At 68.0% G+C, this 393,159-nt stretch carries 378 protein-coding genes, 6 tRNA genes, 2 other RNA genes, 2 pseudogenes and 2 riboswitches (1 of these 390 cut by a window edge); of the genes and pseudogenes, 210 read left to right on the top strand and 178 right to left on the bottom strand.

The window, feature by feature from the left end:
* From GGR11_RS08900 to GGR11_RS08885, 4 genes and pseudogenes are all read left to right on the top strand, one after another.
* Window positions 1-400: pseudogene (locus GGR11_RS08900) on the top strand (methyl-accepting chemotaxis protein); the annotation flags it as partial.
* Complete coding sequence (locus GGR11_RS08895) at window positions 400-909, top strand: chemotaxis protein CheW (RefSeq protein ID WP_183196319.1); 510 nt, start codon at window positions 400-402, stop codon at window positions 907-909. The pseudogene GGR11_RS08900 and the gene GGR11_RS08895, both read left to right, overlap by 1 nt.
* A 206-nt stretch (window positions 910-1,115) precedes the next feature.
* A complete protein-coding gene (gene folE, locus GGR11_RS08890) occupies window positions 1,116-1,706 on the top strand; it encodes a GTP cyclohydrolase I FolE (protein ID WP_183196318.1) in 591 nt (196 codons plus the stop codon).
* A 56-nt stretch (window positions 1,707-1,762) separates the two neighbouring features.
* Window positions 1,763-2,920: an acyltransferase family protein gene (locus tag GGR11_RS08885; protein ID WP_183196317.1), complete on the top strand. Its 1,158-nt coding sequence runs from the start codon at window positions 1,763-1,765 to the stop codon at window positions 2,918-2,920.
* A gap of 28 nt (window positions 2,921-2,948) precedes the next feature.
* Here the strand turns inward: GGR11_RS08885 and GGR11_RS08880 are convergent, their stop codons facing one another.
* From GGR11_RS08880 to ffs, 3 genes are all read right to left on the bottom strand, one after another.
* Window positions 2,949-4,799: a DNA polymerase III subunit gamma/tau gene (locus GGR11_RS08880; protein ID WP_183196316.1), complete on the bottom strand. Its 1,851-nt coding sequence runs from the start codon at window positions 4,797-4,799 to the stop codon at window positions 2,949-2,951.
* A 96-nt stretch (window positions 4,800-4,895) separates the two neighbouring features.
* Entirely contained in the window at window positions 4,896-5,252 is a 357-nt protein-coding gene (locus GGR11_RS08875) for a hypothetical protein (RefSeq protein ID WP_183196315.1), read from the bottom strand.
* Window positions 5,253-5,414: 162 nt separating this feature from the next.
* An RNA gene (ffs, locus tag GGR11_RS08870) (signal recognition particle sRNA small type) lies at window positions 5,415-5,510 on the bottom strand.
* 49 nt (window positions 5,511-5,559) lie between these two features.
* Here ffs and nudC point away from each other — a divergent pair.
* Window positions 5,560-6,480: an NAD(+) diphosphatase gene (gene nudC / locus GGR11_RS08865; protein ID WP_183196314.1), complete on the top strand. Its 921-nt coding sequence runs from the start codon at window positions 5,560-5,562 to the stop codon at window positions 6,478-6,480.
* 140 nt (window positions 6,481-6,620) lie between these two features.
* On the opposite strand, the gene GGR11_RS08860 is transcribed toward nudC, so the two are convergent.
* Window positions 6,621-7,343, bottom strand: coding sequence for a 3-deoxy-manno-octulosonate cytidylyltransferase (locus GGR11_RS08860; protein ID WP_183196313.1), 723 nt, complete (start codon window positions 7,341-7,343; stop codon window positions 6,621-6,623).
* 159 nt (window positions 7,344-7,502) lie between these two features.
* Here GGR11_RS08860 and GGR11_RS08855 point away from each other — a divergent pair, with 159 nt between their 5' ends.
* Window positions 7,503-8,222, top strand: coding sequence for a c-type cytochrome (locus GGR11_RS08855; protein WP_183196312.1), 720 nt, complete (start codon window positions 7,503-7,505; stop codon window positions 8,220-8,222).
* 74 nt (window positions 8,223-8,296) lie between these two features.
* Here the strand turns inward: GGR11_RS08855 and GGR11_RS08850 are convergent, their stop codons facing one another.
* Window positions 8,297-8,911 (bottom strand): malonic semialdehyde reductase, encoded by a 615-nt coding sequence (locus GGR11_RS08850; RefSeq protein WP_183196311.1) that lies wholly within the window; start codon window positions 8,909-8,911, stop codon window positions 8,297-8,299.
* 180 nt (window positions 8,912-9,091) lie between these two features.
* On the opposite strand from GGR11_RS08850, the gene GGR11_RS08845 reads away from it, so the two are divergent.
* From GGR11_RS08845 to GGR11_RS08815, 7 genes are all read left to right on the top strand, one after another.
* A complete protein-coding gene (locus GGR11_RS08845; RefSeq protein WP_183196310.1) occupies window positions 9,092-9,421 on the top strand; it encodes a YbaB/EbfC family nucleoid-associated protein in 330 nt (109 codons plus the stop codon).
* Window positions 9,421-10,038 carry a recombination mediator RecR gene (recR, locus tag GGR11_RS08840; protein ID WP_183196309.1) on the top strand — a complete coding sequence of 206 codons (618 nt, stop codon included), beginning with the start codon at window positions 9,421-9,423 and terminating at the stop codon, window positions 10,036-10,038. The genes GGR11_RS08845 and recR overlap by 1 nt, the downstream gene beginning before the upstream one ends.
* Before the next feature lie 51 nt (window positions 10,039-10,089).
* Complete coding sequence (locus GGR11_RS08835) at window positions 10,090-11,304, top strand: DNA recombination protein RmuC (RefSeq protein ID WP_183196308.1); 1,215 nt, start codon at window positions 10,090-10,092, stop codon at window positions 11,302-11,304.
* An 81-nt stretch (window positions 11,305-11,385) separates the two neighbouring features.
* The gene (locus tag GGR11_RS08830) at window positions 11,386-11,850 is read left to right on the top strand and encodes a hypothetical protein (protein ID WP_183196307.1); all 465 of its coding nucleotides are present in this window, start codon (window positions 11,386-11,388) and stop codon (window positions 11,848-11,850) included.
* Between the two features lie 10 nt (window positions 11,851-11,860).
* Complete coding sequence (locus tag GGR11_RS08825; protein WP_183196306.1) at window positions 11,861-12,064, top strand: helix-turn-helix transcriptional regulator; 204 nt, start codon at window positions 11,861-11,863, stop codon at window positions 12,062-12,064.
* Window positions 12,061-12,714: a hypothetical protein gene (locus GGR11_RS08820; protein ID WP_183196305.1), complete on the top strand. Its 654-nt coding sequence runs from the start codon at window positions 12,061-12,063 to the stop codon at window positions 12,712-12,714. Before GGR11_RS08825 ends, GGR11_RS08820 begins: the two co-directional genes overlap by 4 nt.
* A 44-nt stretch (window positions 12,715-12,758) precedes the next feature.
* Window positions 12,759-13,730: a TraB/GumN family protein gene (locus tag GGR11_RS08815; RefSeq protein WP_183196304.1), complete on the top strand. Its 972-nt coding sequence runs from the start codon at window positions 12,759-12,761 to the stop codon at window positions 13,728-13,730.
* A gap of 19 nt (window positions 13,731-13,749) precedes the next feature.
* Here the strand turns inward: GGR11_RS08815 and GGR11_RS16890 are convergent, their stop codons facing one another.
* On the bottom strand, window positions 13,750-13,884 hold the full coding sequence (locus GGR11_RS16890; protein WP_281380155.1) for a hypothetical protein: 135 nt from the start codon (window positions 13,882-13,884) through the stop codon (window positions 13,750-13,752).
* Between the two features lie 85 nt (window positions 13,885-13,969).
* Here GGR11_RS16890 and GGR11_RS08810 point away from each other — a divergent pair.
* Window positions 13,970-14,044: transfer RNA gene (locus tag GGR11_RS08810), tRNA-Gly, on the top strand.
* 23 nt (window positions 14,045-14,067) lie between these two features.
* On the opposite strand, the gene GGR11_RS08805 is transcribed toward GGR11_RS08810, so the two are convergent.
* The 3 genes from GGR11_RS08805 to GGR11_RS08795 all read right to left on the bottom strand — a co-directional run bounded on the left by GGR11_RS08805 (window position 14,068) and on the right by GGR11_RS08795 (window position 16,493).
* The gene (locus GGR11_RS08805) at window positions 14,068-14,298 is read right to left on the bottom strand and encodes a hypothetical protein (RefSeq protein WP_183196303.1); all 231 of its coding nucleotides are present in this window, start codon (window positions 14,296-14,298) and stop codon (window positions 14,068-14,070) included.
* A gap of 97 nt (window positions 14,299-14,395) precedes the next feature.
* On the bottom strand, window positions 14,396-14,953 hold the full coding sequence (locus GGR11_RS08800; RefSeq protein ID WP_183196302.1) for an ActR/PrrA/RegA family redox response regulator transcription factor: 558 nt from the start codon (window positions 14,951-14,953) through the stop codon (window positions 14,396-14,398).
* A gap of 109 nt (window positions 14,954-15,062) precedes the next feature.
* Window positions 15,063-16,493 carry an ActS/PrrB/RegB family redox-sensitive histidine kinase gene (locus GGR11_RS08795; protein WP_183196301.1) on the bottom strand — a complete coding sequence of 477 codons (1,431 nt, stop codon included), beginning with the start codon at window positions 16,491-16,493 and terminating at the stop codon, window positions 15,063-15,065.
* 119 nt (window positions 16,494-16,612) lie between these two features.
* On the opposite strand from GGR11_RS08795, the gene GGR11_RS08790 reads away from it, so the two are divergent.
* The gene (locus GGR11_RS08790) at window positions 16,613-17,230 is read left to right on the top strand and encodes an SCO family protein (RefSeq protein ID WP_183196300.1); all 618 of its coding nucleotides are present in this window, start codon (window positions 16,613-16,615) and stop codon (window positions 17,228-17,230) included.
* Here GGR11_RS08790 and GGR11_RS08785 read toward each other — a convergent pair.
* Together GGR11_RS08785 and GGR11_RS08780 are read right to left on the bottom strand one after the other, a co-directional pair.
* Complete coding sequence (locus tag GGR11_RS08785) at window positions 17,227-18,891, bottom strand: peptide chain release factor 3 (RefSeq protein ID WP_183196299.1); 1,665 nt, start codon at window positions 18,889-18,891, stop codon at window positions 17,227-17,229. The genes GGR11_RS08790 and GGR11_RS08785 overlap by 4 nt on opposite strands.
* A gap of 31 nt (window positions 18,892-18,922) precedes the next feature.
* Window positions 18,923-20,527, bottom strand: a complete 1,605-nt coding sequence (locus tag GGR11_RS08780) for a tetratricopeptide repeat protein (protein ID WP_183196298.1) — start codon at window positions 20,525-20,527, stop codon at window positions 18,923-18,925.
* Window positions 20,528-20,759: 232 nt separating this feature from the next.
* Here GGR11_RS08780 and GGR11_RS08775 point away from each other — a divergent pair, with 232 nt between their 5' ends.
* The gene (locus GGR11_RS08775) at window positions 20,760-20,915 is read left to right on the top strand and encodes a hypothetical protein (RefSeq protein WP_164952699.1); all 156 of its coding nucleotides are present in this window, start codon (window positions 20,760-20,762) and stop codon (window positions 20,913-20,915) included.
* Window positions 20,916-21,008: 93 nt separating this feature from the next.
* Here GGR11_RS08775 and GGR11_RS08770 read toward each other — a convergent pair whose 3' ends face one another.
* A complete protein-coding gene (locus GGR11_RS08770; protein WP_183196297.1) occupies window positions 21,009-21,383 on the bottom strand; it encodes a hypothetical protein in 375 nt (124 codons plus the stop codon).
* A 122-nt stretch (window positions 21,384-21,505) separates the two neighbouring features.
* Window positions 21,506-22,159 carry a DUF1345 domain-containing protein gene (locus GGR11_RS08765; protein WP_183196296.1) on the bottom strand — a complete coding sequence of 218 codons (654 nt, stop codon included), beginning with the start codon at window positions 22,157-22,159 and terminating at the stop codon, window positions 21,506-21,508.
* 158 nt (window positions 22,160-22,317) lie between these two features.
* Here GGR11_RS08765 and GGR11_RS08760 point away from each other — a divergent pair, with 158 nt between their 5' ends.
* Complete coding sequence (locus GGR11_RS08760) at window positions 22,318-24,456, top strand: malate synthase G (RefSeq protein ID WP_183196295.1); 2,139 nt, start codon at window positions 22,318-22,320, stop codon at window positions 24,454-24,456.
* A 45-nt stretch (window positions 24,457-24,501) separates the two neighbouring features.
* On the opposite strand, the gene GGR11_RS08755 is transcribed toward GGR11_RS08760, so the two are convergent.
* The 3 genes from GGR11_RS08755 to GGR11_RS08745 all read right to left on the bottom strand — a co-directional run bounded on the left by GGR11_RS08755 (window position 24,502) and on the right by GGR11_RS08745 (window position 26,414).
* Entirely contained in the window at window positions 24,502-25,578 is a 1,077-nt protein-coding gene (locus GGR11_RS08755; RefSeq protein WP_183196294.1) for a mechanosensitive ion channel family protein, read from the bottom strand.
* Window positions 25,579-25,660: 82 nt separating this feature from the next.
* Window positions 25,661-25,736, bottom strand: a tRNA-Ala gene (locus tag GGR11_RS08750).
* Window positions 25,737-25,955: 219 nt separating this feature from the next.
* On the bottom strand, window positions 25,956-26,414 hold the full coding sequence (locus tag GGR11_RS08745; RefSeq protein ID WP_008261678.1) for a TIGR02300 family protein: 459 nt from the start codon (window positions 26,412-26,414) through the stop codon (window positions 25,956-25,958).
* Window positions 26,415-26,538: 124 nt separating this feature from the next.
* On the opposite strand from GGR11_RS08745, the gene aroA reads away from it, so the two are divergent.
* The 7 genes from aroA to mscL all read left to right on the top strand — a co-directional run bounded on the left by aroA (window position 26,539) and on the right by mscL (window position 31,968).
* On the top strand, window positions 26,539-27,846 hold the full coding sequence (gene aroA, locus GGR11_RS08740; protein ID WP_183196293.1) for a 3-phosphoshikimate 1-carboxyvinyltransferase: 1,308 nt from the start codon (window positions 26,539-26,541) through the stop codon (window positions 27,844-27,846).
* Window positions 27,847-27,859: 13 nt separating this feature from the next.
* Window positions 27,860-28,174: a type II toxin-antitoxin system RelE/ParE family toxin gene (locus tag GGR11_RS08735; RefSeq protein ID WP_183196292.1), complete on the top strand. Its 315-nt coding sequence runs from the start codon at window positions 27,860-27,862 to the stop codon at window positions 28,172-28,174.
* Window positions 28,167-28,475: an addiction module antidote protein gene (locus tag GGR11_RS08730; RefSeq protein WP_008262856.1), complete on the top strand. Its 309-nt coding sequence runs from the start codon at window positions 28,167-28,169 to the stop codon at window positions 28,473-28,475. Before GGR11_RS08735 ends, GGR11_RS08730 begins: the two co-directional genes overlap by 8 nt.
* Entirely contained in the window at window positions 28,475-29,119 is a 645-nt protein-coding gene (gene cmk / locus GGR11_RS08725; RefSeq protein ID WP_183196291.1) for a (d)CMP kinase, read from the top strand. Before GGR11_RS08730 ends, cmk begins: the two co-directional genes overlap by 1 nt.
* Window positions 29,120-29,278: 159 nt before the next feature.
* Complete coding sequence (gene rpsA, locus GGR11_RS08720) at window positions 29,279-30,982, top strand: 30S ribosomal protein S1 (RefSeq protein ID WP_183196290.1); 1,704 nt, start codon at window positions 29,279-29,281, stop codon at window positions 30,980-30,982.
* Between the two features lie 244 nt (window positions 30,983-31,226).
* The gene (locus tag GGR11_RS08715; RefSeq protein ID WP_035307045.1) at window positions 31,227-31,517 is read left to right on the top strand and encodes an integration host factor subunit beta; all 291 of its coding nucleotides are present in this window, start codon (window positions 31,227-31,229) and stop codon (window positions 31,515-31,517) included.
* 34 nt (window positions 31,518-31,551) lie between these two features.
* Window positions 31,552-31,968, top strand: a complete 417-nt coding sequence (gene mscL / locus GGR11_RS08710; RefSeq protein WP_183196289.1) for a large-conductance mechanosensitive channel protein MscL — start codon at window positions 31,552-31,554, stop codon at window positions 31,966-31,968.
* Window positions 31,969-31,996: 28 nt separating this feature from the next.
* Here mscL and GGR11_RS08705 read toward each other — a convergent pair whose 3' ends face one another.
* Window positions 31,997-33,145 (bottom strand): GNAT family protein, encoded by a 1,149-nt coding sequence (locus tag GGR11_RS08705; protein WP_183196288.1) that lies wholly within the window; start codon window positions 33,143-33,145, stop codon window positions 31,997-31,999.
* Between the two features lie 259 nt (window positions 33,146-33,404).
* Here GGR11_RS08705 and GGR11_RS08700 point away from each other — a divergent pair, with 259 nt between their 5' ends.
* Entirely contained in the window at window positions 33,405-35,090 is a 1,686-nt protein-coding gene (locus tag GGR11_RS08700) for an oligopeptide:H+ symporter (RefSeq protein WP_183196287.1), read from the top strand.
* Between the two features lie 70 nt (window positions 35,091-35,160).
* On the opposite strand, the gene GGR11_RS08695 is transcribed toward GGR11_RS08700, so the two are convergent.
* The 4 genes from GGR11_RS08695 to ppk2 all read right to left on the bottom strand — a co-directional run bounded on the left by GGR11_RS08695 (window position 35,161) and on the right by ppk2 (window position 40,322).
* Entirely contained in the window at window positions 35,161-37,233 is a 2,073-nt protein-coding gene (locus tag GGR11_RS08695) for a TonB-dependent receptor plug domain-containing protein (RefSeq protein WP_183196286.1), read from the bottom strand.
* A gap of 192 nt (window positions 37,234-37,425) precedes the next feature.
* Window positions 37,426-37,740 (bottom strand): hypothetical protein, encoded by a 315-nt coding sequence (locus GGR11_RS08690; protein ID WP_183196285.1) that lies wholly within the window; start codon window positions 37,738-37,740, stop codon window positions 37,426-37,428.
* 60 nt (window positions 37,741-37,800) lie between these two features.
* Window positions 37,801-39,231 carry a metalloprotease TldD gene (gene tldD, locus GGR11_RS08685; protein ID WP_183196284.1) on the bottom strand — a complete coding sequence of 477 codons (1,431 nt, stop codon included), beginning with the start codon at window positions 39,229-39,231 and terminating at the stop codon, window positions 37,801-37,803.
* 341 nt (window positions 39,232-39,572) lie between these two features.
* The gene (ppk2, locus tag GGR11_RS08680; RefSeq protein WP_183196283.1) at window positions 39,573-40,322 is read right to left on the bottom strand and encodes a polyphosphate kinase 2; all 750 of its coding nucleotides are present in this window, start codon (window positions 40,320-40,322) and stop codon (window positions 39,573-39,575) included.
* A gap of 127 nt (window positions 40,323-40,449) precedes the next feature.
* Here ppk2 and GGR11_RS08675 point away from each other — a divergent pair, with 127 nt between their 5' ends.
* From GGR11_RS08675 to GGR11_RS08660, 4 genes are all read left to right on the top strand, one after another.
* Window positions 40,450-41,580 (top strand): serine hydrolase domain-containing protein, encoded by a 1,131-nt coding sequence (locus GGR11_RS08675; protein WP_246331628.1) that lies wholly within the window; start codon window positions 40,450-40,452, stop codon window positions 41,578-41,580.
* Window positions 41,581-41,660: 80 nt separating this feature from the next.
* On the top strand, window positions 41,661-42,230 hold the full coding sequence (locus tag GGR11_RS08670; protein ID WP_183196282.1) for a chemotaxis protein CheD: 570 nt from the start codon (window positions 41,661-41,663) through the stop codon (window positions 42,228-42,230).
* Window positions 42,231-42,312: 82 nt separating this feature from the next.
* Complete coding sequence (locus GGR11_RS08665) at window positions 42,313-43,074, top strand: extensin-like domain-containing protein (RefSeq protein ID WP_183196281.1); 762 nt, start codon at window positions 42,313-42,315, stop codon at window positions 43,072-43,074.
* Between the two features lie 197 nt (window positions 43,075-43,271).
* Window positions 43,272-43,475 carry a cold-shock protein gene (locus tag GGR11_RS08660; RefSeq protein WP_008264090.1) on the top strand — a complete coding sequence of 68 codons (204 nt, stop codon included), beginning with the start codon at window positions 43,272-43,274 and terminating at the stop codon, window positions 43,473-43,475.
* Window positions 43,476-43,580: 105 nt separating this feature from the next.
* Here the strand turns inward: GGR11_RS08660 and GGR11_RS08655 are convergent, their stop codons facing one another.
* Both GGR11_RS08655 and GGR11_RS08650 read right to left on the bottom strand, forming a co-directional pair.
* Window positions 43,581-44,492: a DMT family transporter gene (locus GGR11_RS08655; RefSeq protein WP_183196280.1), complete on the bottom strand. Its 912-nt coding sequence runs from the start codon at window positions 44,490-44,492 to the stop codon at window positions 43,581-43,583.
* Window positions 44,493-44,532: 40 nt separating this feature from the next.
* Complete coding sequence (locus GGR11_RS08650) at window positions 44,533-46,704, bottom strand: histidine kinase dimerization/phosphoacceptor domain -containing protein (RefSeq protein ID WP_183196279.1); 2,172 nt, start codon at window positions 46,702-46,704, stop codon at window positions 44,533-44,535.
* A gap of 249 nt (window positions 46,705-46,953) precedes the next feature.
* Between GGR11_RS08650 and GGR11_RS08645 the strand changes: the two genes are divergently transcribed.
* Window positions 46,954-47,730, top strand: a complete 777-nt coding sequence (locus GGR11_RS08645) for a transglutaminase-like domain-containing protein (protein ID WP_183196278.1) — start codon at window positions 46,954-46,956, stop codon at window positions 47,728-47,730.
* Window positions 47,731-47,777: 47 nt separating this feature from the next.
* Here GGR11_RS08645 and GGR11_RS08640 read toward each other — a convergent pair whose 3' ends face one another.
* Together GGR11_RS08640 and rpmB are read right to left on the bottom strand one after the other, a co-directional pair.
* A complete protein-coding gene (locus GGR11_RS08640; RefSeq protein WP_183196277.1) occupies window positions 47,778-49,502 on the bottom strand; it encodes a M1 family metallopeptidase in 1,725 nt (574 codons plus the stop codon).
* Window positions 49,503-49,613: 111 nt separating this feature from the next.
* On the bottom strand, window positions 49,614-49,913 hold the full coding sequence (rpmB, locus tag GGR11_RS08635; RefSeq protein ID WP_035306987.1) for a 50S ribosomal protein L28: 300 nt from the start codon (window positions 49,911-49,913) through the stop codon (window positions 49,614-49,616).
* Window positions 49,914-50,129: 216 nt separating this feature from the next.
* Here rpmB and GGR11_RS08630 point away from each other — a divergent pair, with 216 nt between their 5' ends.
* Window positions 50,130-50,654 carry a DUF3617 domain-containing protein gene (locus GGR11_RS08630; protein WP_246331626.1) on the top strand — a complete coding sequence of 175 codons (525 nt, stop codon included), beginning with the start codon at window positions 50,130-50,132 and terminating at the stop codon, window positions 50,652-50,654.
* 3 nt (window positions 50,655-50,657) lie between these two features.
* On the opposite strand, the gene GGR11_RS08625 is transcribed toward GGR11_RS08630, so the two are convergent.
* The 3 genes from GGR11_RS08625 to fdxA all read right to left on the bottom strand — a co-directional run bounded on the left by GGR11_RS08625 (window position 50,658) and on the right by fdxA (window position 52,374).
* Window positions 50,658-51,047: a hypothetical protein gene (locus GGR11_RS08625; protein WP_246331624.1), complete on the bottom strand. Its 390-nt coding sequence runs from the start codon at window positions 51,045-51,047 to the stop codon at window positions 50,658-50,660.
* 129 nt (window positions 51,048-51,176) lie between these two features.
* Window positions 51,177-51,707, bottom strand: coding sequence for a CarD family transcriptional regulator (locus GGR11_RS08620; protein ID WP_183196275.1), 531 nt, complete (start codon window positions 51,705-51,707; stop codon window positions 51,177-51,179).
* A gap of 325 nt (window positions 51,708-52,032) precedes the next feature.
* Window positions 52,033-52,374 carry a ferredoxin FdxA gene (gene fdxA / locus GGR11_RS08615; protein WP_017505910.1) on the bottom strand — a complete coding sequence of 114 codons (342 nt, stop codon included), beginning with the start codon at window positions 52,372-52,374 and terminating at the stop codon, window positions 52,033-52,035.
* Window positions 52,375-52,561: 187 nt separating this feature from the next.
* Between fdxA and GGR11_RS08610 the strand changes: the two genes are divergently transcribed.
* Window positions 52,562-53,188 carry a YceI family protein gene (locus GGR11_RS08610; protein ID WP_183196274.1) on the top strand — a complete coding sequence of 209 codons (627 nt, stop codon included), beginning with the start codon at window positions 52,562-52,564 and terminating at the stop codon, window positions 53,186-53,188.
* A 26-nt stretch (window positions 53,189-53,214) separates the two neighbouring features.
* Here GGR11_RS08610 and GGR11_RS08605 read toward each other — a convergent pair whose 3' ends face one another.
* Window positions 53,215-53,502: an RNA-binding S4 domain-containing protein gene (locus GGR11_RS08605; protein WP_183196273.1), complete on the bottom strand. Its 288-nt coding sequence runs from the start codon at window positions 53,500-53,502 to the stop codon at window positions 53,215-53,217.
* A 250-nt stretch (window positions 53,503-53,752) separates the two neighbouring features.
* Here GGR11_RS08605 and GGR11_RS08600 point away from each other — a divergent pair, with 250 nt between their 5' ends.
* Window positions 53,753-54,016 carry a PadR family transcriptional regulator gene (locus GGR11_RS08600; protein WP_083793390.1) on the top strand — a complete coding sequence of 88 codons (264 nt, stop codon included), beginning with the start codon at window positions 53,753-53,755 and terminating at the stop codon, window positions 54,014-54,016.
* Window positions 54,013-54,624 carry a hypothetical protein gene (locus GGR11_RS08595; protein WP_183196272.1) on the top strand — a complete coding sequence of 204 codons (612 nt, stop codon included), beginning with the start codon at window positions 54,013-54,015 and terminating at the stop codon, window positions 54,622-54,624. The genes GGR11_RS08600 and GGR11_RS08595 overlap by 4 nt, the downstream gene beginning before the upstream one ends.
* 42 nt (window positions 54,625-54,666) lie before the next feature.
* On the opposite strand, the gene GGR11_RS08590 is transcribed toward GGR11_RS08595, so the two are convergent.
* Genes GGR11_RS08590 through GGR11_RS08580 form a run of 4 tightly spaced genes read right to left on the bottom strand, consistent with a single transcriptional unit; the run spans window position 54,667 to window position 59,162 of the window.
* Window positions 54,667-57,174, bottom strand: a complete 2,508-nt coding sequence (locus tag GGR11_RS08590; RefSeq protein WP_183196271.1) for a helicase-related protein — start codon at window positions 57,172-57,174, stop codon at window positions 54,667-54,669.
* 46 nt (window positions 57,175-57,220) lie between these two features.
* Entirely contained in the window at window positions 57,221-57,832 is a 612-nt protein-coding gene (gene fixJ, locus GGR11_RS08585) for a response regulator FixJ (RefSeq protein ID WP_183196270.1), read from the bottom strand.
* Window positions 57,829-58,233 (bottom strand): sensor histidine kinase, encoded by a 405-nt coding sequence (locus GGR11_RS16645; protein WP_221205114.1) that lies wholly within the window; start codon window positions 58,231-58,233, stop codon window positions 57,829-57,831. Before GGR11_RS16645 ends, fixJ begins: the two co-directional genes overlap by 4 nt.
* Before the next feature lie 5 nt (window positions 58,234-58,238).
* Complete coding sequence (locus tag GGR11_RS08580) at window positions 58,239-59,162, bottom strand: histidine kinase dimerization/phospho-acceptor domain-containing protein (RefSeq protein ID WP_221205113.1); 924 nt, start codon at window positions 59,160-59,162, stop codon at window positions 58,239-58,241.
* A gap of 579 nt (window positions 59,163-59,741) precedes the next feature.
* On the opposite strand from GGR11_RS08580, the gene GGR11_RS08575 reads away from it, so the two are divergent.
* From GGR11_RS08575 to GGR11_RS08475, 21 genes are all read left to right on the top strand, one after another.
* On the top strand, window positions 59,742-61,682 hold the full coding sequence (locus tag GGR11_RS08575; RefSeq protein WP_183196427.1) for a methyl-accepting chemotaxis protein: 1,941 nt from the start codon (window positions 59,742-59,744) through the stop codon (window positions 61,680-61,682).
* A gap of 73 nt (window positions 61,683-61,755) precedes the next feature.
* The gene (locus GGR11_RS08570; protein WP_183196269.1) at window positions 61,756-62,058 is read left to right on the top strand and encodes an STAS domain-containing protein; all 303 of its coding nucleotides are present in this window, start codon (window positions 61,756-61,758) and stop codon (window positions 62,056-62,058) included.
* Complete coding sequence (locus tag GGR11_RS08565; RefSeq protein WP_183196268.1) at window positions 62,055-62,420, top strand: response regulator; 366 nt, start codon at window positions 62,055-62,057, stop codon at window positions 62,418-62,420. Before GGR11_RS08570 ends, GGR11_RS08565 begins: the two co-directional genes overlap by 4 nt.
* 27 nt (window positions 62,421-62,447) lie before the next feature.
* The gene (locus GGR11_RS08560; protein WP_183196267.1) at window positions 62,448-64,712 is read left to right on the top strand and encodes a chemotaxis protein CheA; all 2,265 of its coding nucleotides are present in this window, start codon (window positions 62,448-62,450) and stop codon (window positions 64,710-64,712) included.
* Between the two features lie 3 nt (window positions 64,713-64,715).
* A complete protein-coding gene (locus tag GGR11_RS08555) occupies window positions 64,716-65,171 on the top strand; it encodes a chemotaxis protein CheW (RefSeq protein ID WP_008262141.1) in 456 nt (151 codons plus the stop codon).
* Entirely contained in the window at window positions 65,168-66,028 is an 861-nt protein-coding gene (locus GGR11_RS08550) for a CheR family methyltransferase (RefSeq protein WP_183196266.1), read from the top strand. The genes GGR11_RS08555 and GGR11_RS08550 overlap by 4 nt, the downstream gene beginning before the upstream one ends.
* Complete coding sequence (locus GGR11_RS08545) at window positions 66,028-67,068, top strand: protein-glutamate methylesterase/protein-glutamine glutaminase (protein ID WP_035310620.1); 1,041 nt, start codon at window positions 66,028-66,030, stop codon at window positions 67,066-67,068. Before GGR11_RS08550 ends, GGR11_RS08545 begins: the two co-directional genes overlap by 1 nt.
* Window positions 67,069-67,085: 17 nt before the next feature.
* Window positions 67,086-67,475, top strand: coding sequence for a response regulator (locus GGR11_RS08540; RefSeq protein ID WP_008262387.1), 390 nt, complete (start codon window positions 67,086-67,088; stop codon window positions 67,473-67,475).
* Window positions 67,472-68,017, top strand: a complete 546-nt coding sequence (locus tag GGR11_RS08535) for a chemotaxis protein CheD (RefSeq protein WP_183196265.1) — start codon at window positions 67,472-67,474, stop codon at window positions 68,015-68,017. Before GGR11_RS08540 ends, GGR11_RS08535 begins: the two co-directional genes overlap by 4 nt.
* A complete protein-coding gene (locus GGR11_RS08530; protein ID WP_008258631.1) occupies window positions 68,017-68,358 on the top strand; it encodes a hypothetical protein in 342 nt (113 codons plus the stop codon). The genes GGR11_RS08535 and GGR11_RS08530 overlap by 1 nt, the downstream gene beginning before the upstream one ends.
* Before the next feature lie 4 nt (window positions 68,359-68,362).
* Entirely contained in the window at window positions 68,363-68,956 is a 594-nt protein-coding gene (locus GGR11_RS08525; protein ID WP_183196264.1) for a response regulator, read from the top strand.
* Window positions 68,953-69,423, top strand: a complete 471-nt coding sequence (locus GGR11_RS08520; protein ID WP_183196263.1) for a hypothetical protein — start codon at window positions 68,953-68,955, stop codon at window positions 69,421-69,423. Before GGR11_RS08525 ends, GGR11_RS08520 begins: the two co-directional genes overlap by 4 nt.
* 217 nt (window positions 69,424-69,640) lie before the next feature.
* Window positions 69,641-69,717, top strand: a tRNA-Arg gene (locus tag GGR11_RS08515).
* 165 nt (window positions 69,718-69,882) lie between these two features.
* Window positions 69,883-70,566, top strand: a complete 684-nt coding sequence (locus GGR11_RS08510; protein ID WP_183196262.1) for a phytanoyl-CoA dioxygenase family protein — start codon at window positions 69,883-69,885, stop codon at window positions 70,564-70,566.
* A 215-nt stretch (window positions 70,567-70,781) separates the two neighbouring features.
* Window positions 70,782-70,865: a potassium-transporting ATPase subunit F gene (locus GGR11_RS08505; protein ID WP_081836166.1), complete on the top strand. Its 84-nt coding sequence runs from the start codon at window positions 70,782-70,784 to the stop codon at window positions 70,863-70,865.
* A gap of 18 nt (window positions 70,866-70,883) precedes the next feature.
* Window positions 70,884-72,593 (top strand): potassium-transporting ATPase subunit KdpA, encoded by a 1,710-nt coding sequence (gene kdpA / locus GGR11_RS08500; RefSeq protein WP_183196261.1) that lies wholly within the window; start codon window positions 70,884-70,886, stop codon window positions 72,591-72,593.
* An 18-nt stretch (window positions 72,594-72,611) separates the two neighbouring features.
* Entirely contained in the window at window positions 72,612-74,678 is a 2,067-nt protein-coding gene (kdpB, locus tag GGR11_RS08495; RefSeq protein ID WP_183196260.1) for a potassium-transporting ATPase subunit KdpB, read from the top strand.
* A 23-nt stretch (window positions 74,679-74,701) separates the two neighbouring features.
* Window positions 74,702-75,418, top strand: coding sequence for a TorF family putative porin (locus GGR11_RS08490; RefSeq protein WP_183196259.1), 717 nt, complete (start codon window positions 74,702-74,704; stop codon window positions 75,416-75,418).
* A gap of 10 nt (window positions 75,419-75,428) precedes the next feature.
* The gene (kdpC, locus tag GGR11_RS08485; protein ID WP_183196258.1) at window positions 75,429-76,007 is read left to right on the top strand and encodes a K(+)-transporting ATPase subunit C; all 579 of its coding nucleotides are present in this window, start codon (window positions 75,429-75,431) and stop codon (window positions 76,005-76,007) included.
* A complete protein-coding gene (locus GGR11_RS08480; protein WP_183196257.1) occupies window positions 76,008-78,707 on the top strand; it encodes a sensor histidine kinase in 2,700 nt (899 codons plus the stop codon).
* Window positions 78,707-79,396: a response regulator gene (locus GGR11_RS08475; protein ID WP_183196256.1), complete on the top strand. Its 690-nt coding sequence runs from the start codon at window positions 78,707-78,709 to the stop codon at window positions 79,394-79,396. Before GGR11_RS08480 ends, GGR11_RS08475 begins: the two co-directional genes overlap by 1 nt.
* Before the next feature lie 17 nt (window positions 79,397-79,413).
* Here the strand turns inward: GGR11_RS08475 and GGR11_RS08470 are convergent, their stop codons facing one another.
* Together GGR11_RS08470 and GGR11_RS08465 are read right to left on the bottom strand one after the other, a co-directional pair.
* Entirely contained in the window at window positions 79,414-81,810 is a 2,397-nt protein-coding gene (locus tag GGR11_RS08470) for a PAS domain-containing sensor histidine kinase (RefSeq protein ID WP_246331723.1), read from the bottom strand.
* 148 nt (window positions 81,811-81,958) lie between these two features.
* Entirely contained in the window at window positions 81,959-82,381 is a 423-nt protein-coding gene (locus GGR11_RS08465) for a winged helix-turn-helix transcriptional regulator (RefSeq protein ID WP_183196255.1), read from the bottom strand.
* Window positions 82,382-82,436: 55 nt separating this feature from the next.
* On the opposite strand from GGR11_RS08465, the gene GGR11_RS08460 reads away from it, so the two are divergent.
* Together GGR11_RS08460 and GGR11_RS08455 are read left to right on the top strand one after the other, a co-directional pair.
* On the top strand, window positions 82,437-82,766 hold the full coding sequence (locus GGR11_RS08460; RefSeq protein ID WP_183196254.1) for a nuclear transport factor 2 family protein: 330 nt from the start codon (window positions 82,437-82,439) through the stop codon (window positions 82,764-82,766).
* A gap of 2 nt (window positions 82,767-82,768) precedes the next feature.
* Window positions 82,769-83,551, top strand: a complete 783-nt coding sequence (locus tag GGR11_RS08455) for an SDR family oxidoreductase (protein WP_221205227.1) — start codon at window positions 82,769-82,771, stop codon at window positions 83,549-83,551.
* 90 nt (window positions 83,552-83,641) lie between these two features.
* Here the strand turns inward: GGR11_RS08455 and GGR11_RS08450 are convergent, their stop codons facing one another.
* Both GGR11_RS08450 and GGR11_RS08445 read right to left on the bottom strand, forming a co-directional pair.
* A complete protein-coding gene (locus GGR11_RS08450; RefSeq protein ID WP_183196252.1) occupies window positions 83,642-85,033 on the bottom strand; it encodes a sensor histidine kinase in 1,392 nt (463 codons plus the stop codon).
* On the bottom strand, window positions 85,030-85,692 hold the full coding sequence (locus GGR11_RS08445) for a response regulator transcription factor (protein ID WP_183196251.1): 663 nt from the start codon (window positions 85,690-85,692) through the stop codon (window positions 85,030-85,032). The genes GGR11_RS08450 and GGR11_RS08445 overlap by 4 nt, the downstream gene beginning before the upstream one ends.
* A 122-nt stretch (window positions 85,693-85,814) precedes the next feature.
* Here GGR11_RS08445 and GGR11_RS08440 point away from each other — a divergent pair, with 122 nt between their 5' ends.
* The 5 genes from GGR11_RS08440 to GGR11_RS08420 all read left to right on the top strand — a co-directional run bounded on the left by GGR11_RS08440 (window position 85,815) and on the right by GGR11_RS08420 (window position 94,036).
* Window positions 85,815-86,864, top strand: coding sequence for an ABC transporter substrate-binding protein (locus GGR11_RS08440; protein ID WP_183196250.1), 1,050 nt, complete (start codon window positions 85,815-85,817; stop codon window positions 86,862-86,864).
* Between the two features lie 206 nt (window positions 86,865-87,070).
* A riboswitch (glycine riboswitch) is annotated at window positions 87,071-87,158 on the top strand.
* A gap of 195 nt (window positions 87,159-87,353) precedes the next feature.
* The gene (locus tag GGR11_RS08435; protein WP_246331622.1) at window positions 87,354-90,017 is read left to right on the top strand and encodes a TonB-dependent receptor domain-containing protein; all 2,664 of its coding nucleotides are present in this window, start codon (window positions 87,354-87,356) and stop codon (window positions 90,015-90,017) included.
* A 93-nt stretch (window positions 90,018-90,110) separates the two neighbouring features.
* On the top strand, window positions 90,111-92,051 hold the full coding sequence (locus GGR11_RS08430; RefSeq protein ID WP_183196248.1) for a S9 family peptidase: 1,941 nt from the start codon (window positions 90,111-90,113) through the stop codon (window positions 92,049-92,051).
* A gap of 30 nt (window positions 92,052-92,081) precedes the next feature.
* Window positions 92,082-93,077, top strand: coding sequence for an amidohydrolase family protein (locus GGR11_RS08425; RefSeq protein WP_183196247.1), 996 nt, complete (start codon window positions 92,082-92,084; stop codon window positions 93,075-93,077).
* 230 nt (window positions 93,078-93,307) lie between these two features.
* Window positions 93,308-94,036 (top strand): cytochrome b/b6 domain-containing protein, encoded by a 729-nt coding sequence (locus GGR11_RS08420; RefSeq protein WP_246331620.1) that lies wholly within the window; start codon window positions 93,308-93,310, stop codon window positions 94,034-94,036.
* Window positions 94,037-94,061: 25 nt separating this feature from the next.
* On the opposite strand, the gene GGR11_RS08415 is transcribed toward GGR11_RS08420, so the two are convergent.
* From GGR11_RS08415 to GGR11_RS08395, 5 genes are all read right to left on the bottom strand, one after another.
* Window positions 94,062-94,763 carry a VIT1/CCC1 transporter family protein gene (locus GGR11_RS08415; protein ID WP_183196246.1) on the bottom strand — a complete coding sequence of 234 codons (702 nt, stop codon included), beginning with the start codon at window positions 94,761-94,763 and terminating at the stop codon, window positions 94,062-94,064.
* Window positions 94,760-95,788, bottom strand: coding sequence for a sensor histidine kinase (locus GGR11_RS08410; RefSeq protein WP_183196245.1), 1,029 nt, complete (start codon window positions 95,786-95,788; stop codon window positions 94,760-94,762). Before GGR11_RS08410 ends, GGR11_RS08415 begins: the two co-directional genes overlap by 4 nt.
* Window positions 95,785-96,462, bottom strand: a complete 678-nt coding sequence (locus GGR11_RS08405) for a response regulator transcription factor (RefSeq protein WP_183196244.1) — start codon at window positions 96,460-96,462, stop codon at window positions 95,785-95,787. Before GGR11_RS08405 ends, GGR11_RS08410 begins: the two co-directional genes overlap by 4 nt.
* Window positions 96,463-96,758: 296 nt before the next feature.
* Entirely contained in the window at window positions 96,759-97,478 is a 720-nt protein-coding gene (locus GGR11_RS08400) for an alternative oxidase (protein WP_221205110.1), read from the bottom strand.
* Between the two features lie 11 nt (window positions 97,479-97,489).
* Entirely contained in the window at window positions 97,490-98,530 is a 1,041-nt protein-coding gene (locus tag GGR11_RS08395; RefSeq protein ID WP_183196243.1) for a sensor histidine kinase, read from the bottom strand.
* 165 nt (window positions 98,531-98,695) lie between these two features.
* Here GGR11_RS08395 and GGR11_RS08390 point away from each other — a divergent pair, with 165 nt between their 5' ends.
* Window positions 98,696-99,013 (top strand): hypothetical protein, encoded by a 318-nt coding sequence (locus tag GGR11_RS08390; RefSeq protein WP_008261187.1) that lies wholly within the window; start codon window positions 98,696-98,698, stop codon window positions 99,011-99,013.
* Between the two features lie 49 nt (window positions 99,014-99,062).
* Here the strand turns inward: GGR11_RS08390 and GGR11_RS08385 are convergent, their stop codons facing one another.
* Window positions 99,063-100,448, bottom strand: coding sequence for a metallophosphoesterase (locus tag GGR11_RS08385; protein ID WP_183196242.1), 1,386 nt, complete (start codon window positions 100,446-100,448; stop codon window positions 99,063-99,065).
* Window positions 100,449-100,696: 248 nt separating this feature from the next.
* Between GGR11_RS08385 and GGR11_RS08380 the strand changes: the two genes are divergently transcribed.
* The 4 genes from GGR11_RS08380 (at window position 100,697) to ligD (ending at window position 107,380) form a co-directional block, all read left to right on the top strand.
* Window positions 100,697-102,934 (top strand): TonB-dependent receptor, encoded by a 2,238-nt coding sequence (locus GGR11_RS08380; RefSeq protein WP_183196241.1) that lies wholly within the window; start codon window positions 100,697-100,699, stop codon window positions 102,932-102,934.
* A gap of 192 nt (window positions 102,935-103,126) precedes the next feature.
* Window positions 103,127-103,504 carry a DUF2231 domain-containing protein gene (locus GGR11_RS08375; protein WP_246331618.1) on the top strand — a complete coding sequence of 126 codons (378 nt, stop codon included), beginning with the start codon at window positions 103,127-103,129 and terminating at the stop codon, window positions 103,502-103,504.
* The gene (locus GGR11_RS08370) at window positions 103,504-104,796 is read left to right on the top strand and encodes a PQQ-dependent sugar dehydrogenase (protein ID WP_183196239.1); all 1,293 of its coding nucleotides are present in this window, start codon (window positions 103,504-103,506) and stop codon (window positions 104,794-104,796) included. Before GGR11_RS08375 ends, GGR11_RS08370 begins: the two co-directional genes overlap by 1 nt.
* Before the next feature lie 22 nt (window positions 104,797-104,818).
* A complete protein-coding gene (gene ligD / locus GGR11_RS08365) occupies window positions 104,819-107,380 on the top strand; it encodes a DNA ligase D (RefSeq protein WP_183196238.1) in 2,562 nt (853 codons plus the stop codon).
* 9 nt (window positions 107,381-107,389) lie between these two features.
* Here ligD and ku read toward each other — a convergent pair whose 3' ends face one another.
* The 5 genes from ku to GGR11_RS08340 form a co-directional block, all read right to left on the bottom strand.
* The gene (ku, locus tag GGR11_RS08360) at window positions 107,390-108,247 is read right to left on the bottom strand and encodes a non-homologous end joining protein Ku (protein ID WP_183196237.1); all 858 of its coding nucleotides are present in this window, start codon (window positions 108,245-108,247) and stop codon (window positions 107,390-107,392) included.
* 66 nt (window positions 108,248-108,313) lie between these two features.
* Window positions 108,314-108,688: a hypothetical protein gene (locus GGR11_RS08355; protein ID WP_246331616.1), complete on the bottom strand. Its 375-nt coding sequence runs from the start codon at window positions 108,686-108,688 to the stop codon at window positions 108,314-108,316.
* 3 nt (window positions 108,689-108,691) lie between these two features.
* Complete coding sequence (locus tag GGR11_RS08350; RefSeq protein ID WP_183196236.1) at window positions 108,692-109,525, bottom strand: TIGR02587 family membrane protein; 834 nt, start codon at window positions 109,523-109,525, stop codon at window positions 108,692-108,694.
* A gap of 5 nt (window positions 109,526-109,530) precedes the next feature.
* On the bottom strand, window positions 109,531-111,678 hold the full coding sequence (locus GGR11_RS08345; RefSeq protein WP_183196235.1) for an amylo-alpha-1,6-glucosidase: 2,148 nt from the start codon (window positions 111,676-111,678) through the stop codon (window positions 109,531-109,533).
* A 166-nt stretch (window positions 111,679-111,844) separates the two neighbouring features.
* Window positions 111,845-112,960, bottom strand: a complete 1,116-nt coding sequence (locus GGR11_RS08340) for a glycosyltransferase family 4 protein (RefSeq protein WP_183196234.1) — start codon at window positions 112,958-112,960, stop codon at window positions 111,845-111,847.
* A 352-nt stretch (window positions 112,961-113,312) separates the two neighbouring features.
* On the opposite strand from GGR11_RS08340, the gene GGR11_RS08335 reads away from it, so the two are divergent.
* Window positions 113,313-115,943 (top strand): PAS domain-containing protein, encoded by a 2,631-nt coding sequence (locus GGR11_RS08335; protein ID WP_221205109.1) that lies wholly within the window; start codon window positions 113,313-113,315, stop codon window positions 115,941-115,943.
* 30 nt (window positions 115,944-115,973) lie between these two features.
* Here GGR11_RS08335 and GGR11_RS08330 read toward each other — a convergent pair whose 3' ends face one another.
* The 3 genes from GGR11_RS08330 to GGR11_RS08320 form a co-directional block, all read right to left on the bottom strand.
* Window positions 115,974-117,569 (bottom strand): methyl-accepting chemotaxis protein, encoded by a 1,596-nt coding sequence (locus GGR11_RS08330; RefSeq protein WP_183196233.1) that lies wholly within the window; start codon window positions 117,567-117,569, stop codon window positions 115,974-115,976.
* Between the two features lie 109 nt (window positions 117,570-117,678).
* Window positions 117,679-118,074, bottom strand: coding sequence for a MarR family winged helix-turn-helix transcriptional regulator (locus tag GGR11_RS08325; RefSeq protein ID WP_183196232.1), 396 nt, complete (start codon window positions 118,072-118,074; stop codon window positions 117,679-117,681).
* Between the two features lie 296 nt (window positions 118,075-118,370).
* Window positions 118,371-119,531, bottom strand: a complete 1,161-nt coding sequence (locus GGR11_RS08320) for a sensor histidine kinase (protein ID WP_246331614.1) — start codon at window positions 119,529-119,531, stop codon at window positions 118,371-118,373.
* Between the two features lie 403 nt (window positions 119,532-119,934).
* Here GGR11_RS08320 and GGR11_RS08315 point away from each other — a divergent pair, with 403 nt between their 5' ends.
* From GGR11_RS08315 to GGR11_RS08285, 7 genes are all read left to right on the top strand, one after another.
* Window positions 119,935-121,440 carry a CoA-acylating methylmalonate-semialdehyde dehydrogenase gene (locus tag GGR11_RS08315; protein ID WP_221205108.1) on the top strand — a complete coding sequence of 502 codons (1,506 nt, stop codon included), beginning with the start codon at window positions 119,935-119,937 and terminating at the stop codon, window positions 121,438-121,440.
* An 8-nt stretch (window positions 121,441-121,448) separates the two neighbouring features.
* Window positions 121,449-121,769: a hypothetical protein gene (locus tag GGR11_RS08310; RefSeq protein WP_183196230.1), complete on the top strand. Its 321-nt coding sequence runs from the start codon at window positions 121,449-121,451 to the stop codon at window positions 121,767-121,769.
* Between the two features lie 5 nt (window positions 121,770-121,774).
* Window positions 121,775-122,914 carry an acyl-CoA dehydrogenase family protein gene (locus GGR11_RS08305; RefSeq protein WP_183196229.1) on the top strand — a complete coding sequence of 380 codons (1,140 nt, stop codon included), beginning with the start codon at window positions 121,775-121,777 and terminating at the stop codon, window positions 122,912-122,914.
* The gene (locus tag GGR11_RS08300; RefSeq protein WP_183196228.1) at window positions 122,911-123,954 is read left to right on the top strand and encodes an enoyl-CoA hydratase/isomerase family protein; all 1,044 of its coding nucleotides are present in this window, start codon (window positions 122,911-122,913) and stop codon (window positions 123,952-123,954) included. The genes GGR11_RS08305 and GGR11_RS08300 overlap by 4 nt, the downstream gene beginning before the upstream one ends.
* A 28-nt stretch (window positions 123,955-123,982) precedes the next feature.
* Window positions 123,983-124,885, top strand: coding sequence for a 3-hydroxyisobutyrate dehydrogenase (gene mmsB / locus GGR11_RS08295; RefSeq protein ID WP_246331612.1), 903 nt, complete (start codon window positions 123,983-123,985; stop codon window positions 124,883-124,885).
* A 94-nt stretch (window positions 124,886-124,979) separates the two neighbouring features.
* On the top strand, window positions 124,980-125,936 hold the full coding sequence (locus tag GGR11_RS08290) for a flavin reductase family protein (protein ID WP_183196226.1): 957 nt from the start codon (window positions 124,980-124,982) through the stop codon (window positions 125,934-125,936).
* A 74-nt stretch (window positions 125,937-126,010) separates the two neighbouring features.
* Entirely contained in the window at window positions 126,011-127,195 is a 1,185-nt protein-coding gene (locus GGR11_RS08285; protein ID WP_183196225.1) for an acetyl-CoA C-acyltransferase, read from the top strand.
* Here the strand turns inward: GGR11_RS08285 and gyrB are convergent.
* The 6 genes from gyrB to rpsT form a co-directional block, all read right to left on the bottom strand.
* Window positions 127,192-129,618 (bottom strand): DNA topoisomerase (ATP-hydrolyzing) subunit B, encoded by a 2,427-nt coding sequence (gene gyrB / locus GGR11_RS08280; protein WP_183196224.1) that lies wholly within the window; start codon window positions 129,616-129,618, stop codon window positions 127,192-127,194. The genes GGR11_RS08285 and gyrB overlap by 4 nt on opposite strands.
* Before the next feature lie 144 nt (window positions 129,619-129,762).
* On the bottom strand, window positions 129,763-130,896 hold the full coding sequence (gene recF / locus GGR11_RS08275) for a DNA replication/repair protein RecF (protein ID WP_183196223.1): 1,134 nt from the start codon (window positions 130,894-130,896) through the stop codon (window positions 129,763-129,765).
* Window positions 130,897-130,951: 55 nt separating this feature from the next.
* Entirely contained in the window at window positions 130,952-131,239 is a 288-nt protein-coding gene (locus GGR11_RS08270) for a GIY-YIG nuclease family protein (RefSeq protein WP_183196222.1), read from the bottom strand.
* Between the two features lie 68 nt (window positions 131,240-131,307).
* On the bottom strand, window positions 131,308-132,426 hold the full coding sequence (dnaN, locus tag GGR11_RS08265; protein ID WP_183196221.1) for a DNA polymerase III subunit beta: 1,119 nt from the start codon (window positions 132,424-132,426) through the stop codon (window positions 131,308-131,310).
* A 142-nt stretch (window positions 132,427-132,568) separates the two neighbouring features.
* On the bottom strand, window positions 132,569-134,029 hold the full coding sequence (dnaA, locus tag GGR11_RS08260; protein ID WP_425485666.1) for a chromosomal replication initiator protein DnaA: 1,461 nt from the start codon (window positions 134,027-134,029) through the stop codon (window positions 132,569-132,571).
* A gap of 456 nt (window positions 134,030-134,485) precedes the next feature.
* Complete coding sequence (gene rpsT, locus GGR11_RS08255; protein WP_183196220.1) at window positions 134,486-134,755, bottom strand: 30S ribosomal protein S20; 270 nt, start codon at window positions 134,753-134,755, stop codon at window positions 134,486-134,488.
* Window positions 134,756-134,951: 196 nt separating this feature from the next.
* Between rpsT and GGR11_RS08250 the strand changes: the two genes are divergently transcribed.
* Complete coding sequence (locus GGR11_RS08250) at window positions 134,952-137,474, top strand: ATP-binding protein (RefSeq protein WP_246331610.1); 2,523 nt, start codon at window positions 134,952-134,954, stop codon at window positions 137,472-137,474.
* A 33-nt stretch (window positions 137,475-137,507) separates the two neighbouring features.
* Here GGR11_RS08250 and GGR11_RS08245 read toward each other — a convergent pair whose 3' ends face one another.
* Both GGR11_RS08245 and GGR11_RS08240 read right to left on the bottom strand, forming a co-directional pair.
* Entirely contained in the window at window positions 137,508-138,842 is a 1,335-nt protein-coding gene (locus tag GGR11_RS08245; RefSeq protein ID WP_183196218.1) for a sigma-54-dependent transcriptional regulator, read from the bottom strand.
* The gene (locus GGR11_RS08240) at window positions 138,842-140,683 is read right to left on the bottom strand and encodes a sensor histidine kinase (protein ID WP_246331608.1); all 1,842 of its coding nucleotides are present in this window, start codon (window positions 140,681-140,683) and stop codon (window positions 138,842-138,844) included. Before GGR11_RS08240 ends, GGR11_RS08245 begins: the two co-directional genes overlap by 1 nt.
* A 241-nt stretch (window positions 140,684-140,924) precedes the next feature.
* Here GGR11_RS08240 and GGR11_RS08235 point away from each other — a divergent pair, with 241 nt between their 5' ends.
* The 7 genes from GGR11_RS08235 (at window position 140,925) to GGR11_RS08205 (ending at window position 151,540) form a co-directional block, all read left to right on the top strand.
* Window positions 140,925-142,280 (top strand): dicarboxylate/amino acid:cation symporter, encoded by a 1,356-nt coding sequence (locus tag GGR11_RS08235; protein WP_183196217.1) that lies wholly within the window; start codon window positions 140,925-140,927, stop codon window positions 142,278-142,280.
* Between the two features lie 136 nt (window positions 142,281-142,416).
* A complete protein-coding gene (locus GGR11_RS08230) occupies window positions 142,417-143,817 on the top strand; it encodes an OprO/OprP family phosphate-selective porin (protein ID WP_183196216.1) in 1,401 nt (466 codons plus the stop codon).
* Window positions 143,818-143,882: 65 nt separating this feature from the next.
* On the top strand, window positions 143,883-145,811 hold the full coding sequence (locus GGR11_RS08225) for a methyl-accepting chemotaxis protein (protein WP_183196215.1): 1,929 nt from the start codon (window positions 143,883-143,885) through the stop codon (window positions 145,809-145,811).
* Between the two features lie 221 nt (window positions 145,812-146,032).
* Complete coding sequence (locus GGR11_RS08220; RefSeq protein WP_246331606.1) at window positions 146,033-148,597, top strand: TonB-dependent receptor plug domain-containing protein; 2,565 nt, start codon at window positions 146,033-146,035, stop codon at window positions 148,595-148,597.
* A 278-nt stretch (window positions 148,598-148,875) separates the two neighbouring features.
* Entirely contained in the window at window positions 148,876-149,589 is a 714-nt protein-coding gene (gene gpmA, locus GGR11_RS08215; protein WP_183196213.1) for a 2,3-diphosphoglycerate-dependent phosphoglycerate mutase, read from the top strand.
* Window positions 149,586-150,215 carry a bifunctional diaminohydroxyphosphoribosylaminopyrimidine deaminase/5-amino-6-(5-phosphoribosylamino)uracil reductase RibD gene (locus tag GGR11_RS08210; protein ID WP_183196212.1) on the top strand — a complete coding sequence of 210 codons (630 nt, stop codon included), beginning with the start codon at window positions 149,586-149,588 and terminating at the stop codon, window positions 150,213-150,215. Before gpmA ends, GGR11_RS08210 begins: the two co-directional genes overlap by 4 nt.
* Before the next feature lie 53 nt (window positions 150,216-150,268).
* Complete coding sequence (locus tag GGR11_RS08205) at window positions 150,269-151,540, top strand: pentapeptide repeat-containing protein (protein WP_183196211.1); 1,272 nt, start codon at window positions 150,269-150,271, stop codon at window positions 151,538-151,540.
* Window positions 151,541-151,544: 4 nt separating this feature from the next.
* Here the strand turns inward: GGR11_RS08205 and metK are convergent, their stop codons facing one another.
* Window positions 151,545-152,750, bottom strand: a complete 1,206-nt coding sequence (gene metK / locus GGR11_RS08200) for a methionine adenosyltransferase (protein ID WP_183196210.1) — start codon at window positions 152,748-152,750, stop codon at window positions 151,545-151,547.
* A 145-nt stretch (window positions 152,751-152,895) separates the two neighbouring features.
* On the opposite strand from metK, the gene GGR11_RS08195 reads away from it, so the two are divergent.
* The 4 genes from GGR11_RS08195 (at window position 152,896) to GGR11_RS08180 (ending at window position 154,557) form a co-directional block, all read left to right on the top strand.
* Window positions 152,896-153,342, top strand: coding sequence for a helix-turn-helix domain-containing protein (locus GGR11_RS08195; protein WP_183196209.1), 447 nt, complete (start codon window positions 152,896-152,898; stop codon window positions 153,340-153,342).
* Between the two features lie 197 nt (window positions 153,343-153,539).
* Window positions 153,540-153,713 carry a hypothetical protein gene (locus GGR11_RS16640; RefSeq protein WP_221205107.1) on the top strand — a complete coding sequence of 58 codons (174 nt, stop codon included), beginning with the start codon at window positions 153,540-153,542 and terminating at the stop codon, window positions 153,711-153,713.
* A gap of 13 nt (window positions 153,714-153,726) precedes the next feature.
* Window positions 153,727-154,176, top strand: coding sequence for a hypothetical protein (locus tag GGR11_RS08185; RefSeq protein WP_183196208.1), 450 nt, complete (start codon window positions 153,727-153,729; stop codon window positions 154,174-154,176).
* A gap of 21 nt (window positions 154,177-154,197) precedes the next feature.
* A complete protein-coding gene (locus GGR11_RS08180; RefSeq protein WP_183196207.1) occupies window positions 154,198-154,557 on the top strand; it encodes a hypothetical protein in 360 nt (119 codons plus the stop codon).
* A 4-nt stretch (window positions 154,558-154,561) separates the two neighbouring features.
* Here GGR11_RS08180 and GGR11_RS08175 read toward each other — a convergent pair whose 3' ends face one another.
* The 4 genes from GGR11_RS08175 to hemC all read right to left on the bottom strand — a co-directional run bounded on the left by GGR11_RS08175 (window position 154,562) and on the right by hemC (window position 157,106).
* On the bottom strand, window positions 154,562-154,915 hold the full coding sequence (locus GGR11_RS08175; RefSeq protein ID WP_008262454.1) for a helix-turn-helix domain-containing protein: 354 nt from the start codon (window positions 154,913-154,915) through the stop codon (window positions 154,562-154,564).
* Between the two features lie 375 nt (window positions 154,916-155,290).
* Window positions 155,291-155,366: transfer RNA gene (locus GGR11_RS08170), tRNA-Thr, on the bottom strand.
* Between the two features lie 40 nt (window positions 155,367-155,406).
* Entirely contained in the window at window positions 155,407-156,144 is a 738-nt protein-coding gene (locus GGR11_RS08165) for a uroporphyrinogen-III synthase (RefSeq protein WP_183196206.1), read from the bottom strand.
* The gene (gene hemC / locus GGR11_RS08160) at window positions 156,141-157,106 is read right to left on the bottom strand and encodes a hydroxymethylbilane synthase (RefSeq protein WP_183196205.1); all 966 of its coding nucleotides are present in this window, start codon (window positions 157,104-157,106) and stop codon (window positions 156,141-156,143) included. The genes GGR11_RS08165 and hemC overlap by 4 nt, the downstream gene beginning before the upstream one ends.
* Between hemC and tsaD the strand changes: the two genes are divergently transcribed.
* From tsaD to GGR11_RS08145, 3 genes are read left to right on the top strand one after another with little or no spacing between them, the layout of a single operon-like run.
* The gene (tsaD, locus tag GGR11_RS08155; RefSeq protein WP_246331604.1) at window positions 157,105-158,307 is read left to right on the top strand and encodes a tRNA (adenosine(37)-N6)-threonylcarbamoyltransferase complex transferase subunit TsaD; all 1,203 of its coding nucleotides are present in this window, start codon (window positions 157,105-157,107) and stop codon (window positions 158,305-158,307) included. The two genes, hemC and tsaD, sit on opposite strands and share 2 nt — an antisense overlap.
* 26 nt (window positions 158,308-158,333) lie before the next feature.
* Entirely contained in the window at window positions 158,334-159,332 is a 999-nt protein-coding gene (locus GGR11_RS08150) for an NAD(P)H-dependent glycerol-3-phosphate dehydrogenase (protein ID WP_183196417.1), read from the top strand.
* Complete coding sequence (locus GGR11_RS08145) at window positions 159,325-159,702, top strand: Rieske 2Fe-2S domain-containing protein (protein ID WP_183196204.1); 378 nt, start codon at window positions 159,325-159,327, stop codon at window positions 159,700-159,702. The genes GGR11_RS08150 and GGR11_RS08145 overlap by 8 nt, the downstream gene beginning before the upstream one ends.
* A gap of 37 nt (window positions 159,703-159,739) precedes the next feature.
* Here the strand turns inward: GGR11_RS08145 and GGR11_RS08140 are convergent, their stop codons facing one another.
* From GGR11_RS08140 to GGR11_RS08130, 3 genes are read right to left on the bottom strand one after another with little or no spacing between them, the layout of a single operon-like run.
* Window positions 159,740-160,906: a hypothetical protein gene (locus GGR11_RS08140; protein ID WP_183196203.1), complete on the bottom strand. Its 1,167-nt coding sequence runs from the start codon at window positions 160,904-160,906 to the stop codon at window positions 159,740-159,742.
* Between the two features lie 41 nt (window positions 160,907-160,947).
* Window positions 160,948-161,715, bottom strand: a complete 768-nt coding sequence (locus GGR11_RS08135) for an ABC transporter permease (RefSeq protein ID WP_183196202.1) — start codon at window positions 161,713-161,715, stop codon at window positions 160,948-160,950.
* Window positions 161,715-162,647, bottom strand: coding sequence for an ABC transporter ATP-binding protein (locus GGR11_RS08130; RefSeq protein ID WP_183196201.1), 933 nt, complete (start codon window positions 162,645-162,647; stop codon window positions 161,715-161,717). Before GGR11_RS08130 ends, GGR11_RS08135 begins: the two co-directional genes overlap by 1 nt.
* A 164-nt stretch (window positions 162,648-162,811) precedes the next feature.
* Here GGR11_RS08130 and GGR11_RS08125 point away from each other — a divergent pair, with 164 nt between their 5' ends.
* The 14 genes from GGR11_RS08125 to GGR11_RS08060 all read left to right on the top strand — a co-directional run bounded on the left by GGR11_RS08125 (window position 162,812) and on the right by GGR11_RS08060 (window position 177,869).
* Complete coding sequence (locus tag GGR11_RS08125) at window positions 162,812-164,275, top strand: hypothetical protein (protein WP_183196200.1); 1,464 nt, start codon at window positions 162,812-162,814, stop codon at window positions 164,273-164,275.
* Between the two features lie 17 nt (window positions 164,276-164,292).
* Window positions 164,293-165,114 (top strand): c-type cytochrome biogenesis protein CcmI, encoded by an 822-nt coding sequence (ccmI, locus tag GGR11_RS08120; RefSeq protein WP_183196199.1) that lies wholly within the window; start codon window positions 164,293-164,295, stop codon window positions 165,112-165,114.
* A gap of 70 nt (window positions 165,115-165,184) precedes the next feature.
* On the top strand, window positions 165,185-165,697 hold the full coding sequence (gene ccmE / locus GGR11_RS08115; RefSeq protein WP_183196198.1) for a cytochrome c maturation protein CcmE: 513 nt from the start codon (window positions 165,185-165,187) through the stop codon (window positions 165,695-165,697).
* Window positions 165,694-167,682, top strand: a complete 1,989-nt coding sequence (locus tag GGR11_RS08110; protein WP_183196197.1) for a heme lyase CcmF/NrfE family subunit — start codon at window positions 165,694-165,696, stop codon at window positions 167,680-167,682. Before ccmE ends, GGR11_RS08110 begins: the two co-directional genes overlap by 4 nt.
* Entirely contained in the window at window positions 167,679-168,185 is a 507-nt protein-coding gene (locus tag GGR11_RS08105; RefSeq protein WP_183196196.1) for a cytochrome c-type biogenesis protein, read from the top strand. Before GGR11_RS08110 ends, GGR11_RS08105 begins: the two co-directional genes overlap by 4 nt.
* A gap of 100 nt (window positions 168,186-168,285) precedes the next feature.
* A complete protein-coding gene (locus GGR11_RS08100; protein ID WP_183196195.1) occupies window positions 168,286-169,827 on the top strand; it encodes a Do family serine endopeptidase in 1,542 nt (513 codons plus the stop codon).
* A gap of 84 nt (window positions 169,828-169,911) precedes the next feature.
* Window positions 169,912-170,583, top strand: coding sequence for a response regulator transcription factor (locus GGR11_RS08095; protein ID WP_183196194.1), 672 nt, complete (start codon window positions 169,912-169,914; stop codon window positions 170,581-170,583).
* A 47-nt stretch (window positions 170,584-170,630) separates the two neighbouring features.
* Window positions 170,631-171,050: an endonuclease domain-containing protein gene (locus GGR11_RS17005; RefSeq protein WP_183196193.1), complete on the top strand. Its 420-nt coding sequence runs from the start codon at window positions 170,631-170,633 to the stop codon at window positions 171,048-171,050.
* 3 nt (window positions 171,051-171,053) lie between these two features.
* Window positions 171,054-172,472: a sensor histidine kinase gene (locus tag GGR11_RS08085; RefSeq protein ID WP_183196192.1), complete on the top strand. Its 1,419-nt coding sequence runs from the start codon at window positions 171,054-171,056 to the stop codon at window positions 172,470-172,472.
* 142 nt (window positions 172,473-172,614) lie between these two features.
* Entirely contained in the window at window positions 172,615-175,560 is a 2,946-nt protein-coding gene (locus tag GGR11_RS08080; protein WP_183196191.1) for a bifunctional [glutamine synthetase] adenylyltransferase/[glutamine synthetase]-adenylyl-L-tyrosine phosphorylase, read from the top strand.
* Window positions 175,561-175,606: 46 nt separating this feature from the next.
* Complete coding sequence (locus GGR11_RS08075; RefSeq protein ID WP_183196190.1) at window positions 175,607-176,281, top strand: EF-hand domain-containing protein; 675 nt, start codon at window positions 175,607-175,609, stop codon at window positions 176,279-176,281.
* A 66-nt stretch (window positions 176,282-176,347) separates the two neighbouring features.
* Entirely contained in the window at window positions 176,348-176,932 is a 585-nt protein-coding gene (locus tag GGR11_RS08070) for an RNA polymerase sigma factor (RefSeq protein ID WP_183196189.1), read from the top strand.
* Window positions 176,929-177,339 carry a hypothetical protein gene (locus GGR11_RS08065; RefSeq protein ID WP_183196188.1) on the top strand — a complete coding sequence of 137 codons (411 nt, stop codon included), beginning with the start codon at window positions 176,929-176,931 and terminating at the stop codon, window positions 177,337-177,339. The genes GGR11_RS08070 and GGR11_RS08065 overlap by 4 nt, the downstream gene beginning before the upstream one ends.
* Complete coding sequence (locus tag GGR11_RS08060) at window positions 177,336-177,869, top strand: periplasmic heavy metal sensor (RefSeq protein ID WP_183196187.1); 534 nt, start codon at window positions 177,336-177,338, stop codon at window positions 177,867-177,869. Before GGR11_RS08065 ends, GGR11_RS08060 begins: the two co-directional genes overlap by 4 nt.
* A 7-nt stretch (window positions 177,870-177,876) precedes the next feature.
* On the opposite strand, the gene GGR11_RS08055 is transcribed toward GGR11_RS08060, so the two are convergent.
* Window positions 177,877-178,557: a bifunctional 4-hydroxy-2-oxoglutarate aldolase/2-dehydro-3-deoxy-phosphogluconate aldolase gene (locus tag GGR11_RS08055; protein ID WP_183196186.1), complete on the bottom strand. Its 681-nt coding sequence runs from the start codon at window positions 178,555-178,557 to the stop codon at window positions 177,877-177,879.
* Window positions 178,558-178,772: 215 nt separating this feature from the next.
* Here GGR11_RS08055 and GGR11_RS08050 point away from each other — a divergent pair, with 215 nt between their 5' ends.
* Complete coding sequence (locus GGR11_RS08050; protein ID WP_183196185.1) at window positions 178,773-179,030, top strand: Lrp/AsnC ligand binding domain-containing protein; 258 nt, start codon at window positions 178,773-178,775, stop codon at window positions 179,028-179,030.
* On the opposite strand, the gene GGR11_RS08045 is transcribed toward GGR11_RS08050, so the two are convergent.
* Window positions 179,027-179,542: a GNAT family acetyltransferase gene (locus GGR11_RS08045; protein ID WP_183196184.1), complete on the bottom strand. Its 516-nt coding sequence runs from the start codon at window positions 179,540-179,542 to the stop codon at window positions 179,027-179,029. The genes GGR11_RS08050 and GGR11_RS08045 overlap by 4 nt on opposite strands.
* 116 nt (window positions 179,543-179,658) lie before the next feature.
* Between GGR11_RS08045 and hmgA the strand changes: the two genes are divergently transcribed.
* Entirely contained in the window at window positions 179,659-180,954 is a 1,296-nt protein-coding gene (gene hmgA / locus GGR11_RS08040; RefSeq protein WP_183196183.1) for a homogentisate 1,2-dioxygenase, read from the top strand.
* On the top strand, window positions 180,951-181,316 hold the full coding sequence (locus tag GGR11_RS08035) for a hypothetical protein (protein ID WP_183196182.1): 366 nt from the start codon (window positions 180,951-180,953) through the stop codon (window positions 181,314-181,316). Before hmgA ends, GGR11_RS08035 begins: the two co-directional genes overlap by 4 nt.
* Window positions 181,317-181,412: 96 nt before the next feature.
* On the opposite strand, the gene GGR11_RS08030 is transcribed toward GGR11_RS08035, so the two are convergent.
* Window positions 181,413-181,799 carry a DUF983 domain-containing protein gene (locus GGR11_RS08030; protein WP_183196181.1) on the bottom strand — a complete coding sequence of 129 codons (387 nt, stop codon included), beginning with the start codon at window positions 181,797-181,799 and terminating at the stop codon, window positions 181,413-181,415.
* Window positions 181,800-181,917: 118 nt separating this feature from the next.
* On the opposite strand from GGR11_RS08030, the gene GGR11_RS08025 reads away from it, so the two are divergent.
* Complete coding sequence (locus tag GGR11_RS08025; RefSeq protein WP_183196180.1) at window positions 181,918-184,776, top strand: tetratricopeptide repeat protein; 2,859 nt, start codon at window positions 181,918-181,920, stop codon at window positions 184,774-184,776.
* Between the two features lie 36 nt (window positions 184,777-184,812).
* Here the strand turns inward: GGR11_RS08025 and GGR11_RS08020 are convergent, their stop codons facing one another.
* The 3 genes from GGR11_RS08020 to GGR11_RS08010 all read right to left on the bottom strand — a co-directional run bounded on the left by GGR11_RS08020 (window position 184,813) and on the right by GGR11_RS08010 (window position 186,286).
* Window positions 184,813-185,091 carry an HU family DNA-binding protein gene (locus GGR11_RS08020; protein WP_008263548.1) on the bottom strand — a complete coding sequence of 93 codons (279 nt, stop codon included), beginning with the start codon at window positions 185,089-185,091 and terminating at the stop codon, window positions 184,813-184,815.
* Between the two features lie 113 nt (window positions 185,092-185,204).
* Window positions 185,205-186,014 carry a flagellar type III secretion system pore protein FliP gene (gene fliP / locus GGR11_RS08015; RefSeq protein WP_183196179.1) on the bottom strand — a complete coding sequence of 270 codons (810 nt, stop codon included), beginning with the start codon at window positions 186,012-186,014 and terminating at the stop codon, window positions 185,205-185,207.
* Window positions 186,011-186,286, bottom strand: coding sequence for a flagellar biosynthetic protein FliO (locus GGR11_RS08010; protein ID WP_183196178.1), 276 nt, complete (start codon window positions 186,284-186,286; stop codon window positions 186,011-186,013). The genes fliP and GGR11_RS08010 overlap by 4 nt, the downstream gene beginning before the upstream one ends.
* A gap of 141 nt (window positions 186,287-186,427) precedes the next feature.
* Between GGR11_RS08010 and flgB the strand changes: the two genes are divergently transcribed.
* From flgB to fliE, 3 genes are read left to right on the top strand one after another with little or no spacing between them, the layout of a single operon-like run.
* On the top strand, window positions 186,428-186,835 hold the full coding sequence (flgB, locus tag GGR11_RS08005) for a flagellar basal body rod protein FlgB (protein WP_035311182.1): 408 nt from the start codon (window positions 186,428-186,430) through the stop codon (window positions 186,833-186,835).
* Between the two features lie 49 nt (window positions 186,836-186,884).
* Entirely contained in the window at window positions 186,885-187,271 is a 387-nt protein-coding gene (gene flgC / locus GGR11_RS08000) for a flagellar basal body rod protein FlgC (protein WP_008261179.1), read from the top strand.
* Window positions 187,272-187,281: 10 nt separating this feature from the next.
* Window positions 187,282-187,584: a flagellar hook-basal body complex protein FliE gene (gene fliE / locus GGR11_RS07995; RefSeq protein ID WP_183196177.1), complete on the top strand. Its 303-nt coding sequence runs from the start codon at window positions 187,282-187,284 to the stop codon at window positions 187,582-187,584.
* Window positions 187,585-187,606: 22 nt separating this feature from the next.
* Here fliE and GGR11_RS07990 read toward each other — a convergent pair whose 3' ends face one another.
* Window positions 187,607-188,938, bottom strand: coding sequence for an FAD/NAD(P)-binding protein (locus GGR11_RS07990; RefSeq protein ID WP_183196176.1), 1,332 nt, complete (start codon window positions 188,936-188,938; stop codon window positions 187,607-187,609).
* A 110-nt stretch (window positions 188,939-189,048) separates the two neighbouring features.
* On the bottom strand, window positions 189,049-189,960 hold the full coding sequence (locus GGR11_RS07985) for a WecB/TagA/CpsF family glycosyltransferase (RefSeq protein WP_183196175.1): 912 nt from the start codon (window positions 189,958-189,960) through the stop codon (window positions 189,049-189,051).
* A 213-nt stretch (window positions 189,961-190,173) separates the two neighbouring features.
* On the opposite strand from GGR11_RS07985, the gene GGR11_RS07980 reads away from it, so the two are divergent.
* The 8 genes from GGR11_RS07980 to ptsN all read left to right on the top strand — a co-directional run bounded on the left by GGR11_RS07980 (window position 190,174) and on the right by ptsN (window position 196,008).
* A tRNA-Leu gene (locus tag GGR11_RS07980) sits at window positions 190,174-190,260 on the top strand.
* 198 nt (window positions 190,261-190,458) lie between these two features.
* Window positions 190,459-191,073: a ribonuclease D gene (locus GGR11_RS07975; protein ID WP_183196174.1), complete on the top strand. Its 615-nt coding sequence runs from the start codon at window positions 190,459-190,461 to the stop codon at window positions 191,071-191,073.
* A gap of 7 nt (window positions 191,074-191,080) precedes the next feature.
* Entirely contained in the window at window positions 191,081-191,749 is a 669-nt protein-coding gene (lptC, locus tag GGR11_RS07970) for an LPS export ABC transporter periplasmic protein LptC (protein WP_183196173.1), read from the top strand.
* A complete protein-coding gene (locus GGR11_RS07965) occupies window positions 191,746-192,264 on the top strand; it encodes an LptA/OstA family protein (protein ID WP_183196172.1) in 519 nt (172 codons plus the stop codon). The genes lptC and GGR11_RS07965 overlap by 4 nt, the downstream gene beginning before the upstream one ends.
* 39 nt (window positions 192,265-192,303) lie before the next feature.
* Entirely contained in the window at window positions 192,304-193,098 is a 795-nt protein-coding gene (gene lptB, locus GGR11_RS07960; protein WP_183196171.1) for an LPS export ABC transporter ATP-binding protein, read from the top strand.
* Between the two features lie 153 nt (window positions 193,099-193,251).
* Window positions 193,252-194,754: an RNA polymerase factor sigma-54 gene (gene rpoN / locus GGR11_RS07955; protein WP_183196170.1), complete on the top strand. Its 1,503-nt coding sequence runs from the start codon at window positions 193,252-193,254 to the stop codon at window positions 194,752-194,754.
* A gap of 62 nt (window positions 194,755-194,816) precedes the next feature.
* The gene (gene hpf, locus GGR11_RS07950; RefSeq protein ID WP_183196169.1) at window positions 194,817-195,455 is read left to right on the top strand and encodes a ribosome hibernation-promoting factor, HPF/YfiA family; all 639 of its coding nucleotides are present in this window, start codon (window positions 194,817-194,819) and stop codon (window positions 195,453-195,455) included.
* Window positions 195,456-195,540: 85 nt separating this feature from the next.
* Window positions 195,541-196,008, top strand: a complete 468-nt coding sequence (gene ptsN, locus GGR11_RS07945) for a PTS IIA-like nitrogen regulatory protein PtsN (protein ID WP_183196168.1) — start codon at window positions 195,541-195,543, stop codon at window positions 196,006-196,008.
* A gap of 45 nt (window positions 196,009-196,053) precedes the next feature.
* Here the strand turns inward: ptsN and GGR11_RS07940 are convergent, their stop codons facing one another.
* From GGR11_RS07940 to GGR11_RS07920, 5 genes are all read right to left on the bottom strand, one after another.
* Window positions 196,054-196,305: a DUF1150 family protein gene (locus GGR11_RS07940; RefSeq protein ID WP_008260703.1), complete on the bottom strand. Its 252-nt coding sequence runs from the start codon at window positions 196,303-196,305 to the stop codon at window positions 196,054-196,056.
* Between the two features lie 62 nt (window positions 196,306-196,367).
* Window positions 196,368-196,787 carry an Hsp20 family protein gene (locus tag GGR11_RS07935; RefSeq protein WP_183196167.1) on the bottom strand — a complete coding sequence of 140 codons (420 nt, stop codon included), beginning with the start codon at window positions 196,785-196,787 and terminating at the stop codon, window positions 196,368-196,370.
* A gap of 123 nt (window positions 196,788-196,910) precedes the next feature.
* Window positions 196,911-198,227, bottom strand: a complete 1,317-nt coding sequence (locus GGR11_RS07930; RefSeq protein ID WP_183196166.1) for an ammonium transporter — start codon at window positions 198,225-198,227, stop codon at window positions 196,911-196,913.
* 35 nt (window positions 198,228-198,262) lie between these two features.
* The gene (gene gltB / locus GGR11_RS07925) at window positions 198,263-202,774 is read right to left on the bottom strand and encodes a glutamate synthase large subunit (protein WP_183196165.1); all 4,512 of its coding nucleotides are present in this window, start codon (window positions 202,772-202,774) and stop codon (window positions 198,263-198,265) included.
* Complete coding sequence (locus GGR11_RS07920; protein ID WP_183196164.1) at window positions 202,771-204,198, bottom strand: NAD(P)-dependent oxidoreductase; 1,428 nt, start codon at window positions 204,196-204,198, stop codon at window positions 202,771-202,773. The genes gltB and GGR11_RS07920 overlap by 4 nt, the downstream gene beginning before the upstream one ends.
* Window positions 204,199-204,422: 224 nt before the next feature.
* On the opposite strand from GGR11_RS07920, the gene GGR11_RS07915 reads away from it, so the two are divergent.
* Window positions 204,423-206,852: a membrane-bound PQQ-dependent dehydrogenase, glucose/quinate/shikimate family gene (locus GGR11_RS07915; protein ID WP_183196163.1), complete on the top strand. Its 2,430-nt coding sequence runs from the start codon at window positions 204,423-204,425 to the stop codon at window positions 206,850-206,852.
* A 7-nt stretch (window positions 206,853-206,859) separates the two neighbouring features.
* Here GGR11_RS07915 and GGR11_RS07910 read toward each other — a convergent pair whose 3' ends face one another.
* The 4 genes from GGR11_RS07910 to proB are packed head-to-tail and all read right to left on the bottom strand — an operon-like array spanning window position 206,860 to window position 209,862.
* Complete coding sequence (locus GGR11_RS07910; RefSeq protein ID WP_183196162.1) at window positions 206,860-207,195, bottom strand: type II toxin-antitoxin system PemK/MazF family toxin; 336 nt, start codon at window positions 207,193-207,195, stop codon at window positions 206,860-206,862.
* Window positions 207,182-207,397 carry an AbrB/MazE/SpoVT family DNA-binding domain-containing protein gene (locus GGR11_RS07905; RefSeq protein WP_183196161.1) on the bottom strand — a complete coding sequence of 72 codons (216 nt, stop codon included), beginning with the start codon at window positions 207,395-207,397 and terminating at the stop codon, window positions 207,182-207,184. Before GGR11_RS07905 ends, GGR11_RS07910 begins: the two co-directional genes overlap by 14 nt.
* A gap of 36 nt (window positions 207,398-207,433) precedes the next feature.
* Window positions 207,434-208,696 (bottom strand): glutamate-5-semialdehyde dehydrogenase, encoded by a 1,263-nt coding sequence (locus GGR11_RS07900; protein ID WP_183196160.1) that lies wholly within the window; start codon window positions 208,694-208,696, stop codon window positions 207,434-207,436.
* Window positions 208,693-209,862: a glutamate 5-kinase gene (proB, locus tag GGR11_RS07895; protein WP_183196159.1), complete on the bottom strand. Its 1,170-nt coding sequence runs from the start codon at window positions 209,860-209,862 to the stop codon at window positions 208,693-208,695. The genes GGR11_RS07900 and proB overlap by 4 nt, the downstream gene beginning before the upstream one ends.
* Before the next feature lie 67 nt (window positions 209,863-209,929).
* Between proB and GGR11_RS07890 the strand changes: the two genes are divergently transcribed.
* From GGR11_RS07890 to GGR11_RS07875, 4 genes are all read left to right on the top strand, one after another.
* Window positions 209,930-210,709: a ZIP family metal transporter gene (locus GGR11_RS07890; protein ID WP_183196158.1), complete on the top strand. Its 780-nt coding sequence runs from the start codon at window positions 209,930-209,932 to the stop codon at window positions 210,707-210,709.
* Window positions 210,710-210,959: 250 nt separating this feature from the next.
* Window positions 210,960-213,179, top strand: a complete 2,220-nt coding sequence (locus GGR11_RS07885) for a glycoside hydrolase family 3 N-terminal domain-containing protein (protein WP_183196157.1) — start codon at window positions 210,960-210,962, stop codon at window positions 213,177-213,179.
* A gap of 113 nt (window positions 213,180-213,292) precedes the next feature.
* Entirely contained in the window at window positions 213,293-214,453 is a 1,161-nt protein-coding gene (gene carA, locus GGR11_RS07880; RefSeq protein ID WP_183196156.1) for a glutamine-hydrolyzing carbamoyl-phosphate synthase small subunit, read from the top strand.
* Window positions 214,454-214,471: 18 nt separating this feature from the next.
* Window positions 214,472-215,416, top strand: a complete 945-nt coding sequence (locus GGR11_RS07875; RefSeq protein ID WP_183196155.1) for a hypothetical protein — start codon at window positions 214,472-214,474, stop codon at window positions 215,414-215,416.
* 9 nt (window positions 215,417-215,425) lie between these two features.
* Here GGR11_RS07875 and GGR11_RS07870 read toward each other — a convergent pair whose 3' ends face one another.
* From GGR11_RS07870 to metX, 4 genes are all read right to left on the bottom strand, one after another.
* The gene (locus GGR11_RS07870) at window positions 215,426-215,692 is read right to left on the bottom strand and encodes a hypothetical protein (RefSeq protein WP_183196154.1); all 267 of its coding nucleotides are present in this window, start codon (window positions 215,690-215,692) and stop codon (window positions 215,426-215,428) included.
* 468 nt (window positions 215,693-216,160) lie between these two features.
* A tRNA-Glu gene (locus GGR11_RS07865) sits at window positions 216,161-216,235 on the bottom strand.
* A gap of 52 nt (window positions 216,236-216,287) precedes the next feature.
* A complete protein-coding gene (gene metB / locus GGR11_RS07860; RefSeq protein ID WP_183196153.1) occupies window positions 216,288-217,466 on the bottom strand; it encodes a cystathionine gamma-synthase in 1,179 nt (392 codons plus the stop codon).
* A complete protein-coding gene (gene metX, locus GGR11_RS07855) occupies window positions 217,463-218,503 on the bottom strand; it encodes a homoserine O-succinyltransferase MetX (protein ID WP_183196152.1) in 1,041 nt (346 codons plus the stop codon). Before metX ends, metB begins: the two co-directional genes overlap by 4 nt.
* An 80-nt stretch (window positions 218,504-218,583) precedes the next feature.
* A riboswitch (SAM riboswitch) is annotated at window positions 218,584-218,700 on the bottom strand.
* 187 nt (window positions 218,701-218,887) lie between these two features.
* Between metX and GGR11_RS16885 the strand changes: the two genes are divergently transcribed.
* The 6 genes from GGR11_RS16885 (at window position 218,888) to GGR11_RS07830 (ending at window position 224,729) form a co-directional block, all read left to right on the top strand.
* Window positions 218,888-219,016, top strand: coding sequence for a hypothetical protein (locus GGR11_RS16885; protein ID WP_281380152.1), 129 nt, complete (start codon window positions 218,888-218,890; stop codon window positions 219,014-219,016).
* A 102-nt stretch (window positions 219,017-219,118) separates the two neighbouring features.
* Complete coding sequence (locus GGR11_RS07850; protein ID WP_183196151.1) at window positions 219,119-220,855, top strand: amino acid kinase family protein; 1,737 nt, start codon at window positions 219,119-219,121, stop codon at window positions 220,853-220,855.
* Window positions 220,856-220,858: 3 nt separating this feature from the next.
* The gene (thrB, locus tag GGR11_RS07845) at window positions 220,859-221,815 is read left to right on the top strand and encodes a homoserine kinase (RefSeq protein ID WP_183196150.1); all 957 of its coding nucleotides are present in this window, start codon (window positions 220,859-220,861) and stop codon (window positions 221,813-221,815) included.
* A gap of 767 nt (window positions 221,816-222,582) precedes the next feature.
* The gene (locus GGR11_RS07840; protein ID WP_183196149.1) at window positions 222,583-223,218 is read left to right on the top strand and encodes a hypothetical protein; all 636 of its coding nucleotides are present in this window, start codon (window positions 222,583-222,585) and stop codon (window positions 223,216-223,218) included.
* Window positions 223,219-223,220: 2 nt separating this feature from the next.
* The gene (locus tag GGR11_RS07835) at window positions 223,221-224,276 is read left to right on the top strand and encodes a hypothetical protein (RefSeq protein ID WP_183196148.1); all 1,056 of its coding nucleotides are present in this window, start codon (window positions 223,221-223,223) and stop codon (window positions 224,274-224,276) included.
* Window positions 224,277-224,420: 144 nt separating this feature from the next.
* The gene (locus tag GGR11_RS07830; RefSeq protein ID WP_183196147.1) at window positions 224,421-224,729 is read left to right on the top strand and encodes a CsbD family protein; all 309 of its coding nucleotides are present in this window, start codon (window positions 224,421-224,423) and stop codon (window positions 224,727-224,729) included.
* 175 nt (window positions 224,730-224,904) lie between these two features.
* Here GGR11_RS07830 and thrC read toward each other — a convergent pair whose 3' ends face one another.
* Complete coding sequence (gene thrC / locus GGR11_RS07825; RefSeq protein ID WP_183196146.1) at window positions 224,905-226,287, bottom strand: threonine synthase; 1,383 nt, start codon at window positions 226,285-226,287, stop codon at window positions 224,905-224,907.
* Window positions 226,288-226,476: 189 nt separating this feature from the next.
* On the opposite strand from thrC, the gene GGR11_RS07820 reads away from it, so the two are divergent.
* Complete coding sequence (locus GGR11_RS07820) at window positions 226,477-227,424, top strand: aspartyl protease family protein (RefSeq protein ID WP_183196145.1); 948 nt, start codon at window positions 226,477-226,479, stop codon at window positions 227,422-227,424.
* A 175-nt stretch (window positions 227,425-227,599) separates the two neighbouring features.
* On the opposite strand, the gene GGR11_RS07815 is transcribed toward GGR11_RS07820, so the two are convergent.
* Window positions 227,600-228,346: an SDR family oxidoreductase gene (locus tag GGR11_RS07815; RefSeq protein WP_183196144.1), complete on the bottom strand. Its 747-nt coding sequence runs from the start codon at window positions 228,344-228,346 to the stop codon at window positions 227,600-227,602.
* A gap of 110 nt (window positions 228,347-228,456) precedes the next feature.
* Here GGR11_RS07815 and GGR11_RS07810 point away from each other — a divergent pair, with 110 nt between their 5' ends.
* A complete protein-coding gene (locus GGR11_RS07810; RefSeq protein ID WP_246331602.1) occupies window positions 228,457-228,861 on the top strand; it encodes a winged helix-turn-helix transcriptional regulator in 405 nt (134 codons plus the stop codon).
* 89 nt (window positions 228,862-228,950) lie between these two features.
* Here GGR11_RS07810 and GGR11_RS07805 read toward each other — a convergent pair whose 3' ends face one another.
* Together GGR11_RS07805 and GGR11_RS07800 are read right to left on the bottom strand one after the other, a co-directional pair.
* The gene (locus tag GGR11_RS07805) at window positions 228,951-230,426 is read right to left on the bottom strand and encodes a hypothetical protein (protein WP_183196142.1); all 1,476 of its coding nucleotides are present in this window, start codon (window positions 230,424-230,426) and stop codon (window positions 228,951-228,953) included.
* A 163-nt stretch (window positions 230,427-230,589) separates the two neighbouring features.
* Complete coding sequence (locus GGR11_RS07800; RefSeq protein ID WP_183196141.1) at window positions 230,590-230,961, bottom strand: DUF1491 family protein; 372 nt, start codon at window positions 230,959-230,961, stop codon at window positions 230,590-230,592.
* Window positions 230,962-231,017: 56 nt separating this feature from the next.
* On the opposite strand from GGR11_RS07800, the gene GGR11_RS07795 reads away from it, so the two are divergent.
* Complete coding sequence (locus GGR11_RS07795; RefSeq protein WP_183196140.1) at window positions 231,018-231,890, top strand: hypothetical protein; 873 nt, start codon at window positions 231,018-231,020, stop codon at window positions 231,888-231,890.
* A 4-nt stretch (window positions 231,891-231,894) separates the two neighbouring features.
* On the opposite strand, the gene GGR11_RS07790 is transcribed toward GGR11_RS07795, so the two are convergent.
* Complete coding sequence (locus GGR11_RS07790; RefSeq protein ID WP_183196416.1) at window positions 231,895-233,532, bottom strand: sensor histidine kinase; 1,638 nt, start codon at window positions 233,530-233,532, stop codon at window positions 231,895-231,897.
* 243 nt (window positions 233,533-233,775) lie between these two features.
* On the opposite strand from GGR11_RS07790, the gene GGR11_RS07785 reads away from it, so the two are divergent.
* The 3 genes from GGR11_RS07785 (at window position 233,776) to GGR11_RS07775 (ending at window position 236,521) form a co-directional block, all read left to right on the top strand.
* Window positions 233,776-234,225, top strand: a complete 450-nt coding sequence (locus GGR11_RS07785) for a SufE family protein (protein ID WP_183196139.1) — start codon at window positions 233,776-233,778, stop codon at window positions 234,223-234,225.
* Window positions 234,226-234,390: 165 nt separating this feature from the next.
* Window positions 234,391-235,356: a glucosamine inositolphosphorylceramide transferase family protein gene (locus GGR11_RS07780; RefSeq protein ID WP_183196138.1), complete on the top strand. Its 966-nt coding sequence runs from the start codon at window positions 234,391-234,393 to the stop codon at window positions 235,354-235,356.
* Window positions 235,357-235,360: 4 nt separating this feature from the next.
* A complete protein-coding gene (locus GGR11_RS07775; protein ID WP_183196137.1) occupies window positions 235,361-236,521 on the top strand; it encodes a glycosyltransferase family 4 protein in 1,161 nt (386 codons plus the stop codon).
* Between the two features lie 7 nt (window positions 236,522-236,528).
* Here the strand turns inward: GGR11_RS07775 and GGR11_RS07770 are convergent, their stop codons facing one another.
* The 3 genes from GGR11_RS07770 to GGR11_RS07760 form a co-directional block, all read right to left on the bottom strand.
* Window positions 236,529-237,131 (bottom strand): methyltransferase domain-containing protein, encoded by a 603-nt coding sequence (locus tag GGR11_RS07770; RefSeq protein ID WP_183196136.1) that lies wholly within the window; start codon window positions 237,129-237,131, stop codon window positions 236,529-236,531.
* A gap of 218 nt (window positions 237,132-237,349) precedes the next feature.
* A complete protein-coding gene (locus GGR11_RS07765) occupies window positions 237,350-238,063 on the bottom strand; it encodes a DUF6456 domain-containing protein (RefSeq protein WP_183196135.1) in 714 nt (237 codons plus the stop codon).
* Window positions 238,060-238,416: a chromosomal replication initiator DnaA gene (locus GGR11_RS07760; RefSeq protein WP_183196134.1), complete on the bottom strand. Its 357-nt coding sequence runs from the start codon at window positions 238,414-238,416 to the stop codon at window positions 238,060-238,062. The genes GGR11_RS07765 and GGR11_RS07760 overlap by 4 nt, the downstream gene beginning before the upstream one ends.
* Before the next feature lie 379 nt (window positions 238,417-238,795).
* Between GGR11_RS07760 and ctrA the strand changes: the two genes are divergently transcribed.
* A complete protein-coding gene (gene ctrA / locus GGR11_RS07755; RefSeq protein WP_008260932.1) occupies window positions 238,796-239,497 on the top strand; it encodes a response regulator transcription factor CtrA in 702 nt (233 codons plus the stop codon).
* Between the two features lie 55 nt (window positions 239,498-239,552).
* Here ctrA and GGR11_RS07750 read toward each other — a convergent pair whose 3' ends face one another.
* A complete protein-coding gene (locus tag GGR11_RS07750) occupies window positions 239,553-240,875 on the bottom strand; it encodes a sensor histidine kinase (RefSeq protein ID WP_183196133.1) in 1,323 nt (440 codons plus the stop codon).
* Window positions 240,863-241,579 carry a response regulator gene (locus GGR11_RS07745; protein ID WP_183196132.1) on the bottom strand — a complete coding sequence of 239 codons (717 nt, stop codon included), beginning with the start codon at window positions 241,577-241,579 and terminating at the stop codon, window positions 240,863-240,865. Before GGR11_RS07745 ends, GGR11_RS07750 begins: the two co-directional genes overlap by 13 nt.
* A 193-nt stretch (window positions 241,580-241,772) precedes the next feature.
* On the opposite strand from GGR11_RS07745, the gene GGR11_RS07740 reads away from it, so the two are divergent.
* Window positions 241,773-241,997, top strand: a complete 225-nt coding sequence (locus tag GGR11_RS07740) for a hypothetical protein (RefSeq protein WP_183196131.1) — start codon at window positions 241,773-241,775, stop codon at window positions 241,995-241,997.
* A 68-nt stretch (window positions 241,998-242,065) separates the two neighbouring features.
* On the opposite strand, the gene GGR11_RS07735 is transcribed toward GGR11_RS07740, so the two are convergent.
* From GGR11_RS07735 to GGR11_RS07710, 6 genes are all read right to left on the bottom strand, one after another.
* Entirely contained in the window at window positions 242,066-243,142 is a 1,077-nt protein-coding gene (locus GGR11_RS07735; protein WP_183196130.1) for an endo-1,4-beta-xylanase, read from the bottom strand.
* 182 nt (window positions 243,143-243,324) lie between these two features.
* Complete coding sequence (locus GGR11_RS07730) at window positions 243,325-243,735, bottom strand: flagellar export protein FliJ (RefSeq protein WP_183196129.1); 411 nt, start codon at window positions 243,733-243,735, stop codon at window positions 243,325-243,327.
* A gap of 4 nt (window positions 243,736-243,739) precedes the next feature.
* Window positions 243,740-245,083 carry a flagellar protein export ATPase FliI gene (gene fliI, locus GGR11_RS07725; RefSeq protein ID WP_183196128.1) on the bottom strand — a complete coding sequence of 448 codons (1,344 nt, stop codon included), beginning with the start codon at window positions 245,081-245,083 and terminating at the stop codon, window positions 243,740-243,742.
* A 104-nt stretch (window positions 245,084-245,187) separates the two neighbouring features.
* The gene (locus GGR11_RS07720; RefSeq protein WP_183196127.1) at window positions 245,188-245,694 is read right to left on the bottom strand and encodes a DUF1543 domain-containing protein; all 507 of its coding nucleotides are present in this window, start codon (window positions 245,692-245,694) and stop codon (window positions 245,188-245,190) included.
* Window positions 245,694-247,379: an FAD/NAD(P)-binding protein gene (locus GGR11_RS07715; RefSeq protein WP_183196126.1), complete on the bottom strand. Its 1,686-nt coding sequence runs from the start codon at window positions 247,377-247,379 to the stop codon at window positions 245,694-245,696. Before GGR11_RS07715 ends, GGR11_RS07720 begins: the two co-directional genes overlap by 1 nt.
* Window positions 247,380-247,473: 94 nt before the next feature.
* Window positions 247,474-248,376 carry an EamA family transporter gene (locus GGR11_RS07710; RefSeq protein ID WP_183196125.1) on the bottom strand — a complete coding sequence of 301 codons (903 nt, stop codon included), beginning with the start codon at window positions 248,374-248,376 and terminating at the stop codon, window positions 247,474-247,476.
* Between the two features lie 69 nt (window positions 248,377-248,445).
* On the opposite strand from GGR11_RS07710, the gene GGR11_RS07705 reads away from it, so the two are divergent.
* Window positions 248,446-248,943 carry an Lrp/AsnC family transcriptional regulator gene (locus GGR11_RS07705; RefSeq protein ID WP_246331600.1) on the top strand — a complete coding sequence of 166 codons (498 nt, stop codon included), beginning with the start codon at window positions 248,446-248,448 and terminating at the stop codon, window positions 248,941-248,943.
* 4 nt (window positions 248,944-248,947) lie between these two features.
* Here the strand turns inward: GGR11_RS07705 and GGR11_RS07700 are convergent, their stop codons facing one another.
* Window positions 248,948-250,114, bottom strand: a complete 1,167-nt coding sequence (locus GGR11_RS07700; RefSeq protein ID WP_246331598.1) for a carbohydrate porin — start codon at window positions 250,112-250,114, stop codon at window positions 248,948-248,950.
* A 225-nt stretch (window positions 250,115-250,339) separates the two neighbouring features.
* Between GGR11_RS07700 and GGR11_RS07695 the strand changes: the two genes are divergently transcribed.
* On the top strand, window positions 250,340-252,271 hold the full coding sequence (locus GGR11_RS07695; protein ID WP_183196123.1) for a methyl-accepting chemotaxis protein: 1,932 nt from the start codon (window positions 250,340-250,342) through the stop codon (window positions 252,269-252,271).
* Window positions 252,272-252,293: 22 nt separating this feature from the next.
* Here GGR11_RS07695 and GGR11_RS07690 read toward each other — a convergent pair whose 3' ends face one another.
* Window positions 252,294-253,259, bottom strand: coding sequence for an alpha/beta hydrolase family protein (locus GGR11_RS07690; protein WP_183196122.1), 966 nt, complete (start codon window positions 253,257-253,259; stop codon window positions 252,294-252,296).
* Between the two features lie 158 nt (window positions 253,260-253,417).
* Between GGR11_RS07690 and GGR11_RS07685 the strand changes: the two genes are divergently transcribed.
* Window positions 253,418-254,176: a LytTR family DNA-binding domain-containing protein gene (locus GGR11_RS07685; RefSeq protein WP_183196121.1), complete on the top strand. Its 759-nt coding sequence runs from the start codon at window positions 253,418-253,420 to the stop codon at window positions 254,174-254,176.
* A 226-nt stretch (window positions 254,177-254,402) separates the two neighbouring features.
* Here the strand turns inward: GGR11_RS07685 and GGR11_RS07680 are convergent, their stop codons facing one another.
* A complete protein-coding gene (locus GGR11_RS07680) occupies window positions 254,403-254,657 on the bottom strand; it encodes a hypothetical protein (protein WP_246331596.1) in 255 nt (84 codons plus the stop codon).
* 241 nt (window positions 254,658-254,898) lie between these two features.
* Between GGR11_RS07680 and GGR11_RS16880 the strand changes: the two genes are divergently transcribed.
* The 4 genes from GGR11_RS16880 (at window position 254,899) to GGR11_RS07665 (ending at window position 257,983) form a co-directional block, all read left to right on the top strand.
* Window positions 254,899-255,027, top strand: a complete 129-nt coding sequence (locus tag GGR11_RS16880) for a hypothetical protein (RefSeq protein WP_281380151.1) — start codon at window positions 254,899-254,901, stop codon at window positions 255,025-255,027.
* Window positions 255,028-255,152: 125 nt separating this feature from the next.
* A complete protein-coding gene (cysK, locus tag GGR11_RS07675) occupies window positions 255,153-256,133 on the top strand; it encodes a cysteine synthase A (RefSeq protein WP_183196119.1) in 981 nt (326 codons plus the stop codon).
* A 53-nt stretch (window positions 256,134-256,186) separates the two neighbouring features.
* Window positions 256,187-257,404, top strand: a complete 1,218-nt coding sequence (locus GGR11_RS07670) for a DUF2336 domain-containing protein (RefSeq protein ID WP_183196118.1) — start codon at window positions 256,187-256,189, stop codon at window positions 257,402-257,404.
* Window positions 257,405-257,554: 150 nt separating this feature from the next.
* Window positions 257,555-257,983: a Ros/MucR family transcriptional regulator gene (locus GGR11_RS07665; RefSeq protein ID WP_008260928.1), complete on the top strand. Its 429-nt coding sequence runs from the start codon at window positions 257,555-257,557 to the stop codon at window positions 257,981-257,983.
* Between the two features lie 269 nt (window positions 257,984-258,252).
* Here the strand turns inward: GGR11_RS07665 and GGR11_RS07660 are convergent, their stop codons facing one another.
* From GGR11_RS07660 to GGR11_RS07625, 8 genes are all read right to left on the bottom strand, one after another.
* Window positions 258,253-259,368, bottom strand: coding sequence for a DUF2336 domain-containing protein (locus GGR11_RS07660; RefSeq protein ID WP_183196117.1), 1,116 nt, complete (start codon window positions 259,366-259,368; stop codon window positions 258,253-258,255).
* Entirely contained in the window at window positions 259,365-260,255 is an 891-nt protein-coding gene (locus GGR11_RS07655) for a hypothetical protein (protein WP_183196116.1), read from the bottom strand. Before GGR11_RS07655 ends, GGR11_RS07660 begins: the two co-directional genes overlap by 4 nt.
* Before the next feature lie 64 nt (window positions 260,256-260,319).
* On the bottom strand, window positions 260,320-261,075 hold the full coding sequence (locus tag GGR11_RS07650; RefSeq protein WP_183196115.1) for an ABC transporter permease: 756 nt from the start codon (window positions 261,073-261,075) through the stop codon (window positions 260,320-260,322).
* Complete coding sequence (locus GGR11_RS07645; RefSeq protein ID WP_183196114.1) at window positions 261,072-261,833, bottom strand: ATP-binding cassette domain-containing protein; 762 nt, start codon at window positions 261,831-261,833, stop codon at window positions 261,072-261,074. The genes GGR11_RS07650 and GGR11_RS07645 overlap by 4 nt, the downstream gene beginning before the upstream one ends.
* Window positions 261,826-262,869, bottom strand: a complete 1,044-nt coding sequence (locus GGR11_RS07640; RefSeq protein ID WP_183196113.1) for an ABC transporter substrate-binding protein — start codon at window positions 262,867-262,869, stop codon at window positions 261,826-261,828. The genes GGR11_RS07645 and GGR11_RS07640 overlap by 8 nt, the downstream gene beginning before the upstream one ends.
* A gap of 44 nt (window positions 262,870-262,913) precedes the next feature.
* Window positions 262,914-264,101: a TonB family protein gene (locus GGR11_RS07635; protein ID WP_183196112.1), complete on the bottom strand. Its 1,188-nt coding sequence runs from the start codon at window positions 264,099-264,101 to the stop codon at window positions 262,914-262,916.
* Window positions 264,102-264,721: 620 nt separating this feature from the next.
* Window positions 264,722-265,702 (bottom strand): sensor histidine kinase, encoded by a 981-nt coding sequence (locus tag GGR11_RS07630; protein ID WP_183196111.1) that lies wholly within the window; start codon window positions 265,700-265,702, stop codon window positions 264,722-264,724.
* A 91-nt stretch (window positions 265,703-265,793) separates the two neighbouring features.
* Entirely contained in the window at window positions 265,794-266,831 is a 1,038-nt protein-coding gene (locus GGR11_RS07625; RefSeq protein ID WP_246331594.1) for an alpha/beta hydrolase, read from the bottom strand.
* A gap of 29 nt (window positions 266,832-266,860) precedes the next feature.
* On the opposite strand from GGR11_RS07625, the gene GGR11_RS07620 reads away from it, so the two are divergent.
* Complete coding sequence (locus tag GGR11_RS07620) at window positions 266,861-267,037, top strand: hypothetical protein (RefSeq protein ID WP_183196110.1); 177 nt, start codon at window positions 266,861-266,863, stop codon at window positions 267,035-267,037.
* On the opposite strand, the gene GGR11_RS07615 is transcribed toward GGR11_RS07620, so the two are convergent.
* Complete coding sequence (locus GGR11_RS07615) at window positions 267,034-268,851, bottom strand: ABC-F family ATP-binding cassette domain-containing protein (protein ID WP_183196109.1); 1,818 nt, start codon at window positions 268,849-268,851, stop codon at window positions 267,034-267,036. The two genes, GGR11_RS07620 and GGR11_RS07615, sit on opposite strands and share 4 nt — an antisense overlap.
* Window positions 268,852-268,934: 83 nt before the next feature.
* Between GGR11_RS07615 and GGR11_RS07610 the strand changes: the two genes are divergently transcribed.
* From GGR11_RS07610 to GGR11_RS07565, 10 genes and pseudogenes are all read left to right on the top strand, one after another.
* Complete coding sequence (locus GGR11_RS07610) at window positions 268,935-269,513, top strand: TetR/AcrR family transcriptional regulator (protein WP_183196108.1); 579 nt, start codon at window positions 268,935-268,937, stop codon at window positions 269,511-269,513.
* On the top strand, window positions 269,510-269,848 hold the full coding sequence (locus GGR11_RS07605; RefSeq protein ID WP_183196107.1) for a DMT family transporter: 339 nt from the start codon (window positions 269,510-269,512) through the stop codon (window positions 269,846-269,848). Before GGR11_RS07610 ends, GGR11_RS07605 begins: the two co-directional genes overlap by 4 nt.
* A 108-nt stretch (window positions 269,849-269,956) precedes the next feature.
* Window positions 269,957-271,003 carry a methyl-accepting chemotaxis protein gene (locus GGR11_RS07600; RefSeq protein WP_183196106.1) on the top strand — a complete coding sequence of 349 codons (1,047 nt, stop codon included), beginning with the start codon at window positions 269,957-269,959 and terminating at the stop codon, window positions 271,001-271,003.
* 32 nt (window positions 271,004-271,035) lie between these two features.
* Window positions 271,036-271,509, top strand: coding sequence for a YcgN family cysteine cluster protein (locus GGR11_RS07595; protein WP_183196105.1), 474 nt, complete (start codon window positions 271,036-271,038; stop codon window positions 271,507-271,509).
* A gap of 124 nt (window positions 271,510-271,633) precedes the next feature.
* Window positions 271,634-272,044 (top strand): hypothetical protein, encoded by a 411-nt coding sequence (locus tag GGR11_RS07590; protein WP_183196104.1) that lies wholly within the window; start codon window positions 271,634-271,636, stop codon window positions 272,042-272,044.
* Window positions 272,016-273,185 (top strand): DNA-packaging protein, encoded by a 1,170-nt coding sequence (locus GGR11_RS07585; RefSeq protein WP_343051102.1) that lies wholly within the window; start codon window positions 272,016-272,018, stop codon window positions 273,183-273,185. Before GGR11_RS07590 ends, GGR11_RS07585 begins: the two co-directional genes overlap by 29 nt.
* A gap of 301 nt (window positions 273,186-273,486) precedes the next feature.
* Window positions 273,487-273,654, top strand: a pseudogene (locus GGR11_RS07580) (phage tail tube protein); the annotation flags it as partial.
* Window positions 273,651-273,986, top strand: coding sequence for a GTA-gp10 family protein (locus GGR11_RS07575; protein WP_221205104.1), 336 nt, complete (start codon window positions 273,651-273,653; stop codon window positions 273,984-273,986). The pseudogene GGR11_RS07580 and the gene GGR11_RS07575, both read left to right, overlap by 4 nt.
* Complete coding sequence (locus tag GGR11_RS07570) at window positions 273,983-274,183, top strand: phage tail assembly chaperone (RefSeq protein ID WP_343051101.1); 201 nt, start codon at window positions 273,983-273,985, stop codon at window positions 274,181-274,183. Before GGR11_RS07575 ends, GGR11_RS07570 begins: the two co-directional genes overlap by 4 nt.
* A complete protein-coding gene (locus GGR11_RS07565; protein WP_183196103.1) occupies window positions 274,173-274,703 on the top strand; it encodes a phage tail tape measure protein in 531 nt (176 codons plus the stop codon). The genes GGR11_RS07570 and GGR11_RS07565 overlap by 11 nt, the downstream gene beginning before the upstream one ends.
* 54 nt (window positions 274,704-274,757) lie before the next feature.
* On the opposite strand, the gene GGR11_RS07560 is transcribed toward GGR11_RS07565, so the two are convergent.
* Complete coding sequence (locus GGR11_RS07560; protein WP_343051100.1) at window positions 274,758-275,459, bottom strand: DUF805 domain-containing protein; 702 nt, start codon at window positions 275,457-275,459, stop codon at window positions 274,758-274,760.
* Between the two features lie 183 nt (window positions 275,460-275,642).
* Between GGR11_RS07560 and GGR11_RS07555 the strand changes: the two genes are divergently transcribed.
* The 8 genes from GGR11_RS07555 to GGR11_RS07520 all read left to right on the top strand — a co-directional run bounded on the left by GGR11_RS07555 (window position 275,643) and on the right by GGR11_RS07520 (window position 285,943).
* Window positions 275,643-276,254 carry a DUF2460 domain-containing protein gene (locus GGR11_RS07555; protein WP_183196101.1) on the top strand — a complete coding sequence of 204 codons (612 nt, stop codon included), beginning with the start codon at window positions 275,643-275,645 and terminating at the stop codon, window positions 276,252-276,254.
* A 116-nt stretch (window positions 276,255-276,370) separates the two neighbouring features.
* The gene (locus tag GGR11_RS07550) at window positions 276,371-276,997 is read left to right on the top strand and encodes a baseplate hub domain-containing protein (RefSeq protein WP_183196100.1); all 627 of its coding nucleotides are present in this window, start codon (window positions 276,371-276,373) and stop codon (window positions 276,995-276,997) included.
* Between the two features lie 110 nt (window positions 276,998-277,107).
* Window positions 277,108-277,524 carry an NlpC/P60 family protein gene (locus tag GGR11_RS07545; RefSeq protein ID WP_183196099.1) on the top strand — a complete coding sequence of 139 codons (417 nt, stop codon included), beginning with the start codon at window positions 277,108-277,110 and terminating at the stop codon, window positions 277,522-277,524.
* Between the two features lie 168 nt (window positions 277,525-277,692).
* Window positions 277,693-281,421, top strand: coding sequence for a baseplate multidomain protein megatron (locus GGR11_RS07540; protein WP_183196098.1), 3,729 nt, complete (start codon window positions 277,693-277,695; stop codon window positions 281,419-281,421).
* A gap of 89 nt (window positions 281,422-281,510) precedes the next feature.
* The gene (locus GGR11_RS07535; protein ID WP_183196097.1) at window positions 281,511-282,431 is read left to right on the top strand and encodes a DnaJ C-terminal domain-containing protein; all 921 of its coding nucleotides are present in this window, start codon (window positions 281,511-281,513) and stop codon (window positions 282,429-282,431) included.
* Between the two features lie 45 nt (window positions 282,432-282,476).
* Window positions 282,477-283,634, top strand: coding sequence for a phosphoserine transaminase (locus GGR11_RS07530; RefSeq protein WP_183196096.1), 1,158 nt, complete (start codon window positions 282,477-282,479; stop codon window positions 283,632-283,634).
* A 134-nt stretch (window positions 283,635-283,768) separates the two neighbouring features.
* Window positions 283,769-285,064: an adenylosuccinate synthase gene (locus tag GGR11_RS07525; RefSeq protein WP_183196095.1), complete on the top strand. Its 1,296-nt coding sequence runs from the start codon at window positions 283,769-283,771 to the stop codon at window positions 285,062-285,064.
* 75 nt (window positions 285,065-285,139) lie between these two features.
* Window positions 285,140-285,943, top strand: a complete 804-nt coding sequence (locus GGR11_RS07520; RefSeq protein WP_183196094.1) for a response regulator — start codon at window positions 285,140-285,142, stop codon at window positions 285,941-285,943.
* Window positions 285,944-285,990: 47 nt separating this feature from the next.
* On the opposite strand, the gene rpoH is transcribed toward GGR11_RS07520, so the two are convergent.
* From rpoH to GGR11_RS07505, 3 genes are all read right to left on the bottom strand, one after another.
* Entirely contained in the window at window positions 285,991-286,878 is an 888-nt protein-coding gene (gene rpoH, locus GGR11_RS07515) for an RNA polymerase sigma factor RpoH (protein ID WP_081836252.1), read from the bottom strand.
* Window positions 286,879-287,487: 609 nt separating this feature from the next.
* Window positions 287,488-287,793 (bottom strand): GNAT family N-acetyltransferase, encoded by a 306-nt coding sequence (locus GGR11_RS07510; protein ID WP_183196093.1) that lies wholly within the window; start codon window positions 287,791-287,793, stop codon window positions 287,488-287,490.
* 8 nt (window positions 287,794-287,801) lie between these two features.
* A complete protein-coding gene (locus tag GGR11_RS07505) occupies window positions 287,802-288,821 on the bottom strand; it encodes an RluA family pseudouridine synthase (RefSeq protein WP_183196092.1) in 1,020 nt (339 codons plus the stop codon).
* Between the two features lie 83 nt (window positions 288,822-288,904).
* On the opposite strand from GGR11_RS07505, the gene GGR11_RS07500 reads away from it, so the two are divergent.
* On the top strand, window positions 288,905-289,543 hold the full coding sequence (locus tag GGR11_RS07500) for a DUF2799 domain-containing protein (protein WP_183196091.1): 639 nt from the start codon (window positions 288,905-288,907) through the stop codon (window positions 289,541-289,543).
* A gap of 4 nt (window positions 289,544-289,547) precedes the next feature.
* Here the strand turns inward: GGR11_RS07500 and fba are convergent, their stop codons facing one another.
* The 4 genes from fba to gap all read right to left on the bottom strand — a co-directional run bounded on the left by fba (window position 289,548) and on the right by gap (window position 293,322).
* Window positions 289,548-290,633 carry a class II fructose-bisphosphate aldolase gene (gene fba / locus GGR11_RS07495; protein WP_183196090.1) on the bottom strand — a complete coding sequence of 362 codons (1,086 nt, stop codon included), beginning with the start codon at window positions 290,631-290,633 and terminating at the stop codon, window positions 289,548-289,550.
* Between the two features lie 145 nt (window positions 290,634-290,778).
* The gene (locus GGR11_RS07490; protein ID WP_183196089.1) at window positions 290,779-291,975 is read right to left on the bottom strand and encodes a phosphoglycerate kinase; all 1,197 of its coding nucleotides are present in this window, start codon (window positions 291,973-291,975) and stop codon (window positions 290,779-290,781) included.
* A gap of 23 nt (window positions 291,976-291,998) precedes the next feature.
* Window positions 291,999-292,292, bottom strand: coding sequence for a hypothetical protein (locus tag GGR11_RS07485; RefSeq protein WP_183196088.1), 294 nt, complete (start codon window positions 292,290-292,292; stop codon window positions 291,999-292,001).
* 22 nt (window positions 292,293-292,314) lie between these two features.
* The gene (gap, locus tag GGR11_RS07480; protein ID WP_183196087.1) at window positions 292,315-293,322 is read right to left on the bottom strand and encodes a type I glyceraldehyde-3-phosphate dehydrogenase; all 1,008 of its coding nucleotides are present in this window, start codon (window positions 293,320-293,322) and stop codon (window positions 292,315-292,317) included.
* 250 nt (window positions 293,323-293,572) lie between these two features.
* On the opposite strand from gap, the gene GGR11_RS07475 reads away from it, so the two are divergent.
* The 11 genes from GGR11_RS07475 (at window position 293,573) to GGR11_RS07425 (ending at window position 305,259) form a co-directional block, all read left to right on the top strand.
* On the top strand, window positions 293,573-293,725 hold the full coding sequence (locus tag GGR11_RS07475; RefSeq protein ID WP_183196086.1) for a hypothetical protein: 153 nt from the start codon (window positions 293,573-293,575) through the stop codon (window positions 293,723-293,725).
* A gap of 90 nt (window positions 293,726-293,815) precedes the next feature.
* A complete protein-coding gene (gene ilvD / locus GGR11_RS07470; RefSeq protein ID WP_183196085.1) occupies window positions 293,816-295,555 on the top strand; it encodes a dihydroxy-acid dehydratase in 1,740 nt (579 codons plus the stop codon).
* 6 nt (window positions 295,556-295,561) lie between these two features.
* On the top strand, window positions 295,562-296,575 hold the full coding sequence (gene ilvC, locus GGR11_RS07465) for a ketol-acid reductoisomerase (RefSeq protein ID WP_183196084.1): 1,014 nt from the start codon (window positions 295,562-295,564) through the stop codon (window positions 296,573-296,575).
* 19 nt (window positions 296,576-296,594) lie between these two features.
* Window positions 296,595-298,307 carry an acetolactate synthase 2 catalytic subunit gene (ilvG, locus tag GGR11_RS07460; RefSeq protein ID WP_183196083.1) on the top strand — a complete coding sequence of 571 codons (1,713 nt, stop codon included), beginning with the start codon at window positions 296,595-296,597 and terminating at the stop codon, window positions 298,305-298,307.
* A 1-nt stretch (window position 298,308) separates the two neighbouring features.
* Complete coding sequence (locus GGR11_RS07455; protein ID WP_183196082.1) at window positions 298,309-298,572, top strand: ACT domain-containing protein; 264 nt, start codon at window positions 298,309-298,311, stop codon at window positions 298,570-298,572.
* Window positions 298,572-299,819, top strand: a complete 1,248-nt coding sequence (locus GGR11_RS07450) for a 2-isopropylmalate synthase (protein WP_183196081.1) — start codon at window positions 298,572-298,574, stop codon at window positions 299,817-299,819. The genes GGR11_RS07455 and GGR11_RS07450 overlap by 1 nt, the downstream gene beginning before the upstream one ends.
* Window positions 299,812-301,224, top strand: a complete 1,413-nt coding sequence (gene leuC / locus GGR11_RS07445; protein WP_183196080.1) for a 3-isopropylmalate dehydratase large subunit — start codon at window positions 299,812-299,814, stop codon at window positions 301,222-301,224. The genes GGR11_RS07450 and leuC overlap by 8 nt, the downstream gene beginning before the upstream one ends.
* Window positions 301,217-301,801: a 3-isopropylmalate dehydratase small subunit gene (gene leuD, locus GGR11_RS07440; RefSeq protein WP_183196079.1), complete on the top strand. Its 585-nt coding sequence runs from the start codon at window positions 301,217-301,219 to the stop codon at window positions 301,799-301,801. The genes leuC and leuD overlap by 8 nt, the downstream gene beginning before the upstream one ends.
* Window positions 301,801-302,907 (top strand): 3-isopropylmalate dehydrogenase, encoded by a 1,107-nt coding sequence (leuB, locus tag GGR11_RS07435; RefSeq protein ID WP_183196078.1) that lies wholly within the window; start codon window positions 301,801-301,803, stop codon window positions 302,905-302,907. The genes leuD and leuB overlap by 1 nt, the downstream gene beginning before the upstream one ends.
* A 216-nt stretch (window positions 302,908-303,123) precedes the next feature.
* A complete protein-coding gene (locus tag GGR11_RS07430; protein ID WP_183196077.1) occupies window positions 303,124-304,473 on the top strand; it encodes an ammonium transporter in 1,350 nt (449 codons plus the stop codon).
* A 90-nt stretch (window positions 304,474-304,563) separates the two neighbouring features.
* Window positions 304,564-305,259: a TorF family putative porin gene (locus tag GGR11_RS07425; protein WP_183196076.1), complete on the top strand. Its 696-nt coding sequence runs from the start codon at window positions 304,564-304,566 to the stop codon at window positions 305,257-305,259.
* 62 nt (window positions 305,260-305,321) lie between these two features.
* Here the strand turns inward: GGR11_RS07425 and GGR11_RS07420 are convergent, their stop codons facing one another.
* The 3 genes from GGR11_RS07420 to GGR11_RS07410 form a co-directional block, all read right to left on the bottom strand.
* The gene (locus tag GGR11_RS07420; protein WP_183196075.1) at window positions 305,322-307,691 is read right to left on the bottom strand and encodes a glucan 1,4-alpha-glucosidase; all 2,370 of its coding nucleotides are present in this window, start codon (window positions 307,689-307,691) and stop codon (window positions 305,322-305,324) included.
* A gap of 9 nt (window positions 307,692-307,700) precedes the next feature.
* Entirely contained in the window at window positions 307,701-309,236 is a 1,536-nt protein-coding gene (locus GGR11_RS07415; RefSeq protein WP_183196074.1) for an MFS transporter, read from the bottom strand.
* A 166-nt stretch (window positions 309,237-309,402) separates the two neighbouring features.
* A complete protein-coding gene (locus GGR11_RS07410; RefSeq protein WP_183196073.1) occupies window positions 309,403-311,469 on the bottom strand; it encodes a glycoside hydrolase family 97 protein in 2,067 nt (688 codons plus the stop codon).
* 103 nt (window positions 311,470-311,572) lie between these two features.
* Between GGR11_RS07410 and GGR11_RS07405 the strand changes: the two genes are divergently transcribed.
* The gene (locus GGR11_RS07405) at window positions 311,573-312,586 is read left to right on the top strand and encodes a LacI family DNA-binding transcriptional regulator (protein ID WP_221205103.1); all 1,014 of its coding nucleotides are present in this window, start codon (window positions 311,573-311,575) and stop codon (window positions 312,584-312,586) included.
* A gap of 5 nt (window positions 312,587-312,591) precedes the next feature.
* Here GGR11_RS07405 and GGR11_RS07400 read toward each other — a convergent pair whose 3' ends face one another.
* Together GGR11_RS07400 and GGR11_RS07395 are read right to left on the bottom strand one after the other, a co-directional pair.
* On the bottom strand, window positions 312,592-314,226 hold the full coding sequence (locus GGR11_RS07400) for an alpha-amylase family glycosyl hydrolase (RefSeq protein WP_183196072.1): 1,635 nt from the start codon (window positions 314,224-314,226) through the stop codon (window positions 312,592-312,594).
* On the bottom strand, window positions 314,223-316,043 hold the full coding sequence (locus GGR11_RS07395; RefSeq protein WP_183196071.1) for an alpha-amylase family glycosyl hydrolase: 1,821 nt from the start codon (window positions 316,041-316,043) through the stop codon (window positions 314,223-314,225). Before GGR11_RS07395 ends, GGR11_RS07400 begins: the two co-directional genes overlap by 4 nt.
* 286 nt (window positions 316,044-316,329) lie before the next feature.
* Between GGR11_RS07395 and GGR11_RS07390 the strand changes: the two genes are divergently transcribed.
* Together GGR11_RS07390 and GGR11_RS07385 are read left to right on the top strand one after the other, a co-directional pair.
* Window positions 316,330-319,161, top strand: a complete 2,832-nt coding sequence (locus GGR11_RS07390; protein WP_221205102.1) for a TonB-dependent receptor — start codon at window positions 316,330-316,332, stop codon at window positions 319,159-319,161.
* A 215-nt stretch (window positions 319,162-319,376) separates the two neighbouring features.
* Entirely contained in the window at window positions 319,377-320,651 is a 1,275-nt protein-coding gene (locus GGR11_RS07385; protein ID WP_183196069.1) for a sugar MFS transporter, read from the top strand.
* A gap of 71 nt (window positions 320,652-320,722) precedes the next feature.
* Here the strand turns inward: GGR11_RS07385 and GGR11_RS07380 are convergent, their stop codons facing one another.
* A complete protein-coding gene (locus GGR11_RS07380; protein WP_183196068.1) occupies window positions 320,723-321,331 on the bottom strand; it encodes a TetR/AcrR family transcriptional regulator in 609 nt (202 codons plus the stop codon).
* Window positions 321,332-321,462: 131 nt separating this feature from the next.
* Between GGR11_RS07380 and GGR11_RS07375 the strand changes: the two genes are divergently transcribed.
* The 4 genes from GGR11_RS07375 to GGR11_RS07360 all read left to right on the top strand — a co-directional run bounded on the left by GGR11_RS07375 (window position 321,463) and on the right by GGR11_RS07360 (window position 327,795).
* Complete coding sequence (locus tag GGR11_RS07375) at window positions 321,463-322,671, top strand: efflux RND transporter periplasmic adaptor subunit (RefSeq protein WP_183196067.1); 1,209 nt, start codon at window positions 321,463-321,465, stop codon at window positions 322,669-322,671.
* 3 nt (window positions 322,672-322,674) lie between these two features.
* On the top strand, window positions 322,675-325,947 hold the full coding sequence (locus GGR11_RS07370) for an efflux RND transporter permease subunit (protein ID WP_183196066.1): 3,273 nt from the start codon (window positions 322,675-322,677) through the stop codon (window positions 325,945-325,947).
* Window positions 325,947-327,380: an efflux transporter outer membrane subunit gene (locus GGR11_RS07365; protein ID WP_183196065.1), complete on the top strand. Its 1,434-nt coding sequence runs from the start codon at window positions 325,947-325,949 to the stop codon at window positions 327,378-327,380. Before GGR11_RS07370 ends, GGR11_RS07365 begins: the two co-directional genes overlap by 1 nt.
* 211 nt (window positions 327,381-327,591) lie before the next feature.
* On the top strand, window positions 327,592-327,795 hold the full coding sequence (locus GGR11_RS07360) for a hypothetical protein (protein ID WP_231492465.1): 204 nt from the start codon (window positions 327,592-327,594) through the stop codon (window positions 327,793-327,795).
* Between the two features lie 20 nt (window positions 327,796-327,815).
* Here GGR11_RS07360 and GGR11_RS07355 read toward each other — a convergent pair whose 3' ends face one another.
* The 7 genes from GGR11_RS07355 to GGR11_RS07325 form a co-directional block, all read right to left on the bottom strand.
* On the bottom strand, window positions 327,816-327,992 hold the full coding sequence (locus GGR11_RS07355; protein ID WP_183196064.1) for a hypothetical protein: 177 nt from the start codon (window positions 327,990-327,992) through the stop codon (window positions 327,816-327,818).
* A 50-nt stretch (window positions 327,993-328,042) separates the two neighbouring features.
* Entirely contained in the window at window positions 328,043-329,137 is a 1,095-nt protein-coding gene (locus GGR11_RS07350) for an HlyD family secretion protein (RefSeq protein WP_221205101.1), read from the bottom strand.
* Window positions 329,138-329,161: 24 nt separating this feature from the next.
* On the bottom strand, window positions 329,162-330,856 hold the full coding sequence (locus GGR11_RS07345) for an MFS transporter (RefSeq protein ID WP_183196063.1): 1,695 nt from the start codon (window positions 330,854-330,856) through the stop codon (window positions 329,162-329,164).
* Entirely contained in the window at window positions 330,856-331,431 is a 576-nt protein-coding gene (locus GGR11_RS07340; protein WP_183196062.1) for a TetR/AcrR family transcriptional regulator, read from the bottom strand. The genes GGR11_RS07345 and GGR11_RS07340 overlap by 1 nt, the downstream gene beginning before the upstream one ends.
* A 234-nt stretch (window positions 331,432-331,665) precedes the next feature.
* Window positions 331,666-332,175 (bottom strand): GNAT family N-acetyltransferase, encoded by a 510-nt coding sequence (locus GGR11_RS07335; RefSeq protein WP_183196061.1) that lies wholly within the window; start codon window positions 332,173-332,175, stop codon window positions 331,666-331,668.
* Entirely contained in the window at window positions 332,172-334,241 is a 2,070-nt protein-coding gene (locus GGR11_RS07330; RefSeq protein WP_183196060.1) for a S46 family peptidase, read from the bottom strand. The genes GGR11_RS07335 and GGR11_RS07330 overlap by 4 nt, the downstream gene beginning before the upstream one ends.
* Before the next feature lie 177 nt (window positions 334,242-334,418).
* A complete protein-coding gene (locus GGR11_RS07325) occupies window positions 334,419-336,512 on the bottom strand; it encodes a S46 family peptidase (protein ID WP_183196059.1) in 2,094 nt (697 codons plus the stop codon).
* Window positions 336,513-336,721: 209 nt separating this feature from the next.
* Here GGR11_RS07325 and GGR11_RS07320 point away from each other — a divergent pair, with 209 nt between their 5' ends.
* From GGR11_RS07320 to GGR11_RS07310, 3 genes are read left to right on the top strand one after another with little or no spacing between them, the layout of a single operon-like run.
* Window positions 336,722-337,891: an ABC transporter permease gene (locus GGR11_RS07320; RefSeq protein ID WP_183196058.1), complete on the top strand. Its 1,170-nt coding sequence runs from the start codon at window positions 336,722-336,724 to the stop codon at window positions 337,889-337,891.
* On the top strand, window positions 337,888-338,643 hold the full coding sequence (locus tag GGR11_RS07315; protein WP_035309575.1) for an ABC transporter ATP-binding protein: 756 nt from the start codon (window positions 337,888-337,890) through the stop codon (window positions 338,641-338,643). The genes GGR11_RS07320 and GGR11_RS07315 overlap by 4 nt, the downstream gene beginning before the upstream one ends.
* 27 nt (window positions 338,644-338,670) lie before the next feature.
* A complete protein-coding gene (locus tag GGR11_RS07310) occupies window positions 338,671-339,684 on the top strand; it encodes an HlyD family secretion protein (protein ID WP_183196057.1) in 1,014 nt (337 codons plus the stop codon).
* Window positions 339,685-339,693: 9 nt separating this feature from the next.
* On the opposite strand, the gene GGR11_RS07305 is transcribed toward GGR11_RS07310, so the two are convergent.
* Window positions 339,694-340,491, bottom strand: a complete 798-nt coding sequence (locus GGR11_RS07305; RefSeq protein WP_183196056.1) for a crotonase/enoyl-CoA hydratase family protein — start codon at window positions 340,489-340,491, stop codon at window positions 339,694-339,696.
* A 116-nt stretch (window positions 340,492-340,607) separates the two neighbouring features.
* Entirely contained in the window at window positions 340,608-340,760 is a 153-nt protein-coding gene (locus tag GGR11_RS07300) for a hypothetical protein (protein WP_183196055.1), read from the bottom strand.
* Between the two features lie 156 nt (window positions 340,761-340,916).
* Between GGR11_RS07300 and GGR11_RS07295 the strand changes: the two genes are divergently transcribed.
* Window positions 340,917-341,135, top strand: a complete 219-nt coding sequence (locus GGR11_RS07295; protein ID WP_425485665.1) for a DUF1289 domain-containing protein — start codon at window positions 340,917-340,919, stop codon at window positions 341,133-341,135.
* A 75-nt stretch (window positions 341,136-341,210) separates the two neighbouring features.
* A complete protein-coding gene (locus GGR11_RS07290; RefSeq protein WP_183196054.1) occupies window positions 341,211-341,726 on the top strand; it encodes a retropepsin-like aspartic protease family protein in 516 nt (171 codons plus the stop codon).
* Here GGR11_RS07290 and pgsA read toward each other — a convergent pair.
* From pgsA to GGR11_RS07255, 7 genes are all read right to left on the bottom strand, one after another.
* Entirely contained in the window at window positions 341,723-342,367 is a 645-nt protein-coding gene (gene pgsA / locus GGR11_RS07285) for a CDP-diacylglycerol--glycerol-3-phosphate 3-phosphatidyltransferase (protein ID WP_183196053.1), read from the bottom strand. The two genes, GGR11_RS07290 and pgsA, sit on opposite strands and share 4 nt — an antisense overlap.
* A gap of 44 nt (window positions 342,368-342,411) precedes the next feature.
* Complete coding sequence (locus tag GGR11_RS07280; RefSeq protein WP_183196052.1) at window positions 342,412-343,035, bottom strand: carbonic anhydrase; 624 nt, start codon at window positions 343,033-343,035, stop codon at window positions 342,412-342,414.
* Window positions 343,036-343,102: 67 nt separating this feature from the next.
* The gene (gene uvrC / locus GGR11_RS07275; protein ID WP_183196051.1) at window positions 343,103-344,968 is read right to left on the bottom strand and encodes an excinuclease ABC subunit UvrC; all 1,866 of its coding nucleotides are present in this window, start codon (window positions 344,966-344,968) and stop codon (window positions 343,103-343,105) included.
* Window positions 344,969-344,984: 16 nt separating this feature from the next.
* Window positions 344,985-345,431, bottom strand: coding sequence for a DMT family transporter (locus GGR11_RS07270; protein ID WP_183196050.1), 447 nt, complete (start codon window positions 345,429-345,431; stop codon window positions 344,985-344,987).
* Window positions 345,432-345,462: 31 nt separating this feature from the next.
* Window positions 345,463-346,317 (bottom strand): alpha/beta hydrolase, encoded by an 855-nt coding sequence (locus GGR11_RS07265; protein WP_183196049.1) that lies wholly within the window; start codon window positions 346,315-346,317, stop codon window positions 345,463-345,465.
* A gap of 52 nt (window positions 346,318-346,369) precedes the next feature.
* Window positions 346,370-346,840: an NUDIX domain-containing protein gene (locus GGR11_RS07260; RefSeq protein WP_183196048.1), complete on the bottom strand. Its 471-nt coding sequence runs from the start codon at window positions 346,838-346,840 to the stop codon at window positions 346,370-346,372.
* 234 nt (window positions 346,841-347,074) lie between these two features.
* Complete coding sequence (locus GGR11_RS07255) at window positions 347,075-349,378, bottom strand: hypothetical protein (RefSeq protein ID WP_183196047.1); 2,304 nt, start codon at window positions 349,376-349,378, stop codon at window positions 347,075-347,077.
* Between the two features lie 211 nt (window positions 349,379-349,589).
* Here GGR11_RS07255 and GGR11_RS07250 point away from each other — a divergent pair, with 211 nt between their 5' ends.
* The 5 genes from GGR11_RS07250 (at window position 349,590) to GGR11_RS07230 (ending at window position 353,950) form a co-directional block, all read left to right on the top strand.
* Entirely contained in the window at window positions 349,590-350,180 is a 591-nt protein-coding gene (locus tag GGR11_RS07250) for a C39 family peptidase (protein ID WP_183196046.1), read from the top strand.
* Window positions 350,181-350,400: 220 nt separating this feature from the next.
* The gene (locus GGR11_RS07245; RefSeq protein ID WP_183196045.1) at window positions 350,401-351,180 is read left to right on the top strand and encodes an SDR family oxidoreductase; all 780 of its coding nucleotides are present in this window, start codon (window positions 350,401-350,403) and stop codon (window positions 351,178-351,180) included.
* Window positions 351,181-351,183: 3 nt separating this feature from the next.
* Complete coding sequence (gene folB, locus GGR11_RS07240; protein ID WP_008259843.1) at window positions 351,184-351,582, top strand: dihydroneopterin aldolase; 399 nt, start codon at window positions 351,184-351,186, stop codon at window positions 351,580-351,582.
* Window positions 351,583-351,654: 72 nt separating this feature from the next.
* Window positions 351,655-352,743 (top strand): undecaprenyldiphospho-muramoylpentapeptide beta-N-acetylglucosaminyltransferase, encoded by a 1,089-nt coding sequence (gene murG / locus GGR11_RS07235; protein ID WP_183196044.1) that lies wholly within the window; start codon window positions 351,655-351,657, stop codon window positions 352,741-352,743.
* A gap of 55 nt (window positions 352,744-352,798) precedes the next feature.
* A complete protein-coding gene (locus tag GGR11_RS07230) occupies window positions 352,799-353,950 on the top strand; it encodes a mechanosensitive ion channel family protein (protein ID WP_183196043.1) in 1,152 nt (383 codons plus the stop codon).
* Here GGR11_RS07230 and GGR11_RS07225 read toward each other — a convergent pair.
* From GGR11_RS07225 to GGR11_RS07205, 5 genes are all read right to left on the bottom strand, one after another.
* A complete protein-coding gene (locus GGR11_RS07225) occupies window positions 353,901-354,326 on the bottom strand; it encodes a surface-adhesin E family protein (RefSeq protein ID WP_183196042.1) in 426 nt (141 codons plus the stop codon). The two genes, GGR11_RS07230 and GGR11_RS07225, sit on opposite strands and share 50 nt — an antisense overlap.
* Window positions 354,323-357,760, bottom strand: a complete 3,438-nt coding sequence (locus GGR11_RS07220; RefSeq protein ID WP_183196041.1) for an AAA family ATPase — start codon at window positions 357,758-357,760, stop codon at window positions 354,323-354,325. Before GGR11_RS07220 ends, GGR11_RS07225 begins: the two co-directional genes overlap by 4 nt.
* Before the next feature lie 12 nt (window positions 357,761-357,772).
* Window positions 357,773-358,375 (bottom strand): thioredoxin domain-containing protein, encoded by a 603-nt coding sequence (locus GGR11_RS07215; protein WP_183196040.1) that lies wholly within the window; start codon window positions 358,373-358,375, stop codon window positions 357,773-357,775.
* 3 nt (window positions 358,376-358,378) lie between these two features.
* Window positions 358,379-359,026 carry a DsbA family protein gene (locus GGR11_RS07210; protein WP_183196039.1) on the bottom strand — a complete coding sequence of 216 codons (648 nt, stop codon included), beginning with the start codon at window positions 359,024-359,026 and terminating at the stop codon, window positions 358,379-358,381.
* 96 nt (window positions 359,027-359,122) lie between these two features.
* Entirely contained in the window at window positions 359,123-359,674 is a 552-nt protein-coding gene (locus GGR11_RS07205) for a DUF721 domain-containing protein (RefSeq protein ID WP_183196407.1), read from the bottom strand.
* Window positions 359,675-359,695: 21 nt separating this feature from the next.
* Here GGR11_RS07205 and mutY point away from each other — a divergent pair, with 21 nt between their 5' ends.
* Entirely contained in the window at window positions 359,696-360,730 is a 1,035-nt protein-coding gene (gene mutY, locus GGR11_RS07200; protein ID WP_183196038.1) for an A/G-specific adenine glycosylase, read from the top strand.
* A gap of 9 nt (window positions 360,731-360,739) precedes the next feature.
* Here the strand turns inward: mutY and GGR11_RS07195 are convergent, their stop codons facing one another.
* From GGR11_RS07195 to tkt, 5 genes are all read right to left on the bottom strand, one after another.
* Window positions 360,740-361,834 (bottom strand): site-specific DNA-methyltransferase, encoded by a 1,095-nt coding sequence (locus tag GGR11_RS07195; protein ID WP_183196037.1) that lies wholly within the window; start codon window positions 361,832-361,834, stop codon window positions 360,740-360,742.
* Window positions 361,835-362,611: 777 nt separating this feature from the next.
* Window positions 362,612-363,808, bottom strand: coding sequence for a formate-dependent phosphoribosylglycinamide formyltransferase (gene purT / locus GGR11_RS07190; protein ID WP_183196036.1), 1,197 nt, complete (start codon window positions 363,806-363,808; stop codon window positions 362,612-362,614).
* 24 nt (window positions 363,809-363,832) lie between these two features.
* Window positions 363,833-364,681: an alpha/beta hydrolase gene (locus tag GGR11_RS07185; protein ID WP_246331587.1), complete on the bottom strand. Its 849-nt coding sequence runs from the start codon at window positions 364,679-364,681 to the stop codon at window positions 363,833-363,835.
* A complete protein-coding gene (locus tag GGR11_RS07180) occupies window positions 364,678-365,457 on the bottom strand; it encodes a hypothetical protein (RefSeq protein WP_183196035.1) in 780 nt (259 codons plus the stop codon). The genes GGR11_RS07185 and GGR11_RS07180 overlap by 4 nt, the downstream gene beginning before the upstream one ends.
* On the bottom strand, window positions 365,457-367,448 hold the full coding sequence (tkt, locus tag GGR11_RS07175) for a transketolase (protein ID WP_183196034.1): 1,992 nt from the start codon (window positions 367,446-367,448) through the stop codon (window positions 365,457-365,459). The genes GGR11_RS07180 and tkt overlap by 1 nt, the downstream gene beginning before the upstream one ends.
* Window positions 367,449-367,544: 96 nt before the next feature.
* On the opposite strand from tkt, the gene GGR11_RS07170 reads away from it, so the two are divergent.
* The 7 genes from GGR11_RS07170 (at window position 367,545) to GGR11_RS07140 (ending at window position 370,514) form a co-directional block, all read left to right on the top strand.
* Window positions 367,545-367,838 carry a hypothetical protein gene (locus GGR11_RS07170; protein WP_183196033.1) on the top strand — a complete coding sequence of 98 codons (294 nt, stop codon included), beginning with the start codon at window positions 367,545-367,547 and terminating at the stop codon, window positions 367,836-367,838.
* Window positions 367,838-368,158 carry a cell division protein ZapA gene (locus tag GGR11_RS07165; protein ID WP_008263136.1) on the top strand — a complete coding sequence of 107 codons (321 nt, stop codon included), beginning with the start codon at window positions 367,838-367,840 and terminating at the stop codon, window positions 368,156-368,158. The genes GGR11_RS07170 and GGR11_RS07165 overlap by 1 nt, the downstream gene beginning before the upstream one ends.
* A gap of 65 nt (window positions 368,159-368,223) precedes the next feature.
* Window positions 368,224-368,386: non-coding RNA, 6S RNA (gene ssrS, locus GGR11_RS07160), on the top strand.
* Window positions 368,387-368,454: 68 nt separating this feature from the next.
* Complete coding sequence (locus GGR11_RS07155; protein WP_183196032.1) at window positions 368,455-368,997, top strand: 5-formyltetrahydrofolate cyclo-ligase; 543 nt, start codon at window positions 368,455-368,457, stop codon at window positions 368,995-368,997.
* 46 nt (window positions 368,998-369,043) lie between these two features.
* Window positions 369,044-369,277, top strand: a complete 234-nt coding sequence (gene vapB / locus GGR11_RS07150; protein ID WP_221205100.1) for a type II toxin-antitoxin system VapB family antitoxin — start codon at window positions 369,044-369,046, stop codon at window positions 369,275-369,277.
* Window positions 369,274-369,696 carry a type II toxin-antitoxin system VapC family toxin gene (locus GGR11_RS07145; RefSeq protein ID WP_287930197.1) on the top strand — a complete coding sequence of 141 codons (423 nt, stop codon included), beginning with the start codon at window positions 369,274-369,276 and terminating at the stop codon, window positions 369,694-369,696. Before vapB ends, GGR11_RS07145 begins: the two co-directional genes overlap by 4 nt.
* A complete protein-coding gene (locus GGR11_RS07140; protein WP_183196031.1) occupies window positions 369,693-370,514 on the top strand; it encodes a TIGR00282 family metallophosphoesterase in 822 nt (273 codons plus the stop codon). Before GGR11_RS07145 ends, GGR11_RS07140 begins: the two co-directional genes overlap by 4 nt.
* A gap of 2 nt (window positions 370,515-370,516) precedes the next feature.
* Here the strand turns inward: GGR11_RS07140 and GGR11_RS07135 are convergent, their stop codons facing one another.
* The 6 genes from GGR11_RS07135 to purL all read right to left on the bottom strand — a co-directional run bounded on the left by GGR11_RS07135 (window position 370,517) and on the right by purL (window position 377,903).
* Window positions 370,517-372,082 (bottom strand): alkaline phosphatase D family protein, encoded by a 1,566-nt coding sequence (locus tag GGR11_RS07135; protein ID WP_183196030.1) that lies wholly within the window; start codon window positions 372,080-372,082, stop codon window positions 370,517-370,519.
* A 98-nt stretch (window positions 372,083-372,180) separates the two neighbouring features.
* Window positions 372,181-373,185, bottom strand: coding sequence for a glycosyltransferase family 4 protein (locus tag GGR11_RS07130; protein WP_343051099.1), 1,005 nt, complete (start codon window positions 373,183-373,185; stop codon window positions 372,181-372,183).
* 169 nt (window positions 373,186-373,354) lie between these two features.
* The gene (locus GGR11_RS07125; protein ID WP_183196028.1) at window positions 373,355-374,740 is read right to left on the bottom strand and encodes a cytochrome P450; all 1,386 of its coding nucleotides are present in this window, start codon (window positions 374,738-374,740) and stop codon (window positions 373,355-373,357) included.
* Between the two features lie 99 nt (window positions 374,741-374,839).
* Window positions 374,840-375,343 carry a hypothetical protein gene (locus GGR11_RS07120; protein WP_183196027.1) on the bottom strand — a complete coding sequence of 168 codons (504 nt, stop codon included), beginning with the start codon at window positions 375,341-375,343 and terminating at the stop codon, window positions 374,840-374,842.
* 2 nt (window positions 375,344-375,345) lie between these two features.
* Window positions 375,346-375,690, bottom strand: a complete 345-nt coding sequence (locus tag GGR11_RS07115) for a DUF305 domain-containing protein (RefSeq protein ID WP_183196026.1) — start codon at window positions 375,688-375,690, stop codon at window positions 375,346-375,348.
* Window positions 375,687-377,903 carry a phosphoribosylformylglycinamidine synthase subunit PurL gene (gene purL, locus GGR11_RS07110; RefSeq protein WP_183196025.1) on the bottom strand — a complete coding sequence of 739 codons (2,217 nt, stop codon included), beginning with the start codon at window positions 377,901-377,903 and terminating at the stop codon, window positions 375,687-375,689. Before purL ends, GGR11_RS07115 begins: the two co-directional genes overlap by 4 nt.
* A gap of 67 nt (window positions 377,904-377,970) precedes the next feature.
* Here purL and GGR11_RS07105 point away from each other — a divergent pair, with 67 nt between their 5' ends.
* Genes GGR11_RS07105 through GGR11_RS07090 form a run of 4 tightly spaced genes read left to right on the top strand, consistent with a single transcriptional unit; the run spans window position 377,971 to window position 379,075 of the window.
* The gene (locus GGR11_RS07105; RefSeq protein WP_183196024.1) at window positions 377,971-378,231 is read left to right on the top strand and encodes a type II toxin-antitoxin system VapB family antitoxin; all 261 of its coding nucleotides are present in this window, start codon (window positions 377,971-377,973) and stop codon (window positions 378,229-378,231) included.
* Window positions 378,231-378,620 carry a type II toxin-antitoxin system VapC family toxin gene (locus GGR11_RS07100; protein WP_183196023.1) on the top strand — a complete coding sequence of 130 codons (390 nt, stop codon included), beginning with the start codon at window positions 378,231-378,233 and terminating at the stop codon, window positions 378,618-378,620. Before GGR11_RS07105 ends, GGR11_RS07100 begins: the two co-directional genes overlap by 1 nt.
* A 60-nt stretch (window positions 378,621-378,680) precedes the next feature.
* On the top strand, window positions 378,681-378,824 hold the full coding sequence (locus tag GGR11_RS07095; protein ID WP_183196022.1) for a hypothetical protein: 144 nt from the start codon (window positions 378,681-378,683) through the stop codon (window positions 378,822-378,824).
* Window positions 378,824-379,075, top strand: coding sequence for a Tat pathway signal protein (locus GGR11_RS07090; protein ID WP_183196021.1), 252 nt, complete (start codon window positions 378,824-378,826; stop codon window positions 379,073-379,075). Before GGR11_RS07095 ends, GGR11_RS07090 begins: the two co-directional genes overlap by 1 nt.
* Here GGR11_RS07090 and GGR11_RS07085 read toward each other — a convergent pair.
* On the bottom strand, window positions 379,072-379,863 hold the full coding sequence (locus tag GGR11_RS07085) for a hypothetical protein (RefSeq protein WP_183196020.1): 792 nt from the start codon (window positions 379,861-379,863) through the stop codon (window positions 379,072-379,074). The genes GGR11_RS07090 and GGR11_RS07085 overlap by 4 nt on opposite strands.
* 123 nt (window positions 379,864-379,986) lie before the next feature.
* On the opposite strand from GGR11_RS07085, the gene GGR11_RS07080 reads away from it, so the two are divergent.
* From GGR11_RS07080 to GGR11_RS07070, 3 genes are read left to right on the top strand one after another with little or no spacing between them, the layout of a single operon-like run.
* The gene (locus GGR11_RS07080) at window positions 379,987-380,379 is read left to right on the top strand and encodes a hypothetical protein (RefSeq protein WP_183196019.1); all 393 of its coding nucleotides are present in this window, start codon (window positions 379,987-379,989) and stop codon (window positions 380,377-380,379) included.
* A gap of 54 nt (window positions 380,380-380,433) precedes the next feature.
* A complete protein-coding gene (locus tag GGR11_RS07075) occupies window positions 380,434-380,616 on the top strand; it encodes a hypothetical protein (RefSeq protein WP_246331585.1) in 183 nt (60 codons plus the stop codon).
* A gap of 43 nt (window positions 380,617-380,659) precedes the next feature.
* On the top strand, window positions 380,660-381,748 hold the full coding sequence (locus tag GGR11_RS07070; protein ID WP_183196017.1) for an aspartyl/asparaginyl beta-hydroxylase domain-containing protein: 1,089 nt from the start codon (window positions 380,660-380,662) through the stop codon (window positions 381,746-381,748).
* 6 nt (window positions 381,749-381,754) lie between these two features.
* Here GGR11_RS07070 and GGR11_RS07065 read toward each other — a convergent pair whose 3' ends face one another.
* The 10 genes from GGR11_RS07065 to purC all read right to left on the bottom strand — a co-directional run bounded on the left by GGR11_RS07065 (window position 381,755) and on the right by purC (window position 387,675).
* Window positions 381,755-382,243 carry a hypothetical protein gene (locus tag GGR11_RS07065; protein ID WP_183196016.1) on the bottom strand — a complete coding sequence of 163 codons (489 nt, stop codon included), beginning with the start codon at window positions 382,241-382,243 and terminating at the stop codon, window positions 381,755-381,757.
* 125 nt (window positions 382,244-382,368) lie between these two features.
* The gene (locus tag GGR11_RS07060) at window positions 382,369-383,184 is read right to left on the bottom strand and encodes a hypothetical protein (RefSeq protein ID WP_183196015.1); all 816 of its coding nucleotides are present in this window, start codon (window positions 383,182-383,184) and stop codon (window positions 382,369-382,371) included.
* Between the two features lie 31 nt (window positions 383,185-383,215).
* Complete coding sequence (gene purQ / locus GGR11_RS07055; RefSeq protein ID WP_183196014.1) at window positions 383,216-383,878, bottom strand: phosphoribosylformylglycinamidine synthase subunit PurQ; 663 nt, start codon at window positions 383,876-383,878, stop codon at window positions 383,216-383,218.
* A gap of 33 nt (window positions 383,879-383,911) precedes the next feature.
* The gene (locus GGR11_RS07050) at window positions 383,912-384,142 is read right to left on the bottom strand and encodes a hypothetical protein (protein ID WP_183196013.1); all 231 of its coding nucleotides are present in this window, start codon (window positions 384,140-384,142) and stop codon (window positions 383,912-383,914) included.
* 25 nt (window positions 384,143-384,167) lie between these two features.
* Window positions 384,168-385,394 (bottom strand): MFS transporter, encoded by a 1,227-nt coding sequence (locus GGR11_RS07045; protein WP_221205099.1) that lies wholly within the window; start codon window positions 385,392-385,394, stop codon window positions 384,168-384,170.
* Window positions 385,395-385,465: 71 nt separating this feature from the next.
* The gene (locus tag GGR11_RS07040; protein ID WP_183196012.1) at window positions 385,466-385,945 is read right to left on the bottom strand and encodes a YbhB/YbcL family Raf kinase inhibitor-like protein; all 480 of its coding nucleotides are present in this window, start codon (window positions 385,943-385,945) and stop codon (window positions 385,466-385,468) included.
* Between the two features lie 29 nt (window positions 385,946-385,974).
* Window positions 385,975-386,379 (bottom strand): type II toxin-antitoxin system VapC family toxin, encoded by a 405-nt coding sequence (locus GGR11_RS07035; RefSeq protein WP_183196011.1) that lies wholly within the window; start codon window positions 386,377-386,379, stop codon window positions 385,975-385,977.
* Window positions 386,376-386,636 carry an AbrB/MazE/SpoVT family DNA-binding domain-containing protein gene (locus GGR11_RS07030; protein WP_183196010.1) on the bottom strand — a complete coding sequence of 87 codons (261 nt, stop codon included), beginning with the start codon at window positions 386,634-386,636 and terminating at the stop codon, window positions 386,376-386,378. Before GGR11_RS07030 ends, GGR11_RS07035 begins: the two co-directional genes overlap by 4 nt.
* A 44-nt stretch (window positions 386,637-386,680) precedes the next feature.
* On the bottom strand, window positions 386,681-386,917 hold the full coding sequence (gene purS / locus GGR11_RS07025; RefSeq protein ID WP_183196009.1) for a phosphoribosylformylglycinamidine synthase subunit PurS: 237 nt from the start codon (window positions 386,915-386,917) through the stop codon (window positions 386,681-386,683).
* Window positions 386,917-387,675: a phosphoribosylaminoimidazolesuccinocarboxamide synthase gene (purC, locus tag GGR11_RS07020; RefSeq protein WP_183196008.1), complete on the bottom strand. Its 759-nt coding sequence runs from the start codon at window positions 387,673-387,675 to the stop codon at window positions 386,917-386,919. The genes purS and purC overlap by 1 nt, the downstream gene beginning before the upstream one ends.
* A 285-nt stretch (window positions 387,676-387,960) precedes the next feature.
* Between purC and GGR11_RS07015 the strand changes: the two genes are divergently transcribed.
* Window positions 387,961-388,284, top strand: coding sequence for a DUF1476 domain-containing protein (locus GGR11_RS07015; protein ID WP_183196007.1), 324 nt, complete (start codon window positions 387,961-387,963; stop codon window positions 388,282-388,284).
* A gap of 181 nt (window positions 388,285-388,465) precedes the next feature.
* Here GGR11_RS07015 and GGR11_RS07010 read toward each other — a convergent pair whose 3' ends face one another.
* The 5 genes from GGR11_RS07010 to gcvA all read right to left on the bottom strand — a co-directional run bounded on the left by GGR11_RS07010 (window position 388,466) and on the right by gcvA (window position 392,847).
* Window positions 388,466-389,095: a fasciclin domain-containing protein gene (locus GGR11_RS07010; RefSeq protein ID WP_183196006.1), complete on the bottom strand. Its 630-nt coding sequence runs from the start codon at window positions 389,093-389,095 to the stop codon at window positions 388,466-388,468.
* Between the two features lie 106 nt (window positions 389,096-389,201).
* Window positions 389,202-390,044 carry a formyltetrahydrofolate deformylase gene (purU, locus tag GGR11_RS07005; RefSeq protein ID WP_183196005.1) on the bottom strand — a complete coding sequence of 281 codons (843 nt, stop codon included), beginning with the start codon at window positions 390,042-390,044 and terminating at the stop codon, window positions 389,202-389,204.
* A 12-nt stretch (window positions 390,045-390,056) separates the two neighbouring features.
* Entirely contained in the window at window positions 390,057-390,569 is a 513-nt protein-coding gene (locus GGR11_RS07000; RefSeq protein ID WP_183196004.1) for a DNA-deoxyinosine glycosylase, read from the bottom strand.
* The gene (gene purB, locus GGR11_RS06995) at window positions 390,566-391,867 is read right to left on the bottom strand and encodes an adenylosuccinate lyase (RefSeq protein ID WP_183196003.1); all 1,302 of its coding nucleotides are present in this window, start codon (window positions 391,865-391,867) and stop codon (window positions 390,566-390,568) included. The genes GGR11_RS07000 and purB overlap by 4 nt, the downstream gene beginning before the upstream one ends.
* Before the next feature lie 50 nt (window positions 391,868-391,917).
* The gene (gene gcvA, locus GGR11_RS06990) at window positions 391,918-392,847 is read right to left on the bottom strand and encodes a transcriptional regulator GcvA (protein WP_183196002.1); all 930 of its coding nucleotides are present in this window, start codon (window positions 392,845-392,847) and stop codon (window positions 391,918-391,920) included.
* A 124-nt stretch (window positions 392,848-392,971) separates the two neighbouring features.
* Here gcvA and cysG point away from each other — a divergent pair, with 124 nt between their 5' ends.
* Window positions 392,972-393,159, top strand: partial view of a siroheme synthase CysG gene (cysG, locus tag GGR11_RS06985; protein WP_183196001.1) — the 5' portion only. It continues 1,198 nt past the right edge of the window; the window shows 188 of its 1,386 coding nt (coding positions 1-188); it begins with the start codon at window positions 392,972-392,974; its stop codon lies beyond the right edge, outside the window.

Here is a 393,159-nt window from a genome sequence, read left to right as displayed (position 1 = left end):
CGCCGAACTGGTGTCCGAGATCAGCGCCGCCTGCCGCGAGCAGGACGTCGGCGCCAGCCAGATCAACGAGGCCATCCAGCAACTGGACAAGGTGATCCAGCAGAACGCCGGTGCGGCCGAGGAAATGTCGGCCACCTCCGAGGAACTGGCGGCCCAGGCCGAGGAACTGCAGACCTCGATCGCCTTCTTCCGCACGGACGCCGAAAGAGTCCCGGCCCGGGCTCCAGCCCGCGTCTCGACCTTCAAGGCCCCCGCCAAACCGGCGGCTCGTCCGACGCCCAAGGCTGCGCCGGCCAAGCCCGCCGTCCACGCCCAGCAGGCCCGCGCCAAGGGCTTCGCCCTGGACCTGGCGACCGGCGGCGCGGACGCCGAGGACATGGACTTCCGGGAGAGCGCCTGATGTCCGAAACCGCCAAGGGGCAAGGCGCCTCTGAGGGGCAGTACGTCACCTTCGGCCTGGGCGACGAACTCTTCGCCGCTCCGGTCGGCCTGGTGCGGGAGATCCTGACCTATCAGGCGCCCTCGCGCATCCCCAACAGTCCGGACTATCTTCTGGGCCTGACGGACGTGCGGGGGCAGGGGGTTCCCACGGCGGATCTTCGGATCCGCCTGGGCATGGCGCCGACCGAGCCGACGCTGAACACCCGCATCCTGGTGCTGGATATTCCGCTGGAGGACCGGGTGCTCAGTCTGGGCCTAGTGGCGGACCGGGTGTTCGAGGTGGCGGTCTTCAGCGCCGACCAGATCGAGCCGTCGCCCGACATCGGGATCAAGTGGCGCTCGGACTATATCTCGGGCGTGGTGCGGCGCGAGGACGGCTTCGTCGTCCTGATCGATCTGCCCCGACTGCTGTCCAGCACCGACACCGTCTCTCTGGCGTCCCTCCCCAACATCGACCGCGCGGCCTGACGGTTGTCGGCCGGTCGGGTGAGGGAGGCGGTTCGCTCCAGGCGTTCAATGACGCCGCCGCCTCCCTCATCGATGATCCAGACGATTCAGGCGGCTCAGATATTCTGGCCGTTTCCAGGTCCATGAGGGTCCAAATCGGTCGCCGCAGCGTAATGGGCGGGAAGAAGGCTTTTCTTTCTCGGCTCCGCTTCGCTAATAGGCCCGCAATGACTGATGCGCCCCCGACCGCCTCCCGACTGACCCAGGCCGACGCCGAGGCCGCCGTCCGCACCCTGATCGAATGGGCGGGCGACGATCCCGACCGCGAGGGCTTGCTGGAAACCCCGGCGCGGGTGGCGCGCAGCTATCGCGAGCTGTTTTCGGGCTACGAGGTCGATCCGCTGTCCTATCTGGAGAAGACCTTCGAGGAGACGGGCGGCTACGACCAGCTGGTGGTCCTGAAAGACATCCGGTTCGTCAGCTTCTGCGAGCACCATATGCTGCCGGTCGTGGGCAAGGCGCATGTCGCCTATCTGCCGACCGACCGCGTTGTCGGCATTTCCAAACTGGCGCGCGTGGTGCGCGGCTTCGCCCGACGCCTGCAGATCCAGGAGAAGATGACCTCCGAGATCGCCGAGGCCATCCAGACCGTCCTGAAGCCGCATGGCGTGGGCGTGGTCATTGAGGCCGAACACAGCTGCATGACCTTGCGCGGCGTCAACGCGCCGGGCGCCAGCCTGACCACCAGCCACCTGATCGGCGTGGTCCGCGACGACCCCCGCACCCGCGAGGAGTTCCTGCGCCTCGTGCGCGGCTGAGGTTTCTCCGTTCCGGCCCGTCTCTTGCGATCTGGGGATCGTAGGAGGCGTTTTCGATGCCGTGGACCCTGTTTTCGACCCGAAACGAGACAACTCCGATCGCGCGCGGCGGCTGGCTGGACGCGCTGCGTTTCATCGTGGCTTTCCTGATCATCCTGCATCACTACCAGGCGGCCGGTCCGGTTCCGCTGGCCGAGGCCCTTCATCCGGTGTTCGAGCGGGGCGGTTTTCTGCTGACCAACTTCTTCCTGATCGATTCCGGCTATGTGCTGATGCGGGTCTATGGGGCGGCTGTCGATAAGGGGCGGATGTCGCCCGGCGACTTCTTCCTGAAGCGGTTCCTGCGCGTGGTTCCCGCCCATCTGATCATGGGGCTGTCGCTGACGGCCCTGGTGGTCCTGAGCCTGACGGCCGGGGTCATGCCCCGCAATCCGGAATGGTTCCGCTGGGACCAGTTGCCGGCCCAGCTGCTGCTGCTGCAGGCCTACGGTGTTCATGGGGGGCTGGGCTGGAACGCGCCGACCTGGTCGATCTCGGCCCTGATCGGCTGCTACCTGTGCTTCCCCTGGATCATTCGGGGCCTGATGCGTCTGGGGCCGTGGGCCGCGCTGGGTGCGGGGATCGGCGCCTATCTGGTCGCCAATCAGCTGTGCTGGAGCCTGCTGGGCTATCCCGTCTATCAGATGCCGATGGGCTACGGCTTCATCCGCGCCCTGCCGCTGTTCTTCCTGGGCATGAGCCTGGCCTGGTTCGCCCAGAAGGTCTGGATTGATCCGCGCCTGGCCGGCTGGGCCGGTGTGGCCGCCTTCTGCGGCCTGGCGGTCGCCCAGTATTTCGACAAGAACGCCCTGATCTCCCTGGCCATGATCTCGGTCATCATCCTGGCCGCCGGCGCCGTGCCCGTGCGCAAGCCGTCGAAACTGGTGGAGACCGCCGCCATGGTCTCCTTCTCCATGTTCATTTCCAACGAGGTGGTCCGCATCGCCTGGTTCGGCGTGGTCAATGTCGCCGTCGTCCGATTCGCCCTGTCCGAGCCGGTGCAGTGGGCGTTGTGGGGCGGCGGCGTCCTGGCGGCGGTCGCCTTCGCCTTCGCCTTCCACTTTGCCGTTGACGACCGGATCCAGTCGCGTATCCGCGCCTGGCTGAAGGAACGTCGGACGCAGCGTCGCCAAGTCGCGCCCGAAGCCGGGCCTGTGATCTCGATCGAAGGCTGAGCGGCGACGCTGAGTCAGAGGGCGGCCGTCAGTCCTCGTCGTCGTCCTCGGACGCGTCGGGGATTTCGGGCGTGACGACGGTGGGGGCGATGGTCTTGATCTCACCCAGCTTGGCGCCGGGGAAGGCCAATAGAACCGCCTTGATGAAGGGGTCGGCCTCGACCTTCTCGCGCTCGGCGGCCCGGTCCTTCTTCTGACGTTCGATCAGGGTCTCGCCCCCGCCCTGGCCGTTGGCGGCGATCAGCCAGGTGCGGCCGGTCCATTCCCGCAGTCGGCCGGCCAGACGCCGCGCCAGTTCGACCGGCGCGCCCTCGACGCTTTCATAGACGATGGCGCCGGGCTTGAACGAGACGGGTTTGACGAACCGTTCGACGTCCATCTGCAGCCCGACTTCGCGTTTGTCGCCGATCAGGGCGACGACCTGTTCGAAGCTCTGCGGATCGGGCAGGGCCGGGGCCATGACCGGGCGAGCGGCCAGCTGGGCCGATGTTCCTCCACCGCCGCCAGAGCCGCCGCCACGCGAGGCCGAGCCGCCACCACCGAAAGGTTCGCCGGACTGGAGCCGTTTCAACGCTTCTTCCGGCCCCGGAAGGTCGGCGGCATAGGCCAGGCGGACGATGGCCATTTCCACGGCGTCGGCGGGATTGGGCGCGCGCCGCACCTCGTCCAGGGCCTTCAGCAGCATCTGCCAGGTGCGCGACAGGGTGGCCGCGGGAATGGCCGCGCCCAGGGCGGCCAGTTTCTGCGCCTGGTCATTGGGCAGGCGGGTCGCATTGGGGCCCAGCATCTTGGCGACCGAGGCGGCGTGGCAGTGTTCCAGCAGGTCGTTGGTCACCTGCACCGGATCGGCGCCGAAGCCGTACAGGGTGCGGAAATTCTCCAGCGCCTCGGGCGTGCGGCCGGCCATAACGCTCTCGAACAGGGCGATGGTCTGGCTGCGGTCTGCGAGCCCCAGCATGTCGCGCACGGTCTCCGTCTTGACCATCTGACCGCGCTCGGCCTGGACCAGGGCCTGGTCCAGCAGGGACAGGCCGTCGCGGACCGACCCCTCGGCGGCGCGCGAGATCAGGGCCAAGGCGTCCTGCTCGATCTTCATGCCTTCGCGCTCGGCGATCCGGCCCAGGTGATCGACCAGGATCTCGGGTTCGACCCGGCGCAGGTCGAAGCGCTGGCAACGGCTGAGGATCGTCACCGGCACCTTGCGGATTTCGGTGGTGGCGAAGATGAATTTGGCGTGGGGCGGCGGCTCCTCCAGCGTCTTCAGCAGGGCGTTGAAGGCCTGCGTCGACAGCATGTGGACCTCGTCCAGCACATAGACCTTGTAGCGGGCCTCGACCGGCGCATACCGGACGCTCTCCAGGATGTCGCGGATGTCGTTGACGCCGGTGTGCGACGCGGCGTCCATCTCCATCACGTCCATATGCTGGCCGGCCATGATGGCGGCGTCGTGCCGGCCGTGGGCGGTCAGGGTCAGGGACGGACGGTCGATGGTCTCCGTCTCGTTGTTCAGGGCGCGGGCCAGCAGGCGGGCGGTGGTGGTCTTGCCGACTCCCCGCACCCCGGTCAGCATGAAGGCGTGGGCGATCCGGCCGGTCGAGAAGGCGTTGGTCAGGGTGCGGACCATCGCCTCCTGCCCGATCAGGTCCTCGAAGGTGCGCGGCCGGTATTTGCGCGCCAGCACCTGATAGGCGGACCCGTCGTCGGCATGGGCCTCGACCCCAGCGTGGGCGACGGCGGACGCGGTCACGGGGACAGCCGGGGCGGCGGGTTCGGGCGCGGCGGCCGGCGCGCCGAACATGTCGTCGGTGTTCTCGTCGCGCGCGACGACCTCGTCCTCTTCCCAGGGCGGGCCGTCGAGATTCGTGTCGCTGTCCGTCATGGGAGAAGTCTTACAGCGGGTGAGGTCTGCAGCGAAGCGGCCGTTCACCGAAAAGACCGGATTATCTCGGATCGTAAACTCGGCGTGGGCGCGTGATCACGCAGGCAGGTCCACCAGTCGGACGTGCCGGTATCCCCGCGCTTTCAAGTCCTTAACAATTTCAACGACGGTCATGTAACGATTGGATGCTTTCGGCTCGACGTAGATCGGATTTTTAAGATCGAGGCCGAATTCGTAGAGACGGCGGCCGACCTCATTCGAAGGCGTGTGTGACGCCTGTTGTCCGGTCCATGTCGAAATCTCGATTGTGCCGTCGGGATTGATATCGATCTGGGCGCCGTTTGTCTGAAGGGCGGTGTCGTAGCATCCCATCGTTCGGTACAGACTGAACTCGGTCATCTGCTGGCGCTGTTCTGCTGGCGCTGTTCTGCAGGCGCCGATCCGCAGGCGCACAAACCTAACAGTCCCAGAAGCCATACCAGTTTCATAAGACGATGTTCGCAGGAGTTGTGCGTTCTAACAACTGCATTGTCTCAATGGAGCCGGTAACGGCTAGCCACGGAGACAAGGCGCGCAAACGCGCTCAAGCCGCGAGCGTAGCGCACCAAAATGTGTGAAGTAGAGACCGCGCGACCCGAAGGTGAATTCGTTGTGGCTGCTGCCTTCCGGCCCTGACCAGGTTGGCGAAGCCTTCGCCCGCGCGATCTCCGAGAGGGGATATGACGGGTGCGGCGAACGGAATCAAGGGTTACAAGGCCGCATGGCTCATCAGAACATCTTCTCCGGCAACCCGCTCGACCGCGCCGGCGACCTGCGCAACGATTCCGAATGGCTGGCCGAGCAGGAGGCCAACCCCGAGGCCAAGGCCATGGTCCTCTGGGAAGGCCGACCCCTGGTCGAGGAGACGGCGGAGGGTCCACGCCTGACCTGGCTGTCGTTGAAACATGCGCGCGACATCGTGCCGGACCGGGATGTCTTCCTGGGTCTTTGGACCGGGGCGCCGGTCTTCGCCATCGAGTTCGAAGGCTCGATCGATCCGGCCGAAGGGCCGGTGAGGGGATTGGGCGCCTTTCACGAGATGCGCAGCGCGGCGGCCATGCTGCCGGCCCAGGACGCGGCCATGGCGGGCGGGGCCAAGAGCCTGTTCGACTGGCGGCGCAAACATGGCTTCTGCGCCAATTGCGGGACCCTGAGCGAGACGACATCGGGCGGGTGGAAGCGGCGTTGCCCGGCCTGCGGGACCGAACATTTCCCGCGCGTGGACCCGGTCACCATCATGCTGCCGGTCTACAAGGGCGGGCCTGAGCCGATCTGTCTGCTGGGCCGCCAGGCGGCCTGGCCCGTCGGTCGGATGTCGGCCCTGGCCGGCTTTTTGGAGCCCGGCGAATCCATCGAGGAGGCCTGCGCCCGCGAGGTGAAGGAGGAGGCCGGCCTGACCGTGATCGACACAGCCTACCACTCCAGCCAGCCCTGGCCGTTCCCGTCGCAACTGATGATCGGCCTGATCGCCGAGGTGTCGGACGACCAGGCCCGGCCGGATCAGACCGAGCTGGAATCGGTGGCCTGGCTGACGCGGGCCGAGGCCAAGGCCGTGATCGCCGGCGAACATCCAACCATCCAGGCCCCGCCGCCTTTCGCCATCGCCCACAGCCTGATCAAGGCCTGGGTGGAGGAAGGATAATCTCCCTCCCCTTCATGGGGAGGGGTGATCGCGCAGCGATCAGGGTGGGGGCCGAAAAGGGCGCGAGCGAGGTCCTGACGGCCACACCCGGGCTGCGCTTACGCCTCGCCGTCCCTCTCTATGAAGGAGAAGGAGATTCGTTACGCCCGCGCCCGCGCCGCCTCCAGGTCGGCGGGATTATCGACGGACAGGGGGGCTTCGTCGATGACGGCGGCCCAGATCTGCATGCCCATCTCCAGCGCCCGCAGCTGTTCCAGCTTCTCGCGCGTCTCCAGCGGCGATTGAGGCGCGGCGCAGAAGCGGTTCAGGGCTGCGCGGCGATAGCCGTAGACGCCGATGTGACGCCAGATAGGGGCGTCGCCGTACAGGGTCGAGCGGGTGAAATAGAGGGCGCGGGCCTGGCGCTCGTTCTCACCCAGGGCGAGGACGGCCTTGACCACGTCGGGATTGGTCCGGTCCGACAGATCGGCTTCAGCAGCGACCAGGGTGGCGATGTCGCAGCTCGGCTCGCCGTGCAGGATGGCGGCGCAGGCCACAGCCAAGCCCGGATCGGCGAAGGGCATGTCGCCCTGGACATTGATCACAGCGTCGAAATCGCCTTCCGGATCGATGGCGTCCACGGCGGCGCGGATGCGGTCCGAGCCTGAGGGCAGGCCGGGATCCGTCAGAATGGCCCGACCGCCGATGGCCTCGATGACGGCGACGATCTCGGGATCGCCTGCGGCGACCGCGACCGGCAGGCCCGAGGCCTCGGCCTGCTGATAGGCCCGCACGATCATGGGTTTGCCGCCGATATCGGCCAAGGGCTTGTTCGGCAGACGGGTCGCCGCCATGCGAGCGGGTATCAATATCAACGGATTCATGAGTCTACTCGGAGCCTGCCTGGATCAGCCGTCGCTGTTGGAGCGTTCGCGCCGGTTGCGAACCCCGCGCTACCGTGTAAGACCTGATCAGGCAAGGAAGGCTTCGCTGCGTAAGACGGCGGAGGTGGGAAACCTTAGGGACGGGATGAGACGACGCGCATGAGCGGCGATCTGAAATGGAACAAGATATTCGGTGCGGCCCTGGGGACGGCGTTCGTCATCCTGGTCGTGCAACAGGCGTCGGGCCTGATCTATCATTCCGCGCCGCCGGAAAAGATGGGGTATTTCGTCGATGCGCCCGATGAGGCCGCCGGCGCTGAACAGGCCGAGCTGCCGCCGGATTGGGGCACGGTCCTCCCGGCCGCCGATCTGGCCGCCGGCGAGGCCGCGTTCGCGCGCTGCCAGGCCTGCCACAATGCGGCGCAGGGCGGGGCCGACGGCATCGGCCCGAATCTGTTCGGCGTCGTGGGCGGCCCGGTCATGCACCGGGCGGGCTTCGCCTACTCGGACGCCATGAACAAGCACAAGGCCGAGGCGCCGACCTGGGGCTATGACCAGCTGAACAGCTTCATCACCGCCCCCGCCCGCTATGTGCCGGGCACGAAGATGTCCTTTGCCGGCATTCGCGATACGCAGACGCGGATCAATCTGATCGCCTGGCTGCGGACGCAGGGCTCGGGCGGCTTCGCCATTCCGGCGCCCGATCCGGCCCGTCAGCCCGGCGCGGCGGCCCCGGCCGAAGGAGAAGCGGCGCCTGTCGAGGGCGCGCCCGCGACCGAGGCGACCGGCGAAACCCCGGCGGTCGGCGCGGCCCCCACGACTCAGCAGACCCCGGCCGCCCCACCCGCTGCGACCAGCGCGGCGCCGCCGAACAGCTGATCGATCCAAGACGTCGAATTGAATCGGGGCGGCCTGCGCAGGCCGCCCCGTTTTTCTTGGGTGGTTAAGCTGGATCAGAGGATCTTCGCGGCCTCTTCGAACGACAGGCGCGGCGAGCGCGGGAACAGGTTCTCGTCGGTGCCGTAACCCAGGTTGAGGATATAGTTCGGCTCGACATTGCTGTCGGGGAAGAACTCCGCCTTCACCGCCGCTGCGTCGAAGCCGGACATGGGGCCGACGTCCAGGCCCAGGGCCCGGGCGGCGATGGTCAGGTATCCGCCCTGAAGCGAGGCGTTGCGGAAGGCGGTCTCGCGGCGGCCGGTCTCGTCGCCGAACCAGGCCTTGGCCCCCGGCGCATGCGGGAACAGGGCGTCCAGATGCTCGTGGAAGTCGATGTCCTGGCCGATGATCAGGTTCACCGGCGCCTGCTGGGTCTTGGCGCGATTGCCCTCGCTCATCAGCGGGATCAGGCGCGCCTTGGCCTCGGGCGAGGTGACGAAGACAAAACGGGCCGGGCTGGCGTTGACGGCGGTGGGGCCGAACTTGGTCAGGTCATACAGTTGGCGCAACAGGTCCGGCGCGACGGGGCGGTCGCTCCAGGCGTTGCGGGTGCGCGCCTCGGTGAAGAGTTGCGACAGGGCGGCGTCCGACAGCGGGGCGTCGCGTTGGGTGACAGAATCATAGGCCATGGGGGCGTCCTGACTACAAAAGCAACAAGTGCAGGTGCTGATTTAATCACTTCAGCAACTGTTGCAAGTGCAGATGTCGCAATCCATCGTTTCCGATCGCGCGCCTATCCGTGCGCCGTGACAAACGGGATGTGCGAAACACCCCTGTCGCACCGCCGGTCTTCGTCTTATCTAGGGGGAATGAAAGATCTGACCCAACTGATGCAGCAGGCCCAGGCGATGCAGCAAAAGCTGCAGGACGCCCAGGCGAAGATGGCCGAAACTTCCGCCGAGGGTTCCTCGGGCGGCGGGCTGGTGAGCGTGGCGCTGAAAGGCGCGGGCGAGATCACCGCGATCAAGATCGACGACAGCCTGTTGTCGCCGGGCGAGGGCGAGATTCTGGCGGACCTGATCGTGGCCGCCCACGCCGACGCCAAGCGCAAGCTGGACGAGGTCAACAACGCCCTGATGCGGGAAGCCGCAGGTCCGATGGCCGGGATGAATATTCCCGGAATGCCGAAACTGTTCTGATGGCCGCCTCCGCCGGGCCGGAGATCGAACGGCTCATCTCCCTTCTCGCCAAGCTTCCGGGCCTGGGTCCGCGCTCGGCCCGGCGCGCGGCCCTGGCCCTGCTGAAGCGGCGCGAGCAATTGCTTGTGCCGCTGGCGGCGTCCCTGGCCGAGACGGCCGAGAAGGTGGTGTCCTGTTCGGTCTGCGGCGCGCCCGACACGCGCGACCCCTGCGCCATCTGTTCCGACGGATCGCGCGACAACGGCCTGATCTGCGTGGTCGAGGAGGCCGGCGCCCTGTGGGCCATGGAGCGGTCCGGCGCCTTCCGCGGCAAATATCATGTGCTGGGCGGCCTGTTGTCGGCCCTGGACGGGGTCGGCCCCGAGCATCTGCGCATCGCCGAACTGGTCGGCCGGGTCAGACACCAGAACGAGGGGGGCGGGGCTGTGCGCGAGGTCGTCCTGGCCCTGCCCGCCACCGTTGACGGCCAGACCACGGCCCATTATGTCGCCGAACGGATTTCCGGGCCAGACGTCGAGGTCACCTCCCTGGCGCGCGGCGTGCCGGTGGGCGGCGAACTGGACTGGCTGGACGACGGCACCATTGTTCAAGCCATGCGGGCGCGCCGGCCGGCGTAAAGACGCCGCTGGCGGCTTTTCCGTTCCGCCGACTCCCGCTAGGAACGGAGCATGAACATGCTCGCGCTGATCCTCGCCGTTCTCGCCGCCGCCTTGGGGGGCGGTTTCCTGTGGGCCTTCATGGGGTGGCAAAGAGCACAGGGGGCGCTGTCGGCGGCCCTGGCGCGGATTGATCTGGTCGAGGAGAGCCGGGTCACCATGGGCGAGCTGCTGAAGGCCCAGGCGGCCCAGTCGGCCCAGGTGGTGGCGGACCAGATGGTCAGTCGCGCGACCGAGACCTTCCGCGCCCAGGACCAGCTGGCGCGCGAGCGTATGGCGGCCCAGCTGAAGCCGGTGGCCGACACCCTGACCAAGTTTCAGGAGCATGTGGCGGCGCTGGAGAAGACCCGGGCCGAGGAGACCGGGGGCCTGCGCGAGCAACTGGCGGCCCTGATGGTCGCGTCGTCAGCGACGCGGGACGAGGCGCGCAAACTGACTGAGGCCCTGCGCGGCAACACCGGCCGGCGCGGTCGCTGGGGCGAACAGACCTGCCGCAATGTGCTGGAGGCCGCCGGCATGGCCGGCCGGTTCGACTTCACCGAACAGACCTCCAGCGCCGATGACGAGGGGCGGCAGAACCGCCCAGACTTCCTGGTGCGCCTGCCGGGCGGCGGTCTGTTCGTGATCGACGCCAAGGTGCCCCTGGCCTTTGACGACGAGGAGGGCGACGAGGAGGCGCGCGCCCGCTCGGTCGGCCTGCGCATCGCCGCCAGCCTGAAGACCCATGTGCGCCAGCTGTCGTCCAAGGCCTATCAGGACCAGTTCAAGCCCAGCCCCGATTTCGTCGTCCTGTTCGTTCCGGGCGACAGCTTCCTGGCCACCGCCCTGGACCATGCGCCGGACCTGCTGTCGGACGCGATGGAATCGCGGGTCGTCATCGCCACCCCCTCCACCCTGTTCGCCCTGTGCAAGGCCGTGGCCTATGGCTGGCGGGCCGAGGAACAGGCGGCCAACGCCGACAAGGTCGCCGCCCTGGGGCGCGAACTCTACAAGCGGCTGTCGGTCATGGGCGGGCACGCCTCGGCGGTCGGGCGGGCGCTGGATCAGGCGGTCGGCAAGTACAACCAGTTCGTCGGTTCGCTGGAGAGCCAGGTCATGGTCTCCGCCCGCCGGTTCGAGGATCTGCAGGTGGATCACGAAGGCAAGGAGATCCCCGCCCTGGCCCAGGTCGAGACCCAGCCGCGCACCATCACCCGGCCGGAACTGACGGGCCCCTCAGACAACTGAGCTTGTCTCTTTGACAAGGGTGCTTGACAGTCGGGGTGACGGAGGTAAAGTGACCTTGTCATAAAGACAAGGAGGGGCGACATGAGCCCGCGTTTGAAGTCCGTACTGTTCTACCTCGGGGGCATGCTTTTGCTCGGCTTCGTCGCCGGCCTCGCCGGCGGATGGGTGGGCCATATTGAAGCCTCCGATCCGGCGCTCGCTGCGCAGATCGCGCCCTTCGAGTTGGTCGGCATCGCCGTCTTGGGCGTGGCGGGCATGGTCTTCGCTCTGGTGGTGAGCGTGCGTTGGATGCGCGTGATCGACGAAGCAGCGCGGGAAGCGCACAAGTCCGCCTGGTTCTGGGGTGGATCCGTGGGTCTGCTCGCCGCCATGCCCATCCTGATGATGGGGGTCTTGCCGCAAACCGCCGACTGGCGCCTGCCCGATTGGTTCTTCGGTCGTACAGATCCGATGGCCTATGCGGCCATGGGGGCCTGGGCGCTGATCAGCCTCATGCTGCTCGGCTACGGCGTCGCCTGGGCCTGGTGGTGGTGGAAACGCCGTTGAGGGCTGAACCATGAATAACCGCCTCAAGGTGCTGCGGGCCGAGCGCGACTGGTCTCAGGCCCATCTCGCCGAACTGCTGGGCGTCTCGCGCCAGACCGTCAATGCGCTGGAGACCGGTCGCTACGACCCGTCCCTGCCGCTGGCCTTCAAGATCGCCCGCATCTTCGAACAACCGATCGAATCCATTTTTTCGGAACAGGAGAACGACGGATGACCGTGTCTTCCCCCAAAAATCCCCACCTGACGCGTCGTCTGCTGGTCGGCCTAGGCTTCGGCGCGGTCATGGGCGCCGCCGGCTATGTCTTCGGCCGAACGCTCCTACCCCAGCTGATCGGGCCGGACGCCCTGGACGGCCTGGACCTGAGATGGTCAGACGCTCTGGCGGCCTTGACTGGAATCGCCCTGATGATCGGCGCCGGCGCGGTCATGGTCATCAGTCTGGACCCGCGTCGTCTGGCCCGGATGTATCATCTGGAAGAGCCCGCCTCGCCCGAGGAGATCGGTCAGGCCCGCTTCCAGGCGGCGGTCCTTGGCTTCTCCGGCTTCATCCTGCTGCTGCCCCTGGTCTTCGCTCTGGCGGGACTGGCCGGCGGCCTGGCGATGGGCCTGATCATTCTGCTGTTCGCCCTTCATACGGTGCTGAACATCAGGATGTGGCGCGGCGTCGATGAACTGCTGCGCCGCACGACCCTGGAGGCCGCCACCGCGACCTTCTTCCTGGGCCAGGGCCTGCTCTTCCTGTGGGCGGCGGCCGAGCGGCTCAGCCTGCTTCCGCCCCTCACCGCCTGGGACGTCTACGCCGTCCTGATGACCCTTTACCTGTTCGTCTCCGCCGTCGTGTCCGCCCGTCGCGGTCTCGCCTGAGGCGCTCGCTTTCTTCACTTCGCTTTCAACCAAAGGAAACAACCATGACTCTGTCGAAACGCCTGAAGTCCTCCGTCTCCAATCTGGCTCAGGGCGCCGTCGGCGTCGCCGCCGGCCTGGCCCTGGTCTTCGCCATCGCCGGCGCCCCCGCCCAGGCCCTGGCCCAGGCCGCCCCGGCTCCAGCCCCCGCCGCGGCGCCCGCCATTCAGGGCCAGGGCCCGGCCCTGTGGGTGGTCAAGGATGCGGACTCGACCCTGTATCTGTTCGGCTCCATCCACGTGCTGCGCCCGACCACCGGCTGGAACAGCCCGCGCGTCCAGGCCGCCTTCGACAGCGCCTCGGATATCTGGTTCGAGATCAGCAATCCCGACGACCAGGCCGCGATGGTGCCTCTGATCCAGCAATACGGCCTGTCGCCCCAGGCGCCCCTGTCCAGCCGCCTGACGGCCGAGGAACTGGCCCAGCTGGACGTCGCCGCCAAGACCATCGGCGCTTCCGCCGCCCAGCTGGATCCGCTGAAACCCTGGCTGGCCGCCCTCTCCCTCTCGGTCGCCCCCCTCGTGAAGGCAGGCTACGATCCCCAGTCGGGCGTCGAACTGGCGCTGAAGGCGCGCGCTGAGGCCGCCGGCAAGCCCATCCACGGCTTCGAGACCCTGGAGGACCAGATCGGCATGCTGGCCACCCTGCCGGATGACGTCCAGCTGGCGTTCCTGCGCGAAACGCTGAAGGACTTCGACCAGGCGGTGGTCCTGCTCGACGCCATGGTCGAGGCCTGGGCCAAGGGCGACGTCCAGGCTCTGGACAAGATCGTCGTCGAGGACATGAAGGCGGACGCCCCGGAACTGTACAAGGTGCTGCTGGTCGACCGGAACACCGACTGGGCCGACCAGATTCAGGCCCAGCTCCAGGGCTCCGGCACCGCCTTCATCGCTGTGGGCGCCGCCCACCTGACCGGCGACGACAGCGTCCAGTCGATCCTGAAGTCGCGCGGCGTCGCCGTCGAAAGCGTCGAGTAGTTGTAACGGGCGGCGGCGCTCAGGCCTGATTGACGCCCCAGGCGAAGATCACCCAGGACGCCGCCGCGATCCCCGCCGCCAGGATCGCGACCGCCAGACAGCCGAAGCCGAGGCCGAGGCCTTCCAGCCCGCGCCTGTCCTTGCCCCGCCTCATCCGCCCGCTCCGCGCCACAACAGTCCCCGCAACCTTGCCCTGCCGTCTTGAGCCGCGCCAGCGCTGCGTCTAAGGAAGGCGTCGCGCGGGCGTAGTTCAGAGGTAGAACGTCAGCTTCCCAAGCTGAATGTCGTGGGTTCGATTCCCATCGCCCGCTCCAGACACCCGCCCTCGTCTTGACGATCAGCGCAGAGGTGCGGGACCGAGCCTGGCCGAACGGCCGGAGGCGCCTCGCTCCGCGCTGAAACGGCACAGATAGCGGCGGAACAGTTCGCCTTGTTGGTAGGCGGTCTCTTTCGTGGTCGTGTCGCCGGTCACGGCCGCTTCGCCGTCATCGCCCAGCACGCGCCAGTTCCACAGGCCGGGGCGGACCTCAGCCAGATGCAGGGCGAAATCGGTGTGTTGCGCGGCCATGCCTGATCCGTCCCAAAGCGAGAAGCTGGTCCGGCGTGACGCAATTTTGCGGCCACCCGTGGATCAGCTCAGGTCGGGGGCGGGGCGGCCGCCCGGCTCAGCGCGGGGCGCGCTTGGCCAGGATGCGTTGCAGGGTGCGGCGGTGCATGCCCAGACGGCGTGCAGTCTCCGAGACATTGTGGTCACACAGTTCATAGACGCGCTGGATATGTTCCCAGCGCACCCGGTCGGCGCTCATCGGATTGTCCGGCGGCTCGGGCGCCTCGTCGGCGGTGGCCAGCAGGGCCTTGACCACGTCGTCGGCGTCGGCGGGCTTGGACAGATAGTCGACGGCCCCGGCCTTGACTGCGGCCACGGCCGTGGCGATGGCGCCATAGCCGGTCAGCATGACGATGCGGGCGTCCGCGCGCCGTTCGCGCACCGCCTCGACGACCTTCAGGCCGTTGCCGTCCTCCAGCCGCATGTCCAGCACGGCGAAGGCCGGGGCCTTGTCGCGCAGCAACCGGGTGGCCTCGGCGACGGACTCGGCGGTCGTCACCTCGAAGCCGCGGGCCTCAAGCGCCCGCCCCATTCGGGTGCGCAGGGCCTGGTCGTCGTCCAGCAGCAGCAGGGACTTGTCGGGCAGGGCGGCGATACGGGCGTCTATCTCGGGCATGGGTCTCTCCTGCCGGTTCAAGTCGGGGCGGGGCGGGTCGGGGTCAAGGCCAGGGTTCAACCCTGCGACTCTTCGACCCAATACGCAGGTTGGGCGGGACTGGACCCTTTCACGCCGCCACCTCCAGGGCCGGGCGCGCCCACCGCACCGCCACGCGGGCGCCGCGCGCAGGGCTGCGGGCGTCGGAGGGGACTTCGAGCCGCGGCAGACCCTGGCCGACGCTGACCACCCCCCCGGTCCGCTCCAGCAGGGTGCGGGCGATGAAGAAGCCCAGGCCCATGCCGCCCTGGCTGGGGGCGATGGGCGTCTCGGCCCCGGTGTTGCGCCGCCGGGACGTGGCGGCGGCGATCTGGGCGGCCAGGGCCAGGCGCGCCTTGCCCTGGGGGCGGCTGGTCACATAGGGCTCGCCCAGCCGGGGCAGGATGTCGCTGGCGAAGCCGGGGCCGTCGTCCAGGATGGCGATCTCGATCCAGCCGGCGTCGACCAAGGCCTGGACCCGCACGGTGGAGGCGGCGAAGTCGGCGGCGTTCTCGACCAGGGTCGACAGGCCGTGGACCACCTCGGGCATCCGGCGCACGCGCGGCGCGGGCTGGCCGGGCGGGGTCTTGACCAGAACCTCGAAGTTCAGATCGAAGCCCCGGTGCGGCTCCACCACCTCTTCCAGCAGGGCCTTCAGGGCGACGTCGGCGTACAGGGCGTCGTCGCCCTCGGGCTGTTGCGACAACTGGGTCAGTATGCCCCGGCACCGCTCGGCCTGTTGCAGGATCAGGGCGGCGTCCTCGGCCGCGTCGCTGTCGGGGGCCGAGGCGCGCTGAAGCTCCTTGGCCACGACCTGGATGGTCGCCAGCGGCGTGCCCAGTTCGTGCGCCGCCGCCGCCGCCAGCCCGCCCAGGGCCGCCAGCCTCTGCTCGCGCTGCAGCACGTCCTGGGTCGTGGCCAGGGCCAGTTCCAGCTTCTCGGCGTCGGCCGCCACCCGCCAGGCGTAGCCGGCGGTGAACACCACCCCGGTCACCAGGGCCATGGCCATGCCGAGCCGATAGAGCAGGGGCAGGTGGAAATTCTCGTGGGCGCGCCAGGGCAGGGGCTCGGACCAGAAGAACAGCACCCCGACCGCGATCAGGGCCAGCAGGCCCAGCAACAGGGCCTGGCGGGCCGGCAGGGCCGCCGCGGCGATCGTCACCGGCGCCACCAGCAGCAGGCAGAAGGGGTTCTCCAGCCCGCCGGTCAGGCCCAGCAGCAGGCCCAGCTGGAAGATGTCGAACCCCAGATGGACGGCCGTGGTTCGCCCGTCCGGCAGGCTGGCCTCCAGCCGTCTCACCCGCGCCATGGCCCCGACATTGACCGCCGCGCTGACGGCGATGACGATCAGGCAGGGCCACAAAGGCAGTGGGAAGTGCAGGCCCTGCGACGCCGTCAATATGGCCACGCTCTGGCCCAGAATCGTCAGCCAGCGCAGGACAATCAGGGTCCGCAGAGAAAAGCCGCGTCCCCGCCGCGGCGCCTCGCGCCAACCCGCTCCGGACAGGCCGGCGTCGGTCAAGGAAGCGCCGGACAGACTCCCCTCTGAAGGGGCCGGGGGCCCATGCGGCGCGATGCGGTCTTCTGTCGATGTCACGGGCCTTCTATAGACCGGGTCTGAGTTTTTCGTCAGAGGTCGTCATGCCGCGTCGTTCCATCCTGCTGTTTGCAGGCGCCTGTATCGCCATCGCCGCCGCCCTGGCCATCGTCACCGTGGTGGTGGTGTCCGGCCGTAGCCCTGCGACGGCCGACGTCTCCTCCACCGGCCAGCCGCTGGTCGGCGGCGACTTCCAACTGGTGAACCAGGACGGGGCGCCCGTCGATCAGACGATGCTGAACGGCAAATGGAGCCTAGTCTTCTTCGGCTTCACCTATTGCCCCGAGTTCTGCCCCACCACGTTGGCCGAAATGGCCGCGGTGCAGCAGCGGCTGGGCGACAAGGCGGACGACCTCCAGATCGTCTTTGTCAGCATCGACCCCGAACGCGACACGCCCCAGCAACTGAAGGACTATCTGTCCTCAGACGGCTTCCCCAAGGGGACCATCGGCCTGACGGGCACGCCGGAACAGGTCGCCCAGGCGGCCAAGGCCTATCGCGCCTATTACGAGAAGGTCGGCGAGGGCGACGGCTATACGATGAACCACTCGCTGACGGTCTATCTGATGGGCCCGGACGGCAAGTTCCGCACCGCCGTCGCCTATGGCCTGGGGCCGGACAAGTCGACGACGATCATCGAGGACGCGATGGCGCGAGGCTAACCCCGCTCCCTGGTCTTGGTGAAGGCGATCTTGGAGAAGCGTTCGCCGACATAGCCGGTCTCCCAGCTGGACTTGGCCAGGAAGACCGGGGCCTGGTCGATGTCGCGGGCCATCTGGGGTCGGTATTTGCCCGAGAAGTCCTCTATATCTGCATCCGAGCCGTTGACCCAGCGGGCTTCGGCGTAGGGGCTGGGCTCGAAGATGACGTCCAGGCCGTATTCCTCGCCCAGACGGTCGGCCATGACCTCGAACTGCAGCTGGCCTACGGCGCCGACGATGAAGTCCGAGCCGATCTCGGGCCGGAACAGCTGGGTCACGCCCTCTTCGGCCAGACCGTCCAGCGCCTTCTTCAGGTGTTTGGCCTTCAGCGGATCCTTGACCCGCACGCGTTGCAGAATTTCCGGTGCGAAGTTGGGCAGGCCGGCGAAGCGCACCACGCCGCTCTCCGACAGGCTGTCGCCGACGCGCAACACGCCGTGGTTCGGAATGCCGATCACGTCGCCGGCGAAGGCGTCGTCGGCCAGTTCGCGGTCGCTGGCGAAGAACATGATCGGCGCATTGACCGACAGGGACTTGCCCGTGTTCTGCACCTTCAGCTTCATGCCGCGCTTGAAAGCGCCCGAGGCCATGCGGAACATGGCGATCCGATCGCGGTGGTTGGGGTCCATATTGGCCTGGACCTTGAAGACGAAGCCGGTGACCTCGTCGGCGCCGGGCTCGACGACCGTCTCGACGGGAGGCGGAGCATTGCGGGTCTCGGGCGGGGATTCCTTCTTGGCCTTCATCGTCTTGGGCGCCGGAGCCCAGTCGCCGATGGCCTTCAGCAGTTCGTCGATGCCGAAGTGGCGCAGGGCCGAACCCCACAGGACCGGCGTCATATGGCCCTCCAGGAAGGCCTGACGGTCAAAGGCCGGATAGCCGCCCTCGACCAGTTCGACCGCCTCGGCCAGATTGTCCTGCTCGCCCGCCTCGAAATACTGGGCCGCCTGGTCCAGCGGCAGGGCGGCGGGGTGGTCGGGATCCTCGGCTGAACCGGCGATCTTGCGCGTATAGGGCTGGAACCGGCCGGTCCCGACCTCGACCATGCCGCGCAGGCGATTGCCGCTCTCGGCCGGCCACCAGATGGGGGCCGGGTCGAGTTGCAGCCGCGATGCGATGTCGTCCAGCAGGGTCATCGGGTCCTGGGCCTCGCGGTCCAGCTTGTTGATGAAGGTGATGATCGGGATGTCGCGCAGGCGGCAGACCTCGAACAGTTTCAGCGTCTGCGGCTCGATCCCCTTGGCGGCGTCCAGCACCATGATGGCGCAGTCGGCGGCGGTCAGGGTGCGATAGGTGTCTTCGGAGAAGTCCTCGTGCCCCGGCGTATCGAGCAGGTTGAACATCTTGCCGTCGTGCTCGAACGTCATGACCGAGGCGCTGACCGAAATCCCGCGCTCCTTCTCGATCTTCATCCAGTCGGACCGGGTCCGCCGGTTCTCGCCCCGCGCCCGCACGGCCCCGGCCGCGCGAATGGCGCCGCCGGCCAGCAGGATATGCTCGGTCAGGGTCGTCTTGCCCGCATCCGGGTGGGCGATGATGGCGAAGGTCCGGCGGCGGGCCGCCTCGGCGGCCAGGGTTCTGGAGCTTTTGGTGGTGTCTTCGGTCAGGGGCAGGGTGGACATGGTGCGCGACTACCCCGCCCCGCCTCGAAAGTCACTTGTCGGCGGACGCGGGGGCGGTTTCCGGGGTGTCGGCAGGGGAGGTTTCGGGCTCTTCCGGTTCGGATTCGCTGATCTGCGGCGCCTCGGCGTCTTCCTTCGTCTCCGGCAGGGCCTGGCCGGCTTCCAGGGCGGCGACCATCCGCTCCGCGAACTCGGAAGCGGCGCCCCCGTGCGGATCATTGGTCAGGGGGCGCAGGATGGCGATGGCCTGCTCCGTCTCGTTCCTGCGGGACAGCGCGGCGGCATAACCGAAACGGACGCTCGCCAGCTGCGGCGCTCGATCCAGGGTCAGCCCCATCGCCAGCATGTCGTTGTCGCTCGGATAGTCAGGTTGATCCCGGCGTAGGTCCGTCATCAGCATCAGGGTCTGATAGTCGTTGTCGCCGGCCGCATAGGCTCGGGCGAGATATGCGCGGGCTTCCCGCTTCAAACCGATCTCCACGGCGGGGTCTTCGGCCTCGCGCGCCTGTCGCAGTTTTTCCTGCGCCAGGAATCGCAGCGCCTCGACATGATCAGGCTGAAGCTCGATCAGGCGCAGCAGGGCGCGCTCTCCGGCCGGTCGATCGCCGAAATGCATGCCCGCATGGCCTGCCGCGATCAGGGCCAACGGATCATCCCCATATTCCGCCGCGATGCGGGCGACCTCTTGACCCAAGGCTTCGCGATCGTCCTTCGGCACGCCCACCTTCAGCCGTTGATTGATCAGCAGCAAATCATTGGCTGACTTAGGAAGACGGACGACGGTCACCTCGGTCGCCGGAAAATGGCCCACGACGCGCGTGCCGGTCAGGCGTGTCCGGGTGTAGCTTCGCAAGGCGGTGCGCAGATCCGCCAAGCCCATGCCTGTCGCGTCTTCCATGGCCTGGACCGGGTCTTCACCCTCGCCGACCGCTGTCAGATAGGCCTGCAACTGCCGCCTGCGCGCTTCGTCGCTCATGAACCAATGCGTCAGCAGCCAAGCGACGGGATAATAGGTGGAACGCTGGTTCGAGCGCACTTCGCTCGGATTGGATCGCAGCAGGGTCTCCAGCGGAATCCAGCTTTCGTTCAACAGCCAATAGGCGCGATTGGCGCTGGCGCTGCCTAACAGGACGTCGTCGTCCTTGATCTTGGCCGTGGCGTAGTATTCGGCGAATCCTTCCACAAACCAGCTGGGATAGGCGGCCGGCATCCCCAGCATGAAGTGATGGACATACTCGTGCAGCAGGACGGCGTCTCCATCCAGGCCTACGCCGGTCCCACTGCGGATCGCGACGGCGAAGATGTCCTCCTCCGTCGGGAAATAGGTTCCCACCACGTGTTGCGCAGTGCTGGGGTGGACCTGAGTCAGCCCCCGACGATTGGAGACGAGATAGATCGGGAGCTTTCGCGGCGGCGCGTCCCCGATGGGTAGGCTCGTCCGGAATCTCAGGACGCGGTCGAAGGTTTCCAGCTTCTGGACATACTCCCGTAAAGCCCGTTCGCTGCCGTCGCTATAAACGATGAACCGCTCGCTTTCGGCCCTCAGCCAATCGGCGTGCGCCATCGGCGCCGTCGCCATGAGGCCAAGCGCGGCCAAGGCGCCCGCGACGCCTGCGCGCAAATCTGACAGGCCCATAATCCCCTCCACTCCCCACGACTTGTCGCAGAGGTTGCGCCTTTCCGTAAAGGCGTTGTCGGATGTCCCGCCTTGATTTCAACGGACGGCTGCGCGATTTGCGCCACATCAAATAACCCCTCGCCATAAGGGGCTATTGGAGTCATTGTCGGGTCTGAGGAGACGATCAGGCCGTCAGAGCCCGGCGCTTCTCTCCCGGATCGATCCGGGACCATAGGGAAAGGAAATGACGATGGCTGTTATCCATCCTGAGGACCGCGCCGTCGGTCTCGACCGTTCGAAATTCGAGCGTCCGCACAGGCTGCACCCCGCTTTCGGACTGGTGATCGGCTTCGGCTTCATCTTCGCCGCAGCGGCCGTCGTCCACGCCTTGTTCACGGCGTTCTGAAGGCGCGACGACATTTGGCGCGGCCGTTTGATCGGTCGCTTCACGGAATAAGCAGGCGTCTGGGGATCCGCCTCAGACGATGAGCGGAGACGGTCAGGCGGCCAGACGGTTCCACACGGCGCGATCCGCCGCGATCGCGTCCAGCCGGCGGCCCTTCTCCTGCAGTTGCCTCATCACCACGTCGGGCAGGGTGCAGAAGCGCGGCTCGACCAGGTCGGGATTGCAGGCGGCTGTCGGCGCGGCGAACAGGGCGGCGTTGACCTCGGGGCTGCGCTCGGCGATCAGCCAGGCCAGACGGCGCGCGCGGCCGGGATCGTTGCGGTGCAGCAGCGGGTCCTGGGCGAACAGTTCGCAGCCCAGTTCCAGCACATAGTCGAAGCCCAGCTTCTCGAACCGGCGCGCGTCGGCGGGCGTGACCGGACAGGCCTCGTCCAGGTCGAACACGACGTCGTTCAGAAGAAACAGCATGGGCGAGACGCTTCTTGCGATCCGGACGGGAGGTCGTCCGTACACACAGCCTTACGCCCCAGTCGCTTGCGGTCCCGTTCACGGACGCGGTTAAGCCTTTCTGACCGGGCGATCCGGGAATTCTACGAAACGCCCACCAATCCGACCGCCAGATTCACCGCCAAGGCCAGGATCACCGTGTTGAAAACAAAGGCGGTCAGGCTGTGCACGGTCGACAGCCGACGGATGCCCCGGTCGGCGATCTGAACATCCGCCGTCTGGGACGCCACCCCGATGATCAGGGCGAAATGCAGGAAGTCCCAGTAGTCGGGTTCGGTCTCGCCGGGGAAGATCAGGCCGCCGCGGTCCTTGCCGTGATCGCCGTGCTGATAGAAGGCGTGGGCGTAGTGCAGGGTGAAGATCAGGTGGATGAAGGTCCAGGACAGAGCCACCGTCCCCAGGGCCAGCAGGCTGTCGCGGATCGGCGAGCCGCCGCGCTGAACGGCTTCGCCAACCACCACCACGATACTGGCGACCGCCGCCACCAGGCTGAGGGGCAGAACGGCGCCACCGGTCTGATCCAAGGCCGCCGCGCGCCGGCGAATGGCGTTGGCGTCCTGCGCCAGGGCCATCCGGGTCAGGGTGGCGGCGATGAAGACCGCGACCCCCGCGATCCAGCCATAGGCCACTCGGGTCAGCGCGTTTTCACCGGCCGGAACCAACAGGGTGACCAGGATCACCACCCCCAGGCTGGAAAACAGGACGCCGTACAGGCGAAGGGGGCGAAACAGGCTCATGAAACGGATCATGACGCCCCCTGCGCGGACCGCAAGCGAGCGGCTTAGACGAAAAGCGAAGGGGCTGACGCGACGTGACCCTTGCGGAGCGTCCTTGGGTCGGCTTAGCGTGATCACGCATTGTTACAGGTCCGGCGTCGCGCCGGAGAAAGGCCGCCATGACGTCCTATGAAGATCGCGCCGGGTTGAAGGTCGCGGCCGAGCTCGCGGCCCTGATCGAGCAGGACGTATTGCCGGGTCTGGGCCTAGATCCGGCGGACTTCTGGTTCGGCGCGGCGGATGTATTCGCCCGGTTCACACCGGAGAACCGCGCCCTGCTTGCCCACCGTGACGATCTTCAGGCTCAGATCGACGCCTGGCACGCCGCCCGCAAGGGCCAGCCTTATGATGTCGCAGCGTCCCAGGCCTTCCTGCGCGAGATCGGCTATCTGGTCGAGGAGCCGGCCACCTTCGCCATCGGCACGACAGGCGTGGACGCCGAGATCGCCGCCATGGCCGGGCCGCAGCTGGTGGTGCCGGTGTTGAACGCCCGTTTCCTGCTGAACGCAGCCAACGCCCGCTGGGGCAGCCTGTACGACGCTCTCTACGGCACCGACGCCTTGGGCGACCTGCCGACCGGCGGCGGCTATGATGCGGCCCGCGGAGCCCGCGTCGTGGCCCGCGCCAAGGCGTTTCTGGATCAGGCGGCGCCTCTGGCGCAGGGCTCGCATGCCGATGTCGCCGGCTGGTCGATCGTCGACGGCGCACTCACGCCCGCCCTGAAGGACCCGGCCCAGTTCATCGGCTTCGCGGGGGACCCGGCCTCGCCCGCCTCCATCCTGCTGGCGCATAACGGTCTGCACATCGAACTGGTGATCGACCCGTCCCACCCGGTCGGCGGCTCCGATCCGGCGGGTCAGGCCGATGTCGTGCTTGAATCGGCCCTGACCACCATCGTCGATCTGGAGGACTCGGTCGCGGCCGTGGACGCCGTCGACAAGGTCGAGGCCTATCGCAACTGGCTGGGCCTGATGCGGGGCGACCTGTCCGCCACCTTCAGGAAGGGCGGCGAAACCCTGACCCGCACGCTGGAGCCCGACCGCCGCTGGACCGCGCCCCACGGCGGCGACGTGACCCTGAAGGGCCGAAGCCTGCTCTTCGTGCGCAACGTCGGCCATCTGATGACCACGCCCGCCATCCGCCTGGCCGACGGGTCGGACGCGCCAGAGGGGATCATGGACGCCGTCGTCACCAGCCTGATCGCGCTTTACGACATCAAGGGGTGCGGCGCCTTCGGCAACAGCGCGACGGGCTCGGTCTATATCGTCAAGCCGAAGATGCACGGACCGGACGAGGCCGGCTTCACCGACCGGCTGTTCGACGCGGTCGAGGACCTGCTGGCCCTGCCGCGCCACAGCATCAAGGTCGGGGTGATGGACGAGGAACGCCGCACCTCGGCCAATCTGGCGGCCTGTATCCAGGCGGTGAAGGACCGGATCGTCTTCATCAACACCGGCTTCCTGGACCGCACCGGCGACGAGATCCACACCGCCATGCAGGCTGGGCCGGTGGTGCGAAAGGCCGACATCAAGTCCAGCGCCTGGATCACGGCCTATGAGGCGCGCAACGTCGCCATCGGCCTGAAATGCGGCCTGTCCGGCAAGGCCCAGATCGGCAAGGGCATGTGGGCCGCGCCGGACCGGATGGCCGACATGCTGGAGCAGAAGATCGCCCATCCCCGCACCGGCGCCAACACCGCCTGGACCCCGTCGCCGACCGCCGCCACCCTGCACGCCCTGCATTATCATGCGGTGGATGTCTTCGCCGTCCAGGCCGAGGTGGCGAGCCGACCGACGCCGGGTCTGGACGATCTGCTGACACCGCCTTTGGCCAACGGGATCAACTGGTCCGAGGAGGAGGTGGCTGCCGAGCTGGACAACAACGCCCAGGGCATCCTCGGCTATGTCGTCCGCTGGATCGACCAGGGCGTCGGCTGTTCCAAGGTGCCCGATATCCACGACATCGGCCTGATGGAAGACCGAGCCACGCTGCGGATCAGTTCGCAGCATATCGCCAACTGGCTGCTGCACGGCGTCTGCACCCCCGATCAGGTGGATGCGGCCTTCCTGCGGATGGCGGCCAAGGTCGACGCCCAGAACGCCGGCGACCCGCTCTATCGCCCCATGGCCCCCGATCCCGCCGCCAGCCTGGCCTACCAGGCCGCCCGCGCCCTGGTGTTCGAGGGCGCGGCCCAGCCGAACGGCTATACCGAGCCGTTGCTTCACGCCTACCGGCTGAGGGCCAAGGCCCAGCATTAAAATCCGTCACCCTTGGGACGAGCCCGAGGGTGACGGGGCGGTGGTTTAGCCCCCCGTCCGTCCCGGCGGCAGGCCGGGCGCCGGTTCCAGGGGGCCGTCCTCATCTTCGGCCATCATCAGGTCCTCGGCGGCGTCGTTGCTGGCGCCCGAAGCGGAGACAGAGGGCTGGGCCTGGGGCGTGACGGTCGCCGCCGTCGCCGGGCGGGCGCCCCGGCCATAGCCCAGCCGCCCCAGAGCGTCGTCGCCCTCCAGGCCGAAGGCGCTGCGGATCCGAAGGTCGGTCTGGGGGAAGGGCACCTCGATCCCGGCGCCGTCCAGGGCGTCGGCGATCAGCCAGGTGTATGCGGCGTGCATGGCCGCCGGCCGCTTCACCGCCTCGCGTGTCGGCCAGACCAGCAGTTCGAACTCCAGCCCCTTGTCGCCGAACCCCACCAGCCAGACCTGGCTCTTGCGCGCCTCGGTCTCGGGCAGGGTGAAGGGGCTGGCCCGGGCGCAGGCCAGAACCGCCTCGCGCACCCTGCCCCGGTCCGATCCATAGGCGACGGCGAAGGGGATATGGATGCGCCGGGTGTCGCCCTTCAGCGTCCAGTTGGTCACCGGCTGCTCGATGAAGCGCGAGTTCGGCACCAGGACATTGACGTTGTCATTGGTCCGCACCCGCGTCGCGCGCGGCCCGATCTCCATGATGGCGCCGCGAATGCCGATGTCCTCGATCTCGATATAGTCTCCGACCGACACCATCCGGTCGAAGATCAGGAACAGGCCGGACACAAACTCCTTGACCACCCCCTGCAGGCCCAGGCCGACGCCGATGCCCACCGCGCCGGCGAAGACCGCCAGCGACGACAGGTTCAGCCCTGCCGCCGACAGGGCCGACATGACGCCGACGATGATGACGGCGTAACCCGACAGACGCTCCAGCAGGTACAGGGCCTGGCGGCTGCGCTCTGACCGTTCGCGCACCCGCCGCAGGGTGCGCGTCACCAGCCGCGCGACGATCAGGGCGATCAGCAGGATGACCAGGGCGCTGACCAGGCCGCCGACAGTGATGCTCGCGCCCGCCACCCGAACGATCTGGGTGTCGTCGAGGGATTCGAGGCCGGCTTGGATGGGGGATGTCATAAGGGCGCAAGCGCGCGGCGAACGGCTCAGGTTCCAGAAAGCAACGAAGCCCGGCTGTTTTCACAGCCGGGCTTCTGGAAACTGGTGGAGCTTAGCGGAGTCGAACCGCTGACCTCTTGCATGCCATGCAAGCGCTCTACCAACTGAGCTAAAGCCCCGGACCTTGCGGTCTGGTCCGCCCGGTTCATCTTGCGATGGCCCCCGGCGAGGCGGCGGAACCTATGTCAGAGCTTTTTTGCGATCAAGCCCGTTTCGACATTTATTTTCGCATCGGTTCCGGAAGCGAAAAAGCACAGCGATTTCAAACCAAAAGGGGGCTGAAATCGACCGTCCGCCGCAGTTCCTAGCGGGAAATGCGGCGGACGCAACAAGAAAGATCAGTCGTCGTCGCGCGACGGCTTGGCGATCTCGTCCTCGATGGAGTCATCATCGTCGTCTTCGATGAACGGCACGGAGTCGTCATCGTCGTCCGCCAGGTCGTCGTCGCCGTCGGTGGCGCCCATGCCGGCTTCTTCGGAGGCGTCAGCAGGGGCGTCGTCGTCATCGTCGTCCGGCGTCAGGATCGGCTCATGGCCTTCCTCGTCGATCTCCGGAGCCCGGATCTCTTCTTCCTCGTCCTCGTCGGACTCGGCCTTCTTGTCCTTGACCTGATCTTCGGTCTCTTCGTCGTCGGCGGGATAGCCGGGACGAACGCGACGGCTGCGCAGCTTCAGCGCCTCTTCGGGATCGAAGTCGGTCGCGCATTTGGGGCAGTGTGCGGGGCGGCGGTTCAGGTCGTAGAACTTAGCCTGGCAGTTCGGGCAAACCTGTTTGGCGCCCAGTTCGGGATTGGCCACGTTTGGAACCTTCAACGGGTTGAATTCGGGGCGGTCCCTTGCCACCCCTAGGAGCCGCTGTCAAAAGCTGTCTTTCGCGCCGCCCGCGCGGCTCCCTCCCCAACACAGCCTGAAGCGGGTGAATATGCCGTCTCAACTGACCGCCAGACGCTCTGACGCCCTTGCCGGAACGGTCCGCGCGCCCGGCGACAAGTCAATGTCACACCGCTCGATGATTCTGGGCGGCATGGCCTCGGGCGTCACCGACGTCGAGGGTTTGCTGGAAGGCGACGACGTCCTGGCCACCGCCCGCGCGGTTGAAGCCTTCGGCGCCAAGGTCCAGCGGACGGGCGACGGCAAATGGCGGATCGAAGGGGCGGGGGGCTTCAGAACCCCCGCATCCGTGATCGACTGCGGCAACGCCGGCACCGGAGTGCGCCTGCTGATGGGGGCGGCGGCCGGTTATCCGCTGACGGCCACCTTTGACGGCGACGCCTCGCTGCGGAAGCGGCCGATGAAGCGCGTCACCGGCCCTTTGGCCGACATGGGCGCCCGGTTCGACTGGCAGGCGGCCGAGGACCGGCTCCCGGTCGCCCTGACCGGCGGGACCCTCGCCTCCATCGACTATGTGCAGGCCGTGGCTTCGGCCCAGGTCAAGTCGGCCATCCTGCTGGCCGGGCTGAACGCCCAGGGCGTCACCTCGGTGACGGAGCCCGAAAAGAGCCGCGACCACACCGAACGCATGCTGCGCGCCTTCGGCGCCGAGGTCGGCGTGGAGGAGGTGGGCGAGGGTTGGACCGTCACGTTGAAGGGTGGTCAGGCCCTGACCGGAACCTTCGTCGCCGTGCTTGGCGATCCGTCCTCGGCCGCCTTCCCCCTGGCGGCGGGCCTTGTGGTTCCGGGCTCGGTGGTGACGGTCGAGGGGGTGATGCTGAACGCCCTGCGCACCGGCCTGTTCGACACCTGGATCGAAATGGGCGCGGACCTGACCATCACCAACCGGCGTCAGGCGGGCGGCGAGGACGTCGGCGACATCACCGCCCGTTATTCGACCCTGAAGGGCGTGGTCGTGCCGGAAGCCCGCGCCGCCTCGATGATCGACGAGTATCCGATCCTGGCCGCGACGGCGGCCTTCGCCGACGGCGTCACCGTCATGCGCGGCGTCGGCGAGATGCGGGTCAAGGAAAGCGACCGGATCTCGCTGATGGTCGAGGGCCTGCGGGCCTGCGGCGTCCAGGTCGAGGAGGAGCCGGAGGGCTTCATCGTCACTGGCGGTCCCGTCCCGGGCGGCGCTGTTGTCCACACCGCCCACGATCACCGCATCGCCATGAGCCATCTGGTCCTGGGACTGGCCGCCGATCAGCCTGTCTCGGTTGACGAGCCCGGCATGATCGCCACCAGCTTCCCCGGTTTCGTCGAGATGATGAACGGCCTGGGCGGGCGGATCGCTTGACGAAATGTCGCCCATGGACGACAATGCGGCTATCAGGCTGACGTTCACGCCGGTTTTTGATCGCTGGCTTCTCAGGCTTCGCGACCAGAGGGCGGTCGCTCGGATCACGACCCGTCTCGAACGACTGTCCGGCGGTCATTGGGGCGATGTGAAGCCGGTGGGCGAGGGCGTCAGCGAACTGAGGATCGCCTACGGACCCGGTTATCGTCTGTATGCGACTAAGAAGAACGACGCCTGGGTCATTCTGCTGGCTGGAGGCGACAAGTCGAGCCAGGACCGCGACATTGTCGAGGCGAAACGGCTGGCTGAGGAGTATCGAAATGACTGAGCCCCTGATCGAATTCGATCCCGCCCGTTACCTGAACACGCCCGAGGCGGTGGAAGAGTATCTGGTCTCCTCGTTCGAAGACGCCGCCGAGCTCGGCGATCCGCGCATCATCACCAACGCCCTCGGTGTCGTCGCCCGGGCCAAGGGCATGACCCAGATGGCGCGGGACGCGGACCTGTCGCGCACGGCCCTCTATCGGGCGCTCAGCGAAGAGGGGCGGCCCGAGCTTTCGACCATCTTCAAGGTGATGCAGGCCCTAGGGCTTCGCCTCGCCCCCGTTCGCGTGGACTCCGCCGCCTGATGTCGCTGATCATCGCCGTCGACGGCCCGGCCGCCTCGGGCAAGGGCACCATCGCCGCGCGGCTGGCGCGGACCTATGGCCTGCCGCACCTGGACACCGGCCTGCTGTACCGCGCCGTGGGCGTCAAACTTCTGGAGGCCGGCGGTTCGCTGGACGACGAGGCGGCCGCGACCCAGGTCGCCCGATCCCTGGACGCCGCCGACGTGTCCGAAGACCCCCGCCTGACCACCGGCGAGGCGGGCGAGGCGGCCAGCCGCGTCGCCGGCCATCCCGGCGTGCGCGCCGCCCTGCTGGACCTGCAGCAGGCCTTTGCGGCCCAGGCCGGCGGCGCCGTGCTGGACGGGCGCGACATCGGCACGGTGATCGCGCCTGACGCACCCGCCAAACTGTTCGTCACCGCCGCGCCTGAGACCCGGGCCGACCGCCGCTGGAAACAGTTGACGGCGCGCGGCTTCGACATCGGCTTCGACGAGATGCTGGCCGACATTCAGCGCCGGGACGAGCGCGACGCCGGTCGCGGCGCGGCGCCGATGGTCCAGGCCGAAGACGCGGTCTTGCTGGATACCACCGACATGGGTATAGAGGCGGCCTTCGATGCGGCCCGCCGTATCGTCGAGGCGGCGCGCGTGAAACACGGTCTCTGACCGGTTTTGCAAATCCAACGCGTCCATCCTCGGCTTCCGCGGGCGTTTTGATCGTTCTGAACGGCCTCGCATCCTGACGACCTGCCTATCCCTCATTTCCACCTCGCGCGGGGCCGTCCGGTCATGCGCCATAGCCCCTACGGAATGCTTCAAAGCTTCATGACTGACACCCTCACTCCCTCGCGCGACGATTTCGCCGCGCTGCTCGACGAACAACTTCAGGGTCGCGACTTCGGCGAAGGCCAGGTCGTTCACGGCCGCGTCGTCGGCATCGAAAAAGACATCGTCATCATCGACGTCGGCCTGAAGACCGAAGGCCGCATCTCGATGCGCGAATTCGGCCAGGGCGAAGACGCCAAGCTGCCGAAGGTCGGCGACAACGTCGAGGTTTACCTGGAGCGCGTCGAGAACGCCCTGGGCGAAGCCGTCATCAGCCGTGACAAGGCCCGCCGCGAGGAAGCCTGGACCCGTCTGGAAGTCGTGTTCGCCGAAGGCCAGCCGGTCAACGGCGCCATCGTCGGTCGCGTCAAGGGCGGCTTCACCGTCGACCTGGGCGGCGCCTCGGCCTTCCTGCCCGGCTCGCAGGTGGACATCCGTCCGGTGCGCGACGTCGGCCCGCTGATGGGCAAGGAACAACCGTTCCAGATCCTGAAGATGGACCGTCCGCGCGGCAATATCGTCGTCTCGCGCCGCGCCATCCTGGAAGAAGCCCGCGCCGAACAGCGCACCGAGCTGGTCGGCCAGCTGCAAGAGGGCGAAGTCCGCGAAGGCGTGGTCAAGAACATCACCGACTACGGCGCGTTCGTGGACCTGGGCGGCATCGACGGCCTGCTGCACGTCACCGACATGTCGTGGAAGCGCGTCTCGCACCCGTCGCAGGTTCTCGCCGTCGGCGACACCGTCAAGGTCCAGATCGTCAAGATCAACCCGGACACCCAACGTATCTCGCTGGGCATGAAGCAACTGCAGTCGGACCCCTGGGACGGCGTGGAAGCCAAGTATCCGGTCGGCGCCAAGTACACGGGCCGCATCACCAACATCACCGACTACGGCGCCTTCGTGGAGCTGGAAGCCGGGGTCGAGGGCCTGGTGCACGTCTCGGAAATGTCCTGGACCAAGAAGAACGTCCACCCCGGCAAGATCGTCTCGACCTCGCAGGAAGTCGACGTCGTGGTCCTGGACGTCGACGCCTCCAAGCGCCGCATCTCGCTGGGCCTGAAACAGGCTCAGGACAATCCGTGGGACGCCTTCGTCGCCAACAACCCGATCGGTTCGACCGTCGAGGGCGAAGTCAAGAACGCCACCGAGTTCGGCCTGTTCATCGGCCTGGACAACGACATCGACGGCATGGTGCACCTGTCCGACCTCGACTGGTCGGTCTCGGGTGAAGAAGCCATCCAGCGCTACCGCAAGGGCGAAATGGTCAAGGCCAAGGTCCTGGACGTCGACGTCGAGAAGGAACGCGTTTCGCTGGGCATCAAGCAACTCGGCGGCGATCCGATCGGCGAGGGCGACACCTATCGTCGCGGCCAGCAGATCACCGTCACCGTCTCGTCGATCGAGACCGGCGGCATCGAGGTCAAGTTCGGTGAAGACGACGCGCCGGTCACGGCCTTCGTCCGCAAGTCGGACCTGTCGCGTGATCGCAACGAGCAACGTCCGGAACGCTTCGCCGTCGGCGATCGCATCGACGCCATGATCACCGCCGTGGACAAGGCCTCGCGCCGCGTCTCGGTGTCGATCAAGGCGCTGGAAATGAAGGACGAACAGGAAGCCATCGAACAGTTCGGCTCGTCCGACTCCGGTGCTTCGCTGGGCGACATCCTGGGCGCCGCGCTGAAGAACGCCGGCACCAAGGAGTAGGCGCTCAAGCCGCGGAGCGCCGCGCGCTCCGCGTTAGCGTAAAAAGATGAGGGCGGCGGGAGCGATCCCGCCGCCCTTTTCTCTTTTTGGCGCACCGGCATGAGCGGAACCGGACATAAATCATGCGAATGCCGCCCATCCTTGTCGGATAAGGGCTTTTTCACGCGGCGAGCGGGGGTTAGGGTGCGGCTTCTGGATCGTCGGCGGGCGCTGGCCTGTCGATCGCGAGCTGGCAGGGGCCCTGATGATCAAGTCTGAACTGATCGAAAAGCTGGCGGCCGAGAACACCCACCTGACCCATGCGGAGGTGGAGCGGCTGGTGAATGTCATCCTCGGCAAGATGACCGGGGCCTTGTCCGAGGGCGGCCGGGTCGAGTTGCGCGGCTTCGGCGCCTTTTCGGTTCGGTCCCGTCCGGCGCGCCTGGGTCGCAATCCGCGCACCGGCGAGACGGTCGAGGTGCCGGCCAAGGCCGTGCCCTTCTTTAAGAGCGGCAAGGAACTGCGCGAGCGTCTGAACGCGTCCGGCGACGCCTGAATCTCCACGTCCTGACTACCAAGAGAATTTGCGAATGAGCCTGCTGTCCGAGTTCCGCGAGTTCGCGGTCAAGGGGAACGTCGTCGATCTGGCGGTCGGGGTGATCATCGGCGCGGCCTTCAACGGCATCGTCAAGAGCCTGGTTGATCAGGTCGTCATGCCCCCCATCGGCCTGTTGACCGGCGGCATCGACTTTTCCGAGCTGGAATGGGTGCTGCGACGCGAGAACCCGGCGACCGAGGCGGTCGAGAAGGTCGCGATCCAGTACGGCGCCTTCGCCAACACCGTGATCCAGTTCCTGATCGTCGCCTTCGTGGTCTTCCTGGTGGTCAAGGGCGTCAACAGCATGCGGCGCCAGGAGGCGGCCAAGCCCGATCCGGCCCCCTCGGCCCCCACGCCGATCGAATCCCTGCTGATCGAGATTCGCGACGAGCTGAAGGCGCGGCCCTGAGGCCGAATCCACCGCCGGCCCTGCGCGGTTAGGCCTTCCAGAACTGACCCTGGACCGCTGAGACGCGGACCGCCGCGTGCTGGGCGCGGGGCGCTGGTACGGCGCGCGCGCAGACGGCATAGTCGCCGTCGAACGGCGTCGGCGCCCAGGTTTCGGCCAGAACCGGATCATCGACCCGCGCGTGACAATGGCCCCAGCCGCCTTCGCGTCGCGCCTTGGGGGTCAGGGCGCCGAGCTGGTCCAGAATGTCCGGATTGGTGACCTGCAACCGCACCTTGGCTGCGCCCAGCGCCCGTGCATTGTCGATCAGGACGCCCGTCAGGACTTCGATCGCTTCGGGGGCCGTCTTCAGCGCCGTCAGGTCGATGATGTCGAGACACGGCGGCTCGATCAGGCTGGTCTTGGTCATCATCGCCGTCGCCGTGCCGACCAGTCGGCCGTCGCGCACCCGCCCCAGCAGTATGGGCGGCAAGGTCTGGTCCGGGTCGGACAGGCGCCAGGCCATGATCTCCGGTCCCCGGTCCGCCAGCAGCCGCCCCTCGGCCGTCAGCGCACGCCAGAAGTCGGCATAGGGCGAGTTTCCCGTGACATCGCGCAGCACGACGACATCGTCCGGCAGTTTCAGGCGCGGAGGCTGGAACAGACGCGCATTCATCAAGGGCTCGCCCAGACGTCGGGCCTGCTCCGCCGAAATCCCGCCCAGCAGGCGCCGCAGCAGACGGCCTTTCAGACAGGTCGCCGGATCCACCACCCAGGACAGTTTCAGGGCGTGGGTCTGCATCGGTCCGGGCTGGAAGCCAAACAGCTTATAAAGCGGCGCCGAGCGCGGATTGGCGTTCAGCGTGTAGCAGGCGAACAGGTTGGGCTGAGCCAGGATCGCCTTGATCAGATAGCGGCTGGCGCCGGCGCGCTCCGGCGGCACGATGATGGAAAAGCCCGTCGCCGCGTACAGGCGTTCATCGTCCTTGCAGAACCTTTGGATCAGATTGCCCAGCATGGCGACCGGTTCGTCCTGTCGATCGGCGACGACCCAGCCGAAGGGCGCGTCGATGTCGCGCCGCGCCGGATTGTCCTCCAGCCAGCGCCACCCCGCCTGCGATCGCTCCGGCCATCCGACCTGACGATGCAGCCGGTTCAGGGCCTCGTAGTCGGATCTGCGGATGGGTCGCACGGACATTGGCGCTCCTTCCCATAATGAAACCGGGACTGCTGCTCGAGGGCGCACAGTGCAGAAGCCGCGCCAAAATGGACGTTGTCTGACAGTGAAGGGAGGGGGCGCGACAGCCTTAACACTTGTTCGCATTTGCCTGCTGTGCTGGGTATGCGCCTTTCGCGCGCCCAGTTGCGGCGCGGCAGTTGGGAGTGAGCCGTTGACAGCGACGGATGGGGGGGCGCTGGCGCCTCGCAAGACTTTCCTCGGGCACCCGAGGGGGCTGGTGATCCTGTTCTTCACCGAGATGTGGGAACGGTTCTCCTTCTACGGGATGCGGGCCCTGCTGGTCCTGTATCTGACCCAGCATTTCCTGTTCGGCCCGGCCGAGGCCCAGGGCATCTACGCCGCATATGCGGCTCTTGTGTATCTGATGCCGGTGATCGGCGGCATGATCGCGGACAAATATCTGGGATCGCGCAAGGCCGTCATCATCGGCGCGGTCCTGTTGGTCATGGGCCACTTCACCATGGCGTTCGAGGGCACAGGCGGTCGTGAAAGCCTGACCATCGGCGACACCACCTATCAGATCCAGGTCGAAGGCCGCGATCAGAATCGTCAGATGTTCGCCGTCAACGGCGACCAGAGAGTCCCGATATCGATCACGCCGGAAGGCGTTTCCACCCTCGGCGCCGAACCCTCCGCCGCAAACGCCGCGACCGCTCCTGCCGCTGCGGCGGGTTTCCCGGCCTTTACCGCCACAGGCGCATTTACGCTGGAAACCGAGCGCGATACGGCGCTCGGCGAGCCGGTCCTGTTCCTGGCCCTGGCCCTGATCATCGTCGGCGTGGGCTTCCTGAAGGCCAATATCTCGACCGTCGTCGGCGCCCTGTACGAAAAGAATGATCCCCGTCGCGACGGCGGCTTCACCATCTTCTACGTCGGCATCAACCTGGGCTCCTTCCTGGCCACGGCCGCCTGCTCCTATCTCGGCTTCAACTACGGCTGGGCCTATGGCTTCGGGTTGGCGGGCATCGGCATGCTGTTTGGTCTTCTGACCTTCGTTCTGGGTCAGTCCTGGCTTGAAGGCCGCGGCGCCCCGCCCGTTCCGGTCGAGGGGCGTTCGATCCTGGGCGTGCCTCTGGTGCCCTTTTTCTGGATCGCAGGCCTGATCGCCGTCATCCCGACCTGGCTGCTGATGCAGCGGCACGAGATCATCGAGACGGGCTTGCCCTGGATCGCCGGCGTCATCTTCGCCTCGGTGGTCGGCTATACGGTCTTCCGCCTGAAGGGCGCCGAACGGAGCCGCATGCTGGTCGCCCAGCTGCTGATCTTCTTCTCGGTGCTGTTCTGGGCCCTATTCGAACAGGCGGGCTCGTCCCTGACCCTGTTCGCCGACCAGTCGACCCAGATGCCCGACTGGTTCAACGCCGGCTACACTCAGATGTTCAATCCGGGCGTCATCATCATCGGTGGCCCGATCATCGCCGCCCTGTGGGTCTGGCTCGGGAAGCGGAACCTGGAGCCCTCAACACCGGTCAAGTTCTCGTTCGGCCTGGTCTTCGTGGGCCTGGGCTTCCTGGTCCTGACCTGGGCGGCGGGAACCCAGGCCAATGACGCCTTCCGGGTGCCGCTGCTGTTCCTGTTCCTGACCTATGTCTTCCACACGATCGGCGAACTGTGCCTGTCGCCGGTGGGCCTGTCGATGATCACCAAACTGTCGGTGGCGCGCGTGGTCGGCATGATGATGGGGGTCTGGTTCCTGTCCAGCTCGGTCGCCCACATCGTCGCCGGCCTGATCGCCAAGGCGACGGCGACCGACACGGTCGCAGGGGTTGTCACCAGTCCCGAGCTGGCGTTGCAGACCTATGGGTCGATCTTCGGCACCATCGGTTGGACAGGTGTCGGCGTCGGCGTCTTCCTGCTGCTGATCTCGCCCTTGCTGAAGAAGGGCATGGCCGGGGTTCACTGATCCCGACCGCCTGAAACAAGGAAAAGCCCCGGCGGAGCGATCCGCCGGGGCTTTTTGCTGGCCTTTCGCCTCAGAAGGTCTTGCGGACCCGGATCGAGACGAAGGTGCGGGGATCGACCGTGCTGTCTTCGATGAAGGCCACGGCGCGGGTGTCGCGGTCGGCGAAAACCGTCCGGCTGTTCGTGAAGTCGTCCCACAGGTTCAGCTGGGCGCGGATCGCCAGGGTCGGGCTCGGCTTGTACTCGGCGAACATCTCGAAAAAGTCCGTGCCGCGCCATCTGGAGACCTGGTCGGGCGAATAGTTGGGCTGGCCCAGATAGGGCAGCCAGTTCACGCCCCACTGCAGCTTCCATCGCGTGATGTCCTGCTCGATGCCGATATTGGCCTGGGTGGCTCGAACACCCGAGATGGGCCGTTCTTCGCCCGTGGTCGGGTCCGTGACGGCGGTCTTGTTCCAGTCGTTCTTGAAAGTGAAGCGGGCGCCCGACAGGCCCAGCTTGTCCAGCGGCAGGGTCACGTTCAGAGACAGCTGGTCCAGCGTGCCCTCGCCGATATTGCCCACCGCCGACAGGCCGCCGGCCAAGGGGATCCGGTCGATGGCGTCGATGATCTCGTCGTGGCGATAGCCGATGGAGACGACGCCCTCGCCCCAGAAGCGACGTTCGTAGGTCAGTTCCGAGATCCAGCGTTGCTCCGGCTCCAGATCGACGTTGCCGCCATAGACGTTCTCCTCTTCCAGATCGGCCGAGGCGGCGAAGTCGGAGAAGTCCAGCTGACCCAGTTCGCGCTCGAAGCGGAGGCGCAACTGGTTGTTCGGCATCGGCGTCCAGGTGGCCATGAATCGGGGCTTGGCGAAGAAGAAGCTCTTCTCCTGGTTGGCGTCGCCGGACTGGCTGATGGTCGAGGCTTCCAGGCGCAAGCCCGCCTCCAGCGTCAGGTCCGGGTGCAGCCGCCAAGTGCCCTTGGAGAAGGCCTCGCCGCGCGTCTCCTCGACCTTGACCGAGGCGCTGGGCAGCGCGATGGGCACGCCGCCCTCGCTATAGGCCTGGTCGGTCTGGCGCATATTGTAGGCGACCTCGCCGCCGGTCTCGATGGTCAGTTTGGGCGAACGCTCGTGACGGACCAGGGCGCGCAGGATGGTCTCAGAGTTCTCGCCGGAATAGGCGAACACCTGCTCGGGCGCGTCCACGCCGTTGTTCAGGACGTTGTAGGTCGAGACCCCGTCCCAGCTGCCGAACTCGTGCATCAGCCGGGTTTCCAGCTTGAAACGGTCGTTCAGGGGGCGTTCCCAGGTGACGCCGAACTCGCCGCCGTCGGCGTCCTCGCTGTCCAGGCTCTCGCGGAAGGCGGTGGCGGATCGGCTGGTGTTGTAGCCCTGCCAGTCGTTGATCCCGTAGCGGGCGGTCAGATCGACCTTGCCGCCCGCGAGCGGGCCGGCGTAGGTCCCGCGGATCGAGTTCCCGCCGCCATAGCCGTCGGTGTCGGTGAGCTCGTCGCGCAGCACATTGCCCGAGGCGTCGCGGCGGATCAGACGGCCGGGGCCGTTGGAATCGCTCATGCTGACGCCGTCGGACAGGGTGACGCCCCAGCTGCGGTCGCCGCTGCGGGCCGTGAACTGGTAGCTGCCGCCATACAGGTCCTGGCCCGATCCCTCGAACTGGGTGGTGTTCCAGCTCAGGATGGACTGACGGCTGGCCTCCTTCTTGAGGATGACATTCACCACCACCGAGAAGCCCTGCATGTCGATGCCGGGCGCGCCGCCCCGGATCAGCTCGATCCGCTCGACCTGACGGGCCGGGGTGCGGCTGAGCACGTTGGAGCCGGTGTCGTTCTTGGAGGCAGGGCGGGCGTTGTTGATCAGCACATTGCCGACCGCGCCTTCGAAGCCGCGCGCGCCCGTGCCGTCGTCGAGGTCGAAACCGGGCACCCGGTTGACCATGTCGAGCGCGGTGTTGGGCTGTTGAGCGAGAAAGAAGGCGGGCGTGAAAACCAGCACCCCGCGCTGGGCGGCGTCGGCCAGGGGCGCCTGGCTGATCGGTCCGGTCGGCACGGGCGCCTGGGCCACCTGCGGTTCGTCGCCGGCGAAGGCGGCGCCCGCCGTAAAGAGCAGGGCTGTCCCGCCCAGAAGTAAGGCCTTCGTCATCGATCTTCCCCTCGGTTTGTTGGCGAGAGGTGTGCCGATCCGCCGCGTTCTTCTCCAGTTACAAGGCGGAAAGGTGGATTAAATCGGCGACATCATTACAAGGTGTTCATTAAACTGTACTTGGTTTAGAAAGTATACAGGCCTGTAATAGTTACAGGCCCTCCACCCTGATGGCGGAGAGCCTGTGGGTCTTCAGTTGGCCGGGGCCTGGCGGTCCGGGACGGCGTCGCGAGCGGCGTCGCCGATGTTCTCAGCCGCACCGCCGACGCTCTCGGCGGCTCCGGCGATGGCGTTCGACTCGACGGCGTCGTTGCGGTTCATGTTGATCAGGAACCAGCCGATCAGCACGACCAGGGCCAGGCCGATGATAAGGGCGACGACGCCGCCCAGGCCGCCGCCGCGACGGCTCTCGACGACGACGGGGGCGGCTGCTGGGGCGGCGGGGTCGCTCTCGGTGATGCGTTCGACCCGGCCGTCGGGATGTTCGACTGTACGTTCGGTGGGCATGGTGTTTCCTCTCCAGTGTGGCGAGGAAACACGCGCTCGAGGATTAGGGTTCCTCCCTCCTCAGACCGCCGTGCCGCCGACGGTCAGGCCGCCCATCTTCAGCGAAGGCTGGCCGATGCCGACGGGCACGCCCTGACCGGCCTTGCCGCAGACGCCGACGCCGGGGTCGAAGGCGAAGTCGTCGCCGATCATCTGGATCCTGGTCAGGGCCGTGGCGCCGTCGCCGATCAGGGTGGCGCCACGGACGGGTGCGGTGATGACCCCGTCCTCGATCAGATAGGCCTCGTTGCACTGGAAGACGAACTTGCCGTTGGTGATGTCCACCTGGCCGCCCGAGAAGTTGGCGGCGTAAAGGCCGCGCTTGGTGTTGGCGATCATGTCGGCCTTGGAGTCCCGCCCGCCCTCCATGAAGGTGTTGGTCATGCGCGGCATGGGCATGTGGGCGAAGGACTGGCGCCGGCCGTTGCCGGTGGCGGCCACGCCCAGCTGACGCGCCGACAGCCGGTCGTGCATCAGGCCGACCATGATCCCGTCCTCGATCAGGACGGTGCGCGAGGTGGGGGTGCCCTCGTCATCGACCGACAGGGAGCCACGACGGCCGGCGATGGAGCCGTCGTCGACCACGGTGACGCCGGGCGCGGCGACGCGCTGGCCCATCATGCCGTTGAAGACCGACGAGCCCTTGCGGTGGAAGTCGCCTTCGAAGCCATGGCCGATGGCCTCGTGCAGCAGGACGCCGGGCCAGCCGGCGCCCAGGACCACGTCCATCTCGCCCGCCGGGCAGTCGATGGCGTCCAGATTGACCAGGGCCTGACGCAGGGCCTCGTTCACCTGGGCCTGCCAGCGTTCGGGGGCCACCCAGGCCTCGAAGCCCGCACGGCCGCCGGCGCCGGACGAGGCGCTCTCGCGCTTGCCGTTCTGCTCGACAGTGACGGAGACGTTCAACCGGACCAGGGGGCGGACGTCGCGCACCACCCGTTCGTCGGCGCGCAGGATCTCGATGGCGCGGCGCTCGCCGACCAGGGAGGCCGAGACCTGGACCACGCGAGGGTCGCGGGCGCGGGCCCAGGCGTCGATCTCGGCCAGCAGGGCGATCTTGTCGGAGAAGGCCGGCGAGGCCAGGGGATCGACCGCGTCATAGAGCTGCTGATTGGTGGCGCGGGGCCCCTCGGCGACGCGGGCGGCGTGGCCTTGCTTGGCCAGGGCGGCGCTGTCGGCGGCGCGGCGCAGGGCGGCGGCCGAAATCTCGTTGGCGTGGGCGTAGCCGGCGGTCTCGCCCGCCACGACCCGCAGGCCGAAGCCCTCGGTGGCGTCATAGGCGGCGGACTTCAGCCGGCCGTCGTCGAACACCAGGCTCTCGCTCTCGGACCGTTCCAGGAACAGCTCGCCGTCGTCGGCGCCGGCCAGGGCCGTCTTCAGGATCGACAGGGCTTCGTCGGTCTCGACGCCGGCGGCGTCGAGGATGGGAGGCGGGGCGGCGTGAACAGTCATGGGCTGTAGGTAGGGGCTGGAGGGCGGTTCGTCACCTGCCGGGGCGGATTCAGACGCCGGGACGAAAAAACAGAGTCTGAATCGTCTGAAATCGGCGACGGCGGCGTTCAGGAAAAAACACAGTCTAGTTTGTCTGAATCGTCTGAAATCTCCGGCGACGGCGGCATAACCAGGAGACTAGCACGCGCTGGAGGGGCGCCTGGTCGAAAGGCCCAGCCGTGCAGCAGGGCGTTGAAATCTATACGGAGGGACCAGCGTCATTATGAGGGCAAAGACCCTTTTCGTCATTACGGGCCTCCGCTGCGCTGCGCCCGGAATGACGAAAGAGAAGGGGGAGCGGCTCAGCGCGCGAGCTTGCCCTTGGCCTTGTCGGCATTGAGGACGACGTCGGGGTCTGGCGCCGCGATCTCCTCGCCGCAGTGGTCGAGGATCTTCAGAATGTGGCGGATCAGGTTCAGCCGGGCCGTCTTCTTGTCGTCGGTGGCGATGATGGTCCAGGGGGCGAAGGCGCGGTCGGTCTCGTCCAGCATCCGGTCGCGGGCGTCGGAATATGCGTCGAACCGGGCCTCGGCCTCGGCGTCCAGCGACGACAGCTTGAACCGTTTCAACGGATCGACGCGGCGTTCCTTCAGCCGTTTCGCCTGTTCCTTGCGCGAGATGTCCAGCCAGAGCTTGATCAGGATGATTCCGTCGTCGGTCAGCATCCGTTCGAAGCGCGGCGCGTCGGTCAGGAACTGGGCGTACTGCTCGGGCGTGCAATAGCCCATCACCGGCTCGACCCCGGCGCGGTTGTACCAGGACCGATTGAAGATGACCGTCTCGCCCGCGCCCGGCAGATGGGGGACATAGCGCTGGAAATACCACTGGCTGGTTTCCCGGTCGCTGGGCTTGGGCAGGGCGACGACGCGGGTCTGGCGCGGGGACATATATTCCGTCAGCCGCTTGATGGCTCCGTCCTTGCCGGCGGTGTCGCGCCCCTCCAGCACGATGACCACCCGCAGCCCATGCTCGATGGTCCAGGCCTGGGTCTTCACGACAGCGACCTGAAGCTGTTCGAGTTCGGCGTCGTAGGCGTCTGTCTTCTTTCCCATTCAATCAGAGTGGGACGGGACAGGGGCGAGGGCAAGCGGGGCGTTGACGGGGGGGCTGCAAGATGACGCGCTTCTCACGTGCCGCCAGCGACGACCGGGGCTAGGATGTTCCAAACTGGAGGCTTCGATGATGCTGGATCGCCGCAGGCTTTTGGCCGCCGGACTGGTCGCTGCGGCGACCGGACGCGTGTCGTCCGCTTCGGCGGGCGACGCCGCAGACTATGAGGCGGGGCTGGACTCGGTCTTTGCGGAGACCCAGCCGGTCGCCCTGGCAGGGGGCGTGGTCACGCGCGAAGGCCTGGTCTGGTCCGGGGTGCGGGGCGTGCGCAGGATCGGCGGGACCGATCCCGCGACCCTGAACGACCGCTGGCACCTGGGGTCGAACACCAAGGCGATGACGGCGGCCCTTTACGGACGGTTGGTCGACCAGGGGCGGGCGGACTGGGACGCCCCGCTGGGTGACCTGTTCCCCGGCGTCCGGATCGACCCGGCCTGGGACGGGACGACGATCCGCGACTTCATGCATCACCGGGCGGGGGTGAAGGACGCCGACGTCCTGGGCATGGTCTTCTTCATGACCGCGAGGGGCGACCCGCGGTCCCTGCCGCAACAGCGGCAGGCCGTGGTCGAGCGGATGTTGGGCGCCGCGCCGACCGGGACGAAGGGGGCGTTCGAATACGCCAACGCCAACTATATGCTGGTCGGGGCGGCCATCGAACGGATCACGGGCCAGTCATGGGAACAGGTCATCCAGGCTGAATTGTTCGCGCCTCTGGGCCTGACGTCGGGCGGTTTTGGCGCGCCGAAGACCGATACGGCGGGTGGCGCCAATGTCTGGGGTCATCGCGGCGAGGGGGCGGCGCGGGTCGCTGTGGATCCTGCCGATCCGGGCGCGGACAATCCCCCGGCCCTGGGGCCGGCGGGGACGGCGCACATGAGCCTGGACGACTATGCGAAATGGCTGAGGCTGTTCCTGACGGACGGCGGCGGCTGGCTGAAGCCGGAGACGGCGGCGCAACTGGCCACGCCGGGCGCGGGCGAGGGCATGCCCTACGCCCTGGGGTGGATCGCGCCGCCGCAGGTTCCCTGGGCGGGCGGGCCGGTGCTGACGCACGACGGGTCGAACACCTTTTGGTACGCGACGGCGGTGGTCGCTCCGGCGCGGGGCGTGGCCTTCATCGGCCTAAGCAATCAGGGCGCCGGTCAGGCGGCGACGACCGCCCTGATGCGAAAGCTGGTCGGACGGTTGAACGCCTGAGCAGATTCCAGACCCGTTCTAAATGCTCTGTACACCACTTTAGGTTATTCCAGAGCGGTGAGTGACTGAAGGCGTGCACAGTGCTGAGTTACAATGTCTTACGAGGCGGCTGGGAGCGCAACGGGCGTCAGGTCGACCACGTCTCGCTCGGCCAAGGCGAATTCTGCGTCAGCGACGGTCCCGACACCGTGATCACCACGGTGCTGGGATCCTGCGTCGCGGCCTGTGTACGCGATCCCAAGACCGGAATCGGCGGGATGAATCATTTCGTCCTGCCTCGGCTTCCCTCCGGCTCGCGGAGCGACCCCTCCCGCTACGGCTCCCGTCTGATGCCGCTGCTGATCAACCGCCTGCTTGAACGGGGCGCCAGCCTGAAGCGCCTGGAGGCCCAGGTGTTCGGCGGCGCAAGTCCCGGCCCGTTCCAGAATCCCATCGGCCAGAACAACGTCGATTTCGCCGTGGCCTATCTGGCCGAGCACGGCATAGCGACCGCTGATCCCGTTCGCAGCGGGGCCGCGGGCTGCAGGCTGGAGTTCTGGCCTGAATCAGGCCGGCTGATTCACACGCCGCTCACCGGGGTGAAGAAGGTCGCCGGCGCCAGGATCATGCTGCGTCCGGTCAAACCTCTGGTGCTGCCGTCCGCCGCCTAGGGGTGCGGGCGGCTGTATTTGAACGCTTCGCCCCCTCGCGGCGTTTGCCAGCGGGGCCGTGGGCGGTCCATGCTGGGGCTGCATGAAGCGCGACTTCGCCGATTTCTGGAATCTGCTGTGGGAGGTCGGGCTGCTGGCCTGCGCGGCATTCGCGCTGCTGAACGCCTATGCGCCGCCGCAGGACCTGCCGTGGAAGCCGCTGGACCTGAGCCAGCCGCTGGGCCGGGCGACGGCGGCCAAGGTGGCCGACTTCGACATCGCCCCGACGGCGGCGCCGGAAGAGGTCCAGGGTGCGACCGAGGCCTGTATGCAGGTGCTGCGCGAGGCGGGGGTCGAGGTCGAGCGGGCGGCGGATCGCGACGACGGCGGCTTCTGCGTCGTGCGCGGGGCGGTGCGGATCACCGGCGGGGCGGTGACGCCCCTGGCCCCGGCCGATGTGGTGATGCAGTGCCCGCTGGCTGTCCGCTATGTCATCTGGGACCGCCAGGTGTTGCAGCCGGCGGCGCGCAGCATCCTCGGCTCGGCCCCGGCGCAGGTCGAGAACTACGGAACCTATTCATGCCGGCGCATCTATGGCTCGCAGGACGACCAGGAGCGGCCCAGCGAACATGCGCGGGCCAACGCCCTGGACGTGGCGGCGGTGCGGCTGGAGGACGGGCGGACCGTCAGTGTGCTGAACGACTGGCGCGGCCAGGGTCCGACGGGCGAGCCGGGCGGGCGGTTCCTGCACGCGGTGCGCGACGGGGCGTGCCGACTGTTCTCGACCGTGCTGACCCCCGACTACAACGCCGCCCACGAGAACCATCTGCATATCGACGGGGCTGAGCGGGGCCTGTGCCGTTAAGGTTGAATCGCCCATGACGCGAATCGCTTTGCTGTTGACCGACCGGAAAAGCCGGGTGACAACAACAGCACAGTCCGGATTTTGCGTGGGGTCCACACCCGCGTCTCGCTCCTTCGCCTGAACGAGCTGTCCAGATGGACTGTCGGGTCACCCTGAGGGGGATCCGCCTGGAAAAGCGCGTTTACGGAGACGCAGACATGGCGACCGGTACGGTCAAGTGGTTCAACCCCACCAAGGGCTATGGATTCATCCAGCCCGACAGCGGCGGCTCTGACGTGTTCGTTCACGTCACCGCCGTTCAGAAGGCCGGCCTTCAGGGCCTCGATGAGAACGCCAAGGTCGAATACGAGCTGGAAAACCAGCGCGGCAAGACTTCGGCGATCGACCTCAAGCTCCTCTGAGTCGAGCGGCCGATTAAGGCATGAGAACAGGCGCGGGGGCCAAGGCTTTCGCGCCTGTTTTTGTTTGGGCTACCGCGCTTCGCGCTACTCGAGCCCAAGGTTGGCCTACGCGGCTTCGCGCGGCTTGAGCCCTTCGGTCGGCTTCGTTCGCTGGGATCTCTGCGCCAGGACGATGGCGCCCAGGACCAGGGCGCCGCCCAGGGCCTGTATGGGCGTCAGGGTCTCGCCGAAGATCCACCAGCCCAAGAGGCCGGCGACGACCGGCTGGATCAGGATGGTGACGGCGGTGATCGAGGCAGGCAGCTTGCCCAGCGCCCAGGCGACGCCGCCCTGGCCGAAGACGTGCATGACGCCCATGGTCAGACAGGCGGCCCAGCCGGACAGGCTGGCGGGGATGATGTCCTCGCCCAGGACCAGGGCCACGATCAGCAGCAGGGGGGCGCCCAGCAGGGTGGCCCAGAAGGTGATGCGCATGGCGCCGGCCGTGGCGCGGGCCGCCTTCACCGCCAGGAAATAGCCCGAGTACCAGACCGCCACCGACAGCGAGAAGATGTCGCCCAGCGGCGGATTGGTCCCCTGTCCGCCGTCGGCGCCCGCCGCCATGGCGAAGGCCCCGCCCATGGCGAGGGCCAGGGCCAGCAGGAACAGCCGGTGCGGCGTCTCCTTCAGCACGATCCAGCCGAACAGGGTGACGACGACCGGCGTCAGGTTGCACAGGACCGTGGCGTTGGCGACCGAGGTCATGACGATGCCGTAGTGCCAGAAGCTGAGGTCCAGGGCGAAGAACAGGCCGGCCAGCAGCGCCCATTTCGACGGGGCGGCGATCCCGCCCGGCTCGCGCGACGCCAGCAGGGTCAGCAGGGGCAGGGCGAAGACGAACCGCCAGAAGCCCGCCGCCGCCGGACCGGTCTCGGTCAGGCGCACCAGGATCGGCGCCAGGCCCAGGACGCAGGCGGCGATCAAGAGGACGATCAGGGCGAAGGCGCGGGGGGAGACGCGGGCGGCGAGAGCGGACATGGCGGGCCTCTTACGCCGCCCCGCGACCTTCCGCCACAGGTCAGGCCAGATCGGAGGCGGGATCGATCCGGGCGCGCAGCGCGACTTCCAGACCGGGGGCCAGGTCGCGATAGTCGATACGGCCGTCCAACTGGGTGACCAGGCTGCCGATCATCATGGAGCCGAAGCCCTTACCCGCCTTGTGGCCGCCCTTGCCGTCGTCGGCCACGACCAGGCGGAACCGGTCGTCGCTCTCGCTGAGGGTGATCCGCAGCGGGCCGGGCCGGCCGTCATAGGCGTATTTCTGGGCGTTGATGATCAGTTCGGTCAGGATCAGGCCCAGGGTCACGGCGCGGCCGGCGTCGATGCAGACCGGGGCCAGGTCGGTCTCGATGGCGGCGGCCCAGTCGGCGCCCATGCTGGCGCCCAGGTCGTCGACCAGTTCGCTGATGTAGCGGGACAGGTCGATCGTCGTGTCGTGGTCGCCGCGATAGAGGCGGCTGTGGACGGTCGAGACGGCGCGGACGCGGCGACGCGCCTCCTGCAGGGCCGCGCCGGCGGGACTGTCGCCCAGGTCGCGGGCCTGGAGGCCCAGGAAGCTGGAGACCAGGGTCAGGCTGTTCTGGACCCGGTGATTGACCTCGCGCATCAGGAACTGCTGCTGCTCCAGGCGCAGGTCGCGCTCGGTCAGCCGCGCCTGCAGCGACTGGTTCTGGCTGCGCAACTGATTGACGGCGGCGAAGTCGAACAGGGCGTCGCGCAGGCGGGCGGCGGATTCCACGGCGGCCGCGCTCCAGCGTCGGGCGCGGCCGGTGACGGTCTGGGACCAGCCCTCGAACGAGGCGCGGGGCGTCAGGGCGCCGCCGTCGGCCGCCGACTTGACCGCGGTGGACGGATCCCCGGCCCAGCGGACCGTCTCCAGAATCTCGGACCGGAACCACAGCAGCGACAGGGGCTGGTCGCCCGCAAGACGCACGGCCAGCAGGCCGCTGGCGTGGGCGCGCCAGGCCTGGGCCTCGGGCAGAAGGGCGGACAGGGCGCTGGAGGCGACGGGGCGCAGCCCCGGCTGCTGGTCCAGCCAGTCCGACAGGCGGCGCACCGCCTCCTCCGGGGGCGTGTGGCCGAAACAGGCGATGCGGTCGCCGCGCACGATGGCCAGGCCGTCGGCCCCGACCAGCTCGGTCAGCTGCCCCGAATGTTCGGCCAGGGCGGCGTCCAGATCGCGGTCGGTGGACAGGCGCAGGATCAGTTCGTCCTCCAGCCGGCGCAGGCGGACCCGGTCGCGATACAGTTCGGCGTCGGCCTTGGTCTTCAACTGACGGGCCAGGGTGCGGGCCAGGGTGGTGCAGGCGACCCGCAGTTCATAGGACAGCAGCAGCGGCGTGGCGCTGTGACAGGCGACCAGGCCCCACAGGACGTCGTCGACGATGATCGACACCGAGGCCGAGGCCCGCACGCCCATGTTCTTCAGATACTGGATATGGACCGACGAGACCGAGCGCAGGCCGCTGTCGCTCATGTCCAGCGGCGGCTCGCCCGGCGCGACCGGCCGCAGGGGCTGGGGCGTATAGCGGCAGTCGGGGATGACCCGCACCGGATTGCGCAGATACAGGGCGCGGGCCTGGCGGGGAATGTCGGTCGCCGGGAAATGGTGGTTCAGGAAGGAGGACGCGCCGGACGCGCGCGATTCCGCGACCACCTGGCCCGCCTCGTCGTCGAGGAAGCGGTAGATCATGACCCGTTCGAAGCCGGTCAGGCTGCGGAAGGCGTCGGCGGCGCGTTCGCACACGGTCTGGACCGAGGCGGCCCGTTCCAGGGCGGCGCCGGCGGCGTCGAGGTGGGTGATCAGCTCGACCCCGAGACGGGCCTGCTGCGAGCTCTGCTCGACCTCGACCACCATCCGCTCCAGCGGGTCCCGGCCCGGCGCATAGTGGACGACGATGTCGTATTCCAGCCGATTGGTCGCGCGCCAGCGGCCGGCGAAGCCGGCCTCATGGCTGCGAGCCATGTCGCGCAGGCGACGTCCGACGACCTCGCCCAAAAGGTCGGACGCCGCCTGATCGATCCAGGCCGTTCGGCCGGTCAGACCCTCGACGGGGCCGGCGACCTGTTCGACGGTCTGGGTCTCGAGATTGAGCACCAGCAGGAAGCCATGCGGCTGGATGGCCTGGGGGACATGGATCGGTTCGCGATCGCAGTCGGTCAGGTCGATGTGGACGGCGGGCTCGCTCATGCGGCTGACGTCAGGTTGAGGCCAGCGCCGGCGAAGCGTGGCGGTTCCGGGATGTTTCGCCGGATTTCGCTTGTGGGGAGGTTCATGCAACCGACAAGGTAACACACGGGCGACGCTTGTCTATTTCGCGTTCGAAGTGTCCGGTGGCGGACAGTGTCGCGTCGGTGGCCGACGCAGGCCATGGACACGGAACGGCCGCAGTCCCATGGCGTTGGAACAGGGTTCCCCCTTTCAGCCTGGCAGCCCTTCATGAAACTGCGCGTCCGCGCCGAGCTCGTCTATCGTTTCGATCCGCCGACGGACGCCATCTACAAGATCCAGGTCGCCCACTGGCCCGGCCAGGACATCCTGGAAGAGACCCTGACCTTCGATCCCCCGGTGGAATTCCATGAGGACGAGGATGTCGATTTCGGCGCCCGGACCCTGCGCTGCCACGTCGAGGGGGAAGTGACCCTGACCTATGAGGCGGTGGTCGAGAACGGGGTGCTGAAGGGCCTGCCGCCCAGCGTGTCACAGCATGACTGGGGCGAACTGCCGGCCGAGGTCCTGCCCTATCTGCAGCCCAGCCGGTACTGCCCGTCGGACCAGTTCGGCCGGTTCGTCACGCGGGAGTTCGGCGACACCTCGGGCGGGGCGCGGGTGCTGGCGATCCTGAACTGGATCACCGAGAACGTGGATTATGAGCACGGCGTGTCGGACACCGAGACGACGGCGGCCCGGACCTTCATCGACCGGGCCGGGGTGTGCCGGGACTTCACCCATCTGGGCATGACCTTCTGCCGGGCGTCGGGCATCCCGGCGCGGGCGGTCAGCGCCTTTGCCCACCAGCTGAACCCGCCGGATTTCCACGCCATCTTCGAGGTCTGGTTGGACAACGGCTGGTGGCTGGTCGACGCGACGCGGCTGGCGCCAGTCGAGGGTCTGGTCCGGATCGCCTGCGGACGCGACGCGGCGGACATCGCGTTTCTGACGACCCAGGAGCGGTGCCAGATGGTGCGGCAGTCGGTGACGGTGGCGGCGGCTTAGACTTCTATTCCCGCTCATTCCCGCGAAAGCGGGGATGAGCGGGGTTCTTAACGCGCCTTCTGCTCCGCCTTATAGGCCTGAAGGGCGTCGATCACCTCCATCTGGCGCAACACCTTGTTCTGGGGGTCGATCAGGACGTGCGCGCCGGCGGGAACCGAGATCTCACCCCGGCCGCCGGTCATGGCGACGGTCTGGACGCGGCCGTCGATCTCGACGTCCAGCGGCATGGGGAAGGTCTCGCCGTTGCCGGTCGCCCATTCCAGCCGCAGCACGCCGCCGTCTTGCGTCTGGGTCAACACCGGCAGGGCGGCGTTGTAGAGATAGCCGCGGAAGAACCAGCCGTAATCCTGGCCCGTCACCTGGTTGACGATCTGGAGGAAATCCAGCGTCGAGCGGTACAGGGGCTTGAAGGCGCCGGGGCGTGGATCGTCGGTTCCATAGACCAGGCGGGTCAGGGCCTGGTGGAAGGCGGCGTCCCCGATCAGCATCCGCAGCGAATGGCTGATCAGCGAGCCCTTGGAATAGATGTCGCCGCCGGGGCCGACGTCGCCCTTGTAGACCTCGTCCTCGGTCTTAGGCGTGCCCGAGACGACCGGGAACTTGTTGGCCAGACCCTCGCGCTGGTTGGCCAGTTCGCGCTGCATATAGCGGTCGCCCAGCAGCCAGCGGGCGTAGAGGGGCTGCATATAGCTGCCCAGGCCCTCGTGCAGCCACATGTCGTCGGCGTTCTGATTGGTCAGCTGGTTGCCGAACCATTCGTGGGCGAACTCGTGCTGCAGCAGCCAGTCATAGCCGCGCCCGTCGACCTTGTAGCCGTTGCCGTAGGCGTTGATGGTCTGGTGCTCCATGCCCAGGTGCGGGGTCTCGACCACGCCCATCTTCTCGTCGCCGAAGGGGAAGGGGCCGACGTTGGCTTCGAAGAAGTCCAGCATCTTGGGAAACTGGGCGAACAGGGCCTGGACCTTCTCCGGCGCGTCCGACTTCAGATGCCAGTAGTTCATCGGGATCGTATTGCCGAACCGGCTTTCGTACTGGCCGCTGACCTCTTCATAAGGGCCGATGTTCAGGGCGATGGCGTAGGTGTTGGGGCTCTTCGCCGACCAGTTCCAGGTGGTCCAGCCGTCGCCATGGTCGACCGTGCCCAGGAACCGTCCGTTGGACGGCGCCGACAGGGTCGAGGGGATGGTGATGTGCAGGTCGACCCGGCCCGGTTCTCCGTGCGGGCTGTCGATACAGGGCCAGAAGATGTCGCAGCCCTCGCCCTGGACGGCGGTGGCGATCCAGGGCTCGCCCGATGGGGCCGTGGACCAGACGAAGCCACCGTCCCAGGGGGCGCGGGGCGCGACACGGGGCTTCCCGGCGTAGGCGACGCGCAGGGCGACGCTCCGACCGGCGGCCAGGGGGCGGGGCAGTTGGACCGTCAGGCGGCCTTCGGGATTGGACCAGAGGCCGGCGGCGACCTCGACCCCGTCGATCTGGACGGAGGAGATGGCCAGCAGGGTGTCCAGTTCGACCTCCAGCCGGTGCAGCGGGGCCGTGGCGGTGAAGTCCAGAACCGCGACGGCGTCGATGGCCCTGTCCTCGGGCAGAACCCGGATCGACAGGTCGGCCTGGTCGAACCGCATCGCCTGCTGTTCAGGCGTCAGGGGCTGGTCGGTGGCGAGGGTGAAGGCGGTCGACTCGCGCGGAGCCGAGGACGGCGGCGGCGGGGTCGTGGCGCAGGCGGCCAGCGCGAGGGCGGCCGTGCAGGCCAGGGTGCGCGCGATCGTCATGGAATCCCCTCCGAATACGGCCGAAGCCTAGCCGTTGGCCGGGGCGGGGGGCAAAGAAAAAGGCCGGCGTCGCCGCCGGCCTTTTCCAGAAACAGATGCAGCGGTCGCCGATCAGGCGGCGGCGGCTTGCTCGGCCAGCTTGGCGCGGACCTGACGCTTGATGCGCTGGGCGGCGATCGACAGCTGCTCGTCGCGGGCCTTGACGATGAAGGCGTCCAGGCCGCCCTTGTAATCGAGGGTGCGCAGCGCGGCGTTCGAGATACGCAGCGAGAAGGTCTGACCCAGGGAATCCGAGGTGACCTTGACCGTCTTCAGCGACGGCAGGAAGCGGCGCTTGGTCTTGATGTTCGAGTGGCTCACGCTATGGCCGACCATCGGGCCGATACCGGTGAGTTCGCAACGACGCGACATCGTCAGATCCTTAAGGTGCGGCGTCCAGCCCGAAACAAGGGAGAAGACGCATGAAACAAGTACGCGCGGGAAGCAGCCCGCGCGAGAGGGGGCCGTATAAGGGAAGAGGAGGTTCGGCGTCAAGCCGAGTCTTGGGCTTTCGAGGCCCGCCGCGCATCGGCCGGGACACGACTTCGTTCAGGCGTCATTCAAATGACGCGCGCTATGGGTCATATCATGAAGATCCACGCTGAACAGAAGGCCGCCATGTCTCGCCCGTCCCTGATTGATCGCCTGTCCAAACGCGCCCTGTCCCCGAAGGTCTGGGCCGTGCTGGCTCCGGTCATGGCCGGCGGCGTCCTGCTGGCCGCCCCCGCCCTGGCCCCGGCCCAGACGGCCGCCCAGAGCGAAGTCCTGCCCGGCTACTGGGAATATACGACCAGCGCGCTCGGCCAACGCGACACCGAACAGAAATGCGTGCGCCCCAGCGAGATCAACCGCTTCTTCGGCGGGCTGTCGACCAACCGCTGGCGCTGCACCTATCCGACCCGCGTGGTCGGAGACGGCCGGGCGCGGTTCGAGGGGACGTGTCAGGACAAGAAGGGCCGGCGGGTCAATGTGCGGCTGACCGGCGCCTATGAGGACACCAGCTTCAGCTTCCGCGGCGGGGCCCAGCTGCTGCGCGGCACCCCCTATATTCCCGCCACCATCACCGCGCGCCGCATCAGCGCCCAGTGCCCGGCCAATGCGGAGTATTTCTGAGCCTCAGACGGGTTCGGAGCGGGCGACCACATAGGTGTGCATCTGGTCGTCCGTCGAGAGACTGACGTATTCGCCGGTCTCCAGGCGTTCGTCGGCCAGGCGGAAACCGTGGACGTCGTCCGCCTCGCCGGGTTCGAAATCCAGGAACCAGCGGTCGGGGGCGGCGTGACGCAGCCGACCGAAGGCCAGGGTGGCGCCGTGCGAAAAGCGGCGGACCCGGCATTTTTCCGGCGCTTCTCGCCAGACGGCGGCGTCCAGGCGGCGCTCGGCCGTCAGGGGCGCGAGAATATCATAGCCCGCCTCGGGATCGCCCGCCGGGGCCTGCGGCTCGCGCGCCAGTTCCAGACGGATGTGATGAAAGCCCAGCGGGGCGGCGGGGTCGGCGTCGGTCATGGTCGGCTCCTGATCAAGGGCCATGTGGACGTCGAAGCCCCAGGCGCGCCTTGATGTCGGTCAAACCAAAAAGGCCCCGGATCGCTCCGGGGCCTTTTCGTTTGTCAGATGCGGAAGCCGAGCCTGTATTCAGGCGGCTTCGGCGGTAGGGATCGGCTTCTTGGCGCTGAGCGACTTGGCCAGCAGTTCGACGGCGGCGTCCTTGTCGATCTTGTTGGCGGCGGCGACTTCGCGCGCCATCCGGTCCAGGGCCGATTCATAGAGCTGGCGCTCGGAATAGGACTGTTCCGGCTGGGTGTCGGCGCGGTGCAGGTCGCGGACCACTTCGGCGATGGAGATCAGGTCGCCCGAATTGATCTTGGCCTCATATTCCTGGGCGCGGCGCGACCACATGGTGCGCTTGATGCGGGCGCGGCCCTTCAGGGTGGTCAGGGCCTTGGTCACGACGTCGTCGGCGGCCAGCGAACGCAGGCCGGCCGTCACGGCCTTCTTGGTCGGAACGCGCAGGGTCATCTTCTCGTGGTCGAAGGTCACGACATAGACTTCCAGCGACATGCCCGCGACTTCCTGAGTCTCGACCGCCGCGACCTTGCCGACGCCGTGCGCCGGATAGACGACCGCGTCGCCAACCTTGAACTCCAGACCAGTCTTGCTCGTCATATTCGTCCTTTCCCGGTCAGGGCCGGGCGAAGCGAAGGCGCAGGAAACGCAAACAGGATCTCGGCCGCCGGATCTCTCCGTCGGTCGGGATGATGCTGGGCGTCAAATGCGGAAACGGATCACCAAACCTCTGGCCGATCCCGTCTGTGGGCGGGATTCTGTCGCAAACACGGGCGGCGCGAAGATTTCGCGGACCGCCCGATCCAATGAAACAGAACCTATCACAAAATTGCGGAATTTCAAAACGTCCACAGGGCGGGCGTGGATTTGCGACAGTTCGACCTTGGCCGTTCGGCGGGTCGGGCCGCCGAAAGTCGTCGAGAAATCAGGAGCCCTTGCCAGGCTTGGGGCTGAAGTATTTCTCGTACTTGCCCGTCTCGCGCTCATATTGTTCGCGGTCGGCGGGGGGCGTGCCCTTGACGGTGATATTGGGCCAGACCTTGGCGTATTCGGCGTTGACCTGCAGCCACTTGCCGTCCGGCTCGTCCTCGGTGTCGGGCACGATGGCGTCGACGGGGCATTCGGGCTCGCACACGCCGCAGTCGATGCACTCGTCCGGGGCGATGACCAGGAAGTTCTCGCCCTCGTAGAAGCAGTCCACCGGGCAGACCTCGACGCAGTCCATGAACTTACATTTCACGCAGGCGTCGGTGACGATGTAGGTCATGGGGCGGCGAACGGGGTCGAAACTGTGGGTGGGAGGCCTGCGACATGGCGGCCACGCAACCAACTGTCAACAGCGCGGCTTAAGGTGGGAGACGTTCGCAGGCGGCCTGACACGACTTGACAACAGTCAGGCTTAATAGCAACTGTGTTGATTGCATATACCGTCCCTCTTCAACCGGAACATCCTCATGCGCACCCCCTTCATGAAATACGCCCTCGCCGGCGCCCTGGCCGTCAGCCTCGCCGCCGGCGGCGCGGTGGTGGCCCAGGCCGCCCTGACCAAGACGCCGTCGGAAGTGACCGCCGGCGCCTATGACCTCGATTCCGGCCACGGCAAGATCACCTGGTCGGTGAACCACCTCGGCTTCTCGACCTATACGGGCCAGTTCGTGAACGTGAAGGCCGAGCTGAAGCTGGACGTCGCCAATCCCTCGGCCAGCACCCTGACCGCCACCATTCCCCTGACCGACGTCGCCCCGAACGACGACAGGCTGAAGGCCCACCTGCAGACCGCCGATTTCTTCGACACCGCCAACCACCCGACCGCGACCTTCGTCTCGCGCTCGGTGACGGTGGACGCCGACGACGCCAATGAGGCGACCGTGGTCGGCGACCTGACCCTGCGCGGCGTGACCAAGCCGGTCACGATCGAAGTCGAGTTCAACCAGGCCGGAACCGCCATGGGCGCCTACAAGGCCGGCTTCGACGGCGAGGCCACGATCAAGCGTTCGGACTTCGGCATCAACTACGCCCTGCCGGCCGTGTCCGACGAGGTGAAGCTGCACATCGAGGGCGAGTTCGTCCTGAAGCAGTAAGCGATTTTCGCGTCGGGCCCCTGGCCCTAGGGCGCGATGATGAGGGAATAGAGGGCGCGGGCTTCTTCAGGCGGCCCGCGCCTTTCGCCCATCGCCTCCACCCGCAGGGTCGTGACCCGGCCGTTCTGGGCGAAGGTCAGCAGATCGCCGGGGCGAACGCAGCGACTGGGCTTGTCCAGCCGGGTCTCCCGCCCCTGATGCGTCAACCGCACCGCGCCGCGTTCGACGAGGGCGGCCGCCAGGCTTCGCGTCTTCAAGAAGCGCGCCCGCCACAGCCAGATGTCGATGCGGCAGGACGAATCCGTCTCGCTCATTCCACGGTTGTTCCTCGCATTGTTCCGCTCGCTTCGATCGCGGACCTGAAACTTCCAAATCGGCAAAGGCGACCGTGCGCCAGAACTTTTAATCGCAGCTGAGACGAATTCGGCTGCGTGAGCGGCACCTGCAAGTTGGCGCTTTGAGCCTGAAACCTTCAGCATGCAAAGAAACCTTGCCATCAAGTTCTATATATGTAGACTTATTGGCATGACACGATCTCGTCGCCCTTCCGCTCAGACCATAGCCGTGCTCGAGGTATTGGCGCGTCAAGCCGACGCCTGGTTCTACGGGCTTGAGGTCGCGGATGCGACCGGACTGAAATCCGGCAGTCTTTACCCCATCCTTATTCGATTGGCCGAGCGCAACTGGTTGGAGAGCCAGTGGTTGGAGCCAGAAAAGCCGGGGCGGCCCGCGCGTCACGCCTATCGGATCACTGCAGCCGGCCGGGCCGCATTGCGGGCGGCCATGGCGCCTTCGCCGTCGTCGATCCTGGGGAGATCGCTGTCATGAACCTGATGTTGTTCTTATCGCGCGGCATGATGCAGCTTGCCGCGAAGCTCGCCCCGCCTTCCCGGAATGGCTGGAAGGCGGCGATGCAGGGCGAGTTCGCGGCGATTCAGGAGGAGGGGCGGGCCCTGTCATGGTCGGCAGGATGTCTAGGGGCGGCGCTGGGATGGCGGATCGCGCGGGAAACACCGTTTATGGCGGCGGTGTTCCTCGCATCCGTCGTCGCCTATCTCGCCTACATGGCGCTGTTCTGGACGACAGATTATTCGGTCGGCGACTCGCTGAGCCTGATGGCGTGGCGGCAACAGGCCTGTATCGCTGCGGTCTGTCTGATCTGCAGCCTGGCCTGGCCCCGACGGGCGGCGTTCATCGCCTTGGCCATTCCGTTGAGCTTTGGCGGGGGGGCGTTCCTGCAGTTTGTGTGGAACGACGTTCTGACGCCCCGGGACGCCTATCCCGGCTATCATGCTTGGTCCGCTTGGTATTCGGCATTTTCCGCAGTCGTCGGCGAGGTTTGGCCCGGTGCGGCGGGCGCTTTGGCCGGCGTCTTGATTGCAAGGGCTTGGCGACGAGCGGCGATGTCGCGCCGGTCGGGCGCGGGTTTGCCATAAGGCCGCCATCACTATTTCTAACCGCGCCACAAAGTCCGTACGTCAGACCGCCGCCGTCTTCTTGCGCGGGCGACGGCGCTTGGCTTGCGCCGGCGGCGTCGGGGGCGCTGTCAGGACGGCCAGGGCGGCGAAGGGCGAATCCTTGGGCGGCCTGGGTGCGACGCCGGGCTTGTCGGGCTGGCGGGCGCGTTCGGTCTTCAGGGCGGCGATGACCTGTTTGGCCTGATCGGCGGTCCAGCCCAGATCGACCAGGGCGGCGTCGGACAGTCGGCCGTTGTCTGCGGTACTGGCGGCGCGCAGATCGGCCATCTTCTCCAGGGTCTCGACGGGCGCCAGCCAGCGGCCGGCCGCGCGCAGGCCGTGGGCCGAGAGCAGGCGGGGCGAGGGCGGTTCGGGCGGCGCGGGGATCAGATCGGGCGTCGCGGGAATAAGAGGCGCGTCCAGGAAGGCCTGGGCGAAATGGCGGGCGCGGGGCTTCTGCAGGCCGGGCAGCCAGACGGAATGAACCCCGACGCGGATGGCGAAGCTTTTCAGCGTGCGGCGCTCGACCTGGCTGAGGGCGGCCAGGTCGCGTTCGACGTCGCGCCGGTCGATCAGGCCCCCGGCCTCGATCAAGCGGAAGGCGATCCCGCGCGGCAGGCCCTTGAGCGCCCCCGATTCCACGGCCTGACGCAGGCGACGCAGATCCCGCAGGGCGCGACCGGCCTCGAACGCCAGCCAGGCCTCGATGCGGCGCTTGGCGCGCTCGCGGGCGGGCGTCGGACCCAGTTCGCCCAGCAGGCGGACGGAGGGCGAGAAGGGATCGGCGCCGGTCGGCGTGGACTGGATCTGGGCGGTCAGGACGCCGCGCCAAAGGACCGCCCCGTCCGGCGTGACGGCGAAGGCCTCGTCGGTCTCGGCGGCCAGACGGCCCAGGCGGCGGTTGATCTCGGGAGTGACGGCGCGGACCGCCGCCTGGCGCAGGGTGCGGTCCTCCAGGGCGGACGCGCCCTTCTCCATCTGAAAACGGACGCCGTCCAACTGGCCCACCACCTGGCCCTCGACCGTGACCTCGCCGTCGTCGGCGACGCCGGCGAACGTGTCCTCGCGGACGTTCAGGGCCCGCATCAGGGCGGTGGTGCGGCGATCGACGAACCGAGCGGTCAGCCGCTCGTGCAGGACGTCGGACAGACGGTCCTCCAGGGCGCGGGTCCTGTCGCGCCAGCCCTGGGCGTCGTGAACCCAGTCGGGACGGTTGGCGATATAGGACAGGGTGCGGACGGCCGAGAGCCGGGCCGACAGCTGGTCGATCTGGCCGTCGTCGCGATCGACGAAGGCGAAGCGCGGCGCCATCCAGTCGTCGGTCAGCCGCCCCCGCTTGCCGGTCAGGGCGTGGAAGACGTCCTTGGCCAGTCGCGCGTGCTCGTCCAGCGTCGTCTTCTGGAAGTCGGGCAGCTGGCAGGCTTCCCACAGCCGCATGACGGCGCCGCGCGAACGGCCGATGCGGGCCACCTCATCGTCCTTGATCAGGCGGCGCAGCAGGGTCTCGTCCAAAGCCTCGGCGGTCAGGCTTAGGCCGCTGCGCTGGGGCGTGACGGTCAGGGACCGCAACAGGTCGGGCAGGGTGTCGAAGTCCAGTCTGGCGTTACGCCATTCCGCCGCCTCGACCGGATCGAACCGGTGCTCGACCACCTGTTCCACCAGATCGGCGTCCAGATCCTCGGCCTCGGCCGTGACGCCGAACGTCCCGTCGCGCAGATGGCGGCCGGCGCGGCCGGCGATCTGGCCGATCTCGTGGGCGTGCAGCCAGCGGGTCCGCCGTCCGTCGAACTTGCGCAAGCCGGCGAAGGCGACATGGTCCACGTCCATGTTCAGCCCCATGCCGATGGCGTCGGTGGCGACCAGGAAGTCGACCTCGCCCGACTGGTACAGGGCCACCTGAGCGTTGCGGGTACGCGGCGAGAGGCTGCCCATGACCACGGCGGCGCCGCCGCGCTGGCGCCGGATCAGTTCGGCGATGGCGTAGACCCGCTCGGTCGAGAAGGCGACGATGGCGCTGCGGCGGGGCAGGCGGGTCAGTTTCTTGGACCCGGCGTAGGACAGCGTCGACAGCCGGTCTCGGGTCACGATCTCGACGTCCGGCACCAAGCGGCGGATCAGGGGCTCCATGGTCCCGGCGCCCAGGAACATGGTCTCGAACCGGCCGCGCGCGTGCAGCAGCCGCTGGGTGAAGACGTGGCCGCGCTCGGGGTCGGCGACCAGCTGGACTTCGTCGACAGCCAGGAATTCGACCGACCGCTCCAGCGGCATGGCCTCGACCGTGCAGACGAAATAGTGCGGCCGGGGCGGGACGATCTTTTCCTCGCCCGTGATCAGGGCGACGGCGGCGGCGCCGCGTTGGCTGACGATCCGCTCGTAGATCTCGCGGGCCAGCAGGCGCAGCGGCAGGCCGATCATGCCCGAGGCGTGACCCAGCATCCGCTCGACCGCCAGATGGGTCTTGCCGGTGTTGGTGGGCCCCAGCACCGCAGTGACGCGGGAGGGGGCGAGGCCTGCGGACCGGTCGCTCATGACCCCTGCAAGGTGGCGATGATCGCCGCGCGGCTCAAGGGCCTTTTCAGACTTCGGCGCAGCGCAGCCCCATCCGCACCAGCATGGACAGGCTGGTGACCTGCATCTTCTGCATCACCTTGGCGCGGAAGATCTCGACCGTTCGCGGGCTGATGCTGAGGCTGATGGCGATTTCCTTGTTCGACTTGCCGTCGATCAGGGCCTCGAACACCTGACGTTCTCGCGGCGTCAAACTGGCCAGGCGGGACGTCGCCTCCTCGCGCGCCTCGCTCTCGACCTCCTGGCGCTCCAGGGCGGACAGACAGCCGCGCACGGCTTCGAGGATACGGTTCGGGTCGAAGGGTTTCTCGATGAAGTCCACGACGCCCTCCTTCATCAGCTGAACCGCCAGCGGCACGTCGGCGTGACCGGTGATGACGATGACGGGCCAGGCCTCGCCGCGCAGTCGAGACAGATGACGGATCAACTCGGCGCCTTCCATCTGCGGCATGCGCAGATCGGTGATGACGCAGGCCGTCTTTTCTTCCGGCAGGGCGTCCAGCAAGGCGGTGGCGCTGGGGAAGCCGCGGGCGCGAATGCCCTCGCCCCGCAAGAGCATCAACAGCGAATCCCGCAAGGCCTGATCGTCGTCGATCACGAAGACGGAATGTTGAGTCATGCGGCTTCGAGCTCCAGGACGGGAGAAAGACAGAAGGAGAAGGCCGCGCCGCCCAGCGGACTGCGGCCAACGGTCAGGACGGCGTCATGGCTCTCGATGATCGAGCGGGTGACCGACAGGCCCAGGCCCATTCCGCTCGCCTTGGTCGTGGTCATCGGCTGGAAGATCCGGTCCATCTGGTCCTCCGGAATTCCAGGACCGTCGTCTTCTACGACGATCTCGTAACCTTGGTTTCCAAGGCTGCGGCCGGTGATGCGCACCAGGCCGAGGTCGCGACCGGCGACAGCATCGACGGCGTTGCGGACCAGATTGTTGATCGCTTGCTGGAACTGGATGCGATCCGCCAGCACATGATCGCCGACGTCACGCACATCGACGCGGATCACCACCCCTGTGTCCATGCGGATCAGGTCGAACAGGGGCGCAGGTCTTCGATCATCGAGGAGACGCGCTGGTCCGTCAGTTCGCGGGCGCCGGTCGAGACGAACTCTCGCATGCGGCGAATGATGTCGCCGGCCCGAATGAGCTGGGTCTTGGCCAGATCCAGGGCGCGGCCGGCGCTGTCGCCCAGCGGCCCCGCCCGGGCGATGTCGGTCTGGCCTGCGTGCAGATAGACGGTGGCGGCCGTCAGGGGCTGGTTCAGTTCGTGCGCCAGGGTCGCCGCCATTTCGCCCATGGAGTTCAGCCGCCAGCTCTTGCTGAGCTGGTTCATCAGGTCGCGCATGCGCTCATTGGCGGCCGTGGTTTGCCGCTGGTCGCCGAGGGACAGCACCATCCGCTCGGGATCCACGCTGGGGGAAAGAAGGCTGGCGTGGATCGTCATGGGGACGATCTCTCCGTCCGGCCGCCGCGCCAGCCATGATCCGGTCGCCGGAAGGGACAGCGGGGCGCCGTCCATCACGGCGGCGAGCGCGGTCGTGTCGAAATCGGCGGCGAAGGTGCTGAAGGGGCGGGAGAGGGCCTCATCAGGCGTGACGCCGAGCAGATCGGCGGCGGCCGGGGTGATTCGCAAAATGCGGCCCTCGCCATTCAAGGTCACGACCGGAACGGAGGCCAGTATGCTGTCCAACAGGGCGCTGCGGCTGGCCAACCGGTGACAGACCTCCGCCATCACGAGGGCCACGGCGACGAACAGGGCGGCGTGGACGACGGCGTTCGCAATCCCCTGTCGAGGCAGGATCAGCATGTCGGCGATGACGGACAGGACGATCGCCGTGAAGGTCGCCGGGCGCTGAGCCACCAGGGCGGTCGCCATCACCGCCGCCAGCATGGGCAGATAGTGGACGTGGCCGACGGTCTGGATAGTCAGGCGGAAAACCGATGCAACCAATACGCACCCGGCGGCAAGCAAAAAGCCGCCCCAATACGTCCGGGCAAATCGAACCATAAGCCGGGGCAGAGCAGGTCGAGTAGAAGCCGCCGGTCGTGCTTGCATCATGCGATATTTCGCATCTGCGAAACCATTCTCGTCACGTCCCTGCCGCTTTTTTGACCCAATCTCTATATCATTCCTGAAGTTAGGGAAAAGCACGCATTATTAATTTTTGCGATCAGGTTCGCCTGATGGGCGAAATTCCCGTCGGCGCCCTGCGCGCGCCGCCTTTACGCATTCCTACCTAGGGTGCGGTTCAGAAATCATATTAATCATCATCTCATGGTTCCCGGGCAGAATGCAGATGCTCCGAGGTCGTTGATGTTCCCCGAAATCCTTCTCCAAGGCCCTTCGACGTCCAGGCGTTCGACCGACACGCGCAAAGCGCAGGTCGGCGGATGTCCGGCGGTCGCGGCGGTTGCAGGCGGATCGGGATGCGACCTTGGGAGACTCCACTCGGACGGGTTCGCCGTCTCTGCGGATTCGATCTGATTTTTTGCGATACCGAGGAGAGTACGCGTGAAGTTCACTGAAAACATGCCGGTGGGGCGCAAGCTGTTCAGCGCGTTTGCGCTGGTGCTGGTCGCCATCGCCGTCATGGGCGCCGTCGTCGTGACGAATCTTCTGGCCCTCCAGAGCGCAGGCGAAGCCCGCAGCACGGAAAACGCCATGACCCGCGCCACGGCCGAGGCGGAATTCTATCTGGCCAGGCAGGAGAACGCCTATCGCGGCTACCTGCTGTCGCAAGATCCCTACTACATTGAGCGACTTGAAGCCCACCGCGCCAAATTCATCGCCGCCCTGGAAGAAGAGCGCGCCGGCCTTCCCGCCGATCGCACCGCGCCGATAGACCGGGCGATCCAGGCCAACGCCGAATGGTACAAGAACGTCGTCCAGGTCGGGCAGGTCCTGGTCCGCGAAGGCCGCGTGGACGAGGCCGAGAACATGGTCGGACGCGAAGGCGTCGCGGACACCTATATCGCGCCGGCGGAAGAGGCGGTCGACGAGTTGAAGGCCGCCAACGACGCGGCGCTGGTGGTCACGCGCGACGCGCAGGAGACGGCGACCAAGAACGCCATGCTGGCGGTGATGATCGGTCTGGTCTCCGTTCTGCTGCTGTCCCTGGCCGTCGGTTTCGGCGTGACCCGCGCCATCGTGCGGCCGACGATGAGCATGATCGGCTATATGCAGAAGCTGATGGCGGGCGACACCTCGATCCAGATCGTCGGCGCCGACCGCAAGGACGAGTTCGGCAAGATGGGCCAGGCGATCGTCGCCTTCCGCGACGCCGCCGTTGAAAAGATCCGCATTGAGGCCGAGGCCGCCTCGACCCGCTCGATGAGCGAGAACGAGCGCCTAGCCAACGAGGCCGAGAAGGCGCGCATCGCCGAAGAGGATCGTGTCGCCCTGACGGCCCTGGCCGACGGCCTGGCCGCCATGTCGAACGGCGATCTGACCCACCGGTTCACCGCCGAGGTCGCCCCGCGGGCCGAAAAGCTGAAGACCGACTTCAACACCGCCATCGCCCAGCTGCAGCAGGCCATGAGCGTGGTGCTCAGCAATGTGGCGGGCATTCGCTCGGGCGCCGGCGAGATCTCGCAGGCCGCCGACGACCTGTCGCGTCGCACCGAACAACAGGCCGCCAGCCTGGAAGAAACCGCCGCCGCCTTGGACGAGATCACCGCCACAGTGAACAAGACCGCCTCGGGCGCCCGTCAGGCCTCGGACGTGGTTCAGGCCGCCAAGGGCGACGCCGAGACTTCGGGCGTCATCGTTCGCGACGCCGTCTCGGCCATGCAGGCGATCGAGGGCTCGTCCGCGCAGATCAACCAGATCATCGGCGTGATCGACGAGATCGCCTTCCAGACCAATCTGCTGGCCCTGAACGCCGGCGTGGAAGCGGCGCGCGCCGGCGAGGCCGGTCGCGGCTTCGCCGTGGTGGCCTCCGAAGTCCGCGCCCTGGCCCAGCGTTCGGCCGAAGCGGCCAAGGAAATCAAGACCCTGATCTCGGCCTCCACCACCCAGGTGGGCTCGGGCGTCAAACTGGTCGGTCAGACCGGCGAGGCTTTGCAGCGGATCGTCGATCGTGTCGCCGAGATCGACGGCCTGGTCACGGAAATCGCGGCCTCGGCCCAGGAACAGGCCGTGGGCCTGGCCCAGGTCAACACGGCCGTGAACCAGATGGACCAGGTCACCCAGCAAAATGCTGCGATGGTCGAGCAGTCGACCGCCGCCAGCCATTCCCTGGCCCAGGAGGCGGAAGCCCTGCAGACGTCCGTGGCCCAGTTCAAGGTCGGCCAGGGTTCAGAAGGTCACGCCGCTCCCAGCCGCCGCAGCCCGGCGCCTGCTCGCCCCGCTCCTGCTCATCAGGCCGCGCCCAAGCCCGTCAATCGCATGATCCAGGCCCTGAAGACCGTCGGCCGCGGCGGCGCGGCGCTCAAGGTCGAGGCCGATCCGGAAGGTTGGGAGGAGTTCTGATGATTCGGTCTTCAAAGGCTATTTACCAAAGCTGTGCCATGCATGGTCCTGGGGCAGACGAAGGGAACTTCTCATGACGGACGCCATCGTGCTGGCGACGGTGCTGGATATGAATGCGGCCGAGCCGTTAAAGGCGGAGCTGCTGGCGCGCCGGGGTCAGCCGGTCACGGTGGACGCCTCGAACGTCGAGCGTCTGGGCGGTCTCTGCCTGCAGGTGTTGTTGTCGGCCCGCAAGACCTGGGCCGCCGACGGCGTCGATCTGACGATCACGCCCCAGTCCCAAGGTTTTTCTGAACAGTGGACCACCTTCGGCGCGTCCGAAACCAATGTCCCCGACCCCCTTGCCCAAGATCCCCTTGAAGGAGCTCTCGCGTGAAAAAGACAGTCCTGACCATCGATGATTCCCGCACCATGCGCGACATGCTGCTGATGGCCCTGGAGGACGCGGGTTACACCGTGATCCAGGCCGTCGACGGCATTGATGGTCTGGAGACCCTGGCCGCGCAAGGCGCGGACGTGGTCATCACCGACATCAACATGCCCCGCATGGACGGCTTCGGCTTCATCGAAGGCATGCGCGCCGATCCGAACCACCGGACCACTCCTTGCCTGGTGCTGACGACCGAGAGCGACGCCGAGAAGAAGGCCCGCGCCCGCGCCGCCGGCGCCACCGGCTGGATCGTCAAGCCGTTCGATCCCGTCAAGCTTGTCGACGCCGTCCGCCGCGTCGCGGCCTAACCCTCACAGATCGATCGGCCGCAAGCCATGGACGCCTTCGAAGCCATCAAAGCCACCTTCTTCCAGGAATGCGACGAACTGCTCGCGGAACTGGAATCGAAGCTGATGCTGCTGGAACAGGGTCAGACCGACCTTGAAACCATCAACGCCGTCTTCCGCGCCGTTCACTCGGTGAAGGGTGGGGCGGGGGCGTTCGGTCTGGAGGCCCTGGTCCGTTTCGCCCACGTCTTCGAGACGCTGATGGACGAGCTGCGCGCCGGTCGCAAACCGTGCGACACGGTGACGATCAAGACCCTGCTGCGCGCCTCCGACGTGCTGGCCGATCATATCCAGGCCGCGCAAGGCCTGGCCCCGCCGGTCGACGAGGAGCGTTCGGCCGGTCTGGTTCACGAACTGGAACTTCTGACCCACGGCGGCGAGGCGCCGCCGGTGGTTGAGGAGGACGAAGACGACTTCGGCTTCGTCCCGATGGCCTTCGACGTCCCGCTGGACGAACCCCTGCCGTCCCTCGGCGAGCCTGAAGCCGTCGCGCCCGAGGCCCAGACGGGATGGCGCATTCTGTTCAAGCCCCATGGCCGCATGTACGGCAGCGCCAACGAAGCCGGCCTGTTGCTGCGCGAACTGGGCCGCCTGGGACCGATCACGGTGTCGGTGGACGACAGCGCGCTGCCGACGCTGGACGTTCTGGTCGCCGAGGACGGCTATCTGACCTGGACCATCGATCTGACCGCAGCGATCGAAGAGAAGGTCGTGCGCGAGGTGTTCGACTTCGTCGAGGCCGACTGCGACCTGACGATCTCGCCCCTGGGCGGCGGGGCGGAACCGGTCCTCGCCTTCGAGGACGAGCCGCCGGCGGTGCTGCCCGCCAGCGACGAACTGGATATCGCCGCCCTGCTGGCCAAGGCCGCAGGCGGCGCGCCCGCCGCCGAGCCGGCCCCCGTCGCCGTCGCCCCCGCCCCGGCGCCTGAGCCTGAGCCTGAGCCTGCTCCCGCCGCCCCTGCTCCTGCGCCTGCGCCCGCTCCGGTCGCCGCCGCCCCGGCGCCGGTCGCGCCGATTCCGCCTGCCCAGGTCGCAGCGCCTGTCGCACCGGCCCCTGTCACCATTCGCGTCGATCTGGATCGGGTCGATCGCCTGATCAATGTGGTCGGCGAACTGGTCATCCAGCAGGCCATGCTGTCGCAACGCGTGCTGGAAAGCGGCCTGGCCCGCTCGTCCGGTATCGCCCTGGGCCTGGAAGACCTCGAGCTTCTGACGCGCGAGATCCAGGACAGCGTCATGGCCATTCGCGCCCAGCCGGTGAAGTCGGTGTTCCAGCGCATGCCGCGCCTGGTCCGCGAAGTCGCCGACATGGTCTCCAAACAGGTTCGTCTGGTCACCGCCGGCGAGGACACCGAGGTCGACAAGACCGTGGTCGAACGCCTGGCCGAGCCCATCACCCACATGCTGCGCAACGCCATCGACCACGGCCTGGAGACGCCCGACGAGCGCGTCGCCGCCGGCAAGACGGCCGAGGGCACGGTTCGCCTGGCCGCCCTGCACCGGTCCGGCCGCATCGTCATCGAAATCTCCGACGACGGGCGCGGCATCAATCGCGAACGGGTCAAGAAGATCGCCATCGACAAGGGGCTGGTCGCGCCTGACGCCGCCCTGACCGACGAGCAGATCGACAATCTGATCTTCCTGCCCGGTTTCTCGACCGCCGCCGTGGTGTCCGACATCTCGGGCCGCGGCGTGGGCATGGACGTGGTCAAGCGGTCGATCCAGGCCCTGGGCGGGCGGATCTCGATCAGTTCGGTTCCGGGCAAGGGTTCGACCTTCACCCTCAGCCTGCCGCTGACCCTGGCGGTGCTGGACGGCATGGTCGTGTCCGCAGCCGACCAGATCCTGATCGCGCCGCTGCCGGCCATCGTCGAAAGCCTGACGCCGCAAGAAGGCGACCTGCATTATGTCGGCGGGGTCGATCCGGTGATCCGCTTCCGCGATCGTTTCCTGCCCCTGATCGACGTGGCCATGACCATGGGCTTCCGCGACACCCCGGTGGTCCCTTCCGAAGGCGTCGCCGTGGTCGTCGAGACCGAGGGCGGCCAACAGGCGGCCCTGCTGTTCGACGCCATCCAGGGCCAGCGCCAGGTCGTGATCAAGAGCCTCGAGACCAACTACCAGCAGGTGGAGGGCATCGCCGCCGCCACCATCCTGGGCGATGGTCGCGTGGCCCTGATCCTCGACGTGGACGTCTTGGTCACAGACATGCGCCGCCGATCTTCCCGCCCCGATTTCAAGCTTGCGAGCTGAGCCATGACCGAAGCCAACGACTCCCAACGCGAACTCATCGCCTTCCGCATCGGCCGCCAGGAATTCTGCGTCGACATCATGTCGGTGCGTGAAATCCGCGGCTGGACCCCGGCCACGCCGCTGCCGCGCTCGCCCGGCTATATGAAGGGCGTCATCAACCTGCGCGGCACCGTCCTGCCGATCATCGATCTGGGCGCGCGCTTCGGTCTGGAGACGTCCGAGCCGACGGCCCGTCACGTCATCATGGTCGCCCATATCGGCGGCCGGATGGTGGGGCTGCTGGTGGACGCTGTGTCGGACATCCTGGAGATGAACGAAGCCTCGGTCCAGCCGACGCCCGACGTCGCCAGCGACCAGGTCAAGACCTTCGTCAAGGGGATATTCTCGATCGACGGACGCATGATCAGCCTGATCGAACTGGACCACATCCTGCCCCATATCGAGGCTGAAGCCGCATGAATCCCGCCCCAGGACGGGGATCCATCGTCGAGGGCGAATTCGTCTTCACCGCCGAGGATTTCCGTCAGATCGCCGAAATGCTTCATGCCCACGCGGGCATCGCCCTGAACGAGGGCAAGGCGGCTCTGGTCTATTCGCGCTTGGCCAAACGGTTGCGGACCCTGGGTTTGTCGAGTTTCCGCGACTACTGCGCCCTGGTCGAGGGCGTGGACGGGGTCGACGAGCGGCAGAAGATGACGGCCGCCCTGACGACCAATGTCACCCGCTTCTATCGCGAGCCGCACCATTTCGACGACCTGCGCGACCGGGTTCTGCCCAAACTGGTCGAGCGCGCCCGCGCCGGCGGCCGGGTGCGGCTATGGTCGGCGGCCTGTTCGAACGGGCAGGAGCCCTATTCGATGGCCCTGACGGTGCTGTCGGTCCTGCCCGAGGCGGCGGACCTGGACGTGCGCATCCTGGCCACCGATATCGATCCGAACATGGTCGCCCAGGGCTACGACGGGACCTATTCCGAAGAGGCGCTGGAGCCGGCGCCGGCCACGTTGTGGCGCAAATATTTCAACCGCGCCGACCGCGGCAATTGGGTCGCCGGACCGCAGCTGAAGCGCCTGGTGTCCTTCAAGGAACTGAACCTGATCGGCGACTGGCCGATGAAGGGCAAGTTCGACGTCATCTTCTGCCGCAACGTGGTGATCTATTTCGATGATCCCACCCAGGAGCGGGTGTGGAGCCGCTTCGTCCCCCTGATGAACCCCGGCGCCACCCTCTATATCGGCCATTCCGAACGCGTGGCGGGGCCGGCCGCCAGCCTGCTGCAGACTGCGGGTCTGACCACCTACCGCCTGGGAGCCGCATGATGAGCGCCAAGATCAAAGTCCTCGTGGTGGACGACAGCCTGACGATGCGCGGCCTGATCTCGGCGGCCCTGAAGTCGGATCCCGAAATCGAGGTCGTCGGCACGGCCGCCGATCCGATTGAGGCCCGCGCCGCCATCAAGGAGCTCAATCCCGACGTCCTGACCCTGGATGTCGAGATGCCCAACATGAACGGGCTGGAATTCCTCGAGAAGATCATGCGGCTGCGGCCCATGCCGGTGGTCATGGTCTCGACCCTGACGGCGGCGGGCACGGACGTGACCCTGGCGGCGCTGGAAATCGGCGCGGTGGACGCGGTGGCCAAGCCGGCCGTGGCCAGCGTCGACGCCTTCCACGACCTGATCGAGAAGGTGAAGACGGCGGCGCGTTCGCGCGTCCGCGCCCGCGCCGACATGCCCGCCTCGGCGGCGGCGCCCAGCGCCTATCGCCCGGCCGCCAGCCATATCCTGGCCATCGGCTCCTCGACCGGCGGGGTCGAAGCCCTTCTGACCGTTCTGAGCGGCTTCCCGGCCAATTGCCCGGCGACCATCATCACCCAGCACATGCCGGCGACCTTCACCGCCAGCTTCGCCGCCCGTCTGGACCGCGTCTGCGCTCCGACCGTGACCGAAGCCTATGAAGGCGCGCAACTGAAGGCCGGCCACATCTATCTGGCGCCGGGCGGCGCGGCGCATCTGGAGCTGACGCCCGGCATGACCCCCCGCTGCCATCTGGTGCAGAGCGACCCGGTCAATGGCCACCGTCCGTCGGTCGACGTCATGTTCGAGTCGCTTGTCCGCCTGAAGCGGCCGATGACCGGCGTGATCCTGACGGGCATGGGCAAGGACGGCGCCAAGGGCCTGAAGGCCATTCGCGACGCCGGCGGCCGCACCCTGGGCCAGGACGAATCGACCTCGGTCGTCTACGGCATGCCCAAAGCCGCATTCGAACTGGGCGCCGTGGAACGGCAACTGCCGCTCCACCGCCTGTCCCCCGCTATTCTAGAACTGTGCGCCGACTCGGGCGCACGGTCGATCGCCTGACCCCCGGGAGCGCCATCATGCCCGCCGCCGCCTCTCTCCACTGCCTGGTCGTCGATGATCAGATGACGATGCGCTCGCTGGTTCGCACCAGCCTGCAACAACTGGGCGTGCGCGAGATCCGCGAAGCCGCCGATGGTGAGATCGCCCTGCGCGACATCATTTCCAAGCCCGCGCACCTGATCATCTCCGACTACAATATGCCGAACCTGGACGGGCTGGGCCTGTTGCGCGCCGTCCGGGCCCACCCGCCGACGTCCAAGACCGCCTTCATCATGCTGACCGGCCGCGCCGACCGCGAACTGGTGCAGCGGGCCGTGCAGTTCGGCGTCAACAACTATCTGGTCAAACCCTTCACGGTGGCCCAGCTGAAGGGCAAGCTGGAAGCCGTCTTCGGTCCACTGACATGAGCTTCTCCGCCCTGAAAGAAAGCAAGGAAAAGCGGCTGCACGTCGGGCAGGGCGAGCATCATATCACCTCCGACCCGGACGTGGTTCTCAGCACCATTCTGGGCTCGTGCGTGGCCATGTGCCTGCGCGATCCGGTCGCCGGGATCGGGGGCATGAACCATTTCCTGCTGCCGGAAGGCTCCGGCGCGGGAACCGACGCGGGGCGTCGCTACGGCGCCTATGCGATGGAGCTGCTGATCAACGACTTGCTGAAGGCCGGCGGACGCCGCGAGCGGCTGGAGGCCAAGCTGTTCGGCGGCGGGCGGATGTTCGACAGTCTGCGCGACGTCGGCCGTTCCAACGCCGACTTCGCCGAGAAATTCTTGCGCGACGAAGGCATTCCCGTGGTGGGCGGCAGCCTGCGCGGGGACGGCGGACGCCGCCTGCACTACTGGCCGGTGACCGGCAAGGCCATGCAGCGCGCCGTGACCGACACCGTCGCGCCCAAGCCCGTCCCCGTCGTTCGGCCCCCCGTCGATACGGGCGCCCTGGAGCTCTTCTGATGCACGCCCCTCCCGAACACGCCCACCTCCTGGTCGCCGTCGCCGACGAGCTGATGCGTGTGCGCGAGGGGATCGATCACGTCGAGGCCCTGGTCAGCCGTCTGGTGCGGCGCGCGCCGGCTGAGGATCGGGCGGAGGCCCTGACCGAGGCCCAGGCCCTGGACGCTCTGACCCAGAGGCTGGAAGCCCTGTCCGGCGTGCTGCGAATGCTGGGCGACGGCGCGACCCCGGCGGAATCCGTGAGCCGGATCTCCCTGGCCGACATGGCGGTGCGCCTGCGCCCCGCCGCCGGCGTCAAGACGACCGAGGCTGCCGATTCGGGCGACCTCATGCTGTTCTGACGCCGTGTCCAAGACGCCGGACAAGATCAATCTGGCGCATTCGACGGTTCTGCTCGTCGATGATCAGCCGACCTCGCTCGATCTTCTGAGTTCGATCGTTCAGGGGTTCGGGGTTCGCGAACAGCTGAAGTGTCCCTCGGCCAAGGACGCGGTCGAGCTGGTGCAGCGCCGGTCCGTCGACCTGATCCTGATCGACTGCGCCATGCCCGAGATGGACGGCTACGATTTCGTCCGCTGGCTCAGGCGAGAGGCGTCCGAGCCTATCCGCTTCACGCCCGTCATCATGATCCTGGGCCACGCCGCCCGCGCCCTGGTCGCCAAGGGGCGCGACTGCGGCGCCAGCTTCATCGTCGCCAAACCCCTGACTCCGGCGGTCCTGCTGAAACGGATCATCTGGCTGGGCGGCGAAACGCGCCAGTTCGTCGAAGTCGAAAACTACGTCGGACCCGATCGCCGCGTGCGCAACTATGGTCCCCCGCCCGGAGAGGAAGGTCGCCGCCAGACCGACCTGTCGGGTGAACTGGGCGAGGCCGTCGAGGCCAATATGGATCAGGACGATATCGACATGCTGTTGAAGCCGATGAAGGTGGCCCTGTGACCGCAGATGCGACCCCGCCCCGTCTCCGAAACGTCCAGACGTCGCTTCAGCGCCAGATGGCGCGCCCAGGCGGCATGCCCATCGCGGACGCCGTCGCGCGCGCGGAAGAGGGGCTGGGGGAACAGCGCGGCCGGACCTTGCTTGTGCTTCAGGACAAGGTCGACGCCCTGAACCGCCTGTGCGCCGACCGACCGGCCGGCGCAGATGGCGAGGTCTACGCCTTGGCGTCGGCTCTGGTGGACATGTCCGGTTTCATGGAGATCCCGCCCTTCTATGCAGCGGCCTACAGCCTGTGCGACGCCGCCCACCGGATGGCCGCCGCCGACGCCTGGTCCTGGCCCGAGGTTCAGGTCCACGCCCGCGCCCTGAGCCTGATCCTGGCGAACGACTGCCAGGGCGGCGAGGCCGTCGATCAGATGCTGGCGGGTCTGCGCGCCGTGGCCGAACAAGCCGTGCACCCCGGTTAACGTCGCCTGCCCGAATCCGGAACAGGGGCGAAACGAATCAGGACCGAATCGGACACAGGCCTCGATTCGCGATTTGTTCACCGCAAGATATTGTATCTTAAGATCTATTAACCACAAGCGGATCGTTGCGGCAAGGTCCCGGTCCATGACCGAAATCGCACATCGACCCCCGCCCCATCTTTCCCCCCGCCCGACGAACCGCTAGGTCATCCCGCGTGGCCCCGTAGCTCAGCCGCATAGAGCAAGGCTTTCCTAAAGCCGAGGTCGGAGGTTGGAGTCCTCCCGGGGTCGCCATGTTTGTGTCGAGACCACTTAGAACGGGCTCAGAACCAGCTAAGAGTGGGGCAGCATGGGAAGCTCGCACGCATTTGGGGCTGAATGCGCCAGTTTCAGACATCGTTATCACGCCTGAACGCCGACCTTCGTTGAGCGTGGGGGCGCTTGGCGGTAGGCAGCGGCATGCCTGCTCCAATTGCCCAACTTGAACTCGGTCGAGACGGCGCCGAACTAGCGCCAAAGGCGCTCGACAGCTCCACGCTCGCTGCTTTGGAACAGGTACTCGCCAGCCAGTCGCGAGACGTCGCCGGCGTCAGGCTATTCGGCGTTGAAGGACTGCCTGGTTTCCTCGCGACCAACGGTCAGATCGGCTCCATCGCCGCACGAAGTCTGGGAGGGATGGCGCGGCCGGTGCGGGCGGTTCTCTTCGACAAGACGGCGTCCGCGAACTGGTCGCTGGCTTGGCATCAAGATCGCGTGGTTGCGGTGCGGGAGCGAAAGGAAGTCGAAGGTTTCGGCCCTTGGACACGCAAACATGGCGCACTGCACGTCGCGCCGCCATTCGATCTTCTCGCCGGCATGCTCACACTGCGCGTCCATCTCGACTCTGTACCCCAGACAAACGCCCCGTTGCTCATTGCGCCGGGCTCTCATCGCCTTGGAAGGATTCCTGAGGCTGATGTTCCAGCGGCGGTGAGCAGGTGCGGCGTCGCTATGTGTCTGGCTGAAGCGGGCGACGTCTGGACCTACGCCACGCCGATCCTCCACGCGTCCGATAGGGCGTCCGCAGCGACGCATCGCCGCGTTCTACAGGTGGACTATGCCGTTGGTGATCTTCCCGGCGGACTGGAGTGGCTTGGCGTCTGACACGCGCTCAAAGCCGGCCGTCCCTCCTCTCACATTATGATTTCATTACGCCGAACGCCGGGATTCACATCGCGCCTTTACGCCCCTCCATGGTCCCTTCCGGCTCTGATTTGAGCTGAGGAGGCCGGCATGGCCGATGTTGTTTTTCTGGCGGTCGGGGCCGGGGCGTTCATCGCCTTCGCCGCGCTGGCCGCAGCGTTGAGACGGGTGTGACGATGATCGCCATGCTCTGGGGCGCGGGGGCGGTCGTCGTCGCCGTTTACATGGTCGCGGCTCTGCTGCGGCCCGAGCGGTTCTGAAGAACCGGGACTGAACTCATGAACATTCAAGGATGGGGCGAGATCGCCCTGACCCTTGGGCTGGCCGTACTGCTCGGCTGGCCCATCGGCGTTTACATGTCGCGCGTCTGGAACGGCGAGCGGACCTGGCTGGACCCGGTGCTGAAGCCGGTGGAGGCTGTCTTCTATGGCGCAGCCGGCGTCGATCCGAAGCGCAGCCAGGGCTGGCTGGGCTATGCCGGCGCCCTGCTGGCCTTCAACCTTGCGGGCTTTGTGCTGCTGTACGCCATCCTGCGGCTGCAGGGCGTGCTGCCGCTGAATCCGCAGGGCTTCGCGGGCGTCTCGCCGCACCTGGCCTTCAACACCGCCGTCAGCTTCGTCACCAACACCAACTGGCAGAGCTATGGCGGCGAGACGACCCTGTCGACCTTCACCCAGATGGTCGGCCTGACGGTTCAGAACTTTGTCTCGGCCGCGACCGGGGCCACGATCGCGGCGGCCCTGGCGCGCGCCTTCATCGCCAATCGGGGCGAGGGGGTCGGCAACTTCTGGGCCGATCTGACCCGCACCACCCTGTATGTGCTGCTGCCGGCCGCCTTCGTGTTGGCCGTGGTGCTGTCCGGCCTGGGGGTCGTCCAGAGCCTGGCCGCCAGCGTCCATGCGACGACGGTCGAGGGCGGGTCCCAGACCCTGCCGTTGTTCCCGGCGGCCAGCCAGGTGGCGATCAAACAGTTGGGCATCAACGGCGGCGGCGTGTTCAACGTCAACGGCGCCCACCCGTTCGAAAACCCTTCGCCCCTGACCAATCTGATCACCGCCGTGGCGATCAACGTCATGGGCTGGGCCGCCTTCTTCGCCTTCGGCCGTTCGGCCCTGGCGGGGCGCGACATCCGCGCCCTGGTCGCGTCGGCATTGATCATCCTGAGCGTCTCCAGCGCGGCCATGTATGTGATCGAGACCCAGCCGGCCCCGGCCCTGGTCGCCGCCCACGTCGATGCTTCGGCGAACATGGAGGGCAAGGAGGTCCGCTTCGGCGCGCCGGCCTCGACCGTCTGGGCGGTCGTCACGACCGGCGCCTCGAACGGTTCGGTCAACTCGATGCACGCCAGCTATATGCCGCTGGGCGGGGCCTTGCAGATGTTCCTGATGCAACTGGGCGAGATCCTGCCGGGCGGCATCGGGTCGGGCATCGCCATCATGGTGGTGATGGCCCTGCTGTCGGTCTTCGTCGCCGGCCTGATGGTCGGGCGGACCCCGGAATATCTGGGCAAGAAGATCGAGGCGCGCGAGATTCAGTTCGCCATGATCGCGGTGCTGGTTCTGCCGCTGGCCATCCTGAGCTTCTCGGCTGTAGCGGCGGTGTTCCCGACGGCGCTGGCAGGCCTGCTGAACAAGGGACCGCATGGCCTGTCCGAGATCCTGTACGCCTACACCTCGGCGGCGGCGAACAACGGCTCGGCTTTTGCGGGGCTGACGGCCAATGCGCCTTGGTGGAACGCGACCCTGGGCCTGGGCATGTTGTTCGGGCGGTTCATACCGGCCGTCGCCGTCCTGGCCATCGCCGGCAGTCTGGTGGTCAAGCCCAAGCTGGCGCCCAGCCCCGGCACCCTGCCCACCGACAACGGCCTGTTCATCGGCCTGCTGATCGGCGTGATCCTCATCCTCGGCGGTTTGCAGTTCCTGCCCGCCCTCGCCCTGGGACCGATCGTCGAGCACTTCCAGGTGCTCGCCGCGGTCGCCAGCGCCTGATCCCCCGGACATCCTGACATGACACAAATCACATTAGACCCACGCGAGGGCGGCCGTTCGTCGCCCCTCGCGGGCGGCCTCTCGGGACAGATGATCGGCCGGGCCGTGGGCGAGGCCTTCGTCAAGCTGAACCCCATCAAACTGATCAAGAACCCGGTCATCTTCACCACCTGGATCGTGGCGCTGTTGTCCACAATCTCGGCGGTCGCGGCGGTTGTGGGCGGCCAGTCGGCGGGCTTTGCCGTGCAACTGGCCCTGTGGCTGTGGGCCACGGTCCTGTTCGCCAATATCGCCGAAAGCGTCGCCGAGGGGCGCGGCAAGGCGGCGGCCGACAGTCTGCGCGCCACCCGCGTCACGACCAAGGCCAAGCTGATCGTCGATCCCGAGACCGGCATGGTGGTTCCGACCAGCGCGTCTGATCTGGAAGTCGGGTCGATCATCCTGGTCGAGGCCGGCGACGTGATCGCCTCGGACGGCGAGATCATCGAGGGCGTGGCCTCGGTCAACGAGGCCGCCATCACAGGCGAAAGCGCCCCGGTGATCCGCGAGAGCGGGGGCGACCGTTCGGCCGTGACCGGCGGCACCACTGTGGTGTCGGACTGGATCAAGGTGCGGATCACGGCCAAGCCGGGCTCGACCTTCCTCGACCGCATGATCGCCATGGTCGAGGGCGCGGATCGTCGCAAGACGCCGAACGAACTGGCCCTGGCCGTGCTGCTGGCCGGCCTGACCCTGATCTTCCTGATCGCGGTCGTGACCCTGGTGGGTCTGGGCGCCTATTCGGGCGTTAACATCGATCCGATGGTGCTGGGCGCCCTGTTCATCACCCTGATTCCGACCACGATCGGGGGGTTGTTGTCCGCCGTCGGCATCGCCGGTATGGACCGGTTGCTGAAGGTCAATGTGCTGGCCACCTCGGGCCGAGCGGTTGAGGCGGCAGGCGACGTCGACACCCTGCTGCTCGACAAGACCGGCACCATCACCTTCGGCAACCGTATGGCGACCGAGGTCATCCCGGTTCCGGGCATGCGTCCGGAAGCCGCCCTGGCCGCCGCCGTCATGGCGTCCCTTGCCGACGAGACGCCCGAGGGCCGCTCCATTGTCGAACTTGGCCGCAACGCCGGCGTCTCGGTGGAACAGCCGGCCGGCGCCGTCGCCATCCCCTTCACCGCCGTCACCCGCCAGTCGGGCCTGGACGTCGGCAAGGACAGCTGGCGCAAGGGCGCGGTCGATGCCGTGCTGAAAGACCTGAACCTGTCTGACGGCTCGGCCCCGGCCGAGTTCCGTCAGGCCGTGGACCGGATCGCTCGCTCGGGCGGCACGCCTCTGGCCGTCACCCAGAACGGCGTCCTCGTCGGCGTCATCCACCTGAAGGACGTGGTCAAGCCGGGCGTGAAGGCGCGCTTCGCCGACCTGCGCCGGATGGGCCTGCGCACCGTCATGATCACCGGCGACAATCCGGTGACGGCGGCGGCCATCGCCTCGGAGGCCGGGGTGGACGACTACCTCGCCGAGGCCACGCCCGAGGACAAGATGCGCCTGATCAAGGCCGAACAGGCCAAGGGACGTCTGGTCGCCATGTGCGGCGACGGCGCCAATGACGCGCCTGCGCTGGCTCAGGCCGACGTCGGCGTGGCCATGCAGACCGGCGCCCAGGCCGCCCGCGAGGCCGGCAATATGGTCGATCTGGACAGCGATCCGACCAAGGTCATCGAGATCGTCGAGGTCGGCAAGCAACTGTTGATCACGCGCGGCGCCCTGACGACCTTCTCGGTCGCCAACGACGTGGCCAAGTATTTCGCCATCATCCCGGCGATGTTCGTGGTCGCCCTGCCGTCGCTCGGCGCGCTGAACGTGATGCGTCTGCACAGTCCCGAGAGCGCCATTCTGTCGGCGGTGATCTTCAACGCCATGGTCATCGTCGCCCTGATCCCGCTGGCGCTGAAGGGCGTCAAATACCGGGCCATCGGCGCCGGCGCCCTCCTGGGTCGCAACCTGCTGATCTATGGCCTCGGCGGCCTGATCGCCCCGTTTGTCGGCATCAAGCTGATCGACCTCGTCATTTCCGCGCTGGGCCTAGCCTGATGCGCGTTTCCAAGGACATCTCCATGCGTAATCGTCTCAACAAGGCGTCCGGGCGCAACGACGCCTGGTTCGCCGCCGCCTGTATCATCGGCATCGCCGGCCTGGGCCTGTGCAGCGAAGCCAGGGCCCAGGACGTCTCGGCGAACGTCGCCCTGACCTCCGACTATGTCTTCCGCGGCGTCAGCCAGACCCAGGAAGATCCGGCCATCTCGGCCGGGGTCGATCTGACGAAGAACGGCTTCTACGCCGGCGGCTGGGCCTCGAACGTCGATTTCGGCGACGACACCGACGCCGAGGTCGATCTCTACGCCGGCTTTCGGCCCGAGGTGGCGGGCTATGCCCTGGACTTCGGCGTCATCGGTTATCTGTACGCCGGTCAGCCGGACGGCGCGGACTATGACTATGTCGAGCTGAAAGCGGCGGCCTCGCGCGCCGTCGGCCCCGCGACCCTGGGGGCGGCGGTCTATTATTCGCCCGACTTCTTCGGCGCGGCTGAGGACGAGGCGACCTATGCCGAGATCAACGGCGCCGTCAGCCCGGCCGACAAATGGACCGTGTCGGGCGCGGTCGGGCGTCAGTGGGTGTCGTCGGACCTCGACTACACCACCTGGAACCTGGGTGCGGCCTATCAGCTGACCGACACCCTGGCGGTCGACCTGCGCTATCACGACACCGATCAACACGACTTCGGCGACATCTACGGCGCGCGCGCCGTGGCCACGCTGAAGGCCGGCTTCTGAGGCGACGATCATGGTCAATTCGTTCCGTCCGGCCATCGCGATGATGGCCTTGTTCACCCTCCTGCTGGGGCTGGCCTATCCGCTGGCGGTGACGGGCATCGCCCAGGCCGCCTTCCCCGGCCAGGCCAACGGCAGCCTGGTGCACGACGCCGACGGCCGGGTCGTCGGCTCGGCCCTGATCGGCCAGCCGTTTGCGGGCGCGACCTATCTGCATCCGCGCCCCTCGGCGGCGGGCGACGGCTATGACGCCGCCGCCTCGTCGGGCTCGAACATGGGGCCGTTGAACCCGGACCTGGCGGCGCGGGTCGCCGAAAACGCCCAGGCCATCCGCGCCGAGGACGGCCCCGGCGTCATCCCCGCCGATGCGGTGACGACCTCGGGTTCGGGCCTCGACCCGGACGTGTCACCGGCCTACGCTCGGCTTCAGGCCGCGCGGATCGCCCGCGCCAGAGGCGTTTCGGTGCAGCAGGTCCAGAGTATCATCGACGGCCAGACCCAGGGGGGCTTCCTCGGCTTCATCGGCCAGCCGCGCGTCAATGTGCTGCTGACCAATCGCGCGCTTGACGCCCGTTTCGGCGCGGAGGGCTGATTGCCCGAGACGGCGCCCGAAACGCCCGCGACTTCAGCCGTTCCGCGCCGCAAGCGCGGGCGGCTGAAGGTGTTTCTGGGCATGTCGCCCGGGGTGGGCAAGACCTATGAAATGCTGCGCGCCGCCCGCCGTCGAAAGGCCGAGGGGCTGGATGTCGTGGTCGGAGTGGTCGAGACCCACGGCCGCAAGGAGACCATGAGCCTGCTGCGCGGGCTGGACGTCATGCCGCGCGCGCCGATCGACCATCGCGGCCGGTCGCTGATGGAGTTCGATCTCGACGGCGCCCTGGCGCGCCGCCCCGGCCTGCTTCTGGTCGATGAGTACGCCCATTCCAACGTCCCCGGCTCACGCCACCCCAAACGCTGGCAGGACGTGGAGGAACTGCGCGACGCCGGGATCGACGTCTGGACGACGCTGAACATCCAGCATCTGGAGAGCCTGTCCGACGTCATCCTGCGCATCACCGGCGTGCGTCAAAGGGAGGCCGTGCCCGACAGCGCCCTGACCGAGGCCGACGACATCGAAGTGGTGGACATCACGCCCGAGGATCTTCGCGCCCGCCTGGCCGAGGGCAAGGTCTATGTGCCCGAGACGGCGCGGGTGGCGTCCGAGAACTTTTTTAAGCTGGAAAACCTGACGGCACTGCGTGAACTGGCCCTGCGCCGCGCGGCCCAGACGGTGGACGACCAACTGTTGTCGCATCTGCGCGAGCGCGGCGTGTCGGGACCGTGGGCGGCGGGCGAGCGGATCCTGGTCCTGGTAGGCGGCGACGCCATGAGCGCCTCATTGGTGCGGACCGGACGGCGGATGTCGGACATGATGATGGACGCCCCCTGGTCGGTGGCCCACGTCGAACGGCCGTCGGGTTCGCGTTCCGATGCGCGGTCGACCGGCCGTCTGTCCGAAGCCTTCAAACTGGCCGAGCAACTGGGCGGCCGACCGGTGACGCTGAGCGGCGACGACGTCGTGCGCACCGTCCTGGATCACGCCCACCGCAACAACGTCACCCAGATCGTCATCGGCAAGACGCGGGGCGGGCGGTTCGCCGAATGGACCGGCCGGGTGCTGGCGACCGAACTGCTGCGCAAGGCCCAGGGCGTGGCCGTCCACGTCGTGACCGAGGGCGACCTGACGGCGCCCGAACCCGCGCTCAAGCCCGGGTCCCGGCCGGCGCTGGAATGGCGCGCCTATACGGCAGGCGCGGGTTTCGTCGCGGCCGCGACCGGCGTCGCCCTGTTGCTGGACACCCGGTTCGAGCGGGTCGATCTGGGCGTCATCTATCTGGCGGCGGTGGTGGCGGCGGGGGTGCTGAACGGACTGCGGCCCGCGCTGGCGGCGGCGACCCTGGCCTTCCTGACCTACAACTTCCTGTTTCTTCAGCCGCGCTACAGTTTCCTGATCGGCTCGCCGACGGACTTCCTGACCCTGGTGCTGTTCTGGGCCGTCGCCCTGGGTACGGGGGCCCTGGCCGGACGGGTGCGGGAACAGGCCCGTGCGGCCCAGCGCCGCGCCGCCGCCGTCTCGGCCCTGCTGGCCGCCAGCCAGACCCTGTCGGCGGCCCAGGATCGTGCGACGACCGCCCGAAGCCTGGCCGAACAGGCCTCGGCCGCCGCCGGGGCCGGGGCGGTGGTCCTGCTGCCGGACGGCGACGACATCGTCCTGACGGCCGCCAGCCCCGAGGGCGTGATCCTGGGCGCCGACGCCATGGCGGCCGCCCGCTGGGCCTGGACCCACGGCGAGGTCACGGGTCACGGCACCGGCACCCTGCCGCAGACCCGCTGGCGGTTTCAGCCCCTGCAAGGCGTGCGCGGTCGCGCCGGCGTGGCGGGGATCGACGCCTCGGCCGTGGCGGCGGGCTCGGACGAGGAGCGGCTGGCCCTGGCCCTGCTGGACCAGGGCGCGGTGGCGCTGGAGCGCGCTGATCTGGCCGGACAGGCGCTGGAGAGCGAGACCCTGCGCCGCGCTGACCGGTTCCGCGCGGCCCTGATGAACTCGGTCAGCCACGACCTGCGCACGCCCCTGTCGACCGTGCTGGGCTCGGCCACCACCCTGATCGATTATGGGGCGACCCTGAAGCCCGAGGTCCGTGACGACCTGTTGCTCAGCATCCGCGAGGAGGCCGAGCGCCTGTCGCGCTATGTCGGCGACCTGCTGGACATGACCCGGCTGGAGGGCGGCGGGCTGAACGTCCGCACCGACTGGACCGATGTGCGCGACGCCCTGAACGCCGCCGCTGACCGGGTGTCGCGTCGCCTGGGGAACCGCCTCATCACCCGCGACTTCCCAGCCCAACTGAGCATGGTCGAGGCTGATCCCGGTCTGCTGGAACAGGCGGTGGTCAATATTCTTGAGAACGCCATCGCCTACAGCCCCGACGGGACGACCATCGAACTGGCGGCCTATGAGGACCGGGGCTCCGTCGTCATCTCCATCGAGGACGAGGGGCGCGGCATACCCACGGCCGAGCTGGAACGGGTGTTCGACAAGTTCCGCCGCATGGAGGAGTCGACCGACCGCGCCCCCGACAGAGTCCAGGGGGCCGGCCTGGGTCTGGCCATCGCCAAGGGCTTCGTCGAGGCCATGCGCGGCCGCATCGCCGCCGCCAGCCCGATCCAGGACGGACCCGACGGCGGCAAGCTGGGAACCCGCATCCTGATCAGCCTGCCCAAATCCATCGCCACCCATCCGGATCTGCTGTGATGCCTGCCGTCCGCCCCCAGGTCCTCGTCATCGACGACGAGCCCCAGATCCACCGCTTCCTGTCGCCCGCCCTGGACGCCGCCGGTTACGAACCCCGGCGCGCCGACAGCGGGCAGGAGGGACTGAGGGCCATCGCCCTGTGGAACCCCGACGCCGTGGTGCTGGACCTGGGCCTGCCCGACATGGACGGCAAGGACGTGTTGAAACGGGCGCGGGAATTCTACCAGGGGCCGATCATCGTCCTGTCCGCACGCGATCGCGAGGCCGAGAAGATCGCGGCCCTGGACCTGGGCGCCAACGACTATGTCGAAAAGCCGTTCGGGGTCGGCGAACTTCTGGCGCGTATCCGGGCCGGACTGCGCCAGGGGGGCTTGGCGCCGGCGGCGGGCGGCGTGGTCACGGCCGGAGATGTGGTCATCGATCTGGACCGCCGCATCGTCACCCGCGCCGGCGAGCGGGTGAAGCTGCGCCCCAAGGAATACGAAGTCCTGGCCTATCTGGCCCGCAACGCCGGCAAGGTGCTGGGCCACGCCGATCTGCTGAAGACCGTCTGGGGCGCGGGCCACGCCGCCGATGTCCAATACCTGCGCGTCGTGATCGGCCAACTGCGCCACAAGTTGGAGGCCGACCCCGCCGAACCGGCCCTGGTCGTTACGGAGCCGAGCGTGGGGTACCGGCTCGAACTCTGATCGCCCGCCCCGGCGGCTCAGGCGGCGAAGGCGGCCTTCATGGGCTGGACGGTCTGGGCGGGACGTCGCATCGGCAGGTCGAAACTGACCACCGTGCCCACCCCGGGCTCGCTTTCTATGTTCAGCCGGCCGCCATGCATCTCGATCAGCGACTTGGTCAGGGCCAGGCCCAGGCCGGTGCCCTGGGTGGTCTTGGAATGCTGGCCTTCGACCTGTTCGAAGGGCCGCGCCAGACGGACCATATGTTCAGGCGCGATGCCGATGCCGGTATCGGCGCAGGCGACCCGGACGCGATCCTCGCCGGCCGCCCCCTTGAACGGCGTCAGAGACAGGGTGACGGTCCCGCCTTCGGGCGTGAATTTAACGGCGTTGGAGATCAGGTTCAGCATCACCTGTTTCACGCCGCGGTGGTCCGCCTCGATGTCCGGCAGGTCGCCCGCTTCGATCTCCAGGGTCAGGCCGGACTCCAGAACCTTGCCGCGCATCAGTCGGGCGGCGTCCTCGCACACGTCCCGCAGCGAGACGGGCTCGTAGTGCAGGGTCATCTTGCCGGCCTCGATCTTGGCCATGTCCAGGATGTCGTTGATCAGGCTGAGCAGATGCTGGCCCGACTTCAGGATGTCGCCGGCGTAGCCCTTGTACTTCTCGCCTATGGGGCCGAACAGCTCGGCGGCCATGATCTCCGAGAAGCCGTTGATGGCGTTCAGCGGGGTGCGCAGTTCGTGGCTCATATTGGCCAGGAATTCGGACTTGGCCTGGTTTGCGGCCTCGGCCCGCGTCATGGCGATCTCGTATTTCCGGGCCAGTTGCGACAGCATCTGCTGGCTGGCTTCAAGCTGGGCTACGGTGCGGCTCAGGTCCTCGACGGCGCGACGGCGTTCGGTCTCTTCGCGCTTGATGGCGGTGATGTCGGCGGCGGTGACGACCGATCCCCCCTCCGAGGTGAAGCGTTCGGACAACTGCAGCCAGCGGCCGTCGTGCAGTTCGACCTCGCGAAGGCCCGCCCGGCCGTCCGTCGGCGCATGTTCGGCCTTGATGGCCAGGGCGGCGATGCGGTTCAATTCCTCCTTCGCCGCGCCGCGCCGCACGACGCCGGACTGGAAGTCGAAAGCGTCCTCGAACGCCTGGTTCCAGAGGATGAGGCGGCCTTGGCGATCAAACAGGACGAAGGCGTCCGAAATACTCTCCACCCCGTCGCGCAGACGGCTTTCGGCGGACTGGGCGGCGGCCTTGGCCCGGCGGGCCTCGGTGATGTCAAGGGCGACGCCCAGGATGGCGGAGAAGCCGGTCTCGCCCCGCGCCCCTCGCGCCTGGCCGCGCGCATCGATCCAGCGGGTCCGGCCGCCGTCGCCCGGGACGGGGAAGGTGACCTCGAAGGCGCCATAGGCCGAGGCCTGGCGCAACGCGTGCTGCACCTCGTCGCGGTAGCGGGGATGGATGCGGGCCATCACGGCTTCGGCCGGCACGACGCCGCCGGTTTCGAAGCCCAGCAGGGTCGCCATATAGTCGGACAGGGTCACTTCGGCGCCGTCCAGATCCCATTCCCATACGCCGCAGCGCGCCGCCTCCACCGCGATGCGGAAGCGTTTTTCCGACGAGGCCCATTCCCGGCTGGCGCGCGCACGGCGCAGGCCCTGGAACAGGAACAGCGCCAGGACGCCGAGGCCCAGCAGCACAGGCGCCGCCAGAACCCAGGCCTCGCCAAGCAGACCCGCCGCACCCGAGGGCGGTCCGTCCTGCAAGGCGACTACATAGGGACCGTCGGGCGTGATCGGCGCCGCCACGACCGACGCCCTGCCCTGCGGCGTGGCGCCGGCGCCGGGCGTGGTCAGGGACGCCAGGTCGCCGGCCTGGACGCCGATCAGCGGCGTTGCGGACTGGCCGATCTCGGCGGGGTTCGGCGAGGCCAGGATGATCCCCGTCTTCGACACGATCCGGACCGAGCCGGAGGCGGGCAGGGACGGGAGAATGCGCGCCTCAAGCCGACGTCCCCCGGCTTGCGGCCCGGTCAGGGCGACGACGCCGGGCGACTGCACAGGCCCCTGGCTGGCCAGGGTCGCGCCGTCGGCGCCGATCACCGAGAAGCCCGCGTTCGGCGCGACGCCGCGCGCCCTCTCGACGGCGGCCATCGGCAGCGCATCGTCCAGCAGTGCGGCTGTCCCGACGTCGATCCCGGTCTGGGCGGCCTGCATCAGGACGGCGGTCCGGCTGGCGGAGAGCTGGGCGCTCAAGGTCAGGTTCTCGTTCTGAAGCCGATAGGCCTCGCGGGCGGGGCGTGTCGCGTCTCGCGACATCAACAGCACGTATCCGGTGGAGCCGAGGGCGAGGACCAGCACGCCGATGCGCATCCAGGCCGGGGCGCTGGGGGCCCTGTCGGTGGCGCGTCGGCCTCGCTTGTCTTGCCGCCGCTCCATGCCCCGCAAGGCGCTCTCCCGACCAAATCAGCTACAGGGGGAATCTAGGCTGCGTCGCGGATTCCTGTCGAGGCTTGGTTAATGCTTTCTGAATCCGCAGGCGCGAGATCAGACGCTGACATGGACGCACTGGCCGCCTGTCCTGAACTCAGCCTTGTGCGTTCGCCGCTGATCGATCGCTTTCGATCAGCCGGTCACGCACATCAGCGGGGGCGGCTTCGGCCCAGCTCAGGAGCTTGTCGAGAACCGGACAGAGGGACTGTCCCCATTCGGTCAGATGATATTCCACCTTGGGCGGGACCTGGGGGTGGACGATGCGGGCCACGACTCCATCGGCTTCAAGCTGTCGAAGCTGCTGGATCAACATCTTCTGCGACACGCCGGGAATAGCTTTTTCGAGTTCGGAGAACCGCCGCACGTTCGACCCGAACAGCTGGAACAGGATCACCAGCTTCCAGCGTCCTTCAAGGACACGGATGACATTCTGCGCGCTCAAGGCTGCAGTCTGGGGGGTGTAGTCGAAGGGCTTACCTTCGGGTGCGTACCTAACTTTTTCGTCGGTTCTTGCCATTGACGGAGCTTATTTGCACTTTGGATCGAACGCAAGAATCCGAACGGAAGACCCAATGATCGCCGACCTTCCCAAACCCATCGCTGACTATGTCGCGGCCAATGCGCGCCTCGACCTTGCCGGCATGCTGCACCCCTTTGCGCCTGACGCTGTCGTGAAGGACGACGGCGGGCGCCATCAGGGCCATGCGGCGCTCCGACGGTGGATGCTCGAGGCCACGATCGCGAGCAAGGCGATCTTCACGCCGGATACGGTGCGCCACGAGGGGGACCAGGTCGTCCTGGAGGGACCCACGGCCGGCGACTTCAAGGGCAGCCCCCTTCGGTTCACGCTTCGCTTCACTCTGGGCGACGACGCCATCCGCGCGCTTGAGATCTCGCTGTGACGATGCGCCCCGATCCCACAGAGTTCGAAGGTCGACGGATTCTCGTCACCGCCGGCACCAAGGGCGCCGGCCGCGCGACCGTCCTGCGTTTTCTCTCCGGCGGCGCCCGGGTGATCACAGCCGCGCGGGCGGCCCCCGAGACCTCGACCGGCGCTGAGTTCGTCAAGGCCGACCTCACGACGCTGGAAGGATGCGAGGCCTTGGCTCAAGCCGCGATGGACCGGTTCGGCGGCGTTGATGTTCTGGTGCATGTCGTCGGCGGCTCGTCGGCGCCGGCCGGAGGCTTCGCCGCCCTGACCGACGCGCATTGGCGCACCGAACTTGATCTGAACCTGATGCCTGCGGTTCGCCTGGATCGCCTGCTGGCGCCGCAGATGATCGGGCGGGGATCCGGCGCCATCATCCATGTCTCGTCTATCCAGCGGACATTGCCTTTGCCGGAATCCACCACCGCCTACGCCGCCGCCAAAGCGGCCTTGTCCACCTACAGCAAGGCCCTGTCCAAGGAACTGGGGCCCAGGGGCGTGCGGGTCAATGTGGTGTCCCCCGGCTGGATATCCACGGAAGCCTCGGACGCCTTGCTGGAACGGATCGCCGCAGGCTCGGGCGGGACGTTGGAAGATGCGCGGCAAAGCGTCCTGAACGCGCTCGGCGGGATCCCCCTGGGGCGGGCGGCGAAACCTGAGGAGGTCGCCGAGTTGATCGCATTCCTCGCCTCCGACCGCGCCGCAGCCATTCACGGCGGCGAGTATGTGATCGATGGGGGCACGATCCCTACCGTCTAGGCGGAGATGAGGATCAAGGGACGATGGGGCGCCGCGCGCTGGAAACGGTGGTTTGGCTCGGAGAGGGGGGCGCGCCGTCTCCAACCCGCTTCAGCCCATGTTCCGAAGCTGGAAAACGATCTCCCCCACAAGTCCGGTTCGCGCACCCCCGCGATTGCACAGCTTGAACTTTGCGCCCTGGGCCTCGGAGAGGGTGTGAACGATCGCCAGGCCGAGGCCGGAGCCGGGCGTCTGGGATGAGCCGGCGCGGAAGAAGCGGTCGGTGAGGTGGGGAAGGACGGCTTCATCCACGCCCGGTCCGTGATCCCAGACGCAGACAGCGGCCTGTCGGCCCGTCATGCGGACATGAACGACCACCGGCGGCGCGCCGTGGTGGAAGGCGTTGTCGATCAGGTTGAGGATCTGTTCGGTGATGAGGTCTTCGGCGCCGAGGACAATGACCGGCTCGGCCGGAAGCCGAAGGCGCAGGGCGCCGTCGGCAAAGGCGCGGCGGTCCCGAGCGGCTTGACAGGCGCGGCGCGCCGCGCGGCCGAGGTCGGCGGCGGTGTCTATCCGGGCCCCGTCGGCCCGGGCTGTCGACAGCAACTGACCGACCAGCCGCGTCATGCCGCCGACGGCGTCGCGAGAGTCTGCGATCAACCGCCGTTCCTGAGCCGTCCAGGGGCGGGAGGAGCCGGCCAGAAGGTCAAGATTGGCGGAGAGGACCGACAGCGGCGTGCGCAGTTGATGCGAGGCGTCGGCCGCGAACCGTTGAATGCCGGAAGTGGAAGCCTCGAGCCGCGCCAGCAGATGGTTGAAGGCGTTCAGAACGGGCCACAATTCGCGCGGCGCCAGATCGACATTGGCCGGGGCGAAGTCGGCAGAGGGGCTGGGGCGGCGCGTCAGATCGTCGATCAGACGCTTCAGCGAGTTCAGGCCCCATTGCAGGGCCGGCCAGATCAGAAGCGCGGCAAGCACCACCAGCAGGCCGGGGAGAAGCAGCATGCTGCGGTAGAGCTCTCTCAGGCTGGCGCGACGGGAATCCAGGCTCTGGGCCACCGAGACGCGGATGGGGGCGTCGCGGCCGGGGATGATCAGGGTCTGTTGCGCCATACGCACCGAAACCCCCCGGACGGACAGGTCCGCGAAGACCGGCTCCTCCGTTCGGGCCTCGAGGAGATTGGGCAGTTCGGCATAGCCGGTGACGAGGCGATCGCCTTCGCGGACGCTGTAGAAGACGGCGTCACGCTCGGGACCGTCCAGCAGAGCCAAGGCCCAGGGCGCGACATCCACGGTGATGCGACCCTCCGCGACCGACACCGTCTCGCGGATGGTCTGAAGCGCGCCGGCCAGCAGGCGGTCCGCATTGTTCGCCACCACCCGCTGGGCCGTCCAGGCGCCGACCGCCAGAACGACGACCGCGAAGAGCGCCAGAGGGGCCACCTGTGCGATCAGCAGACGTGTGACCAGGCTGTGGGAACGGGCAGGCCGGGCGAGGCTCATGGATCGAGGCGATACCCGCGGCCACGGATATTGGTCACAGCCGGTCCGTCCGGCTGAAGCTTGCGTCGCAAACGGCCGACGTGGATTTCCAGCGCATTGAGCGACGGCGCCTCGTCCTGCGGAAAGACCTCGGCGGCCAGCAGGTCGCGGTCCACCACCTGTCCAGGTCGGGACGCCAGGACGCGCAGGGCCGCCCATTCGCGGGGGCGCAGGGCGAGGTCGCGGTCGTTGACGTGGGCGCGCCCGGTGCGCCAGTCGCAGAAAAGGGTTCCGACCACGACCGCGCCGGCGGCCTGTCCCTGGCGTCGGCGCACGATGGCGCGGAGACGTGCGACCAACTCCGACGGGGCGAACGGCTTGACCAGATAGTCGTCGGCCCCGAGGTCGAGGCCCGCGACCCGGTCGCTGAGGGCGTCACGCGCCGTCAGCATGAGAACCGGGGTCGATGATCCCTGCAGCCTCAGGGTTCTCAGCACTTCGAAGCCGTCGATGTCGGGAAGGCCGATGTCCAGGATGGCGGCGTCGAAGACCTCTGAGCTTTCGAGGCGCAAGGCCTGTTCGCCGCTGTCGATGCATCTCGCCTCGAAACCTGCCTCATGCAGAGTGGCTTCGAGCGAATGCCGTAGCGCCTTGTCATCTTCGACAACGAGTATTCTCATGGCGAGGCGATGGGGCGACGGATCATGGATGACACAATAACCAGAAAGCGGGGCCGGTGAAGCCGGATCGGCGAGATCTGCTCGTAAGCCTGGCGGGCGGGCTGGCGGGAGGGACGGCGGTGTTGAGCGCCGCCGGTTGTTCGTCGGAGCCGGAGGGCGCGGGCACGGCGCCGCGGGTGCGTTGGCTGGCCCGCCGCGAGGGGGCGCTTCACATCCTCACCAACACCAGTCTGATGGGGCCGGTGCTGGAGGCCTTTCGTCGTCGCTGGCCTGAGATCAGGGTACGTCTGGACGACAAAAACTCCACTCGGATCGCCGAGGAGGTTCGGGGGCTCGCGGCTGCGGGCCAGGAGGGGCCGGACCTGGTCTGGAGCACGGCGATGGACGTGCAGGTCAAGCTGATCAACGACGGCTATGCTCAGGCCTACCGGTCGCCGCATCGTGCGGCCATGCCCGACGGTTCGGTATGGCGCGACCAGGGCTATGGCCTGACGGCCGAGCCGATCGTGTTCGCCTATAATCGACGCCGGCTCATGACCGATGTCGTGCCCCGCAGTCATGCGGATCTGCTTCGGCTGCTCAAGACCCGCCCCGAGCTCTTTGACGGTCGTGTCACCCTCTACGACGCCGAACGGAGCGGCGTGGCCCTGATGCAGCTTTCGGCGGACGTGCAGATCTATCCTGAAGCCTGGTCGTTGATGGAGGCGCTGGGCGCGCAGCGTCCGCGGCTGGACACCTCCGGGCGGAGAATGATGAGTCAAATCGCCGATGGGCGGATGGCGTTCGCCTATAATATGAACCAGTCGTACGGCGCGTCATGGGCCGCGCGCGCGCCTGAGATCGGATTGATCACGCCTGACGACTATCATCTGTCCGTTTCACGCGTGGCCTTCATCCCGCGCAACGCCGCCCATCCGAATGCGGCGCGGCTGTTTCTGGACTTCCTTCTGTCGCGTGAAGGCCAGCGGGTGATCGGAGCCCTGGGCGTTCGACCGGTCCGCGACGATGTCGATGCGCCTGTCCGTCCCGCCGCGCCGGGCGTTCGGCCGGTTCGGGTGGGACCCGCCCTGCTGGCCAATCTGGATCAGGCGCGTCGCGCGACCCTGCTCACCCGGTGGGGGGAAGCGATGCGTCACGGCGTCAGAGCGCCGGCGGATCCGGCTGCGCCCTGACCGTTCCTGTGGATAAGTCCATTCAGTCCGAAGCCTCCCTTTCTGTCACGACGCCGTCATGCGGATGCCCGTCGCTTGCAACATGGGGTCTTGATCTGGCCCGCCTGGTTCGCGCCGGCACGATAAAACCATGTATTATGTCATGAGCGCAAAATAAGTGCCGTATTTGTCGATTTGACAGGGCGGTCAGGGTTGATCTTACTCATCTCAGCAAGGCGGGAGAGATCGGCTCCGGCCGACGCCGAAGGCGCAACCGCCCCGGAAACGCTCAGGCAAACGGACCGTCTTGCTGAAGGAACGCTGGAGAGAAGGCCGGATCCGGGGGATGCGGTCTCGCCGAAGGAGAAAGGGTCGGCGACGACCCGAAACTCTCAGGCCCAATGACAGCGGGGGCGAACGGACGCCGAAGAGCGTCAGTCGCATTGGGCATCCCTGGGGAGGGGCGTCGTCGCCATGAGGAATCTCGCTTTGTCTCGTCTTAATCGTCACTTGACCCAATATTGCAGCGCCATCGCCCTGCTGGCCTGCGCCACGGCGGCCCAAGCCCAGGAGACGGAGGGCTCTCCGGAAACCGCCGCGGTCGACGATATCGTCGTCACCGCCTCGCGTATTGATCGCGCCGGCTTCGAAGCGCCGACGCCGACCATCCACCTGACCGCTGAGGATCTGTCGGTGGGCGCGCGCCCCAATATCGCGGCCGCGCTGAACGACATGCCCCAGTTCCGCGCCACCACCTCGGCCCAGACGACCGGCACCAACACCGGCGCGGGCAATGCGCCGGTGGACCTGCGGGGGCTGGGCATCAACCGGACCCTGGTCCTGATCGACGGACGCCGGGTGTCGAGCGAGAACGACCTGAACGCGGTGCCGTCGGTCCTGGTCAAGAGCGTCGACGTGGTCACCGGCGGCGCCTCCGCCGCCTGGGGATCGGGCGCCGTGGCCGGCGTCGTCAACATCGGCATCGACCGCTATTTCACCGGCGGCAAGCTGGGCGCCGAATACGGCATCTCGTCCTATGACGACGCCGAGCAGGAACGGTTCGAAGGCGCCTGGGGAACGGACTTCGCCGGCGGTCGCGGCCATTTCGTCGTCGGCGGCGAATATCTCGACAACGAAGGCGTCATCCCGAAGGCCTCGCGCCCCAACATCGGCCGCTGGGCTACGGTCAACGGCGCGCAGACGCCGGACGTCGGATTCGCCAACGCGGCCTATGGCGGTCTGATCATGTCGGGTGTGAACCGCGGCATGGTGTTCAACCCGGACGGCTCCTTGCGTCCGTTCGACTATGGCACGGTCAGCGGCACGAATTCGATCGGCGGCGAAGGTCCGTCGAACGACGATCTGAGCCCGCTGGTCACGCCGCAGAGGCGTTACACGGGTCTGGCCAGCGCCGTCTACGAGATCAACGACAGGCTGCGGGTCACGGCTGATGTCCGTCATTCCCGCATGTGGAACAACTATGTCTGGTTTGGCGACCATGATCGCGGCGACCTGACTATCGGCATCGACAACGCCTTCCTGTCTTCCACGATCAAGCAGCAGATGGCGGCCGCCGGCCAGACGTCCTTCACCTTTGGTCGTTTCAACTCCGATCTGTCCTATTCGACGATCGACTTCGAGCGGGTGACCACCCAGGCGACCCTGGCCGTGGATGGCGAGTTCGGCGAGAACTGGCGCTGGGGCGCCTATTACAGCCACGGCGAATTCGAGAACAACATCGACACGCCTGGCTTCCTGCTGAAGACCCAGTTCGCCAACGCCGTCGATTCCGTCATCAATCCATCGACCGGCCAGGCCGTCTGCCGCGTGACCCTGACCAACGCCAACTCCGGCTGTGTGCCGATCAATCTGTTCGGCCTCGGGGCCCCGTCGCAGGAAGCCATCGACTATGTCACCGGCGCCCCGCAGCAGCGCGCAACGACCAAGCTGGACGTGGCCGGGATCAGCCTGCGCGGCGAGCCCTTCAGCCTGCCGGCGGGCGAGGTATCGATCGCCGTCGGCCTAGAGGCCCGCAAGGAGCAGACCGACCAGCGCGTCGGCGAACTGGATGCTGCGAAGGCCTTCAAGACCTTCAGCTTCTCGGCGATGTCCGGTGAGTTCAGCGTCAAGGAGGCTTTCGGCGAGATCCTGGTTCCCATCGTCCGCAACCTGCCGGTTCTGAACGATCTGCAGTTCAACGCCGCCGCGCGTATCTCCGACTACGACACCACCGGTTCGATCTGGTCCTGGAAGGTCGGTGCGACGAACGAGTTCTTCCCGGGTTTCCGGGGCCGGGTCACCCAGTCACGCGACATCCGTTCGGCCAACCTGTCTGAACTGTTCACGACGACCACGACCGGATGGAACAACCTCAATGATCCGGCCAAGAACGGCGCCCTGGTCTATGTGCTGAACAACGGCGGCGGAAATCCCAACCTTCGCCCGGAGACGGCCGACACCCTGACCCTGGGCGTCACCTATGCCCCGCCGTCCATTCCCGGCCTCAATCTGTCGCTGGACTATTACGACATCAAGATCGATGACGTGATCACGACCATTGCGGCGCAGGACCTGGTCACCCGCTGCTTCAAGGGCAACCTCGACCTCTGCACCAAGGTAGAACGTGACACGGCGGGCAATCTGGTGCGCACCCTGTCCACCTATGTGAACCTAGCCGAATATCACACGGACGGGATTGATGCCGAGGCCTCCTATGCCTCGGACGCCGACCTTTGGGTGCCGGGCGCGACGGGCCGGGTGACGATGCGTCTGGTCGGCACCTGGGTGAACAGTCTGACCACTGACGACGGAATGACCGAGATCGAATACGTCAAATCTCAGGGCTATTCGTTCGGCCTGGGCGTGCCCAAGCTGCGCCTCAACGCCAGCCTCGGCTGGAAGGGCGAGGTGTTCGGCGCGAATCTGCGGGCGCGCTACATCTCGGAGGGCGATTACAACAGCACCGTCGCGATCAGGAACAACCACATCGACGCCTACACCTATGTCGATCTGGGTCTGACGGCCGACCTCGCGCACTACGGTGCGAACGGTGTCGAGCTATACGCCAACGCCACCAATCTGTTCGACAAGGACCCGCCGGTCGGATCGCTCTACTCGCCGTACTACGACGTCATCGGTCGGTACGTCACGGTTGGCGCGCGGTACCGCTTCTAGTTCGGTCCCCGCTTCCGGTCGCCGGCTCCGCTCCCCCAAGGGAGCCGGCGATCTCCTCCCTTTTCTTCCCCCATTCACCGCACGGTCTGTTTCATGATTCCCCGTCTGCCGATGGCCCTCCTGCTCGCCCTGAGCGTCGCTCCTGCGGCCCTAGCCGAGGCGCCCAAGCCCGCCGCCATCGTCGCGGATGGTCTGCCGGCGGTGCCCGACGATCTGGTCGCCGCGACCCAGCCCTATCTCCAGGCGCGCCGCGCCGCCTTTCTCGGCTGGAACGCCGCCGACCGGTCGATGCTGATCAAGACCCGGTTCGGGGCGACCGATCAGCTTCATCTCGTCGCCGGCCCTGACGGCGCCCGAACCCAGATCAGTTTCGAGGCGGAGCCGATCCTGGCCGGCGCCCTGTCGCCGTCCGGTCAGACCCTGCTGGTCCAGAAGGACAATGGCGGCGACGAATTCTATCAGCTCTACACACTGTCCGGCGGTCGGCTGACCCGCATCACCGACGGCAAGAGCCGCAACTGGTTCGGCGCCTGGAGCCGGGACGGCAAGAGGGTCGGCTACGCCTCATCCCGCCGCAACGGCGCCGACATGGACCTGTATGTCGTCGATCCCGTCGACCCATCTAGCGACCGCCTGGTCGCGCAGGTCTCCGGCGGCGGCTGGAACATCGCCGACTTCTCCAGCGACGGCGCCAAGGCCCTGGTCCTGAACCGGATGTCGATCAACAACGCCGTAGTCTATGAGCTGGACCTGGCGTCCGGCCGCATGACGCCCCTGACCGATCCGGCGGCGCAGGTCTCCTATGTCGATCCCAAATATGCGGCCGACGGCGCCGTCTGGGCGACCTCGAACAAGGATTCCGACTTCCTGCGCCTTGGGCGGATCGAGCGGAGCGGCTTCGTCCCCGTCAGCCCGGAGACCCGATGGGACGTCAGCGATTATGCCCTGTCCCCCGACGGGAGCTTCGCCGCCTATGCGGTCAACGAGGCGGGCGTATCCCGGCTCAAGGTCATGGATGTCGCCACCGGCGCTGTGCGTGTCGTCACCGGCCTGCCCGACGGCGTCATCCCCTACAGCATCGGACCGGCTATCGACATTGCGCCCTGGGGCGCGATTGGCTTGAGCCTGTCGTCCGCCCGCGTGTCCGGCGACGCCTTCTCGGTCGATCCGACGACCCTGGCGGTCACCCAGTGGACCCACAGCGAGACCGGCGGCCTGGACCCCGCCGTCAACGTCGAGCCCAGGCTGGTTGAGGTGAAGAGTTTCGATGGCGAGACCGTCTCCGGGTTCCTCTATCAGCCGGACCCCGCCAAGTTTCCGGGCAAACGTCCGCTGATCGTCGATATCCACGGCGGACCGGAGGGCCAGACCCGTCCCGACTTCCTGGGGGCGCAGAACTATCTGCTGAATGAACTGGGCGTGGCGCTGTTCTTCCCGAACGTGCGCGGCTCGTCCGGCTACGGCACACGCTTCGTCAATCTGGACAACGGCCCGTTCCAGCGAGAGAATTCGGTCAAGGACATCGGCGCCTTCCTCGACGCCCTGGAGGTCGATCCAGACTTGGACGCCTCGCGTTTCGCCGTCACCGGCGTCTCGTACGGCGGCTATATGTGCTACGCCACGGCGGTGCATTACAGCGACCGGCTGAAGGGGGCGAACTGCTACGTCGCCATCTCCAACTTCGTCACCTTCCTGGAAAACACCCAGTCCTACCGCCGCGACCTGCGGCGCGTGGAATACGGCGACGAGCGTGATCCGGCCCAGCGCGCCCAGCTTCAGGCGATCTCGCCCCTGACCAGCGTCAACAGGATCACCATCCCGCTGCTGGTCGCCACCGGCGGCAACGACCCCCGCGTCCCTGCGTCCGAAGCCGATCAGATCGTCAGCGCGGTCCGCAGCCACGGCGGCACGGCCTGGCACCTGCTGGCGCAGAACGAGGGCCACGGTTTCCACAAGAAGGAAAACGAGGACTACTATTTCTGGACCAGCCTGCTGTTCTGGAAACAGACGCTGCTGGGCGAAGCCGCGCGCTGAGCCCTGACTGCGTCTTTCTGAAATCCTTCCATGAACGTCAAACGCATCGTCGCGGTGACCGCGGTCCTGTCCGCGCTCACCGCGACGCCCGGGACGGCGCAGCCCCGCACCCCGGTTCACACTGACCATCACGTCCACGTCCATTCGCCCGCCATCCTCGACATCCTGTCGGCCTATTGCAGCAGTCCGGGGCGTATCGGCGCGTGCGATCCGGCCTTCGTCGAACCCCTGACGGCCGACGATCTGCTTGCGGACATGGACGAGGCGGGCGTCCAGACGGCCTGGATGATGTCCACGGCCTATCTGGCCGAAAGCCCGATGATGGCTCCCCCTCTGGCTGACGCCGCGATGCGGGTTCATGACGCCAACGCCTTCACCGTCGCCACGGCCGCCGCCCATCCCGGACGGCTGGTCGCCTTCGTCTCGGTCAATCCGCTTGCGCCCGACGCCTTGGCCGAAATCGCCGCCTGGAAGGACGAGCCCTACGCCAAGGGATTGAAGCTGCACCTGACCAACTCCGGCGTCGACCTTCGCGATCCCGAACAGGTCCGCCGCCTGGCGGCGGTCTTCGACGCCGCGTCGGACGCCGGGATGACCATCATGATCCATATGCGCACCCGCGCCGAAGACTATGGCGCGCGCGACGTCCGCATCTTCGTCGAACAGGTCCTGCCGCACGCCGGCGGCGCGCCCGTCGTCATCGCCCATTCCGGCGGTTGGGGCGGTCTGGACGCGAACACCTGGGATGCGCTGGAAGGGTTTCGCCAGATCCTGGCGGAACAACCCGGCATGGCTCCCGGCCTCTTCTTCGATCTGGCTCAGGTCTTCGACGCCGATACGTCGCCAGAGAACAGGGCCCGACTGGTCGATGTCATGCGCGACATCGGCGTTGAGCGTTTCGCGCCAGGTTCCGACTGGCCGTTTTCGGGGCCGTTGGACGGCTATCTGAACGCGGCCATGGATCTTCTGCCGCTGTCGCCACAGGAAGCCGAGGCTCTGCGGCGCCTGCGTGTCGCGGTGAGATGAAGCGCCGCCTTACGGCCGTGTCGCGGCGCCCAGGTGATCTCGACCAACTGTCTGACCGTCCCCAACATCTTCGGCAACGCCTGCGCCGTACCGCCGTTCGCCGGCGCTCGCGTGGCGACCCGGTCGTGGGGGCACGCCACTGCGTGAAATGACGACGGCGAAAACGGGGGGCGGGTGTCAGGGCGTCGTCAGTTTCGACCTGCAGATTTCCGTCCGAACGGAGATCCGCCATGTCAGCCCACCCCACGCCTTCGATAAGAACCGTAAAAGTCTGGGATCCGGGCGTGCGCCTGTTCCATTGGACGCTGGTCGCCTCGGTCGCCTTGGCCTTCCTGTCCTCGGAAGAGGACAGCGCGCTGTCCGCCTGGCATGTTCCGGCAGGATGGGCGGCTGCTGTCCTGATCGCCTTCAGACTGGTCTGGGGCGTTGTCGGCGGCGAACATGCGCGGTTCTCGAACCTGATCCGGCCGTCCAGGATGGCGGGGCACGTCAAGGGTCTGTTCGCCGGCCGGGTCCATGCGTCCATGGGCCATAATCCGCTGGGCGGGATCGCGGTGGTGGGGTTGCTGGCCCTGACGGCCGCGACCGTCTTCACCGGGGCGACGGGCGGCGAGGATATGCATGAGGTCATCGGCTACGTCTTGCTGGCGATGATCGCCCTGCACGTCGTGGCGGTGGTCGCCATGTCGGTCCTGTCGCGTGACAATCTGATCCGCGCGATGGTCACCGGCCGAAAGACGACCGTCCATTTCCCCGACGCCCAGGACGCCGCGCCGCCCGCCCGCGTGGCTGTGCCCCTGGCGGTTCTGGTCGTCGCGGGGTCCGCCTATGCCGCCACCCGGATGGACCCGGGCGCCTTCATGCCGGGCGCGCGCATTGAAGCGGGTGAAGCCGGAGAGGCCGATCAGGAGCGTGAAGGCGGCGAGGGCGACGAGGCAGGGGAGGCGGACGAGGACTGAGGACGTCCTCGCCCGCGTCCCTGTTTCAGACGACGGTTCCGAACAGGTGACCGATCCCTGCGGTCACCGCCATGGCCAGGGCGCCCCAGAAGGTGACGCGCATGACCGCCTTGCCGACGCCCGCGCCCCCAGCCTGCGCGCCGAGTCCCCCCAGCAGCGCCAGGCCGATCAGGGCGGATCCGGACACCAGGGCCACCATAAGAGAGCCGGGCGAGACCAGCACGACTGCGAGCGGCAGAATGGCGCCGAGCGAGAAGGTGGCCGCCGAGGTCAGGGCCGCCTGGATCGGCCGGGCGGTGGTGTGTTCCGAGATGCCCAGCTCGTCCCTGGCGTGGGCGCCCAGGGCGTCGTGAGCCATCAGCTGCCGGGCCACCTCCAGCGACACCGCCTCATCGACGCCCCGGCTGCGATAGATGCCGGCCAGTTCGCGGGTTTCGGCTTCCGGGTCCGCCGCCAGTTCGGCTTTTTCACGCGCCAGGTCGGCGTTCTCGGTGTCGGACTGGGAACTGACGGAGACATATTCGCCGGCCGCCATGGACATGGCGCCGGCGACCAGGCCGGCGACCCCGGCGACCAGAATCCCGGTCTTGCCGGTCTGTGCGGCGGCCACGCCGACGATCAGGCTGGCGGTCGAGACCAGGCCGTCATTGGCGCCCAGCACGGCGGCGCGCAGCCAGCCGATGCGCGCGACCAGATGGCGTTCGGCGTGGCGTTCAAGTCTGCTCATGGTCGGTTCCTGTCTGCAGAAGGAAAGGCGAGGATCAGTTCAGCCTGGTTCGGCCGCGTTGCGATATGGCCGCCGTGGGCCGCCATTATGCGCGCGACAATGGCCAGGCCCAGTCCCGCGCCGCTAGGGCTGGCGTGATCGCCCCGGCGATATCTCTGGCTCAGCGCGGCGAGCCGTTCCGGCGCGAGGCCCGCCCCGCCGTCGATCACGGACAGCCGCGCGCCCGGCCCTGCCGTCACCGTGACCACGCCCCCGGGCGGGGTGACCCGCAACCCGTTCTCGACCAGATTCCGCAGCGCGGCGGCGACCGCCTCGCGATGGCGCTCGACGACGGCGGCGTCCTTGATCTCCAGGGCCAGAGCCTTGTCCTCGTCGATGGCGAGCGCGGCGTATTGCGACACGACTTCCGTCGCGATCTCGCTCAGATCGACCGCTGCCGCCGCCGCGGGCGCGGCCGCTTGCGCATCCAGTTGCGCCAGGATCAGCAGCTGTTCGACCAGGCGAGACAGGGCCGAAACATCCCGCTTCAGTCTCTGACCGTCCGAGGAATCCAGTCTGTCGAGTTCCAGGGCCAGAACCGCCAGCGGCGTCCTCAGTTCATGGGCGACGTCGGCGGCGAAGGCCTCCTGGCGTGTCGCCGCCTCGTCGAGCCGCGCCAGCAGGCCGTTGACCGCGTCTGCGAACCCGGTGGCTTCGGCCGGAAAGTCGTGAGCCTCGACCCGAAACCCCTTGTCCGCCGCCTGGGCGGCCTCGATGCGTTCGCCGGCCAAGGCGAGTGGGCGCAGAGAGGAACGGATCACCCACAGGGTCGCCAGGCCCATGGGGACGATCAGAACCAGCAGGGGCGTCACGACGTGATCGGCCACCTCGTTCGCGATGCCGACGAACCGGATTTCATCGCGTCGGGCGCGGGACGACAGGCCGTATTCCAATCCGACGAACAGCAGCAGGACGCAGCCGCCGATCAGGCTCATCAGGGCGAAACCGAGCGTCAATCGCTGAAAAATGGACGGCGGCCGGGTCATGCGACGGCGTCCCGCATCAGATAGCCCAGGCCCCGGACCGTATGCAGCACCCCAGTGCAGCCGGCGTCGTCCAGCTTGCGCCGCAATCGCGAGACGGCCATCTCGACGGCGTTGGGCGTGACCGGTTCGTTGAAGGCGTACAGCGACTCTTCCAGCGAGCCCCGCGTAACGACTGAGCCGGCCCGACGCATCAGCGCCTCCAGCAGATCGCCCTCGCGGCGCGACAGGTCGATCGGGACGTCGCCATGCGTCGCCTGTCGTGCGGCGACGTCGAACCTCAGCCCGCCCACCTGAAGAACCGGCGCCATGCGACGGCCCGGCCGACGCAGGATCGCCCGGCACCGCGCCGACAGCTCGGCCGCGTCGAACGGCTTGACGAGATAGTCGTCCGCCCCGGCGTCCAGGCCGGTGACCCGATCCTCCAGCCCGCCGCGCGCGGTCAGGACCAGGATCGGCGTCAGGTCGGCGGCCCGCCGAAGCGCCCGCACCCAGTCCAGGCCGTCGCCGTCCGGCAGACCCAGGTCGAGCAGGATGAGATCATAGGCGGCGCTGGCGGCCGCGTCCGTCGCCCCTGCGATGTCCCGGCGCCAGTCCACCACGAAGCCGTCGCGGGACAGGCCTTCCCTGAGCAGATCGCCCAGTCGCGCCGTGTCTTCAACGAGAAGGAGACGCATGATCGACATCCGTTCCGCCGGCGCCCCGCGTCCAGCCGGTCGTCATCGACATGACCGGATTTTCCCGACGACGCCAGCGCTCAAGGCGCGCGGCCCGCAGCTGCATCATCGCCGGGGACCATGAAGGGATCCGTGTCTTCTTCATGGGGGGAAGCCTCTGGAAAGGGGGTAAGCACGGCCGGACGCAGGCGCGCGGCGGCGTCAGACTGAGCGTCGAAACTGACATCAACCTGACGCCCTCTCCAGCAAGGCGACCGAGGGGGCGGGGCGTCGCGCCCCCTCCATCACCCCTGTCTTCAGGCGTGGATTTCGGCCGCGTGGTCGGGGTAGGGGGCCGAAAGGCCGTGATCGACGGCTTCGCCGTTCAGCGAGCTGGCGAAGCCGTGGTTGACGTCGCGATGGTGGGCTTCATCGGCCCGGACGACCAGCACGACGTCGCGCAGCGTCGCATCGGGCGCCATCTTCCAATAGTGTTTGGCGATGTCAGGCGCCGGCACATTGGGCGAGCGGCCCTCGTCGATCTCCTTGAGATAGAGGGTGTAGCTGATCACGGCCTCTTCCTCGAAATAGCCGACGACCCGGTGGGCGGTGCGGGCCGACACGAGATACAGCAGGAAGAAGCCCACATAGAAGACGGCCTGGGCGATCTGGATCACCAGCCGCTCGAAATAGGTCGGCTTGGCAACCTCGATGAAGGTCATCAGGTGCATGCGCTCGTTTTCGGCCTCTTCCATCAGGGTGCGGATCCAGCCGTCGTCGTCCTTCATCCGGCGCAGGCAGGTCAGGTGCTGGATCGTCGCCCCGACCATGCCGGGCACGGCCGCGACCGTCTCCAGCACGATGGCGCGGTGGCCGTAGCGTTTGGCGAAGAAGGTGTCGGCCGAGAAGCGCAACAGCTTGGTGAAGCCCAGGGCGAACCGGTCGGAGAAGCCGTGCGGTTCATGATGGACGTCCGGCGCCGCCAGCCGTTCTTCCGCCAGGCCCTGTCGGTCTGGGGATAGGATCTTGTTGACCATGAGATGTCCTTTCAGGACGTGTGAAGGGGGTGAGGCGCGCAGACGACCGACACCCGCACGCCGGGTTCGGCGTCCGTAATGACGATGACCGCGCCGAGTTGTTGAGCCAGGGCCCGGATGATGCCGGCGCCCAGGCCGGGCTTGGCGATCGAAGGGTTCGGCGGCAGACCGACGCCGTCGTCGCGGACCGTCAGGGTCCAGTCCTCGCCCTGCGCGCGATAATCCAGGGTGATCCGCCCTGCCTGGTGCTTGGGGAAGGCGTGTTTGATCGCGTTGATCAGCAGTTCGGTGACGATCAGCCCCAGGCTGACGGACTTGCCGGATGAAGCGATGCTGTCATCGACCGTGACCGACAGCGTCAGCCGGTCATGGTCGCGGATCATCGAGTCGCCGATGCCTCGGCACAGGTCGGTCAGATAGTCCCGCAGAGCGAGGTCGCCCAGTTCGGCGTCCGAGAGCTGACGCTGGACGGCGGCGACCGACATGATCCGCTGGTGGGCGTCGCGCAGATGGTCCCGGCTCTCGTTGGAACTCAGCTTGCGAACGCCCTGAAGCAGGATGCTGGCGATGATCTGCAGGCTGTTGGCGATCCGGTGCCGCATTTCCTGGATCAGGATCGCCTTGTCCCGGATCAGGTCGTCCTTTTGCTGCGCGCGAGCCCGCAGTTCGGTGACGTCCTGGATGGACAGCAGCAACCGAACGCCCTGACCGTCTCCGTACACCAGACGCTGGGCGTTCAGGACCAAGCGCCGGGGGCCTGAAGGCGTCGCCAGATCCATTTCATAGGCCCGGATCGCGGCCTGGCCATAGGCTGTGGCCTTGAGCAGGGCCCATAGCGGGGGCGTGTTCCACTCGCCGCCGCCCAGATCGGCCATCTTCACGCCGGCGACCCGGTCGGTTCCGATGTCGAAGGTTTCGAGGAAGCTCTGGCTGGCGGCCACGACGGACAGGTCGCCGTCCAGCAACAACACCGGCGCGACCGAGGCGGAGATGAGCGAAAGCGCCAGGTTCAGCGCGATGTCCGAAGATGTGGCGAGGGGGGTCGTCGACATGGAGGCCCTCTCCAAAGGGGGCCTGGCGCCGGTCCGACCCAGCGGGTCCGATCTCTTGGCTGCATGTGCATACTAGGCCGGCTCGACGCCGTCCACCTTGATCCAGATCACCGACGTCGTCCGCAGAACAGGCTCTAATGGCGCATACACCCAAGGAGCCTCCCCATGCCGAAGTCCGCCTTCAAGACCCTGAGCGAGGACCTTCAGGCCCTCGCCGACGAAGCCAGCGATCACCTCAAGGACGCAGCCCTGAAGACCGGCGCGGACGCGACCGAGGCCGTGACCCGATCGACGCACGCCGTCGCCCGGGCGGCCGCCCGTCTGCGCGAGGAAGCCGAAGCGGCGGCCGAAATGAGCCGTGACAAGATTGTCGATACTGTCGAGGCGCATCCCGCCGCCGCCAGCGTCATCGTCAGCATGGTCACCAGCGCGGTCGTCGCCCTGGCGGCGACCTTCGCCCTGATTCGGCTTTCGCAGTCCTGAGCCCCGGCGCCATCGGCCGCTCCAGGATTGGTCTGTCGCTGGTCAGACTCTAGCCTGGAGTCGACGGGGTTTCGATGAGGGCGGACAGGGCGACCGGCTTGACCTTCAGGTCCGCGACCTCGGTGAACGCCAGAGACGTCGTTCCGAAATATTCGGCCTGATTGGTCGCGCACCAGTCGGTCGTGACGATACGCGCCGTGGCCCCCTGCGAACCGGTGGCGAGCGCCCCATACAGGAAGTCTCCGGTGCGCTGGTCCAGCGGGATCGGCCGGTCCTGGTTGGCGCGGGCCATGAAGTCCTCCAACTGGGCGCGCGGCGCCTCGGCCGTCATCAGCCGACCGTCGAACCGGACGATGGAATCGAACATGTATCGGGTGATCGGCCCCGCCGGGGCGCCCGTGCCCAGGGTGGTGTGGCCGATGAAGCCGGCGTCGGCGCCGGCCGCCTGGGCGAAACCGGCGGCGATGCGGCGGCCGGTGTCGCCCAGCGACAGGGCCTCGGCGCCTTGTCCCAGAACCGCGCGGTCCGCGTCTGTCAGGGTCTCCGCCAGGGTGGCGTCGATCAGGGCCTGCAGCCGGGGCGACGACGGGGCGTCGGCGGCGATGGGATGCGAGGCGACGCTGACCGATCCATTCGCATGATAGTCGGCCGCCGTATAGGCGTTGGTCCAGGATCCGGTGTGGGCGTAGGCGCTGCGGCCCTGGCGATGCTGGAACAGCAGATGATCATGGCCGCCGATCATCAGGGATCCGTCCGGCAACAGGGGCAGCAGGCTGCGGTCGGCGACGACCCCGGCGTGGCTCAGCACCAGGACCGGATCGGCGCCGCCCGTCAGATCGGCCAGATGGGCGTTCGCCCATTCAACCGGCGCCGGAATGGACAGCTGGTCGCGCGACACCTTAGGATAGGTGTTCAGCGCATTGGTCGCCAGGCCGACGATCCTCAGCTTGCGCGTCCCGAACGGCGCAGTCGCGGTCGGGGCGGCGTAGCCGGCGCCGGTCCGCGCATCGACGATGTTGCTGACCACGATCACGCCCAGGCCGCGCATCCGGGCGACGACCTCGGACAGGTCCGGCGTCAGGTCGTTGTCATGATTGCCCAGATTGACCACGGTCGGCGCGATCTGGACCGCCTCGGCCAGAAAGGCCCAGTCGACGGCGCCGCCCGACCGCACGGACACGACGTTGCCGTGTTCGAAAATGTCGCCGTCGATCGCGATCACATGCGGAACCGGCTGGGACCGGACCTCGGCCTCGAACGCCGCCAGAAGTCGGGCGGTCCGTTCATAGGCGGAGTGCATGTCCGCTATGGCCAGCACCCGACCGACGACGGGGCTTGGTGTCGCGGCCGACAGACCGGACGCCAGGCTGGACGTCAGGGCCGCCGCTCCAGCGAGGTGAAGCAGCCGGCGGCGGGAAGGCGTGACGAAGGACATGGGGGATACTAACGGTGTCGATACGGTTGCGGAACCGAGTCACGCACGCCTTCATTTTCGCACCGGCCGCCAAGCTGCACAATGGCGCGTTCGGTCAGATGCGTCGTTCGGGACACGATTGTCACGCTCCTGTGTCCGCGTCTTCAAAGGTTCAAGATTCAAGCGCGGTCTCGACTGGCGCCGCGCCTTGGGAGGCCTTAGGGGCTCGCGCGACAGCTTCCTCCCCATGTCGCCAAGGATACACGCGCATGCTTCGCCAAGCCCTCCTCGCCGCCACCGTCAGCGGCCTCGCCCTGCTGACCGCAGGCGCGGCCTTCGCCCAAACCGCTGACGCCGCCGCTGAAGCCACCGGCGTCGACGACATCATCGTCACCGCCCAGCGCCGCAGCGAGAACATCCGCGACGTGCCTTTCGCCGTCACGGCCCTGAACACCCAGACCCTGCAGGACATCTCCGCCGGCGGCGCCGACATCCTGTCGCTGTCGGGCCGCGTGCCCAGCCTTCAGGTCGAAAGCTCGAACGGCCGTTACGCCCCGCGCTTCTATATTCGCGGCCTCGGCAATGTGGACTTCGACTTCACCGCCTCGCAGCCGGTGTCGGTGGTGCTGGACGACGTGGTTCTGGAAAGCGTCTATCTGAAGGGCTTCCCCCTGTTCGACGTCCAGCAGCTGGAAGTGCTGCGCGGGCCCCAGGGCACCCTGTTCGGTCGCAACACCCCGGCGGGCGTGATCAAGATCGACACCGTCAAGCCGTCGGACGAATTCACCGGCTTCGGCTCGCTGACCTACGGCAACCTGGGTTCGACCCGGACCGAGGCCGCCGTCACCCTGCCGGCGTCGGACACGCTTCAGGTGCGCGGCGCCTTTCTGTGGAACCACCGCGACGACTGGGTGAACAACGCCTACAACCCGTCCTTCGCCGATGCGAACGATGACGATCTGGGCGGGTTCGACGACGTCGCCGCTCGCGTCCACGTCGCCTGGACCCCGACCGACCGTCTCTCGACCCTGCTGACCCTGCAGGCCCGCGACTATGACGGCACCGGCACGATGAACCGCGCCAACGCCCTGACCAAGGGCTCGAACGAGCTGAACGGCAATTTCGACCGCGACACCGTCTATTACGATGGCGGCCGCAACAACTTCCAGAAGCAGAAGACCACCTCGCAGTCGCTGCAGGTCGCCTATGACTTCGGTCCCGCCACCCTGACCGGCATCGTCGGCGCCTATCAGGGTTCGTCCCAGGGCGACGGCGACATCGACGGCGGCGTGGCCAGCGCCGCGGCGACGGCCTCCTACAAGACGCCGTTCAATTCCGAGACCGGCACCCTGTCCAGCGACCTGCGCCAGAACACCTATGAACTGCGTCTCTCCTCGAACGGCGACGCCCGCCTCGGCTGGCAGGTCGGCGCCTTCTATTGGGACGAGCGCATCAACCTGGTCTCGGGCACCTTCAACGGCGTCGGCGGTCTTCAACCGACCAAGGTCACCGACATCACCCAGAAGTCCGACTCCTGGTCGGTGTTCGGTCAGGCGCACTATCAGGTGACCGAGGCCCTGAAGGTGACGGGCGGCCTGCGCTATACCGACGACAGCCGCGATTATCAGGGCCGGATCGTCACCGGCGCGGGCGCGGGCGGCACGGGCGCCGTTTCGGTCGGCGACGAGCAGGTCAGCTGGGACGTCAGCGCCCTTTATGAGGTCAACGACAGCCTCAATCTGTTCGCCCGCGTGGCCAAGGGTTATCGCGGCCCGTCGATCCAGGGCCGCAACCTGCCGGTCCTGACCACGGCCGAGTCCGAGACGGTCATGTCCTATGAGACGGGCCTGAAGGCCCGCCTGTGGGATGGTCGCGCCCGCTTCAACGCCACGGCCTACTATTACGAAGTCAGCGACATGCAGTTCACCGCCATCGGCGGCGCGGACAACTCCAACCGCCTGATCAACGCTGACAAGGGCGAAGGCTATGGTCTGGAGCTGGACGGCGACATCGATCTGGGCGCGGGCTTCAGCCTGTCGGCCGGCGCCGCCTGGAACCACACCGAGATCAAGGACAGCAACCTGCTGGTCGCCATCTGCGGCTCGAACTGCACCGTCACCGACCCCATCGTCACCGTGGGCACGACCCGTCGCGCCAATGTCGACGGCAACCCCTTCCCGCAGGCGCCGGAATACACCGCCAACCTGACGCTGAACTATGTCCTGCCTCTGGGCGACGACACCGAGTTCTTCGCCTCGACCGACTGGGCCATGCAGAAGGACTTCAACCTGTTCCTGTATGAATCGGTCGAGTTCAAGGTGGACACCAACTTCGAAGGCGGCCTGCGCGCCGGCTGGCGGGATCTGAACAAGGGGCTGGAAGCGGCCGCCTATGTTCGCAACATCACCGACGAAGAGAATGTCATCGGCGCCATCGACTTCAACAACCTGACCGCCTTCGTCAACGAACCCCGCACCTACGGCGTTCAACTGACCAAGCGTTTCTAAGACGATGACAGGCCGCCGGCGTCTCGCCGGCGGCCTGTTCTTCTGCTTCCGGTCGCGTCTGGCCGGGTGAACCAAAGACCGGGCCGCGTGTTGGGTTCGACGTCGCCGTATCGTGGCGACGCCGCAGGAAACCCTCACATGCCCGCTGTCGCCGCCTTCCGTGAGAGGTTGAATCCGTTCCGCGGAATTCTGATGGCCTTTCCCATCGCCCTGTTCAGTTCCGCCCTGATCAGTGACATCGCCTATATGAAGACGGCCCAGATGCAGTGGTCGAACTTCTCGGCTTGGCTGATTGTCGGGGCCCTGGTGTTCGGCGGCCTGGCCGGTCTGTGGGCCCTTATCGACCTGGCCTTGTCCTGGCGCACCCCGGCGCGACGGGCCGCCGTGATCCATCTGGCCGCCCTGGCCCTGGCCTGGGTCTTGGGCCTGATCAACGCCTTCAAGCACAGCCAGGACGCCTGGAGCTCCGTCGGCGCCTTCGGCCTGACCCTGTCGATCCTGTCGACCGTCCTGATCCTGATCGCCGGCTGGCTGGCCTATTCCAACTCGACCGTGCGGGAGATCGCGTGATGATCAACAAGCTCCTTTGCACGACCGCCGTCGTCCTGGCCCTGGCCGGGTGCAGCCGCAGCGACCCCAACCTGAACCAGACCGGCGCCAATCCCGACCTTCCCGGCCTGAACCAGACCCTGGTCCCGCCGATGAAGATCGCCACGCCGATCGGCTGGAACGGCGAGCTTCCCACCGTGCCGGACGGTTTCGTCGTCACCCCGATGGCGACCGATCTCCAGATCCCGCGTCAGATTCTGGTTCTGCCCAACGGCGACATCCTGATCGCCGAGGGCTCGGGCGGTCACGCCCCCAAGCTGCGGCCTAAGGATTTCATCGCCGGCGTTATCAAGGCCAAGGGCAAGACGTCCGTTAAGGGCGGCAACCGCATCACCCTGTTGCGCGACGCCAATGGCGACGGCCAGCCCGAGGTCCGCACCACCTTCATCGATAATCTGGACGCCCCCTACGGCATGGCCTTCGTGGACGGCGCCCTCTATGTCGCCGAACAGGGCGCCCTGGTTCGCTTCGACTATCAGCCGGGCCAGACCCGGATCACCGCGCCGCGTCAGGAAGTGACCAAGCTCCCGTCGGCCATCAACCACCACTGGACCAAGTCGCTGACGGCCAGCGCGGACGGCCAGACCCTGTACGTCGGCATCGGCTCGAACAGCAATATCGGCGAGCGCGGCCTGGCCGTCGAACAGGACCGCGCCGTCGTCTGGGCCATTGATCGCCAGACCGGCGCGCATCGCACCTTCGCCACCGGCATCCGCAACCCGACTGCCCTGGCCATCGAGCCGACCACCGGCGCCCTGTGGTCCGTCGTCAACGAACGCGACGAACTGGGTCCGCAATTGGTGCCCGACTATCTGACCTCGGTCCGGGAAGGGGCCTTCTACGGCTGGCCCTACAGCTATTGGGGTAAGAACATCGATCCGCGCGTCCGTCCGCAAAACCCGGATCTGGTCCAGAGCGCCATCGCCCCGGACTATGCGCTGGGCTCGCACGTCGCCGCCCTGGGTCTCAGCTTCGCGACGGCCGGCGGCTTCGGCGGCGGCTTCAGCCAGGGCGCCTTCATCGGCGAACACGGCAGTTGGAACCGTCAGGACCTGTCGGGCTACAAGGTCGCGTGGGCGCCCTTCTCAGGCGGTCGTCCCGCCGGTCCGCCGGTCGATTTCGTCACCGGCTTCATCAAGGACGGCGAGGCGCGCGGTCGCCCGGTTGGCGTGACCTTCGACGCCCAGCGGCGCATCCTGCTGGTCGCGGACGACCTGTCCAACACCGTCTGGCGGATCGCGCCGCGCCGCTGATCGGGCGGCGAACGAGGGCGGCATGGCGAACGGACTGGAGACCTATAAGGCCAAGCGGGACTTCACCCGCACGCCGGAACCGGCGGGCAAGGCCAAGTCGGCCCGCAAGGGGCGGCTGACCTATCTGATCCAGCGCCATGCCGCGACGCGGCTGCACTACGACTTCCGCATCGAGCATGACGGGGTGCTGAAGTCGTGGGCCGTGACCAAGGCGCCGTCGCGTGATCCGGCCGTCAAACGTCTGGCGGTCGAGGTCGAGGATCACCCGCTCGACTATGGAAACTTCGAGGGCACCATTCCGTCCGGCAACTATGGGGCGGGCACCGTGCAGCTGTGGGACCGCGGCGAATGGGAGCCGCAGGAGCCGGATGTCGAGGCGGCGCTGAAGCGCGGCTCGCTGAAGATGATCCTGCACGGCGAACGGCTCAGCGGCGGCTGGGCCCTGGTGCGGCTGAAGTCGGATCGCGGCAAGCCGTCCAAACGCAACAACTGGCTGTTGATCAAGGAGAAGGACGAGGCGGCCGTGCCGGGCGAGGGCGACGCCAATATGGAGATCGACGCCTCCATCGCCACGGGCCGCAGCCTGGCGGAGATATCCGAGGGGAAGAAGGAATGGACCGCCTCTCGTCCCGTCGCGCGCAAGGGACCGGCCAAACCCAAGGCCAGGTCGGGCGAGGCGACCCTGGACAAACCCTCGGCCTTCATCCCGATCCAGCTGTGCAAGGTCGCCGACCATCCGCCCGGCGGCGCCGGCTGGGTGCATGAGATCAAGTTCGACGGCTACCGCATCCAGGTCGCGACCGGGGGCGGGCAGGCGCGGCTCTATACCCGGCGGGGCCACGACTGGACCGACCGCTTCCCTGAACTGGCGGCGGATGCGGCGGCCTGGCCCGACGGGGTGGTGGACGGCGAGCTGTGCGCGATGAGCGAGGATCACACGCCCGACTTCTCGGCCCTGCAGGCGGCCATCGCGGATGGGAAGACGAGCGAGCTGGTCTATTTCGCCTTCGACCTGCTGCGCGAGGGCGAGGATGATTTGCGGGACCTGCCCCTGTCGCACCGCAAGGCGCGGCTGCAGGCCCACATCGACCGCGTTCCGGCCAAGGCGCGCAAACGGCTGCGCTATGTCGATCACTTCGCCTCGACCGGGCAGGCGGTGCTGGACAGCGCCTGTCGCATGGACCTGGAAGGCGTGATTTCCAAGAAGCTGGACGCCCCCTATCGGGCGGGTCGGTCCTCGACCTGGGTCAAGTCCAAATGCCGGGGCCGCGACGAGGTGGTGATCGGCGGCTGGTCGTCCGAAGGCGGGACGCGCTTCCGCTCCTTGCTGGTCGGCGTGGCGGGCGAAGGCGGGCTGCGCTACCTCGGCCGGGTCGGCACGGGCTACGCCGCCCCCTTGCTGAAGACCCTGCTGCCGGCCCTGAAGGATGCGGCGGCCGACGCCTCTCCGTTCGCGGGCAAGGGTGCGCCGCGCGGCGGCAAGGAGATTCACTGGGTTCGGCCGATTCTGGTCGCCGAACTGGAACACGGCGGGATGACCGAAGGCGGTTCGCTGCGCCATGCGGCGTTCAAGGGCCTGCGCGAGGACAAGTCGCCCGCCGATGTCACCGAGGCCCCGCAGGCGCCGGCGACGCCTTCTTCGGCGGCGTCGAAGCCGACGTCCCGGGGAGCGGCGTCATCCAAGAACAAGGTCGTCGTCGCCGGCGTCACCCTGTCCCATCCCGACAAGATTCTGTGGCCGGCGCTGGAAGGACGCCCCGCGATCACCAAGGCGGATCTGGCGCGCTATTATGAGGCGGCGGCCGAGCGGATATTGCCCCATATCGCCGAACGCCCCGTCTCGATCATCCGCGCTCCGGACGGCATCGAGGGCGAGACCTTCTTCCAGCGCCACGCGATGGCGGGGTCCAATCCGCGCCTGAAGCTGATCGACGTGAAGGCGCGCCATCCCTATGTGGCCGTGACCGACGTCGGCGGCCTGGTCGCCGTGGCCCAGTCGGGCGGGCTGGAGCTGCACCCCTGGGGCTGTCGGCCCGGCGATCCCGAGACGCCGGAACAGGTCACCTTCGACCTCGACCCAGATGAGGGGCTGGAATTCGCGGCGGTCATCGCGGCGGCCAAGACCGTCAAGGCGCAGCTGGAAAAACGGGGCCTGCATCCCTTCGTAAAGACGACCGGGGGCAAGGGGCTTCATGTCGTCGTGCCGATCCGTTCCGACGGCCGCAGCCGCATCGAATGGGACCAGTGCAAGGCCTTCGCCAAGGCGATCGCGGAAGAGGTGCGCCGCGCCGAGCCCGACCGGTTCACCACCACCCTGGCCAAGAAGGCGCGGGGCGGGAAGATCTTCATCGACTATCTGCGCAACGGCCGCATGGCCACGGCGGTGGCGCCCTGGTCGGTGCGCGCCCGGCCCGGCGCGGGGATCGCCTTTCCCCTGTCCTGGGGCCAGGTCCGGGCGGGACTGGACCCCAAGGCCTTCACCCTGCACGACGCGCCCGCCCTGCTGAAGAAGTCCGACCCGTGGAAGGATTTCCGTGCCGGCGAGGTCAGTCTGCGCCCGGTCCTGAAGGCGATGGGGCTGTAGGCGGCCCCGTCAGGCGGCCTTCTTGCGCGAGGCCGGCTTCTTCTTCGCCGGCGCCTTACCAATCTTTTTCGGCGCCGGCTTGGCCCCGCCCGCCGCGCCCTTCAGGCTGTTGCGCAGGGCCTCCATCAGGTCGATCACATTGGTGTCGTCGGGCTCCGGCGCCTCGATCACGTCCTTGCCGCCCTTCTGCTTGGCCTGGATCATCTCGCGCAGGGCGTCGTCGTAGCGGTCCTTGAAGGTGGTCGGATCGAAGTCGGTCTGTTTCTGGGCGATGATCCGGCTGGCGATATCGACCATGTCCTTGTCGGGCTTCACCGCCGGGATGTCGTCGAAATAGTCGTCGGCGTCGCGCACCTCGTCATGCGCCCGCAGCGAATAGGCCACCAGCCCCTTGCCCCGCACTTCAAGCGCCAGTTGGCGCTCACGCCCCCGCAGAACCAGGGTTCCGATGGCGATCTTGCCGGCGGCCTTCATCGCGTCGCGGATGACGGCGAAGGCCTCGGCCCCGACGCCCTTCTCGGGGACCACATAGAAGGGATCGTCCCAGTACAGACGATCGATCTCGTCCTGGTCGACGAAGCTGTCGATGGAGATAGTCCGGGTCGTCTCCAGCTTGACCTTGTCGAAGTCGGCGTCGTCGAACAGGACGTACTCGTCCTTGGACACCTCATAGCCTTTCACCAGATCCGAGCGTTCGATCGGCCCCGTGTCCGGGTCGGTGGCGACCATGCGGATCCGGTTGTTGGTGTCCGGATTGATCAGGTGGAAACTGACATGGGCGCTGGACGAGGTGGCGGTGTAGAGGGCGACCGGGCAGGTCACCAGCGACAGTTTAAGATGCCCCTGCCAGGTGGGTCGTGCGGCCATGGTCGTCTCCGTCGTTCTGCTCGCTGACCTAACGCCCGACGGGTGCGACTGTTTCCGCAACTGTCCTCAGGGCGCGGACCAGCCCTTGACGCGGACGTCCGCCGCGCGCGGATCGGCGTCGAAACGCACATAGGCCCTGGCCTGGCCGTGGCCGGGAACATAGTCCAGTGTGGCGGTGGCGCTCTGGTCGCCCAGGACGGCCTCGATATCGACGCCGGCCGCCGTATCGTCTCCGTCATTGGCGACCTCGATCACGGCCACATGACCCGACGACGTGGCCTCGACCTTTAGGATGCGGCCGCTGAGCGACGGCGGTGCGGCGGGCTGCAACCCGTCCCAGATGATGACGCCGACGGCTGACGCTGTGACGGCCGCGCCGACGGCGGCCATGCCCCACTGGAGAAGGGGGCGTGGGGCGGTGGAGGATTTCTTGGCGACCATGACCTAGACCAGCAGACGGGCGGCGGCCGCGCCGATGGCGGCGGGAAAGCCCAGAACGACGACCGTCTGAACGACCCCGGCGACGGAATGGTCGTCGATCCGGCCAAAGACGAACAGGGCGAAAAGACTCACCCCCAGGGCGATGGCGTAACCGGGCAGGGTGAAGTGGAAGAAGGCCTTGGCGGGATGATCGGCCTCTTCCTGACCCGCAAATCCGGCCTGGAAGACGATCAGATGCAGCAACAGAATGGAGACGACGATAAGGGCCAGCGCATGGAGCGCCGTGGCCTTGTAGGCGATCAGGATCATCTCCTCGGTCGGGGCCACATTCAGCGCGAAGAACAGGGCGCCCGCCGCCATCAGGAACAGTTCCCCGACATAGGAGGCCTGATCTTCCTGGCTGTCGCCGCGACCGTCGCCGCTGAGCTGCTTGCGGGCCAGCAGCGCCCCCATGGCGCCGGGAACGGCCTGAAGCGTGACCATGCCGACGGCTTCCCGTGGCGTGGCGTCCCACTGCACCACCCCGAAGAGGACCAGCAGGGCCGCAGCGGTGATGAAGCCGACCGCCAGGGCTACGGCCGTATCCAGCAGATCGTTGCGAAAGCCGCGTCGGTCGGAAAAGCCTGCATAGTAGGCCAGGCCATAGAGCAGTGGCAGGCCTGCGCCGACGAACAGCAGCATCCGCCAGCGGTCCATGACCACGCCCTGCTCCCACATCTCCATCGTCATCAGCAAAGGGATGTTGAACACCAGCGCCCCGGCGAAGGCCCGTCCGAGATCGCGCAGATAGCCGCGCTCGCGGCGCATATCGATCAAGCTGACGGCGGACGGACCCATGCTCTTCACCGCAGGGTGCGCACGGCGATCCGGCCCTTGCGGTGTCTGGGGATGACGACCGCACGACCGTCGACCGGCTGGATATTCAGGTCGACGACCGATCCCGCGACCTCCAGCCCGGTGATCTTCAGCCGCTCCAGACCGGCGGGCAGGAGCGGGTCGGCCATGTCTATGGTTCCGGCCCAGGCGTCGATGGACAGGCCCAGCGAGGCCTGAAGCATCAGGAAGACCGATCCCGCCGCCCAGGCCTGGGGCAGGCAGGCGACCGGATAGGCGATGGGCGGCTCGCCCGGCTCACGCGGGAAGCCGCAGAACAGTTCGGGCAGGCGCAGATGGAAATGGGCGGCGGCGGCGTAGATCTCGGCCAGGATTTCGGCGACGGCTTGACGCTCGCCGTAGTTGGCCATGCCGGCGGCCGCCATAGCCGTGTCATGCGGCCAGACCGATCCGTTGTGATAGCTCATCGGATTGAACCGGGCCTGGCCCAGTTCCAGGGTGCGGATGCCCCATCCGGTGCGGAACTCGGCCGACAACAGGCGTTTGGTCACCCGCCGCGCCCGCTCGACCGACGGCAGGCCGGTGAACAGCAGATGGCCGGCGTTTGAGGCGATGGCCCGGCACTGTTCCCCGTCGCCGTCCAGGGCGACGGCGTAGAAGCCCTCGTCCTCCATCCAGTATTTGTCTTCGACCAGGGCGCGGACCTGTTCGGACCGGTCGCGCCATTCGGGCGCCCGGTCGTCGCCCAGCCGTTCGCCCAGATCGCCCAGGGCGCGCCAGGCGGCGAAGGCGTAACCCTGGACCTCCAGCAGGGCGATGGGGCCCTTGGGGAAACGGCCGTCGGCGTGGAAGATGGAGTCCTCGGAATCCTTCCAGCCCTGGTTCGACAGGCCCGTGTCGGCGCCGCGCTGATAGTCGATCAGGCCGTCACCGTTGGAATCCCCAAAGTCACGCATCCACTCGGCGGCCGCGACCAGGTTGGGCCACAGTTCCCGGATCAGGTCCAGGTCGCCGGTCCGGCTGGCGTAGGCGCCGGCCAGGGCGATGAACAGGCAGGTGGTGTCGACCCCGCCGTAGTAGAGACCGAACGGCACCTCGTGCAGGGCGCTCATCTCGCCGCCGCGCGTCTCATGCATGATCTTGCCGGGCTGGCTGTCCTGGAACAGCGAGGTCTCGGTCGCCTGACGCGCCGCCAGATAGGTCAGGACGCCCTTGGCCAGGGACGGATCCAGCCACAGCATCTGCCAGGCGGCGATGATGCCGTCGCGGCCGAACGGGGTCGAGAACCAGGGCGTGCCGGCATAGGGATAGGGGCCGGTCGGCAGGTCGGTGGTCAGCAGGGCCATATCCGCCCGCGACTGGTCCAGCCAGTCATTGAACCGCGGACTGCGCGGCCCCCGCACCGATGCGCCGCGCCGGCGCTTGGCGCGCATGGCCAGACGGGCCTGGACGGCGTTCTCGCGCCAGCGCCGCGCGTCCGGCGTCTCGCAGGAGTCGACGCCGCATTCGATGAACAGGTCCATGGACCGCCCCTTGGGCAGGCTGAACATGAACTCGGCGCGCTGATGGGTCAGGCGGGCGGGGGGCTCGGAAAAGGCCAGGCAGCTGGAGCGATCGACCTTGTCCAGACCGGTGTAGCGGAAGGTGACACGGCGCCCGTCGGTGGTCGGTGTGTGGACGGTTCCACGCTTGGCCCGATGCGTGCCCCGCACCTGGAAGATGTCGTTGAAGTCCGCGCCGAAGTCGAAGGCCAGCGGCAGCAGGATGTCCTCGATCCCGTGATTGACCATCTGGATGCGCTCGAACATCCGACGCCCCCACAGAAAGCGCCGCCGTTCGATATGCAGAACCCCGGCCGGCGCCGATCGTCCGCCCATCGGCGGCAAGGGGCGGTTGGTGGTGTGGCAGGAGAAGAAGACATTGTCCTGGCTGACCCCGGACGACAGCCGCGACGGCTTCAGCAGACCCACCGTCATGGTCCAGCGCGACAGGACGCGGGTGTCGCCCCCGAACAGGCCGTCAGCCCCGCCCCTCATGTCGCCCCACCCGTCGGCGACCAGGAAGGTGTCGCCCTCCTTGAGCGCCATCAGCTGTTCGAGGCCGGAGGCCTCGACGGAATCACCGGCGGTCAGCTGGGTGGTGTAGGCGTCGTCCATGCGGTCTCTTCCCCGTCGTGCGTGAGGCCCGTCGTTCGTGAGCCCTGTCCCGAACCTATTCCACCCGAATGCGGCCTTGAGGAGCCGCTTGCAGGATCAAATGGCGCAGGCGGCGGAGGGTTCACCTCCGCCGCCCAGTTTTCTTCGGATAATGGAGGAGCGCGGGCTAGGCGATGGCGGCGAAGCTGCGATCTTCTCCGATCGGACGCAGCGGCTTCACCACGTCGTTCAGGGCGGCCCCTGCGAAGGGGCGGCGCGCCAGAAGGTCGCCGTAGACGTCCAGATAGCGGCGCGCCATGGCCGCAGCCGAGAAACGCAGGTCGAACCGCGCCCGGACGGTTTCGCGATCCAGCAAATGCGCCCGACCGGCGGCGGCGACGGCATGGTCCAGAGTGTCAACCAGGAAGCCGGTCGCCCCGTCCTCGATGATCTCGGGCGTCGAGCCGCAGCGGAAGGCCACCACGGGGGTGCCGCAGGCCATGGCCTCGATCATCACCAGGCCGAAGGGTTCGGGCCAGTCGATGGGGAACAGCAAGGCGTCGGCCCCGCCCAGGAAGGCCGACTTCTGGTGGTCGCCGATCTCGCCGATGAATTCGATCAAGGGATTGCCCTCGATCAGGGGGCGGATGGTCTCTTCCCAATACCGTTTGTCGGCGGCGTCCACCTTGGCGGCCATCTTCAGGCGCTTGCCCAGTCGGGTCGCGATCTCGATGGCGCGGTCCGGACGTTTCTCGGGCGAGATGCGGCCCAGAAAGGCCAGATAGCCTTCGGACTTCGGCGAGAACAGATACTGCTCACCCGGCATGCCGTGGTGGACCGTGGCCGTCCAGTTGGCGAATTGGAGCGGTTTGCGCTGGTCGTCCGATATGGAAATCAGGCCGAACTCGTTCCACCGCGCATAGACGCCAGGCAGATCCTTCATATCCAGACGCCCGTGCAGGGTGGTCACGGTCTTGTCCGCATAGGGGCGGAACATCGGGAAGTGGATCATGTCGGTGTGGAAATGGATGACGTCGAATTCGTCCACCCGATCCAGGACTTCGCCCAGCATGGATAGGTGGGCGGCGAGGTCGGACTTCAGAGGCGCCGGATCCAGGCGGATGGCCTGGTCACGCACCGGCGCCAGTCGCGCCTTGGTCTGGGCGTCGGCGCTCGCGAACAGGGTGACGTCGTGACCCAGGTCCACCAGGGCGTCGGTCAGATGCGCCACGACTCGCTCGGTTCCGCCATAGAGCTTCGGAGGAACGGCCTCGTAAAGCGGGGTGACCTGCGCGATCTTCATGATGTTTGCTCCGACCCGTTCAGCCGGGCCGAACACATCAATGTTCGGAGAGGGTTCCAGTTCCTTTCCGGTGTGGAAATTCTTTAGAGGTTCCGGTGGCTTATGACGAGGAGGCTGTGCTGTTGGTGTACGAATTCGCTCAGTTGCGCCGCGTGTCCGCGCGGCCATCCAGATCCAATCCCCATCTGCGGGTTTCGTCACCGGCAGCGCGCCTTTATAGCGGGGGCGCGACGGCCTTTCGTGTCGCTGACGGCGGCTTTACGAAGCGCCCCCTTCGGCGATGAACCGTAAAGCGGCTCGCGTGTTGATTACGCCGCCCCCGAAGGCCGGGTGAGGCAGGAAAGGTAAGCGATTGACTGGATCCGGATCCGACGGTGCGCATCGCCCTGATCGGGGCCCTGATCGGGTCAGCCTGGACGCCGAACGGATCGAGGCGGAGGTGCTGGGGCTCGACGACAGCACCGATCCTTTCGTCAATGCGGTCCGCGCGACCCGCATGCCGATGATCATCACCAATCCGCGCCGCCCCGACAATCCGGTGGTGTTCGCCAACGAGTCCTTCTGTCGGCTGACCGGCTACGCCCGCGAGGAAATTCTCGGACGCAACTGCCGTTTCCTGCAGGGGCCGGAGACCGATCCCGAATCCGTCAGCCGCATTCGCGCCGCCGTCGAGGCGGTCCGGCCGATCGAGATCGACATCCGCAATCATCGCAAGGACGGCGTCCCCTTCTGGAACCGCCTGCTGATGGCGCCGGTGTTCGACGGGAACGGCGTGCTGGCCTATTTCTTCGCCAGCCAGGTCGATGTCACGATCGAGCGCGAGCGTCTCGCAGGGCTTCAGACGGACAAGGCCGCGCTGAAGGCCGAACTGGACGCGCGCGAGCGCGTGGATCACGAACGCGATCGCGAACTGGATCTGGCCATGCGGGCCGGCGGACTGGGGGCCTGGAGCGTCGATGTCCGAACCCGGACCCTGATGGCCTCCGACGCCTACAAGACCCTGATGGGCTGGCCTGTCGATACGCCCTTCACATACGAAGACCGCCAGAAGATGATCCATCCCGACGACCGGGAGGCGGTGCGCGCGCAAAGCGATGCGACGATCCAGGACGGCGCGGACTATCATATCACTCACCGCGTTATCACGCCCTTGGGCGGCGTGCGCTGGATGGAGGCTCGGGGGATACTGGTGTCGGACGCCGAGGGCGCTCCGCTGCGCATCTCGGGGGTCACGACCGACATCACCGATCGGGTGCGGTCCGAACGCCTGAGTTCGGCGATGGTGGAGCTGTCGGACGTCCTGCGCGATCTCGAGGATCCCGAGGACATCACCTATGCCGCCGCCGAAATCCTGGGGCGGACCCTCGAGGTCAGCCGCGCCGGCTTCGGCATCGTGGATCAGGACGACGAAACCATCACCATCGCCCGCGATTGGAACGCGCCCGGGGTCGAAACCATCGCGGGGGTTCTGAACTTCCGCGACTATGGTTCCTACGTCGAGGACCTGAAGCGCGGCGACACCGTCGCCTTCGCCGACGCGCGCGAGGATCCGCGCACACGCGAGAATGCGGACGTGCTGGAAGCGCTCACGGCGCGCGCCGTGGTCAACATGCCCCTGACGGAACAGGGGGGCATGGTCGCCCTGGCCTATCTGAATCACGCCTCCGTGCGGGCCTGGCAGGAGGATGAGATCCGGTTTCTCCGGGACGTCGGCGAACGCACCCTGGCGGCGCGGGAACGTCGTCGGGCCGAGCGCCATCTCGCCAAGCTGGCGGAGTCGCTGGAGCGGACCGTCGAGCAGCGCACCGCCGAACTGATGGCCAGCGAGGCCGCGCTTCGCCAGGCGCAGAAAATGGAGGCCGTCGGCCAGCTGACCGGCGGCATCGCCCACGACTTCAACAACCTGCTGACCGGCGTCAGCGGCAGTCTGGAGATCGTGGCCAAGCGCCTCGCCGAAGGGCGCGCCTCCGAGGTGGGACGGTTCATTGCGGCGGCCCAGGCGGCCGCCCAGCGGGCCACGGCCCTGACCCACCGTCTCCTGGCCTTTTCGCGGCGTCAGACGCTGGAGCCCAAGGCCACGGACGTGGAGACCCTGGCGCGCGGCATGGAGGATCTGATCCGCCAGACCATGGGGCCGGCCATTCGGCTGGAAACCCGATACCAGGCCGGCACGTGGCCGGTGCTGGTCGATCCGGGACAGCTGGAGAATGCGCTTCTCAACCTGTGCATCAACGCCCGCGACGCCATGCCCGACGGAGGGCGGCTGACCATCGAGACGGACAATGTCGTGCTGGATCGCGGGGAGGCGGGGGACTTCGGCCTGCCCAGCGGAGACTATGTCCGCCTCGGTGTCACCGATACCGGCGTCGGCATGAACGAGGAGATCATCGCCCGAGCCTTCGATCCCTTCTTCACGACCAAGCCGCTCGGTCAGGGCACGGGCCTGGGGCTGTCGATGATCTATGGCTTCGTCCAGCAGTCCGGCGGCCAGGTTCGGATCCGGTCCGCGCCGGGGCAGGGCGCCGCCATCGGCCTCTATCTGCCGCGCCACCACGGCCAGGTGGAGGTCGGTCAAACGACCGACGAACCCGCGCCGTCGGGCGCGCCGCGACGGCGCTACACCGTGCTGATCGTCGATGACGAGGCTACGATCCGCATGCTGGTGTCGGAAGGTCTCTCCGAACTCGGCTATGATTTCATCGAAGCCGAGGACGCGCGGGCGGGACTGGCGGTCCTGGGGTCGGGGCGGGCGATTGATCTCCTGATCACCGACGTCGGCTTGCCGGGCGGGATGAACGGCCGCCAGCTCGCGGACGCCGCGCGGGCGCGGCAGCCGGGGCTCAAGGTGTTGTTCATCACCGGCTACGCCGAGACGTCGGTCCTCAGCGGAGGCGATCTGGAGGCCGGCATGCGAATCCTGACCAAGCCGTTCGAACTGAAGCAGCTGGCGCAGCGCGTGGAGGCGATCCTCTCGGAGGACTGACCCGCGCGGGACGCGGCATGGTCCCTTGCGTCAGAATTCTTCCCATTCGTTCGCCAGGGGCGAAGTCGCCAGGGCGGCTGAACCGACCTGGCGGAAGGCGCGTGCCGGGGCGCGGGGCGCGGGACGTTCCACCCGGCTTTCCGTCTGCTCCGTTCTCCGGCCGCCGTCCTGCGTGACACGGAACCGGGTGACCAGAGACGCCAGCCTTTGCCCTTCCTGGGTCAGGTTGTGACTGGCGGCCGTCGACTCCTCGACCATGGCCGCGTTCTGTTGTGTGACCTGGTCCATCTGATTCACCGCCGTATTGACCTGGTGAAGGGCGGTGGACTGCTCCTGGGTGGAGGCCGTGATCTCGACCATCAGTTGGTCGATCTCCATGACGCGGCTGACGATGGAAGACAGGGCGTCGCCCGTCTCGCCGACCAGATCGACCCCGGACTTCACCTGGACCGAGGAGGCGGTGATCAGGGACTTGATCTCCTTGGCCGCGTCCGCAGAACGCTGGGCCAGGGCGCGCACTTCCGAAGCCACGACCGCAAAGCCGCGACCGGCCTCCCCGGCGCGGGCCGCCTCGACGCCGGCGTTCAGGGCCAGAAGATTGGTCTGGAAGGCGATCTCGTCGATCACGCCGATGATCAGGCTGATCTTTTCGGCGGAGGTTTCGATCGCGCTCATGGCTTTGACGGCGCGTTCGACGATGTCCTTCGACTTTTCTGCGGCGACCCGTGAGGTCTCGACGACGGTCGCCGCCTGGGTCGCGCCCTCGGCGGTCTTCTTCACCGTGGCGGTTATCTGATCCAGGGCGGCGGCGGTTTCTTCCAGAGTGGCCGCCTGCTGCTCGGTGCGGCGAGACAGGTCGTCGGCGGCCTCGCTGATCTCTCCGGCGCCGGCCTGCATGGCTTCGGTATTGCCGGAAATCTCCGCCATGGCTGCGTCCAGTTGCGTCATGGCCGTATTGAAGTCGGCCTTCAGGCGGGCGTAGCTGCCGGGGAAATCCGCATGGATGCGTGTCGTCAGATCCCCCTCGGCCAGGGCGGTCAGGGCCTCGGCGGTGGCCTGAACGACCCGGGTCTGTTCGGCCTCGGCCAGGGCGCGTTTCTCGTCCGCCTCACGCCGTCCGTCCTCGGCGGCCTCGAGGTAAAGCGAGATGACGAAATCCATGTCCAGCAGGGCCGCCTTGACCACGCTGGCCAGGGCGGCGCCCAGGGCGTCGCCCTTGTCCTTGCCGCCGAACAGGCTGCGTTTGCCGGCGTCCGCCTTGACGATGGCCTTGATCAGCCCCTCCAGCACCAGGGCGTAGCCGCCGATGTACCAGCGCGGCTCCAGACCGATCCGGGCGTGGGTCAGGCCGATTCGTCTGACGCCTTCGACATAGGCGGGGGTGAAGTCCCCCGATGCGATCAGGGACCAGTGTTTGGCCTGGGCGCTCTTGGCCCCGGAGATATGGGTCTCGCTGTTGAAGAAATGCGCGACATCGGGCGTCGCGCGCACCTGATCGTAGAAGGCGTCGAGGGTCTGGGACAGGGCGGCCTCGATGACCGGACGCGTGTCGGCCAGGGCGGCGCGCGACTCTTCATCCAGCTTCAGGAACGCAAGCCGTTCCTGAAGATCCATATTTTCCGACATCTTGGTACTCCAGACCTGGGAGCACAGTCTTGCATTAACCCTAAGCCATGGTTGAACATGGTTAGGGTTTGGAACAGTTTCGCACTGCAACAACCTTCCGAGCGGGCGTTCAGGCCGCCTCTGATTTCACGGATCGGGCGAGGGTTTCAGCTATGAGGTCGAGGAGCGGGCTTACGACCCGCAAGGCTTCGGCGGCCTGGGGCGTGAGGGCGTCGGCGAGCCGGCCGTAATCCGCCCGCCGACGATCCAGTCGTCGGCCGCCCGCCGCCGTCAGCGCCAGCATCGTCACGCGCCGATCGGTCGGGTGCGGCCTCCGGCTGACCAGATCACCTTTGACGAGTGTGTCGACCAAGCGCGAGACCGTGCCCGCCGGCAGGCTGACCGACTCGGCCAGAGCGCATTGCCGCAATCCTCGACGTCCGGCGGCTTCGACGATCTGCAGCGCCTGAACAGCCGGTCCTGCCAGGTCGTCGTCGCTCAGAAGACGATCAAGCATCTGGTCCATCTGCTGGATCCGGGCGTCCAGACCGATCAGTGCGACTGCGTTTTCATCGACCGTAGTCAAACGTTCCGCTGTAATGATTCCACGATGGCCCATGGATTTGTTCTAATCCTGCTGATCCAACTTTCAATGGGACTGAAAGTCCCTGTTGCCGTGCGCGCTCTGAGATTGAGTGGCGCTCCTATGAATACCGAAGATTTCTGAAAATCTAAGTGTTGGATCGTCGCATGATTGGGCCCTGACGCGCTTCATACGATCAACCGCGATGTCGATTGGTCCCTGGACTGTCGCATCAGTATTCAGCCGCGTTGACGAACGGAGCGCGGACTCTGTCCCCAGTCGTCAGTTTCGGCGACGCCCGGGTTCAGCCTGGGGTGTTTGCGCCCCCGGGACGCATCGCCTTGCGTGGATAGATCGTGGACATTGGCGTTCAGTGTGAACGCGAAGCCGGCCCCCCCAAGCACGCTCGGGACAAGCTCTATCACCCCGCCATGCGCCTCCACGATCGTGCGGCAGATCGACAGGCCCAATCCCATTCCGCCGGACTTGCCGCTGACGAGGGGGTCGAAAAGCTTGCCCGCCATGTCCGCCGGCACGCCGGGGCCGTTGTCGCTGACGAGAATCTGATAGCCCTGCGGCGTCTGCCGTCCTGAGATCTCAACCCTGCGCGGGACGCCGTTCTGGGGCGCCTCCATGGCGTTTCGGACCAGATTGAGGATGACTTGCTGAAGCTGAACGCGGTCGCAGTAGGTGTAGGCGGCCGGGTCGATCCGGCAGGAGATTTCCGCCTTCGTCTCTCGGGCATGGCTGATGAGAATGGGCATGATCTCCTCGATCACCCCGGCGACCTGCTCGCGCGCCTGATAGCGCTTCTCGTGGATCATCAGCGCGCGAAGACGCAGGATGATGTCGGCCGCGCGTTTCACCTGGGCTCGCGCCGCCGCCATGAGTTCGGGGGCGTTCGCCGTGTTCGGACCCGGCTTTTTTACGGCCGTCTCTGCGGCGGCCAGATAGTTGATGGCCGCAGACAGGGGCTGGTTGACCTCATGCGCCACCATGGAGGCCATTTCCCCCAACGAACTCAGTCGCCAGTTGTGAATGATCTGGAGCTTCACTTCCAGAAGTGCGGTTTCCGCCGTGACGGCGGTGGTCATGTCCTGAATGAAGAGAGTCACGAACTTGCCGTTGCGGGCGGAGAACCGCGCGGCCTGGACGTCGACGAAGGCGTGAACGCCGTCATGCCGCCGCGCCCGCCACAGCGGATCCTCTCCGGCGTTTCGAGCGCGCGCATTGAGGTCTTCGACCCATGTCGGCGACTGCAGAGCCGCCCTGTCGAAACCCTCGATCAGATCGCTGATGGCGGCCGCGTTCGGCGGGGTCAGAGGGCGGCCGAAAAACCGATCCGCCGTCGCGTTCGCGCAACAGACGAAACCCGCCTCATCCAGCGCGATGATCGCCATGGGCGCGTCCGACAATATGCTCTCAGCAAAGGCCTCCACTGGTCGTCTCCCACCCCGTTCGCCGTTGACGCCTCGCCTCTGTGGGGAGTTTCACGTCTCTTGTGGCGAATTTGACATAATTAAGTCTACTCAAATTGACCGGGGAAAGCAAAAATAAGACCTTAGTATTGGTCTGGGCTGATGACTTGACAGTCAATAGCACTGCGACAGGCGGGGTTGTTATTATGTACAACTTGATTTCGATTATTAATACCTGTGCCCGGATTCGAACATTCCAAGTCCTGCGGCGGCGAGGCCGGAGTAGCGCCGTAAAGGGCTTTCATTTCGTCTTTTGGGCTGCAAGAGGCCGATCCTGCCTGCTATGACGGGGGCAATAGCAATAAGCACATAGGGAATCTCAGGTATGGTGCGCGACATTCGCCATTTCATCGACGGCGCGGCTTTCGACGGCGCGTCTGGCCGTTTCGGCGACGTCTTCAATCCCAACACCGGTGAGGTCCAGGCTCGCGTCCAGCTGGCCACGACGGGCGAAGTCGATCGTGCGGTCCAGGCGGCGCAGAACGCCTTCGACGGCTGGGCCAGCACCAATCCGCAGCGCCGCGCCCGCGTCATGTTCGACTTCAAACGCCTGGTCGAGGCGCGGATGGATGAACTGGCCGAACTGCTCAGCAGCGAGCACGGCAAGGTCATCGCCGACTCCAAGGGCGACATCCAGCGCGGTCTGGAAGTGATCGAGTTCGCCTGCGGCATCCCCCACGCGCTGAAGGGCGAATACACGCAAGGGGCCGGTCCCGGCATCGACGTCTATTCGATGCGCCAGCCGCTGGGCGTGGTCGCGGGCATCACCCCGTTCAACTTCCCCGGCATGATCCCGATGTGGATGTTCGGCGTGGCCATCGCGGTCGGCAACACCTTCGTGCTGAAGCCGTCCGAACGGGATCCATCCCTGCCGGTGCGCCTGGCCGAACTGATGCTGGAGGCCGGGGCGCCCAACGGCGTGTTGAACGTGGTCCACGGCGACAAGACGGCGGTCGACGCCATCCTGACCCATCCGCTGATCCACGCCGTCAGCTTCGTCGGTTCGTCCGACATCGCCCATTATGTCTATCAGACCGGCGCCGCCAACCATAAGCGGGTCCAGGCCATGGGCGGGGCCAAGAACCACGGCATTGTCCTGCCCGACGCCGACATGGCCCAGGTGGTCAAGGACTTGACCGGCGCCGCCTTCGGTTCGGCGGGTGAGCGGTGCATGGCGTTGCCGGTGGTCGTGCCGGTTGGCAAGAAGACGGCCGACGAACTGCGTGAACGTCTAGTCGCCGAGATCCCCAGCCTGAAGGTCGGGATATCCACCGACGCCGAGGCCCACTACGGCCCGGTCGTCACCCAGGTTCACAAGGACCGCGTGCTGGGCTGGATCGAAAAGGGGGTTCAAGAAGGCGCCGAACTGGTCGTCGACGGCCGCGACTTCAGCCTTCAGGGGCACGAGAAAGGCTATTTCATCGGCCCGTCGCTGTTCGACCATGTGAAGCCGGAAATGTCGGCCTATCAGGAGGAGATCTTCGGCCCGGTGCTGCAGATCGTCCGCGCCGAGAGCTTCGAAGAAGCCCTGGCTCTGCCGTCGCAGCACCAGTACGGCAACGGCGTGGCGATCTTCACCCAGAACGGCCGTGCGGCCCGCGACTTCGCCGCCCGGGTCAATGTGGGCATGGTCGGCATCAATGTGCCGATCCCGGTGCCGGTCGCCTATCACACCTTCGGCGGCTGGAAGCGCTCGGCCTTCGGCGACATCAACCAGCACGGCATGGAGGGCGTCCGCTTCTGGACCAAGACCAAGACCGTGACGGCCCGCTGGCCCGACAGCGCGCTGGAGCATGCCGACAGTTCGTTCGTCATTCCGACGATGCGGTGATCGCACCGATGATCGCCGCGACGCTCAAACGGGACTGGTGGCTTCTTGCGTCGAACGCCGTGGCGATGATCGGCTGTGTTTGGGCCAACGCGCCCGGGATATTCGAACCTTCGACGCGCGGGTTCGACGTCGGATACGCCCTGCTGATCTATCTAAGGGTGCAGTCCGTCCAGCCGTTCTTGGTTCTTGCCTGCCTGATGAATGCAGCCTGGCTTGTATTCCGCCTGCGCCGCCGTCCCCGAGCCGATTTGCGCACCATGGCAATCAGCCTGGTTGCCGTCTGCGGCGGCTGGCTCGGCACTTACGTCATCATTTGGAAGTTTGGCTGAGCGACATGGATTTTGCCCTTACCGACGACCAGCGCGCCATCCAGGACGCGGCCCGCGCCTTCGCCGACGCCGAACTGGCGCCCCATTCGGCCAAGTGGGACGAGGAGAAGCATTTCCCCGTCGATGTGATGAAACAGGCGGCTGAGATGGGCTTCTGCGGCATCTATACGGCTGAGGAACACGGCGGCATGGCGCTGGGCCGGGTCGAGGCGGCGCTGATCTTTGAGGAGCTGTCGCGCGGCGACGTGGCGACGGCGGCTTTCATCTCGATCCACAATATGGCGACCTGGATGATCGACCGGTTCGGCTCGGACGACCTGCGCGCGCGGTTCGTGCCGGATCTGGTCGGTATGGAGAAGATCGCCTCCTATTGCCTGACCGAGCCGGGCTCCGGGTCGGACGCGGCGGCGCTGCGGACCACGGCGGTGCGCGACGGCGACCACTATGTGCTGAACGGCGCCAAGGCCTTCATTTCCGGTGCGGGGACGAGCGACCTCTATGTTGTCATGGTCCGCACGGGCGGGGAGGGGGCAAAGGGGGTTTCTGCCCTTGTCGTCGAGGCCGGGACGCTCGGCCTGTCGTTCGGCGCGCAGGAACGCAAGATGGGCTGGAACGCCCAGCCGACCGCCATCGTCCAGTTCGACGACTGCCGCGTGCCGGCCGCCAATCTGCTGGGCGAGGAGGGGGCGGGCTTCCGCTACGCCATGGCCGGGCTGGACGGGGGCCGCTTGAACATCGCCGCCTGTTCGCTGGGCGGGGCGCGACTGGCGCTGGAGACGGCCCAGGACTACGTCGCCACCCGCAAACAGTTCGGCAAGCCGCTGGGCGAGTTCCAGGCGTTGCAGTTCCGTCTGGCCGACATGGCCACCGACCTGGAGGCGGCGCGTCTGATGGTGCTGCGCGGCGCCTGGGCCATCGACACCGATCATCCGCAAAAGACCCAGTGGTGCGCCATGGCCAAGCGCCTGGCCACCGACGCCTGTTTCCAGATCGCCGACGAGGCCCTGCAGTTGCACGGCGGCTACGGCTATCTGAAGGACTATCCGCTGGAACGGATCGTGCGCGACCTGCGGGTCCACCGCATCCTGGAAGGGACCAACGAGATCATGCGCGTGATCATCGCGCGGGAGATGTCCGGAGCATGACCGAACCCGAAATCATCGCCCGCATCGATAACGCCGTCGGCAGGATAACCCTGAACCGGCCGAAGGCGATCCACGCCCTGAATCGGCCGATGTGCGAGGCCATGACCGAGGCTTTGCTGGCTTGGCGCGACGATAGGGCGGTGCAGTCGGTGCTTATCGACCATGCGGGCGAGCGCGGCTTCTGCGCCGGGGGCGACATCCGCATGATCGCCGAGAGCGGAGCGGGCGACGCCTCCGAGGCCAAGGCCTTCTTCCTGGCCGAATACCGGCTGAACCATTTGATGTTCGACTATCCCAAGCCGATCACGGCCATTGTGGACGGCATCGTCATGGGCGGCGGCGTCGGGATTTCGGAGCCGGCCGCCATCCGCATCGCCACCGAGCGGACCACCTACGCCATGCCGGAGACGGGGATCGGTCTGTTCCCCGACGTCGGCGGCGGCTGGTTCCTGCCGCGTCTGCCGGGGCAGACGGGCGTCTGGCTGGCGCTGACGGGCGCGCGGCTGAAGGCGGCGGCCACGATCGAACTGGGCATCCACACCCACTATGTCCCGTCCGAAAGCCTGGAGGCGCTGAAGTCGGAAATCCTCGACGGGGGCGAACCGATTGAGGTGGCGGGCCGGTACGACTTCAGGATTCCGCCTGGGTTGGAAGACCGCCGAGAGGCCATCGACCGGCTGTTCGCCTTCGATACGGTCGAGGACATCTTCGCGGCGCTGGAGGCTGAAGGCTCCGACTGGGCGTCGACGCAGCTGGCGATCCTGAAGACCAAGTCGCCGCAGTCGCTGAAGGTCACGCTGCGCCAGTTGCGCGCCGGCGCCGCCCTGACGTCCTTCGCCGACAATATGGCCATGGAGTACGCCCTGGGCGGTCGGGTGGTGCGGACCCACGACTTCCAGGAAGGGGTGCGGGCCGTGATTGTCGACAAGGATAATGCGCCCCAATGGTCCCCCGCGGACCTGTCAGGCGTTACGGAGGCGACGCTGGACGCGCTGTTCGCGCCGCTGCCGGACAATGAAAAATGGACGCCGCTGCTCTGACAGCGACGCCGACACTGGGAGAGAGACCATGACCAAGATCGCCTTCATCGGCCTAGGCAATATGGGGGGCGGCATGGCCGCCAATCAGGCCAAGGCCGGCCACGCAGTCGCCGCCTTCGATCTGAGCGCCGCAGCGCTGGAGCGGGCGTCTGCGGCGGGCTGCGCGCCCTCGACCTCGGTCGCCGAGGCGGTGCGCGACGCCGAGGTGGTGATCACCATGCTGCCCGCTGGCCCCCATGTGCACAAGGTGTATGCCGAGCAGATCATCGGCGCGGCGCCGTCCAGCGCCCTGCTGCTGGACTGTTCGACCATCGACGTGGAGACGGCGCGCAAGGTGGCGGGTCTGGCGCGTGACGCCGGCTACGCCTTTGCCGACGCCCCGGTATCGGGCGGGACGGCGGCGGCCGATGCGGGAACCCTGGCCTTCATGGTCGGTTGCGACGAAGGCGATTTCGCCCGTGTCGAGGCCGCGCTGGAACCCATGAGCCGCATCACCATCCGGGCCGGCGACCACGGCGCCGGTCAGGCGGCCAAGATCTGCAACAACATGCTGCTGGGCGTCTCCATGCTGGGCACGTGCGAGGCGATCGCCCTGGCCGAAAAGCTGGGTCTGGACCCGGAGCGGTTCTTCGAGATCGCGTCCAAATCCTCGGGCCAGTGCTGGAGCGTGACCAGCTATTATCCCTGGCCCGGCCCCGTGCCCACGGCGCCGTCGAACCGCGACTATCAGGGCGGCTTCGCCACGGCCATGATGCTGAAGGATCTGAAACTGGCCCAGGAGGCGGCGGCCAAATCGGGCGCCTCCACCCCTCTGGGCGCCCAGGCCGAGGCGATGTACGCGCTGTTCGACGGTCTGGGCCACGGGGGCCGGGACTTTTCCGCCATGCTCCAGATGCTGCGCGGACGGCTGGCGGATCTGGACGCCGGATGATCCGACGCCGCCCCGAGATCGTAAGCCATGGTCTCAAGGGGCGGACTTCCTCTATGAGACGCCTCTTCCCCTCCGCACTGGACCGTCCCGCCTCATGATCGCATCGCCGCCCCGGATCGGAGGTCTGGACGTCCAGAGCTGGGGCGATCCCCAGGATCCGGTCGTCCTGCTGATCGGCGCGCCCCAGGGTCTGTCGCCCGATTGGCGGCGGTGGGTGCGGGCCCTAGTCGAGGCCGGGCGGCACGTCCTACTGGCCGACGCTCTGGAAACGGGCGACGAGGCGGCCGGCCTGCGCCGCCTGCTGACCGAGATTTCGTCGCGGCCCGCCATCCTGTGTTCGGCCCAGACCCTGGCCGCCGTCGTCCCGGCCCTGGTCGTCACCGGCCCGGCCCTGGCCAGTTGCCTGATCGTGGCGGGCGAGGCGCCGGTCGAGGCGACCGCGCCGCTGGACGGCCTGCCGATCCTGACGCTGGATCCCGACGCTCCCGCCGATCCGGGCGAGACGGCCGACGCCGTCATTCTGGCCTTCCTGGAGCAGCAGGCGCCCCGTGACGCCCTCTACTACCAAGCCGGATCCGATCCCCGCACCCTGCGCGACGCCCTGGGTTGTTTCGCCACCGGGGTGACGGTGGTGACGACCCTGGACGAGGCGGGGCAGCCGGTGGGCCTGACGGCCAACTCCTTCTCTTCGGTGTCGCTGGATCCGCCGCTGATCCTGTTCTGCCTGGCCCGCAGCTCGTCCAATCTGGAGCGGTTCCAGCGCGCGGAGCATTTCGCCATTAACGTCCTGCACATCGGCCAGCAGCCGATGTCGGGCGCCTTCGCCCGGTCTTCGGCCGAACGGTTTGACGGCGTCGCCTGGGAGACCTGGGACACCGGCGCGCCGATCCTGTCCGGCTCGCTGGCCAGTTTCGAATGCGCGACCCACCAGGTGGTCGAGGCCGGGGATCATCTGGTCTTCATCGGCCGGGTCACGCGCGCCCGGTTCGAGCCGCGCCGTGACCCGCTGCTCTATTTCCGGGGCCGCTACCGTCGACTTCACTTCGCCTGATTGCAGCAGGGCGCCCGGTTCACATCGGGCGGTCGGATCGCTATCTCAGAGCCCAAAGCAAGAGGAAACCCGCCATGTCCGCCGATCCCGTCGTCATCGTCTCCTACGCCCGCACGCCGATGGGCGGTTTCCAGGGCGCGCTGTCCGACGCCAAGTCCACCGACCTGGGCGCGACGGCGGTCAAGGCGGCGCTCGAGCGAGCCGGTCTGGACCCCAACAAGGTCGAACAGATCATCATGGGCTGCGTCCTGCCTGCCGGCTTGGGCCAAGCGCCGGCCCGTCAGGCCGGGATGGGCGCGGGCCTGCCGATCTCGACCGAGGCGACCACGATCAACAAGATGTGCGGCTCGGGCATGCAGGCCGCTATGATGGCGCATGACGCCCTGCTGGCCGGTTCGGCCGAGGTGATCGTGGCGGGCGGCATGGAGTCGATGACCAATGCGCCCTATCTGATGCAGAAGCACCGGGGCGGCGCCCGTATCGGCCACGACGTCATCTCCGACAGCATGTATCTGGACGGGCTGGAAGACGCCTACGAGCCCGGCAAGCTGATGGGCCAGTTCGCCGAGGATACGGCCAAGGCCTATCAGTTCACCCGCGAGCAGCAGGACGCCTATGCGACCGAAAGCGCCGGTCGCGCCAAACGCGCCCAGGACAGCGGCGCCTTCGATGCCGAGATCACGCCGGTCGAGGTGAAGACCCGGAAGGGCGTGGTTGTGGTCGATCGCGACGAACAGCCGACCAAGTCCGATCCGTCCAAGATTCCCAATCTGAAGCCCGCCTTCGGCAAGGACGGCACCATCACCGCCGCCTCGGCCGCCTCGATCTCGGACGGCGCCGCGGCCCTGGTCATGATGCGCCAGTCGACGGCCCAGGCCCTGGGCCTGACCCCGGTCGCCCGTGTCGTCAGCCAGGCCGCCCACGCCCATGAGCCCAGCCTGTTCACGACCGCGCCGGTCTTCGCCCTGAAGAAGGCCCTGGCCAAGGCCGGCTGGACCGCCGACGACGTCGATCTGTGGGAGGTCAACGAGGCCTTCGCCATCGTGCCGATGATCGCGATGCAGGAGCTGGGCGTCCCTCACGACAAGATCAACGTCAACGGCGGCGCCTGCGCCCTGGGGCACCCGCTGGGCGCCTCGGGCGCGCGGGTCCTGACCACCCTGCTGTCGGCGCTCAAGGCGCGCGGCAAGACCAGGGGCATGGCCGCCCTGTGCATCGGCGGTGGCGAGGCCACCGCCATGGGCGTCGAACTGGTTTAGACGTCCACCGCCGCGTCCAGGGCGTTTTCCTGGATGAACTCGCGGCGGGGTTCGACCACGTCGCCCATCAGTTTGGCGAATAGGTCGTTGGCGTCTTCCTCGTGCTCGACCGAGACCTGCAGCAGGGTGCGGGCGTTGGAGTCCAGCGTGGTCTCCCACAGCTGTTCGGGGTTCATTTCGCCCAGACCCTTGTAGCGCTGGATGGCCAGGCCCTTCTTGCCCGCGTCCAGCACGGCGTTCAGCAGGTCCAGCGGCCCGCGGATGGTGGTGGACTTTTCCTTGCGGCGATAGGTGGCCGGGGCGGAGAAGACGCCGTCAAATGCGGCGGCGCGCTCGGCCAGGCGGCGCGCATCCAGCGAACGCAGCAGGGTTTCTTCCAGCACGATGGTTTCCTGCACCGCGCGACGGGTGCGGGTGAAGACGACCGCGCCCTGTTCGCCCGGCGCGCCGGTCCAGTCGCCGTCGCCCTCTTCGGCATACAGGTTCAGGCGTACGGCGGCGGCAGCCGAGGCCTGGGTCATGTCGGCGTTGTCGTTGAACAGGCCGGCCAGGGCCGCCTGTTCGATGGCGAAGGCGGGGGCGCGCTGGCTGAGGCGATCGACGCCGCCCTTGAAGGCCTTGGCCTCGCGCACCAGGGCCTGCAGGTCCAGACCCAGGCGGCGTTCGCCGGTCGACAGGTCCAGCTCGGCCTCGGACGAGCCCTCCTCGATCAGATAGGAGTCCATCTCGGCCTGATCCTTCAGGTAGCGAGACTGCTTGCCCTTGGAGACCTTATAGAGGGGCGGCTGGGCGATATAGACGTGGCCGCGCGTGATCAGCTCGGGCATCTGCCGATAGAAGAAGGTCAGCAGCAGGGTGCGGATGTGGGCGCCGTCGACGTCGGCGTCCGCCATCAGGATGATCTTGTGATAGCGCAGCTTGTCGGCGTTGAAGTCGTCGCGGCCGATGCCGGTGCCGAGCGCCAGGATCAGGGTGCCGATCAGGTCTGACGACAGCATCCGGTCGAACCGCGCCCGCTCGACGTTCAGGATCTTGCCGCGCAGCGGCAGGACGGCCTGATTCTCGCGGTTGCGCGCCTGTTTGGCCGAGCCGCCGGCGGAATCTCCCTCGACGATGAACAGTTCGGACTTGGCGGGATCGCGCTCCTGGCAGTCGGCCAGCTTGCCCGGCAGGCTGCTGATCTCCAGCGCCGACTTGCGGCGGGTCAGGTCGCGGGCCTTGCGGGCGGCTTCACGCGCGGACGCCGCCTCGATGATCTTGGCGACGACCTGTTTGGCCTCGACCGGGTGTTCCTCGAACCATTGGGCCAGCCCCTCGGAGCACAGGGCCTCGACGGCCGGGCGCACTTCGGACGAGACCAGCTTGTCCTTGGTCTGGCTGGAGAATTTGGGGTCCGGAACCTTGACCGACAGGACGCAGGTCAGGCCTTCACGGGCGTCTTCGCCGGTGACGGAGACCTTCTCCTTCTTGCCGGCGCCCGAGCTCTCGATATAGCCGCCCATGACGCGCGTCAGGCTGGCGCGGAAGGCCGACAAGTGGGTGCCGCCATCCCGCTGGGGGATGTTGTTGGTGAAGCACAGCATGGTCTCGTGATAGGAGTCGTTCCACCACAGGGCGAGATCCAGCTCGATCCCTTCCTTCTTGCCGCGAATGACGATGACGTCCTTCAGGATCGGCGCCTTGGACTTGTCCAGGTGGCGCACGAAGGCCTCGACCCCGCCCTCGTAGTGCAGGATGGTTTCGGTCGGCTCGGCGCTGCGCTGGTCGGCCAGTTTGATGACCACGCCCGAGTTCAGGAAGGCCAGTTCCCGCAGCCGGTGTTCCAGCGTCTTCAGATCGAAGTCGATGTGGCTGAAGGTCGTGACCGACGGATAGAAGGTGACCTCGGTGCCGCTCAGCGGCTTGCCGGTGTCTTCGCGGATCGGGGCGTCGCCGGTGATCACCAGCGACTTGACCGTGTCGCCGCGCTCGAACCGCATCTGGTGCGCCTTGCCGTCGCGATAGATCTTCAGCTCCAGCCAGTCGGACAGGGCGTTGACCACCGACACGCCCACGCCGTGCAGACCGCCCGAGACCTTGTAGGAGTTCTGGTCGAACTTACCGCCGGCGTGCAGCTGGGTCATGATGACCTCGGCCGCCGAAACGCCTTCGCCTTCGTGGATGCCGGTGGGAATGCCGCGACCATTGTCGGTCACCGTGACCGAGCCGTCGGCGTTCAGGATGACCTGGACCAGGTCGGCGTGGCCGGCCAGGGCCTCGTCGATGGCGTTGTCCACCACCTCATAGACCATGTGGTGCAGGCCGGAGCCGTCGTCCGTGTCGCCGATATACATGCCGGGACGTTTGCGCACCGCGTCCAGGCCCTTGAGAACCTTGATGGAATCGGCGCCGTATTCGGGCATCTCAGCAATCGGATCGGTCATGAAATCTATGGCTCTGAAGTCCCGACCGGGACGGGGATTGAGCGCCGCGTCGGGCGCTCGAATCGACGACGGGATCGCACCGGGCCGAAGCCCGCAACATATAGGAATTTGCGGCGAAAAAGCGAGGAATTCCGGCGTGGAATCCTAGTCGTTTTCTAAGGCCCCGCCGGCGACGCGGACGAACTGGGCGCGGCCGTCCAGGCCGGCGAACAGGCTGCGTTCGGTGCCGGTCATGAAGGCTTGCAGGTCCAGGGCGACGATCTCGTCGAACAGGGCGGCGCGGCGGGCTTCGTCCAGGTGGGCGGGGGCCTCGTCCAGCAGCAGGACGGGGCGGGCGGCCCCGGCGGCGTCATGGTGCGCGAGGCGGCTGATCTGGGCCAGGATCAGGTTCAGGACCAGGGCCTTCTGCTCGCCGGACGACCCCTCGGCGGCGGGCCGGTTCTTCTCGCGGTGAAGGGCGGTCAGGTCGGTGCGGTGCGGGCCGAACAGGGACCGGCCGGCGGCGCCGTCGCGGGCGCGCGCCTTGGCCAGGCCATCGCGGACGGCGGCGGCGATCTCGTCTTCCTCGGCGCCGGCCTCGGCCATCTGTTCGGCGGGGCCGTCCAGCCCCAGGTCGGCCTGGGGGAAGGGGCGGTCGCGGCGGGCGTCGATGGCGGCCTGGAGCGCGTGCAGGGCGGCGACCCGGGCCAGGGCCGCGCGGGCGCCGGCTTCGCCCAGCCGGGCCTCCAGGGCGTCCAGCCAGACGGGGTCGGCCTCGCGCCCGTCCTGTGCCTCGTTCAGCAGCCGCAAGCGTTCGCGCAGGGCCTTTTCGTAGGCGGAGACGGCGGCGGCATGGTCGGGATCGGCGGCGAAGACCAGCCGGTCAAAGAATTTTAGCCGCTCCGCCCGCGCGTCGGAGAACAGTCGGTCTTGCTCGGGCGTCGCCCAGACGGGCCGCAGATAGTCCAGCAGCCGCCCCGGCTGGGCCGTCTCGCCGTCGATACGGACAATGCGCCGCGCCGCGCCCGCCGTCTGGACCCCGGTGCCCAGCCGCGTCTCGTCGTCCAGTTCGACCATGACGGCCCACGCGCGGCCCACCGCCTCGCCGGGCTCGCGCCGCCCCATCTCGGCGGCGGTCGCGCCCCGCAGCCCCTTGCCGGGGGTCAGCAGGCTGACGGCCTCCAGCAGATTGGTCTTGCCCGCCCCGTTCGGGCCGTGAAGCACCACCGGGCCGGAGGCTAGGTCCAGCCGTGCGCTCGCATAGGAGCGGAAGTCGGTGAGGGTGAGGGAGGTGATCAAGTTCTTCCGCTCATCCCGGCGAAAGCCGGGACCCAGTCCTTTCGCTCGGCACGAGCTAACCGAGCAGCGTCGGAAACAAATCCGCCCATGCCGGGCTCTTGCGCTCGATCAGTTCCAGCTTCCAGATCCGTTTCCATTCCTTGATCTGTCGTTCGCGCACGAAGGCCGCATGACGCGTTTCGTGCACCTCGTACCAGACCAGGAGCGCGACGCCATATCGGCGTGTAAAGCCCGGACGTAACTTGTCGCGATGCTCCGCTACTCGCTTGATCAGATCGTCGGTCGAGCCGGTGTAGACCGTGCCGTTTCGGCGGCTGGCGATGATGTAGGTGAAGAACGCCAAGGCCAGTCTCCGGTACGAACGAAAGAACTGGGTCCCGGCTTTCGCCGGGATGAGCGGAAATCTCTCGCCTACACCCGCAGCGGCATCAGCACATACTGCACGCCCGGATCGCCCGGATCGAGCACGAGAGTCGGCGAGGCCGGGTCGGCGAAGCGGAAGGCGGCGTTTTCGCCGGTGATCTGGCCGGCGACGTCCAGCAGGTAGCGGGCGTTGAAGCCGATTTCGAAGGGCTCGTCGGAATAGCCGATTTCGACCTCTTCCTCGGCCTGGCCCGCTTCCATGTTGCGCACGGTCAGCTTCACCCGGTCGTTGTCGAAGGCCAGTTTCACCGACCGGCTCTTTTCCGCCGAGATGGTGGCGACGCGGTCGACGGCCTTGGCGAACAGGGCGTTGTCGATGTCGGCCTGTTTGTCATTGCCCTTGGGAATGACGCGCAGATAGTCGGGGAAGGCGCCGTCGATGACCTTGGACGTCAGGGACGCCTCGCCCATCTGGAAGCGGATCTTCTGGGCCGAGACAGTGATCTCGACCGGGCCGGCGGCGTCGTCCAGCAGGCGGCGGACCTGATCGATGGTCTTGCGCGGCACGATGACGCCGGGGCCGCCGGCCGCGCCTTCGGGCGCCGGGGTCTCGGCCAGGGCCAGGCGGTGGCCGTCGGTGGCCACGGCGCGCAGCAGGGCGACGCCGGCCTCGGCCACCGTGTGCAGATACAGGCCGTTCAGATAATAGCGGGTCTCTTCGGTCGAGACGGCGAACCGGGTCTTGTCGATCAGCCGCGCCAGGTCTTCCTTGGGCATGACATAGGAGGCGCCGGCGCTGTCGGTGGACATGATCGGGAAGTCGCCCGCCGGCAGGACCGGCAGATTGAAGCGCGACCGGCCGGCCGAGACCACCAGGCGGGGATCGTCGCCCGAATAGAGCAGCGACACCTCGGCGCCTTCCGGCAGCTTGCGCACGATTTCGTACAGGGTGTGGGCGGGGGCGGTGATCTGGCCCTCGACGTTCACCGTCGCCTCGGCCTCGTCCACCATCTCCATGTCCAGATCGGTGGCCGCGAAGGCCAACCGGTCCCGGCCCGCGCTGAGCAGGACGTTGGACAGGATCGGGATCGTGTTTCGGCGTTCGACGACGCTCTGCACATGGCCCAGGGCCTTAAGGAGCGCGGATCGTTCGATGGTCAGTTGCATGTCGTCTCGCCCGGATGCGGCGACTCAGGCTGGAGCGCCGCGATAGAGGGCCTTGGACACTAGCGGATTGGGCGCAAGGAGCAAGGAAGGCGACGGAAGCCGTTCACAGATTTCTCCCTCCCCGCATGGGGAGGGGGAATGTTCAGCCCCGCAGCTTGCGGGTCAGGGCCTCGACGTCGCGGGCGATCTGGTCGTCCTGGGCCATCAGCTCCTCGATCTTGCGCACGCCGTGCAGGACGGTGGTGTGATCGCGACCGCCGAAACGACGGCCGATGTCGGGATAGGAGCGGGTCGTGTGCTGCTTGCACAGATACATGGCCATCTGGCGCGGCCGGGCCACCGAACGGGTGCGGCGCTCGCTCAACAGGTCGGCCTGTTTCAGGTTGAAGTGGTCGGCCACCGTCTTCTGGATCTCGTCCACGGTGATGCGACGTTCCGGTCCGCCCCGCAGGGCGGCGCCCAGCAGGATCGAGGCCTCGTCCACCGAGACGGTCGCCAGACGCGAACCGGCGGCGGCGGCCAGGGTGTTCACGGCGCCCTCAAGCTCGCGCATCGAGCCCGGCGTGCGGTCCACCAGCTGGGCCAGCACCTCGGGCGCGGCCTCGCCTTGGACGACGCCCAGGGCCGACAGGGCCTTCAGACGGTTCTGGGCCACAGCGATCTTCAGCTCGCGGTCGCCCGCCTCGACCGGGCAGGTCAGGCCGGCGGCCAGGTGGCTGCGCAGCCGGGGCTCGACCTCGGTCAGGGCCATCGGCGCGCGGTCGGCCGAGAAGACGATCCGTTTGCCGTCCTCGATCAGGGCGGTCAGGGTCGACAGCAGTTCTTCCTGGGTCGAGGTCTTGCCGCCGACGAACTGGACGTCGTCCAGCAGCAGCATGTCGGCCGAGCGCAGGCTTTCCTTGAAGGCGGCGGTCGAGCGGTCCTGCATCGCCTTGACGAAGGTGGACAGGAAGCGTTCGGCGGTCAGATAGACCACCTTGGCCTCGGGCCGCAGGCGCTGGGCCTCCCAGGCGATGGCGTTCAGCAGGTGGGTCTTGCCGTAGCCGTAGGGGCCGCAGAAGAAGACCGGGTTGAAATGGCCGTCGGCCCAGCTGGCCACCTGTTTGGCGATGGCCAGGGCGAAGGCGTTGCCTTGGCCCTCCACGAAGCTGTCGAAGGTCAGGCGGTCCTGAAGGCCGGCGGCGCGCACGGCGCGGGCGCCGTCGGCGATGGGGGGCACGGTCGGGCTGGCGAAGGCCGCCAGACGCGGGGTGGCGTCCAGGATATTGCCTGCGATCACGGCCGAGGCCGGAGGGGCCGAGCCCACCTCGGCGCGGCAGCGCACGTCCAGGCGGCGGTTCAGGCCGTCCAGGCCCAGCCACAGCTCGTTCATGCGACGCAGGGCGTTCTTGCGGACCCAGTCTCGGGCATAGGCGGTGGGGGTGACCAGGATCAGCTGCCCGGAGGAATCCACGCGAACGGCGGAAGGGGCGATGTAGGACGAGAAGGGGCCGTCGCCGATCTCGGCGCGCAGGCGCACCGAGGCCTCATTCCAGATGCGATCCGGATCCGTCATGTTCGATCCGTTCACGCCGCCTGCCATCGCCGTCGCACCCCCAACCATTTTTTCGCCACCCGATTCAAAAAACCATTCGACCTTCGGCACTTCAGGGCGATGGTTCAGGGACGACTTCTCCTGCGCCGAAAAGCGATGCTTTTCGGTCGGGGCCGAGCTCCTGGACAGACATCTCCCGCCAACGCGAAACTATCGTCCCGCGCCGTCTTCATCCGTGTTGGGATGGAAGTGCGTTAGAGGCCAAAACTTACGCTGCGAGCCGGTTGGGTCAACGCTGATTCGTTGGTCGATTCGCAGTTAAATTGTTTGACTCCGTCAAACGCTAATCCTGCTTGAGAAATTCGCCTTCCGGCCGCCCCGAAGTCCGTATTCCTGCGTAGAGAGGGTTAACGGCCAAACGCAAAACGGCGAAGGAGCATACGCCCCTTCGCCGTTGAAAAGTCTGCAAAATCCCGTAACGGAACAGCGACAGCCATTCCGTGTCCGGGAAATCCGTTAAAGGATTTAGGCTGCCGACAGCTTCTTCAGCTGGGCGGCCAGACGCGACACCTTGCGCGAGCCGGTATTCTTGTGAACGACGCCCTTGGAGACGGCGCGCATCAGCTCGGATTGGGCTTCCACGAAGGCGGTCTTGGCGACCGTGGCGTCGCCGCCGGCCAGAGCTTCTTGGAACTTGCGCAGATAGGTGCGGACGCGCGAACGGCGCGCCTTGTTCACTTCGGTCCGCGCTTCGATCTTGCGGATCGCCTTGCGGGCGCCGGGGTTGTTAGCCATTTCAAACCTTCGAACGGAAAACGCCGCGGAGCACACGTCCACGGCGCGGAAATCTCAAGAGGGCGGGCCTATAGCCGAAAGCCCGGGGGTGGTCAACGCGCAGTTCCGACAAAGGTCAGGTGAGGTGCAGCCCGCACCGGGTCGATAAACCTTATTCAACCAAAACATGGCAGCTTCCGATCAGATCGGAAGCCGTATGCCTATAAAAGCCGCAGCCCTTGCCCTCGCCCTCGTCCTGTCGGCGTTTTTCGTACAGGACGTCTCAGCTCAGCCTGCGGCGCAATCGCGGACGCCCCTTCAACTGGCCGAGGCTGTCGAACGGCGGGCCGGGACGACGGATTTCAAGGCGCTTGAGGCTTTCGGCCGCGAGGCGATACGCCGTAACGACCGCGAAGGTCTGCAACGCCTCTATCATGTCACCTGGATATTTCTGAACCAGGGCGAGTTCGATACGGCCAGGATCTGGAACGACCGGCTCATGGAAGGCGCGCGTCACCAGGGCTCGCGCCGCTACATCCAGATCGCCCGGCTGAACGCCTTGGCCCTGCGGTACGACCAGGGCGAGACGGCCGCCGCCGACGAGATGCACCGGCTCGCGTCGATGGAGCCCGACTGGTTCGCGCGCACGCACGCCACCCGACTGTGGGCGCTGGCCCTGATGGATCGCGATCAGATCGGGGAAGGGTTAAAGCTGTTGACCGACGCCGACGCCTTGATCCCCGAGGGCGACGCCTATGCGCGGATTGCGCAGGCGGGCCTGTGGGAAATGACCGGCATCGGCCTGATGAGGCTGAACGACATCGATGGGGCCACCGCCGCCTTCGGGCGGTTCGAGATCGACTTCGCCAATCCGGACTACCCCCGGCCGGACTTCGACGCCGTCTACAATCTGGCCCGGCTATCGACCCAATTGGGCGATGTCGAACAGGCGAAGCGCCTGTATCAGGTGCATCACCGGCTGACGCTGCGCGCAGGCCTGCCCAGCCTGGCGGTCTATGACGCTCGCCTGTGCGCCATGGTGGCCCAGGCTGCAGAGGCGCCGCGGGACGTGCTGCGATGTCTGGCTCCCTATGGCGAGAACCTGGGGGACGCCTCCTTCCTGGCGAGACAATTGCTGCCGGCTCGCGCCATCGCTCGCGCCCAGACCGGACAGATCGAGGCTGCGCGGCGCGACCTGACGCAAATCCGCCGTCGCATCACTGTAGACCGCTACCGAGAGGAAGCGCGGCTGGAGGTGGCGCATGCCGAGGCCGAGATCCTGTTCGCCGAGGGCCGGGCTGCGGAAGCCTACGCCAAGCTTCGCGCCTACAACAACGCCGAGCGCGTCGCCGAGGCCCGCGTCTTCAGCGGAGGGATCCGCCAGGTCACCGGCGACATGCAGCACAAGCTGACCGAACGTCGCGCCCAGTTGGAGACCGCGCGCTCGAATACAAGATTGCAGGGCTTGATCCTGACCATCGCCGCAATCTTCATCCTGTCGGCTTTGGCCGCCCTGTTGTGGATGGGAAGCCAGGCCCGGGACCTGCGCATCGCCCGTCGCCGCGCGGAAGAAGCCAGCCGGTCCAAGTCGGAATTCCTGGCGAATATGAGCCACGAGATCCGCACGCCCCTGAACGGGGTCGTGGCCATGGCCGACTCCTTGTCGCGCGCCGGGCTGGAGCCGCGTGAACGCGAGATGGTCGAAGTAATCCGGTCCTCGGCCGTGACCTTGGAACGGCTGCTGTCCGACATTCTGGACACGTCCAAGATCGAGGCGGGCCAGATCGTTCTGGAACGGTCGGTCTTTGATCTGGGCGACACGGTCCGCGGCGCGGCGGCCCTCTACCGGCCGCGCGCCGACGAAAAGGGCGTCGCCCTGCGGGTCGAGGTCGAGCCGACCATCGAAGGCGCCGTTGAGGGCGACGTGGTCCGGGTGCGCCAGGTTCTGTCGAACCTGATCTCCAACGCCTTGAAGTTCACCGAAACGGGATCCGTCGTCGTCGCGGCTGTCGCGGTGGGTGAAGATCGGGCTCGATTCACGGTGAGCGATACCGGCTGCGGCTTTGATGCAGAACAGAAGGGCCGGATCTTCAATCGCTTCCAACAGGCCGACGGCTCCATTACCCGCCGGTTCGGCGGCACGGGCCTGGGCCTGGCCATTTCGCGAGACCTGGTCGAACTGATGGGCGGCCTGCTGGATTGCGACGGACGACCGGGCGCGGGCGCCGACTTCTGGTTCGAAATCCCTCTGACCAGGACCGGGAGCGTCCAGTCGCCCTCCGCGCCCGCCGGCCCGGGCGAGGGCGACAAGGACGAGACGGATGCGCGCGCCTTCCCGGCGCGGATCCTGCTGGCCGACGATCATCCGGCCAACCGCAAGGTCGTCGAGATCCTGCTGACCGACATGCCGACTGAACTGGTGGTGGTGGAGGACGGGCGGCAGGCCGTGGAGGCCTTCCGAAAGGGCGGCTTCGACCTGGTGCTGATGGACATGCAGATGCCGGTGATGGACGGCCTGACCGCCACCGCCGCCATTCGCGCCCTGGAGGCCGGGGAAAACCGCGCGCGCGCGCCGATCATCATGCTGACCGCCAACGCCCTGCCGGACCATGTGGAAGCGGGACGGGTTGCGGGCGCGGACGGCCACCTGTCCAAGCCGATCACCCTGGTCGGTCTGCTTGACGGCGTGGCTGCGGCCCTGGCGGCGGCTGAACGGCGGGAAAACCCCGTCGCTGCTTGAGGGGGCGTCGCTTAAGGAGGCGTCGCTTAGAGGTCAGGCGCGGAAGTCGGCGGGTTTCAGCCCGTGGCGCTGCAGCTTGTCGTACAGGGTCTTGCGCGGTATCCGCATCTCCTCCAGCACCGCGACGATGTCGCCCCTATGAGTCTGCAGCGCGCCGCGCAGCAGTTCGCCCTCGAACCGATGCAGCCGGTCCGGCAGGCTCAGATCGGCCTCGGCGCCGCCGGACCCCTCGTCCAGACCCAGGACGACCCGCTCGGCGAAATGGGCCAGTTCGCGGATGTTGCCGGGCCAGTCCTCTTCCAGCAGACGGCGGCGGACGCCGTCGGTCACGCTCGGCGGCTCGACGCCGTGGCGGTCTGCGGCGCGACGCAGGAAATGGGCGAACAGCAGGGGGATGTCCTCGCGCCGCTCACGCAGCGGCGGCACACGCAGCCGCACCACGTTCAGGCGATAATAGAGGTCTTCTCGGAAATCGCCGCGTCGCGCCGCCTCGCTGAGGTCGATCTTGGCCGAGGCGAGGATGCGCAGGTCCAGCACCCTGGGCTCGTTGGCGCCGATCGGGTGGATCTCCCGCTCCTCCAGCACCCGCAGCATCTTGACCTGGACCGCCAGGGGCATGCTCTCGACCTCGTCGAGAAACAGCGAGCCGTTGTGGGCGCGTTCGACATGCCCCACCCGCCGCCGCATGGCCCCGGCGAAGGCGCCCAGTTCATGCCCGAACAGTTCGCTCTCGATCAGGCCGTCGGGCAGGGCGCCGCAGTTGACGGCGACGAAGGGCGCCAGCCGGCGCCGGCCCCCGTTGTGCAGGGCGCGCGCGACCGCCTCCTTGCCCACCCCGGTCTCGCCTTCGATCAACACGTCCATTCGGGCGTCGGCGATCTGGGCGATGGTGGCCCGCAGCGCCGTAATGGCGCGCGACGATCCGGCCAGCGGCAGTTCATGTCCGCCTTCGGCGGCCATGGCGACCAGGCGGCGGTTCTCCAGCACCAGACTGCGCTTCTCCAGCGCCCGGTTTAGGCTGTCCTGCAGCCGTTCGAAGGGAAAAGGCTTGGCCACGAAGTCATAGGCCCCGTCGTGCATGGCGGCCACGGCGTCGGCGATGTCGCCGTGGCCGGTGATCATGATGACCGGCAGACTCGGGTCCATCGCCTGCAGCCGCGTCAGCAACTGGCGACCATCCATGCCGGGCATCCGCAGGTCGGTGACGACCACGCCGGGGAAGTCGGCGTCCAGCGCCTTCAGGGCGGGCTCTGCCGCCGTGAAGGCGCGCACCTCCAGCCCTTCCAGGGTCAGGCGTTCGACCAGGGCCTGGCGGAAGTCGGCGTCGTCCTCGATCAAGGCGACGGTCTGCGGCAGGAGCGGGCGCATCAAGCGGCCTTCAGGACGGCGACGAAGGTCGCGCCCCGTTCGGCGGGGACCAGATCCAGCTCGCCCCCGAAACTGGCGACGATATCGCGGCAGATGACCAGCCCCAGGCCCAGACCGTTGGCGCGGGTGGTGATGAAGGGCGTGAACAGCTGACGCGCCACATCGGGCGCCACGCCGGGCCCGTTGTCGGCGAAGATCAGCCGCACCCGCTCGCCGTCGCGCGCCACGGTCAGGGTCAGGCGGGCGTCGGTCTGGCCCTCCATGGCCTCGGCGGCGTTCTTGATCAGATTGACGATGACCTGTTCCAGCCGGAACTGGTCGGCGCGGACCTGCACGTCGCCGTCGCCGATCCGCTCCAGTCTGACCCCGCGTTCCTCCACCCGCCCGCGCGTCAGTTGCAGTCCGCCCTGGATGGCGTCCTCCAGCCGGATTTCATCGATGGTCGGCGTGGCCTTGCGTGAGAACAGCCGCAGATCCTGTGTGATGGCGCCGATCCGGTGGGTCAGTTCGCCGATGCGCTGAAGCACGTCTCCGGCCTTGTCGGTCTGGTCGCGGCTCAGCAACAGGTTTGCGGTCTCTGCATAGGTCCGGATGGCGGCGACGGGCTGGTTGATCTCGTGCGCCACGCTGGCGACGATCTGGCCCAGGGCGGCCAGTTTGCTGGCCTGCACCAGTTCATCGCGCAGCAGTTCCCGCGTGGCCTCGGCGCGACGTCGTTCCTCGATCTGGCGGTTCAGGGCTCGATTGGCGTTGCGCAGTTCGCGGGTGCGTTCGTTGATGCGGCGCTCCAGCTCCAGCCGGCCTTCTTCCTCCGCCTGAGCCTTGGCGCGGGCCAGATGACGCCGGCGCAGCAGCACGGCCACGCCCAAGGCCAGCAGGCTGGTGATAAACAGGGCCAGGCCCCGCGCCCCCGCCACCGCCGCCCCGATCACCCCTCGTTCGGGCGTCAGCAAATGCAGGGTCCAGCCGGGCGCGGCCGTATCCGTCTCCGAATGCACCCATGTCTGCGGACGGCCGTCGCCGACGGCCGTCCGCACGAGCCGGGGTCGGTCGCCGTCCGGCGTTTGGAAGGGCAGGGGGGACAGGGCGCCGGGGCGGAGAGTGAGGTCGGTCAGGCTGAGGCGCCGTCGCCGCTCGTCCATCGGTTCGGTCGTGCGGAAGCGCCATTCCGGGATGCTGGTGACCAGGACGACGCCGCCGGGATCCGCCACCCAAGCCGGCTCGCCCGAGCCGCGCCATTCGGCCTCCAGGGCGTCGAACTCGACCTTCAGCACAACCACCCCCAGGGGCGCGCCGTCCGCGGAGTCCACGCGGCGCGACAGATAAAGGCCGGGTCGGCCGCTACGGGTGCCCAGAGCGTAGAACTCGCCTTCGGCGTCGTGCATCGCATTGATGAAATAGGGCCGGAACTCGTAGCGCGAACCGACGAAACTGGTCGAGGCTCGCCAGTTGCTGGACGCCAGGGTCAGGCCCTGGGCGTCCAGCACATAGATGACGGCGGCGCGGGTCTGGGTCGCCAGCCGCTCCAGCTTGCGGTCCACCCCGTTCACGGCCTGGGCGCTGGGCGTGGTCAGCAGGGCGGCCACATCGGGATCGCCGGCCAGGACGATGGGGATGGCGCGCTGCTTGTCCAGTTCGCTGCGCAGCACTGCAGCGTGCAGGGCGGCGCCGGCCGTCGCCTGGCGTTCCAGTTCGCCGGTCGCATCGCGCCGGGCGGCCTCGCCCGCGACGCCCGCAAGTACGGCGCTGATCGCCAGCCAGCCAAGCGTCAGCAGAATCCAGGGCTGCCGAGCGATACTCGAAAGTCCTTCGATATTCAGGCGCGGCGAAGAGCGGGTCATGGGGTCATCTGTGCGATATTTCGCACGAATAGGCTATCGTCTTGTGCGCCTGACCGCACTGTCGATCCCGATTCTGGGAAGATAGTGGAGATATTCCACTGAAAAAACAGTTTTCTAGACTGTCCGTCGAAGGAGTTTGGAAGCGGCTTCACCCTGCCGGACACTGGACCTCGGAGCCTCGCCACAGAGTGGGGCCCGTCGAGGAAACCGCGGGATGGTCCCGCAGTGACAGGAGCCTTCCGTGATCGCGCTTCCCTCCACCGCAGAACCGACCGTGCGTCGGCCCTTTTACCGGCATCTGTATTTCCAGGTTCTGACCGCCATCGTGGCCGGTGCGATCATCGGCCATTTCTGGCCCAGCTTCGGCGAAAGCCTCAAGCCGCTGGGCGACGCCTTCATCAAACTGGTGAAGATGATCATCGCCCCGGTCATCTTCCTGACCATCGTCACCGGCATCGCCGGCATGAGCGACCTCGGTCGCGTGGGCCGCGTCGCGGCCAAGGCCTTCGCCTATTTTCTGACCTTCTCGACCCTGGCCCTGATCGTCGGCCTGATCATCGCCAACCTGGTCCAGCCGGGACGCGGCCTGAACATCGACCCGGCGACCCTGGATGTCGGCGCCGTCGCCAAATATTCGGAACAGGCGCACGAGACGACCATCACCGGCTTCCTGATGGGCATCATCCCGGACACGATGGTTTCGGCCTTCTCCGAGGGCAATATCCTGCAGGTGCTGTTCGTCTCGGTGCTGTTCGGCCTGGCCTTGGCCCTGGTCGGCGATGTGGGCAAGCCGGTGCTGAGCTTCCTGGAATCGATCAGCCACGCCTTCTTCAAGCTGGTGGCCATCCTGATGAAGGCCGCGCCCATCGGGGCCTTCGGCGCCTTCGCCTTCACCATCGGCAAATATGGGATCGGCTCCATCGCCAATCTGGCCGCGCTGGTCGCCACCTTCTACCTCACCGCCATCATCTTCGTGGTCGGCATCCTGGGCCTGGTCGCCTGGGCCAACGGCTTCAACATCCTGAAGCTGATCCGCTATCTGAAGGAGGAACTGCTGCTGGTCCTGGGCACCTCCTCGTCGGAAGCCGCCCTGCCGTCGTTGCTCAGCAAGATGGAACGCGCCGGCGCCTCCAAGTCGGTCGTCGGCCTGGTCGTCCCGACCGGCTATTCGTTCAATCTGGACGGCACCAACATCTACATGACCATGGCGGCCCTGTTCATCGCCCAGGCCCTGAACATCGAGCTGACCCTGCAGCAACAGATCCTGCTTCTGCTGGTCGCCATGCTGTCCTCCAAGGGGGCGGCCGGCATCACCGGCGCCGGCTTCATCACCCTGGCGGCGACCCTGTCGGTGGTTCCTACCGTTCCGGTGGCTGGCATGGCGCTGATCCTGGGCATCGACCGGTTCATGAGCGAGTGCCGGGCCCTGACCAACTTCATCGGCAACGCCGTGGCCACCATCGTCGTCGCCCGATGGGAGGGCGAACTGGACCGGGACGCCTTGCACGCGGCCTTGAACGGTCCGTCACAGCCGATCGCGGCCCAGCCCGATCCGGCGGCCGGCCCCGGTGACAAAGACCTGGTCACCGCCGACTGAGTTCCTTCCTGCAACAGGCGCCGTCGCGAAAGCGCGGCGCCTGTACTGCATCCGGCGCCTTGCCCAACGCTGATACGCATTTCTGCTTATAGCCGTTTGGGCCTTCCTTAACAGTCGCACCCTATGAGTGTTATTCATGATTATTCACCGCTCCCTCGCGGCGGGTGTCGGCCTTGCCGCGCTCGCCACCTCCGCCTTCGCCCAGTCGTCGACGCCGACGGCTGAAGAAATCGCCGCCCTGCGGGCCCAGGTGCAGGCGCTGTCCGCGCGCCTCGAACAGCTTGAGGCCCAGTCGCAGGTCCAGGCTCAGGCGACTGTCGCCGCGCCCGCTGCCGCTGGAACGCCGGCTCCGGTCCCCGTCGACGCGCCGCGCCCGGTCGTCCAGGCGGCCAGCGCGCCCTCCAGCGTCGATTGGTCGAGCGGCCTTCCCGAAATGCGCAGTCCGGACGGCGGCTTCACCTTCAAGCCACGCATCCGCGTCACCGCCGATCTGTCCAACACCTTTGGCTCGGAATTCGACGGCCGCAACCTGACCACCACCGAACTGCGCGGCCTGCGTCTCGGCGCCCAGGGCAAGACCCCCGGCGGCTTCACCTACTGGATCGAAGGCGACATCGCCGATAACGCGATCAGCGTCGCCAACGCCTTCATGGCCTATAACCGCAAGCTGGGCGGTCGCGACCTGGAGATCTCCGCCGGCCAGCGCCTGAACGACCGCGGCGTCGAGGGCGGCACGGCCGAAGACGTCACCCCCTTCCTGGAACGCAGCCTGATGGTCTCGACCATCGGCCCCGAGCGCGGCGCCTATGGCGTCGGCCTGTCGTCCAAACTGACCGGCAGCGTCTGGCACGCCTCGCTATCGGTGACCGGCGACGCCATCAGCACCGGCACGGCCAACGACTCCGTCACCCTGATGGGCCGCACCCACTGGTCGCCGTTCAAGACCGACGCCGGCTTCCTGCATCTCGGCGCTTGGGGCTTTGTCGAGGATCTGACGCCCAATGCTTCGATCGCGGCGCGCAGCCTGGTCGTCTCGTCGCGCGGCAACGACAACCTGCGTCTCTCGGGCGGAACCTACGCCGATCCCAAGGGCAGCAAGGGGCTGGGGCTGGAACTGGGCGGCGTGCACCGTTCGGGCTGGCTGATGGCCGAAGGCGGCAAGCGCGTCGTCGAGACCGCCGCGCGCGACTTCGATCAGGACGCCTACAGCATCTCCGCCGGCTTCTTCATCACCGGCGAGAAGCCGCCCCTCTCGCCCCGCACCGGCACATGGGGCCGTCCCAAGGTGCTGAACCCGCTGGGCGCCGACGGCTATGGCGCGGTCGAGATCGTCGGTCGCTACGACACCGCCGACTACAGCGACAACCCGACCGGCGGCGAAGGCGACACCTGGTTGCTGGGCGTCAACTGGTATCCCACGAACACCACCCGCGTCTCCGCCCACTGGAGCGCCTGGTCGGTCGATAACCGCACTGGAACCTTCGTCGGCGACGACAGCGGCAACACCGCCACCGTCCGCGTCCAAACCGCCTTCTAGACTTGAAACTTGCCCGGAACGGTCCGCCGTTCCGGGTTGCGCCCTAAAGCCGCCGAGATGATCGCATGAACCCGAAGAACATTCCGATGCAGCGGAAACTGGCGATCGCCTTTGCTCTTCTGCTGACCGTCGCGGCCGCCATGATCGGGGCGGTCTTCTTCCAATTGTCGGCGATGAAGACGGCGGCTGAACTGAACGCCGAGAGCAAGTCGATCATCGACCACACCCATGTGGCCGAGAAGGGCTTCATCCGCCTGAACTCACAGATGCGGGGCGTTCTGCTGACCGGGAACGCCGACTATCTCGAGGTTTACCGCAAGGGCTGGGAACAGTTCGAAGCCTCGGTCGCCGCTCTGGGCGCCGCCAACCTGACGTCGGATGAGAAGGCGCTTGTCCAGAAAGCCCAGGCCGACGCCGCCGCCTGGCGCACCGAGTTCGGCACGCCGCTGACCGAGGCGGCGCTGGACCCCGCCCGTATCGAGGCCGCGCGTCGCGTGGTGATCGATTCCGGCGACCGGGTGCGCGTCACCCACATCACCAAGGCCATCACCGAAATCCGCGATATGGAGATCGAGCGGATGAACGTGCGCGACGCCGAACAGGCGTCGGCGATCACCGCCTCCTTCATCGCCCTGGCGGTCGGGGGACTGATCCTGGTCGCCGCCGCCGTCTTCCTGGGCGTGCAACTGTCCATCCTGATGGTGGCGCCCGTCCGCCGCATGACCGGCGCCATGTCGGTCATGGCCAACGGCAAGCTGGACGTCGCCATCCCCGACACCGACCGCAAGGACGAGGTCGGCGCCATGGCCCAGGCCATGCAGATCTTCCGCGACAATAGCCTGCGCGCCAAGGCGCTGGAGCTCGAAACGGAAACGATGCGCGACGAGTCGGAAGTCGAGCGTCGGCGTCGCGAAGCCGCCGCCGCGCAGGAAGCGGCCGAGAATGCGGTCGTGATCGGAAGCCTGGGCAAGGGGCTGTCCGCCCTGGCGGACGGCGATCTGGTCTATCGCATCGACGCGCCCTTCCCGGCGCGCAGCGAAATCCTGAAAACCGATTTCAACCGGTCGATCTCCCGTCTGGAGGAGACGGTCACCGGCGTGCTCGGCTCGGTCCGCGGCATCGACTCCGGCGCAGGCGAGATCAGCCAGGCCTCCGACGACCTGTCGCGCCGCACCGAACAACAGGCCGCCAGCCTGGAAGAAACGGCTGCGGCCCTGGACGAGATCACGGTCACGGTCCGCAAGACCGCCGAGGGCGCCACCCAGGCCGCCACGGTCACCAGCGGCGCCCGCCAGAGCGCCGAGGCCTCGGGCGCGGTCGTGATGAACGCCGTCCAGGCCATGCAGAAGATCGAGGACGGCTCGCGCCAGATCAGCCAGATCGTCGGCGTGATCGACGAGATCGCCTTCCAGACCAATCTGCTGGCCCTGAACGCCGGGGTCGAGGCGGCGCGGGCCGGCGAGAGCGGACGCGGCTTTGCGGTGGTCGCCTCTGAAGTGCGGGCCCTGGCCCAGCGTTCGGCCGAGGCCGCCAAGGAGATCAAGACCCTGATCAACAGTTCGGGCGCCGAGGTCGAGAACGGCGTGCGCCTGGTCAGCGAGGCCGGTTCGGCCCTGCAGGCCATCGCGTCCCAGGTCAATGACATCAGCAATCTGGTGGTCGAGATCGCCGCCTCCGCCAAGGAGCAGGCGACCGGCCTTCACGAGATCAATGTCGCCGTGAACCAGATGGACCAGGTCACTCAGCAAAATGCCGCGATGGTCGAACAGGCGACGGCGGCCAGCAACGCCCTGCGCCAGGAGACCGCCGAACTTTCGGCCCAGGTTTCCTTCTTCCAGGTCTCGGGCGGAAAGCCGGCCTCAGTCGCGCCCGCAGCCCCGTCCGCGCGCTCTGCGCCCCGCCCGGCCCCGCGTGCGGAACAGCGCGTGGTCAAGGTCGCCAACGGCCGCGACATGACGGTCGGTTCGAACGACGACGGCTGGGAAGAATTCTGATCAGAAGGGGGCGGGACCAAGGTTCCGCCCCGTCCTGTCATCGGACGAGCAAGACCCGAGTCCAACCCTGTTGAACGCGCCGTCGATCCGTTTCCGTCGCGCAAGTTCAGGCTGTGTGGGGTGCATGCAACGCTTTCCAAAACGTCATGAATTCCGCCGCTTTCCAGCCATGTTTTTCACGCCCAAAGGGCCTGAAATCTACATTCTGGAACACGGTTTTCATGACTCCGACCGCGCTCATGCTGCTCGCACTCGCTCCGACCGCCAGCGCCGCCGATATCCAGCCTTTGCAGCAGGAAGAGGTGACGACGGTCCTGCCCGACATCGAGGTGACGGCCGCCAAGCGCGGCGTGGCCCTGGGCGGACAGGAACCGATCGTCTCGTATGACGCCGCCCAGATCCAGGCCTTCGGCGCCACCAATATCGGCGAACTGGTGACCCTGCTGGAGGCCCAGACCCGCAGCGCGCGCGGCGGGTCCCCGGTCTTCCTGGTCAACGGCCGTCGCATCTCCGGCTTCCGTGAAATCCGCGGCATTCCGCCCGAGGCCATCGAGCGGTTCGACGTCCTGCCGGAAGAGACGGCCCTGTCCTACGGCTACAGCGCCAACCAGCGCGTCGTGAACATCGTGCTGAAGGCCGACTTCCGCTCGCTGACCGCCTCGGTCAACGTCAGCCGGTCGGACCAGGGCGGCCGGACGACGACGGCCAGCGAGAACAACCTTCTCAAGATCGCCGGGGCCGACCGCTGGTCGCTGGACATCAACGGCGAGAGCAGCAATGCGTTGTACGAGACCGAACGCAATATCGACCGCACCGACTCGAACAGGGTCGATTCGGCGGGCGACAACGGCGAGCGGACCGCCTACCGCACCCTCCTGCCGCGCGCGGCCGAGGCGTCGGTCGCGGGGACTTACAAGCACGACCTGAACGACAAGGTCGGCATGACCCTGAGTGGCAGCCTGGAGGACAGCAGCAGCCGCAGCTACTCGGGGCTGCCCGGCTTCAGTCTGAGTCTGCCGGCCGGCAATCCCTGGTCGCCCGGCGGGGCGGCGGCCGATCTGTATCGCTACGTCGGCCTGCCGGACGCCCTGCAGCGCCAGACCAATACGCGCGCTGCGGAACTGGGCACGGTGTTTGACGGCTATCTGGGCGACTGGCGCTGGACCGCCACGGGCGAATACAGCCGCACCGAGACAGACACCACGACGGGGCGCGGCGTCAGCGCCGCCGCCCTGCAGGCCGCGATCACGGCGGGCGACACGACCGTGAACCCGTTCGGCGACCTGACCGGCGCGGTGACGACGTCCGCCCGCGACACCGCCAATTCGATCTCCCAGTCGGCGGAAGCCGAGCTGGTGTTCAACGGCACGGCCTGGGAACTGCCGGCAGGGGGCGTCACCACGACCTTTAAGGTCGGAGGCGAACATCAGTCCCTGGATTCCGAAAGCGTCCGTTCGGGCGTGACGACCGACCGGTCCCAGTCGCGCGACCTGGGCAGCCTGCAGGCCAATTTCGACCTTCCGATCTCCAGCGTGGATCGCGGCGTCCTGCCCAGGATCGGCGATCTGTCGGCCAATATGAACCTGGCCTATCAGGAACTGTCGGATTTCGGCGGCGTCTCGACTCTGGGCGGTGGTCTGAACTGGTCGCCGGTCGCCCGACTGTCCCTGTCGGCTAACTATTCGGACGAGGACAAGGCGCCGACGATCCAGCAACTGAACGATCCCACCATCTCGACGCCGAACACCGCCGTCTTCGACTATTCGACCGGCCAGACCGTCCAGGTCGTCCAGATCACCGGCGGCGATCCGAACTTGAAGGCGGAGAACCGTCGAATCCTGAAGCTGGGCGTCAACTGGCAACCGCTTTCTGCCACCGACCTGCGCCTGAATCTCGCCTATACCCGCACCGAGGTCGAGGATGAGATTTCCAGCTTCCCCGCCATCACCCCCGACCTCGAGGCCGCCCTGCCGGAGCGGTTCACCCGTGCAGCGGCCGAGCCCGGCGCCGATCCCAATGTGCCTGGCGCCCTGCTGTCCATCGACGCCCGTCCGCTGAACTTCGCCAGCCGGGAGCAGCAGGACGTCCAGTGGGGCTTCAACTTCTCCAAGCCGTTCGGCAAGCCCAATCCGGCCATGATGGGTCAGAGGCCTGGGGGGCCGGGCGGCCGGCCCCCTGGAGGGGCGATGCGTATGGGCGGCGGCCCGGGCGGCCCGGGCGGCCCGGGCGGGCCGGGCGGTCCAGGCGGTCCAGGCGGCGGGCGGCTGCGGGGCTCCGCCGCCCCCGGCATGCAACCCGGCCAGGGCATGTTCAACTTCTCCCTGACGCACACCTGGCGCGTCCAGGACGAGGTGGTGATCCGCGACGGCCTGGCGCCCCTGAACCTGCTGGACGGGGATTCCATCTCCGGCTCGGGCGGCCAGTCGCGTCACGAGGTCCAGGTGCAGACCGGCCTGTTCAAGAACGGCTTCGGCGCCTTCGTCAACGCCAACTGGCGGTCGGGCACGACGGTCGAGGGCGACACCGCCGGGTCGGCCGATCTGGACTTTTCGGACCGCACGACGGTCAACCTGTTCGCCTTCGCCGATCTGACCCAGCGCACCGCCTGGGTCGAACGTTTTCCCTTCCTGAAGGGATCACGCGTCGGTCTGGGGGTGCAGAACATCTTCGACGACCGGACGTCTGTCACCAGCAGCGACGGGGCGACGCCGGTCAATTATCAGCGCGACTACCTGGACCCGCAGGGGCGGGTGTTCCGGATCAACCTGCGCAAGATCCTGTACTGATCCGAGGGGCAGGGCGAGGCCCGCGCCGTTCCCCCTGTCGGCCCTCCGACCTGTCAGGGCCAGACCACCGCAAGGGCGATCAGGACGGCGATGGCGACGAAGGCCAGGGGAAAGAACAGACGGTCGGACATGGCGACAGCCTAGCGGCCGCCCCAGGCCGCCACAAGCCGAGCGCGCGTCGGCTGGGCTGTGCGTTGCAACACGGCGGGGCGCGCAAGCCTTGACCGGCTCATGACTGCGGCTTACCCGGACAGACTGTTTTGCCGAGGACTGATCGAATGCCGCGCCTGATCCTGCTCCGCCATGGCCAGAGCCAGTGGAACCTTGAAAACCGTTTCACCGGCTGGGTCGATGTCGATCTGACGGCGGAAGGCGAGGCCCAGGCGCGTCGCGGCGGCGAATTGATCGCCGAGGCCGGGTTCACCCCTGCGGTCATGTTCACCTCGGTTCTGACCCGCGCCAAACGCACCGGCGCCCTGGCCCTGCAGTCGGCGGGTCTGACCGATGTCCCGGTGATCGAGGACTGGCGCCTGAACGAGCGCCACTACGGCGGTCTGACCGGGCTGAACAAGGCCGAGACGGCCGAGAAGCACGGCGAGGATCAGGTCAAGATCTGGCGCCGCAGCTATGACGTGCCGCCGCCGCCGCTGGCGCCGGGCGGCGAGTTCGATTTCAACGCCGACCCCCGCTACGCCGACAAGTCCATCCCGGACACCGAAAGCCTGAAGACCACGCTGGAGCGGGTCGAACCCTATTGGGACGCCGAGATCGCCCCGCGCCTGAAGGCGGGCGAGGACGTGCTGATCGCCGCCCACGGCAACTCCCTACGGGCCATCGTCAAACTCCTGTTCGCCGTGCCGGACGACAAGATCGTGGGCGTGGAGATTCCGACGGGCAATCCGCTGGAGATCGACCTGGACGCCGATCTGAAGCCGACCGCCGCCCGTTATCTCGACGCGGCCCGCGCCGAAGAGCTGCCGACCGTCGCATGAGCTGGACCGACGCCGACCGCGCCTTCATGGCCCAGGCCATTGATCTGGCCACCGCCCGCATGGGCGAGACCTGGCCGAACCCGGCCGTGGGCTGCGTCATCGTCAAGGACGGTCGGATCATCGCCCAGGCCGCCACGGCGCCGGGCGGGCGTCCCCATGCCGAGGAACAGGCCGTGCCGGCCGCCGGGGCCGAGATCGAAGGCGCGACCGTCTATGTCACGCTGGAGCCCTGCGGCGCCCGGTCCTCGGGCCGCCAATCCTGCGCCCATTTCCTGACTGAGGCGAGGGTGGAGCGGGTCGTCATCGCCTGTCTGGACCCTTCGCCCTTCGCCGCCGGGCGCGGCACCGAACGTCTGCGCGCGAAGGGTCTGACGGTCGAGACCGGCCTGATGTGCGACGAGGGCGCGGCCCTGTGCGAGGGCTTCCTGCACCGATTGGAGACGGGGCGGCCCATGGTGCGGATCAGCACGGACGGCCTGGGCTTTGACGGTCGGTTCGTCGCTGCGGCTAAGGCCGATCTGGTGACCGAACTGAAGCGGCTGGGCGAGGCGGGCTACACCCGCCTATGGACCTCTGCGGGGGATCTGGCCGACGCCCTTCGCGACCAGGGTCTGCTGACCGAGTGACAACCGCCTGTTGCGCAAGGCTTTCTTAAGCCGGTTGCGGTTAACCTGGCTGAATGGTCCAGGCTGCTGAACCCCTTGTACGCAAACGCCTGACCCAGGCGGAGCTGGACCTCGTTTGCGCCCGGCACGACCGTCTGTTCCAGGCCCGCCCCGGCGGCGCCCGCGCGGTCTTCGCCTGGCTCGACATCTCCTTTCTGAGCCTGAAGGGGCGCAACCTGGCCGACGCCGACTTCGCCGCCGCCTGTCTTGAGGGTTGCGACCTGACCGGGGCCAAGCTGGACAACGCCAACTTCTTCGGCGCGGACATGCAGGACGCCGTCCTGGCCGACGCCAGCCTGCGTCGCGCCGATCTTCGCGGCGCCTGCCTGCGCGGGGCCGATCTGTCGGGCGCGGACCTGTTCGAGGCCGATCTGCGCGAGGGCACTATCGCCGCCGCCGACGCCAAACTGGGCTTCAAGGTCATCGAACCGCGCCAGCGCGAGGAGACCGAGGCGACGGGAGCCTGTCTGGCCGGCGCCAATCTGCAACGCTCCAAGATGTCGGGCGTCATCGCCATCAAGGCCGACTTCTCCGGCGCGGTGATGAAGGACTGCAAGATGGTCCGCGCCAACCTGAAACAGGCAGATTTCCGCGGCGCCGACCTGGCGGGCGCAGACCTCTCGGGCGCCAATCTGTCCGGCGCCGACATGCGCGACGCCATTCTGGTGGGCTGCAAGATGACCATGTGGTGCGCCGACGGCGCCAATATGGAAGGCGCCCTGACGGACAAGAGTACAGTCGGCGAGTCCGTAGCCCGGATGCCGGCCGCCGAAATGCTGCGCGAACACGCTCGCTGGTGCGAAACGGGCGGAAGCGAGGGCCAGCCCTCGGTGTTCGACGGCGTGGACCTGCGCCCTCTGAAGTCGATCACCGGCCTGAACCTGACCGCACTGTCGGCCAAGGGCGCCATCTTCTACGGCCTGGATATGGAGGGGGTGCAGCTGCAAGGCGCGCACCTGGAGAACGCCGACCTGCGTTCGGCCAAACTCCATCGCGCCGACCTGCGCGGGGCGCGACTGAAGAACGCCAAGCTGAACGGCGCCGACATGCGCGGCGCCCAGCTCGGTCCCCTGCTGATCGCGGCCGACAGGCTGCTGTCGGCGGACCTGACCGGGGCGGTGCTGAGGGGGGCGGATCTGTCGGGCGCGGATCTGCGCCGGGCCGTCATGACCGGCGCGGACCTTGGCCGGGCGACCCTGCACGGCGCCCAGACCCGTCAGCTGGACCTCACGGACGCCAATCTGACGGGCGTGCGCGGCCTGACCCTGGACGATCAGGCCGCCTGAGCGATTAGGCCAGCGCCTTCAACTGATCGACCAGATCGGTCTTTTCCCAGCTGAAACCACCGTCGGCGTCCGGCTCGCGGCCGAAATGGCCGTAGGCGGTGGTGCGGGCGTAGATCGGCTTGTTCAGCCCCAGATGGCTACGAATGGCGCGCGGGGTGGCGCCGCCGATCAGGCCCAGCAGCTTCTCTTCCAGCAGGGTTTCGGAGATCTTGCCGGTGCCGTGCAGATCGACGTGGATCGACTGGGGCTTGGCCACGCCGATGGCGTAGGAGATCTGGATGGTGCAGCGGTCGGCCAGACCGGCGGCGACCACGTTCTTGGCCAGGTAGCGGCAGGCGTAGGCGGCCGAACGGTCCACCTTGGTCGGATCCTTGCCCGAGAAGGCGCCGCCGCCGTGGGGCGCTGCGCCGCCGTAGGTGTCGACGATGATCTTGCGTCCGGTCAGGCCGGCGTCGCCGTCCGGCCCGCCGATCTCGAAGATGCCGGTCGGGTTGATGTGCCAGACGGTGTTCTCGTCGGTGAAGCCCTCGGGCAGGACTTCCAGAATATAGGGTTTGACGATCTCGGCGACCTGTTCCGAGCTCAGGCCCTTGGCGTGCTGGGTCGACAGGACGATGGAGGCGGCGCGCTTGGGTTTGCCACCCTCGTATTCGATCGTCACCTGGCTCTTGGCGTCCGGCTCCAGTTGCGAGCCGCCCGCGTGGCGGACGTCAGCCAAGCGTTTCAGGATGTTGTGACTGTACTGGAGGGTGGCCGGCATCAACTCCGGCGTCTCGTTCGACGCATAGCCGAACATGATGCCCTGGTCGCCGGCGCCCTCGTCCTTTTCATTGGTCGAGTCGACGCCGACGGCGATGTCGGCCGACTGGGCGTGCAGGTGGCAGGCGTATTCCGCAGTTTCCCAGTGGAAACCGTCCTGCTCGTAGCCGATGTCCTTGACCGCGGCGCGGACCAGAGGCTCCAGGCTGTCGATGATGGACTGGGTGAAGGCTTCGTTCTGTTCCTTGGTGTTGCCCGGCTGGGTCGCGCGGACCTCGCCGGCCAGGACGATCCGCTGGGTCGTGACCAGGGTCTCGCAGGCCACGCGGGCCTCGGGATCCTTCGACAGGAAGGCGTCGACGACCGTATCCGAGATACGGTCGGCGACCTTGTCGGGGTGGCCCTCGGAGACGCTTTCCGAGGTGAAGAGGAAGGAAGAACGAGCGGCCAAAAGAGGCTCCTGTCAATGTCAGCCCGGCAAACATATAAAGACATGCTTATATGTTCAAGTGATCTTCCCGTCTTTGGTTCGCAGGAACCACGCCGTGTCTGGTCGTGCCGGTGAAATCCGCTATGACGAGGCGGGGAGCGCGTGAATGCCTGAAAGCCTGTCGCCAAGAGAGATCGAGTGCGTTCGCCTGGCCGGCCTGGGCCTCGAGGACAAGGAGATCGCTGCGCGATTGGGCATTTCCCCCCGCACGGTCGGCAATCACCTGCATCGCGCCTATGTCAAACTGGAGGTCTCTGACCGCAGGCTGGCGGCGCGGCGGCTGAGTAACGGCTACTCAGGGGAACCGATACTCATATCCGAAGCGGCGGAAGACGGGCTTGTTGATGTGGCGTCGGCCGGACAATCGGACGACGACGGCCCGCTCATTCGGTCCGCCTGGTCCTTGCCGGCTCCGCCTCGCGGCGTCGGCGCACGACTGGCGGTCATCGTGGCGGGGGCCGCCGTCGCCCTCTTGCTCGCCATCGGGATCGTGACGGCAGGCATGGTGGTTCCCTCCCTGTTCGACCGGATCGCTCCCGAATGGGCCCGCTGACGCGGGGATCCTTTTGGAGGACGGCAGAATGCGAAACATGAACGTCGGGGTGAAGGTCGCTCGCCAGGTCAGGACCGCCGAACACGCGATCGACCAGGCCATGATCGAGGTCTGCAAGCTGATCCAGACCGCGCTTGAGGGGCGGGTCGAGGCGCGGCTGGCGGCCGAGGTTCGGTCAGGCGGCCCTGGAGGATATCGTGACCGGCCTGAACCGACTCACGACGGTTCGTGCGGCGGTCGCCGCCGGCCACGCGGGGCTGTCGATGGTGGCGGACGACCACGCCATCGGCTGGCGTCTGGAAGGCATGGGCGAAGACAAGAGCAAACCCCAGGCGTCGGCGTCGTCCGGCGTGTTGCATCTGGCCGCCTGATCGGTCCGACGGAATGCCTTCGCCGCTCTGGATCTTCGGCACGGCCCTGACCATCCTGGCGCTGGGGCTGCTCATCTGGAAGGGCGGTCGGCCGGAGCGCGAGGCTGCCGCAGGCCTTTTCGTCGCGCAGCTGGCTTCCGGCTGGGTCGATCATCTGGTCATCGGTCAATTCCGATGGGCGGTCGCCGTTGTTTCCGTCAGTCTTCTGGCCTGGTTCGTCCGGCTCAGCCTTCGCTACGACCGCTGGTGGCTGCTGTTCGCGGCCGGGGCTCAGCTTCTCGCGCTCGGCACCCATGCCGCGTCGCTGTTTGGATCCGACGTCCTCACTTGGTCGATCGTGACGACGCGGATGGTGGTCTGGGTGGAGATCATGATCCTCGGTCTGATCGGCGTCTGGGAAGCGACCTCGGCCCCCTACGCCAGACCTCAAACATCCCTGAGCGCCACGTCGCGCCTCGCCTGAAATCTACAAGGACATCACAGCGTGAATACTCAACCTCTGAAGACCTTCATGCCGCTTTTCCGGTCCTGGTTCGACACGGCCCGACTGGCCGACAAGCTCGGCGGATCGGGTCTGTCGGGCAGCGAGGACAATCTGCTGGCCGACCTGGATCTCGGACCGATGGTCGAGGCGGAGACCAGCCTGCTCAACCACCAGCCCGCGAACGCTGCGGAGGCCGCCTGTCTGCTTGAGGTCGTGCGCCAGAACATCGCCGATGCGGGACGCTCCGACGGCCTCGATCTTCGTGCGATCGTCGCGGTCCAGATCTGGCTCGCCGATGCCTCGGCCGGCGCGCTGGGCGGCGAACCGGTGGAGCGGGTGTTGAGACAGACTCAGGTCTGACGGATCAGTCGCGCAGGCCCTTGGCCACGACCAGGAGGGCGTCGCGCTTTTCAGCGTCGCGGATGCTGCGGAAGGCGGACAACAGTTCCGCCACGCCCGGCGCGGCCAGAGCCAGTTCGTCGCCCTCGGCCGTCTCGAGTTCGCCCAGCAGGGCCGCGCCCGTGGACTTCAGCACCGCTGCGATCTGCAGCAGGCGTGCGGCCGAGACCCGGTTGACGCCCCGCTCATACTTTTGAATTTGCTGGAAAGTCACGCCGGCGCCGGCCGCCAGTTGCGCCTGGGTGATGCGGAGTTCCTCGCGACGGGCGCGAATGCGGGCGCCGATTGCGATGTCTACTGGGTCGACTGCGTCGTTCATCTTGGCCTTCGGGCGTGCGAGAATACCTGCGTCAGGCCTGAAAATGACAAGGGCGTCAAGCCAAAGCTCGACGATACGGGAATCCTACGTACCGCGAATAGGTAGATATTCAACTTGGGGGAGAGGCTGTGAGCGAGCCTTTCGCAACTGAAACGAAATTAACCAAGACTGTTCGGGCTGATGCTGGTGTTTCAAACTCGCATCAGGTTAACGGGATAGTTTGTGACGTCCCTCCCAGGGACTGAAAGCCGGGCCGAGGAAAGCCCGACAACTACTGGTCGGATCCGATTCCGATATTTTTCCTGCAGCGGTGCGATGCTGGATCTTCGCATCGAAGTCTCGGGGCCATAAGCCCTCTGGAGACCCGGGAAGTGGTGGTGCCGCTTAGGTGACTCGAACACCTGACCCCATCATTACGAATGATGTGCTCTACCGGCTGAGCTAAAGCGGCCCGGTTGCGAAGGCGAAGCAGCCCGCGCGAGAGGGGCTCTTTATACGGGCATATCGCGCTTGCCAAGCGCCGCTTTCAAGGTCGCGAGCAATGTGACTTCGTCCGGGGCGCCCGCCACCGCCGGCATCGGGCCGACTGCGCTCAGGGGCGCGGCGGCGGCGGGCGAGATACAGGCGATCACGACGCCGGCCAGGCGCGCCGCTGACAGAGGGGCGGGAACCAGGGCGGCCAGGGCCTGGGCCGCGCGCGGGGAGTGGATCAGCACGGCGTCGAACGCCTCTGGCGGCGCGGCGGCGGTCGGGGCGGTGCGATAGACGCTCAGGGGGTGCAGGCTGACGGCGCGGGCGTCGGCGGCGGCCAGGGCGGCGGCGAGGTCGCCGGCGGGCGTCTCGGCCTGGGGCGCCAGCAGGGCGGCGTCGCTCAGTTCGGCGGCGATCCGACGGGCGAGGGCGGTCAGGTCGCCCGAGGCGGAGCGGACGGCGACGAAGCCGGCCTCGCGCGCCGCCTGGGCGGTGGCGTCGCCGACGGCGAAGACCGGCCGGTCGCGTCGGGACGTCAGGGCGGCGAAGGCGGCGACGCCGTTCCGGCTGGTGAAGGCCAGGGCCGCGAACCGATCCAGATCCGGGACGGGCGGGCTCAGGGTCTCCACCGCCAGCAGGGGCTGGATCAGGGGCGTGAACCCCATGTCGCGCAGACGGGCGGCGGTGCGCGACGCGCCGGGCTGGGCGCGGGTGATCCAGACGCGGGGGCTCTGATCCGCGGCGCCCGGGGCCGTCATCCGTCCAGGCTCGCCGGATCGACCTCCTGATCGCCGGCGAAGGCGTGGACCTCGCCGCCCAGCCGTTCGCCCAGGGCGCGGGCGTCGGCCTCGGTCGCCAAACCCTGGAACAGGAACAGTTCGCCGACGCGGCGCCAGCGGGCCGATCCGTCGGGGCTGAGCATTTCAGTGGTCAGGCGCAGGGTGTCGCCCTCGATCAGGGCGTAGGCGCCGACGGCCGTGCGGCACGATCCCTCCAGCGCGGTCATCGCCCCGCGCTCGGCGGCGACGGCGACGGCGGTCTCCGGGTGGTTGAGGGCGGCGACCCAGGGGGCGTCGATGTCCTCGGCGCGGGTCTGGATGGCCAGGGCGCCCTGGCCCGGCGCCGGCAAAAAGGCGTCCAGCGACAGTTTCTCGCGGATATGTTCGGTCACGCCCAGCCGGGTCATGCCCGAGACGGCCAGCAGTATGGCGTCGAAATCCCCCTCGGCCGCGCGTCGCAGCCGGGTGTCGATATTGCCGCGCAGCATCTCGACCTTCAGATCGGGCCGCAGGGCCAGGGCCTGGGCCTGGCGCCGCAGGCTGGCGGTGCCCAGCCGCGCGCCGAAGGGCAGTTGGTCGAAACTGTCGAAGTCGCGGCTGATGAAGGCGTCGCGGGCGTCCTCGCGTTCCGGGATGGCGGCGATGCACAGACCCTCGGGCTGTTCGGCGGGCACGTCCTTCATCGAGTGGATGGCGATGTCGATTCGCCGGTCCAGCAGGGCCTCCTCGATCTCCTTGGTGAACAGCGCCTTGCCGCCCATCTCCATCAGGCGGCGGTCCTGGATCCGGTCGCCGGTGGTGACGATCTCGACCAGGGGCACGGCGGCCTCGATGTCGGCCTCGGCCACGCCGAGCGCCCGGCCGATGGCCCGCTGCATCATGCCCGATTGGGCCAGGGCCAGCTTGGACCGCCGGGTGCCGATGCGGAGAGGAAGGTTCATGATCGTTGCTTACCGGACGCCGGATCGCTACCTCGACCCGATGGAGAGTTCCGCCGACTATAGCAGCGGCGCCGCAGCGGCAACTGGACGGGATGTCCCCCCCGTTCCTGGTGAAGCCCTGACGGTGCTGGGTCTCGAGACCAGCTGCGACGAGACCGCCGCCTCGGTGGTGCGCCTGCACCCGTCCGAAGGGGGCGGCCGGGCCGAGGTCCTGTCTTCGGTCGTTCACAGCCAGATCGACGACCATGCGGCCTATGGCGGCGTCGTCCCCGAAATCGCCGCCCGCAGCCATGTCGAGATGATCGCCGGGGTCACGCGCCGCGCCATGGCCGAAGCCGGCCTGGGCTATGACGGCCTCGACGGGATCGCCGCGACGGCGGGGCCGGGCCTGGTCGGCGGCGTCATGGTGGGGCTCAGCTTCGGCAAGGCGGCGGCCCTGGCGCGGGGCCTGCCTCTGGTGGCGGTCAATCACCTGGAGGGGCATGCGGTCTCGGCCCGGTTGGGCGAGGAGGTCGCCTATCCCTTCCTGCTGCTTCTGGTCTCCGGCGGGCACTGCCAGCTGCTTGAGGTGCGCGGCGTCGGCGACATGAGCCGGATCGGCGCCACCATCGACGACGCGGCCGGCGAGGCCTTCGACAAGATCGCCAAGGCCCTGGGCCTGGGCTATCCGGGCGGTCCCGCGCTGGAGCGGCTGGCGATGCAGGGCGACGGATCAAAGATCGATCTTCCGCGCGCCCTGCTGGGGCGCAAGGACTGCGACTTCTCCTTCTCGGGTCTGAAGACGGCCGCCTTCCGCATCGCTCAGACCTGCGAGACCGAGCAGGACAAGGCCGATCTGGCCGATGCGGTCCAGAACGCCATCGCCCGGCAACTGTCGGATCGCTCCGAGCGGGCGCTGGCGGCCTATGCGGAAACCCACGATCACCGGCTGTTCGTGGTGGCGGGCGGCGTCGCGGCCAACAAGACGATCCGCGCGACCTTGCAGGCGACGGCGGCGAAACACGGTTTCGACTTCCTGGCGCCGCCGATGGCCTATTGCACCGACAACGCCGCCATGATCGCCCTGGCGGGGGCCGAGCGGCTGGCGCTGGGCCTGACCAGCGACATCGATGTGGTCGCCCGGCCGCGATGGCCGCTGGACGAAGCCCGCGCCCTGGCCGATCCTTCGCACAAGCCGGGCCGCAAGGGCGCAAAGGCATGACCAATGAGACCGCCTCGGGAGGGCGCATGGAATTCCGCACCGCAGGGGTCATCGGCGCCGGCGCCTGGGGCACGGCCCTGGCCCAGGTCTGCGTCCGCGCCGGACTGGACACCACGCTTCAGGCGCGCGAGCCCCAGTTGGTCGAGACCCTGGCGACCACGCGGGCCAATGACCTGTACCTGCCGGGCGTCACCCTGGCAGAGGACCTGAAATTCACCGCCGATCTGGCCGATCTGCGCGATTGCGACCTGATCCTGGCCGTGCCCCCGGCCCAGCATATGCGGGCGACCCTGACGGCTTTTGCGCCCCATCACCGCGCAGGCGTGCCGGTGGTGCTCTGCTCCAAGGGGGTTGAGCGCGGCACGATGAAATTGATGACCGAGGTGCTGGCCGAGACCCTGCCGGCCGCCCCGGCGGCGGTCCTGTCCGGCCCCAGTTTCGCCGGCGAAGTGGCGCGCGGCCTGCCGACCGCCGTCACCCTGGCCTGCGCCGATCCCGTCCTGGGCCAGGGCCTGCTGAACACCCTGTCGGCGCCGGGCTTCAGACCCTATCTGGCGACCGACCTGATCGGGGCCGAGGCGGGCGGCGCATTGAAGAACGTCCTGGCCATAGCCTGCGGCGTCTCCGAGGGGCGTCAGCTGGGCCGCAGCGCCCACGCCGCCCTGATCACGCGCGGCTTTGCCGAGATGACCCGCCTCGCCGTCGCCATGGGCGGTCAGGCCGAGACGGTGGCGGGCCTGTGCGGCCTGGGCGACCTGGTCCTGACCTGCTCCAGTCCCCAGTCGCGCAACATGAGCCTGGGTCTGGCCCTGGGCCAGGGCCAGACGGTGGAACAGGCCCTGGCCGGCAAACGTTCGGTGGCCGAAGGCTACGAGAGCGCGCCGGCCGTGCGCGCCCTGGCCGCGCGCCTGGGGGTGGAGACCCCCATCGCCGAGGGCATCGCCGCCCTGCTGGCGGGCGAGATCACCGTGGACGGCCTGATCGACGGCCTGTTGTCGCGCCCGCTGAAGGCCGAGCGTGTCTGACGAGGCGCCGACCGAGCGCAAACGGGTCTGGAAGACGCCGCCGAACGTGGCCCTGTGCGCCGAGGCCGACATCGCCGAGCCCGGCGCGCGCGGCTTCGTGCTTCAGATCGGCGAGGCCTTCTTTCACGGTTTCGTGGTGAAGAAGGATGGGGCGGTGGCCGGCTGGGTCGATCGCTGTCCGCACGCCGGTTTTCCCATCGCCATGGAGATCGACCGTTATCTGACGCCGGACGGCGCCCTGATCCTGTGCGGCTGGCACGGGGCGGTGTTCGAACCCCTGACCGGCGAATGCAAGGGCGGCCCCTGCGCCGGCGGACGGCTGACGCCCTGGCCGGTGACGACCAGCGGCGGCGTCATCCGCACGGCCTAACCGCCCCACACGCCGGGGCGCGGGGGCGGAAGCGGCTTCAGTCCAGCGGTTGGGGCCGGGTCACGACCGGAGCGTTCGGGTCGGTCTGGGCCGGACGCGCGGCGGTTGGTGCGGGCGCGACGACGACGACCGGCGCCGGCGTTGCGGAGGGGGGCGTCGAGACGGCCGCCGGGGCCTGAGCCGTCGGGGCCCGGGGCGCCGGGGTTTGCGTCGTTGATTGCGCCGGCGTCTGGGGACGCGTCGTCGTCGCGGGGCGCGCGGACGAGGTCTGGGGCGTGGTCGGGGCCGTGGTTTGGGCCGTGGTCCGGGCCGTGGTCGGAGCCGGGGCCGCCGCAGGCCGGGCGGCCGCACCCACGGGTGTTTCCTCGACCGGTGCAGCTTCGACGGGCGCTGCGGTCGCGGCCGGCGTCTCCAGGGGCGCGGCGACCGGCGTCAGGGCTTCAGGCGCAACGGCTTCGGGCGCCGACGCCGGGGCGGGTGCAACCGGCGCGGCCACAGTGGTGGGACGCAGGGCGAACCACAGGCCGCCGCCCACGGCCAGAACCGCCAGCACCCCGACGCCGATGTACAGCGGCAGGCGCGACGGCCGCCGGGTCGCGGCGCGTGCGAAACTGGGCGTGACCGAAGGGGCGGCCTCAACAGCAGGAGACGGCTCAAGCGGGGCCAGGGCGGGGACCGCGACCACAGGCGCCGCGGCGACCTGTTCGGCGACATCGGGCTGATCGACAGGCGCCGTTGGCGGTTCGGCCGAAACGGGGGGCCGGGAGGCGGGCGTCGAAGGGGCGTTGGTCAGAGCCGCGCCGGGCAGGGGCCGCACGGTCGTGTCAATGCTGGGCGCGGGTGCGGGCTCTGGCTGTGGCGCAGGCGTCACCGGACCGGCGCCCGGACGCGCCTGGGGGATCAGCGACCCGCTCAGGATATTGCCGCCGGCGCGCGGCGCAGGGACACGGCGCGGCGGCTCCTGAACCTGTCTCGAAACCTGGCCCCCGCTCGGGCCTGTCTGGCCCAGCGGCGTCGTGCGCGGCGGGCGATTGGGGATCCGGTCCAGCGGATTGGGCGCGACCGGCACCGGGCCGACGTGGAAGGTGGTCGTGGGCATACGCCCCCAGGTCACCTGTTTGCGCACGAACGGCTCCGGCGGTCCTCCCGATGGACCGTTCGAGGCGGGCGGCGTGGCGGGGGTGATCTTGGCGTCGTCGGACATGATACTCTAATCGCTGGCGATCTGGCCGGTTTCGTGACGGCTCAGCTCTTGAGGCGGTAGCCGGTCTTGAACATCCACATGACCACGGCCAGGCAGACGGCGAAGAAGCCCAGGGTCGCCGCCAGGCTAATCCCGATCGCCACGTCGCCCTGGCCGTAGAAGGTCCAGCGGAAGCCCGAGATCAGATAGACCACCGGGTTGAACAAGGCCACGGTCCGCCAGCCCTCGGGCAGCATGTCGATGGAATAGAAGGAGCCGCCCAGGAAGGTCAGGGGCGTCACGATCAGCATGGGGATGAAGTTCAGCTGTTCGAAACTGCCGGCCCAGATGCCGATGATGAAGCCGAACAGGCTGAAGGTCACCGAAATCAGCACCAGCATGCCCAGCATCATGAACGGATGCAGCACCTGCAAGGGCACGAAGAAGGCCGCCGTCCCCAGGATGATCAGCCCCAGCGCCGCCGACTTGGTCGCAGCCGCCCCGACATAGGCGATCACCACCTCCAGCGACGACACGGGCGCCGACAGGATCTCGTAGATGGTGCCGGTGAATTTCGGGAAATAGATGCCGAAGGAGGCGTTGAAGATCGACTGGGTGAACAGGCTGAGCATGATCAGTCCCGGCACGATGAAGGCCCCATAGGCCACGCCGTCCACCTCCTGCATCCGGCCGCCGATGGCGCTGCCGAAGACGACGAAATAGAGCGCGGTGGTGATCACCGGCGTGACCACGCTCTGCCACAGTGTGCGCAGGGCCCGCGCCATCTCGAACCGATAGATGGCCCAGACGCCATGTCCGTTGAAGTTCATCAGACGGTCTCCCCATCACGGTGGACCAGGCTGACGAAGATGTCTTCAAGCGAGCTCTGGCGGGTATTCAGATCCTTGAAGCCGATGTTCAGCCGCTCCAGGCTGCGGATCAGCGACGGCACGCCAGTGTCGTCGGCCTGGGCGTCGAAACTGTATTCCAGCTCGTTTCCGTCGGCCTTCAGCGCCAGATCCCAGCCGGACAGGTCGGCCGGCAGGGCTGGAAGCGGTTCGATCAGGTTCAAGGTCAGGGTCTTCTTGCCCAGCTTTTTCATCAGGGCGGTCTTCTCCTCGACCAGGATCAGTTCGCCCTTCAGGATCACGCCCACCCGGTCGGCCATCTCCTCGGCCTCCTCGATATAATGGGTGGTCAATATGATGGTGACGCCCCGCTCGCGCAGCTTGCGCACCATGGCCCACATGTCGCGGCGCAGCTCGACGTCCACCCCGGCGGTCGGTTCGTCCAGGAACAGGATGTCCGGCTCGTGGCTCAGGGCCTTGGCGATCATCACCCGGCGCTTCATCCCGCCCGACAGGGTCATGATCTTGGCGTCGCGCTTGTCCCACAGGGACAGGTCTTTCAGGATCTGTTCGATCAGGGCCGGGTTCGCCGCCTTGCCGAACAGGCCCCGGCTGAAGGTGACGGTGGCCAGCACCGTCTCGAAGGCGTCGGTGGTCAGCTCCTGCGGCACCAGGCCGATCTTGGTGCGGGCGGCGCGGAAATCCTTGCGGATGTCGTGGCCGTCGGCGATCACCGTGCCCGTCGTGGCGTTGACGATGCCGCAGACGATGGAGATCAGGGTGGTCTTGCCCGCTCCGTTCGGACCCAGCAGAGCGAAGATCTCGCCCTTCTCTATGGTCAGGTCCACGCGCTTCAGCGCCTGAAGCCCGGACTTGTAGGTCTTGGTCAGGCCTTCGATCTCGATAACCGGCATGGGCGCTCCTGATCCGAGGCGGTAGCGCCTGGCGTCGTCGTGGCGGGAATATGGCGTGCCATCGGCTGTGCTCAAGGGGCGCCGGTCTCTGTAGGGACGAGAAGCCGTTGTTAACCCAAAGACGGCACGGTGGCGTCATCGTCGCCTGCAGACGGGAGTGCCTCTTGTCCTCACTGTCCGTCGCCCACCGCGCCGCCCTGCAGGCGGTCGTTCAGGCCGCGCCCGACGCCGTCCTGACGCAGTTGCGCACGGCCGTCCCGTCCCTGGGCGGGGACAAGGCGGCGGAACTGACCGCCATGATCGTGCAGGAGGCGCGCGACCGCGCCCGGCGCGACCTGGCCTTCGCCCCCCTTCTGCCCTTGTTCCAACCCCGCGCCGACAGAACTCCTGCCCTGATCTTTCCGCCGGCCGTCCTGGCGCGGGTCTGGCGCGAGGCGCGGGCAGGCGAGGAGGCCTTCCTGGGATTGCTGGACGGGGCGGGCGTCGGCGAGGGCGAATGGACCCTGGCGGCGGATCGGCTGTGCGCGCGGGCGGCTGCGGTGCTGCGGGACCGACCTCGAGACGTCTGGCCGGACGACCAATGGCCCCGCCAGACGGCCGGCTCGGCTGAAGCCCCGGCGGCCAGCCCGGCGGAACTGGCCGGTTGTTTCGACCTGGCGCCCCTGGCGCGAACCGCCGTGGCCCGCCTGTCGGTCTGGCTGGAGCGGCCTGACGACAATCAGTTGGCGGGGCTGCGGCTGCTGATCCAGGACTGTCTAGCGATATCGCCCGAGGGCGGGCGGCGGATGATCGACATTCTGTTCGCCCATGTCGCCGACGCCGAACGGATGCTGCGGATCGTCACGCGCACCAGCCGCCTGGCCGACACCGAGGCCATTCTCAGCCATTCCGAAATGGGTGTCTTCGTCGAACGCCTGCTGACGTCGGTCCAGAGCCGTGTCCAGCGCATCGCCGCCTGTCTGTCGCCCCGCGACCGGCCGGACATGACCCAGGCGGTGGAAGATGCGACCTGGTGCGCCGGGGTGCTGGCCGAAATGGACATGACCCTGATGGTCCGGCCCGATTCGCCCTGGGGCAAGACGGCGCGGATGGCGCGGGTCCAGATGGCCGGCCAGCTTTCGGGCCTGATGAAATCGACCTCGGCCGCCGTCCACGCCGCCCTGCCGATGAAGCGTCAGGTCCTGACCGGGCGGATGACGCGCCTGTGCCCTTGGCTGGAGGCGCCGGCCAAGGGCGAACCCATCGAGGCGGCGGCCGCCCTGCTGTCGGCGGTTTCGGGCCTGCGCGGCGCGGCCAACACCTTCGGCTGCGAGGCGGACCGGATGGCGCTGAAGACCGAGCTGACCGACTATCTGTCCACCTGGGCCAATGAGGCGCTGGATAGTATCGCCGACGGCGATGTGGCCGATCCCGATCAGGCCCTGCGTCTGGTCGGAACGGCGGCCCGCTTCCTGACCCTGGTCGAGGCGCTGGAGGCGGCGCGGGCGGTGCGACGACGCGCGGCCGCCGCCGAGGCCGCAAGGGCGACGACAAAGGCGACGCCAGGCGCCCCGACAAGTGTGACGACTGGCGCGACGACTGGCGCGACGACTGGCGCGACGACTGGGGCCTCGCCCGGCGTCGTCTGATGCGATAGACGGCGGGGATGATCGTCTTCTGGATAATGACCGGCCTGGCGGCGGCGATGGCCGGCCTGCTGGTGCTGACCGGGGCGCGACGCGGGGCTGATGCGGCCGGCGCCGACGCCGATGTCGGCGGTCGCGAACTGGATGAACTGGACCGGTTGAAGGCGCGCGGCCTGCTGGACGAAACGGCCCACGCCGCCGCACGGGCCGAGGCGGGGCGGCGGCTGCTGGCGGGTCAGGCTGTGGCCGCGGCCACGCCCGTGGCCGGCCCGCATGACCGCTTCTGGGTGTTGGGCGGGATCGCGGCGACGACGGCGGGGGCGCTGGCCCTCTATGTCCTGACCGGGTCGCCGGGTCTGCCGGACCAGGCCTATGAACGGCGGGTCGATCAATGGTCCACCCAGCTGGAAACCTTGGAGCCGGCGCAACTGGCGGCGGTGACGGCGCGGGTGGCGCGGGACAATCCGCAGGACCGTCAGGCCCTGGCCATGCTGGGCGCGGCCCGGTTCGCCGCCGACGATCCGCTGGGCGCCGCCTCGGCCTTTCGCAGACTGATCGAACTGGAGCCGACGGACGCTCAGGCCTGGGCGCGGCTGGGCGAAAGCCTGGTGCGGGCCAATGACGGCCGGATCGGCGGCGACGCCGAGGCCGCCTTCCGCCAGGCGGTGAACCTGGACCCGGACCAACTGGGCGCCCGCTTCTTCCTGGGCCAGGCGGCGCTGGAGCGGGGCGATGCGGCGGCGACGCGCGCCCAGTGGACGCCGCTGATCGCCGCTCTGGACCCGGCCGACCCCCGCCGGATCGACCTGGAACGGCGTCTGCCAGCGGATAAGGCGCAATGACGCGTTGGCGGCCGGCCCCCGCCGCTATAGACCCAAGAAAAATTCCGTCGGGGAGCGGAACCGCCGAGTCATGAGCTGGCTGCCGAAATCGCCGAAGGCGCGCCGTCGCCTGTGGGTCGTCGCGGCCGTGGCTCCGATCCTGGCCCTGGCGGTCGGCCTGTCGCTGTGGGCCATGCAGGACAGCGTGACCTTCTTCTATTCTCCCTCCGAGGCCACCGCCGACACGGCGCCGGAAGGCCGCAACATCCGCCTGGGCGGTCTGGTCGAGACCGGCAGCGTGCGAAAATCCGGCGACGGGGTCGTGGTCTTCACCGTCACCGACAATATCGCTGTGACCCAGGTCCAGTATCACGGCGACCTGCCCGACCTGTTCCGCGAAGGCCAGGGGATCGTGGCCCAGGGATCGTTCGGCGCCGACCGCGTCTTCCACGCCAGTCAGGTCCTGGCCAAGCACGACGAAAACTACATGCCGCGCGAGGTCGCCGACCGCATCAAGGCCAAGGGCGAGTGGCGGCCGGAAACTGTGACCAAGTCCACGCGCTCAAGCAGGCCGCAGGCCGATAGCGCAACGAACAGTCTATGATCGCCGAACTCGGGGCCTTCGCCCTATCCCTGGCCCTGGCCCTGTCGATCCTGCAGACGGCGCTGTCGGCGGCGGGGCGGGCGCGGCGCAGTCCGGTCCTGGCGGGCGCGGCGCAAGGAGCGGCCCTGGCGGCGGCCGGCGCCGTCGCGCTGAGTTTCGCGGCCCTGATCCACGCTTTCGTCGTCTCCGACTTCTCGGTCTCCAATGTCGCGGCCAACAGCCACACCGACAAGCCGATGCTGTACAAGGTCGCCGGCGCCTGGGGCAGTCACGAGGGGTCGCTGCTGCTGTGGTGCCTGGTCTTGACGGTCTTCGGCGGCGCCTTGGCGCGCGCGCGGGGCCTGCCGTTCGGGCTGAAGGCCTCGGCTGTGGCGGTGCAGGGGGCGCTGGGCTCGCTGTTCCTGGCCTTCGCCGTCTTCACCTCCAGCCCCTTCACCCGCCTGGACCCCGCCCCCTTCCAGGGGGCGTCGCTGAACCCGCTGCTTCAGGATCCGGCCCTGGCCGTGCATCCGCCGCTGCTCTACGCCGGCTATGTCGGCTTCTCCGTCTGCTTCTCCCTGGCCGTCGCGGCCCTGATCGAGGGCCGGGCCCAGACCGCCTTCTGGCCCGCCTGGGGCCGGTGGGTGCGGCCCTGGGCCCTGGCCAGCTGGGCCCTGCTGACCGTCGGCATCACCCTGGGCTCCTTCTGGGCCTATTACGAACTGGGCTGGGGCGGCTGGTGGTTCTGGGATCCGGTCGAGAACGCCTCCTTCATGCCCTGGCTTGCGGGCGCCGCCCTGCTGCACAGCGCGGTGGTGACCGAGCGGCGCGGAGCCCTGGCGGGTTGGACGGTGTTTCTGGCCCTGCTGGCCTTCAGCTTCTCCATGCTGGGCGCCTTCCTGGTGCGATCCGGCGTCCTGACCTCCGTCCACGCCTTCGCCGTCGATCCCCAGCGCGGCCTGATGCTGCTGGCCATTCTGGGCGTCACGGCCGGCGCCGCCTTCGCCCTGTTCGCCTGGCGCGCGCCCCAGCTGAAGGGCGGCGGCCTGTTCGCCCCCGTCAGCCGCGAGGGCGCGCTGGTGCTGAACAATCTGTTCCTGACGGCGGCGGCCGCGACCGTCCTCTTGGGCACCCTCTATCCGCTGATCCTGGAGGCGGCCTCCGGCGCCACCATCTCGGTCGGCCCGCCCTATTTCGCCGCCACCTTCGTTCCCTTGATGACGGTCGCCTTCATCATCCTGCCCGCCGGCCCTCTGCTGGCGTGGAAGCGCGGCGACCTGACCGGGGCGATGCAGCGGCTGGCCGTCGGGGCGGGCCTGGCCCTGGTTTCGGCCCTGGTCGCCTACGCCCTGTGGGAGCCGAAGAAGACCTTCGCCGCCGCCGGCATCGGCCTGGGCGCCTGGCTGATCCTGGGTTCGCTGGCCGAGGTCGCCGAACGGGCGCGCCTGTTCCGCGCCTCGGGCGCAGAGATTTGGCGTCGGCTCAAGGGGCTTCCTATGGGCGCCTGGGGCATGAGCCTGGCCCACCTGGGCCTGGGCGTCTTCATCCTGGGGGCGGTGGTCGAGGCCGGCTTCAAGGCCGAGGCGGCGCGCGCCCTGTCCCTGGGCTCGAGCGTCTCCGCCGGCCCCTGGACCGTGACCCTGGATCAGGTCCGGGTGGTCGAGGGTCCGAACTATCTGGCCGAACAGGGCCGGCTGACCGTGCGCCCGTCCGACGACCGGGGCCGGGCGAAGACGGTGACGGCCGAACGCCGCTTCTTCCCCGCCGGCGGCCAGACCACGACCGAGGTCGGTCTGGATTTCCGGGGCCTGGACGACGTCTATGTGGTGATGGGCGAGCGGGCGGGCAGCCCGGCCGAACCCGCCTGGGTCGTGCGCCTGTACTGGAATCCCTGGGCGCGGTTGATCTTCCTGGGGCCGATGATCATGGCGTTCGGGGGGCTGCTGTCCCTGCTGGACCGCCGGCTGCGGCTGGGCGTCGGGCCACGTCGGAGGAAGGCCCCATGAGGCGGCTCTCGATCCTGCTGATCGCGCCCGTTCTGGCGCTGATGCTGACGGCGGCTGAGCCGGCCGCCGCACCTGACCGCCCCTTGAGCGACCCGGCTCTGGAGGCCCGCGCCCAGGCCCTGTTCAAGGACGTGCGCTGCGTCGTCTGCCAGCATGAGGCCATCGCCGACAGTCCGGCGGGCGTGGCCGGCGACATGCGCCGCCTGATCCGCGAGGAAATCGCCGCCGGCGCCACGGATCAGGCGGTGCGCGACGACCTGGTGCGCCGGTTCGGCGACTATGTGCTGTTCACCCCGCCGGTGCGGGCTGGAACCTGGCTGCTGTGGTTCGGGCCGTTCGCCCTGGCGGCCCTGGCGCTGCTGGTCATCCTGGTCCGCGCAGGTCGCGGGGCCGTCGAGGCGCAGCCCCTTTCCCCGGATGAGGAACGTCGACTGCAAGACATTCTCGCAAATGAGAAGCTTCGCCGTGATCTGGACGCAACCTCGCCTCACGACGGGCGCTAGTCGAGATCATCCATCGAACACCGGAATTGGCGTCGCGCCGGTTCGGCCTATATCAAGAGCCAAGACGGGGCGTCGCCCCGAGAGGATCGCAAGGACCAAGATGCTGAAGCGCAAAGAGTTCATTCTCGGGGCCGCGGCCGGCCTGACCCTGGCGGCGGCGGCGACCGCAGGCGGGGTCATCAACTGGCCCGGCGCCCACGCCGACCCCCAGGCGGTGAACCGGCTCACCCCGGTGCCGGCCAATGGGAACAGCTTCTCGCCCCCGCCCGGCGCGCCCAACAGCTTCGCCAACATCTTCGAACAGGTGGCCCCCGCCGTCGTTCAGATCGACGTGACGGTGAAGGTCGAACAGCCCCAGGGCGGCGCCTTCCAGATCCCCGGCCTGCCGTTCCAGTTCGTCCCGCCCCAGGGGCGCGGCGGCCAAGGCGAGGAGGCCGAGCCTCAGACGACCCAGGGCGCCGGTTCCGGTTTCTTCATCTCGCAGGACGGCTTCATCGTCACCAACAACCACGTCGTCGCCGACGCCACCGAGATCAAGGTCAAGATGTCGGACGGCCGCGAACTGCCGGCCCGCCTGATCGGCCGCGATCCCGGCACGGACCTGGCTGTGATCAAGGTCGAGGGCAACGACTTCAAGTACGTCAGCTTCGAAGAGACGGCCCAGCCGCGCGTCGGCGACTGGGTCATCGCCGTCGGCAACCCGTTCGGCCTGGGCGGTACGGCGACCGCCGGCATCGTCTCGGCCAAGGCCCGCGACATCGATCCGTCCGGCTATAACGACTACATCCAGATCGACGCCGCCATCAACCGCGGCAACTCGGGCGGCCCGACCTTCGACATCTATGGGCGCGTCATCGGCGTGAACTCGGCCATCTATTCGCCCACCGGGGGATCGGTCGGCATCGGCTTCGCCATTCCGGCCGAGACCGCCAAGTCGATCACCGAGCGGCTGATGCGCGGCCAGGCGATCGAGCGCGGCTACGTCGGCCTGGGCCTGCGCAGCCTGACGCCTGACGGCTGGGAGGCCCTGGGTCAGCCCAAGGACTTCAAGGGCGCCTATGTCGAGACCGTCACCGAGGACGGCCCCGCCGCCCGCGCGGGCGTCAAGGTCGACGACATCCTGGTTGCCGTGAACGGCGAGGCCATCGACAGCAGCGCCGAGGCCACCCGTCGGGTCGGCGCGGCCAAGCCTGGCGACACCATCCGCCTGGAGGTCATCCGCGGCGGCCGTCGCCAGACGCTGAACGTCCGCTCCGGCGTCCGCCCGTCAGACGAAGAATTGAACGCCGGCGAAGAGGGCGGCTCTTCCGCCCCCGGTCAGGCCCAGCCGGGTCAGAGCGAAACCATCGAAGGCCTGGCGGTCACCCCGCTCAGCGCCGCCGCGCGGTCTCGCTTCAACATCCCCGAAAGCGTGAACGGGGTTGTCATCACCAATGTCGCCCAGGGGTCTTCGGCGGCGCGTCTGGGCTTCCAGCCCGGCTTCGTCATCACCCGCGCCAACGGCCGCGCCATCGCCTCGGCGGCGGATCTGCGGACGGCGGTTCAGGAAGCCAAGTCGGCCGGTCGCCCCAGCATCCTGCTGTTCGTCCGCACGCCACAGGGCACCAGCCCGGTGCCGCTGCGCTTCGCCACGGAAGAATGATCGGCATTCTGACCAAGGCTTAACTCGTCAATCGCCGCCGATGCGTTACCATCGGCGGCGATTTTGATTCCGGGAGGGGTTTCGATGCGGATTTTGGTGGTCGAAGACGACGCAGAGGCGGCGACCGCCATGGTGCGGGGCCTGTCCGAAGCCGGACATGACGTCACCCATGCCGTGGACGGGGCCTTCGGCCTGCTGGAGACCCAGAAGGGCGGCTATGACGTCTATGTGGTCGACCGGATGATGCCCCGCCTGGACGGCGTCGGCATGGTCGAGACCGTCCGCAAGGGCGGCGACCAGACCCCGGTCCTGTTCCTGTCAGCCCTGGGCGAGGTCGAGGACCGGGTCACGGGTTTGAAGGCAGGCGCCGACGACTATCTGGTCAAGCCCTACGCCTTCGCCGAACTGATCGCCCGGGTCGAGGCCCTGTCGCGCCGTCGCGAGACGGGCGGGGTCCAGACGGTGCTGAAGGTCGGCGACCTGGAGATGAACCTGATCGCCCGCACCGTCCATCGCGGAACGACTGAGATCGATCTCCAGCCGCGCGAATTCCAGCTGCTGGAGTTCCTGATGCGCCATGCCGGCCAGTCGGTGACCCGCACCATGTTGCTGGAGAAGGTGTGGGAATATCATTTCGACCCCCAGACCAACGTCATCGACGTCCACATCAGCCGCCTGCGCTCCAAGATCGACAAGGGCTTCGACCGGGCGATGCTGCAGACGGTGCGCGGCGCGGGATACAGGCTGGAGGCGTAGCCATAATTCCCCCTCCCCCTCGGGGGAGGGGGACGCGTAGCGTCCGGGTGGGGAGGGCAGGGCGACATGGCGATCATTGCTCGGGCGCGCGCCATGCGGAAGCGCTCACCCCGGCGGAAGCCCGTCTGTGGATCGCCCTGCGCGCGCTCCGATCTGACGGTCTGCATTTTCGTCGACAGGCGCCCCTGCGGGGCTACTACCTTGATTTCTTTTGTTGGGCCCGAGGCGTGATCGTGGAAGTGGACGGCGGGTCTCATCTCAACGAAGACCGCGCCCGGCAGGATCGCGTGCTAGACGCGGTCTTTGCCAGAGAGGGGCTGATAACCTTGCGGTATGACAATCTCCGGGTCCGGGATCAGTTGGCCCAGGTCATCGAAGATGTGCGCGCGCATTGCCTGGCCCGCCCCACCCGGTCGCCGCAGCGCGGCGCCCCCCCTCCCCCGCAGGGGGAGGGAGAGTTCTCTTAACCGATGCGCCTTCCCTCCCTCCTTCGCCGCACGCCTTTCCGGCTGACGCTGCTGTTCCTGGCCCTGTTCGTGGCGGCGGCGGGGGCGATCCTGGCCTATGTCTATTTCGCCTCGGCGTCCGAGGCCCAGACGCGGGCGCGGACCGATGTCGAGACGGAACTGGCCGCCCTGACCGCCGTCCACCGCACGCGCGGGATCGACGCCCTGAACCAGGCCCTGGTGGAACGCACGATCCGGGGCGGTCCGTATCTGTATCTGCTGACCGGACCGGACGGTAAGATCGTCACCGGCAATCTGTCGGTCATGCCGTTCGACCTGAAGGCGGCGCGTCGGCCGGGGACCGGCGAATGGAGCACCTTCCGCCTGACCAGCACCGATCCCGACGGTCGGGTCCAGACCCGCCGCTCTATCGGGGTGATCATGCCGCTGGCGGGGGGCGACACCCTGTTCGTCGGCGAGGACATCGGCGGGATCGAGGAATATCTGTCCCGCCTGACCCAGGCCCTGTGGGGGGCGATGGCCCTGGTCATGCTGCTGGGCCTGGCGGGCGGGCTCTACATCAGCCGCCGGGTCGAAAGCGCCATGGCCGGGCTGAACCGCGTGGTCCAGGCGGTGCAGGAGGGCGACCTGAAGGTCCGCGCCCCCATCCGCAACTCGGGCGACGAACTGGATGAACTGGGCCAGGGGCTGAACGCCATGCTGGACCGGCTTGAGGGGTCCATGGCCTCGATCCGGCACGCCGGCGACGCCATCGCCCACGACCTGCGCTCGCCGTTGACCCGGATGCGGGCCAAGCTTGAGGTGGCCCTGATCGACGCCGAGGCGGGCAAGATCGACGGGGTGGACGCCCTGGGCATCGCCCTGGACGAAGCCGATCACCTGTTGAAGACTTTCAACACCGTCCTGGCCATCGCCCGCCTGCAAGCCGGCGGAGCGCCGGATCCCAAGCCGATGGACGCGGGCGAACTGGCCGCCGACATGGCCGAGCTTTACGAGCCGGCGGCCGAGGACAAGTCGATCGACTTCTCGTCCGAGGTGGAAACCGGCCTGATGATCGAGGGCAACCAGCCCTTCCTGGCCCAGGCCCTGGCCAATCTGATCGACAACGCCATCAAATATACCCCGGCCGGCGGGGCGGTGAAGCTGCGGGCGCGGCGGCGGTCGTCGGGCGAGATCGAATATTCGGTCACCGACACCGGCCCCGGCGTGCCGGAAGAGGATCGCGAGCGTGTCGTCCAGCGGTTCGTGCGCCTGGACAACAGCCGCACCGAGCCGGGCTCGGGCCTGGGGCTGTCGCTAGTGACGGCGGTGGCCGAGGCCCACGGTGGCCGGGTGGTGCTGGACGAAGGCCCCGGCGCCTATGACGGCTTCGGACCGGGGCTGCGGGTGGCCCTGGTGCTGCCGCCGGCGAGCCATACTTAGAGATTTCCGCTCATCCCGGCGAAAGCCGGGACCCAGTTCTTTGGATGCGCGGCCTTGTGGCGCGTGTCAGGATTGTGGTCCAACGGCGGCGCCGAGCGAAAGCACTGGGTCCCGGCTTTCGCCGGGATGAGCGGATAAATTGATGGCCGATACTGAAACCTCCGCGACGATCTCGCTGGGCCAGCGGATCAAGGCCGCAGGCCCCGTCGCCAACCCCGCCGCCGCCGACCGCCTGCTGGAGACCCTGATCGAGGCCGCCGACGCCGACGGCTGGCGCGAGACCCTGGACGCCGCCTGGCCCGCCTTGGCGCCGGTGGCGGGCGCCTCGCCCTATCTGGCGGGCCTGATGCGTCGCCGCCCGGCCCATCTGCGCCGCCTCCTGGAGACCAACCCGACGTCGGGCCTGATCCGGATTCTCGCCGAGACCGACGCCCTCGACGACGAACCCGACGAGGTCCGCGCCCCGCTGCGCGTGCTGAAGGCCGACCTCCACCTGCTGACGGCCTTAGCCGATCTGGGCGGGGTCTGGGACCTGGACCAAGTCACCGGGGCGCTTTCCAGCTTCGCCGACGCCGCCTGCCGCGCCGCCCTGCGCGCCGTGGCCGCCGAACAGCGGGCGCGGGGCCGGCTGATCTCGCCCCCCGACGATTCGCGCGGCCCCATCCCCGGCCTGTTCGGCCTGGCCATGGGCAAACATGGCGCGAACGAGCTGAACTATTCGTCCGACATCGACATCTCCCTCTTCTTCGAGCCGCGCCTGATGGGCCTGGCCCTGCGCGAGGGCGAAGAGATGCAGGATTTCGCCAATCGGGTCGGCAAGGGGATCGCCACCCTGCTGACCGAACGGACGGCCGACGGCTATGTCTTCCGCGTCGATCTGCGGCTGAGGCCCGACCCGTCCTCGACCCCGCCGGTGGTGTCGGGCCCGATGGCCCTGGCCTATTATGAAAGCGTCGGTCAGAACTGGGAGCGGGCGGCCTTCATCAAGGCGCGGCCGGTGCTGGGCGATCCGCGCGCCGCCGCCCGGTTCGTGAAAGCCCTGCGCCCCTTCATCTGGCGCCGCAGCCTGGACTATGCCGCCGTCCTCGACATCCAGTCGATCAAGAAACAGATCCACGTCCACAAGACCGGTGAGGGGCTGCAGGCCGCCGGGGCCAATCTGAAACTGGGCCGGGGCGGCATCCGCGAGATCGAATTCTACGCCCAGACCCAGCAGCTGATCCTGGCGGGTCGCGACCCCGAGCTGCGCGCGACGCGCACCCTGGACGCCTTGGCGGCCCTGGCCCAGGCCGACCATATCCCCGCCGCCGTCGCCGAGGAGATGTCGGCCGCCTATGTCGAGCTGCGCGGTTTGGAGCACCGGGTCCAGATGCTGGACGACGAACAGACCCACCGCCTGCCCGAGGACCCCCAGCGCCGCGCCGCCGTCGCCGCCCTGGCCGGCTGGACCGACCTGGCCGCCTTCGACGCCCATGTCGAGGCCCTGCTGGTCCGGGTCAACACCCGCTACGGCGAACTGTTCGAGGGCGGGGAGGAGCTGGATTCCGCCTATGGCAGCCTGGTCTTCACCGGGGTCGAGAACGATCCCGAGACCCTGGACACCCTGCGCCGAATGGGGTTTTCCGAGGCGCCGTCGGTGGCGGACACCATCCGCTCCTGGCACCACGGCCGCATCCCGGCGACGCGGACCGAGCGCGGGCGCGAACTGTTCACCCGCCTGGCGCCCCGCCTGCTGGAGGCCCTGGCCCGGTCCGGCGCGCCCGACGACGCCTTTCGCCGGTTCGCCGTCTTCTTCTCGGGCCTGGCCGCCGGGGTTCAGGTCCAGGCCCTGTTCCTGAACCAGCCCAAGCTGTTCGAGATGGTGCTGGGCGTCATGGCCTTCGCGCCCCGCCTGGCCCGGACCCTGGGGCGTCAGCCGGCGGCCCTGGACGGGGTGCTGGACGCCCGCTTCCTGGCCGACCTGTCGGACGAGACCGGCCTGACCGAACAGATCCTGCGTGAAGCCGGCGAGACCGAGGATTTCGAAGGCGCCATGAACGCCGTGCGCCGCCTGCACCGCGAACAGATGTTCCGCATCGGCATCCACGCCATGACCGGCCGCGCCGGACCGGAGGCGGCCGGCCGCGCCTACGCCGCCCTGGCCGACGCCGCCATGCGCACCCTGTCGCCCGCCGCCCTGGCCGAGACCGAACGGCTGGGCGGCGCCTTCCCCGGCGCGGTCGCGGTGGTGGCCCTGGGCAAGGCCGGCTCGCGCGAGATGACGGCGGGGTCCGACCTGGATCTGATGACCCTGTACGACGCCCCGCCCGAGACGGTGTCCGAAATCAAGGGCTGGACCGCCGACGTCTTCTACGCCCGGTTCACCCAGCGGCTGATCGCGGCCCTGTCGGCCCATACGGCCGAGGGCGGCCTGTACGAGGTGGACATGCGGCTGCGGCCCACCGGGTCCAAGGGGCCGGTCTCGGTGCGGCTGTCCACTTTCGACGACTATTACGCCGGCGAGGCCGAGACCTGGGAGTTCATGGTCCTGACCCGCGCCCGCGTCGTCTGGGCCAGCGATCCGGTCTTCGGCGACCGGGTCTCCGCGGCGATCGAGGCGGCCCTGCGTCGGCCCCGTCCCGGCGTCGATGTCGCCGCCGATGTCCGCAGGATGCGCGCCCTGATGGATCGCGAGCGTCGCCCCCACGGCTTCTGGGATCTGAAACTGTCGCCGGGCGGCCAGGTGGACGCCGAGTTTGCGGCCCAGTACCGCCAGCTCCAGGCCGCCGTCGCGGGCGAGCCCCTGACCCTGTCCACGCTGGAGGCCCTGCACGACGACCCGGTCCTGGCCGAGGCCTGGCGGGTGCAGCAGCGGCTGGCTCATCTGCTGGCCGCCGCCTTCGAGGGCCGGGTCGATCCCGAGGCCGAGCCGTCGGTCTTCCGGCTGCGGCTGGCCGAGGCGGCGGGGGCTCAGGACTTCGAGTCGCTGAAGACCGAACTGACGGAACTGCGGGCGCGGGCGCGCAAGGCCTTCGAACGGGCGGTCCCGCTCACGCGCGAAGAGGTCAGTCGCGACGGAGAGTCCGAAGAGCCGCGTTCAATCTCCTGACAGGGCTGTCAACGACCGCTCAACGCGGTTCGAGGAGATTATCGAGATGAGAAACATCGTTCTGAACGGCTTCAGCGCCATGGCCTTGGCCGCCGTCCTCGGCGCCGGCGCCGGGGTCGCCACCGCCCAGGTTCCGCCGCCCCCGGCCGACGGCCCCTCGCCGCCCCATGCGCGCGGACCCGCAGACCGGGACGCCGACCTGACCCGCGCCGCCTTCATCGAGGCCCGCGTCGCCCGCCTGACCGCGCTGGACGCCGACCGCGACGGCACGGTCAGCGTGGCCGAGCGTGAGGCCGCAATGCAGGCCAAGCGCGCCGAGCGGGCCGACGACCGCTTCGCCACGCTGGACGCCAACGGCGACGGCTCCATCAGCCGCGCGGAGTTCGACGCCGGTCACGCCGCCCGTCCTGACCGGGCCGAACGCGGCCCCGGTCCTGAGCGCGCCCGGTCCGGTCCTCGCGGCGGTCCCCGTCACGCCATGCGCGGTCCCGAAGGTCGTGAACGCGGCCCCGTGGTGATCTCCGAGGTCGCCGCCAAACTGGGCGAGCAGTTCGACAAGATGGACGCCGACCGCAACGGCGTGGTCACCGCCGACGAGCGCCGGGCCGCCATGACCGCCCATCGTGCGGAACGCCGGGCCGAGCGTGGGGCCGAGCGTCAGCAACGCCGCGCCGTCCGTCCGGCGCAACAACCGGCTTCCCCGGCTCCGGCTTCGGAGTAAGAACGGTGTCGGGGTCGGCCGTCCTGGGCGAATCGGTCCCTTTCGTCAGCAGCGGAAGAGGCGGGTTTGGTCGCGATCGTCGACCCCGACGAGGATCTGGTGCGCCGTGTGGGTCAGGGCGACCCGGCGGCCGCGCAGACGCTTGTGTCGCGCAAGCTGCCGCGCATCCTGGCCCTGGCCCAACGCATGCTGGGCGACGCCGCCGAGGCCGAGGACGTGGCCCAGGAGACCCTGCTGAAGGCCTGGCGACAGGCGTCCAAATGGACCCCCGGCCAGGCCAAGTTCGACACCTGGCTGCATCGGGTGGCGCTGAACCTCTGCTACGATCGGCTGCGACGACGGCGCGAGATCCCCACGGAGACGCCGCCGGATCGCCCGGACGACGGTCCGGCGCCGGATCGCGGCCTGTTGGCGGCCGAGACGGGCGCGCGGGTGGATGGGGCGCTGAAACGCCTGCCCGACCGCCAGCGCGAGGCGTTGGTCCTGTGTCATTATCAGGAGCTGACCAATATCGAGGCGGCCGCCCTGATGAGCATCAGCGTCGAGGCGCTGGAGAGTTTGTTGTCGCGCGGACGCCGCGCATTGCGTCTAGCCCTGGCGGACCTCGCGCCGGGGATGAAGCCAGGGATGACTAAGGGAGTCGGACGATGAAGGCGGATCGGTTGCACGCTCTGGCGGAGGCTTACGGCGCCGACCTGCGTCGGTGGCCCGCGTCTGAACGCGTCTTCGCCGAAAGCCTGATCGCCGCCGATCCGTCGTTGAAGACGGTGCTGGCCCAGGCGGCGGCGCTCGACGCCCTGCTGGACGCTTCGGCCGCCCCAACGCCCTCGGCCGATCTGACGGCGCGCCTGCTGGCCGCCGCGCCGAAAGCGAAGACCCGCCGCTATCATCTTGACCGGATCGCCCTGTTCCTGGGCGCGGGCTGGGCGGCGGCCGCCTGCGCCGGCGTGGTCGCGGGCGTGGGTCTGACCACCCATGTCACCGCCGACGAGCGGGCCGACGCGGTGCTTTACCAATCCACCCTGGTCGAGGTGGACGATACGGAGGTTCTGGGATGAGCGGACGCAGCCTGAAGATCGCCCTGGCGGTGTCGGTGGCCCTGAACCTGTTCGCCCTGGCCGGCGGGGTCGCCTTCGCCGTCAGCCGGGCCAGGGTGGACGAACGGGTCGCCGAACTGCGCGGTCCCGCGCGCCACGGTCCCTTCCGCGAGGTGATCGCCCAGCTGCAGCCTGAGGTCCGGCGCGACGTTCGCGCCAGGATGCGGGCCGCTGCGCTCGCCGCCCGGCCCGATTTCGAGGCCGCCCGCGCGGCGCGGGCCCAAGCAGTCCAGGCGGCGTCCGAGCCCCGGATGGACGCGGTCCGGGTCCAGGCCCTGCTGGATCAGTCGCGCACGGCCGAGATGCGCGGCCGCGCCCGGCTGGAAGGCGAGGCCATCGCCATGCTGGAAAACCTGGACGTCGAGGACCGCAAGGTCCTGTCTGGCCTGCTGCGGCGGCGCGGCCCCGGTCCTGGCCACCAGACGCCCGCCCCCGGTCGCAACGCCGCGCCCCCGCCGCCGGGACCGGACGGCCCCGACGGTCCGGGCTGAGGCGGGTTCAGCCCTTGTTCGAGGCCCGATAGGCGACGACGGCGTCCACGGTGGCGCGGACCTTGGCCTCGATGGCGGCCCAGTCGCCCGACTTGACGGCTTCGTCGGTCACGAGCTTGGAGCCCATGCCCGCCGCCACGATGCCGGCGCCGAACCATTTGGCGATCGAGGCCTCGTCCGGATCGACCCCGCCGGTCGGCATGATCTTGACCCAGGGCATCGGTCCCTTGATCGCCTTGACGAAGTCCGGCCCACCGACCGACGAACCGGGGAACAGTTTGACGATGTCGCAGCCCAGCTCGTGCGCCTCGCCGATGTCCGTCACCGAGCCGCAGCCGGGGAAATAGGCCACCATGCGCCGGTTGCAGACCTTGGCCACGTCGGGGACCAGGCAGGGGCTGACCACAAAGCGCGCGCCCCGGTTCAGGTAGAGCGAGGCCGTGCCGCTGTCGACCACCGAGCCGATGCCCAGCACCACCTCCGGGTCGGTCCTGATCAGTTCGCGATTGATCTCGCCGAACAGGTCGCAGGCGAAGTCGCCGCGATTGGTGAACTCGACCACCGGCGCCCCGCCGCGTGCGCAGGCGCGGATGACGTTCAGGCTGACCTCGGGATCGGGATGATAGAAGACGGGGCAGACGCCCTGGGTCTCGAGCGCCTGAAGCACGCTGACGCGATCATGGGCCATGTCTTAATCTCCGCCTGTCCCGAGCCGCGCCGGAACGCCTGTGTTGCACCGACCGGTCGCCCGGCCTCGCCCCCTGCTTATCCCAGCCGCCGCCGAAAGCGAAAGCCGCGCGGCCGGGTTCGTGGCGCTGCGGCGGAACATATTGTTTCATCCGACGTCTTCGACGCCGCGTCCAAAACGGTTTAGGACGCGGGCCAGCAACAGGAGCCCCCGCCATGATGACCGCCATCTTCGTCTTCATCAAAACCGAGCTGGGCTACGCCAACGATGTGGCGGCCGACATCGTGGACAATGTCGAGAACGTGTCGGAGGTCTATTCCACCTCGGGCCAGCACGACCTGCTGGCCAAGTTCAACCTGCCGCGCGACGCCGACATCGGGACCTTCGTCACCAAACAGGTCCAGACCCGGCCGCATGTCCGCGACACCTTCACCGTCATCACCTTCTCGCCCTTCCTGCCCAAGTCGGCCTAGGTCTTGCGGGCGGCCCCCGCCTTACGCTTGACCTCGTCCTTGCGCTCTTCGGCCTCGTCGTCGTCGCCGACCTTCTCCTCGACCGTCGCAGAGAAGCGCTGGAAGGCGCCCAGGCCCACCAGCACCAGCACCGCCGCGATCAGCAGGGCGGCGGGATAGATCAGCAGGGCCACATCCTCGCGCGCCGTCTTGAACACGACCACAAGCGCCTCCAGGAACAGGGCGATGACGATGGTGGACAGGAACTTGGTCAGGCTGCGTCGGGCCTCGGCGGCGCTGCGCCGTTCGTTGCCGCGCCGCACCTCGTCCTCGAAGATGTATTTCGCCACGTCGAACACGGCGATGGCGACGATGACATAGCCCAGCATGTCCAGCACCGCGTCCGCCCCGGACTGGTCCGGCCGGCCGATCCCCTCCAGCGCGTCCTTCACGCCGAATCCAATCAGGGCCATGGCCGAAAGCAGCAGCAGAAGACTGGCGAAGCCGAAGACGGCGCGGGTCAGATAGGTCATGGCGGTACGGCTCCCTTGGCGGCTGTCAACGCGCGAACGGCCAAGCTGTTGCAGGGGTGAAAGGGTGACGACGGTCGCCGCCCCGGCTAAACGGAAGGAATAGGGAGACCACGCACATGACGCGATCCAACGCGCCCGCCTATCTGACCGGTTTCGGCAATCACTTCGCCACCGAGGCTGCACCCGGCGCCCTGCCCGTGGGCCAGAACTCGCCGCAGAAGACGCCGATGGGCCTGTACGCCGAACAGCTGTCCGGCACGGCCTTCACCGCCCCGCGCGCCGAGAACCGCCGCAGCTGGCTTTACCGCCTGCGCCCCTCGGCCCAGCACGGCCCCTATGTCGCCTTCGACCAGGGCCGCCTCCGCTCCGGCCCCTTCGACGAGACCCCGCCCAATCCCAACCGGATGCGTTGGGACCCGCTGCCCATCCCCGAGACCGCCACCGACTGGGTCGAGGGGCTCGTCACCTACGGCGGCGCGGGCGAGCCCGACGCCGGGGCCGGGGCGGGCATCCATCTGTATGTCGCCAATCGCTCGATGACCGACCGGGTCTTCTACGACGCCGACGGCGAACTGCTGATCGTGCCCCAGCAAGGCGCGCATCGCTTTGTCACCGAGATGGGGGTGATCGAGGCCGAACCCGGCCATGTCGTCCTGATCCCGCGCGGCGTCCGCTTCCGCGTCGAGATCGACGGACCCGTTCGGGGTTACGTCTGCGAGAACTACGGCAGCCCGTTCCGCCTGCCGGACCTGGGGCCGATCGGCGCCAACGGCCTGGCCAATCCGCGCGACTTCGAGACGCCCGTCGCGGCCTATGAGGACGTCGATCACCCGACCCAGTGCGTCCAGAAGTACGGCGGCCGTCTGTGGGCCACGACCTTTGCGCACAGCCCGCTGGACGTGGTGGCCTGGCACGGCAATCTGGCGCCCTGCCGCTATGACACGGCGCGGTTCAACACGATCAACACCGTCAGCTACGACCACCCCGATCCGTCGATCTTCACCGTCCTGACCAGCCCGTCCGAGACGCCGGGTACGGCCAATATCGACTTCGTCATCTTCCCGCCGCGCTGGATGGTGGCCGAGCACACCTTCCGCCCGCCGTGGTTCCACCGCAACGTCATGAGCGAGTTCATGGGTCTGGTGACCGGCGCCTATGACGCCAAGGCCGGCGGCTTCGCCCCCGGCGGCGCCAGTCTGCACAACCGGATGAGCGGCCATGGCCCGGATCAGGCCAGCTATGAAGGCGCGATCCAGGCGGAACTGAAACCGCACAAGATCACTGACACCCTGGCCTTCATGTTCGAGACCCGGGCCCCGATCCGTGTCACGAAATGGGCGTCAGAATCACCCCAGATGCAGCTCGACTATGACGATGTCTGGTCGGGCTTCACCAAAGGACAGGTCAAATGATCCGCATTTCCCTCATCGCCGCCGCCGCCCTGCTGGCCGCCGCCTGCACCCCCCAGACCACGACGGGCGCCGGCTCGGACGCCCCGATGCAGAGCGCCGAGGCCTCGGCCTGCGCCACGCGCGGCGGCACGATGAAACAGGTCGGCCGGATGCAGTCCTGGCAGTGCGTGATCAGCTACGCCGACGCGGGCAAGTCCTGCACCGACGGCGATCAATGCCAGGGCGACTGCCGCGTGGAAGGCAACAGCGGCATCGCGCCAGGCGCGGCCACGACCGGCGTCTGCCAGGCTGACAGCGACCGTTTCGGCTGCAATACGCCGGTCGAGGACGGCAAGGCCGGCCCGACGCTCTGCATCGACTGAGGCAAAGGTTCCGGGCGAGCCCCTCAGCCCCATAACCGTCATCCTCGCCCTCGTGGCGAGGATGACGGATTGAGAGGGAACCCGGCTTCTCTAGCCTCAGTCCCCGTGCTTGCCGTTGCTGGAGAACTCCGGCGGGGCGGCCTTGTGGATGAACTGCTCCGCCACCAGCCAGGCCTTGAACGGCCGCAGGCAGCCCAGGCACATGATCACCAGGATCGGCAGGGTCACGACTGCGTGCACCCAGATGGGCGGCTTCACGCTGAAGTCGAAGACCATCAGCAGGATCATCCCGACCAGGCCCACCGCCGTCATGACGAAGAAGGCGGGGCCGTCGGCCGGATCGGCGAACCCATAGTCCAGCCCGCATTTCGGGCAGGATTCGCGCAGGGTCAGATAGCCTTTGAACAGCGCCCCCTCGCCGCAGCGGGGACAGCGACAGGCCAGGCCGGTCTTCAAGGTGCTCAGGCGCGGATAATCGGTCATGGCCCCATCATGGGCCGGATCGCGCCGCCTGTCGCCGGACGAACCGTCCTATCTGTAGAATCCCGGTCAATGTCGGTTAACCGTGATTAAAGAGCTTGTGGGGCAAGGCTCGACGGATATGTCCGGGACCCCGCACAGCAAGCGTATCCTGAAGTCGACCGTGGCCGCCGCCGCGGCCGGCGCGGTCGTGTTCGCGCCACTGGCGCCGCTCGCCCAGGAAGCCGGCCGGTCGCGCGATCCGCTGTCGATCAGCATCGGCCAATCCAGCGAATTCACCCGTGTCGAATTCGGCGGCGTCATCGGCGCGCGTAGCCAGGTCCGGCGCGAGGGCGACAAGGTGATCGTCCGCCTGGGCGTCTCGGCCGCGCCGGACGTCTCGCGCCTGCGCGTCGATCCGCCGGAGGGGGTCAAGGCCGTCGAGACGCGGCTGGCGCGGGGCGGAACGACCGATCTGGTCATCACCCTGGCCGAGGGCGCCGACGCCCGGTCCGGCGCAGCTGACGGCGCGGTCTGGCTGAACCTCTACGCGCCGGGCAAGGCGCCCGAGCCGACGTCGGAAGAACGGGCGGCCGCCGTCAATTCCGTCGTGCCCGTCCGCGCCGTCTCGACGCCGGACAAGACGGTCCTGACCTTCCAGTGGGGCGCGCCGGTCGGCGCCGCCGTCTTCCGCCGGGGCGAGGCCGTCTGGGTCGTGTTCGACACCGCCGCCAAGATGGACCTGACCGGCGCCAAGGCCCTGGGTCCGGCCAAGGACGCCCGCTGGGCCGCCGGCCCTGACTACACCGCCGTCCGCATCGCCGCTCCCGACGGCCTGCCTGTGGCGGCCGAAGGGCAGGGCGGAACCTGGACCGTGACCATCGGCGGTCCGCCCGCCGGCGCCTCGGGCGTCGAAATCGACCGCTCCGACGACGGCTCGGCCACCCTGGTGGCGCGGATGGCGGGCGCGACCAAGACCGTCTGGCTGACGGATCCCCTGGTCGGCGACCGTTTCGCCGCCGTCACCGCCTTGGCGCCCGGCAAGGGGTTCTCGGGTACGCGCAGCACCGTCGATCTCAGCCTGATCCCCACCGCCCAGGGCCTGGCGGTCGAGACCACGACCGACGATCTGAAGATCGAGGCGGCGGGCGATCTGGTCACCCTCAGCCGCCCGCAGGGCCTGACCCTGTCGCCGCCGTCGGCGACGCTGGAGGCGGCCGCCCGTGAGGATGACGCGCCGAAGCCGGCGGCCTATCCGGCCCTGATCCTGGAGGAATGGGGGACGGCAGGCGAGGACGGCTTCTCGCAACGTTATCGCCGCCTTCAGGATGCGGCGGCTCAGGAAACCATCGCCGGAACCGACAATCCCCGCGCGCCCATCGCGGCGCGCATGGCCCTGGCCCGTTTCCTGGTCGGGTCCAGCCTGAACTATGAGGCGATCGGCGTCATCAACGCCCTGGTCGCCAAGGCTCCCAACATGCAGGGCGAGCCCGAGGTGCGCGGCCTGCGCGGCGCCGCCCGCGTCGGCGTCGGCCGTCTGGAGGAGGCCCAGGCCGATTTCGCCGGCTCGGCCCTGTCCAACGATCCCGCCGCCAAGGTCTGGCAGGGCTATATCGCCGCCGAACAGGGCGACTGGGAGGGGGCGCGCCGCGCCTTCGCCGCCGGCGCCTCGGTCATCGACGACTTCCCCAAGGAATGGCGCGCCCGCTTCGGCGCAGCCCACGCCCTGGCCGCCATCCAGACGAACGACCTGCCGGCCGCGCGCCAGCTGCTGGCCTATGTCTTCAGCCAGAACGCCTCGGCCGCCGATCAGCTGACCGCGCGCGTGGTCCAGGCGCGGCTGTTCGAACTGTCCGGCGACAAGGACCGGGCGCTGGCGGTGTACAAGGCCGTGGCCCGCGCGCCGCTGGACGGCATCGCCACCCCCGCCAAACTGGGCGCCATCGGTCTGGAGCTGGACAAGGGCGTCCTGACGCCGGATCAGGCGGCCCAGCAGCTTGAGCAGTTGAAGTGGCGCTGGCGCGGCGACGCCACCGAACTGGCCGTCATCCGCAAACTGGCCGACCTCTATCTTCAGCAGGGGCGCTATCGCGAGGCCCTGGACGCCCTGCGCGGCGCCGGCAAGCGGATGTCCGGGGTGCCCGGCGCCGCCGAGATCTACGCCGACCAGTCCAACGCCTTCCGCGCCCTGTTCCTGGAAGGGGCGGCTGACGGCTTGCAGCCGGTTCAGGCCCTGGCGCTGTTCTATGATTTCCGCGAACTGACCCCCATCGGCGCCGACGGCGACGAGATGGTGCGCCGTCTGTCGCGCCGCCTGATCGACGTCGACCTGCTGGACCAGGCCGCCGAACTGCTGAAACACCAGGTGGACGAGCGTCTGGACGGGGTGGCCAAGGCCCAGGTCGCCACCGATCTGGCCACCGTCTATCTGATGGACCGTCAGCCGGAGAAGGCGTTGCAGGCCATCTGGGGCTCGCGCACCACCCTGCTGCCCAACGCCATCAACAGCGAGCGTCGGGCGCTGGAGGCCCGCGCCCTGATGGATCTGGGCCGCTACGATCACGCCCTGGAGGTTCTGGACCGCGACCAGTCCGGCCCGGCGCGCGAGGTGCGCGGCGACATCCTGTGGAAACAGCAGAAGTGGGCCGAGGCCGCGCCCCTGTACGAAGCGCGTCTGGGCGACCGTTACAAGCAGGCGGATGCGCCCCTGACCCCGGCCGAGGAAAGCTGGCTGATTCGCGCCGGCGTCGGCTATTCGCTGAGTGGAAACCCCGCCGCCCTGGATCGTCTGCGCGGCCAATATTCGCCCTTCATCCCCCGGGCGCGGTCGGCCAATGCGATCCGCGTGGCCCTGGACGACAATCTGGCGGGTCTGGCGGGAGCGAACGACTTCGCCGCCCTGTCGGCCAACGCCGACACCTTCGTCGGCTGGGTCAACGCCGCCAAACAGGACTTCCGAAAGGAAACGGGCGGGAATCGCCCTGCGACCCCCGCCCGTTGAATCGGTTGATCGGTCCCCGAGGGGACCGGAAAAACCTTAGCCGTTGACGGCGTCCTTCAGCGGCTTCGAGACGCGGAAGCGGACGGCCTTGGAGGCGGCGATCTTGATGGTCGCGCCCGTGGCGGGGTTGCGGCCTTCACGCTCGGCGCGGGCGGCGGTGTCGAAGACGCCCAGGTTCGAGATGCGCACGTCGCCGCCGGCCTTCAGGCTGGCGTGGATGTTTTCGACGATGGCGGTCAGCACCTTGCCGGCGTCGGCCTGCGAGACACCGGCGTCCTTGGCGACGGCGGCGATCAGTTCGGCTTGAGTGGTCATAAGAAGCGTTTCCAGTGTTAGTCGCCCGATTCAGGGCGAGGACCGGTGGATCAACACGGATTTCGTCCGGCATTGCAAGCGGGTAAAAGGCGCAAAGCCTTATGGGGCGGGGATTATCCGGTTCCGGACGCCCGCTGGAAGCTCTCGACCAGGCTGCCGGCGACCAGTCTCCAGCCGTCCACCAGCACGAAGAAGATCAGCTTGAACGGCAGGGACACCACCACCGGAGGCAGCATCATCATACCCATGGACATCAGCACGCTGGCGACCACCAGATCGATCACAAGGAACGGAACGAAAAGGAGAAATCCGATTTCGAACGCCTTCTTCAGCTCGCTGATCATGAAGGCCGGCGTGACCACGCGCAGGGGCAGCTCCTGCAGGTTGGTCGGGGCCTCCACACGGCTCAGACGGGTGAACAGGGCCAGGTCTCCGCGGTCCACCTGAGCCAGCATGAAGGTTTTCACAGGTTCCGACGCCGCATCGAAGGCCTGGGGCAGTTCCATCTGCTGATCCAGCAGCGGACGGATGCCCGAATCATAGGCGTCCTGCCAGGTCGGGGCCATGACGATGGCGCTCAGGAACAGGGCCAGGGACACCAGGACGGCGTTCGGCGGCGACTGCTGCATCCCCAGCGCCGTCCGCAACAGCGACAGGACCACGACGATTCGCACGAAACTGGTGGTCATGATGACGATGGAGGGCGCCAGCGACAGCACGGTCATCAGCCCGACCAGCTGCACCACCCGCTGCGTCAGGCCCGCGCCGCTGCCCAGGTCGATATTGATCGCCGACCCGCCCGCCGCCGCGTCCTGGGCGAAGGCCGCCAGGGGCCAGGCCAGGCAGACCAGGGTGGTGAACAGCGACAGCAGGGCCGCGCGCTTCAGCTCGGCGCCCGTGGGGATCGTGAAAATCCCCTTCACTTGAAGATCTCCGTCTGGCGCGGCTCGATCAGTTCGCGGCCTTCGCCCAGCAGGATCAGCCGCTCTTCCGCATCGATCCGCACCAGGACCAGCCGGCGCGCGGGGTCCAGCACCAGGGTCTCGACCACCTGCATCCGCCGTTCGCCGCGCTGGGCGTTCAGCTTGGCCATCAGCTGCGGCGCATAGCGACGCGCCGCATAGGCGGCCAGGCCGATCAGGCCCAGGGTGAAGGCCAGGCCGAAGACGGCGCGGGCGAGATCGAGGAAATTCATACGCTTAAGGCCCCGCGCAGTCGGCGCTGTTCCTCAAGTCTTAACCACCACGGTTAACGATGGGTTTAGATAACGGCCTGTTAACCATGCAGGCGGCATTTTCTGCCCATCGCGCGCATCCGCGTCGCACGGGAGATCGCCATGGGCGTCGCCGACATACCGCTGCTGGGGCAGATCAAGGGCCGGCTGGGCTGGCTGGACGAGCGCCAGAAGCTCATCGCCGAGAACGTGGCCAACGCCGACACGCCCGGCTTCGTCGGCCGCGATCTGAAACAGCCGACCGACTTCGCCGCCGCCCTGCGTTCGGGCGGGGGGCTTCAGGTCGTCCGCACCAACCGCGCCCATATCGCCCCGGCCGTCAGCGCGCCTCGGTTCGACCCGACCAAGTCGCCGGACTCCGAGACCACGCTCGACGGCAACTCGGTGGTGGTCGAGGAGCAGATGCTGAAGATGGCCGAGAGCCGCATGGCCTATGACGCCGCCATCGGCTTCTACCAGAAATCCATGTCCATGCTCCGCATGGCCGCGCGCAAGCCTGGCGCGGGCTGAGACGAAGGACTGATCCATGCCTGATCCCATCCCCCCCTCGAACAGCGCCATGGCGGTGGCGGCCTCGGCCCTCAAGGCCCAGCAGTCGCGCATGCGCGTCATCGCCGAGAACATCGCCAACGCCCAGTCCACCGCCCGCACCCCCGGCGGCGAGCCCTATCGTCGCCAGATCCCGGTCTTCCAGGCGCGCGAGGTCGACGGCGCGACCGGCGTCACCCTGGCCGAGGTCCGGCCCGACCAGGGCGAGTTCAAGATGGACTACGACCCCTCGCACCCGGCGGCCAACGCCCAGGGCTATGTGATGCGGCCCAATGTCGACACCCTGGTGGAAGCCATGGACATGCGCGAAGCCCAGCGCGCCTACGAAGCCAATCTGAACGTCATCGAGACGGCGCGGTCCATGGACAGCCGCACCCTCGACATCATCAAACGCTGAGGACTAGGCCATGAACCCGATGATGGCCGCCCGCGCCTACGCCGCCGTTCAGGGCAGCGCCATGCCCACGGCGGCGCAGCCGCCCGCCTCCGGCGACAACGGCTTCGCCGATCTGGTCAAGAACGCCATGACCGACATGACCCAGCAGTCGCGCTCGGCCGAGACCCAGATGACTCAGTCGATCCAGGGCAACGGCAATCTGATCGACGTGGTCACGGCCCTCAGCTCGGCCGAGGCGTCGCTGGAAACCGTGATGTCCGTCCGCGACCAGGTGATTTCCGCCTACAAGGAAATCATGGCCATGCCGATCTGATCCGCCGGCGCGCAGGCCAGACTCAGCCGCGCGTCGCCAGAACCCCCGCCAGATCACGCGCCTGTCCGCGCAGGTCCGGCACCGCGGTCATTTCCCAGAAGGCGCCGCGCGTCAGCGGGCCTATGGCGTACAGGCCCGGCGTCCGGGCGCCCGAGACGGCGATCAACTGACCGCCGTCATCGACCTCCAGCCCCAGGCCCAGCGGATCGGGACGGCCGTAGCCCCGGGTCAGCAGGTCGCGGATCACCGGTTCGGCGCTGTGCTGGATCACGCCCAACGGGCCGGTGCAGTTGATCACAAGATCGAACCGGTCGCGGATCGAACGGCGACGATGGCGCGGACGCCAGGCCGCCTCGATCTTTCCATCGTCCAGAACCGCGCCCGTCAGCTTGCCGGCCAGCACCGTCAGGTCTCCCGAGGCGAGCATCGAGGCGATCTCGCGCGTCGTGCCTGGCGACATCCTGTGCCGGTGAACGTCCCACAGGGGGCGCAGGTGGCGCAGGAACCGACGCTTCTGGTCCGGCGTCCAATCACGCCACAGGTCGCGGGCCCTGTGTCTCAACCGGTCGAACACCGCGCGCCAGTCATGGGTCAGGGTCGCGCGCCGCACCTGGGCCAGCACCTCGGACGGACCGCCGGAGAAGTCGCCGGGGAAGGTCGGCGGCGGAACCGTGGCGTGGCCGCGCGGCAGCAGACCATGGCGCGACAGGGCGGTGAAGCGCCGGCCCGGCCGCTGCAGGGTCAGGGCCGCGTCGACCATGGTCAGGCCCGAGCCGATCAGTAGGATGCTGCGCGCCGCGCCCACCGTTTCGGCGTCGATACGCCAGGGGTTCTCGACATAGGCCGACGAGGCCCGCACCGCCGCATCGACCCCCGGCGGAGACGCGGGCTCGAGATTGCCCAGGGCCAGGACCACCGCGTCCGCCGTGACGACGTCTTCGCCGACCGTGATCCGCCAGGCGTCGTCCGTTCTCTGGATCGCCCGCGCCTCGCCGCGCACCAGCCTCAGCCGTTCCGTCGCCCCGTCCAGGGTCTCGGCCAGCAGATGGCGCAGATAGTCGCCGTACATGCCGCGGGTGATGAAGCCGTCCTGGGCGCGCCACGACGGCTGTTCCGCCAGCCAGTCGGCCAGATGGCCCGGCTGGTCGGGAAAGGCGCTCATATTGTCCAGGCGGACGTTCAGCAGATGGCCGGGATTGCCGGTGTCATAGGCGACGCCGGGTCCGAAGGCGTCGCGCCGTTCGATCAGCGTCGCCCGCGTCTCGGGCGACTGCCTCAGCAACTGGATCGCGGTGAGCAGACCGCTGAAACCTGCGCCGATGATCGCGACGTGCGGTCCGTGGTGTTGCGGCATCGACGCTCCCGTTTCGCACCCTCTTGCGAGGTCGTTCACCCTGATATGGCGGGTGACAGATGGCTCGATCATGGCGATTAATGCCTATCTGCCAAGTAGGAATATGGGCGTCAGGTTACGTGCGGAAAATTGCGGGTCGGAGGTGCGCCGAAGTCCGCGCCCCGGGCGGCCGTCTTGCCGGACATGCGGGGGCGGGCCGCGCGCAGGTCGCGGATCGCCAGAGGCGCCAGGGTCCAGGGCTCGATGCAATAGCGATGGAACAGGCGGCGGGGATCCTGCACCAGGCGATAGGCCCATTCGATCCCGGCGCGGCCCATCCATCGCGGCGCGGGATTCTGGGTTCCCGCCTCATAGTCGAAGGCGGCGCCGACCGACAGGATGACACAGTCGGGCAGGGCGTCGAACACGGCCAGGGTCCACAGCTCCTGGCGCGGCATGCCCATGCCGACGAACAGGATATGCGGCTGAAAGGCCTGAATCTCCGCGACGACTTCGGCGTTGTCGGCTGATCCTGCGCGGGCGTCGAAGAAGCCGTGACGGGTGCGGATCTCGGTCTTGGGATAGCGTGCGCCCAACCGGCGCGCCGCCTCCTCGCCTACGCCCGGCGCGCCGCCGACCGCCATGACCCGCCAGGCCTTGCGGTTCGCGACGCTCCAGAAATGGTCGCGCCAGTCCAGATAGGTGCAGCGATGAAACCCCCGGCTGTGCAGCCCCAGCGCGCGCGAGAACCAGATCATCGGTGTCGAATCGACCTCGATCAGCTCGGCCATTTCGTAGAAGGCCCGCATCTCCGGATGTTTCTGGAGCAGGTAGAGGCTGTGCAGATTGTGGTTGGCCACCACGCTCTTGCGGCCCTCGGCCACGGCGTCCTGGACGTGATGCAGCACTTCCTCGGGCTTCACCAGATCGACCAGCTGGCCGAACATGTGGACGCGCTCGCGCCGACGCCGACGCTTGCGATAGGTCGCGCGAGGGGTCGTGCGCCGCTCGTGCGCCTTGGAAACTCGGGACGGATCCGCCATCGCACCCAGATAGGGGCAGGGCTCTCAAAGCGAGGTAAGCGAACAGGCTTAACGGGCCGCAACCATGTCCGACCGACGCCTGCGTCGGGGCCTCCCGCCCCGCTTGCGAAATAAAACCGACCTCCGACGAAAAATCCCTGTTGACCCCGCCCGGACCCTCCCTTAGAGGTCCGCGCCTTCCCGATGGAAACGCCGCAAGGCGCTGCCGACGGGGCCCAGATGGCGGAATTGGTAGACGCGCTGGCTTCAGGTGCCAGTGGCTTAACGGCCGTGGAGGTTCGAGTCCTCTTCTGGGCACCATATTATAGACGGCGTCGTGTTTTCGGACACGGCGCCGTTTGCTTTTTCGGCCTATCGCATCGCGCGCGGCGCTCTGCTGCTTGAGGCCATCTTCGTTTTGGGGCCTATCGCCTCGCGCGCGGCGCTCGCCTGCTTGAGGCCCGTCCGTCGCGCTGTAAGCCGTTTCGTCCCGTCCCCCAGCCGTGTAAGAACCTGCTCATGACCGTTTACCTGCACGAGGGCGACCTGCCCGACGATCTGGACCTGGGACCGGACGTCGCCATCGATTCCGAGACCATGGGCCTGCGCTTCCGCCGCGATCCCCTTTGCGTGGTCCAGCTGTCGGCCGGCGACGGAAACGCCCATGTCGTGCGGCTGAAACGCCCGGATTATGACTGCCCGAATCTGAAGCGGCTGCTGACCGATCCGGCGGTGACCAAGATCTTCCATTTCGGCCGCTTCGACATCGGCATGTTCCTGTTGCACCTGGGGGTCGAGACCCGGCCGGTCTATTGCACCAAGATCGCCTCCAAACTGGCCCGCACCTATACCGACCGCCACGGGCTGAAGGACGTGGTGCGCGAGACGGTCGGCGTCGACCTGTCCAAGGCCCAGCAGTCGTCGGATTGGGGCGCGGCCGAACTGACCCAGGCCCAGCTGGATTACGCCGCCTCGGACGTCCTGTATCTGCACGCCGCCCGCGCCAAGCTCGACCTGATGCTGGCGCGCGAGGGACGGGCCGAACTGGCGGCCCAATGTTTCGATTTCCTGCCGACCCGTTCGGCGCTCGATCTCGCCGGCTGGGACGAGATCGACATCTTCGCCCATAGCTGAGGCGCGCTTGACCGAACCCGGCGAACAGACACGGATCCAGGCGGACGCCGCGGACGAGGCCCGGGTGGTCTTGGCCGGTGCGCGCTGGCGGGCGCGTTCGCGGCGAGTCAAACTGTACCGCCGCGTCCTGCCGATCATTATCCTGGTGCTGGCGGGCGGCGTCCTGACCTGGACCGTGTTCCGCACCGTCATGTCGGGGGTCGAGCGCAAGGCCAGCCAGGGCCAGGAGGTCCGCCTGGACAAGCCCCTGTTCCATGGTCAGGACGCGCAAGGCCGCGCCTTCACCGTCGGCGCCCAAGGTGCGATCCGCGATCCCGCCACCGGTCATTTCCGCCTGGTCGGCCCGGCGCTGAAGCTGAACCTGGGCGGCCGCAAGGTCACCGAAATGACCGCTGACGGCGGGACCTACAACGAACAGGCTAGGACCGTGACCATCGGTCCGAACGTGCGGATTTCGGACGGCGGCTCCGGCTTCGTCCTGACCACGCCCGAGGCGGTGGTCGACACCAATACCGGGATCATCACCGGTTCACGGGGCGTTCAGGGCGCCGGCCCTATTGGAACCATCAACGCTTCGTCCTATGCGATCTATGATCAGGGCGAGCGCGTGGTGTTCAACGGCTCTGGCGACACCAAGATAAGCGGGACCATCAATCCCTCGGGATCAGGCGAATGACGGCGATGACAGCGAAAACCCAATACGCCCGGACCGTTGCGGCGCTGGCGGCCCTGACCCTGCTGGCCCTGCCGGCCGTGGGCGACGCCCAGAGCGCGGGCGCCAGCTCGAACCAGCCCATCGCCTTCGGCGCCGACACGGGCGAACAGTCCGCCGAACGCATCAGCCTGCGCGGCCGGGCCGAAGTGACCCAGGGCCAGAACCGTCTGCGGGCCGAGGCTATCACCCTGTTCCGCAACGCCGCCGGCGATCCGGAGCGGGTCGAGGCCACGGGCACCGTCTATTTCGTCACCCCGACCCAGTCGATGCGCGGAGACCGCGCCGTCTACACCCTGTCGAACGGCGAACTGGTCGTGACCGGAAACGTCATCCTGAACCAGGGCAAGAACGTCCTGACGGGCGGGCGACTGGTCTATAACGTCAACACCGACGCGGCCAACATGTCGGGCGCCCCGCGCGGCGGGACCGCCGGCAGCCGCATCCAGGGCGTCTTCTATCCCAACGGAACCAACTGAGGTCGCCCGGCCCAGGATGTAAGAACGGGATCTGAGGATTTGGCGCGCAAGGAACTCTCCGCCCTGAACCTGTCCGACCGGCCGACGGCCGCGCCGGAACCGGCGGTTTCGGCCGCCGAAAAGGGGCTGCGGGTGCGCAACATCGCCCGCGCCTTCGGCCAGCGCCAGGTGGTGAGCGACGTCTCCCTGACCGTCCAGCGCGGCGAGGTCGCGGGCCTGCTCGGCCCCAACGGCGCCGGCAAGACCACCTGTTTCTACATGATCACCGGATTGATCCCGCCGGATTCCGGCAGCATCTGGCTGGACGGCGAGGACATCACCAGCCAGCCCATGTACCAGCGCAGCCGCATGGGCCTGGGCTATCTGGCCCAGGAGGCCTCGATCTTCCGCGGCATGACGGTCGAGCAGAACATCATGGCGGTGGTCGAGCTCAACTATCCGCGTGATCAGCTGAAGGCCGAGACCGACCGCCTGCTGAACGAGCTTCACATCGACCATCTGCGCCACGCCCCGGCCACCGGCCTGTCGGGCGGTGAACGCCGCCGGGTCGAGATCGCCCGCGCCCTGGCGGGCCGGCCGTCCTTCATCCTGCTGGACGAACCCTTCGCCGGCATCGACCCCCTGGCCATCGCCGACATCCGCTCGGTCATCCGCTATCTGGCGGACCAGGGCATCGGCGTGCTGATCACCGACCACAATGTCCGCGAGACCCTGGACATCACCGACCGGGTCTCGATCATCTCGGGCGGGTCGGTCCTGTTCGAAGGCACGGCTGAAGAGGCGGTCAACGACGCCGAGGTCCGACGGGTCTATCTGGGCGAAAACTACGCCTGAGTTCGACGGGGCCTGTCGCACACAGGGCCTCTGACCGTCGCTGCGCCCGCATTCGCACGGCTGCGCACCGTCGTTTGTCGGGCGTTAACCAGTGCGGCCACATCCTGCACAGCAAGTTCCGGGCCAGTTGGCGCACCGGCAGGATTTTCGAACGTGATCGGGCAACGTCTAGAGATCAGACAGGGGCAGGGGCTGGTCATCACGCCCCAGCTGCAGCAGGCGATCAAGCTGCTGCAACTGTCGAACCTCGAGCTCGAGGAGTTCGTCGAGGCCGAGCTGGAACGTAATCCCCTGCTGCAACGCGACGAGCCCGAGGGCGAGGGCCCCGAGGCCCCGGTTTCGGTTTCCGACGCCGCTTCAGACGGCGAAATGTCCTTCGGCGACGGGGTCGGCCATGAGTCCGTCGCCTCGATGGACGCCGGGTCCGACGACGTCTACGGCGACGCCGCCCCTGGCGAACGCACCAGCGACCGCATGACCGACGAGGCCCAGCCCGGTCTGTCCGACTGGTCCAGCGCCGGCAAGGGCGGCCAGCTGTTCGAGGGCGATGGCGAACGCCCCGACGCCCACGAGCTGACCCTGTGGGAGCATCTTCAGGCCCAGGCCTCCTCGGCAGGTCTCTCGCCCGCCGACCACGCCATCGCCCTGACCCTGATCGACGCCACCGACGAGGGCGGCTATCTGCGCGGCGAAATGGCCGAGTTCGCCGATCGCCTCGGCGTCAGCCTGGACCGGATTGAGGCGGTGGTGGCCGTCTGCCAGGGGTTCGAGCCGACCGGGATAATGGCCCGTTCGGTGCCCGAATGCCTGAAGCTGCAGCTGATCGAGCGCAATCGATTCGATCCGGCCATGGGCGCCCTGCTCGACCATCTGGACCTGCTGGCCCGGCGCGACCTGGCGGGCCTGAAGAAGATCTGCGGCGTCGATGGCGAAGACCTGGCTGAGATGATCGCCGAGCTGAAGGCCCTGACGCCCCGCCCCGGCGCCGGATTCGGCGGCGAACCGGCCCAGACGGTGGTGCCCGACGTCCATGTGCGGCCCGACCCGGCCGGCGGCTGGCGGGTCGAGCTGAACGCCGACACCCTGCCGCGCCTGCTGATCGACAAACGCTATCACGGCCTGGTTCAGGCCGGCGCCCGCTCCGACACCGAGAAGACCTTCGTCGCCGAATGCGCCGCTCAGGCCAGTTGGTTGGTCAAGTCGCTGGACCAGCGGGCCAAGACCATTCTGAAGGTCTCGTCCGAGATCGTGCGCCAGCAGGACGCCTTCCTGGCCTTCGGCGTCGAATTCCTTCGGCCGCTGAATCTGAAGACGGTCGCCGACGCCATCGGCATGCACGAATCGACGGTCAGCCGCGTCACCTCCAACAAATATGTCTCGACCCCGCGCGGGGTGTTCGAGCTGAAATTCTTCTTCACCGCCGCCATCCAGTCGGTGGACGGCGCCTCGACTCATTCGGCCGAGGCGGTCCGCCACCGGATAAAAACCATGATCGATGGGGAAGGGGTGGGGGGCGACGTTTTGTCCGATGATCGGATCGTCGAAATCCTTAAGGAGGCGGGCATAGATATAGCCCGTAGGACGGTCGCCAAGTATCGGGAAGCCTTGAGGATTCCGTCCTCCGTCGAGCGCCGCAGGATGCTTAAGACCGGCTGAAGCGTGACCACAAATCGGTGATCTCGATTGACACCAAATGCGGGCGGGAGCGTTCTATCCGTATGCAAGTCCAAGTCAGCGGCAAGCAAGTGGATGTCGGCGAAGCGTTAGGCTCGCGCATCTCCCAGGAACTCGAAGACGGGGTCGGAAAATACTTCGCCCGCGGCGGTGAAGACGCCGAGGTCGTGGTGTCCAAGGACGGCCACAACTTCAAGGTGGACTGTTGGGTCCGCCTCGCGTCGGGCCAGACCCTGGTGACGACGGGCATGGGCGGCGACGCTCATTCCGCCTTCACCGAGGCGCTGGATCGTCTCGAAAAGCGGGTCCGTCGCTACAAGCGCCGGCTCAAAGATCACCACATCGGGCCCAAGGGCCTGTCGCCTGAAAAGACCGAAAACGCCGCCCGCGAAGTCGCTCGCAGCATCGTGCTGCGGGATCCCGACAGCGTCGAGGACGACGTCTTCGGCGACACCGGCGAAAACGACGGCCCGCCGCCCGTGGGCATGGTCATCGCCGAGACCGAGCACGAGATCCGCACCATCACGGTCGGACGCGCGGTCCTGGAACTGGATATGACCGGCTATCCGGTGGTGCTGTTCCGCAATGCGGCGCATGGCGGCCTGTCCGTCGTCTATCGCCGCCCAGACGGCAATGTCGGCTGGATCGACCCCGAGCGCACGAAGAAGTCGAACGGGCATTAGACTTACGGCTTAGTTTGACTTTGCCGCGGGAGCCTCTAAAGGGGCGCCCGCGGCCGCCAGTCGCTTATCTAGAGTTGGGCTACCCATGGATATCGCAGATCTGCTCGCGCCGAACGGCGTGGTGCTGCGTGGCGGCGCCTCGTCGAAACGTCAGGCGCTTCATGCCGTGGCCGAGGCCGCGGCCCAGGCTCTGGGCGTCGACCAGGGCCGTATCTTCGAGGCCCTGCTGGAACGCGAAGCCCTGGGCTCTACCGGTTTGGGCTCCGGCGTCGCCGTGCCGCACGCGCGACTGAAGGAGATCGACCGGGTTACGGCCGTCTTCGTGCGCCTGGATACCCCCGTCGCCTATGAGGCGGTTGATGATCGTCCGGTCGATCTGCTGCTGGCCCTGTTCGCCCCGCCCAAGGACGGGGCCGAACATCTGCGCGCCCTGGCGGCGGTCTCGCGCGCCCTGCGGTCGCCGGAACTGCGTGAACAACTGCGTCAGGCCCGGACGGTCGATGCGATCAAGGCCCTGTTCGTCAAGGACGAGGCGCCCGCCACGGCCGCCTGACCGGTCGGGCCGTCAAGGGCGGCGACCGGCCGCCCTTTCTCTTATTCAATGAACCGAGACCGGCTCCAGCTCGTGCGCCACAGCGGCGGCGAAGGCGGTGTCGCGGTCTAGCATGACGGCCAGCCGTTCCCCGTCGGCGCTGTGAACGGCGTAGAGGGACTGATTCGGGTCGAAGGCGATGTCCTTCATCTCGACCGCCTCTTCCAGCAGGTCGGACGCCTTCACCTCGCGCACATACACGAGATCGGGGGCGCCCAGTCCGGCGAAATCTTCCTTGGTCATCATCATCGGCGTCATAGGACCGCCTCCTTCGCTTTGACAACGCCCGGATCGCCGGGCGGTTCGAACGGCTGCGCTTTTCAGCCGGCCGTGATGGGGATGCGCCGCACCTGGCGCTCGGCCTCGGGCCGGATCAGATCGACATGCAGCAGGCCGTGTTCCAGCCGCGCGCCCTCGATCTCAAGCCCGTCGGCCAGGACGAAGCTGCGTACAAAGCCTCGCGCCGCGATGCCGCGATGCAGGAAGGCCTGTTCGCTCTTGCCAGCATCGTCGCGCTTGCCGGCGATGGTCAGCTGCCGCCCTTCCAGGGTGATGGCCAGTTCTTCCGGCGCAAACCCGGCCACCGCCAGGCTGATGCGGACCCCCGCCTCGCCGATCTGTTCGACATTATAGGGGGGATAGCTCTCGGCCGCCGCCTTGGCGGCGCGGTCGATCAGGGCGCGGGTGTGGTCGAAGCCGAGCAGAAAGGGGCTGTCGAACAGGATGGTTCGCGTGGTCATCGGGGTCCTCGAAAAGCGACCGACCGTCCGGCCCCCCGCATTCGGCAGGGCTTCTGGTCAGCGAGGAAGATGGGGGCTGACGCGGCCGGGATCAACCGTGCGCGCCGCCGCTCCCCGATCACGTCAGTGGATGGCTTCACCGTGCTGGGTATAGTCCAGCCCCTCGACCTCTTCGTCCCTGGTGACGCGCAGGCCCGTGGTGAACTTGCAGATCATCAGGACCACGAAGGTGCCGACCGCGCTCCAGACGATGGCCCCGCCCAGGCCCAGCGCCTGTTTCCACACCGTCGCGCCCTCGGACAGGGCGTTGATGCTGGTGGTGGCGAAGACCCCGGTCAGCAGGGCGCCGACGATGCCGCCGATCCCGTGCACCCCGAAGGCGTCTAGGCTGTCGTCGTACTTCAACGCATGCTTCAGCCAGACGGCCCCGGCGTAGCAGGCCGGGCCGGCGATCAGGCCGATGAAGAAGGCGCCCTTGGGATCGACGAAGCCGGCGGCGGGGGTGATGGCGACCAGACCGCCGACGACGCCCGACAACAGGCCCAGCAGGGTCGGGCGCTTGCGGTCGAACCATTCGACGGTCATCCAGCCCAGGGCCGCAGCCCCGGCGGCCAGGATGGTGTTGAAGGCGGCGGTGGCGGCCAGGGCGTCGGCGGCGCCGGCCGATCCGGCGTTGAAGCCGATCCAGCCGACCAGCAGCAGGCCGGTGCCGATGGCGCTATAGACCAGATTGGCGGGGGCCATGTTGTCGCGGCCGAAGCCGTGGCGCGGCCCCAGCACCAGGGCGCAGACCAGGCCGGCGACGCCCGCATTGACGTGGACCACCGCCCCGCCGGCGAAGTCGAGCACGCCCAGGCTCCCCAGATAGCCGCCGCCCCAGACCTGGTGACAGATCGGCGCATAGACGATCAGGTGCCACAGGGCGAAGAACAGCAGGCTGGCCGAGAATTTCATCCGCTCGGCGAAGGCGCCGGCGATCAGGGCCGGGGTGATGATGGCGAAGGTCATCTGGAAGCTGACGAACAGCAGTTCCGGCAGGCCGGGCAGCAGACTGTGCGCCGTCTCCATCGTCACCCCGTTCAGGAAGGCCGCCTGGACCCCGCCGACCAGGCCGTTGACCGCATCCGGCCCCTTGCCGAACGACAGGCTGTAGCCGACCAGGAACCACAGCACCGAGACGATGGCGAAGGCCGCCGCCGACTGGGCGATGACGCTGATGATGTTCTTCTTGCGCACCATGCCGCCGTAGAACAGCGCCAGACCCGGCAGGGTCATCAGCAGCACCAAGGCGGTGGACGTCAGGATCCAGGCCGTGGCCGCATTGTCGATGACCAGGGGCGCCTGATGCGCCAGCAGGGCGGGAGCAGCCGCCAGGGCAGGAGAGGCGAGCGACGCCGCTCCAGCGACGGCGATTGCGGACAGGGCGGCGGTTCGGGTCATTTCAGGCGTCTCGGGGAGGAGAGGTGAAGAACGGCTCAGGCAGAAGTCTTAAGCCGTTCCTCCGTCCTGACAATGTCCGTGAGCGGTACGATGCGAACGAAACGGTCAAGCGTGTTGTCCCAGTCGCCCAGCAGGCGGCGCGCGAGCGGCGAACCGGTCGCCGTCAGGTGCGCCTCGACCAGATCGCGCAGCCGTTCGGCCGCCGCCGCGTCGATGTCGGCCACGCCCGCCAGGTCGCCGTTCAAGGCCCGCTCGGCGAAGCCCGGCTGGTCCAGCACGAACAGCTCGCCGCCGCTCATGCCCGCCGCCAGGTTCCAGCCGACCCCGCCCAGCACGACCACCCGGCCGCCGGTCATATACTCACAGCCATGCGCGCCCAGGCCCTCGACCACCGCCTCGGCGCCCGAGTTGCGCACCGCGAACCGCTCGCCCGCCGCACCGGCCACGAACAGCCGGCCCGAGGTCGCGCCATACAGGGTGGTGTTGCCGCAGATCAGCTGGTCCTCGCGCCATTCCGGCGTGCGGATCGAGATTTCGGCGCCCGACAGGCCCTTGCCGACATAGTCGTTGGCCTCGCCCGTCAGATGCAGTTCCAGACCCTTGGCCGCAAAGGCGCCGAAGCTCTGGCCGGCGATGCCTTCCAGACGCAGCTTCAGACGACCGGCCGGCCCCTGCGCCCCGAACCGCCGCACGATGGCGGAGGACACGGCGGCGCCGACCGTGCGCTGGGTGTTGTTCAGCGGATAGGACAGTTCCAGCGTCTGGCCGCGATCCAGGAACCGCACCGCGTCCTTCAGCACCCGGGCGTCCAGGCTGTCGGCGATGGGCTTGCGCACCTTGTCCGCCCACTTGCCGGCCGCGCCCTCGTCCACTTGGACCAGCAGGGGGTTCAGGTCCAGGTCGTCCAGGTGCGAGCCGCCGCGCCGGACCTGACGCAGCAGGTCGGTGCGGCCGATGATCTCGTCCATCGTCCGCGCGCCGATCGAGGCCAGGATCTCGCGGGTCTCCTCGGCGATGAAGGTGAACAGGTTGACCACCTTGTCCGGGGTGCCTGTGAACTTCTCGCGCAGCCGCTCGTCCTGCGAACAGACGCCGACGGGGCAGGTGTTCGAATGGCACTGGCGCACCATCAGACAGCCCATGGCGATCAGGGCGGCGGTGCCCACCCCGTACTCCTCGGCGCCCAGCATGGCGGCGATGACCACGTCGCGGCCGGTGCGGACCCCGCCGTCGGTGCGCAGGGTCACCGAGCCGCGCAGATTGTTCAGCGTCAGCACCTGGTGGGCTTCGGCCAGGCCGATCTCCCACGGCAGGCCGGCATGCTTGATCGAGGTCTGGGGCGAGGCGCCGGTGCCGCCGTTGTGGCCGGCGATCAGGATGGCGTCGGCGTTGGCCTTGGCCACCCCCGAGGCGATGGCCCCGATGCCCGAGGCGGACACCAGTTTCACCGTCACCTTGGCGTCGGGATTGATGGCCTTCAGATCATAGATCAGCTGGGCCAGGTCCTCGATCGAATAGATGTCGTGGTGCGGCGGCGGGCTGATCAAGGTCGTGCCGGGCACGGCGTGGCGCATCCGGGCGATGAACTCGGTCACCTTGAAGCCGGGCAGTTGCCCGCCCTCGCCGGGCTTGGCGCCCTGGGCCACCTTGATCTCGATCTCGCGGCACTGGTTCAGATATTCGGCCGTGACGCCGAACCGGCCCGAGGCCACCTGTTTGACGGCCGAGTTGGCGTCGTCGCCGTTGGGGCGCGGGTGATAGCGTTCCGGATCCTCGCCGCCCTCGCCCGAGACCGAGCGGGCGCCGATGCGGTTCATGGCGATGTTCAGGGTCTCGTGCGCCTCTGGGCCCAGGGCGCCCAGGGACATGGCCTGGGTCAGGAAGCGGCGGCGGATGTCCGACACGCTCTCGACCTGATCGACCGGGATGGCGACGCCCTCGCGGAAGTCCAGCAGGTCGCGCAGGCTCAGGTCCGGCTGATTGCGGACGGCTTCCGAGAACTGCTTGAACCGGCGATAGTCGCCGCGGTTGCAGGCGTCCTGCAGCAGGTGGATGGTCTTGGCCTCGTGGGCGTGGGCCTCGCCGCCCGAGCGGATTTTGAAGAAGCCGCCGATGGCGGGCGAGGGCCGGGCCTCGCCCCAGGCGACCGTGTGCCGCTTCATCGCCGCCTGCTCCAGACCGGCCAGGCCGATGCCGGAGATGCGCGACGGGGCGCCGGGGAAGAATTCCGCCGTCAGGGCGCGCGACAGGCCCAGCACCTCGAACTCGCAGCCGCCGCGATAGGCGGAGATGACGCTGATCCCCTTGCGCGCCAGGGTCTTCAGCAGGCCCGCCTCGATGCCCTTCTTGTAGTTCAGGCAGGCGTCGCGCAGCGTCAGGCCGGGATACAGGCCCCGGTCCAGACGTTCCTGGAACAGGTCCTGGGCCAGCCAGGCGTTGACGGTGGTCGCGCCGACCCCGACCAGGACCGCGAACCCGTGCGGGTCCAGGGTCTCGGCTGTGCGGACCACGATGGAGCAATAGGAGCGCAGACCCGCCTGGGTCAGGCGGCCGTGAACCCCGGCCGTGGCCAGGATCATCGGCGCGGCCAGACGAGTCGCGGAACCCTGCTGATCCGTCAGCACGATCAGGGCCGCGCCGTCACGGGCGGCGGCCTCGGCCTCGTCCATGATCCGGTCCAGCGCCGCGCGCAGGCCGGCGCCGGGCCGCGCGTCCTCGGACGGGGTGTCATAGCTGCAGTCGATGACCACGGTCGAACCGGCCCCGACCGTCTCGACCATCCGCTCGTACATGCCGTTGGTCAGCACCGGGCTGTCCAGCACGAAGACGTCGGTCTGGGCCGCCTCCTGGGCCAGGATATTGCCCAGGTTCTTGAACCGGGTCTTCAGGCTCATCGCCCCCGCTTCACGCAGCGGGTCGATCGGCGGGTTGGTCACCTGGCTGAAGTTCTGGCGGAAGTAGTGCGACAGCGGGCGCGGCAGGGCCGACAGCACCGCCGGCGGGGCGTCGTCGCCCATCGAGCCTACCGCCTCCTTGCCGTCGCGCACCAGGGCGTCCAGCAACAGGTCCAAATCCTCGCGGCTGAAGCCGGCGGCGATCTGACGGCGCGTCAGATCATCGCCCGAGGTCGAGCGTGGTTCGGGTCCGGGGCCGATGATCGGCTCCAGATCGACCATATTGTCCAGCCACTCGGTATAGGGGTGGGCGGCGGCCAGGGCGTCGATGGCCTCGTGCTCGTCGTACAGACGGCCGTGCTTCATATCGACGGCGATCAGCTTGCCGGGGCCGATGTGCAGGCGGCGCTTCACCCGGCTCTCGGGAATCGGCACCAGACCGGCTTCCGACCCGGCCATCAGCAGGCCGTCCACGGTCTCAACCGCGCGCAGGGGGCGCAGGCCGTTGCGGTCCTTGCCCGCCACGATCCAGCGGCCGTCGGCGGCGCAGATGGCGGCCGGGCCGTCCCACGGCTCCATGACCGCGTTGCAGTAAGCGTAGAAGGCCCGGTGTTCGGGCGGCATGACCACGTCGTCCTTGGCCCAGGCCTCGGGGATCAGCAGGGCCTTGGCCATCGGCGCGGGGCGCCCGGCGTGGACCAGCACCTCCATGACATTGTCCAGGGCGGCCGAGTCCGACCCGCCCGGCTGAACCACCGGCTTCACCTCGCGGTCGCGGTCGCCGAAGGCCTGGGCGGCCATGCGGATCTCGTGCGACTTCATCCAGTTCAGATTGCCCTTCAGCGTGTTGATCTCGCCGTTGTGGGCCATCATGCGGAAGGGCTGGGCCAGCTTCCATTCGGGGAAGGTGTTGGTCGAATAGCGTTGGTGGAAGACGGCATAGGCCGAGACGAAGCGCGGATCCTCCAGGTCGGGATAGAGATTGCCCAGCAGCTCGGCCCGCACCATCCCCTTGTAGGCGATGGAGCGCGCGGACAGGGTGCAGATGTAGACGGCGGCCAGGTTCTCGGTCTTGACCGTTTTCTCGATCCGGCGGCGGCACAGGTACAGCTCGCGCTCCAGCGCCTCGCCGTCCAGCGGCTGTCCGGCGTCGTCCAGCGGCGGGGCCAGCATGATCTGTTCGATCTCGGGCCGAGTGGAGCCGGCCTTGGTCCCCACCACCGACAGATCGATGGGCGTCTGACGCCAGCCATAGATCCAGAAGCCAGCGCGCAGGGCTTCGGTCTCGACGATGGCGCGGGCGCGGTCCTGGGCGCCCAGGTCGGTGCGCGGCAGGAAGACTTGGCCGACGCAGATCGGGCCGGGCCGCAGGGACTGGCCGATCGAGGCCACCTGGTCGGCGAAGAAGCCCTGGGGCAGTTCGGCCATGATGCCGGCCCCGTCGCCCGACAGGCCGTCGGGATCGACCGCGCCCCGGTGGGCCACGGCCTTCAGGCTGCGGATCGCATATTCGACCACGTCGCGGCGCGGCGTGCCGTCGATGGAGCAGACCAGGCCCACGCCGCAGGCGTCGCGCTCGGACGCGCGGTCATAGGCGTGGCCGGCTTCCAGGCGGTCGCGGGTTTCTTCGTACTTGTTCAGCCAATCGGTCATGCCGCGACCTCCTCGGTGCGGGTCTTCAGGTAACGGTCGATTTCGGCGGCGGCGTCCTGGCCTTCGCGCACAGCCCAGACGACCAGGGAGGCGCCGCGCACCGCGTCGCCGGCGGCGAACACGCCGGGCAGGCTGGTGGCGAAGCTGACGGAGCCGACCCGGATGGTGCCGTCGTCGCGCAGGCGCAGATCGGGCTCATGCGCCGCGAACGGCTCGGGCGAGAAGCCCAGGGCCTCGATGACGATGTCGGCCGGAATGTCGAAGTCGGCGCCGGGGACGGGCACGATGTCGCGCCGCTCGCCGGGAGCCGCCTCGGTCAGCTGCATCCGCGCGGCGCGCACGCCGGTGACGACATCGCCTTGGGACAGCAGGGCCTTGGGCGCGCCCAGCCATTCGAAGACGACGCCTTCTTCTTCGGCGTTGACCACTTCGCGGGCCGAACCGGGCATGTTCTCGCGGTCGCGACGATACAGGCAGGTGACGGAGGCCGCGCCCTGGCGGACGGCGGTGCGGACGCAGTCCATGGCGGTGTCGCCGCCGCCGATCACGACCACCCGCTTGCCGCGCGCCTCGTGCCAACCGTCTTCCTCGGCGTCGCCCAGGTCGCGCCGGTTCTGGTGCGTCAGATAGGACAGGGCCGCGACGGTCGAATCCGGACCCCGGCCCGGCGCCGACAGGATGCGCGGCTGATAGACGCCCATGGCCAGCAGCACGACGTCATGGCGCTCGCGCAGTTCGGCCAGGGTCACGTCCTTGCCGATTTCGCAGCCCAGCACGAACTGGACCCCGCCGTCGATCAGACGGTCCACGCGGCGCTGGACGACGTGCTTCTCCAGCTTGAAGCCGGGGATGCCGTAGATCAGCAGGCCGCCGGCGCGGTCGTGCCGGTCATAGACCGTGACCTGATAGCCTTCGCTGCGCAGACGGTCGGCGGCGGCCATGCCGGCCGGCCCGGCGCCGACGATCCCGACGGTCTCGCCGCGTTCGGCCGCCGGGCGGATCGGTTCGACCCAGCCGTTGGCGAAGGCCTGATCGCCCAGCCAGGCCTCGACCGAGCCGATGGTCACGGCGTCCCATCCGGACTGGTTCAGGGTGCAGGCGCCCTCGCACAGCCGGTCCTGCGGGCAGATGCGGCCGCAGATCTCGGGCATGGTCGAGGTCAGGGAAGCGACGCGCCAGGCCTCGCGCGGCTCGTTCTCGGCCGACAGCCGCAGCCAGTCGGGGATGTTGTTCTGAAGCGGACAGGCGTTCTGGCAGAACGGCACGCCGCAGTCAGTGCAGCGCGACGCCTGTTTCTCGGCCGTCTCGGTCGAGGGCGGAATCGTGATCTCTCCGAACCCGCGCGCGCGCAGTTCGGCTGTGGCCTTGGATAGGCGGCGCGGCTCTACGACGAAAGTCCCGCCTTGCTTCAGGGTCTTGTGCATGAGGCGCTTATGCCGCGAATGGTCCGGCATAGGCAAATATTATTGCTGAGACCCGGTCGCAGCCGCTCAAGTTGCAATAAACATCCTGATACGGCCAAATGCGAGACAGCAAAGTGCGCTATCGGTGGGGTTGGGGAAACAGGTTTCAAGCCTTCCGATCTCTGCCGGAACCTCCCCGGCTCGTGGTCGTTGGCTTCCCATTCTAATTTCTCAAGGGAACCGCCATGCCGCGATGGACCACGCCGAGCGGATGGGGTGGGTGGCTGACCCTCCTCCTGGGCCTGTCGATTCTTCTGATCGGCGGCATTCTCGCCGTCGGCGGCGTTCAGCTGCTGAGCCTGGGCGGTTCCTGGTATTATCTGGTCGTCGGCCTGATGCTGATCGTCGCCGGCGCTCTGCTGGTGTTGCGGGATGTCAGGGGCGCGTGGGTCTATTTCGCCGCCTTCCTCTTCACCCTCGTGTGGGCCTTGTGGGAAACAGGCCTGGACGGCTGGGCCCTGGTGCCACGGCTGGTCGGCCCTCTGGTCTTGATGGCCCTGGTTCTGGCGACCCTGCCGGTGCTGAAGCCGCGCGGCGGCAAACGGTTGGCCGGCGGCGGCGCCCTGGGGCTGGCGGTTCTGACCGTGGTGTTCGGGTTTGCGGTCGCCCAGGCCAACCAGGCCCGGATCGAGAACCGGCTGCCGGGCGCACGCGGCGCCTATAATGATCCGGCCCTGCTGAAGACCGGCGCCGACTGGCCCGCCTGGGGCGGCACCGACAGCGCCCAGCGCTATTCCCCCCTGACCCAGATCAACAAGGACAATGTCGGCCGACTGGAACGCGCCTGGACCTTCCGCACCGGCGATCTGCCGGAGGAGCGCTGGGGCGCCGAGACCACGCCGTTGAAGATCGGAAACACCGTCTATCTCTGTTCCGCGCGCAACAAGCTGTTCGCTCTGGACGCCGCGACCGGTCAGCAGAAATGGGCCTATGATCCGCAGGTCGCGGACGAGAACATCCCCTATACGGCCGCCTGCCGCGGCGTGACCTATCACGTGCGCGCCGACGCCCAACCGGCCCAGCCCTGCGCGACCAAGATCATCGAAGGCACCCTGGACGGCCGTATCATCGCCGTCGACGCCCAGACCGGCCGGCCTTGCCCGGCCTTCGGTCAGAACGGCGCCGTGGACATCAAGCGCGGCCTGGGCGACCCCTATCCCGGCATGGTGTCGATCACCTCGCCGCCCGTCATCGTGCGGGGCGTGATCGTGACCGGGCACCAGGTGCTGGACGGCCAGAAAAGATGGAACGCCTCAGGCGTGATCCAGGGTTTCGACGTCGAGACCGGCGAACTCCGCTTCGCCTGGGACATGATGCGTCCGGACCGCACCGGCCTGCCGCCCGAGGGCGAGACCTATACGCCGGGCACGCCCAATATGTGGACCACGGCCACGGGGGACGAGGCCCTGGGCCTGGTCTATCTGCCGATGGGCAATTCGGCGGCCGACTACTGGTCCAGCTCACGCCGCCCGCAGGAGAATGAATATTCCACCGCCCTGGTCGCGCTCGATGTGACGACGGGCAAGCCGCGCTGGCATTTCCAGACGGTCCACAAGGATGTCTGGGACTTCGACCTGGGCTCGCAGGCGACCTTGATCGACTATCCCACGGGGGGCGGCGTCGTGCCGGCCCTGCTGCTGCCCACCAAACAGGGCGACATGTATGTGTTCAACCGCGCCACCGGCCAGATGCTGCACGGGATGGAGGAACGCCCGGTCCCGACCACGGGCGGAACCGAGCAGGGCCAGCGCGCGCCGACCCAGCCGTTTTCGCTGTTCGCCACCCTGCGCAAGCCGAATCTCGAAGAGCGCGACATGTGGGGCATGTCCCCCATCGATCAGATGATGTGCCGCATCAACTTCAAGAAGGCGAACTACCAAGGCTACTACACCCCGCCCTCGACCAATCACTACATCAACTATCCGGGCTACAACGGCGGTTCGGACTGGGGCGGCGTGGCGGTCGATCCGGTGCGGGGCGTGATCATCGCCAACTATAATGACATGCCCAACTACAACCGGCTGGTGCCGCGCGAAGAGGCGAACGAGGCGGGCTGGTTCCCGCGCGACGACCCGCGCTACATCGAGCAGCAGAAGGAACTGGCCCTGCGCGGCGGCAGCCTGTCCAAGGGCGAGGGCGCCGGCGATCCGCAGATCGGCGTGCCCTACGCCATCGACGTCAACGCCGGCTGGCGCGTGAAGTGGACGGGCCTGCTGTGCAAGGAGCCTCCCTACGGCGGCATCACGGCCATCGACCTGCGCTCGGGCCAGACCCTGTGGGACCGACCGTTCGGCACGGCGCGCAAGAACGGGCCGTGGGGCATCCCTTCGCACCTGCCGCTGGAGATCGGCACGCCGAACAACGGCGGATCAGTGGTCACGGCCGGCGGCCTGATCTTCATCGCCGCCGCCACCGACGACCTGATCCGCGCCATCGACATCGAGACGGGCAAGACGGTCTGGTCCGACGTGCTGCCGGCCGGCGGCCAGGCCAATCCGATGATCTATGAGCAGAACGGCCGCCAGTATCTCGTCATCATGGCGGGCGGCCACCACTTCATGGAGACGCCGCGCGGCGACTACGTCATCGCCTATGCTCTGCCGCAGCGGGGTTAGTCAGGCCTCAAAGGCTGGCGCGGATGATGTCCATCGTGCGCGCCAGCCGCTCTTGGTCGATGCGGCCAAGGCGGGTGGCCACGGCCACGTCGATGGCGGCGATCTTGGCGGGTCGGACGACGGACGGCGCGGGCAGCCCGGCGTCAGCATAACTGTCGCCGAACGACACATCGTCAGCCCACGGCCTGTTGTCGGCGCTGGTGATCATGACGACCCACAACAGCCTGTCTCCATCACCCAGCGGGCCGTCGGAGACGACCAGGGCAGGGCGATGCTGGCGGGTGCTGCGGTCGGTGTAGGGGAAGGGGACGCGGACGACGTCGCCGCGCTCAAAGTCCGGCATAAGCCTTGCGATCCGCGTCGTTGTCCCATTCGTCGAACGCTGCGAACGGATCTTCAGCCGGCGCCTTGCGAGCCTTGCGCAGGATTACCCGGTCGCCGTCCAGATCGTATTGCAGTTCATCGCCGTCCTGCAGGCTCAGCGCGGCGCGCACGGCCTGGGGGATGGTCGTCTGGGCCTTGGATGTCAGGCGGCTCTTGATCATGCGATGAAGGTAAGGAATTTCCTTACCGACGGCAAGTCAGGGTCTGATCTGACCCTGGCCGCGCACCACGTATTTGTAGGTGGTCAGCTGTTCCGCCCCCACCGGGCCGCGCGCATGCAGGCGGGCGGTGGATATGCCGATCTCGCCGCCAAAGCCGAACTCGCCGCCGTCGGCGAACTGGGTCGAGGCGTTGATCAGGACGATGGCGCTATCCACCCGCGCCGCAAACCGTTCGGCGGCGTCGGCGTCGGTGGTGAGGATCGCCTCGGTGTGGCCCGAGCCGTAGCGGGCGATATGGTCGGTGGCGGCGTCCAGATCATCGACGATCCGCACCGCCAGGATGGGGGCCAGATACTCGGTGGTCCAGTCGGCCTCCTTGGCCGGGATCATGGCGGGGACCAGGGCCAGGGCCTCGGCGTCGCCGCGCAGTTCGCATCCGGCGGCGATCAGGTCGGCGGCGACCGGGGGCAGCAGGCGTTCGGCGCCCGCACGATCCACCAACAAGGTCTCGGTCGCCCCACACACCGACACCCGGCGCATCTTGGCGTTCACCACCACGGCCCGCGCGACCTCCAGATCGGCGGCTTCGTGCAGATAGGTGTGGTTCAGCCCCTCCAGATGGCTGAGCACCGCCACCCTGGCCTCGGCCTGGACGCGGGCGACGAGGCTCTTGCCGCCGCGCGGAATGATCACGTCGATGGCGCCGTCCAGGCCGGTCAGCATCAGGCCCACAGCCGCGCGGTCAGGCGTGTCCACCAACTGCACCGCATCGGCGGGCAGTCCTGCCTCGTTCAGGGCTTCCGCGATCAAGCCCGCGATGGCCAGCGACGACTGCAGACAGTCGGAACCGCAGCGCAGGATGGCCGCATTGCCCGAACGGATGCACAGGGCGGCGGCGTCGGCGGTGACGTTGGGTCGGCTCTCGTAGATCACGCCCAGCACGCCGATAGGGGTGCGGACCCGGGCGATGTCCAGGCCGTTGGCGGGGGTCCAGCGTTCGGTCTCGACGCCCAGGGGATCGGGCACGGCGGCAATGGTCGCTACCGCTTGCGCCATGCCGGCGACGCGCGCAGGCGTCAGGGCCAGTCGGTCGATCAGGGCCTCGGTCATGCCATTGGCGCGGGCGGCGTCCACGTCGCGGGCGTTGGCGGCCAGGATTTCGGCCTCGGCCGCCGTCAGCTTTTGCGCCAGCGCCTCCAGCGCGCGGGTGCGGGCCGCGGCCGGCGCTTCACGCAGGGCGACGGCGGCGACGCGGGCGCGCTGGCCCAGGTCCAGCATTCGGGTCTCAAGATCGGTCATCGGTCGTCCAGAACCATGTCGTCGCGGTGGATCAGAACCGAGGCGCCGCGATAGCCGAGGATGGCCTCGATCTCGTCCGAGCGGCGGCCCCGGATGCGGGCGGCCTCTTCGGCGGCGTAGGCGGCCAGGCCCACGCCCACGGCCCGGCCCTCGGGGTCGATCAGGCGCACGCAGTCGCCCTTTTCGAAATCGCCGCTCACGGCCGTCACCCCGGCGGGCAGCAGGCTCTTGCCCGCCCTCAGCGCCACGACGGCTCCGGCGTCCAGCGTCAGGGATCCGGCCGGCGACAGACTGCCGGCGATCCACTGCTTATAGGCGGCCATGGGGCCGTCAGGGGCGGTGATCAGGGTGGCGCGGGCGCCCGCCCGGACGGCGCTCAGCGGGGACAGGGTCTGGCCCGAGGCGATGATGGTGGCGCAGCCGGCCGAGCGGGCGATCTGGGCCGCCGCCAGCTTGGTCGCCATGCCGCCGGTGCCGACCCCCGCCTGGGTGTTGGCGCCCCCGCCCATGGCCAGGATGTCGGGGCTCAGGGTCTCGATCAGGGGTAGGTGAGCGGCCTCCGAGTCACGCCGCGGATCGGCGGTGTACAGGCCGTCCACGTCCGACAGCAGGATCAACAGATCGGCCCGCGCCAACTGGGCCGTGCGCGCCGCCAGCCGGTCGTTGTCGCCATAGCGGATCTCTTCGGTGGCGACGGTGTCGTTCTCGTTGACGATGGGGATGACCCCGTGCCCCAGCAGGGCCTCGACCGTGGCGCGGGCGTTCAGCCAGCGGCGGCGGCGTTCGGTGTCGTCGCGCGTCAGCAGCACCTGGCCGACCACCAGGTCGTGGGGCGCCAGGGCCTCGGACCAGGCGGCCATCAGCAGAGACTGTCCGACCGAGGCCGCCGCCTGCTTGTCCTCCAGCCGCGCGCCCAGTTTCGGCAGACGCCCCCGGCCCAGGGCGATTGAGCCGGACGAGACCACGATGACCTCGCGTCCCTCGGCCTTCAGCGCGGCCAGATCCGACGCCACGGCCGCCAGCCAGTCGCGCGTCGGCCGCCGTGTCTCGGCGTCGATCAGCAGCGAGGATCCGATCTTGACCACGACGCGCCGCGCCGCCGTCAGGGCGGATGCGGCGTTGGCGGCGGAGTCTGGGCGTGGGGGCAGGGCGGCGGCCTGGGACATGAAGGTTTCTCTAACGCGACTGTTCGGGCTTGTCTCTTGCCGTATCCGCCGCCACAGCAGGCGAATGATGGAATCCCTTTCCCCGATCGCGGCCGGCGCCCTGGGCAGTCTGGCGGCGGGCATGATGACGGCGGTGGGTGCGGCCCCCATGCTGTTCGTCAAACGGCCCGGACAACAGACCCAGAGCGTGCTGCTGGGCTTCGCCGCCGGGGTCATGCTGGCGGCCTCCTTCTTTTCGCTGATCATTCCAGGCGTGGACGTGCTTCAGGCCGGGGGCGCGACCCAGGCCTGGGCGGCGGGAACGATGGCGGCGGCGGTGCTGATCGGAGCGACGGCCATCGGCCTGATGAACCGGTTTGCGCCGGTGGACATGCTGGCCATCGGTCCGGCCCAGTCCAAGCATCTTGCCCGTCGCATCTGGCTGTTCATCATCGCCATCACCCTGCACAACTTCCCCGAAGGCGCGGCCGTCGGCGTCAGTTTCGGCGGCGGCGACATGCACCAGGGCCTGGCCACCGCCCTGGGCATCGGCATCCAGAACATGCCCGAAGGCCTGGCCGTCTCGGCCGCCATGGCCTCGCTGGGCTATGGGCGCGGGGCCGCCTTCCTGGGTGCGCTGGCGTCCGGCCTGGTCGAGCCTGTCGGCGGTCTGATCGGGGCCGGGGTGGTGGGCATGCTGCCCGGCGCCCTGCCGTGGGGCCTGGGTCTGGCGGCCGGCGCCATGATCTATGTCGTCACCGCCGAGATCATTCCCCAGACCCGCGAACAGTCCAAGGGGGACGGCTCGATGATCGGTCTGATGATCGGCCTGGTGGGCATGATGTTCCTGGACATCGCCCTGGGTTGACGGGCCCGCGGTGGACGCCGACGTGTCAGTTACATCATTTACATCCGGCGCGGGTCTGGACGGGGGCATGCGCCAGAGGTTAGGCCACATGCCTCCCCGGCCTGATCCGCACGATCTCGCCGCCGATCTTCCGCCCGACCTTCCGAAGGAGCGCCCCATGAAGACGCGACCTGTAAAACCTTCGGCTTCCCGTCGAAACTTCTTGTCTGGCCTCGGGCTTCTCGCCCTGATGGGCGCCGGAGTCTTCCCCATGCCTGCTACCGCCGAAACCGCCCGCGCCGTTCAGCGTCACCGCCAGCGGATCGAAGATCTGATCGCGGCCATGACCGTGGAAGAGAAGGCGGGCCAGCTGAACCTGCTCGCCGACCCGTTCCGCTGGATGCCCACGGCGGTCAATCCGCTGGACGGCACGGGGGACCCTGCGCGCGTCACCGCCCTGATCCGCGAAGGCAAGGTCGGCAGCCTGTTCAACGGCATCGGCGCCGAGACCGGCCGCCGCATCCAGCAGGTGGCGATGGAGGAAAGCCGGCTGAAGATCCCGCTGCTGTTCGCGGCGGACGTGATCCACGGCCTGTCCACCATCTTCCCCGTGCCTCTGGCCGAGGCTGCGGCCTTCGACACCCAGCTGGCCTATCGCACCGCCCGCGCCGCCGCGGTCGAGACGGCCGCCTCCGCCGTGCACCAGACCTACGCTCCCATGGTGGACGTGGCTCGCGACCAACGCTGGGGCCGCAATGTCGAGGGCGCCGGCGAGGACGTGCTGCTGAACAATCTGCTGGCCGCCGCTCGAGTGCGCGGCTTCCAGGGCGACAAGGGTCTGGACGACCGCGACGCCGTCCTGGCGACCGCCAAACACATGGCCGCCTATTCGGGCGCCATCGGCGGGGTCGAGTACAACACCACCGACATGAGCGAACAGACGCTGCGCGGGGTCTATCTGCCGCCGTTCAAGGCCTCGGTGGACGCCGGCGCCCTGTCGATCATGAGCGCCTTCAACGACGTCAACGGCGTGCCCGCCTCGGGCAGCCGCAAGCTGCTGACCGACATCCTGCGCGGCGAATGGGGTTTCGAAGGCTTCGTCGTCTCCGACTACACCTCCGAACAGGAACTGGTCGCCCACGGCTTCGCCGAGGACGGCCGCGACGCGGCGCGCATCGCCTTCAACGCCGGGGTCGATGTCTCGATGGTCTCGGGCCTCTATCTCGAACACCTGCCCAGCCTGGTGGCGAGCGGTGAAGTGTCGATGGCCCGGCTGGACGAGGCGGTGCGTCGCCTCCTGACCACCAAGGCGGCCCTTGGCCTGTTCGACGACCCCTATCGCGGCACGGACCCCGTGCGTGAAAAGGCCGTGGTCGGGTCGCGCGACCACATCGCCCTGTCGCGCGAGGCGGGCCGCAAGTCGGTGGTCCTGCTGAAGAACGACAACCAGATCCTGCCGTTGAACAAGAGCCAGAAGATCGCCCTGGTCGGCCCGTTCGCCGACGATGTGGACAATGTCTGGGGACCGTGGACCATCTGGGGCGCGCCGGAGCGCCGCGTCTCGCTGGAAGCCGGCTTCCGCGCCGCGATGACCGATCCGCAAGCCCTGACCGTCGCGCGCGGTTCGGGCGTCGAGACCCCGCTGGACGGCGGGATCGAAGAGGCCGTCCGTGCGGCCGCCAACGCCGACGTCATCGTCCTGGCCATCGGCGAGAGCCAGAAGATGTCGGGCGAGGCGCAGTCGCGCACCGAGATCGTCGTCCCGGCCCCGCAACAGGCCCTGGTCGACGCCATGGCCGCCACCGGCAAGCCGATGGTCATCCTGCTGCGCAACGGCCGGGCCCTGGCGCTGGAGGGCAATGTCAAGAACGCCCAGGCCATCGTCGTCACCTGGTTCCTGGGTGAGCAGATGGGCAACGCCGTCGCCGACGTCGTCTTCGGCGATCACGGCCCCTCGGCGCGTCTGCCGGTCAGCTTCCCGCACAAGTCGGGCCAGCAGCCCTATTCCTACGACCACAAGAACACCGGCCGTCCGGCCAATCCGGACCTGCCGATCGAGGAATACAAGGCCCGCTACCGCGAGACGACCAATACGGCCCTGTATCCGTTCGGCTACGGCTTGACCTATGGCGAGGTGGCCTATGGTCCGGTGCAGATGGCGAGCGACCAACTGGCCTGGGCCGGGACGCTGGACGTGGCCGTGACCGTCACCAACCAGGGCGCCCATGTCGCCGAGGAACTGGTCCAGCTCTATATCCACGACCGGGTCGCCAGCCTGACCCAGCCGGGGCGGCTGCTGAAGGACTTCAAGCGGGTGACGCTGCGGCCAGGCCAGAGCGAGACGGTGCGCTTCAGCCTGAACGCCCGCCAGCTCGGCTTCATCGGCGAGGACAGCACCTATCGGATCGAGCCGGGCCTGTTCGATCTGTGGCTGGCGCCCCATGCTCAGGGCGGTTCGGCGGCCCAGTTCCGGCTGGTCGGCCCGGCCTAGGATGCGGATGGTCGTTGACCCGGCGGGCGGCAGGGCTTAACGACCCCGCCGTTTGTTTAGTCCAGCGGTCTGGGGCCTCCGTTTAGGCCGGATTCGTGTGTAGGAGCGCGCCCATGACGACTAAGATTCTTCCGGGCGCAACTGGCGTCCTCGCGCTCGCCGACGGCACGGTCCTGCAAGGGATCGGCGTCGGGGCGGTCGGATCGGCCCTGGGCGAGGTGGTCTTCAACACCGCCATGACCGGCTATCAGGAAATCCTGACCGACCCGTCCTACATGAGCCAGATCCTGGCCTTCACCTTCCCGCACGTCGGCAACACCGGCACCAATGTCGAAGACATCGAACAGATGGGCGGCGGTTCGGACACCTCGGCGCGGGGCGCCATCTTCCGCGACGTGCCGACCGATCCGGCCAACTATCGGTCCGACGCCAGCTTCGACGATTGGATGAAGCGGCGCGGCGTTGTCGGTCTGGCCGGCGTCGACACCCGCGCCCTGACCAAGATCATCCGCGACAAGGGCGCCCCCCACGCGGTCATCGCCCATGATCCGGACGGCCAGTTCGACCTGGACGCATTGATCGCCCAGGCGCGCGCCTGGACCGGCCTTGTCGGTCTGGACCTGGCCAAGCCCGCCTCGACGCTGCAGGCGTTCGAATGGGACGAGGGCCTGTGGGAATGGCCGGAAGGTCATCCGAAGACTGAAGGGCGCAAGACCGTGGTCGTCATCGACTATGGGGTGAAGCGCAACATCCTGCGCGCCCTGGCCTCGACCGGCGCCAAGATCACCGTGGTGCCCGCGACGACGACGGCGGAAGAGGTTCTGGCCCGCAATCCCGATGGCGTCGTCCTGTCGAACGGTCCGGGCGATCCGGCCGCGACCGGCGAATACGCCGTGCCCGAGATTCAGAAACTGGTCGCCAGCGGCAAGCCCCTGATGGGCATCTGCCTGGGCCACCAGATGCTGGCCCTGGCCCTGGGCGCCAAGACGGTGAAGATGGAACAGGGCCACCACGGCGCCAACCATCCGGTCAAGGACCTGACCACCGGCAAGGTCGAGATCGTGTCGATGAACCACGGCTTCACCGTTGATCGCGACAGCCTGCCCGACGCCGTGACCGAAACCCACGTCAGCCTGTTCGACGGCACCAACTGCGGCATCGCGGTCAAGGACAAGCCGATCTTCAGCGTCCAGCACCATCCCGAGGCCTCGCCCGGTCCGGCCGACAGCCTGTATCTGTTCGACCGGTTCGCCGACCTGATGGGTCCGCGCTGACGCCATGAAGCTGATGTCATGAGACGGGGGGCGGTCCGGTCGCACTATCTGGACTGGCTGGCCCAGGCGCTGGAGGTCGGACGCCGGACCGAGCCCCTGCCCGACGGGGATGCGGTGGTCGGCTACGCCACCGGATACGACGCCGCCGACATCGCCCCCTTCGTCCTGTCCCTGCGGGCGGTGTTCGACGGCCCGGTCGCCCTGGTGGTCGACGCCGACCCTGGCCTGCGCGCTTTCCTGGCCCAGAATGATGTGACCGCCGTCGATGCGCCGGTCTGGCGCGGCTGGGCGCCGCATCCGGTGATGCAGAGGTTCGTGGCCTTCGCCGGCCTGCTGGGCGAGCGGACCGGCGCGGGCCTGGCCTGCGACGTGCGCGACGTCATCTTCCAGGCCGCGCCCTTTTCGCCCGCGCCGCACGGGCTGGAAGCCTTCATCGAGGCCGAGACGCCCTTGGCCGACCACGGCTTCAACATGAAATATCTGCGCGCCCTGTTCGGCGAGGCCCAGGCTGCGCAACTGGGCGACAAGCCCTGCCTGTGCGTCGGCACGGTGCTGGGACCGCGGGCCGAGGTCGCGCGTCTGTCGCGCCTGATCCTGTCGCTGGCGGCCACGCCCCGGTCCGAGATCGGCGGGGCCTTCGGCGCCGACCAGGCGGCCTTCAACATGGCCATCCATCAGGGCCTGACCGCCGCGACCATCCGGCCCAACTACGGCCGCGTGGCGACCCTGGGCCTGACGCCCGGCGCGGCTCTGAGCTTCCGCGACGGACAGGTTGTCAATCCGGACGGGACCGTCAGCCCCATCGTCCACCAGCATGACCGCCATCCCCACCTGGACACGGCTGTCCACGACCGCTGGGGCGGCGGACTGGAACACCGCAAACGGGTCCGCCCCAAGTCGGCCGGCCAGAAGCTGGCCAAGCTGACGGCCTCGCTGCGGCGGCGGACGCCGGAACTGCGTTAGGCCCTTTATCTAGGGTAGGGGCGCAAAACTCTTGTCCTCGCGCAGAGCACTGGCCTTCTGCACCGCCATGGGGGCGGCGTGGAGCCAATAGTCGGCGTCGTCGAGCCTTTGCTCCCGGCGACGTTCCTGTCCACGCATCCGTCTCAGGGCGGCGTTTTCCAAAAGGCGGGCGTGCAGGGCGCGGGGCGTCGGTTCAGAGATGGCGGAAGAGCCGGGGACAGCGACGAGATCGGGGCCTTGGGGCTCCACCGCCGGACGGGCGATGGCGATGAACATGAACCACTCTTGGGGTGAGGAGAGGGGGCGCTTCTGCACCGAGGGTCTGTGGATGAACCACTCCCTCTGTGGATAGTTCCCGAGCGTGTCCGAAAAAAGGTCCGTGAATCGAAAGGCTTGCTGCCTCAATCCGGTCAAAAGGCTTGTGGGTTGATTAACCGTGGTCGGAGGGGTTACCGGGGCGGGCGGTTTCACACGCGTCCAGGTCTGACCGTCAGTCTGATCTCCCACTTTGTTTTGACGCTGATCTGCTTTCGTCATTCCGGGCGCAGCGTAGCGGAGACCCGGAACCCAGCGGCGCCGAAGGCGAAATGGTTCAACCTTACTGATGTCGAATATTGAGTTCGCGACAGGTTCGCGCTCTCGCGCGCCGCTGGGTTCCGGGTCTACGGGCCAAGCGGCCCTTCGCCCGGAATGACGAAAGGGAAGAGCGGCGGCGCACTCGCCTGCAAACGCCTTGAAACCCGGTGGCAGTCCCTAGGGGAGTCGAACCCCTCTTTTCAGGTTGAAAACCTGACGTCCTAACCGATAGACGAAGGGACCGCGGCCGGGGCGGCGCATTTGCCCCGGTTCGGCCCCCTCTGCAAGCAAAAAATCAGGCGGCCTCGGCCTTCGCCGGGATGACGGCGTCCAGGGCGGGGAAGAGGTCGGCGATCAGGTCCTCGACATGTTCCAGCCCGACCGACAGCCGCACCAGGCCATCGCTTATGCCAGCGGTGGCGCGCTGCTCCGGGGTCATGGCGGCGTGGGTCATGGTGGCGGGGTGGGCGATCAGGCTTTCGACCCCGCCCAGGGACTCGGCCAGGGTGAAGATCTCCAGCGCCTCGACCAGGTCGCGCACCGCGTCCGTGCCGCCTTCCAGCTCGAAGCTGAGCATGGCGCCCGGGCCCGCCTGTTGGGCGGCGACGAGGGCGTGGTTGGGGTGGGACGCCAGGCCAGGATAGTGGACGACCTTGACCGCCGGGTGGGCGGCTAGGCGTTCGGCGATCCTGCCCGCCGTGGCCTGTTGCCGCTCGATCCGGGCGAACAGGGTCCGCACCCCGCGCAGTGTCAGATAGGCGTCGAAGGGCGAGCCGGTCACGCCGGTGCAGTTGGCCCACCAGGCGAGGGTCTGATGATCCTCGGCGTCGGCCGAGATCACGGCGCCGCCGACCACGTCGGAGTGGCCGTTGATGAACTTGGTCGTGGAGTGAACGACGAAGTCGGCGCCCAGCTTGATCGGGTTCTGCAGCGCCGGCGACAGGAAGGTGTTGTCGCAGACGACCTTGGCGCCTGCGGCATGGGCGCGGGCGCAGATGTCGGCGACATCGACCAGGCGCAGCAGGGGGTTGGACGGGGTCTCGACCAGGACCAGTTTGGGCTTCAGCGCCAGGGCGGCCTCGAAGGCGACGGGATCGCCCTGATCGACCAGCAGCAGGTCGAAATGGCCCTTCCTGGCGCGGGCGTTCAGCAGGCGGCAGGTGCCGCCGTAACAGTCGTGCGGGGCGATCAGCAGGTCACCGGGCTCCAGCAGGGCCAGGGGCAGATCGACCGCCGCCATGCCCGTGGCGGTGATGACGCAGCCGACGCCGCCTTCCAGCTCGGCCAGGGTCTCGGCCAGGACGTCGCGCGTGGGGTTGCCCGACCGGCTGTAGTCGTACTTCCGCTTCTGCTCGAAGCCGGCGAAGGAATAGTTGGACGACAGATAGAGCGGCGGCATGACCGCGCCATGCGCCGTGTCCGTATCCACGCCCGTGCGGGCGGCGATGGTGTGCGGATTGGCGATACGGGTCATGCTTTGATGTCCTTGAAAGCGGCGCGGAGGATGTCGCCGACGAAGGCGTCCTCCTTCAGAAAGGCGTCGTGGCCATACAGGGAGGGCGCCTCGACGAAGCGCCACAGGGTCGGCAACCGCGCGGCCAGTTCGCGGATGTCGTCGATCGGCACCAGCCGGTCGGAGGTGAAGCCGATCAGGGTGACGGGGGTGGTTATGGCCTCGGGCGTCACGCTGTGGCGGTCCAGGGAATCGGACATCGACAGCCAGCGGGCCGGGGTGGTGTGGGTGCGGTAGGCCTGGCCCCGCGCCGTCAGATAGTCGCAGACGGGATAGGCGCCGCCGACGGCGTCTGGGGCGGTGGTCTCGAACCGGTCGTTGAACTCTTCGGCCGTGCGATAGGTGGTCATGGCCAGTTCCCGGGCCAGGGCGACGCCTTCCTCGGGGCGGCCGGCGGCGACGGCGAACTGAAGGATGCGGCGCTGGATGCCGCGCCAGGCGGTGGCCTGGGGATGGGCGCGGTGGGCGGCCGAGACCACGATCAGTTGCTCGGCCCAGTCGGGATACAGTTCGGCGAAGGCCAGACCGACCATGCCGCCGTAGGAACAGCCGACGAAGGCCGCGACCCGCTCGATCTTCAGATGGTTCAGCACCAGGGCCAGCAGGCGGGCCTGGTCGTGGGTGGTGATGGTGACGGGGGTGTCGGAAAACTCCGCGCCCGGCGCGAAATCGACCGCCAGAACCTGGAGCCGGCTCAGGTCGATGGGGCCGCGCACCGACACGGCGCCGGACCACCAGCCCAGGCCGTTGGTCTCGGTGCGGTGGACGAAGCGGCCGGCCGAGATGCCGCCGGCGACGACGACGACGGGGGCGCCGGCGCGGCCGTGGATGCGGCCCACGATATTGGGCTGGCTCAGTTTTTCGCCCGAGGCCAGGCGGAAGTCGGCGGGAATGGAGACGATGACGTCGCGGGCGCCGCCGCGTTCACGAACGGGCGCAGCCGAGGGCGTTAGCCGACAGGCGGGCTCTTCAAGCAGGGATGTTTCAGCCAGGGTCATCAATCGTCTTCCGCATCGGTCTCGCCTCAGCAAGGCTCGATGCGGTGACAGATCGTGGAGCGTCGACTCGACCGATGCTCCACTCATCTCTCGCGACCCCGAAGGACCCCGCAGGAGTTGGCACCGTTTCGGGTGGTGAAACCCGATGGTTGCCCCGGCGTCAAAGGGCCTAATCCCTCAGCCGGTCTTGATGAGTGACTTTACGTTGATCAAAGCTACGGCGCCGGTCAAGCGAAAAATTCGACCCCCGTTGCGATGACGGCTGGCGGCGTGGGGCTTAAATCGGACCCAAAAGGCGCTGTCGTGAAAAAATCATCCAATGTGACTTGACAGTGTGGGGGTGGTCCGATCACCCTAGGCTCAGATTTGAACCGGACCTGCCCTGTGCAACAGCACTTCCTCATCGCCGAACTTTCGACCGTCGCCGGCCTCGCCGCGACGCGTTTCGGCATGATTATTGGCGCCACCGGCACCACCACCACCACCATGCCCTTACGGGCGGGACGAGTTTAGCGCGCCGAACCCCGGCAACCGCAGAACCCGAACCCCGCCCGGTCCGCCTGGCGGGGTTTTTCTTTTTCACCCCACCCCCTTCGAACATCCCGAGAACCCCCAATGTCCGCCACCCTCGCCGTCGTAGAGAAGTCCGAGAATCTCGATCCCAGTAGTCAGCCCGCCGCCGAGGTGGTGGTGCTGAAGTTCGGCTCGTCGATCCTGCGCAGCCCGGCCGAGGCGCCCCTGGTCGCCTCGGCCGTCTATGGCCATGTGCGGGCCGGGCGGAAGGTGGTGGCGGTGGTCTCGGCCTTCGGCGGAGCGACCGACCGGCTGCTGGGCGAGGCGCGGGCCCTGGGCCTGTCCCATTCCAACGATCTGCTGCCCGGCTATGTGGCCTTGGGCGAGGAGAAGTCGGCGGCTCTGGTGGCCATCGCCTGCGACCGGATCGGCCTGGACGCCTGCGCCCTGTCGGTGCGGGAGCTGGGCATCGTCGCCGAGGGCGAGCCGGAGCATTCGCGCCCCTGCGGCCTGCGGCCCGACCATCTGAAACAGGCGCTGGACCGGCACGAAGTGGTGGTGGTGCCGGGCTTCGGTGCGGTGCGGCCGGACGGGCGGATCGCCCTGCTGGGCCGAGGCGGATCGGACCTGACGGCGGTCTTCCTCGCGGCCGAGCTGGGCCTGAAGAAGGTGCGGCTGGTGAAGGATGTCGACGGCCTTTACGACCATGATCCGAACGACCGGACGGCCCCCGCCCTGCGCTATCGCCGGGCGTCCTGGGACGTGGCGCGCAAGCTGGGCGGGGCCCTGGTCCAGCACGACGCCATCGACCTGGGCGAGAGCCGGGGCGTGGAGATCGAGGTCGCAGCCCTGGACCGGGCCGACGGCACGGTCATCGGCAAGAAGTCGGCCCCGCCTGGACCGGCCCCGGCCCTGCCGCCGCTAAAGGTGGCGGTCGCCGGGTGCGGCGTGGTGGGCGGCGGGGTCCTGGCCCGGCTGCTCAGCGATCCGCGCTATGACGTGGTCGGGGTGCTGGTGCGCGATCCGAAGAAGGTCCGCGACGTGGCCTGTCCGCAGTCCCTGTTCACCGCCGATCCTGCCGTCCTCTGGGCCAAGAAGCCGGACATCGTGCTCGAGGCCCTGTCGGAAGGCGAGGCGGGTCATGCGGTCATCCGCGCCGCGCTGGAGGCCGGCTGCGACGTGGCCAGCGCCAACAAGCAGGCGGTCAGCCGCGATCCCGGCGGCTTGCAGGACCTGGCCAAGGCCCATGGCCGGCGGATCTTCTGGTCGGCCTCGGTCGGCGGCGGTTCGCCGATGATCGAGACCGTGCGGGCGGCCCGCGCCGCCGGCGAGGTGGTCGGGTTCGAGGCGGTGCTGAACGGCACGGTCAACTTCATGCTGGAACGGCTGGGCGACGGCGCGGCCTTCGGCGAGGCCCTGGCCGACGCCCGGGCGGCCGGGTTCGCCGAGGAGGATCCGTCGGCGGATCTGGAGGGGCTGGACGCCGCCGCCAAGGTGCGGCTGCTGTGCCACGAGGCCTTTGGCCGCTCGCCCGACGGCGAGGTGCCGCGCGACCATCTGACCGAGGCCACCTCGGCCGACGGCGGGGTGCGCCAGATCGGCGCCGCCCATCTGAAGGACGGGGTCATCGCGCCATCGGTCAAGTTGACGGCCGAGCACGGCGACCCGCTGTTCTCCAGTTTGCGCGGCGAGGGCAACGCCCTGAAGGTGTACGGCGCCGACGGGCGGGTGTGGCGCTGCCGGGGCCGGGGCGCGGGCCGCTGGTCCACGACCGAGAGCATCATGGCCGACCTGGCCGAGATCGTGCGCGCCCGCCGCGCCGACGCGGGCCTGAACTAGGCCATGGCCGTCTTCACCCCCGTGTCGCTGGACGAGGCCAGGCGGTTCCTGGCCGGCTACGACCTGGGCGAGGTGGTCGAACTGACCGCCATCGCCGAGGGGGTGGAGAACACCAACTATCGGCTGGAGACCGACGACGGGGTGACCCGCAAACGGTTCGTCCTGACCCTGTTCGAGGCGCGGACGGACGAGGCGTCTCTGCCCTTCTGCCTGGGGCTGACGGCCCATCTGGCGGGGCGGGGCTTTCCGTGCCCGACGCCGATCGAGGACCGGTCGGGCGGCTGGCTGGGCCGGGTGAACGGCCGGGCGGCGGCGGTGATCGAATGGAAGACAGGCGCCTGGCTGCGTACCCCGTCGCAAGCCGATCAGGCGGCGGCAGGGGCGGTGCTGGCGCGGCTGCACCAGACGGCGTCCGGGTTCGCCGGGCGGCGGGAGAATCCGGTCGGGCCGGCGATGTGGCGGCGGCTGGCGGACCGGTGCGCGGCGGGCGCCTCGGGCGAGGATCGGGTGTTGCTGGATCAGGTCGAGGCGGCGCTGGTGCGACTGGATGATCCATTTACGGATGATCTGCCAGTGGGGGCCATTCACGCCGACTATTTCCCCGACAACATCCTGTTCGAAGACGGCGCGGTTTCAGCCGTGATCGACTTCTATTTCGGCTGCACCGGCCCCCTGGTCTACGACCTGGCCATCGCCCTGTCCGCCTGGGGCTTCGACGCCGAGGGCCGGGCGATGCCCGAGGCCCTGGCCGCCTTCCAGCGCGGCTATGAGGCGGTGCGGCCGTTGAGCGAGGCCGAACGGTCGGCTCTGCCGCGCCTGGGCGAGGCGGCGGCCCTGAGGTTCACCGTCACCCGCCTGCACGACCGCATCTTCCACGACCCGTCCAAACTGGTCACGCCCAAGGACCCGGCGGTCTTCCTGCGCCGCATGGATCACTGGCGCGCGCTGGAGACGGTGTGAGGGCGGCCTCGCGAAAAACAGGGTGTATATGGTGCAGTTTCCACGCGGCCAGGGGGGCGGGCGTTGCGAGGATTCAGTTTTCAAAGACCGTGAGCGCATGATGGCACGGTTTCGACGGGTGCCGGGTCGAAAGGTTTTGTCGAACGACAGGTGTCTGAAAAGGCGAAGGATTGTTTGAAGAATTGGGATGGCAGGCGGACCTGATCCCGCTCGCGCCTCGACTTTCAGTCCGGCTCCTCCCCGCCCGCGGGGGAGGGCGACGCCGAAGGGGGCTCTTTCCGCCCCCACCGGATCCGGGTCCAGGCCCCTCCGTCACGGCGCCGAAACGGACTCGGGGCGCGAGCCAGGTCTCGACGGCGCCACTCGGGCTTCGCTGCCCTGTTTGCTCGACGTGCGGGTTGGCGTCGAATGATCGAAGGACGGAGGCTCGCCGTCGAACTCTCATAAAGTTGTAGCTTTCGGACAAACATCAGTTGGGGTAGGTCGCAATCAGGGGTTCTCTGGGGGTGCTGCCGAATGTTGTTTCGTTCATTGGTCGTTGCGACTGTTATGGCCGTGGGGCTTTGGGGCGCGCCCTGTGCGGTCCTTGCGCAGACACAGACCTCGGTTTCGACGCCCTTCATCATTCACGCCGGAGTCACGCACGGACCTGCGGTTGGTGAAGAAGCGACAGTGCAACGCGGCAAGCCGATGCTGACCCAGCGGGCGACGTCGATCCGGGGGCCCGGCTGGAGGCGGAGACTCCCTCCCTTGCCGGGTTCCGAAAGATGAAGTCGTTCGCCGCAGGCACACCGATGTTCGGCGTCTATTCGCTGACGGGTTGGGTCTATTGCGCCGTGGCTGAGACGACGGCGTCTTGGTGGGCGGGGGATGAGTTCGTCTGTTACGAGGATATTGACGGTGACGGGCGTTTCGAGAGCGCCATGCTGTCCGGCGCCCCATTCCTGGGCGTGCCCTTGTTCGTTTTCGAATTGGGCGAGCGACGGGCCTTGGCGGAGCCAGCGCCCTATACCGTGATTTCCGGCGCCGAAGGGCCATCCGTTGAGTTCGCCCTTGTGGCCACCGTGCAGACCCGACGGTTGCCGGGCATGTTGGCCGAGGCGCCGCCGGTGACTATGGTGACCGTGAAGGGCGGATTTCGGGCAAGCGCCGATCCCGGCGGCGTCGGTCGCGCTGCGGATCCGCCCACCACGCCGATCGCCGGATGGGCCGACACTGTCGTTCTCGGTCCTGAGCGACCCAACAGAATCCATGTTCTGGGGGCGGAACTCGAAATCCTGGGCTTGGGTGAGGACAACGCGGTCCGCTACCGTGTAATTTCTTCGGCGCCCGCCCAAGTCGAACGTATCGCGATGAGCGTGACGCGTTCGACCACTTACACGCCTATCTTCATTCCGGGCTGACCATGATCCATATTTCCATGATTCTCGCCGGCGTGTTCATGACCGCTGCGCCGGGGCAAGAGGCGCCGGTCGTGGCTGTCGAGCCGGCTGCGCCGGCCGCTGTGGAGCCTGTTGATGGTCCGTCGCTGCCTGACGGACCCTTGACTTGGGACAAGCTTCCAGAGCCCCTGCGCGCAAGCATCGACTCGCTGATCGGCAAGCCGATACCACAGGCGGTCGTTGTCGTTGATGCGCCCGTCACAGCCGACGTTCAGGCGCGGCGGATTGATCACGGCATGATCGTGAGCGAGCAGACGGTGCGTCCTGCCGCCTTTGCCGCGATCGCCACACCGGCGCGCAACGCTCGCAAATATGGTCCGGCGGGCGCGCTGTTATGGCGCGGCGTCAGCGAGGCCGGCGAATGGTGGTGCTGGCGAAACGACGACAATTTTCCGAACTGGCGATGGCCTTCCGACATCTATTGCTATCGCGACGCCGATAGCGACGGCGCCTTTGACAAGGTGATGGAAAACAGCGGCGAAGGCTTCATTTTTTACAGCCGTTACCAGTTCCGCAATCTTGGTCACGACGAGCGTCTGCGCGACATCGTCACCTACCAGACTGATGCGCGCCCTGTTGATCCGGACCGGTTCGTCGAAAAGATCGTCGTGCGATACGATGGTCCAGCGTCGGGCCGCATACAGGCCGATGGACGACTGACCGACGGCGAGCTCATTTTCGACCTGTTGACGGGCGCGGGCGTGGCGACTTCGCCGGCGCCCACACGTGGCAATGCACTGGTGCGCGTCATCCCCGGTCCGCCGGATGATGGGCTGACCGAAATCGGAAAACTGATCGTAAAATTGGACAAGGACGGTCGTGGAAGCCTGTCCGACCCACGAGGCATCGTCTTGGAGGTCGACAGGGTCAACGCCGACGGTTCGGCCGACATCAGAGTGGTCTCCGGCGTCACCCAGGGCGAGACGCTATTGTTTCCTCGACCAACGCGCGAAACTTTTGTTGCGATGATCCAGGAGATGCGGGATCGGCGGACAAACTCGGGCGGATCGCCCCCCTAAATTCAGATCAGAACGTTCGAGCGTGATCGGCCGACATAGATGCCCGCCGAGAGGGGCGGTGAAATTGTCGCTGGAACGGAAGCGGGTTCCGGGATTTTCATCGTCACGCGGCCATGAGGGCCGTGCTCCCCGAGGATGAGAGACATGACCGACGAACGGATCGAGGGCGCCGCGTATCAGGCGACCGGCAAGACGAAAAAGGGTTTTGGCAAGCTGGTCGGCGACCAGAAGCTGCAGGTCGAAGGCGCGTTTGAGGACGCCAAGGGCCGGTCGCTGGACACCTTCGGCAAGGCGATGGACGCCGTGGACCGGCTGGTTGAGAAGGCCCCGGTCGATTATCGCGACAAGGCGCGGGCCGTGGCCGGCGAGGCGCGCAAGCGGCCGCTGGTGACGACCCTGTCGGTGGCGGGCGTGGGCCTGATGCTGGTCGGGATGCTGACGCGTCGGCGGTAGGCAACAAGACGCTCCCCCTCCCCCTGCGGGGGAGGGGGCGAAGCGAAGCCGGGTGGGGCGGGCAAGGCAAGGCTCCACTAATCGCTACTAGATTGAGTCGGCGCGGTTTCGCCTGGCCGCCCCCACCCCGTCGCTACGCGACGCCCCTCCCCCGCGGGCGAGGGAGATTTATGTGTCAGCGCGCCCGGATCGCGGCCAGGGCCGCGTCCATCGTGCCGTCGATGATCGTCATCCGCTCGGCCTGATCGCCCAGGGCGGCGATGACGGGCGCGGGTTCGGGCTCGAAGCCGAGGACGTCGGAGACGAAGGCGCCGAACTTGGACGGGTGGGCGGTGGACAGGGCGACGACCGGGCCGGTCGAGCGATCGACGCGGCGGGCGGCGGCCAGCGCAACAGCCGTATGCGGGCAGACGACGCGGCCCCAGGTCTCATAGGCGTGGGCGATCTCGGCGCGGGTTTCCATCTCATCGACGGAGACGGCCGAGACGGCGGCGCGCAGGGCGGCCAGCAGATCCGGATCGAAGGCGACGGCGCCGTCGCGGGTGAAGGTTTCGAACACGGCGCGGGTGCGCTCGCCGTCGCGGCCGGTCGCCTCATAGACCAGGCGCTCGAAGTTGGACGGGGCCTGGACGTCCATGGAGACGCTGCCGCTTTCCACCGCAGGACGGCGTGAATAGATGCCGTCGTTGATGGCGCGGGCCAGGGCGTCGTTCTGGTTCACCGCCGCGACGAAGCCGTTGCACGGCAGACCCATCTTGGTGGCGGCGATGCCGGCGAAGGCGTCGCCGAAATTGCCGGTGGGGACGACGAAGGTGGCCGGGCCGCCCAGCTGGGCCGTGGCCGAGACATAATAGGGGATCTGGCCGGCCAGCCGGGCCCAGTTGATCGAGTTTACCGAGGACAGACGGCCGCGTTCGCGCAGGGACTCCTCGGCCAGCAACCCCTTCACCAGACGCTGGCAGTCGTCGAAATCGCCGCGCACGGCCAGGTTCAGCACATTGTCGGCCTGGACCGTCGTCATCTGCTTGCGCTGCACCGGCGAGACGCGGTCCAGCGGGTGGAGCACGACCAGATCGACCGACTTGGCGCCGGCGAAGGCGCGGACAGCGGCGGCGCCGGTGTCGCCCGAGGTGGCGGTGAGAATGGTCAGACGCTCGCCGGACGCCGCCAGGGCCTCGTCCGTCAGGGAGGCGACCAGCTGCATCGCCAGGTCCTTGAAGGCGGCGGTGGGGCCGTGGAACAGCTCGAGCACGAACAGGCCGGGCTCCAGCTCGACCAGGGGGGTGACGGCGGGATGGGCGAAGCCGGCGGTCAGGCGGTCCAGGGCGCGGTCCAGGGCGCCGGCGGGCAGGGCGTCGCCGATGAAGGGCGCGACGGCTTGCAGGGCGATGGACTTGTAGTCGGCGGCGCCGTCCCAGGCGGAGGGCGACAGCCGGGGCCAGGCGGTCGGCATATAGAGGCCGCCGTCGGGGGCGATGCCGCGCAGCAGGGCGTCGGTGAAGTCGGTTTCGGGGGCTTGGCCGCGGGTGGAGACGTAACGGGCGCTGGAGGTGCTCATAATGGTCTGGTCGTAACCAGCCGGGGCGGCGGCGTCACCCGGTTTCTGGTCGTTTGGAGGAGGAAATTGTCGGCGCGGCGACGGGTGGGCGGCTTGTGCGACAAATTCATGCCGGTCGGGCGCGGCGCGGCGGCCCTGCGACCATCGTCCCCGCTGGCGCCTGAGCGCCGGACGGTCCATGTCTGGGGGATGAGACGACGCGATCTTATGATCCGGCTGGGCCTGATCGCCGGGGGCGTGGGCGGGGCCTGGTGGCTGCGTGACCATGTGCTGTGGAAGGCGCCGGGCGTCGGGTTTGCGGCGGACGGCTCGTCCGGTTGGCTGGACTATGCCGAGCGGCGGGCCGTCACCCCGACCGTGGTGGTGACGGTCAATGGCGTGGGCGTGCGGGCCCTGGTCGACTCTGGGGCGCAATATTCGGTGATCGACCGGTCGCTGGTCCAGACCTTGGGCCTGACCGATGTCTTCAATATTCCGATGGTGGCTTACGGCGTCGGGGGTGAGCCGCAGGTGGGCCGGGGCACGGCGCTGGATGTGGCGGTCGGGCGGCTCAGGCTGGACGGTTTGCGGGCGGCGATCCTCGATCTGGGGCCGCTGGCGGGGGAGCAGGGGCTGGGCGCACCGCTGATCCTGGGCCAGGACGTGCTGCGCGAATTGGTGCTGGAACTGGACACGACCGGCCGCCGGATGCGGTTCCTGAAGCGCGAGGTCTGGGCCCCGACGCCGGATCTGGCCCCGGTCGCCGTGAGCCGGGCGGGCAAGGCCTTGCAGGCGGGGATCACGGTCGAGGGGGCGACGGTCGAGGCGGTGATCGACACCGGCGCCTCGGCCCTGCTGGCCGTGACGCGCGAGACGGCCCAGGCGGCGGGCCTGCTGGACGGGCGCGAACGGCGGCCGGGGCGCAGCATCGTCCTGGGCGGGACAGTGCGGGCGGAGACGGTGACTGTCCGTGCACTGACGTTCGGCGACGAACTGTATCGAAAGGCGGAGGTGGCCATTTATGACGACGTCCCCATGCCGGGCTTCCCCAAGGCCCTGATCGGCATGGGAGCGTTCGAGGACCGGCGGCTGGTGATGGATATCGGCGGGCCGCGCCTGTTCATGTCCCGACCGATGGAGATCACGGTGGGGCGGTGAGCTGAACTTTCCCTCCCCTGTGGGGGAGGGGCGTCGCGCCAGCGACGGGGTGGGGGCGGCAGGGCGCGGGCGCACCTGGTTTTGCAAGCCTGCGATGCGTCACCTGGCCCTTCCCACCCGGCTTCGGCTCCGCCTCCGCCCCCCCTCCCCCGCAGGGGGAGGGAGAGGGTGCGCCTCAGCCGTTCAGCATCTCGAACACGGCTTCGTAGCCGTTCGCCTCGGCGAAGCGCAGAGGCTTGACCCGTTCGACCAGGATCTCGCCGCGCGGGGTGTTTCCGCGCTCGATCAGGCCGATGACCTCGGCCGTATAGTCGGCCAGGGGCATCGAGTTGGGGTTCTCGGCATGGCCCGGCATCAGGTCGGTGGCGACGGCGGGCGGGGCCAGCTCCAGCACCTCGACGGCGGTGTCCCGCAGTTGATGGCGCAGGGACTCGGTCCAGGAGTGGATGGCCGCCTTGGTGGCGTTGTAGGTCGGGGTGGCCGCCAGGGGAATGAAGGCCAAGCCGGAGGTGACGGTCATGATCGTCGCGGCGGGCTGGGCCTGGAGGTGGGGCAGCAAGGCCGCCGTCAGGCGGATCGGGCCCAGCAAATTGGTGGCGATGGTCGCCTCGACCGTGGCGAAGTCGAACGGCTGGGCCTTCAGATCCTCGGGCTTCATGATTCCGGCGTTCAGGATGACCGCATTCAGGGTCGGGTGATCCCTGACCACCTGTTCGCCGAAGGCGGCGACGGCGGCGGGATCGGCGACGTCCAGGGCGGCCCAGGCCATGCCGGGGTTGGCGGCGGCGACGTCTTTCAGCACGTCTTCGCGACGGCCGGTGATGATGATCTGATTGCCGCGGGCGTGCAGGACCTCGGCCAGGGCGCGGCCGATACCGGCGCCGCCGCCGGTGATCAGGATGGTGTTTCCGCTGATGTTCATGGGGCTCTCCTCAGGGGTGCGTCAGTGCGGAAACTCAGTTATGACGGTCACTCTCCATTGGAAAGTAGGCACTGGAAACCGCCATACTTACTGCGAAGGAAGAAATGGACATGACGGCTGTTCCGCCCGCAAGAATTTCACATCCCGAGACCGGAGAGGTCGCCGATCCGCGCGTCGAGGCCCTGGTCAACGAGGTGATCGGCCGGGTGGCCGACAAGTGGACCATGCTGATCCTGGAGGTTCTGGCCGAACACGGCGAGACGCGGTTCACGCGCGTGGGCGAACTGGTCGGCGGCATCAGCCAGAAGATGCTGACCCAGACCCTGCGTCAGATGGAGCGCGACGGCCTGGTGGTGCGCACGGTCCATCCGGTCATCCCGCCCAAGGTCGAATACCGGCTGACCGACCTGGGCTTCACCCTGGCCGAGGCGTTTTGCGGGGTGTGGACCTGGGCGGAGACGAACATCGACCGGATCGAGGCGGCGCGGGCGGCGTTCGACGGGCGGAAGAGGTAGGGGGCTTATCTAAGGCGAGCGTTAGGAGTGTCTGAGACGGGTGGAGAGCGGATCTTGGGTTCCTGCAGCCGGTCGGCGTACTCCCAGTTTTACTGGGCAGGAGCGAGCAGCACGACACGTTCGCCCTCCCGTTCGTAGCCCACGCCTACCCGATCAAAGAGTGATCCTATGAATCCGGCGGCATCCGGATCGCCACTGTCCAAGAAGGCGTCGATATCGTTCGCCAGAGCCGCATCCTCGGACAGGGACGAGAGCCGGGCCAGCCAAGCGGTTCGAAGCAAAACGCCGCTCGCTCTGTTGTCTTCGATCAGCGGCTGGAGATATTCGAACCAGTCACCGCCTGTCGCCCTGTGCTGAAGCGCCTCTCCGGCCATCGCCAGAACGGCGCCGCACGCGTAGTAGGCGCGATGGTCGCCCCGCTGACCCGCGCCGGCTACGGGCTTGTCTCCGAGGCGCACGCAATCGTCGACCTCCTTCTGAAGCACCTCGAGGGCGTCAAAGCTTGGGTAGAGCGTCTGCATGGCGCGCACGGCGAGCAGATCGGCGCCGCCTTCGGTGATCCACGACTCGCGGGATCGTTCGGCGCGAACCGTTTGTCCCAGCCAGAAGTGCGCGGCTTCATGAGCAATGAACCAACGGTTTTCCGAAAGCACGCCCTCGCTCGGCGAGAGTAGTTCCTGCCCCTCAAAAGTCATTACGATCAAACCGGGCAGAACGCTGCCGCCATAGTTCGTGGTTCCTTCTGTAGGCCCGTACCAGGTGGACATGATCGTGGGTCGGTCGGTCTGCCCCGGGCCGAGCTTCATGGCGTAGTAGTCGATGACGCGCGGTGCGAAGGTCTCGACGGAGTCCGCGATCCAGACTGGGAGTTCGGGATCCACGACTGTGACGAGGCGCTCGGACTCGTTCACTCGCGTCTGCCCGAACAGAACATAGGCACGGCCATCATGGGTCTCGCCTTCTTCCGTGCGTCGCCCGTGGGCGAGAACAGGGCCGGCCCTGTCTTTCCAGGATATGCGTGCATTCGCGCCCTGTCGGCGACTGTCGGCGATCTCGTCGGCGGTCAGGCCCTCCAGATCGGAGCGGGCGATGGGAAAAACATCGAAGGCGCCGGTGAACATGGCTACCGAGCCATCCGTGAACAGCAAAACCGGATAATCCGCTTCGAGGTTATCGCCGTGCGGCGACAGGCTGAGGCTGATTCGCCGAGGCAGCGGGCTTCCGTCTTCCATCCTCAAGACGTCGAGGTCTCCGACACGTTCGAGCACCACTCCGGGGGTTATTGCGGCCCAATCCCGGGGCCGCCAGGGCTGACGCGAGCTGTTGAGATTGGACGAGTTGTAGAAGGCCCAGGCTGATGCGTCGCGATCAAGCACATAGTCGGCCCGCCAGTCCGAGCCGTCTCGCGTCACGGCGACACGAACACCGTCCGTCTCTGCGGCTGACGAAGGAGCGGCCAAGACGGGGGCGGCTTGCGCAAATGCACTGAGACAAAGCGCCACGACGAGGCGAAGCGACACGAAAGGCGAAAGGCGCAAGGGGCTGCTCCAGATGACGACCTGCACCTTAGCTTGGCCTTATTGTTGGCGCCGTTACATTTGGTTCATTCTCCAGGCGGATCTCTGGCGCCGTCCGAAGGGGGGGAATAGAAGCCAGCGTCCGGCCCGTCCCTCGAAATGTCAGCACCGGTCGGTTTGCGAAATCGGCTTCAGCGTCGGAACCAGACCTTCACCTCGGCTGCTGAGGAGACAGGGCCGCGCATCGCCGCCCATAGGCCTGCACCTTCTCGGTGATGAAATGGCGGCCCTGCTTGTCCTCGATCTCGACCACCCAGAGGTCGGGGTCGTAGCCGCGCTGGCGGGCGATATAGGCGTCCAGCTCGCTCTCGCTGTCGCTGACGACCGGCTGGATCCACAGGCGTTCGCCGTCGGTCCCGAAGGCCTCGGTGTAGAGTTTGGCCGTGCGGGTGGAGGTGTCATAGGCCTTGACGATGACCGAGCCGGCGCGGTCGTCGCCCTTTTTTACCACGGTCGCATAGGCGCCCTCGATCTCGGCGCGGCGGATCAGGGCGCTGACCCAGAGGTCGCTGGATAGAAGCAATTCGCTAACCCTGTACGGAAACCAGACCCAAAGGCGGGACGTGCCAAGGTCGGGGAATGAGGATAGGCCCTTCTCCCCGGCGAACCCAAGCCCTGATCGCCGCCGTGCTGATCGCCGCCCCGATCGCGGCGGGTCCGGGCGCGGCGGGGGCGGCTCCGGTCGATCGTTATTATGAGCGCAGTTTCATCCTGGCCGCCAACGCCCGCTGCGGCCTTTTCCAGCCCCAGCTGACCGCCGCCCTGACCGCCGCCGCCTGGCAGGCGCGGGGCGCGGCCCTGCGCGCAGGCGGCAATGACCGCGACCTGGCCGAGACGGCGCAGCGGGCCCGGGCGCGGGCGGCGGCGACCCGGTGCGACTCCCCCGATCTGAAGATGGTCAGCGGCCGGGTGCGCGACGCCTTTTCCGGCTGGTCGCGGATGGCGCGGATGAACTTCCCCGGCGAACGGGCGGGCTGGAGCGCCGATCGCGCCGCCTACGCCCGGCCCACCTGGCGGCTGATGCAGGCGACGCGCACCGGCGCTTCGCCGGTGCGGTTCGGCATGGTCGGCGGGATGGGCCGGCCGGACCAGCTGGCGGCCGTGGTGTCCTGGCAGGGGCGGTCCCGGCCGACCGGGGTGCGGATCGTCATGCGCGACGCGACCGTGGCGCCCCGGCCCTGGCTGGCGCGCGAACTGCCGCCCCAAATCCAGCGCCGCGTCGTCTGGGCCTCGGGCGTCTCGGCGGCGGACGCCGGCCTGCTGGTCGAGGGGCGAGAGGCGGGCCAGATGTGGGTCTTCCCGGCCTCGGCGGCCGACGCCCTGTCGGCCCTGGATCCGCGCGAGATCTTCACAGTCGAATTCCTGTTCCGCGACGGCAGTGTGGCCCGCTCGACCTTCGAAACCGGCGACTTCGCCGCCGGCCGCGCATTCCTGTCGATGGGGCAGACCTAGTCGGTCAGGGCGCGACGAGGTCTTCGACCGGAGTTTCGACCGGTTCGATGGGGATGACCGGCAGGCGCACCATCACGGCCGTGCCTTCGCCCAGGGTGCTGTCGATGCTCATCCGGCCGCCGTGCAGTTCGGTCAGGGACCGGACCAGCGACAGGCCCAGGCCGGTGCCCTGGGCCTTCTGGTCGGCGCCTCCGGCCTGTTCGAACGGACGGCCTATCCGTTGCAAATCCTCCGGGGCGACGCCGACGCCGGTGTCCGACACGATCAGCTCCAGATAGGGGCCGACCCCGTCCAGGGTCAGGGTGACAGACCCGCCGGTCGGGGTGAATTTGACCGCATTCGACAACAGGTTCAGCGCCATCTGCTTCAGGGCGCGGGCGTCCGCCTGGACCATCAGGGGAATGGAGGGCAGGACGGGCGCCAGATCGACCCCCTTGTCGTCGGCCTGGACGCGGACCAGGGCGACGGCGGCCGACACGGGGTCGCGCGCGTCCAGGGACTCAAGCGCCAGCTCATAGCGTTCCGCCTCGATCTTCGACAGGTCCAGCACGTCGTTGATCAGGTCCAGCAGATGGCCGCCCGCCTGATGGATCGAGTCGGCGTAGCCGGCGTACCGGTCGGGCAGGGGGCCGAACAGGCGCTCGCGCATGATGTCGGCGAAACCGATCACGGCGTTCAGGGGGGTGCGCAGTTCGTGGCTCATATTGGCCAGGAAGCGGGTCTTGCCGGCGCTCTGGGCCTCGGCCTCTGCGCGGGCGCTCTCCAGGCCCAGTTCACGGGCGAACTGGGCGGTGCCGTCGAAGGCCTGGGCGATCAGGCGCGGCGGGTCGCCGCCGGAATCGCCTCCAAAATCGCCCCCGTGGTCGAACCGCCGCAGGATCATGACGACCCGACGGTCCAGGGCCAGGCGCGGGCTGAACAGGATCTCGGCCGTCTGGCCGGCGGCGGCCCGCTGGAGCGCGGCGGCGACAGCGGGACGGTCGGGAGCGTGGACGGCGGCGATCAGGCCCTGGTTCACCAGGGCGTCGATGGAGACCGACGGCGGCGGAGTTCCCCAGGCGGCGACGGCGCGGCCGGTCGGATCGAGCAGAAGGGTCAGGCCGGGCTGGGCGTTCAACACCGCCTCGACCCGGCGACTGTCCGCCTCGGCCAGGGCCAGGCGTTTGCGGCGTTCGTTCCAGGTCAGGCCGATGGCGGCGGCGGTGGCCGCCAGGGCCAGCAGGCCGGAGACGGCGGCCAGGACCGGCGGCTGCGCCTCGGCGCCGTTCAGCAACGACGAGATCAGGCCCGAGACCAGCGGCAGGACCAGGGCGGCGATCCCCAGCCGGGTCAGACGGTCGTCGCCGATCCGCGGGTGGTCCAGCACGATGCCGGCGGCCAGGGGCATGACCAACAGGCCGGGCACCGCCCCGGTCGCTCCGCCCGTCAGGCCGGCCGCCGCCACCGACGCCAGCAGCCAGCCGCCCATCAGGACGAATCTCAGGCCGATGGAATCGCGCACCATCAGCATCACCCCGCCGATGCCGGGCAGGGCCGTCAGCAGCAGGGCGGCCAGCACATTGTCCGGCAGTCCGCCGAGGCTCTGGGCCGCAAAGGCGGTCACGCTGGCCGCCACCGCCCAGCAGGCGTGCCACAGGGCCAACAGCGATGACGGGACCGCCGCCGCCGAACGCGCGGCGTTCGTCGTGGAGGGGGTCTGCCGTGACTGTGGCGGGTGGACGTACAAGCGTTCTGGCCGTTGTTGCTCGTCTGGAGCCTAAACCGGCCGCCGAGTCGGTGCGAGGCCGCTCCCGTTCCAGGCGATATCCGAACCCGCGTTCACCATGAATATCGGGGGACAAAACAGCCGGTTGTCGTTAACGGCCCCGCGGCCTATCTGGCGGCCATGACCCAGCGCACGCCCCCGACCGACAGTCTTGACCAGGCCCTGGCCGAACTGGCCGAGGATTTCGACCTGCTGGGCGACTGGGAACAGCGGATCGAATATGTGATCGAACTGGGCAAGGGCCTGGCCCCGCTGGACCCGGCCGACTGTATCGAGGCCAACAAGGTGCCCGGATGCGCCGCCCAGGTCTGGCTGGCGACCCAGGCCGAGGCTGGCCGTCTGTGGTTCGCCGCCGACAGCGACAGCGCCCTGTCCAAGGGCAATATCGCCCTGCTGCTGAAACTCTATTCCGGCCGCACCCCGGCCGAGATCCTGGCCTTCGACGCCAAGGCCGCCCTGGACCGTCTGGGCCTGCCCTCGGCCCTGACGCGCCAGCGCGCCAACGGCCTGAACAGCATGGTCGGCCGGATTCGAGAGGCGGCCCAGATCGCGAACGGGGCGGCGGGGTGAGGCCGCGCGGATTTATTTCGCCCCACGCCTCGTTCTCGACGCCTTTCCTAAGGTAAAGCTTGATCGAGAGCGTCCAGGAATGTCGGGCCGGAACCAGAATGCGCGTGATTTCAGAACACTACCGGTCGGCCGCCCCGCCGCCTAAAGCCGGCTGAGGACCGCATCATGTTCGACCTGTGGCGTTCCGGTTTCATCCGACGTCCCCTGGCCGATGTCGTGGATCGCCCGCCCCGCCCGGACGAGATCGTCTGGCTGCCGGATGTCGGCCCCTACGCCTATCTGGCCGATCCGTTCGCGATCCAGCGGGACGGCGGGCTGACCGTCTTCGTCGAGGCGTTCGACTATCACCTCCGTCGCGGCCGGATCCGCTTCTATCGGTACGACGCCGATGACCGTCTGGTGGACCAGGGCCTGGCCCTGTCGGAGCCCTGGCACCTGTCCTATCCGACCCTGATCCAGGACGGAGACGCCCTCTATATGCTGCCTGAGGGCTACAAGAGCGGCGGCCTGATCCTGTATCGCTGCGTCCGGTTTCCCGATCAGTGGCAGGCCGTCGCGCGCCTGGGTGAGGCGGCGGCCATCGACCCGACCGTGGTTCGCCACGACGGCCGGTGGTGGCTGTTCTACGCCCTGGCCGGGCCGGACGACCGGGCGATGCGTGAACTCCATGTAGCCTGGGCTGAGACCCTGACCGGTCCCTGGACGCCCCATCCCGGCAATCCGGTGATGCGCGGCCTGGACGTCTCGCGTCCGGGCGGCACGGCCTTCGTGCAGGACGGCGCCGTCCATCTGCCGGTTCAGGATTGCGCCGCCGCCTATGGCGTGGCGATCAATCTGCTGCGGATCGACGCCCTGTCGCCCCGGACGTTCGCGGCCTCGACGGTGCGGCGGTTCGAGCCGGGCGATCTGTCGCCGGGCTTCTCCGACGGGCTGCACACCCTGTCCGGCCTGGGCGGCGTGACCTGTATCGACGTCAAGGCCGAGCGCCGGTCCGCCGTCGAGCCCTGGCTGAAGGCCAATTTCAAGCTGCGGCGTCTGTTGGGTCTGAACGGCCCGCGCGGGCGTCGCGCCACGGGGGCCGTCGCCTACCCCGAGATGTTCAAGGCGTCCCCTGGTCGGAAGGAAGACTGAGGCCATGCGTATCGCCGTCATCCTGCCGCGAGGCTGCGACTTCTGCCCTGAGAAGGGCAATTCGATGGAAACCGTGGTCCGCACCCTGTCGGGCCACAGTCGGCTTCAGGCGGCCGTGACCCTGATCTGCGACGCGGGCGGCCCGACGCCGGCCGGTATTCACACCCTGACCGTTCCGGCGGGCCTGGGGCGCAAGGCGCGCAATGCGGCGGTGGGGCGGATTCTGACGACCCTGAACCCGGCCGTCGTCGAATACCACCAGCAGCTCAAGGCGGCGTCGGAAATGACCCGCAGCCTGCCCCAAGCGACCCATGTCCTGTACCGCCACACGCGGATCCGACCCGCGCACAATCCGATCGACGCCTGGCGCTACGGCCGTCGGCTGGCCCGTTTCGACCGTCTGGTCTTCGTCAGCGAGGCCGCGGGTCAGGAGTTCGCGGCCGACTATCCCCGCCTGGCGGACCGGGTGGCGGTCGTGTCCAATCCCATCGACGTCGAGGCCTGGCGGGCCGATCCCGAGACGCGCGAGAAACTGATCCTGTTCTGCGGCCGCGCCCTGCCGGAAAAGGGGCTGGACCTGTTCTGCCAGGCTCTGGCCGAGACGCTGGACCGTCATCCCGACTGGCGCGGCGCCCTGGTGCTGGGCGAATGGGACCGGAACAGCGACTGGGCCGAACCCCATGTACGGCTGCTGGACCGGTTCGGCGACCGGGTCGAGATCCACAAGTCGGCTTCGCTGGCCCAAGTGCAGGCCGTGACGCGCCGCGCCGTCATCGCCGCCACGCCGTCGCGCGTCCGTGAGGCCATGGGGCTGACCGCGCTCGAGGCGCACGCGGCCGGGGCGGCCCTGATCTCATCGGGACGCGGCGGCCTGCGTGAGGCCAGCGGCGACCATGCGGTCTATGTCGGGGTTGAGGACGCCCGGTCCCTGGCCGACGCCATGAACCGGCTGATCGAGGACCCGCAGGCGCGTCTGGCCCTGGCGCGCGGCGGCCAGGCCTTCGTCGAACAGGTCCATTCTCCGGCCGCCCGCGCGGCGGAACTGGACGCCCTGCGCGAGACCCTGGCGGATCGGTCCGGCGCCGGCCAGCCCCGGAGGCGGCGGTTCTGGCCGTCGGCGCTGCCTGGGTTGGGCGTGTCGCGCAGGGGCCGCTCCTTCCCCTGACGCCGGATCAGGCGCGGCGGATCAGACTGTCGTAGACGTGGGTCACGGCGTCGAACCCCACCCGCGTCGGCCGATCGCCCAGGGGGGCGGGGGCGAAGGCGGGGGCGGTCAGGCCCGCCGCGACCGGGTCGTCGATCTTGTCGGTGTTCCAGCCCAGCAACAGCCGCCCGCCGGGACGCAAGACCGCCGCCAGGGCCGCCAGGGCGCGCCGCTGCTGCTCGGGGCTGTCCACCCCATAGCCCAGCACTCCGTTGCAGACGACGGCGTCGAACGTCAGGTCGCCGAACAGGGCGTCGGCCTCGCAGACGTCGCCGGTGCGGTGTCGGCCCTTGCGGCCCCAGCGTTCGGCCGACGGGTCGATGTCGGTGGTCCAGACCTCGCCGCCGCTCGCCTCCAGCGCCGCATAGTCGTCCAGCGTATATTCGCGACACCCGACCCACAGGATGCGTCCGCCGTCGGCGGCCAGGGCGGGCACATAGCTTTCCGCCATCACACGCCGATCCGGCAGGCCGCGAATCCGCCGCGCCTTGGCGGAGCGCGCCCCATTGGCGGCGGCCCCGCCGGGGGCCAGTCTGGACATCACGCCCTTGATGTAGCGACCCAATCCCACGCGCGTCTCCCCTCGATCCAAGACCGCCGTGTTATCGGGACGGCGCGCGTCTGCCAATCGTTCCGACCCGCGCCCCCGCCCGTCAGAGCGCGACCCGTTCCATCGACGCCCTGCGCGGCATGGTCATTCCCCTGATGCTGGCGGAGCGTGCGCGGGAGTTCTCCACGTCTAGGTCTCGGACCCGATGATTCTGGGGACGACGTCTTCGGCCCTGGTCTTCATCCGGCGATCCCATAATGGTCCGCCAGGGCCTGTAGCGCCTGTTTCAGCAGGGTCTTGCCCTGGCGGCGGCGCAGGCCCAGGCCGGTTTCGGCCAGTTTCAGACTGTCGCCGTGAACGCAGATCCGCGTCAGCATGGGGCGCAGGCGCGGACCGACGGCGCTCAGAGCCTCTTCGACGCGACGGCCGGCCGACAGGGCGCGGTCGCCGGGCTCGATCCGCGCCGCAGAACCGGCCCCGGCGCGCGGCAGGGCGTCCCAGCGCATGGTCAGGGACGGGCCGGCGCGGGCCTGTTCCACCTCGGTGCGCAGGCGTTCGCCCGCAGCGGCCTCGGCGGGGGTCAGCCAGGGGCGGCCGGCCGCGTCCCGGCGGCGCGCCAGCCAGGCGATAGGACTTTCGCCTAGGTTGGCGGCATGGCGGATCATGCGGCCCTCGGCGTCGATCAGGGTGCGCTGGCCGTCGATGACGCCGGGGCGGCCGGGCGGGGCGGAAGGGCCTTCACAGCCGGACGGGCGCGCGACCCAGCCACCCTGGGGGCGACGGCGCAGGCCGGGTCGGTCGATCAGGGCGCGGAACTCGGGCTCGGCCAGGGTCAGGCTGACGCGGCCGCGCCGGTCGGCGCCCAGGCGCAGCGCATAGACCCCGTGTTCTGCCGACAGCCAGGCGCCGGACCGGACCAGCAGGTCGCGGGCGCGTTCGACGGCGCGGCTCATTGCGGCATCTCCCAGCGCGGCGCGTCGTAAAGGCCGGCGATACAGGCCTCCAGCTGTTCCAGAAGATCGTCGATGGCGCGGCTGTCGCGTTCGTCCTCCACCCAGCGACAGGCCGCACTGACCGTCGTGCGGTTCATGCCGAACACATGGCCGACCCGTTCCAGCGTCCAGCCGAAGGCGATGTGGGACAGATACATGGCCAGCCAGCGTGCGCGTGAACTGAGCGGGTCGAGCCGTCCGCGCGCGGCCATCCGATCGGGCAGGGCGCCGGTGCGCGCCGCCACCAGATGCACCGCCAGCCCGGCCTTGGTCCGGTCCTCCTCGCCGACCGGCGCCCTGTAATCCTCCAGCATCACTCTCTCCCATCACAAACCTGATGCGCCATCCTAGATCGACGCGGCGCCTGTGATAGGAATATGATCCTAATCGACGTCAGAAGCGGACGTGAAGCCAGAACCGCCTTGGGGTTGTGATCGGCCCGGTCGGCGACATGGGCCTCGGAACCGGGAGTACGAGCCTGCGGCCGCCGCGCGGGGTGGGAAGGGAAACATGGTTAATTAATTTCGAATCGTTGACTCCAGACTCTCGACGGCGATTCGCAAATCAGCTTAGGAACGACTCAATGGCTCGGCGTTAACCCTTCTTAAGGTTTTCGGGTCTTAACCTGCGAACAAGGTTACCCAACCGTGTGGCTGGGTGGTTACCGCAAAGCTTTTGCCTGGAGGGGCACGAATGCGCGTCCTGTTGATTGAAGACGATCACGCAACTGCCCAAAGCATCGAATTGATGCTCAAGTCGGAAGGCTTCAATGTCTATACGACCGATCTGGGTGAAGAAGGCATCGATCTGGGTAAGATCTATGACTACGACCTCATTCTGCTTGACCTGAACCTGCCCGACATGAGCGGTCTGGAGGTCCTGCGCCAGCTTCGCGTCGGCAAGATCAATACGCCGGTCATGATCCTGTCGGGCAGCCACGAGATCGAGACCAAGGTCAAGACCTTCGGCGGCGGCGCCGACGACTATCTGACCAAGCCCTTCCACAAGGACGAGCTGATCGCGCGCACCCATGCCGTGGTCCGTCGCTCCAAGGGTCACGCCCAGGCGATCATCCACACCGGCGAAATCGCCGTGAACCTGGACGCCAAGACGGTCGAGGTGAACGGTCACCGCGTCCACCTGACGGGCAAGGAATACCAGATGCTGGAGCTGCTCTCGCTCCGCAAGGGCACCACCCTGACCAAGGAAATGTTCCTGAACCACCTTTACGGCGGCATGGACGAGCCCGAGCTGAAGATCATCGACGTCTTCATCTGCAAGCTGCGCAAAAAGCTGGCCACCGCCGCCGACGGCAAACACTATATCGAGACCGTCTGGGGCCGCGGCTATGTGCTGCGCGACCCGGCCGAAGGCGCCAACAGCGTCGCCGCCTGAAAAGCCGCCGACACCTGATCCCGAAACGCCCGCCGGAAACGGCGGGCGTTTTGCGTCAGGGGGCGTCGAACGCCACCACCGCCTCCAGGCCGCCGTCCTCGGCGTTGGCCAGGGTCAGCCGTCCGCCTGCGCCCTCGGCCATGCGCCGCGCAATGGTCAGACCCAGGCCCGTGCCCCCGCTGTCGCGCGACCGGGACGGGTCCAGCCGGTAGAAGGGTTCGAACAGGGCCTCCAGCCGATCCTCGGGCACGCCCGGCCCGTGGTCGCGCACCGCCAGCCGGATCGTCGTCCCTTCGACCATCGCCGAGACCGTCGCGCCCCCGCCGTGGCGCACCGCATTGTCGATCAGATTGGTCAGGCAGCGGCGCAGGGCCTGGGGGCGGGTGGACAGGACGGCGCCGCAACCCTGGGCGAAGACGACCGGCTGACCGGCGTCGGCCGCGTCCTCGCACAGGGCCGACAACAGGGCGTCCAGATCGACGGGAACCACCGGTTCGGGCGCAGTCTCGATCCGCGCCAGATCCAGCCCTTCGCGCACCAGATGCTGCATCGCCGCCAGGTCCGCGATCAACTGGGCCTGCAGGCCCTCGTCGCCGATCTTCTCGACCCTCAGCCGCATCCGGGTCAGCGGGGTCTGCAGGTCATGGGCCACGGCGGCCAGGACTCGGGTGCGCTCGGCGATCATGGTCCGCAGCCGGGTCTGCATGACGTTCAGGGCCGCCGCCGCCTGGCGCACCTCGCGCGCGCCTTCCTCGACCAGGGGCGGCTGGTCCAGGTCGCGGCCCAGGGCCAGGGCGCCGGCCGACAGCCGCGCAAGCGGGGCGGCGGCGCGGCGCGAGGCCAGCCAGGCCGTGGCGATCACCGCCGCCAGACCGGCCGCCAGCAGGGCCGCGCTCTCGCCTCCCAGGCTCCAGGGGCGCGGCGCGGCGGGCAGGCTGACGGCCACGGGGGCCATGGCCGGGCCGCCGTCGGGCGTCAGGGTCAGGATGCGGCAGCGCAGCCGCTCGCCCGGATCGGCTCCGCAGACGGCGTCGGCCGCCTCATAGGCCCGCACGGTCACGCCGCTGACGCCGCGCCGGTCAAGCGCCGCCGCCACCGCCTGGGTCAGGGCCGCATCGGGCGGTCCCAGCCTCTGGCCCTGCGCCGGGGGCAGGCCGGCGGCCACGCCTGCGGCCGGATCGTCGTCCGCCTGGGCCAGGTCGCCGATCCGCTCGGCCGTGGTGAAGTCGTGCGCCCGCTTCAGTCCACGATGGTGGCCGACCTGAAGCGCCAGGAAGGTGACCGCCGCCGCCGCCATCGCCCCCACCAGCAGCAGCAGGAACAGCCGCACGGTCGATCCGTCGGCGGCGCGGCCCACGTCGCGTCTCAGGCGCGCCATGTCACCGGTCCCGACAGCATATAGCCCAGGCTGCGCACCGTGCGGATCAGGGCCGGGTTGCGGGCGTCGTCGCCCAGTTTCTGACGCAGGCGGCTGACCCTCAGGTCGATGGCGCGATCGTCGGCGTCGGCCACGGTGGACAGGGCGCGGATCCGCTCGCGCGACAGGGGCCGGCCGCCGTTGCGCACCAGGGCGTGCAACAGGTCGAAATCGGCGCTGGACAGGAGCGCCAGTCGCCCGTCGGGCGCCGTCAGGGCGCGCGCGGCGATGTCCAGCGACCAACCGGAGAAGTTCGCGTGGCGGCCCTCGATCCTGTCGCGGTCATGGCCGGCGCGGCGCAGGACCGTGCGGATGCGCGCCACCAGTTCGCGCGGCTCGAACGGCTTGGCCATATAGTCGTCGGCGCCCATCTCCAGCCCCACGATCCGGTCTATCGGATCGCCGCGCGCGGTCAGCATGATGACCGGGGTGCGCGACGTGGCCCGGATGGCGCGGCACAGGCTCAGCCCGTCTTCGTCGGGCAGGTTCAGGTCCAGCACCACCAGATCCACCGGCCCGGCCTCCAGCGCGGCCCGCATCGCCCGCCCGTCGGCCGCCTTCACCGTGCGAAACCCGTGCTGTTCCAGGTGTTCCGACAACAGATTGCGGATGTCGCGGTCGTCGTCGACGACCAGCAGGACGGGAAAGACAGCGGTCTGGGACATGGGCGTTCGGCGCAGGAAAGGACGGCGATCTGTCGTCCCGGCTCGTGGCCAAAGCGCGGCGGATACAGTCGGACACAAATCTGTTCGCCGACGACATGCGGCGACACCGAACGGACGCGAACCCGCCCGAGGGCGGCGCGAAACAGTGACTGTCCGACACGAGGCCGGACGTTCTCAACCAGAGAGACCCGAAATGAAATCCTTCCGCACCCCCGCCATCCTGGGCGCCGTCGCCACCGTCCTGCTGACCAGCGGCGCCGCCTTCGCCGGAACCGCGCCTGCCTCGACCGCATCCGCCGCGACCGCCCGCCCGGCCGCGACCTCGAGCGCCCGTCCGCAGCACCAAACCCGCAGCGCCCGTCACCACCGCGCCGAAACCCCGGCCAAGGTGAAGCCGGCCAAGCCCGGCAAGAAGTAAGACGGACGACCCCTCACCCGCCGTCGTACAGCGCCCGTCGGCCCCAGGGCCGGCGGGCGTCGCTCCGTCTAGGTCTTGAAGGCTTCCGCCAGCGCCTGCGCCATCGGATTGGGGCGGCCGAAACTGTCGAAGGCCAGGGGCTTGTCGCGGCCGTCGTCCTTGTCGCCCTGGCGATACCAGCTGTCGGTGTCGCGCAGGCCCCAGACGGTGAAGGCGAACCGCTGCGCCGGGGGCAGGGCGGTGAAGGCCTCGGCCAGTTCCGTGACGCGGGCGGTCTGGCGGGCCAGCCGGTCGGCCTGGGACCGCAGATCCAGCGGGTTTTCCGTCCGCAGGGTGCAGTCCAGCTCGGACACATGGATCGGCAGGCCGAACTGGGCGATCTCGCGCATATAGGCGGCGATGACGCCTTCGGGGATGTCGATCCAAAGGTGGGACTGCAGCCCCAGACCCTGGAGCGGACACCCGGCCTTCAGCAGGCGTTCCACCAGTTTCAGGAACTGGGCGCCCTTGGCCGGGACCGATTCCTGGTTGTATTCGTTCAGGAACAGGACGGCCTCCGGATCGGCGATCCGGGCTTTCTCGAATGCGCGCAGGATATAGCCGTCGTGGCCGTAGCGGGCGCTCCAGTGGCAGTCGCGCATGGCCGAGCCGTCATCCAGGATCGGTTCGTTGACCACGTCCCAGCTGCGGACCTTGCCGCGATACCGGCCGGCCATGGCGGCGATATAGCCGTCGAAGGCGCGGTCGAAGGCGGCGCCGGACAGGCCCTCGAACGCTTCCTTGCCCTGCGAGTACCAGATCAGGGTGTGGCCGTGCAGGGCCATGCCATTGGCGGCGGCGAAGGCGGCGATCCGGTCGGTGCGGTCGAAGCGGGGGCGGTCCAGGCCGTCGGCCAGGACATATTCCATCTTCATCTCCCACTCGGGCGTCAGCTGGGAGACATTGGCGCGGGCCAGGGCGACCCAGTCGGGGTCATCGATCTGCATCGCCTTGATCGCTGTGCCGAAGGGGCAGGGGGCGACGGATTTCAGCGGGGGGACGTTCGGCGGGGTCGGTTCGGCCGAGGTGCGGTCGCAGGCGGCCAGGGGCGCAGCCAGAGGAAGCGCTAGGCCCGAGGCGAGGACGGTGCGGCGGGAGATCGGCATTCTATTCTCCCTCCCCCTGCGGGGGAGGGGCGTCGCGCAGCGACGGGGTGGGGGCGGCAAGGCGATGTCGCACGGATAGGCGGCCAGACAGGTCTGTGGGACGTAGCCCAGCCGTTCCCACCCGGCTTCGGCTGCGCCTCCGCCCCCCTCCCCCGCAGTGGGAGGGAGAGGTTTGTGTCTGGCTAGACCGCACGTTTCCGCAGGCCCAGCTCGTCGAAGGCGGCGGTTTCGCGCTTGGCGATGGCGATGAGCTTGTTCAGGCGGGTGGTTTCGGCGACGTGTTCGAACTTCTTCAGCTCTTCGAAGGCGCCGGTCAGGGCGTCGCGGGCGCCGGCTTCCTCGGCGTCGACCACGTTCAGATCACCCTCGGCGGCGGCCTTGCGGGCCTTCCAGCCGTTCAGATAGGCGGCCAGCATCATGCCGGCGTCGGCGTCGATGCGGGCGCGCTCGCGTTCGATCTCGACCTCGGCGTCCAGCACGGCGAGACGCATCTCGGCGGTGGCGCGGCGGCTGGTGATCTCGGCCAGGCGCTTCTGCAGGGTCTCGACTTCGTAGTTGGAGATGCGGATCAGGGATTGGGCCCAAGCGGTCATTTCGTCACTCTCTGATCATGCCTTGGTTCAGGATTTGCTCCAGGCGGGTAAAGGAATCGGTAAGACGCGTGGCGTCGTCCTTGTCCTGGGTCAAGAAATCTTCCAGCGCGGGGTTCAGCGCGATGGCGCGGTCCACGATAGGGTCGGCCCCGGTGCGATAGGCGCCGATCTTGATCAGCTCTTCCATGTTCGCATAGGCCGACAGCGACTGGCGGGCGCGCTTGTTCAGCTCGCGCTCGGGCGGGGTCTGGCAACCGGGCATGGTCCGGCTGACGGATTTCAGCACGTCGATGGCGGGGAAGCGGCCGCGCTCGGCGATCTTGCGGTCCATGACGATATGGCCGTCGAGGATGCCTCGCACGGCGTCGGCGATGGGCTCGTCATGGTCGCCGCCGTCCACCAGGACGGTGAACAGGGCGGTGATGGGCGCTGCCGTGGTGCCGTCGGGTCGCACCGGTCCCGGCCCCGCCCGCTCCAGCAGCTTGGGCAGTTCGGTGAAGACGGTGGGAGTATAACCCTTGGTCGTCGGCGGTTCGCCCGCCGCCAGGCCGATCTCGCGCTGGGCCATCGCAAACCGGGTGACGCTGTCCATCAGGCACAGGACCTCCAGGTCCTGGTCGCGCAGATATTCGGCGATGGCCATGGTCATATAGGCCGACTGGCGGCGTTTCAGCGCCGGCTCGTCCGAGGTGGCGACCACGACGACCGCGCGTCTCAGCCCCTCTTCGCCCAGGGTCTCCTCGACGAACTCGCGCACCTCGCGGCCCCGTTCGCCGATCAGGCCGACCACGACCGCGTCGCAGGTGGCCTGTCTGGCCAGCATGGACAGCAGCACCGACTTGCCCACGCCCGAGCCGGCGAAGATGCCCAGCCGCTGGCCCCGACAGGTGGTGGTGAAGACGTCCATGGCCCGCACCCCCAGGTCCAGCCGCTCGCCCACCCGGCCGCGCGAATGGGCCGGGGGCGGGGGGGCGCGCAACGGATAGGGGGCCGGTCCCTGGGGCAGGGGGCCCTTGCCGTCGATCGGCTGGCCGAAGGCGTCGATGATGCGGCCCAGCCAGGCCGTGGTCGGGCGCACGCTGGCGGCCTGGTCGATGATGCGGATCTCGGCGCCGGGCGCCACCCCCTCGACCGGGCCGAACGGCATCAGCAGGGCCTTGGCGTCGCGGAAGCCCACCACCTCGGCCGGCAGGGCCGCCAGCCCGCGCCGGCTGATCTCGGCCCGCGCCCCGACCGCCAGACGCGACAGGCCGCCGCGCGACTCGATCAGCAGGCCCGACACGCCCGCCACCTTGCCGGTGACGACCAGCGGATCGATCGCTTCGACGGCGGCGACGAGAGTGTGCAAAACGGACCCCAGGAACAGGCGTTAACCAGATGGGCCATCGTGGTTAACGGCGCGTTGACAAACGGCGACGACCGCGCGTTTGCAACCCGGATGCTGGCGTCCGCCTAGCCCCGGAGGGGGGTGTAGTGACAGGTGAAGGGCGCGTCCCCCGTCAGGAGGCTGGGCGTGAGGTGGATATACAGCCGCTCGGCCGCTGCCGTCTCGTCCAGGGCGAAGGCCTGTTCCGCCTCGAACATCTCGTCCCGGTGGGGGGCGTCCCAGCCCTTGGCCCGCTTGATCGCGCGGGTCTTGGCCTGGGCCAGGGTGTCGGCGACGACGAAGACATTGCGGTGCTTCTCCGCGAAATCGATCCCGTCGTAGCCGCCCAGATTGACGTAATAGAGCCGCGCGTCGCCCGGAAAGGGCGTGGGCTGCAAACTGACCTCATAGCCGTCGGCCTGGCTGATTTCGGACCAGCAGTCGATATGGAGGCTGCCGGGCCGGCCCCACCACTGCGCCCGTAGGGCGTCGTAGGTTTCCTCAATGGACGGAGCGACCACGAACCGCATGTCGTGGACCTCGATATTGGCGCCGGGATGCTTGCCGCCGATGTAGATCGCGAACAGTTTCATCAGGCCGCCTCTACAGCGAGGGGGGCGACTGCGCCAATCCCGGCCTCAATCTCCCCGATCTCCCCGACGATCCCGGCCAAGGTCGCCCCGACGTTCTGACCAATCTGATGCGAACTGGTGACGCCCTGAACAAAGGGGTGACGGCCCATGATGAAGGGCAGGCTGAGACAGAACAGGCGGTCGACAGGCCCCGAATCCGAGACGGGATGGAAATGGGCGTCGATGCGGATCCCCCGCGTCGCCGGCGCGTCCTCGTCTTCGACCTGGTCCTGGACCACGCCCTGTTCCAGCAAGGTCAGGAAGGGGAACTGGAGACCCGACAGCGCCCGTTGGCCGGTGGCCTCGATGAAGACCGGGAAATGTCGCCGCTCGCCATCGTCCCGCTTCAGCACGGCGCCGCCCTCGGACGGGCGGGTGTCGATCTGGTGGTCGTCGCCCAGGGCCAGGACCTCCAGCCGGCCCGCGCGGTGGAGCGCCAGCATGCGTTCGATCGATTCATGCGGCACCGAACTGTAATTATCGACGAAGACCGGTTTCAGGTGGGTGTTGAACCGCGCGAAGGCGACGCCGGTCAGATGCGGCGCGATGGCGGCCATCACCTCGTGCATGCGCAGAATGGCGTCGCGCCAGGCCACGGTGACGCGGTCGGCGTGGTTGCGCCGCGCCTCGTCCAGGTTCTCCTCGGCCCATCGGAAGGGATCCACGGCGGTTCGGCGCTGGAAATAGCGTTCGGCGAAGGTCTCGATATCCGCGTCGTCGAGGCCGATGTCCCTGGCGTATGCAGGGTCGGCGAGCGTCAGTTCGCGCTTGAACAGATCGAAGGCTCGATCCAGCACGTCGTCGTCGGCCCGGGCCGTCAGGGCGGTTATCGCCTCGCGCGTCAGGATCGACAGCGGCGCATGCGGCAGGGGGAAGAAGAAGTCGGCCTCGGGCAGCAGCCCCTTTCGCGACATCATGGTGACGCCGAAACCTTCGGCGCCGGCCTGGAGGGTATAGACGAGGCGGTCTTCGCGACGTTCGAACCGACCGTGGGCGGCGGCGACTGCGATTGCGGCGTCGATGGCGGTCAGGGACGAGCCGCGGATACCGATCGACACAGGACCGATCCGCGACAGGCCGGCGGCGGGCCAGGGACTGGTGAAATAACCCGGTCGCGCCTCCTGGCGGCTGGGCCACTGATGCCCCGTGGCGAGGACGGCGTAGTCGAACACCCGATCCTGGGCGGGCGACTGAGGCATGGCGACCGTCAGGCGGATTCCCGCTTCCAGGATCGCCGCGTCGATGACGCGGGCGCCTGTCAGGATCTCGACCTCGGCGCCCCGCGCCCGCAGGCCCTCGGCCAGGACCGCGAACTGGTCGCGGAAATAGGCGCCCAGGGCCACGCGGGGAACGAAGGTCCGCTCGTCCGCCGTGTCGGGGTCCAGGCCCAGGGCGGCGCACTCGGGCCGGGGCAGACGGCGCAGCCAGGACAGCAGGGTTTCGCCGACGGGCGGGATTTCGATGCTGGCGATGTTCGACAGCATGGCGGGATCGTTCCAGCCGGGGCGATAGGGGCTGCCCAGCCCGGCCGTCGCCGCCTCTTCGAAGACGTTTATCGCCAGTCCCGGCCGGGCCGCAGGCAACAGCGCCGCCAGGGTGTAGAGGGTGGTCGGACCGGCGCCGACGAACGCAATCGATAACCTCATTCGACCCAAATGCGCTTGCCCGAAAATGGCGCCGCGCTTGCCGTATTTTATTTCAAACCGGCGGACCCAGGAGCCGGATTTGTTTGAGGAAACCTCAGGCCGGCTCGAGACGAACCCGTTCCTCTCGCGTGGTCGCGATGGCCCCTACCGAGGCGACGACGATGGCGGCGATGGCGAGCCACTGCTGGCCGGTCAGGTGTTCGTGCAGCACGATCAGGCCCGCCAGGGCGCCGACCGCCGGCTCGGCGCTGAGCACCACGCCGAAGGTGCGTTTGGGTATGCCGCGCAAGGCCACCATCTCCAGCGAATAGGGCAGGGCGCTGGAGAAGATCGCCACCGCCACGCCGGCCAGGATGATGGCCGGGTTCAGTAGGGCCGCGCCGGCATGGGCCACGCCGAAAGGCACGACGACCATGGCCGCCACGCTCATGCCCAGGGCGACCGACTGGCCAGCATGGATATGCGACAGCCGTTTGCCGAACACGATGTACAGCGCCCAGCACAGGCCGGCGAAGCCTGCCAGGGCTACGCCGACGGGGTCCAGCGCACCCGCTCCGGCCTTGAGAGGCAGCAACAGGCCCAGGCCCAGGACGGCGAAGCCGATGCAGACGAAATGGATCGGCTTTCGCGAATGGATCAGGGCCAAGGTCAGCGGCCCCATGAACTCGATGGCGATGGCAAGGCCCAGCGGAATGGTCTGCAGCGACATGTAGAAGCTGAGGTTCATCGCCCCCAGCACGACGCCGTACAGCGCGATGGCCCCCAGGTCCGCGCGGCTCAGCCGGAAGCGCCAGGGCCTAAACACGGCCACCAGCAGAACAGCTGAAATCCCGACGCGATAGGCCGAGGTCCCCTCCGCCCCGATGATCGGGAACAGGGTCTTGGCGAAGGAGGTGCCGCCCGCCAGCGTCACCATGCCCGCGAACAGCGCCAGATAGGGGATCAGGCGCATGGCCATCGGCGAGGTCAGGTGCTGTTTCAGGGCCACGGAGGTCATGGCTTGAACCTATTGCAATTCGGCTTGCGCTTCCCGGCGATTTTCGGCTTGCATGCGCCGGATATCGTCATGAAAGGCCATGAAATGACGAATTTCGTCACCCTCGACGATTTCGACCATAGGCTGTTGGCGCGGGTTCGGCGCAACAATCTGGAGCCAGCGCGAGTGACGGCCGAGGCGGTGGGGCTGTCGGAGTCCGCCGTGCTGCGCCGGCTGCGTCGACTGCGGGCCGAGGGCGTCATCGCCGCCGACGTCGCCCTGATCGATCCGGCCCACGTCGAGCCGCGCATCGTCCTGCATGTCCAGGTCGAAATGAACACCCAGGACCGCAAGGTCATGGACGCCTTCCAGCGCGCCATGAAGGCTAGTTCCGAGGTCCAGGGCGCCTGGGACGTCACGGGCGAGACCGACTATCTGCTGACCGTCGCCGTGCGCTCGATGCAGGAGTATGAGGCCTTCGGCATCCGCGAACTGATCCCCGAAAAGGGGGTGCGCGGTTTCAAGAGCATGATCGTGATCCGTGAAGTCGTGGGCTTCGATCCCGCCCGCGTGGCGCTGGAACGCTAGAGGTTCAGAACAGCGGCGTGATCACGCGCAGCGACACCACCACCACGTCGTCGGCGTCCTTCAGGCCGCCGGGATCGCGGATCAGCTGGATGTCGGGCTGGATCGTGAAACGGCCGATGCGGTCGGCGTAGGTTAGCTCCAGCCCTTCTTCATAGCGGGCCGGGTCGGCGGGCGCATCGGCCAGGTTGGCGCGGGCCTTGGACGACAGCCAGCCCTGGTGGAGACCGAAGGACAGCTGGCTGTCGGGGCGGGCGGCGAAGACCTGGCGCACCAGAACGCCGGCCTGCCAGCCGCCCTTGAAGTCGGTGGTGTCGCCGTCGGACAGGCCCAGGCGGGCGAAGGCGTCGACCTGGGGGCCGTCGGGGGCGGCGGCGCCCCAGACATGACCCTCGGCCAGGGCGTAGGCGCCCTGGGCGATGCTGTGGGCCGGGTCGCCGTCGGGGGTCAGGTCGCGGATGTCGTCCTGGCGCTGGTTGTAGCGCCAGACGCCCAGGGCGTAGCGGATGGGGGCGCCGCCGACGGGGGCGTGGCTGCCGAACTCGGCGATGGCCAGGACGCCGTGGTCCAGGTCCGTGTCCACCCCGCCGTGATCGCCGAAGGTGCGGGCGTCGGCGTTGACGACGGCGGCCTGGACATAGGTCCTGTCCGTGTCCCCGACCCGTAGCCGCGCCGCCAGGGACGACGAGGGGAAGATGGCCGGGCCGTTGGGGCCGGTCGAAGCCAGTTCCGAACCGATGCCGAACGGCGGCGAGATCAGCAGGCCCGAGGCCTCGGTGGCGTAGAATTCGCTGTTGAGGTCGTACAGGCCGGCCAGCAGGGTGGCCGAGCCGCCCAGATCCTGTTCGATCCAGGCTTCGAACAGGCGGGCGCCCTGGGCCCCCACCTCGATATTGTCGACGCCTTGCAGGGTTCCGGCCAGGGCGTTGGGTTCGCCACCGCCGTTATAGAGGCCCGACATGTGCAGGCGCGCGCCGCGCCAGCCCCAAGCCTGTTCCAGATCGCCGTCCAGTTCGACGCTCAGATTATCCAGATACCGGCCCGCGCGTTTGGCGCCGCCCGAGACCACGCCCGAAACATCGGCCGTATATTCCGCCGACAGGGTCCAGTCCGGGTCCGCCGCGCGGGCCGGGTCTTGGGCCAGGTCTTGGGCCTGGGCCGGGGCGGCGCCCATTGCGGCGCATGCAGCGGCGACTGCCGCGGCGAGGGGTTTGAAAACTTGGGGCTTAGCGTTCTGCATGGCCATACGTCCGTTCTGTTCAAAGAGCGGCGTAATCCCGGCGGAATGAAAATCGCCCTTAAGCGACCGCGAGGAAACGACGTAGGCGGCCGAAAATCATGCATTAACCAGAATTCGTGTACCGCGGTTCGAAGGAATGTCAGGTTTGCGGGAGCGGTCATGATCTGGACGATCGGCAAGAAGGTCACAGCCACGGGGATCATCGTCCTGCTGCTTTCCGTCGGCACGGCGGGCGTCGGTCTGGTGATGAACGCCAAGCTGGCGGGGGCGCTGGACCGGGCGTCGGTGTCGTCGAGCGTGTTGCGTAACCACATGCAGGCCGACATGATGCATGACGCCCTGCGCTCCGACGTGTTTGGGGCCATGCTGGCCAAGGATCCCGCCAACGGCGTCGATATCGATGCGGTGACGGCCGATCTGGCCGAACACCGCGAAATCTTCGAAACGGCCATTGCGGAAAACAACGCCCTGGCGACGGATCCGGAGATCCAGGCGGCCCTGAAGGCGGTCGAGGCGCCGCTTCAGGCCTATATCGCGGCGGCGGCCCGGATGGTCGAACTGGCCGCCGCCGACCCGGTCGCGGCCCAGGGCGGGATGACCGACTTCCTGACCCAGTTCACGGCCCTGGAGACCGCCATGAGCGCGGCGGCCGACAGGATCGAAGCCACGGCCGAAAAGAACCGCCTCGCCGCCGAGGTTGAGGCCAAGGCCGGACAGATGGTGATGATGGTCGCGGTGGTCGCCAGCCTGCTGATCAGCATCAGCCTGATCCTGGCGGGGTCGCGCGGTTTGGTGGCGCCGATCCGCCGCCTGACCGGGGATCTGCGCGCCATGGCCCAGGGCCAGACCGAGGTGAAGCTGGGCGAGGCCCGCCGCAAGGACGAGGTCGGCGACATCGCCCGCGCCGTCGTCGATATCCAGGCCCTGATCGTCGCCCGCGCCCAGGCCGAGGCGGCCGAGGCCCATCAACGCCGCGCCCGGGAAGAAGAAGACCGGGTGGCGGGCGATCAGTCGCGCGCGGCCGCAGCGCGCGAACAGGCGGCGGTCGTGACCGGCCTGACCCAGGGGCTCGAGGCGCTGGCGCGGGCCGACCTGACCTTCCGCATCCAGGACGCCTTCCCGGCGGCCTACGAACAATTGCGGTCCAACTTCAACGTCGCCCTGGACGGGCTGCAGGAGGTCATCGGATCGATCGCCGTCAACGCCGGCGCCATCAACGCCGGGGCCGGGGAAATCGCCCAGGCCGCCGATGACCTGTCACGCCGCACCGAGCAGCAGGCCGCCTCCCTGGAGGAGACGGCGGCGGCTCTGGATCAGATCACGGCCACGGTGCGGGCGACCGCCTCGGGCGCGGTCCAGGCGGCCGGCGCGGTCCAGGAGGCGCGCAGCGACGCCGACAGGAGCGGCGCGGTGGTCCGCGACGCCATCACCGCCATGAGCGAGATCGAACGCTCGTCCACCGAGATCGGCCAGATCATCGGCGTGATCGACGAGATCGCCTTCCAGACCAACCTTCTGGCCCTGAACGCCGGGGTCGAGGCGGCGCGGGCGGGCGAGAGCGGCCGCGGCTTCGCCGTCGTCGCGTCCGAGGTCCGGGCCCTGGCCGAGCGGTCGGCCCAGGCCGCCAAGGAGATCAAGTCCCTGATCACCCAGTCCACCACCCAGGTCGGATCCGGGGTGCGTCTGGTGGGAGAAACCGGCCAGACCCTGGACCGGATCGTCGCCCATGTCGCCCAGATCGAACGCTTGGTGACGGACATCTCCTCCTCGGCCGCAGAACAGGCCACCGGCCTGCAGCAGGTCAATACGGCGGTCAACCAGATGGACCAGATGACCCAGCAGAACGCCGCGATGGTCGAACAGTCCACCGCCGCCAGCCATTCCCTGTCGCAGGAGGCCGACAGCCTGAACGCCGCCGTCGCCCGCTTCCGCGTCGGCGCGCCCCCCGCCGCCTCGGCCCCCGCGCCGGCGCCGGCCCGGCCCGCAGCCTCTACCGCCCGCACCGTCGCCGCCCTGAAGACCGTCGGTCGCGGCGGCGCGGCCCTGGCGCCGGCGTCGGAACCCGACGCGGACGGGTGGGAGTCCTTTTAGGCCGCGCGCCGCCGTCCGGCGGTTACAGAGTCTGACGGAAGAAGCGAACGACCTCCCGGTTGAAATCATCATTAAAGGCCGCCCGGTCGAAGCCGGGCGTGGCGACGCATATGATCGGCGCGGCCGCCGCCAGTCGGGCGGAGCAGGGCGGCAGGAAGTCGAAATGGTCGGCGCCCGAAACCACACGATATTCGGGCGGACGTGGCAGGGCGTCGCGAACAGGCTCGGCGTAGAAGGGGCTGGGCAGGACGTGGTCGTCTTCGGCCCGCCACAGCTGGACCGGCTGGGTCAGGCCCGAGAGGCCTTCACGCGTGAAGGTGAAGCCCAGGGCCGGGGCGGCGGCCACGACCGCCTTGATCCGTGCGTCATGGACCCACTCCTGAACGGCCGCCGCCTGGATCGCTTCCGGATGGGCCGACACCAGGCGGCAGTCGTAGAAGTCAGGGTGAGCGCGGCAATGATCGACGACCCGGCTCAGGTCGGGCTTGCCGCCCGCCGCCGTCAGGACGGAAAAGCCGCCGGAGGAGAAGCCGAAGGCGCCGATCCGGTCCGGGTCGATCCGGCCCCGATCCTCCCACTGGCCCGTCAGATAGTCGATCAGGACATGGATCTGGCGCGGCCGCTGGGCGACGTTCGCAGCCTGGCTCTGATCGCGCCAGTTATCGCCCGTATGGGTCAGGGCGGCGACCGTGAACCCGGCCTGGGCCAGGGCGCGGGCCGTGGCCTCATGGCTGCGGAAATCGCCGCCGTTGCCGTGCGAGATGACGATCAGGGGGCGTCGGGCGTCGTCCCCGGTTCCGTTCGACGGGGGCGTCCAGATCCCGACCTCGATGGCGGGGCCTGCGCCGTCCGCAACTTCCAGCCGGGTGAAGCCGACGGTCTGGGGCGCCGGCTGGGCGGCGGGCGTCGTCGCCGGGGGCGCGGACGGGACCGCTGCGGACGGCGGGGTCTGAAGGGCGAGGGCGGCGAGGGCGGCGAGCAGGATCATGGAAGGCTCCGTTCAAGGGCTGTGACGGCGGAGTTCTGAACGGGTCTCTCCCCATGGCGCCACGCCGTTTGCGCCAATGGGCGAACGGGTTCGCGGCCCGGCGAGTGGAAGATCGGCGCGGCGATTCCGCAGACGCCGCCGAACGGCTAGGAAGAGGGATGAAGTCTGGGGATTCGCGATTGACGCACGGGCGCCTGGCGCTGGTCGGGCTGGCCGTCACGACCGCCCTGGGGCTGGTGCTGGGCGTGATCGGGCCGTTCGGTTCGTATCTGAACGGGGCGGCGCCGCTGCGGATCGTCTATTGGGTCGTCAGTCTTTGGTCGGGCTGGGTCCTGTTCGGCTTGATCGTCCCCCGGCTGGCGCTTTGGGCGCGCGAACGGGGGCTGTCCGTCTGGATATGGGCGCCGCCGATCGTCGTCCTGCTGGCGGCGCCCATGACCCTGATCAGTCGGGCCCTGGCCCAGCGGATGTGGCCGGGCGCGTTCGAGGTCGGCCTGCTGGAATGGTACGGCCAGAGCCTGATCGTCAGCATCCTGGCGACCGGCGTCCCCCTGTGGATCCTGGCGCGAACCGCCGCCCCCGCCGCCGAGCCGCCGACGCCCCTGTCCGCCGACCCGCGCGACCGACTGTCCGCCCATCTGGGCCGCGAGGTGATCTGCCTGCAGATGGAGGACCATTATGTCCGGGTCCACACCCCCCTCGGCTCCGATCTCGTCCTGATGTCGCTGTCGCAGGCCATGGCCGGACTGGCGGACGTCGACGGGCGTCAGACCCACCGGTCCTGGTGGGTCGCCCGGGCCGCCGTCGAGGGCGTGGTCGAGGACGGCCGCAATCTGAATCTGAGGCTGAAGGGCGGGCTGACGGCGCCGGTGTCTCGTACGCGGGTCGCACCGCTGCGGGCGGAGGGGTGGTTGTAGGCCGCTCCAGTTTCCTGGAGCGGCCCTCGGCGTTTCTGTCACTGAACGGAGCCCGCATTGGCCATTCGCTAGGCGTTAGTCGTGCGCTTCAGTGAGCTTCTAAAAGCATCGTTGTCGGTGATGCTTGCGTACTGAGTGCGGAAAGGCGTGACGACTCTCACCTGGCGATCTGGCTGCGCCAGAGACGATGGGTATCGATCGTCTCGCCCCTCCAAGGATCGAGTTGTTACCAGTAGCCGCCAGGGCACGAGCCGATGGCTTCCAAAGTATAGTAGGGCGAAGTGGTGCCGTTCACCGGAGACGCGGTGACATTTCCGTTCACACAGCGGTCGCGATAGAAGCCCACCTGCGTTGTCAGTGTTTCGTCGCTGTAGAACGTCCGGTGATACATGAGGCCGGGCGCCTTTGCCGTTGCTGCGGCAGAGAGGGCTGAGAGCGCTAGAACGGCGCCCACTGCGGCAAGTCGGACTGTCGATTTCATATTCATCGTGATCCTCCAGGGGAACAATTTTCCCCTTTTGAGGGAACGTCTCGGCGAGATGATGCGCAACCTAGTATCGTTCTTAATGCGTCTAACGATTGCGTGAGCGATGGCGTGTCCCCACGGCTCTTCATAAGGAGAGCGGTGTGCCGTTTTGGCTTGGCGGATGCGTTTTTTCAGCCGGCGTCCCGTGCGCGCATGTTGGATCGACCTTCACTGATCCCGCCGCTAGGCTGCACAAATGACCAACAAATCGTCCGACCGCCCGCTCATGATCGTACTTGGCCTCGGCGCCGTCGCCGCCGCTATTTCATTCGTCGGCATCGTCGCTCTGTTCGGGATCGCGATGTTCGGGGTTTTCTTCGGCTAGGCCGGCTGTCTGCGGCGCCGGATCTGATCCTGGCGGACAGAAATCATCGCGACTGCCCCCTTGCGGATCGGTCTCGCCGCCTATCTGTTACGGACCCTGAACGACCCGACCTTACCGGAGCCCCCATGTCCGACTTCAGCTACGACGCGTCCCGCCATCTGAAGAAGGGGCGGGGCAAGGTCTATGACTCGATCATCGACACCATCGGCGACACCCCCCTGGTGCGGCTGCCGCGCCTGTCGGACGAATACGGCGCCAAGGCCACCGTGCTGGCCAAGCTGGAGTTCTTCAACCCGATCGCCTCGGTCAAGGATCGGATCGGAGTGGCCATGGTCGAGGCGCTGGAGGATGCGGGCAGGATCAACGCCGACACGGTGCTGATCGAGCCGACCAGCGGCAACACCGGCATCGCCCTGGCCTTCGTCGCCGCCGCCAAGGGGCTGAAACTGATCCTGTGCATGCCCGAGAGCATGTCGATCGAACGGCGCAAGATGCTGGCCCTGCTGGGCGCCCAGCTGGAGCTGACCCCGGCCGAGAAGGGGATGAAGGGCGCCATCGCCCGCGCCCAGGAACTGCTGGAGACCACGCCCAATGCGGTCATGCCGTCGCAATTCGAGAACCTGGCCAATCCCGCCATCCACCGCGCGACCACGGCCGAGGAGATCTGGAACGACACCGACGGCGCCGTGGACATGGTGGTGGCCGGCGTCGGCACCGGCGGCACCATCTCGGGCGTCGGCCAGGCGCTGAAGGCCCGCAAGGCCTCGATCCGGATGATCGCGGTGGAGCCCGAGGCCTCGCCGGTCCTGTCGGGCGGCGCGCCCGGCCCGCACAAGATCCAGGGCATAGGCGCGGGCTTCACCCCCGCCATCTATGACGCCTCGGTCGTGGACGGGATCGAACAGGTGTCGAACGACGAGAGTTTCGACATGGCCCGCAAGGCGGCCCGCGTCGAGGGAATCCCGGTCGGCATCAGCTCGGGCGCGGCCCTGACGGCGGCCTTTCGCCTGGCCGCCCGCGACGAGAATGCGGGCAAGACCATCGTGGTCATCATCCCGTCCTTCGCCGAACGCTATCTGTCGACGGCGCTTTTCGAGGGCCTGTAAAGCCGAGCGTCGCTGATACGTCGGGTTAACTCTGAGACCCTAGTCTTGGCGCCATGACCCAGGCATCGGCCCTGAATGACGAAGAGGCGGCTCCGCCGTCGCTGAAGGCGCGCCATGCGTTGCTGAAGCGGCTGGCCGACGTCGTCTCCCTGCCGGCCAGCCGGATCAACGCCTTCGAACGGGCCGTGACCGGCGACCTGCTGGTCGAGATGCTTCGGCTGGGATCGACGGAGGAGCGTCGACGCGTCGCGGCGCGGCTGGCGCCCCTGGCCGAACTGCCCAGCAGCGTCACACGCCTGCTGCTGCGCGACGAGCCCGAGATCGCCCGTCTGCTGATCGAACAGTGCGCGTCCCTGAGCGACGCGGATCTGGTCGGGTGCGCGCGCGATGCGGGGCCCGAGCATCGGCTGATCATGGCCGAGCGGCGCGGTCTGTCCGAGATCGTCACCGAAACCCTGTTCGGCTTCGGCGAGATGGGGGTGATGGAGGCGGTGCTGCGCAACCCCACCGCCCGCCTGTCCCAGGTCGGGGTCGAGGCCGTGGTCGGCCTGAGCCGGACGCATCCGAAACTGTCCGGCCTGCTGTTGAAACGGCCTGAACTGAGACCGGCCGGCGCCTATGTGATGTTCTGGTGGTGCGGCCCGGACGACCGGCGCACCATCCTGCAGCGGTTCGCCGTGTCGCGCGAGGTGATGCAGGAGGTGTCCGAGGACGTCTTCGCCATGGCCGCGGCCGAGGGCTGGTCGGACCCCGTCGCGCGCAAGGCCCTGCAGTTCATCGAGCGACGCCAGCGCAACCGCGCGGCCATCGACAAGAGCCCCTATGACGGGCTGGAACACGCCCTGTCGGTGGCGGCGCAAGACGGCCTGTCGCGCGAGACGGCGTCGGAGATCGCCTTCTTGGCGGGCGTCAAACCCCTGACCGGCGCCAAGATCCTGGGGGATCCGGGCGGCGAGCCCCTGGCGATCCTGTGCAAGGCGACGGGTCTGTCGCGTGCGGACCTGCTGAATCTGTGGCGCTCGATGCGTCGGCCGGAGACGACGGCCGACGGCGCCCTGCATCCTGACCTTGAACGTGTGCAGATCACCTATGAAATGTTGGCCGTGGATCGGGCGCAGACCGTATTGCGTTACTGGAACTGGTCTCTGTCATCGGCCCTGACCCCCAGTCTCCTGCGTGCGATTCGTGAGGGGGAGGATGAGGCGATCGATGAATATTCGGCGCCGGAACGTGCAGCCATGATGGTCCTGACCGAAGACTTGAAACGCTAGGTCAGCATGACCACAAGTGTGGTTGTATAGAGCCTTGTCGTTCGCATAACGCGCGGATTGCTTTTGCAATCAAACAACCCTAAGAGCCGAAAGGGTGGGTTCGGCTGGCGTTTCAGTCGAAACAAATAGATCATGGAAGAGACGCCGCGAATGGACGAGAAGCCCGAACTGCTGGAAATGACCGCTGACATCGTGTCGGCCTATGTCGGCAACAACACGGTGACGGCGGAAGCCCTGCCGGCGCTGATCGCCAATATTCACGCCGCTCTGTCGGGCGTTTCCAACGGTCCCGTCGAGGTTCCGCCGGAACCCAAGGAACCGGCCGTACCGATCCGCAAGTCGATCAACGCCGATTTCCTGATCTGCCTGGAAGACGGTCGCAAGTTCAAGTCGCTGAAGCGTCACCTGCGCACCAAGTACGACATGAGCCCCGAAGATTACCGCGCCAAATGGGGTCTGCCGAAAGACTATCCGATGGTCGCCCCGAACTACGCCAAGGCGCGTTCGGAACTGGCCAAGCAGATGGGCCTGGGTCAGGGCGGCCGTAAACCCGCCCGCGTCGCACGCGCCAAGAAGTAAGACCGGTCCTTACCGGTAGAAAACGCCCGCTTCCGCAAGGAGGCGGGCGTTTTTGTTTGGAACGGCGAACAGACCTCTCCCTCCCCCTGCGGGGGAGGGGGGCGTAGCGCAGCGAAGCCGGGTGGGCCGGGCCGGGCGACGCGAGACAGATGGATTCAGAATAGGACGGGTGGGGCCTGCATTAAGACGCGCGCGCTTTTGCCTGGCCGCCCCCACCCCGTCGCTGGCGCGACGCCCCTCCCCCGCAGGGGGAGGGAGAAATCGTGCTTCTATGCCGCCTGGGCGACGCGGCGCATGCGCCAGAAGCGCAGGGTGCGCTGGGCGGCGTCGCGGGTCAGTTCGCCGTACATGCGGCCATAGGCGGCGGCCCGGCCCATCGGATTGGAATCCCCGCCCAGAAGCGACACGGCGTAGGTCAGGAAGATCGCCCGGTCGATGTCGGCGGCCTTGCAGATGATCGACAGGGCGTCCAGGTCGCGGCGATCGACGATGTTGCGGGCGGTGTGGAAATCGACGTCCGAAAGACGCGACAGGGCGACCAGGAAGGCCGTGCGGCCCTTGGAGCGCAGGAAGCGGATCAGCACCTGCGGGGTCAGCTGGTTGGCGGCGTGCAACTCGTCGACATAGGCCAGGCTTTCGGCGTAGTCGGCCGGCAGGGCGCCGTCGTCGGTGGCGACACGGGCGCGCCCGGCGGCCAGGGCGGCCTCCAGCAGGTCCGGATCCATCTGGGCGTTCTGTTCCAGGATCTGGTGACGCAGCCGGGCCTCGACGACGAAATACATGTCGTTCAGCAGGTCGGCGGGCAGGCTCTTGCGCTCGACCGCCGGGGCGTGAAGCTCGGGGTTGTTCTTGGCGCGCTCGACCGCAGTCTCAGACGCGGCGCGCGACAGCTGGGCGCCGTCGTTGCGCAGCAGGACGCCCAGGGTGTGGTCGTCGCCGCGTTCGACGATGATCTCGGACACGGCCTCGGACACCTCGGTACGGCCGGAGACGGCGCGCATATGGTCCTGGCCCTGGCGGCTGATCACGCCGATCAGGTCCGCGTCGGTCAGGACGGTGGAGCCGCGCAGCACCGGCCCGGCGACGTCGATCTGGTCTTCGGCCAGGCGTCGGATCAGGCTGGCCGGGGCGTTGGGCGCCTCGGCGAAACGGGCGGCCAGTTCCGCGCGGACGGCCGTCTCCATCTCCTCCGACAGGGTTTCGAGGACGGAGCCGTAAAGCTCGGTCTCGGCCACGCTGTGCTCGACGCCGCCTAGGAAGTGGTCGGTCAGTTCGCGCAGCAGCAGCCGGCGCTTCTCGCTGGAGGCCTCGTTGGCCAGGGCGATCAGATCGGGCAGGCGCGAGCCCATGATGATGGCCCGTTCTTCGGCGGAGGGTTCGGTCATGGCAGGTCGTCCCCCGTGGTCTGGGGCACGGCCCGAACCGAGCCGTCGCTGTTGCGCTGCAGGGCGGGCGGACCGTCGGGTTGCGCCAGGTCGGCGGACGACGGGGTCTGGGTCATCTCCACCGGCAGGGCGTCGAGATAGATGGGCTGGACCGTATTGATCCGGTCCGGCTGACGGCCGGCCTGACGATGGACCGAATAGAAGCGCGCGCCCTGGACCGGGGCCAGGGCCGCCTGGACCATGGCGGGCGGCGCGGCGGAGGCGGTCTCAGCCTTGGTCCCGCCCTGGGCCTGGGCCGCAGTTTCGGGCGCGGTCTGGGCGGTCGTCTGGCGCTGGAGCCGGAAGATCGGCGCGTCGCGTCGTGGGGCCATCGGATCGAAGGCGGGATCAGGCGCGGCTTCGGCATGGGCCTGAGGCTGGGCCTGGGTCTGGGTCTGGGGCGGGACCGGCGACTGTGCGGGCGCCGGGTCCTGGGCTGCGACGACGGTTTCGGCGTGAACAGGGGGCGGCGCGGCCGCGACGGGGGCGGGCGCGGCGACATAGGGCTGGGGCGTCGTCGCCATCGTCGGCGTCGTCGTCGGGACGGGCGCGATCCAGTCGCTGGCCGGCGTCAGGCCGCGATGCGGCGTGGGCTTCGACGCCGGCGCCGGGGCCGGCAGACGGGCCAGCGGAATGAAGCTGACGGGCGTATCGACGGCGGCGGCGACCGTCGTCGGCTGCGGGATGCGGCGCAGCGTCGGTGCAGCGCCCTGCGTCACCGGCGGCTTGCCCGGCCAGGACAGGTAGCGCAGGCCGCCTGCGCCGCTCGCCGAAGATTGAGCCATGGCGGCGCCCGACGCCGCGCAGGCGGCGATCAGGGCGGTCGACAGGATCAGGGCGTGTCGCAAGGGGCGGGTCTCGCACGAACAAAAAGACAACCCCCAGCCTAGGCGGATATCGCTTAACCCGTCGCTAACGGCGCAACAGGAATCGTCCGATCACCCCGACAACGGCGTTCAGCACCAAGCCCAGCAGGGTCAGGCAAAGGACCCCGCCCAGCATTTCCGCCGTGCGCAGGCGGTTGCCCGCCTCCAGCAGCCGCCAGGCCAGACCCTGTGTCGCGCCCGAGCCCGAGACGAATTCGGCCACCACGGCGCCGATGACCGCCAGACCCGCTGCAACCCGCAGACCCTCCAGCGCGAACGGAAGGGCCGAGGGCAGGCGCAGCCGCCACAGTCTTTGCAGGGGCGTGGCGCCATACAGGTCGAACAGCCGCTCCAGGTCGGGATCGGCCGACTTCAGCCCGGTCAGAATTCCCGAGAACAGCGGGAAGAAGGCGACGACGGCCGCCAGGGCCACCACGGCCCGGTCGGCGTGGTCCAGCCCGGCCCAGATCAGCACCAGGGGGGCGACGGCCACGACCGGCGTGACCTGAAGCGCCACGGCCAGGGGCCGCACGGCCCGCTCCGCCGCAGGGTGCAGCGACACCGCCAGGGCCAGGCCCCCGCCGACCAGACCGGCCAGGACCAGGGCCTGAACCGCCATGCCGAACGTCACCAGGGCCGAGGCGGCCAGGCGCGGTCCCGCCTCGACCAGGGCCACGGCCACCGCGCTGGGCGGCGGCAGGAAATAGACGGGCAGGTCCAACAGACGACACGCCGCCTCCCACCCCGCCAGCAGCAGGACGGCCAGGCCGATGGGCGGCGCCAGTTCGGTCAGGCGTCTCATGGCGCGGCCTCTGGGCGCATGGCCGCCTCCAGCGCGTCTGCGATCGCCTCGACCGTCTGGCGATAGGCGGGCTCGGCGCGCCAGCGGGCGGGCCGGGGCAGGGGGCCGGGCGTCGCCAGGTCGGCGACCGGCCGCCCGGTCGCCGCCGCCAGCACCACGACCCGCTGGGCCAGATAGACGGCCTCTTCGACGTCATGGGTGACGAAGACCATGGCGGGCCGGGGCTGGGCCGTGGCCCAGAGGGCGTGCAGATCCTCGATCAGGCGGCGGCGGGTGACGCTGTCCAGGGCGGCGAAGGGCTCGTCCAGCAACAGCAGGTCGGGGGCCGTGACCAGGGCGCGGGCCAGGGCGGCGCGCATGGCCATGCCGCCCGACAGCTGCGACGGCCGGGCGTCCGGCCGGTCGCCCAGGCCGACGGCGCTCAGGGCCAGGGCCGCGCGCTCGCGGGCCTGGGACCTGGCCATGCCCGCCAGCTCCAGCGGCAGGGCGACATTGGTCACGGCCTCGGCCCAGGGCATCAGGGTCGGGCTCTGGAAGACGAAGCCGGTGCGGCCGACCCCCAGGGCGCGGATTACATCGCCCGCGCTGGGCGTCTGAAGCCCGGCCAGCAGGCGCAATGTGGTGGACTTGCCGGCGCCCGAGGCCCCGACCAGGGCGAGGATCTCGCCCTGCGCCACGTTCAGGTCGATGGGGCCAAGCGGGGCGCGGCCGACGAGATCGACCGTCACCCCCCGCAGCGCGGCGATGGGATCAGCCACGGCCCGGCAGATAGTTGTCGGTGAAGGCCTCGCGCCAGTTCAGGCCGGGGTCGAACACCCCCGCCTGGCTGACCACCTCGAAGAAGGCCTGCCAGCGGTCGGCCGTCATGGCGCCCAGGCCGTACAGGGCGGCGTCGCCCCCGTCGACGATGGCGTTGTCGCGCAGCTTCTGCCGGGCCTGGTCCAGGATGGCCTGGGTCATTTCCGGATTGTCCTTGCGGATCAGGGCGTCGCCCGGCGCCGCATCGCCCCGCAGATAGTCGCGCCAGCCCTCCGCCGAGGCAGCGATGAAGCTGCGCAGGGCCGTGGCGTTGTCGCGTGCAAAGGCGTTGGGCGCCAGAACCATGGCGGCGTAGGAGGGATAGCCCTCGTCCGCCAGCAGGAAGACCTTGGGCTCGAACCCCGCCTCCTGCTCGATCGTATAGGGTTCGCTGGTCAGATAGCCCTGCTGCACCGCCCGCTCGTCGGCCAGGAAGGGCGCCAGGTTGAAGGTGTATTTGCGCACCTGGTCGTCGGTGAAGCCGTATTTGGCCTTCAGCCAGACCCAGAAGGCGTTGATCGAGGCGTCGGCCAGCAGGAAGGGCCGGCCGGCCAGATCGGCGATGGTCTCCAGCGCCGGATCAGGGTGGGCGATCAGCACCTGGGGGTCCTTCTGGAAGAAGGCGGCGACGGCCTTAACGGGTGCGCCGGCCGCGACCAGGTTCATCGGGATGAAGCTGTTGGACCCCATGCCCAGTTCGACGGCGCCCGAGGCCAGCAGTTGCGGCACGTTCACGCCCGGCCCGCCCTGAACGATCTGGACGTTCAGGCCGCGCTTCTCATAGGCGCCGGTCGCCAGGGCCTGATAGAAGCCGCCCTGTTCGGCCTGAGCCCGCCAGTCGGTGGCGAAACGCAGCCGCACCCGGCCCTGTTCATCCACCGGCGCCTCTGAGCGGTCGCAGGCGCGCAAGCCCAGCGCCGCCCCCCCGACCACGGCCGCACCGCCCGCGAGCAGGGCGCGGCGACGGGTCAGCAGGCGATTCCCAAGCTGGATCATGGCCCTGCTTTACGGGGGGATGGGGGCCTTGGGAAGGCGGGGGTTCAGTTCTGATCCACGTCGGGAGCGGCCGTCTCGTCCCGCAGCTTGTAGCGGACGGGAACAACGCACCGCACGCCGGCCTCGAACCCCGGCGTGGCCTGGCTGGACTGCACCAGCCGCAGGGCGTCGACGCCGAAGGCGGCGGCCGGCTGGGCCTCGATCACCGAGACATTGCCGATCTGGCCCCAGGGGGCGATGTCGAAGCGGATCAGAGCCCAGCCCTCTATGGAGCGCTCGTTGAAGACGGTCGGAAATACGGGATTGGCCCGAACGGAGAACCGGTCTGCGACGGCCGGCGGGCATTGCTGCAGCGGGTCTTCACGCTGATCTTCCGGCGTCAGGGGCGGGGCCGCCAGGGTCTCGCCCGAGCGATAGAGATTGTACACACAGCCGGTCCGGGCCGGTCCGGGCTGCATCCGGGTCTCGGCCGCCGCACGGCGAGCCTCGGAGTCCAGGTCTACGTCGCCGGACGAACCGAGAGTCTCGACGTCGGTCGCGCGGCCATCGGCGTCGATGTTCCAGCGGGTCACGGACCAACTGCGGCCGCCGGGCGAGGGCTTGCGCCCTTTTTCAAAGTCGGGAAACACGACCGTGTCCGGTCGGCGGCCGCCGAACCGGTCGCCGCAGTCTGCGCCCTGTCCGCCCAGGCGTTTCGCCACGGCGTCGCGCAGGGCCCCGGTGGTCCGGGTGACGGCGAAATAGTTCAGCAGGTCCGGGACTTCCGCCTCATCCAGTCGAACGCTGCGCCAGCGGATCGTCAGGCGGCAATCCTTGCGCGCTTGGGCGGAGAAACGCCAGGCGGCGAGACCGGCCTGCAGGGTGTCGAAGGCTGCGGGGGCTGCGTCGGCGGGACGGATATCCATCGTGCGCCCATCCGACGCGACCGAGAAGGCCAGGATCGTCTCTGCGTCGGACACCCCTCGTCGCGCGGACGGCTGCGCCGGCAGGGCTTCGCTGTAGAGGGGCTGCACCGCGAGGCCTTCGCACGTCGCTTCGGCCTGGGGCAGCTGCAGGATGGTGTTCTCGACCGACTGGGCCGGCCCGACCAAGGCGCCGGACCTGACGCTGATGGGCGAGGGCGTCGGAGGGGTCGGCCCCACGTCCTGCGGCCGTTGGTCGGCCTTCGCCGAACCGGCCGTCGTCACGGCGCCGGCGGCCAGGATGCACAGGGCGGTCTGTAATGCGCGCATGACGATCTCCAACTGCACGGCATGGGTGCAGATGGCGCGGCGTCTGTCTAGCGTAAGTGTGTGAAATCCGGCCCCCAATTGAGCGAGGGGACGAAGCGTTCGGGGGGAACCCGTGCTCTTCGTCCCCTCGCCAAGTCCGGGTTGGACTTGGCCGGCTGGGTCTGGACCTTGGCGTCAGCGCCGTTTCGAGCGAACCCGAAAGGGCGGTCGGCTGTATCCTGTCGCGCTCCGGGTCTCTGGCGTCCCACGGCATTGCGTCCGCGTCGTCCGTCGATCCCGATCCGGTTCCCCCGTCTTCGTCGATCCTGAGACCGTCAAAAGACCGGGGCCGTGGATCCCGCCTGGCGCCCGTTACGATCCGAAGATCGCCCGATCGCGCCGGGTCGTAGAGCCGGGCCGGTTCGCTTGAGGCCGGGGTCTCCCCCGATTTCCGCGCCGCCGTGTCCCTCGGCCCGTTGACGTTCTCGCGAAACCCGCTATGAGGCAAGCGCCCGAACTCGCCCCGATGTGCACGATTGGCCCGGCGGCGGTGGACAAGTCTGTGAACATCGGTGGACGGATCGAATTCGCGTTGGCGGATCAGTGTTTTGTCTTGTCCACAGAAACCCGGTGGCGCGATGTCAGTGCGCGGCGGGTCGGGGGTAGCTGAGAACACACAGGGCGCCGGGGGCGGCGTCGACGATGCTGAAGCGGCCGTGAAGCTGATCCGCCAGGCCGAGGACGATCCGCAGGCCCAGGCTGCGCCCCTTGGCGGGATCGAAGTCTGGCGGCGGTCCGGCCCCGTCGTCGCGCACCTCCAGGCGGCGTTCCGACCCCTGTTCATACAGGCGGACGTGGATGCGGCCGGGACGGTCGGGGAAGGCGTGTTCCAGGGCGTTGTTGACGCATTCCAGCAGGATCAGGACGACCGGCGTGGCCTCGTCCGCCGTCAGGGCGTGCCGGGCTTCCTCGACCACGACGGCCACGTCGGTGCGGCCGGCGGCGTTCAGGGCGTCGCAGACCAGCTGGCGCGCCAGGTCGTCGAAGGGCGCCGCCGCGCCGTCGGCGTCGAGCAGGCTGCGCTGCACATTGGCGATCATGGCGGTGCGCGCCGAGGCGTCGGAGAGGGCGCGACGGGCGGCGGGATCCTTCGACATCCCGGCCTCGAGCCGCAGCAGGCTGCTGACCACCTGGATGTTGTTGGAGACCCGGTGCTGAACCTCCTTCAGCAGCAGGTCGCGGCTCTCGGCCAGGGCGGCGTTGCGCGCCACCTCGCGCCGCAGATTGTCGGTCGCGGAGTTCATGCCGATGATGAAGAAGATGTCGACGGCGACGACGAAGACGTAGAAGGCCAGGGCCATCCCCGTCGCCAAGCTCCAGTCGAAACCGGGCGCGCCGATCCAGAACCACCAGGCGCTGAGACCTGACAGGACGGCCGTCAGGATCGCGGGCCACAGTCCGGCGAAATAGGCCACGACCACCACGGCCGGGAAGAAGGTCAGATAGGGGAAGCCGGGCGGGAACCAGTCGGCCAGGGCCATGCGGATCCCGAGCGCCGCCAGCCAGATGCAGATCGCCAGACCATAGCCAAAGGGGGGGCGACGAAACAGGTCCGGGTTCAAAGGCTTACTTCTCCCCCAATGCCCGCATCACGCGGCGCTCAAGTCTCGGGAGGTAGGTGAAATCCCTCAGTCCTACAATCGGGAATTTTCCTTATGACTTCAGGCGTCCGTTGAGCCAGGCGCGGACGGCCCCCCGCGCCCCCCGCGCGGCCGGGCCGCCGAAATGCAGGAAGCCGTGGGGGACTTCGGGGACGCGGATCAGGTCGGCCTCGGACGCCTCGCCCCAGCGGGTCGCCATCAACAGGCTGTCCTCGAACAGCGGGTCGTATTCGCCGGCCAGGAACAGGGCGGGCGGCAGGCCGGTCAGGTGGGCGTAGAGGGGCGAGACGTCGGAACGGCGCAGGCCTGCCTCGTCACGCTCGGGGGCCAGACGGGCCAGGTCGGCCTGCATGGTGGGACCGTTGAACAACAGGGTCTCAGGACCGGCCGAGCGGACGCTTTCCGTGCCCGACAGGTCGAACACGCCGTAGGTGAAGACACAGCCCTTCACCAGGTCGATCAGCCCCTGGTCGCGCAGGGCCACGGCGGTCAGGGCCGCCAGATGGGCGCCGGCGGACTCGCCGGTCAGGAAGACGGTCGCCGCGCCCAGCCGGTCCACATTGGTCACGGTCCAGTGGGCGGCGGCCAGACAGTCGGATATGGCGGCCTCGATATAGATTCCGCGCCGCTCGGACAGCAGGCGGTAATCCACCGAGACGACGCAGAAGCCGTGGCGGGCCAGATGGGCGTTCAGCCGGTCGTTCAGCCCGGCGCTGCCCAGCACCCAGCCGCCGCCGTGGATGTCCAGGATGACGGCGCGAGGCGGACCCTCGGGCCGCAGGATGCGCAAGGGGACGGGCTGGTCGCCGTCGGTCTGGACGATCTCGACCGTGACGCCGCGCTTTCTGAGACGCGGCACGGTGATCGCCCCGGCCGCCGCGTCCAGCCACAGCGACAACCGCTGCCCGGCGTCTATCCGCCAGGCGTCGGTGCGCAGGCGCGGCGCCCGGGCCAGGACAGCGTTGATCCGCCGCACGGCCGCCTGCTGGGCGGGGGCGAAATCGACGACATGGGTGCGCAGGGTCATGTCAGTGGAGTGGGTGACGGCGGGTTTGGTTTCAAGAGGCGGCGGCGTCGGCCAACTCGCCAAACGCCGAAATCCGCCATAAGGTCGACGCCATGAAAAAGCTCACTCCGTTCGGCGTCCTTCTGATCTTCGGGCTGATCGGCCTGTTGACCAAGAATTTCGGCCTGTGGTTCGCCTTCGGCCTCGTCGCCTTCATCGCCGTGGGCGTGGCGCAGAACCGCCGCGGGGGATCCAAGACCCCTGCGGAAGGCGACGAAAAGGAAGGCTAGCCCGCCAGGGCCGCCTTCTTCTCTTCCAACTCCAGCCATTCCAGTTCGGCGGCCTCGAGGTCGGCGCGGGCCTTGTCGGCGGCCTTCATCGTGGCGTCGAAGGTCTTGGGGTCGCGGGCGTAGAGGGCGGGGTCGGCCAGGGTCGCGTCATGTTTGGCGATCTGGCCGGGCAGGGCCTCGATTAGGGCCTCCAGCTCCTTCAGGCGGTGGGCGTCCTTGAAGGTCAGCTTGCCGACCTTCTTGGCGGCGACGGCGGGCGCCGGGGCCTCGGCGGCGCGCTGGGCGGCGGCCTTGTCCTGGGGGCGGGGATTGGCGCCGGGGCGCAGGAAGCCGGGGTTCTGGCGGATGAAGTCGGTCCAGCCGCCGGGGGTCTCGACGATGTCGCCGCGCCCGTTCAGGGCCAGGGTCGAGGTGGACAGCCGGTCGATGAAGTCGCGGTCGTGGCTGACCAGGATCAGGGTGCCGTCATAGTTCTCGAGCAGCTCTTCCAGCTTGTCGAGCGTGTCCATGTCCAGGTCGTTGGTCGGTTCGTCGAGGATCAGCAGATTGGCCGGTTTGGCGAGCGCGCGGGCCAGCAGCAGGCGGTTGCGCTCGCCGCCCGACAGCGTCGAGATCGGCTGGCGCAGCTGGGCCTCAGAGAAGAGGAAATCCTTGGCGTAGGCGGCGACGTGTTTGGACACGCCGCGCACCAGGATGGAGTCGCCGCCGCCCGGCGTCAGGGCGTCCCACAGGGTCATGTCCGACTTCAGCCCCTCGCGCGACTGGTCCAGATAGACGGATTCCAGGTTGGAGCCCATGCGGACCGTGCCCTCGTCAGGCGGCAGTTCGCCCAGCAGGGTCTTGACCAGGGTGGTCTTGCCCGCGCCGTTGGGGCCGACAATGCCCAGGCGGTCGCCGCGGATGATGCGGGTGGTCAGGTCCTTGAACAGGGTGCGGCCGTTGAAGCCCTTGGACACGCCCTTGATCTCGGCGACCAGCTTGCCCGAGGTTCCGCCGGAATCGACGCCGAGATAGAGCTCGCGCGGGGCGTCCTTCATCTTTTCGGCGCGTTCGGCGCGCAGGGCGTCCAGCGAGCGGGCGCGGCCCTCGTTGCGGCTGCGGCGGGCGGTGATGGAGGAGTAGAAGGTGGCGGTCTCGCGCTCGATGGTCTTGGTCAGGCGACGCAGGGATTCGGCCTCTTCCTCCGTGACCTTGGTTGACCATTCGTCGAACTCGACGAAGCCCTTGTTCAGGGTGCGGACGCGGCGGTTCTCCAGCCAGTGCACCGTATTGGTGACGCGGTTCAGGAAGGCGCGGTCGTGGCTCACGACCAGAAGGGCGAGCCGCGCCTGGATCAGCTCGTTCTCCAGCAGTTCGATGGCCAGGATGTCGAGGTGGTTGGTCGGCTCGTCCAGCAGCAGCAGGTCGGGCTCTTCGGCGAAGGCCTTGGCCAAGGCGGCGCGGCGGGTCTCGCCGCCGGACAGGCCTTGCGTCGATTTCTCGGGATCCAGGCCGAAGGTGGCCAGCCAGCTCTCGGCCGTCCAGGTCTCGGCCTCGCCGGACGCGGCGTAGTCCAGCAGGGTTTCTCCGGTGATGTCGGGTTCTTGCGGCACATAGGCGAAGCGGACGGCGGACTGGACCGAACGGTCGCCGCTGTCAGGCTCGATCAGGCCCATGACGACCTTCATCAGGGTGGACTTGCCGGCGCCGTTGCGGCCGACGAGGGCGGCGCGGCTGCGGGGCTCGACCGCGAGGTCGACGCCGTCGAAGAGGGGGCGCTGGCCGTCCTGAAGACGGACGTCCTTGAGTGCGACGAGGGGGGGTCTGGCTGCCATTGGCGGCCATATAGAGGAGGGACGGTCGATCCGCCACGGCCTTTGAGAATTGACAGTGACCGTCCAGTCGGTATGTAGCGGTAATGGACACCACGACACGCCGCCGCGCCCCCGACGACACCCGAGCCGAAATTATCGAAAAGGCGCTGGAAGTCGCCGCCGAACTGGGGGCGTCGGGTTTCACCCTGGATGCAGTGGCGGCGCGGACGACGGTCAGCAAGGGGGCCTTGCTGCATCATTTCCCCAGCAAGATCGCGCTGTTGGAAGGGATGATCGATCATCTGGGCGAGATGCACGCTGACAGCATCCTGGCCGAGGCGGCGCGGGATCCTGAGCCCTATGGCCGCAACGCCCGGGCCTATCTGCGGGCGACGGTCAACGAGCCCTTCACGCCCCAGGACATCAGCATCGGACGGGTCGTCATGGCCGCCTGCGCCATCGAGCCCACACTGGCGCAACGCTGGAACACCTGGATCGACAAGGTGAAGATCGACGATCCCAGCGACCCGGTCGGGGCGGACGACGCGCTGATGTTGAGGCTTATTGCGGACGGGCTGTGGATGTCGGACATCTTCGGCACACATGCGGTGTCGCTGGACCAGAGGCAGGCCCTGCTGTCGCTGCTGACGCCCGGCCATCCGATCACGGCCAACGAGGCGTGAGCCCCATAACCTGGGCCGCCCTGCTGGGGGCCATCGGGCTGGAGGTCGTCGGCACCACCCTGTTGCAGCAGAGCCAGCAGTTCACGAGGGTCTGGCCCACGGCGGGGATGGCGATCTGCTACGGCCTGGCCTTCTATCTGCTGTCGGTCGCGCTGAAACAGATGCCGGTGGGAATCGCCTATGCGATCTGGAGCGGTCTGGGGGTGGTGGCGATCTCGGTGATCGGGGCGGTCGCCTTCCGCCAGAGGCTGGATTGGCCGGCGATCGCGGGCCTTGCCTTGATCATCGGCGGGGTGGTGGTGATCAACCTGTTCTCAAAGACCGTCGGTCACTGAGAACATGGTTATATTGCATTAAGTTTTAGGGTTTTAGGTGCCTGAGCATCTTCGGTTTCGCCCCTCCTCCCCTTGTGGCGCGCCAGGGTGGCGAGGTGGGGATCTCCGATGACTGACGTGGGCGCGGGCGTCAGGCCCGAGCGTATTCTTGAGCTGTCCGAACGGCTGAACACCGTGGCGGGCGAGAAGATCGGCGAGATCGCCTCGGTCAACCGAGCCGCCAAGATGCTGGTGGTCAACGCCCAGGTCGTGGCCGCACGCAGCGGCGAGGCCGGACGCAGCTTCATGGTGGTGGCCGAGGAGTTCAAGCGGATCTCGGGCCAGATCGACGACATCGCCGGCGCCCTGGAACAGCAGGTGCGGGGCGACCTGACCGAGCTGTCGGCCATCGGCGGGGCGATCCTGGGCCAGTTGCGGGGGCAGAGGCTGGCGGACCTGGCCCTGAACGCCATCGAGATCATAGACCGGAACCTGTACGAGCGGACCTGCGACGTGCGCTGGTGGGCGACTGACAGCGCGGTGGTCGATTGTGTCGCCGAACCCGACGCCGCCCGGGCGGAGCACGCCAGCCAGAGGCTGAAGGTCATTCTGGACGCCTATACCGTCTATCTGGACCTGTGGATCTGCGACCGGAACGGCCTAGTCGTGGCCAATGGACGGCCGGATCGCTACGCGGTCCAGGGGCAGTCGGCGCGGGACATGTCGTGGTTCCGCGACGCGATGGCGACGAAGTCGGGCGATGATTTCGCGGTGGCGGATATCGCGCGGCTGGAGGCGCTGAACAGCGCGCCGACAGCGACTTACGCCACCGCCATCCGCAAGGGCGGCTTGGCGAACGGGGCGGTGATCGGGGTGCTGGGCATCCATTTTGACTGGCAGAGCCAGGCGCAGACGGTGGTGGACGGGGTGCGTCTGACGCCCGAGGAACGGGCGCGGACGCGGGTGCTGTTGCTGGACCAGAAGCACCGGGTGCTGGCGGCGTCGGACGGGGTGGGGGTGCTGAGCGAGACGGTGAAACTGGACGTGGCTGGCGGCGGCATGGGCAGCTACGCCAAGGGCGACCGGACCGTCGGCTACGCTCGCACGCCCGGATACGAGACCTATGAGGGTCTGGGGTGGTATGGGTGCCTGGTCCAGGGCGCGGCCGCCATCTGATCGCCGCATCCACCGATTAGGCGCGCCGTCCCATGATCCCCGTTCCGTCCCCGCTTCAGCCCTATTGGGAAACCAAGACCCTGGTCGAGATGTCCACGGCCGAGTGGGAGGGCCTGTGCGACGGGTGCGGCCTGTGCTGCGTGATCCGGTTCGAGGACGAGGATACGGGCGCGGTGATCCCGACGCGGGTCCACTGCAAACTGTTCGATTCCGCCGCCTGTTCCTGCGCCGACTATGCGAACCGCAAGGCCCAGGTGCCGGACTGCATCAAGCTGACGCCGCACAATATCCAGAGCCTGGCGTGGATGCCCAAGTCCTGCGCTTATCGCCGGCTGCACGAGGGACGGCCGCTGGCGGCCTGGCATCCGCTGGTCTCGGGCGATCCGGAGACGGTGCATAAGGCCGGGGTGTCGGTGCGGGGGCAAACGATCTCGGAACTGTCGCTGGCCGAGCCGGAGGATGCGCTGGATTTCGAGGCGCCGGAGTGGGCGGTCGAACGCGGGTAGGGATGTCGGGTTCGACACGTCAACTGTTACAATGACGCTGGTCCAAATCGCTTAAATACAAAGGCTTATGCTTTTCTCGGGGCGAGTTTCCAGCCTGAGGACGCTGGTGCGTTATGGTTTGGGCATGGCGGGAAAAGGCGAAGAGAGCGGAACGGGCGGCAGCTGGCTGGCGTCCCTGTTCGAACGGCTGAAGACGGCGGTCGAGCGTGCGACCGACATGATCTGCAGCGAGGAACCCGAGACCCTGGATGAGGCGGAAAAGCTGGCGCGTCGCGCCGGGGTGATCGCGCGCGCCGCCAAGCTGGTGGACGCGATCCGCCCGCGCGTCGAGGCCGAAGACAGCGAAGAGGACGAGATGGGTGGACGGATCTACGACCCCGAAGAGGACGAGCGACTGCGACGCGAGTTGGCCGCTAACTGCGATCGGATCGAAGCGATCATCGAGAGCAAGCGAGATCGACAAGCTGGAGGGGGCCATCCTGAGACGGGAGGCCCGCAAGGCCCTGGTGAACCGTCACCAGATCGAACCGGTTGAACCCGGCTGGGCCACCTGGCTGCTGCTGGGCGGGCGGGGATCGGGGAAGACCTTCGCCGGGTCGGTCTGGATCGACACCCTGGCGCGCAAGTCCAAGGTCAATCTGGCGTTGGTCGGACCCGCCCTGCATGATGTGCGCGAGGTGATGGTCGAGGGCGTATCGGGGATCAAGGCCCTGGCCGAACCGGGCGACCGGCCGCGCTGGGAGGCGGGGCGGCGGCGGTTGCTGTGGAAGAACGGATCGGCCGCCTACGCCTTTTCGGCCGAGGATCCGGACAGTCTGCGCGGGCCGCAATTCCACGCCGCCTGGGCCGACGAATTCTGCGCCTGGCGCAAGCCCGAGGCGGTGCTGTCGAACCTGAGATTCGGCCTGCGTCTGGGGGCGGCCCCCAAGCTGGCGGTGACGACGACGCCCCGGCCGATCCCGGCGCTGCGGCGGCTGATGGCCGAGGCGGGGACACGGGTGGATCGGGCGGCCACGGCCCTGAACGCCGAGAATCTGTCGCCGGGGTTTCTGGCCCATCTGACCGATGTGTACGGCGGGACCCGGCTGGCGGCGCAGGAGTTGGAGGGACAGGTGGTCGAAGGCGAGGGCGCCCTGTTCGGGGTCGAGGATCTGAAACGGGCGCGCGGAAGCCGACCGGCCGAGCTGGACCGGGTGATCGTGGCGGTCGATCCGCCGGCGAGCGCGCACGGCGACGCCTGCGGCATCGTGGTGGCGGGGCGCAAGGACCGGCGGGCCTTCATCCTGGCCGACCGGACGGTGCGGGGACTGTCGCCCGGCGGCTGGGCGGCGGCGGTGTGTCGGGCGGCGCGGGATTTCGACGCCCAGGAGGTGGCGGCCGAGGCCAACCAGGGCGGGGAGATGGTGCGCAACGTCCTGAGACAATCCGACTGTCCGGCCCCGGTCGAACTGCTGCACGCCTCGCGGTCCAAGGCCGCGCGGGCCGAGCCGGTGGCCCTGCTGTATGAGCAGGGGCGGGTGGTGCATTGCGGGGACTTCCCGGCCCTGGAGGAGGAGATGCTGGCCCTGGGGTGCGAGGGCGGGCCCAGCCCGGACCGCGCTGACGCCCTGGTGTGGGCGGTGTCGCAGCTGATGCTGGGGAAGGCGGCGGAGGGGCCGAGGATACGGCGGTTGTGAGGCCTTGGTTTCTCCCTCCCCCTGCGGGGGAGGGGGGCGGCGAAGCCGCCGGGCGGGAGCGGCAGGGGACGATGGGATGGCGTGGGGGATGCGGTGCGCGGCCCTTCCCACCCGGTCTCGCCTCCGGCTCGCCCCCCCTCCCCCGAGAGGGAGGGAGAGTCAGCGTGTGTCGGCATGACGCCGCTTTTCAGGGAGAGTGCGATGGTTTCGATCCGGTGGCCGTTCGGCCAGGCGGGGCGCGGGCGTGCGTCCAATCGGGGGGCGCCCGAAGAGAAGGCCAGTCGGGCGGCGGTGCTGCTGTCGGGTGTGGGGCGGGCGCGGTGGACGGCCAATGGTGGTGCCGGACTTCGGCGTGCTGGAGGGGCCGTTCCTGGTGGCGGCGCTAGAGTACGCCGGCGAGCACGAGGGGGAGGCGACCTTTGCGCTGAGCCTGGCGAGCGCCGGAGAGATCGGGTTTTCGGCGACATGAGCGGCGGGGACTGGCCCCCCTCGGGCCGCGGGGCGGCCCTCTCCCCCCAAGGGGGGGAGATTGGTGCGCGCGGCGAGGCGGGGGTGGTGCTGGGCGGGGTGCGTCGTCGGGTGTGTCTGACGCTGGGCGCGTTGGCGGAGATCGAGACCGGGTTGGCGGTCGAAGGGCTGGCGGCGGCGGCGGAGCGGATGAAGGCTTTGTCGGCGCGGGACCTGATGGTGGTGCTGGCGGCGGTGCTGCGCGGGGGCGGGGAGACCTTGGATGTGGCCGGGGTCGAACCGCGCGAGGCGGCGCGGGCGGTGGCGGCGGCCTTCGAGGCGGCGGCGCGGTGACGGCGGAACAGACGCCCCAATTGACCCCGTGGGGCGAGATGCTGCGGGCGGCGGTGCGGATGGGGGTGACGCCCGAAGCCTTCTGGCGGCTGTCGCTGAAGGAATGGCGGATGCTGACGGAGGCGCCGCGCGGGACGGCGCCGATGGGACGGGCGGGGCTGGCGAAACTGATGGAGGACTGGCCGGATGGCGGATGAGTTCGGGCGGAGCGGGATCGACGATGTGCCGCTGAGGGCCGCCGAGGCGGGGGCGGCGCTGGAGGCGCTGAAGGGGCCGGCGGAGGATGCAGCCAATGCGATAGAGGCGGCGTTCGGCCGGGCGGGCGACAGTCTGACCCGGTCGCTGGCGCGGGCGGCGGCGGACGGGGAGGTGTCGCTGTCGGAACTGGCGAAGGCGGTGCTGAACGCGATCAATGCGGCGGCGGGATCGGGTGGATCGGGCGGCGGACTGAGCACGGCGATCCAGGCGGCGATGAGCAGTTTCGGCGGGGCGCGGGCCGATGGGGGACCGGTGGTGGGCGGTGCAGCCTATCTGGTCGGGGAGCGCGGGCCGGAGGTGTTCCGGCCGGCGACGGGCGGCGAGGTCGGGCCGGTGTCAGCGGGCGGGGTGACGGTCAATGTGGCGGTGGACGGCGGGGCGCCGGCCCTGCTGCGGTCCGAGGCCCAGATCGCCCAGATGCTGGCGCGGGCGGTCAGCCTGGGGGCGCGGCGGATGTAGAAACGCCGCCCCGTCGCGGACGGGGCGGCGCGGAAGTCATTTAGGCGATGAGGCTTATTCGCCCTTGGGGTTCGGGCCGAAGCGGTTCTCGCCCTTCTGGCTGTCGACCAGGCCGATCCAGAGTAGGAAGCCCAGGCTGACCAGGCCGGCGAGACCGATCAGGCCAATGGCCGGGCCCATAACGGCCAGGGCGGCCTCAGGATTGTCTTCGTAATAGTCGGCCGTTCCGCCGTTGGCGATGACATTGCTGATCATGATGCCAAAGGCGATGAACGTCAGGATGATGTTGACGCCGAAGGGGATGGCGATCAGCCAGCCGCTCTTGCCCATGTCATGCAGGCGTTTCACGGAGATGGCCAGGTTCGGCCAGATCAGGGCGATGGAGATCAGTCCGCCCAGGAAAGGAATCCAGCCCAGCACGAGGCTGGCGCCGAAGATGATCAGGAAGCCGATCCAGAAATGCGAGCGGCGGAGCCGACCGTTGAAGGAAAACATGGCGCTGGTGAAGTCGAAGCCCGCGCCGGTCGCGGTCGGGGCGGACAGGCCGCCGGCGACGCCGACGGTCGAGGGGGCGCCGGCCAGGATCAGGATCTGGGTGGCGGCGTCGGCCTCGGGCACGAAATCGACGCGGAGGCCGGCGGCGGGAACGGCCGGCGACTGAAGCGCGGCGGCCGTGAAGTTGTAGCGGGCGCCGTCGTCGCCGCTGATCAGGCCGGATTGGGTCGTGCCGTCGTAGCTGAGAATTTCGCCGCGCACCTGGATCTCCATGTTTGGCGCCGAAGCTTGGCGCGGGGTCAACATCGCCGAGCTTCGCCGCTCGAGCAATCGGTAAAGGCCAAGCTGGCGACTGGTTCCCCGATTTCCGCCGCAATGCGCGGCCGGGGCGAACAAGACTGTGGGCGAATAGGCCGCCCGTTTCTGAGCAGGAGGAAGATGCGGATGGCCTTTCATGAGGTGCGCCTGCCCGCGCGGCTGGCGTTCGGTTCGACCGGCGGGGTCGAGCGGAGGACGGAGATCACCACTCTGGGGTCGGGGTTCGAGCGACGGTCCACGCCGTGGGCCCTGGGGCGGCGGCGGTATCTGATCGGGGCGAACCTGAGGTCGCTGGACGATATGGCGGCGCTGATCGCCTTCTTCGAAGCGCGGCGGGGGCGGCTGTACGGGTTCCGGTTCAAGGACTTCGCCGACTTCAAGTCGTGCGCGCCCAGCGGGACGGTTTCGGCCGGGGATCAGGCGCTGGGCGTCGGCGACGGGGTGCGGACGGCGTTCGCGCTGGTGAAACTGTACGGCGATGTGGCGCGACCCATCGCCAAGCCGGTCGAGGAATCTGTGCGGGTGTCGGTCGGGGGCGTGGAGATCTCAGGCTTCGTCGTCGATGCGGCGACGGGGACGGTGAGGCTGGCCGGCGCGCCGGCGGCGGGCGCGCCGGTGACGGCGGGCTTTCAGTTCGACACGCCGGTGCGGTTCGATGCGGACCGGATCGAGACGACGCTGGAGAGTTTCGACGCCGGTCGGATGGCGGCGGTTCCGCTGGTCGAGGTGCGGGTCTGAAGCGGGTGAATGGTGACTGGTGAATCGTGAGCCGCGAGGGTGCGGCGGCGGGCCTCGGGGAAGTCGCCGCTCACGATTCACGAGTCACGAGTCACGCCCTCACGACAGAGGTGACGATGAGAGACATACCGGACGAAATGGCCGCCCGCATCGAGCGCGGGGCGGCGACGCTGTGTCATGTTTGGCGGCTGGAGCGGGCCGACGGGGTGGTGACGGGGTTCACCGATCACGACCGCGACCTGGCGGTGGACGGATTGGTCTGTCGGGCCGGAAGCGGCTGGACCGCCGTGGGTCTGGCGGCGGGCGCTGTTTCGGCGGCGGGCGCGCTGGATGACGCGGCGATCACCGAGGCGGATGTGGCGGCGGGGCTGTTCGACGGAGCGAAGGTCGAGCTGTGGCGGGTGGACTGGTCGGAGCCGGGGCTGAAGGTTCGGCTGTGGGCCGGGACCCTGGCGCGGATGCGGCGCGAGGAGGGGCGGTTCCTGGCCGATCTGGAAGGGCCGCTGGCGAAGCTGGAGCGGGTGGTCGGGCGGACCTATGGCCGGATGTGCGACGCGCGGCTGGGGGATGAACGCTGCGGGGTCGCGGCGGCGGGGCGGCGCTGTGACAAGCAGTGGGAGACCTGTGTCGGCACGTTCGGGAATGGGGTGAATTTCCGGGGGTTCGCGGACGTGCCGGGAGATGACTTCCTGACGGCCTATCCGGCGGGGAGCGCGCGGAACGACGGCGGGAGCCGGCGGTGAGGGGGGCGGCAGGGGCAGCGGATGCGGGTCGCCTGGCCCTTCCCACCCGGTCTCGCCTCCGGCTCGCCCCCCCTCCCCCGCAGGGGGAGGGAGAGGCGCGTGCGGCGGCGGTGGTTGTTGCGCGGGCCTGGCTGGGGACGCCGTATCGGCATCAGGCCAGCATGAAGGGCGTGGGGGCGGATTGTCTGGGGCTGGTGCGCGGGGTGTGGCGCGAGGTGGTGGGGGATGAGCCGGAGGGCCTGCCGGCCTATTCGCCGGACTGGGCCGAGACCGGCGGGCGCGAGACCTTGCTGGAGGCGGCGGGGCGGTGGCTGAGGCCCGTGCCGGTCGAGGCGATGCGGGCGGGGGACGTGCTGCTGTTCCGGATGTCGGCGGGTGCGGCGGTGAAACACTGCGCCATCCTGAGCGACTGCGGCGGGCCGGAGCCGAGGATGATCCACGCCTATTGGGGACGGGCGGTGGTGGAGAGCTGGATGGGGATGTGGTGGCGTAGGCGTTTGGCGGCGGTGTTCCGGTTTCCGGATTGAATATCTCCCTCCCCGACCGGGGAGGGCAGGGCGAGCCGTAGGAGAGACCGGGTGGGGCGGGCAAGGCGATACACGCTCGGTCCGTGCGGCCTTGCCGGGCCGCCCCCACCCGGCCGCTGCGCGGCCCCCCTCCCCCGCGGGGGAGGGAGACGATTTGAGGAGGCGTAGATGGCGCAAGTCGTACTGAGCGCGGTGGGGCAGTCGGTCGGGGGGCCGGTCGGACGGGTGATCGGGGCGACGATCGGGCGGGCGATCGACAATCGGGTGGTTGGGTCGCTGTCGCCGGCGCGGCAGGTCGGGCCGAGGCTGGAGACCCTGAAGGTGCAGGGGACGGCGGAAGGGGCGCCGATGGCCTGTGTGTTCGGGCGGGCGCGGGTGACGGGTCAGGTGATCTGGGCGGCGCGGTTCCTGGAGGGCAAGGCCAAGGGGCGGGCTGGAAAGGGCGGGCCGAAGACGGTCGACTATGTCTATTCGCTGAGCTTCGCCGTGGCCCTGTGCGAGGGGGAGATCGACGGGATCGGCCGGGTCTGGGCCGACGGGCGGCTGATGGACCTGAGCGGCGTGGCGATGCGGGTGTATCGCGGGGGCGAAGCGCAGACGCCGGATCCGCTGATCGAGGCGGTGGAGGGGGAAGCGCCGGCCTATCGCGGCACGGCCTATGTGGTGTTCGAGGACTTGCCGCTGGGGCCGTTCGGGGACCGGGTTCCGCAGCTGAGTTTCGAGGTGTTCCGGCGACCGCGCGGGGAACGGGCGCGGCTGGAGGACCTGCTGGAAGGCGTGTGCCTGATCCCCGGTGCGGGGGAGTTCGCCCTGGCGACCGAGGCAGTGGTGCGGCGCGAGGGGCTGACGCGGACGGCGGCGGAGAATGTGCACAACGGCGAGGGCCGGGCGGATCTGGTCGTGTCGCTGGATCAGCTGCAGGCGCAACTGCCGAACCTGAAACGGGTCAGTCTGGTGGTGGGCTGGTTCGGGGATGATCTGAGGGCGGGACATTGCCGGGTGCGGCCGGGGGTGGAGCGGCGCGACAAGCCGACCGAGCCGATGGATTGGTCGGTGGCGGGCGTCGAACGCGGCGAAGCTTATGAGGTCAGTCGGGCCCCCTCCGTCGGCTCTGCCGACACCTCCCCCAGCGGGGGAGGATCTGCCCCGGCCTATGGCGGGACGCCGTCGGACGAGAGCGTGCGGCAGGCGATCCGCGAGCTGAAGGCGCGGGGGCTGGAGGTGACGCTGTATCCGTTCGTCTTCATGGACTGCCCCGGCTATCCGTGGCGCGGACGGGTGGCGGGCGTGGATGGGGCGGGGGCGACGGCGGAGATCGCGGCCCTGTTCGGCGGAGCCGAGGATTGGGGGCTGCGGCGGATGGCGCTGCACTATGCGGCGCTGGCGGCCGAGGAGGGGGCGGACGGCCTGTTGATCGGGTCGGAGATGCGGGGGGTGACCTGGACGCGGGATGCGGCCGGGGGCTTTCCGGCGGTCGAGCAATTCCGGGCGCTGGCGGGGGAATGTCGGGCGGTGGTCGGGCCGGGGGTGAAACTGTCCTATGCGGCCGACTGGAGCGAATATTTCGGGCGGCAGACGGGCGGGGAGGTGGTGTTCCATCTGGACCCGCTGTGGGCCGATACGAATATCGATCATGTGTCCATCGACTGGTATCCGCCGCTGACCGACTGGCGCGAGGGAGACGGCGGGGCAGACGCGGCGGCGTTCGATGGGGCGGCGGACCCGAACTATCTGGCGGCGGGCGTCGCGGGCGGCGAAGGGTTCGACTGGTACTATGCGGATGAGGCGGATCGGGCGGCGCAGATGCGGACGCCCATCGTCGATACGGCGCATGGCGAGGACTGGCTGTTCCGGCCCAAGGATCTGAAAGGCTGGTGGTCGAACCTTCATCATGACCGGCCGGGCGGGGTGCGGAGCGCGACGCCGACGGCCTGGGTTCCGGGGATGAAACCGGTGCGGCTGTCGGAGTTCGGCTGTGCAGCGGTGGACCGGGGCGGCAATGCGCCGAACCTGTTTCAGGACCCCAAGAGCAGCGAAAGCCGTCTGCCGCCGGGATCGACCGGCGCGCGCGACGACGCGGTGCAGCGAGGCGCGCTGGAGGCGGCGCTGGGGCATTATGCGGCGGCTGAGAACAATCCAGTGTCGGCGGTTTATGGCGGGCCGATGCTGGAGGGGGCGGACGCCTGGTGCTGGGACGCGCGTCCCTATCCGGCCTTTCCGGCGCGGGGGGACGTCTGGGCGGATGCAGGGGCGTGGCGGGCCGGGCACTGGCTGAACGGACGCCTGGCGGGGGACGGGCGGGACCTGATCGCGGCGGTGCTGGCGCGGGGCGGTCTGGCGGCGGAGGAGATGGCGGTGGAGGGCGTGGAGGGGGCGGCGGCCGGCTATGTCATCGACCGGCCGATGCGGACGCGCGATGCGCTGGAGCCGCTGCTGGCGGCGTTCGATGCGGTGGCGGCTGAACGGGACGGGCGGGTGGCGGTGCTGGGGCGGACGGCGATCTGCGTCGATCTGGCGCGCGAGGCCCTGGCCCTGCCGGATCAGGGGGCGGCGGAGACGGCGACGCGCGCGCTGGAGCCGCGACCCGGCGAGGCGCGGGTGCGGTTCATCGACGAGACGGCCGATTATCAGACCGGGGCGGTGGTCGTGCGGGCCGAGGACCCTGAGGCGGCGACCGGCGGCGGGGTGGATCTGGATCTGCCGCTGGCGTGTGGCGGCGGCCTGGCGCGGGCGGCGGCGGAGCGGGCGCTGGACGGGGCGGGGGCGGAGACGATGAGCCTGGCGCTGGGGCCGCTGGAGGCCCTGCGGCTGGAGCCGGGGGATGTGGTGCGGCTGGACGGCCGCGACGGGGATTGGCGGGTGACGCGGACGACGGCGGACGAGACGCCGTCGGCGGTGCTGGAGCCGGTCGGGGTCCGGCGGACCTATGAGGATCAGGGCGGCGGGCGCGGCGGCGAGGCGCCGGCCGTGGTCGGGGCGCCCTTTGTGCGGGTGATGGACCTGCCGCCCTTGATGGGCGGCGAGGACGACGGGCGGCCGGTCGTGGCGGCGGCGGGTGAGCCGTGGCGGGCGATGCGGCTGCATGCCGGGGCCGGGGCGGAGACCCTGACGACGCGGGGCGACATGGAGACGGCGGCGACGGTCGGGGTGCTGGTCGAGGTGCTTGGGCCGGGGGTTCGGCATCGCTGGGACGAGGTTCAGGCCCTGACGGTCCGGATCGAGGGAGCGGCGCCGCAGAGCGCCTCGGCGCTGGCGGTGCTGGGCGGGGCCAACGCCCTGGCGGTCGAGACGGCGGCGGGTTGGGAGGTGGTGCAATATCGATCGGCGACCCTGGTCGGGGCGGAGACCTGGCGGCTGACAGGCTTGCTGCGCGGACAGCAGGGCACCGAGGTCGAGATGCAGGCCGGGGCTGCAACGGGATCGGTGGTGGTGTTTCTGGACGACCGGCTGGCGCGGGCGGAGATCGGGCGCAACGAACGGGGCCTGCCGCTGATCTGTCGTATCGGACCGGCGGGGGCGCCGCCGGGCGAGGCGGGGTTCCGCGAGGTCGGCTTCACCTTGCAAGGGCTGTACGCCCGGCCGTGGTCGCCGGCGGGGTTGGTCGCCGAGGCCGGGGGCGAGGGGGTGACGGTGCGGTGGACGCCGCGCGTGCGCCTGTATGGCGACGGCTGGGACGGGGAGCCCGCGGCGGCCGATCCGATGCGGTTCCGGCTGCGGGTGAGGGACGCCGGAGCGGTGCGACGGACGATGGAGGTCGAGGGGACGATGATTCTGTATTCCGCCGCCGAGCGGACGGCGGACTTTCCGGGCGGCGTGCCCCCGACGGCGCGGATCGGCGTGGCGCAGTGGGGCGAGGCGTTCGGCTGGGGCGTGGAGGCGGAAATCGGGTTGATCTGAGCAAATATGCCGAGTCCGGCCCTTTGCGGGGGCGGGGGCATGGCTTAACTGACAGCCTCTTGGTTTTTTGAGTTGGAGCGGCAACGCAGGTGGCAGGCGATCCCTATAAGGAACTGGGCGTTTCCAAGGGCGCGAGCGCGGAGGAGATCAAGAAGGCGTTTCGCAAGCTGGCCAAGGAACTGCACCCCGACAAGAACCCCGGCGACAAGATCACCGAGGACAAGTTCAAACGAGTGACGGCGGCCTTCGACATTCTGGGCGACGCCGAGAAACGCGCCAAGTTTGACGCCGGCCAGTTGGATAACGACGGCAACGAGCAATATCGCGGCTTCAGCGGCGGGGCGCGGCCGGGCGGGAGCCCGTTCGGAGGCGCGGGCGGCGGGTTCGGCGGCGGGCCGGGCGGCCGGGCCAATTTCGAGGGCGTCGATCTGGACGACCTGTTCGGCATGTTCGGCGGGGGCGGACGTCAGCGCGGGGCGCGGGACTTCACCGCGCGCGGCCAGGACGTGAAGGCGACGCTGGACATCAGTCTGGAAGACGCCATCGCCGGAGCGACCAAGCGGATCCAGTTCTCGGACGGCCGGACCCTGGACGTGACCATTCCCAAGGGAGCAGCGGACGGCCAGACCATCCGGTTGCGCGGACAGGGCGCGCCGGGACGCGGGGCCGAGAACGGCGACGCCCTGATTGAGCTGAAGATCGAGCCGCATCCGATCTACAAACGCGACGGGGCGGACCTGACCATGGACCTGCCGGTGTCGGTGCCCGATGCGGTGCTGGGCGCCAAGGTGCGTGTGCCGACGCCCGAGGGCGCGGTGCAGATGACGATTCCGGCCGGCTCCAACTCGGGCAAGCTGCTGCGGCTGAAGGGGCGCGGGGCCTTCGCCCAGGGGCGGCGCGGGGATCTGCTGGCGCGGCTGGTCGTGACCCTGCCGGACGAGCCGGACGCGGCCCTGACTAAATTCGCCGAAGACTGGCGCGCCAAGCGGCCGTATACGCCGGGGCGTTGAGCCGCGCACAAGCCGCATGAAGCGCGGTCGCGCAAGGGGAGAGCCATGATCGCAAAGCCTGATGTGAAGCCGGCGCGGCCGTGGTTTTCGGCCGGTCCGACGGCCAAACGGCCCGGCTATAGTCTGGCGGGCCTGCCGCAGGATCTGCTCGGGCGCGGCATTCGCGCGCCGGAGGTGGTGGAGCGGTTCGCTCATGGCCTGAGGCTGACGCGGGCCGTGCTGGAAGTCCCTGAGAGCCATGTGCTGGTCTATACGCCCGGGTCCGACACCGGGGCGGTCGAGGCGGCCCTTTGGGGGATGCTGGGCGCGCGACCGGTGCAGGTGGTGGCGTTCGAGAATTTCGGCCTGACCTGGCTGGCGGACGTGAAGGATCATCTGGGGCTGGAGCCGGAGGCGCTGACAGCGCCCTGGGGCGAACTGCCGGACCTGAGCCAGGCCGACTGGTCCAAGGATGTGGTGTTTCCGTGGAACGGCACGACCTCGGGCGTGCGGGTGCCGGACGCCGACTGGATCGCCGACGATCGCGAGGGGCTGGCCGTCTGCGACGCCACCTCGGCCGCCTTCGCCATGCCCCTGCCGTGGGACAAGCTGGATGTCGTGACCTTCAGCTTCCAGAAGGCGCTGGGCGGGGAGGCGGGCATCGGCGTGATGGCCCTGTCGCCGCGCGCGGTGGCGCGGCTGGACACGTATCGGCCGGATCGGGCCATTCCCAAACTGCTGCGGCTGACGGACGGCAAGGGGTTCGACCGGGCCCTGGGGCAGGGGGTGGTGATCAACACCTTCTCGATCCTGACCATCGAGGACTGGATCGACGCTCTGGAGTGGGCGCAAGGGATCGGCGGCTCGAGCGAACTGATCCGGCGGACGGACGCGAACTATGCCGCCCTGGCCGAATGGGTGGCGCGGACCGGCTGGATCGATTTCCTGCCCGAACGGCCCGAGATCCGCTCGACCACCTCGGTCTGTCTGAAGTTCACCGACCCGCGCATCGCGGCCCTGGACGGTGCTGGGCAGAAGGCTTTCGTTGTGCGGTTCAAAGCCCTGCTGGAAGGCGAGGCGGCCGTGTTCGACATGGAGCCGCACCGGAATGCGCCGCCAGGACTGAGGCTGTGGTGCGGTTGCACGGTCGAGGTCGCAGACGTGATCGATGCGACGCCGTGGCTGGAGTGGGCGTTCGAGACGGCGGTGGGGGAACTGTCGTAAAATACGACGGTTCGGGACGACATCGGATGATTCCCTCGCTATAGGCTGCGCCCGCATTCAGATCGTCGCGATGACGCGGCGCCAGCTGGTTTTGACGCGGTCTCCGAGGAGAACGCTAAGGCGGAGTACGGACTTTGGCGAACGTAGCGGTGGTCGGCGCCCAGTGGGGCGACGAGGGCAAGGGCAAGATCGTGGACTGGCTGTCCAACCGCGCCGACATGGTCGTGCGGTTCCAGGGCGGTCACAATGCGGGCCATACGCTGGTCGTGGACGGCAAGGTCTACAAGCTGGCCCTGCTGCCCAGCGGCGTGGTGCAGGGCAAGCCGTCGATCATCGGCAACGGCGTGGTCGTGGACCCCTGGCACCTGGTGGGTGAGATCGAGAAGATCGAGGTCCAGGGCGTGGCCATCAGCCCCGACATCCTGACCATCGCCGACAACGCCTGTCTGATCCTGCCGATCCATCCCGCGCTGGACGTGGCGCGCGAGGCGGCGGCCAGCGCGCCGGGGGCCAAGATCGGCACGACCGGGCGCGGCATCGGCCCGGCCTATGAGGACAAGGTCGGTCGGCGGGCCATCCGGGTGTGCGACCTGGCCAATGAAGACGACCTGAAGGTCAAGATCGAGCGTCTGCGCTCGCACCATGACCCGCTGCGGGCGGGCCTGGGGCTGGAGCCGATCGACCCGGAGGCGCTGCTGGCCTCGCTGCTGGAGATCGCGCCCAAGATCCTGCCCTATGTGAAGCCGGCCTGGCGGGTGCTGGACCAGGCGCAGAAGGACGGCAAGCGGGTGCTGTTCGAGGGGGCCCAAGGCGCCTTCCTGGACGTCGATCACGGCACCTATCCCTATGTGACCAGCTCCAACACCGTGGCCGGACAGGCGGCGGCGGGGTCGGGCGTCGGGCCGCGCGGCGTCGGCTATGTGCTGGGCATCGTGAAGGCCTATACGACCCGCGTCGGCGAAGGCCCGTTCGCCTGCGAACTGGACGACGAGGTCGGACAACATCTGGCGACCGTGGGTCGCGAGGTGGGGGTGAATACCGGGCGGGCGCGGCGCTGCGGCTGGTTCGACGCCGTTCTGGTGCGTCAGTCGGTGGCGATCAACGGCATCGACGGCATCGCCCTGACCAAGCTGGACGTGCTGGACGGGTTGAAGACGCTGAAGATCTGCGTCGGCTACAAGGTCGATGGCGAAGTTCTGGACTATCTGCCGTCCAGCCTGAAGGCCCAGGCGGCGGCTGAACCGGTGTTTGAAGAACTGGAAGGCTGGAGCGAAAGCACCGCCGGCGTTCGCAGCTTCAAGGACATCAACGCCAACGCCATCAAATATGTGCGTCGGATCGAGGAGCTGATCGGCGCGCCGGTGGCCCTGCTGTCGACCAGCCCCGAACGGGACGACACGATTCTGATGCGGGATCCCTTCCAGGGCTGACGCGAAGGGGCTGTCGATTCAACGGGCCTTAACCAGCCTGCTGTATGGCTTTGGGTGAAGCCGGAGCAGAAGCCCTTGTTCACCGCCGACGCCAGAACCCTGAGCCGTCTCGAACCCGCTGTGCGGCGGATCGTGATCGTCGAACCGAACGCGGCGTCGGCGCGATTGCTGTCCGACATCATGAAGGGCCTGGGCGCGCGCGAGGTCTATACCGAGGGCGATGAAGAACGGGCGCTGGAGCTGGTGCGCGACGTCGAGCCGGGCGTCATCTTCACTGAACGTTCGGGCGAGACCTTGAATGGGGAAACCCTGACCCGACGCGTGCGCCGGTCGTCGATGGGCTGCCGTATGGCGCCGGTCATCATGGTGACGGGCGAGGCGACCGCCGCCGCCATCAAGGGCGCGCGCGACGCCGGGGTGCATGAGTTTCTGCGCAAACCCTATACGACCGGCGACCTGTTCAAACGGGTCGAGAATGTCGCGCTGAAACCGCGACCCTGGGTCGAGGCGGTCGGCTATGTCGGGCCTGACCGGCGCCGGTTCAACTCGGGCGAATATTCAGGCGCGCGCAAGCGCCGGGCCGACGGCTCGACAGACGGGCCTGTCGACGTCAAGGACCAGGCGTTGCGCATCCTGGTGGCCGCGATGAGCCAGTTTGATCAGGATCCGGCGCAAGCCACGCGCGCCATTCGTCAACAGGCTCAGACGTTGAAATCCGTCGCGGTCAAGACCGGCGACGCCAAGCTGGCGATCGCGGCCGGCGGGCTGGAAGCCTTTATGGGCGCCGGCGCCGTCACCAAGGGCGGTCTGGCCCAGCCCATCGGCGCGATCATGGCCCTGGTCCAGCCGGCGCCGGCGCAGATGGCGCGCGCGTCCTGAACGACATCGCGCCCCCCGCCCCTTGAGCGGGAGGCGCGAAAGCCGGGTCAGGCGTCGACCAGATTCCGTTCCTCCGCCGCTGCGCGCATGGCTTTCTGCAGCTTCTCGAAGGCGCGGACCTCGATCTGACGCACGCGTTCGCGCGAGACGCCGTACTGACCGGCCAGTTCTTCCAGGGTTACCGGATCGTCCTTGAGGCGGCGTTCCGTGAGAATGTGTTTCTCGCGATCCGTCAGCTCCTCCATGGCCTCTTGCAGGAGGCTCATGCGGATGCCCTTTTCCTCGTCGTCGGCGAGCTGGGTTTCCTGGGACACGGCCGTGTCGTCGGCCAGCCAGTCCTGCCATTCGCTCTCGCCGTCGGCGCGCAGGGGCGCGTTCAGCGAGGCGTCGCCGCCGAGGCGGCGGTTCATATTGGTGACCTCTTCCTCGCTGACGCCCAGTTTGGTGGCGATGGCGGCGAGGTGTTCGGGGTGCAGGTCGCCTTCCTCAAAGGCCGAGATCTGGCTCTTGGCCTTGCGCAGGTTGAAGAACAGCTTCTTCTGGGCGGCGGTGGTGCCCATCTTCACCAGCGACCAGCTGCGCAGGATATATTCCTGGATCGAGGCGCGGATCCACCACATGGCGTAGGTGGCCAGGCGGAAGCCCTTGTCGGGATCGAATTTCTTGACGGCCTGCATCAGGCCGACATTGCCCTCGGAAATCACTTCGCCGATCGGCAGGCCGTAGCCGCGATACCCCATGGCGATCTTGGCCACGAGACGAAGGTGGGAGGTCACGAGACGATGGGCGGCTTCGGGATCCTGGTGTTCCGACCAACGCTTGGCGAGCATGAACTCCTCGTCCTTGGTCAGCATCGGGAATTTGCGGATTTCGGTCAGATAACGCGACAGGCCTTGTTCAGGCGACATCACCGCGAGCGTACTATTGGCAGCCATATGGTCCCTCCGACCGTCAAAACGAGCGGGCGCTTCGACACCGGCCACCATGTGCGCCGACGTCTCACCCCTCAACCGATGAAGTAGCGATGGGTTGCCGCCGTTTTTAGAGGCGGGGGGTCACACGAAAGCGTGACCGTGGCCCTGGCGCCACTCGTGCCGGCCAGAGCTCAATATAGAAACGTGTCAGTTGCTATTCAAGACGCTCCTGCGGGGCGGCGTCACGTCCCATTCAAAGTCGTGGTCTGTTGCCGACGAAGCTGGTCGGCGGCGAGCGCGCGCTCCTCCGGAGTCAGATCTGCAGGCCGGCAGCGTCGGACAGGAAAGCGCGATCCAAGGACGGTCTCGTTCCGACAGACCAGAGGTCGTCCGGCACGACGTTCCTCCGCCGTCGTTCCGTTCGCGCGGGCGGCGGCCGTGGTGGCTTCGCCGGCTTCCTGAATCGAAACAGGGGGCGATCCGGTCGGAGACGCCAGAGGCGTAGCTTGACCGGAGAGCGCTAGGAGGGAAGCGAGAATAATCATGGTGTGAAATCCTCTTGTATACGGACGGTATGTCGAAATGGACCGGTTTGACAACCCGTGGACGCGGGAAGAGGCTATGGCCTCATCAAATTCCAAGGATGCCGCGATAGGTCGGATGGACCCCTTCGGCGTATTCGGGATGCTTCTGAAGATAGGCGGAGAAGAAGGGGCAGACCGGCAGGATCAGCAGGTTGCGGGCCTTGGCGTCTGCGAGAACGTGTTTCGCCAGGCGGCTGGCGATGCCCTGGCCCTCAAGACGTTCGGGGACCAGGGTCTCCGTGATCATCAGGTTCGGCGGAGACAGGTTGTAGGTGACGACGGCCACCTCGCCATCGACGGGCAGTTCGTAACGCTTGAGCTCGGCGTTGTCGTGGATGTCCGGGTCGAGCATGGAGGGCCTCAAAGGTTGGAGAGCAGGGCTTCGAGCCGCACCATATCGGTGGGCGGCGGGGTCTCGAAGCGAAGGATTTCGCCGGTGACCGGATGAACGAAGCCGAGGACAGCCGCGTGCAGGGCCTGGCGGACCAGGCCTGCCTCGGCGATCCCAGCCCGGACTGCGGCGGCGGGGCTGCCTGAGCCATAGGTGGCGTCGCCCAGGATCGGCGAACCTTTCGACGACAGGTGAACACGGATCTGGTGGGTGCGGCCGGTATGCAGGGTGCAGGCGACACGGGCGGCTAGGGGCGCGCCGCTCGCTTTGGCCGGTTCGCCGAAGGTCGCCTGGACGACATAGTCGGTGATCGCCTCGCGTCCGCCAGCCTTCAGCACAGCCATCTTCTTGCGGTCGCCCGTCGAGCGTCCGATGCGGGTTTCGATCCGACCTCTGGACGGAGATGGGGCGCCGCGCGTCAAGGCGATATAGGTGCGTTCGATGTCGTGGGTCGCGAACAGGGCGGACAGGCCCTGGTGGGCGCGGTCGGTCTTGGCGGCGACCATGACGCCGGACGTGTCCTTGTCCAGGCGGTGGACGATGCCGGGGCGGGCGACGCCGCCGATGCCCGACAGGCTGTCGCCGCAGTGGGCGAGGAGGGCGTTGACCAGGGTGCCGTTCGGCGTGCCGGGCGCCGGGTGGGCGGCCATGCCTGCGGGCTTGTCGATCACGATCAGGTCGGCGTCCTCATAGAGGACCGTCAGGGGGATGGCCTCGGGCTGGGGCGTGGCCGGGGCGACGGGCGGCAGGGCCACGACATAGAGGCCGGGCTGGGCCTTGGCCGAGCCGCCGGTCAGGGGCAGGCCGTCGCGGCTGACGGCGCCGGCGGCGATGAGGGCCTGGAGGCGCGCGCGAGACAGGACCGGGAAGGCCTCGGCCAGGGCCTTGTCCAAGCGCAGGCCCGACGCGTCGATGCGGGCCTCCAGCAGATCGGCGGGGGCCGCAGCAGGGGACTGGTCTTCGTCGTCGATCAGATCAGGGTCGGACACAGGGCTTCCTAGCACGGCGCACGACTTGCGCGAGGGCGAGAGGTCGTTCGATAGTGACGCTTGGGGCCTTGGGGATAGGTAAGATGAAGCGTTTGATGATCGTCGGCGGCTCGGTCTTGGTGGCGGGCATGCTCAGCAGTTGCACGACCATGAGCAAGGACGAATGCCTGGTCGGCGCCTGGGGGGAGAAGGGTTACGCCGACGGGGCGGCTGGCTATCCGATGAGCCGGCTGGACGATCATGCCCAAGCCTGCGCCAAATATCAGGTGGCGCCCAATCCGTCGGCCTATGGTTCGGCGCGCGAAGACGGCCTGCGGACCTATTGCACCTTCGAGCGGGGCTGGATCGAGGGTCGGGCCGGCAATACCTATTACGGGGTCTGCCGACCTGAAGAGGAGGCGGCGTTCGTACCCGCCTATCGGGACGGACTGAGGCTGCACGAGGTCGAGGCGGCCGTCGAGGCGGCGGAGGGTGCGTTGAACCGCGCCGAGGCCCGGATCGACAACCGCGAGGACAAGTTGGAGGCGAAGCAGAACGAGCTGCGCGGCGAAGGGCTGACGGACGAGGAGCGCGAGCGCATCCGCGACCGGATACAGGAGGTCCGCGGCGAGATCCGCGATGCGCGCCGCGACGCCCGTGAGGCGCGCGACGCGCTGGATCGCGCCGAATGGGACCTGTTCCGGGTGCGGCGCGAACTGAGCGGCCGCTACCCGGTCTTCTGATCGGTCAGGCGGCCTTGACGGCGGCGTTGCGGAAGGACGGGTCCAGGTCGCCCGAGGCGTAGCGCGTGGCCATCTGGGCGGTGGACAGGGGACGGATCCGAGAGGCCTGGCCTTCGCAACCGAACTGCTGATAACGCTCCATGCAGAGCTTTTTCATCGCGGCCTTGGCGGGCTTCAGATAGGCGCGCGGATCGAACTCCCGCGGGTTCTCCATCAGGGCCTTACGGATGGCGCCGGTGATGGCCATGCGGTTGTCGGTGTCGATATTGACCTTGCGCACGCCGTGGCGAATGCCGCGCTGGATTTCCTCGACCGGCACGCCCCAAGTCTGGGGCATTTCGCCGCCGTACTGGTTGATGATGTCCTGCAGGTCCTGCGGCACCGACGAGCTGCCGTGCATCACCAGGTGGGTGTTGGGCAGGCGGCGGTGGATTTCCTCGATCACATTCATGGCCAGGACTTCGCCGTCCGGCTTCTTGGTGAACTTGTAGGCGCCGTGGCTGGTGCCCATGGCGATGGCCAGGGCGTCGACCTTGGTGGCGGCGACGAAATCGACGGCCTGGTCCGGATCGGTCAGCAGTTGCGAATGGTCCAGCTTGCCCTCGAAGCCGTGGCCGTCCTCGGCCTCGCCCATGCCGGTCTCCAGCGAGCCCAGCACGCCCAGTTCCCCCTCGACCGAGACGCCGCAGGCGTGGGCCATTTCAGTGACGCGACGGGTGACCTCGACATTGTATTCGTAGGAGGCGGGGGTCTTGGCGTCCTCCTCCAGCGAGCCGTCCATCATCACCGAGGTGAAGCCGTACTGGATGGCGGTGGCGCAGGTGGCCGGGCCGTTGCCGTGGTCCTGGTGCATGCAGACCGGAATGTCGGGATAGAGTTCGGCCAGGGCGTCGATCAGCTTGGCCAGGACAACGTCGTTGGCGTAGTTGCGGGCGCCACGCGAGGCCTGGATGATGACGGGGGCGTTGACCTCGTGGGCCGCCTCCATGATCGCCAGACCCTGTTCCATATTGTTGATGTTGTAGGCCGGCAGGCCGTAGTCGTTCTCTGCCGCGTGGTCGAGCAGCTGTCGCAGCGTGATGCGCGCCATGGGATAGTCTCCTGAGCCGAATAGTCTTTTTTGATTGGGCAAGAGACTAGCGGCGAGGCGTGACGAAGTCACGCCGCGTTACAGCCGTTTCAACGCGAATTCGGAAGGCCGGTATGCAGGCGTGATCCGCCTGCATCGCTGCCGATCAGACGCGCAGGGCTTCGACGCCGGGCAGGGGCTTGCCCTCCATCCATTCCAGGAAGGCGCCGCCGGCGGTGGAGACGAAGGTCATGTCGTCCGATACGCCGGCGTGGTTCAGGGCCGAGACCGTGTCGCCGCCGCCGCCGACCGCGACCAGAAGCCCGGCCTTGGCCAGGGCCGCCGCATGACGGGCGACGGTCACGGTGGCGGCGTCGAAGGGCGGCACCTCGAACACGCCCAGAGGGCCGTTCCAGATCAGGGTCTTCGAAGCGGTCAGGGCCTCCAGCAGCCGCGCGACCGTGGCGGGGCCGGCGTCGAGGATCTTGTCGTCGGCCGACAGGGCGGCGCCGGCGATGACGGGGCGGGATGCGGCGCCGGGCTTGACCTCGGTCGCGACCACGAAATCGACGGGCAGCAGCAGTTTGCAGCCCTTCGCCTCGGCCTCAGCCATGATCTCGCGGGCCGTGTCGGCCATGTCGCGTTCGGCCAGCGAGCCGCCGATGTCGATGCCCTGGGCGAACAGGAAGGTGTTGGCCATGCCGCCGCCGATGGCCAGCCGGTCCAGCTTGCCGACCAGGTTCTTCAGCAGGTCCAGCTTGGTCGAGACCTTGGCCCCGCCGACGATGCCCAGGACCGGCTTCTGCGGATTGCCCAGGGCGGCGTCCAGGGCGTCCAATTCGCGGCGCATGGATTCGCCGGCGTAGGCGGGCAGGTGGTGGGCGATCCCTTCGGTCGAGGCGTGGGCGCGGTGGGCCGCCGAGAAGGCGTCGTTGACATAGAGGTCGCCCAGGTCGGCCAGCTTCTGGGCGAAGACCGGATCATTGGCCTCTTCCGCCGCGTGGAAGCGGACGTTCTCCAGCAGCACCACGCCGCCGGCGTCCAGGTCTCGGATGGCGTCCACGGCGTCCGGGCCTATGCAGTCGTCGGCGAAACGGACGGGGGCGCCGAGCAGGTTCTCCAGATCGTCCACGACCGGCTTCAGGCTCATCGACGGGACGCGCTGGCCCTTGGGACGGTCGAAATGGGCCAGCAGCGCGACCTTGGCGCCGGCGTCGCGCAAGCGCTGGATCGTCGGCAGGGCGACCCGCAGCCGGGTGTCGTCCGTGACCTTGCCGTCCTCCATCGGGACGTTGAAGTCCACGCGGACCAGGGCCGTCTTGCCGGCGAGGTCGTGAGCGTCGTCGAGGGTGCGGAAGGTCATGGCTATTGTGTCAGGTCCAGATTTCAAGTGGGCGCGATCAGGTTACGCGCTCCCAAGAGGGCTATAAAAATCAGTGCATTGATGATGGCTTGCCAGAGAACGAATTTAAGGCTCGGTCCCATTACGCTATCGACGAAGCGGCGCTCTGCTTCTTCGTCCGCTAATCCCATTTCCTTCATCCGGTTTAAGGCGCGCCCGTTGCCGGAGAAGGCGATGAAGAGTGCGACGACGGGCGGGACAAAGAGCCAAAGCCACCAACCGAGCCAGCCTGTGATGGCTGACACGATCCATTCGGCAAAAAGCACCAGTCCCGCCATCAGAGCCCCCGCTCTTAGATTTTTACAGGAACTTCGCCATCACCAAGGCCGTGTCGGCCATGCGGGTCGCGAAGCCCCATTCGTTGTCGTACCAGCTGAGCACGCGGGCCAGCTTGCCGTCGACGACCTGGGTTTGGGGCAGGGCGGCGGTGGACGAAGCGGCCACGTGGTTCAGGTCGCTGGAAACCAGCGGATCGGTCGTCGTGAACAGGACGCCCTTCATCGGGCCGTCGGCGGCGGCCTGAAGCGCGGCGTTGATCTCGTCGGCCGAGGTGTCGCGACCGGAGACGACCTTCAGATCGACGACCGAGACGTTCGGGGTGGGGACGCGGATCGACGATCCGTCCAGCTTGCCCTTCAGTTCCGGCAGGACCAGCCCCAGGGCCTTGGCGGCGCCGGTCGAGGTCGGGATCATCGACAGGGCGGCGGCGCGGGCGCGGTACAGGTCCTTGTGCATCGTATCGAGCGTCGGCTGGTCGCCGGTGTAGGAGTGGATTGTGGTCATGTAGCCGCGCTCGATGCCGAACAGGTCGTTCAGCACCTTGGCGACGGGGGCCAGGGCGTTGGTGGTGCAGGAGCCGTTCGAGACGACGATGTCGTCGGCGGTCAGGGTGTCGTGGTTGACCTTGAAGACGATGGTCTTGTCGGCGCCCTCGGCGGGGGCCGAGACCAGGACGCGCTTGGCGCCGGCCTTCAGGTGGGCGCTGGCCTTGTCCTTGGAGGTGAAGATGCCGGTGCATTCGAAGGCGATGTCCACCTTCAACTCGGCGTGCGGCAGGTTGGCCGGATCGCGCTCGGCCGTGACCTTGATCTTGCCCGTGCCGACGTCGATCCAGTCTTCGCCCGAAGTCACCGTGCCGGGGAAGCGACCGTGCACCGAGTCATAGCGGAACAGGTGGGCGTTGGTCTCGACCGGACCCAGATCGTTGATCGCCACCACTTCGATGTCCGTGCGGCCGTGCTCGACGATCGAGCGAAGGACAAGGCGGCCGATGCGGCCGAAACCATTGATGGCGACGCGAACGGTCATGGGGAGGCTCCTCTGAACGATTATGTTGTTGGCGTCTCAATGGAACTCTCGCGCGCCGGTTTCAACCCCGCCGCCGCGCCTTAGCCCTAACATGGCGTGAGCAAGCGTTACGGTCGGATGGAGTGGCGGCGTGTCCGGCAAGAAACACCTCTGTTGGGGCGGTTTTCGGTTCATTGAGCAAAATTTTTGCGACAGGGGTTGTGCGGTCCCGGTCCATATGGTTTCTTGGCGTCAGAACAGGGAGCCACCCGTGGCCACGATGACGCGCGACATGATGAAGGGACGCACCGCGAAGGCGGTGGCGGCCGTTCGCGCGCCGGTCGGCCTGGAAGGCCCCGTATTCCTCATTCTCCTCGTACTCCTCGGCCTGCTTACGCAAGCGGCGTGGATGCACGCGACCTGACCTAGACACACTCAGGATCGCCTCGCACCACCCCGCTCCCGAAAGGAAGCGGGGTTTTTCGTGCTTGGCGGTTCAAAAAGAACCGGACCAATGACGCAAGATTCTACCTCAGAACCCAACAAGCCCAATGCGCGCAGCGCGGCGGTGACGCACGGCCCGAACCGGGCGGCGGCGCGGTCGTATCTGCGGGCGGCCGGGATGCAGGACGCCGACTTCGACAAGCCGATGATCGGCATCGTCAACACCTGGTCGACGGTCACCCCGTGCAACATGCACCTGGACCGCTTGGCCAAGGATGTGCGCGCCGGCATCGTCGCAGCGGGCGGATATCCGGTCGATTTCAACACCATCGTCGTGACCGACGGCATCTCGATGGGCACGGCGGGGATGAAGGCCTCGCTGATCAGCCGCGAGGTCGTGGCCGACAGCATCGAACTGGCCATCGAGGGCCACCAGCTGGACGGCGTGGTCTGCATCGTCGGCTGCGACAAGACCATCCCGGCGGCGGCCATGGCCCTGGCGCGGATGGATATCCCCGGCCTGGTCTATTACGGCGGCACCATCATGCCTGGCGTGATCGGGACGAAGGAGGTCTCGGTCCAGGAGGTGTTCGAGGCCATCGGCGCCCATTCGGCCGGCACGCTGGACGACGCCGGGCTGAAGGCGGTTGAGCAAGCCGTCTGCCCCGGCGCCGGCGCCTGCGGCGGTCAGTTCACGGCCAACACCATGGCTATGGCCTTGTCGGTCATGGGCATCTCGCCCATGGGCGCCAACGACGTGCCGGCGGTCGATCCCGGCAAGGCGGCCGAGGGCGAACGCTGCGGCCGTCTGATCGTCGAGCGGGTCTTCTCCGGAGACACGGCGCGCAAATACATCACCCGCACCAGCCTGAAGAACGCAGCCGTCGCCGTTTCCGCCTCGGGCGGTTCGACCAACGCCGTCATGCACCTGACGGCCATCGCGGCGGAGGCCGGGGTCGATTTCGGCGTCGAGGACTGCCACCAGGCCTGTGTCGAGGCGCCGGTCATCTGCGACCTGAAGCCGGGTGGTCGGTTCCTGGCCTCGCACCTGTTCGCCGCCGGCGGCACCCGCCTGGTCACGCAACGCATGGCCGAGGCCGGCAAGATCGTGAACACCCCGACCGTCAGCGGCCGCAGCCTGTTCGCCGAGGCCGGCGACGCCGAGGAAACCCCCGGCCAGGTCGTCGTGACCACCTTCGACGCCCCCGTCATGGAGCGCGGCAGCTTCGCCGTCATCTATGGCGACGTCGCCCCGGAAGGCGCGGTCATCAAGCTGACGGGGCATAAGGTCGACAGGTTCGAAGGTCCGGCCTGCGTCTTCGACAGCGAGGAAGACGCCTTCCACGCGGTCCAGGACGGTTCGGTGGGCGAGGGCGACGTCATCATCATCCGCTACGAAGGGCCCAAGGGCGGTCCGGGCATGCGCGAGATGCTGCAGGTCACCGCCGCCCTGAAGGGCCGCAAGATCGACAATGTCGCCCTGCTGACCGACGGCCGCTTCTCGGGCGCAAGCTACGGCTTCGTCGCCGGCCACATCTCGCCGGAAGCCGCTGTCGGCGGCCCGATCGCTCTCATTCGCGATGGTGACCGCATCACCATCGACGTCACCAACCGCCGTATCGACGTCGACGTCGATCTGGCGACGCGCCGGGCGGGCTTTACGCCCCACGTGGTCCGTCCGGCGCGAGGTGTCTTCGCCAAGTACCGCGCCTCGGTCGCCTCTGCGGCCCAGGGCGCGGTGACCATTCCCAACCCGCCGCCGGCCCAGGTGCCGGCGTCTCACAAAACCGCTGCTGCTCAGGACGCCTGACCCACCATGGCCATCACCATCTACACCAACGAAGACATCAAGCCGGGCGCCATCGCCGGCCAGCGCATCGCCATCATCGGCTATGGCTCGCAGGGTCGCGCCCACGCCCAGAACCTGAAGGACAGCGGCCATGATGTGGTCGCCGGCGTCCGTCACGGCGGCACCGGCTGGAAACACGCCACCGAGGACGGCGTCCCGACCGCCGAACCGGCCGAAGCCGTCAAGGGCGCCGACATCATCGCCATCCTGACGCCGGACATGGTCCAGGGCGACGTCTATCGCGACATCATCGAGCCGAACGCCAAGGAGGGCTCGGCCCTGCTGTTCGCCCACGGCTTCTCGATCATCTACGAGCGCATCACCCCGCGTCCCGACATGGACGTGATCCTGGTCGCGCCCAAGGGGCCGGGCGATCTGGTCCGTCGCGAGTTCCAGCGCGGCCGCGGCGTGCCCAGCCTGTTCGCCATCGAGAAGGACGTGACCGGCAAGGCCCGCGACCGGGCCATGGGCTACGCCAAGGGCAATGGCGGCGCGACCGGCGGCCTGCTGGAAACCACCTTCCGCGAAGAGACCGAGACCGATCTGTTCGGCGAACAGGCCGTCCTGTGCGGCGGCGCCAAGGAACTGGTCATGCAGGGGTTCAACACCCTGGTCGAGGCCGGCTACCAGCCCGAGATCGCCTATTTCGAATGCCTGCACGAGCTGAAGCTGATCGTGGACCTGTTCTACGAAGGCGGCATCTCGAAGATGCACCACTTCATCTCGGAAACCGCCAAGTACGGCGCCGTCGCCAGCGGCCCGCGCGTCGTCAACGAAGAGACCAAGGCCCGCATGAAGACCATTCTGGACGAGATCCAGGACGGCACCTTCGCGCGCAACTGGATCGCCGAGAACGAGGCCGGCAAACCCCAGTACGAAGCTTGGCTGAAGGCGGACCGCGAAAGCCAGATCGAACAGGTCGGCGCCCGCCTGCGCGAACGTATGGCCTGGCTGAACACGCCCAAGTCCGAAGCGGCCTGAGTCGCGAGCGAAAGACCGGATGACCCTGATGACCGCCGCCGCCTTCAAATCCTCAGCCGAGGCCGCCCCCCAATCGGGGGCGCGCCTGCTGGTCTCCACCCTGGAGCGGCTGGGCGTGGAGGTGGTGTTCGGTTATCCGGGCGGCGCCATCATGCCGGTCTATGACGCCCTGGCCGGATCGAAGCTGAAACACATCCTGGTCCGCCACGAGCAGGGCGCGGCCTTCGCCGCCGACGCCTATGCGAGGAAGAGCGGCAAGGTCGGGGTGTGCATGGCCACCTCCGGCCCCGGCGCCACCAATCTGATCACCGGCATCGCCAATGCGCTGATGGATTCCGTGCCGATGGTCTGCATCACCGGCAATGTCGCCCAGGGCTTGATGGGCACCGACGCCTTCCAGGAGATCGACATCCTGGGCGTCACTCTGCCGATCGTGAAACACTCGATCCTGGTCCGGTCCGCCGCCGATGTTCCGGCCGCCATCGAGGAGGCCTTCCATATCGCCGCCTCGGGCCGCCCCGGTCCGGTCCTGGTCGATCTGCCCAAGGACGTGCAGTTCGCCACGACCAGCGACGACTATGGCTTCCACATTCCGAACGACACGCCGCGCATCGACCACGACGCCGTGGCCGCCGCCGAGGCTGCGATCCGGGCCGCGAAGAAGCCGCTGGTCTATATCGGCGGCGGGGTGAAGATCGGCCGTGCGACCGAGGCCCTGCGCGCCTTCGTCGCCGCGACCGGCATCCCCCAGGTCTCGACCCTGAACGCCCTGGGCACCATCCCGACCGACGCGCCTGGCATGCTGGGCATGCTGGGCATGCACGGGACGCGCGCCGCCAATCATGCGGTGCAGGACAGCGACCTGCTGATCGTCGTCGGCGCCCGGTTCGACGACCGCGCCACCGGCAAGCTGGCCGAGTTCGCGCCCAACGCCCGTATCGTCCATTTCGACATCGACGCCTCGGAAGTCGGCAAGCTGCGGGCGGCCAATGTCGCCGTCGTCGGCGAGCTGAAGGACGGGGTCGAGGCCCTGACGGCGCGCATGGCCGGCGGCCCGGCCCTGGACATCCAGCCGTGGGTCGTCGAATGCAGCCAGGCCGCCGCGACCCACGCCTATCGCTATGACGCGCCGGGCGAGGGCGTCTACGCCCCGGCCCTGCTGAAGGCGGTTTCGGAAGCAGCGGGCGATGATTTCGTCGCCGCCTGCGACGTGGGTCAACACCAGATGTGGGCCGCCATGCACTGCCGCTTCTCGCGGCCCGAAGCCCACATCACCTCGGGCGGCCTGGGGGCCATGGGTTTCGGCCTGCCCGCCGGCATCGGCGCCAAGCTGGCCGATCCGTCGGCGACGGTCGTCACCATCGCCGGCGACGGCGGCTTCATGATGAACATCCAGGAGCTGGCGACGCTGAAGCGTTACGGCATCCCGCTGAAGATCGTGCTGATCGACAACTCCTCGCTGGGCCTGGTGCGCCAGTGGCAGGAGCTGTTCTTCGCCGAGAACTATTCCGAGATCGACCTGTCCGACAATCCGGACTTCGTGAAGGTGGCCGAAGCCTTTGGCATCGAGGCCTTCCGTATCGATCGCCGCGATCAGGTGTCCGAGGGCATCCAGCGTCTGCTGGCCGCCGACGGCCCCTGCCTGGCCCATGTGGTCATCGATTCCCGAGACAATGTCTGGCCGCTGGTTCCGCCGGGCAAGAACAACGCCGAAATGATGGAGGGCTCCTGAGATGAGCGACACGATCCACATCCAGATCGACCGTGCAGACGGTTCGCTTCAGCGTCTCATCGGCCTTGTGGAGCGCCGGGGCTTCCACATCGACGGCATGAACATGGCCGACGTTCCTGGTTCGGGGGGAGCCTTCCGCCACATCGCCCTGACTGTGCGCGGCCGCGACGCCGGTCGGTGCATGGAAAATCTGGGCCGCCAGATCGACCGCCTGTTCGGCGTGCGCCGCATCGGCAACGACATTATTCAATCCGAGGCCGCGTAATGACCGCCGAACAAGTACGAGTATCCGGCGTATCCCGAACTGAGGAGATCGCCGCCGACCCCAACCGCGTCATCATCTTCGACACGACGATGCGGGACGGGGAGCAGGCGCCCGGCTTCTCCATGAGCGCCCAAGCCAAGGTGAAGATGGCCCAGGTCCTGAAGGACCTGGGCGTCGACGTTATCGAGGCCGGCTTCGCCGCCGCCTCGCCGGGCGACGAAGACTGTATCCGCCGCGTGGCCGGCGAGATCGAGGGGCCGATCTTCTGCTCGCTGTCGCGCTCGAACGAAAAGGACATCGACGCCAGTTTCCGAGCCCTGGCTCCAGCGCCCAAGTCGCATCGTCGCTGCCACATCTTTTTGGCCACCAGCCCGATCCACCGGGCAGCCAAGCTGAAGATGTCCACCAACGAGGTGCTGTCGACGGCGGTGCGTTCGGTGGAGTACGCCCGCAGCCTGTTCGACGACGTCGAGTTCTCGGCCGAGGACGCCTTCCGCACCGAGCCGGAGTTCCTGGCCGATGTGATGGAGGCCGCCGCCGACGCCGGCGCCCGGACCCTGAACGTACCCGACACCGTCGGCTATGCGACGCCTGAAGAGGTGCGTGAGCGTTTTGCGGCCCTGGCGGCGCGGATCCACAAGCGGCATCCCAACGTGATCTTCTCGGCCCACTGCCACGACGACCTGGGCATGGCGGTCGCCAACTCCCTGGCCGCCATCGAGGGCGGGGCGCGTCAGGTCGAAGGCGCGATCAACGGCATCGGCGAACGGGCCGGCAACGCCTCGATCGAAGAAGTCATCATGGCCCTGAAGGTTCGCGAGGACCGTTATGGCGTCACCACCGGCGCCGACAGCCGCCACCTGGTCCGCGCCTCCAAGATCCTGTGCGAGATCACCGAGACGGTCATCGCCCGCAACAAGTCCGTCGTCGGCATCAACGCCTTCGCCCACGAGGCCGGCATTCACCAGCACGGCATGCTGGCCGACAGCCGCACCTATGAGATCATGCGGCCCCAGGACGTCGGTTTCGAGGGCAGCTGGTTCGTGCTGGGGAAACATTCGGGTCGTCACGCCATCGCGAAGCGCGCCGAGACCATCGGCCGGCCCATCGAGGGCGAACGCCTGGCGGCCGTGGTCGTCGGTTTCAAGCAGCGCGCGGATCAGATCGGCGAGATCAACGACGCCGAACTGATCGCCATCATCGACCGCGTCGATGGGGTAGAGGAGACGGTGGCCCAGTATGCCTGATCCCAAAACCCTGTTCGACAAGGTCTGGGACGCCCACGTAGTCCGGCCCGAGACGGCCGACACGCCCGGTGTTCTGTATATCGACCTGCACCTGGTCCACGAGGTCACCAGCCCTCAGGCCTTTAGTGAAATCGAGGCGCGCGGACTGAAGGTGCGCCGCCCCGACCGGACCTACGCCACCCTGGACCATTCGACCCCGACCCTGCCTGCGGGCCTGAACGGGCTGAAACCCTATGTCACCGCCCAGGCCGAGGCCCAGGTGCATCGGCTGGAAAAGAACTGCGCCGCTCATGGGGTGACGCTGGCGGGCTGGGGCTCCGATGATCGCGGCGTGGTCCATGTGATGGGGCCGGAACTGGGCCTGACCCAGCCGGGCATGACCGTAGTCTGTGGCGATAGCCATACCGCCACCCACGGCGCCTTTGGGGCCCTTGCCTTCGGAATCGGCACGTCCGAGGTCGGCCATGTGCTGGCCACACAGTGCCTGTTGCAGCGCAAGGCCAAGGCCATGCGGGTGACTGTGGACGGGCGGCTGCAGCCCGGTGTGTCGGGCAAGGATGTCGCGCTGGCCGTCATCGCCGCCATCGGCTTCGGCGGCGGCACCGGCTATGTCATCGAATACGCCGGCGAGGCGGTGCGGTCGCTGGACATGGAAGGGCGGATGACCCTGTGCAACATGTCCATCGAGGCGGGCGCCCGTGCAGGCATGATCGCCCCGGACCAGACCACCATCGACTGGCTGCGCGGCCGCAAACACGTCCCCGCCGACTATGAGGCGGCGACGGCGGAATGGCTGAAGCTGTCCAGCGATCCAGGCGCAATCTTCGACAAGGAGGTCGTCATCGACGGCGCCGCCATCCGCCCGATGGCGACGTGGGGCACCACGCCGGACGCCGGCGCCCCGATCGGCACGCCTGTGCCGCAACCCCAGTCGGACTCCGACCGCAAGGCCATCGCCTATATGGGCTTTACCGCCGGGGAGGCGACGACCAGCCAGCCGGTGGACGTGGTCTTCATCGGCTCCTGCACCAACGGCCGTCTGCCCGACCTGCGCGCCGCCGCCGAGGTGCTGCGCGGCCGCAAGGTCAAGCCCGGTCTGCGGATGCTGGTGGTGCCGGGCTCGGAAGCGGTGCGGCGCGACGCCGAGGCGGAAGGCCTGCACGAGGTCTTCATCGCGGCCGGCGCCGAGTGGCGTATTCCGGGCTGTTCCATGTGTATCGCCATGAACGGGGATTTCGTCGCGCCGGGACAGTTGGCCGTCTCGACCTCTAACCGCAATTTCGAGGGCCGTCAGGGCAAGGAAGCCCGCACCATCCTGGCCAGTCCGGCGACGGCGGCGGCGACGGCGGTGGCCGGGGTGCTGACCGATCCGCGCGTCTATCTGAATGAGGTGGAGCATGTCTGAGCCCTTTCAGGTTTTGACCTCCAAGACCGTGACCTTGAGTCAGGCGAATATCGACACCGACCAGATCATCCCCGCGCGCTTCCTGACCACGACGTCGCGCGAGGGCCTGGGCAAGGCGGCCTTCTATGACTGGCGCTATGAGACGGACGGGTCGGAAAAGCCTGAGGCCATCCTGAACCGCATCGATCCGGCCGAGCATCGCATCCTGCTGGCGGGCAAGAATTTCGCCTGCGGCTCCTCGCGCGAACACGCCCCTTGGGCCCTGTACGACTATGGGTTCCGGGCGGTGATCTCGACCGAGATCGCTGACATTTTTACATCTAACGCGTTGAAAAACGGCCTGCTGCCCATCGTCGTCAGCCAGGACGTCTGGGACGATCTCGCGTCACAACCGGACCAGCCGGTCACGATCGACCTTCAGGCTGAGCAGATCCGGCGCGGCAATGCTCAGCCCGTGCCGTTCGGGGTCGAATCCTTCGCCCGCGAATGCCTGCTGAACGGGGTGGACACCCTGGGCTGGCTGCAATCAAACCTGCCTGAGATCGAAGCCTTCGAGCGTTCGAGAGAGACCGTCTGATGCCCAACACCGCCCCCAAGACCTATAATATCGTCCTGTTGCCCGGCGACGGCGTCGGACCGGAAGTGACGCGCGCCGCGCGCGACGTCCTGGCGGTCATCGGCGACTTCTATGGCCACAGCTTCAACTTCTCCGAACATCTGATCGGCGGCGCCGCCATCGACGAGACGGGCGAGCCCCTGCCGGAGGCGACCCGCGCCGCCTGCGTCGCCGCCGACGCGGTTCTGCTGGGCGCCGTCGGCGGACCCAAGTGGGACGGCGGCAAGCGCCGGCCCGAGGAAGGCCTGTTGGCGATCCGCAAGGCCATGGGCCTGTTCGCCAATCTGCGGCCGCTGCAGGTGTCGCCGGTGCTGGCGCACCGCTCGCCTCTGAAGCGCGAGATCGTCGAGGGCGTCGATCTGATCGTCTTCCGCGAACTGACCGGCGGCGTCTATTTCGGCGAGAAGACCCGCACCGCCGACCGCGCCACCGACCTGTGCGAATACACGGTGCCGGAGATCGAGCGCGTCACCCGCGCCGCCTTCCAGACCGCCCGCCAGCGGCGCGGCAAGGTGACCTCGGTCGACAAGGCCAATGTCATGGAGACCAGCCGCCTGTGGCGCGAGGTGGTGACCCGCATCCATGCCGAGGAATTCCCCGAGATCGCGCTGGAGCACGCCCTGGTCGATTCCATGGCCATGCACCTGATCCGCAAACCGCGCGAATACGACGTCATCCTGACCGAGAACATGTTCGGCGACATCCTGTCGGACGAGATTTCGGTGCTGGGCGGTTCGATCGGCCTGTTGCCGTCGGCGTCGCTGGGCACCGAAGGTCCGGGCCTGTTCGAGCCGATCCACGGCTCGGCGCCGGACATCGCCGGTCAGGATCTGGCCAATCCGGTCGGCACCATATTGTCGGCAGCCCTGCTGCTGCGCCACAGCCTGAAGCTGGAGGACGAGGCCGATTCGATCGAAGCCGCCGTCGCCGCCGTTCTGGCCGCCGGCGCCATGACCGCCGATCTGGGCGGGACATTGGGCACGCGCGCCGCAACTGAGGCCGTGATCGACGCCATCCGCGCCATCCACTGGGCGGCGGCGCATCGGGTGCAGATGCACTGGGCCTGACCCGATCAGTGCTGCGAATTTCGTACCGCGAACGGCGTTACCGAGAACACGATTTGAAGGATTAAGGCTCGCATGATGCAAAAATCATGCGAGCCTTAACTTTTCTTGAATGACCGTTGCAAGAAAGTTGCACCGTTTGCGGTCAAGCCCCTTGCGTTGGAAGCGATTGCAGTAAAACCTTCGCATCTGCGAGATTGCTAAGGGGGATTTTTGCTCATGTCGCGTGTCTGGAATCGACTTCCGGGAGCCGCCGCGCTCCTGCTTCTGACCATTGGTCTATTCTATGCGGGCGGCGCCTTCGCCCAGACGCCCGAGGCGGCGCCGGCGCTGCTGGCGCACCAGTCGGTGCTGGAACTGGACGGCGCCGGCACGGCCTGGCTGGGCACCTCGACCGCTCTGGTCCTGTTGATGACCCTGCCGGGTCTGGCCCTGTTCTACGGCGGCATGGTGCGCCGCAAGAACGTCATCGCCACCATCACCCAGTCGGTCGGCGTCTTCGCCGTCGTCTCGCTGGTCTGGTTCATCGCCGGCTACAGCATCGCCTTCGGCGCCAACCCTGACGCCGCGCTTCAGCCCTATGTGGGCGGCCTGGATATGCTGTTCCTGAACGGCGTGACCCTGGGCACGGCGAACACCCTGCTGACCGGCATTCCCGAATATCTGTTCATCGCCTTCCAGATGACCTTCGCCATCATCACCCCGGCCCTGGTCACCGGCGCCTTCGCCGAGCGGATGAAATATTCGGGTCTGCTGCTGTTCACGGCCCTGTGGTCGCTGTTGGTCTACTCGCCCATCTGTCACTGGGTGTGGGGCGGCGGCTTCCTCGGCGCCGCCGGCGTGCTGGACTTCGCCGGCGGCGCGGTCGTTCACGTCAACTCGGGCGTCGCGGGGCTGGTCTGCGCCATCTTCCTGGGTCGTCGGAAGGGCTATGGCGCCGAGCCGATCATCGCCCACAACCCGGTGCTGACCATGATCGGCGCCTCGCTGCTGCTCGTCGGCTGGATCGGCTTCAACGCCGGCTCGGCGGGCGCTGCGAACGAACTGATGGGCGTCGCCCTGCTGAACACCGTCCTGGCCGCCGCCGCCGCCGCCCTGACCTGGAAGATCATCGAACTGATCGAGAAGAAGAAGGTCTCGCTGATCGGCATGCTGTCGGGCGTGGTCGCCGGTCTGGTCGCCATCACCCCGGCTGCCGGCTTCGTCGATCCCAAGGGCGCGGTCATCATCGGCCTGATCGCCGGACCGGTCTGCTATATCTCGTCGGTCTGGATCAAGAAACTGCTGCGCTACGACGACTCCTTGGACGCCTTCGGCATCCACGGCGCCGGCGGTCTGATCGGCGCCCTGCTGACCGGCGTGTTCGCGACCACCGCGATCAACAGCCTGTCGGAAGGCGCCAATGTCGGCGCCCAGGCCCTCGGTCTGGCCTGGACCATCGCCTACAGCGCGGTCGGCACCTTCATCATCCTCGTCATCTGCAAGTTCACCACGGGCCTGCGCGTGAGCGAGGCGGAAGAAGCCGCCGGTCTGGACACCTCGCTGCACGGCGAGAGCCTGGACCACTAATGCGATCTGGACGCGGCTCCGCCGGCCGCGTCCCGTCTGCCGGGCCTGTCTCGGCTTAATAGAAACAAATATAATCAAGGGGATATGACTATGAAGTTTGGATTCTTCCGTTCCGCTGCTGCGGCCGCTCTCGCCACCGGCCTGATCGGCCTGGCGGCGCCCGCCTCGGCGCAGAGCGACATCGACGTCGCCTTCAACGCCGGCGTTGTGTCCGACTATGTGTTCCGCGGCTTCAGCCAGACGGCCGAAGACCCCGCCATCCAGGGCGGCGTCGATCTGACCGCCGGAAGCTTCTACGCCGGCGCCTGGGCCTCGAACGTTGATTTCGGCGACGATACGGATGCCGAGTTCGACATCTATGGCGGCTATCGCACCGAGGCCGCCGGCTTCGCCCTCGACTTCGGCGTGATCGGCTATCTGTACGCCGGCGCACCGGACGGGGCCGACTACAACTACGCAGAGTTCAAGGCGGCCGCCTCGCGCGCCGTCGGACCCGCCACGGTCGGCGCCGCCGTCTATTATTCGCCGGACTTCTTCGGCGTGGACGAAGCTGCGACCTATGCTGAAATCAACGGGTCCTTCAGCCCTGCTGATAAGTGGACGGTCTCGGGCGCCATCGGCCAGCAGTGGCTGGACGTCACCGACGACTATGCGACCTGGAACGCTGGCGTTTCCTACGCCCTGACCGACAACCTGGCCATCGACGTCCGCTACCACGACACCGATGTGAAGGGCGTCGCCGGCGCCTACGATCGGGTTGTCGCAGGTGTCAAGCTGACCTTCTGATCCCAGATCTCTCGGTGATCTAGGAATAAGGCCCCGGAGAGCGATCTCCGGGGCCTTTTTCTTTAGCGGGCGTAGCGGCTTGCGACCGGGTCGTACAGGTCCCAGACCTTGCCGTCGGCCAGCGACCGTAGCAGCTTCAGATATTCCGCATGGGTCCAGGCTAGGGGCGTGGCCGAGTCCGTGTTCTGACCGGTCGAGTACTCATGCGTGGTCGGGTCACCGACGCCGTCCCACACCTGTTCGGCCAGCATCAGGCCGTCGTTGGCGAACCGCTCCATGCCGCGCACATAGGTCTGGCGGATGGCGGCGATGTCGGCCGCCGAGGGCGCGCCGTTCACGCTGACGCGGGCCAGCTCATAGTGACCGCGCTCGCCGGTGAAGAAAGGCCAGACCCGGCCGCGCTGGCCCGGGCTCATCTCGCCGCCGACGCCGTAGTTGGCGCCCGTCAGATGATCCTCGCCATAGCCGTCGACGCCGTAACGACGCCAGCCCGGCGTCTTGTCGCCCTCGGGGCCGAAGTCGTAGCGAACGCGGTACAGCGGCTCCAGCGACTGATCGTCATAGACGGGCAGGGTGGACAGGATGTGCGGATCGTCGGCCTTGCGCACGCCATAGCGGACCAGTTCCAGGAAGCCGCCGTCCACCACCCGGTCCTCGGCCGGGGCGATCTGGCCGTTGGCGGCGCCGATCGGGGCCTTGTCGTTGGGGTTCTCGTTCTGGGTGATGCGGATGAAATAGCGACCGTCGCCGAAGTCGCCGTTGGTGGTGAACATCCGGTCCTCGATCTTGGACGCATAGCTGTCGGCGGCGATCTGATAGCGGGTCGCGCCCGTCGCATCGCCCGAAGCGCGGGCCATCTCGGCGGCGACCGTCAGGCCAGCGACCAGGGCGGCGGTGCTGGACGGGGAATAGCCCTGTTGCTCTTCCCAACGTTCCTGCTGGGTGAAGGGCGGCTTGATCTCGGCGTCGTTCCACAACAGCCCGACCTTGCCGCCGTCGACCAGGAAGTCGGCCGCCGGCTTCAGCATGGATCGATAATGGTCGGCCATTTCCGCGTCGGACAGCCAGCCCATCTTCCACAGACGATAGCCCAGCATGATCGGCATAGCCGTCTGGTCCAGCTGAACCGCGACCCACTCCAGTTCGCCGTCGACGTGGGTCTTTTGCAGGAACCAGCCGCCGACGCCGGTATTGCCGGGGGTGTTCGGTCCGACCTGGACCTGCGGCAGATAGTTGAAGGCCGCCAGCGGCGTCTCCTTGTCGCCCAGGGCCGCCAGGGCCATGGCCACCTGATAGAAGTCGCGCGGCCAGACCGCCTTGTAGCCGGTCGAGGATTTCGACGCGTCCACCGTGTCGCCCCACGGGTTCGACAGCGAGGCGATCAGGGCGCCGGCGTGGGTGCGGTCCTCCTGCACCTTCAGCATCAGGGCCGAGGCATAGGCCAGCTTGCCCCCGTCGGTCGACTGTTCGGCGATGCGGGGCAGTTCGGTCAGGGAGGCGACATAGTCCTCCCAACCGGCGCGCTCGCCCTCGCCGTTGAAGCGGGCCAGCACCTCGTCCAGTCCGGTCGCGAAGGCGCCGTCCGCCGCCGCCTGGGCCGCCGCCTCGCTATCGCCGAAGCCGATGACGAAGTCGCGGCTGAGGCTCTGGCCCATGCGCAGGGTCGGCAGGGCGCCGGTCATCATCGTGTTGCCGGCGGTCTCGCCGGTCGAGGCGTAGGTCCAGTCCAGCTTGCCGTCCTTCAGATCGGTCAGGCCATCCGAGGTGCCGACGAAGCCGACGCTGGCGGCGGCGAAGGCCTCGCTGGGCTTCAGCACCAGATGCGTGTCTCCCTCCCAGGCGTGGAAGCCCTGGGGCGTGACGGCGCCGCGGTCATCCACCCCGGTGTTGGCGATGTGCGGCTCCAGCAGCAGATAGGGCGTGGCCTCGCCGCTCAGGGCCGTGATGACGACCCGCAGCACCAGGGCGTTGCGGTCAGGGTCGGTGAAGATGCGCTTCTCGATCTCGAACCGGCCGGCCTTGTCGCGGGTCGTGACCTTGTAGGCGGGGGACAGCGGGCGCCCCTCGGCGTCCACGTGCAGGTATTCGGTCTTGGCCGTGGTGTCGTCGCCTTCCAGCGCCAGACCATCCGGCGTGACGACGGCGAAGCGAAGCGCCTTGATCTGGGCCTCGTGGATCAGGCCGTACATGGTCTCGGTCAGGACCCCGTCGGCGATGGAGAACCAGACCTTGGACACCGACCCGGTCGGGCCGCCGTCGCGATACTGACCGTCGACATAGGCTTCGTAGGACGCGCCGGCGCCGGTCTTGGCGGCGCTGGACCAGGTGGGCAGATCACCCGGGGCGCCTGACGCGACCGACTGGGCCGACGCGGCCGAGGCGACGGCGAGACCGGCGGCGCCGGCCAGGCAAAGGGTTTTGAACTTACGCATGGAGAAGCCTCACGGGTTGGGCGTGGGGGAGGGGGAATATTCGCGCACCAGCAGGGCGCTCGCCGCCGCCAGCACGAAGGAGACGGCGCCGAGCACCAGGGCCCAGATGGCCTGGCCGTCGAATAGGGTCTTCAGGATCAGGCCGAGGACGGTGGCGGCCAGCAGCTGCGGCACGACGATGAAGATGTTGAAGACGCCCATATAGACGCCCATCTTCCGATCCGGCACCGCCGCCGACAGGATGGCGTAGGGCATGGAGACGATCGAGGCCCAGGCGAAGCCGACGCCGATCATCGGCAGCCACAGCAGGCCCGGATCACGGATGACGAACACCCCGAACAGGCCCGCCGCGCCCAGCAACAGCATCAGGGCGTGGGTCGCCTTGCGGCCGATGCGCTTGGCCAGGACCGGCAGGGTGAAGGCCGCCAGGGCCGCCACGCCGTTATAGACCCCGAACAGAACCCCGACCCAGTCGGCCCCGGCGGCATAGGCGGCCGAGGTCGTGTCGGTCGTGCCGTAATGGACACGGGTGACGGCGGCGGTGGTGTAGATCCACATGGCGAACAGGGCGAACCAGCTGAAGAACTGGACCACCGCGAGACCCCGCATCGTCTCGGGCATGCGGAAGATGTCGTTCAGGATCTCGGTGGCGGCGTTGACGATCTGGCGGCGTTGCATCATGCCGACCGCGATCTGCAGCAGCCCAAAACCGGCGAAGAAACCGGCCAGGACCAGCAGCTCTTTCTCCAGGTTCAGCGCGCCGATCAGCACGAAACCCAGGCCCCCCAGCACGGCGCAGACCAGGCCCGACGTCATCCAGCCCTGAACGCTGCGCGCCGGCGCCTCGGGGCCGTCGTCGGCAGGCGCGCCCAGGGCCGCCTGTTTGGCGCGCTCGAAGGCGGCGATCTGTTCGGGGCTGTATTCCCTGGTGCTCAGCACGGTCCACAGCACGGCCGAGAACAGGCCGGCGGCGCCGACATAGAAGGCGATCTTGACCGACAGGGGCACGACGCCGGCCTCGGCCGTCGAGGTGATGTTAAAGACGTTCGACAGCAGCCACGGCAGGACTGAGGCGAACACCGCGCCGGCGCCGATGAAGAAGCTCTGCATCGCATAGCCGGCGGTGCGCTGCTCTTCCGGCAGATTGTCGCCGACGAAGGCGCGGAACGGCTCCATGGTGATATTGATCGAGGCGTCCATGATCCAAAGCATGGCCGCGGCGAACCACAGGCCGGGACTGTTGGGCATGGCGATCAGGGCCAGGGTGGTGGCTATGGCGCCGACCAGAAAATAGGGACGCCTGCGCCCGAACCGGGTCCAGGTCCGGTCGCTGAAATGGCCGATGATCGGCTGGACCAGCAGGCCGGTCAGCGGCGCGGCGATCCAGAGGATCGCCAGACTGTCGACCTCGGCGCCCAGGGTCTGGAAGATCCGGCTGGTGTTGGCGTTCTGCAGACCGAAGCCGATCTGGATGCCGAAGAAGCCGACGCACATGTTCCAGATCGCCAGGCCGGACAGGCGCGGGCGGTGGGCGAGGATTGTCATGACCTTCCCCCGCTTGCGGGGGAAGTGTCAGGCCGTGGCGCGAAGCGACACGCCTGACGATGGGGGAAGTGTCCTCTTTCATCAGAAGACTTCCCTCTCCGACCCTGGATCGCTTCGCGATCGACGGGCCACCTCTCCCGCAAGCGGGAGAGGGTCTGAATGCCGCTCATCGACGACGGCTCCGGCCCAGCGGCACGAAGCGGATCGCCTGCCCGCCGCCGGGCGCCAGCGCCAGCGTCAGCGTGTCCGCCGACGTGACCTCGCGCTGCTCGATGACGATGTCCTCGCGCTTGCCGCGATAGTCGGCGTCCGGCCCGTCCCGGTAGATCTCCGCGCGATAGCGGCGACCGTCGTCCAGGAAGTCGAGGTGGGCGGTCAAGACGCGCGGATGCTCGTCGGTGACGGCGCCCAGGGCCCAGACGTCCGACGCCCGGTCCTTGCGCGCGATGGCGACATAGTCGCCGATCTCGGCCGCCAGCACCCGGGTCTCGGCCCAGTCGCAAGGCACGTCCTTGATGAACTGGAAGGGCGCCGGATTGGCCTCGTAGTTGGCCAGCAGGTCGGCGGCCATCTGGATCGGGCTGTAGATGACGACATAGAGGGCCAGTTGCTTGGCCCAGGTCGTCTGCACGCCGCCGGGGCTGCGCGTCTCCATGCCGAAGATGCCGGGGGTGTAGTCCATCGGCCCGGCCAGCAGGCGGGTGAAGACCAGGTTCGGCTCATGCTCGGGCGGATTGCCCGGATTGCCCCAGGCCGAATATTCCATACCGCGCTGGCCTTCGCGGCTGATGATGTTCGGATAGGTGCGGCGCAGGCCGGTGTCCTTGAACGGCTCGTGGGCGTTGATCGCCACCTTGTGCCGGGCGCCCGCCTCGACGACTTTCATGTGGTGCTGGGCCATCGCCTGGCTCTCGTGCCAGGCCATGACCATCTGGCCGTCCGGTCCGGCGACGCGGGCGCCTTGCGCATCCGCCACATAGCCGGTCTTGACCGAATGGACGCCCAGGCGGCCGTACAGCGCCATCGCCGCTTCGAGCTGCTGCTCATAGTGGAAGGCGTTGCCGCCCGTCTCGTGGTGGCCGATCAACTGCACGCCCTTGGAGGCGGCATAGGTCGTGACCCGTTCCAGATCGAAGTCCGGATAGGCCTCGGTGAAGCTGAAGTCCGAACCATTGGCGAACCACTGGCCGTCCCAGCCCTTGTTCCAGCCTTCGACCAGAACCCCGCCGAAGCCGTGCTGGGCCGCGAAGTCGATGTGTTTGATCGCGTTCTCGGTGGTGGCGCCGTGCTTGGGGCCGGAGTTCCAGCTCTTCAGCTCCAGGTGCATCTCCCACCAGACGCCGACATATTTCATCGGCTTGAACCAGGACACGTCGCCCAGCTTGTTGGGTTCGTTCAGGTTCAGGATCAGGCTGGACTCGATCAGGCCCGCCGCGGTGTCCGACACCTGCAGCGTCCGCCAAGGCGTATGGAACGGCGCCTGGCGCACCACGGCGGCGTTGGTCAGGCCGGGCGTCAGCTGGGCGCGGAACTTCGTCTCCTCAGACCGCCGCAGGTTCATCCCGGCGTAGTCGACGCAGGCCGCCTCGTGGATCGAGACATGCAGGCCCGACTGACCCTTGACCGTCATCGGCGTCTGGGCGCTGCCGACCGCGCTGATCGGCGTGCGGCTGTAGAGATATTCCTCGCGGTTCCATTCCCAGGCCGGGCACCACAGGGCCTCGCCGTCCTCGGCCAGGTTGAACTCGGTGATCTCCGAACCGATGCGGACCGTCTTCAGCGCGGGTTGGTCCGGGAACTCGTAGCGGAAGCCCAGGCCGTCGTCATACAGGCGGAACACCACGTCCACGCGGCGTTGCAGGCCGGCGGTCTCGGCGTAGCTGACCCGCCATTCGTTGTAGTGGTTGCGGATGAACCGGCGCTCGCCCCACGGCTGCTCCCAGGTCTCGTCCACCGTCACGGGCTGGCCGGCGGTGAGGGCCAGACCGCGCTCCAGCGCCGGGGCGTCGGTCAGCAGGAAGCCCAGCTTCGACGGGGCGACGACCATCCGGCCCTGACGCAGGACGGCGTACATCGGCCGGCCGTCGTTGTCGGTGAAGGCCTCGACCGTCAGGACGCCGCCGGGCGAGCTGGCGCGGGCGTGGGTCGGCGTGGTCTGGGCGCGAACGCCCGTCGCGCCAAAGGCCAGGATCGAGGCGCCGCCGAGGGCCAGGAAGGATCTACGCTTCATCATGGGAACTCCGTTACGCCGCCTCTTGCCAACCGCCGCGAACGGTGGCTGAAATGTTTGCAGAAAAATTTGCAGTCAGAACAGACTGTGCTGGGGACCCGCGACCTTGAGCCGCAAGACCACTCGACTTGAAGACATCGCGCGCCTGGCCGGGGTGTCGGTCGCCACCACCTCGCGGGCGCTGAACGACAGCCCCGCCGTCAACGACCGCACCAAACAGCTGATCTGGAAGCTGGCGAAGGAGCACGACTACCCGTTCCGCCGCTACATGCCCGCCGGCCCGATCGGGGCCCAGGGCACGATCGCCTTGGTGACGCCGCGGCCTCAGGGGCGGGAAGGCCGGATCTCCGACCCCTTCTTCCTGGAGCTTCTGGCCGGGGTGGGCGAGGCGGCGCGCGAACGCGGCTGCGACCTGCTGATGAGCCATATCTCGCCCGCCACCTATGACGAGCTGGCGGCGGCGATGAACACCAGCCGCGCCGACGGCGTGATCTTCCTGGGCCAGTCCAGCCTGCACGGCGCCTTCAACCGGCTGGCGGCCGGCGATCATCGGTTCGTGGTCTGGGGCGCCGATCTGCCGGAACAGGATTACTGCTCCATCGGCTCCGACAACTTCTCGGGCGGTCGCCGCGCGACCTCGCATCTGGCGCGGCTGGGGCGCACGCGGATCGTGTTCTTGGGCGATCTGGATCCGCCCGAGTCGATGCAGAGGCACCGGGGCTATCTGGAGGCGCTGGAGGCGGCGGGTCTGTCGGTCGACGCCGAACTGATCGTCCCCGCCCATTTCGAGGTCGAGTCCGCCGAGGCGGCCGTGGACGCCCTGGTTCGCCGGGGCGTGCGGTTCGACGGCGTAGTGGCGGCCTCCGACCAGATCGCCCTGGGCGCGGTGCGGGCGCTGGAACACGCCGGTCTGACCGTTCCCGGCGACGTCTCGGTGATCGGCTTCGACAATGTGCCCTTCAGCCGCTACTCGCGCCCGGCCCTGTCCACCATCGCCCAGGACACGATGAAGGCGGGTCGGCTGATGGTGTCCAAACTGCTGGACCACGGGGGCGCGACCGCCGGTCGGTCGGAACGCGTTCCCACCGATCTGATCGTTCGCGAGACCTGTGGCGGCTGACCGGCTCATGCCAGTCTGAAGACCCGTCCGGCGAGCGGGGGCAGGGTGTCGCCGCCGGCGAAGTTGATCGCCTCGATCTGCGTCGCCCCGGCTGGCGGGCTCCAGCGCACTGTGTCGTGGCCCAGGTTGAAGACGCACAGCAGCCGTTCGTGCGAGCCGCCCCGCTCCTGGCGTTCGAACACCAGCAGGCCCGGCGTCTCGATCAGCTCCATTCCGCCATAGCGTAGGGCCGGATGCTGATGACGCAGGCGGATGACCTCGCGCGCGACCTGCAGGGTCGAGGCCGGATCGGCCTCCTGCGCGTCCACCGCCAGCGGCAGGTGGCGGGAATCGACCGGCAGCCAGGGCTCGACGGTGGAGAAGCCGGCGTTGGTCTGGTCCGCATGCCAGGGCATGGGGGTGCGGGCGCCGTCGCGGCCCAGGGTCTCGGGCCAGTTGGCGATAGCCTCGGGATCGACCAGCCGCTCGAACGGCACCTCGGCCTGGGGCAGGCCCAGTTCCTCGCCCTGATAGACGAAGACGTTCCCGCGCAGGCAGACCAGCAGCAACAGGGCCATCTCGGCGAAGGCCTTGCGATCCCGGCCCTGGGCCCAGCGCGACACGGCGCGCGGCGCGTCGTGGTTCGAGAAGGTCCAGGACGGCCAGCCTTCGCCCTGCTGGTCCGGCCACATGGTCTCGCCCTGCGCGACCAGTTCGCTCTTCAGCGCATCGGCGTAGAGATACAGGAAGCCATAGGCCGAGTGCAGGCGGTCGGTCCCGGCGGTGTATTCCTTCATCTCACGGTCGGCATGGTCGCCGCCGACCTCGGCGACGGTGAACCGGCCCTCGTAGCTGTCGGTCAGGGTGCGGATCCGGTTCAGGAAGCCGATGATCTCGGGCTGGCTCTGATTATTGATCTTGTCCTGGAAGTCGAACGGACGGGTGCGCTTCTTGCCGTCGTTGATCGGCGGATTGTCGGTCAGCTTCAGGTCGTGGATGGAGAAATTGATGGCGTCCAGCCGGAAGCCGTCCACCCCTCGGTCCAGCCAGAAGCGGGCCGCCGCGATCAGGGCGTCCTGAACCGCCGGATTGCGCACGTTCAACTGAGGCTGGGAGGCCAGGAAGTTGTGCATATAGTACTGGCCGCGCCGGGCGTTCCAGGTCCAGGCCGGACCGCCGAACACCGACTGCCAGTTCGACGGCGGCGAGCCGTCCGGCTTGGCGTCGGCCCAGACGTACCAGTCGGCGTGCGGCCCGCTGCGCGACGCGCGGCTGTCCAGGAACCACGGATGCTCGTCCGAGGTATGCGAGAAGACCTGGTCGATTACCACCTTCAGGCCCAGCGCATGGGCGCGGGCCACCAGGGAGTCGAAATCGGCCAGGGTCCCGAAGATCGGATCGACGTCGCAATAGTCGGCGACGTCATAGCCGAAGTCCTTCATCGGCGAGGTGAAGAAGGGCGACAGCCAGATCCCGTCCACGCCCAGCGAGGCGACATGGTCCAGATGCTGGGTGATCCCCTTCAGGTCGCCCACTCCGTCGTTGTTCGCATCGGCGAAGCTGCGGGGATAGATCTGGTACAGCACCGCACCCCGCCACCATTCAGTGTGGGCGGTCGCCGGCTGGGCGGCGGTCGCGAGGTCGAGGGTGTGGGCGTTCACTTGGGCGTGCTCTTGCAGATCAGATAGTCGAGAGGGGCGATGCGGACGGCGTAGCTGGCCGGCGCCGAGGCCTCGGCCGCGCAGTCGCCGCGAACAGCTTGCCACCGTAGCGATGCGGGCTCCACCTCAACCTGTGCGGTGACGGCGGTGGTCGAGGTGTTGAACAGGACCAGGGTCTCTCCGCCGGTCTCGTCGAGGCGGGACAGGGCGAACAGGCCCGGCGCGTCGTCGGCGGCGCGGACGACCTGACGGCCGTGGCGCAGCGCCGGTTCCGCAGCGCGGATCCGGGCCATCTCGGCAATGGCCGTGTAGAGGGGGGCTTCAGTCGAATAGGCCGGCTGGCGACCGCCGATGGGTTGCTCCGCCGCATAGACGGCCGTCTGGCTGGCGAACATGTCCTGGCGCGAGTTCCCGTAACCGCCGGCGCCGGCGAAGCCCTGTTCGTCGCCGTAGTACAGGGTCGGCACGCCGCGGCTGAACATCATCAGGGCGTGGGCCAGTTTCACCCGCGCCAGGATTTCGGCCTCGCCCGCGTCCGGATTGGCCTGTTTCACGAAGAAGCCGACCCGGCCCATATCGTGGTTGCCCAGGAAGGTCGGCAGGATGGCGGCCGTGTCCGCCCCCTTGGCGTAGATGGCGTCGGCGGCGAACAGCTTGGCCAGGATGTCGGTCCCCGTCTTGCCCGAGGCGACGTCCACTGCCGTCTTCTGGAAGGGGAAGTCCAGCACGGCGGGATAGCCGTCCACCCGCGTGAAGCGCGCCGTGACCGCCGGGTCGTGGTCATAGACCTCGCCGAAGATGTGGAAGTTCGGGATTCCCTTGGCCCGCGCCCGCTCCAGCATGGCGGGGATGAAGGCCTGCCAGAACTCGGGGTTCACGTGGCGGGCGGTGTCGATGCGGTAGCCGTCGATCCCGTACTTGTCGATCCAGCCGCCGAAGACGTCGATCATGCCCTGGATCACGACCGGATCCTCGGTCAGCAGATCGTCCAGGCCGGCGAAGTCCCCGTCCAGCGAGCTCTCGCCCGCAAACGTGCTGTCGCCCCGGTTATGATAATGGATCGGGTCGTTCAGCCAGGCCGGAACCTTGGCCTTCTCCTCGCCCGCCGGGACATAGGGCGTATAGGCGTAGTCGGGCCGGGTCAGGCGCGAGAAGTCCCGCCCGTCGAAACCCGCGTTGATCGCCGCCCCGTCCAGCCCGCCGCGACGGGTGTAGGGATAGTCGGCCCGGCTGCGGTATTCGCAGGGCCGGTCCGGGCACTCGCGATAGCGGATCACGTCCGCCGTGTGGTTGGCGACGATGTCCAGATAGACCTTCATGCCCCGCGCATGGGCCGCATCGACCAGGGCGCGCATCGCCGACTCGTCGCCGAAATGCGGATCGACAGCCGTGAAGTCGGTGATCCAATAGCCGTGGTGCGCCGCACCCGTGTAGTTGCCGTGCGACTGGACCGGCTTGTTCTTGAAGATGGGCGCAAGCCACACCGCGGTGGCGCCCAGGCCCTGGATATAGTCCAGCCTCTGGGTCACGCCGGCCAGATCGCCGCCGTGGTAGAAATCGGTGTCGGACGGGTCGAAGCCGCTCTTCAGCCGCTCGGGCGCATAGCCGCCATGGTCGTTCGAGGGATCGCCGTTGGCGAAACGGTCGGGCAGCAGGAAATAGATGACCTCGTCCTGGGGCGGGCGCTGGCGCAGGGCGGTCAGGACGTCCGGCGCGACCGACTGGGCGTGGACGGGCAGGGGAGAGGTCGAGGCGAACAGCGCCGCCGCCGCGATCATGGCGCGCGCCGGGGTCTTCCATTGTCGGGCGAGGGTCATCCTGTCGTTCTCCCTGTCCAGAAAGTGCAAAGCCTTCCAGATCGATTTGCAAGATTTTGCAGTCCAGACGGCCCCTGTCAACGCGGATTAGAATGCTGCATTGCAGCAGGTAATCGGCACGACTCTCCCGCCAAGCTAAGGATTGCGGGCTGTTTGCGGTGGTTCGGGTGGGGCGAAATTACGCCCCTCACATTAACTGCTTGCAAGAATGCCCGATGTTTGCATATTTTTGCGAAGGCTTCGGCTGCGACATTCAGAATCGCGGCAGCCCCAAGGGAGGATGACAATGTCTCAACGTCTCAATCGGCGCGTGCGCCTGCTGTCGGGCGCCGCATTCGGCGCCGCCGCGCTCGTGGCCGTCAGCAGCGCCCAGGCGCAAACCGCCGCAGCGACGACCCAGGCCGACGAACAGCCTGCGGAAGTCGGCGAAATCGTCGTCACCGGCATTCGTCGCTCGATCGAGGCTTCGATCTCGGCCAAGGCCAACAACACCTCTATCGTGGAAGTCATTTCGGCAGAGGACATCGGCAAGCTGCCCGACGTCTCCATCGCCGAATCCCTGGCCCGCCTGCCGGGCGTGACCATGCAGCGCCTCGACGGTCGCAGCCAGCAGATCTCCATCCGCGGCCTCGGCCCGGACTTCACCACCGCCCTGCTGAACGGCCGCGAACTTGTCACCACCGGCGACAACCGCGGTGTCGAGTTCGACCAGTTCCCCTCTGAACTGCTGGGCAGCGTCGTCGTCTACAAGACCCCGGATTCGGCCCTGGTCGGCCAGGGCCTGGCCGGCACCGTCGACCTGCGCACCGTCCGGCCCCTGGCCTATGGCCGGCAGGCCATCGCCGTGAACTATCGCCACGAGTGGAACGACATCGGCGCCCTGAACTCGGGCACGACCGACAGCGGCGACCGCTACACAATCTCCTACATCGACCAGTTCATGGACGGGACCCTGGGCGTCGCCCTGGGCTACGCCCACATGAGCTCGCCCTATCAGTCCGAGCGGTTCAACGCCTGGGGCTATCCGAACTATTCCGATGGCAATCTGCTGACCGGCGGCGTCAAACCCTATGTCATGTCGTCTGAGCTGGAGCGCGACGGCTATATGGGCGTGCTGGAATGGCGTCCGAACGACCGCATCCACTCGACGATCGACGCCTTCTATTCCGAGTTCAAGAACACTCAGGTCCTGCGCGGCATCGAATTCCCGCTGGCCTGGGGCGGTCTGGCGGAAAGCCCGGGACGTACCAACACGGTTCTGGGCGGCTGCCAGATCACCAACAACGTCGCCACGCCCAACGTTTGCCGTCCCGGCCCATCGCTGCGCCCTGGCTATACGGTCGAAGACGGCCTGATCGTCGCCGGCACCTGGGACAACATCAAGGGCGTCGTCCGCAACGACCTGAACAAGCGCGACAGCAACATCACGGCCCTGGGCTGGAACACCGAGTTCGTCGCCAACGACGACTGGACCCTGGGTCTGGACGTCAACTATTCGAAGGTCGAGCGGAACGACATCATCTTGGAAACCAACGGGGGGACAGGCCGTAACATCAATGGCGCGCTGGATACCCTGGGCTTCGAGCTGACCGACGACGGCGTCACCCGCTTCACCAGCCAGCTGGACTACGCCGATCCGACCCTGATCCGCATCACCAGCGCCCAGGGCTGGGGCTCGGACGTCATTCCCGGCGGCCAGGTCGGCTACATGAACACCCCGTCCATCGAGGACGAGATCAAGGCCGCCCGTCTCACCGCAAGCCGCACCCTGCACCAGAGCCCGTTCAAGTCGATCGACTTCGGCGTGAACTACTCGGAACGCAGCAAGAGCTTCGTCAACGATCAGTATTACCTCGGCGTCCCGGGCGGCGGGGACCTGTTCGTGCCGTCGGAATATCTGCTGGCGCCGACCGACCTGGGCTATCTCGGCATCTCTCAGGTGCTCAGCTATGACGCCCTGGGCCTGGTCAACAGCGGTCTGCTGGACCTGGTGCGCAACCCGAACGCCGACGTCGCCGCCGGCAACTGGGAAGTGACGGAAAAGGTGTCGACCGCCTATGTCCGCGCCAACATCGACCACAATCTGTTCGGCCTGCCGCTGACCGGCAACGTCGGCATGCAGTTCGTCTACACCGACCAGCAGGGACAAGGCTTTGAGGCCCAGCAGATCAGCCAGGGCGTGGCCGCCGTCGCCGAGCTCACCGGCGGCGCGGAATATCTGGAAATCCTGCCCAGCTCGAACTTCATCCTGGAAGTCGGCGACGACATGTTCGCCCGCTTCGCTGTCGCCCGCACCCTGGCGCGTCCGCGGATGGACGACATGCGCGCCTCGCGGAATTTCTCGTTCAACGCGGGCAACAACAACGCAAATGCGACGCCGACCCAGAACTCGCCCTGGGGGGGCGGCGGCGGAAATCCCGAGCTGAAGCCCTTCATCGCCGATGTGGTCGACGTCTCGTTCGAGAAGTACTTCGCCAACCGCAAGGGCTATGTCTCGCTGGCGGCCTTCTACAAAAACCTGGAAAGCTACGTCTACACGCGCAGCGTGCTGTTCGATTTCACCGGCTATCCGACCGGCGGCGTCACGCCCGTGATCAATGAAGGTGTTCTCACCACGCCTGAGAACGGCGACGGCGGCTGGATCAAGGGCCTGGAATTCTCGGTCTCCGCGCCGTTTGATATCTTCCACCCGGCGCTGGAAGGATTCGGCGGCGTGTTCAGCGCCTCGCAGACGGACAGCGAGGTCCAGCCGGATCCCGCCAACCCGCCCACCACCCTGCCGGGCCTGTCGGAGACGGTCATGAACGGCACGCTCTACTATGAGCGTTACGGTTTCCAGGCGCGCGTCTCGGGTCGTTACCGTTCGGACTTCCTGGGCGAGGTCGCCGGCTTCGGCAACGGCCGCACCCTGCGCTCGGTCGCGGCGGAAACCGTCGTTGACGCCCAGGTGGGCTACGAGTTCCAGTCGGGGCCCCTGGAAGGCCTGTCGATCCTGGCCCAGGTCAACAACCTGACCGACGAGCCGTTCAAGACCTTCGAGAACGGCGATGAGCGCCGGACCATCGATTATCAGAGCTACGGCCGGACCTTCGCGGTGGGCATGAACTACCGCTTCTGATTTCTCCCCTGAGCAAACTTGGGCCGCCCCGGAAACGAGGCGGCCCTTTCTTTTTGGCCCTGGCCTATCGCCCCCGCCGCTGGTCGCCGCCGCCCAAGTTTGGTTACAGCCTGTGTTTTTCCGCTGGACGGCGCGTCCGCGATGCCCGAACCAAGGCGACCAGAACCGCGCGGGGAAAGCGCGGCCGTCCTTAGTTCTATCCGCAGGGGGAATTCATGTCCGCTCCAGAGGCCGCCAAGCGCCAGGGTACGACCCTGGCCTTCGCCTATGTCACCACGCTCTTCTTCGCCTGGGGCTTCGCCACCTCGCTGATCGACCCGCTGATCGCGGCGGTGAAGCGGGTGTTCGATCTGAACAACGCCGAGGCCTTTCTGACCACCTTCGCCTGGTTCATCGCCTATGGGCTGATGTCCCTGCCGGCGGCGGCGGTGCTGGGCCGGCTGGGCTACAGCCGTTCGATCATCGGCGCCCTGGTGGTCATGGTGGCGGGCTGTCTGATCGTGCCGGCCGCCACGGCCGCCGACTGGTACCCCGGCGTTCTGATCGCCCTGTTCGTGATCGCCTCGGGCGTCACCCTGCTTCAGGTCGCGGCCAATCCGCTGGTCGCCGAACTGGGCAGCCGCAAGGGCGCATCCAGCCGTCTGAACCTGTCGCAGGCCTTCAACTCCCTGGGCACCACGGTCGGGCCGTGGCTGGGGTCGCACGTCCTGCTGACGGGGGGCGTCTTCGCCGCGGGCGCCGTGGTCACGGCCGCGACCCGCACCCAGTCGCTGCGCAGCATCGACATGGCCTTCCTGGGCATGGGCGCCTTCTTCGCCGTCGTGGCCTTCTTCATCTTCACGGCCCGCAAGAAGATCAATGTGGCGGCCCCGGCCGCGACCGAGGCGGTCTCGCCGCTGAAGGCCCTGTCCTCGCCCTGGGCGATCTTTGGCGCCCTGGCGATCTTCCTCTATGTCGGTTCGGAAGTGGCCATCGGCGGCATGCTGACCAACTTCCTGGAAAGCCCCGATATCCTGAACGCCCCGATCGAGACGGCGGGCAAGATGGTCGCCCTCTACTGGGGCGGCGCCATGGTCGGCCGGTTCATCGGCTCGTGGGTGCTGTCGCGCGTGTCGCCCGGCGTGGTCCTGGCCTGCTGCACCGTCGCTGCGGCCGCGCTCTGCCTGCTGGTCAGCCAGATCGGCGGACCGACGGCGGCCTATGCGGTCCTGTCGATCGGCCTGTTCAACTCGATCATGTTCCCGACCATCTTCACCCTGACGCTGGAGCGGTCCACGGCGCCGACCTCGGCGACGTCGGGCCTGCTGGTCTTCGGCATCATCGGCGGCGCCCTGCTGCCGCAGGTGGCGGCGCGTATCGCCGACGCCGCCGGCGCGCTTCAGCCGGCCTTCCTGGTGCCGATGGCGGGCTATGTGGGCCTGACCGTCTTCGCCATCGCCTGCGCCCGCACTAAGGCCAAGGCGGAAGTGACCACGACCGCCTCGCACTAAAGGCGGGTCGTCGGACAAGACAAAGGGCGCGGAGGGAGACCTCCGCGCCCTTCTCTAATTCCGCTGGCTTCTCAGCCGTCGATCAGGGACTGAAGGATCGGCGCTAGCCGGTCGCGCATCTTTTCGCACTCGGCCGGCTGGATATTGAAGGTGCCGCCGCCCAGTTCGCGGCTGACCGACATACCCATGATGAAACCCGCCAGCAGCCGCGCGCGCACCGTGGCGTCCGGGCCGCTGAGCCAGTCTTCCAGAGGACCGAAGAAGCGCTGGGTGCAACTGGACTGCACCATTTCCGCCGCCTTGGCGGAACCGATCGAGCGCAGCATGATCGACATGCCCTTCAGCTTTTCGGCCTTCTTGGGCTCGAAGACGATCTCGTGGGCCACGCGCCGGCCGAAATCAGCCTTTTCGCCCTGCATCAGGGCGCTGCCGTCGCCGCAGCTGTCCAGGGCGGCGACGAACAGATCATCCTTCGAGCCGAAATACCGGCTGATCAGGGCCGCATCGACCCCCACGTCCCGCGCGATGTCGCGCATGCCCACGTCATCATAACTCTCGGCCGCGAATCTTTCGCGTGCAGCGTCAAGGATGGCCGTGCGGGTTGCAGCGGCGTTCCTCGGGCGGGGGCCGGGACATAACAAGGGGACAAAACTCCACAGAACAATAACCGTAGAACACATATGGCTTTGTCAACGCCTGTTGACAAGCGTCACGATGCCTCGCATTAAGTCACCACGCGTTGACAAGGCCGACTCCCCATCGGCCTATGTCCGCACGACTGGGATTTACCTCCGACAGGGAGATTGCGCAGATGCGCGGGCTGAAGATTGCGGCCGTGTCCGTCATGGTGACGGGTGCGCTATATGGTTGTTCCCCCAAGGCCGAAGGCCAGGCGCCCGGCGGCGCCCCGCCCGTAACCGTGGCCACGCCGCTGCAGCAGCAGGTGGTGGACTGGGACGAATTCACGGGCCGCTTCGAAGCGGTCGAGAGCGTGGACGTTCGCGCCCGCGTCGGCGGTTATGTCCAGGCCGTCCACTTCCGCGACGGCCAGATGGTTCAGCGCGGTCAGTTGCTATTCACCCTGGACCCCCGTCCGGCCCAGGCCGCTCTGGCCCAGGCTCAGGCCCAGGTGGCCCAGATGCAGTCGCAGCTGACCCTGGCCCGCGCCAACCTGGCCCGCAGCGAGACCCTGTTGGCCTCGCAGGCGGTGTCCAAGGCGGAGTATGATTCCAACAAGGCGGCCGTCGACGCGGCTGTGGCCAATATCGCCGCCGCCAATGCCGCCGTGCGTACGGCCCAGCTGGATCTGGAATACACCCGCGTCACGGCGCCGACCTCCGGCCGCGTCTCGGATCGTCGGGTCGATCCGGGCAATCTGGTCGCCGGCGGTTCGTCGGCGGGCGACATCCTGACCACCATCATCTCGGGCGGGCCCATCCACTTCGTCTTCGACGGTTCGGAAGCGGTCCTGCTGAAGTATCTGCGCGACGGCGGCGCCGCCAACGGCGCCCCGGTCCGCATCCGCCTGCAGGATGAGAGCGGCTTCACCCGCACCGGCCGCCTGGACTTCTCGGACAATGCGCTGGACACCGCGTCTGGCGTCATCCGCATGCGCGCCATCGTGCCGAACGGCGACGGCTTCCTGCGTCCCGGCCTGTTCGGCCGCGCCCAGGTCGCGGGCGCCGGCTCCTACGACGCCCTGCTGGTGCCGGACACCGCCATCGGCACCGATCAGTCGCGCCGCGTCGTCTCCGTCGTCAACGCCGACGGTTCGGTCACGGCCAAGCCCGTTCAGCTGGGTCCGATCGTCCAGGGCCTGCGCGTCATCAAGTCGGGCCTGGCCCCGACCGACCGCGTGATCATCGCCGGTCTCCAGCGCGCCGCCCAGCCGGGCTCCAAGGTCACCCCCAAGAACGGCCGTATCGCCCCCGTCGCCGAACAGGCGTCGGACGCGCCGGTCACCCAGGCGGCCCCGGCTTCGACCGGCTCGTTCGCCAGCAGCCTCTCCACCGGCGACTAAGCCATGAACATATCCCGCTTCTTCATTGACCGGCCGATCTTTGCGGCCGTGATCTCGGTGGTGATCACCATCATCGGCGTCTTCGCCTATCCGCTGCTGCCCCTGTCGCAGTATCCGGAGATCGCGCCGCCGACGATCACCATCAACGCCTCCTATCCCGGCGCCTCGGCCGAGACGCTGGCCGAGACCGTCGCCGCTCCCATCGAGCAGGAGGTGAACGGCGTCGAGGACATGCTCTACATCACCTCCTCGTCCACCTCGGACGGGGCGGTGGCCATCACCGTCACCTTCCAGCCCGGCACCGACCTGGACGCCGCCCAGGTGCTGGTCCAGAACCGCGTCTCCCTGGCTGAACCCCGTCTTCCGGACGCGGTCCGTCAGACCGGCGTGGTCGTCAACAAGGCCGAAAGCGGCTTCCTGATGGAGCTGGGTCTGACCTCGCCCGACGGCTCGCTCAGCAACGACTATGTCGGCAACTACGGCAACTCGACGCTGCGGGACCGCCTGCTGCGGCTCGAGGGCGTGGGCGCGGTCCAGGTCTTCGGCGGCGGCAACTATTCGATGCGGATCTGGATCGACCCGGCCAAGGCGGCCGAGCGTGGTTTGACCGGCCCCGACATCGTCGCCGCCCTGCAAGCCCAGAACGTCCAGGCCGCGGCCGGCTCGATCGGCCAGCCGCCGTTCGCGAACAACGCCTCGGCCTTCCAACTGCCGATCCAGGTCCAGGGCCGTCTGACCGATCCCGACCAGTTCTCCAACGTCGTCCTCAAGACCGACAGCGAAGGGCGCGTCACCTATCTGCGCGACGTGGCGCGGATCGAACTGGGCGCCCAGGATTACGGCATCCGCGGCTTCTTCGACGGCCAGCGCGGCGTCGGTCTGGCCATCGTCAAGCAGCCGGGGGCCAACGCCCTGGGCACCGCCGAACGCGTTCTGGCCGAGGTCGAGGCCGTCCAGGCCGAGCTGCCCGCCGGCATGGACCTGTCCGTCCCCTATAACCCGACCGAATTCGTCGCCGCCTCGGTGGAGTCGGTTCAGCACACCCTGATCGAGGCCGTCTTCCTGGTCGTGATCGTGGTCATGGTCTTCCTCCAGACCTGGCGCGCGGCCCTCATTCCCATCGTGGCCATCCCGGTCGCCCTGGTCGGCACCTTCGCGGTGCAACTGGCCCTCGGCTATTCGATCAACTCCATGTCCCTGTTCGCCCTCGTCCTCGCGGTCGGCATCGTCGTCGATGACGCCATCGTCGTGGTCGAGAACGTGGAACGGGCCATCAGCGAAGGCCTGACTCCCAAGGAGGCCGCCTATCGCTCGATGCAGGAGGTCTCCGGCGCCCTGATCGCCATCGGCCTGGTGCTGGTGTCGGTGTTCGTCCCGACCATGTTCGTTCCGGGCATTCCGGGCATCTTCTACCGCCAGTTCGCCGTGGTCATCGCCTCGGCCTCGGTCATCTCGCTGTTCGTGTCTCTGACCCTGTCGCCGGCCATGGCCGCCCTGCTGCTGAAGCCGCACAAGAAGGACCACGAGAACGCGCGCAAGCCGGGCGTCCTGGGTTCGGTCGTCTATTACGGCGGCTGGGCCGGGCGTAAGTTCAACGAGGGCTTCGACTGGCTGTCGGATCGCTACGGCCGTTTGACGGCGCGCCTGGTGCGCACCGTCGGCCTGGTCCTGATCATCTACGCCGGTCTTCTGGGCCTGACCGCCTGGCGTCTGGTCGATACGCCCTCGGGCTTTATCCCCGAGCAGGATCAGGGCTTCCTGATCGGCGTCATCCAACTGCCCGCCGGCGCCTCGCTGGATCGCACTGAGGCGATCATGCAACGCGCCAGCCAGATCATCCGCGACACCAAGGGCGTCGACGGCACCGTGGCCTTCGCCGGCCTCGACGGCGCCAGCTTCTCGTTCGGCTCCAACGCCGCCACCATCTTCGTGCGTCTGAGCCCCTTCGAGGACCGGACCAAGGAAGAGGCCGCGACCGCCCTGGCCGGGGCCATCACCCAGGCAACGGGTCAGATCGAGGACGCGCAGATCTTCGTCATCGCTCCGCCGGCGGTCCAGGGTCTGGGCAACGGCAACGGCTTCAAGATGATGATCCAGGACACCTCGGGCGCCGGCTACCGCGCGCTGGAGGGGGCGACCTTCGCCATGATGGGCGCCGCCGCCCAGGCCCCGGATCAGGTCAGCCAGGTCTTTTCGACCTACAACACCGGCTCGCCCCGCATCTCGGCCGACGTGGATCGTGACAAGGCGCTGATGATGGGCGTTCAGCCCAGCGCCGTGTTCGACACCCTGGGGGTCTATCTGGGCTCGTCCTATGTGAACGACTTCAACCTGCTGGGCCGCACCTACCGGGTCACGGCCCAGGCCGAGCCCCAGTACCGCGACGACATCGCCGACATCGCCAACCTGAAGACCCGCTCATCCAGCGGGGCCATGGTGCCGATCGGCTCGGTGGCCAACCTGGTCAATGACTCGGGTCCGTCGCGGATCGTCCGCTACAACCTGTTCCCGGCGTCCGAGCTTCAGGGCAATGCCGCCATGGGCGTGTCCTCCGGCCAGGCGCTGCAGGTCATGGAGCAGATGGCGACCAGCACCCTGCCGCAAGGCTTCTCCTACGAATGGACCGAGCTGGCCTACCAGCAGAAGGCGGCCGGATCGGGCGCGACCATGATCTTCCTGATGGCCGTGGTCTTCGTCTTCCTGGTGCTGGCGGCCCAGTATGAAGCCTTCACGCTTCCGCTGGCGGTCATCCTGATCGTGCCCATGTGTCTGCTCGCGGCCATCATCGGCGTGAACCTGCGGGGTCTGGACAACAACATCCTGGTCCAGATCGGGCTTGTCGTTCTGATCGCGCTTGCGGCCAAGAACGCCATCCTGATCGTCGAGTTCGCCAAACAGGCGGAAGAAGAAGAGGGCATGAACCGCTTCGACGCGGCCGTGCACGCCGCCCGCAGCCGTCTGCGCCCGATCCTGATGACCTCCTTCGCCTTCATCCTCGGCGTCGTGCCGCTGATGCTGGCGACCGGGCCGGGCGCCGAAATGCGCCAGTCGCTCGGCACGGCGGTCTTCTCCGGCATGTTGGGCGTGACCTTCTTCGGCCTGATCTTCACGCCGGTCTTCTATGTCGTGACCCGCTGGCTGTCGTCCAAACTGCCGCAAGGCAAGAAGCCGACGCCGAAGTCGAAACTCACCGAAGCCGTCCGCTACGATCAAACTTCCAGCCTGACCGATCCCGATGCGCCGGCTCCGGCCGCCGGGCGGGGAGGGGACTTCTGATGACCCGCACCAAGACCCTCAGCTTCCTGACCGTCGCAGCATCCGGCGCCCTGCTGGCCGCCTGCGCGGTCGGGCCCCAGGCGCCTGCCGCCGACCTGCCTGTGGCCGGGACGGGCGCCTTCGTCGGCTCCGCCTCGACCACGGTCTCGACCGCCCAGGCGCGAGACGACTGGTGGCGGCTGTACGACGATCCGACCCTGGACGGCCTGATCCGTCAGGCCTTCGCCGAGAACAACGAGCTGGAGGCGGCCTTCGCCAACCTGCGCGCGGTTCGGGCGTCGCTGTCCGAGGCGCGCGTGGGCCGGTTCCCGACCACGACCACCAGCGCCCAGGCCCAGCGCAGCCGCGCCTCGGCGGCCACCTCCTCGGTTCTGGAGGCGGACGGCAAGGCGCCCGAGATCGACACCTATGACGTCGGTCTGTCGGCCAGCTACGAGGTCGATCTGTTCGGCCGGGTGGAATCGACCATCCGCGCCGCTCGCGCCGACGCCCGCGCGGCCGAGGCCGCCCTGGCCACGGTCCAGGTCTCGGTTGCGGCCGAGACCGCCCGCGCCTATGCCGACGCCTGCTCGGCCAACGCCCAGATCGCGGTGGCCGAACGGACGCTGGGGCTGCAACGCAATACGGCTCAGCTGACACAGACCCTGCTCGACGGCGGGGCGGGCACCGGCCTGGACGTGGCCAGCGCCCGCGCGGCCCTGGCCCAGACGGCGGCGACCCTGCCGACGCTGCGCGCCTCGCGCAACGAGGCCCTGTACCGTCTGGCGACCCTGACGGGCGTCACCCCGGCCGAGGCCAGCCAGGCCGCCGCCGCCTGCGTCCGGCCGCCGCAACTCAGCCAGCCGATCCCGATCGGCGACGGCGCCGCCCTGCTGGCGCGTCGTCCCGACGTGCGCCAAGCCGAGGCGAACCTCGCCGCCGCCGCCGCCCGCGTGAACGTGGCGACCGCCAATCTGTATCCGCAGATCAGCCTGGGCGGCTCCATCGGCTCCACCGCCCTGGAATCGAGCGAACTGGGCGACGACCAGAACTACCGCTTCAGCTTCGGTCCGCTGATCAGCTGGTCCTTCCCCAACGTCTTCGCCGCCCGCGCCCAGATCAAGGCCGCCGACGCCCGCTCCGACGCGGCCCTGGCGACGTTCGATCAGACGGTTCTGACGGCCCTGCAGGAAACCGAGACGGCGCTCAGCAACTACGCCAACGAGCTGGACCGCCGCGCGGCCCTGACCGAGGCGCGCGATCAGGCGGCCCGCGCCGCCAACCTGTCGCGTCAGCGTTTCAACGCCGGCGCCGACAGCTTCCTGGTGGTGCTCGACGCCGAACGGACCCAGGCCGCCGCCGACGCCGCCCTGGCCCAGTCCGACGCCCTGGTCACCACCTACCAGATCGCCCTGTTCCGCGCCCTCGCCGGCGGCTGGCAGGCCGACACCTGATCGATCCCCGTCCCTCGCTCGGGCGGGGGACCGCTTCGACGATGACAAGCGCCGGCGGCCTCGCGGTCGTCGGCGTTCGTCTGAGCATGAGGCGCCGAGCCCGGCGGCCGTGACTGCGGTCGTCCACAGTTGTGATGTGTCAGTATGTTCGTGATTTGTTCTGTTTGTGCTTTAACCGATGGCGGCGGTCGGCGGCGTGACGGAGGAACAGATGAACGACGGAGTCCTGGCCGATATGATGGCCGAACTGGATGCGGAACTGGCGCGGGCGGAGGCGTCACTGCCGGAACATCCCGAACAGACGCGCCAGACCGAGGTGATGCGCGCCCTCGCCCTGGGCCTGGGCAATTTCGAGCGGATGCGGGCCCACGATGTGCATCTGCTGGCGGCCCGTTTGTCGCCCCGCCGGGGGTGAGAGCCGCGCGCGGCGGCGGTTCAGGGCTTGCGCTTGAAGGTGTCGCCGATCTCCGCCGCGTCCGGACCGTCCGGTCCCGCGCTGCGGCGCTCCTGCTGACCGACTTTCTTCACATCGGCGTCGGAGGTCAGGCCGTCGGGCTTGCCCGCCGGGTCCGCGCCGTTCTTCTCCCGGCCCTTGGTCTGTTCACGGTCCATCAGGATCTCCCTTGCTGGGAGAGGAGCGCGGGGGGAGGGGGAGGGTTCCGTCAGCCGCCCGTATCCACCTTCGCCACCACCGACATCCCCGGCGCGAGACGTTCCACGCCCGCCTGACCCGGCTCGATGCGAATCCGCACGGGGATGCGTTGGGCGACCTTGGTGAAGTTGCCGGTGGCGTTGTCGGGGCGGATGACGCTGAACTCGCTGCCGGCGGCGGGGGCGATGCGTTCGACGCGCCCGCGCAGGGTCCGGCCGCCCAGGGAATCGACCGCGATCTCGACCGGCTGACCGATGCGGATGTCGCGCATCTGGGTCTCCTTCATATTGGCCGTGACCCAGACGACGTCGGGCACCAGACCCATCAGCTGGGTTCCTGCGGTGACATACTGGCCCTGGCGCACGCCGACCTCGCCCAGGCGGCCGGGGCGGGGGGCGGTGATCCGGGTGTTGGCCAGGTCGATCTGGGCCAGGCGGACGGCGGCCTGGGCGTTCTCGACGGCGGCGGCCAGACTGTCGCGGTTGACCACGGCCGAAGTGACGCCGGTCTGGGCCACGCCTTCGCCGGCCTGGGCCTGGGCCAGCTGGGCCTGGGCGCTGCGCAGGGCGGCGACGGCGATGTCCACATTGGATTGCGACACCCAGCCCCCGGCCTTCAGGGTGCGGGCGCGGTCGGCGTCGGCCTGGGCGCGGGTCAGGGCGGCCTGGGCGGCGGCGATGCCGGCGCGCTGTTGCGCCACCGCGCCGCGGGCCGAGGCCTGGCTCTGGGTCGAGTTGGACAGGGCCGCCTGGGCGGAATGCAGCGCCGCCTCGGCCTGCTCCAGCTTCTGGCGATAGGTGCGGTCGTCCACCTGGGCCAGCAGTTGGCCCTGCTGAACGGCCTGGAAGTCCTGGACCGGGACCTGGACCACATAGCCGCTGACCTGGGGGCTGATGATCGTCACCTGGCCGCGGACGTAGGCGTTGTCGGTGCGTTGAATGTGGCCGGTGAAGGGCGGCAACTGCCAGGCGTACAGCACCAGGCTGACGGCGAAGACGGCCACGACGGCGGCGATCACGGCCCAGAGGACGCGTTTGTCCGGCTCGGGCGGCGACGCCGGCGGGGGCGCGGGTTGAGCGGCTTGGGGGGCTGTCGTGTCGGTCATCGGCGTGCGGGGGCTTTCAGGGGATCACTTGTCGGTTGGGGCGGCGGGGAGGGGGCGGGTGTCGCGCTTCGCCTGGCGGCGCGCCTTGAAACGCGGATGCAGATAGACGGCCGACACCCAGGCGCAGCCCAGGCCGGCGATGGCGGCGATGATCAGGAAGACGTCGTTATAGGCCAGGATATTGGCCTGTTGCGTCACCTGACGGGTCAGCATGGCCACGCCCTCGGCGTTCAGCAGAGCCGGGTCGGTGATGGTCGAGGCATAGGCGCCCGACAGTTGGCGCAGGCGTAGAACCACCTGGGGGTCCAGGCTGGTGATGTCGGCGGACAACTGGTTCGAATGGAATTTCTCGCGCACCACCTGGATCGTGCCGATCAGGGCGCTGCCGGCCAGGCCGCCCAGGTTCTGAAGCACGCTGAACATGACGATGAAGCTGATGATGTTGCGCGCGCCCTGTTGCAGCACCTTGCCGACGCCGATCAACAGGGCCGGGCCGACGAACATGGCCGAGGCGAAGGCGATCATGGCTTGGCTGACATACAGCTGGGCCGGACGGGTCAGAACGGTGGCGTGGCTGTCGATGAAGGCGCCCAGGGCAATGAGCCCCAGCGCAATGGCGATGGGCTTGTTCAGCTTGGTCAGGTTCAGGGTCAGGGCGCTGACCGCCGTGCCGGCCATCATGGCCAGCAGGATCAGCAGGAACAGGCCGTGCAGCTGGTCCGGGCCCAGGCCGACCACGGTCAGGAAGCCCACCGCGCCCGAGGTCTGTTCCGACAGGGTGATGCGGATCAGCAGGATGGCGCCGAACAGGCGCAGGATGTCCGGGCCGGTCAGCCAGCGGACGTTGATCAGCGGGTTCCTGCGATCGTACTCGATCATCAGGGCGGCGGTCAGCAGCAGGATCGACCCCGCCAGGGCCCAGCCGATCCAGGCGGCCTCGGTCCACCAGACGATCCGGCCCAGACCCAGGACGGCGGCCAGCAGGGCCACGCCCGGCGCGAACAGGGCGAAGGTGACGAAGTCCAGCGGCTCGAACAGCTTCAGCCGCTCGGACGGGGGCAGACGCAGCACCTGGACAGCGGCCCAGGCCAGAAGCGCCATGCCCAGTTCGAAGGTATAGAAGGCGCGCCAGTCGTCCATCTCCAGCAGGCTGGGCATGACCAGACGGGCGATGGGGACGGCGAAGCTGGACAGGCCGATGCCGATCACCAGACCCTTGAGCCGGTGCTGGGCCGGGAAGGCCTGGATCATGTAGAGGAAGCCCAGACTGCTGAGCCCCGCCGCCGCCATGCCGGCCACGGCGCGGACGAACAGGGTGGACTCATAGTTGTCGACCGCCAGGTGGGCGGCGCAGGTGACGACGAAGGCGGTCAGGCAGATCTGGGTGAACAGGCGCAGGCCGTACTGCTGGCGGAACTTGAACAGGATCAGGTTCATGCAGGCGTTGGTCATGACGAAGACGACCGGCAGCCAGGCCGCCTCGGTGATCGTGATCCCCAACGAGCCTTGCAGACTGGTCAGATTGGCCGTAACGGCCGCGTTGCCCAGGCTGCCGACCAGGGCCACCAGAACCCCGGTCAGGGCGTACTGCAACCGCAGCCAGGCCGTATGGTCGGGCGTGGCCGGAGAGCCGGGCAGGGTGGGGCGCTCGTGGGGTTTCAGGGTGGCGAGATACTGCTCCCAGGGCAGATGCCAGTTGTGATCGGCGCGACGAGCCATCAGGACACCTCCGGCCTGGGCTTCAGCCCGTCGAGGATGAGGACGCGGGTGCGCTGGGACACGGCCTGACGCTCGGCCGCGTCGGCGCCCTGGAAGCCGGCGCCCAGCAGGGTGGCGATCAGGCGGATGTCCATCGGCCGCAGATCCTTTCGCACCAGGCCGGCCGCCTGGGCGCGTTGCAGAGGGGCGGCGCCCGCCTCCATCAAGCTTTGCCGCAGGGGTGTAAGCGCATCGGGCGACCGCACGTTCCGAACCACTCCCGCCAGGCCGGCGTTGCGGATCATGTCCTCGGCCAGCCGGTCCAGAAACCAGAAGAAGACTTCAGGGGCCTCGCCCTGTTCGGCGGTGCGGCGGCCCAGGTCGGCGACGTCGGCCTCGAGCACGGCCAGGGCCAGTTCGGTGCGGTCGGCAAAATGGCGATACAGTGTGCCGCGCCCGACGCCGGCCTTTTCCGCGATCAGGTCCAGCGGCGCGTCCAGCCCCTGGTCGGCGAAGACCGCGCGCGCGGCTTCGAGCAGGGCCGCGCGGTTGTGGATGACGTCCTTGCGGAGGGTTTTGGGAGCGGGGCGCGACATGGTGACGCGCTTAAATGGACACGGGTGTCCGTTTTGCAAGAACCCTTTTTACTTTCGTCTTTCCGGGCGAAGGGCCGCTTGGCCCGTAGACCCGGAACCCAGCGGCGCGCGTGAGCGCGAACCTGTCGCGGATTCGATATTCAAGCACCTTGCGGCGGATGGATTTCGCCTTCGGCGCCGCTGGGTTCCGGGTCTCCGCTACGCTTCGCCCGGAATGACGAAAGAAGAAGTGGGCTAGAGCCGCTTCTCCAACACCATGAACTCCAGCTCCGGCCGGGGCGGATCGACGGGGAAGGGGCGGGTCTCGCCGGTGTGGCGGTAGCCGCGGCGTTCGTACCAGGCGATCAGTTCGGCGCGGCGGTGGATGACGGTCATCTCCATGCGGCGGGCGGCGAAGCGGGCGACGGCCTCGCTCTCGGCGGCGTCGAGGAGACGCCGGCCCAGACCGGAGGCCTGAAGAGTCGGCTCGACAGTCAGCATGCCGAGGTAGGCGAGATCGTCGCCGACTCGGGCGACCTGGACGCAGCCGACCAGGGCGCCGTCCCTATGGGCCAGCAGGATGACCCGGTCGGGGTCGGCGATCAGGGCCGACAGTTCCTGGGCGCTGGTGCGGGTGTCGAACAGCAGGTCGGCCTCGTGCGTCCAGCCGGCCTTGGCCGTGTCGCCGCGATAGGCGCGCTCGATCAGGGGATGAAGCGCGGCGACGTCGTCGAGGGTCGCCGCGCGGAAGGCGATCTCGCTCACCTGGAAACGCCCAGCTCCTGGATCAGATGGTCCATGCCATAGACGTCGCGCAGGGCCACGGTGACGGCCTGGGTCGTGACGATGACGCTGCGGTTGACGGCGCGGTCATAGCCGTAGGCGTTGCGCTGGGTCAGGACGGTGGAGTCGAAATTGGCCCCCACGATCTCGCCCTTCGCATTGATGGCGGGAGACCCCGACGAGCCGCCGATGGTGTCGGTCGAGACGGCCATGTCCATGACGGCGGTCGGGTCGATCCGGTCCTTGGCCGCCAGCAGTTTGGGCGCGACGGCGAAGGGCTCGGCCCCCGTGGCTCGGTCCCACAGGCCGGCGAAGGTGGTGAAGGCGGCGAACCTCTGGCCCGGCACGTCCGAGCCTTCGACCTGGCCGTAGGTCAGGCGAAGCGTGCCGGTGGCGTCGGGATAGACGGCGTCGCCATAGGCGGCGAAGCGGGCGGCGGCCAGCTGTTCCGAGGCGCGGTCGGTCGGGGCCTGGACCCGCGTCTCCCAGGCGTCGCGAACGGCGCGAGCGTCGGCGTCTATGGCCAGAGCGTATTGGATCATCGGATCGGTCGAGGCCTGGACGGCGGCGAGACCGCCGGTCCACAGGGCGCGGCGCACGGCCGGGTCGGCCAGGGTCGTGCCGGCGACGAGGCGGGCCGACAGGGTCTCGGGGCTTTCCTTGCCCAGCAGGGTGCGGACCGAGGGGTTGTCGACCGTCAGCCATTCGCGGGTCTTGGACAGCCACCACTCCAGACGGATCTGCTCCAGCTCGGGATAGGTGGGGCGTTCGGCGAACAGGCGGGATTCGACGCCGGACAGGCGGCTGTCGGCGAACTCGGGAAGGCGCTGGTCGGACGGCTTGGCCCGCTCCTGCGCGCCGCGTACCAGGGTACGGGCATAGGCGAACAGCTGCGACCCGCCGGCGACCGAGGTGGTGCCCAGACCCGTGCCGCCCTCGAGCAGGGCCATGGACGGATAGAGTTCACGGGCGACGGGCTGGACGGAGCTGAGGCTGGTCCAGGGATCGACGCCGGATGCGGCGGCGCGGGCGCGGAAGTCAGTTTCCTGCTCGGCTTTGCGGGCCATGAAGGCGGGGTCGATCAGGGCCGCCATCCGGCCGCGCCCGCGCTTGTAGGTGTTCTCAAGGCCGACGATGGGGTCCATGGCGATGAAGGCCTGCTCCTCGCCCTCTTCCGAATAGCGGATCAGCCGGCCGCGAAGCTCGGACGCGATCAACTGGTCCAGCGGCAGGACCACGTCGCGGATGGTGGTCAGCTGGTCCATGGTCAGCAGGCGCTGGGTCGAACCGGGATTGCCGGAGATGAAGACGGCCTCTCCCTGCGTCGGCTTGTTCGGGTTCCAGGCGAAATGGGTCGGGGTCGCGACCGGCTGACCGTCCTCGTACAGGCGGATGAAGGCCGCATCGATGGCGAAACGGGGGAAGGAGAAGTTGTCCAGATCGCCGCCGAAGGTCGCGGCCCGATCCTCGGGCGCCCAGGCCAGGCGGACGTCGGAATATTTGCGGTACTTGTAGAGCTTGAACTGACCGCCCCGGTACAGGCTGACGACCTGGCAGCGGATCTTGGGATCGTTTCCGCAGGCTTCGCTTTCGATGCGGCCGGCCTCGGCGTCGCGGGCCTGGGTGAAGGCCTGGCCTTCAAGACCGGCGCCGGCCTTGTGCATCCGCTCGGTCACATCGCTGATGTCGGTCAGGATTTCGGCGGTGGCGCCGGGGCATTTCAGCTCCTCCTCGCGCGACTTCGGCGTGAAGCCGGTCTCGGCGTAGTTGACCTGGGGCGTGGACAGGTTGGCGACGCAGGTGGCGACGCAGTGGTTGTTGGTCATCACCAGGCCCTGGCCCGAGATGACGCCCGCCGAACAGCCGCCGAACTTCACCGACGACAGGCGGACGCGGTCCAGGAAGGCCTGGTCGATGTCGGTTCCCAGCGCCTGGTTGGCGCGGGCGACGGGGAAGTTGTCGAAGGTCCACATGCCTTCTTCGGCGCTGGCCGAGGAGGCGGCGGCGACGGCGATGACGGCGGCGGAGGCGAGAAGGGCGAGGCGCATGGGGGACTCCAGAACTCTCCCTCCCCGTCGGGGAGGGTGGCCGGCGCGCAGCGCCGGACGGGTGGGGGCGGCAGGGCGACAAGGGCGCGGTCCTGTGATGGATCGCCGAGCCCTTCCCACCCGGTCGCTTCGCGACCCCCCTCCCCCGAGGGGGAGGGGGAGGCGCTTATGCGCCGCTTACCGCCGCACGCCCAGTTCGCGCAGCAGGCGCGGCTGGTTGTAGACGGTGCGCAGGGCCTCGGTGATGGCGGCGGTCGAGACCGTGACGGTGCGGTTCAGTTCGCCGTCGTAGCCAAAGCTGCCGCCCAGCGAGTGGATGTTGCCGTCGAAGGCCGCGCCTATGACTTCACCCTTGGCGTTGATCACGGGCGAGCCCGAGTTGCCGCCGATGATGTCGTTGGTCGAGACGAAGTCATAGACGGTCGACTTGTTGACCTTGCCCTCGGCCGCCATCCAGTCCTCGGCGGCGTTGAAGGGCTCGGCGCCGGTGTTGCGCTCGTACAGGCCGCCGATCTCGGTGAAGGGCGTCACCGTCACGCCGCGATAGGTCCAGCCCTTCACCTGGCCGTAGGACAGGCGCAGGCTGAAGGTGGCGTCGGGGTACAGGTTGGTCCCGTAGACCGCGAACCGGGCCTGGGCGATTTTTTCGCCGGCGCGGCTGGTCGGGCCGGACACGGCCGATTCCCACTGGGTGCGGATCGCCTGGGCCGAGTCGTCATTCGCCATGACGAAGGCGATCAGCGGATCGCCCGAGGCGGCCAGCTGTTCCGGCGTCATGGCCAGGGCCTGGGCGCGGAAGGCCGGATCGGCCAGGCGGGTGCCGTCCACCAGACGCGCGGCGATCTGTTCCGGGCTTTCCTTGCCCAGCAGGGCCTTCACGTTCGCATTGTCGACGGTCAGATATTCGCGCGTCTTGGACAGCCAGAAGTCGAGATAGATCTTCTCGAGATCGTTCGAGATCGGGGTCTCGGTCGCCAGGCGGCGGCCCAGCGAAGCGATGTCGGCGTCCGAATAGCCGGCGCGGCGTTCGGCGACCGGCTTGGCGCGTTCCTTGGCGGCGCGGACGATGGACTTGGCGTAGCTGTACAGCGACGAGCGCTGGCCTGCGGCGGATTCCAGCTGGCGGTAGGGCAGGTAGAGGTCGCGCTGGGCGGCGGAGACGCGCTCCAGCTCGGCCCACGGGTCGCCGATGCGCTGGGCCAGGGCCGGGTCGGCGGCGACGCGTTGGCGCAGTTCCTGTTCGGCCGCGCGCTTGGTCGCCATGAAGGCCGGGTCGGTCAGGGCGCCCTGCTGCCCGTAATAGACCTTGAAGCCGTTCTCCAGGCCGAAGATCGGATCGACCGAGACGCGCTTGGCCTCTTCGCCGGTGGTCGAATATTCCAACAGGCGACCGCGCAGTTCCGAGGTCTGGATCAGGGTCAGCGGCAGTTGTTGGTCACGCAGGGCCTCGAGTTGGGCCATGGTCAGCAGGCGCGAGGTCGAGCCGGGGTTGCCGGCCACGAAGGTGACGTCGCCTTCCTTGGGTGGATTGGCGTTCCAGACCAGGTGGTTGGGCGTCGCGACCGGCTTGCCGTCCTCGTAGATGCGCAGGAAGCCGCTATCCAGGGCGTAGCGCGGGAAGTTGAAGTTGTCGGGGTCGCCGCCGAAGAAGGCCGCCTGGAACTCGGGCGCGAAGACCAGGCGCACGTCGTCGTACTTGCGGAACTTGTACAGCTTGTACTGGCCGCCGCGGTACAGGCTGATGACCTGGCAGGTCAGCTTCTGGTCGTCGCCGCAGACCTCCTTCTGGATCTTGTCGATCTCGGCGGCCCGGGCCTGGACGAAGGCGGCGCCCTCAAGCCCGGCGCCGGCGCCGACGACCCGGTCGGTCACATCGGTGATGTCGGTCAGGATCTCGGCCGTCTGGCCGGGGCACTTCTTCTCTTCCTCGCGGGTCGCGGGCATCCAGCCGTTCTTGACGTAGTCGTTCTCGGCGCTGGACAGGTCCTGGACACAGCCCACGACACAGTGGTGATTGGTCAGGATCAGGCCTTCGCCCGAGACCAGCGAGGCCGAGCAGCCCTGCAGGCGGACGGCGGCGTTGCGCACGCGGTCCAGCCAGGCCTGGTCGATGTTCGTGCCGTACTTCTCGTTCACCGTCGCGATGGGGAAGTTGTCGAAGGTCCACATGCCCTCGTCGGCGCGGGCCGAGGTCGCGGGGGCGGACAGGACGACGGTCGCGGCGCCAAGGGCGGCCAGCGAGGCGGTGAGACGAAGGGACGGCAGGGACATGCGGGGTTTCCTACAGAGGGCGGAGCGAGGATGGTCCGCCTGTTAACTTGTAACTAGCGCCGTTTCGGCGACGCCGCCAAGAGGCGAGATGGCCTTTGCCCTACGGCCCGTGGTCGCACGGGTCAAAAGCAAGCCTTACCCCGATTTAACTTGGCCGTGATGCCGCGCTCGCTCAGATAGACGGACGTATCGGGGATTTATCGACAACCATGTCGCTTGCGCTATCAACCTTGCTCTACGAGTGGCGTCGCTACATGGCGGCCGTCGTGGCGCTCGCCTTCTCGGGATTGCTCGTCCTGGCCCAGGTCGGCATGTTCATGGGCATCGGCAAGGCCTTCACGGCCCAGATCGATCGGGCCCGCGCCGACATCATGATTCTGAGCCCGGGCGCGACCGCCCTGTTCAACGGCGGCCCCTCAGGCGTGCCGCGGCGAATCATGCCGGTGGTCTACCAGCATCCGGAAGTCCTGGCCGTGGCCGATCTGGACGGTTCCGGCGGTCGTTGGCAGAACATCGTCAAGGATAAGGAGCCCGGCGGCGACCCTGCCGCGCCCGGCGCCAAGAAGATGGAGTTCGTCAACGTCACCACCATCGACGCCATGCCTGGCGCGGTGACGGTGCCGGTCGACTATTCCGACGACCTAGTCGAGGCTCTGCGTCAGCCCTATGCGGTGGCGGTGGACCAGACGGCGCTTGGGCGATTGGGCGTCAAACTGGGGGATCAGGCCAGCTACAACGGCAAGACGGTCCGGGTCGCGGCCGTGACCCAGGGCTATCCCAACATGATGCAGGCGACGGTCGTCATGTCGCGCGACACCCTGCGGATGCTGGGCGAGGCCAACACCGGCGAACGGGTCGGACCGCTGATGGTGCAGATCAAGGATCCGGCGCGCGCGCCCATAGTGGTCGCCCAGCTGAACTCTATCTCGAACGGTCAGTTCAAGGCCTGGACGCGTCAGGATCTGGCCGAGGCCAATGAAGGGGCGATGATGAAGGAGAGCTTCATCGCCATCATGCTGGGCTTTTCGCTGTTCCTGGGCGTGCTGATCGGGGTGGCGATCACCTGGCAGACGCTGCGCGGCGCCATCATGGCCAATATCAAGGAGTTCGCCTCGCTGCGCGCCTTGGGCGTCGCCATGGGGTCGCTGCGCTGGATCGTGCTGGAGCTCAGCTTCTGGGTCGGGATCGCCGGGGTGCTGGCGGCCTTCGTCCTGACCTGGGGGGTCAGCCTGCTGGCGGCCGGCTCGGGCCTGACCATGTCCTTCCCGCCCATGATGGTGATGATGGTTTCGCTGATGCTGATCGTCATCGCCCTGCTGTCCGGTCTGTTGTCGCTGGGCGTCCTCAAGAACAGCCAGCCGGCGGACCTGCTGCGATGAACACTCATACGAAAGTGCACGGCAAACACGGCGACTTCGCCATCGAAGCCAAGGGCCTGGTCAAACGGTTCAAGACGGGCCGCAGCTGGGTCGAAGTCCTGAAGGGCGTCGATTTCGATGCGCGGCACGGCGACCTGACCATGGTCATGGGGCCCTCCGGTTCCGGCAAGTCCACCCTGATCGCCAATCTCTCGGGCCTGCTGAAGCCCGAGGAGGGGCGGGTGGACATACTGGACGTCGACGACCTGTGGACCTACGGCTCGGGTCGGATCGACAAGTTCCGCCTGGACCACTGCGGCTTCATCTTCCAGGGGTTCAACCTGTTCCCGTCCCTGACCGCCCTGCAGCAGGTCATGACGGTGCTGAAGTATCAGGGGCTGTCGTCGGCGGACGCGAAGAAGCGCGCCACCACGGCGCTGGAAGAAGTGGGCCTGGGCCATCGTCTGCACCAGAGGCCCAACGCCCTGTCCGGCGGCGAGAAGCAACGCGTCGCGATCGCCCGCGCCCTGGCCAAGGACCCGCAGATCCTGTTCGCCGACGAACCGACCTCGGCGCTCGACGGCGAAAACGGCCAGGTGGTCATCCGCCTGCTGCGCCGGGCCGCCACCGAACACGGCGCCGCCGTGATCTGCGTGACCCACGACCCGCGCCTGGAAGCCTGGGCCGACCGGGTCATTCACATCGAGGACGGCCGGATCCTGGACGATCAGCGCCGCACTCCTGATCCCGACGCCCAGCTGGCGTCCCACTAAGACCTTTTTCCAACGGACTGAACCGTCATGCCCGCCTTCCTCAAAAACAAATGGCTCTGGATTGGCCTGGTCCTGATCATCGTCCTGGTCGTCGGCTTCATGGCCTTCAGCAAGGCCGGTGCGGCCAAGAAGGCCCAGGTCGAGAAAGAATCCGCCCAGAAGATCGACAGCCCCTACGCCGCCATCGCCAACGGCAAGGCGGACGTTGAGGGTGGGGTGATCAAGGTCGCCGCGCGTCGCGGCGGCGTGGTGCGTGAAGTCTTCGTCAACGAGGGCGACCGGGTCGTCACCGGCCAGATCCTGGCGCGGCAGGAGGACGACGAGACCCGTCTGGCGGCGCAGAGCGCGGCTGCGGCTGTGTCGGAGACCCGCGCGCAGCTGGGCATGACGCGGGTGGAGCTGGCGACGGCCCGCCGTGAATATGAGCGGCTGTCGAAACTGGCCGCGACCAACTTCGTCGCCGCCCAGCGTCTGGACCAGGCCCGCGATCAGATCGCCCAGGCCGAGGCCCGGATGGCGTCCCAGAACGCCGCCGTCCAGACCGCCCAGTCCCGCCTGGACGAGGCCCGCTATAATCAGGAGTTGACGGTGATCCGCGCCCCGATGAACGGCCGCATCGCCCGCCGCTACGCCCAGCCGGGCGCCGGCGCCTCGACCCTGAACGTCACGGCCATGTTCGATCTGGAGCCGGAGACCGACCGCATCGTCCGCGCCGAGATCGTCGAGGCCGACCTGCCCAACGTCACCGTCGGCCAGGAGGTCGAGCTGACGCCCGAAGGTGATCCCACCAAGATTTCGGTGGGCCGCGTCCTGCGCCGCGCCGCCGTCTTCGGCGCCCGCCAGCTGCAATCCGAAGACCCGTCGGCCCGCACCGACGAACGGGTGGTCGAGGTGGTCGTCTCGGCCGACAACACGCCCTTCCTGATCGGTCAGCGCGTCCTGGTGAAGTTCATGAAGCCCGGTCAGAAGGCCGGGGTCGCCCGTCCGGTCGCCGCCGGCGTCGGCCCCGATCAGGCGATGCGCCCGGCGGGACAGAAGTAAGGGATCGGATCAGCGGCCGGTGAAATCCGCCGGCCGCTTTTCCAGCACGGCGGCGACGCCTTCCTGGTGGTCGTCGGTCATATGGGCCAGGGCCTGCATGGCGGCCGACAGCTCCAGGATCTGTTCGAAAGTCTGGTCGCGGCCCTGGCGCATCAAGGTCTTGGCCATGCGCAGGGCCTGGGGCGGCTGGGCGGCGATCTGGCCAGCGGTGATCAGGGCTTCTTCCATCAGCCGGTCGTGGGGCACGACCCGATTGACCAGACCCCAGCGCTCGGCCGTCTCGGCGTCGATGCTGCGGCCCGTGAACAGCATTTCGGCCGCGCGGGCATAGCCGACGTCGCGCGGTAGCCGCCAGGCGCCGCCGTCGCCGGGAATGATGCCCAGCTTCAGGAAGGGCACGCCGAAGCTGGCGCGTTCGGACGCGATGCGGATGTCCGCTGTGGCGGCGATGCCGCAGCCCAGGCCCATGGCCGGACCGTTGACGGCTGAGACCAGCGGGATCTCCAGATCATAGAGGCTGCGGACGATCCGGTGGACGACGCGGCGATAGCGGGAGCGGATCTCGGCGCCCGAGCCTTCGAACAGGTCGCGCCGGCCGCGCATGGCGGTCAGGTCGCCGCCGGCCGAGAAGGCGCGCCCGGCGCCCGTCAGGACCACGCATTTGACCGTCATGTCGGCGTTGGCGCGGGCGCAGGCGTCGGCGAATTCGTCGCCGTCGGTCAGGTCGGGCAGGGCGTTCAGCCGGGTCTCGCGGTCCAGCGTCCAGATCAGGATCGCGCCCTGTCTGGTTTCGGCGATCAGGCCCATCGGTCGTCTCCTCGTTCCGCCTCCGTCATCGGACGCCGACGCCGCGTCACGCAAGCCCGGAATTGCAAAAGCCCCGGCGCGGACCGGGGCTGCTGCACGTCAGGCTTTCGAGGCCGTCAGCGTTTCTTGGGCGTATAGGGTACGAAGTTGGACGGATGGCTGACCACGCGTCCCGAGTTCGACGGCATGTGCCGACTGTTGACCAGCATCCCGCCCCACAGGGCGAAGGACATCATGGCGTGTTGGAGGTTACGCTCCTTATCGTTCATTTTGGCGTCTCCTTTCGCAGAACGATGAAAAGAGACGCGTCGTACCTATGGAATCTCACCATCAGTCGTTTCGCGTCAGAGCCCAAGATAGACAGTTTTGAGGAAATTGCAAATTTATCTATCAGCAAGCGGAGTATATTTCTTGATGGTGTCACATTGAGCGAGGCCTCGCGTCCAGCCGGGCCGCCGAAGTCGATTGCTACGCCCTGCGTCATGGTGTGCGCCGTCGATGGCGAAAGCGGCCTGTGCTTGGGGTGTTTCCGGACCTTGGGCGAAATCGCCGGCTGGCGCGCGCTCAGCGACGCCGAACGGGCGGCGGTGATGGCGGATCTGCCGTCCCGGCGGTCTCGTGTGGATCCGGCCAAGCTGGACTAGGTCGGTCCGGGGCTTAAGGTTTCGTCAGCCAAGTCGGTTCACCGCATTCCAACCTGGGTCGGATAGGCAGGGTCCATGATCCGCATCGACCTTCAGTCCGCCGCCGTGCTGAGCGTCGCCCTCATGGCCTCGTTCGCGACAGCTTTCACGATCCGTCATCTGGACGACGGAGAGACCGCCATGGCGGCTTCCGTTGATGTCGCCGTCGCGGCCTCCGCATCCGGAACCCCGACCCAGGTGGTCAAGGGACCGGACGGCCATTACTGGGCCCAGGCCAAGATCGACGGTCGTGCGGTTCAGGTTCTGGTGGATACGGGCGCCAGCGTGGTGGCCCTGACCCGCGCCGACGCGCGTCGGCTGGGCGTCGATCCCGCGCCCGAAGCCTTCACCGGCAAGGTCCAGACCGCTTCGGGCGTGGTGCGGGCCGCGCCGGTCGAGCTGAAGACCATCTCGGTCGCCGGCGTTCGGGTCGACAATGTCGAGGCCCTGGTGGTCGAGGAAGGCCTGACCTATTCGCTGCTGGGCATGAGCTATCTGGGTCGGCTGTCCGCTTTCGAGGCGACCCCGGCGGGTCTGACGCTCAGGCCCTAAAGATCCCGCATCTGGCGCTTGGCCTCGCGGAAATACTGCCAGCCGGTCCACAGGGTGATGACGGCGGCGAACCAGATCAGGAAGACGGCGAAGGATTCGAACGCCGGCTGCCACGACAGGGGCGAACCGTCCGGCTCCTGCAGGCCGAAGGCGTTCCACAACAGGGTCAGTTGCAGCGCGGCCAGGGCGACCATCTGTACGGTGGTCTTCCACTTGGCGGCCAGGGTGACGGGCAGTTCGATCCGACCGGCCATGGTCTCGCGCAGAGCCGAGACCGCGAACTCACGGAACAGGATCAGGCCGCAGGGCAGGGCGATGCCCGGCAGGGAGCCGGAGGCGAGCACGCCCAGGATAGCCCCCGTGATCAACACCTTGTCCGCGATCGGATCCAGGATGGCGCCCCACCGCGTGGTCGAGTTCCAGCGGCGCGCCAGGAAGCCGTCGACCCAGTCGGTCGAGGCGGCGATGACGAAGATCCAGAAGGCCCAGATCCCGAACTTGGCCTGGGTGTCCGGCGACAGCCAGGCGTCCAGCGCCCCCGGCGCGGCCCCGGCCATCATGGCGAACATGACCACCCCGGCGAACAGGCGGATGCCGGTCAGGATGTTCGGAATGGGATTGGCGCGGTGGGCGGTGGTCATCGTCATGTCCGTTGCAACGCGCCGGGTGTGGCATGGTTCGGCGATCACGCCAACGGTTCGAACCGCGGCTTGTTCGTCAGAGCGCGCAGGACGCCGTCGGCGATGCCGAAATGCAGGCCGGTCAGGGTCAGTTCGCCGGCCGCCTCGCGCTCGGCGATCCAGGGGAAGGTGCGCAGGTTCTCGATCGACAGGCGGACGACCGCCTCTTCGGCGGCGCCTTCGACCTGGTCCGCGGACACTTCCTCGGCGACGCGGCGGACGACGGCTGAGCCCTGGGCCACCCAGGGGGCGACGAAGTCGGCGCAGATGTCGGGGGCGCCGTTCAGCATGGCGTCGACCCCGCCGCAGTGGGCGTGGCCCATGACCACGATGCGGCGCACGTTCAGCACCTTGACCCCGAACTCCAGCGCCGCCGACACCCCGTGCAGCAAGCCGTCAGGCTCGTAGGGCGGGACCAGATTGGCGACGTTGCGCACCACGAACAACTGGCCAGGCGCCGCGTCGAAGATCAGGGCCGGATCGGCGCGGCTGTCGGAACAGGCGACGATCAGGGTGTGCGGCTTCTGGCCCAGCTCGGCCAGGGCTTCGTACTCGGCGCGGGCGGCGGGCCAATGCTCGGTGCGGAAACGGCGATAGCCTGCGGTCAGTTCGTCGTCGATGTCGCTCATGACTCGCCTGTAGCCTCGCTTCAATCGGGACTCAACGGTCACGAGGCCGCAAGGCCGAGGCCGAACTTCAGCTTTTCCTGAAGAAGGCGTGGATGCGTTCGGCTAGGGCCTGGTTGATTCCGTCGATCTTCAGCAGGTCCGCCACCGAGGCCCGGCCGACGCCCTTGGCGGAGCCGAAGGCGTGGAGCAGGGCCTTCTTGCGGCCGGGGCCGACGCCTTCGATCTCGTCGAGGGGATTCTTCTTGATGTCCATCGAGCGGCGCTTGGCGTGGGCGCCGTTGGCGAAACGGTGGGCCTCGTCGCGCAGCCGTTGCAGGTAGTAGAGGGCCGGGGACTTCAGCGGCAGCATGAAGGGGGCCTTGCCGGGCATGAAGAACTTTTCCATCCCCGCGTCGCGATCCGGCCCCTTGGCGACCCCGACCACGGCGATGTCGTCCAGGCCCAGATCGGCCATGACGGCCAGCACCTCGGCCAGCTGGCCCGCGCCGCCGTCGATCAGCAGGAGGTCGGGGCGGACGGCGTCCTCGCCCTCTTCCTCGTCCTTGACCAGACGGGCGAAGCGGCGGCGCATCACCTCGCGCATCATGCCGTAGTCGTCGCCGGGGGTCAGATCCTCGCCCCGGATGTTGAACTTGCGATACTGCGACTTCTGGAAGCCGTCGGGGCCGGCCACGACCATGCCGCCGACCGCATTGGTGCCCTGGATATGGGCGTTGTCGTAGATCTCGATCCGCTCGGGCCGGGTCTCCAGACCAAAGGCCTCGCAGACCTCGTCCAGGATTTTCCCTTGCGCCGAGCTTTCGGCCAGGCGGCGGCCCAGGGCCTCGCGCGCATTGGTCAGGGCGTGGTCGACCAGGCTCAGCTTCTCGCCACGCATCGGGCGGACGATCTCGATCTTGCGGTCCGCCTTCATCGAGAAGGCCTCTTCCAGCAGCTCCAACTCGTGCGGGCGGACGTTGGACAGGATCAGGCGCGGGATCGGCTTGTCCTCATAGAACTGACCCAGGAAGGCGGCCAGGATCTCGGGATCGGTGTCGGTCTTGTCCACGCGCGGGAAATAGGCGCGGCCGCCCCAGTTCTGGCCGGCGCGATAGAAGAAGACCTGGACGCAGGCCTGGCCGCCGTCGGAGTGCAGGGCGAAGACGTCGCCCTCGGCCACGCTGTCGGCGCTGACGGAGTTCTCCATCGAGATGGCGGACAGGGCGCGGATGCGGTCGCGCACGCGGGCGGCCTGTTCGAAATCCATCTCGTCGGAGGCGGCCTGCATCTCCTGCGACAGGCGGCCGATGACGGCGCGCGACTTGCCGCGCAGGAACTGTTCGGCCTCGGTGACCAGTTCGCCATAGTCCTCAAGCGAGATCAGGCCGGTGCAGGGGGCCGAGCACCGCTTGATCTGATGCAGCATGCAGGGCCGCGTCCGGGTCTCGTAGACGCTGTCCGAACAGGATCGCAGCAGGAAGGCCTTCTGCAGCGTGTTCAGCGTCCGATTGACCGCCCAGGTCGAGGCGAAGGGGCCGAAATAGTGGCCGGGCGTGGTGTGAGCGCCGCGATGTTTCTTCACCTGGGGCGCGCGGTGGTCGCTGCGGATCATCAGCTCGGCGAAGGACTTGTCGTCGCGCAGCAGGACGTTGAAGCGCGGCTTCAGCTTCTTGATGAAGTTGGATTCCAGCAGCAGGGCCTCGGTCTCGGACGCCGTGACGACCAGCTCCATCGACCGGGTCTGGGCCACCATCAGGCCGATGCGCTGGGTGTGGAACCGGCCCTGGGCGTACTGGACGATCCGCTTCTTCAGCGACTTGGCCTTGCCGACATAGAGGCAGGACCCGTCCTCGCCGTACATGCGATAGACGCCCGGCTTGTCGGGGGCCCGGCGCGCCTCGTCGGCGATCAGGGCGGCGGCCTTCAGGTTGGAATCGAGCGTCTCCTCGGTCATCCGGGGGGATATAGGCTCAAGACCGGCGAACCAGAAGGACGCCGGCGAGAACAAGCCCCACCCCGGCGATCCGGCCCAGGTTCAGCGGCTGGCGCGGCACGCCCAGGGCGCCGAAATGGTCGAGGATCAGGCTGAGCAGAAGCTGGCCGCCGACCATCAGGGTGATGGTCATGGCCACCCCCAGGCGCGGTACGCCCCAGGCGGCGGCGACCACGAAACAGGCGCCGTAGACCCCGCCCAGCCAGGCGTACCAGGGCAGGGCCCGGGCGGCGGCGAAGTCGGGGCGGGTGTGCATCAGGGCGGCGACGATCCCCAGCACCGTCGTGCCGACGGCGAAGGAGATGAAGGCCGCATTGACCGGCGAGGCGACGGCCGAGGCCAGCCGGGCGTTGGTCGGCGCCTGGAGGGCGGTGGCGCCCCCGGCCAGGACGACGACGAGGATGGCGATCAGCGACGGGTTCATGCGCCTTGGCTAGCACGGCCTCGGCCGTTTGTTAGCCCGAGATGAAGCGGGCGGCGCGTTCGCCCTCGGGATCGCCGGCGACGCCGAAGCCGCGGTTGATGGTCATGTGGCTGTCGTCGGGGGCGACGACGACCTCGGCCCGGCCGCCGGCGCGGGTCAGGGCCTGGGCCAGGCCGCGGCTCTGGACGGCCGAGTCCTGACGCCGGGCGACGTGGAAGATCAGGAAGGGTGGATAGGCGACGCCGGAGCGGACGCGCAGGGTGGGCGACAGGGCGGCGGCCTGGTCGCCGAAGGCCTGGTCATAGGTCTGGCCCAACCACTGGTCGATCCGGCTGTCCCCGCGTGGCGCTGTCGCGTCATAGCCGGCCCCATCCAGCAGGATGACCCCCGCCAGATCCGAAGGTTTCAGCCCGACCGCGCCCAGATAATCGGGATCGATTCCGACCAGGGCGGCCAGATGCGCGCCGGCCGAATGGCCCAGCAGATAGAGGGGGCGGCCCGGCAGGCGGCGCTTCAGGTCGGCGACGGCGGCGGCGACGTCCATGGCGGACTCGCGTGCGCTGACGGAGGGAGCCAGCCGATAGCTGGTCGACGCCAGGGTCAGGCCGTGGCGGGCAGCGTAGGCGGGCAGTTCGCTGACCATCGTCCGTTCGCCGCGCGACCAGCCGCCGCCGTGGACGAACAACAGGATCGGTCCGGAGCCATGGTCCGCATAGACATCATAGGCCTGGAGCGGGTCGGGGCCAAAGGCCCAGGTGTGGGCGGGGGCCGCCGCGCTGCGGCCGGTCTGGTCGCGTCGGCGCCCCAGGCGGCGCTGCGCCAGGGCCGGGCCTGCCAGGCTTGAGAGGGTCAGGCCCAGCAGGGCGGCGCGGCGGGAGACGGGCATGGGATATCCTTTCGTGACCCTCAGAATAACGCCGTGCGCCGTCCGATCCGCCTCACCAATTTGTATCGATTTGTACGCCGTCGAACCGTTCGGCCAGCCGCGCGCGACAGCCCCGGTTGACGTCGGCGGGCAGGGCGTCGGGCGCGAACCAGCCGACCTCGGCGATCTCGCCGTGGCTGGTGCGTTCGCCCCGGTCGAAGGCGTCGATGACGAAGACGGCGACATGATCGCCGGGAAAGAACCGCTCGTTGGCATGCAGCGAGACCAGGCGCGGCGCCGCCCGCGCGATCAGCCCGGTCTCCTCGCGCAGTTCGCGCACCACGGCCTCATGGGTGGTCTCGCCCCGGTCCACCCCGCCGCCCGGCAGCCACCAGCCCGCCAGATAGGTGTGCCGGACCATCGCCACCCGCCCGTCCGCATCCACCGCCACGGCCCGCACGCCCAGCGTCTTGCCCCGCGTCAGGCGCGACCAGGCGAAGAAGACGGGGCGGGTGAAGGGTTCGACGCGCTGACGCCAGTTCATCGATGTGTCCGCCCCCGGCCGTGGTGTGTGGCGGGATGTTCGATCATCTTTGGGGGCGGGAGGGAAGGGGGAGGCGGCGTCATGGGCTAGGGACCGCTTGTGTCAGGAGCGGTCATTCCAGCGTACAGCGGAGCCGCCTCCGCCAAATCAGCGGCCTGATCGACAAACACGATGATGGTGATCCACTGGATCTACCCGCCTGTGCTTCGCAGATCTGCTCGTCCGATGTCTGGCTCAACCAGGAGCGGCGAATAGGGTGTCGCCGACGTAAATGGACGGCGCCTGCCCGTTGAATGGCGTCAGCATCCAAAGCGTGTCGTCGGTCGTCACAGCCGGGGTTCGACCGTAGCCGGAAAGCTGTATCCAGCCGGAAACGGCCCTGTACTGATGGACGTTCTGGTTTATGTCCGTGGCGTAGACGGTGTGCGGGTCCAGAGCCGCGACCTGCGAGGCGTTGAAGCGCGGGTTTCCAAACAGGGGCGCCCAGGAGCCATCCCCGTTCCAGCGATAGACTTGGAAGTCAGTCCCATCAACGCCGTAAAGCGTTCCGTCGCGGCTGACGGATAGCGCATTGGGAGAAAAGGCAGTCGGCGTCGACTTCCAGCTTGCGGGTTGGTCGATCGGACCGGTGATGAGGCTCTGGCCGCTCCATACGCCCCACAGGGTCGCGCCGTTCGACAGGCAGGGCCAGCTCAGTCCAGCCTCGCTCCCGGCCGCTACCCAGCTGGAGGACGGTGAATCCCATCGTAGCATCGCCCCCTGCGGATCGTAGGCGTAGGCCGAATGGGCGTCGACCGGCATCAACCCCTCAACATTGAATCCATTAGGGAAGGCCGGCAGCTGCTGCCACGCACGGGCGCCAACAAACCGGACCACGCTCCCATTGACCGTCCAAGCCCAGACGCCTTGGCGCAAGCCGGTGTAGATCGCGGCCAGATCCGTCCGTCCCATATAGCTCCACGCCTGCGACAGAGAGTTGTCGTTGAACCGGGTGGAGGTGTTGTCCGGCACCTCGCCGGCCACGACGATGCCCGTATGATGGCCATCCGGGCGGGCGAACTGGCGATAGACGCGCCGGCTCAGCGCCTGCGCCGGGCTGACCGGCAACTGCGTAAGTCCGCAAAGCGACTGATTGTCGATCAGCGCCCAGTCGGACCAGGGGCCGACGTCGGTTTCGTCGTTGCCCTGCACGAAGGATACAGCATAGCGGACCGAACCTCCCGCAACCCAGTCGGGAGCATAGTTGCCAGCGTTCAGGAAACTGCTGACCTTGGGAGCCGTCGTCGGGGGCGCCATTCGTCCGGGCAGCGGATTGGGCGGTCCGTAGTGGATGCCCATCCAGGCCAGGAAGGTCGTCGCCCACCAGCTGCCCGTCCAGGCATAGCTGTCGAGGTTGTTCGTATCGGTGCGGTGAGAGCAGTTACCCGCCCCGTCCGTGATCCAGAGCGGCGCGGTGTTGGTCTTGTCATTGGGGTCGAACGCAAGGATCGGGATGTAATTGAGGGCGTCATAGGCCGCCTTGGCGGGCGCCACGCCCGTGGTCATCGCGACGTAGATTTCGTCAGCGCTTGCCTGAACCGCCTGCTCGACAGCCATCATGCTGTAGTCGTTGACATTGTCCTGGAGACGTTTGTCTCCATACATCTTCCAGCTCATGCCGTTCAGATTCGAAACGTTGAGCCCGTAGTGGCAGTCCTCGTCGTGCATGTAGCGGGTCAGTGCATCGCCAGCGGCGGTAGGGGTCGACGCGAAATGCAGTTCGCGGCGCGGAGCGCGAAGATGCCCTGACGAGAATAGGTCCGACAAATAATGGTCAGCAAACGCATTCTGAGCATAGGCGATGCCTTCCAGCACCTTCTTCGCCTGCGGATCCGCAGTGTTGAACACTTGGGTCGCTGTAGCCAGCGCTACGGCGTGACCCGCGCTGTAGGCGATCACCGCATGGGCGCCGAAATGGTCCCAGTTGGTGAAGGCGAGCTGCAGGTAGCGGCCGAAATGCAGCGGCACATAGGTTCCGCCGGTAATCTTGTTCCACTGCTCCGACAGCGAGTCGCCGATCTTCTCATAGGCTGAGGAGGGTTGCTGTCCGTTGTAGATGGCCGCGCTGACGGCATCGATTTCGGTCTTCATGATCGCCAGGATCGCCGTCGCCTCGTCCTTGGAAGCGGCAAGCTGGGCGAGCGAGTTGTACGCGTCGGTGAACCGTGCCTGCTGGTCGGCGTCGCCCTGGCCATCGGAGATCGGTCGGTCGGGAATGCCGTAAAAGTCACCGCCGAGCGCTACGATCTGCCCATAGGTGAGCGACAGCCCGTTAGGCAGTCGCAGCGGCAAGGTCCCGGCGCGTATCGGCGCCTCGCCGCCCGGGAACCGCAGCATGACACTATCGCCTATCAGCGTGTGTTCGCCACCCTCGAAGGTCAGGGGATGATGCTGGTCGTTGCGGCGTCCCCGCCTGAAGCGCGGACCGCGCATCTGGGCGAGACTGACGGCGATGGCGAGCTGTTCGGTCTCGGACAGCTCTGGCGTTGCGGCGGGCATAGAGATTTCTCCCCCATGCGCATCAACCAGCAACGCGCCAAGGAGGCATAGCCCCTTATACAACCTTTGCAATCGAATAAACACGCACAGGTGTTGTAAGTCCCGTCGGCGGATGATGCGGCGTCCTCTTCGGCCTTTCGGCGGAATGATATTGACGGTTGTGCAATTGCAGCGCCTCAATGCCGCCATTGATCGACTAGGAGGTGGCGGCGTGACCGAACTCAGGGGCTTTCCCGTCTACCAGCAGGCGACCGACAACTCGTGCTGGGCGGCCACCGCACGCGCGGTGCTGAACTACTACGGTGCAGGCGGCGGCGCCGTATACGCGTCCGATCAGGCGCTCGGCGTCGCTTGGCAGACGGCTAGTCCGAGCGCGAACCCCTCCCACGCCGACATCAACGTGCAGCAATCCGCAGCGGGGGCGCTGCTGGACCTCGGCGTGAACAACGCCATGGACGATGCTGCGTTGCCGACGTGGGACGAGATCGTCCAGCAGATCGATCAGGGCTTTCCGATGCTGACGATCATAAGTGGTCAGCCCCTGGCCCCAGGCCAGGCCCGCAATCCCGCCGCGCAACAGGGGCACTGGATGGTGATCGTCGGCTATCAGGTGATCGAAGGCCAGCAGGCCCTCATTGTGATGGATCCCAGCTATGGGCGGGACTTCGAGTACAAACAATTCGACCCTGCGGTCTGCGGCCCTTTCCCGCAAGGGACCCCCACCCAGTACTGGCAGAACACCAGCTATCTTGATCCTCCGGCCGCGGCCGCAAGGCTGGAGACCCCCAAGTCCGATTCCTGAGAACCGGTTGGGCCTGGGCGCGCCGTTTGAGCGTCGCTGAAACGATCGCCGTGCGGCGGTCGCCAGCGCTGGCGTCGACAGCGCCTCACTCCCGCTTGAACCGCGCCCCGGACCGCTCTAATCGAAGATCAGACACAGGAGCATCCCATGCTGGCTCTCGGCATCATCTTCGGCTTCGTCGCCGTCATCGCGGCGTTCAACGTCTTCGAGTTCGGTCGGGTTGACTGAAGTCCCGGCGGCGCCCGACGCCGGCGTCGCCCCGGCGCGGGGCGTCGCCCTGGTCACGGGCGGGGCGCGGCGGATCGGGCGGGAGATCTGCCTGACCCTGGCGCGGGCGGGCTTCGACATGGCGATTCATCATCATGCGTCGGGCGAGGACGCCCGGACCCTGGCCGACGAGATCGCGGGCCTCGGGCGGCGCGCGTGTCTGTTGCAGGCGGATCTGACGGACGAGGCCAAGGTGCGGGCGCTGGTTCCGGCGGCGGTCGAGGCGCTGGGGCCTTTGACGGTGCTGGTCAACAACGCTTCGGTGTTCGAGGACGACCGGGTCGGCGGCCTGACACGCTACAGCTGGGACCGGCATATCGAGACCAATCTGCGGGCGCCCCTGGTGCTGGCCGAGGCGTTCGCGGCCCAGACTGTCGAAGGGGTGATCGTCAACCTGCTGGACCAGAAGGTGCTGAAGCCGGATCCACGCTTCTTCTCCTACAGCCTGTCGCGCAACGGCCTGTGGTGGGCGACTCAGACCCTGGCCCAGGCCCTGGCGCCGGGCATACGGGTCAACGGCGTGGGGCCGGGGCCGACCCTGCCGTCGATCCACCAGACCCCCGAAGAATTCGCAGCCGAGGCGCGCGGCACCCTGTTGCAGACGCCCGGCAGCCCGCAGGCGGTGACCGAGGCCGTGCTGTGGCTCATTGACGCGCGGATGGTCACGGGCCAGATGATCGCCGTCGACGGGGGCCAGCACCTGGCCTGGCGCACCCCCGACATCCAGGAGTAGCGCGTGGTCCAGTCCTCTCAGGTGACGCCGTTTCCGGCGGACGAGCCGCTGCGTTTCGAGCGGCTGAGCGTCTTCGTGCGCGGGCTGGAGGTCGAGGCCGGGATCGGGGTCTATGACCACGAGCAGGGGCGGCTGCAGCGGCTGGTGATCGATGTGACGCTGGAGCTGGAGCCGCGGCCGATCGAACGGCTGGGCGACACCATCAACTACGAGACCGTGGCCAATGCGGCGCGCGCCATCGCCGCCGAGGGCCATGTGGGCCTGGTCGAAACCTTCGCCGAACGGCTGGCGCGGGCCTGTCTGGAGGACCGGCGGGTGCGGCGGGCGACCGTGCGGATCGAGAAGCCGGGCGCCCTTCAGGCCGTGATCGCGCCGGGCTGCGAGATCGTTCTGGCGCGCTAGGGCGTCGGTGATCCCGCTCCCTGTCGTCCGGGTTTCGGACTATTCAGACGGTGTTTTTCGGAGACCGCACCCATGACCCAGCTCTGCGTCGTCGCCGCCGGCGGCACCGGCGGCCACATGTTCCCGGCCGAGGCCCTGGCGCGTGAACTGGCCGCGCGCGGCTGGCGCGTGGTGCTGGCGACCGATCATCGCGGCGAGCAGTATGCCCACGCCTTCCCGGCCGAGGAACGGCTGGCCCTGGATGCGGCGACCGGCTCGGGCCCGCTGGGCCTGATCAAGGCGGGCGTCGCCATCTTCAAGGGGGTGATGCAGGCGCGCGAGGCCTTTGACCGGCTGGGGGCGGACGTGGTGGTCGGGTTCGGCGGCTATCCGTCGGCGCCGGCCCTGGTGGCGGCGGTCACGTCACAACGCCCGACCGTGATACATGAGCAGAACGCCGTCCTGGGCCGCACCAACCGCATCCTGGCCCCCTATGTCGGCGAAGTGGCCTCGTCCTTCCCGACTCTGGAGCGGGCGCCGGCCAGGGTGCAGGGGCGGTCGCACGTCGTCGGCTCGCCGGTTCGGAGCGAGATCCGCGCCCTGTTCGACCGCGTCTACGCGGCCCCGGTCGACGGCGGCCCCATCCAGGTGCTGGTGACGGGCGGCAGTCAGGGGGCGCGCATCCTGTCGGAGACCACGCCTCGCGCCCTGGCCGCCCTGCCCGAAGCCCTGCGCCGTCGGCTGAAGGTGCAGCAGCAGTCGCGGCCCGAGACGCTGGAGACCGCGCGTCAGATTTATCTGGAGGCCGGGATCGAGGCCGAGGTCGCGCCCTTCTTCCGCGACATGGCCGAGCGGCTGTCGAAAGCGCATCTGGTCGTCGGCCGTTCGGGCGCCTCGACCTGTGCCGAACTGGCCGTCGCGGCCCTGCCGTCGGTGCTGATCCCGCTGAAGATCGCCATGGACGACCACCAGCGCCTGAACGCCAAGGCCCTGGTCGACGCCGGGGCGGCGGAGATGGTGCTGGAGGATGATCTGACGGTTCAGGGCCTGACGGCGACGCTGGAGGGACTGCTGTCCGACCCGGCGCGTCTGGCGGCCATGTCGGCGGCGGCGCGTTCGGTCGCCATCCCCGATGCGGCGCAGCGCCTGGCCGATCTGGTGGAGAAGACGGCGAAGGGCTGAACCGCGTTCGCCAAGCTTTGCGGGAACCCATTCGGCGTCAATGCGTCCCTTACGCATGCCTCCTGAAATCACCGCCCTGACCCGCCAGATTCATGACCTGTGGCGCCGGTTCGACTGGCTGCCCGAATGGGCCGTGATCGTGCTGGTGACGGCCGGCTTCGTCGCAGGCGGATGGGTGGCGCACAAGATCGTCTTCATGATCCTGCGGCGGGTGGTGAAGAACCGCGACGTCTTCTGGCGCGGCGTGGTCGAGCGGGCGCGCAAGAAGCTGCGGGTCATGATGATCCTGATCGGCATCGGCATCGGCGTGACCGTCTCGCCGATGGATCCCGCGCCGTCCCAGGACATCCGCAATATCCTGCAGTTCCTGTTCGTCCTGACCCTGGGCTGGCTGGCCTCGGGCCTGCTGGACATGTGGTCGGTGATGCACCTGAAGCGGTACAATATCGCCGTCGAGGACAATCTGCTCGCCCGCAAACACCTGACCCAGACCCGCATCCTGCAACGGGTGGCCAAGGTGATCCTGTTCATCGTCACCGTGGGCCTGGCCCTGATGACCATCGCCGGCTTCCGCCAGTGGGGCGTCAGCCTGCTGGCCTCGGCGGGCGTGGTCGGCATCATCGCCGGTCTGGCCCTGCAGCCGATCCTGACGAACATGGTCGCGGGCATCCAGATCGCCCTGACCCAGCCGATCCGCCTCGACGACGCCGTCATCGTTGAGAACGAGTGGGGTAATGTCGAGGAGATCACCGCCACCTATGTGGTGGTCAAGCTGTGGGACTGGCGTCGAATGGTCCTGCCCCTGTCCTATTTCATCACCACGCCCTTCCAGAACTGGACGCGCGAGAACGCCCGCCTGATCGGCACGGCCTTCTTCTACGTCGACTATGAAACCCCGATCGACCGGCTGCGCGAAGCGTTCGAGGGCATCGTCAAGGCGTCCAAGCTGTGGGACGGCGACGTCCAGGTGATGCAGGTGACGGACATCACCGAACGGGTGCTTCAGGTCCGCTGCCTGGCCAGCGCGCGCTCCGCGCCGGTGGCCTTCGACCTCCGCTGCGAGATCCGCGAGAAGCTGATGGCCTTCATGCGCGACCAATGCCGCGAAGCCCTGCCGCGCGACCGGCTGGAATGGCCGCAGGGGGAAGAGCGGCCGGTCAGTCCGCCAGCGCCGACTGCCCCCGACGGATTGCTTCGTCCAGCCTGAGGGTCTCGCGAGCAGCAGCCTCCCCGCACGCCACGGCCATCAGTTCCGCCGCGTCTCCGCCAGGCGCGGCTTCATAGGGCGGGGCGGGGTCGGGCGTCGCCGGGCCTTCGGTTCCGTCGGCGCGCAGGGAAGCGAAGTCGAGCCGGTCCGCCGTGCCGGCGCGGCAATCGAAGGCCCAGCGCGACCAGCCGCCGACATAGGTCACGTCCCCGACCTTGAACCCGGTCTCCGTGACCTGAAGCTTGCGCATATGGGCCACGTCGCCCGTGCGTTCGATGGAGGCGACATCGGCATAGATGGCGAAACGGCCGACGCCGGTCGGGACCAGTTCAGGATCTGCCCCAGTCAGCAGGAAGGCCAGCAGCAGGGCGATCATGCGACCAGTTTCTCCGCCTGGTGCAGGTCCACGCTGACCAGCTGGCTCATGCCGCGCTCGGGCATGGTGACGCCGTACAGCCGGTCCATGCGGCTCATGGTGACGGGGTTGTGGGTGATGACGATGAAGCGGGTATCGGTCCGCGACCGCATCTCGTGCAGCATCTTGCAGAACCGGTCCACGTTCGCATCGTCCAGCGGGGCGTCGACCTCGTCGAGCACGCAGACGGGGGCGGGGTTGGCCAGGAAGACGCCGAAGATCAGGGCGGCCGCCGTCAGGGCCTGTTCGCCGCCCGACATCAGGCTCATGACCGACAGCCGCTTGCCGGGCGGGCAGGCGTAGATCTCCAGGCCCGCCTCCAGCGGATCGTCGCTCTCGACCAGTTTCAGCTCGGCCTGGCCGCCGTCGAACAGGGCTTCGAACAGGGCCTTGAAGTTGGCGTTGATGACGTCGAAGGCGGCGACCAGCCGTTCGCGGCCCTCGGCGTTCAGTTCGTCGATGCCGTCGCGCAGCTTGGCGATGGCCTGGGTCAGGTCGATCCGCTCGGACTTCATGCTGTTCAGCCGGTCGCCGTATTCCGCCGCCTCGTCTTCGGCGCGCAGGTTGACGGCGCCCAGGGCCTCGCGTTCGCGCTCCAGTCCGTACAGCAGGCTCTCGGCCCCGGCGGCGTCGGGCGGGCGGGCAATGGCTTCGTCGGTCAGCTTGCGGGCCAGGTCTTCCGGCGACATCTGGGCGGTCTCGCGGACGGTGGTCTCGGCCTCGGTCAGCTTCTCGGCGGCGGCCTCGGCGCGAGCGGCCAGACCGGCGCGGACTTCGCGGGCCTGGGAGGCGGCGGCGTCGGCGGCGCGGGCGGCGCGGTCAGCCTCGGCCGCAGCGGTCTCGGCGGTCGCCATGGCGTCGGACGAGGCCTGTTTGCGCTGCTCGGCGGCGGTCAGGGTGTCCAGCAGTTTCCCGCGCTGTTCGGCGAACCCTTGGGGCGCGACCTCGGCCTGCTTCAGCTGGGCGGCCGTCTTTTCAGCGTCCTTCTCCAGCGTGGCGAGCCGGGCGCCGCTGTCCTTGGACCGGGCGATCCAGCCGTCGCGGGCGCGGGTCAGGCCGCCCAGGCGTTGTTCGCGGCCCTGGCGGTCGCGGGCCTCGGCGTCGCGGTCGGAACGGGCGGTCTGGGCGGCGATGCGGGCGGCGTCGGCGGCGGCGCGGGCTGCGGTCAAGTCATCGCGCAGGCCGGACAGGGTCTCGGACGGGGCCTCGACCGTCTGTGCGGCGGCCAGGGCGGCTTCAGCCTCCGCCACCTCGGCCGCCAGGCGCGCCAGGGCCTCGTCCAACGCCTGGGCGCGAGCTTCGCGGCGGGTCTGGTCACGGGCCAAGGTCTCGACCCGGTCGCGGGCGGCCGTCACGGCCTTGTCGAGGGCGAAGGGTTTGAGGCGGGCGGTCTTCACCGCCTCCTCGGCGGCGCGGAAGGCTTCGGCGGCCGCCTTCTGCTGGGCCTGGGCCTGTTCGAGCGCCGGCTTGCCCTTGTCGATATCGGTTTCCAGCTCGGCCAGGCGGGTGCGCTGGGCCAGGCGGACGGCGGCGGGGCGGGGCGCCTCGGCGCGGCTGACGAAGCCGTCCCAGCGGAACAGATCGCCCTCGGGCGTCGCCAGACGGGCGCCGACCGGCAGGGTGCGGGCCAGTTCGGCCGCCTGGGCGCGAGGGGCGACGCCGCACAAGGCCAGGCGGGCGGCTAGTTGCTCAGGCGCCTGGACATGATCGGACAGAGGTTCGACGCCTGTGGGCCAGACCGGCGGCCGGGGCTCTGCCCCGCCCCAGTAGGCGGCGGCGCGGGCGTCCAGAGCCGCATCCAGGTCTTCGCCCAGGGCGGCGGCGAGGGCGGCTTCATAGCCCCGGTCGGCGCGGACCTTGTCGAGGGCGGGGGGATGGTCGCGCTTGCCGCCGACCAGCAGCTGGGCCAGGCCGCGCGCCTCGGTCTGGAGCCGGCCCAGCCGGTCCTCGGCGGCGCGGGCAGCGGTGCGGGCCTCTTGCTCGGCGCGCGCCAGGTCGCCGCGCTTGGCCTCGGCCGTTTCGACGGCTTCACGAGCGGCGGTCAGTTCTGCCTGGGCCGTCTCCAGCGCCTGACGGGCGACCTCCAGCTCGGGCGTTTCCAGCGGACCCAGGGCATCGCGTTCGCGCTGCGCCTGATCCCGCTGGGCGGCGACACGGGTCAGCCGGGTCTCGGCGTCGCGGCGGCGGGCGGCCTCGGCGTTGGCGCGGGCCTCGACGGCGGCGAGGGCGGCGGCCAGGCGTTCGACCTCGGCGTCGGCGGCCTTGCGGGCCTCTTCGGCGGCGGCCATGGCCTTGTCCAGTTCGGGGCCGCGTTCGGGGGCGGCGGCGATCTCGGCCTGGAGACGGGTCAGTTCGTGGTCCAGCCGGTCCAGTTCGCGTCTGGCGTCGGCGGCCATATTGGTCTCGCGCTCAGTATCGGCGGCGATGCGGGCGGCTTCGGCCTTCAGACGGTCCACCTCGGCGCGGGCGGCCTGTTCGGCCATGTCGAGGCGGTCGCGCTCCAGTCTGACGCGGTGCAGCAGGGCGGAGGCGACGGCGTCTTCTTCTCGCGTGGGCTTCAGCGCTTCCTGGGCGGCGAGGGCGGTGGTCTGGGCGGCGGCGGCGGCGGTCGTCGTTTCCGCCACCGCGCGGTCGGCGGCGCGCAGTTCCTCGGCGGCGGTCTCGGCCGCCAGTCTGGCGTCGTTCCAGCGGACGTAGAGGAGCGCCGACTGAAGGGCGCGGATTTCGGCGGAGATCTTCTTGTACTTCTCGGCCTGGCGGGCTTCGCGCTTCAGCCGGTTCAGCGCCGTCTCCAGCTCGCGGCCGATGTCGTCGAGGCGTTCCAGATTGGTCTCGGCCGCCTTGAGCCGTAGTTCGGCTTCATGGCGGCGGGTGTGCAGGCCGGCGACGCCGCCCGCTTCTTCCAGGATGCGGCGACGGTTCTGGGGCTTGGCGGCGATCAGTTCGCTGATCTGACCCTGACGCACCAAGGCGGGGGAGTTGGCGCCGGTCGAGGCGTCGGCGAACAGCAGCTGGACGTCGCGGGCGCGCACCTCCTTGCCGTTGATCCGGTAGGTCGAGCCGTGGCCCCGGTCGATGCGGCGCGAGACCTCCAGCACCGGGCTGTCGGTGAAGGGCTGGGGCGCGCGGCGTTGGGCGTTGTCGATGGTCAGGCTGACTTCGGCGTGGCTGCGCGGCGGGCGGCCGGCGGCGCCGGCGAAGATGACGTCGTCCATGCCCTGGCCGCGCATGGCCTTGGCCGAGTTGGCGCCCATGACCCAGCGCAGGCTTTCAAGGACGTTGGACTTGCCGCAGCCGTTGGGGCCGACGACGCCGGTCAGGCCGGATTCGATGTGCACCTCCGCCGGGTCGACGAACGACTTGAAGCCGACGAGCCGGAGGCGCTGGAACTGCATGGGCCTTGGCGTTTACCGGCGCAGCAGCGGATCGACGGCGGCCGACAGGGCCTCCAGCGAGTGGTCGGCGACGGGCTTGCCGTTGACGAAGAAGCTGGGGGTGCCCGCCACGCCGGCCTCCTGCGCGCCTTCGATCTGGGCCTGGAGCGCGGCGCCAGTCGCGGGGTCGCCGAGGCAGGTCTCGATCTGCTCGCGCGTCTTGCCGCTGGCGGCGACGCCGGCCTCGAACCAGGGCTGGGCGCCGGTGGTGCGCAGCTCAGCCTGATCGCGCATGAAGACCTCGGCCACGTCGAAATAGCGGCCGGGCGCGGCGCAGATGGCTACGGCCGCAGCAGCGGCGGCGACATTGGCCGGTGCGGTCGGCAGGTTGCGATGCACCAGCCGGACCTTGCCCGTGTCGATGTAGCGGGCCTTGAAGGCCGGCAGGACGTCGTTGTGGAAGTCGGCGCAGTGCGAGCAGGTGAAGCTGGCGTATTCGATCACCGTCACCGGCGCGTCGACCCGACCCAGCACATGATCCTGGGCCGTCACGGGGGGCGGGGGCTCGGCGGCGAAGGCCGGCCCCGAGAGCGTAGCGATCAGGAGGGCCAGGGTGAGGACGGCGCGCCGGATCATGGCTTATTTCGCCAGTTCGGCGTCGATGGCCGTCGACAGGTCGGCCAGGCTGGCGCCTTCGCCGCCAGGGGTGATGACCTGGGTGTCGTTGACGTAGAAGGCCGGGGTGCCGGTCACGCCCTGGGCCTGGGCGGCCTGGACGCGGGTCTCCATGGCGGCGACGGCCTCCTTGTCGGTGACGCAGTCGTTGAACTGCTGCTCGGACATTCCGGCGGCCTGGGCCGTGCGCAGCAGCCAGTCGCGCGGCGACGAGGTCAGCATCTCCTGCTGGGTGGCCATCAGCTGGTGGACGACGTCGAAATACTTGTCCGGGCCGGCGCAGCGGGCGACCAGGAAGCCGGCGGTGGCGGCGTCGACCGGCGGGGTCGGCAGTTCGCGGAAGACGTAGCGGACCTTGTTGGTGTCGACGTACTTGGCCTTGAACGCCGGCCAGGTGTTCTTCTGCCACAGGGCGCAGTGGGGGCAGGTGACCGAGGCGTATTCGACCACGGTGACCTTGGCGCCTTCCGGCGCGCCCAGGCCCATGTCGCCCTCGGCCGCGCCTTTGGAGCCGCCGGCGCCGCAGGCGGCCAGGGCCATGGTCGCCATGGCGGCGCCGGTGATGGCCGCGCGGCGGCTCATGCGGGCGAAGCGGGATTCAATCGAGGCCATGGGACTTCCTTGGTGGGAGCGTTGCCGGATGATCGCGCGATTCCCTTGGAATGACGCAACCCTGATCTTTTCGAGAACAGGTGCGGCGAAGATTTGTCAATCGCGGTCGTTTGAACGCGACAGGGTGGCGCGGCCCAGGCGGGCGAGGGCGGCGCGCAGTTCGTCGGGGGCGTCGGCGATGGAGGCGGCCAGATCGGCCTCGGCTTCGGCGGCCAGGGGCGGGGGTTTGACGGCGCGTTTGGGCCGGGCGGCGGCCTCGGTCAGGGGTTTGACCGGACCCTGGGCGATGCGGAGGCGATCGACCGAACCGGCGCCGAGGAACAGGTTAACGCGGGCCAGGATGTCTTCGGACTGGTGCTGGACCAGAAGCGCGGCGGCGCCGGCGACGCGGAGCTCCAGCACGCCGGGCTGGCCGGCCTTGCCCTTGGTCAGCTTCTGGGGGCGGGTGACGCGGGCCAGGCGGTCGCCGACGATCTCGCGCCAGCGGGGCTCCAGCGCGCCGGCGCCGCGACCGAACTTCTCGTCCAGTTTCTTGATCAGCGGCGTCAGGGCCTTGCCGGCGCGCGGAGCCGGGCGCGGCGCCGGGCGGGTGCGGCGGCGCGACAGGATCTCGCGGACCTCGGCGTCTGTGGGCAGCGGGCGGCGCATGTTGCTATATAGCGTCATCCCATGCTCCCCGTCTCTCTGATCCGTTCCGAATTGCTGGCCTGGTACGATAGCCATGCGCGCAGCCTGGCGTGGCGCGCGCCGCCGGGGGCGGAGGGGCGGACCGAGCCCTATCGGGTGTGGCTGTCGGAGGTGATGCTGCAGCAGACCACGACGCCGCATGCGACGCCCTATTTCCAGAGCTTCACCGCCCGCTGGCCGACGGTGTCGGATCTGGCGGCGGCCGAGGACGGGGAGGTCATGGCCGCCTGGGCGGGGCTGGGTTACTACGCCCGGGCCCGCAATCTGCTGGCCTGCGCCAGGGCGGTGGCGGGCGAGCATGGAGGGGTGTTTCCGGATACGGAGGCGGGCTTGCTGGCCCTGCCGGGGGTGGGCGCCTATACGGCCGCGGCGGTGGCGGCCATCGCCTTTGATCGCGCGGCCAATGTGGTGGACGGCAATGTGGAACGGGTCATGGCGCGTCTGTTCGCGGTCGAGACCCCGGTTCCGGCGGCGCGGCCGGAGTTGAAGCGGTTGGCGGGCCTGTTCGTGACGGACGAGCGGCCGGGCGACTGGGCTCAGGCCCTGATGGATCTGGGGGCGACGGTGTGTCGGCCCAAGTCGCCGCTGTGCGGTCAGTGCCCGGCGGCGGGACAGTGTCTGGGTCTGGCGAGCGGAGCGCCGGAGCGGTTCCCGGTGAAACTGAAGAAGGCGGAGCGGCCGCATCGTCGGGGCGTGGCCTTCGTCATGATCGACGGCGAGGGGCGGGTGGCGCTGGAGCGGCGGCCGGACAAGGGGTTGCTGGGCGGGATGCTCGGCTTGCCGACGTCGGACTGGGGCGCAGCGCCTGACGTGAAGCCGCCCGTGTCCGCCGACTGGCGCGAGGCGGGGGCGGTCGAGCATGTCTTCACCCATTTCAGCCTGACCCTGACGGTGCGCGTGGCGCGGGTCGAGGCGGGTGGGGACTATCAGTGGCTGGCGCTCGAGGCGGCGCGGGCCGCCTTGCCGACCGTCTTCGCCAAGGCGCTGGATCGGGCCGGCGAACCGGCCCTGATCTGAACCCGCCTCCTATTGCATCCCGGCGCGGATTTCGGCGCGGAGGGCGTCGATGGATTTCAGGCCCTGGTCGGTCTTGAAGCGCCAGTAGGTCCAGCCGTTGCAGGCGGGGGCGTTCTCGAACAGGGCGCCCAGTTTGTGGATCGAACCGGTCATCGAGCCCGACACCAGCGAGCCGTCGGCGCGGACGCGGGCCTCGCGCTCGCCCTTGGGGCAGTAGAGGCGGTCGCCGGGGTGCAAAAGGCCGGCCTCGACCAGGGCGCCGAAGGGCACCTTGGGCTCGGCGCGCTTGGAGCCCATGACCATCAGGTCTTCGGGATTGGCGGGAATGACCGAGGCGATGCGGGTTTCGGCGACGGTGGCGTAGGTCTCGTCACGCTCGATGCCGATATAGTGGCGGCCCAGGCGTTTGGCGGCGGCGCCGGTGGTGCCGGTGCCGAAGAAGGGGTCCAGCACGACGTCGCCGGGGCGTGTGGCCGACAGGAGCACGCGGTGCAGCAGGGCCTCGGGCTTCTGGGTCGGATGGGCCTTCTTGCCGTCGGCGTCCTTGATCCGCTCCTCGCCGGTGCACAGGGCGAAGGTCCAGTCAGACCGCATCTGGGTATCTTCGTTGAAGGCCTTCAGGGCGTCGTAGTTGAAGGTGTAGCGCTTCTGCTCGCGCGACCGGGCGGCCCAGATCAGGGTCTCATGGGCGTTGGTGAACCGGGTGCCCTTGAAGTTCGGCATCGGGTTCGACTTGCGCCAGATGATGTCGTTCAGCACCCAGAAGCCCAGGTCCTGGATCGCCGCGCCGAGGCGGAAGACGTTGTGATAGGAGCCGATCACCCAGATCGAGCCCTCGGGCTTCAGCACGCGACGGCATTCAGTCAGCCAGGCGCGGGTGAAGGCGTCGTATTCGGCGAAACTGTCGAACTTGTCCCAGTCGTCGTCGACGGCGTCGACCTTGGAATTGTCCGGACGCAGCAGATCGCCGCCCAGCTGGAGATTATAGGGGGGGTCGGCGAAGACCATGTCGACCGAGGCGTCGGGCAGGCTTTTCAGCACGGCGATACAGTCGCCACGGTGAATGACGTCCTTGGCGAGGACGGGGGTGTTGAGCTCGGACATGGAACGCGGCCTCGGAACAGTGAGACGGTCATGGTGAATCCTTACGGTTAAGGCAGTGTTGATTCCGGGGGTTTCTTTGGCTGATCGCGGACAAGCGTCTTCGCCTTCGCCGGCTTGCAGCGAAGTTCGGGGAGGGCGTGGGACGCCGGGTCTGCACCCGGGGTTTGGAGTTTTAAGTACCGTTTCGGCGCAGTCGTCGTCCCACGCGGTCGTTTTCCACACGCGCTCCGGCTGGCGGCCCTCGTCTTCGAGCCTTGCCGGATCGGCGGGCCGTGTTGCGACGGCTTCGCCGGGGCGGACATGCCGACGAAAGTCGACAGCGGTCCGCTTTCCTAAGCGTGCGGCGAGCAGGGGACGGCATCCATCGCCGCCCCTAAGGACCCCGGCGGTCTCCTCCCCACCGGCTTCATCGCTCGACCACAGCCCCGCCGCCGTCAGGGCGCTGGATCCGACGCCCTCCCCATCGGCGGGGATGAGAGGATGATACGGGCCCCGGCGGGTATGGCGGGCAAATAGGGTCGAGATTCTTTTAGGGCGTTGAAATCGTTCGATTCAGACCAGCGTCATTGTGGGTGTTGGCTCACCTCCCCGCGCGCGAAGGCGCGGGGGGAGGACAGGTCGCGCCTGCGACCAGGAGGGGGCGACTCGGGCAGTGGTGATGACCCTGCCAGCTTCAAACACCGACTCGCCCCCTCCTGGCGTTCGCTGACGCTCCCGCCTGTCCTCCCCGTCGGCCTTCGCCGACGGGGAGGTGAGACTGTGGCGGTCGGGTCTGTTTTAACCGCGCACCACCTTGACGCATCCCGCCGCTTCGCGGGCCCGTTCGCGGGCCTGATCGACGTCGGCGCCGCGGGCTGTGGCGACGCCCATACGGCGGCGCTCATAGGCTTCGGGTTTGCCGAAGAGGCGGAGGTCGGCGGTGGGGACGGCGAGGGCTTCGGCGACGCCTTCGAAGGCGATCCCTTGCGCCTCCATGCCGCCGTAGATGACGGCGCTGGCGGCGGGTTCGCGCAGGGTCACGTCGACGGGCAGGCCCAGGATGGCGCGGGCGTGGAGGGCGAACTCGCTCATCGTCTGGCTGGCCAGGGTGACGAGGCCGGTGTCGTGGGGGCGGGGCGAAACCTCGGAGAACCAGACCTGGTCGCCCTTGACGAACAGTTCGACACCGAAGACGCCGAGACCACCGAGGGCTTCCGTGACCTTGCCGGCGATGTCTTGCGAGGCGGCAAGCGCAGCGGGGGTCATGGCCTGGGGCTGCCAGCTCTCGACATAGTCGCCCTTGATCTGGCGGTGGCCGATGGGGGCGCAGAAGTCCGTGCGGGTCGAGCCGTCGGCGGCGCGCGAGCGGACGGTCAGAAGCGTGATCTCGAAATCGAAGTCGATACGGCCCTCGACGATGACGCGGGCGCCGGCGACGCGGCCGCTGTCTTGCGCATAGGTCCAGGCGTCGGCGATTTCATCAGGGCTTTCGACGAAGGATTGCCCCTTGCCGGACGAGGACATGACCGGCTTGACGAAGGCGGGATAGCCGACGGTCTCGGCGCCGGCGGCCAGTTCCTCGGCGCTGCCGGCGAAGGCGTAGGGGCTGGTGGGCAGGCCAAGCTCTTCGGCGGCGAGACGGCGGATGCCCTCGCGGTTCATGGTCAGTTGCACGGCGCGGGCGGTGGGGATGACCACGGCCAGGCCGGCGGCCTCGATATCGGCCAGGACTTCGGTGGCGATGGCCTCGATCTCGGGCACAATGATGTGCGGGGCCTCGGCCAGGATGACGCCGTTCAGCACCTGGGGGTCGGTCATCGGGATGACGTGGCTGCGGTGTGCGACCTGCATGGCGGGGGCGTTGGGATAGCGGTCCACGGCGATGACCTCGACGCCGAGCCGTTGCAGCTCGATGGCGACCTCCTTGCCCAGTTCGCCGGAGCCGAGAAGCATGACGCGGACGGCGGTGTCGGAGAGGGGGGTGCCGAGTTTCATGGGGGGAGGGCTCCGGAGCTTAGATCAGGGCGCGGGGACGGCGTAGAGGCGGCGGAAGGCGTCGAGGGCGGCGCCGTGGTAGATGGTGGCGTGGGTCTCGGTCGGGCGGGGGGTGAAGTTCCAGCTCAGGCCGGGCAGGGCGTGGTCGCGCAGATTGGCGGTCAGGACGTCCATGGGGGCCTGCATCTCGGGGCCCTCGTCGCCCAGGGTCAGGATCAGGGTGCGGGGGTCGTTCGACTGGTCGCGCAGATGGGCGCCGGACTGACGCGCCAGGACGCCGCCGTCCCACCACAGGCTGGGGCTGACGGCGACATAGGCGTCGAACATCTGCGGTTCCTTCAGGAAGGTCTCGACCACGAAGAGGCCGGCCAGGGACTCGCCCATCAGGGCGGTTTCGCCGCTGGTGCGGAAGCGAGTTTCGACGAAGGGCTGGACCTCTTCGGCGACGAAGCGGCGGAAGCGGTCCGAATGGCCCTGGGTCGGATAGCGGGCGATCAGTTCGGGGTCTTGCGTCGGCAGGGCCAGTTCGTTGCGGCGGTCCACCGAGGCGATCCCGACCACGATGACGTCACGGGTCGTGCCGACGACGGTGCCGAGCTGGGCGAGGCCCGAGATGTGGTGGAAGTCCTGATCCTGGCCGCCGTCGAGGACATAGAGGACGGGATAGGTCTTGCCGCTGTCGGCATAGCCGGGGGGCAGCCAGACATTGATCTCACGCGGGGCGCCCATGATGGCCGAGGGCAGGGCGTAGGACCGGCCGATGACGATGGGGGTTTCGGCGATGGGCGCTTCCGACGCCGTTTGGGCAAGGGCGATGGTCGGAAGGACGCTCAGGCCAGCTAACAGGGCCAAGGCGCGCAGGGCGGCGATCAAAGCGGCAACTCCGAAGAATGAGCCGCCCAACCCTTGTCGCGGTGGGCGGTGTCGATGGCGTCGACCAGTTCGTCGGCAGCGCCCCGTCGGCGCAGTTCTTCGGTCGGCATGATGCTGCTCTGGGCGCAGGCGTCGGCGTTTTGCCCCATCAGAGCCGGCGCCATGGCCAGGCCGCCTCGCTCGGCGTCTAGCCAGATGCGAAGTCCGCCCGTTTGGGACTGGTCGATGATGCGCCCCTCACAGTTCGCGCGTGTCTGGGCGTCCATCGACGCCAGAACATGGTCGGCATGCCAGGCGATCAGGGCCTTGGACCGCACCGTGGCCTCATAGAGAAAATCCAGGGTGTCGGCCTGGTCCCGAGGCTCGATCAGTTCCAAGGGCAGAACATTCGACCAGTCGATCGTGTCGCCGGTAGTCAGGTCGTAGGTCATCCGCAGCTCGGTGGCGTTGGGCGGGGCATCGCCGCAGGACGCGACATCGCGGATCACCAGGCTGGCGAACCTGGGGCCGGACATGGGGGCCGAGACGCGTCGCGACCAATGCGACCGTTCCGGCGCGGCGGCCATGCAGTGCGTCCGCTCCAGCGCGCCGGTATCGTCCAGGGCGCCGGTCAGGTGTTCGAACTGCCGCGCCGCGCGGGTGTCGCCGGTCAGTCGAGGCAGGACTTCGACGCCCTCGACCGTATCCGGCCGCCCGATCAGGCGGCTGGCGGGGGACTGACTCTCCGATGCGCCACTGATCAGCAGCAGGAAGGTCAGGCCCACCGCGGCGATCATTACAGCCGCGCCTTGACCGCCGCGACGACGGCGTCGGCGGTGATGCCGAACTTGTCGTAGAGGACTTCGGCGGGGGCCGAGGCGCCGAAGCCGGTCATGCCGATGAAGGCGCCGTCTTCGCCGATGAAGCCTTCCCAGCCCTGTTTGATGGCGGCCTCGACGGCGACGCGGATCGTGCCGCGGCCGATGACCGAGGCGCGGTAGGCGGCGTCCTGTTGCTCGAACAGTTCGAAACAGGGGACGGAGACGACGCGGGTCGGGACGCCTTCGGCCTCGAGGGTCTCGGCGGCCTTGAGGGCCAGGGCCAGTTCCGTGCCGGTGCCGAACAGGGTGGCCTTGGCTTCAGCCGAAGCCGCCTTGATCTCATAGGCGCCCTTGGCCGAGAGGTTCTCGGTCGTGGCGACGGTGCGGACGGCGGGGGTCTTCTGGCGCGACAGGGCCATGGCCGAGGGCGATGTCCGGGTCTCCAGCGCGATCTTCCAGCATTCCATGGCCTCGACCGTGTCGGCGGGACGGAAGACCAGCAGGTTGGGGATGGCGCGCAGGGCGGCCAGATGCTCGACCGGCTGGTGGGTCGGGCCGTCCTCGCCCAGGCCGATGGAGTCGTGGGTCAGGACGTGGATGGCGCGGACCCCCATCAGGGCGCCCAGACGGATGGCCGGGCGGCTGTAGTCCGAGAAGACCATGAAGGTGCCGGCGTAGGGGATGATCCCGCCGTGCAGGGCCAGGCCGTTCATGGCGGCGGCCATGCCGAACTCGCGGATGCCCCAGTTGACGTAGCGGCCCTCATAGGACGGCGCGTCCAGGATGGGGGTGCCGGCGACGAAGGTGTTGTTCGAGCCGGTCAGGTCGGCCGAGCCGCCGACCAGTTCGGGGATCGACGCGAAGACCTGGTCCAGGGCGGCGCCCGAGGACTGGCGCGTGGCCTGGGCGGGCTGGGTTTCGATCAGTTCGGCGATCTTGGCGTTCAGGGCGTCGAAGGCGCCCTCGGGCAGGTCGCCCTTCATGGCGCGGGTGAAGTCGGCGGCCTGGCCCGAGGCGGCGAGGCGGGCCTCCCACTTCTTGCGGTCCTTGGCGCCGCGACGACCGACCTTGGCCCAGGCGTCGGCGATGGTCGTCGGCATTTCGAAGGGTTCGTGATCCCAGGCCAGGCCCAGGCGGGTGGCGGCGATCTCGGCGGCGCCCAGGGCGGCGCCGTGGGTCTTGTGGCTGCCTTCCATGGTGGCGGCGCCCTTGCCGATCTTGGTCTTGCAGGCGATCAGGGTGGGCTTGTCCTGACGGGTGGCCCATTTGAGGGCGGCCTTGATGGCGTTCATGTCATGGCCGTCGATGGCCTTGACCGCCCAGCCGGCGGCCTTGAACCGGGCCTTCTGGTCGGTGGCGTCGGACAGGGAGACCTTGCCGTCGATGGTGATCTCGTTGTCGTCCCACAGGACGGTGAGCTTGTTCAGCCTGTAGCGGCCGGCCAGGGCGATGGCTTCTTGGCTGACGCCCTCCATCAGGCAGCCGTCGCCGGCGACGACCCAGGTGCGGTGGTCGACCAGGGCGTCGCCGTATTTGGCTGCCAGGTGACGCTCGGCCATGGCGAAACCGACCGACGCAGCCAGGCCCTGGCCCAGGGGGCCGGTGGTGACCTCGACGCCGGGCATGTGGCCGTATTCCGGGTGACCGGCGGTCTTGGAGCCCCACTGGCGGAAGTTCGACAGTTCTTCCTTGGTCGCGGCCTTGTAGCCGGTCAGGTGCAGCAGGGCGTAGATCAGCATCGAGCCGTGGCCCGCCGACAGGATGAAGCGGTCGCGGTCGGCCCAGTCGGGGCGGCTCGCGTCGAACTTCAGAAACTTGGAGAACAGCACCGTGGCGACGTCGGCCATGCCCATGGGCATGCCGGGGTGGCCCGACTTGGCCTGTTCGACGCCGTCCATGGCGAGGACGCGGATGGCGTTGGCCATCTGCTGGGGCGTGGCCTTGGGGGCGGATTTGACGTCGGTCACGAGGGAAGACCTTTCGGCGGAAGCGGAAATTCAGGGGCGCGCCGCTTTACCCCGGCGCGTCCTCGGGTTCTATACGGAATTTACAAGGAGCGACCGATGGCAGACGCCACCACGGCCGCACGGGCCCGTATCGACCGGGCCCTGGCCGAACTTGAACGCAAGATCCTGGAGATCAAGGCTCGACCGGCCTCGGCTCCTGCGATCGCCGACGACGACCTGTTCGCACCCAGAACTGGGAACGGGGCGGATGCGGCGCGGGTGGCCGAGCTGGAGGTCGCCGGGCGCGAGGCGTCTCAGGCCCTGGCCCGGGCGGCGGCGGCGGTGCGCGGGGTGCTGGATCAGGACGACTTGAATCAGGACGACGAAGAGACCGAAAGCGAGGCCGGCTGATGGCGACGGTGACGGTGGAGGTGAACGGCCGACCCTATGCGGTGGGCTGCGCCGACGGGCAGGAGGAGCGGGTCCGCATCCTGGCCAAACAGTTCGACAACCAGGTGCGTCAGGTTGCCCAGGACGTGGGCCATGTCGGGGATCTGCGGCTGTTCCTGATGTCGGCCCTGATCCTGTCGGACGAACTGCACGAGGCGCGGCTGAACGGGGGCGGGGGTCCTGCGCCGCAGACAGCCGCCGCGCCGCCGACCAGCGACGGGGTGGCCGAGGCGCTGAACGCCGTGGCCGCGCGGATCGAAAAGATCGCCCAATCTATCTGATCACGGGCCATCTGATCACGGCGCTTGAGAAGGCGGGGCGCAGCGCCTATCTTGTTCGACGGCGGGTCCTGCTGCGGCCCTCGTCGAAGGCATACATTTCCTCGCGACCTTAATTCACTCAAAGGGATCTGTCCCTGTCCGGGCTCGAGGGCCTGGGCATATGGAGCCCACCTGGCTACCCAGGTTCGAGAGGATTTAAACGCCCTTCACGGTTCTTGCGGCGCCGCCAACCTTTTCTCCCCTCTTCGCCCCCATTCTTCGCCCTGCGCGTGAGACGCGCTCCAGCTGAGCGCCCCATGTCCGAGAAGCATGAACTCCGGTCCGCCGCCCGCGCGCGGCGCAAGGGTCTGGCCGAGGCCGATCCGATGGCCGCCCAGCGCGCCGCCGACCATGCCGAGGCCCTGCCGCCCGGGCAGGTGGTGGCCCTGTACAGCGCCATGGGATCCGAACTGGACGCCGAGGCCCTGGCCGTGGCGCTGGAGGCTGCGGGGCGCCGGCTTTGTCTGCCGGTGGTGCTGGAGCGGGACGCTCCGATGATCTTTCGCGCCTGGTCGCCGGGCGAGCCGCTGGAGATGGACGCCGCCGGCTGTCCCGCGCCCCTGCCGCTGGCCGAGGTGTTGGAGCCGGATCTGATCATCACGCCGCTGCTGGCTTTCGACGCGTCTGGCGGGCGGCTGGGGCAGGGGGGGGGCTTTTACGACCGCACCTTCGCCGCGCGGCCGGATGTGATCCGCATCGGCTTCGCCTATGCGGGGCAGACCGTGGAGGTGATGAGCCTGGAGGCGCACGACATGCGGCTGCACGGGGTGCTGACCGAGGCGGGGTATCAGGCGTTCTGAGGGATATGCCATTGACATATCCGTGCAGCAAGCCGATAGGGAGGCCATGAGCGCCCCGCTGAAAGCCACGGTCTTCAAGTCCAATCGCTCGCAGGCCGTGCGACTGCCCAAGGCCGTGGCTTTTCCCGATGACGTGAAGGAGCTTCGCGTCATCAAGGAGGGCAAGAGCCTGCGCCTGGTGCCGGTGGATGCGCTGTGGGATGACTTTCTCGATCAGCCCGGCATTTCGGATTGGCCGGATCGTGACCAGCCCGAGATGCAGAAGCGGGAGGACTGGTGAGCACCGGCTATATGCTGGACACCAGCATCTGTATCGAAATCCTGCGGGGCCGCAGTGCTGCGTTGAATGCGCGTCTGAGGTCTGAGCACGAGCCGCTTCATGTATCGACGGTGGTCGTCATGGAACTGGCGGTCGGACCCAGCAAGCTTGCGGACGCTCGTCGCGCCGAACGGCTGGAGTCGTTCCTCGCGCGGCTGGACATTCTTGCTTTCGACGAAGATGCGGCCCGGCATACGGCGGCTATCCGTGCGGATCTGGAACGTCGCGGGCGCCCCATCGGACCTTATGACTATCAGATCGCGGGTCATGCTCGCAGTCGGGGGCTGACCGTCGTCACCCGCAACACTGGCGAGTTCGAGCGCGTTGCCGGCCTAAGGGTCGAGGACTGGTCGGATGGTGGTAAAGGCGTACACGAATGAGACTGGCGTTTTTTGGCGACGTCATCGGCAAGTCCGGCCGTGACGGGATCAGCGATCATCTTCCGGGCCTGAAGCGCGACCTGAAGCTGGACTTCGTGGTGGTGAATGCCGAGAACGCCGCGGGCGGTTTCGGCATCACCGAGAACACGGCGCGCGAGCTGTTCATGGCCGGCGCCGATTGCCTGACCTTGGGTAATCATTCGTGGGATCAGCGCGAGGCCCTGACCTATATCGTGCGCGAGCCACGCCTGATCCGGCCGGCCAACTATCCGCGCCTGATGGATGCGCCGGGCGCCGGGGCCAATCTGTTCGAGACGGACACGGGCCGCACCGTCCTGGTGATGAATGTGCTGGGCCGGGTGCATATGGACCCGATGGACGATCCGTTCGGGGCGGTGGAGCGCGAACTGGCGGCTGCGCCCCTGGGGGCTGTGGCCGATGCGGTGATCGTGGACATGCACTGCGAGGCGACCAGCGAGAAGATGGCCATGGGCCACTTCTGCGACGGGCGAGCGTCGCTGGTGGTCGGCACCCATACCCACGTCCCGACCGCCGACTGCCAGATCCTGCCGGGCGGCACGGCCTATCAGACCGACGCCGGCGGCTGCTGCGACTATGACAGCGTGATCGGCAACGAGAAGGAAGAGCCGCTGCGGCGCTTCACCACCCGGATCTCGGGCGGGCGCTACATGCCGGCCTCGGGGCCGGCGACGATTTGCGGCGTGTTCGTCGAGACCGACGACAAGACGGGGCTGGCGACGCGGGTCGAGCCGATCCGGGTCGGCGGGCGGTTGAGCCAGGCGGTGCCGGTTCTCTGACGTCAGGCCAAGGTGAGTGTGTTCGAACCCGCCTCGACCACCATGGTCTGACGGGTCGTCAGCACGCCTGAACGGTCGGAGACCTTGTCCAGGACCTTGAACTGGGTGGTCCAGAGGGTCGGGATGGCTTCGCAGACCATAAAGCCGCGCTGGGAGTTGCGGAACTTCAGCTGGGGATTGACGGCCATGAAGCGGTCGTAGTCGGAGCCACGGTCCGAGCCGTCGCCGCGCGAGCTGATCGAGGTGCCGACGAATTCCACGGCGATGGGGGCGCCTTCGGGCTGGCTGCCGTCCAGCCACAGGCCGCCGGCGTAGTTCTGATGTTCGTCGCCGGTCAGGACCACGACATTGTCGATGCGGCGGTCGCGGATGTGGCGCAGCAGGCGGTTGCGGGGCACGCGATAGCCGGCCCAGCTGTCGGTATTGATCCCCTGGCCGCCGGAGGTGTTGCGGTTCAGGTCCATCATCATGACCTGCTGGGCCAAGGCCTTCCAGCGCGCCTTGGAGCGATCCAGGTTGGTCAGCAGCCAGGCTTCCTGGGCGTCGCCCAGCACCTGGGCGGCGGTCGCCTCTATGCCGGGGCATGTGGAGTTGAAGCGGCCGCCACAGGGCTGGTCCGTGCGGAACTGTCGGGTGTCGAGGAAGGCCACGTCCAGCAGGTCGCCGTACTGGGCGCGGCGATAGGCCTGCATGGCCGCGCCGCGCGGGAAGGCCGACTTCCGCATTGGCATGAACTCGTAGAAGGCCTGCATGGCCGCCGCGCGGCGCAGGCTGAAGATTTCGGGCGGCGTGCCCTCCTGGTCCGCGTCGCCGACCCAGTCGTTGTCGACCTCGTGGTCGTCATAGGTGCAGAACCAGGCGGCCGAGGCGCGCGAAGCCTGAAGGTCCGTGTCCATCGTGTACTGGGAATAACGGCGCCGGTAGTCGTCGAGGCTGTAGACTTCGCCGCCCAGGTGGACGCGGGCGTTGTCCTGGGGGCCATCGCTCGCCTGATAGACTGGGTCGCCGCGATTTTCGTAGATGTAGTCGCCGTAGCAGAAGATGAAATCCAGGTCCTCCGCCGCCATCTTGCGGTGGGCGGTGTAGTAGCCCTGCTCATAGGCCTGGCAGCCGGCGACGCCGAAGCGGACGGCCGAGACGGCGGCGCCGGCCAGGGGAGCGGTCTTGGCGCGGCCGACGCCGCTGCGTTCGGTCCCGCACTGGAAACGGTAGAAATAGAGGCGGGCGGGCTCCAGGCCCTCGACCTCGACGTGGACGGAATGGCCCAGTTCGGGCCGGGCGATCACCTCGCCGGACCGGACGACGGTGTTGAAGCCGCGGTCGGCGGCGACCTCCCATTTCACAGCCACGGGCGCCCTGGGCATGCCGGAGCCATAGGCGACGGGGTCCGGGGCCAGGCGCGTCCAGATGACGAAGCCGTCTGGCAGGGGATCGCCTGCCGTCACGCCCAGTCGGAAGGGGTTGGTGTCGAAAACGGCCTGGGCCAGTGCGGGGCCGGTGGGCGACAAGGCCAGGCCTCCGCCGAAGGCGGCCAGCATGGAACGGCGCGAGAGGGAGAGCGTGGTCATCGAAAATCCCCGAGCTGGGGCCCGGCTCTATCGCCGCGATGTGACAGATTTTCCAGCCGTGGCGGCAGGGCGCGGGGCGCGGGGCGCTGTGTCGCACGTCAGGCGGCGGGGCGGCGGCGCGACAGGAGGACGGTTTTGCGGATCTGTTCCAGCTCAGTGGACCGCTGTTGCGGCGTATGGGTCGCCACCACATGGCGCTGACCCGCCTGGGCCAGGGCGAGCCGCTCCTCGGGCCGGTTGATCAGCCGCTCCATCGCCGCCGCCAGGCTTTCGGGCGTGATGTCGTTCACATAGAGGGCGTGGTCGCCGCTGGCCTCGCGCAGGCCGCCCCGGCCGGACGAGATCAGGGCCGCGCCCGCGGCATGGGCCTCGACCGCCGTCAGGCCGAAGGGCTCGTCCCAGACCGAGGGGGTCAGGGCGATGGCGGCGGTCTTCATCTGGTCGCGCACCTGCGACAGGGGGGCGGAACGCAGGACGGCGACACGGGCGCCGTATCGCTCAAGCGGGGCGAGGTGCGGCCCGGCCCAGGCGGCGTGCCTGTCCCAGTCGTTCAACATCAGAACCGCGCGCCAGTCGGGATGGGCGTCGAGCACGGCGGGCAGGGCCGCGCACAGGACGTCCAGCCCCTTTTCCGGCATGGCCCGGCCGGCGAAGGCGATGACCGGCTGACGATCTTCCGGCGGGGCGAACCAGGCGGCGGCGTCGATGGCGTTGGGCAGGGCGTGGGCGCGGTCGGCGAGGCGGGGATAGGTGCGGGCGAAGGCGCGCCGTTCGGCCTCGCTGACGAAGATGAAGCCGTCCATACGGCCAAAGCGCGCGGCGTAGCGCCAGCGGTCCAGCAGATGGCGGGCGGGCTTGAGGGCGTTGTGTCGGTACAGGAGGTGGGCTGCCTCGGGGAGACGCGAGGAGACGGCGAGGGCCTGTTTGACCTGCTGGTGGTGTTCGATCAAGTCGGGTTTGAACGCGTCCAAGGCGGCGAACAACGCGCGGCGGTAGTTGTGCGCCGGCAGAGCCAGGACGCCCGGCGCATTATGGTCGTCGGCCCCTTGAGCGCAGATGATCCGCGTTTCGTCGGCCCCGTCCCGGCGCGCGAGGGTGCGCACGACGGTTTCCATCGAGTTGGGCTGGCTGTCGGAAAAGAGCGAGCCCGGGGGCAGTAGTACGGCAGTGCGCAGTGGATCAGTCCTAGGGATAACGACGGCGAGAGCCGCGTCTGATCGACGCGCTCAAGCTTAATCGGTTCCGGACTGAATTTCCGTCGCGAAAACTTTGTCAGCGCCGTCGGGCGCGCAGTCGCAGGCGCATCGGTTCGCGGCTGCGCAGGGTGATCTGGTGGACCGGGCGGGGTTCGACCGTGGTCAGGGCCTCGACCTCGGCGGCGCGCAGGATGGAAGCCAGGGCGATCATCGCCTCCTGGATGGCGAAGGCGGCGCCGATGCAGACGCGGGGACCGGCGCTGAAGGGGATATAGGCGTAGCGGTCGATGGACTTGCGGTTCTGCGGCAGGAAACGCTCCGGCTTGAAGGCGTCGGGGTCGTCCCACAGCAGGCTGTGGCGTTGCAGTATCCACGGCGAGATGATGACGGTGGCGCCGGCCTTGATCGGCTGGCCGCCGATCTCGTCGTCGGCCAAGGCCTTGCGGGCCATGGTCGGGGCGGGCGGGAACAGGCGCATGGTCTCGTCCAGCACCGCGCGGGTCCAGGGCAGGGCGTCGGCCCATTTGGGATCGGAGACGTCGAAGGCGTCGGCTTCGGCTTGGAGCCGGGCCAGGTGTTCGGGCTGGCGCGACAGCAGGTGCAGGGTCCAGCCCAGGGCGCGGGCCGTGGTCTCGTGTCCCGCCAGGATGAAGGTCAGGATGTTGGCGGCGACCTCTTCGTCAGACAGGCCGGGGCCGCCGTTCTCGTCGCGGGCCAGCAGCAGGGCGCTGAGCAGATCGTCGGGGGCTCCGTCGCCGGCTTCGATGCGGGCGCGGCGAGCCTCGACCAAGCGGGTGACCCGCTGCTCGAAGAAGCGGGCCGAGCGGAAGCTGGCCAGACGGCCCAGGCGCGGGGCCCAGTCCGGCGCGCCCAGCACGTCCAGCGGATCGATACGGGCGCCATTGGCCAGGAACTGGTTCAGGGCGCGCTCGAACCCGCGCGCCTCGCCGCCCAGTTCGTCGGAGAACATGGTGGCGGACAGGATGTCGAAGGTCAGGCCGGACATCTCGGAGTCGATGTCCAGCACCCGCCCGCGCGCGGACAGGGACCAGCCGGCGACACGGGCCTGGCAGACCTCGGCCATACGGGCGTTCAGGGTCGCCATCTTGGCCGGGGTGAACAGGGGGGCCAGGATGCGGCGCGCGCGGCGCCAGACCTCGCCCTCGGTCAGCAGCAGGCCCTCGGCCAGCATGGGCCCCAGGACGCGGCGTTGCAGGTCGCCCTTCTCATAGTTGGCGGCGTTCTCGGTCAGCACATGGCGGACGCCCTCGGGGTGGCTGACCACCAGGATCTCGCCGAAGGCCGAGTTGCCGTGCAGCTGCGGCTCGGTGAAATGCCGCTCGGACCACATCTGGATCGGATCGCGCCAGCTGATCCACAGGAAGGGCAGCAGCGACAGGGGCTTGCCCGTCCGCCGAGGCGGTATGGCGGGGCGGAAGATGTCGGTCGCGGTGGCGTCCATTAGACGCTCCTATGCAAATCGCCCGTCAGCAAGGCGCGTGGTCCGTAAAACGCTCGATCTGGTGCGTGCGTTCACGAAGCATAGTGGACCAGCACGACGTCAACGAGAAGGCGACGTCCTGCCGATGGCGCCGAGCAGTCGCGCCATATCGTCTGCGTTCAAATCCTTCGAGCCCTGGCTCGAGGCAGCGGGCTTCAAAACGGGGGCCGTCGGCGCCGCTTCACCCGATTGAGCGGCTCTGCGCTTTTCGCGTCGCTCGAACAGAAAGCGTTGAAGACCCCAGACAAGGTGAGGCGTCCACGGTTGGCCGCAGGCGGTCTTCTTCCCCGATTTGTTCAGAAGGCCGGCGATCTCGTTGGGCCGGGTGAAGCCGTTCTTGAAACAGGCGCGGAGCCACGGATCGAGCTCATCCAGGAACGCCTCCTTGGATCGATTGCGAAAACTGAAGTGCTTCAGTTCGTCTCTCGTGATCTGTGAAGGCTTGGACGGCGTCCGTCCGGCGGGCCGCCCCGGCTGCCGCTCGGCAAGACGTCCCGTCGGCGCAGTTTTGGAACCGGGAGAACGCGCCCGTTTTCCGCCGCCGAGATAGGATCCCTTAGCCATGCTCAGTTCGCCGCCGGAGCGGCGGTCGGCGTCCAGGCCTTCAGTTCGGCGATCTCGCGCGTCTGGGTTTCTACGACGATCTGGGCCATGCGCCGGATTTCCGGATCGCGGCTGTCGCGCAGGGCGACACGGGCCGTGGCGACGGCGCTTTCGTGGTGGGCGATCATCTTGGCGACATAGGCCTGATCCGCGGTCTGAGCCGCGGCCTGCATTTCCGCTGTCGTGCGGGTCGCCGCCGCCTGGTTGGCGGCCGACGCTTCACGCAGCGCCTGCTGCACCGGGTCGCCGCCGCCGTCGCAGGCCCCTAGCACAAGGAGCAGCGCGATCGGCGGGGCGGTGCGGATCATGCGGCGTCGCCGAGCCAGCCCGGCATCCAGCCTTCGTGCCACTCGCGCAGGTGGGCGACGGGGATGCTGAACAGTTCGCCCTTGTCGCCCTTGGAGGTGAAGGCGTCGCCGCCGGCGTGGCCGACGACCGAGGCGTGCAGGCCCTCAGCCTGGGCCTTGGCGATCAGGGCGTCGGCGTCGGGCACGGCGACCAGATAGCGGGCCTGGTCCTCTCCGAACAGGAAGATGTGGGCGTGGGCGGCGCTGGAGGCGTCCAGGGTCACGCCGACGTCGGAGGCCAGGACCAGGTCGGCGGCGGCGCCGATCAGGCCGCCGTCGGACAGGTCGTGGACCACGGTCAGGTCGCCGGCCTCGATCAGGTCGCGCACGAAGTCGCCGGTCTTCTTTTCCAGCTTCAGGTCGACGGGCGGGGGGGCGCCGTCCTCGCGGCCCAGAACCTCGCGCAGATAGATGGAGGCGCCCAGTTCGCCGTGGGTCTGGCCGATCAGGACCAGCGTATCCCCGGCCGCCATGGTCGAGAAGTTGGTCACGACGTCATAGTTGGGCAGCAGGCCGACGGCGCCCACGGTCGGGGTGGGCGGAATGGCGACGCCGTTGGTCTCGTTATACAGGCTGACGTTGCCGGACACGACCGGGAAGGCCAGTTCGCGGCAGGCCTCGGCCATGCCGTCGATGGCGCGGACGATCTGGCCCATGATCTCGGGGCGCTGCGGATTGCCGAAGTTCAGATTGTCGGTGATGGCGATGGGGCGCGAGCCGACGGCGGTCAGGTTGCGCCAGGCCTCGGCCACGGCCTGTTTACCGCCCTCGTAGGGGTCGTTCTGGACGTAGCGGGGGGTGCAGTCCGAGGTCACGGCCAGACCCTTGTCCGTGCCGTGGACGCGGACCACGCCGGCGTCGGCGCCGGTGGCCGAGTCCTGAAGCGTGTCGGCCATGACGTGGCGGTCGTACTGTTCCCAGATCCAGCGCTTGGAGGCCATGTCGGGGCAGGCGATCACCTTCATCACCGCATCGGCCCAGTTGGCGGGGGCGGGGATGTCGGCGGGGTTCAGCTTCGGCTGGAGTTCCGGCTGGACCCAGGGGCGGTCGTAAAGGGGGGCGTCGTCAAACAGGGGCGCCAGGGGCACGTCGCAGACCGTCTCGCCGTGATGCTTCAGCACCAGACGGCCGGTGTCGGTGGTGACGCCGATGGTGGCGGCGTCCAGGCCCCATTTCTTGAAGATGCGCTCGCCGTCAGCCTCACGGCCGGGCTTGAGGACCGCCAGCATCCGCTCCTGGCTTTCCGACAGCATCATCTCATAGGCGGACATGCCCTCTTCGCGCTGGGGCACGGCGTCCATGTTCAGTTCGATGCCGACGCCGCCCTTGCCGGCCATCTCGACCGAGGAGGAGGTCAGGCCGGCCGCGCCCATGTCCTGGATGGCGGCGACGGCGCCCGAGGCCATCAGTTCCAGCGTGGCCTCGATCAGCAGCTTCTCGGCGAAGGGGTCGCCGACCTGGACGGTGGGGCGTTTCGATTCCGACTCGTCGTCGAACTCGGCCGAGGACATGGTTGCGCCGTGGATGCCGTCGCGGCCGGTCTTGGAGCCGAAATAGACGACCGACAGGCCCGCCGAGGGGGCGGCCGAATAGAAGATGCTGTCGGCCTTGGCCAGGCCGACGCACATGGCGTTGACCAGGATGTTGCCGTTGTAGCCGGCGTGGAAATTGGTCTCGCCCGCCACGGTCGGCACGCCGACGCAGTTGCCGTAGCCGCCGATGCCGGAGACGACGCCCTTGACCAGGCGTTTGGTCTTCTCGTGGCTGGGATCGCCGAAGCGCAGGGCGTTCAGCAGGGCCACCGGGCGGGCGCCCATGGTGAAGACGTCGCGCATGATGCCGCCCACGCCCGTCGCCGCGCCCTGATAGGGTTCGATGTAGGAGGGGTGGTTGTGGCTCTCCATCTTGAAGATGCAGGCGTCGCCGTCGTCGATGTCGATCACCCCGGCGTTCTCGCCCGGGCCGCAGATGACGCGGTCCCCGGTGGTCGGGAACTTGCCCAGGTGGATCTTGGAGGATTTGTACGAGCAGTGCTCGGACCACATGACCGAGAAGACGCCCAGTTCGACATGGTTGGGCTCGCGGCCCAGCCGGTCGAGGACGACCTGATATTCATTCGGGGCCAAGCCGTATTCGGCGGCCAATTCAGCCATGGTCTTTTGAGGAGCGGTCATGGGCGGGGCTTCTAGCCGCAGATGGGCCGATAGGCTATATTCTAGACAGTATTTTGGGAGTTCTAGAATGGGCCTCAGCATCAAGCGCGCCGAGACGGAGCGCAAGGCGCGCGCCGTCGCCGAGCGCCTGGGCGTCAGCCTGACCGAGGCCATCGACATCGCCCTGGACAAGACCTGGAAGGAACTGACCGCCGAGGAGGCGGCGGCGGAGCGGGCGAGCAAGCGCGAGGCGCTGTTCGCCTATCTGCGGACCCTGCCGCCCGGTGACGGCCGGTCTCTCAAGGAGATTGATGACGAAATGTACGACGAGCACGGTCTGCCGCGCTGATGGTCATCGACACCTCCGCCTTCGTCGCCATTGTTCTGAGAGAGCCGGAAGCGGCGGCGTTCGACGAACGGATCCGGTCGGCGGCGACGCGCCGGGTCAGTGTCGCGACCTGGGTCGAACTGGCGGCGGTGCTGACGTCCCGGCTCGGCGTGGACGCACGGCCCGTGCTCGGGCGTCTTGCGGAGGAGTATCGGCTGGACCTGGTCCCCGTCGATCAGGCGCAGATGCGGATCGCCTGCGAGGCCGTGGTGCGGTTCGGCAAGGGGCGGCGTCCGGCGCGGCTGAACTACGGCGATTGTTTCGCCTATGCGCTGAGCCTGAGCAGTGGAGAGCCGCTGCTGTTCAAGGGCGATGATTTCTCGAAGACGGACGTGGCGATCACGATCTGAGTAGGGGGGAACGTCCGGGGGCTGGGCGTCATTTCGTGTGTAGCCAACACGGAGTTCACCATGACCGACACCCCCATCGACCCCGCTGCGACCCCGGAAGACGAGGATTTGCCCGAGATCGCCGCCGACGACGCCGGCGCCTCGGCCATGGCCGAGCAGGCGCAGAAAGAAGATGAAGTCAAAGACGAGGGGGAGGGCATCTGATGCGCTCCACCCCCGCGACAAAGGTCACGCCGGCCACCGGCCAGCAGATGGATCGGTCCAATGATCCTGAGACTACACGCGAAATGGACAAGGCCGCGCCCGAGCAGGCGATGATCAGCCGTCGGCAGCGGCTGACCGGACAGGCGACGGGAATGGGCAGCGTCGGCTTTCGGGAGGCCGGCGCCTTTGACGTCGGCGCCGGGGAAGATGCGGCGATTGATACGCCCGTGACGCCCGGCAAGAAGCCCTAACGCTCGACCCCCGGCTTCAACCGGAAGGCCAGCAGCACGCCGCCAACCAGCAGGATGATGGCTCCGGCCAGGGCGGTGAAGGCGACCGCCGGCTTGTCGGTCTGTTCGGCGACGAAGGCGCCGAGCAGGCCCCAAGCCGTCGGCAGGGGATAGGCGATGGTCCGCAGGCTGGCCGTAACCGCCAGAGCGACGCCGGTGGTCACGACAATGGCCAGCATGGCCCAGGCGGCGGGCGACAGGGCCGTCGGCAGGGCCTCGAAGGCGGTCAGGGTGGTGATCAGGTTCAGCGGCGCGGCCACCGTCAGCCAGCCCGCGAGCGCCGCCAGGGGCCAGACGAGCAGCAGTCGGTCGCGATCCGTTCGGCTGAGCGCCCGGATGGAGCCGGAATAGGCCGCCAGCGGGGCCAGCAAGCCGATCAGCGAGGCGAAGATGACGATGACGCTGGCCGCCTTCAGATTCAGGGCGGCGACGACGATCCACATGCCGATGCCGAAGAAGGCCACGGCCGACGGCCAGCCCATCCGGTTGATCAGGGTGCTCTCGCCCGTCTGGGGCAGCACCTGACGGACGGCGTAGGCCAGCAGGCCCAGATAGATCAGGCCCCAGATCGAGAAGGCGTAGCCGGCGACGCGCAGGGTCGAATTTCCATCCGCAGCAAACTCGGCCTGGGTCAGGCCCAGGCCCGCCAGGTTCTGGACCAGCGGGACCACGATGGCGAAGACGGCGGCGGCCAGCACCACCAGTCGGCGGGTGCGCTGGGCGGGCGTGGGACGAAGGATCGAGGACATGCGGATTCCGATACGACGGTGTTCAAGTGGAATGTACGCGCCGCACGGCGGTAAGGTTCACCGTTGCCGCGTGAAAAGTGAAGCTTGCCTGCGCCACGTTCTCTGTGCTGCTTGTCATCGGGCATGACGAACGCCGCCGGACGATGGATTTTTTGCCTGACCGCCATGGTCGCATCGGCCGTCGCAGGCGTGGGGCACGCCCAGACAAGTGCGGCGACCGTCGTTCTCACCCAGCCGTCGCAGGACGCCTGGGCGCGCGTTCGTCAGGCGCTGACGCCCGAGCAGCAGGCGTTGGAGGTGCGCCGCTTCCTGTCGGCCCTGGCCGCGGCGAACGGCAGGCCGATCACGCCCGCCCTGGACGCGCGACACATTGCTTCGGGTCGCGCCGTCTCACTGGACGATCCGGCGCTGCTGCAGCGGCCGCAGGCGCACGAGGTGACGCTGACGGTCGATGGGCGGTTCCTGGTCTTTCGTCCTTTGTCACGCGCCAGTCTGGACCCCTTCCTGGGACGGTAGAGGAACCGCCTGTCGTGTCGTCGGTTGTTCAACTCACACGAACTGGAGATGACCATGGCTGACCGCGACGACGAAACACCCATCTTCGAAACCAACGAGGTCGAAGCCAACCTCGCCATCGAACACGGTCAGGGCGTCGGCGCCCGCGAACTGGCCGCCCAACGCGATCCGGGCGGCGTGGTCACGGCAGACGAAGACGAAGACCTGGAGAACGGACAGGCGACGCGTCCGGAGTGAGCGCGTCCCTGTCTGCTTGACGGCGGTTTGATGATCGTCGTTCATGCCGCGCATGAACGCAGACGCCGCCGTCGCTCTGGAGACGCTTCTTCAGCACGCCCTGTCCGCTAGAGCGGGCGGAGATTCCGACGCGGCGTTCGCGGCGGCGGAGCGGGTGCTGGGTGTCGATGGACGCAACGTTCTGGGGAATATTCTCAAGGGCGACGCCTTTGCCGCCCGGGGCGATGCGCGGTCCGCCTCGAGCTTTTACGGCGCGGCCCTGGCGAGCGCGCAACAGCGCGGCGCTGATCCTGAACTGAAGGGCGAGTTGCGGCGGGTGCAACAGGCGCTGGCGGACATGAGGCGCCGGTTCGAGGAGGAGCTTCTGGCCGGGATAAAGGCGCGCGGATTTGACGAAGCCCAATCCAGCGCGCGGTTCGCCCTGTCGCTGGACCTGCTGACAGGGCGCAAGCCGCTGTATCACCAGCAGCCGAAATTCTATCTTTTTCCAGGCCTGCCCCAGGTCCAGTTCCAGCCCCGCGCCGACACGCCCTGGCTGGCGGCGATCGAGGCGGCGGCGCCCGCCATCCGCGCCGAACTGGAGGCGGTTCTGGCCGAACCCGCCCTGTTCGCACCCTATGTCGAGGACCGCTCGAACCGACCGCGCAGCGGACAGGCGGGCATGCTGGAAAACCCCTCCTGGAGCGCGGTTTTCCTGTGGAAGGACGGCGCGGTGGTTCCCGAGGTCGCCGCGCGGTGCCCGCAGACGCTCAAGGCGCTGGAAGCCGCGCCGCTGAGCATAATTCCCGGACGGTCGCCGTCGATCCTGTTCTCGAAACTGGCGGCCGGGGCGCGGATTCCGCCGCATCACGGCCTGATCAACACCCGGCTGATCTGCCACCTGCCGCTGGTGGCGCCGCCAGGGTCCTGGTTCCGGGTGGGATCGGACCAGCGTCAGTGGAAGGAAGGCCAAGCCTGGGCGTTCGACGACACGATCGAGCATGAGGCCTGGAACGACAGCGGACAGGACCGGACGATATTGATCTTCGACGTCTGGAAGCCCGAGATCAGCGAGGAGGAGCGAGGGCTGATCCGCGCCCTGTTCGACGCCATCGACGCCGGGGGCGGGGCGACGCCGAAGCTGGGGACCTGAGTCGGGTCAGTTGAGCCCGAACTCGCCCCACAGCGGATAGTGGTCGCTGATCCGCCACGACAGCTGGATGCGGGGCAGGTTCTGCAGGACCACGCCCTGGAAGCTGGGGCCGGCGGCCTGGCGGAACGCCGAGGAGAGGTAGGGTTTGCCGTCCTTGCGCCGCTCGAACCAGGCGATCTGGTCGAAAAAGCTGGCTACGTCGGGCTTTTCCACGGACGAGCAGAGGGTGCGCGGCACCTTTTCCAGACCGGGTGCGATGACGTCGAACCGTTCGAGCACTGCGACGATCAGGACGGCGGCGTGGAAATCGCGGCGGGGGCTGTCGCCGTCCTCGCTTTCCCACTTCTCGGTCAGACTGCCGAAGCCGCGGATGTTCCAGGTGGCTATCAGCAGATTGTCGCCGGCCGTCTTGGGCGGCACGACCTTGAGCAGGGTGTTCAGTCGGCCGAGATCATCGCGCACGGCTTGGGGCGGTGGACCGAGAATAGTCGCCATGATCGTCCCCGAGACGCTGATGCAGCCTCAGGTTAGCGCAAACCGTGATCATCGCATGTCAAAAGACACACAGAACCTTGTCTTGTCACTGGGCGTGACTGCAACAAATGAGGACGGATCGCGCCCTATTTCACTTTGAACGTAATTGCAAAGGCGACGACACGGTTGTCAAAGCGAGGCTCCGACCCGTCGCCTGTCGTGATTTGACGCAGTCGCGCGCGCCCCATTGATCGCAACGCCGCCCTCCCTATGCCAAGGCGGCGGGGCCATTCGCTTTCGATCCGGCATTCAGACAGGCGACCGTCTTGTTGGGGCATACAGGACAGAGCCGCATAGCCTTCGCCTGCGTCCAGGGCTTGTGTGGAGAAGTCTGGATTCGGCAGCCTCTCCCAAGTGAACGGAGTCGGAAGGCCGTCTTGACCTTCGCCTTCGGTGAGACTGTCACGAGGATCGACCAGAGGCCGGCCGCAGGCCGTCAGGGTCTGCTCGATCGCCGTGCTGGAAGGGTTGATGTCCATCACATAGCGGTAGCGGCGGTCATCCGGTCCCTGAGCCACGATTTGAAGTTTGCCGCCTTTGGCCAAGCGGCGCGCGACCATGGCCGGGATGCGACTGAACGCGGTCGTTCGGTCCTCGCCAACGGTCCAGATGGTGCGGCGGGTGACGTCGTCGTCTCCCACGGCAAGCCCGAGATCGCGCGTGGTGGCGCGCTGCGGCGCTTCAGGAAGGCCGGTGATCAGGAGGTCATAGGCGTCGTCCACGCATCGCGCGGCCAAACTGATGCCTGACGTGAATTCCACCAGGGCGAGCGTAGCTTTTTGATCGGGGACCACGGTTAGAACCCAATCCTCCGGCGCGGCCGAGGCCGGTGTCTGCGCAGGCTGGGCATGGCCTGTTGTTGCTGTTGCGAGGAGGATGAGGGCGGGGAGGAGGGCGTCCATGGCTCCACTTCGCCTCAACGGCAGATTGCCGTCAAGCTGCGGCGTAGATGCTCTGGAACAGCACGGCGCCGTCGGCGGAGCCCAGTTCGGCCTCGAAGGCGCGGTCGGGGTGGGGCATCATGCCGAGCACATTGCCGCGCGCATTCTGGATGCCGGCGATGTCATTGACCGAGCCGTTGGGGTTGTCGACGTAGCGGAAGACCACTTGGCCCTCGCCCTCGATCCGGGCCAGGGTTTCGGCGTCGGCGAAGAAGTTTCCGTCGCCGTTGCCCTGGGTCATGACCACCTCGCGCTGGCCCTGGTAGCCGGCGGTGAAGCGGGTCTGGCCATTGGAGACGGTCAGGGCGATGGGCTTGCAGACGTATTTCAGCCCCTTGTTGCGCAGCAGGGCGCCGGGCAGCATGCCGGCCTCGCACAGGATCTGGAAGCCGTTGCAGATGCCGACCACGGCGACGCCGTCGTCTCCGGCCTTCTTGACCGCCTGCATCACCGGCGACTGGGCCGCCATGGCGCCGCAGCGCAGATAGTCGCCGTAGGAGAAGCCGCCGGGAATGACGATCAGGTCCAGGCCCTGGGGCAGTTCGGTCTCGGCGTGCCAGACCATCGAGACGGGCTCGCCGGTGGAGCGTTCGACGGCGACCTTGCAGTCGCGATCACAGTTGGAACCGGGGAAGACGATGACGGCTGCGCTCATGGCGCGGGCCTCTAGCACCGTTTTCAGGAAATGTCAGTGCGCGGGTTCAAGAAGTCCGAGGCGGGTCTCGATCCGGCCGAGGCGGGCGTCCTGACGATCAACGATCTGATACAGGTTGGAGACGTCCTGGTTCAGGCCGTTGAGGTGGAGGCGCATGGCCTGAAGTTCGCCTCTCACGCCGGCGACATTGCCGTCGATCCGGTCCAGGCGTGTCTGCATGGACTTCAGCACTTCGTAGATGAGGTTGTTGGTGACGTCGGCCATGAGTTCATACTACCATAAACTGTGGTTACGCCAAACGATTGGACGCGGCGCGTCTCCGTCCCTCCGCCCACGCCGCCACGAAGATCGCGAAGCCGCCCAGCGACAGCCCGACGCCCACCCAGCCGGTCGAGGTCCAGCCGTAGCCGGCCGCGATGGCCATGCCGCCCAGCAGGGGGCCGATGGCGTTGGCGGTGTTGAAGGCCGAGTGGTTCAGGGCGGCGGCCAGGGTCTGGGCGTCGCCGGCGACGTCCATCAGACGGGTCTGCAGCACCGAGCCCAGGCCGCCGCCGCCGCCGATCAGGAAGACGACGATCATGACGGCCCACAGGTGCGGGGCGGCGAAGGGATAGAGGGCCAGGGCCGCGGCGCTCCACAGCAGAAGGCCGCCCGCCGCCGGGAAGCCGATCCGGTCGGCGGCCCAGGCCCCCAGGATATTGCCCAGGAACATGCCGACGCCGAAGACGGCGAAGACCCAGGGCATGATTTCCGGCCCGACGCCGGTCACGGCCTGAAGGGTCGAGGCCAGATAGGCGTAGACGGCGAACATGCCCCCGAAGCCGACCGCGCCGACGCCCAGGGTCAGCCAGACCTGGCTCCGCTTCAGGGCGCCCAGTTCGCGCACGGGACTGGCGTCCGGATGGGCCGGATCGCGCGGGGCGAACAGGGCGACCAGACCCATGGTGGTCACCGCCAGGACGCTGACGATGGCGAAGGTCCAGCGCCAGCCAAAGGCGTGGCTGATCATATTGGCGAAGGGCACGCCGATGACCGTGGCGACCGTCAGACCCATCAGAACGGTCGAGACGGCCCGGGTGCGGAGATGCAGCGGCACGACCGACGCTGCAACCAGGGCCGCCACGCCGAAATAGGCGCCGTGCGGCACGCCGCTGAGGAAGCGGAAGACCAGCATCCATTCATAGGTCGGAGCCAGGGCCGACAGGCCGTTGCCGATGGCGAACAGGGCCATGAAGCCGATCAGCAGCAGCCAGCGCGGGCTGCGCGCGCCCAGCACCGCCAGGATCGGCGCTCCCACAACGACGCCGGCGGCGTAGGCGCTGATGACATGGCCGGCGGCCGGGGCGTCGACGCTCAGGCCGGCGGCGAAGTCGGGCAGGATGCTCATGGCCGCGAACTCGGTCACGCCGATGGCGAAGCCGCCCATGGCCAGGGCGATCAGCACCAAGGCCACCCGTCCGGCGCTCATGGGTTCGTTGGTGACGTCGGAATCGACGACGGCGCCGCCAGCGGCCATGAAAGCTATCCGTAAAGGGGGAGGGGGCTATTGCGATGCAACATAAGGAGCCTCCTCCTTGGATCAACGCCTCAGCCGCGGTTTTCGTAGGTCGCGGTGATCGAGGCCTTGGCCAGGGTGTGGAAATGCAGGTTGAAACCGAAGACGGCGCCGGAATCGTCGGCGGTGACGTCCAATCGCTCCACGTCCACGGCGAAGACGGTGAAGATGTAGCGGTGCGGGCCGTGGCCGGGGGGCGGGGCGGCGCCGCCGAAGCCGGCCTGGCCGAAATCGGTGCGCCCCTGGACCGCGCCGGAGGGCAGGTCGCCGCCGGGCGAGCCTGCGCCGGTCGCCAGCTCGGTGACGTCGGCGGGGAGGTTGGCGACGGTCCAGTGCCAGAAGCCTGAACCCGTCGGGGCGTCGGGGTCATAGCAGGTGACGGCGTAACTCTTCGTCCCCTCGGGCGCGCCGGTCCAGGCGAGGTGGGGCGAGGTGTTTCCCTTGTCGTGGACCTGAGCGTCGGGCAAGACGCCGCCGTCCTGGACGTCCGTGGAGGTGAGAGTGAAGGTCATCTAAAGGGGCTTCCTCGGGAGTGCAAAAATCAAGTGGCGGACAGGAGACGCGCTTTCACGCCGCTGCGGTCCAGCAGCCGCACCGCCTGAACGTCGAAGGAGACGAAGGTTTCCCCGCCCAGCCATTGGCCGTCATGGGCGATGACGCCGTCGGCGAAGTCGCCGCCCGCCTCAAGAACGGCGAGACCGGCCTCGGCCGTCGGTCGATCCACCGATATGTTGCGCATATCCAGCAGGCGACGAATGGCGGTCGCGATATCCTCGCGAGACGCGCGATAACCTCGGGCCAGCACCCAGGCAAATTCACACAGGGATTGGCTGCTGACCGCCACTCGATCAGCGGATTCCAGGGCCTCTACCGCCAGACGCTGCTGGTCCTCGTCGTCGCCGACGATGGCGCGCAGCAGGACATTGGTGTCGGCGGTGATATTCACGGCTTTTCAGGGGCCGCGCCAGCTTGCGCGGTCAGGGCGCCGATCTCTTCGATCGACAGGCGCGCCCCGTTCGTTCGACCTTTCAGGAACCCCGAGAGATCGGACCAAGAGCCCTTCATCTGTTCGGCGCGGAGCTCCGCACGGCCGTCGGGCAGAAGGTCGAGGTGGATCTTCTGCCCGGGCTGGATGCCGAGATGCTGTAACACCTCTTTGCGGAAGGTCACCTGGCCTCGGCTAGTCACGGTGAGCTTGGTCATGCCGACAATGTAATGCAATCGTGCATTACATGCAAGAATCTGCGTCAGGCCGCCTCGATGCGATAACCTTCGATCACCGTATTGGCGAGCAGTTGCTCGCACATCTTCTTGGCCTCGGCCTGGGGGTCTTCGGCGCCGGCGAGGTCGAACTCGATCAGCTTGCCGACGCGAGCGTTCGATACGCCGGCCCAGCCCAGCCCTTGCAGGGCGCCTTCGACGGCCTTGCCCTGGACGTCCAGGACGCCGGGCTTGAGGAAGACGTGAACCTTGACCTTAGCCACTAGTGCAGCCCTCCCTGGATCACCGTCGGCATGCCCTTCATGATGCCCAGTCGACGCGCGACTTCGGTGTAGCTTTCGATGACATTGCCCAGATCGCGGCGGAACCGATCCTTGTCCATCTTCTCGCCGGTGGTGGAATCCCACAGGCGGCAGCTGTCCGGGCTGATCTCGTCGGCCAGGATGACGCGGCTGAAGTCGTTTTCCCAGATGCGGCCGAACTCGATCTTGAAGTCGACCAGGGTGATGCCGACGGCGCCGAACATGCCCGACAGATAGTCGTTGACCCGAACCGTCATCGCCAGGATGTCGTCCAGTTCCTGGGTCGAGGCCCAGTTGAAGGCGGTGATATGCTCTTCGGTGACCATCGGGTCGTTGAGCTCGTCCTTCTTGTAGTAGAATTCGATGATCGAGCGGGGCAGGGGCGTGCCTTCCTCGATGCCGAGGCGCTGGCTCATCGAGCCGGCGACGATATTGCGGCAGACGACTTCCAGCGGAATGATCTCGACTTCGCGGATCAGCTGCTCGCGCAGGTTCAGGCGCTTGATGAAGTGGTTGGTCACGCCGATGCCGTTCAGGCGCGACATGATGAATTCGCTGATCTGGTTGTTGACCACGCCCTTGCCTTCGAGGACGGCCTTCTTCTGCGCGTTGAACGCGGTGGCGTCGTCCTTGAAGTACTGGATCAGGGTGCCGGGCTCGGGTCCTTCGTACAGGATCTTGGCCTTGCCTTCGTAAATCTTCTTGCGCTTGCTGTTCATATTCCGGTCCCGGCCTACGGGCGCCCTCCAAAAACAAAAATCGCGCGGCCATGATGGAAAGGGGAAGACCCGGTCCTGGCGGCGCGTTTCGGAATCGTTCGGGCAGTCAATCTCGTTCGGCGACTCCTTAGCCGAACGCGGCCTCCGATACAAATGAGGCGAAACGGTTATGCGAGCGGGCGGGAACGCGGATGCGACGGAAGTCATGTTGCGTTCAGACACGGTCGGGCTATAGACGGCGCTTGCCCCGAGGTTAGCGGGGCGTTCGGAGCTATGCTGAGCGACATGACGACCTTCGACGATCGGGAAAGAGGCTACGAGGCCAAGTTCGCCCTCGATCAGGAGCAGGAATTCAAGGCCATCGCCCGGCGCAACAAGATGTTGGGCCTGTGGGCGGCCGAGAAGATGGGCCTGTCGGCTGAAAGCAGCGACCAGTACGCGGCGGCCATCGTGCGCGCCGACATGGAGCAGCCCGGCGACGAGGACGTGTTCCGCAAGGTCGCCGGCGACTTCAAGGCCTCGGGCCTGTCGGTGTCGGAAGGCGAGATTCGCTCCAAGATCGACGAGCTGGCCTCTATCGCCCGCGAGCAGATTCGCGCCGGCGAATAAGGTCTGGCCTTCGGGTTGGTTCAGAATTCGAAAGGGCCGCACCCGGGGGAAAGTGCGGCCCTTTCTTTTTGCCGGGGACGTTGGGGGATGTCTGACCCGGCGTACTGTGCGTCTCGCGCCCTTGAAGAACACGAGACGCCCGATTTGGTTTCAGCCCGTTCCGGCCGGGCCGAAATTATTTTTACGGCATCAGCACCGTGTCCACGACATGGACCATGCCGTTCGACTGGGCCACGTCGGCCTGGGTGATGGTGGACTTGCCGCCCTTGGCGTCGGTGATGACCCAGGTGTTGTTGGGGCCGGCTGCGACCGTCAGGTCTTCGCCCTGGACCGTCTCCAGGGTGGCGGTTCCGCCGTTGGCCTGGGCCTGGGCGGCGATGTCGGCGGCGGTCAGACGGCCGGCGACCACGTGATAAGTCAGGATCTTGGTCAGATCGGCCTTCATGGCCGGCTGCATCAGGGCGGTGCGGGTGGCCTCGGGAATCTTGTCGAAGGCGGCGTTGTCGGGGGCGAAGACGGTGAAGGGGCCTGGGCCCTGAAGCGTCTCGACCAGGCCGGCGGCCTGAACGGCGGCGACCAGGGTGGACAGGTTCGACGCCTTGGACGCATTGGCGACGATGGTCTCGTTCGGGCTCATGGCCGCGCCGCCCACCATGGGGTCGGCCGCCATCGGGGCCATGGCCGCGCCTTCGGCCGGGGCCGTGGCGGCGGACTCTGCGGGCGCAGCCGCTTCGTTGTTGTTGCAGGCGCCGAGCGCCATCAGCGCCCCGCCGGATACGGCGACGAGCATGAGCGTGCGAAGATTTGTCATGGTGTTTCGTTCCCTGTTGGTCCGCGCTGTGGCGGTCACGACAAGGTTACGTTCGAGTTCACCTAAAGGATGCGTGCGGCGTGACAAGAGGACGCAGCTTGGCCATTCAGTCTTCGAAGACGACGGTCTTTGTGCCGTGCAGCAATACGCGGTCTTCCAAGTGTCTTCGGACTGCGCGAGCCAGAACTCGACGCTCGATATCACGACCCTTACGGATCAAATCTTCCGGTGTGTCGCGGTGGCTGATCCGTTCCACGTCCTGTTCGATGATCGGGCCTTCGTCCAGGTCGGGCGTGACATAGTGGGCGGTGGCGCCGATGACCTTCACCCCGCGCGCGTGGGCCTGGTGATAGGGCCGGGCGCCCTTGAAGCCCGGCAGGAAGGAGTGGTGGATGTTGATGCACCGCCCCGCCAGCCGGCCGCTGAGATCGTCGGACAGGATCTGCATATAGCGCGCCAGAACGACCAGTTCGGTGCCCGTCGTTTCGATCAGGCGCAGCAGTTCGCCTTCTTGCGCCGGCTTGTCGGCGGCGCTGACGGGCAGATGATGAAAGGGCAGGTCGCCCAGATCGACATGGCCGATCATTTCGCGGGGGTGGTTGGAGACGACGGCCGTCACCTCCATCGGCAGTTCGTCGATCCGCCAGCGGTACAGCAGGTCCGCCAGACAGTGATCGAATTTGGACGTCAGGATCATCACCTTGCGCGGCTCCGGCCCTCGCAGGGTCCAGTCCATGGCGAAACGGTCGGCAAGCGGCGTGAAGGCGGCGTGGATGGCGGCCAGGGCGTCGCCGTCGGCCGGCTCGAACACCACCCGCATGAAGAAGGTGGCGCTGAAGGCGTCGCCGAACTGCTGGGCGTCCGAGATATTGGCGTCCCGCTCCAGCAGGAAGGCGGAAACCGCCGCGACGATGCCGTGGCGGTCGGGGCATGAAAGGGTCAGGATCATCAGGTGGAAGGCTTATCCGGGGAGAAACTTCCCTAGTATGGCCCAGGTTTCGGTCTTTGCCGACAAGGATATTGCATGGGCGGGGCTGGACGACGGCAGGTCGATCAGGGTGACGCTGTCGAGGTCGGCTAGGACCCGCCTTCCCAGCTTTGCGGCCAGGCCGCCGTTGAAAGCCACGGCGCGAAGTCTGGGCAGGCTGTTCACCAGACCCCGCAGGTCGGCGGCCTCGGGCGACCGGATCGCCGCATCCAGACTGCCGGATCGCCGGGCCGAGGCGATCACGTCCCACAGGCCGACGCCGCGCGCTCTTAGCCGGTCCAGGCGGTTGGAGTAAGACAGGGCGGTCAGGGGCTCGTCCAGCACGCCGCCGATTAGCGGCCAGAAGCCGTTGCGGGGGTGGGCGTAGTATTGGGCCGCCTTCAGCGAGGCGTCGCCGGGCAGGCTGCCGAGGATCAACAGGCGGGTGTCCGCATCGACGACGGGGGGGAAGCCGATGCGGCGATCGTCTTGCGGCTGGGGGCTCACCCCTCGCCGAACACCCGGTTGAACACCACGTCCACATTCTTGGTGTGATAGCCGAGGTCGAACAGGGCTTCGAGCTGTTCGGCGGGCAGGGTGACGCGCTCGTCGGCCTTCAGGAAGTCCAGGAAGGCGCCTTCGCCGCGCCAGACCTTCATGGCGTTCTCCTGCACGGCGGCATAGGCGGCCTCGCGCGAGATGCCGGCCTGGGTCAGGGCCAGCATGACCCGTTGCGAGTGCACCAGACCGCCCAGGCGGTCGATATTGGCCTGCATGTTCTCGGGATAGACGTTCAGCCGCTCGACCACATTGGCCAGGCGGTGCAGGGCGAAGTCCAGGTGGATGGTGGCGTCGGGGCCGATGCCGCGCTCGACCGACGAGTGGCTGATGTCCCGTTCGTGCCACAGGGCGACGTTTTCCATTGCGGGGGTCACGGCCGAACGGACCAGACGGGCCAGGCCGGTCAGGTTCTCGGTCAGGATCGGGTTGCGCTTGTGCGGCATGGCCGACGAGCCCTTCTGGCCTTTGTCGAAGAACTCTTCCGCTTCCAGCACCTCGGTGCGCTGCAGGTGGCGGATCTCGATGGCGAGCCGTTCGACCGAGCTGGCGACGACGCCCAGGGCGGCGAAGAAGGCGGCGTGGCGGTCGCGCGGGATGACCTGGGTCGAGACCGGCTCGACCTGAAGCCCCATCTTGTCGGCGACATATTGTTCGACGGCCGGATCGACATTGGCGAAGGTGCCGACGGCGCCGGAGATGGCGCAGGTGGCGATTTCTTCCTTGGCAGTGATCAGGCGGCGTTTGGCGCGCTGGAACTCGGCGTGATAGCCGGCCAGCTTCAGGCCGAAGGTCACGGGCTCGGCATGGATGCCGTGGCTGCGGCCCACGGTCGGGGTGTATTTATGCTCCTTGGCGCGGGTCTCCAGTGCGGCCAGAACCCGGTCCACGCCGTCGATCAGCAGGTCCGAGGACCGGGCCAACTGAACCGCGAAACAGGTGTCCAGCACATCCGACGAGGTCATGCCCTGGTGCAGGAAGCGCGCCTCGTCGCCGACGATCTCGGCCACATGGGTCAGGAAGGCGATGACGTCGTGCTTGGTCGTGCGCTCGATCTCGTCGATGCGGTCGGCGTCGAAGGTCGCGTCCTTGCCCTTGGCCCAGATGGCGTCCGCCGCCTCCTGGGGGATGACGCCCAGTTCGGCCATCTTGGTCGCCGCATGGGCCTCGATCTCGAACCAAATCTTGTACTTGGTCTCTTGCGACCAGATGGCGGCGGCGGCGGGGCGGGAATAGCGGGTGATCATGGGCCGGTCGTGTCGGTCCGGCCGCCGTCGGAGTCAAGGTTTGCGGTGCTCTAAAGCTGCCCCATCGTATTGTCGTGATCCACGGCCTGCCGCTTCAGCCAGGCGACGAAGGCCGTGGCGCTGGGCGAGGGCGGGCGGTCGCGGGGTTGGACGACGTAATAGGCGAAGCCGACCGCTTCCGAGCCGTCGGGGAAGGGGGCGACCAGGCGGCCCGAGGCCAGGTCCGCCTGGGCCAAGGTGCGTTTGGCCAGGGCGACGCCGCGGCCGGCCATGGCGGCCTCGATCAACAGGCCCGACTGGTTGAAGCGCGAGCCCCGGCGCGGGTCTGGGTGGCGCACGCCGCGCGCCTTCAACCACATGGCCCAGTCGGGGCGGCTGGGGTCGCCGTCGTTGGACATGTCGTGCAGCAGGGTGTGACGCATCAGGTCGGCGGGCGTGCGGATCGGGTGTTCGCCGTCCATCAGAGAGGGAGCGCAGACAGGCAGGACGGTCTCGGTCATCAGCCGGTCCACGGTCAGGCCCGGATAGTCGCCGGGGCCGTAGCGGACGGCGAGATCGACCTTGCCCTCGGTCAGGTCGGCCGGCTCCATGTCGGCGGAGATCCACAGTTCGATCTCGGGATGGGCGGTGTGGAAGTCGTCCATGCGCGGCATCAGCCATTTCGAGGCGAAGCCGGGGGCGACGCTGATCGACACCTGTTTACGGCGCGGCGGTTCGCGCAGCAGGGCCGAGGCGTCCATCAGCCGCTCGAACCCTTCGCGCAGCAGAGGGACGGAGGATCGGCCCAGGTCGGTCAGTTGGAGACCACGCGCCTCGCGCACGAACAGGGGACCGCCGACGATGTCTTCCAGCAGGCGGATCTGCTGGCTGACGGCGCCCGGCGTTACGGCCAGTTCGTCGGCGGCGCGCGAGAAGTTCAGGTGACGCGCGGCGGCCTCGAAGGCGCGGAGGGCGTTGAGCGGGAGCAGGGAACGAGCCATCGCCGTTAGAAATCCTATCAGCGAGCCAAAGGCAATCTGGTTTGCGGGTCTGGGCGGGGAAGCCGATGGTTCGCGTCCTGCCGTCGTCCCTTCTTCCCCTGATGACGACCCTGAAAGCAAGACGATGCGTGTATTTCTCGCCTCCATTCCGCTTGAGGCCGCCAAGATCGTGATCATAGGCGGCGGCGAGCCCGCCCTCGCGAAGCTGCGACTGTTCCTGAACACGCCGGCCGAGCTGCTGTGGTTCGCGCCCGACGGGGCGCCGCCCCGGATGGAAATTCCGCTGAGTGCGCCTGAGCCGGTGCTGCGGAC

The sequence above is a fragment of the Brevundimonas mediterranea genome (assembly GCF_014196125.1).
In the GTDB taxonomy this organism is placed as follows: Bacteria; Pseudomonadota; Alphaproteobacteria; order Caulobacterales; family Caulobacteraceae; genus Brevundimonas; species Brevundimonas mediterranea.
This window is presented reverse-complemented; position numbering and strand designations above follow the sequence as displayed.

Excerpts from the sequence above, each read along its gene's own strand:
- gap (WP_183196087.1), bottom strand. The coding sequence starts at position 293,322 with ATGACCGTTCGCGTCGCCATCAATGGTTTCGGCCGCATCGGCCGCCTT.
- GGR11_RS08065 (WP_183196188.1), top strand. The coding sequence starts at position 176,929 with ATGAAGGCGGATCGGTTGCACGCTCTGGCGGAGGCTTACGGCGCCGAC.
- GGR11_RS07510 (WP_183196093.1), bottom strand. The coding sequence starts at position 287,793 with ATGCTCGACCCGGACATCCACGACAACGCCGAGCTCAAGCGTTACGAA.
- GGR11_RS07255 (WP_183196047.1), bottom strand. The coding sequence starts at position 349,378 with ATGCCCGCCGCAACGCCAGAGCTGTCCGAGACCGAACAGCTCGCCATC.
- folE (WP_183196318.1), top strand. The coding sequence starts at position 1,116 with ATGACTGATGCGCCCCCGACCGCCTCCCGACTGACCCAGGCCGACGCC.
- gltB (WP_183196165.1), bottom strand. The coding sequence starts at position 202,774 with ATGACCGATTGGCTGAACAAGTACGAAGAAACCCGCGACCGCCTGGAA.
- fba (WP_183196090.1), bottom strand. The coding sequence starts at position 290,633 with ATGGCGCGCATCACGCTGCGACAGCTGCTCGACCACGCGGCAGAGAAC.
- GGR11_RS07490 (WP_183196089.1), bottom strand. The coding sequence starts at position 291,975 with ATGACCTTCCGCACCCTCGACGACGCTCACGACCTCGCCGGCAAGACG.
- GGR11_RS07640 (WP_183196113.1), bottom strand. The coding sequence starts at position 262,869 with ATGATCCAGCTTGGGAATCGCCTGCTGACCCGTCGCCGCGCCCTGCTC.
- GGR11_RS08380 (WP_183196241.1), top strand. The coding sequence starts at position 100,697 with ATGCTTCGCCAAGCCCTCCTCGCCGCCACCGTCAGCGGCCTCGCCCTG.
- GGR11_RS08785 (WP_183196299.1), bottom strand. The coding sequence starts at position 18,891 with ATGTCCACCCTGCCCCTGACCGAAGACACCACCAAAAGCTCCAGAACC.
- GGR11_RS07430 (WP_183196077.1), top strand. The coding sequence starts at position 303,124 with ATGTCGCGTGTCTGGAATCGACTTCCGGGAGCCGCCGCGCTCCTGCTT.
- GGR11_RS08450 (WP_183196252.1), bottom strand. The coding sequence starts at position 85,033 with ATGAGCCTCGCCCGGCCTGCCCGTTCCCACAGCCTGGTCACACGTCTG.
- tldD (WP_183196284.1), bottom strand. The coding sequence starts at position 39,231 with ATGACTGTTCACGCCGCCCCGCCTCCCATCCTCGACGCCGCCGGCGTC.
- murG (WP_183196044.1), top strand. The coding sequence starts at position 351,655 with ATGACCCAGCTCTGCGTCGTCGCCGCCGGCGGCACCGGCGGCCACATG.
- GGR11_RS08730 (WP_008262856.1), top strand. The coding sequence starts at position 28,167 with ATGACTGAGCCCCTGATCGAATTCGATCCCGCCCGTTACCTGAACACG.
- flgC (WP_008261179.1), top strand. The coding sequence starts at position 186,885 with ATGGCGGTGGCGGCCTCGGCCCTCAAGGCCCAGCAGTCGCGCATGCGC.
- GGR11_RS07485 (WP_183196088.1), bottom strand. The coding sequence starts at position 292,292 with ATGGCGGGACTGGTGCTTTTTGCCGAATGGATCGTGTCAGCCATCACA.
- GGR11_RS08325 (WP_183196232.1), bottom strand. The coding sequence starts at position 118,074 with ATGGACCAGATGCTTGATCGTCTTCTGAGCGACGACGACCTGGCAGGA.
- GGR11_RS07095 (WP_183196022.1), top strand. The coding sequence starts at position 378,681 with ATGACCGACACCCCCATCGACCCCGCTGCGACCCCGGAAGACGAGGAT.
- GGR11_RS08030 (WP_183196181.1), bottom strand. The coding sequence starts at position 181,799 with ATGACCGATTATCCGCGCCTGAGCACCTTGAAGACCGGCCTGGCCTGT.
- ptsN (WP_183196168.1), top strand. The coding sequence starts at position 195,541 with ATGGATATCGCAGATCTGCTCGCGCCGAACGGCGTGGTGCTGCGTGGC.
- GGR11_RS08550 (WP_183196266.1), top strand. The coding sequence starts at position 65,168 with ATGAATCCCGCCCCAGGACGGGGATCCATCGTCGAGGGCGAATTCGTC.
- GGR11_RS08210 (WP_183196212.1), top strand. The coding sequence starts at position 149,586 with ATGAGCTGGACCGACGCCGACCGCGCCTTCATGGCCCAGGCCATTGAT.
- GGR11_RS08010 (WP_183196178.1), bottom strand. The coding sequence starts at position 186,286 with ATGAATTTCCTCGATCTCGCCCGCGCCGTCTTCGGCCTGGCCTTCACC.
- GGR11_RS08765 (WP_183196296.1), bottom strand. The coding sequence starts at position 22,159 with ATGAGCCTGTTTCGCCCCCTTCGCCTGTACGGCGTCCTGTTTTCCAGC.
- GGR11_RS08690 (WP_183196285.1), bottom strand. The coding sequence starts at position 37,740 with ATGCCCACCGAACGTACAGTCGAACATCCCGACGGCCGGGTCGAACGC.
- GGR11_RS07280 (WP_183196052.1), bottom strand. The coding sequence starts at position 343,035 with ATGAGCGACATCGACGACGAACTGACCGCAGGCTATCGCCGTTTCCGC.
- GGR11_RS08310 (WP_183196230.1), top strand. The coding sequence starts at position 121,449 with ATGATCGCCGCGACGCTCAAACGGGACTGGTGGCTTCTTGCGTCGAAC.
- GGR11_RS07300 (WP_183196055.1), bottom strand. The coding sequence starts at position 340,760 with ATGAACGATAAGGAGCGTAACCTCCAACACGCCATGATGTCCTTCGCC.
- GGR11_RS08470 (WP_246331723.1), bottom strand. The coding sequence starts at position 81,810 with ATGGAGCGGCGGCAAGACAAGCGAGGCCGACGCGCCACCGACAGGGCC.
- GGR11_RS07665 (WP_008260928.1), top strand. The coding sequence starts at position 257,555 with ATGGACGAGAAGCCCGAACTGCTGGAAATGACCGCTGACATCGTGTCG.
- GGR11_RS07115 (WP_183196026.1), bottom strand. The coding sequence starts at position 375,690 with ATGATCCGCACCGCCCCGCCGATCGCGCTGCTCCTTGTGCTAGGGGCC.
- GGR11_RS08465 (WP_183196255.1), bottom strand. The coding sequence starts at position 82,381 with ATGGCAAGAACCGACGAAAAAGTTAGGTACGCACCCGAAGGTAAGCCC.
- GGR11_RS08490 (WP_183196259.1), top strand. The coding sequence starts at position 74,702 with ATGCGTAATCGTCTCAACAAGGCGTCCGGGCGCAACGACGCCTGGTTC.
- GGR11_RS07205 (WP_183196407.1), bottom strand. The coding sequence starts at position 359,674 with ATGCGCCGCCCGCTGCCCACAGACGCCGAGGTCCGCGAGATCCTGTCG.
- GGR11_RS07365 (WP_183196065.1), top strand. The coding sequence starts at position 325,947 with ATGACCCGCACCAAGACCCTCAGCTTCCTGACCGTCGCAGCATCCGGC.
- GGR11_RS07840 (WP_183196149.1), top strand. The coding sequence starts at position 222,583 with ATGAAGTCGTTCGCCGCAGGCACACCGATGTTCGGCGTCTATTCGCTG.
- GGR11_RS07565 (WP_183196103.1), top strand. The coding sequence starts at position 274,173 with ATGGCGGATGAGTTCGGGCGGAGCGGGATCGACGATGTGCCGCTGAGG.
- GGR11_RS08825 (WP_183196306.1), top strand. The coding sequence starts at position 11,861 with ATGAATAACCGCCTCAAGGTGCTGCGGGCCGAGCGCGACTGGTCTCAG.
- GGR11_RS08885 (WP_183196317.1), top strand. The coding sequence starts at position 1,763 with ATGCCGTGGACCCTGTTTTCGACCCGAAACGAGACAACTCCGATCGCG.
- GGR11_RS08770 (WP_183196297.1), bottom strand. The coding sequence starts at position 21,383 with ATGCTGTTTCTTCTGAACGACGTCGTGTTCGACCTGGACGAGGCCTGT.
- GGR11_RS08855 (WP_183196312.1), top strand. The coding sequence starts at position 7,503 with ATGAGCGGCGATCTGAAATGGAACAAGATATTCGGTGCGGCCCTGGGG.
- GGR11_RS07325 (WP_183196059.1), bottom strand. The coding sequence starts at position 336,512 with ATGTCCCTGCCGTCCCTTCGTCTCACCGCCTCGCTGGCCGCCCTTGGC.
- GGR11_RS08140 (WP_183196203.1), bottom strand. The coding sequence starts at position 160,906 with ATGTCCGACGACGCCAAGATCACCCCCGCCACGCCGCCCGCCTCGAAC.
- ku (WP_183196237.1), bottom strand. The coding sequence starts at position 108,247 with ATGGCCGCACGACCCACCTGGCAGGGGCATCTTAAACTGTCGCTGGTG.
- GGR11_RS07420 (WP_183196075.1), bottom strand. The coding sequence starts at position 307,691 with ATGCGTAAGTTCAAAACCCTTTGCCTGGCCGGCGCCGCCGGTCTCGCC.
- GGR11_RS08430 (WP_183196248.1), top strand. The coding sequence starts at position 90,111 with ATGATTCCCCGTCTGCCGATGGCCCTCCTGCTCGCCCTGAGCGTCGCT.
- leuB (WP_183196078.1), top strand. The coding sequence starts at position 301,801 with ATGCCCAACACCGCCCCCAAGACCTATAATATCGTCCTGTTGCCCGGC.
- GGR11_RS08375 (WP_246331618.1), top strand. The coding sequence starts at position 103,127 with ATGGCCTTTCCCATCGCCCTGTTCAGTTCCGCCCTGATCAGTGACATC.
- GGR11_RS08100 (WP_183196195.1), top strand. The coding sequence starts at position 168,286 with ATGCTGAAGCGCAAAGAGTTCATTCTCGGGGCCGCGGCCGGCCTGACC.
- GGR11_RS08660 (WP_008264090.1), top strand. The coding sequence starts at position 43,272 with ATGGCGACCGGTACGGTCAAGTGGTTCAACCCCACCAAGGGCTATGGA.
- GGR11_RS08880 (WP_183196316.1), bottom strand. The coding sequence starts at position 4,799 with ATGACGGACAGCGACACGAATCTCGACGGCCCGCCCTGGGAAGAGGAC.
- GGR11_RS07015 (WP_183196007.1), top strand. The coding sequence starts at position 387,961 with ATGACGACCTTCGACGATCGGGAAAGAGGCTACGAGGCCAAGTTCGCC.
- GGR11_RS08185 (WP_183196208.1), top strand. The coding sequence starts at position 153,727 with ATGCCTTCGCCGCTCTGGATCTTCGGCACGGCCCTGACCATCCTGGCG.
- GGR11_RS07920 (WP_183196164.1), bottom strand. The coding sequence starts at position 204,198 with ATGCACAAGACCCTGAAGCAAGGCGGGACTTTCGTCGTAGAGCCGCGC.
- aroA (WP_183196293.1), top strand. The coding sequence starts at position 26,539 with ATGCCGTCTCAACTGACCGCCAGACGCTCTGACGCCCTTGCCGGAACG.
- GGR11_RS07170 (WP_183196033.1), top strand. The coding sequence starts at position 367,545 with ATGGCAGACGCCACCACGGCCGCACGGGCCCGTATCGACCGGGCCCTG.
- rpmB (WP_035306987.1), bottom strand. The coding sequence starts at position 49,913 with ATGTCGCGTCGTTGCGAACTCACCGGTATCGGCCCGATGGTCGGCCAT.
- GGR11_RS07555 (WP_183196101.1), top strand. The coding sequence starts at position 275,643 with ATGGCCTTTCATGAGGTGCGCCTGCCCGCGCGGCTGGCGTTCGGTTCG.
- GGR11_RS08805 (WP_183196303.1), bottom strand. The coding sequence starts at position 14,298 with ATGGCCGCGCAACACACCGATTTCGCCCTGCATCTGGCTGAGGTCCGC.
- ppk2 (WP_183196283.1), bottom strand. The coding sequence starts at position 40,322 with ATGGGAAAGAAGACAGACGCCTACGACGCCGAACTCGAACAGCTTCAG.
- GGR11_RS07395 (WP_183196071.1), bottom strand. The coding sequence starts at position 316,043 with ATGACCCTCGCCCGACAATGGAAGACCCCGGCGCGCGCCATGATCGCG.
- GGR11_RS08060 (WP_183196187.1), top strand. The coding sequence starts at position 177,336 with ATGAGCGGACGCAGCCTGAAGATCGCCCTGGCGGTGTCGGTGGCCCTG.
- GGR11_RS07890 (WP_183196158.1), top strand. The coding sequence starts at position 209,930 with ATGGAATCCCTTTCCCCGATCGCGGCCGGCGCCCTGGGCAGTCTGGCG.
- GGR11_RS08705 (WP_183196288.1), bottom strand. The coding sequence starts at position 33,145 with ATGTCCGTGCGACCCATCCGCAGATCCGACTACGAGGCCCTGAACCGG.
- GGR11_RS08230 (WP_183196216.1), top strand. The coding sequence starts at position 142,417 with ATGATTATTCACCGCTCCCTCGCGGCGGGTGTCGGCCTTGCCGCGCTC.
- ccmI (WP_183196199.1), top strand. The coding sequence starts at position 164,293 with ATGATCGTCTTCTGGATAATGACCGGCCTGGCGGCGGCGATGGCCGGC.
- gpmA (WP_183196213.1), top strand. The coding sequence starts at position 148,876 with ATGCCGCGCCTGATCCTGCTCCGCCATGGCCAGAGCCAGTGGAACCTT.
- GGR11_RS07915 (WP_183196163.1), top strand. The coding sequence starts at position 204,423 with ATGCCGCGATGGACCACGCCGAGCGGATGGGGTGGGTGGCTGACCCTC.
- GGR11_RS08300 (WP_183196228.1), top strand. The coding sequence starts at position 122,911 with ATGACCGAACCCGAAATCATCGCCCGCATCGATAACGCCGTCGGCAGG.
- GGR11_RS08605 (WP_183196273.1), bottom strand. The coding sequence starts at position 53,502 with ATGAGCGAGACGGATTCGTCCTGCCGCATCGACATCTGGCTGTGGCGG.
- GGR11_RS07690 (WP_183196122.1), bottom strand. The coding sequence starts at position 253,259 with ATGATCCTGCTCGCCGCCCTCGCCGCCCTCGCCCTTCAGACCCCGCCG.
- GGR11_RS08340 (WP_183196234.1), bottom strand. The coding sequence starts at position 112,960 with ATGAAGATCGCGCAGGTCACCCCGCTTTACGAGGCCGTTCCTCCGAAG.
- dnaA (WP_425485666.1), bottom strand. The coding sequence starts at position 134,029 with ATGGTTGGGGGTGCGACGGCGATGGCAGGCGGCGTGAACGGATCGAAC.
- GGR11_RS08820 (WP_183196305.1), top strand. The coding sequence starts at position 12,061 with ATGACCGTGTCTTCCCCCAAAAATCCCCACCTGACGCGTCGTCTGCTG.
- GGR11_RS08095 (WP_183196194.1), top strand. The coding sequence starts at position 169,912 with ATGCGGATTTTGGTGGTCGAAGACGACGCAGAGGCGGCGACCGCCATG.
- leuD (WP_183196079.1), top strand. The coding sequence starts at position 301,217 with ATGTCTGAGCCCTTTCAGGTTTTGACCTCCAAGACCGTGACCTTGAGT.
- GGR11_RS07450 (WP_183196081.1), top strand. The coding sequence starts at position 298,572 with ATGACCGCCGAACAAGTACGAGTATCCGGCGTATCCCGAACTGAGGAG.
- GGR11_RS07045 (WP_221205099.1), bottom strand. The coding sequence starts at position 385,394 with ATGGCCGCTGGCGGCGCCGTCGTCGATTCCGACGTCACCAACGAACCC.
- GGR11_RS07985 (WP_183196175.1), bottom strand. The coding sequence starts at position 189,960 with ATGGCGGATCCGTCCCGAGTTTCCAAGGCGCACGAGCGGCGCACGACC.
- GGR11_RS08150 (WP_183196417.1), top strand. The coding sequence starts at position 158,334 with ATGGAATTCCGCACCGCAGGGGTCATCGGCGCCGGCGCCTGGGGCACG.
- purU (WP_183196005.1), bottom strand. The coding sequence starts at position 390,044 with ATGATCCTGACCCTTTCATGCCCCGACCGCCACGGCATCGTCGCGGCG.
- GGR11_RS08055 (WP_183196186.1), bottom strand. The coding sequence starts at position 178,557 with ATGGCCCATGATCGCGTCAGCGTGCTTCAGGCGCTCGAGACCCAGGGC.
- GGR11_RS08455 (WP_221205227.1), top strand. The coding sequence starts at position 82,769 with ATGCGCCCCGATCCCACAGAGTTCGAAGGTCGACGGATTCTCGTCACC.
- GGR11_RS08570 (WP_183196269.1), top strand. The coding sequence starts at position 61,756 with ATGACGGACGCCATCGTGCTGGCGACGGTGCTGGATATGAATGCGGCC.
- GGR11_RS07080 (WP_183196019.1), top strand. The coding sequence starts at position 379,987 with ATGACGAACGCCGCCGGACGATGGATTTTTTGCCTGACCGCCATGGTC.
- GGR11_RS08110 (WP_183196197.1), top strand. The coding sequence starts at position 165,694 with ATGATCGCCGAACTCGGGGCCTTCGCCCTATCCCTGGCCCTGGCCCTG.
- purB (WP_183196003.1), bottom strand. The coding sequence starts at position 391,867 with ATGATCACCCGCTATTCCCGCCCCGCCGCCGCCGCCATCTGGTCGCAA.
- GGR11_RS07835 (WP_183196148.1), top strand. The coding sequence starts at position 223,221 with ATGATCCATATTTCCATGATTCTCGCCGGCGTGTTCATGACCGCTGCG.
- GGR11_RS07075 (WP_246331585.1), top strand. The coding sequence starts at position 380,434 with ATGGCTGACCGCGACGACGAAACACCCATCTTCGAAACCAACGAGGTC.
- GGR11_RS07330 (WP_183196060.1), bottom strand. The coding sequence starts at position 334,241 with ATGCGCCTCGCCCTTCTCGCCTCCGCCGCCGTCATCGCCGTCGCCGCC.
- GGR11_RS08350 (WP_183196236.1), bottom strand. The coding sequence starts at position 109,525 with ATGGGTCCGTCCGCCGTCAGCTTGATCGATATGCGCCGCGAGCGCGGC.
- GGR11_RS08045 (WP_183196184.1), bottom strand. The coding sequence starts at position 179,542 with ATGACCTATCTGACCCGCGCCGTCTTCGGCTTCGCCAGTCTTCTGCTG.
- GGR11_RS07305 (WP_183196056.1), bottom strand. The coding sequence starts at position 340,491 with ATGGGCCTGATCGCCGAAACCAGACAGGGCGCGATCCTGATCTGGACG.
- fliE (WP_183196177.1), top strand. The coding sequence starts at position 187,282 with ATGAACCCGATGATGGCCGCCCGCGCCTACGCCGCCGTTCAGGGCAGC.
- GGR11_RS07870 (WP_183196154.1), bottom strand. The coding sequence starts at position 215,692 with ATGTTCATCGCCATCGCCCGTCCGGCGGTGGAGCCCCAAGGCCCCGAT.
- GGR11_RS07265 (WP_183196049.1), bottom strand. The coding sequence starts at position 346,317 with ATGCCCGTCTCCCGCCGCGCCGCCCTGCTGGGCCTGACCCTCTCAAGC.
- GGR11_RS08285 (WP_183196225.1), top strand. The coding sequence starts at position 126,011 with ATGTCCGCCGATCCCGTCGTCATCGTCTCCTACGCCCGCACGCCGATG.
- GGR11_RS08625 (WP_246331624.1), bottom strand. The coding sequence starts at position 51,047 with ATGACCGACGCCGACCCCGCCGCCCCGCTGGGCTTTCATCACATCCGT.
- GGR11_RS08135 (WP_183196202.1), bottom strand. The coding sequence starts at position 161,715 with ATGAACTTCAACGGACATGGCGTCTGGGCCATCTATCGGTTCGAGATG.
- GGR11_RS08205 (WP_183196211.1), top strand. The coding sequence starts at position 150,269 with ATGGTCCAGGCTGCTGAACCCCTTGTACGCAAACGCCTGACCCAGGCG.
- GGR11_RS07750 (WP_183196133.1), bottom strand. The coding sequence starts at position 240,875 with ATGGCGCGCCTGAGACGCGACGTGGGCCGCGCCGCCGACGGATCGACC.
- GGR11_RS08860 (WP_183196313.1), bottom strand. The coding sequence starts at position 7,343 with ATGAATCCGTTGATATTGATACCCGCTCGCATGGCGGCGACCCGTCTG.
- GGR11_RS07965 (WP_183196172.1), top strand. The coding sequence starts at position 191,746 with ATGACGGCGATGACAGCGAAAACCCAATACGCCCGGACCGTTGCGGCG.
- GGR11_RS07380 (WP_183196068.1), bottom strand. The coding sequence starts at position 321,331 with ATGTGTTCTACGGTTATTGTTCTGTGGAGTTTTGTCCCCTTGTTATGT.
- GGR11_RS08355 (WP_246331616.1), bottom strand. The coding sequence starts at position 108,688 with ATGGTCGCCAAGAAATCCTCCACCGCCCCACGCCCCCTTCTCCAGTGG.
- vapB (WP_221205100.1), top strand. The coding sequence starts at position 369,044 with ATGAGCGCCCCGCTGAAAGCCACGGTCTTCAAGTCCAATCGCTCGCAG.
- GGR11_RS16890 (WP_281380155.1), bottom strand. The coding sequence starts at position 13,884 with ATGAGGCGGGGCAAGGACAGGCGCGGGCTGGAAGGCCTCGGCCTCGGC.
- GGR11_RS07120 (WP_183196027.1), bottom strand. The coding sequence starts at position 375,343 with ATGGCTAAGGGATCCTATCTCGGCGGCGGAAAACGGGCGCGTTCTCCC.
- gcvA (WP_183196002.1), bottom strand. The coding sequence starts at position 392,847 with ATGGCTCGTTCCCTGCTCCCGCTCAACGCCCTCCGCGCCTTCGAGGCC.
- GGR11_RS08800 (WP_183196302.1), bottom strand. The coding sequence starts at position 14,953 with ATGCCCGAGATAGACGCCCGTATCGCCGCCCTGCCCGACAAGTCCCTG.
- GGR11_RS07315 (WP_035309575.1), top strand. The coding sequence starts at position 337,888 with ATGAACACTCATACGAAAGTGCACGGCAAACACGGCGACTTCGCCATC.
- GGR11_RS08540 (WP_008262387.1), top strand. The coding sequence starts at position 67,086 with ATGCCCGCCGCCGCCTCTCTCCACTGCCTGGTCGTCGATGATCAGATG.
- GGR11_RS08650 (WP_183196279.1), bottom strand. The coding sequence starts at position 46,704 with ATGAGCGAGCCCGCCGTCCACATCGACCTGACCGACTGCGATCGCGAA.
- GGR11_RS07875 (WP_183196155.1), top strand. The coding sequence starts at position 214,472 with ATGAGACGGGGGGCGGTCCGGTCGCACTATCTGGACTGGCTGGCCCAG.
- metX (WP_183196152.1), bottom strand. The coding sequence starts at position 218,503 with ATGACCCTGGCTGAAACATCCCTGCTTGAAGAGCCCGCCTGTCGGCTA.
- GGR11_RS08420 (WP_246331620.1), top strand. The coding sequence starts at position 93,308 with ATGTCAGCCCACCCCACGCCTTCGATAAGAACCGTAAAAGTCTGGGAT.
- GGR11_RS08225 (WP_183196215.1), top strand. The coding sequence starts at position 143,883 with ATGAACCCGAAGAACATTCCGATGCAGCGGAAACTGGCGATCGCCTTT.
- GGR11_RS07730 (WP_183196129.1), bottom strand. The coding sequence starts at position 243,735 with ATGACCGCTTGGGCCCAATCCCTGATCCGCATCTCCAACTACGAAGTC.
- GGR11_RS07230 (WP_183196043.1), top strand. The coding sequence starts at position 352,799 with ATGCCTCCTGAAATCACCGCCCTGACCCGCCAGATTCATGACCTGTGG.
- GGR11_RS07660 (WP_183196117.1), bottom strand. The coding sequence starts at position 259,368 with ATGACCGAACCCTCCGCCGAAGAACGGGCCATCATCATGGGCTCGCGC.
- GGR11_RS08735 (WP_183196292.1), top strand. The coding sequence starts at position 27,860 with ATGGACGACAATGCGGCTATCAGGCTGACGTTCACGCCGGTTTTTGAT.
- GGR11_RS07105 (WP_183196024.1), top strand. The coding sequence starts at position 377,971 with ATGGGCCTCAGCATCAAGCGCGCCGAGACGGAGCGCAAGGCGCGCGCC.
- GGR11_RS08675 (WP_246331628.1), top strand. The coding sequence starts at position 40,450 with ATGATGCTGGATCGCCGCAGGCTTTTGGCCGCCGGACTGGTCGCTGCG.
- GGR11_RS08195 (WP_183196209.1), top strand. The coding sequence starts at position 152,896 with ATGCCTGAAAGCCTGTCGCCAAGAGAGATCGAGTGCGTTCGCCTGGCC.
- gyrB (WP_183196224.1), bottom strand. The coding sequence starts at position 129,618 with ATGACCGATCCGATTGCTGAGATGCCCGAATACGGCGCCGATTCCATC.
- GGR11_RS07370 (WP_183196066.1), top strand. The coding sequence starts at position 322,675 with ATGAACATATCCCGCTTCTTCATTGACCGGCCGATCTTTGCGGCCGTG.
- GGR11_RS08835 (WP_183196308.1), top strand. The coding sequence starts at position 10,090 with ATGAACATGCTCGCGCTGATCCTCGCCGTTCTCGCCGCCGCCTTGGGG.
- ctrA (WP_008260932.1), top strand. The coding sequence starts at position 238,796 with ATGCGCGTCCTGTTGATTGAAGACGATCACGCAACTGCCCAAAGCATC.
- GGR11_RS08400 (WP_221205110.1), bottom strand. The coding sequence starts at position 97,478 with ATGGTCAACAAGATCCTATCCCCAGACCGACAGGGCCTGGCGGAAGAA.
- GGR11_RS07135 (WP_183196030.1), bottom strand. The coding sequence starts at position 372,082 with ATGACCACGCTCTCCCTCTCGCGCCGTTCCATGCTGGCCGCCTTCGGC.
- rpsA (WP_183196290.1), top strand. The coding sequence starts at position 29,279 with ATGACTGACACCCTCACTCCCTCGCGCGACGATTTCGCCGCGCTGCTC.
- metB (WP_183196153.1), bottom strand. The coding sequence starts at position 217,466 with ATGACCCGTATCGCCAATCCGCACACCATCGCCGCCCGCACGGGCGTG.
- GGR11_RS07530 (WP_183196096.1), top strand. The coding sequence starts at position 282,477 with ATGATCGCAAAGCCTGATGTGAAGCCGGCGCGGCCGTGGTTTTCGGCC.
- GGR11_RS07065 (WP_183196016.1), bottom strand. The coding sequence starts at position 382,243 with ATGGCGACTATTCTCGGTCCACCGCCCCAAGCCGTGCGCGATGATCTC.
- GGR11_RS07575 (WP_221205104.1), top strand. The coding sequence starts at position 273,651 with ATGAGCGGCGGGGACTGGCCCCCCTCGGGCCGCGGGGCGGCCCTCTCC.
- GGR11_RS07310 (WP_183196057.1), top strand. The coding sequence starts at position 338,671 with ATGCCCGCCTTCCTCAAAAACAAATGGCTCTGGATTGGCCTGGTCCTG.
- GGR11_RS07785 (WP_183196139.1), top strand. The coding sequence starts at position 233,776 with ATGACCCAGCGCACGCCCCCGACCGACAGTCTTGACCAGGCCCTGGCC.
- GGR11_RS08790 (WP_183196300.1), top strand. The coding sequence starts at position 16,613 with ATGCCGCGTCGTTCCATCCTGCTGTTTGCAGGCGCCTGTATCGCCATC.
- GGR11_RS08320 (WP_246331614.1), bottom strand. The coding sequence starts at position 119,531 with ATGGCGATCATCGCGCTGGATGAGGCGGGTTTCGTCTGTTGCGCGAAC.
- GGR11_RS07650 (WP_183196115.1), bottom strand. The coding sequence starts at position 261,075 with ATGAGACGCCTGACCGAACTGGCGCCGCCCATCGGCCTGGCCGTCCTG.
- GGR11_RS07050 (WP_183196013.1), bottom strand. The coding sequence starts at position 384,142 with ATGGCCGACGTCACCAACAACCTCATCTACGAAGTGCTGAAGTCCATG.
- cysK (WP_183196119.1), top strand. The coding sequence starts at position 255,153 with ATGTCCGACTTCAGCTACGACGCGTCCCGCCATCTGAAGAAGGGGCGG.
- GGR11_RS07715 (WP_183196126.1), bottom strand. The coding sequence starts at position 247,379 with ATGAGGTTATCGATTGCGTTCGTCGGCGCCGGTCCGACCACCCTCTAC.
- GGR11_RS07320 (WP_183196058.1), top strand. The coding sequence starts at position 336,722 with ATGTCGCTTGCGCTATCAACCTTGCTCTACGAGTGGCGTCGCTACATG.
- GGR11_RS08245 (WP_183196218.1), bottom strand. The coding sequence starts at position 138,842 with ATGCGCCCGCTCCTGCCGCAGACCGTCGCCTTGATCGAGGACGACGCC.
- GGR11_RS08610 (WP_183196274.1), top strand. The coding sequence starts at position 52,562 with ATGCGCACCCCCTTCATGAAATACGCCCTCGCCGGCGCCCTGGCCGTC.
- GGR11_RS07745 (WP_183196132.1), bottom strand. The coding sequence starts at position 241,579 with ATGTCCCAGACCGCTGTCTTTCCCGTCCTGCTGGTCGTCGACGACGAC.
- GGR11_RS07615 (WP_183196109.1), bottom strand. The coding sequence starts at position 268,851 with ATGGCAGCCAGACCCCCCCTCGTCGCACTCAAGGACGTCCGTCTTCAG.
- rpsT (WP_183196220.1), bottom strand. The coding sequence starts at position 134,755 with ATGGCTAACAACCCCGGCGCCCGCAAGGCGATCCGCAAGATCGAAGCG.
- GGR11_RS07910 (WP_183196162.1), bottom strand. The coding sequence starts at position 207,195 with ATGCCGGACTTTGAGCGCGGCGACGTCGTCCGCGTCCCCTTCCCCTAC.
- GGR11_RS07600 (WP_183196106.1), top strand. The coding sequence starts at position 269,957 with ATGACTGACGTGGGCGCGGGCGTCAGGCCCGAGCGTATTCTTGAGCTG.
- GGR11_RS07815 (WP_183196144.1), bottom strand. The coding sequence starts at position 228,346 with ATGAACATCAGCGGAAACACCATCCTGATCACCGGCGGCGGCGCCGGT.
- GGR11_RS08845 (WP_183196310.1), top strand. The coding sequence starts at position 9,092 with ATGAAAGATCTGACCCAACTGATGCAGCAGGCCCAGGCGATGCAGCAA.
- GGR11_RS07705 (WP_246331600.1), top strand. The coding sequence starts at position 248,446 with ATGAAAGGCCATGAAATGACGAATTTCGTCACCCTCGACGATTTCGAC.
- GGR11_RS07885 (WP_183196157.1), top strand. The coding sequence starts at position 210,960 with ATGCCTGCTACCGCCGAAACCGCCCGCGCCGTTCAGCGTCACCGCCAG.
- GGR11_RS08370 (WP_183196239.1), top strand. The coding sequence starts at position 103,504 with ATGATCAACAAGCTCCTTTGCACGACCGCCGTCGTCCTGGCCCTGGCC.
- GGR11_RS07340 (WP_183196062.1), bottom strand. The coding sequence starts at position 331,431 with ATGTCGCGCCCCGCTCCCAAAACCCTCCGCAAGGACGTCATCCACAAC.
- GGR11_RS07260 (WP_183196048.1), bottom strand. The coding sequence starts at position 346,840 with ATGAACTGGCGTCAGCGCGTCGAACCCTTCACCCGCCCCGTCTTCTTC.
- GGR11_RS08815 (WP_183196304.1), top strand. The coding sequence starts at position 12,759 with ATGACTCTGTCGAAACGCCTGAAGTCCTCCGTCTCCAATCTGGCTCAG.
- GGR11_RS08645 (WP_183196278.1), top strand. The coding sequence starts at position 46,954 with ATGAAACTGCGCGTCCGCGCCGAGCTCGTCTATCGTTTCGATCCGCCG.
- GGR11_RS07765 (WP_183196135.1), bottom strand. The coding sequence starts at position 238,063 with ATGAGCCGCGCCGTCGAACGCGCCCGCGACCTGCTGGTCCGGTCCGGC.
- kdpB (WP_183196260.1), top strand. The coding sequence starts at position 72,612 with ATGACACAAATCACATTAGACCCACGCGAGGGCGGCCGTTCGTCGCCC.
- GGR11_RS07975 (WP_183196174.1), top strand. The coding sequence starts at position 190,459 with ATGACCGTTTACCTGCACGAGGGCGACCTGCCCGACGATCTGGACCTG.
- GGR11_RS07700 (WP_246331598.1), bottom strand. The coding sequence starts at position 250,114 with ATGGGCGCCGCCCCGGCCCAGGCCCAAGACCTGGCCCAAGACCCGGCC.
- GGR11_RS07550 (WP_183196100.1), top strand. The coding sequence starts at position 276,371 with ATGAGAGACATACCGGACGAAATGGCCGCCCGCATCGAGCGCGGGGCG.
- GGR11_RS08655 (WP_183196280.1), bottom strand. The coding sequence starts at position 44,492 with ATGTCCGCTCTCGCCGCCCGCGTCTCCCCCCGCGCCTTCGCCCTGATC.
- GGR11_RS16880 (WP_281380151.1), top strand. The coding sequence starts at position 254,899 with ATGACCAACAAATCGTCCGACCGCCCGCTCATGATCGTACTTGGCCTC.
- GGR11_RS07070 (WP_183196017.1), top strand. The coding sequence starts at position 380,660 with ATGCCGCGCATGAACGCAGACGCCGCCGTCGCTCTGGAGACGCTTCTT.
- GGR11_RS07735 (WP_183196130.1), bottom strand. The coding sequence starts at position 243,142 with ATGCCGATCTCCCGCCGCACCGTCCTCGCCTCGGGCCTAGCGCTTCCT.
- GGR11_RS08105 (WP_183196196.1), top strand. The coding sequence starts at position 167,679 with ATGAGGCGGCTCTCGATCCTGCTGATCGCGCCCGTTCTGGCGCTGATG.
- GGR11_RS07410 (WP_183196073.1), bottom strand. The coding sequence starts at position 311,469 with ATGATGAAGCGTAGATCCTTCCTGGCCCTCGGCGGCGCCTCGATCCTG.
- GGR11_RS08330 (WP_183196233.1), bottom strand. The coding sequence starts at position 117,569 with ATGTCGGAAAATATGGATCTTCAGGAACGGCTTGCGTTCCTGAAGCTG.
- GGR11_RS08850 (WP_183196311.1), bottom strand. The coding sequence starts at position 8,911 with ATGGCCTATGATTCTGTCACCCAACGCGACGCCCCGCTGTCGGACGCC.
- GGR11_RS07125 (WP_183196028.1), bottom strand. The coding sequence starts at position 374,740 with ATGGACGCCACCGCGACCGACATCTTCCGCCCCGCCATACCGCCTCGG.
- GGR11_RS07940 (WP_008260703.1), bottom strand. The coding sequence starts at position 196,305 with ATGACGCCGATGATGATGACCAAGGAAGATTTCGCCGGACTGGGCGCC.
- ccmE (WP_183196198.1), top strand. The coding sequence starts at position 165,185 with ATGAGCTGGCTGCCGAAATCGCCGAAGGCGCGCCGTCGCCTGTGGGTC.
- GGR11_RS08035 (WP_183196182.1), top strand. The coding sequence starts at position 180,951 with ATGATCCGCATTTCCCTCATCGCCGCCGCCGCCCTGCTGGCCGCCGCC.
- GGR11_RS08290 (WP_183196226.1), top strand. The coding sequence starts at position 124,980 with ATGATCGCATCGCCGCCCCGGATCGGAGGTCTGGACGTCCAGAGCTGG.
- GGR11_RS08640 (WP_183196277.1), bottom strand. The coding sequence starts at position 49,502 with ATGACGATCGCGCGCACCCTGGCCTGCACGGCCGCCCTCGCGCTGGCC.
- ilvC (WP_183196084.1), top strand. The coding sequence starts at position 295,562 with ATGGCCATCACCATCTACACCAACGAAGACATCAAGCCGGGCGCCATC.
- kdpC (WP_183196258.1), top strand. The coding sequence starts at position 75,429 with ATGGTCAATTCGTTCCGTCCGGCCATCGCGATGATGGCCTTGTTCACC.
- GGR11_RS07180 (WP_183196035.1), bottom strand. The coding sequence starts at position 365,457 with ATGATCGCCGCGGTGGGCCTGACCTTCCTGCTGCTGATCAGTGGCGCA.
- GGR11_RS08405 (WP_183196244.1), bottom strand. The coding sequence starts at position 96,462 with ATGCGTCTCCTTCTCGTTGAAGACACGGCGCGACTGGGCGATCTGCTC.
- GGR11_RS07830 (WP_183196147.1), top strand. The coding sequence starts at position 224,421 with ATGACCGACGAACGGATCGAGGGCGCCGCGTATCAGGCGACCGGCAAG.
- GGR11_RS08020 (WP_008263548.1), bottom strand. The coding sequence starts at position 185,091 with ATGACCACTCAAGCCGAACTGATCGCCGCCGTCGCCAAGGACGCCGGT.
- mutY (WP_183196038.1), top strand. The coding sequence starts at position 359,696 with ATGCTCCCCGTCTCTCTGATCCGTTCCGAATTGCTGGCCTGGTACGAT.
- GGR11_RS07360 (WP_231492465.1), top strand. The coding sequence starts at position 327,592 with ATGAACGACGGAGTCCTGGCCGATATGATGGCCGAACTGGATGCGGAA.
- recR (WP_183196309.1), top strand. The coding sequence starts at position 9,421 with ATGGCCGCCTCCGCCGGGCCGGAGATCGAACGGCTCATCTCCCTTCTC.
- GGR11_RS07290 (WP_183196054.1), top strand. The coding sequence starts at position 341,211 with ATGATCCGCATCGACCTTCAGTCCGCCGCCGTGCTGAGCGTCGCCCTC.
- GGR11_RS07775 (WP_183196137.1), top strand. The coding sequence starts at position 235,361 with ATGCGTATCGCCGTCATCCTGCCGCGAGGCTGCGACTTCTGCCCTGAG.
- GGR11_RS07900 (WP_183196160.1), bottom strand. The coding sequence starts at position 208,696 with ATGACCGATCTTGAGACCCGAATGCTGGACCTGGGCCAGCGCGCCCGC.
- GGR11_RS08535 (WP_183196265.1), top strand. The coding sequence starts at position 67,472 with ATGAGCTTCTCCGCCCTGAAAGAAAGCAAGGAAAAGCGGCTGCACGTC.
- GGR11_RS07210 (WP_183196039.1), bottom strand. The coding sequence starts at position 359,026 with ATGGCCTCGATTGAATCCCGCTTCGCCCGCATGAGCCGCCGCGCGGCC.
- rpoH (WP_081836252.1), bottom strand. The coding sequence starts at position 286,878 with ATGGCTGCCAATAGTACGCTCGCGGTGATGTCGCCTGAACAAGGCCTG.
- GGR11_RS08130 (WP_183196201.1), bottom strand. The coding sequence starts at position 162,647 with ATGCCGGTTATCGAGATCGAAGGCCTGACCAAGACCTACAAGTCCGGG.
- GGR11_RS07740 (WP_183196131.1), top strand. The coding sequence starts at position 241,773 with ATGAAATCCTTCCGCACCCCCGCCATCCTGGGCGCCGTCGCCACCGTC.
- carA (WP_183196156.1), top strand. The coding sequence starts at position 213,293 with ATGACGACTAAGATTCTTCCGGGCGCAACTGGCGTCCTCGCGCTCGCC.
- GGR11_RS07030 (WP_183196010.1), bottom strand. The coding sequence starts at position 386,636 with ATGACCAAGCTCACCGTGACTAGCCGAGGCCAGGTGACCTTCCGCAAA.
- GGR11_RS07350 (WP_221205101.1), bottom strand. The coding sequence starts at position 329,137 with ATGACCGACACGACAGCCCCCCAAGCCGCTCAACCCGCGCCCCCGCCG.
- GGR11_RS07090 (WP_183196021.1), top strand. The coding sequence starts at position 378,824 with ATGCGCTCCACCCCCGCGACAAAGGTCACGCCGGCCACCGGCCAGCAG.
- GGR11_RS08695 (WP_183196286.1), bottom strand. The coding sequence starts at position 37,233 with ATGACGAAGGCCTTACTTCTGGGCGGGACAGCCCTGCTCTTTACGGCG.
- mmsB (WP_246331612.1), top strand. The coding sequence starts at position 123,983 with ATGACCAAGATCGCCTTCATCGGCCTAGGCAATATGGGGGGCGGCATG.
- GGR11_RS07140 (WP_183196031.1), top strand. The coding sequence starts at position 369,693 with ATGAGACTGGCGTTTTTTGGCGACGTCATCGGCAAGTCCGGCCGTGAC.
- GGR11_RS08715 (WP_035307045.1), top strand. The coding sequence starts at position 31,227 with ATGATCAAGTCTGAACTGATCGAAAAGCTGGCGGCCGAGAACACCCAC.
- GGR11_RS08545 (WP_035310620.1), top strand. The coding sequence starts at position 66,028 with ATGAGCGCCAAGATCAAAGTCCTCGTGGTGGACGACAGCCTGACGATG.
- GGR11_RS07685 (WP_183196121.1), top strand. The coding sequence starts at position 253,418 with ATGAAGTCTGGGGATTCGCGATTGACGCACGGGCGCCTGGCGCTGGTC.
- GGR11_RS07455 (WP_183196082.1), top strand. The coding sequence starts at position 298,309 with ATGAGCGACACGATCCACATCCAGATCGACCGTGCAGACGGTTCGCTT.
- GGR11_RS07215 (WP_183196040.1), bottom strand. The coding sequence starts at position 358,375 with ATGATCCGGCGCGCCGTCCTCACCCTGGCCCTCCTGATCGCTACGCTC.
- GGR11_RS08505 (WP_081836166.1), top strand. The coding sequence starts at position 70,782 with ATGATCGCCATGCTCTGGGGCGCGGGGGCGGTCGTCGTCGCCGTTTAC.
- GGR11_RS08755 (WP_183196294.1), bottom strand. The coding sequence starts at position 25,578 with ATGACATCCCCCATCCAAGCCGGCCTCGAATCCCTCGACGACACCCAG.
- GGR11_RS07385 (WP_183196069.1), top strand. The coding sequence starts at position 319,377 with ATGTCCGCTCCAGAGGCCGCCAAGCGCCAGGGTACGACCCTGGCCTTC.
- leuC (WP_183196080.1), top strand. The coding sequence starts at position 299,812 with ATGCCTGATCCCAAAACCCTGTTCGACAAGGTCTGGGACGCCCACGTA.
- GGR11_RS08630 (WP_246331626.1), top strand. The coding sequence starts at position 50,130 with ATGAAGATCCACGCTGAACAGAAGGCCGCCATGTCTCGCCCGTCCCTG.
- fdxA (WP_017505910.1), bottom strand. The coding sequence starts at position 52,374 with ATGACCTACATCGTCACCGACGCCTGCGTGAAATGTAAGTTCATGGAC.
- GGR11_RS08390 (WP_008261187.1), top strand. The coding sequence starts at position 98,696 with ATGCCGAAGTCCGCCTTCAAGACCCTGAGCGAGGACCTTCAGGCCCTC.
- GGR11_RS07820 (WP_183196145.1), top strand. The coding sequence starts at position 226,477 with ATGAGACGACGCGATCTTATGATCCGGCTGGGCCTGATCGCCGGGGGC.
- GGR11_RS08305 (WP_183196229.1), top strand. The coding sequence starts at position 121,775 with ATGGATTTTGCCCTTACCGACGACCAGCGCGCCATCCAGGACGCGGCC.
- GGR11_RS07540 (WP_183196098.1), top strand. The coding sequence starts at position 277,693 with ATGGCGCAAGTCGTACTGAGCGCGGTGGGGCAGTCGGTCGGGGGGCCG.
- GGR11_RS07680 (WP_246331596.1), bottom strand. The coding sequence starts at position 254,657 with ATGAAATCGACAGTCCGACTTGCCGCAGTGGGCGCCGTTCTAGCGCTC.
- GGR11_RS07990 (WP_183196176.1), bottom strand. The coding sequence starts at position 188,938 with ATGCCGCAACACCACGGACCGCACGTCGCGATCATCGGCGCAGGTTTC.
- pgsA (WP_183196053.1), bottom strand. The coding sequence starts at position 342,367 with ATGACCACCGCCCACCGCGCCAATCCCATTCCGAACATCCTGACCGGC.
- GGR11_RS08760 (WP_183196295.1), top strand. The coding sequence starts at position 22,318 with ATGACGTCCTATGAAGATCGCGCCGGGTTGAAGGTCGCGGCCGAGCTC.
- GGR11_RS07155 (WP_183196032.1), top strand. The coding sequence starts at position 368,455 with ATGTCCGAGAAGCATGAACTCCGGTCCGCCGCCCGCGCGCGGCGCAAG.
- GGR11_RS07085 (WP_183196020.1), bottom strand. The coding sequence starts at position 379,863 with ATGTCCTCGATCCTTCGTCCCACGCCCGCCCAGCGCACCCGCCGACTG.
- GGR11_RS07670 (WP_183196118.1), top strand. The coding sequence starts at position 256,187 with ATGACCCAGGCATCGGCCCTGAATGACGAAGAGGCGGCTCCGCCGTCG.
- GGR11_RS08590 (WP_183196271.1), bottom strand. The coding sequence starts at position 57,174 with ATGAGCGACCGGTCCGCAGGCCTCGCCCCCTCCCGCGTCACTGCGGTG.
- GGR11_RS08830 (WP_183196307.1), top strand. The coding sequence starts at position 11,386 with ATGAGCCCGCGTTTGAAGTCCGTACTGTTCTACCTCGGGGGCATGCTT.
- GGR11_RS08410 (WP_183196245.1), bottom strand. The coding sequence starts at position 95,788 with ATGACCCGGCCGCCGTCCATTTTTCAGCGATTGACGCTCGGTTTCGCC.
- hemC (WP_183196205.1), bottom strand. The coding sequence starts at position 157,106 with ATGAACCTTCCTCTCCGCATCGGCACCCGGCGGTCCAAGCTGGCCCTG.
- GGR11_RS07930 (WP_183196166.1), bottom strand. The coding sequence starts at position 198,227 with ATGACCCGAACCGCCGCCCTGTCCGCAATCGCCGTCGCTGGAGCGGCG.
- GGR11_RS07810 (WP_246331602.1), top strand. The coding sequence starts at position 228,457 with ATGACGGCTGTTCCGCCCGCAAGAATTTCACATCCCGAGACCGGAGAG.
- GGR11_RS08425 (WP_183196247.1), top strand. The coding sequence starts at position 92,082 with ATGAACGTCAAACGCATCGTCGCGGTGACCGCGGTCCTGTCCGCGCTC.
- GGR11_RS07905 (WP_183196161.1), bottom strand. The coding sequence starts at position 207,397 with ATGATCAAGAGCCGCCTGACATCCAAGGCCCAGACGACCATCCCCCAG.
- GGR11_RS07935 (WP_183196167.1), bottom strand. The coding sequence starts at position 196,787 with ATGACCACGCGAACCATCCTGTTCGACAGCCCCTTTCTGCTCGGCTTC.
- hmgA (WP_183196183.1), top strand. The coding sequence starts at position 179,659 with ATGACGCGATCCAACGCGCCCGCCTATCTGACCGGTTTCGGCAATCAC.
- uvrC (WP_183196051.1), bottom strand. The coding sequence starts at position 344,968 with ATGACCGAGGAGACGCTCGATTCCAACCTGAAGGCCGCCGCCCTGATC.
- GGR11_RS08575 (WP_183196427.1), top strand. The coding sequence starts at position 59,742 with ATGCCGGTGGGGCGCAAGCTGTTCAGCGCGTTTGCGCTGGTGCTGGTC.
- GGR11_RS08775 (WP_164952699.1), top strand. The coding sequence starts at position 20,760 with ATGGCTGTTATCCATCCTGAGGACCGCGCCGTCGGTCTCGACCGTTCG.
- GGR11_RS07415 (WP_183196074.1), bottom strand. The coding sequence starts at position 309,236 with ATGACAATCCTCGCCCACCGCCCGCGCCTGTCCGGCCTGGCGATCTGG.
- GGR11_RS07375 (WP_183196067.1), top strand. The coding sequence starts at position 321,463 with ATGCGCGGGCTGAAGATTGCGGCCGTGTCCGTCATGGTGACGGGTGCG.
- GGR11_RS08315 (WP_221205108.1), top strand. The coding sequence starts at position 119,935 with ATGGTGCGCGACATTCGCCATTTCATCGACGGCGCGGCTTTCGACGGC.
- dnaN (WP_183196221.1), bottom strand. The coding sequence starts at position 132,426 with ATGCAACTGACCATCGAACGATCCGCGCTCCTTAAGGCCCTGGGCCAT.
- thrB (WP_183196150.1), top strand. The coding sequence starts at position 220,859 with ATGGCCGTCTTCACCCCCGTGTCGCTGGACGAGGCCAGGCGGTTCCTG.
- GGR11_RS08025 (WP_183196180.1), top strand. The coding sequence starts at position 181,918 with ATGTCCGGGACCCCGCACAGCAAGCGTATCCTGAAGTCGACCGTGGCC.
- GGR11_RS08385 (WP_183196242.1), bottom strand. The coding sequence starts at position 100,448 with ATGTCCTTCGTCACGCCTTCCCGCCGCCGGCTGCTTCACCTCGCTGGA.
- GGR11_RS08555 (WP_008262141.1), top strand. The coding sequence starts at position 64,716 with ATGACCGAAGCCAACGACTCCCAACGCGAACTCATCGCCTTCCGCATC.
- GGR11_RS07040 (WP_183196012.1), bottom strand. The coding sequence starts at position 385,945 with ATGACCTTCACTCTCACCTCCACGGACGTCCAGGACGGCGGCGTCTTG.
- flgB (WP_035311182.1), top strand. The coding sequence starts at position 186,428 with ATGGGCGTCGCCGACATACCGCTGCTGGGGCAGATCAAGGGCCGGCTG.
- GGR11_RS07780 (WP_183196138.1), top strand. The coding sequence starts at position 234,391 with ATGTTCGACCTGTGGCGTTCCGGTTTCATCCGACGTCCCCTGGCCGAT.
- purT (WP_183196036.1), bottom strand. The coding sequence starts at position 363,808 with ATGAAACTCGGCACCCCCCTCTCCGACACCGCCGTCCGCGTCATGCTT.
- purC (WP_183196008.1), bottom strand. The coding sequence starts at position 387,675 with ATGAACAGCAAGCGCAAGAAGATTTACGAAGGCAAGGCCAAGATCCTG.
- GGR11_RS08445 (WP_183196251.1), bottom strand. The coding sequence starts at position 85,692 with ATGAGAATACTCGTTGTCGAAGATGACAAGGCGCTACGGCATTCGCTC.
- GGR11_RS07610 (WP_183196108.1), top strand. The coding sequence starts at position 268,935 with ATGGACACCACGACACGCCGCCGCGCCCCCGACGACACCCGAGCCGAA.
- GGR11_RS08510 (WP_183196262.1), top strand. The coding sequence starts at position 69,883 with ATGCCTGCTCCAATTGCCCAACTTGAACTCGGTCGAGACGGCGCCGAA.
- GGR11_RS07345 (WP_183196063.1), bottom strand. The coding sequence starts at position 330,856 with ATGGCTCGTCGCGCCGATCACAACTGGCATCTGCCCTGGGAGCAGTAT.
- GGR11_RS08415 (WP_183196246.1), bottom strand. The coding sequence starts at position 94,763 with ATGAGCAGACTTGAACGCCACGCCGAACGCCATCTGGTCGCGCGCATC.
- GGR11_RS07620 (WP_183196110.1), top strand. The coding sequence starts at position 266,861 with ATGAAAAAGCTCACTCCGTTCGGCGTCCTTCTGATCTTCGGGCTGATC.
- GGR11_RS07270 (WP_183196050.1), bottom strand. The coding sequence starts at position 345,431 with ATGAACCCGTCGCTGATCGCCATCCTCGTCGTCGTCCTGGCCGGGGGC.
- GGR11_RS07795 (WP_183196140.1), top strand. The coding sequence starts at position 231,018 with ATGAGGATAGGCCCTTCTCCCCGGCGAACCCAAGCCCTGATCGCCGCC.
- GGR11_RS07100 (WP_183196023.1), top strand. The coding sequence starts at position 378,231 with ATGGTCATCGACACCTCCGCCTTCGTCGCCATTGTTCTGAGAGAGCCG.
- GGR11_RS08620 (WP_183196275.1), bottom strand. The coding sequence starts at position 51,707 with ATGACGAGCAAGACTGGTCTGGAGTTCAAGGTTGGCGACGCGGTCGTC.
- GGR11_RS07390 (WP_221205102.1), top strand. The coding sequence starts at position 316,330 with ATGTCTCAACGTCTCAATCGGCGCGTGCGCCTGCTGTCGGGCGCCGCA.
- GGR11_RS07695 (WP_183196123.1), top strand. The coding sequence starts at position 250,340 with ATGATCTGGACGATCGGCAAGAAGGTCACAGCCACGGGGATCATCGTC.
- GGR11_RS08595 (WP_183196272.1), top strand. The coding sequence starts at position 54,013 with ATGAACCTGATGTTGTTCTTATCGCGCGGCATGATGCAGCTTGCCGCG.
- GGR11_RS07010 (WP_183196006.1), bottom strand. The coding sequence starts at position 389,095 with ATGACAAATCTTCGCACGCTCATGCTCGTCGCCGTATCCGGCGGGGCG.
- GGR11_RS08080 (WP_183196191.1), top strand. The coding sequence starts at position 172,615 with ATGGCCGATACTGAAACCTCCGCGACGATCTCGCTGGGCCAGCGGATC.
- GGR11_RS08075 (WP_183196190.1), top strand. The coding sequence starts at position 175,607 with ATGAGAAACATCGTTCTGAACGGCTTCAGCGCCATGGCCTTGGCCGCC.
- GGR11_RS08530 (WP_008258631.1), top strand. The coding sequence starts at position 68,017 with ATGCACGCCCCTCCCGAACACGCCCACCTCCTGGTCGCCGTCGCCGAC.
- ilvG (WP_183196083.1), top strand. The coding sequence starts at position 296,595 with ATGACCCTGATGACCGCCGCCGCCTTCAAATCCTCAGCCGAGGCCGCC.
- GGR11_RS07595 (WP_183196105.1), top strand. The coding sequence starts at position 271,036 with ATGATCCCCGTTCCGTCCCCGCTTCAGCCCTATTGGGAAACCAAGACC.
- ilvD (WP_183196085.1), top strand. The coding sequence starts at position 293,816 with ATGACGCAAGATTCTACCTCAGAACCCAACAAGCCCAATGCGCGCAGC.
- proB (WP_183196159.1), bottom strand. The coding sequence starts at position 209,862 with ATGTCCCAGGCCGCCGCCCTGCCCCCACGCCCAGACTCCGCCGCCAAC.
- GGR11_RS07425 (WP_183196076.1), top strand. The coding sequence starts at position 304,564 with ATGAAGTTTGGATTCTTCCGTTCCGCTGCTGCGGCCGCTCTCGCCACC.
- GGR11_RS08665 (WP_183196281.1), top strand. The coding sequence starts at position 42,313 with ATGAAGCGCGACTTCGCCGATTTCTGGAATCTGCTGTGGGAGGTCGGG.
- cmk (WP_183196291.1), top strand. The coding sequence starts at position 28,475 with ATGTCGCTGATCATCGCCGTCGACGGCCCGGCCGCCTCGGGCAAGGGC.
- GGR11_RS08395 (WP_183196243.1), bottom strand. The coding sequence starts at position 98,530 with ATGTCGACGACCCCCCTCGCCACATCTTCGGACATCGCGCTGAACCTG.
- GGR11_RS07165 (WP_008263136.1), top strand. The coding sequence starts at position 367,838 with ATGGCGACGGTGACGGTGGAGGTGAACGGCCGACCCTATGCGGTGGGC.
- GGR11_RS07060 (WP_183196015.1), bottom strand. The coding sequence starts at position 383,184 with ATGGACGCCCTCCTCCCCGCCCTCATCCTCCTCGCAACAGCAACAACA.
- GGR11_RS08560 (WP_183196267.1), top strand. The coding sequence starts at position 62,448 with ATGGACGCCTTCGAAGCCATCAAAGCCACCTTCTTCCAGGAATGCGAC.
- GGR11_RS08780 (WP_183196298.1), bottom strand. The coding sequence starts at position 20,527 with ATGGGCCTGTCAGATTTGCGCGCAGGCGTCGCGGGCGCCTTGGCCGCG.
- GGR11_RS07225 (WP_183196042.1), bottom strand. The coding sequence starts at position 354,326 with ATGATCGCCCTGCTGCTGGCCTTCCTGCTGACTGGGGCAGATCCTGAA.
- GGR11_RS07720 (WP_183196127.1), bottom strand. The coding sequence starts at position 245,694 with ATGAAACTGTTCGCGATCTACATCGGCGGCAAGCATCCCGGCGCCAAT.
- GGR11_RS07500 (WP_183196091.1), top strand. The coding sequence starts at position 288,905 with ATGAAGCGTTTGATGATCGTCGGCGGCTCGGTCTTGGTGGCGGGCATG.
- GGR11_RS08895 (WP_183196319.1), top strand. The coding sequence starts at position 400 with ATGTCCGAAACCGCCAAGGGGCAAGGCGCCTCTGAGGGGCAGTACGTC.
- GGR11_RS08165 (WP_183196206.1), bottom strand. The coding sequence starts at position 156,144 with ATGACGGCCCCGGGCGCCGCGGATCAGAGCCCCCGCGTCTGGATCACC.
- GGR11_RS08475 (WP_183196256.1), top strand. The coding sequence starts at position 78,707 with ATGCCTGCCGTCCGCCCCCAGGTCCTCGTCATCGACGACGAGCCCCAG.
- GGR11_RS08345 (WP_183196235.1), bottom strand. The coding sequence starts at position 111,678 with ATGGACGACGCCTACACCACCCAGCTGACCGCCGGTGATTCCGTCGAG.
- GGR11_RS08220 (WP_246331606.1), top strand. The coding sequence starts at position 146,033 with ATGACTCCGACCGCGCTCATGCTGCTCGCACTCGCTCCGACCGCCAGC.
- nudC (WP_183196314.1), top strand. The coding sequence starts at position 5,560 with ATGGCTCATCAGAACATCTTCTCCGGCAACCCGCTCGACCGCGCCGGC.
- GGR11_RS16645 (WP_221205114.1), bottom strand. The coding sequence starts at position 58,233 with ATGGACACAGGGGTGGTGATCCGCGTCGATGTGCGTGACGTCGGCGAT.
- GGR11_RS08175 (WP_008262454.1), bottom strand. The coding sequence starts at position 154,915 with ATGAACGACGCAGTCGACCCAGTAGACATCGCAATCGGCGCCCGCATT.
- GGR11_RS08240 (WP_246331608.1), bottom strand. The coding sequence starts at position 140,683 with ATGACCCGCTCTTCGCCGCGCCTGAATATCGAAGGACTTTCGAGTATC.
- tsaD (WP_246331604.1), top strand. The coding sequence starts at position 157,105 with ATGATCGTTGCTTACCGGACGCCGGATCGCTACCTCGACCCGATGGAG.
- fixJ (WP_183196270.1), bottom strand. The coding sequence starts at position 57,832 with ATGACTCAACATTCCGTCTTCGTGATCGACGACGATCAGGCCTTGCGG.
- GGR11_RS08085 (WP_183196192.1), top strand. The coding sequence starts at position 171,054 with ATGCGCCTTCCCTCCCTCCTTCGCCGCACGCCTTTCCGGCTGACGCTG.
- GGR11_RS07635 (WP_183196112.1), bottom strand. The coding sequence starts at position 264,101 with ATGCGCGCATTACAGACCGCCCTGTGCATCCTGGCCGCCGGCGCCGTG.
- GGR11_RS07710 (WP_183196125.1), bottom strand. The coding sequence starts at position 248,376 with ATGACCTCCGTGGCCCTGAAACAGCACCTGACCTCGCCGATGGCCATG.
- GGR11_RS08050 (WP_183196185.1), top strand. The coding sequence starts at position 178,773 with ATGATGACCGCCATCTTCGTCTTCATCAAAACCGAGCTGGGCTACGCC.
- GGR11_RS07760 (WP_183196134.1), bottom strand. The coding sequence starts at position 238,416 with ATGCTGGAGGATTACAGGGCGCCGGTCGGCGAGGAGGACCGGACCAAG.
- purQ (WP_183196014.1), bottom strand. The coding sequence starts at position 383,878 with ATGAGCGCAGCCGTCATCGTCTTCCCCGGTTCCAACTGTGATCGCGAC.
- thrC (WP_183196146.1), bottom strand. The coding sequence starts at position 226,287 with ATGAGCACCTCCAGCGCCCGTTACGTCTCCACCCGCGGCCAAGCCCCC.
- mscL (WP_183196289.1), top strand. The coding sequence starts at position 31,552 with ATGAGCCTGCTGTCCGAGTTCCGCGAGTTCGCGGTCAAGGGGAACGTC.
- GGR11_RS07355 (WP_183196064.1), bottom strand. The coding sequence starts at position 327,992 with ATGGACCGTGAACAGACCAAGGGCCGGGAGAAGAACGGCGCGGACCCG.
- GGR11_RS08250 (WP_246331610.1), top strand. The coding sequence starts at position 134,952 with ATGCCTATAAAAGCCGCAGCCCTTGCCCTCGCCCTCGTCCTGTCGGCG.
- kdpA (WP_183196261.1), top strand. The coding sequence starts at position 70,884 with ATGAACATTCAAGGATGGGGCGAGATCGCCCTGACCCTTGGGCTGGCC.
- GGR11_RS07220 (WP_183196041.1), bottom strand. The coding sequence starts at position 357,760 with ATGCAGTTCCAGCGCCTCCGGCTCGTCGGCTTCAAGTCGTTCGTCGAC.
- GGR11_RS07195 (WP_183196037.1), bottom strand. The coding sequence starts at position 361,834 with ATGTCCGAGCTCAACACCCCCGTCCTCGCCAAGGACGTCATTCACCGT.
- hpf (WP_183196169.1), top strand. The coding sequence starts at position 194,817 with ATGCAAGTCCAAGTCAGCGGCAAGCAAGTGGATGTCGGCGAAGCGTTA.
- ligD (WP_183196238.1), top strand. The coding sequence starts at position 104,819 with ATGGCGAACGGACTGGAGACCTATAAGGCCAAGCGGGACTTCACCCGC.
- purL (WP_183196025.1), bottom strand. The coding sequence starts at position 377,903 with ATGACCGCTCCTCAAAAGACCATGGCTGAATTGGCCGCCGAATACGGC.
- GGR11_RS07590 (WP_183196104.1), top strand. The coding sequence starts at position 271,634 with ATGGCGGGAAAAGGCGAAGAGAGCGGAACGGGCGGCAGCTGGCTGGCG.
- GGR11_RS08460 (WP_183196254.1), top strand. The coding sequence starts at position 82,437 with ATGATCGCCGACCTTCCCAAACCCATCGCTGACTATGTCGCGGCCAAT.
- GGR11_RS07850 (WP_183196151.1), top strand. The coding sequence starts at position 219,119 with ATGTCCGCCACCCTCGCCGTCGTAGAGAAGTCCGAGAATCTCGATCCC.